The organism is Haloferula helveola (genome assembly GCF_037076345.1).
GTDB lineage: Bacteria > Verrucomicrobiota > Verrucomicrobiia > Verrucomicrobiales > Akkermansiaceae > Haloferula > Haloferula helveola.
The window spans coordinates 3,799,489-4,260,861 of sequence record NZ_AP024702.1 but is presented as its reverse complement, the minus strand read 5'-3'; the positions used below and the strand labels follow the sequence as shown (position 1 = coordinate 4,260,861).

Genomic DNA, 461,373 nt, shown 5'->3' with positions numbered 1-461,373 from the left:
AAGGCGTGGTTCAAGTTCGTCGCCGCCAGCCCCGACGATCTGCGGGAAATCGACGAACTCGCCGAGCGCTTCCGGATCCGGCCCGAGCGGATCTTGCTGATGCCCGAGGGCCGGACCGGCGCCGAGCTCGACCGCCACGCCGCCGAACTCGCCGAGGCCTGCGTCGCCCGCGGGTGGAGGTTCTCGGACCGTCTCCACGTCCGGCTGTGGGGCGACCGCCGGGGCGTGTGATTTCCGGAAATCGCGCAACTTTTCCTTCGCAAGCCGGTTCAAACCGACAGAATCCTGTCAGCCATGAAGCGCGATCTCTCCAACGAGCCCCTTGAGAAGGACCCCATTTGGGACCTTCTGCGCCAATCGCCACGCCACGAAGCCGGTCCCCGGTTCGCGGATGATGTCGTGCGCGCCGCCCGTCTTTCGGGCACCGAGGATTCGTGGTGGAAGCGCCTCTGGGTGCCGCTCACCGTCGGCGGACTGGCAACCGCTGCTACCGCCGCCATCGCTATCTTTGTCGTTTCGCAGCAATCCGGCACCACGCCGACCCAGCCGGATATCGTCGAGCTTCCGGCAGAAGCGGCCGACAGCTTCGCGGCTCTGGACGAAATGGTCCGCACCGAGGCCCTCCTTGTCGCCGCCGAGCATCCCTCGGAATTCAGCGACGCCGAGTTGGTCAGCCTGATCACCTACTGATCTGCTCTCCGGGGTCGACCCGATCCGAGCCGGCGGCCAAGGTCCGCCCGTGCAGCCCTCCCTGATTTTCGACCTCGACGGCACCCTCGTCGACTCGCTTCCCGGCATCGCCGAATCACTGAACCGCGCCCTCGCCGAAGCCGACCTGCCGTCGCACCCCCACCCGGCGGTCCGCGACTTCATTGGCAACGGATCCTATCAGCTCGCCCGACGGGCAGTGCCCGAAGACGCACCCGACAGCCTCGCGCTGACCGTCGAGATGGACTTCAAGCGGCACTACGCGACCGGCTGGAAGAACGGCACGCTCCTCTACCCCGGTATTCCCGAACTGATTGAAGAGCTCGCGGCTCGGGATTTCCGCATGGCGGTGCTGTCCAACAAGCCCGACGCATTCACTCGCGAGATCGTCCGTCACTTCTTTCCTTCCGACCCCTTCGACCTCGTCGTCGGGCAGCGCGACGGATCCGCCCGCAAGCCGGACCCTGCCGCGGTGGTGCCGCTGTTTGAAACATGGCGGATCGGACCGGAAGGCGTGAGATTCATTGGTGATTCAACCGTTGACCGCGCCACCGCCGAGGCCGCGGGAATCCCGTTCATCGGCGTTGCCTGGGGCTACCATGACCCCTCGGATCTGGGCGATCGCGTGGCCCGGAATGCTCCGGAATTGGGACGCTGGCTCATGACAAACGCCACGGACCATGAGTGAGCAAACGATGCCGCATTTTTTCCAAGATCGGCATGGCACACCCGGCTTCTTTGCTCCACTGTGCTAGGTGGTCAATCCGGTTAGACCCGGATGGCCGAAACACCCAACCTAATAGGAGAAACAAGATGCAAACAGAAAACGTGAACCTGCCCATTACGGTGACGGTCCGTCACGAGTCCGTGACCGACTCCTTGCGCGAATACGCCCAGAAAAAGATCGAAGGTCTGCACCTCGATTACCCGCGCATCATCGAAGCCAAGGCCATTCTCGATGTTCAGAAGAACCGGCACATCGCCGAAATCCTACTCTTCTGTGCCAACCACATCGTCATCGAGGCCCACACCGAAGGACAGGACATGTATGCCGCCATCGACGAGACGATCGACAAGATCGCCCGCCGCATGCGCAAGCAGAAGACCCGGCTGCTCAAGAAGCGCCGCCCGCATCGCAACGAGTCGATCCGCTACATCGACGAAAGTTACTACGACGAGAGCGCTCTCGATCACCCGGAAGAGTCGGAACACGATCCGGAGCCGTTCATCGTGCACCGCGAGAACTACCGCCTTCGGACGATGTACAAGGAAGACGCGGTCATGGAGCTCGAGCTCACCGACCGGCCGTTCATCCTCTACAAGAGCGCCCGCCGCGACTGCCTTGTGATCCTCTGGCGCCGCAAGGATGGCGAGTACGCCGCCATGGACGTCAATCACTGAAGTCCGTGACTTTTCCCAAGGCCGGTTCCCGATCCGGGAGCCGGCCTTTTTTGTGCTCTAGCCTCCCTTATCGAACCCGCCCGGTGATTTGAAGATTCACCGCCAAGACGCCAAGAGCGCAAAGAAAAGCCATTCACAGACGCTGTGTTGTCTTGGCGTCCTTGGCGACTTGGCGGTTCCATCCGGTGCTAGCAAAGAGTCCCCGGCGTTATCCAGCAGCCCCATCAAACCCCGACCCACTTCCGCAGTTTCGTGCTGAGCAGGAGGCATTCGATTTCGGCATCCGGATAGATCATCGCCAGTGCCTTGCGATAGGCTTCCATCTGGCCCTGATACCGCTCCCGCAATTCCTCGGGAGACTCCACGGCATCCGTCTTGAAGTCGATCACCTCGAGCTTCCTGCGACCATCGAGGACATGGAGGCGGTCGATGATCCCGCTCATCCATTTGCCATCGAGCAGACACTCGACCGGCTGCTCGACGAACCGCTCGATCGTCCGGCCGGCCCTTTCGAATTTCGCCCGGATCTCCGGGACCTCCAGTAGTTCTCCCACCAACCTGCCGGCATCGCTGTCGGGAAGACTCGCAGTCGATTCATCCAGCCAGCCCACTTCTTCAAAGACCCGGTGAACCTCGCTCCCGAACCTCCGGCCACCGGATGAACCCGACGCTCCAGATGTCTCCGCCTTCTCGCCGCTGGGAGTCGAGCGTTCCCGCATCGGAATACCTCCCACCAAAGCAGGCATCTCCGGCTTCTCCCCATCGGAGTCTCTCGATTTGACCGTCCTCCACCAATCGCCATCTCCGGACTGCCACACGACGCCCGCCGCATCCCCTCCCACCGCACGCATCATCCAGTTCGCCGGCGAAGCGAAGTCATCAGCTTCCTTCCGGCTCTTCGGCGGTGCGGGCAGGAGGACATAAAGCCCGCGCTTGGCCCGGGTCAGCGCGACATAGAGGACACACATCGCTTCATAGCACTGCTCTTCTCCCCAACGCCTTTCGGCATCCCGCAACGCCGGAAACTGCTCCCGCACCCACCCGGCCGGATTCTGCAACAACCATCCGTCACCGGAGGCCACGTCGAACTTTCCGGCATCCGGCACCTGCTTGTCCTCGATCTCGGGCAGGATCACGACGTCAAAGCCGAGCCCCTTCGACTTGTGGACGGTCATCACCTGCACCGCTGCCGTTCCCGGGCTCTGAGGAATCTCGAGGTCCGTAATCCACCGCAACGCCTCCCGCGCTCCAACACCACCGCCGGCATCGAAGGCCGCCAGCGCGCCGATCACATCTCCCGCGCGCCTGCGACCGAACTCCGACAGGCTCTCCCAGACAGGCTCGATCACCGCCTCGAGCATTCCGGCAAAGCCCAACTCGCCCGCCTCCGCCGTCAGTCCTTCCCACAGCTTCCAGTCGCCCTCTCCAAAACGACCCGCGAGGACCGCTTCGAGCGGCGACATCCGGACGGTCCCTCTCGCGAAATCGTCCGCCGGATCCGCCAGCCATGCGACCAGTTGGGAAAGCGCCACACCCACCGGGTTGTCCACGGTCGGCTTGCGCGATCCTTCCTCGATCACATCGAATCCTTCCGAGCGGAGGAGTTCGGCAACCACTGCCAGCTGGCTGTTGGTCCGGACCAAGACACCGCAACTCAGTTCCTTCTCTCCAACACCGAGTTCCCGCATCAACTCGATCATCCGGACGTAGCGATCTTCCGTCTTCCCTTCGACGACCTCGACCCGGCTCTCGCCCGTCAGCTCCGGCTTCGCCGCCACATGCTCCTCCCAAGGCCAGCGATCGGCCGCAGGCTCACCGAACAGGTCCGAAATTGTCGCGCGGTCACCACACACGCGATTCACCAGATCGAGCACCGCTTTGCAGGAACGCCAAGAGTCGGGCATCGTCTCGACCTCGAGATTCCCCGAATAGTGGTTCTTCACTTCGTCGAAGAGCCGCACTTCTCCCCCGCGCCAGCCGTAGATCGCCTGTTTGACGTCGCCGACAACGAACAGTGTCCCATCCGGATCCGCCGCCGCTTCGTCGAGCAGCGGCGCCATGCCCCGCCACTCGGCCCGGCTGGTGTCCTGGAACTCGTCGAGCAGCCAGTGGTCGTAGCGGGCATCCAGTCGGAAATCCACCGCTTCGCGCCGCAACCGCGCATCCTCGCTGCGCGCCCATTCGCCCATCAGCACCTTGACGTCGTCGAAGCCGAGCATCCCGCGACGACGCAAGCGCCGCTCGCATTCCCGGTCGAAGCGCGCGACCAGTTCGAGCACCGCCCGGGTCCGCTCGACGGCTGCCGCCAACTCGCAGCCGGCCAGCAATTCGAGCATGCCGCGGAACGCATCCTCCGCGGCCGGCCCGGGAGTGAACTCCTTATAGTGCTTCAGCACCATCGGGCCGCCCGCCTGCAGCCACTCGCAGACGCCGTCGAACAGCTTGCCCGCACCAGTGAGCGAACCGCTGCCGATCGTGTGCAGCTCCAGCAGATCGATCAACTTGCCATAGGCGGCATCCTGCCCTTTCCGCGACCACTCGATCGTCGAAACGGTCTTCCTCAGCGACTTGGCGAAGCCGCGCTTCTCCTCCTCCCACCGACCGACGTCCGGAAGCTCTCCGAAAGCCGTCGCCAAGCCCGACCCGCTCCGGTCCGCTCCGGACTTCAGTCGTCCGTGCCATGCATTGAAAAACTTGCCGAGCGGCTCGCTCACGCCGCGCTCCTCACGGCCGACGGTCGCACGTTTGAACGCATGCAGGAATTCCTCCGCCTCGCCGCCTTCCAGCGCGTTGCTGAGGATATCGGAAAGGATGTCCGAGAGGGCGGCATCCAGCTTCGGCCCCTGGACCAGCTCGAACTTCCCGCCGGTGAGACCCAGCTCATACTGGAAACCTCGTACAACACGGGCGAAGAATCCGTCCATCGTGCCGAGCAGGAACCTCGGCAAGGCCCGGACAACCTTCTCCAGCGTTTCCGAAAACTCCACCGGCTCACCGATGTCATCCACGATCCCGGCCGCCTTCTTCGGGTCGAGCGCCGCACCGCCCAGCTTCGACAGCACCGAGTCGGCAAACTCCCCCGCCGCCTTGCGCGTGAATGTGAGGGCAACGATGCGTTCGGGGTCAACACCCCGCCCGCCGACCAGCCCGATCACGCGGTTGCCGAGCTGGTAGGTCTTTCCCGATCCGGCAGAGGCCAGAATGAGCAGGTTCTTGGCGAGGATGTCCTTCATCGCGCCACCTCCTCCACCATGTCGCCCAGCACGCGGCCCGATCCGAGAAGATCGAAGTCGTCATACTCGACCCGCTCCGCCGGAGGCCAGAAAACCCCTTGTTTCACCTTCCCGATCACCCATTCGGCGCAGGCGAGGGCCGAGTCGCGATCGGCATCGCTGAAATCCTCCCAAAGCGAGATGCCGACCTGACCCTCCGACGCGCCGATGACGATGTAGCCCATCGCATCGACGGGTCCGAACTCGACCGAATACAGCGGCACCTGGAGATTCGTCCAGCGGACCGGCTTGCCCTTGGCATTCGTTCCCAGCACGGCTTCGACGCCTTCCAAATGGGGCGGCAGCACCGTCGAGGCCGTCACGCCCACCCGGTGGTCCTTCTCGACGTCCTTGAGTTTGTTGTAGGTCTTGTAATCGACCACCCGCCGCCGGCCGTCCTTGTGGCGATCGATCCGGTCGACCTTGCCGACGAGGACCACGCCATCGACTTCCCGTTCGAACTTCTTCTCAACTGACTCGACCTGCCAGCCGTCGGCCCGCTCGCAGGCTTGGAGACGGGCGAACCACGACAGGCGCTGACGGGCACCTTCCGCCTGAATCCTCACCGCCAGCGGCGGCGAGTCGCCGTGCAACTCCCCGACAACGCGGACCAGTTCGGCATGCAGCCACTCCTCCAGCGCCTCGGACTTCGAGAACTCACGCGCTTCCTCATCCAGTCCCCAGCGTTCGAGAACGATGTGCACCACATTGCCGAAGTCGCGCGCGTTCCACTCCACCCGCTCCGGCTCCCGTCCATACATCGCCACCCCGTGCTTCAGATAGAACCGCAGCGGACAGGCGAGGTAATCGCGCAGCGCGGTCACGCTGAGCCGGGGCCTCATTTCCACCACGGGCACCTTCCATTCCCAATCGCGCTCCCATTTCATCCCGGCATCCGGCGGCTCGACTTCGTCGAAAAGCAACTTCACCCGTCGGGCAAGCTCCTCACCCTTGGCCGAGAGCAGCAGCCGCGAAGGAAGAAGCGCATCACCATCTGCGCTCGACTTCGCCAGCAGCAGGTCGACCCGCCCGGCATCCTGCCGCGACGCCATAAGCGCATACAAAACATAGCTGTCCCGTGCGGCACGGCGTGCATCGGTCGTCAGACCGAGCAACTCGCGCACTCCTTCCGATAGCCAGGCATCGGTCACGGGAGCCGCGGGCACCCGGCCTTCGTTCATCCCGCAAACCACCAGGTGCTCGCCCGGTTCGTGCAGCAGCTCCAGCCAACCCTGAACGTCGGCCACCCGACCATCCGGAGCATCCTTCACACCTTCGGACAAGCCCGCCACCAACAGATCGAGCCAGAAGGCCGCGTCACGGCGGACCTTTGCGATCACCGGTTCCATGTCCGCCAGCCAGTCGTGAACCTCGCGCCACTCCCCCTTGGGATCCACCCGCTCAAGCAACCGGCGCATCGCCTCGCCAAACGGCTGACGGATGAACGCGCCGCGCACCGCACCCAAGCGTTCCATCGTCTCCGAACCCAAGGGTGCCATCGGCTCTTCATCCTCCCGCTGGCGTGCCCGATCCCTCTCTTCGACCCTCGCGACATCCGCCGACGACACCACCAGCCATCGGTCGCGCATTTCGGAAAGCGCTCGGACGCGCTGCATCAGCATCCCTCCGGTCAGAGCACGGGACTCGGGCATGCCAAGCAAGTCGATCGCGGTTGCCACGTCCGGACGACCGAGCCACGCCCGCCACAGGGAAAGCCAGCCACGGACCCGGGACACCGCTCCGCCCGCCGGATTGTGAATCGTCCAACCGCTGCGGCCGAACGCGCGCACCAGCTCCTCGGCGGTTTCGTCGTCTGCCGACCCGAGCGCAAGCTGGTCCGATGGGGTTGCCGCGGATGCGACGAGTGCCACCGCCCGCTCGGCCTGCTGACGCGGATCCGCCGTGAGCCCGACCGAGCCATTCTCCGGCAAATCCATCAGCCGTTCCTTCCACGCTTCCGTTACCGGGCGTCCATAGTCATCGAAACTCTCGCCGTCCGGAGCACCGATCAGGCAGACGAAGTCCGCGCCGTCCAGTCGCCGCACCGCTGCATCCGGCAAGTCCGGCACTCCCGCCATTACCACCCTTCCCTCCACCGTCTCGGTCACCCGGCGCTCCAACGCCTTCGATCGCCCGACCATGCCCCACTCCGAAAGGATCGCATCCTTGAGTCGACAAAGGTCCGCCAGTTCCGACCAGCGATCGCTTTCCAACGACTTCGACAACCGCCTCGCCGCCGAGTCCAAAGTCAGCCCCGCTTCCTGCAACGAACGCTCGAGCGTCATCAACGAGTTCGCCAGCGGCAGCGCCCAGCCGCGCTCCTCATCCTGCCCCGGCGGCATGGGAAAGACGGCCGAATACCTCGACCAATCCGACACGCCCTCCAGCGCCTCCACCGACGCCAGAACCTCGGCCGAGGGCGGGGCCGCCTCCTCGGTCAGAAGCAGGGCACCCGGAGTCACCACACGGGGCGCCAGACACGGCCCCTTCTCCGCCAGCGCCTCACGCAACCGCCGGCCGGCCTGAGCGGTCGGCACCACTACGGTCATCCCGGGCATTTCGCCACGCCGCTCCCAAAGCCAATCCACCACCCGCCCTAACAATGGCTGATCCCAGCCCAGAAACACCCGACGATCCATACCCCCTCTTCATGCCCGCCACTCCCGCGTCGCGAAAGCAAAAGCCATCAAAAGTTCACTCCCCCCGCGGATGTCCCGCCCCCGCGGACAAAATTCACTCCGCTGGACTCGACCTATGCCGCAGCATCGCGTCGGCCATGCGATTGCCGAGGGTGAGTTGGCCTTCGCTGTTGAAGTGCGTGTTGTCCTTGAGGGTCGGCAGGTCGTCGGTCTGCACCAGCTCGATGTTCGGATCCGCCTTGGCGACCGATTCCTGCGCCGCCTGGACGATCGCCGCCTGATCGAAGTTCCACGGTGTCTTCTTTAGCAGGCTCGATGAGATCCGTCCGACCACGATCGGCAAGGCCGGCTTGCCCGTCCGCTCGCGGACATCATCGACCAGCTTCTTCAGATTCGCCTCGTAGGCATTCGCCATCTCGACCGTCTCCGAATCCGACTCGCCCTGCATCCACAACATCCCGCCCACCTCAAAAGCGATACCCGCTTCCTCCAGATCCGCAGCCGCCGCCTCGTAGTTGCGGACGAATGCCCCGTGCATCCCCTTCCCGGGAAGCCACTGGGTGTGGAGCTTGGTTCCACCGGCCGAGGTCTTCATCAGCGCGATGGTCTCGTCGGGAAACTCCTTCGACAGACGGTGCGCGAATGCCATCTCCGGCCCGAACTGGAACTTGCGGGCGATCGCCGTGGTGTCCTCCGTCAGCCTGACCCAGAGCTTCCGCCGGTTGTCCCAGATCATGACGTTGCCAAGCTGCTTCCGGTATTCCTCCGGCAACTCGGTCGCCTTCCCGCAGCCGTCCATGTTCGACTGACCGCCGAGCAGAAACAGACGACACGGCTTACCAGCGATCGGCTTCAGATCCACCGCGGCCGGTGGAGATGACTCGACCGGTTCGGCACTGGCGAATCCGACAACGACGAGGGCGAGCGCGATGGAGGTGATCCGTTTCATGAACTGCGCTGCCTCTACGCCCGTAATGCCCCGGCGCAAAGCCCAAGCTCTACTCACCCCCGCCGTTGCTCCCGTTCTGCGACACGATCACCACGCGGAAGAACTCCCGATCCTGATCCACGGTGAAGCTCCCGGCATACGGATTGCCATCGCCCTCGATGATCACCTCTTCGGTCCAGACCACCAGATCGTTCGAGCTCTGGATGGCATAAACCACCCCCGAGACGGTCTGGAAGGAGAGGTCGAACTGGTCACCCAACCCGTTCAGGCCGAACGTATCGAGAGCCGGAGCACCTCCCGGCAGGACCGCGATCGAATTGAAGTAGCCGTTGTCGGTGTAGTCGGACTCGAACTCGGCGGTCGAGACCGACGACCACACCTCCACCACCTCCGGAGTCCCGGGTGCGGTCAAACGCAGTTCCACCGTCGTCGAATCCGGTGCGGCGAGCGCCGGCAGGGTGATGGTCAGAAGACTGCCTGCCAGGGTGCCCGCAGGAGTGGAGCTGACGAATGTCGCGTTCGCCGGCAGCGAGATCTCAAGCGCTCCGTCGCCGACTGCCGTGCCTCCGGTATTCTCGATCGTGTAGTCGATGACGATCTCCTCGCCCGGTGCAATCGACAGCGGGCTGTCCGCGATGAGGTTCAAGTCAGCGCTGAAGGTGTCGACAACCACCGTGAATCCGAAGTCGTTCCCCACCGCACCGCCGTCACCGTTGGCTTGGTAGGTCAGCTCGATCGCCAGTCCGCTTCCGAGGGCGATGGCGGAACCCTCCGGGAACCCGGTGAAGGTGCCGTTGATCGGGTCGACCCCGTCATTCAGGAGCATCACTACCGAATCGCCCAGCGACAGGTTCGAGACGCTGATGTCGAGATCACCGGAGAGATTCACCGCCCCGGCGACCTCCATCCGGTTGAAGTTGGTTTCGGGCACCAGTCCGTTGGCGAAGAGATCGATGACGGCCGTCGCGTCGAGAGTGAAGTCTCCGCCGACCGACAGCGTTCCGCCCGTATTCGGGAAGAATTCGCTACCGGCAAGAAGATGAAGGTCGCCGCTGATGGATCCGTGGCCTTCGAAGTAAGAGGGCGTCGAAATGCTACCCAGCCACGTACCGTCCATCTGGAAGTAGGCGCTCGGATCAAGTCCGACCGGCCCCGTCAGAGCCGAAGCATCGAAGGTCCCCGGCGTCTCGATGAAAATGTCGTCCGGGTCACCGAAACTGGCATCGCCACCGATGAAGATCGTACCATGATTCACGTAGTAGTCGCCGCCGGCCATCGTGTTCGACCCGGTCAGCCTCAAGGTCACCGGGTCTTCCACGAAGATCTCGATCTCTCCGCTCATCGGCCCGGAGATTTCCATGACACCATCCCCGTAGAGCCCCAGCGAAGTATAAGTCGTATTCGGGTCCGCGCTTTGCGAAAGCCCGCCGGAAAGCAGCGCGTCGATCGCTCCGCCACCGTCCCGGATCTCCATTTTCCGGCTTACGAAGGTGAGACCGTTGTCGAGTTCGATCGGGTTCTGGAATTCCAGTTGGTGGGTCGCGTTCGGGCTACCGAAGATCAGTTTGCCGTAATCATTGCCGCTGACGTTCTTGTAGAGGAACGGCGTTTGTCCCATCACCACCGTGGCGGAGAGCCCGCCGAGATTCACCACACGATCGGCGCCATACGCCGCAAAGCCGCCGCCGACCGCCGTTTCCATCTGCACCTCGCCCGGACTGGTGCCGAGCGGACGGGTCAGATCGCCGCTACCCAGTTCCAGCACGGCGTCGTTGACGATATTCAGATTGCCCGCCGGCAGCGTCGCCGTGCCGCGAAGGGAAAGAATGTGCCCGTTGGCGGTGGCGTCATTGAAGAACCCGGGTGCGAAAGCGGTCGGCCCGCCGAGGAGAAGATCACCCCCCGCACCGCTGGACGTCCCGGAAAGCACCGTGGTTCCCGCACCGAAAAGCCCGACCTGGCCAGCATCCCAAGCCACGTTGCCGGGGACATCGACCGTGGCCGAGGCATCCACCCGGAGGCTGCCGCCGCTTGCTCCGAACACCAGATCCCCCGGTGCCGCGACCGAGCCGAGGGTATGTAGGCAGCCGCCATCGATCGTGATCGCCGCAGTGCCGTCGCCAAGGGCGGTTCCGTCCGGAACTCTCAGGGTTCCGCCGAACACGCTGGTACCTCCGGAGTAGGTATTGCCGGCGGAAAGATCCAGCAGACCGTCGCCATACTTCGCCACGCCGGCCGTGAACGCCCCGTCGTCGATGGTTCCCGTGACGTCGAGGACCGCACAAATCGCCGCATCGATGTTGCCGTTCACCACGTCGAAGCCAACGTCTCGCTCGAGGGTGAATCCACCGCTCAACTCCAGCGTCGAAGGAGCCGGACCCGCGTAGGTGATGATCGTGCTGCCCGATCCGCCGCCGGTGATCGAAAACGACTCGGCGTAGGTGCCGGTGAAGGCGGTCAGGTCGATCCCCGAGTCCAGCGCGCTGGCGCTATCGAAGCTCACCGGCCCCGTGCCGAGCGAACCGGCCGTCGCGGGTCTCACCGAACCTTCGGCAATCACAAGACCGCCGGCGAAGGTGTTGTTCGGGTGGTCGAGAAACAGGGTGCGCGATCCGGTCTTGATGATGCCGCCGTTGATGATCTGCGTTTCGATCGTAGCGTTGGCATTCGGCTCATAGGTTCCGACCGTGGTGGTCGAGACCTCGATCGTGCGCACGGCACCACCGAGATCCAGCGTGCCGTCCGTCGTCGGGGTCGACTTGTCGCCGCTGCCGGTGATCACCACCTCACGGCCATCCGAGAAGGTCGAACTCGTGTTGTTGTTGAGCGAGACATCCCCATTGAGGACCAGCGTTCCCGCGGCGCCGGTACGGATCGCGGTGTAGTTGAAAGTGCCGGTCTGGGTCAGCGAGAGCGATCCCGTCGTCTCGCTGAAACCCGCAAGATCCAGAACCGTGTCGCCGCCGCCATCCATCGTCACCGAAGCGCTGTCGTTGATCTGCGACCCGGCAGTCAGCAACACTTCCGCTCCTTCGATCACGAGTCCGCCGGAGGGCACGGCATCACCCGCGGATTTTCCAAGCTCCACCACACCGGATGTGATCGAGGTCGGCCCCGGATAACTGTTCCCCGCCCCGGTCATCCGGAACGTCCCGCTCCCCGCCTTCACGATCTCCGCTCCCGCGGTCCCGACGATCGGGCCGTCGATGGTCACATCCTGATCCGCTCCGGTGCTATTGTTGACCTGAAAGGTATGCAGGGCGCTGCCGAGATCGACCGTGCCTGTGATGACCGCACCCTCGGGCGGCGGACTGGAGGAGCTGTAGGTCAACCCGGACCCCAACTGCAGGGTGCCGCCAGCGGTATCGATTTGGGCCCCGGCCACCGAAGCCCCGCCACCCAGCACGAGACTCTCGGCGAGGAAGGTGAGACCGTTCAGGTCGAGGGTGCCGTCGCGCACCGTGACGATGTCTCCGAAGCCGCCGACACTCGTCCCGAACCGGAACGTCCCTTCGCCCGTTTTGGTGAGACGGAAGACCCCCGTCCCCGGCCCCTGTGATATCGCTCCGAGCACTTCGGTGTCACCGCTCCCGCTGACCGTAAAGGTTCGGGTGAAGTTCCCTGGATCTCCCAATATCGAATCCACCTGAAGTGCGGCCGGCGCTTCGTTCGTCAGCGAGCTGTTGGAAGTTGCGGTGAACGCTCCCAGCGAAAGCCCGTAGCCGTTGTCGCCGGTGACCGTCAGGTCGCCGACGGTCGTCGTCGCGTCGCCCAGCCGGTGGCGCCCGTTGCTGCCGGAGCCGCCGATCGCGCGGTCGACATGGATCACCGGACCGTTGCCGTTCATCGTCAGCGGGTGCCCGAAGTCGGTGCTCGCGTCGACCAACAGCTCCAACGTTCCCGAGTTCGAGTTCATCAGTAGCGGACCCGAATCACTCAGTGCCTTTGGTCCCTGGATCCGGAGGATGCCGCCCGCCACCTCGGTATCGGCCGCACCCCGACCGCTGCTATCGACCCCCGCGGCGATGGTCATCGTGCCGTCATCGACCTTTTCGAGGGTCCCGGCTCCGGCCAGCGGAACATTGACCGTGAACTCGTTTCCGGCCGTCACGCCGACCCCGGTCGAGGTACCCGTGGCCGTGATCGTCCGGGAGGTTCCGAAGGTGCCGTCCACCCTCAGCACGCCGTCGATGCCGTCCAGCGTCACGCCGTTTGCCGGATTGCCGAGGGCGCCATCCGAGGCAACCGTGAGCACCCCGTCGCTGATCATCACGCTGTCCGCGGCGCCGCTGCCGAAGGTGTTCGCGGCGGAACCGAGGATCACTTCCCCGGCACTGACCTTGACCAGATTTCCGGCTCCGCTGATCACGCCGGACAATGTCGAGGACTGCGAACCGCTGCCATTGTCCAGGTTCAGCGTCTGCTGCAGGTCGACATTGCCGGTCCAAGTCACGTTTCCGCTGGTCGCATCCAGTGTCAGCGTTCCGGTGCTGCCGCTGCGGGCGACGATGTCGTTCGGAATGTTGAGCCCGGCCGCGAATCTGGCGATCGCATTCGAAGTGCCCGAGACATCCCCGATCGTCAGGTCGCCGGAGCCGAGGGCCGAGCCATCATTCACCAGCAGCACGCCCGCCAGCACCTCCGTTCCGCCGCTGTGCGTGCCAGCACCATTCAGCTCAAGCGTTCCATTACCGGTCTTGAGCAAGGTCCGGGGAGAAAGATCTTCGGTGATGCCTCCGATCCGCGCCGTGATGTTGTGGTCGAGGGTCAGATTGCCCGCGAGATCGAGCGCCTGGATCTCGGGAGTGAATCCGTTGGAATTCAGAAGCGACAGCGTGGTGTCACCGGACACCGACAGCAGCGGGAAGATCATCGTTTGCCCGAAGCCGCTGCCGTTGTTGCCGACCAGAAGCGAACTGGTTCCGCTCACGCTCAAACTTGTCGTCGGCACGGTGTCGCCGGTGTTGTTCCGAATTTCCACCGTGCCGCCACCGATCACCAACGCGTTGCTCGCGAGCAGATCGTAGCCGCTCACTTCGAGCGTCCCGCCGTTCACCGTCACCGTGCCGTTCAGAGCCCCGGCCACATTGACGAATACGTCACCACCTTCCATCAGCAGAGGCCCGGTGCCCAGCGCATCGACCGCATTAAGGATCACGTTGCTCCCGGTCACCGTCGTGCCTCCGCCGTAAGTCCCCGAAGCGTTGATCGTGAGATTCAGCGGACTCGTTCCGCCTTCGATGGTCAGCGCGTCTCCGACACTTCCCGTAATTCCGCCGTCCAAGGTCAGAAGGCCGTCGCGACTCGTAATGTCGACCCCTTTCAAGGTGGCATCCCCGGACAAAGCGAGCGGCCCGGAGAGTGCGACGCCGTGCAATTGGTCGCCCACCATTGTCAGCTCGGTGCCGGCGAGAAGCGTTGCCCCGGGCAGTTCGAAGGTCTTGTTGGTGTTGCTGCCCGAAAGCCGGTTGGCATCGAGCGTGAACGTCCCGCCGAGAACGAAGGAGTTACCCAACTGATAGGTTTGGACCGCGTTCGTGCCGGAGCCGTTGGCAAGCAGGGTGAGCCCGCCGTCGGTGATCGAAACGCTCGCGGCACCGAGCGGGTTCTGGGCATCGGTGATTGCGACCGTGCCGGCCGCGCCCAGGGACCCGAAGTCCAGCTCGATCACCCCTCCGCCGGTCGCAACAAAACTCGATCCTGCAGGCAGATCGGTCGTCCCTCCGTTCAGGGTCAGATCCCCGTCACCGGTCTTGACCACCGCCCGGGCCACTCCGCCGCCGATCAACGTGCCGATCTCCAACCGGGCACCTGCCACCAGACTGTCATTCACCGCAAACGTCGGATCTCCCGACAAGGTCACGTCTCCCAGCACGATCGAGGCGGTGCCGCTGATCACGTTTTCGCCCGGATCCACCGTCAGCGTGTTCGTGCCCATCGACAGCGTGCCGAAGGTGTGGGTCGAGCCACTCCCGTTTCCCGAGCGATCGCTGCGCAGGCCGCTGTCAGCGGTCATGATCAGCTGGGCCGCCGGCGAACCGGCACCGAAGTCCGTGGAGGTGTTTAGCCGCGCCGAAAGCGTGCCTCCCGAAAGCGTGACCGACTCCGACGTTTGGTTCCCAAGGGCGGTCGAAGACGCGAGTTCCAACACGCCGCCGGGCAGCACCCACGAACCCGGGAAGTCGCTACCGCCTCCCAAGCGGACCGTCCCGGGACCGGCAATGTCGATCACCGTCGCCGACGACCCGCCCGTCAGATCATTGGTGCCGTTCCCCATGGTGAACACATCCGTCGCCAGCCCGGTCTGCAGCGTCACCGCGGTCGCACCGGCATCGATCGTCGCCTTACCGTTGTTGGTGGCTGCCCCGACGCCGAAAATCGTCGCACCATCCATCAAGGTCAGGTTCCGGCTGCTCGCGATCCCGTCGGCGATTTCCAGCACCGTTCCCGAATTTACGGTCGTCACCGAACCCGAGCCCCCAAGGGCATTGTTCGAGGCCACCACCAGCGTTCCGGCACTGATCGTGTTGCCGACGGCATTGGTGTTGTTCACCTCGAGCACGAGCCGGCCGTCACCCAGCTTGGTCAGGCCGTCGGTGATGTTCAGAGAGCAGGAAATGGTCGCCGTCTTGCCGGCGGCCACCGTGATGCTGTTTCCCGACGCCAAAGCCACCGTCCCGCCATCGAGCAGATAGTCGTCATCGAAGCTCAGGCTGAGGGCGTTCTCCGTGGAGTTCGTCGTGATCGTGCCGCCGAGTCCCAGCGGAAACACCACGTCATCGGCTGAGCTTGGCTCGACATCGCCATCCCAGTTCGTCGGCTCCGACCAGCTGCCGTCGAGCGACGAGTTGTCCCAAGTGACCGCTCCGGAAAATGAGGTCGTGAGCAGGAGAAAGACACCGGTGCCGAGGGGGGGAAAAGCTTTCATGGAAGCCTTCCATTTAGGCGCTGGGGCGAAAACCGTGAAGCCCATTCGGGTCATTTTTCCGCCATCGAGACCGGATTGAGACTTTCTCTCCGATTCCTTAGTCAGTGGGCGGTGCCATCGTCCGGCCTGAATCCAACGAAAGACGCCAACCAATCAGCATTCCCCCGATTTTCCCATTGATCGGCGCCAAGGCCCATCCACGTTCCTGCCCGTTCCTCACCCAACCGCCGGAATGAGGCGGTTTCCCTATCAGCTGATGCTCCGTCCCTTATCATCCATCGTCTTCGCGTGTTGCCTCGCTTTCCTGAACGGCCAGTCCGTGGCTTCGGATTTCGTTGAGCTGGATAACCGGGTGTTCGTCCGTCACAGCACCGGAATCGCGGAATTCGTCGGGACCGGATCGGGCTTCGATCGAACGATTCGCTCCCCGGCCGCGGAGCGGTTTGCTACCGACGGCATCCAGATTTTCAGGCTGAACGGTGACACCGTAACGAGTTCCACCGTTGGTGGCTCGGCAACTCCGCTGTGGATCGATCCCGCGGGTGCGAGTGATATCTTCCTCTTTGGACGTGAGCTGTTCGTCATCCGGAACGGAAGTCCGATCCTGCGGCTCGACCGGTTCAGCGGGGCCAACCTTGGAACGATCGATGGCATCGCCGACGGTTCCGCCTATATCTGGAAAAGGTCCGAGCGCTCGAATCGTTTGATCGGAATCCGCAGTACCGGGAGCGGGATTGAACTCATCTCGCTTCAGGCAGGCGATTCTCCGCAGATCCTCTCGCTCGCCACCACGAGCTTCCAACGTGGCGTCAGCGGTTCTCTGTGGTTGCAACCCGACCCCGGAGGAACGCGGGCGTGGCTGCCAGATGGCAGCCTACGACTCCTTGATGATGGATCCGTGGTCGCGGATCTGGGTTCAACCATTGCGGCTGCGGCCCATCTCACCGCCGGAAGCAGCATCGTGGCCCAAGGGCTCAGACTGCGCCATTATGATCATGATGGCACCCTGCTCGCGACCTACAACACAACCCGCTCGAGCTCGCACGTCAGCTTTCAGAGGAATGCGGTTCTCGCGATCGGGGGAAATGCCCAAGGTCAGAGGCGGGCGATCAACGAGGCTCCCTTCGCAACCCGGCCCGTCATTCTGCCTCCCCATGTCGGGAGGCCCGAATCCCTGCTCGGCTACCAGATGCTCAAGGACGGCCGCGTGCTCATCGGCAATGCGAGCAGGGAATGGGCGCACCTGTTCGATCTCGACTCGGGACTCTTCGGTGACCCCTTTCCGATCCCTCGCGCCGGGAATGTCGATGCCCAACCCGGTCTCGCCCGGGTCGCCTGGTCCTCCCACGTGACCGCTTCCAATCCTGTCTTTGCCGACTTCACCGCCTTCCCCGCATGGGAAGGTTCCCCCTTGGGCGGCGGGCCATCGAGTTCCACCGATCAACGACTCGTCACCGACCGGGACCTGATCCTCCGAAGAAGGGAGTCGGGCTCGACAACCAACGTCGCATTCAACTTCGCCACGGGCTCCCAGGGCGGAACTGTCCCGAGCGAATTGATGGGGGCTTCTCCCGCCGTTTGGGATGAGACATCTTCCTCCGTGGTCTACAACGACTCCGAATCTCGAGTGCGGCGCTACCAATACCTCGGGAACAATCTTGTCGCCGTCGCCACCGACGAACCCGAGAACGGAGCCGCGGTTACCTCGTCATTTTCGGCAGCGTCCGACGGCGGTCACTTTCTTGCCATGGACGACTGCATCCAGATCACGGAGGTGTTTCGGGAGCGATTCGATCTGGAAACCGAGGTTCTCGATGCGACTTGGATCGGCTCGCTCCTTTTCACGATCCGCCCCGGGCTTCCTGGCACCGCTTTCATCGAGCGGCGGGAACTCGGCCACCTGATGCCCTCCACCCGAATCGAGCTGCCTCTGGAACCGATCGCCATCCGGAATCATCAAGGAGAAGTCGTCGCCATTGGCAGGGACACGACGGGGAACCTTCACTTCACCCGGTTGCTGGAGGATCTGACTCCGGTGGAGGAATCCCCCCGCCCCGCTGCGACACCGACCGGCATCGCCGTCGATGCGCTAACGGATAAAGTGGTCCGACTCAGGTGGACCCCACCTTCGACCGCGTTCTCCGAAGCCCTACTGACCGAGTGGCGTGCCCTCGGGAGTTCCGCATGGCAAACGGGGGGTATCGCACCGCCTGAAGCGACCACATCCACGGTCCTCGGTTTGTCTGCCGGAACTTCTTACGAAGTCAGGGTTCGTTCCATCTGTGAGTATCATGAATCCGTCAGCGATCCGGTTACCTTCACGACACTCGGCAGCAGTTCAGACTACACCAGCGAGGCGTTGTATCCGAGGATCCGCCTCGACGAGTCGGGAGCGGTGGTCATTCGGTGGGACGATCTGTTCAACGCCGAGTCCGGCTATCGCCTCGATATCGAGCGAACCGATGGCGGCTCAAGCGAGCAGGTCTTGCTTCCTGAGAATTCCGAGGAGTTCGTCCATACCGCCGCCGACCCGGCGTTCAGCTACGACTACACGCTCCGTGTTCTCCGGATCGGGGCGCCCGTGGCCGCCTCACCTCCGGTGCGGTTCTCACCCGGCGGTCTGGCGGACACCGGTCGACAGATCCGCACCAAGGTCGGCGCTGGATCACTGGGCCTGCACCAGCTCTCGATCATCAATCCACCCGAACCGGACTGGGACTATCTTTTCATCGAGCGATCCGACGACGACGGTGTGACTTGGCAGCGCCTGCGTGAACTTGATGCGGGCGCACGGGCCTTTGTCGACTACTCGGCGCCAGCCGGAATAAGAGTCCTGTACCGAGTCAATCTGGGCACGCCTGCAGGCGAGATCATAGGCCAGACGAACTACGCGCACGGAACACGCTTCGACAGTAAAGAGGCATCGGACTGGTACGCCCGCCATGACGACGTCATCTATCTTCTGCGACACGATACCGGAGAAGTCGACCGCTACGACCTCATCCTTGAGTCCTGGTTGCCTCCGATACAAACCGGCCTCTACCACCTGACCCGCCGTATCGATGTTTCGGATGCCGGAATCTTCGTAGCGACAAACAAGAACGTCTTCCGACTGACTCCCGGCGGGCCCAAGCCTTTCGAGGGCATTGCCTCGAACACACGGGACTACATCACCGCCACACCCTTCTTCTGGGCGCAAGGTGACTGGATCCATGTCGTCGTCCCACCGGAGTTGGTGAGCCGAAAAATCCCAACGGGCGAAACGTCTCTCCAGTGGTTGACTATGGCGTGCGCCACACCGGATGTCGAAACCGGCTTGCTCTACGCCTTCTCCGGCGACGATATCTCATCCTACAGGGAGGAACCGGAAGGAACGTTCACTACGGTTCAGGTTGAGCGAACTCCGATTCAGAATCTTGGCGCTGAGATTCGGCACTGGAGAAATGCCGGCATGCTGTTGAGCGGAGAGGGGCCGGTGTTCGGCCAGACCAACTTCGAGCTGCCTATTGGCGGTCTCGCGCCTTGGTTCGATGGAGGCCTTGTAGTGGATGAGCGGTTCCTGGTCAGGGACGAGTCACAAATCCGGATCATTGACACCCAACTGGACGTGGTGGCGTCCACACCCGTCAGTCCCCGGGAACACGTCGTCTCGGCCTCGAAAGGCAAAGTTCACGTTGTTGGTCGCAGCCTCGAACGGGATCCATTTTGGACGGTCCGTGAAGTCAGCGCCTCCGCCATCGATTGCTTCCCCTTCAGGCCTTCGGGCTTCCCGGTTGCCGTCGGAACGCCTCGACTCGGCCATTTCGAACCCGACGGAACCTTCTGGGCGGTCCATGCCGAGCAGGGACTGATAGCCCGCCACTCCAGTCCCGATTCCGTCCCTGAAGTCATTGATCTCGGCGGAGTCGTGCTGGACGCCCTCGTGACTCCGGACGGAGCCTATCTGTGCACACTCTTGGCGGGCCCGGGAATCGAGCGCCGCATCCGAATCGATCCGATCGGCGATGGCCTCGAACCAGCGTTCGAGTTCCCTGTAGCTCCGGGCGGTGAAGGCTTGGCGGTCGAACCCGGGCGCCTCATCGTGATCACCCCATCAGGAACGCAGGCCTATGGTTTCGACGGTGTGTCCCTCGGACCAACTGTCCAGCCCGGACTGAGAACAGGCACCTTCGACCCGGAAACCGGGATTCCGATCCAACTCGGCTTCGGAGGCAATGATTCGTCCGGATGGACCCTTTCGATCGGTTCGAACTTCGTGGAAGAACTGGGCCGACACTCGCCTCTGACGCGACCGCTGGTCATTCCGGACCCGGAATCACCTTGGATCTTCTCGTGGCCGGGTGGTGCCCGTTCCGTTGATGCCCCATCCTCGGCAGCCCACATCTCCTGCATCAACCCGGTCGCGGGATGCTGGCTGGACGAGACCCTTGTGCTGATCGACAGGATCAGCAGCCGCGAGTCGTGGCTCCTTTGCTTTGACCCCTCCACCGGTGCCGAACTCCGCCGTCGTAGGATACCCGAGAAATCTCACGCGGTGAGTTCTTTGCCGGACGGAACACTGCAGTTGGCCCAAAGGGAGATCCCCGGCTACCACTCCCCGCTTGGATTCGATGCCGCGCTGGGACTTATCGATCTCGGCTTGCAACGCCCCCCTGGCCCGCGCTGGCGTGAGGAGCACCTTGTGGCTGTCGAGGGAGGTTCACTTGAAATCTACCCTCTGGTCGTGGGTGATGGCCCGGAATCGTTCGCGTGGAAGCACGACGGCCTCGTGTTGCCGGACCAAACCGGTCCTGTTCTCCGATTGAGCGATCTCTCCGTATTCGACAACGGCAAGTATAGCCTCACGGTTACGAGTGGCGGAACATCCCGCTCCGGCGGGGATTACCGGGTCGAAGTCCGACCAACGTCTGACATCTCATCGCGTGTCGGGAATCTCCTCACCGTGTCCGAAGACCAATTGGTCGAGTTTGATTCATCCGGGGTACTGGCTCAGCACTCGACACTTCCGGTTACGTTGGAGAGCGAGGCATCGGTGACCATGGACGCCCTCGGCCGAATCCACCTCAGTCACACGGATCCGATCCTCCTTCGCCCGATTGTCGACTCATTCGATCCGCAGACCGACTCTTGGACGAGGCGAATTCTTCCCCAATCAACCCGAGATCACTCACTCACGGGATCCCACGCCGCAGGCGAACAGCTTCGCTGTCAGGACCTGCGGTGGAACCTCGCGAACGGATTACTCACTCGCACGGACTCCTCCGTGATCCGTTCTTTCGGGCCGGACGTGGCGACGGACCGCCGGCTGGAAACCTTTGATGGCATCCCGATTACGGTATATCCGGTCGAACCCAATCTTTTGTCCAATGGCTGGTGGGCGAAGAGCCTCTACCTCTCGAGCACCGGTCGGAGCGGAGGCGTCTTCACCGACATCCGTACCGGCAGGGTATCTTTCAAGGAAAGCCCTCACGAGTCGCGCAATCCCGGATTGCCTACCGGCCCGAATCAGATCCTCTTCCCGTCGGTCGAGGGAGTCCTTGAATTCGACACCACCACCAACATCTGGACCGAGCTCCCGTTCCCTACGGCTCATCGGCTGCACCGGATCGGTGGGGACTACACGTCGACGCTCCCCGACCACAGCTACAGCCAAGCTACCGCCTACTACCTTGGCCGCTCGGTATTCAATCTTCAGGACAAATACGATCGGTCATGGTTCCAGCTACAGAATCTCAGCTACCCGGTATTCGTACTCCCCGATGAAGCCCATCCGGACGGGGGCACTTTTTGGGATCACGGCACGAGCCCCTACTCCCTGCCCGGAGATAACCCGCCACTGACACCCTATCGAGAGGGCAACATTTTACGATTCCAGTTCATCGCCCCGGCGGACTCCAACGGGAACCCGGCGAGCGATTTCCAGTTCTCATCGGATCTCTCATCTTGGGCCACCCGATTACCGCCAAATGTAAGCGTCTCCTACGAATGGCCTTACTGGCAGATCCGAATGCGAACCGACAGCCCCGGGATTCCACAGACCTTTTTCCGCATCTCACACCCGGAATCACCCTTTGACTAGCGATGCCTGAAGCCACCCCTCCCGCACGCTCTGGGCAATCAGGCGTCTTGCGCCTTGTTCCCGAGGAATCGGTTTGGCAGCCTTAACCACGTCATGCGTGCTCGCACCCTTCTCCTTCCGGCACTCGTCTCGATCGCCTGCCTCAGCTTCATCCCCGCCGAGGCAGACCCGCTCGACCTTCTCGCCCAGAAGCGCCGCTTCGAAAGCGCCGACGGCAAGAAGAGCTTCGTCGGGATCCTGACCGGCTACAATCCGGAGACGAAGATCGTCAGCGTCAAGATCGACCGCCGGACCCAAAAGTTCAAAATCGATGTCCTCAGCGAGGCGGACCAGAAGTTCGTGATCGAGAACGGCGAGCGGCTGGCGATGGCCGACAGCATCGACGTCGAACTCGACGACTACACCGACAAGTATACCAAGAAGACCGAGAAGCGGATCAAGGACCGGATCTACCCGAGCGGTTACGAGATCAAGATCAGCAACCGGGCGAAGCGGGACTACGACAACGTGACTCTCGAATACACGGTCTACTACGGTGTCCAAGGCTACCTTGAGCCCGAGCGCGAGACGAAGGAGGCGAGCGGCACGATCGACGTCAAGACGCTGACCCAACTCGGCCGTGTCACCTTCCGCACCGATCCGGTCAGCATCGTGTCCGGAGAACTGGAGCCGGTCATCGAAAACGAGTCGGTCCGCAACCCGGACGGCACCAGCTTCATCCAGCCGGTCGTCAAGGAACCCGGCGGACGTCGCAAGGACCAGCTGATCGGCTGCTCGGTGAGAATCCTGATCGACGGCAAGCTGGTGAAGACCGTGACCGAGGGGAACATCAGCCTCGAGCAGCGGAAGCTCGATCCGTGACACCTCCGGGCGAACCGCGGACATTCGCGGAATTGCGCCAAATCCCGGACCGGCACCCGTTCTGACGGCAGTCGGCCCTGTCGAGCCTTTCTGCGACTCCACCGAGCCTTTTCGCGAATTTCGCGATTTCCCGCCGGCTGCACCTCCACCCCCCGGAGATTCTCGCGAAAAGATCACGTAAGGAATTTCAACGGCGCGGGGTAATGGTTTGAATCGAAGTCGATTTTCGCCGAAGTTCCCAAGCCGTGTCCAAGTCCTCCGCCCTTCTGATTCCCTGCCTGTTGGCGACCGCGACCGCAGGGTTCGGGGACGCGCCGAATTTCCGCCGGGACATCCAGCCGATCCTCGAGTCGAACTGCGTCCGCTGCCACAAGGAGGGCAAGGCCAAGGGCAACCTCCGGATGGAGACCCACGCTGCCATGATGGAGGGCGGCGACGAGGGGTTCACGATCGTCCCCGGCAAGCCGGACGAGAGCGAACTGATCCTCCGCACCCACCTTCGCCCGATCGACGAGGGCTTCATGCCCGACGAGGGCCAGGCGCTCACCTCCGAGCAATTGGCTCTGCTCACCGAGTGGGTCCGCACCGGGGCGAACTGGCCGGAAGGCGTCGTCCTTGAGGAACGAAAGCCGACCGAGGTCAAGCGGGTCGCAATCCCCGATCGCGCGCCGAAGGATCTCGCGGAGGCCGCGGTGATGCTCGACGATATCCTCAAGCGTGAGAACGCCGACGAGGAGGTGGTGACCACTCCGACAATCGGCTCCGAGGCATTCCTCCGTCGCGCGACCGTCGACCTGATCGGACGCATCCCGACGATGGAGGAGATCAAGCGCTTCGAGAGCTGGGGACCGGACCGGCGCGAAAAACTCGTCGACGAGCTCCTCAAGGACCCGCGTTTCGCCGATCGCTGGACGATCTTCATGGCGGACATGATGCGGATCCGCTCGAATGTGACCGGCGGCAACCAGCTCCTTGCCTACGTCAACAAGAGCCTCGCCAAGGGCAAACCCTACGACGAGATGGTCCGCGAACTCATCGCCGCCTCCGGCAAACCGAATGCCAATCCGGCGGTCGGATACATCCTCGGGGACGACACCAACCCGATGGAACTCGCCGCCGCGACCTCTCAGGTATTCCTCGGCGTCAGGATCGGTTGCGCGATGTGCCATGATCACCCGTTCGACGACTGGGAGCAGAAAGACTTCTACGAGCTGGCCGCCTTCTTCGGAAAGACCAAGCAGGTCCAGAGTCGCCAGCGAGGCATGGTCTATACGACCGAGGGTCACGAAATGACGGTCCTGTGGCCGCCGGAAGACAAGGCCGAGGCCGACCAGCGCCGCCCGGTCACGCCCGCTTTCCCATTCTCCGAAGCCGAGTTCGAGACACCGCCGCATTGGGTGAAGCGGTTCGAAGAAAAGCGCGCCCAGGCGGAAGTCGCTGCCAAGGAGGGGGAGAAGGACGCGTCGCTCGACGCCCTGCTCGACTCGATCGAGCCGACCGTCGGCCGCGAGTCCGATCCGGTTCTGGAGGAAGCGAAGAAGGAAAGCCGCGACCTTGAAGTCCTGAAGGATATCTACCGCGCCAGCGAGCTGCGCAACCAGCTCGCAGCGATGATCACCGACCCGCGCAATCCCTACTTCGCCCGCGCCTTCGTCAACCGCGTCTGGGCCGAGCTGATCGGGCGCGGATTCGTCGAGCCGCTCGACAACTTCTCCGATTACAACGAAATGCGGCACGCCTCGACCCTCGACTTCCTGTCACACGAGTTCGTCGCCAGCGGCTACGACCTCAAGAGCCTGATCAAGATCATCATGCTCAGCGACGCCTACCAGCGGTCGCACCTGTCGGCCGATGTTGGCGTGGTCCAGCGCGAGGCGTCCGAGAAGCACTTCGCCGCCGCGCCTGTGCGCCGGATGCTCAGCGAGGTTCTCTACGACAGCGTGGTCGTCGCCGGCCACCTCGATGATTTCAAGTGGCCCGCCGGCGCGAACATGAAGGAGATCGTCCGCCAGGTCCGCGTGCCGACCGGCGAGATGGTCGCGGTGACTCCCGACTCCAGCGACGAGCCGGCCGAAATGGCGCCGAAGATGCCGATGCCGAAGCGCGGCGACGGCTACGACCTCGAGTCGTCGCTCTCGCTCGATTTCAACTCGATCCTGAGCCCGAAGGAAAAGGCCGAGCTCGATACGATGAAGATGAAGTCGGACGAGCAGATCGAGGCCGAGAAGATGGCCGCGATGCAGAAGGAGAAGCAGTCGATGGTGATGAAGTACCGCATCGAGGAGCAGATCGACAAAGTCGACGACAACCCGCGCTTCGACAGCGCCATGCGGATGGCCACCCCGGCACCGCCCGCCCACTTCCTCCGCGTCTTCGGCCAGCCGGCTCGCGACGGACTCGGCCAGTTCCGCGAGGAGTTCGCCTCGCTGCGTCAGGAGCTCATGATGATGAACGGCCGCCTCACGCACGAGGCGTCGCGCGTCGGACCGATGGAGCCGCTCAACAAGCTGATGGAGTTCGAGCAACACGACCGCGCCATCGAGTGGGCCTACCGCGAGATCCTGACCCGCACTCCCACCAGCGAGGAAACCGCCGACGCCCTCGAGATCCTCAAATCCGCCCCGACCCCGAGAGACGGCATGGCCGACCTCCGCTGGGCGCTCCTCAACAGCCACGAATTCCGTTTCCTGCCTTAGCCTCACTTACCAAAGCCGCCCGCCCACCCAAGCGAAGCCACCCGCCCGCCCCAGCGAAGCCACACACCCATCGATCCCATGTCCGGTTGCCAAGACTACCACTACACGAGACGCCACATGCTGAAGATGTTCAGCGCGTCGATCCTCGGAATGCCGATCAGCCAGTTGCTCGCGCAGACCCCGAAAGGCGGCGGCAAAGCCGAGCACGTGATTCTTTTCTGGAACAGCGGCGGCATGAGCCACCTCGACACGTGGGACCCGAAGCCGGGCCGCAAGGTGCAGGGCGAGTTCGCGCCGATCAAAACCAGCGTGCCGGACATGGAGATCTCCGAGATCTTCCCGCAGCTCGCCAAGCAGATGCACCACGCCGCCCTGATCCGCTCGATCAAGGGCACCAATGGCGACCACGGACGCGCGCAGTACGAGCTGCAGACCGGTTTCAATCAGGCGCCGAATGTCACCCACCCCGGACTCGGCTCGCTGATCGTCCACGAGCGCGAACCACTCGGCGACCTTCCGGCCTTCATCAGCATCAGCGGCCAGCCGGCCCGCGCCGGCTACCTCGGCCAGCAATGCGAGGCCTACTACGTCGGCCGACCGGGCGACAAGGACCCCTACCTGACTTTCCCCGAGGGCATTCACCACGAGCGCGGCATGAAGCGCCTCGAGATTCTCGCCAAGATGAACGCCCGCACCACGGGCCAGACCGGCGCCGAGCAGTACAAGGCCGCTGAAACCGCGCTCAAGGACGCGGTCGCCCTGATGGAAAGCCCGGCGCTGAAGGCCTTCGACCTGAAGGACGAGGACCCGAAAACGGTCGAGCGCTACGGTGAGACCGAGTTCGGCCGCGGCGCGCTGCTGGCCCGTCGGCTGGTCGAGAAGGGCGTGCGCTTCGTCCAGGTCAACCGCGGCGGCTTCGACAACCACGGCAACATCTTCGACGCCATGCGCAACCACGGCGCGACGATGGACCCCGCGATCGCCTCGCTGATCAGCGACCTCAACGCGAACGGCCTGCTCAGCAAGACGCTGGTCATCGTGCTCAGCGAGTTCGGCCGCACCCCTAGGATCAACGACGGCGGCGGTCGCGATCACTGGGCCCGCGTGTTCAGTGCCTTCATGGCCGGCGGCGGCGTCAAGGGCGGCTCGATCATCGGCGCCTCCGACGAGGACGGCATGGATCCGGCCGAACGGGTCGTGAACACCTACGACATCCACGCCACGGTGCTCGCGGCTCTTGGAATCGACCTGAACAAGGAGCTCTACACGCACGACGGGCGGCCGATGCGAGTGGTGCGGAAAGAGGGACAGCCCATCCACGAAATGCTCGTATAAGGGTCGTGTCCCGAACTGCCCGACTGCTACTGGCCATTTTCGCCCTCTCCGCCCCGGCGTTTTCCCAAGATCCGCCCGCGGCCGAGCGAGGCTCGATCGTCGAGGACCGCGCCGCCCGAAAGTTGCTCCAGGCCGGCGACGCCCGGCTTGAGCTCGGGGAAAACGAGAAGGCCCTCGAGGTCTGGGAATCGGTCATCGAGCGCTACCCGCGCAGCCCGGTCCGCTTCGACGCCCACCTGCGTCTGGCCGATCACCTGCTCAAGGAGCTGCGCGAGTTCGACAAGGCGCGCGTCCACTACGAGGCCGCGGCCGGCGAGGACAACCCGGACGACGAACTCCGTGCGTACGCCTTCCTCCAGACCGGCACCTGCCACTACGAAGCCGGCCGCTATGGCGCCTGCTTCAAGGTGATGCGCGAGGTGATCGAGAAGTTCCCGGCGTCGTCCCAAGTCAACGAGGCCTACTACTACATCGGCCTCGGCCATTTCAAACAGGGCCACTACAGCCGGGCGATCGAGGCGCTGGAGAAGGTCGGCACCGCCCTCTCGGATCAGGATTCCAAGATCGAGAAGGTCGAGGCCGGCAAGCGGCTCTACATCAAGATCGACGACAAGGACTTCGCCATCCTTGAGCCGGGCCAGCAGGTCGAGGTGAGCTGCGAAACGAAGAACGGCGACAAGGAAACGGTGATGTGCGATCCGGTCGGCCGACAGGCGAAGCTGACGCTCGGCAGCATCGTGACGAACCTCGGCACCGCCACCCCCGGCAACGGCAATCTCGAGGTCCGCGGTGGTGACGCGATCACGGTGACCTACGTCGATGCCCACACCGCAGACAAGTCCTTCGACACCCCCCGCAGCAAGCAGGTGTTCGTCGTCGGGAACGGCAACGCCCGCGTCACCGACGGCTCCTACCAGCACGACCTTCAGGCGGCGGTGCTCGGCAAGCCGCTTCACCTGCAGGTGACCGACGCCGACCACGACACCACCGCCGAGCCCGACACGCTGGAGGCGACCGTGCAGGTTTATCGCCGCAAGACCGAGGACGAGATCGACGAGGAGATCGCCGAGCGCGTGGCCAATGGCGAACTTGAAGAAGCCCCCGAAGGCGAGACCCTGAAGGACCGGATTGATCCGCTGAAACTCGTGCGCTCGATGCCGGTCACGCTCCGCGAGAGCGAGGACAGCGGGGTGTTCCGGATCTCGGTTCCCCTCCAGCCCGGCAGCGGCGTCCCGAATGCCGTTCATGCCGAACCCGGCGAGGTCGTGAGGCTCGTCTATCTCGACAAGGTGAACCTTGGCGAAGGCCCGCTCACCCGCACCGCCGAAGCCAAGGTGATCGAGGGCAACCTCGGCGAAATGCGCGTGACCAAGACCGAGATCTCCGATGAAGAACTTGAGCTTAAGACCCGCCTGCGCACCGCATCCGCCCTGACGCAGGTTGGCAATCACTACAAAGAGTTCGGCCTCGATGAGAAGGCGCAGCTCAAATACGACGAGGCGCTTCTCGTTTGCGAAGGCATTCTCGACGGCGCACGCGGCGTCGGAGGCAAGCTGCTTGAGGAAACCTACGTCCAGCTCTGGCGGATCTACTTCGCCATGGACGAGCTTGATCTCGCGCTGGCGATGAGCCGCCGCCTGCAGGCGGAATTCCCGACCAGCGCGTTTGTCGACGAGGCGATGCTTCAGCAGGCGCATGTCGAACGGAAGCGCGAGAGCTACACCCGGGCGATCAGTCTCTACTCGAGCCTCTCGAAACTGCAGAACAGCGAGCTTCGCGGCGAAGGCCAGTTCTACGTCGGCGAGTGCTACGAGCAGATGGCGCTCAAGGCCCCGGCCCAGCAATCCGAGCGGCTCTTCGAGCAGGCCTTCCTCGCCTATCAGGCGGTTTACGAGAGCTTTCCGGAGTCCGGCCGGGTCGGCGACGCGGTCGCAAAGATGGCCTCGTTCTACTACCAGAAGGAGGACTACGCGCGGGCGGTCGACGTCTTCGAGAACGTCCTCGCCGACTACCCCGACGCCAACTTCCTCGACGTCATCCTCTTCAACTACGGGCGCTGCCTCTACAAGCTCGGTCGCAAGGCCGAGGCCCGCCGCAAGTTCGACCAACTCATCAACGACTTCCCGGAAAGCGAGATCGCCCCGGAAGCCAAGAAGATCGTGGACGCCCTGAAAAAGGCCACCTCCGCCGCACCTTGAAAACCCTCCGCTGCCTCACCCTTGTCCTGCTGCTCGGCGTCGGCCACGTCGCCGCCCAGGACCGCGCCGCCGACCTCGAAGCCCGCCTGAAGGAGACCGCCGAAGCGTCCGACGCGGCCGCCTCGATGATGCTCGAACTGATCGACCTCTACGAGAAGGACGAGCAGGTCTTCGGGCTGATCCGGACCGCCGGGAAGTTCTCCCGCGCCCAGCCGGACCACCCGAAACGCCCCGAGGTGATCCTCAAGCTGATCGACGGCTACGCGATCGCCTCGCGCCACGACGACGTCCTCGCGACGGTCCGGCAGTTCCTCGAAAAATACCCCGACTCCCCCCTCTCGATCCCCGCTCGTGACCATTTCGCAACCTCGATGGAACGGACCGGGCGCATCATCCAAGCCGCGAGAACACTCGACGACAACTGGCGCGCCGGAGCGGATGTCGACACCGGTGTGCGGGCCTTGAAGCTCTACCAGCAAGCATCCAGCGCCGAGGGCAACCGGCTCGCGGCGGGCCTCGCCAAGGCGATGGTCGAGAAGATCCCGACCGATTCGGTCCTCACGGGCGTCGGCCTCGTTGGCATGGAAATGTCCGGCCGCGCCGAGCTTTGGGCCGACGGGCTTCAGATCGGCAAGACCTTGATCCGTCGCAATGCCCCGCTCAACGCCGCCGACACCGAGAAGCTTTGGTCGCACACCGGCAGCTTCGAGTCGCGACTTGGACAACACGAGAACGCCATCGGATCGTTCCGCAAGGCGCTCGCCCGCCGCAGCCCGGATCCCCACCGCGGCCTGATCAACGCGATGCTGAGTGCGAAGCGCCCCCCTGCCGAGATCGAGCCGGTGATCCGCGAATACATGGAGCGCTTCCCGAAAGCGGAGGATCGCTACGATTTTCTCGGTCGCCTTGCACGCGCTGCCCACGATGCGAAACAGGACGCCAAGGCGCTCGCTCTCGCATCGGAGATCATGGCCGTGGATGCCCACAGCCAGGACATGCCCCGGGCGGTGGTCGAGTGGTCGGGGGACAACCACGCCCAGGCCGAACGCGCGTTGCTCGATGCCATCGCGAAGAATCCCAATCACGCCGGCAAGCTCCGCGCCGTGCTCGCCCTCGAACTCTACCGCGACCGCATGAAAAACACCGCCAAAGCGCGGGCGGTCTCCCGGGACTTCATTACAAAATCCCCCACCGGCGACGGCTGGACCGAGCAAGTCGTGGCGTTCCTGCTGAGCTCCGCACCGGACGATGCCTCTTTCAAAGCGGATCTCCACCTCGTCGTCGAAAGCGCCAAGCGCTTCCCGCATCGCCCCGAATTCCAGGAACGGGTCTGGAAATGGGATGCCAAGGACCGCGACCGCAACCGTGCGTGGCAGGAGGCACGACGGACCGTCGGCAACGGCGAAACCGCCAAGCTCTGGCGCGCGGTTTGGGAAAAGGGCGGAAAGTCGGGCCAAGCGTGCAAACAGCTCCTCCAAGGGAACCCCACAGATGAGCAGAAGCGGATCCTGATGACCCGACTCGCCGAGAACTACCGACACCACTTCGGCGGCAGCGCGCTCAAGAAAGCGGCCGAGTATTTTCAGAGTCTCTGCAAGAGCTACCCGAAGGACCTGCAAGCCGCCGAAGGCTGGCTCGAGGCATCACTCCACTCGGACGACAAGGAGCAGAAGCCCGCGGCGATCCGCCACCTGCTGAGCCTGCCGTCGCAGGGGGCGCACCACGACACCTGGCTGCGCCTCATTGAAACCCGGAATCCGGAAGTCATCCGCAAGGCGATCCCGTGGATCCGGGAGTCGATCAAGACGAGCCCGAACCCGCTCTACCACGCGACCCGCCTCGGCGACATCATGTGGGAGATCGAGATGAAGGACGAGGCGCTCGCCTGGTGGCGGGATCGGATGGATGCCGATCCGAACCACTGGGAGTCGGTCAACTGCGCGCTGCGGGTCGCCAGCCGAATGGAACCGCCCGCCGCCCGCTCGTTCCTCGAACCGCGCTTCGCCGCGACCACGCCGTATCAGGGAAGTTACGCCGCCGCCCTCGCCGAACTCGCCCTGAAGGCAGATGACCTCGACAGGATGGAGCGCGTCCTCAAGGAGTCGAAGCAACGCGCCGAACAGCGGCCGTTCGAGTCGTGGGAGCTGAGCGAGTGGCCGCCACGGAGCTGGATGGAGTCGGCCCGGAACTCCAAGGAATGGTCCGACGAGAAGAAGGCGCGGGTTTACCGGATGGTTCGCGACCTCGGCATCCGCCGCGTCAGCACCGAGGCCGGCCTCGAACTTCTGCCAAACGCCCAAAAAGGCATTTCCCGCCTGCTCGAAGCGCACCGCGCCCTGCTCCTTTCCGACTCCCACCACGAGTCTTGGAACCGCATCTACCCCCACGCCCAGGCAGCGATCGCCCGCGAGGACTTCCAGCTTGCCGCGGTGATCCTGAACGGCCTGCTCAATACCATCCGCGGCGTCGGCAAGAACGAGATGGACTCCGCCCGCACGCTGCTCCGGAAGGCCTACGGACGGATGGGCAGCCTGAGCGCGGACATCCCGGAAGACAGCCCGATCGCGCCGCTGCTGCAGATCATTCTCCACCTCCGGCTCGGCGAGGAACTGCTGGCCGAGCAGGCCTACTACAAGAACCGTAGCCTGTTTGATTCACATCGCGACGAGGTCCCGGTCGAGCTGGTCCTGTTCGCCGCCAATACCCACATCCAGCAGGGCACCGAGGAAGACCAACGGCGGGCCGAAGACATCCTGCGCGGCTGGATGATCAAGCACGGCGAGTCGGAAAACGTCGAGATCGGCGACAAGGCGCGAGTCCAGTTGCTGCTCGCCCGGAACTACCAGCACTCCCAGCAGTACGACATCGCCCGTGCGGAGTTCACGACCGTGCTCAACAGCTACAAGGACCAACCGGAAGCCATCGAGGCCCGCTTCGGCATCGGCGAGACCTTCATGGCTCAGAAAGTGTACGACCAGGCCGAGGAGATCTTCGTCGAGCTGTCTGAAAGCCCGAACCCGCAGGTCACGATCCGCGCCGACTTCCTGCGCGGCGTCCTCGAAATCCGCCAGGAGAACAACGACGCCGCCCGGCGCATTTTCCTCGAGGTCCTCGAACGCGCCCCCGACGCCGAACTGGCGAATGAGACGCTCTTCAACCTGGCCGAAGTCTACGGCATCGAGCAGCGCTACCTGACGCAGCTCGAAACGCTGCGCACGGTCGGCCGCCTCGGACACGACTCATTGCTCTGGCAAACTCCGGGCGAAGCATTGTCGGTCGTGGTGCAGGACACCGACCTCGGCATCAGCCGCGGCGAGACCCGCATTCCGGTGGTGGTGCGCACCGATCCGGGCGGCGACGAGGAAAGCTCCTTTCTCACCAGCGGTGGTGCGGGCAAAGGAATCTTCCTGAGCGACATGCCGACCGAACTGGGCGTCGCCAGCGTCGGCGACGGCACCCTCCAGATCACCGGCGGCGACACGATCACCGTCGACTACCCGGCCGACTTCAAGAAGGAGTTCCAGTTCGAGTTCCTCAGCGCGACACGGTTGCGGGTCGCGTCCGACGGCCACCTCAAGGTCGCCAGCAGCCAGATCCTCGACGAGGAAGGCGAAACCTTCACCGAGGCGCTGAAAAAGGAGGCCGAGGAGGAGCTGGGCAAGGCCGACAAGCGGCCGGGCAATCAGGTGAAGCCCGGCAATCTCGTTTACATCCAGGTCAAGGACGGCGACCGCGACCGGACGGCCGAGCCGGACCCGGTGCCGGTCAAGATTGCGGCGTCGAGCGGCGACGAGGTTCAGATCGACCTCACCGAGGAGAGCCAGCACGGCGGAGTCTTCACCGGCACGGTGCGGACCGGCGAGCTACCGGCCGGCGCACAGGCGACCGACTCCGCCCTCGACCACAACCCGCTGATGGCGATCGACCACAGCCTCGAGACCGTATGGCGCAGCGAACCCGATGGCGCCGCTCCGAAGTCGCTCTCGGTGGACCTGAAGGAACTGCGCGAAGTCGACGCGGTGGTCTTCACCTCACCCGACGCCGAAGCGGAAGCTCCGGTGCGCATGCATCTCCGCGGCAGCCACGACGGACGCTTCCGCTACACGCTCGCCCGTTTCCCCACCCCTGAAGCGGATCCGCCGATCGACTTCGATGACAAGTCGATGACCCTGCGGATCTACAAGACGCAGAAGGACAAGCTTCGCCCATCGTACAGCTGGCAGGACATCGTCGGGCTCGCCGGAAAGGAAGAACCGACCGAGACCAAGACAGTCGATACGCTTTCGTGGGAGCCCCCTGCCGAGGGCGAGGATGCCTACTTCCTGATCTGGACCGGACCGTTCCTGCAGGAGCGCGACGGCGGCATGCGCTTCACCGTAACAGGTCAGCAGGTCGCGTTGATGGTCGATGGTCGACTTGAAATGCCGATGGGCGAGCCCGAACGCGAGGCCGACATTTTCGCCAAGCGCGGCATCCACGAGATCGCCGCTGTGGCGGTGGTAACGGCAGGCGGACCGGGCGCCGCGGTGCTCCGCGCGAGGGAGAACCCGCAATCCGCCAACGTCACGCTGCGGCCGTTCGGGGAAGCCGACCTCAGTCTCGAGAAGGCCGCCGACTATCCGAAGATCGAAGGCCCGCTCGCAGGGACGGTCGCGCAGGAGAAAAACACCTGGAAGCTCACCCTGCCGAAGCACGAGCTGCGTTTCATCGACTGCGAGATTCTCGAATACCGCGGCGAGGCGGTCGCGATCAGCAACGTCGAGGTTTCCGGCGGCGGCACCAAGCACGTTCCGCCTGCGGAAGACGTGCTGGAGCTCGCGAAGAACGACATCCTCGAACTCGCGCCCGGCGACACGATCCAGATCTCCTACCTCGACGAGATCACGGCCGGCGGCGAGCAGCGGAACAAACTCCTGACCGCCTCGCTCACCGCCACTTACCACAATGGCGGCATCATCCCGATCACCTACGACTTCAACCGTAGCGGTGACGGCACGGTGAAGGGCTCGCGGAAAGAGCTACTGCGCATCGAGCCGGGCGAACGGATCGTCGCTGAGGTCACCGACTACGACCTCGACACCAGCATCGAGCGCGACGAGGTCGAAGTGGAGATTCTGCTCAATGGCGAGCCGGCGAAGACGGTCACCGCAACCGAGACCGGTGATTCGACCGGAGTGTTCGTGGCGGACATCGATACCAGTCCCGAGCCCGAGGAGGGCAAGCTTGTCGTCAAGCAGGGCGACAAGGTCTACATCCGATACAAGGACGAGCAGAACACCTTCCCCGGACACGCCGCGTATCGCGAGTCGGTCATCTTCCTCAACGAACCGACCGAAGGCCGGATCCAGATCGTCGAGAGCGGCAAGCAGGTCGACGGCCCCGTCGGATTCGTCCCGGTCGCCACCACTCCCCCGCCCGACCACGTTGCCAAGGTCGACTACCAGCTGCCGCTCACCATCGAGGTCATCGACCCCGACCAGGCGAAAGACGCGCGCAGCACCGTGACCGTCGCAGTGACCACCACCCAAGGCACCAAGGTGCAGGTCGAGTGCGTCCTGTCCCGAAGCTTCGCCCCCGAAACCGCCGCGATGGACGACGTCCGCAACCCCGCACTGCTCGAGGGCCGCTTCGCCGGACAGATACCGCTGCTGCTCGGAGGAATCGAAAGCGCTACCATGGTCCCCGCCGACGGCACTGTGAAGAAACCCGGGGTTGGCCGCGTGCTTGCGCCGCCGAAAACGGAAGAGGAGCTGCTCGACGACGGCGAGGAGAAGCAGGTCGGACTGCTTGTCCTGAACGTCCTCGGCAATGACCGCTTCACCGCGAGCTACAGCGACGAGCGCCGTCCGACGGCCGAGGCCGTCCAGCGCACCGCCAGCGCGGAGCTGGCCAGCGCCGCCACCCTGCGGATCACCGACGAGGAGTATCAGGAGGACGCCGAGATCGCGCACGTCGGCAAGAAGGCCTTCCTCTGGTTGCAGGATCCCGATCTCGATCTCTCCGATGACCGCGACAAGGCGATGGTCCGAATCAAGACCGAGTCCGGTGAGGACGAGACGCTCGAGCTTGAGGAGACGCTTTCGCACAGCGGTGTGTTCAGCGGGTCCTTTCCGCTCAAGGCGGCGCCGAAGCCGATCAGCGGCAACTCGCAGGGTGAGATCGAGTGCTTCTTCGGCGACACCCTGACCGTCGGCTACCTCGACAACGTTCCGCAGACGCCGGAGGGACTGCCGATCATCGAATTGCAGTTACCGGTCGCGGTCGGAACCGACGGCGAGATGGACGCCTTCAGCAAGGTTTACAAAAACGACGAGCTGGCGATCCAGACGCAGTTCCACATCGCCGAGAGCCACTTCGAGTTGTTCAAGAGCCATCTCAAACTCGAACGCGAGAACGAGGCCCAGGCCGAGCTCGCGGCGGGCCGCCGGGTGCTCCACGAGCTTCAGGTCGACTACCCGGATCCGAAGTACGCGCCCCGCGTCGCCTACCTGCTCGGCCAGTTCGCGCAGGAGATGGAAGCATGGGACGAGGCCATCATTTCCTACAAGGCGATCGTCCGCGGCCACCCGGAACACGAACTCGCCCCGGATGCCCAGTACAAGCTCGGCCAGTGCTACGAGGAAGCCGGGCAACTCGACGAGGCGCTCGAGTCTTACGTCACACTCGCCGCGACCTACCCGAAGAGCCCGCTCATCGCGAACGTGATGCTCCGGATCAACGAGCACTTCTACAACAAGGAGGAATACGGTGTCGCGGCCAGCGTCGGAGCCAAGTTCCTCGAGAAGTTCCCGAACCACGAGTGGACACCGAAGATCGCGTTCCGGATCGGCCAGTGCCACTACAAGGCCGAGTCCTACGGCAAGGCGGGGAACTCGTTCGACGAGTTCGTAAAGCGCTTCCCCGAAGAGGAGCTCACCGCGCAGGCGCTGTTCTGGGCCGGCGAGAGCTACCGCATGGCGAACAACGTGCCCGAGGCCTTCCGCCGCTACAACCGGTGCCGCTGGGACTTCCCGGAATCGGAGGCCGCCAAGTACTCCCGCGGGCGCCTTGCCCTGCCCGAGATGCTCGCCCAGTTTGAGCGGGAAGCGAATTTGACCGATCAGTGACGACCTCCATGCCGCAGCTTCCGAACCTCCTCGCCGCCGCCACCGAAGAACACGGGGCCATCTACGAATTCTTCCACACCGGCGCCTCGGGCCTGCTTCTGGAAGGTGGCATCTTCATGTGGCCGATCCTGATCCTGCTGATCCTGGTGGTCGCGGTGATCATCGAGCGCTACCGCAGCCTCAAGCTCCTCGACACGGACCCCGGCGAGCTGAAGGAGAAGATCATCGCGCTGCTCTCCGAGGACAAGGTCGAGGAGTCGCTCGAGCTCTGCGACAGGTCTCAGGGTCCTGTGCCCGCCATCCTTTCCAACGGACTGCGGAAGTATCTGGTGCTCCGCCGTCTCGACTACGACGAGGCCCAGCTCGAGCAGCAGGTGGTCAAGAGCATGGAAAACTACGCGGTTCACATCGTCGCCGCGCTGGAGAAGCACCTGCCGCTCCTCGCGACGATCGCGAGTGTCGCTCCGATGCTCGGATTCCTCGGTACCGTGCAGGGCATGATCGTCGCCTTCGGCGACATCGAGGCGAACGTCGGCCAGCAGAACATCGTGCAGGCCGCGGCGGCGGGCATCCGGGTCGCGCTCCTTACCACCGCCTTCGGCCTGACGGTCGGCATCCCGGCCTACCTCGCCTTCAACTACTTCACCGCGCTGATCAACAACTTCGTCCTCCAGGTCGAAGCCTCGGCCGCCGAGCTGATCGAGGTCGTCGGCCTGCGCCTCACCCTCGACAAGAATTCCTGACGGTGAAACTGAAGCGCGGACAGCTCCTCGTCGACCCGCCTGCGTCGTCCAGCTCGGACATCGCCTTCATCCTGATCATCTTCTTTCTCGTCTGCGCCTCGGTCCAACCGGAGACCGGGCTTTCCCAATCACTGCCGCAAACCGAAGCGAAGGAGGAGAAGCGCGACCAGAGCCAGAACCTCGAAGTCTCGATCACGCCGAGTAGCATCGTGCTCAACGGCAGCCCGCTCCAGCTCGAGCAGTTCCGCGAGCGGATTGCCACCGAACTCGCGAAGAAGACCCGCGAGGTCGACAAGGTGGTCGTGGTGAAGAGCACTCCGGACACGACCTACGACCGCTGGATCCATGTCTCGCAGGCCATCGATGATGCCGGCGGCGTGCTGACGCTTGAACTCGCCAGCGAACGAACCATCACCCTCGAATGAAGGTCGCACGCCGACAGTTCAGCGCCTCGGTCCCCTCGTTCGCCATGGGCGACATCGGGTTCCTGCTGCTGATCTTTTTCGTGATCCTCGCGCGGGTGCAGGACGACAGCCACGTGCAGTGGGACCCGGCCCAGCTTCCCGACATCGAACAGGCCGGCGCGCCGGTGGTGAACGTCGCGATCGACAGCGCCTACAAGACCTACCTCAACGGCGAGGAGATCCCGAACGACCAGCTCGCCGGCAAACTCGAAACCCTGCTCGGCGACACGCCCGCCGGAGCACGGAACGTCTTTCTCAAGGTCCACAAGGAAGCCAACGCCAAACACTTCGAGCCGGTCATCGAAGCGATCGGCCAGGCCGGCGGCGACCTCGTCCACATTCTCGAACCGGAAACCGAACGCTGATGAAGATCCAACCTGACAAGCCCGAACCCCGCGAGACGGCCATGGCGAGCACCAAGGGCGACCTGCGGCGGCTGAAGCAGAACTCCAGCGCCACCGTCGCCGAACTCAAGGCCTTCCTCGCCGAACTGAAGGGCAAGAGCCCGCAGGAGATGCTCGGCATCGTCGCCTCGAGCCAACTGTTCCGCGCGATCACCACTTCGACCGTCGTGGTCTTCATCGGTATCATCGCCTTCACCGCCATCCCCTACGCCATGGGCGAAAAGGAGGAGCCGGTTGTTGAGGAGGAAACCACCACGGTAGAACCGAAGAAGGAACCCGCGCCCGCGGAGCCTGCTCCGGCCGAGCCGGCTCCTCCGCCTGCCGAAGCCGACCTGTCCAAGCTCGGCGTCGATGAGACGAAGGAAGCGCCGGCCGACAAGAACCCGCTGGAAACCGACAACGACAACTTCCTCGACGGACTCGATTGATGGACTGGCGGAAGACCGGCGACTGGATCCGCAAGCACGGCCGACGCCCGGTCGCGCTGACGATCTACTACGCCGTTCTCTGGCTGCTCACTTGGGCCGACGCCCATCTGCTGTTCCGTTTCCCTTCCCTCGCCCACGCGGTCGTCTTCGCCGGCGCCCTCCCCGTCTGCTACTACTGGGCTCGTTACTGGAAGCCGCGCTCGCTCCGTCTTTATCGGGCGGTTCTCAGCGTTTCCTTCCTGCCGCTGTGGCAGCTGTGCATCACACTGCCGCTGATCTTTTCATGGTGGGACCTGTCGGAATCGATCACCAAGCTCGGCACCGCGATCAGCTTCCTGATCGGCCTCGGCTGGACCGTTTGGGCGGTCGACCTGCAGACGAAACGATCGAAACCTCCGACGGACGGACGTAGCTGGAATCCCTTCCACCTTGTCGCGTGGTACTTCGGCAAGAAGAACCGCAAGCTGCGTCAGTCGCTGCTGACCTTCTTCGTCTACAGCTGCGCGTTCATGCTGGTCTTCACCGTCCTGACCCAGATGACCGGCTGCTCGATTTACGAGGCGCCGATCGGTGGCGGCGAGGAGAAGCAACTCAAGCAGGTAGTCAAGATCCAGAAGGTCATCCGCAAGAAATACGTCATCAACCCCTACAGCAGCATCCTCTTCAATCCGCCGCCGATTGATGACGTGAAGCTGCAGCTGCTGGAGGAAACGAAGCACCTCTACAAGATCGGCCAAGGCCAGGGAACGGGCGCCGGGTTCTCCGCCGGAACCAATCGCGGCAAGGTCCGGTTCATCCGGCTGAAGTATGGGGGCGGCGATTGGGAGCAGGACATGGACCGCGGGTCCGATCTCAACCTGCTGACCGAGTATGGCGTGCGGCTCGGCCAAAAGGTCAGCGACCGGCCCGAGCCGATGGAGATCCGTCGCCTCAAGAGCTTCCCCGCGCGCAAGAGTCCGCCGATGGTTTACATGACGGGTCAGGAGAGCATCCAGGTCAGCGATGCGGAAATCAAGATCCTGCGCGCCTACCTGCTCGACAAGCACGGCATGCTGTTCGCCGACAACGGCGGCAGCAGTGGCTGGGAGGGTCAGTTTGTCGGCATGATGCGCCGGGCTCTGCCCCGGGTGGAGCCAATCAGTGTTTACCTCGATCATCCGATCCACCGCATTCCCTACACGCTTCCCAAGCTTCCCTACGTCGCCAAACACGGCCGTTCCGACGCGCTCGGCTGGGTGGTCGACGGGCGGCTGGTCGCCTACTACCATCCCGGCGACATTGGCGATGCCTGGGCCGACGGCCATGCGGGCATCGAACACGAGATCCGGGAGTCCTGCTACCAACTCGGAGTGAACATCATCTTCTACGCCCACGCGGAATACAACAAATGGCTCGAAGCAACCAAAGACGACTGAAGCGCTCCGCAATCGCCGCGTTCGCCGCGTTTCTCCTGACCGCCCCTTGCGCATCAGCCCTCGGGGAATTCGAGCAGATCCCGGTGGCGACCTTCGAGGCGATGCGCGAGGTCGAGCGCTATCAACTCAAGATCGCGGAGAAGCACTACACCAACAAGAACTACAAGGTCGCGCTGGCCGAGTATGAGAAGTTCCTGACGCTCTACGAGACCAGCCCCGGCGCCCCCTATGCCCAACTGATGTGGAGCCACACGATGGTCCATCTGAAGAAGCCGCAGACCGCCCTGCGCGAAGGATTCCAATCGGTGATCGACTACTGGCCGGAGTCGCACGAGGCGACCGTGGCCGCCTATTGCATCGGCGACGCCTACCGGAAGATGGGCGAGGTGAAGAAGGCGCAGGACTCGTTCGAGTTCATCATCAAGGAATACCCGAGCACCCTGCTCGCGCTGCGCTCGAAGCAGGACCTCCTCCACTACGCGAAGCTGCATGAGGATCAGGACAAGATCATCGAGATCCTGAAAGACCTCACCTTCAAGACCGAGCGCACGGAGCAGACCAACGGCGCCTGCGTTCAGGCCAGCGAAGAACTCGCGCGGAAGTATTTCTTCCGCCAGGAGTTCGAGGAGGGCCGCAAGGCGCTCGCAACGAGCTACAAGGACGGCAAGCTGATCGAGGTCGTGCACCAGATGACGGTCCAGACGATGCAGCACCTGCTGAAGGACGAGAAAACCAAGGCCGCCGCGCTCAAGCTCGGCGACCAGCTCATCGCCAGCGTCCGACGCGATGCCGCCGAGGATCCCGAGCATGCCAAGGGACACCTCTACCGGGTGGCGGCCCTGCACGCGATGCTCGGCCGGCCGAGCGACGTCTGGAAACTCTATAAGGAGGTCGAAGAGAAGTTCGGTCGCGACGACGACCTGCGCGGGCGGATGGCCGAGTGGAATCTGGCACGCGACAAGCGCGACGAGGCGCGTCGCCTTTTCGCCGAGTTCGACAACGTGGTCGTCGGCCAGGAGCGGATCGCCGGGATGTTCAAGGAGGAGGGCAAGTTCAAGGAGGCGATCGCGGTCTATGTGAAGCTCCTCGACCTCAATGGCGACGGCGCCGCCGGCTACCAGTGGGCGATCGGCGGCTGCTATGAGAGCATGTCCGACTGGCGCAACGCGATCGGCATGTACCGCCAGATCGACGACTTTCCGAAGACCCACTTCGCAATGGCCTCGTGCCACCGAAAGCTCGGCGAGCAGCAGGAAGCGATCCTTCTCTACAACCAGTGCAAGGTGGTCGACAACGCCGCCCCGCGTGCCTCGATCGAGATCGGCTTCACCTACGAGGAGGCCGAGGAGCCGAAGAATGCGATCCGCACCTTCCAGCTGACCTGCAAGCGCTACCCCAAGAGCGGCGAGGCCGCCCGCGCCCACGCCCACCTGCAGAACAAATACAACATCAACGTCACGCTCGGCGGCGCGGAGGACGAATAGCGGTCAGCCCAGGTTCTCCGCCGCCCATGAAACACCCGCGGTGCCCGTCCCGTAGCGTCCGGGTATGATCCGAATTGCCCGCGGAATCCCTCTCGCAGCCCTTGGAGCGGCGTTGGCCGCCCAAGCGGGCGCCGACACCTTCCCGGCCGCCCGGGTCGCGCTGGAGACCCACTGCCTTTCCTGTCACCACCCGGAGAAGACCAAGGGCGACCTGCTGATGACCACCCGGGCCGCGATGCTCGACGGCGGCGACTCGGGCACCGCGCTGGTTCCCGGGAACCCGGAGCAATCGTTGCTGATCGAGCGGATTTGCCTCGATGAGGATCACGACGACCTGATGCCGCCGAAGGGCGGTCCGCTCGATGCGGCCCAGATCGACGCCATCCGGGCGTGGGTCGCCGACGGCGCACCGTGGCCGGAGGGCATCACGCTCTCACCGCGACCGAAGACCGCACTGCCCAACTGGGATGCGCCGGCCGACCCCGAGATCGCCTCGATCGAAGCCTTCCCCAAGTCGGTCTCGCTCGAAACCGCCAAGGACTTCCACCGGGTGATCGTGATCGCCCGGTTCAATGACGCCGCGACCCACGACATCACCCGGCAAGCGAAGCTCACCCTCGCCGATCCGTCGCTGGCCTCCGTCACCGACACGACCCTGCGTCCGCTCAAGGACGGCTCGACCACGCTCCGCATCGAGTATCGCGGGCTGTCGACCGAGATCCCCGTGACGGTCAAGGAGGCCACCAAGCCCCGCCCCGTTTCCTTCCAACTCGACGTGATGCCGGTGCTGACCTCGGCCACCTGCAATACCGGTTCGTGCCACGGTTCGGCCCGCGGCCAGGACGGGTTCCATCTGACGCTCTACGGCTTCGACCCGAAGGGTGACCATTTCCGACTGACCCGGGAAATGCCCGGTCGCCGCATCAACCTCGGCCTGCCCGAGGAGTCGCTCCTGCTGACCAAGGCCATTGGCGCCGTCCCCCACACCGGCGGCAAGCTGTTCGAGAAAGACAGCGCGAACTACCGCACGCTGCTCGAGTGGATCCGCGATGGCGCGCAGTTCGACCAAGGCGAGATCCCCCAGCCCACCGGCATCACCATTGAGCCGCCACAACTCCTGATGAAGGGTTCGGACCTCGAGATCCCGCTGACCGTCAGGGCCACTTACTCCGACGGCACGGACCGCGACGTCAGCACGCTTTCGACCTTTTCTACCTCCAACGATAACTCCGTCGAGATCGACCCCTACAAGGGTCTGGCGAAGTCGAAGAAACGCGGAGAGGCCTTCCTGCTCTCACGCTTCCACACGTTCACCGAGGGATCACAGGCCATCGTCGTCCCCGACGACCTCCCCTACACGCGGCCCGACATTCCGGCATTCAACGAGGTCGACACGCTGGTCCACGAGAAGCTCCACAAGCTGCGCGTCATCCCGTCCGACGTCTGCAGCGACGAGGTCTTCGTCCGGCGCGTCTATCTCGACGTCATCGGTCGCCTACCGGAAGCCGAGGAACGGACCACCTTCCTCACCGACGCCAACCCGGAGAAACGCAAGGCGCTCGTCGACGAGCTCCTGACCCGCAAGGAATTCACCGAGATGTGGGTGATGAAATGGGCCGAGCTGCTCCAGATCCGCACGTTCCGTAACGGCCCAAACCAAGTCTCCTACAAGGCGGCTCTGGGCTACTACGGCTGGCTGCGGGAACGGATCGCTGCCAACACTCCGTTCAACGAAATCGTACGGGAATTGCTCTCTTCAGAGGGAGGCACTTTCGAGACTCCGGCCACCAACTTTTACCAGATCGAGTCCGATGTCCTGAAGCTGACGGAGAACGTCGCGCAGGTCTTCATGGGCACCCGGATCCAGTGCGCGCAGTGCCACAACCACCCGTTCGACCGCTGGACGATGGACGACTACTACGGCTTCGCCTCATTCTTCGCCCAGGTGAAACGCAAGCCGGCCGAAGACCCGCGCGAGCGAATCATCTTTGATGGCGGTGGCGACGTGAAACACCCGGTCACGCAGCAGAATGCGAAGCCCCGTTTCCTTGGCACCCCGACGCCCGACGACTTCGGATCGAAGTCGCGTCGCGAGGCCCTCGCCGACTGGCTCGCCTCGCCCGACAACCCGTGGTTCGCCCGCAATGTCGTCAACATCACGTGGGCCCACTTCTTCGGTGTCGGCATCACCGACCCGGTCGATGACGTGCGGGTCTCGAATCCGCCGTCGAACCCCGAACTTCTCGACACCCTGTCGAAGCGGTTCATCGACTCCGGCTACGACATCCGCAGCATCGTCCGCGACATTTGCAACTCACGCACCTACCAGCTTTCAAGTCGGACCAACGAGACCAACGCGACCGACGAAACGAACTTCTCGCACTCGTTGATCCGACGGATGCGTGCCGAGGTGCTTCTTGATGCCATTTCGCAAGTCACCGAGACCCCGAACAAGTTCAAGGGACTGCCGCTCGGCGCCTCGGCGGTGCAGATCGCCGACGGCAACACCTCGAACTATTTCCTCACCACCTTCGGCCGGGCCACCCGCGCTACCGTTTGCTCCTGTGAAGTCAAAATGGAGCCCAACCTCTCGCAAGCGCTCCACTTGCTGAATGGCAGCTCCACCCACCAGAGGATCAAGCAGAGCAAGGTGATCCCGTCCCTTCTGGAACAGAAGCGGCCGCCGATCGAAATTGTGGATCATCTCTACCTGCGAACGCTGGGCCGCGAACCGACCACCAGCGAAAGGGAGCATCTCAAGGGTTATCTTGAGGGAGCAAAAGACCCGAAGGATGTCCGCCTCATCCTCGACGACATCTTCTGGGCCCTGTTGAATTCCAAGGAGTTCCTATTCAACCACTGAGCCTGCCGAGGGATCCGGACCCCGAGAATTGGAGGATTGGCTGACATCCAACCTCCCAGAATGTTCAATCTTTTAAAAATTTCAGATTGCTCCATTACGCGATCGCGGGTATTCACAGTCGCATGCTGTCCGACGCCGCTCATGCCACCCCCGAGCCTCCGATCACGGAATTCCTCGACAAGGGACCGATCGAGCCGGTCGCGCCGTCCTTCATCCAGCAAGCTCTGTCCCACCTGAGGCTGGTCGCCCACTTTCTGAAGGCCTGCTATGTCGATGGCCTCTCGGCGATTTTTCAGGGCCGTTTCGACCGCCGTCAGGGTGCGATCGTCATTGTCGCCATGCTCCCGATCCTGTTGGGCGCCATGTTCGTCACGGTTCCGATGCTCCTTTTCCCGACCGAGGGCCACAAGGCGTTCTACCACTTTGCCAGCATCCTCAGCAACGACCCCAGCGCCATGCTTCCCTTCTTCATCGGGACGGTGAGCGCGACGCTCGGCCTAAAGGTGCCGCTCGGCTGATTTCTTCTCGTTTGGTGTTTCGCTGAGATGGGGCCCGCACCGGAAACGGTGCGGGCCTTCTTGTTTCCGACAAGAATCCGGAGGAACCACCGTATCCGCGGAGTAAGCCCGTTGTCCGCCCGTTGACCCGCTTCCTTTTCACATCTTTCCTTGCCACCGCTGTTTCCCAAGCGGCGGACAAGGTGACCTTCGACGATCACGTTCTACCGATCTTCGAGCAGGCCTGTCTGAACTGCCACAATCCCGACAAGACCAAGGGCGGGCTCGACCTGTCCAACTACGCAGGCGCGCTCAAGGGCAGTTCCGGCGGCAAAGTCGTCGAGTCGGGAAACACCGCCTCCACCCTCATCGCGGTGGTCCGCCAGACCGCCGAACCGAAGATGCCGCCGGAGGGCGATCCGATTTCCGGCGAGGCGATCAAGGTTCTCGAAAACTGGATTGCGGGAGGTTTGCTCCAGAATTCGAGTTCGAAGGCCAAGAAGCCCGAAAAGCCGAAGTTCGATACCGCGCTGCAGGCCGATCCGACCGCCCGTCCCGATGGCCCGCCACCGATGCCCAAGGACGTGATTCTGGAGCCTGCCGTAGTCGCGTCCCGGTCCTCCGCGGTTCACGCCATGGTGGCGTCACCTTGGGCCCCGTTGCTGGCGATCACCGGACAGAAACAGATTCTTCTCTACGACACCGACGCGCTCGAGTTGGCCGGCGTTCTTCCATTTCCGGAGGGCGATCCGGTCTCGCTGGCATTCACCCCGAACGGCCGCTATCTGATTGCCGGCGGCGGCATCCCCGGCAAGTCCGGCGTCACGGTGAGCTTCGACGTCATCACCGGCGAACGCGCCCTCACAGCCGCCAAGGAGTTCGATACGGTGCTTTGCACCGACCTGAGACCGGATCTGGGTTCGGTCGCAACGGGTTCCCCGTCGAAGCTCATCAAGCTGTGGAAAACCGAGGACGGCTCGAGAACCGCATCGATCAAGAAGCACACCGACTGGGTCACCTCTCTCGACTTCTCTCCGGACGGCATCCTGCTTGCGACCGGAGACCGGAATGGCGGCGTGTGGGTTTGGGAGGCGGAGACGGGCAACGAGTTCCACACCCTGCGCGCCCATCAGGCGGGAATCAGCGCGGCACGCTTCCGCTCTGATTCCAACGTCCTCGCTACCGCATCTGCTGACGGCACGGTCCGCTTCTGGGAAATGAACAACGGCAACGAGGTCCGAAAGCTGGACGCGCATCCCGGTGGCGTCCTCGATTTCGCCTGGGCCCCGGACGGAAGCTTTGTGACCGCCGGCCGCGACCGGACCGCCAAGGTCTGGAAGCCGGATTTCGGTCAGAAGAAGGTGATCGACAAGCTTCCCGATATTCCGACCTCGGTCGCGATCAACCAAGACGGCAAGCGGATCTTCGTCGCCGACTACACCGGACGGATCCACGTCTATGATATCGAGAGCGGGAACCGGGTCGGCGAACTCGACCACAACCCTCCGACGATTGCTGCCCGACTGCAGCAACTCTCCGAAGCCGAGAAGGCACAGCCTGCCGCGATCGCAGAAGCCGAGAAGAACCGGGCCGCCGCCGCTGAAGCCCTGAACCAGGCGAAGCAGAAGGTCGCCGCCAAAGAAGCGGCCATCCGGGAAGCACGAAAGACGATCGAGACCTCGAAACGGGATGAACAGGAGGCGGCAAACAAACAGAAGCAGACCGCTCAGCAACTCGAACAGCAACGAAGCAAACTGGCCGATCAGGAGAAGGCGTTGGCGGGTCTTCGCGAGCAGATTCAGGGACGGCGCAAGCGCTGCGCCGAACTCGACCCCAAGATCGCCAGCGCCGATGGTGAACGGAAGGCGGCGGAGAACCGACTTACTGAAGCCAAAAACGCCCCCGAAGGACCGGAGAAAGCGGCTGCGGTGACGGCGGCCGAGACCGCCAGTCGCCAGAAGACCGAAACTCTCAACCAACTGAAGCAGCAACGTCAGTCCGAGGCACAGCCTATCGCGGGACTCGAGAAGCAGATCCAGGACAAGTCGACGGTTATCGCCGGAATCCGACAGGAGATTGAGAAACTCAACGCTTCGCAGAAGTCTCATCAGACGGCGCAGGAGCAGGCCCGCCAGCGCCACCAATCGGCAGCCCAGCAGCTTCCCCAACTTGAAAAACAGCTCCCCGAAGTGAAGAAGGCGCTGGAAGCCCCGACCAAGTCTCTCCAAGAAGCCGATCAACGGGTTACCGAAGCCCGTCAGCACGCGGAGTGGGTTCAGCGGAAGAAGCATCACTGGCAGCGGGCGGCGCTCAATGCCGAGTCGATCGCGGTCGGGAAAGAGGCCGCTCGCCTCCACGCCGAGAGCGAGACCCTGTCGGCGGAATTCGCGGAGACCACACGGTCGGTCGAAGAACTCAGGGCAGAGTTCGCAACCAAGCGCGGGGAGCTCGAAGCTCTCCGGAAGGATGCCGAGTCCCCCGGCGACTCCGAAACCGCCGCGGAACGGGCATCTGTGGTGACCACGCTTCAGGCGACGGTTGAAGCGCTCAAGGAAACCCTCGCCAACACCGCCGCACAGATGAACGAGCAACGCTCTAAGCTCGACGCCCTGCTCCCCCAGATCGACGCGCTCAGGCGCAAGTCGGAGGAACTCAAGCGGCAGTATGTCGCCGCTGCGCCCAAGGCGCCTTGAAACCGCGGACTTGCCAAGTCTCCCGCCCCCGGCCGAGTTTCCCACGTGCTCCGTTTCCCCGTCATCCTTGCCTTGGTCCGGAGGCAGGTGCTGCTCTTCACGCGCAACCCGGTGCGGGCGCTTGAGCTTCTTTTCTGGCCGGTCGTCCAGCTTCTCGTCTGGGGCTTCGTGACGGTTTTCCTCCAGCAGCAGTTGCAGGAGGAAACAGGGACCGAAGGACGCAACCTCATCCACTTCATCACCTTCCTTATCGGAGCGATCATCCTCTGGGATGCCCTTTTCCGTTCGCAACAGGGCGTGGCCATCTCGTTCCTCGAGGACGTCTGGACCCGCAACCTCCTGAACATCTTCGCCGCCCCGATCCGAATGACCGAGTATCTCGCCGCAAGCTTCACGGTGGGCGGCCTGAGGGTGCTGGTTACCGCCTTGGTCATGGCCTTGATCGCGGTGGTGTCCTACGGCTTCAACCTGTTCCAGTTCGAGTGGCTGCTGATTCCGTTCTACGGCAACCTGCTGATGTTCGGCTGGGCACTCGGGATCGTCTCGACCTCGTTGATCCTCCGCTTCGGACACGCGGCCGAATCCTTGGCATGGGCGGTTCCCTTCATGGTTCAGCCCTTCGCCTGCGTCTTCTACGACGTCGGCGTGCTTCCGCGCTGGATGCAGGTGGTATCGCTCTCGATGCCGCCCGCCCACATCTTCGAGGGGATGCGGGAGGTGCTCGACACCGGCGAAATGGATCCCCGGAAGCTTCTCATGGCCACCGCCCTCAATGGCCTTTACCTCCTTGGGGCCGGCATGTTGTTCTCCCGCATGCTGTCGATCGCCCGCCATCGCGGCCTGCTGGTCAAGGCGGCATCTTCCTGAACCCCGACCCTCCCATGCTACAGAACGGAATTCTCAATCCCCAGGTCCTCGAACTTGTGGCACGCATCCGCCACACGAACACCCTCGTGATCGCCGACTGGGCTTTCCCCTACTGGCCGCAGATCGAGACCGTCGACATCAGCCTGACCAAAGGGATGCCCATGGTGCTCGATGTGCTCGAGCTTCTGAAGCCCAACTTCAAGATCGGCCGCATCTGGCAGGCCGAAGAGTTCCTCGACACCAATCCCGCGGAAACCATCAAGAGCTTCGACGATTCCTTCGGAGGTATCCCGGACGTCACGATCGAGCGCCTGCCCCACGTGACCTTCAAAACTTTCGTTCCGGACGCCATCGGCCTCATCCGCACCGGTGATCCGACCGCCTACGGCAACATCATCGTCGAATCCGTTTGATGAAGACCGCGATCACACTCTGCCGCGTTCACGAGGCCGCGGCTGGTCCCTTTGTCTTTCACGACGACCTGGCTACCGGGTTCCGCAAAGCGGCGGAGCACGGGTTCGACGCGGTCGAGCTTTTCCTCCCGGCACCCGATGCGGTTCCCATGGGCGACATCAAGGCTCTTCAGGACGAACATGGCCTCGCCGTTGCCGCCGTCGGCAGCGGCGCGGGAATGGTCCGGCACGGACTCTCTCTGACCGATCCCTCGCCGGACAAACGTGCCGCCGCACTTGAGTTCATCGCATCCATGATCGACTTCGGCGGACAACTCGGTGCTCCGGTCATCCTCGGTTCCATGCAGGGCAAGCACGGCGGTGAGGTGAGCCGCGACCAAGCGCTTGCGTGGCTGACCGAAGCCCTTCGAGAAGCAGGTGCCCGGGCAGCGGAGCACGACGTCCCGTTCATTTACGAGCCTCTCAACCGGTACGAGACCAATCTGTTCAACCACGCCGCTGCCGCGACCGATTACCTGATCGCCGAGGACCTTGGAAACATCGTCCTTCTCGCGGATCTCTTCCACATGGCGATTGAGGAGCGCGACATCGCCGCCAGCCTCAAAGCGATGGGTTCCAAGCTGGGGCACGTCCACTGGGCCGACTCCAACCGGCAGGCCATGGGACTTGGCCACACAGCCTACGAGCCGATTTTCGCAGCATTGAGCGAGCTGGCCTACGACGGCTACCTTTCCGCGGAGGTTTTCCCTCAACCCGATGCGGATACCGCGGCGGCCCAGACGATTCAGTCAATCCGGGCGCTACGCCCCTGACGGAAGCCCCGATAGCAGGTCTCAACCGGTCTCCTTGCCGGTTTCACCCCAGGGCCCGCCGCGAGTCGGTGACACCCCGGAATTTTGGGGATTGGCGGACATTTTGTGCCGGGGACTCCTGAACTCCAAAAAGGTTCAATAAAAACTTGGCCGGAAATTTTAAAAATGCTAACTAATCCTCGCTGTTTCCCCTACAACAATGAGCGATTTGTCCGAGATCCGGTCTTGGGCCTTTGCTTCAGCGTTGGCCGCTTGCGTCATTGCGCCCGCGGACGCCGCCGACGAAGCCCAATCCAACAATCCGATCGGCCGTGTGGCCCGATTGTTGAATCCCAAGTTGGTCGAGGTTGAAGACCGCCTGACCTGGCTGGAAGAGCGGCTTCGCGGACTCGCGACGTTTTCCCCGAAGCCCCTCAGCAAGGAACATGGATGGCGCTGCGCCTCCCATGGCAAGGACGAGCAACCGTCGCTCACGCTCGATCTGGGTGACACCTACCCGCTCAGCGACATTTTCCTGATTCCGGCTCAACCGCAGGTAGGCGACGCCCGCACCCTGTTTCCCCTCCGCATCCGCATTGAAACGTCGCTCGACCCGGACTTCAGGGAGGCACTGGTCATTTACGACACAAAGGACAAGATCCACGAGGATCAGGATCCCTACCCGCTGAGGGTCGTCGCCCGCGATATCGACGCACGGTATGTGCGCCTGACGGTGGCGCTGGGCCACTTCCGGGGCAGCCAAGCCACCGCCGCGCTCTCGGAGATGGTCGTCATCTCGGGAGGCGAGCCGGTCTCGTTCGGGGCCAAGGTAACGTCCACCCACGGGCTGGACAGTCCCGGTCAGTGGGACGCGCAATATGCGGTCGATGGACGATCTCCTCTGGGGGTCTGGGAAGGAGGCCAATGGATCAACTCCCGGGGCCAGATTTTCGAAGTCGAACCCGGACGCGAGCAGGCCGAGTGGATCATTGACTTGGGTGAGCCCGAGCCGATCGACCGGATCGTCGCCTTCCCGTTCCAGATGCCGGAATTGGGAGGGACCTCCGCACTCCCGGGTGACATCGAGGTATTTGTAAGCGACGACCCCGAGGAATCCGCGGCACCGTATGCCACCATGCCGGGTGGGGAGACTTTCGCCCCGGCATGCCTTCCGATGAACCGTGTGACCGGCCGATATGTGATGCTCCGGGCAAACTCCGCCATGGCGATCGGCAAACTCAGGCACCACATGCTCTCGGAGATCGAGGTGTGGTCCCAAGGTCGGAATCTGGCGCTGGAGCAACCGGTCCGGATCCGTCACTCGGGTCGAACTCTGGCCGCCTCCCCGGAGATCACGGACGGCTACGCCAGCGGACTCAAGATCACCCCAGTCGGTTCGTGGCTCAGGCAACTCGTCGAACGCAAGGAGATTGAAGCCGAACTGGCCGACCTCCGGCCGGTCCGCAGCAACATGGCGACCGAAACGGAATTGAATGCCACGTGGGGTGCCTCGATCGCCATCGGCCTTACCTTCCTGATCCCGGTGGCGTTCGTCGAAAGGAGACGCCTCGTATCGCGCAAGCAAATCGATGCGCTCCGAAAGCGAATCGCTTCCGATCTGCACGACGATATCGGCAGCAACCTCGGAAGCATCTCCCTGATCGCCCGCTCGGCGAAGCGCGACCTCAAACGCCTGCAAGGCCCGAACGAACTTGCCGACGATCTCGACGAAGTGGAGGTGATCGCGCGCGAAAGCTCGCTCGCCATGCGCGACATCGTGTGGCTCCTCGAACGTCGTCAGGACACCATCGGGGACTTCGTCCAAAGAATGCGCGACTGCGCTTCACGGCTTCTCCGGGACATTGACTACACCCTTGTCTGCCGCTCGAACCGCACTGCGGCGAAGATGACGCTCGACGCCAAGCGGCACCTGTTCCTCTTCTACAAGGAGGCCCTCCACAATGTCCTGAAGCACTCGCAGGCCTCACAGGTCGCGATCAAGATCTACGATTCAAAGGAGTGGCTGGTCATGGAAATCGAAGACAACGGAATCGGTTTGCCAACGGATGCCAAGGCACGCCCTGCTGCCGTACGTAAACTTACGGATCGGACCGCGGTTCTCGAAGGGCGCCTCCAAGTGACATCGAAACCGGGTCAAGGCACGCACTTGCGTCTCGATGTGAAACGCGCCAACCTCATCACCGCAACGGCAGCAGCATGAGCAACGAACCGACTCCTCCGACCCGGATCTGGATCCTGGAAGACCACTCGCAGTTCGCGAAGCAACTCAGTCGACTCATCGACAGCGAGGACGATCTTGAGTGCGAGAAGGCCTTCAGCCATCCGAACGAGCTCCTCGCCGAGATCGAATTCGGCTCGAAGTTGCCCGATCTCATGCTTTTCGATCTCGGCCTGCCGGGCAAAGACGGTCTGCAAGTGCTCCTCGAGGTTCGCGCCAAGGCTCCGGAACAGAAGATCGTCATCCTCACCTCTTTTGATGACCGCGAACGGGTTTACCGGGCGATCTGCAACGGCGCGTCGGGCTACCTCCTGAAGACCGCGGATCCGGACGACATCGTCAGCGGAATCCGCGATGTGATGGGCGGCGCCGCCCCTCTCAGCGGCGCGATCGCCAGCATGATTCTCGATGGCTTCGCCAAGCTCGGCCCGGTGGAAGAAACCGAACCGCTGACCAAACGCGAGGAGGAAGTCCTCCGACACATGGTCAAGGGCCACATTAAAAAGGAGATCGCCGACCTGCTCGACATCTCGCTTCACACGGTCGACATGCATCTTCGCAGCGTTTATCGGAAGCTGCACGTCCAGACCCAGACCGAGGCTGTATCAAAGGCCATCCGGAAGGGACTGATCTGACCTTTCGGCTTGGCGGAATCCCCGCCAGTCACCGCCCTCCTCACGCCCGATCCTGTCGGGTCTTTTGCCTCCGATTGATTGAGGGGCTGGGATTGTCCACGGACGCCGAAGGGGGAAACATCCGGCGTCCGTGGGCCCTTTTGGGGGGCAGTGCTATCCCTTACGGAGATCATACTGGAGCAATCCGTCGCTCCTTCCCATTACGTGATCACGGTCAGGGCAACCCCTCGGCAAAAAAAGCGCGGGCGCCGGAGGGGGAGACTTCCGGCGCCCGCGAAACCGCCCCTAAGGGGCTCACAGCGCCTGAAGCATGCCTCGAACGGCCCATTCGGCCCATTACGCATTCACGTACTCCTGACAAACAAGATCCGCTTACAATCGGCCTGCCGCCTTGATGTCGAGATAGCGGTTGGCCAAGGCAACCGGGAGTTCCTGAGCGGGAACATCCAGAGTCAGGACTCCGTAGCCACGCAGATTTGCCAGCACCTCCGCACGCTCGGCGTCATACTGCTCGGCCGCGGAAAACTTGAGGGCCTCATTGAAGATCTCCACCGGCTTCCGTCGTGCATCCTCGATCGTCCGCTCGCGAAGACTCGCAAGCATCACCAGATGCCGGCTCGCGAGGATACGCAGCGCCGGGAGAATTTCCGAAGCGTCCTCACCTCGGAGATTGGTCATGACCACCACCAGAGCCCGACGGCGTTGCCGCGCCTGCAGCCGCTCCGCGGCCATGGAGAAGTCACTCGGCTCCGGCGTGGTTTGGTAATCGAACAGATGGTTGAGCAAGGTGGCCATCGAGTGCTGCCCCTTTACCGGCGGCAGCCAACGGTCCGTTCCTCCGAATGACTGGACACCCACCTGGTCCCCCTGCCTGAGCGCGACATAGGACAGAAGCAGCATCGAGTTCAGGCAGTGGTCGAACTGAGGCAACTCGCCGTCGATCGCCCGCATCCTGCGGCCCGTATCCGTCAGGAAGATGATCGTCTGGTTGCGTTGTTCCTGGAACTCCCGGCTGATCAGGGAAAGCCGGCGCGAGGTCGCTTTCCAATCGATCTGTGCGAGCGGATCCCCTTCCCGGTACTCGCGTAACTGATGGAAGTCCCGGCTGCTGCCGGCGACGGAACGCCTGACGATGCCCATCTGCTCTTGGCGTGCCTGCATCGCGAGAAGCGCGAACTTCACCACCGGTTCATAGTCGGGGAATACCTTTACCGATTCATCGCCGAAGATCGCCTTCTTCCTCCACCAGAGTCCCAGGATCGAACGCACCCTTAGATGCCCCTCACGGAAGCTTGTCACTCCACGCTCCAGCAGCCGGACCGGATGATAGATCTTCGCCTCCTCGCGCCCGCGGATTCTGCCGCGCCAAGGCATTGCCTCAGCTTCGGCGCCCTCAGGAATTCCGTCGAACACCTCGACATCGATCGACGACGATCCCGGATTCGAAAGTTGGATCCTCACCTCTCCCGCCTCGCCCAAAGCGAACCGGTCAGGCACCTCCCTGCGGGCGACCGGCATGCGGGAAAGACCGAGCATCAGGGCATCCAAGCCCAGAATCAGCAACAACACACCCGCGACGACCCACCAGGCGATCTGCCAGTCGGGCCAAATCGACACCCCCACCCCGACAAGTGTCCAGGTGAAGACGAGATACAGGACTCGGCGCGTCGGTGTCACTGACGGGGAGCGGGGACCGACTCGACCAAGGTCCGCAGGATATCGTCGATGTTCTGGCCGCCGATCGCGACCTCGGGGGCCAGCTGGACACGGTGCCGCAGCACCGGAAGCGACGCCGCCTTGATGTCGTCGGGGGTCACGAAATTCCGGCCGTGCAACACGGCGATCGCCTTGCCGATCCGAACCAGCGCGATCGCGCCACGCGTTCCCGCGCCGAGTGCCACCGCCTTCGACTCACGCGTCACTTGAACAATCGCCACCGCGTAATCGACCACTTCTTTCACCACCGTGACCGCCGCTGTCTCGGCCTGTGCCCGGACGATGTCTTCCGGGGACGCCACGGTTTCGACCAAAGCCACCGATGACTGCCCGGGCACTTCGGCAGCGGAACGCGTCACGATTTCCGACTCCGAGCCGGACTCGGGATAGTCCAGCAGCACTTTCATCAGGAACCGGTCAAGCTGCGCCTCGGGCAGCGGATAGGTGCCTTCGTGTTCGATCGGGTTTTGTGTCGCCAGAGTCATGAAAGGCGGGCTGAGGGACATCGACTCACCGTCAATCGTCACCTGACGTTCCTGCATCACCTCAAGCAGCGCGGACTGGGTCTTTGCCGGAGCGCGGTTGATCTCGTCCGCAAGCAGGAGATTGGTGAAGACCGGCCCTTGCCTGAGCTGGAACGTCTGGCTCTTCATATCGAACAGTCGAAAACCGGTGACGTCGGAAGGCATGAGATCCGGAGTGAACTGGATCCGTCCGAACGCCCCTCCGAAGCTGCGCGCCATCGCCAGCACAAGCTGGGTCTTGCCCAGTCCGGGTTTACCCTCAAGGAGTACATGGCCTCCCGCGAGAAAGCCGGCGAGCACCTGGCTGATCACTTCGGTCTGACCAAGCACCGAGCGGCCGATCTGCTCGCGCATCGCATTGGCAATCCTCGCCGCTTCGGAAAGCGCGGGCTGCACGGGAGGAGCGGCAGGGAGTTCCTGCGGCGTCACGGGTTCCGCCGGCGGGGTGACGGGTTCGGGTTGGATCGGATCTTCTTCGTTCATGGAATCGATAGATGGAGTGCCTGGAGGTCGGCGACCAGGCGGGTGAAGCTGCCTGTGTCGCGGGCTCGTTCGAAGGTCATGGCGCGTTCGGCGCGTTCGCGGGAAATACCGGCCCGGTCGGCCATGAGCTGGAAGACATCCGCCTCGCGCTGTCCGGATGCCAAGGCGAGCCGGTGACCCCGCTCCAGCAACGACTCGCGCAGCGGACGCAACAATCCCTGCCCGCGATCCAGTCGCCAGTGGAAGTCACCCAGCGCTTCAAGGTGATGATCGTAGGCCCGCAGCGTGCCGCCGGACTCCAGCGAATCCAGCGGACCGAAACGGGGAAGATTTTTCCATAGCCAGAAGCCGACCAGCAGGAGCAGCGCGCTCACCGCCGGCCAACCACGGTCCCAGAGCAGTTTCCAGAATGACAACGACGCGTTCCTGACAAAACAGAAGCCGTAGCCGTAGGGTGCGAGTTCAGCCAGATCATAGAGCAACTCGGCATGATCGTAATCGCCGATGTAGCGGTTCCGGAACGGACGCGCGTCGGTCATCACAGTCAGGCGCCCATCTCCGAACTCCTCCGAGTAAATCGGGCCGACCGGCTTGCCTCCCTGGGACAGCCCCGACTTACCTTCGATCCAGACCTCGTAGCCGTAACCATCCACCTGCACGGCCTCTGCGGTCTTCGCCGCGCCGGACGGATCGGTCTCCGACTCAATGCTCAGGCCGACCCGCTCGAACCAGTCATCGAGGGCTTCGGACTGCTCGGCCTCGACCCAGAGATCCCGCCACGAAACGTCTCCCCAGTCATTCAGATAAGCCTCCCCGTGCTCGAGAAGAATCACGGCGTGTCCGCCCCACTCCACCCACTCTTCAAGGGCGCGAACATATCCCTCGGCGCTGAGCACCGATGCCGGCACAACTACGAGTCCCAACTCCGCATCCTCAAGATCCGGCCAGCCGGGCTTGTCGAGGTTCTCGTAACCCAGTTCCTCCAACATCCGCTCCGCCGCGAGATACGGATTCACCCGGGCCTTGCCCTTGTGACCGACCTCGCGGGTTGTCTCCACATAGTCGCAGGCGACCAGCAGAAGCGCGAGAATACCCGCTAGGAGCCTGATCACAACTGCCCCCCTTCCCTGAAGGGCCAATGCCCGCAAAGCTCCTCGACCCGCGCGTCGGATGGCAACTCTCGGGCATAGGCGAGCCGGACCCAATCGCCGGTCAGCATCCGAAAATAGCCAAGATGCCCCGACCCCGCGCGGTCCACCCGGCCGAGGCAATCGTTCTCGGTGTCGGACTCGGCGATCTCCACACGTCCGTGCCGGATCATCCATGAAATGGAGCCACGGTAGAGCAGGCTCATCGCCTCCTGGTGCCTGCCCTCCCGCCATGCCGCCATCGCCGCCGCTGGAACATCCCTCGGCAAGCTCTCGGCGGTCACCTCCATCCCCATGACCACCCTCGCCTTGGCGGGTTCAGCCGGAACCCGGGCACCCCGGCCACCACTGAATACGTGTCGGAAGCGGTAGATCAGCCAGCCGAGAAGAAACAGCAACCCGCCGAAGAAGAGGATCTGCAGAACCGTCCAGAGCCCGCCGAGAGCTCCGAGGCCGGATCCCAAACTCCATGCGTTGTCCCAACCCTGCCACTCCTTGGTGGTCTGCTGGTGCACCGTGAAGTCCTCGTGTTGAAGCACCCTTTCGATCGTCTCCTTGGGGTTCGCCGGCTCCTCGGCACGGAGCCCGCCTGACAAGCCGAAGAACAGCAACGACGCGACGATTACTCCGGAGATCCCCCGCAAGCGGTTCCCCAAGCGGCGGAAGGCCAACTCGACATCCCATCCCTCGATCCAAGTACGATAGTTGACGTAAATTCCGAATCCGCACCCGGTTGAGAAGAGGTCGACCAACCAGAACGAGACACACAGCGAGCCCGCGACCGCCACGGCCAATCCGGTCGGAGGATCCGCGAGATTCCCCTCCCACCACAGGGAGATCGTCTCTTTCCACATGGCACCGGGTCCTTCCGGCACGAAAAGCATGCCGGTGCAGAAGATCGTCAGGGCCAGCCAGAACCCGAGCGCCAATCTCCACAAGGCGAGCATGATCACACTCGAGTCCCCGCGCCGCATGAGGATCCTGCAACGGGCCGCGTAGTCCTTTCCACGAAGCCCCTCGAGGTCTTCCACCGCCATCGTGAGTGGCCGCCATGGCGAGAACCTCGCCCAAATCATGCGGTAGAAGAAGCGCCGGCGGATCGCCCGCGGAAACTCCCGAAGCAACGGTTTGAAGCCCGGATTGTCGCCGAAAAGAATGCGACTGAGTTTGAAGAGCGACAGCCTTGAGGCCACCGGGATCCACCACCAGAAGACGAAGGTGAACCAGAACAGGTGTTCGCGCAGCAGCGGCAGTCCGATGAGCAGGACCGGAGTCATGCCCAGCCACCACGCCCGGGACAGCTTCCAGAAGTCGCGCCGGACGAGCGCGATCCCTAGATCAACTGCCTCCCAATCGCTGCGGGGACGGAGCTCGGCCGTCACCGACTCAAGCTTCACGCGACCTCCTTCCCAAGAGCAGGAAATAAGCGGCGTGCAGAACCCAGAAAATGATGCCGACCGTGTATTTCACGTGCGCCGGGAGCGGTTGCGCCGACCAGAAGCCCTCGACGCATGCCGCCAGCACGGTCATGCCACCCGCACCGAGGATGAGTGGCAACGCCTTTTTGGCCGACACCCCGATGGCCTTCGCTCGGGTCATGCGACCGGGTCTGAGAACCGCCAGTCCCAATTTCATCCCGGCCATTCCGGCCACCACCATCCCGAGCAACTCGAACGACGAATGCCCGGCCACGAAGGTCCAGAACGACTTCGGATTGCAGGCGTAGGTCACGTAGCCGGCCGCCGCGCCGATCGCGAGGCCGTTGTAAACCAGGAAAAAGATGGTGCCGAGACAGGCGACGATCCCTCCGGCGAAGATCCGGAAGTCGATGCTCACGTTGTTCTGGATGTAGTGGCCGAACATCATGAAGTTCGAGCCGAACTCGGAGCGCAGGTAGCTCAGCTGTTCCTCCTCCCCGCCATACATCGCCTCCATCTGCGCCATGCCGTGGGGACCGAGGATCGACTGCACCCAGTCGATGTTGATCCAGGGCATCGCCATCATGCCGAAGAACGGCAGCCAGAACATCGCGTTGCAAAGCCAGAACAGCCGCCAGTCACGGCGGACCGCCGCGGGAAAATCGGAGACGATGAAACGTACGAAGGACTCCGTACCACGGCGCCGGGTCCGGTAGAGCAGCTTGTAGCCACGAATCACCAGCTCGTTCAGGCGCCCGACCAGCTGGCCGCGGTACATCCGGTGGTTGGCCAGCGCGAGGTCCGAGCACATCTCGCGGAAACGCCGCGGAAGCTCCTCGACGCCCTGGGCCGGCTTCGACTTCTCGACGCTGGTGACCAGCCGTTCGAAGTCGTCCCACGCCTCGCGACGCCTCGTCTCGAAGTTGCCCTCCTTCATCCTATCTCCGCTCCTGCAGCCAGTGTGCCATCGCCATGATGCGCGACACCCCGGCCGGTCCGTCGCTGCCGCTCAGTTCGCTCGCATGGTCCGCGATTTCCTCCCGCCGCCCTTCCGACCAGAGCCCGGCACGATCGCGGAACGCCGAGAGCGCGAGCACCTCCTCGGGCCGCAGCGCGACCGCCGGAGTCGCCGCCTCGATCGGCGGCGGCGAGGGCACCACCGGCTCCGGCGGCGTCTTGTCGTAAATCACCACCGTTCCCGCAGCGAGATCGCCCAGACGCTGGAAGCGGCGCGTCGCGACACACGTCGCGAGCGCGAAGCCGAAGGTCGGCACTCCCATGATTCCCATGCCGAGAAACGGCATGCCGTCGGCATAGCGGAGAAAGTTCCGCAGGATCGACTGGCCCATCGTGATCGGCCCGCCGGAAGTCTGCACGACCCGCAAACCGAGGATCTTCTTTCCGGGGGTCGCTCCCCATTTCCCTGCTTCGAAGAACACCGGATACCACCACCACACGAAGAACCAGAGCAGGCTGATCAGACCGCCCGACGTCTCCCACCCGACGATCATGCCGGAAATCATCAGGATGAAGGCGACCACCAGCAGGAAGGCCCACTGGATCACCAGATCCAGAGCAAGCGCACCGCCCCTCAGCAGCGGACCGGCAATCCGGAGACGGACCTCCACCCCTTCCGCCAACTCAATGGCCTGCAGGGTGTCGATTCGGGTTCTCGTTTCCTCCATAAATCCGGATCCGCCCCAACCTAACCTCCCCTTTCCCGGCGTAAATCCAGAAGTCCGCGCAATCCAAGGCCCATCCGGGAAAAAGAAAACCGCCGGGGCGGCACGCGGTCAGGCGGCCACTCCGGCGGTCAATGATTCGCAAGGACTTCCGATCAGCCCTTCAACTCGAACCGGTCGAGGTTCATGACCTTGTCCCACGCGGCGACGAAGTCCTCGACGAACTTCGACTCGCTGTCGGAGCAGGCGTAGACCTCGGCCTGCGCGCGAAGGATCGAGTTCGAACCGAAGATCAGGTCGACACGGGTCGCGCTCCACTTCGGCTGGCCGGACTTCCGGTCGACACCGGCAAACGCATTGCCACACGGCGACACCGACTTCCACTCGGTCGCCATGTCGAGCAGGTTGACGAAGAAGTCGTTGGTCAGCGATCCCGGGCGCTCGGTGAGGACACCGTATTTCTCGCCGCCGAAGTTCGTCCCGAGCACACGCATGCCGCCGATCAGGACGGTCAGCTCAGTCGGGGTCAGCGTCAGCAGCTGCGCCTTGTCGATCAGCAACGCCTCAGCCGGCACCGTGTAGGCGGCCTTGAGGTAATTGCGGAAGCCGTCGGCATACGGTTCGAGCACTTCGAAGGACTCGACGTCGGTCTGCTCCTGCGATGCGTCGGTGCGGCCGGGCGTGAACGGAACCGTCACGTCGTGGCCGGCATCCTTGGCGGCCTTCTCGACACCCGCACAGCCGGCGAGCACGATCAGATCTGCGATCGAGACCTTTTTCCCATCCGACTGCGCGCCATTGAACTCGCTTTGGATGGCCTCGAGCACTTCGAGCACATGGGCGAGTTGCGACGGCTGGTTGACTTCCCAGTCCTTCTGCGGAGCCAGACGGATCCGGGCACCGTTGGCACCTCCGCGCTTGTCCGAACCCCGGAAGGTCGAGGCGGAAGCCCAGGCGGTGGAAACGAGCTGCGAGACCGACAGGCCGGAATCGAGGATCTTGCCCTTGAGCGCGGCGACGTCCGAATCGTCGACGAGCGGATGTTCGACGGCCGGAATCGGATCCTGCCAGATGAGGTCCTCGCTCGGAACCTCCGGTCCGATGTAGCGGCTCTTCGGCCCCATGTCGCGGTGGGTCAGCTTGAACCACGCGCGGGCGAAGGCGTCGGCGAACTCGTCCGGATTCTCAAGGAAGCGGCGCGAGATCTTCTCATACTCGGGATCGGTGCGCAGCGCGATGTCGCTGGTGAGCATCGTCGGACGGTGCTTCTTCGCCGAATCGTGGGCGTCGGGAACGGTCTCCTCGGCGTCCTTGGCGACCCACTGGTGCGCACCAGCCGGGCTCTTGGTCAGTTCCCACTCGTACTTGAAGAGGTTCTCGAAGTAGAGGTTGCTCCACTTCGTCGGCGTCTGCGTCCACGTCACCTCGAGGCCGCTGGTGATCGTGTCACCGCCCTTGCCGGAACCGTAGCTGCTCTTCCAGCCGAAGCCCTGCTCCTCGATCGGAGCAGCCTCCGCGTCAGGACCGACGTTGTCCGCCGGGCCGGCGCCGTGCGTCTTGCCGAAGGTGTGTCCACCCGCGATCAACGCGACCGTTTCCTCGTCGTTCATCGCCATCCGGCCGAAAGTATCGCGGATGTCGAAGGCCGACTTCATCGGATCCGGATTGCCGTCGGGACCCTCGGGGTTGACGTAGATCAGACCCATCTGAACCGCGGCGAGCGGGTTCTCGAGGTTGCGGCTGTGAACGTCGCCATCGGCATCGTCGTCCGAGACCACGACACCCTCGCCTGTGGCACCCTCGGAGCCCGTGGCGTAGCGCTCGTCCCCACCGAGCCAGGTCGTTTCACGACCCCAGTAAACGTCCTGATCCGGCTCCCAGGTATCGGCCCGGCCACCGGCGAAACCGAAGGTCTTGAAGCCCATCGTTTCGAGCGCGACGTTGCCGGCGAGGATCATCAGGTCGGCCCACGAAATTTTGCGGCCATACTTCTGCTTGATCGGCCACAGAAGGCGGCGCGCCTTGTCGAGACTGACATTGTCCGGCCAGCTGTTGAGCGGAGCGAATCGCTGCTGACCGCGTCCGCCACCGCCACGGCCGTCACCGGTCCGATAAGTGCCGGCGCTGTGCCACGCCATGCGGATGAAAAGCGGGCCGTAGTGACCGAAGTCGGCCGGCCACCAGTCCTGCGAGTCGGTCATGAGATCGGCGAGGTCCTTCTTCAGGCCATCGTAGTCGAGCGACTTGAACTCCTCGGCGTAATCAAAGGCCCCACCCATCGGGTCGGACTTCGTCGAGTGCTGGGTCAGGAGTTCGACTTTCAGGCGGTTGGGCCACCAGTCCTCGTTGGTGGTTCCTCCGCCGGAAGTGGCGGCCGAGTGGCCGAAGGGGCATTTGGATTCTGACATGGTTCTGTGTTCTAGGGATTGTGGTTGGCGTTGAAGAAAAGGATCAGGAGTCGCGGCAATCGGGGCAGATGCCCCAGTAAAGGACCTCGGCCTCGTCGATGACGAAGCCATGATCGTGGGCAGCCGTGAGACAGGGGGTATCGCCGACCGCGCAGTCGATATCGACCGTCTTGGCACAACGACGGCAAACGAGGTGGTGGTGATTGTCCCCCACCCGGTCCTCGTAGAGCGCGGGTTGCCCGGCGGGCTGGATGCGCCGGATCAGCCCCTTCTCCGAGAGCGCGCCGAGGACGTTGTAGACCGCCTGCCGGGAAATGGTGCCGATCTCGGCCCGGACGCGCTCCGCGATCGTGTCCGCCGTGATGTGGGGACTTCCCCCCAGCGCCTTCAGCACCGCCAGACGCTGCGCCGTGACGGCGAGGCCATGTTCCTTGAGCAGTGCGGAGGGATCGGTCACCACCGCCGAAGCTCGACAGAAAATGGACTCTGTCAAGAACATGCTGCAGTCTATTTCAACCGTGTGCGATAATCGACGGATCTCTCCTTCACCGTACAAGAGAAGGGCTCCCCGGCGTCCCCCGCCGAGGAGCCCCTTTTCCCATTCCGCTACCAGGTTACCTTCGCAGCGAAAATTCCATTCAGGCCCGGCTCGTTTTGCCCGGACCCGTGATTGCGATAGTCCTCGTCGCTGATGTTCTCGACGCCGCCGGTCAGCTCCAGCCAGTCGGTCGCCTGCCATCCGGCGTGGAGCATGTAGGCGATGTAGCCGGGCGTGCCACCCACCGGGATCCGCTGGGTGTCGCCGCGGTCCCCACGTGAGAGATTGTCCTGCTCGGCAGCCGCAATCATCCGACCCTCGACCCACAGGCGTTCGTTGGGGTGGGTCCAGCGAAGCGCCAGACCTCCGCTGATCGGAGCCGTGCGGGAAGCGAGATCGTGAATCGTTGGGCCGCCGAGATACGACTGCGTATCGGTCCGGCCGTCCTGCCACGTGAAGTAACCGGACAGCAGCCAGTCGGCCGCGAATCGCCAGTCGGCCTCGAGTTCGACCCCGTAGACGTAGGCATCGGCGGCATTCGTCGGAACCGTCGTGTTCGACCCCGCCGCCACCGGCACCGAAGTGATCAGGTCCGACGCATCGGTGTAGAACACCGCGGCACCGAAGCCGAAGGTGCCGTTGTGGAAGCGGGTGCCGAGCTCGTAGGTGATGAATTCCTCGGAGTCGACGTCGATCGATCCGGTCGCGTTTGTATTGAAGCGGGAGGTGGTCACCCCAGACAGGTCGTTGAGATTCGGCGCCCGGAACGCTTGGGAGATCCCGCCATACACGTTCCAGCAATCATTGATCGTCCACAGCGCGCGCAGCGACCCCGAGAAGTTGTCCCAACTACGGGACTGACCGTAGAGATCGCGACCCAACGTCGGGTTCCACGACCGGCCCAGTTCCGCACGGGCGTAGGTGTAGCGCCCGCCGGCGGTGATCTCGAGACACTCGACCGGACGGAAGGAATACTGAGCGAAGGCCCCGAACAGGTCATACTCCGAGTCGTCGGCAACCGGCCGGAAAGACGGATCGTAGAGCAAGCCCACACCCCGGTCGCGATACCCCGCGGAATCCACCGTATCGTGGTAGTAATCGAGACCGTAGATCAGCTCGCCGGGGCCGAGCGGCGACTCGAGCGTCAGATCGAATCCGAGCGTGTCGATATCGGCCACCTGGTAGCGTTTGTCGGTCATCGACCGGTACTGCGCCTCCATGTCACGCCCTTGGTGATAGGAAACCGTGGCGCTCCAGCGGTTCAGCCAGCCGACATCGGACGGCTCACCCTCGAAGCGGAGATAGGTCAGCGTGCGCTCCTGATCGTAGACACGCGCCAAAAAGCTGCCCGGCGCCGCCACGTGACCCGAGTGCTGCCAACCCGGGTTGTAGATCGTCGAGTGCCAGCGGTAGATATCGTCCTGGTTCACCCGCTGGTGGAGGAACGTCATGGTGGTGTCCGGACCGATCGCCGCCTCGATCTTCAGGTCGATGTCCTGCTCCGGGTATCCGGTGTTGCGCATCCGACCCACCGCCGAGTCCTCGATATCGCCGAACTCCTTGCCGGTGACTCCGAGCATGATCCCGAAACGCCCGCCGACACCGGTCGACGACTCGATCCGCCCGATGTGCGAACCCTCGCCATTGCTACGATACTCGTAGTAAGCCGATCCGTGGCTGAAGAACTCGCCGTCCGGCGTATCGCGAAAACCGGTCGAGCGGGTGATCGCGTTCACCGTGCCGCCGACCGCATCGCTGCCGTAGAGGACCGACCCCTGGCTCTTGATCACCTCGATCCGGTCGAGCGAGTAAGGATCCACCGTGTTCCAGTACTGAACCGGACCACCCCGGGTCAGCGAGTTGTTGAAACGCACCCCATCGACCAGCAGCAGGTTCTGGCGGCCGGTGAAGCCCCGGATGAAGGGCGAGCCGTGACCGTAGGCGGTCTTTTGGACGAGAATGCCCGGAGTGAACTGCAGCGCCTCGGGCAGGCTCCGGCGCTTGGTTTCGTAGAGGAAGCCCGAGTCGATGAGATCGAATGTGTAGGGCACTTCCATCACGCTGTCCTCGACCCGGCTCGCGGTGACGATGGTGGGCTCCAGATCCCCCAGCACATCCTGGGCTCCTACCCAGGTCGTGCCGAGGGACGCAGCAAACGAAACAGCATGGAAAAGTGTGGGGCGCGTGTTCGGCATCGGCACCGAGACTCCTGATTCCCGCTTGCCCGCTCAAGATCGGTGTCAATTTCTGACCAAGAACTTTACCGATGGATAAATTTTGTTCATTCAGGGGCTGATTTTGAGCTCCGAAGCACCAGAGACCGGAAGCCCGGCCCGCAGCAAGGGCGGCCTCTTCCGGCGGTTCATCCTGCCGCAAATCCTGATCGCGATCGCGGCCGGCACCCTCGGTTTCCTGTGGGAAGCGGCCCAGCAGCGCAAGCTGGACCAGGAGCGGATGGCCGACGTCGCCGATGCCAATGCGGTCTTCCTGCAGCGGGTCAAAGTGCCCCGAACCCGACACATGGCGAACCACCTGTCGGTCATCACCGACTCCAAGGTCGGCTTCTTCCTCGACGAGGAAGGACTGGTCGAAGGCTGGGACTGGACGCCCGACGAGCGCGCGATCGCGCTTCTCGCCAAGGAGCGCGAACCCGAGATCGTCGCGGAGAACAGGCTGCAGGCGCTCTGTCGCCCGATCGCCGACGGCCGCGGAACGATCGTCGTCATCCAACCGTCCCGTCCCCTGCTCGCATTGACCGGGAACTTTTCACTCATCCCACTGCTCGGAATGACCCTGCTGGCCGTCACCGCGGCGTTCTTCATCGCGCGCTCGGTCGTCCGGCCGCTGCACCTGCTCGCCACTTCGGTTTTCGGATCGCGCTCGGAGGAGGAAATGGATCTGCCGCTTCACCTGACCCGGCGCAATGACGAGATCGGCGTGCTTGCACGGACCTTGGTGAGCGAGCGCGCCTCGCTGCTCGATGAACAGGAACGACGTCGCAACGCCGAGAAGATGGCACTGCTCGGGCAGCTGGCGACTTCCCTCGCCCACGAGATCAAGAACCCGGCCGCTGCGATCATCATGCACGCGCGGGCGGTCGAGAGTCGCGACAACGGCCCCGAAGGCAAACTGATCCGCGAAGACAGCGAACAGATCACCTCACTGGTCAACCAGTGGCTGTTCGTCGCGAAACCCGACGCCCCTCGGACCTCCGAAACGGATCTGGTGAAAATTCTCCACGGCCTGCGGGAAAAACTCCTGCCAATTCTCGAGTTCAACCGCTGCGAACTGGAACTCGACACACCGGATTCCCTGACGGTCCGCTGTGATGCCCAGCGTGTTGAACTCGCCTTCCGCAACCTCATCGACAACGCCATCAAGGCAATGCCGACCGGCGGCAGGATCACCGTGGCACTTGCCCGGTCGGACTCCGGCTCGGTCGCGTTCAGCATCACCGACGAAGGGACCGGCTTTTCCGAGAACGCTCTGAGACGATTCGGCGAAACCTTCTACTCGGAGCGCGAGGGAGGAATGGGACTCGGTCTCGCGCTGGCCAAGGGCGTCTTCGAAGCCCAAGGCGGCGAACTCCGGGTCAGCAACCGCCCGCAGGGAGGCGCGTGCGTCTCCGGAAACCTGAGAAACCCGGAAGCCTGACCCCTGCGAAGCCATGGCCGCCTCCAAACTGCTCATCGTCGAAGACCACCACGCGCTTGCGGTCGCGATCGCGGCCGCGGCCGAGCGGAGCGGCTTGGAGACCCGGCTCGCGCCGTCGCTCGCCCGGGCTCGCGAACTGCTGCAGGCCGAGCGGTTCAATGGACTTGTCCTCGACATCGGCCTGCCCGACGGCCACGGCCTCGATCTCGTCGAGAACTGGCAGTGGCCGGACAAGCCGGAGATCGCGGTCATCACCGCCCATGGCGAGATCGAGAACGCCATCAAGGCGCGCAAGATCGGCATCGCCCGCTTCCTCGACAAACCGGTGGACTTCGACGAACTGCAGTCGTTCTTCGAACTCGTCGCTGCAGCCGCCGAACCTGACCAACCCGCCGAATCCGCACCCTCTCCCCCGTCCCCGTTCGTCGGTGCCGCACCCTCGATGCGCCCCGTATTCCGACAGATCTCCCACGCCTGCGCCTCGGACCAACCGGTGGTCGTGTGCGGCGCCACGGGAACCGGCAGGACCCAGGTCGCCACGCTGATTCGCCAGAGCGCGAATCGCGGCGGCCCGTTCCGCGTCCTCCATGCCTCGGCACAGGTAACCGAAAACGAACTCCGCGATGCCGTGACCGGCAGCCGCGGAGGACACCTCATCATCGAGTCGGTCGCGGCACTACCCCACGAACTTCAGGCGCAGCTCATCCACACTCTCGACACGGAGACAGAGAGCGCGCCCCGTCTGATCGTCACCACCGGTGAAGAAGGATTGCTGGAGCACGTGAACGAAGGAAGCTTCGAGCAGGAGCTCTACTATCGGCTGCAGATTCTCGAAGTCAGTCTCCCACCTCTGAAGGAACGCATCGACGACATCCCCGCGATCGCCGCGTGTTTCCTCGGCGAGCTCGATTCCACCACCCACAGCCGGATTGATCCGGAGGTGTTCGACATCTTCACCCGCTACGACTGGCCGGGAAACCTCCGCGAGCTGCGCAACGTGATCAATTTCGCACTCGTCACCAGCGCGGGCTCATCCCGGATCGGCATCGAGCACATCCCCGACCACCTCTCCGGCATCCCCGCCCACCACGCCAAGGATGACGCGCTCTCACACGCGCTGGATTGCTGGGTGGACCGCAATCTCGGCCCCGAGACGGAGTACAAGGAGCTCAGCGCCGAACTCGAGGGTCTCCTGCTCCGACTCCTCCTCCGCCGCTTCGACGGCAAGCCCTCCCACCTCGCCGCGGCCCTCTCGATCAACCGGTCTACGCTTCGCAAGAAGCTGAAGCAGGCGGTGACAGACGACTGACCGTGGAGGCTGTGTTCCGATCTTGCCCGATCCACCGCGAATCCCAACTTTGACTCGCTTCCATCCTTTGATCCTGCTTGGTAATTCCAAAACCATGAAAGGCCCCCGCTTCCTCACGATCCTCGCCGCCCTCGGCATTGTCCTACCGTCCGGCTGCGCCAACTTTCGCCGGCTTGGCGAAGACCTGAAGTTCATCGATGAGACGAGCATCGTGACGGCGCACGTGAAGAACACGTCGAAGCAGCACCAGACCTTCGGACTCGTCGTCGAGTGGGACCGGGAGGACAACAAGGTCGAGTCCGCCGACTTCGCCGAGGTGGGTCCGGTCGGGGTGTTCGGCTTCGTCGTCAAGGAGAAGGACAACCAGTACCTGATGGCCTTCAGCGACCGAAATGACAACGGGCGCTACGACAGCAGCGACCCTGCCTGGATCCACTCGGACAGCTCCGGCAATCCGGTTCCGGTAAGGATCGATCCCGAGACCGACAAGGCACGGGTGGAAGGCAGCCTTTCTTCATCGACCCGCTTGCCCAACGATCTGGTCGAGGCGGCTCGCGAATTCCGCGGGGCGAGGACCACCGAGGAAGCGGCGACCGGCTGGAGCATCCCGGTCGACCTCGGCACTATCGCCGATCTCGATGCCCCGAAGTTCAGCTCTGAGCGCGGATCCCAAGGATACTGGGAACCCGCCGCCTACCCGATGGAGACCGGCATCGGCATCTACTTCCTCCAGAAGTACGAGCCGAACCGTACCCCGGTCCTGTTCGTCTACGGCGCTGCAGGTTCTCCCCAGGACTGGCGGACCTTCTTCAACAAGATCGACCGGAAGAAATACCAGCCGTGGTTCTTCCACTACCCGACCGGACGCCGACTCGACGAACTCGGATCCTCCCTGAACCGGGCCGTCGAACTGCTGCAGGCCTACTACGGCTTCAACAAGATGCACGTGGTGGCGCACAGCATGGGCGGCCTCGTCTCACGCGACTTCATCGTCAAGAACCGCAGGGACGGCAACCGCTACATCAGCCGCTACGTCACCATCTCTACCCCGTGGGGCGGCCAGGACTTCGCCAAGTCCGGCGTGAAGCACGCACCGTCAGTGGTGCCGTCATGGTACGACATGGTTCCGGGCAGCGACTTCCAGCGCGACATCTTCGACGACAAGCTGAAGGGCAAGGTTCCCCACCTCCTCTTCTACGGCCATCGCGCGAAGCGCTCGTTCACCCTGCCCGAGGAGAACGACGGCACCGTCAGCGTGGCCAGCCAGACCGACGAGAAGGCCACCAGCGACGCGGTCGGCGTCCACGGCTACGACGAGGACCACGTCTCGATCCTCTCCAACGACGACGTCCTCCGACGCACGTTCCGCCACCTCGACGGCGGCTGAGCCTCGATTCCCAAAGCCTCTGGGCCGATCCGGTGCTGCTGACGCATCGGCAGGACACCGGGCGTCCTTGACGGAACATGGCGATCCCGGCTCAATCCACGGATGATTCCCGGAGCTCGTCATTTCGCCCTGATTTCCTCCTTTTGCCTGAGTTTGAACGGGGCTGGATTGGCCGACGTTGTCACCACCCTTCCGGCCAGCCCGACACAGACCTTCACCACGCAGGGACTGCTCTCGAACATCGGCGACGCCAGCAGCAACTCGTTCAATGACTTCGCGTGGGCCGCCGAAGGAATCGTCGCCGGCGACACGCTCGATGCGACCTTCGCGATGACGGTCACACTGGCGGATCACACCACCGCCGACCGGCAGACCCTCTGGGAAACCGGCGGCGGAACCATCGGCCTCTCACTCAACTACGAGGCGGGCAACGTGTTGGTGATGCGGATGTCCGGCAACGACGGCGGCGGCAACGGAAGCGGATACATCGAGGTCGTGTCGCCTCCGGTCACCGCCGGCACCTACGACCTGATCTGGACCGTCGACATCGACGGCGCCAACCCGCCGATCATCGCGCTCTACATCGACGGCGTCCTCGCGGGGTCGGGCACCCACCTCGGAAGCTGGACCACCCAGGACTGGAGCGGCAGCGGTGGCGCCGGAATCGGCGAACAGGACGGCAGCATGTCAGGCGATGGTTCCAACACCAATATCTCCTCGGAGCCGTTCACCAATGGCAGCTTCGACCTCGTGCGTGGTCTCGAGTTCTACGCCGACACCCTGTTCGTTATCCCGGAGACCGGCGTCACGCTGGTCGGCAACACGCTGACGCTGTCCGACATCAACGGAGCCGCGAGCACCGACCAACTGGAGATCTCCTACGCAGGCGGTGTTTACACCATCACCGACACGGGCGGCCTGATCCTCAACGCCTCGACCATCGCCGGCTCCGCCGGCTCCGGTTCGTCCTCGGTCACAATCCCCGAGGGCACGATCGACAGCATCCAGATCAACACCGCCGGAGGAGACGACACGGTCACGATCTTGAGTGTCCAGGCAACACTTGGCGGCGGATTCACGATCGACTGCGGTAATGACACCGACGCGATCTCGATTGACGGAGCCGTCAGCACCGGTGCAGCCGGAGCGCTCGTCCTCTCGGCGGAATCCATCATTCAATCCGCCTCGCTGACGGTCGGGGGAACGACGACACTGGATGCCACGGGGGGCCTGATCGCCCTCAACGACGTCACCAACGATTTCGTCGGACCGGTTTCCGCCACCGGAACCACCCTGACCCTGAACGACGCGAACACGATCACCCTCGATCAGGTCTCGTCGGCCGGCACGCTCTCGGTCTGGGCCGGCACTCTCATCACGGACATCACCGGAACTCCGGGATCACTCATTTCCGTCGCCCTCACCACGGTGATGGAGACACCGGGCAACATCGCGGTCAACAAGCCGAGCACCCACGACTACGTCGGCGGTGTGACGTTACGGGCCGCCCGGGTCCAGAACTTCGAAGTCGGGTTCGGGGGACTCATCGTCGATGAGATCACGACCACCCAGACGAACATCAACAACACGTTGGAGATCAAGGCGGGCGGCGTCGATTTCGCCGGCGACGTCATGCTCCCCACCGGCGGGAACCTGACCGTCCGGGTCGGCAATTCGACCACCCAATCCGGTGGCTCCATCGTGGCGAACGTTCTGAACATCCGACGCATCAATGGCGCTGGCAACGTGACGCTCAACAACACCGGGAACGACGTGAACGAGTTCCGCGTCACGGAGCAGACCAACTCGGCATTCACCGACGTGTCCTTCATCGACATCGACGATGTCCAGTTGGGCGAGATCTGGGCGTATGGCGACCTTTACATCGAGGCCGGCGGTGACGTGACCAACTCCAACACGCTGACGATCGAAGGCACCACCACCATCGAATCGCCGGGCTCGGTCAGCCTGACCCATGCCGGCAACGAACTCGACGGAGCCATCCACGTGAACGGAACGGACGTCTCGGTGAACAACCTCTCCAAAACCATCCTTGGTGACATCGTCGCCAGCTCTTCGCTGACGGTCACCTGCGTGGACACGATCAACCAGGAGCCGGGCACCCTGATCAATACCCCGGATGCCAGCTTCACGGCACTGGACGGCGCAAACCAGTACGATGTCACGCTCACCCAGGCCGGCAACCTGTTCGGTCCGGCCGGGCTGGACGCCGCCGGCGGCAATATCGAGATCGTGGCGGCGGGTGATCTGGTGCTCGGCGACATCGATGCCACCGGTTCACTCACGGTCACCGCGACCGGATCGATCAGCGACAACGGCAATGGCGCGGGAGCCGGCGACGACATCAACGTGGCGGGCGCCGCCCACTACATGGCCTCCGGGTCGATTGTCCTCAATGATTCACAGAACGGCTTCGGCGGTCCGGTCTCCGCCTCGGGCTCTCCGGTGACGATCAACAACGCGGGTCCGCTCACACTCGGCGATGTCGATGCCGGTTCTTCGCTGACGGTGACCGCCGGCGGGCCGATCACCCAATCCGCCGGGAGTTCGATCATCGCCGGCACGGGAACCCTCCACGCCGAGGCGACCGGAACCTTCTACGACATCGTGCTCGACCAGACCGGCAACACCTTCGGTTCCGATACCGTCCATGCGACAGGTGCGAACATCGTGATCACCGAGGCCGATGATGTCATTCTCGGTGACATCGACGCCACACTCGGTCTCACCGTGACATCCGTCGCCGGATCGATCAGCGACAACGGCGACGGCGTCGTCAGCGGTGAGGACATCAACGTTCTCGGCCCGTCGAGTTTCACCGCGGCAACGGCCGTCACGCTCGACGATATCTTCAACGACTTCACCGGACCCGTCTCGGCCGCAGGCACCTCGGTCACACTGAGGGATGCGAACTCGATCGATCTCGAACAGATCACCCCGAGCGGCAATCTCTCGGTGCAAGCCTCGGGCGGCGACATCACGGATTCCGTCACCTCCTTGATCGACGTCGGAGGCACCGCAAGCTTCACCGCCTCCGACACCATCTTTCTCGACCGGCCGGACCATCACACCGTTGACGGCGAGATCTCGCTGAGCGCCTTCCGGATCCAGCGCTTCCACGGACGCGAGGGCCTCACATTCTCGTCGATCACGGCGACCGACACCTCCAATTTCGGCCATCAGATCCGTTCGTTCAGCGGCGTACTGACCCTGAACGGGAATGTTTCCGTAGCAGGCGACGGCGATCTGATCCTGCGGATCCAGGGTGACGCGGTGCAAACCGCGGGAACGATCACGGCGGACCGGCTGAGATTCGTCACGGTGGGCACGAACAAGACCGTCACCTTCCTCGGAAACAACGACATCAACGCGCTCGAACACACCGAAGGTGGCGGCAACATCCCGCTGGCCTCGCTGAACTTCAACGATGTCGACGACCTCGCGGTCGGTCTGTTCGATCGCACGAGGCATGCGGACATCACCGCGGCCGGAGACATCATCGTCGTCGGTTCGATGAACATCGAGGCGAACTTGGGAGACTTCACCTTCAACAGTGGCGCCACCATCACGGTCGCCGCCATGGTCAACACCCATGGCGGCACGCTCGTCCTCGAAGCCGATGACGACATCGTGGTCAATGCCGACATTACGGGCGGAGGAGGCAATCTCACGCTCAATTCGGATGCCGACTCGGACAACAGCGGCGGCGTCCTGATCCCGACCGGCATCTTGGTCGACTCCGGTGGCGGCAATATCGTGATCGGCGGTGGAAATGATCCCAGCAACACGTCGGCCTACGGCACCGCAGCGACCAGTAATCGCGGGATCCTGATCCAAGGGGCAACCGTATCGTCCGGCGCAGGAAGCATCCTGCTGCGAGGCAATGGCATCAACGACGCGATCGGCATCGACGGAGGCACGGTCACCTCGACCAGCGGCGACATCACCATCTTCGCCAACGGCGCCGGGTCGGTCGCCGGTGTCAGCGGAGCTTTGAGCATCGGCGGCAATGGCTCGGTGAGCACCACTTCCGGAGCGATCACCATCACTGCGAATGGAGCCGGAAACGCGGATGGTGTGATCCTGTCGTCCGCCACCGGTGGCAGCATCCTCTCCGGAGGCGCCGGCACCATCCAGATCCAGGGTGTTTCAGCCAGCCAGAACGGACTGCGATCCGGCAATCCGCTGAACGTGATCGGTGGCCCTCTCGCCAGCGGCGATATCACGATTGCAACAGACAGCTACGAATTCACCGCCGGCAGCGTCCAGTCGACAGGAAACCTGGCCATCCGGCCGTTCACCAATGGAACATCGGTCGGCGTCGGCGGAGCGACCGGCATCCTCGAACTGAGCGATTCCGAACTGGCCTTGCTCGCCGACGGATTCGCCTCGGTCACGATCGGCGGAGCCACCGCGGGAACGGTTAACCTCGACACCGTCACCTTCACCGATCCGGTCATCATCTCCGGTGAATTCATTCGCGACAATGCCGGCACCGACATCGACGCGGGAACCGACACCGTATCCCTCGATGGCACGGTCGCACCCGGTCAGTCACCCGGAATCCTGATGGTCAGCGGCGATCTCGAACTGGCATCCGGTTCGACCTACGAAGCCGAGCTCGGCAGCGGCGCACCCGGTTCCGAATATGACCAGATCGCCGTGGTCGGCTCCGTCTCGATAGGCACGGGAGTCACGCTCACCGCCGTCCCGTTCGGCCTTTTCGAACCGGCACCCGGCTCCATCTTCACGATCATCGACAATGACGGCGCCGACCCGGTCAGTGGAACCTTCGACGGCCTGCCGGAAAGCGCGCTCGTTACGGTGGGAACTTTCACCCTTCAGATCAGCTACACCGGTGGCGACGGCAACGACGTCACGCTCTCGATCCCGATTTCCTCCGAAGTCACCACCACCGCGGACAGCGGAACCGGCTCGCTTCGCGATGCCCTCGCGGTGACCGGCTCCGGAGGCACCATCACGTTCGCCGCCGGTCTCACCGGAGACACGATTTCCCTGACCTCCGGACCGCTGGTGATCGACAAATCGATCACGATCGACGCCTCGGCGCTGCTGCTCCCCGTGACACTCGACGCCGGAGGAGCTTCACGGGTTCTGACCATCGACGACGGCAGCTCCGGCACCATTCAGACCGTGATCCTCAACCACCTGAAGATCACCGGGGGAAGCGCGACCGGCATCGCCGACGCCGGCAACGGCGGCGGCATCTTCAACGACGAGGGCCTCTCGCTGATTTCCACCACGGTCGAAGGCAACAGCTCAACCTCCTCGGGCGGAGGACTCTACAGCACCTCTTCGCAGCTGTTCATCGTCAACAGCGCGTTCCGGGGCAACAGCTCCGGTGGCGGTGGCGGGATCTACAATGAGTCGGCCCCCGCCCTGCTGGTGAACTGCTGCCTTTCCGGCAACCAAGCCGTTCAGGGCGGCGGGATGTTCAACGCCTTCGCATCTCCCTTGATCGTCAACGCCACGATCACCGGCAACAACGCGACCTCCGAAGGCGGCGGCATCTTCGACTTCGACTCATCACCCAACCTGAGCAACACCTTGATCTGGAACAACGCCGAGGGAACGTCGAACTCATCCGCGGGCGCTTCGGTCAGCCAGAACGGCACCTCGACCGCCGGCTACTCGTACTGCCTCGTCGAGAACATCGATCTCTCTTCGACGGGGACCGGGAATTTCGACGGAGGCGACGCGTCGAATGACCCGCTCTTCGTTCTGGAACTCGATCCGTTCACGGCACCCGGCACCGGCGGCGACTTCCGGCTGCAGACCGGATCCCCCGCTCTCGAAGCGGGTCTGAACACCGCCAACGAGGAACCTCTCGACATCCTCGGTAACCCACGCATCCAGGACACCACGATCGACCTCGGCGCCTACGAGGGGAATGTCGACGCCACCTTCGCCCTGCTATTTCCGACACTCGACCCGAACGACGACGACAACGGCAACGGCGTCAGCAACTACGGCGACTACGCCGCCGGCGGCAACCCGACTGGCCCGGATGATCCTTCGCTTCGGCCAAAACTGGTCGGCGACCAATTGACCTTCTCCTTCCGGAATAATGCCGTGGATGTCGCCGTCGAGTTCCAGAAGTCCACCACCCTGCTTGCCGGATCATGGATGCCGATGGTCGAGGGAGTCGACTACGCCATCGACCCGACCGAAACGATCGAGGGTGTCCGGACCCTGCTCACCCTCGAAATCGCAACACCTGGCGACCGGCTATTCTTCCGTGAGGAGTTCACGGATCCGGGCGAGTAACCGAGGCGTCAACGATTCCAGCGCCGGAAGCTGGTCGGCGGTGGCAGACGGCGGAGGCGCTCCGGGTAGTCGGGCGGCAGGTCCCACTGCATCGGCAAACCACCGGGCACCAGTCCTCGCTCCCTGGGCGACAGGTCGGTGCCAATCGACAGCAGGACGTCGGTGCTCGCCCACGGGTGGTCGAACCAGTAGCGGTGTCCCACGATGTCGAAACCGCGTTTCTCCGTCCCCTCGGACATGTCCACGACTTCGAGATGCTTGAGCGATCTCAGCACCGCGATCTCGTCTTCGTTCAAATCGTTCCCCTGCTGACCGATCCGCATCCCTCCGCGCATGATGCGGCTGCTCGACTCCAGGGCGCTGTCGTGATCGGTCTGCGTGACGATGATCCGCTCCACCAGGCTGTCGATGGCCGGAGCAGCCGCGACGAACTCGTGGCTCGGCACATCCCCCGCCGCGAAGTAGGCGGTGCCGATGCGGAATCGCCGACGCAGGCTGGCGGCCGACTCGTTCGGATGGCGCTCGCGCAGCAAGGCGATCCCGCGGGTGGCCACGCGCGCCCCGGCACTCCACGAAAGGATATGGATCCTTCTAGCGTCGGTCCGGCTGCCCAGCAACTCGAGAAGGTCGGCGAGTGCCTCGGCCGACTCATAGGCACGATGAACATCGGCACCCGAGACGTAGGACAGAATGTTCTGATGCGTCGGCCATGCGAAGGCCAGCGATGTCATGTCGCGACCGAGGAAGTGATCGAGCTGGGCCGCGAAGGCGCAGGAGTTGTAGAAGTTCACTTTGGCACCGTGGACATAGATCAGCAGATCCTTGTCCCGTGAGCTGTCGATCGACTCATTGAGTTCCTTCAGCCAGAACGCCGCCGCCTCGGGGCCGGCTGCCTGGCTCACGGTCGAGTTCGCGGGGATCCGTCCGAACTCGGCGATCCCGGCGATCGAGAGCTCGACCACGTCGTCCCGCTCGGACTCGGCTGAGACCCGGTTGAGATGCGCCCACGTCATGTCCGGTCCACCGAATCCGATCAGTGAGGTGCCGACCGAAAGATCGGGGCTGATCCCGTTGCCGTAGGAAATCCGTTGCGCGCCCCCTTGGCGGGATCGGTTGGTGACGTAGTACACCCGCCGTTCTTTCCATCGCTCCCCCGGGGGCAGGTGGTCCAAGGGCTTGTGGCCCGACTCGGTGTAGAGCACCGGCGTCGGCATCAGCGGCTGCACCCCCACCCCGCAGGAAGAAACGAATGCCGCGCAAAGAACCGGCAGGAACGCCAGCACCATACCTTTGAAGACTCGAATCATTTGCACCTTGAAGCGAGAAACCAACAACTGCGATCCGCTGCGTCAAGAGTGTCCCGGCGTTTGCTGAAGGCTCGCGGGCGGGCAGCCCACCAAGATCACCTCGGAGCGCAACTCAGACACCTTGGGACCACACCGGGTCTGAAGCCTCAATCGACCAGTTCGATTCTTTGCAGGATCCCGCGACCATGTTCCGACGTCAGGTTCACCGGCTCCCTGGTCTCCCGATCGATGAGGGCAACGTCGAAAGTCACGATATTCGCCCACTCCAGCGTCTCCCCATCTTCACCTCGGAAGTCTTTCCGTTCGACCACGACATTGCGGGAAGCTTTTCCGTCAACAGGTTTGGTGAACGTGAAGCTGCCGAACTTTCCTTCCTTACCGAGAAAGTCGCTACCGGTTCTGAGGCGAAGCAGCAGTTTCCTGCCCTTCGGGTCGACGGTCAGGACCAACTTCTTGTCATTCGAGGTATCCAGCTCGGGACTTTGGAACTTGTACGTCTGGATGCTGCACTGGTCCCGGCTCGCCCAATCCTGCAGACCATGCTCGAAATCCTCGAAGACGGTCCGCGTCTTCGGAACGTCAGCCAGCGCGGAAAGATCGACCGCATCCGGCAAATGAACGTGCTCGAGTGAGTTCAGCGTGAAGGTGGTCGTTTCGCCGCGCTCAAGAGTGACCTTGCCCGGCAATCGGTAACGGCAGAGCGCGAACACGTACAGTGGCAGGTTCTCGTGCACCGGCAGATCGACCCGATACTTCCCTGCCGCCTCGATAGCATCCGCCCGATTCCAGAATCGGGTCCGCGAATTGGGGTCGTAGCTGTAGTAGACCTCGACGCCGACGAGGCGGTCGCGCTGCGCGGGCGTCACCACGAAGCGCGCCGTTTTACCCTCCACCTCGAAGCTCGACGGAGGCGTGACCGGGATATCGGGATCGACGCCTTTGAGGTAACGGTCGAACCACAGGTTCAGCATGACCCACTGCTCGGGGTCGGGACCATGATTGCGGTGGATGTTGGCACTGACCCGCCAGTCGTCGTGCTGGAGCAGCGCCATCGAACGGTAGATGCGCTCGAAGGTCGCGTGGAAGTCGTTGGACGAACTGATGAACATCACCGGGCACCGGACCGAAGGCCAGTAGGCGGACGCATCAATGGTCTTCCGATAGAGATCCAGGTCTTGGAAATGGGTGCGGATGCTGCTCCCTCGGATCCCGCCCGGAAAGTCGACGTATTTGAAACCCGTCCCGCCGACGAACGGCGCCACCGCCTTGAGCCGACTATCGGTGGCGGTCAGCGCGGTGACCATTCCGCCCATCGAGAATCCGGAGAACCCGAGCCTGTCGGGATCTACCTCGGGCTGTTGTTCCAGAAACGTGATTGCCCGCCGCGCCGCCACGGCGAGCAGGAACCAGTTCGCGTTCCGCGGGCTCGGCACCGGATCGATCGTGTGCTCGTCCGGTTGGAGATCTCGCTTCCAACCATCTCTCAGTGCCTTCTTGTAAAACCGGGGTCCTTGGGTCGGATCCACCTTACCCCAATCGGTGTTGATCTTGATGTCGTCCTCCATCGGTCGGCCGAGCCAGTTGATGTCGACCGTGGCGAAGCCCTGCTTCGCGAAATAGACGCCACGGCCCCGCTCTGCCCGCTGACCGCCCCCATGGCTCCAGACGAATGCCGGATTCCGCCCGCCATTGTCGGGGAAGGAGTAGTAAGCAGCGATCCGGGCATCACTTCCCTTGAAGGTCCCGACCTTGAAGGTGATGTATCGGGTCACCACTCCGTTCTCCTTCCATTCCTTCACGATCTTGACCTCCAACGCTTCCTCGCGGGGGTCGTAGGCTTCCCATAACTCTTCGGCCCGTTGCGGAACGTCTTCCGTGGATTCGTACGGAGCGAACGTCTCGTCCGCACCAAGAGCAGCGGAAGCCATCACCATCAGGAGCAGGGAACCAATCCTCGTGAACATCGTTGTAGAGTGGCGGAACGCGCTGCCTGGGGTCGCAGGCAGTCCAATGGCACCCATACGGAGGATGGCTGCCGCAAAGCACAAGCCATGACACGGATTCCGGCCGCCACCGGTTGCCACTTCCTTCCTGGACCTCATTTCTGATAAGGGAGAGCCATGCCCACCTTGCGAGTCCTTACCGCCGCCGAACAGGTCGCGGATCATTTGCGCAAAGAGATCCGCTCCGGAACATGGACCGGCACCATGCCTGGCGGAGCGGCCTTGGCGCGGGAATTGGGAGTCGGACGGATGACGGTCGACGCCGCGCTCGACCTGCTCGAGAAGCAGGGCGAACTTGTCAGCCAGGGTGCCAGGCTCCCACGTAGGGTCTCCACGACTCGCAGCTATTCCTCGTCCCTGAAGGTCGCCTTCCTGCCCTACCTGATCGAAGACTATCGCTTCGACTACATCATGGATCTCCAGCGACTTCTTCAGGAAGACGGACACACCGTTCTATTTCCGAAGACTTCCATCACGCTCATGAAGGGAAACATGGCGAGGATCACCAAGCTGATCGAGACGACCCAGGCGGACGCATGGATTGTCGTCGCGGGTCCGCGCGAAGTGCTCACATGGTTTTCCGAATGCCCTGTGCCGGCTTTCGCGATGTTCGGGCGCCGGTCGGGCCTTCCGATTGCGGGAATCGGCCCCGACAAGTCGCCGGCCCTCAGGGAATTGGCACGGCACTTCATCGAGTTGGGTCACGAGCGCATCACCATGCTGACGAGACCCGTGCGGCGCCTGCCCAGACCGGGAGCACCCGAGCGGGCGTTCCTCGATGAATTGCGGCGCGGCGGCATTCGGACCGGAAGCTACAACCTGCCGGACTGGGACGGGAAAAGCGAGACGTTGGGGAACGTGGTCGATTCCATTTTCAAGCTCACGCCACCCACCGCCATCGTTCTGGATGAGCCGCCCATCTTCCTCAGCGTGCAGCAGCATCTGGCCCGGCGTGGCATCCTCGCACCCCAGCATGTGTCCCTCGCGTGTACGGACTGGGATCCCTACTTCGAGTTGCAACAGCCATCCGTCGCCCACGTACTCTGGGACAGCCGTCCTTGGGTCCGACGGATCGTCAGGTGGGTCCGGAATGTGAGCCAGGGCAAGAGCGACCTCGTTCAGTCGCTTACGAAGACGAAGCTGGTCCGCGGCGAAAGCATCGGCCGGGCCCTCTCGAGACGCCGCCGCGGCTGACCCGCCCATTCCGCGAGGACCGCAACTTTCCGGGCAGTCCGCGACGCGACGCGGCCATTGAAACTCCGCTACCGGCACCCACTAACAGACTATCAGAAATTAGTGCCAGCATCGGTTCGCTTTTGGGATCGCCCCGACCTCACGGCTTTTTTCTAGGGTTAGGGGTTCGAATTCCACCCGCTCGCTAGAGCGTCGAATTCCCCCAACTAGCGATAATAGTACAGACCATGAAGCACATGCATTTGACGAACCGGTCACTGTCACAGACAGCAACTGGCCACGGCTCTCTCCCGGCCATCACCCCCATCGCGATCGCGATGCTTGGATTCAGCGCAACGGTCAACGCGGCCAACATCACTTGGGATGGCGGCGGCGCAAATCAATTCTGGGCCACTCCCGAAAACTGGGGCGGCGACGTTGTCCCGGTGGATGGTGACGCCGCCAACGTCAATGGCGGCGCCAAGGGCGTCTCTCCCATTCCGGCAACCGCGATCGCCGATCTCAACGGCGTTTCCGTCAGCCTCCCGAACAGCCAAGTCAGCATGTACAAGGGCAGCGAGGGCGGATCCCGGATCGAGGACAACGTCGGCGGCGCGACCCTCACCTGCGACATTTTCCACGTCCAGCAAGGCGGACGCCCCGCCTACGAAGTGGACGTCCCGATCATCGCCAACACGGAAGTCCGCACCCGTTACCGGCTTGGAGGCGTGAAGTTCTTCCAATCCATCACCACGCCGGAAGTCGATCTCGGCCGTGGCGACGTCTACCTGTATGGCGACGTGAACGCGACGACCGAGTTCAAGGTCGTCAGGGATGACGCCAACACCAACGCCTACCTCGAACCGCATCCCACGACAGCAGCGGTTCCGACTTTGACAACGCCGAGTGTCTTGCTGGACGACGGTTCCAGCAAGTTCTTCGCCGACGGCATCGTGTCGGCAACCACGATCACGATCCAGAATGCCGCCCAGTACTTCGTCGAGCGAGACGGGGCTTTGGGCGACGGAACCACGACTGTGAACATCGACAGCGGCGGCTACCTCGACATCCAGGTTCCCCAGACCACTCTTCCGGGCCTGATCAACGTGGGAGCGTTCGCTGCGTTGGCCGGTGACCTGACCGGTGCCACCTACGGCGGCGGCGGGAACGTCGCCTTCGCCGCAGACGCCGTTTTCGCGCCCTCCGCCGGGCCTTCGCCCGCCCGTGCGGACATTGGAGGCGCCACCATCTATCAGGGTGTCCTTTCGGGCAGCAAGGTGCTGACAGTGGGCGACGATGGAGCGACCGCCATTTACAAAGGCGCCGCCATTGGCCCTTGGTACGGCACGGTCGCCGGCATGGAATTGACCGCTGAGACGGGTTCAGGCGATTTGCAACTCGTCTTCGGAAGCGCCGGAACCTTCAATGTCGATCAGAACAACAAGTTCTTCGGCGACGGCACCAGCACCACGGCGGACATTGTGGTTCTGAATGGAGCCCTGTTCCGCAATCGCTACACCTTGAACGGCGATTACGCCTACGACGGCAGCGAGCCGACCCGCATCGACACTTTCAACATCCAGGGCGAGGTCGGAAATGAAGCCGCCTGGATCATGGACCACTGGAGCTCACCACGGACCCACATTTTGGAAGGTCAGACCTGGAACATCTCCAACGGCTCATGGAGGCCCGTCGATGATTTTGCGGGGCGCGGCCAACACGGAACGGTCAACCTTTCAAACGGCCGGATGATCCGGTGCGAGACGGCCTTCGCCGCAGGCACCGACACCGTGTCGCTGAACTTCTCGGGGCTGCACAACATTCAGATCAGCAACTCCAACCTCGAGTTCCTCGAAGCCCTCGACGGCGCGCCCGGCAACGGGTCCTTCAGCTACAGCGGAATGCCGGTCGTCTCGCTGGATGACGATCTGGTCTACGCCTTCGACTACAGCGGCGCGACGACTTATCCGATCCTCGCCGACCTGCTGCAGAACGCCGACATCGCGGTCGACGGACCGGTTGAGGTCAATATCGACTCCGATCTTCGGATCGGCCACGAGAAGTACTTCATCTGGAGTTGGTCCAGCAGCTATTCCGCCAATGCCAATTCCATCGATAGCGGCAACGGCTCGAAGCTCGTCCCCGCCGGGAACGCTCCTCCGGGCGAGACCGATGTGCTCGGTATCGCCCCGAACCCGCCTTCGGGTTACCGGCCCAACAAGGTCAATGTGGAGGTCTCAGCTCCGGGAGCGATCGTGCGGGTCGGCAGCGACGATCCCGACCGCATTCCATCGCTCCACACGGGGGCTCTCGAGACCTCGCTGCAAACCGGCGAAGTTGAGTTCTACCAAGCCATCACCGCCGACCTGCTGGAGCTCCGCTCCGGCACCACCCGGATGATGGTCGACCAGACTCTCCCTGCCATCGACGTCGGAGCCGACACCCGTTTGCTCCCTAACGGCAATACGATCACCGTCACTGGCACGCTTAGCGGCTCCGGCGACATCGATAACGGCGGCACGGTTGTCGTTGGCGGCGTCGCTCCCGGCGCCAGCGCCGGCACCCTCGGTGACGGCAGCGGCTCGATCACCCTCGAAGACGGAGCCACCTTCGAACTCGAAGTGGCAGATCCCGCCGCCGGATTCGGAACCGGCTACGACACCATTTACGTCAACACCTTCGAGTCCCTCGGCGCACTGACGATCGATCTGGCCGCCATCGACGGACTGACCCCGGCCGAGAGCAATCTCACCGACATCTACGTGATCGCCAACGCCGCCACCTACACCGGCGACTTCACGCTCGTCGGCACCGGCGGCACCGTGACCGTCACGGGAACGGGCTGGGACACCAGCGCCGCCACCCTGACATTCAATGGTGCGGACCTCGAGCTCTCCGGCGTCGAATACACCGGAGGCACGGTAGCCGACCCGTTCGACACCTGGGCAACCAGCGGCACGGTGGGCGGCGTCACCTTTGAAGGCGACGCCAATGGCGACGGAGTCGATGACGGTATCGCCTTCCTGCTCGGTGCGGCCACTCCCGATGAAGATGCCAACGGCCTGCTTCCGACACCGACCGAAGATGGTTCCGGCGGTCTGGTGATGACCTTCACCATGCTGAAGCCGAGCGAAGGGGCTCCGGCGGTGCTCAGCTTGGGGCACAGCAGCGATCTTGGCGTCGGCGATGCATGGACAAGCGTCGATGTTCCCGCAGCCACCGGCACGGTCGGCGGCGTGGACTTCACAGTCACCGAGAATGCCGGCGACTCGACCAAGAACGACGTCGTGGCCACCATTCCCGCCGCCGGCAACGCCATCAACGGCGCCCTGTTCGGCCGCCTGACCGGAGCGGAGTAATCGTTCGACTCCGCCATCCTCCTACTCACCTGATTCAAGATCGGTCTGACACGGGGCGACAATGGATCGCCCCGGTCAGACCGGCAGGTGAAGCAGCGGATCTCGCCAGTCAGCCAACACCCGCGTGCGGACCTCATCGGAGGCTCTCGGGGACCGGTTGACTGGCCTTTTATATTTCAAAAGCCCATGATCGGGCAGCGAACCGATCCAACGGAAGCCCCGACTTCCCTGCCGCCTCCCGACTTCGACGTTTCCCGACGGAGTGCGGATCGCTTCTTGAGCCACAGAATAACGATAAGTTTCGTGACCAGACTATTCGATCAACGTGACCTCGGCCCTCACGAAGATGCGGTCCACCGAACCGGTGACTGTCGCCGTCACCGTGGTGATACCCACTGAGGTTGAGGTCGCGAAATCCACGGTGACGCCACCGTGGGTCTCACCGTCCCCGTGGAACCCCAGCAGATCGGTCGACCATGTGTAGACGGCATCGAGATCGCTCGCCAACGTCCCCTGTGGATGGCTGAAAGTGAAGGTATTCCCGCTTACGGTTCCAGCGATGATCCCCCCGGAGAATTCACCGGGGTCGGTGCCGAAGAAGTTCTCCACTCCGTTGCCGTTGCCGTCTCCGTCGGGGTCGTCATCGACTCCGGTCTGACCGCCAACACCGGGATATTCATCGATCCAATTGGCGTAGGTTTCCCCCGCCGACGCCGCGATGAAACCCAGGTCATCGAGGATCGGCCGCCTCTGGCCGTTGGTCAGGCCTTGGCCGTTGTCATCGAGATAAACGACCGACAATGAACTGATCGACTCGCCGCCCGGCGCCGCGAAGTGAAGGAACGTGTCCCCGCTGCCGGCAGTTCCTCCAACGGTGAAATCAACCACTTCCGATCCGCCTCCGCTGAAGCTCGCGGTGGCCCGGAAGTCGACGCCCGACGCCATGTAGGTGCTCCGTGACGGGATGGCAGCTCCGAGTTCGGTCACCACGGCACCGGAGAACGTCATCGTATAGTCGACGTCATTGACGTCGTCCGGGATGATCGCGTTCTGAAAGCTTCCCTGCTGCGACAGGACGCTCACCTGTCCGGCGACGTTGTTCGTATAGAGCTCCATGGGCTCGTCGAAGGTGATGGTCAGCCTCTCGCCCGCGCCTGTTCCGTATCCGATTTCGAGCACGGTATCCAAGGTGTTGTTGGCGGTGCCTCCGCTGCTCGGGGTCGCGGTTACGCCGGTCTCCCAGTCGATGACTCCGCCGAGATCGTTGTCGAAAGCCGTCTGAACCGCGGTCTTGAACGATGCGAGTGTCGACGCCGGGATCTCGATATCGATCGCGTTGGTGGCTTCGACATTTTCATCGAAGACACCGGTTGTCAGAACGTCCGCCGGAGGCGGAGGCGGCGGAGCGTCGCGAATGATGAACCCGAAGTCGTCGAGAATCGGGCGGCGCTGGCCATCGGTCAGCCCCTGCCCGTTGTCATCGAGATAGGCGATGCTGAGCGAGGTGATGTATTGGTCGCCCGGCGCGGCAAAGTGGAAGAACGTGTCGTCGGCCCCCTTGGCGTTCCCGATGGTGTCCTCCAACACGGACGATCCTCCTCCGCTGAAGTTGGCCGCGATCCGGAAGTCGACACCCGCGGCGCCAAAGGTGCTCCGCGACGGCATCGCCGCTCCCACTTCGGTGACCTCCGCACCCGTCAAAGTCATCTCGAACAGAACCGAAGACGAACTCGTGCCTGCCGGGAGCACGGCATTGTGGGACGCTCCCTGCCGCGAGAGCACGGTGACCTGGCCATTGATGTCATTGGTGTAAAGCTCCATGGTTCGATCGAACGTGATCCCCAGCAACCGGGAGGAACCCGACCCGAACACCGCGCTGATGGCGGTGAGCGTATTGTTGGACGCCGAACCTCCACTCGGGTTGGCCGTGACACCGGTCTCCCAGTCCACCACCCCGCCGAGATCGTTGTCGTAGGCCGTTTGGACCGCCGTCTTGAAGGCTGCCAGAGTGGCCGGAGGATTCTCGACATCGATCGCATTGGTGGCGTCGGTATTCTCGTCAAAGACTCCGCTCGTCCCCACCGCGTTGGCCGGGAGAATGGTGGTGAAGTTCCAAGTCGTCGTGTCGGCACTGGAAATCCCCGACCAGGGGTTTCCTCCGAGGTCCTCGATGGCCCCGTCCGCAACCTGCACGTGATAGCCGGTGCCCAGCGCGAAGGTGCCGGTCGGATTGACCGTCACGGTCGACCCGCTCACGGCGACGCGCGCATCGGTCACGGGAATGGTCTCGAAGACCGCTCCCCCGTTCTCCTTGATCACGATGTCCCCTCCCGAGCCTTTTTGCACGGCCTCGTTGAAGGTGAGCACGAGGTTGGCTCCGGCAGCGACACCGGTCGCATCGTCCGCCGGACTGAGTTCGGAGATCACCGGTTCGGTTGTTCCCGTGATGAAATTCCATGTGGTGTCGTCCGCGATTCCACCGAACAGGTTCGGAGTGGCCGCAAGGTCAGCGACCGCGTCCGCGCTGATCCGGATCGCATAGGGATTTTCGAACGCCAGGTCCGTCGAAGGGTCGATGATCAGGTCGCTTCCAGAGGCGATGACGCGTGAGTCTGGAAGCGTGATGACGACATCGGCACCCGGACCCAGATCACGGATGGTCACCGTGCCGCCGTTCACCAATGCGATCGGTTCGTTGAAGGTCGCCACGAGATCGCCATTGGCCGCCACTCCGGTGGCATCATCAGCCGGGCTTGTCGCCGATATTACCGGGGGCGAGACATCCGGGCCCTCAAAGGTGAGCATCAGCGTGGCGAAGCTCTGTCCGAGGGTCACTTGGGCGGTGTGATCGAGGTGAATCGAGTCACCAAGACGGGTGCTGTAGCCGTCGGTGATCACGATTCCCGCCGCCGCATCGGCCGCCGCCACTGTCTCCTGCGCCTGCCGCACCTTGTAGGGTCCCGAGCCGACGGTCGTGATGTTGGAGTATTGGCTGTCGGAGAGGCTGCCGATGAGGAACGGAAGCGGACCACCTGCGAACAGATCGGTCCGCACCCGGGCGATCAGGTTGGTGAGATTGGTCTCGTAGTTGTCCGCATTGCTCCCACCCGTGTCGGCCTCGCCCTGCTGCCAGAGCATGCCCTTGAGATCGTAGGTGTGCCCCGCCGTGGTCAGAGCGGCAAGTCCCGCCTGAACGGTTGAAACAAAGGTCGTGTACTGGGTGCCGCTGGCGGACCAATTGGAATAGAGGTTGGTTCCACCATGGGTGTATTTGATGATGGCGATGTTGTCCGAAGGCTTCGCATCCGCCATCGCCCGGCCGAACGAAACTTCACAGCCGAACTCCTTGGGATACACCGGCGAACCGGTCCCGTGACCCGACCCCGGGGCGAGATCGGTCCACTGGTCTTCCAGGATCCAACCCACGTTGCTTACCGACTGGGTGCGATGCCAATAGAAGCGCACATCGGTCTGTGCAGCGTCCAAGGGCGTAGTCAGTTGGGCCGCATCGGCACGCCCGTTGCCGTTCGATTGCCCTCCGAGAAGATAGACGTGGTAGTGAGCACCGAAAGCGGACGTCGTGAGCGCGACCAAGGCAAAGCCCGCAACCGCTGCGAGTCGACATGCGGGAGTGAGAGACTCCCTCAGGTGTTTGTTCATTTTCAAAAAGAAGACAGGAGTCACGTGATCAACCCGAACATCGCCCGGTTGGCCGGACGGTCCACCAATACCCTCCAAGGCCGATCATTCGATCAAAGTCACCTCGGTCCTTACGAAGATCCGGGTGACCGATCCGGTGATCGTCGCGATCACGGTGGTGACGCCACCGGCCGAGGAGCTCGAAAAGTCCACGGTGACTCCGCCTTGCGTCACGCCGTCCCCGTAGAAGTCCTGAAGATCCGTCGACCACTTGTAAACCGCTTCGAGATCGCTCGCCAGCGTGCCCTCGGGATGGGTGAACGTGAAGGTGTTTCCACTCACGGCTCCCGCAACCATCCCGCCGGAAAACTCGCCGGGGTCGGTGCCGAAGAAGTTCTCCACCCCGTTGCCCTGTCCGTCTCCGTCCGGGTCGTCATCGATGCCGGTCTGGCCGCCCACACCAGGGTAGTCGGCGATCCAGTCGGCGAAGGTATCGCCCGCCGACGCCACGATGAAACCGAGGTCGTCGAGAATCGGGCGCCTCTGACCGTTGGTGAGCCCCTGGCCGTTGTCATCAAGATACACGACCGACAACGACGTGATCGACTCGCCTCCCGGAGCCACGAAGTGAAGGAAGGTGTCTCCGGTGCCGGCGGTTCCTCCGACGGTGAAATCGACCACTTCCGATCCACCACCGCTGAAGCTCGCCGTGGCCCGGAAGTCGACACCCGATACGTTGTAGGTGCTGCGCGACGGGACGCCCGCTCCGAGTTCGATGACCTCAGCGCCGGTGAATGTCATCGTGTAGTCGACGTCGTTGACATCGGCAGGAATGATAGCGTTCTGGAAAACCCCCTTCCGGGACAAGACCTCCACCTGGCCGGCAACATTGTTATTGTAAACCACCATGGACGCATCGAAGGCGATGGCGAGGTTCTGGTTGGCACTGGTCCCGTAACCGACATCGATGGTCGTGGGCAGGGTGGTGGTGGTACCGGCGATAGCGACACCGGTTTCCCAGTCGATGACGCCGCCGAGATCGTTGTCGAAGGCCGTCTGAACCGACGACTTGAAAGCAGCCAAGGTCGCCGAGGGGATCTCGACGTCGATCTCATTGGTGGCTTCGACATTCTCATCGAAGACACCCGTCGTGAGAGCGTCGGGCGGAGGCAAGGCATCCTCGGCGATGAACCCGAAGTCATCGAGGACAGGCCGGCGCTGGCCATTGGCGAGACCCTGTCCGTTGTCGCTTGCATAGGCAATGGTCAGCGAGCTGATGAACTCGTCGACCGGAGCGGCAAAATGGAAGAACGTGTCGTCGTCACCAGGAACGTTGCCGATCGTATCGCTCAGCGTGGAAGATCCGCCGCCGCTGAAGTTGGCGGTCACGTCAAACGTCACCCCGGAGGCCCCGAAGGTGGTGCGCGATGGCATCGCCGCGCCGAGTTCGCTCACCTCGGCACCGGTGAAGCTCATCGTGAAGATTACTGCGGTGGGGGCGGTGCCTTGGGGCAGGATGGAGTTGTGGGAGGTTCCCGCCTGCGACAACACGTTGACCTGCGAATTGACGTCGTTGGTGTAGAGCTCCATCACCCGGTCGAAGGTGATCCTCATCGTCTTCGTTCCGCTGGTGCCGTAGGCGACATCGACGGTGGAGAGCGTGTTGTTTGATGCGGTCGTCGCGCTTGCCGTCGCCGTTACCCCGGTTTCCCAGTCGACCACGCCACCAAGATCGTTGTCGAAAGCGGTTTGGACCGCCGTTTTGAAGGCCGCCAGGGTCGCAGCGGGATTCTCGACATCGACGGCATTGGTTGCATCGGCGTTCTCATCAAACTCACCGGTGCTCCCTGCCTCGGTAATGACGACGGCCGAAGCAGGAATCGGACCCACCATTAGGGCGATTGCCATGACTTGGGTGAACCGACGCTTGAATGGGTTATTCAGCATGGATCGAGGGTTTTTGGCTTTTTCACAACCGCCCTTTTGGACAGCTTGCACTTCTTAGACTGAAGAGAACCCTACCACAAGCGCGCCTTGCCCCCCTCTCAACCGGTCGACAATTTAACAGCCCGCCCTCGCTCACTTGGGCAATGGCAGACAGCCTTCGCCAAGCCTCCGGCTGGTCAGCCGAGGCGTTGGCAATGGCTGGTGGCGGCGAGGGGAGTCGGAGCCCTGTTTCAGGGATCGGGAGAGTTGACCGGCAGTGGATTACAAACACCTAACGGAAGACCACACGCCTGAAACACGCCGATTTCCCTAGATTAGAACCCGACAGAGATCCTCCGACGACCCTCGCCAGCCGGGCTACAATCGACGAGCAGGCCTTGGAGGGTGAACTGACGTTGAGGCGACCTTTATCTAGACTAGAACCATGGCGGGACATGATCTCTTCCCCCTTGCCCCGCGAACTGTTTTGGCGCGCGTTGCCCGACATCAACTCCCGTGACCTTGCTGGCAGAAGCAGCGCCCGAGCAGTCGTCACTTTATGGGGAAACAATCCTCGGTTCCTCGTCATTACCATTGATGAAACCGACGACGAATCGACTCGACCGGCGAAGATTCTTGACTGGAGCAGGAGCCGCTGTGGCTCTTCCGTTCCTTGAATCCCTGGCGCTCCCAAGGCGTTTGATGGCGGCGGAGGTTACGGCTGAAACCCCGATGCGGATGGTCTGCATCGGCCTGGAATACGGGCTCTATCCGAACGACTTCTTCCCTCAGCAAACGGGGCGCCACTACGAGCTACCTCGTCTCCTGGCTCCGTTAGCATCACTGAAGAACGACTTCACCGTCTTTTCCGGCTTGGATCATCCTGGAATCACGGGAGGGCATCAGGCGGCTCACACCTTCTTGTCCGGCATTCGATCGGATCAAGCAAAACAGTATCCCGATGGAAACGTCACGGTTGATCAGCGGGCGGCAGAGTTTGTGGGCGTACGAACCCGTTTCCCATCGATGCAGCTGGGACTGGGCGGTGGCGGCGTGTCGTGGACGCGAAACGGCATCGAGATCCCGACGATCACGCGACTGCAAACCCTGTTCGACGCGCTGTTTTTGGAAACACCCGCCTCGAAGCGGAAGCGGCAAGTCGACACGTATGCAGCCAATCGTAGCATCCTGGACGTGGTCGCTGAGGATGCGGCGGCATTGAACAAGCGCGTCAGCCGCGGAGACTCAGAGAAGCTCGATGAGTACTTTACATCGATACGCGAGGTGGAAAAGCGCCTAGAGCAATCAGAGGCATGGCTCAATAAGCCAAAGCCGAAGTCGGACTACAGATTGCCGGCGCCATTGCCGACCAGCTTCACTGAAGAAGTGGCTTTGTTCTACGACCTGATGAGATTGGCCTTGGAAACCGACTCAACCCGCCTGATTTCAATGGCAATCCACGGATGGACCGGAGACTCGGGGCTGGCGGGCGTCACCAAGGGTTATCACGACCTCACGCACCACGGCCGCGATGAATCGAAGCTGCAGCAGCTTGGCCTGATCGAGCAATTTCATACCTCGCAGCTCGCACGGTTCCTTGACGGACTGAAACATTCGCAAGTAGCCGACGACGCCTCACTGCTCGACCGGACCATGGTCTTGATGGGAAGCGGTCTTGGGAACGCGAGCTCTCACTCCAATCGAAATCTCCCCTTGCTGCTGGCGGGTGGCGGTTTCGAGCACGGTGCTCACAAAGCTTACGCAGCCGACGGAGTCCGGAAGACGCCAGCATGCAATCTGTATCTCTCGATGTTGCAGCGCTTTGGCGTGGAAGCCGATCGCTTTGGAACCAGCACGGGAACCTTGGAGGGGCTGAGCTGATGAGGTGTTTCGCTCTAATCCGGAATCTGACTTTCGCGGTCACACTTCTTATCGCGTGGCTCGTGCCGTGTCATTTGCCAACGGCCCAGGGAGCGGAGTCAATTGCCCTCGAGTATCTCCAGGCTCACTGCGTCCGTTGCCATGGTGTGGACAAACAGAAAGCGGACAGGCGATTCGACGCCCTCAGTGCGGCGATTTCAGACCATCAAACCGCCGAGCAGTGGCAGGAGATTCTGGACGTCGTCAATCTCGGCGACATGCCTCCCGAGGACGAGCCTCAACCGACGGCTGACGAGACGAAGCGATTTGTAGCAAGGCTCACGCAGCAGATCGAGATAGCCCGCGAGCACCTGGCATCCGGTGGTCAAGGACGGTTCCGGAGGCTCAACCGATCCGAGTATCGCAACACGATTCGGGATCTTCTGGGCTTGAATATGGAGTCCTTCGATCCGACGGCTTCGTTTCCGGCGGATGATCGGATAGATGGGTTTGAGAACATCGGTGAAAGGCTGGTCCTCTCTGACTACCTAATGCAATGCTACCTCGAAGCAGCGTCCCGAAGCATCGAGAAGGCCGTTCAGTCACGGGAGGTCATCGACCCCATCGACGTCTCACTGCCAGCTGAAAAATTCAGCAAACGCAAGTTTCTCTTCCGCCCCGAGCAGAGTTTTATCGTCAATCCAACCGGCGAATATGTGGATGTCGCGCACAGCGCTCCCAGACTGCCGCGACTGCATGCGAGAGGATTCCAAGGTGTGCCGGCCGATGGATACTACACCATTCGTGTGCGAGCCGAAGGGATCCATCGCGAGCACCCCTATCCGCCTCGCGCATTGCAGGTCGATCCCGATGAGCCGATCCAGATGCAGATCATCGTGACCGACCCGAACGTTGCAGATGCGGGAAAGGGTCACAACTCATCGGACCGAATTGTAGCAACTGTGTCGCTGGCGGATCACGAATCAACAGTCTACGAATTCCGCACGTGGATGGACAAGGGGTTCGTGCCGGTGATCCGCTATGCCAACGGGCCGATCAACTTCCGGGCATCATTGGTGAAGTTGGTCCGCAAGTTCCATCCTGAAACCATGACGAGCAACTGGCTCGATGTCTTCTCGACAGAGCCGTCAGACATTCCGGATGCCTGGATTTCCGACGTCTACCAGGGACCCCGTATGCGAATCCACCACCTGCAAATTGCAGGTCCGGAACCCAGAGACGCGTCACGGATGGATCTATTGGCCGACAAGCATCCGCGATCACTCCGCCCATTCCTTTTTCATGCGTTCCGTCGCCCACCATTGGAATCCGAAGTCGCTCGATATCGCCAGTTCTATGAGTCACGACGCGCCTCGGGCGAGTCTCAGGCGTCTGCGTTCCTGACCACTTGTAAAGCGATCCTCTGTTCGCCGAGTTTCATCTATTTGGAGACTCCTCCCGATGAAGACAACAGCGTGAACGGAGCGTTCCGGCTTGCCTCCCGATTGTCATATTTTTTGTGGAGCTCGATGCCGGACGATCACTTGCTTGAAGTGGCTGCCAGCGGAAAACTGAATGAACCCCAAACGCTGCTGGCCCAAACTCACCGCATGTTGCGGGACCCACGGGCCGAGGCATTGATCGTCAATTTCACCAACAGTTGGTTGCGTCTGAATGAACTGGGGGCAATGCCGCCCGACCCTCAGAAATTTGCATCCTACTATGACCGTCAGCTTGAGCCGTTGATGCGGCGGGAAACCCAATTGTTCTTTGCGGAAATTCTACACAAGAACATGAGCATCGAGAAGTTCATTGATTCGGACTTCACCTTCGCCAATCGCAGTCTCGCGAAGCACTATGGCCTGCCGACGGTCGCGGGAGAGGAGTTTCGGCGAATCGCATTGCCTGGTTCATCGTTTCGGGGCGGACTACTTGCCCAGGCAAGCGTCCTGACGGCGACCTCGAATGGCGTCGAGACCTCACCGGTCACCCGCGGTATCTGGGTGTTGGAAAACATCCTTGGTTCACCGCCTCCCCCGCCGCCGCCCGACGTCGAGCCCCTGGAACCGGATATTCGAGGCGCGACAACCATTCGGGAGCAGCTTGCCAAACATCGAAGCGTTGAAACGTGTGCCGAGTGCCATCGAAAGATTGATCCGATTGGTTTTGCTCTGGAAAGTTTCGATCCCATCGGCTCCTTACGTTTCAACTACCGTGACAGTTCAGGGAAGGTCGCCAGACCGGTGGATACTACGGGAACCCTGCCGACAGGAGAGGCCTTTGCGGATATTGCTGAACTCAAGCAATTGCTTCTGGGCCAGAAAACTCAATTCGCGCATTGCCTCACTGAAAAGATGCTCACCTATGGGTTGGGTCGGGAGGTTGGGTTTCAAGACCGGCCAATCGTCGAAGCAATTGTTGATGAGCTTGCTGCACGAGGCAACGGCCTGCGCGACTTGGTTGAGCTTGTTGTCTTATGTGAGGCGTTCCGCGATGACTAGAGGGGCCTCTTGGCAATCCCTATCCAACCAAAACGTCCCGACCAGAAAATCCTATGAAACCATTCCACAGGTTATCCTTCGTCCGTCTCTCGACGCCAACTCTGCTCATCTGCAGTTCTATGATGTCCGGCTTGGCGGAGGCCGATCCAATCCCCGATGAAAGCAAGACCGTCATTCCCAAAGCCACCTTGGATCGACTGGATCAACAACTTGACGTGACCTTCGCGAATTACGGCGAGCGGACCTTGCAGATGGATATTTTCCGACCAAAGGAAGAGTCGCAGGCATTGCCAGCGATCGTCTGCATTCACGGTGGAGGCTGGCAAAAAGGCAGCAAGATCAATCATCGCAAGGTCGCGCAAGCATTGGCGGCCGAAGGGTATGTCACTGCCTCGATTGATTATCGACTGAGTGGTGAGGCAAGGTTTCCGGCCCATATTCACGATTGCAAGGCGGCGGTCCGGTTTCTTCGTGCCAATGCAGAGAAATACGGCATCAACGCAGACAGAATCGGCGCTATCGGGCACTCGGCGGGAGGCCACCTTGCAGCTCTTTTGGCCACATCTAGCGGTGTCGCGGAACTGGAGGGCGATGGCGGCAACGCCGGAGTCAGCAGTGCCCTTCAAGCCGTGGTTCCGATGGGTGGGCAAACGGATTTCATGTCAGCGAGAAATCGGGAGAAATCGGCGACGGCGGAGATCTGGCAGAAGTTTCTTGGCGGGTCGCAAGAGGAACTTCCCGCAACCTATCGACTCGCCTCACCCTTGGAGCACCTGGACGAAAGTGATCCACCAGTCTGGATCATCACCGGCGAGAAGGACGATTCCAGCACTCATGCCGAAGCCTTGCGGAAAAAAATGGACGAGTTTGAAATCGAAAATGGACTGACCATCATCAATGGGGCTCCCCATCCGTTCACCGTCAGGCAAGTGTGGTTCGATCAGATGATGGAAATTGCCGTGCCATTCTTTGATCGGACACTGAAGAAAGACTGAGGAACGAAGAATGATCCATCGACAAAACCTCCCTACTGGTGTCCGCGAGACGACCGATTCGGTCGTTCATGCCATCGCTCGCGGGAAAGGAGGCCGTTGGACTTGGAAGGGGCCGTAGGACGCTAGACCCCGTGCATGATCATCGTCCCGGTTCGGAATGCAAAGCGGCGTGGCGTAAGCATCGTTGAAACGAACGCCCTCCGCTGTCATCCGGTCTTCATCATTGCTTCGTATCCTACTGCCTTCGACCCCTGACCAGTTGCTTGGCCATGTCTCCGACAGCTGGAAGCTCGCTGTTGAGCATCTCCAGCGCCTCCGCGTATTCGGGATTGCCGACCTCATTCTTCCACTCATGGGGATCTTTCCGATGATCATAGAGCTCCTGTTGCCCGTCCTTGTAGCGGATGTAGCGGAACTGCTCGGTGCGGATGCTGGCATACTGGTCGTAGAGGTAGCTGATGGCGGTGCTTCGCCAGTCGACGTCAGGATTCTTGAGGACAGGCACCAGGGACTTCCCGTCGACATGAGCCGGTCGGGGGATGCCACAGAGATCCAGAAGCGTTGGGTAGAGATCCTGCAAAGAGACACAGCGCTCCGTGACGCGACCGGGCTTGGTCATGCCCGGGACGCGGCACATCAGCATGGAATTGGTGGCCTCCTCCCAGAGGGTTCCCTTCTGCCAGTGGTCTTTCTCGGCGAGGTGAAATCCGTGGTCCGAGATGAAGATGACGATGGTATTGTCTCTGTAGGGGCTCTTCGCCAAGGCATCGAGGACGCGACCGTGCTGAACATCCACGTAGGCGGTAGTCGCCAGGTAGGCCTGTACCGCTGATTTGTGCAGACCCGCATCGAGAACTGCCTGGGTGAACCCCCGCTTTCCCCCGACCACCTCATCGCCGAGGGGCGGAATGTCATCAAAGTCGTCGGGGTTCAGCTTGGGCGTCCTCACTTCATCCATGGGAAACATTTCGAAATACTTCTGCGGCACGAACCAGGCCATGTGAGGATTGAACGTCCCATAGGCCAGGAAGAAGGGTCCTTCGTGCTCCTGCTTGAGGATGGCGATCGCCCTGTTCGCACCGCCCGTGTCGTTCATTTCATCTTCGGCCAGGTGGATGGGACCCCAGTCCTGCTCGCCCTTGCCGACCGACTGCACGGGTGCGCCGGGCGGGCGCGGATCACGCTTGTGCCCCTGCTTGTCATCCCAGACATCCTTGCCGCGCCATCCGTGGGTGATCTTCCCATACCCGTACATTGAGTAGCCCGCCCCGGAGAAGGTCTCGAACAGGGACTGTGCGGTTTTCAACGGCGCGCTGGCAGCGACGTTGCTCTGGTTGTGGTAGACGCCGGACTTGTGAGGGCTCACGCCCGAGAACATCGAGGTTCGGGAGGGCACACAGAACGGTGAAGCGGTATAGGCGTGGGTGAAGACCAGGCCGCTTTCGCTCAGCTTCTTGAGATTGGGAGCAATGACCTTGCCGGAATAGCGTTCCGGCTTCTCGAGAATCCACGTGTTCAGGTCGTCGGCGATGAGAAGCAGCACATTCATGCGCTCCTCGGCACCCGCCGACCTTGCGCCGATGAGAAAGAAGCCGGCGAGGCAGATCGGCAGGAGCTTGGCGGAGATCTTCATAGAGTATGGGTGGAAAGCGGCTTACTCCTTGCCCTTCCCGGGCAGCTCCCAGGACGATTTGAGTTTTTGGAAGGTGGGATAGAGCTTCTGGTATTCCGGCATCGCCATCCACGGAGTTCCTCGCTGGGGTTGGATGACCGTTCCTTCCGGATAATCCCTCCCTTCCGCACTGGCCGCCACCGATGCCGTCAACTTCTCCGCCTGCGCTTTCAGGGCTGCATATTTCTCAGGATGATCCGCAGAGACATCAGTCTTCTCACCGGGATCTGCTTTCAGATCGAAGAGGCTCCACTCGGTGCCCTTACCTCTTCCAGCCTTGAGGAGCTTGAAGTTTCCGTCGATGAGCGCCGTGCCTTTCATGGTGATGGCAATGGGGTTGGACCGCACCGGGGTCTTGCGATCGAACAAGGCCGCAAGGCTCTCTCCATCGACCACTGACATCATGGAATCTCGAGGCAGATTGAGCAGGTTCGCGATGGTGGGCATGATGTCCATGGTCGAGGCCGGGAAATCGGTGATGGCCGGCTTGATTCTTCCCGGCCATTCGATGATGGCCGGCACCCGGACTCCACCCTCGTAGAGGCTTCCCTTGAATCCGCGCAAATGTCCGGTCGAGTCGGGGTCGGTGGAGAGTCCACCGTTGTCGCTCGTGTACCAAATGAGCGTGTCCTTCTCGATGCCCATCTCCCGCAAACCTTCGCGCAATATGCCAACGCTCCGATCCATGGCCACGATCTCGCCGAGGTGATCACCGTGCTTTCCTTCGGGAAATCCTTTCCGGTCAGTCGGTGCGCACCGGAAGGGGAAGTGAGGTGAACCGTACCAGATCACGCTGAAGGTTGGCTTGTCCTTGTGTTCTTTAATGAACTTCAAGGCCTCCCGAACCAAGATCTCGGAGGACTCTCCTTCGATGTACTCGAACTTGCCCATCCGGCTCAGAATCGGATCCATCTCGAAGAAGTTGGTCATGGAGAGCCAGAAATCGAAGCCGTAGTGGCCGGGGTGGTTGGGATCATCAGGAAGGATGGGCATGCCCGGACCTTTGACGCCATTGAGGTGCCACTTGCCAAAGTGCGCCGTGGCGTAGCCGGCGTTCTTGAGTGCTTGCGAGATGGTCTTTTCCTGCAGGCAAAGGCGCTTGTGAAGACCGGGCACACCGGTGCGCCCAGGAATCCTCCCGGTCATGACCGATGCCCGGGTCGGCGAGCATACCGGCGCCGCTGCGTAGAATCGGTTGAAGCGGATTCCCGCCTCCGCCATGGCGTCGAGGTGGGGCGTGCGATCCTTCAAGTGGGGGTGATCCATGTATCCCATCTGAGCCCAACCCTGATCATCAGCCATCACCAGGATGATGTGTGGACTATCCGCAGCCGCCGCAAATGGCATCAACAGGGAAGCGAAAAGAAAAAGGATCGATTTCAAAGGGTTCATGATCGCTGGTTGCTTCCCAGTTTACTGCGGTGTGGGCTTCGGTCTCACTCTCTCGCCAACGGGAGGTTTCGTATAGGGCAGGTACTTTGGAGGCGGCGTGTAGTTTCCGGCTCCCAATTCCCAACGGTAGCTTTCTCCCTCGATCACGAGATCCTTGCGCGCGTTGAATCGCGGCTCCGGGTCGGCGAAGGCCTTCGGTGCAGATCCGCGCATCTGTTTCATCCGCTGCGCATGCTCCAGATGCATTGCGAGGTTGTCCCACTCGTGAGGATCGGCCTGCACATCGTAAAGTTCTTCGCCGTCGTTGCCGTAGCGAATGTAGCGCCAATTGCGATTGATCACGGCAAATTCGCCGGGCTTCATATAGGGCAAAAGGACGTTCCGATCTTTCGCCTTTGATGGGTCTTTCAGAGTTTTCGCGATTGATGTGCCCTCCAGCTTTTGGTGGGGCTTCGGCAGGTCGCACATTTCGACGAAGGTCGGATACATGTCGATCAAACTCACTGTCACATCGGTCCTCGCACCTTGGGCAACGCCCGGTCCGGCCCAGATAAACGGCACATTCGACGTCCGTTCCCAGAGCGTGTGTTTGCCCCAGTGCTTCTCTCCGAGATGGTAACCATGATCACTCCAGAGGACGACGATGGTGTTGTCGGCGTAGGGGCTCGCCTCCAGGGCATCGAGCACGCGCCCCATCATGGCGTCGGCGTAGCTGATGCAGGCGAGGTAGCCGTGGATGGCATCGTCCAGCGCGTCGAGATCTTCCAGTTTCTGGCGAATCTTCAGGCGGTTCGTCTTCGATCTCTCGATCTTCGGGGGCAGATCGGTCAAGTCGTCAGCCTTGTACTTTGGTAGCTCGATCTTGTCCGGATCGTAGAGATCAAAGTACTTTTGCGGACAGTAATGCGGGTAGTGCGGCGCGTAGATTCCGCAAGCGAGGAAGAACGGTTCGTCGTGTTGCTTCGACAGTTGCTCGACGGCCCAGTTGACCCGCATTGTGTCGGCCATTTCTTCTTCCCGATCGTTGGGGAGTCCCGCCCATTCGAGAAATAAACCGCCGGTGATCTGCTGGCCTTCGTTGTAGACGCTGGCCGGGAATGGTTTTGGAAACGGCGTTCCTTCACTCCAGGAGTCGAGCGCCCACCCGTTTTCACGTTGCGCCCGGGTGCGCAGGAAAAACTCCGTCCAGCCACGTTGGTCGATCGCACCGACCGGGTGATGGTAAAGCTTTCCCGTCCCCAGGGTCGTGTAACCGGCTTTGGCGAAGCTCGTCTGGAGGCTTTCGATCTCCGGCCGGTTGACGAAGTAGTTGGCGGTTTCGTAGCAACCGGTCGTCGAGGCGAACTGCCCGGAGAAGATTGCCGCCCGGCTGGGTGCACAGAAGACTCCCGCGGTGTGTGCGTTGGTGAAACACACCCCGCGTGCCGCGAGTTTGTCGAGGTTCGGCGTGATCGCCCGCGGCCCGTCGCCCGGACTGGTGCCCGCGAGACATCCGATCCAGTCGTTCATGTCATCGACCGCGAGGAAGAGGACGTTGGGTTTCGGCTCAGCGGCGCCTGCAGCGTGAGTTGCCGCGGAGATCCAAAGCACACAAAAGAATCCCAAGAGTATTTTCATAGTGGCGGCAAATCGGTGAAGACCATGGCATTGCTCATCTTTTCTCCTTGGGAGCCTTACCTTTTTTCTCTTTTGGATCATCTGGAGTCGTGTTGTGAGCCATCTCGTCCTGGCTCAACTCCCGCTTACCGGTGAAGGGGCCATTCGGTTTGATTTTCTGATACTGCTCTGTGGCGTGCCAGGCCTCTTCCGCCTCTTCGTCGAAGTCGGGGTTCGGCTTTGGAATGCGGGCACCAACTTCTTTGAAATAGCGGAACATCTCATCGAACAGCTCGCGATGGCGCTCGGGATTTTTGATCGCAATGTTTGTGGTTTCTGCTTCGTCGTTGGCCAGATCGAACAACATCGGCAGGTCAGGTTTCTCGTAAAAGTGGATGACCTTGTCCGTGCCCGAAACGATCGCCGAGTGCGGCATGGAGGTGCGATGGTGAGGATAATGAAAATAGAGAAACCGGTTTAGAAAATCGGGATCCGGATTCTTTGTTCCGTCCAAGAATCCTTCTAGCGAAACGCCATCGATTTCCCGCAAGGTCTCCGGATCTCCGCCGGCCCAATCGACAAAGGTCGGAAGCAGATCGTAGTTCACCACATTGGCCTCGAACGACGAACCGGCCTTGATCCCCGGTCCGCGCACGATCATGGGAACGCGAATTCCTCCCTGCCAAACCCACCATTTGTGAGCGTGCAGCGGTTGGGCAAGCTGGCCTGCGAGCCCAAACTCCTTGTGACGGTAGCCGTTGTCCGACATCAGCACGACATAGGTGTTGTCCGCGATTCCCAACTCGGTGAGCTTGTCGAGCACCGCGCCGATGCGGCCATCAAGGTCTTCCGCCATGCCTAGCCACACCGCGGGATCCTCTCCGACCTTAATCGTTTCAGGGTCTTTGTCGTTTTCCCGATACCAAGCCTGCACCAACGGATGTTTGGCGTATTTCTCTCTGGTCTCCGGAAGACATTCCGATCCGGCGTGCATCGCGTAGTGGGAAATCTGAATATAGAATGGCTTCTTGGCCGTGGCCCGTTTCTCCATGAAGTCGATAGCCCGTTCGGTCACGCTGAACATCAGCTTGGGATCGCTGAAGTCATCGGGCAGCCGTTTCGGCTTCGCCTTCCCCTCCTCCGCCCAGGCATGCAGCGTGTTTCCCTGCTTGTTGTCGGTGTTGCCATCGTGAGCGACGTAGCCTTCGTCCGAGGGGTCGCCGCGCATGTGCCATTTCCCAAAGTGGGCGCTTTCGTAACCAAGCGGCGCAAGCGCCTCCGGGATCGTCACTGCATCAGGGTCAATGGTCTCGTCAGCAATGCAGGAAATCACTGGGAGGCCTCTGGACCGTTTCTCGTTGTAGTAGTCCTGCCCCAGGGAATTCAGGTAAACGGTGAATCCGTTGCGAGGCGAGGACTGCCCGGTCTGCAGACAGACTCGCGAGGGCGAGCATTGCGGAGACGCATAGGCATTGCGGAACTTCGTCCCCTCCCGTGCCAACCTTTCCAGATTCGGCATTTCGACCACCGGCATCTTGGAATTGGGCATCGAATCGTCCATTGCGATAGGCGTGCCGTTCCAGGCCCAGTCGTCGATGAAGAACAGGACGATGTTTGGCTTCGGCTCCGCTGCGGTGAGCGAGGAAGCGGCGAAGAGACCGATGAGAAGAGATCGAAGGTTCATGGGAACTAATGGTTTTGAGGGGAGAAGCGCCAGGATCAGCCCTGTGGCACCCGACTGGAAATGAGCCGGACTCTGACTGCATCCAGATAGTGCGCGCCAGAGGGCGCCGAACCCTCTTGCTCGGCCACGCCCAACGAGATCACCAGAGACCGAGTTCCCGGGGGGATATCGATTCTGGAAGCCAGTTTTTTCCAACCTTCCTGATCCGGGCTGGCCATGTAATTTCGGGCCGTGTGCTGCAGGACGGTGTCGAAGAGAAGCGACTCGTGCCTCCAGATTGCACGAACCTCCTCGGGAGGCTGAGCGAACGCGGCGAGGCGAATTTGATACCGCGCGGGAAGGGACCGTTGATTTGAAGCAAAGGACGCTTTTACCTCCAATTGAGGCACCGCTCCAAGCTCGGTCAGTTGCAGATCTTCCGCATCGATGATGTACCGGGCATAGGAGTATTTGCGGTTGGATGCCGGAACGAATCTTGCCACTGATTCTCCCCGTTCAGGATCCAATCCATCCTTCGTCGGCACCGCTACCGTCAGGTCCCCAAACCACCTTCCGGCACGATCCGGAAAGAGGGGTGAAAGAGTCGCCGATTCATCGCCCTCGAAGCTCTCGAACAAAATCTCCTCTTTAACCTCGGTGCTCGATTGGAAGCCTCTGTAGGCCCAGACCATGGAGGCGCTGAAGATGCCAACGACCACACCGGCAGCAGCAGCAGTCAGCCCTGGCCACTTGGGGAAAATGCTGCGCTTCACACTAGCCGCAGCCGGTTTCTCGCCCGCCGCAGCCTTTACCGATGCCGTCTGCAATCCCTGCTCCAGCAGCCCGTGAACGAGCGCGAGCTCCCAATAACGGCGCCTTGCTTGCTCGGAGGCCTCGATCAAGACGTTCAGTCTGCTTGCTTCCTCCTCACTCAGTTGTCCTTCGAAATAGGCGTCAACCAGCGCATCGAGTTCGGCGTTCCTGTTACCTTCCCTCATTTGGCATGTTGGAGTTGGGTTGTGATACAATCGCGGAGCGCCTTTCGCGCCTTGGTCAAGGCAACCCTGACCGCGGTCGATGTCATCCCGGCGGCCTCTGCCATCTCCGTCGAACTCTGTCTCCGAGAATAGCGCCGCCATAACAGATCGCGCGCTTTCGGAGCCAGCCTCTCCAGGCACCGTTCGAGGGCGCCTTCCGTCTCGGAGATCAACTGGGTCGAGGGTGCGTCTTCGGTGAGGGCAATGATGGCCGCCTCACTGAGGACGGTAGCTCGCTTCCTCTGGCGGAAATTCTCCAGCACCTTGAGACGCGCTACCCCACAGGCCCACGCCACGAAATTGGTTCCCAGCTCGAAGGTGGCAGCCTTGCGTGAAACCGTCAAAAAGGTCTCCTGCATCACATCGTCCGCGTCAGCGAGGGAAGGCTGCAGAGCTCTCACAAACGCCCGAATCGTGTTCTCATGGCGCACAAAAAGCAGCTGAACCTCCTCGGTGGGATCAGGAGCTTCGGTTGCCTTCTCGGGATCGGTCATTGTCAGTAATGAAACAGGGATCACGATTGTGTCCAAAATCGGAAGGGTTTTTCCAACGACGTATGCCGAGGCACCTCCGTGGCGACGCTTTCCGAGGCCGCCCTTTGGACGCCGCCGAAGCGCCTTCAGGCCGATCCGGCGTCCCGTTCGTATGAACGATCCGCGACGACCCTCCACGGGCGTTGTCGATCAGAACGCGGCCAAGCGACTACGGGGAGGCCTCGACCGGATCACGCTGCGCTGTTTCGAGAAGGATCCCCAACGCCGCTCCACCAGTGTCAATGCCCTCAAGCGGAACGCCGAGCGGTCCCTTGCCGGCGACCGGTCGTCCATCATCGCGGCTCCGCCGATAAGGCCGTTGGCTTGCCAACCGAAGCCTTGGCTTGGGATGGTGGAGGCGAGGGGAGTCGAACCCCTGTCCGAAATGCCTTCGGTACTGGCATCTACACGTTTAGTCGGCGTTCGGTGGTTTCGGAGAGGATCGGCCCGCCGACCGCGTTCCCTCCCCTAGCGTCCTGTTGAATCTCGCCCCCTCGCCCGGTCGCCCGGCTCGGGGGCCAGCCTATTAAGTTGTCGCCCTTCCCCTCAATAGGCGTCGGGGGCCGGACGTTGCTGTCAATTAAGCAGCAAGTGCGAGCTCGTTAGAGTCTGCAATTGTTTGTTTGGACGGCTTTTTAGGAGGCCAACCGACCAACCTCCACGTGCAGCCAGCGCGTCGAACATCCCGTCGAAACCAGAACGCCCCCGTTCGCTGTGCGTCCCGTAGGATGCAGCGGGGTTACGGTTTATTCAACCGGTAAAATGAGCGGAATGAACCCCCGGCAGGCCGACCGAAATACCCTTTGAAAGCATGAGTCGGCGGAGGCAGGTCAAACGGCGGACGACCGAGGGCGCTCGTCCCTACCTTGGCCCCTGGATTGCCTTGCTGACCGGGGCGAGCCGGCCGGTTTCGAGGCCGTAGATCCAGCTGTGGATGTCGAGCTGCTGGCCCCGGTCCCACGCGTCCTGAACGATCGTGGTCCGGGCAACGTTCTCGGCATTCGCCTGGACGTTGAGTTCGCACAGGCGGTTGAGCGCCTGGGCGGGATCGAGGCCTTCGAGTTCCTCCTCGCGGCGGCGGGCGATGTTCTGGATATGGCGCAGCCAGTTGTCGATCAGACCGTGCCGCTGGTTCTCGAGCGCCGCCTTCACTCCTCCGCAGCCGTAGTGGCCGCAGACGATGATGTGCTTCACCTTCAGCACCTCGACCGCGAACTGCATCACCGAGAGCACGTTCATGTCTGTCTGAACGACCACATTGGCGATGTTGCGATGAACGAACACCTCGCCGGGCGCGAGGCCGGTGATCTGATTGGCGGGGACCCGACTGTCGGAGCAACCGATCCAGAGATACTCGGGTGCCTGCTGCTTCGCCAGGCGGGAGAAGAATTCGGGATCCTCGGCAACGCGTTGCGCGGCCCACTTCTCGTTGTTGTCCAATAGCACCTTCAGGCTCTCCATGTCCGAAATCACAAATCCGAAATGGCCAGCGGACAATCCCCAATCTTGAATTCGTCCGTGGCCGACCTGTTCGCCAGCGAACCCGAACCCCGGAAATCCCGCGAGCCGTCGCCCGACGAACCGCTCGCGGCACGGATGCGCCCGCGCACTCTGGACGAAATCGCCGGCCAGCAGCACATCCTCGCCGAAGGCAAACTCCTCCGCAGGGCGATCGAGTCCGACCGCTTCACCTCGCTGATTTTCTATGGCCCGCCCGGGACGGGCAAAACCACGCTGGCCAGCGTGATCGCGCGAACCACCGGCTCGCGCTTCGAGGCGCTGAACGGGGTGGAGTCGAACGTCGCCGAGATCCGCGCCAAGATCGATCAGGCCCGGACGATGCGCGACCTGCGGGGCCAGACGACGCTGCTTTTCATCGATGAAATCCACCGCTTCAACAAGGCCCAGCAGGACGTCCTGCTGCCGCACATCGAACGCGGCACGGTGCGCTTCATCGGCGCGACCACCCAAAATCCCTACTTCTACGTCAACTCGCCGCTGGTTTCCCGGTCGCAGATCTTCCAGCTCGAATCTGTCGCCACCGATGCGCTGATCCCCGTGCTTGAGCGGGCGATCACCGACTCCGAGCGCGGACTCGGCGATCTGAAAGTCCAAGCCGATCCGGACGCACTGCGCCACCTCGCCGAGATGTCGGACGGCGACGTGCGGAAAGCCCTGACCGCCCTCGAGCTGGCAATTCTCACCACCACGCCGGCCGAGGACGGCTCGGTCGTGCTCGATTTGGCGGTGGCCGAAGAGTCGATCCAGCGCAAGGCAATCGCCTACGACGCCGACGGCGACGCGCACTACGACACCGCCTCCGCCTTCATCAAATCGATCCGGGGAAGCGACCCGGACGCGGCACTCTACTGGCTGGCGAAAATGCTCCACGCCGGCGAGGACCCGCGATTCATCGCACGGCGGCTGGTGATTTCCGCCAGCGAAGACATCGGGCTGGCCGACTCCAACGCGCTGCGGGTCGCGATCGACGCCCAGCAGGCCTTCGAGTTCATCGGCATGCCTGAAGGACGGATCCCGCTCGCCCACGCGACCGTCTATCTGGCGACCGCGCCAAAATCGAACAGCGCCTACGCCGCGCTCGGCGAGGCGATGCGGGACATTGAAAGCGGTCGGACACTGGCCGTGCCCGAGCACCTCCGGACGAAGACCCGCAAGAAACTCGCCGCTGGCAGCGGCGCCGATGACGAGAAGCTGCGCTATCTGTATTCCCACGACTACGAGGGCGGCTATGTGCCTCAGGCCTACTTGCCGGAGGGCCGGAAATACTACTCTCCGACCGAAAACGGGCTGGAGAAGCGGATCAAGGAGCGCCTCGACTACTGGCGATCTCGGTTTCAGGCGGACGCCAAATAGCGGACCGCGTGGCGGCGCCACGCCCCGGAGCCGCGGCAATTCTTTGCGCAGCAGCGCCGCACGGCCCTCGGCGCGCATGACTTGTAGCTTGTATTTTGTCCAAAATGGCCCATTTTTTTCGAAATGGACAAAATACCACCCTTCCAACTCCGGAATCCCAACTACCTGATTCGCCAGATCGGGCAGCGGATCCGCACCCACCGCAAAGCCCGCGGCTGGACGCAAGCGGAGCTGGCGGAGCGCTCGGGAATCTCGCTCTCGACCCTGAAACTCCTTGAGCGTGAGGGAAAAGGATCGCTGCAACGGTTGGCGAAGGTCGCCGTGATCCTGAATCTGGACGGCGAGCTGCGCGAGCTGTTCTCCGCCACTCCGGCCTACGCGAGTCTCGATGAGGTCGAGGCCACCCATCGGATCGCCGACCGATCCAGATGAAGCTCGATGTCCACTTTCTCGGCCTTGCCGATCAGCCTCGCATCGGCGGTCTCGCTGACGATGCCCGGGGACGGATCTATTTTGAATACGATTCCGGCTGGCTAGGCCGCGGCATCGAGCTCTCTCCGCTTCACCTGCCGCTGTCCACGGGTGGGCCAGTGACGACTTCCACACCCGGTTTCAGCCCTTTGTTCGGGCTCTTCGATGACTCCATGCCCGACTGGTGGGGGCAACGGATCATGCGGCACCACTTCGCGACCATGAACGTGCCGTGGAACGAGGTTCGTCCCTTGGAGAAACTGGCCTGTCAGGGTGCCTTCAGCTTGGGAGCGCTCAGCTATGAGCCGGACCTGTCACCGAAGTCATTCCGCGAGACGATCTCGACCGAGGTGGCGGACCTCGTGTCGGCGGCGCGCCAGCTTCTTGATGGTGAACCGGGAGAGGTGCTGCCCGCGCTCATCCGCGGCGGCCTCTCACCCGGCGGTGCCCAGCCCAAGGCACTCATCGCGTGCGACCCCGACTTCTCCCGGGTGGTCGCCGGCGGGGGCCCGGCACCGGAAGACTTCAGTTCCTGGCTGGTGAAATTCCAACTCGACCCGGACGATCCTGTCGGCCGCGAAGAACATGCCATCACGCGGATGGCGTCCGCGGCAGGCATCCGGACGCCGGAAACCCGGCTGCTGAAGACTTCCGACGGGCTTGCCCATTTCCTCACCAAACGCTTCGACCGCCAACCCGGTCAACTGCCCCTGCATCTCCACACCTTCGCCGGGCTCACCCACACGCCGGTCCGCGACACGATTGACTACGGCGATTTCATGAGCCTCACGCGGGATCTGACCCTTCACGAGGCCGAGGTCGAAGAGGCGTTTGCCCGCGCCGCCTTCAACATCGCGATCGCCAATGACGACGATCATTCACGGAATCACGCCTATCTTCTCGACCCTGACCAAGGCTGGAAACTCTCGCCGGCCTACGACCTGACCCGGACGTCCTACCCGCTCGGATCCGGCTTCAGAGCCGCAGGGATCCGCGGGAGGTTCTCCGGGCTCGGGATCGCCGATCTTCTGCAACTGGCAAAGGATCAGGGAATCCGGACTCCCGACGACCGGATTGGCCGGATCGTCGAGACCGTGCGCCGCTGGCCGGAGTTCGCCACTGCAGCCGGTCTCACAGACGCGCACTCGGGCATGATCGCCGCCGAAATGCCCGCCAGCCGCTGGTGAAGGAGAGCCGATAGTGAAATCGGGGCGATGGCACCGTAGAAAAGGGCCGATCTCATAATCGGCGCTCCGCCAGACCCCTATTTGACACATCCCCCCTCCCCTCTAACCTCGCCTCAGCACATGGCCGACGACTTCCTCGATTTCCGCTCCCACGCCCCGGGGTACTGGCCTGCCAGTGCTATGGATCAGTGGGACGACCACAAGTGGCAGCTGAAGAACCGGATCTCCGGCCTGACCGACCTCGAGCCGCACCTCCCGCTCACCGACGAGGAGCGGGCCGGCGTGCTGCTCGCCGGCAACAAGCTGGCGATGTCGATCACTCCCCACTTCTTCAATCTGATTGACCGCGAGGACCCGGACTGCCCGATCCGGCGGCAAGTGATCCCGCGCCTCGAGGAGGCATGGACCGCTCCGGAGGAGTTGGCCGACCCCTGCGGCGAGGACTCGCACATGCCCGTGCCCGGACTGGTTCACCGCTACCCGGACCGCGTGCTGTTCCTCGTCACGGACCGCTGCGCCTCCTACTGCCGTTATTGCACCCGCTCGCGGGTCGTGTCGGGTGTCGGCGACCAGCAGCTCGAGACCCAATGGGAAGCTGCTTTCGAGTATCTCGAAAAAACTCCCCAGGTCCGCGACGTCCTCCTTTCCGGCGGAGATCCCCTGCTCTTCTCCGACGCGAAGCTGGAGAAGATCCTCTCCCGCCTCAGCGCGATCCCGCACATCCAGTTCATCCGGATCGGCTCGCGCATCCCGATCTTTCTGCCGCAACGGATCACACCCGACCTGTGCGCGATGCTGCGGAAGTATCATCCGTTGTTCATTTCGATCCACACCAACCACCCGAAGGAACTGACCAGCGAGGTGCGTGACGCGCTCGGGCGACTCGCCGACACCGGCATCCCGCTCGGCAACCAGAGCGTCCTGCTGCGCGGCGTGAACGACTCGGCAGAAGTCCAGCGCGCACTCGTGCACAAACTGCTGATGTGCCGCGTGCGGCCCTACTACCTCTACCAGTGCGACCTGATCAAAGGCTCGTCGCACCTCCGCACTTCGGTCTCCGAAGGCCTCGAGATCATCGAGAACCTGCGCGGCCATACCACCGGCTACGCCATTCCCCAGTTCGTCATCGATGGTCCCGGCGGCGGCGGAAAAATCCCGCTGAACCCCGACTACGTGCTGTCTCGTACGGATGGAAAAACCGTCCTGCGGAATTACGAAGGCGAGACCTTCGAATATCCCGAACCCACCCGTGCTCCGGCGGATGCCCTCACCGCATTGAAAGACCGGTCCGCTTGCTGCTCCTGACTCGTCGCGGTGCGGCGGTCGCGCACAGGGCTTGTCCGTTCGGCACCGGGATCCGAGCATCTGTCATTCACCCAACCACCATGACCTGGAACGACCACTTCCTGCACCTGTTCGACCGCTGCGTGAAACGCTACCGCAACGGTGACAAGACCTACACAAGCTACTACGACGACGAGGACATCGAGTTGCTCCGTGCGATCGGCTACCGCAGCCGCGAGTTCTTCGATTTTGTCGAGGACTGGTGCGATGAAGGGGCGCCTTCGCCCACCGACGCCCTGCTGGTGGCAGCGGTCCGACGCGACTATTTCAATGTGGTGCTCAAGGGTGAGATCGCCCAGCCGACCATCACCCGGGACAACATCCCGACTTTCGGCGACACCCTCGACGGGATTCCCTACCTCCCCCGGATCCTCGCCAAGGCACGCGGCAAGTTGCTCGGCGAGCTCGATCCCGACCTGATGTACGGCTGCGGGGGCGACCGGAAATTCCTCCGGGAAAACGGCGACATCCACCCCGCGGATTTCCTCCGTCACGTGTGGGCGGCGGGCGACGACGATGCTGCGGTCGCCAAGTGGATCAAGTCGCGCTGACCGGCTTTCCCAGACAGCCCCGCCGCGCGGGTCCGCTACCATCTTGCGGGCGGGAAACCGCTTTCCTGCTCGCCCCAATCCCTCACCCTGACAAGCTGTGCCCGAAACAAGCATGACAACCGAAGAACTCCAGGACCGCATCGCCGCATCGAGTGCGTGGATCCACGCAGTCAAACAAGAGATGGGCCAAGTGCTGGTCGGTCAACAGGACCTCGTGGACCGTCTGATCGTCGGCCTCCTCTGCAACGGCCACATCCTCCTCGAAGGTGTCCCCGGCCTTGCCAAGACCCTCGCCGTCAAGGCCCTCTCGGGCTCGCTCGACGCATCCTTCGCCCGTTTCCAGTTCACGCCCGACCTGCTCCCGGCCGACCTCGTCGGCACCATGGTTTACAACCCGCAGGAAGCGACTTTCGCGCCGAAGCTCGGACCGATTTTCAACAACCTGATCCTCGCTGACGAAATCAACCGTGCGCCGGCCAAGGTCCAGTCCGCGCTGCTTGAGGCGATGCAGGAACGGCAGGTCACCCTCGGCGACCGCACCCACAAGCTGCCCGAGCCGTTCCTCGTGCTCGCCACGCAGAACCCGATCGATCAGGAGGGCACTTACCAACTGCCAGAGGCGCAGCTCGACCGCTTCCTGCTCAAGGTCAGCGTCGGCTACCCGACCAAGGACGAGGAGCTTACCGTCCTCGACCGCATGGCGACCTCGGCCCCCGTCTACGAGACGACCACCGTCGCCAGCCCGCAGCAGGTCAAGGAGGCCCGCGACCTGGTCAACCAGATCTACATCGATCCCGCCGTGCGCGAGTACGTAGTCGACCTGATCCGGGCCACCCGCCAGCCGGCCAAGGTTGACGGCGGCCTGAAGCATCTCATCCGCGCCGGGGCTTCGCCGCGGGGCACGATCAACCTCGCGCTTACCGCCCGCGCCCACGCGTTCATCAACGGCCGGGCGTTCGTCACGCCACAGGACGTCAAGGACATGGCCCACGACGTCCTGCGTCACCGGATCCTCCTCAGCTACGAGGCCGAGGCCGAGGACATCACCACCGACCAAATCCTCGACCGTATCCTGAGCAAGGTGCCGGTGCCCTGAGAAAACACCGGGATCCAAAAAAGAGATTCGCGTCCATTCGCGTCCATTCGCGGTTTCTGAATGAACCAGCCGTCCGAAGAAGAGATCGAGGAAATCCTCAACCGGGTCCGCAAGCTCGAGTTGAAGGCGCGCCGACTCGTTCGCGAGTCGTTCGCCGGCGAGTACCAGTCCTCGTTCCGCGGACAGGGTCTCGATTTCGACGACTTCCGCGAGTACCAGCACGGCGACGAAATCCGTTTCATCGACTGGAACGTGACCGCCCGGATGAACACGCCGTTCATCCGCAAGTTCCGCGAGGAGCGGGAACTTTCGGTCATCCTCGCGGTCGATGTGTCGGGCTCGGCCGATTTCGGCAGCGTGCACTTCAGCAAACGCGAGGCAGCGGCGGAAGCGGCGGCGATCCTCGGCTTCAGCGCGATCGGCAATGGCGACAAGGTCGGCCTGCTGGTCTTCGCCAACGAGCCGATCGTGTTCGTGCCGCCTGCCAAGGGCTCCCGTCACCTGCTGCGGATGGTTCGCGAAATCCTGATCGCGCGCCCCACCGCTCCCGGCACCTCGATCAAGGGAGCCTGCGATTTCCTCGTGCAAACGCTGTCACGCCGCGCGGTGGTGTTCATGATTTCCGACTTCTTCGACGATCCGCTCGAGAAGCCGCTCGGGAAGCTTGCCCGCAAGCACGAGACACTCGCGCTGGAGGTGACCGACCCGCTCGAGGAAAAGCTCCCCCAGGCCGGACGCGTGGTCCTCACCGATCCGGAGACCGGCTGGGAGGTCTCGGTGAACACCAACAACGCCAACCTCCGCATGGGCTACGAGAAGCTGATGCGGAGGCAGCATGAGGGCCTCGCCCGCATCTGCCGCAAGCACGGCATCGACCTCGCCCGACTTTCGACCGACCGCGACCGCCTCCGCGATCTTCACCGCATGCTCAAGCAACGAGCCCGCAAACGCGTCCGCTGATGGAAGACGATCCGCTCCAACTTCGGGACGTGGTTCCCGCCGACACGCTGGTGTCCCATCCGGGACTGCCATGGTGGGGCTGGCTGCTGATCGCGGTCGGCGCGGTGCTGGTGACGGTTGCGGTCGTGTTCCTGATCCGCAGGAAACCGGCGACCGCCGGCATGCAGATCCCGGTCGACCGCGAGGCCGCCTACCGTCTGGCACAAGAGCAGATCCAGTCGTCGGCCGAGCTGCCCCTGCACGAGGCAGCAACGCGGATTTCCGGAGCCCTCCGCCTCTACCTCGCCAAGATTTTCCGCGACCCGTCGCTGTATGAAACCCATGAGGAGTTCCTCGCCCGCCACGAGGCGCTCGACGATCTCCCCGAGATCACCCGCGAGCAGGTTTCCACACTTCTCTGCCGTCTCGCACAGATGAAATACGATCAACCTCGTACTTCACCCGGCGAGGTGGCAACCGATCAACCGCTGTCGGTTCTCCGGCAGATCCACCAGCAGGCGCCGGCATGAGGGAGTTCATCGAACATTTCCGTTTCGCCCAGCCGCAGTGGCTGTTGCTCTTCGTGCCGCTGGTGCTGCTTCTCCTTCTGCGCCGGGGACGCGGCGCCGAGGCCGCGGTCAGCTTTTCCTCGCTGTCGATCCTCGTCAGCCTCGGCGCGACCGTTCGCCGCACCGCTTTCTCGATCGGCCTGCCGCTGCTTATCATTTCGCTGATCCCTGCAATCCTCGGAATGGCCCGGCCGGTCTGGCGCAACGAATACCAGGCGAAGACCGCGAGCGGGATCGACATCGTGGTCGCGCTCGACGTCTCGCTGTCGATGAGCATCGACGATTTCCGGACGCCCGACCAACGCCCGCTGCGGCGTATCGATGCCGCCAAGTCGGTGGTCCGCGACTTCATCGAAGGGCGCCCGGACGACCGCATCGGTCTGGTGATCTACTCCGGCCAGCCGTACATCTCCGGACCGATCACTCTCGACCACGAGTGGCTGCTGAACAAGCTGTCGGACGTCCGGCTCGAGATTCTCAAGGAGCAGGGAACCGCCATCGGCTCGGCCATCGCGGCATCGGCCGACAAGCTCAACGCCCGCGACTCGAAGAGCCGGATCATCGTGCTCATCACCGACGGCGCCTCGAATTCCGGCAAGCTGTCGCCGATCGAAGCCGCCGAGCTCTCGAAGCGGCTCGGCATCAAGATCTACACCGTCGCCATCGGGACGATGGAAGGCCGGGTGTCGCGAGGCATCCAGCGCTTCCCGCGCCAGGAGTTCGACCTTCCCACGCTACGCAAGATCGCGGGGCTGACCGGTGCCGAGCACTACTGGGCGCAGAACGTTGCCGAACTCGATGACACCTTCAAAACCATCGACCGTCTCGAGAAGTCGGAGAGCGAAGGCCACACCGTGATCGATGACACCGAGCTCTACCTCTGGTTCTGCGGTGCCGCCGTGCTGCTGGCGCTCGCCGGAGCTTCGATTCTCGCCTTCAACCCGCCACCCGCGCCATGAGTTTCGCCGAACCCCGCTGGCTTGCCCTGCTGCTTCTGCTGCCCGTGCTGACCACGGTGGCGGTCGTCGTCGCGCGCTCCCGCTCGAAACGCTGGGCTGCCTTCATGGCCGGACGCCTGCGCCAGCGACTCCTCCGTCGCTCGAGCCCGGTGCCGCGCTGGATCGCTTTCGGCTGCCTGATCGTTGCCAGCGCGCTGATGATCATCGCGCTCGCCCGACCGCAGAGCAATCGCGGCACCGAGACGGAGACCCTGCTCGGCCGCAATATTCTGATCGCGCTCGACCTTTCGCGCAGCATGAAGGTGGCCGACGTCAAACCCGACCGCCTCGCACAGGCCAAGGCGACCTGCTACGAGCTGCTTGAAGCGCTTCCGAACGATCGGATCGGAGTGGTGGGCTTCGCGGGATCCGCGTATCTTTTCGCACCCCTGACGGTCGATCACGCCGCAGTCCGGGAAACCATCAGCGAGTTGGAAATCGACTGGATCCCGACGGGTGGCTCGAACCTTGTCGAAGGCCTGGAACTCTCCGTCGAGACCCTGAAGGCGACCGGCACCCGCCAGAACGCGCTGATTCTCATGACCGACGGCGAAGAGCACGAAGGTCACATCGCCGAGGTCGCGGAAGACGCGAAGGCGGCGGGCATCGAAGTGATCACGATCGGCTTCGGAACCACCCAGGGCGATTTCGTTCCAAATCCCGAGATGCCTGACGGGCGCTACCGCGACCGCAATGGCCGGGAGGTCATCAGCCGTCTGGAGCCTTTGCCACTGGAACGGGTCGCGGCAGTGACCGGAGGACGATTTGCCATCGCGGCCTCCGGGGCCGATATTCCGGCCATGGTGGAAACCGCCGTCGCCGATCTGGATCGCGTCCAACTCGAAGGACGCGAACGGACGGTGGTGGTCGATTACTACCAGTGGTTCCTGCTTCCCGGGATCCTGTTTCTCATCGCTTCCGTCGTCGCCGCCACCCGCTGGAGGGCCGCCGGATCTCCGGCACCCGTAGCCGCCACCGCGGCGATCGCACTGCTGGTCTTTCTCCCCGACTCGGCCCATGCCCAGTCCTACTCCGACGCCAAGCGTGCCCTGAAGGAAGAGCGTTTCGAGGATGCGGCCGAAGCCTTCGGAGCCCTCGCCGAGAAGCACAAGGACACCGAAGACGGCTTCCGGTTCCGTCTCGCCCAAGGCACCGCCGCTTACAAGAAGGGCGACTGGGCGACGGCCCGCCAGGCCTTCAGCGATGCCCTCCGCTCGAAGGACCGGGAAGTCGTCCGTGCCGCCCACCACGGCATGGGGAATACCCTGTTCGAAGTCGGCTGGGCTCGCCTTTCGGGTGGTCCGGCATACCCGGAAACGCGGAAGCCGGAGGAGTCGGAGGACGAGGAAGATGAGAACGCCGCCTTTGACCGCCTGTCGGACGCCTTGCTCGACATGCCCGCCGATGAGGACATCGACGAAATCGAGCTTGGGGAGTTCGAGAAGATGGCAAAGGAGCGCCTCGCGGAGTGGATGCAGGAGGAAACCGAGGAAGGCGCCGTCAGCCGTGGCTCGGAACTATTCAACGAACTGCTCAGCGACTGGTTCGATGCGGTGAAGCACTACGACGCCGCCAGCGGGCTGGAGGACTCCACCCACAACCGTGAGCTGACCATGACCTACCTCAGGAAGCTGCGGGAGATCCTGGATCAGACCGAGGAAAACGCGCAGCAGATCCAGGCAATCCCGACGCCCGGCGAAGGTGACCCCAGTGAGGGGCAACCTCAGGAGGGCGAAGGAGAAGAACCACAGGACAATGGCCAGGGCGAGGGCGAGCAAGGAGAGGATGAGGGGGAGAAAGAGCCCGGTGGTGATGGCGGGGAGGAACAGGAAAACGAAGGCGAGGGCGGCGACGAACAGGACGATCAAGGAGATGGCAACGACGAGGAGGACGCCGAGACCGGAGCCAAGCCGGGCGAGAGTCCCGAAGAAGCTGCCCGCCGCGTTCTCCGTGAGAATGCCGACCTCCAGAAAGGCGCGCTCTCGCCGGGGCGCATCGAGTACCGCAGACCCGAAAAAGACTGGTGATGATGAGCATGTTCCCGAGATCCCCGATCACCCGCGCCCGACGTTGGCTGGCCACTGCACTGCTGCTAGCCGCCAGTTCGCTCGCCCATGCCCAGCTTGAGGTGCGAATGTCTTCCCAGTTCCTGGTCAAGGGTGAGCAGGCGATCCTCGAGTATGTGGTGGAAGGCGCGCTGAATCCGCGGGCCCGCCTCACCATTCCCGAGGTTCCGAATCTCAGCATCCGTCCCGTCGGCTACGGCGCGGAACCGCGGATGAGCTTCGGCCGCCGCCGCGAGTTCGTTTTCAGCTATGCCGTGACCAGCTACGAACCGGGGACCTACACGATCCCTCCGGCCGTTCTCGACAGCGATGGTGCCACGACCTCCAGCGCGCCGGTCAAGGTGAGGATCTATCACGAGACGGACCTCGAGTGGTCGACTGTCGATGTCGGTGGAACCAACATGCGCTACGCTGCGGCTTTCCGCACGATCGACGACCAGCCTTTCGTCAAAGAGGTCCTGCCGACCGAACTCAAGATCTACCTTCCCGCGAACCAACGCGTCGAGGACTGGGGCATTCCGGAGTTCGAGCGTGACGGCATTGCGGCCTGGCGCTTCGAGCCGCGTCCGTCGCTCGGCCGTGCCAATCTACTCGGCACCAGCTACTACGCCGTGAGCTACCCCAGCACGTTGTCCCCTACCCGCTCCGGCGAAGTGCGGCTCGGGCCTGCGAAGCTCCGCCTCATGACGGTGCAGACTTCGGTCCGCGACTTCGGCAGCGCGTTCTACGCCCCCGCCAATCTGGTGATTTCCCCGCTTACCCTGAACGCCCGCGATCTCCCCGGCGGTGCCCCTGAAGGCTTCAAGGACGCCGTCGGCAAATTCGAGTTGTCCGTCACCGCCTCCGAAACCGAGGTGCGCGAAGGCGACCCGGTAAACGTCAACATCATCGTCAGCGGAGCCGGCAATCTCGACACGATGGATCCGCCCCAGCCCATCGACTCCGAGGGCTGGAAACTTTACCCGCCAAGCAGCGTGCAGCTCGGAGAGCGGCGGGCGATCCAGGGCGCGGCATCTTTCCGGCAGTTCATGCGGCCGCTGCGCCCGCAAAATGCCATCCCGCCATTCCGCCTCGTCTATTTCGACCCTGAAACCGAGGAATACGTCCGCCTCCTGAGCAACTCGATCCCGCTCAAGATGCTGCCGTCGACCAATCCGGCACCCGGCCACCGGGCCGTTCCGATGGCGCTGCCGATGCCGGTGGAAGAGATGACCGACATCCTTGGCCTGGTGAACACCGGCGCGAAGCTGCTACCGGCCGGCACGGACGGTCTCATCGCCAAGTGGTGGCAACTGATCCCTGCGGCGATCGCGGTGATCCTTTTCTTCCGGATGCTGCAGCTCCACTGGTTCCCCCGATTCCACAAGGACCCCGATGAAGTCGCACGGATGCGCGAACTCCGCAAACTCGACCGGGCACCGTCCGATGCCCGGGGTTTCTACCGCGCCACCGGCCACTTTGTGGAACGATGGCTGGGTGACCGGGAGGACCCCGTCACCCGGGATATCCTCGCCAAGCGCGACCAAACCTGTTTCACCGAAGAGGTGGAAGGTGAGTCTGTCAGCCGGTCCGAACGCCAGCGCGTCCTGCGCGGGCTGCGCAAGCTGGCGCTGCCGGTTCTGGTGCTGTTGGCCTGCCTGAGCCCGACGCTCCGCGCCGAGGACATGCCCGCCACGGAACCGGCCGACGGCGAACCCGACGCCCTCGCCGCCTACGAACAAGGGAGCTACGGAGAAGCCGCCCGCATCTGGCTCGAAAGCGGACCCTACGACCGGTTGCCCGCCGACACGCTCTACAACATCGGCAACGCGACCTACCGCCTCGGAGTGCCCGGTGAAGCGGCCCTCTACTGGCGCCGCGCGCTGAGCCGCGATGAAACGCACGCGGAAGCGCGCCAGAACCTCCGCTTCTTCGAGCGCAAGTTCGGCTCCATCGCCATCAAGCGACCTGACTACCAATACACGCTGGCGAAGCTGCCTCTGGTCGCCTGGAAGAACTTCGTCTGGGCGGGCGCGTGGATGCTCGGACTCGGCTTGCTCGTGTTTCCGGCCACCCGCTACGGCTCGCGACTCCGGATCGTCGCGATCGCCGCCATGGTCACCTCTCCTTTGCTGACGGGTGCAGGGATTTGCGGGTGGTACTACTACCCCGACGACGCCCGCTTCGCTCCCCTCGCCGAGCAGGCCGTGATCACGGCCGACCGAGCGTCGGTCCGCACCGACGCCGCCCGCAACGCTCCGCTCGTGATCGAGGCACCGGCCGGATCGCTGTGCCGCGTCGTCAGCGAACGCGGCGAATGGAGCTACATCGCTTTCACCAACGACACCCGCGGCTGGCTCCAAACGAGCCGGATCGGAAAACTGATTCCCGAAGGCGATCCGGTCCCGCCGGCAATCCCGGCACCGACCGAGGACGACAAGAGCGCCTGACGGGCTTCCCTCTCTTACCAACCATGAAACACTACCTATTCATTCCAGCCCTGCTGACCGGAGTTGTTCTTTCCTGCTCACCCAAGGAGCAGACCGGCACCGAACCCGCCGCGGCCGAACCCACAGCCGCCACTGCCGATGCCGGGGCAGAGGCTCCCGCCGAGGCTGAAGCCGAGCCGAAAGAACTGAAGGACGTCCGGATCAAGATCGTCACCTCGAAGGGCGACATCGAAGCGACACTGTTCGCCACCAAGACACCGCTCACCTGCGCCAACTTCCTCAACCTCGCGAAGCGCGACTACTACGACGGCCTTACCTTCCACCGGGTCATCGCGAACTTCATGATCCAGGGTGGAGATCCCGCCGGCAACGGCACCGGTGGCCCGGGCTACAAGTTCAAGGACGAGTTCGAGCCGTCCCTCCGCCACAGCAAGCCCGGCATCCTGTCGATGGCCAACGCCGGGCCCGGTACGAACGGGTCGCAGTTCTTCATCACGCACGTTCCGACGCCGCACCTCGACAACCGCCACTCGGTCTTCGGCGAAGTCACCAAGGGACAGGACGTCGTCAACTCGATCGCCATCGGTGACAAGATCAAGGACATCGAGGTTCTCGATCCCACGGATGCCCTTTTCGAGAAGGAGAAGGCACAACTCGCCGACTGGAACCAGATCCTCGACGCCAAGCCGTAAGCTTCCCGAATCGGGACTCTTATCAGCGCCCGAATTCCGGTTCGTCCGGGATTCGGGCTTTTTCGTCGGCCGACGGCAGAAGTTCGGCCGCCCCTACTTTTCGATCACCGCGTAGGCCTGGTGATTGTGGATCGACTCGAAGTTCTCCGCTTCGACCCGGTACCAGAGGATCTCCTCGTGGCCGTTGGATCGCGACGCAACGTTACGGACGAGGTCTTCGACAAAGACCGGATTGTCATAGGCCCGTTCCGTGACCGCCTTCTCGTCCGGCCGCTTGAGCAGACTGTAGAGTTCGCAGCTCGCGGAGCGCTCCACCAAGGCGATCAGGTCTTCGATCCAGATCGGCTCACGGAAACGGACGGAGTAGGTCACCACCCCCCGCTGGTTGTGGGCGCCTCGCTCGCTGATCTGCTTCGAGCACGGGCACAGGGTCGCGACCGGCACCATCACGGTCACGACGAAGTCGACGTGGCCGTCTTTCTCCGCCTCGACCTCGAAACGGACCTCGTAATCCATCAGCCCGTGTTTGCCGGTCACCGGCGCGGGCTTGGATCGGAAAAACGGGAACTGGAACTCGACGTGGGCCTTGCGGGCATCGAGACGCTCCAGCAGCTCGCGGGGCAGCCCGGCCATCGAGCGGACATCGAGGCAGCCGCCGTGGGCATTGAGCGCTTCGACGAAGCGGCTCATGTGGGTGCCCTTGTAGTGCTCGGGCAGATCCACCGCCAGCGCGACCGTGGCCACGGTGCGTTGGACGGAGCCGTCCTTGTCGCGCACTTCCACCGGAAACCGCAGTCCCTTCACCCCGACCCGGTCGATCGCGAGGTTGCGGTCGTCGCGCTCGTTCTGCGTATCCTTGAGTTCCTTCATATGAAAAAGGCCCGCCGCGTGATTCACGGGCAGGCCTTGTTCGAGAGGGTCTGAAGTCTCCCGCCGGATCAGCGCATGAGATTCACAGCGCGGGAGCGCTTGATCTCGCGGGTGATCTTGCGGTGAAGCTTGGCCGAAACCCCGGTCACGCGACGCGGAAGGATCTTGCCGGTGTCCGACGTGAACTTCGCAAGAAGGTCGGGATTGGTGTAGACCACCTGCTCGACGGGGATGTCGAGACGGCGGCGGGGCATGGTGCGGTTCGCCTTGCGGAAGGCGATCCGGCGCTCAACGGTCTTCGGTTCGGACATGGGAAAAAGATTCGGGGATTAGCGAAGCTCGCGGTGGAGCGTGCGGCGCTGGAGCGCCGGGTTGAACTTGACCTTCTCAAGACGTCCCGGCGTGCGAAGACTCTTCTTGTTGCGCGTCGTCACGTAGCGCGACGGCGACTTGCCCTCAGGACGGGCTTCGGTGCATTCGAGGATGATGATTTCGCGTGGCATGGGACCGGCTGGAAAGTTGGGAGGCGGAGACTAGTTCAATCCTTATCGTCGTCAAGCGAAACCGATTCGGAATCGTCGTCGTCGGAAAGGTGGCCGTTGCTGAAGCCAACCTCGCTTTTCGGGCGGAACCGGGTGTTTCCGTATTCCTTCTCCCAATCGGCCTGGCATTGGACCGTCAGGCGGGCGAACGGGATGGCTTCGAGACGGGCCTGAGGGATCTTTTCACCCGACATTTCGCAGGTTCCGTAGGTCCCGCGCTCGATCCGGCGCAGGGCCTGCTCGATCTCGTAAAGGGCGTCCTGCTCCTTGGCGAGGACACTGAGGGCGAAGTCGCGGTCGTAGGCGTCGCTACCGGCGTCACCTTGGTGCATTCCGCTACCGGAGGCCTCGCTGCCTTCCGGGCCGTTGCGGATCTCACCGGTCACGCCGGACATCGCGTCAACGAGCTCGTCGCGCAACTCGAGAAGGCGCTGGCGCTGCTTGGAGGCGAAAGCCGTCAGCTTCTGGGGCTTGGCAGGCTTCGCGGCCTTTTTGACAACCTTTTTGGCGGCGGTCGTGGCGACCTTCGCAGCGGCTTTCTTGGCTGCTTTTTTCGCCGGAGCGGCCTTTTTCACCGCCTTCTTCGCGGCTTTCTTCGGCGCCGCCTTTTTCGCGGCCTTCTTTGCGGCCTTTTTCGCCGTCTTCTTCTTCGCTGCCATGGATTGAGTTTGTCAGAAACTTGCCCCCGTCCGGACCGCCTGAGGCGGGTCGGAACCAACGGGGCGCGGTCGATTAGCGCCTGTTCGGCTCCGCTGCAAGTTGAAATTTCTTTGATCCTTGCGCGAACTCCGCCGGGCACCCTGTCAATCCGCAGCAGCACGCTTGAACTGCCTCCCCTCTTGCCTAAGCTGCGCGCCCTGCGATGCAACTCAGCTCCATCATCGAAGCCCTCCTGACCGCGTCCGACGACGCCCTCTCCTCCGAAGAACTCGCGCGTCTGGTGCGCTCGCGCGTCGCCGAGGCCGAGGATGTCCGGGCCCGTCAGGTCGAGGAAGGCGAGGACCCGGAACCGCTGCCGGAATGGTTGCGGGAGCTGGAAGCCGTGAGCGAGGAACAGGTGGTCGCCGCCATCGCCGAACTCAACCGGGCCTACGAAGCCGCAGGACGCGCCTTCAGCCTGAGCGAGCGGGCCAAAGGCTGGCGGATCTTCACCCGGGCCGAGTACGGCGAATTCGTGCGCCAACTATTCCCGGGGCGTCGGCCGGAGCGCCTCAGCGCCCCGGCGATGGAAACCCTCGCGATCATCGCCTACCGCCAGCCGATCACCAAGGCGGCGATCGAGGCGGTCCGCGGCGTCTCGTGCGACGGCATGCTTCAGAAGCTCCTCGACCGGGAGCTGGTCCGGATTGGCGGCCGCGCGGAGCTCCCCGGCCGACCGCTGCTCTACGAAACGACCGATATCTTTTACGAACACTTCGGCATCCGCTCGATCGACGATCTGCCGAATTCCGCCGAACTGCGGAAGGTCCAGCTTCCGGAACCCGCTCCCGAAGATGCCGAGCCGAGCCCGGAAGAACAACTGGCGCTGAAAGCGGCCGAGGGCGGTGAAGCTGCCCCAGAGGAAGGCGATGCCGAGCCGACCGAGGAAACCGTCACCAACCCCGCCGGCGAATCGTGAATCTCGACGACATCCGCAAGGACATCGACCGCATCGACCGGCAGCTGCTCGACTTGCTCAGCCAGCGGGCCGATCTGGTCCACGAGGTCGGCGTCGTGAAGAAGCGCGACGGGCTTCAGATCTACGCTCCCGAGCGCGAAGAAGCGCTGCTGCGGAAGCTGGTCGAGATGAACAAGGGCCGGCTGCCCGAGCGATCCATCCGCGCGATCTACCGCGAAATCATGTCCGCTGCCCTGGCCCTTGAGGACGACCTCAAGATCGCCTACCTCGGACCGGAAGGGACATGGACCCATCAAGCGGCGATCAAGAAGTTCGGCCATTCGGTGGCCTACAGCGCGCAGCCGAATTTCGCCGAAGTCTTCGATCAGGTAAGCCGACGCCAGGCCGACTACGGCGTGGTGCCGATCGAGAACTCCACCGAGGGTGCCGTCTCCCACACGCTCGACCTGTTCGTCGACTCCCCGCTCCACATCTGCGCGCAGATCCTTCTGAGGATCGAGAACGGCCTGATGGCGGCCATTCCACGCGAGGACATCCGTACCCTCTACTCGCATCCGCAGGTGTTCGGCCAGTGCCGCTCATGGTTGCTGCGGAATTTCCCCGATGCCGATCTGGTCGAGGTCTCGTCCACCACGCGGGCGGCGCAGATCGCCAAAGAAAAGGCATCCGAAGGCGCGGCCGCCTTGGGCGGCCCGCTCGCCGCCGAACTCAACGGCCTGACCCTGCTTGAGGAGTGCATCCAGGACCGCGCGACCAACACCACCCGCTTCCTGGTGATCGGCGAGAAGACCTGCCCGTCCACCGGCAATGACCGCACTTCGCTGCTCTTCGCCATCCACGACCGACCCGGTTCGCTGGTGCGCGCGCTGCAGGCGTTCGAACACTTCGACATCAACATGTCGAAGATCGAGTCACGCCCGTCGAAGCGGAAGGACTGGGAGTATGTCTTCTACGTGGACCTCGCCGGACACTGCGATGACGACAAGCTCCGCGATGCCATTGGCGAGCTCGAGAAGCACTGCTCGATCGTGAAGATCCTCGGGTCCTACCCCGACACCACGGGCGACTGAGCCGCCTGTCCTGCTCCCCGACGTCCTTCCGGGGTTTTCGCCATCCAGCGGTATCCCCCGCATACGGCCGAAGGGTTGCGTTGACGGGCCAGCGAGAATTCGCCAATCCTTTCACGATTCAATCCGTGGAAGAACTTCCGCAACTCCGCTCCCGTGCCTCGATAGTCTGCGAGTGGCTCGGCGTCAGCCTCACCGTTGTCCTCGCGGCGGGTCTTTACTGGGTCATGCCCGGTTTCGGACCAGACCAACAAATGGCCGCACTGACATGGCTTGGATCAAGCTGGAACGTGGAGTTAGGCTACGAACACGCGCATTGCATTCCATTCATTATGCTCGCGCTTTTCATCTGGCGCTGGAGATCCCTGCGAAGCTCGATCGGCCCCTCGTCTTCAAAAGCAATTCCGATTCTTCTGATCGCAGCCTGCCTGTTTTTCATTGCCCATCGCATCCCTCAACCGCGCATCGCAGTCCTGTCCTTACCAATGCTCCTTTGGGGTAGCGCCTGGTACTTTTGGGGATGGAAAGTCGCCAAACTTTCGTTTTCTCCACTCTTCCTTCTCGTCTTGGCAATTCCATTTCCCTCCTTGTGGCGTTTCAGCCAATTCCTAGAGGTTTTCTCGACCAAGCTCTGCCAAATCACCACGAGCTGGTTTGGGATCGAAGTCAACGTCAGTGGATCGGTGGTTTTCTCAAGCCCGGGGAGTTTACCTCCGCTGGAGATCTCCCAAATCTGCGGCGGAAACTTCTCGTTGAAGATCCTGATGCTGGTTGCCTCCGTCTGGGCTTGTCTGGCCACAATGGCACCGTGGAAGAAGCTGCTGTTGATCTTGGCGGTCGTGCCCATCGAGATTATCGGCAATGGTCTACGACTCACCTCGATCTTCGTCATCTATGAGCATGGAGATCCAGAGTTCGCCCAAGGACAGTGGTGGGACTGGTCAGGTCTGCTACTCCTCTACCCGGTCGCGTTGACTCTGATATACGCGACCCACGCGCTTCTGAAACGAGAATTCCCGAAGCTTAGCCACCTGTATTCCCAGATCGGCCAAGTCCCAAAAAACTGACGTAGGCGCTGGACGGACCGTCTATCCGACCTCGGGTGGCCACGCTGGACACGAGGCAACCTCAGACCTTCATCACTTCGGCCTCCTTGTGGGCCACGTGGTCGTCGATCTCCTTGACGAAGCGGTCGGTCAGCTTCTGCACCTCGGCTTCCTGATCCTTCTGGCCGTCCTCGGTCAAATCGTTGTCGGCCTTCATCTTCTTGGCTTCGTCCATACCGTCCTTGCGGGCGGCACGGATGCCCACCTTGGCTTCCTCTCCGAGCTGCTTGACCAGCTTGGTCATCTCACGACGCCGCTCCTCTGACAGTTCGGGGATCGGCACACGGATCGACCGGTCGCCGGCGACCGGATTGAGGCCGAGCTTCGACTCCCGGATCGCCTTCTCGATCTCCTGGGTGGTGGAGGGATCGAACGGCGACACCGTCAGCATCCGCGGCTCGGGCACGCTGATCACGGCGAGCTGCTTGAGTTTCATCTGGCTGCCGTAGGCGTGGACGAAGACATCGATGTTCTCAATCAGCGCCGGCGATGCCTTGCCCGTCCGCACCGAAGCGAATTCGTGAACCAGGTGCTCCAGCACCTTCTGCATTTTCTCTTCGGTCTCGAGTAGGGATACTTCTGGGTCCATGACGCGGATGGGTTGGTGGAATCGGCTTGTGGGATGAGTCAGTCACCGCCGTCGACAATCGTCCCGATCTCCGCGCCCATGAGCGCGGCGGCGACGTTGCCCGGCTTCTGGAGATCGAAGATCACAATGGGAATGTGATTGTCCATGCAAAGGCTGAACGCGGTCGAGTCCATGACCTGGAACTGCCGAGTGATGCACTCGCGGAAAGTGACGCGGTCGAACCGCTTGGCATCCGGATTCTTCTTCGGGTCGGAGTCGTAAACCCCGTCGACCATCGTCGCCTTCAGGACCACATTGGCCGACATCTCGCTGGCCCGAAGCGCTGCGGTCGTGTCGGTCGAAAAGAAGGGGCTTCCGGTGCCTGCGGCGAAGATCACCACCCTGCCTTCGGAAAGATGCCGCACGGCCTTGCGGCGGATGAAGGTCTCGGCGACGTTCTTCATTTCGATCGCCGACTGCACGACACACGGCACGCCCTTGTGCTCGAGCGCGCCCTGCAAGGCGAGGGCGTTCATCACGGTGGCCAGCATCCCGACGTAGTCGGCTGTCGCGCGGTCCATGCCACGGGCGCTTGCGGCGGCTCCCCGCCAGAAATTCCCGCCACCGACCACGATGCCCAGCTCGACCTTCCCGGAGCCCATCGCTTCCTTCACCTCGTTCGCCATCCGGTCGACGATCTCCGGCGAAATGTTGTCGGTACTACCGATCTCCCGAAGGGCCTCCCCACTCAATTTCAGGATGACCCGGCGTTTGGAGGAGGGCGACTGGCTACTCATTGCTGCTTGGGCCGATCCAAGCGCCCGCCGTGGTCATTGCAAAGGCAAAACCCATCAGGATCCCTTGACCTCGAACTCACAATCGAGCTCTCGCAGGGAATCGGTCCCCTCATCGGTTCCGAGGATCCTCACGCGGACCTTCAGCTTGTCCGTCTGCGGGGCCTGATAGGCCTCCACCGTCTTGCGGACAGCGACAATTCCCAATTTGAGAACCTGCCTCACGGTGAGGTCGATCCCTTGGGGAATCGCGAGGTCAGCGACGTTGAATTGGACGAGTATCCCGTCCTCGTCCATCTCGGCCGAGATCCCGATCCGACAAAGGACCAGCAGGTTGGCCTCGTCGACCACGTAGTTCGGATCGTTGGATGGCAGCCGATGGGGCGTGCGGACGGCTTCGATCAGGGTCTCGGGAAACGCTCCGCTCAATGCCATCGGCCGCGACATCACCGTCGCCTGCAAGGCCTCACCGGTTTCGCTGACCGCCTCATCGACGTCGGTTCCGTGGAGACTGAGAGGCTCGAAGACCGGCACCACGGAAATGGTCGTGGCGCACAACGAACCGGCGCAGAGAGCAAGGGCAATGAGGAGCTTCATGGAAGGTAGCGGAGAGTCTGGCATTTCGCCCCGACGGAATCAACCGAGACGTCCCGGCCCGGACAGGCGCAACCCGCGCCACCAGTCGAGTGCGGTCATCCGGCGGGCGCCATCGGGCTGCACATCACCGAGCACGAGGCCGCCTTCGCCACAGGCGACCTGCACAGCCCCGTCGACTTCACGGAACTCGCCAGGCTCCGCATCGAGATCGACCACCCCGGAGACGGGATAAAGCTTCAGGCGTTTCGGGGCATCGGAGTCCCCATACACGCACCAGCAGCCGGGCCACGGATCGTAGGCGCGCAATCTTCGCTCAAGACGGTTCGCCGGCCACGACCAGTCGATCTTCCCGGCGTCCCGCTCCAGCTTCGGCACGTGGCTGACTTCACCCAGTCCGCTCTGGGGGAACCGGGGCGCGGATCCTTCGAGCAACAACGGCAAACCCTCGCGCATCGCTTCGACCGCCACTTCGGACAAACGATCGTGCACCGATCCTCCGGTGTCGTCCGCCAGGATCGGCGTGCGTTTGGCCAGAATCACATCCCCCGCATCGAGCTTCTTCACGACGTGCATCAGCGTCACCCCGGTTTCGGCGTCGCCGGCATCGATCGCCGCCTGGATGCAGGCCGCTCCCCGATACTTCGGCAGCAGCGAGGCGTGGAGGTTCACACAGCCCAACTTCGGCAGATCGATGAGCCGCTGTGGCAGGATCTGCCCGTAAGCCATCGCGATGATCAGGTCGGGCGCCAACGCCTCGAGTTGTCCGAGCGCTTCCGGATCCCTGACCTTCTCCGGTTGCAGGATCTCCAGCCCCGCGTCGAGAGCCAGAGTCTTGATCGCCGGCGCCTTCAGCTGCCGCCGACGCCCCGCGGGACGATCAGGCTGCGTGACCAGCGCGATCGGCGGATGGTCGGATCCGAGCAACCAGCGGAAGGTCGGCAGGGCGATATCGCCCGTACCGAGAAAGACGATCCGTGGGGATGGCATCAGCCGATTTCCTTACCGATCGAACGGTAGGCAGGCAACTCGATGATTCGGGCGATGATGTCTCCCAGCACCTCAACCGGTGGCTTGGTCGCATCGATATTGGTCACCAGCGCTTCCGAGTAGTGCTCGAGGATCGGCTTCGTTTCGGCCTCGTAGGTCGCGATCCGGTTCGAAATCACCCGGTCGGAGGCATCATCCATCCGGTTCTCCTTGAGGGCCCGCTTGCGCATGCGCCGGGCGAGCTCGTTGCGGTCGGGACACGAGAGATGGAAGACCTGATGAACCTCGAGGAACTTGTCGATCATCCTGGCCTGGTCGACATTCCGCGGAATCCCGTCGAGGATGAGGAAATCGATATCCGGCTTGTAGACGTGCGACTCCGCCCAGTTCTCGACCTGGGCCTTCCACAGTTCGATCGTCAATTCGTCGGGCACCAGCTCGCCGCGGCTTGAGTACTCGACGAAGCGCTTGCCGATCGGCGTCCGCGTATCGAGCGAGCGGAAGACGTCACCGCAGGCGCAGTGGAAAAACCGTGGAATCGAACCGAGAACCTTTCCCTGGGTTCCCTTCCCCGCCCCGGGAGCCCCGAGGATCAGGAATGCCGGTCTGCGAACGTCGAATGCCTTGCTCATGAAGGCGGGCACCCTAGGGATCCGCCCAAACGGCCGCAAGCCCGATCAGCCTTGCGAGAAGATGAGGAAAAGCGGAAGCGGGACGACAAGCGCGACGTCCGCCATCACCCGCAGCGCATCCAGAGAGAAACGCCGGCGGGTCCGGTTCAGGACCTGCAGCAGCGCCGCGGAGATCAGCACCGCATAGAAGAACGGGCGCGCAGGGGCGTTGGCTCCGTCCACTCCGCGACCGAACATTCCGGGGTTGTCGAAATACGCGAACACCAGCGCGCTGCCGCCGAGGAGCGTGAGAGGCAGCGTCAGGCTCATCTCGTCCGCCGCCTTGACCTCCGGATCGGAAGACATCCTCGAGTGCTCCCAAAGATGGATCGCCGTGATGTTCAGCACGCAGAGAACGGCGAAGGCGATCATTTCGCGCGAGAGGACCATCGACATCATCCCCTGCGACGGGACCGACGTGTGGGCCATCATCGCGGTCCCGTAGCCGAAGGCGAGACCGGCGATCAGGTTGCGCAGATAAGGAACCTCACCCTCCCGCGGCACCGCGATCACGAGAATGAAGAACGCGACGACCAGCCCAACGGCCGGCGCGGAGTACGACAGCAGGAGTTCGACCGGCAATTCGGTCAGCACGAACCAAGGAATCAGGCAGAGGCTCAGCACGACCCCGCCGATGAACCACAGCCGGTGCCGCGCATGGAAAGTATGCCTTTCGCCGAGAGACGGGTCGTTCGGATCGCGGAGACGCTGGTCGATCAGCCGGTCGCAGACGTAGATCACCCACACCCCGAGACCCAGCGCCGCATAGGCTTCCCACTTGAGGTAGTTCACCTGCCATGCCTTCGCGAACATGAAGAGCCATGCCATCGCGACCAAGGGTGCGTCGAGGCTCAGGAGATTTGGCCATAGCCACCAAGGCTTTCGTCCCTCCGACATCCGACGCCGGACCATTCGCGACACCCGGCGGCTTGGCAAGCACCGGTTCGAATGCCTTTTGAAGGAATCTGCTTCCCTCCGCCCCGTGGCGGACCCATCGGTGGTGCGGATGAATCCGGAGTCACCCATCCGAACCCTCGGCTACTCGGCGATCGATTTCGAGTCCGCCGGAGCCGCGCGCGGGCTGACGGACATCCCGGTGCAGGTGGGGATCGCGTCGTGGACTCCGGAGCACGGCATGACCGAACCCTTCGTCTCCTACCTGCGCAGCGACCGCCCCGTCACCTGGTCGGCCCGCAAGGTTCACGGGATCCGCGACGAGGATCTCGTCGGTGCGCCGCGCCTTCAGGAGCTCTGGCCGACCCTCCGCAAACGGCTGGGCGGAGCTGTCGTGGTCGCTCATGGGAAAGGCACGGAAAAACGCTTCCTCCGCGCGTTCCCGGGGCATGGATTCGGTCCTTGGATCGACACCCTGCTGCTGGCCCGCGCGGCGTGGCCCGACCTCGGATCCCACTCGCTCTCCGCGCTCTGCGAGCACCGGGGGCTTGTCGACGATCTGCGGGAATTCATTGAGGCGAGGAAGTGGCACGATGCCCTCTTCGACGCCGCAGCCTCGCTTTTCCTGCTTCGGAACATCGTCGATGCCTTCGAACTCGCCGACCGTCCACTGGAGTGCCTGCTCCGCCCGGACCTCAGCGAGTGGCACCGACTGCGGCGGCCGTAGCAGCCGCGGTTTTCGCTCGCCTCCGGTTGGCCCGCTCTGGTCTGTTCCCGGCATGCCTTCCGTCCACGTAGATCTCGCCGACCGCGCCTACGACGTCGTGGTCGAGAACGGACTCCTTCGCGAGGCGGGAGAGCGGATCGCCCGGCTCGGCATCGGCTCGCGGATTGCCATCGTCAGTGATTCGAACGTCGCGAAGCATCACGGAGGAACGCTCATCGGATCACTTGAGGCGGCGGGCTTCGAGACGACCCTGCATGTCATTCCCGCGGGCGAGGCTTCGAAGGGTTTCGGTCAACTCGCATCGCTGTGCAGCGAAATGGCGGCCTCACGGCATGACCGCTCGTCATCGGTCGTCGCACTCGGAGGCGGCGTGGTGGGCGATCTCGCGGGATATGCAGCGGCATCTTTCTTCCGGGGTGTGCCGCTGGTGCAGATCCCGACCACCATTGTTTCCCAAGTCGACTCGTCAGTGGGAGGAAAGACCGGAATCAATCTGCCGGAAGGCAAGAACCTGGTTGGCGCCTTCCACCAACCGCGGCTCGTTCTCGTCGATCCGGAGACCTTGGCTACCCTACCCTCCCGCGAACTTCGCGAAGGCTTCGCGGAGGTCATCAAGCATGCCGCCATCCGGGATGCGGCCATGCTCGACGAACTCATGGGTCTTGATCCCAACTCGACCGCCGTACCGGCCGACCTGATCGCCCGCAACATCGCGATCAAGGCGCGGATCGTCGAGGAAGACGAACACGAGACGTCGGGCACCCGGGCATTGCTCAATTTCGGCCACACGATCGGCCATGGCATCGAGGCCGCTGTTCCCTACGGCGAACTGCTGCACGGCGAAGCCATTTCACTAGGCCTGCGGGCGGCACTGTACCTCAGTCAGAAACACGCCGGCCTGAGCCACGACACGGCGGCAAAGGTTCTCGGCCTTCTCAAGCGCTTCGGACTTCCGGTCCGGCTCGACGAGAGAATCACGACCGAGGCGGTGCTGGACCGGCTGTCGCGCGACAAGAAATTCGTCGCGGGCCAGATCCGCTTCGTGCTCCTGCGCGCGGCGGGTGATGCCTACGTCGACAAGTCCCTCGACCTCGACGACCTTCGCGAGGCGATCGAAAGCCTCAGGTCCGAGCCCTGATCACATTCCCGGCAGCTCGACCATCCGGGAGTAGTGATACACGTTGCGCGCGTAGTCGTCTTCCGAGAGACCTTGGCCGCTGGCATTCATGCGGATGATTCCGGCGTCGGAAACCACCGACATGCTGATCTCAACCGCTTTCAGGCGGCCCGCCTTCAGCTCGTCGGTCGTCACACCGCTCACGCTGATGTTGCTGTCGATGCCGCTGCCGGTGAGGCTGAACTCGCCCTGTGACTGATCGCTGCTGAGCGTGACACGGACGGTCTCAGGAACGCTGGCGCCGGAGGACCCGCTGCTCTTGGAGATCTCAACGTGGAAGGTGATCGTGAATTGGTGGACGTTCTCGCAGATGAAGTTCTCCTCGTCGTCGACATTCGTCTCGTAGCTGCTGAAGGCGTCCTCAAGGTCGTCTTTTCCAAGAAGATCCTTAAAGGTGTCGTCCGGATTCACGAGCAGGCGGTAGAGCACGAAAGTCGAGGTGCGCTTGTTGTTGCCGCCGTCGATGGGATCCTTGAAGCGCAGGCGGTAGGAGACACAGGAAACGTCCCCACCCTTGTCGACATTCGGATCGCCGACCTGTCCGAGGTAGCGGTCAGTCGCCGCGGTCAGGAAAGTCACACCCACCGCGTCGGCTGCGGATCCTTGGTTCTTCGCAACCTTCGGAAGATTGCCACCTTGAACGATCGCGGCATGCAGCCATTCGAAATTGTTTCCGCGGCGTGAAACCAGCGACTCGAAGTCCTTCGCCATCGTGTCGAGCATCGTCTTGGCCTGACGCGAAGCGCGGATCTCGGACCGGCTGCGGGTCCACGTGTCGGTCGCCACGCCGGTGATCGTCACCAGCACGGTGATGATGATGGCGGTGATCCCCATCGCGACCATCAACTCGATCAGAGTGAAGCCCGAGGAGCGGCGGTTGGAAAAGTGGGTTTTCATAGGGATCGGAATCAGCGGCGGACCGCGAGGTTACGGGTGAAGATCGGGTTCTCGAGCTGGTCGAGGTCGAGCCGGTCCCGGATGTAGGTGTACGATGAGTTCGGCACCGAGAAGAATTCCGCAGCGAAGGCGATGTAGGCCTCCGGATAACCGTCGGCTCCCGCTCCGGAGGCGGTGTCACCATCGCCCGGCGTCGGATCGCTGATCGTGCCCGCCGTACCCTTGCGGAGCTCACCGCCATCAAAGACGAGTTGGGTCAACCTTGCCGTGAAAACACGCCCTTCGAGGGCCTTGAGGTCTTCCTGAAGCTCTGCCGAGTCACGGCGGCGCACGACGGGTTGGACGATGAAGTCCTGACCGGCAACGCCGTCACCCTTGTAAGGCTCCATGGTGCCGTCGGACCGGATGGATCCAGGATTTCCACGGTATTGGTAAATCAACAGCGCTTTGCTGGAGTCGGCGGATTCCTCGATCCACTGGTAGGCCTTCTCGAAGCCGGTATCGAAGTCGTCGGTGTCGTCCGAGCGCAGGGTCACGAGTTCCCGTTCCAGCGCGTAGGCGAGCCGGTCGGCTTCCTGGACACTGATCGCCTTGCGAATGCCTTGGGCAGCGGGCGCGAACACCGCGAGGAAGGCCGTCAGGAGCAATGCGAGCACACCGATCGCGATGACCGTTTCCATCAGGGTGAAACCACCCCGGTTCTTCAGCTGAGGGATACGCATAATAAGTTAGAAGGTTTGGGGGTCGGAGTTGCCGATGATCTGGGTCGGGTCACGGAACACCGAGGTTGAACCGTTGCGCCAAATGACGAAGCCCGCAAAATCCCGCCTGCCTTCGCTGGTGGTCTTCGGATCCTGCCCCATCGCCCGGGCGCCGCTTCCGATCACGAAGCTCGGCCCGGTGTAGTTGCTGCCCGAGAGGCCCGTGGTGCAGATGCCCTCGGAGTTGAACTCGTAGTAAAGATACTTGCCGTCGTAGAAGCCGCCGGCGCCCGTCAGGTTCATTTCCTCGAGCGAGCCACCGGCACCATCGTGGTCGGGGCGGCTGAAGGTGCGGCTGAAGAACACCTTGTCCGGAAGTGTGTAGGCCCGGCTGGAGAGCTTCCAATCGCCGGTCGGCTTGCCGTCGTCATCAAGTTCCTCATAAGCGATCGCAATTCGACGCAGATAGGACTCGGAAGTCGCATCATCAATATCGATGAGGATCCGGGTATTGGTCCCTTTTCCGACCGCTACCGAACGGGCTTCATCAAACAGCGCCTCGGTCGCGGCGATCGCGGTCGAAACCCCCTTGCCACCGCTGCCGCGCAGCGCGACCGAACCGATGGTCAGGAGAATGCTGATGATCAGAATCACGACCAAAAGCTCCACCAATGTGAAGCCTTTGCGCGAAAGGTGAGGTTTGATGTCCATGAACGTTGGGTTTAGGGAAATTGAGCTCATTTATTGGGCGCAAGCAAGCGGGAATGTGATTACATCGCGATTACGTGCATCCCCTTATTTTCGATAGTGTCCTTGATTCGGGCCGCTCATCCAAGCCCAAGCTGAGCGAACCATATCCCGCACGTCTTTGTGCGCTGCCTCCCAGCCGAGGACGTCTTTGGCCAATTGGGGATCCGCAAGCAATTGCGGCGGATCACCCTCCCGTCGAGGGCCGTATTTCACCGGCACTTCTTTTCCGGTGACCTCTTCGACCGCCTCGATGATTTCCTTCACGGAAACCCCGACGCCGGTTCCCAGATTGCAGCGGACCGAGTCACCGCCATCGGCAAGATAGGAAAGGGCTTTGGCATGGGCATCGGCCAGATCGGCGACGTGGATGTAGTCCCGGATGCAGGTCCCGTCGGGCGTCGGGTAGTCGGTCCCGAAGACGTCGACATGGGAGATTTCACCGGTCACGGCCATCAGCACGCGGGGAATCAGGTGGGTTTCCGGGTCGTGATCCTCCCCGATGCTGCCGTCATCCGCGGCACCGCTCGCATTGAAATACCGGAGGCAGGCGCTCTTAAGGCCCCATGCCTGCTCGCAGTCGCGCAGCACCCACTCGAGCATCAGCTTGCTTCTGCCGTAGGGATTGATCGGGTCCTGCGGATTGCTCTCGGTGATCGGAATCGCCGCCGGGACCCCATAAGTTGCGCAGGTCGAAGAGAAGACGAAATTCTTGCAGCCCCGGTCCTGCATCACCTCCAGCAAGGTGAGAGGCTCCGCCGTATTGTTGCGGTAGTATTTGAGTGGATTGGTAACCGACTCACCGACGTAGGCGTAAGCGGCGAAGTGGACGACAGCTTGGAAACCGTGCTCGTCGAACAGCCGCTCAAGCAGCGCCCGGTCTCCGATTTCACCGACCACCAACTCCACGGATTCGTCGACAATCGCGTCGTGATGCCCGAAGACGAGGTTGTCGAGCACCACGATCCGGAATCCCTGCGACGCGAGCAGGCGAACGGTGTGGGAGCCGATGTAGCCGGCACCGCCGGTAACAAGTATGGACGCTGACATCAGATTCGGGGATTTTGCTGCGGCGAGCAAACGGACCGCCTTCCAGCCTGTCAACCCCGCCCAGCGGGGATGACCCGCGAATTTCGTTGAATATCCGCCACATCCGAACCGTCCCATTGACCGAAATGAAACGACTTTTCCAAATCGCCCTCGTGGCGGCAGGCGCCGGGCTCTTCAGCTCCTGCTACTACGACCCCTACTCCAGCGGCTACGGCTACGCCGACTCCTACGGCTACAGCGGCGGCGGCACGGCTTTCATCCACACCAGCAGCGACAACTGGTTCTATGACTCGAAGGTGCGCTGCTACTACGACCGCAGCCGCAGCGCCTACTACGACCCTTGGCTGGGAGGCTACTATCCGAGCGGCTATTGCCCCCAGCCCGTCTACCATGTCCCCCACCCCTACGGATGGAGCGGTCACGGCACCTGCCCTCCTCCGAGGAATGTCCGCTACAACCAGATCGATCGCTACAAGGACCGGATCGCTTTGCTGAAGGCGCGCAACTACCAATGGGCGGAAAAGGTCCGGCTGAACCAAGCCGTAGCATCCGCCAACTGGCAGAATGCCCGCGCCCGTGCCGCGTCGAACTTCCAAGTCGCGAAGGCCAACCAGCAGATCCGCAACCAGCAGCTGCGGAACGCCTACAGCCGGGCCAACCGGGGCAACAACTACCAAGGACAAACGGTGGCGCCGGGCCGGTTCTCGCCCCAGGTCACGCAACCGAAGCCTCCGCAGAACTACAACCAGCGTACGCGCCAGAACTACAATCCGCCGCAGAACAACAACGTCCAGCGGTCAGGCTACAACAAGCCGGTGAACAGCGCCGTGCAGGCCCAGAAGCAGCGGAATGAGCAACTTCGCAACGCGATGTCGAACGCCCGCCAGCAGCAGGCCCAAGCTTATCAGAAGCAGAAAGAGGCTCTGCAGAACTGGAACCAGAAGCGGAAGAACCGCTGATCAGGCTCCCTCCCGGCGTCTTCGATCACGCTGGAGTTTTTCAAGGGTGACCCGCGGCCTCAAGGTCCAGCGGGCACCCAGAAAGCCTGCCATTCCTCCTCCGAAATGGCAGGCATGCGAGGCACCGAACAGGGATCCCCGCGCCCATGTGTCGGCGTGTTCGCCCCAAGTGCCGAGCAACGGAACACCAAGGGCGGGATTCATGATCGCCAGCAGTCCTGCCGAGAGCAGCAGCCCGTAGCCCAGGCTTTGACCGGACAACGGCACCGGCCACATCTTCGAGCCCGGCGAGACTCCGGTCAGCCACAGCATCGCCGCGACCGCGGCACCTGAAGCGCCGACGAGACAGGGCGCCGATTCGCCGGCCCCTCCGAGCACCAGATGCATGGCACCGCCGGCCAACAACCCGGCCAGCAGCACCCGCCACCACAATCCGAAGCCTCCGATCCGCTCAATCCGGGTCCCCACCGCCAGCAGCACCGCGACATTCAAACCGAGGTGCAACCAGCCCCCGTGGAGGAAGCCATGGGTGGCGAGCTGCCAGATCTGACCTCTGAGGATGCCGGCACGGCTCAGCCCGAAATCCTGGTAGATAGCGGGCACGCCATCGACGCCACCGAGCATCGCGATCCCGAGCTGGATCCCGGTTAGCACGAGCACCAGCAGCAGCGTCGCCTTCGCGGCCAACACATCGTCCCCGAGTTCCCGCCATCTGGACACACGTCCGCTCATGAAGTCGGGACGGTGCATGGCTCGGAGGCTTTCGAAAACCGGGAAATCAGTCGATCTCGCGCGAGCGTGGCTCGCGGCTGACCGGATCCCCGCTTCCCGGGGACGTCACAAACGGCCCGCCTTCCAGTGGCGCGACTCCGGTGAAGGCGACGTCCGGCATCTCGCTCGGGCGACCGGCCAATGGGAAATCCTTGCGCAAGGGATGGAACGGGTAGCCCTCCCACATGAGGATGCGACGCAGATCCGGATGATCCGCGAAACGGATGCCCATCATGTCGTAGACCTCACGCTCGTGCCACTCGGCTCCGTCCCAGAGTTTCACCGCGGTCGGAACTTCCTGGTCCTCGCCCACCTTGGCGCGGATGCGCAGATGCTTGGAATCATCGGTCGTCGCCAGCTCGTAAACCATCTCGAAGCGCGGGTCCTCTCCGAAGTGGTCGAGGCTCGAGATATCGAGCAGGAAGTCGTAGCCGAGATCGTTCTTCGCGGTCGCCAGCACTTCGGCCAGGGCCGACAGTTCGACCACCACGGTGTGCTCGCCCCGGAACTCGACGGTCTCGACGACCTTGTCGCCGAACTTCTCCTTCAGGGATTCGGAATCTTTGACGGCCGACATCGGATTCAGGAGGAAAGATCTTCGAAGAATTCCTTTTTCTGCTCCTCGATGGCCTTCACGCCCTCGACCTTGGCCTGAACCTTCATCAGTCCCTCGATCAGAGCCTCGGGACGCGGAGGGCAGCCGGAAATGTAAACGTCGACCGGGATAAGGCGGTCGATCCCCTGCAGCACCGCATAGCTGCGATACATGCCGCCACTCGACGCGCACGCGCCCATCGCGATGCACCACTTCGGCTCCGGCATCTGGTCCCAGATCCGCTTCACCGCGAGCGCCATCTTGTAGGTCACCGTGCCCGCCACAATCATCACGTCGGCCTGACGCGGCGAGAATCGCATCACCTCCATCCCGAAACGCGACAGGTCGAAGCGCGAGCAGGCCGAGGCCATCATTTCGATCGCGCAACAGGCCAAGCCCATCGGCATCGGCCACATCGAGTTCTTCCGCATCCAGTTGATGGCGGCATCGACGCGCGTGAAAATCACGTTGCCCTCGATCTTGGAGTCGTAGGCCGCGTGGGCGAGCTGACTGTTGTCGGAAACCATGGCTGCGGGGCGACATTGCCCCGCCCCCAGCGGACCCTCAAGCGGTTTGTGAAAGTTTTCACAAGCTCCCCAAGATTGCCAAATGCCGCTTCCGGCCCTATCACCCCCGCCCGCCCATGAACCGCATCGATGCCACTTTCGCCCGCCTGCGCTCCGAGGGGAAAAAGGCCTTTGTCGCCTACGTCGCCGCCGGCGACCCGTCCTTCGACGCCTCGCTGGAGGTCGTCCGCGCACTCGCCGACGCCGGCGCCGACGTGATCGAGCTCGGCGTGCCGTTTTCCGACCCGCTGGCCGATGGCATCGTCAACCAACTCGCCGCCGACCGCGCCCTGAAGTCCGGCATGAGCACGCCACGCGTCCTCGACCTGATCCGCGAGTTCCGGAAGACCCACGACACGCCCATCGTGCTCTTCACTTACCTCAACCCGGTCTTCACCTACGGCTACGAGAAGTTCCACACCGATGCCGCCGCGGCCGGGGCCGACGGCATCCTGCTGCTCGACCTGCCGCCCGACGAGGCCGCGCAGAACACCGAACTCGCCCGCGGTGAGGGTCTCCGGCACATCCGCCTGATCGCTCCGACCACCCCGGACGAACGGGTCACGCTTCTCGCCGACGGCTCGGAGGGATTCATCTACGCGCTCTCCCGCACCGGCGTCACCGGCGCCCATGGAGCACCGTCCGATCAGATCGCCGACCAGGTCGCCCGGATCACCGCCCACACCGAAACGCCGGTCTGCGTCGGCTTCGGAATCACGACTCCCGAGCAGGCCGCCATGGTTGCGAAAGCCGGCGACGGGGTGATCGTCGGCTCGGCCATCGTCAAACAGATTGAACTTCACCCCGACCGCGCCGCCGAGGCGGTCCGTGAATTCGTCGCACCCTTGATCGATGCCACTCACGGTGCGTAATCCTTCGCCCTGCAACTCCCAGCTCCCATGCTACTGCACTTCTACAAGATGAACGGTGCCGGCAACGACTTCGTCGTGGTCGACAACCGCGACCTTTCGCTGAACCTCACCGGCGATCAGATCGAGCTTCTATGCGACCGCCACCGCGGCGTCGGAGCCGACGGACTGCTGGCGGTCGAGCCCGCCGAAAACGGTGCCGACTTCAAGTTCCGTTACTACAATGCCGACGGCGGCGAAGCCGAGATGTGCGGCAATGGTGCCCGCTGCTTCGGCCGCTTCACCGCCGCCCTAATGGAAGAAGCACCCGATCAGGTTACGTTCGAAACGATCGCCGGCACGCTGGCCGCGGAGATCGTCGATGAAAACATCCGCATCGCGATGTCGGACCCGGTCGACCTGCAAATGGACAGCGGCGCTTCGGTCGACGGCCTCGACGCCACCCTTCACAGCGTCAACACCGGCGTGCCCCACGTCGTGGCCTACGTCGACGACCTCGAGAACACCGACGTGGTCCGCCACGGCCGCGCCATCCGGAATCACGAACGATTCGCCCCGAAAGGCACCAACGCCAACTTCGCCACCGTCCTCAGCCCCGGGCACATCGCGATCCGCACCTACGAGCGCGGGGTCGAAGACGAAACACTGGCCTGCGGAACCGGCATGGTCGCCTGTGCCCTGATGCATCACCTGCTCACCGGAGCCCCGGCCCCGGTCAAGGTCGACGTGAAGGGTGGCGAAACGCTTGAGATCGGATTCGAGAAGACCGGGGAGCAGCAGTTCACCAAGGTCACCCTCACCGGCACCGCCGACTTCGTCTTCGAAGGCGATATCGAGATCTGAAACCCGGCCCGCACCTCCCGAACCCCTCTTTTTCAACTGACTTCGACGTTCGATGTTGGACGTTCGAGGTTCAACGTCCACCCTCCGCCCATGAGCTTCCGAGGCACCTACACCGCCCTCATCACTCCCTTCTGCGACGGCCAGATTGACCGCCCCGCGTTCCAGGCCCTGATCGACCGCCAGGTCGCTGCCGGGATCGACGGCATCGTGCCCGTCGGCACCACCGGTGAGTCACCTACCCTGAACACACCCGAGCACATTGAGGTCATCCAACTGGCGGTCGATTACGCCAATGGCCGGTGCGAAGTTGTAGCCGGTACCGGCGCCAACGCCACCGCCGAGGCCGTCGAACTCACGATTGCCGCGGAAAAGGCCGGGGCAACGGGCACGCTGCAGGTCTGCCCCTACTACAACAAGCCGTCGGCCGAGGGGCTCTACCAGCACTACAAGGCGGTCGCCGACGCCACCGCACTGCCGGTGATGCTCTACAGCGTGCCCGGCCGCTCCGCGATCCCGATCCCGGTGGAAGTCGCCGCACGGCTCGCGGTCGACTGCCCGACCATCGTCGCCATCAAGGAAGCCGGCGGTTGCGTGGACCGGGTGAACCAACTCGTCCAGGCCCTGCCCGACGGCTTCGCCATTCTGTCGGGAGATGATCCGCTCACGCTCCCGTTCATGTCGTGCGGCGCGGTCGGACTCGTATCCGTCGCCTCCAACCTGATTCCCGACGTCATGGTCCGACTGGTCCGTGCCTGCCTCAACGGGTCCTACGACGAGGCGCTCGCGATGCAGAAGCAATGGTATCCGCTATTCCGCGGACTGATGTCGCTCGACACCAATCCGGTACCGATCAAGGAAGCCGTCGCGATGCAGGGCCACTGCTCCAACGAATTCCGCCTGCCGCTCGTCGGACTCGAATCCACGAAGTCGTCCGCGCTCCGCGAACTGCTCGAGAGCTTCGACCTTCTCTAACGCCATGAACCAGATCCTCGTCACCGGAAAGTCCGGCCGCATGGGCCAGGCCGTGATCGCCGCCGTCAACGCGAACCCGGATACCGAGCTCGCCTCGACCCACGACGCCGGCGAGGACCTCACCGCCGCCATCGCCAAGGCCGACACCGCGATCGACTTCACCATCCATTCCTTCACCGGCGAGTTGCTTGAAGCCGCCAAGAAGGCAGGCACACGGCTGGTGATCGGCACCACCGGCCACAGCGAGGAAGAGAAGCACGCGATCCTCGAGGCGTCGAAGTCGCTGCCGATCGTCTTCGCGCCGAACTTCTCGGTCGGAGTCAACACGCTCTTCTGGCTCACCCGACACGCGGCCCGCATCCTCACCCAGGACCGCTTCGACATCGAGGTGACGGAAATGCACCACCGCCACAAGATCGACGCACCTTCGGGAACCGCCCGACGTCTGCTGGAGATCCTCAACGAAGAGACCGGCACGTCCTATGAGGACGACGTCAAACACGGCCGGGTCGGCCTCACCGGTGCCCGCACCCAGCGCGAGATCGGCATGCACACGCTGCGTGGCGGCGATGTGGTCGGCGACCACACCGTGATGTTCGCGGCCGACGGAGAGCGCGTCGAACTCACCCACAAGGCCTCATCCCGCATGACCTTTGCCGCCGGCGCCGCGCGCGCCGCGGTCTGGTTGGCCGGCAAACCGGCCGGGCTCTACGACATGCAGGACGTACTGGGACTCCAGTAGTCTCTCCCAACGTGAACAACTCCCCCCGTGCCGGAATCGCCTTGGGCTCGAACCTGGGCAACCGCCTGAAGCACCTCCAGACGGCTCGCGATCTGCTCAGGAAGCTATCCCCGGACGAACCGCTCCTGCAGTCGGCCGTTTACCAAACCGCACCCGTCCATTGTCCGGACGGCTCCCCCGATTTCTACAACTGTGTGGTGGAAATCGCGTATCCGGGGGATCCCGACTCCCTTCTCGCCGTCACCCAGGAAATCGAGCGGAAGCTCGGGCGCGACCCCAACGCCGGACGCAACGCTCCGCGGATCATCGATGTCGACATCCTCTACCTCGGTGATTCCCGTGTGGACTCCGAGCAGCTCGAACTCCCCCATCCACGGCTGACCTCCCGACGCTTCGTCCTCCAGCCGCTGTGCGACATTCGACCCGACCTCGTTCTGCCGGGCGACAGCGCCGAGATCCGCGAGCACCTGAAGCATCTCGAATCCGACGAACCTCCCCTGCACCTGGTTCAGGCGGCATGGTAGCGTGCCGCTTGAAACTTTCTTCCCGAGCACCGAAGCTGCGCGCGTGTCCGGCATTGAGAAAGCGACAGCGCTGCGCCAGCGGAAAGGCGACCGGCGGATCACCGCGCTGACCGCCTACGACTACCCGACGGCGCGTCTGTTGGACGAGGCGGGTGTCGACCTGTTGCTGGTTGGCGATTCACTCGGCATGGTGGTGCTCGGATATCCGGACACGACCCATGTGACCCTCGAACACATGCTTCATCATACGGCCGCGGTCGCCCGCGCCGAACCCAAGGCTCTGGTGCTAGGCGACCTTCCCATCGATTCCTACCCCGACCCTGAAACGGCACTGGCCAGCGCCCGCCAGCTGGTCGAGGCAGGTGCGGATGCGGTCAAACTCGAGGGCGGCATCCGTCAGGCCGAAAAAGTCCGGGCCATCACCGAGGCCGGCATCCCGGTCTGCGGGCATCTGGGAATGCTACCGCAGCGGGTCCTTGAGGAAGGCGGCTACCGGAAGAAGGGCAAGACCCCGGAGCAGGCCGCGGCGATCCTCGAAGGTGCCGAGGCCCTGATCGAAGCGGGAGTCTTTGCGATCGTGCTCGAGAGTGTGGTCGCCGACACCGCGGCCGAAATCACCCGCAGCATCTCCGTTCCCACGATCGGCATCGGATGCGGGGAAACCACCTGCGACGGCGAGGTGGCCGTGGTCACTGATCTCGTCGGTTCGTTTCCATGGTTCGTTCCTCCCTTTGCCAAACCCGAGGCAGATGTCGCGACTTCGGTCCGGAAAGCCGCACTCGCCTACGTCAACCGGGTTCAGGAATCATGATCTCTCCGGACAAGCAGGCGGCCCTCGCGGCACGGATGGAGCAACTCGGAGTGAGCGAAGATGATCTCGTCGAGAAGTTCATCCTCGGATCGGGTTCCGGCGGCCAGAAGATCAACAAGACCCACAGCTGCGTTTACCTGAAGCACGAGCCGAGCGGGATCGAGATCAAGTGTCAGTCATCGAGGTCGCGCGAACTGAACCGCTTTCACGCCCGGAAGGAACTGTGCGACGAACTCGATGACCGCCGCCTCGGCCGGGAATCGAAGCGGCGTCAGGCGATCGAGAAGATCCGACGCCAGAAACGCCGTCGCTCGCGCCGGTCGAAGCAGAAGTCGATTCAGGACAAGCGGCTGCTCTCGCGAAAAAAGCAGCTACGCAAAGGTCCGTCGCCGAACGACTGACCTTCCGAAGCAGCTCCGTCCCCCCTCAGAGACCCGCGCTGCCGATCTGCTCGTCGTCCTCGGCGTGCCGCACGCCGTGGCGCAGCCTGAGATCGTCGAGGCAGGCATCGACGAGCCCCTCATCGAGATGGTGGATGTCCTGACCGCGGCCGAGTTCGCGCAGCAACAGCACGGTCAGTTCGCCGCCCAGATGCTCGCGGAATTCCTCGAGACCTTCGTGAACCCGACGGCGACCGTTGGCATCGCGCAGATCGAGCGCATCGTGCCACAAGGGCAGGCGCAGCGTTTCAAGAACGTCGAGCACGCGTTCGGCATCGCATTCGCGGAGAAGTCCGCAGCGTGCCGAATAGAGCGTATCGAGGGCCACCCCGGTCGCCACCGCATGCGCATGGCTGACCGTGAAATTGCTGAGCTGCTCAAGCTTGTGGGCCGACCAGTGGCCGAAATCGAGCGGGCGGCTGCTGCCGGTTTCGAACGGATCGCCGCCCTCGGCGATGTGCCGGGCGTGGGCGAGTGCCGAGCGCTCGACGCATTCCTCGAACGGAGCGGTCTCCAGCGCGGCCAAAGCCTCTGAATTCCGGAAGATCCAATGGAAGAACTCACCGTTCTTCACCAACGCGACTTTCACCGCCTCGATCAGGCCCGAGCGCTGCGTCTCCTCATCCTGACTCTGGAGAAACAGAAAGTCATTCACAACGGCGTAGGGCACCGCGAAAGCACCGATCCAGTTCTTCTTTCCGAAGCCGTTGATCGCGCATTTCACACCCACCCCGCTGTCGTCCTGCGAAAGGGTCGTCGTCGGAAACCGCACCAGCCGGACACCGCGGTGAGCGGTCGCCACGGCGAAACCCACGGCATCTAGAAACGCACCGCCTCCGATGACGATGACGTAGGAGTGACGATCGATGTGCTCGTCGTCGATCTTGGTCCAAACCCTCTGGACGAGAGCATCATCCACCTTGACCTCCTCTCCGCCCGGAAGCACCGAAACCCCTCGCCAGTCATGGCCGAGATCGGCGAAATAGCCGGCGATCTGCCGCTTCAGTTCCGGCCAAGCCGCTGCGACCGCCTCCTCGACGAACACCAGCACGCGACGTCCGCCACCTTCCTCAAGCAGTTCGGCAAGGAGCCGGTTGTCCGGTGCGAACGCTCCGCGGGTGAAGCAAATCCGGTGCTGGAAGTTGACCGGAATCTGGAAATCATGTCGGGACATGGGCTGTTGGAAAGATGCCCTTTCTACGGCCGGATTCCAATGATTCTTAGCGCCATGTGGCGCTGGCCGTGTCAACCGCGACCGGCGCGATTTCGCGCTGGCGGATTGTCGCCCGATCGCCGCAGGCTGCCGCCGTGACGGAGACCCTGTTTGAAACGAAGTGGCTTGGCCTGTACCGCATCGGCCACTGGGATTTCGTGCAGCGCCCGAACTCCGAGAGCTGCGTCGGTATCCTGGCCGTCACCGGGGACCATGAGGTGCTGCTGGTCGAGCAATTCCGCATCCCCTTGCAGCGCCGGGTGATCGAGATCCCTGCGGGACTGGTCGGGGACGAGGTCGAGCACGAGGGAGAGTCCATTGCCGAGACAGCCCGCCGCGAGCTACTCGAGGAAACCGGCTACCAGGCCGGCAAGATCGAGCCGCTGATCGTCTCGCCGACATCCGCCGGCATGGCACGAGAACTCACCCACCTGTTCCTTGCCACCGAGCTCGAGCAGGTCGGCCCCGGCGGAGGCGTCGGCAACGAGGATATCCAACTCCACCGGGTTCCGGTCGCGGACCTCCGGACATGGCTCCGGGCCAAAGAGTCGGAAGGCCTGCTGGTCGACTTCAAGATCCACGCGGCACTCTGGGCAGCGGATCTGCGCTGAGCAGACGGTCCTTACTCCCCACCCGCTTCTTCCCACTCGCCGAAGCGACGGAACTTCTCGTAGCGGCCGTCGAGCAGCTTCTTCACCGGAAGTTTTTCAAGCTCCTCGATCTCGCTCAGCACGATCTCGCCCAGTGCAGCGGCGGCGGCCTTGTGATCATGGTGCGCGCCTCCCTCGGGCTCGGGGATGATCCCGTCGATCAGTCCGAGCGAAAGCAGATCGGGAGCGGAGAGTTTCATGGCCTCGGCGGCTTCCGGCGCGTGCTTGCGATGCTTCCAGAGAATTGCAGCACAGCCTTCGGGGCTGATCACCGAATAGTAAGCGTTCTCCATCATCAGCACCCGGTCGGCGACCCCGATGCCGAGCGCGCCACCGGAACCTCCCTCACCCAGGACCACCGCCACGACCGGCACCTTGAGGGTCATCATCTCGCGCAGGTTGTAGGCGATCGCCTCGGCGATATTCCGTTCTTCGGCACCGATGCCGGGGTAAGCGCCGGGCGTGTCGATCAGGGCGACCACCGGGATGCCGAACTTCTCGGCGAGCTTCATCAGGCGCATTGACTTGCGGTAGCCTTCCGGATTCGCGCTGCCGAAGTTGCGCTTGAGATTCTCTTTGGTGTCGCGGCCCTTCTGATGGCCGAGGACGACCACCTTCTTGCCATTCAGGCGGGCGAAACCGCCGGGCATCGCCAGGTCATCGCCGATCCGCCGGTCGCCGTGGAGCTCGCAGAATTCCGAGAACGCATGAGCGAGGTAATCGAGCATGAAGGGCCTCTGGGTATGACGTGCGATCTGCACCCGCTGCCATGGGGTCAGGTTGAGGTAGATCTGCCGACGGGTTTCGGCGAGCTTGCCCTCCATCGTGGCGATTTCTCCGGACATGTCGATGTCCTGCGAATCGGCTTTGGCACGGAGTTTCTCCAACTCGCGTTCGAGTTCGACGATCGGCTTCTCAAATTCCAGCAACTGCATCGGGATCGGGGTGCGGGCGGCTCGGTGCCAGGAGGCTAACGGGCGGACGAGCGGATTTCCACCTCATTCCCCGTCCGAGTCAAGAGGGCCAATTCCTCCATATCGGCGGGATCGAGGTAAAATCCGCGGGCCAGCTCCTCGGGATCGGCATTTTCGGGAATGGCCGCAATGACAAGCGGCATGCGCTCGATCGTGATCACCTTGGACGCTCCCCGGTATCCGGGCGTTGCGGGTCCGTAGCGACGTCCCTCGCGAACAGCACTCTTGCCGGCGATCGTGGTCTTCTGATCCCCTCCGGGAGCGCCGACCACCGCCTTGAGCGGAAATTCCTTCACAAACACCCCACCGTCCCAGACGGAGAGCGCCTCGCGCTTCGGCTCGATGAGCAGGCGAAATTCCAGCGGCATCACCATCAGCTCATCGCCGGGTTGGAGCGAGTTCAGGTCCATCAGGGCGTTCAGATACATCAGCATGTCGAGGCTGGTCCGGTGCTTGGCCGTAATGCCCAGGTAGGAATCGCCCCGCACCACCGTGTAGACCGACTTGTTCTCCAGATTCGCGGTCGAGAGCACCTCATCCAGGTTCATCTCGCCAACAATCCGACGGGCCTCGGGTGCCGCCTTCGAGCGGGGGTAGATGCTCACGACCGTTCGGAGCCGGTCGCGCGCGCCCGCGAGATCGCCGATCGCGATCATTTCGCGCGCCTTCTCGAAGACCTTCATCCCCGGATCGATGTCCGGCATGTCCGAGCCGGCCTGCGGGAGGGCGACCATCGGCTGCGAATCAACCGTCACCGGGACCAGTTCGGCGAAGAACCCTTCCATCGGCTCCTCGCGGACGTGCCGGACAAGGAGGATGGTGAAGACCACCGCAGCCATCACCATGAGGCCCGCGATAATCCTGATCAGCGTCCAGAGACTCATCCGCCGCCGATCATTCAGAGAAGACCCCGGCGCTGGAAGTCGAAACGGTTGATCGGGATCGAGTGCATGATCATGTCGAGAGCGAACTTCACCACGGAGACCTCCCACGCGTCGTCCACGCCCTCGATCACCGCTTGGGCCGGATTGCCGCGCTGCCGGGCATCCTCGAGCACACGCTCGCGCACCTGCTCGATCGGGTCGTGCACGATCTCTTCGCTCACCGCGCTCCGGGCGAACCGGAATCCGTAGTTGAGAAAGGCCATGTCCTTACCCTCCGATTTCATCTTCTCGACCATCCGCTCGATCCTTTCCTTGGCGGTCGGATCGAACCCCTCCAGCTCGAGTTCGCTATAGGCGTCCGGCTTCACCAGCCGCGGCCGCACGGCCTCGACGTCACCGCTGCGGATCCGGATCTCGCCGGTCCGGTCCATCAGCTCGCTGAGGAGGAGGAACTCGAACCGGGTGTCGCCGAACGTATCGATGCGACGGTCCGGCTCCAGCAGCACGCGCGTGGTTTCCATCGCGTACTGGACGTCGTCGGGTGAATGCATGCCCAAATCTCGCTCGTTCCGTGCCGATCGCAAAGAAAACGGGCGGTCCCGGGTGATCCGGGGCCGCCCGCTTGAAAGTCGCTTTGAGGGAAATCAGCCCTGCGCGCCCTTCACGTAGGTGATCACATCACCCACGGACTGGAGCTTTTCGGCCTCCTCGTCGGGAACCTCGATTTCGAACTCTTCCTCGAAAGCCATCACGAGCTCCACCGTGTCGAGCGAATCCGCGCCGAGGTCCTCGATGAACTTTGCTTCCGGGGTCACTTGGTCGGCATTCACGCCGAGCTGGTCGACGATGATGTCCTTCACGCGGTCTTCGATACTCTTGTCAGACATGGATGTGCTTGTGGTGATTGCGTTGGGGAGGGATTACGCGATCTGGCCCGATCTTGGCAACCCCGAAAACCTTTGAAAAGCAGGCGATTCAGACATCCGAGGGCTTCTCCGGCGGGGGTTCGCTCGATTCCCCCTCGTAGTCGATCAATTCTCCGGAGAATCCGGCCCGAACCGCTTGGATCAGCTTTTCGGCGGGCTCGCCGTCGTCGTGCTTGAAGCCCCCGTAGGTCAGGCCGTCGATCCGGATCTTGCGCTCGCCACCGGAGCCGTTGTCGCTCCACGCAAACGCCAGCCCCTTGCTCTTCCACCTCCGCAGGTCAAGGCGGACCAAATCGCCAAGTTCGACCGGCTTCCCACCGGCCGGCTGGAGCGTTGTGCCGTCGAGCACGATTTTGCGCGCCATGGTGCGGAGCAGAAGGAACAAGGCCCCAAGGAATAGGACCAGACAGATCCAGAAAACCACCCATTGCTCGAAAATTTCCCGCTCCGTGTGGGCATGCTCGGGGGCTTCCTTGACCAGATTCAGCTGGTCTCGGATGGGGTCGAACAGATCCCGCTCCGGATTCCCCAGTCCCGCGGACATGGCATCGTAGTCGGAGAGAAGCTCCGGCCACTTCACGGACTCCACCGTTCCCTCCGGAAGCAGGTTCCGATTCTCGGGAAACTCGACCTCCTGGATCTCGGCAAAGCGGCGCCACTCGCTTGGCGACATCTCGTCCTTGCGCTCGCCGAACTCGGCCACCGCCCGCTCGACCGCCTTCCAGACGTAATAGGAAAGGTTCTCCTCACGGTATCCCGAACGCCCGTCCTTGAAGAACATGGCCGCGAAAATCCCGAACATCAGGATCATCGCCGCCGCGCGCAGCAGGAACCAGGGTGTGGGTTTGCAGACGATCCGCTGACTCATGGGTTTCCTGCGCAGAAAAACCACGGGAGCCGGAATTGGCAAGCCCTCGCCGCCGATCCGCTTTTGACCTCGCCGCCGCCCGCCTCCATGCTCACCGCAGCCGATGGCCTTCTCCGAACAATTCGAGTCCCTTCTCGCCCGCCCGACCCCGCTGATGCGGCGCTTCCGGGGACTTCTCGATCCGTGCACCGACGCGCGCCTGGAATCCATGGCCCGCGAGTCGGCCGCCACCACCCGCAGGCACTTCGGCCGGACGATGCGCCTCTTCGCCCCCCTCTATCTGTCGAACGAGTGCGTCAACAACTGCAGCTACTGCGGATTCTCGCGCGACAATCCGATCCTGCGCACCACTCTTACGGTGGATCAGGTCGTGCGGGAAGCCCGGCACCTCTACGATCTCGGCTTCCGGAACGTCCTGCTGGTCGCGGGCGAACACCCGAAATTCGTCTCGGAAGGATACCTTCAGGAATGCCTCGACGCCCTCAAGACCTTCATCCCGACCCTGGCGATCGAGGTTGGTCCGATGGAGGGCGACCAATACGGCGAAATCGTTTCGCACGGAGCGGAAGGACTGGTCGTTTACCAGGAAACCTACCACCGCGAGACTTACGAGAAACTCCACACCGCCGGACCGAAGAAGAAGTTCGGCTGGCGGCTCGATTGCCCCGAACGGGCCTACCGCGGCGGCTTCCGCAGGATCGGTGTTGGCGCGCTTTTCGGACTGGCCGACTGGCGCCACGAGGCGACCTCGCTCGCCGCCCACGTCGAGTATCTGCTGAGGCATTGCTGGAAGGCGCAGTTCACGGTCGCCTTCCCGCGCATGCGCCCCTACGCCGGCAACTACGAGTATGAGCCGGACCCGGATCTTTTCCTCTCCGACCGCGCGTTGGTTCAGCTTGTCGCCGCCTTCCGCCTGTGCTTCCCGCAGGTCGGTATCGTGATGTCGACCCGTGAGCCCGCCACGCTGCGTGACGCGATCGCCCCGCTCGGCGTGACCATGATGTCCGCCGGCGCACGCACCGAACCGGGCGGCTACACAGGCGCGGGTCACGACGACCTCCACCTCACGCTGCGCGGCCGGCGCGTCGAAATGGAGAACCGCACCGGCTGCGAGAAAGCCACCGAGCAGTTCACCATCGATGACAGCCGCAGCCCTGCCGAAGTTGCGGCCATGCTCTCTCGCCAAGGACTCGATCCCGTCTGGAAAGACTGGGACGAAGCCATTCTCGCCACCTCGTGATGACCGTGACCCTCAATGGCGGAAGCCGTGCCTTCGAGCCGGATTCGATTTCGCTCGAAGCCCTGCTCGGCGAACTCGACCTCGGCGGCAAGCCTGTCGTCGTCGAGCTCAACCGCGAACCGGTCCTGCCAAGCGACTACGCAACGACGACCATCCGCGACGGCGACTCGCTCGAGATCGTCCGGATCGCGGCAGGCGGCTGATTCCATTCCCGCATCGCTGACCTGACGGGTTCTGAGATTGTTTTCAGACGTGCGGACGAGCGGCCTGATCACAGAGGCAACTGGACCGGCGGACCCAGCTCCTGCGGGCGGGTCTCAAGCACGTGGACATCGAGCCACATCTTCACCCGCGCGCCGACCTCACGGATCTTCGTCTTGAAGCCTCCCTGTCCTTCGACGTCGCGTGCGTTGTAGCCGGCGAAGTCGAGTCCGATCGACTTGGCCAGATAGGCGGCCCGCTCGTTCTGGAAACGCTGCGAGATGAAGGTCACCTGTTCGACTCCGTAGATCTCCTTTGCCCGGACCACCGAAGCGAGCGTCCGCAACCCCGCGCTGTCGCCGAAGATCCGGTCCTCCGGAACTCCCGCCGCCACCAGCGCCTCCTTCATCTTCTTCGGCTCGTTGTAGTTGTCCTTGCGGTTGTCGCCGGAAACGATCACGCACCGGAGCTTGCCCGCCTTCCAAAGCTCGGCGGCGGCATCGATCCGGTAGCGGAAGTAGAGGTTCTCCCGACCGTCAATCCGATCATCACAACCGAACACGAGCCCGACCCGCCCGTCGGGTACGTCGGCGATTTCGTCGTGAAGCTTTCCCGCCCCGGCGATCACCGCCGCGACGTTCGCCCACACGACCCAGCCGACGAAACACAGCACGCCCCCGATCGCGAAGTGCCGGAGGGTGCGGAGCGGACGGAACTTCTTCGCTTTTCGGCTCACGGTTGCGGACCTCCGACGGTCTTCTTCGTCCACGCCATCATCGCCTTCATCGCCTCCTCGAAACGGGTCCCGATCGGCTCGCGCGGCGCCAGCACCCGCAGCCGCTCCGGTTGCTCGTCGCCGAAGGTCACCTCGCGGGTGCGGCCAACCAGCTCGCCATCGACTTCAAGCGGGACTTCTCGGTCAGCCGTCACATGCAGTGACCCGGATTGGAAATACGAGACGGTCGAACTGTCGAAGTCGACCCCACCCAACGCGATCCCTCGGAGCGAATCGAGCACCAGCTTGTAGCCGGCCTCCTTGAAGACGAGCACGTCGAGCTTGCTGTCCTGGTTGTCGGCACGATGGAAGAGCTTGAACTGGCCGCCATAGAGCGAGCCGTTTCCGGCGAGCACCGCGACCCCCTCCTCTTCGCGACCATCGTCGCCCTCGACCTTCATCCTCGGCGGCTTCTCACCGAGAACCTTCACCGCCGACAAAAGGTAAGCCAGAGGTCCGAGCACCTTCTTGCTCTCCCAAGTGGTTTCCTCGATCACCGCCGCATCGAATCCGACGCCGGCCATCTGGACGAATGGCGTGCCGTTCGCTTCGAACAGATCCACCTCTTTCACGTTGGCCTCGAGGATCACCTCGAAGGCGCGGTCGAGATTGTCGTAAGGAATGCCGAGCTCGCGTGCGAAGACGTTCATCGTGCCGGTCGGCAGCACTCCCAGCGCGGTCTTCGAACCGGAGAGGCCCTTGACCACCGCGTTAAGCGTGCCGTCTCCTCCGGCGGCGATCACCACAGGTTCACCCTGCTCGGCGAAGCGGTGCGAGAGGGCCTCCGCCTCCTCGGCCGAACGCGTGGCGTAGAGCGCCAACCCGGCGGCATTGTCCATCAGGAACTCCAGCGCTCTCCGCCCCCGCTGGCTCCGTGCCTTCGGGTTGAAAAGTACCGGATATCTCGGAGGGAGGACCACGGCCGCTATTCAAGGCTCCGCCCGTCGACGCCGCAAGCCCCGAGGACCTCAAGCAGGCGCGCGACCGGCAATCCCATGACGTTGTCGAAGCTGCCGTCGATCGATTCGACCAGCATCTCGCCGTGCTCCTGGATCCCGTAGGCCCCCGCCTTGTCGAGGGGGTCCACTTTCGCGAAATAGGCATCGATCACCTCCTCACCGAAAGGCCGGAACCGGACTTCGGTCAGTTCGTGAAACGGATGGGCCGTGCCGTCGGGCGCGACCACGCAAACTCCGGTGCAGACCGTGTGGACCCGGCCCGACAGCCGCCGCAGGGTCGCCCGGGCCTCGTCCAAATCGGCGGGCTTTCCCAGAGGCTCATCCTCCAGAAAGACCAGCGTGTCGGCTCCGATCACCGCCGCTCCCGCGACCTCCACCCCCCTCGCCTTCAGCTCGGCATTGGTTTCGCAAAGTTCGGCGGGAGCCATCCCGGCGTCATGAATCTCCTCCGCCGGCGACGGTCGGACCTCGAACTCCACGCCCGCAGCCGCCAGCAATTCCCTTCGCCGGGGCGATCCGGACGCGAGCACGATCTTCATCAGCGCCTCCCTAACCTTGGGCGGAGGCTCCCGCAAGCCCCGCTAACGCAATCCACTTGCATTTGCAGGTTTTCTGCCCATGGTTCCCGCCGTGGCCCGTATTCTCGCCTGCCTGATCCTCTTCGCCCTCGGCTGCCATGCTGAGGAGCTGAAGGTCGCAACCCTGCACCCGCTGCTTGCCGATCTTGCCCGCCAGGTCGGCGGCGATCGGGTGGAAGTCGTCGAACTGGTGACGCGCAACGACGATCCCCACCACTTCGAGCCGACGCCGGCAACCTTGCGCAAGGCCACCGGCATGGACCTGTGCCTTGCCTCCGGCATGGGTTTGGAAAGTTACCTCCCCTCGCTGAAGTCGATCCTGCCTGAAGGCGCAAGATTGGTGGAGATCGGCTCCGGACTGCCGACCCTCGCGGGGAGTTGCGACCATCCGGACCATCATCACGACGAGGGAGATACCGATCCGCACTGGTGGCATTCGGTGGACGCCTTCCGGCGCGCCGCCACTTCCACCGCCGCCACATTCGCCGAGGCCGACCCTGACGGAGCCGACTACTATCGCTCCCGTAGCATGACTTACCGCCGGAAGCTCGATCAGTTGGAACGCTGGACGCGCCGCGAACTCGCCCGAGTCCCGGCAGAAAAACGCACGCTCGCCACCGCCCACGCCGCCTTCGGCTACTTCTGCCACGAATACGGGTTCACCGCCCTACCCGTGCAAGGGGTGAACCGTGAGCAGATGCCCGATGCCGCCAGCCTCGCCTCACTGATCGGCAAGCTCCGCGATTCCGGCGTGACCGCGATCTTCCCCGAAACGTCGTCCAACCCGAAGATCCTCGAGGCTCTCACCGCCGACACCGGCATCCGCATCGCCGACCCGCTCATCTCCGATGGCACCACCACGGACAGCTACGAGGCGATGGTCCGGCACAACGTCGAGACGATCGTCGGAGCTCTTGGGACGAAGTGAGCCCGCCACTGGCGCTCGTCACCTCGCATTCAGGAGACCTTCGGAAACCCGTACCGATTCGGGATCACTCGCAGCGGATCGAGACCGACCGACCGTGGGCGTCGAGGCCCTCGATACGCGCGAATTCCTCGACCACCGGCAGCGACTTCGCGACCGACTTGCGGTCCAGCTTGACGATACTCGTCCGGCGCTGGAACTGGTCGGCCCGGAGCCCGGAGAACGACCGGCCCGCCCCGCCCGTCGGCAGGGTGTGGCTCGGACCCGCGAGGAAATCGCCGACCGCCACGGCCGACAGGTTTCCGACGTAGATCGCACCCGCCGTCCGAATCTGCTTCAGCCACTTCGACTCCTTTTCGACCATCAGGGAAAGGTGCTCAGGGGCGAAGGCATTCGCAATCTCGACGCCTTTCGAGAGATTCTTCACGTGGAGCGCGAAGGCGCCCTGATCGAGAACCTCACGGATGTAGTCGGCCCGCGAAAGCGTCTCGAGTTGGCGCTCGATCGCCTTGAGGACCTTGACGATCAGCGCCTTTGAGTCGCTGATGAAACCGATCACGCTGTCCCCGCCGTGTTCGGCTTGGGCAAGAAGATCCGCGGCGATGAAATCCGGATTGCCCGTCTTGTCGGCGAGCACCAGCACCTCGCTCGGGCCCGGCAAAAGATCGATCGACACCGCTCCGACGAGTTGGCGTTTGGCCTCGACCACAAACTTGTTTCCGGGACCGAAGATCCGGTCGACCGGCCGCACCGACTCGGTGCCGAGCGCCATCGCCGCGATCGCCTGGGCACCACCGACCTTGATGACCTCGCTGACACCTGCGGCGTGAAGGGCGTAGAGCAACTCGGGATTCACCTTTCCGTCCGGACCGCAGGGAGTCGCGCCGAGGACCTCCGGAACCTTCGCCGCTTTGGCAAAGCCGGCGGTCATCAGCGCCGTCGAGACGAGTGGAGCCTTGCCGCCCGGCACGTAGACCCCCACCCGGTCAAACGGGGTGAAACGCTCTCCCACCTTCGCCCCCTCGGCATTCCGGTAGGACCAGTCCTTGCGCATGCTGCGCTTCGCGAATTCGGTGATGTTCCGCAGGCTGGCGGCCACCGCCTTCTTGGTCGACGGCGCCACGGCCTTCCTCGCCTCGGCGATCTCCTCCTTGGTGACGAACAGCGCAGCCGGCGCGAGCGCGACCTTGTCGAACCGCGCCGCGTAGTCCGCCAGCGCGCGATCCCCGCGGGCACCGACTTCACGGACAATCTCGGCAACCGCCTCCCTGACGTCGTCCCCGGGAATCGCCCGGCGGTCGAGGGTCGCGACGAATTCTCCGTATCCTTCGTCCTTGTGACTGATGGTTCTCATGGCGGTTACGGGATCAGTAGTAGGGCTTGAGCATCAGGTAGCAAACCGGCCCGGTGACCGCGACATAGAGCCACAGCGGAAACACCCAGCGGGCAAGTTTGCGATGTGCGGCAAAGCGGTTCGTCCACGCCGCAATGAAGGTGAAGAGAATGAACGGAAAGCTCACCGCGGCCGACACGATGTGCGTGATGAGCAGGAAGAAGTAGAAGCCCCGGATCGCCCCCTCGCCGCCGAAGCGGGTCGGATCGTTGGTCATGTGGTAAGCGACGTAGGAAAGCAGGAAAAGCACCGAGAGCACCATCGCGAACAACATCGCGGCCCGGTGCAGCGCCACCTTGCCCTGCTTGATGAAAACCAGCGCCGCGATCAGCACGACGGCTCCAGCCGCGTTCACCGCAGCATGGAACGGCGGCAGCATCTCGGTGCTCCAACCTTCTGGCAGGGGCAGGCGGATGCGCTGCATCAGCGCCACCAGCACCAGCACGAGGGCGGAAACCACCCACGCCACCACCCGCAGCTTCCGCGCGAGCTCCTCGTTCGCCGGCTTCGCCAGCCATTCCGATCTCTCACTCATGGGTTCTCCGAAAGCTCTTTGCGGATGCGGTCATACATCGACTTCTTCTCCCGATCATACTGTCCGGGGTCCCGCTCGCGGGCCTCGTCGGTGTCGGCGTCGGCGAGCGGCCACTTGCCGACGACGTTGAGGTCGTGGTCGATGAGGAGGAATCCGAGGTCGTGCGCGTAACGCCCGTTCGAAGCGATATCGATCGGGTCCCGGCGCTCGCGGATTTTGAAGAACTTCAGCTCCTCCTCCAGATAGCGGTGGGTCTCGTCGCGATCCCCGGCGCTGGCGAACCACCAGTTCTCCGGATCGGCCCCGAGCGTTTCCGCGTAGTCCGACAGCTTCTCCTGATCATCCTCGTCGGGGTCGACCGTGATGCACACGATTCGGAAGTCCGGATCGTCGCCGAAGGTCTTGTAGATCTCCGCCAGCTCGCTGCCGTTGCGGACCGCGCACTTCGGGCAGACCGCGAAGAACTGCGCCAGCACCGTGACCTTGCCCTTGAGGTCGGACAACTTCACCTCCGTGCCGTCCTGCTTCACGAGATCCAGGTCCTCCTCAATCGGAAAGAATTCATCGACGTGACCCACGCCCGCATCCGACACCGGCGGGAGCTCCGTTTCGGGCACACCCTTTCCGAGCTGCCTGAAGAAAAGAATCATCGCGATCGACGCGACGACAACGAATCCGTAAATGGCAATGACTTTCGGGTTCATGGTTCCTGCTTTGCCGGGGTTGCGAGCAGTTCTTCGGCTGTCTTGAACAGCAGCTCTTTGAGGGTCTCGACGTTGCTCTTTTCAAGCCCCTCGGACTTACCCTGCTCGTCCCACTCCGCGGCCTGCTCGAAATTGAAGGGCACCTTGTTCCTGAAGTTCAGCTCACGACCGTTCGGCTTCCGCGCCCGGACCGTCGGTTGCCGTAGGTGCCCGTCGCGATCCACCAACATGAAAGTCGGGTCAAACTCCCACGTTCCGTCCTCCTCCTTCGGCATGAAGCCGGACTGGAGGACGTTCTTGAAATACTTGTGCACGCTTTCCTCGCGTGCTCCCGCCAACCACCAGAACGGCAGCTCGGCGCCGAGATCGGAAGCATACTCTCCAAGCTTCTCCGGCGACTCGTTCTCGGGATCGAGAGTGACGCAAACGATGTGGAAGTCTTCGCGGGTCCCGTAGCGTTGCTTCAGGTCGAGCAGAACCTGCCGGGTGGTCGACCACGACTCCGGCTGTTCGAAGACCACCGGCACGATCACGAACACGTCGCCCAAGAGGTCCAGCAAGCTCGCCTCCGACTCGTCCTGACGCCACAGCTTGAAGTCATGCTTGTCCGTGCGCAGCCGGGTCACGAAGGCCGGGCGGTCGTCCTCGGCGCGGCGGGCCGCGTCGCGGTTGTAGGCCACGAGAATCAGCACCCCGCTGACCGCCATCACGGCCACGAGGATGAAAGCCGTCAGCCGCAGTTTCCGCGGATCGCGCACGGCAGGTTCCAGATTCTCGGCGGGCCGTCTCATGGGGCGGCGGACCCTAGACTAGCCCCATGCAAAGGCAAGTAATCCGAGTTCGAGCGGCAGATAGAGCAGCGTGAACAGAAACAGCCGCCGAAAAGAGGACCGTTCGCCGTCGCGCATGAACCGGCCGGAAAATGCCGCCATCACCAGCCCGAGCAGCACCCCGGCCCCCAAAGCGATGTGCCCGGGAAGCCCCGGGGTCCAGCCGGCGAGCCACGGCCAGACCGGCAGACCCGCGAGAAACAGTGAGAAAACGGCACTCAACAGACCGCAGCGCCGCCCGCTGACGTCGCCATTGCTCCACATCCGGTAGCCCGCCTCCTCGTACTCCTCACGGCACAGCCAGCTGATCGCGACGAAGTGCGGGAGCTGCCAGAGAAACAACAACGCGAAAAGGAATGCGGCGCCTCCGTCGAGGCCGTGGTCAGGAACCGCCGTCCAGCCGATCATCGGCGGGATCGCTCCGGGAATCGCGCCGACCAGCGTATTGGCGCTGCTCCAGCGCTTCATCGGCGTGTAGACGAATACGTAGATCCCCACCGTCACCGCCGCGAGGACGGACGGCATCGTTCCGACTTTCACCGCGAGGTGGATGATCCCCGCCGCCGAGAGCATCCAGCCGAGGCCGAAAGCGAACACCGGATCCATCCGGCGCGAAGGCAAGGGTCGGTCGGCAGTCCGTTTCATCCGGGCATCCAGATCGACTTCCATCAGCTGGTTGAAGGCCGACGACCCAAATGCCGCGAGCGCCGTGCCGACGAGGGTATGGGCGAGCAGGACGAGATCGAGCCCCGCTCCCTTCGATGCCAGCAGGAAACCGAAGAAGGTGGTCAGCAGGACGAAGACGTTCAGGCGGACCTTCATCAGCACGACGAGGTCCTTCCGAAGCCCGGGCGGCTTCTTCTCGACAGTCTCCTCAACGCTGGACGCTTGCTCGCTCATTCGGCAGCCCGAAGAAACCCTCCCGCCGCATCCCGCGCACGGAAAAAACCAACGGACCGCGGGACGCCGCCCGGTCCGATTCCCGGCTCAGATGCTCACCCCCCGAAGTCCCGGCGGTAGAAGATTTTGAGATACTTCATCCCCCGCTCCTCATCGAAGCCCTTCTCGACCACCGGCTCGGCCTGATCGAACGACTTCGGCTTGAGCCGGACCTCGACGCCGGTGTCCAGCTTCATGATCGAGCTCATCAGCTTCTTCGCCTTCGTGACGTCCTTCTTCGAAATGCTGAAGCCGTCCTCGATCTTCACGCCCTCATCCTCCTCCATGCGCCGGCGCTCCTCGGCGAAGCGCGCCTTCGCCTCGGGAGTGCGCAGCGCTTGTTCCTCGAACTCTGCCAAGCTGAAGGTCTTCTTGCCGTCGAAGTAGGACAGCGCGTCCTTGGCCGCCTGCTTGCTCTCCCATGGCGGTGTATCGTCGTCCGACCCGCCCCCGCTCGAAACGGCGGCGACCGCCATCTCGGCGACCTTCTTGCTGACCAGCGCCGCATCGGCGATCGGCACCACGCCGAGGAAATCCCGCACCCAGAAGCGCGACTCCGCTCCGGCCCGATCGAAGGTCAGGACGTAGAAGCCCTTGCCGCCGAAGTGGTCGATGATCAGGCATCCCTTGTCGATCTTCTCGGGGTTGATCCCTTGCTCGGTGTGAAGTTCGAGATCGCCGTCGCGGGTCGAGATGCTCAGGAACGGCGTCACGCTCTCCGACTTCAGGATGCAGATCGCGCGCTTCGTCTCGCCGTCGCACGAGATGCCGTCGAGGAGCGAAATGCAGAGATCACCCGACTTGATGTTCGGGTGGTTCGACTTCGAGTAGAGTCGCTTGGCGATTTCGCAGCCCTTCTCGAGCAAGGTCGACGGATCCGAAAAGATCGCCGCCGTCGCCTGGTTGAGCTCGTTCTTCTCCAGCGAGCTGTGGTGGCTGAACCGCTGGCCCTGCATCCCCAGACTGCGGAACGAGCGCAGGAAGATCGGCGTAAGCAGCGTCTGGTCGTCCTCGCTGACTTCGAACAACTGCTTCGAGGTCTGGAGCGGTTCGTCGCGTGCGGGATTGCCCACTTTCGCCAACACCAGGCCCGCGATCCGGGCACCCTCGAAGTCCAAATGCAAATTCACGGGCGTCTGGTTAGCGGCTTCCCCCGGCGAGGCAATCCAGAATCGGCAAGAAGTCGCCTGCTGGGCCCGCCACAGTGGTTTGTAGTTCCCCGTTTACGGGGTCCACGCGCACTGCCGGATTCGAAAGCCCCCTGAAGGGGGAACTACAAACACCCGAAGCCAGCTTTCAGAACCGGTCCAGCGAAGCAGTCCTCCCTATTACCCCAGCGCCTTCTCCATCAGCTGGTTCATCCGCTTCACGGTGTCCCGGGCGTCTTCGAGCAGACCCGCCGCCATCAGGGCGTTGTCGAGCAGCTGCCCGGCCACCAGCTTGGCCAGATCCGGATTGTCGTCCTTGGCCGAGGCGAGACGCTTCACCAGTTCGTGGCGCGGATTGATCTCCAGATCGACCTTCACCTCGTCCTGGAAGTTCTCGTCCATCGCCTTCATCATCGCCCGCATCTGCGGCGTCATGCCGTCTTCGGGAACAAGGGCCACCACCGGGCTGTCGACCAGACGCTTACCGGCCTCGACCTTGGTCACCTTGTCGCCGAACTCGGTCTTGAGGAACTCGCACAGCGACGCCGTCTCTTCCTCGGAAAGCGGCTCGCCCTCAAGCTCGGTGTCCTCGAGTTCGACCCCACTCTGGGTGATCGACTGCAACTTCTTGCCATCGAACTCAGCAAGCGAGTCGGCCACGTATTCGTCGACCGCGTCGGTGAAGTAGATCACCTCGAGCCCGCGGCTCTTGAACGCTTCGAGATAAGGACTAGCCTCGATCTGTTCGCGCGAGCTGCCGACGATGTAGTAGATCTTTTCCTGCCCGTCCTTGGCCCGTGTCAGATACTCGGGAAAGCTGGTCACTTCCCCCGCTTCGGTCATCGAGCTTTCGAAACGAAGCAGCTTCGCCAGCGCCTCCTTGTTGGCGAAATCGGTGGCCACGCCCTCCTTGAAGTAGCGGTCGAACTTCTTGTAGAACGCCCGCCATTTATCGGGATCTCCCGCGGCCTCCTTCTCGAACATCTTCAGCACCCGCTTGCTGATCACGGTGCCGATCTTCCGCACCAGCGCGCTGTCCTGCATCGTCTCGCGTGAGATGTTCAGCGGCAGGTCGGCGCTGTCGATCACCCCTTTGAGGAAGCGCATCCAGTCCGGCAGCAGTCCCTTCGGCTCGGGATCGATCAGCACCTTCTTGCAATAGAGCGCGACACCGGGATCGGCCTTTCCGAAGCCCATTCGTTCCGGATTCTCCGACGGCACAAAGACCAGCGCGTTGATCTCGAGCGGTGCGTCCGCGGAGAAATGCAGGCGATACTGCGGCTCGTCGAAAGCCTTCGCCTGGAATTGGTAGAACGCCTTGTATTCCTCGTCGCTGATCTCGCTCTTGTTCTTCAGCCACAGCGCCTCGACCTCGTTGACGCGCTTGCCGTCGATCATCACCGGGAAGCCGACGAAGTTGCTGTAGGTCTCCACGAGGTGCTTCACGCGGTGTTCCTCGGCGTATTCCTTCTGATCCTCTTTGAGCTTCAGCACGATTTTGACGCCGCGTGCGACGCCATCGGCCGGCTCGATCTCGTAGCCCGACTTGCCGTCACTGGTCCAAACCAAGCCTTCGGCATCCTTGCGCCAGCTGCGCGAGTAGACCTTGACCTCGTCGGCCACCATGAAGGCGGCGTAGAAGCCGACCCCGAACTGGCCGATCATGTTCTCCGGCGATCCGCCGCTCTCCTTCATCGCGGTGAGGAACGCCTTCGTTCCGGAATGGGCGATCGTGCCGAGATTCTCGACCAACTCCTCGCGGGTCATCCCGATCCCGTGGTCCTGGATGGTCAGCGTGCCCGCTTCCTTGTCAGCCACGACCTCGACCTGCAGCGGCAGCCCCGCGTCGTGGATGTCCTTTTCGGTCCCCTCAAGGTGCCGGAGCTTCTCCATCGAGTCGCTGGCATTCGAAATCAGCTCCCGCAGGAAAATCTCCCGGTCGGTGTAGAGGGAGTGCACCACCAGATCCAGCAGCTGCTGGATTTCGGCCTGAAACACATGCTTTTCGGAGGTCGCTTCGCTCATGGCGCGGCCCGATAATCCATCCCCGCCGCCGTGTCAACGGGGCGAATCCGTCCGACCTTCGCCCCGACCGTACTGGCTGCCGGTTCCACTTTCTGTCTAGTCTCCGGTGATGACCCCGCCATCCCGCTCCATCCTTGGGTTTCTGCTCGCCGCCAGTGCCGCCGGTGCTGTGCCGATCCTCATCGAATCAGGCGACCTTCAGGCAGAGATCAACGCCCACCCGATCCCCTCGGCGGCCTCGTCGGACAAATACCGGCTCCCCACGAATCAGGAGATGACCGCCTTTCGCGCGGCGCTCCAACACATCCTCGATGGCGATCTGCAGGCCGCTGCCGACGCGGCGGTCGATGCGAATTACGATGTGGTTTCCTACACCGACAACGTCAGCAGCGATGTCTTCGCACTGCTGCGGGAGAAGAACAGCAACCAGCATTGGGGCGGCTTCTACGCGATCGATCTGACGCCCGAGCGGGAACTGGTCGTTCAGTGTCCTCATCCTCTCTACGACGGCGTCCGCGTCCCGGCCACGGACCTGTTCTTCGACACCAACGCCGTCGGCTTCCTGCTCGCCGGCACCCACCGCAACAACTCTCCCACCGAGTCAAACTGCGATGGCGACCTCGGCGGCGACCCCTACCGCATTTCGGACATGGCACACGCGCCGGAAAGCCTGTTCCAAGCGGCGCATGAGGTGATCGAAGCGCATTTCGACACCACCGTAAGCCTCAGCTTCCATGGCATGGCCGAGGGGACGGACCCGGCCGATGTCAGCATCAGCAACGGCACGCCGACCGAGTTCATCGGCAACTCCCTGTCACGATCCCTTGCCACCCGGATGAACGAAATCCTTGGCGCTGCCATGGATTCACGCGTGGCCGTGAGCCACCAGGAACCGGGCCAGGACCCCGCCCTCAGTGGCAGCACCAACACCCAGGGACGCGTTACCAACGGCTCGACAGAGCCGTGCCAGACGCCTGCCCTTTTCGCGATCTTTCCCGAACGCTTCATCCACATGGAGTGCGACCCGGACGTGCGCGACGGCGACCCCGCCAACTGGGCGTTCATCATCCAAACGTTGAACGAACAGGTTCCGCTGTTTTCCGATCCCGACGCCGACCTGCCCACCGGCGATCTCGTGATCACCGAAATTCTGCCAAACCCCGATCAGGTCGGCGACGGCACGGGCGAGTTCATCGAACTCTTCAACCACACCGGCGCACCCATCGACATGACCAACTGGACGATCGGCGACCGGGGAGGGAACACAGCGACCTTCTCCGGCATCGTCCAACCGGGCGACCTCTTCGTCGTCGGCGTGAGCGGCGACCTCAATGGCGGCGAACCCGGGGGGACGCCCGACGCGGTTTGGACCGACGACATCGGCGATCTGACCATCACCAACACCAGCGACGCGATCTTCATCCTCGATGCCGATGGCGATCTCGTGTGCCGGGTCGCTTACGAAGACGGCGACCCTTACGGAGTCGGTGTCGCGCTGGAGATCGCCACCGGTAACGCCCACCCGAACGGGCAGACTGTCGACACCGACTACGTCGAGTCCCTCACCCCCTTCGGCACCGACTTCGCCAGCCCGGGCACCCGTGGCGAAAGCCAGTTCCCCCTCCCCGATTGCCGGCTCGACCCAACTCTCAACGGGAACGACATCGAGCTCCTCTTCCCCACAGGACGCGCCATCACCTACGTCCTTTGGGAAAGCCCCGACCTCTCCGGCTGGAATCTCGCTCCCGGCGAATCACCCGTGATCGGCGATGGCATGGCGGCCTCCTTCCTTGTTCCCGCAGACGAACCGGCGAACTTCTTCAGGCTCGATTTCGACTACGTCGCACCCTGACCGATCCTGCCGCCCCCAAGCGAGACCGGTCCCGAAATCACCCCGTGGACATCGATCCCCGATCTGCAATCCGCACCGATGGCGGTGCAAATCGCAGGTTTTCCACTGGATTTCCGAACGACACAGAGGCCCACAATCCCTTAACGGACGGGGACTCACAGCCCCTTCCCCGGCCGTGGCACGCCTGTTGCGATATTGGGAGGTGCTATGAAAATCGATTCCCTAGAGAGACTCCTCGTCCACGAACTGAAGGACCTTTACAGCGCTGAAAACCAGATCCTCGGCGCCCTCCCGAAGATGGCCGAGGCCGCAACGCATCCCGAACTCAAAGCCGCGTTCAAGGAACACCTTGAGGAGACGCGCGGACAGGTGAAGCGCTTGGAAAAGGCCTTCGAGCACACCGAATTCGGTCCCCACGGCGAGCACTGTCCCGCATGTGCCGGACTCATCCAGGAAGGTGAGGAAATCATCGCCGAAATCGAAGCCGGAGAAGTCCGCGACGCCGCCCTCATCGCCGCCGCCCAACGGGTCGAGCACTATGAGATGGCAGGTTACGGCACGGCCGTCGCCTTCGCCAGGAAAGTTGGCAACCATGAAGTCGCCGACATCCTGACCGCCACGCTTGAAGAGGAAGGCGAGACCGACCGCAAGCTGACCCGCCTCGCGGAAAAGGTCATCAACTTCCGGGCACTGGCTGCTTCCTGATCGCTGAGGTCAGTCCCATTCACGAAGAGACAACCTCGGGACCGTTTGGTCCCGGGGTTGTTGCGTTCAACGGGAGGCGTCGCTTGTGCAGCCAGTCGCGGCTTCCGGTTTGCGTGGATGAGGGATCGTGCGTTCCGCCACGGTCATCGTTCATGTTGAGTCATCGTTGACGGCGCCGAAGCCTTCGGTTGCCCATAGTACCGGGGTTACAGCGTTGGCATGTGTCTTGCGATTTGAACCTCGATGAAAACACAACCTGAACGCCAACTTGACGACCTCTCTCCCAAGCATGTCCCCGAGAATGAAAAGGGGGCGCTGACACTCGCCCCCAGCTCTGAGCGTCTTCCAACCGATCCCTGCACCCATGGGCCGTCCCACAACGGCATCGCGGACAAGGCGGAAGCCGCCGCCACGGTCATTCAAAATGCCGCAAGCAGGGCAAAGCACGTCGTTACCCGCAAGGCATCCGAGGCAGCATTCTATGGCCGCTGCCTGAAGGACTACGCGCACGACCACAGCATGTCGGAGATGAAGGCGGACGCACGCAGGCTGGCGACCCGGAGACCCGCCCGTGTCATGGGCGCCATGGCGTTGCTCGGATTCCTGATCGGTCTCGTCGCCACCCCGTCACGCAACTCCTGAACGCATTCGGCCATGAACCCGCTCAACTCCTTATCCACCTGCAACCGCGGTTTCGCGAAGCGCAACCCGATCTCGACCGGGGCTGCGGGAACCGTTGCCCTTGCGGCGACCGGCCTCGGTGTGATGGCACTGCGCCGGCCGGACCCTGAAGAACAACCACAGCACAACTACGACAACCAGTATCACAAGGTCGTGGAGACGACCGACGGGCGTCGACCCTACGAACGAAACCCGCTGCGCCGCTACCCGCTCTCATGCGGAGTCGTCGCGATGGCTGCAGGCTTCGTCGCGGCCATGCTGGTGAAAGCGGACTGAAGCCAGGACCTTCACGCACCGCACCGAGCGAGCCGAAATCCTGCTTGGAATGGCCCGGTGCCGTCGGCACGTTCAGCCACCTGAGCAAGGCGGTGCACATAGCGGTCGTAGGAGGGGGCCCTGCCGGTCTTCGGGCCGCCGAACTGTGCGCGGAAGGTGGCGCCACCGTGGACCTTTTCGAGGCCAAGCGGTCGGTCGGACGCAAGTTGCTGGTCGCCGGCTACGGAGGCCTGAACCTCACTCACGGCGAACCGGTCGAAACCTTCGCCACCCGCTACTCGGGTCCGGATCTCGACCCCCGCAGCTTTCGCTCGTGGCTCGACACCTTCTCTCCAAGAAAGTTGCGGAATTGGGCCGCCGAACTCGGAATCGAGACATTTGAGCAGCGGACCGGGAGGGTCTACCCGAAGGAAATGAAGGCGGCTCCCCTACTCCGACGCTTGGTGGAGCGACTTAGGCAACAGGGCGTCCGCTTTCACGTGAATCAACGACTCACTGCCATCGAGAATGGCGATGGCGTCCAGCTCCGATTCAACGACGGCGAACCTCGTAGTTTCGACGCGGCCATCCTCGCAATGGGCGGTGCCTCCTGGCCGAAGACCGGCTCCGACGGAAGCTGGATTCCGGCCCTCAAGGCGCATCGAGTCTCCGTGAACACATTCGAACCGGCGAACTGCGGTTGGGAGGCGAACTGGCCCGATTCGCTGGTTCCGACCATCGAAGGACAGCCGCTCAAGAACATCGCGGCCAAGGCCGGAGACACAACCGTCCGGGGAGAACTGATGCTCACCCGCTACGGTTTCGAGGGTGGCGCGATCTACCAACTCGGCCCGCAACTCCGGGCCGCGGGCCATCCCGAACTCGTGATCGACCTCAAGCCCGAGGTTCCGGCCGAAGTGATCCGGCGGAAGATGGAAAGCGTGCGACGCGACTTCCTCGACGCGGCCGCGGGCCGTTTGAAGCTCACCGAAGCCACCCGCGCGCTGATTGCTCACATTGCGGGTCCGATCATCAGCATCGAGGCGCTGGTCGACGCCGTGAAGACCCTTCGAGTTCCGCTGAACGGCCCCAGACCCATCGAGGAAGCCATCTCATCCGCGGGAGGCGTCGCCTGGTCCGAGATCGACGACCAACTCATGCTGCGCAAGCTCCCCGGCGTTTTCGTGGCCGGGGAAATGATCGACTGGGAGGCGCCGACCGGCGGCTACCTGATCCAAGGCTGCTTCGCCACCGCCACCCGGGCGGCCCAAGCGGCGCTTGCCTTTTCCGCCGATCATTGATCATTGCCCCTCCGGCAATTCCCATGTCCCTGCTCTCCGCCAACGAAATCCGATTATCCTACGGCTACCAGACCCTGCTCGACGGGGTCACGCTGGCTGTCGATGCGGGCGAAAAGGTCGGACTCGTCGGCCGCAACGGATGCGGCAAGACCTCCCTGCTGAAGATCCTTGCCGGAGAGTCCGCCGCGGATTCCGGCGACATCTCCCGCCGCCGGCAGCTTCGCGTGGGCTACCTGCCTCAGGAGTTCGAGCTCGATCCGGATCTCTCGATCGAGGAGAACATCGCCGCCGGGGCCGCGGATGTCGTCGATGCGATCCGAAGGTATGAGGACGGCGACGGCACCGAGGACGAGTTGGCCGACCTGCTCCACCTGATCGAGCACGCCGACGGATGGAATCTCGACGCCCGGATCCGCTCGCTCTCCAACAAGCTAGGCACGCCGCCGCTCGAGTCGGAAACGGGGCCGTTGTCGGGCGGAGAAAAGCGGCGCGTGGCGCTTTGCCGTGCCCTCGCCTCGCAACCAGACCTGCTGCTGCTCGACGAACCGACGAACCACCTCGACGCCGACTCGATCGGCTGGCTGGAAGAGTTCCTGACCAGCTACTCGGGCGCGGTGATCTTCGTCACGCACGATCGCTACTTCCTCGACGTCATCGCAACCCGGATCATCGAGATCGATCACGGCAAGGCCTACTCGCACCCCGGCAACTACACCGCGTTCCTTGAGTCGAAGGCGGTGCGCCAGCAGATCGCCGAGCAGACCGAGCGACGTCGCCAGCGATTCCTTCGGGAGGAACTCGAGTGGGTGCGCGCCGGAGTGAAGGCACGCACCACGAAGTCGCGCACGCGACTCGACAAGTTCTACGAGATCGAAGGCATGGAAGCCCCGCCCGAAGAGCGGGAAATGGACCTGCTCATCCCACCGCCGCCGCAATTGGGCGACACGGTCGTGGAACTGGAAGGCGCAGGCGTGAACGTCGGGACGGAATCATCTCCCCGCTGGCTTTTCCGCCGTCTCGACCTGTCGCTCGAGCCCGGCCAATGCACCGGCATTGTCGGCCGCAACGGTGTCGGCAAAACGACTCTCCTGAAACTCTGCCTCGGCGAAATCCAACCGACCGAGGGCACGGCAACACTCGGTCGACGGGTAAAGGTGAACTACATCGACCAGACCCGGATGGTCCTCGATGGATCCGGCTCGCTGCTCGACGAAGTCGCCGACGGCAACGAGAAACTCCACTTCGGCGACCAGTTGCTGGGTGCCCGCGCCTACCTCCGGCGCTTCCTTTTCGACGACCATCGCATCAACGAGCGCGTCGACCTGCTGTCCGGCGGTGAGCGGGCGCGGCTGATGCTCGCCAAGGTTCTCAAGACCGGCGGCAACCTGCTGGTCCTCGACGAACCGACCAACGACCTCGACCTGCCCTCCCTTCGCATGCTTGAGGAAGCGATCGCGGCATTCCCCGGCAGTGCGCTGGTGGTGTCGCACGATCGCTACTTCCTCGACCGTATCTGCGACCAGGTCGTTGCCTTCGAGGATGGCGGCGTCCAGGTCAGTGCGGGCAATTACTCCTACTACCTGGAGAAACGCCAGAAGCGCGAGAACGCCGAGCGAATCCAGGCGCAGGCCGCCGCACGCGAAGCCGCGGCCCGACGGAAGGCATCCGAGACGGCTCCCGCCAAACCCCGCAAGCTCACGCTGGCGGAGAAGATGGAACTCGAAGGGATGGAAGAACGGATCCTCGAGGCGGAAGAAAAGGTCGGCGAGCTCGAAACGAAGCTCAACGACCCGGAATTCCAAACGACCCGCTTCAACGAGGTAGCCGGTGTTGCCGCCGAGCTCGAAGAAGCGAAGGCGTCCGTGGCGAAGCTTTACGAGAGGTGGGAGGAACTCGAGTCGCTGGCCTGAGCCGGCTACTCGGCAGGGAGGCGGGCTTCGAGGATGCTCGTGCCATTGCCCTCCAGGGACAACTGCCCGGAGACGTTCACCCAGTCCCCACGGCGCAGCTCCAGCAGGGCATCGCGACTCCCTTCGTCGAAGGTCGCGGTGATGTTGAGCGTGCTACCATAACCGCTGCCGTCGGAGCGCGTGATCATGTAGGGCAGCTCGAACTCACCGACGATCCCGTCGGCAGCCTCGCGGACGTTGCGGAGCTTGAGTGCCCACTGGATCGGGGCGCCTTCGGCGTTGGTGCGGAAGTTCTCCTTCGCCAATTCGGTGGCGGTCTGGTCGATCATCGAAAAGAGATAGCGCTCGATACTGACCGGCTCCCCGGCCTTCAGCGGCTTCAGGTCCTTCCACTCGTCCTCCTCGATCTCCAGATGCCCGTGCCCGTGAAGCGCTGCCATTTCGCTCATCGTCGCGACGGCCTCGGCCTCCTGATAGGCGGCATCCCGCTTCACGTTCCAGAACAGACCGACCACTCCGAATACCACCACGAGCACGAGAACGATCACGCCGATCACCAGCGCGACCGCTCCGCCAACACAACCCGAAGACTTCTTTTCCATGGCTCCAAGCATGCACGCCTCCGGCAGTCTTTCGATTCCAAACCCGCGCCGAATTTCGACCGCACCGATCCCGCTTGAGCCGGATGCGCCGTTCCCGCCATGCTCCGCCCCGTGCCCACCGTCTCGATCAAGACCGTCTCGTTCCACCCGTCGATCTGGCCCAAAATGATCGGCGAGGCGTCCTCGGACGCCCGCCCCGGCGACCTGGTCGAGGTGCTCGGCAAGGACGGCGAGACCTTCGGTTGGGGCCTTTGGAACCCGAAGTCCAACATGCCGCTGCGGATCGTCCGTCACGGCAGCGAGCCGATCGACGAGGGCTTCTTTCTCGATGCCATCCGACAGGCCGCCGACCTGCGCCGCGGACTTTTCCATCTCGACGACGCGACCGACGCCTACCGCTGCATCCATGGCGATGCCGACCGGCTTCCGGGGATCGTGGCCGACCGTTTCGGGGACATCCTCTCCCTGGAAATCACAAGTCTTGGAGCGTGGCAGCGACTCGACTCATGGATCCCGGCGATGCACGAGGCGTTCGGCACCGAACGGACCCACATCCGCGTCGATCCTGCCCTCGCGCGGATCGAGCGGATCCCGATGGTCGACCACCCGCTCGCCACACCGGGCATCCGGAAGATCAAGATCGTCGAGCACGGCGTGACCTTCGAGGTTGACTTCGCGGAAGGCCACAAGACCGGCTTCTTCTGCGACCAACGCGACAACCGTCGCAAGCTCGCCGAGCTGGCCAAGGGGCGCACGATGCTCGATCTCTGCTGTTACACCGGCGGCTTCAGCGTGCATGCCGCGCTCGCCGGCGCCGAAGAGGTCACGGCGGTCGACCTCGATGAAACCGCCGTGGCGATGGCCAAGCGGAACGCCAACATCAACGGAGCGAAGATCAAGTTCACCCACGCCGACGCCTTCACCTGGGCGCGGACGATGATCGACAACGGCCGCCAGTGGGACGTGGTCCTCGCCGACCCGCCGAAGTTCGTGACGGGCCGCGACGACGAACGGGGCCGTGGCAAATACAACGACCTCAACCGCCTTGCGGTCCAGTTGGTGAAGCCCGGCGGCCTGCTCGTCACCTGCTCATGCTCCGGGCTGGTGAACGAGTTCGAGTTCGAAAAGCTCGTTACCACCGCCGTGCACAAACAGCAGCAGCGCCTGCAGATCTTCGACCGCACCGGTGCCGGCCCCGATCACCCGACCCTCTCGAACTACCCCGAGTCCCGCTACCTCAAGGTGATCTGGGCGCGGGTGCTGTAAGGGTGAATCGTAGGCGGTAGGGTCGGACGCCCCCGGCCGACCGCGGAGAATCGAAACGGCCACGCCCTCCCTTCCGACAGCGGACGAGCGGGGCGCTCGTCCCTACCTGCACTTTCCCGCCACCCGGGTACGCAAAAAGGCCCTTCGGAAGTTTCCCTCCGAAGGGCCTTATGCCGGATCATCGATCCATCCTTTCCTACCTCCCCCACTCGGGAGCGGCAAAAGAAAGGAGGGGAGTGGGAACTCGCCACGTTCTCTTTCCCCGGTTGACTGACATTTGGCGCGCAACTCCACCCGTCGAGCTTCGTTGGCTGCCAGTTCCCCGACGCCGCACCGGTCTGCGAGGACGAATCGCATTCCTTTCCGGCTCCGCGGCGGAGCCGACCGGGATGTCACCATCGCCGGTTTCTTGGGCGGGACTTCTTGGCCCGGAGCTTTGACGCCTGCCGGCGCTGGTTCTCCGAACTTCGGCTGAAGCATCCGCTGAGAACGGATCCTCCCTCCTTTTTCCTCCCGAGGTCGGCATCCCGCTTGCGCGAGATCGTTTGCCCCGGGTGACGGGTCTTGTCCCTTAACCCTCACATTGCATTTCACTTTCCCAGGCGGACGGCCCCGTTTCCCGGTGCCTCCCGCTGATTCGGACCTTATTGTCCCCCTCAGGTCATCACCGATTACCCGGCGCCTTCCTTGCGGAGCACTCATTCCGCGATGGCTGGGTCCCTTTTTCTCCGACCGGTTGCGACGCCGTCCGGATTCCGCGACCATTTCGATTGTTTCGTCCGCGGTCGCGGGACTCCATTTCCACCACACTGACTCACAGTAGCAACGTCCGGTCTTACGACCGACTGTGTCCGCCCTTGCCTCGATCAACCTTGAGGCTCCGGCGTAACTCGGCTTCGCGACTGGTTGTGCCCGCCGGTCCTGGCCGGACCGCGCTGGCGTCGCTCACCGCCTGACTTCCCAGTCGTTTGATTGCGGAAAGGAACGACCCTTCCCGGGGAAGCCGGTGACATTGGCCTCGGACCCACCATGATTCGAAAATCGGCAGTTTCCAAGGGGCCGGGAACGTCAGTTCATCCCGACCATTCTCCGAACTTTCGTCCGGACTCATCCTGAGCGCGTTCCTTGCCCGAAGGCCTCTCCCGCACTCCCGTTCTGTCAAAGATCAGTGTCCCTTGCGGAACGATGAATAGCTAAACACAGCCCTTCAGGGGCGTCAACATAGAATCTGCATAAATTATTGATAGTGAGTTACTTGTGAATAACCTGTGAACAACTTTGGGAGCAGTGCTGAAAATGAGTGAGTTGTGAATGAAGTTCCCCCGGGCTCATCGGTAGGCTGCCACCAAAAGCCGCTCAAAACCGGCGCTTTGTGCGTGGTTCACCATCGAAACAAAGTGCCGTGCGGGCGCATCGGCTGGGATTCGGAGCCGGAGGATCGGTGCGTATCCAGTTAGGTTCACATGCTCCACCTCTTTGCCCAAGAAGTAGGCGACTTGGTTCTCGGCCAAAACCCCGCTCTCACTGGAGACCCAACCCTGCCGAACCGTCCACGTCAGCTCGGTCACGTTGTGCGCTTGGCTCGACCGGGCATGGGATGCGGCCGGCAAATCCACCCACGGACGATCGGGATTCAATGGGATCAACCAGTCGGGCCGGTGAGCCAGTCCCATCACCTGGATTGCGACAAAGACCCCGGCAGCTGCAATCGCGATACTACGAAACATATCGTAGCAAACGAACGGACCCTAACTCCCCTTGGCTAATTCCGCAGATGAATCCTGTTGCATTTCCAGCTCCCGCATTCTCTCCCACTCATCGAGCAAACTCGAATCCACTCCCCTCACCGTCTTGCCGAGCAACTCTTCAGCTTGATCAAGGAGGTCATTCTTGAGATCGGGAGGCACCGTCTGGACCAGCACCTTGTAGACCTCCGACAGGTAGCGGAGCAGCACGCCCTCGCTCCGTTCGAGTCCATAGCGCTTCACGTAGTCCTCGAAGCTCTCCCAGCGCTCGACGATCTCTCGTGCCACCGACTTCGGGCGGACTCCCGCCTCCTTGGCCCACGGGTGTTTTACGACGAACTCGTTGTAGGTCGCGTAAATGAACTCCTTGCCCGGCTTCGGGTGCTCGACTTCCTCCAATCGCTCCATCCGTTCCTCGTACTCCACTCCATCGGCCTTGAGCTGCGCCAACAGCTCGCCCTTGGCCTTGTCCGTCTGCTTCCGCAGCACCGCTCGGGGGTCTTCGAGGATCGCCTCCACCAAGGACAGAACGTTCAGGGCATAATCACCGTCCTCCGGATCGAGCTGCGGCAGCACATCGAGCAGGTAGAGGCCGAGCGTCTGGTGCATGGAGAACTCGTCGGGCAGACGGTCCTGCAGCACCACCTTGGCGGGACCGGACCGTTCGCTTTGGGGGAGAATCCGCAGCACCCCGCCTTCGACAAGGCCCCGGAAAAGGTCGAAGCCGCGACTCCGCAGCGACTGCTTTGACGCCGGCGTTTCGTGACACTGCGAAACCAAAGCCAGCAAGGCACGGCAGCCGTCCTCGTCTTCCCTGCCCAGAACATTCAGCAGCATTCCGTGGCTGATCCGGAACTGCGACTGCAAGCGCTCGGGCGGCGAGTCCTGCAGCCGCTGGAAGGTCTTCTCGTCCCAATTCACGAACCCCTTCTCCGGCGGACGCTTCTTGACCGCCTTGCTCTTCTTGCCCTTGGCGGCCGCCTTCTCCTCGGCCTTCCTGTTCTCAATCACATACGCCGGGGCCTGAGCCACCACGTAGCCGATGTCATCGAAGCCCCGTCGGCCGGCCCGGCCGCAGATCTGCTTGAAGTCGCGCACGGTCAGGATGCCAGTACTGTCGCCGCCGTACTTGAAGAGCTGGGTGAGAAGCACGGTCCGGATCGGCACATTGACCCCGACCCCGAGCGTGTCGGTGCCGCAGATTACCTTCAGCAGGCCCTCCTGGGCGAGGCGTTCCACCAGCACGCGATACTTCGGCAGCAGTCCCGCGTGATGGATACCCAGCCCGTGGCGCAGCAGCTTCTTGATCTCCTTTCCATAAGGACTCCTGAAGTCGGCCTCCTCCAACACCTCCGCGATCCGCTGCTTTTCCTCCTTCGAGCAGAAATTCCGGCTCATCAGGTCTTGGGCGGTCTTCGCGCAACTGAGCTGGGTGAAGTGGACGAGGTAGATCGGCGCCCTGCCGGCGGTCACCAGCTCCTCGACCCGGTCCTCAAGCGTGGTGAGGCTGTATTCGAACTCCAAAGGCACCGGCCGCTCGTCGGAACGCACCAATGCGGTCGGCGCCCCGGTGAGTCCGTTCAGCTCCCGCTCGAAGAACTCCGTGTCACCCAACGTCGCCGACATCAGGAGGAACCGTGCCTGGGGCAAGGTCAGCAAGGGAACCTGCCACGCCACGCCACGCTCCTTGTCGGAGTAGTAGTGGAACTCGTCCATGATAACGTCGTCCACCTGTGCCTTCCCGCCCTCCCTCAGGGCGAGATTCGAAAGGATCTCCGCCGTGCAGCAGATGACCGGCGCCGACGGGTTGACGGTTGCGTCGCCCGTGATCATCCCGACCTTCTCCGGCCCGAAGACCTTGCACAGCGAGAGGAACTTCTCATTCGCCAGCGCCTTGATGGGAACCGTGTAGTACGACCGCCGCCCTTGGCAAACCGCCCGGAACTGCAATGCCAGCGCCACCAGCGATTTTCCCGAGCCGGTGGGTGTGTTCAGGATCACGTTCTTCCCCGCGAAAAGCTCGAGGATCGCTTCCTCCTGATGCCCGTATGGCTCGATTCCCGACTCGATCACGTAGTCGAGAAACGCCCCGAGGATCTCGTCGTTCGAGGCGGGGTTCGCGACATTCCGGGGGTCAAGGGTGGCCATCGGCGGGCGACCATGGGGGTCGATTCCGGAAAAGAAAAGCGGCGGGGCGACACGGCCGTCGATTGACCGCCGACCGCGCCGCGGAGTAGCCAAGCTGTATGGAATTCCAGAACGTCACCGCGACCGCCAAGGCCAACGTCTACTTCGACGGCAAGGTCATCTCCCACACCATCATCACCGCCGACGGCGCCCGCAAGACGCTCGGGGTGATCCTTCCGGGCAGCTATCACTTCGGCACCGAAGCCGCCGAGCTGATGGAGATTGTCGGCGGCGCATGCGAGCATGTCATCGACGGCACCGACGCCTCCATCTCAATCGCCGAGGGAGGATCCTTCAACGTCCCCGCCAACTCCGGCTTCACCATCACCGTCGAGGGCGAGCCCTGCCACTACGTCTGCAGTTTCCTCTGACCGATCCGAATGGTGTTGCCTGAGCGGTTGTCGACGTCGGAAAGCCGAAGGTCTCAAAGTCGAAAGTCTGAACAATCCACCCGTTGCGATGGTGCGACAGCCCATGTGCAAAGGGCACTTTGACCTCGGAACTTTCGACCTCCTGAAGGAGGAACAACGAACCCCGGTGGCCCGCGATTGGGGTTTGTAGTTCCCCGTTTACGGCCTCCATCCGGAAAAAACGGAGGGCGGCAGCTCGACCCACCCGGGTCTTCGCCACCGCCCCCCTTCCCTCTCCTGTCGGAAATTGTCTAACGTTCGTCCTTCGATGTTGGGCGTTCGATGTTCGACGTTCCTCAGGCATCCAGCCTGAGGGCCGCCTTCTGCGCCGCGCTCTTGGCTTCGGTCTTGTCGTCTCCGCCGGCAGCCGTAAGCCGCATACCGACCGGCTTCGACACCCCGAACTCCTCCATCGTCACGCCATACATCACGTCGGCACGGCTCATGGTGCGCTTCGAGTGGGTCACGATGATGAACTGCGAGCGGTCGACGAAGCGGTCGAGCACCTTGACGAAGCGGCCGATGTTCGACTCGTCGAGCGGCGCGTCGAGCTCGTCGAGCACGCAGAACGGACTCGGCTTGATCATGTAGATCGAGAACAGCAGCGCGACGGCCGTCATCGAGCGCTCACCACCGGAGAGCAGCGCGATCGACTGAAGCTTCTTACCGGGCGGCTTGGCGATGACCTCGATCCCCGACTCCAGCGGGTCGCTCTCGTCGAGCAATTCGAGGTCCGCCTTGCCCTTTTCTCCGAAGAGTTCCTTGAACATGTCTCGGAAGTTCTTCCGGACCTGGGCAAAGGTTTCGGCGAAGCGGCGCTGGGTCTCCTCGTTGATCCGCTCGATGACCTGAAGAAGCTCCTCCTTCGAGGAAACGAGGTCTTCGTAGTTGTTGCGGACGTCGTTGTGGCGCTCCTCGAGTTCCTCGAACTCCTCGATCGCATCGAGGTTCACCGGGCCCATCGAATCAAGGCGGCGCTTGAGGTCACCGACGCAGCCTTCGACGAACTCCCAGTCGGGCTCGCCTTCCAGCGCGGGTGGCAACTCGATGTCGTCATCGGTAGCGTCGACCACCATCACCGGTGCGTTTTCGTCCTCGTCCTCCTCGCTGTCCTCGGAGGACTCCACGATACGCGCCCGTCCCTTGCCGCCGCCCTTCTTCTGCGAATCGATGCAGGCAAGCAGCGCGTGGGCGTCGGGCTCGAAGTTCGCCAACTCGACATTGTGGCGCTCGAGAATCGAGTTCACGAGGTTCTCCAAGCGGAGCTCGACCTTGGTCACGGCCACCTCCTCGCGTCCACGTTGCTCGGATGCTTTCGAGAGTTCCTTGCGCGCGCTCGACAGCGCCGACTCGGCTTCCTCGATCGCTTCGAGCAGTTCGTTGCGACGACCCGAGCGCGACTCGAGTTCGGCCTCAAGGTCCTGGATCTCCAACTGGTGGGTCTCGACCTCCTCGGCAAGCTGGTTGTTCTCGGAGCTGGCGCCTTCGATGCGCTGCAGGAAAGCCTCGATCTCCGTCTCACGGCGCACCGCGATCTCGCGGAGCTCGGCAAGGCGGGCCTCCATCGGCTGCTGCTGGGCTTCCTGCGCTTCCTTGGCCCGACGCTCGACGGCCAGAGCCGTGCGCATCTCGTTCAGCGACTCGGAAAGCTCGGCCTCGCAGCGGCGTGAACCTTCAAGCTCGCTGTTCAGGCGGCTTTGATCGGCCTCGCAGGCTTCCAGTCGTTCGCGGGCGGCCTGCAACTCGCTCTCCATCGAACTGCGGCCCTCGACCGCCGCCTGCTCGCGACCTTCGAGTTCGCCACGCTCCCAGCGGACATTCTCCAGCTTGCTCTCCACGCTTTCCAACTCGCGACGTGCCAGCGTCTGCTGACCTTCCAGCGTAGAAAGCTCGACCTTGTGGCGCTGCATCCGGTCACGGCTGGTTTCCAACTCCTCCTGGAGCCGGACCAGTTCGCCTTCGAGATGCGTCACGCGGGCCTTCGCCGCTTCTTCGGCTTCCGCGAGCTGGGCGACTTCGGCTTCGAGTTCGCGGACCTCATTCTGGCGCTCGAGCACCGAGACGTTTCCTTCGCCAGCAGCACCGCCGCTGACCACGCCCTCGGCGCCGACCAACTCGCCCGAGAGCGTCACGAGGGCCACTCCCGGCTGATCGCCCCGAAGCTTCATCGCGGTCGCCAGATCGTTGACGATCAGCACGCGCTCAAGCAGGCGCTCGACCACGCTGCGGACCTTCTCGTCGACCTTCACCTTGTCGAGAGCCCACGCCACGGCACCGTCCGGAAGCGACTCCATCTGAGTGCCGTTCGAACTGCCGACGAAGCTCTGCGGAAGCACCGCCGCATGGCCGAGCTTCTTCTCGGTCAGACGCGCGATCAGCGACTCGGCCAAGGCTTCGTCGGAGACCAGCACCGCCTGCAAATGACTGCCGAGTGCGGCCTCGATGGCACGGGCACAGTCCGGGTCGGCCTCAATGAAGCCCGCCAGCACCCCGTGGATGCCCGGCTTGAAACGATCCGGCTCGTCGAGCCCGTCGAGCACCTTGCGCGTGCCGGCCTCGAAACCTTCGCCACTGGCAACCAGCTGCCGCAGCACATCAAGACGTGAGGAACGTTGAGCCAGAGTCCGGTGGGCCTCGGCAGCGGCCGATCGGGCCGCATCGAGATCGCCGCGATTGTGCTGGAACTGGCGCTCCGACTTCTGGAAGGCCTCCTCCAGCTCGGCCGAGCGGGAAGCGTGCTCCTCAAGCCGCGTGGAAATCTCCTCCGCCTGCGCGCCGGCCTCGTCGAGCTCGAGATTCAACCGCTCCTCTTCCTCGGCGAGTTGACGCGCGCGCTCGCGGCTGGTTTCGAGCTGCGCCATCGAGCTTTCGATCTTCGCCTGCATCGAAGCGATGATCGTCTGTGTACGGTTCGCCTCGTTGCGGGCGTCGCGGAGCTTGTTCTCGATCTGCTCGCGCTCGGCACGGGCCACCGAAGTCCGCTCTTCCTGGTCCTGAAGCTGGATCTCCATTTCAGCGATCCGGCGGGCCAGTTGTTCCAGCGCCTCGTTGGCGGCGGTGAAATCGAACTCCTGCTTCTGAAGCTTCTCGCGGGTGGCCTCGATCTCGTCGCGGTTCTGGCCGATCCGGCCTTCCAGCTCCGAGCGGCGCTCGTTGTTGAAGGCCATCCGACCCTCGGCGCTCGCCAGCGAGTTGCGGTGCTCATTGAGCTCCTGGCGAAGCTCGGCCAGTTCGCCTTCGAAATTCCGAGCCGCGAGACGGGCATCGGCCACCGCCTCCTCCTTCGGCTCCATCTTGTGCTCGAGATCCGCCTCGGTCGCCTCAAGCGAACGGATCGAGGTCCGGAGTTCCTCGCACTCTGCTCCGAGTTCGACAAAGCGCTTGTGGGCGAGGTGCGTGTCGAGGATCCGCACGTCGGCCGCGAGCGTTTGGTAACGTCGCGCCTTCGAGACCTGCCGCTTGAGCGAATTCATCCGGCGCTCCTGCTCGGCGAGCACGTCGCTGACCCGCAGCAGGTTCGCCTCGGTGTACTCGAGCTTCCGCAGCGCGTCCTTCTTCTCGCGCTTGTATTTGGTGATCCCCGCCGCTTCCTCGAACACCGCCCGGCGTTCCTCGGGCTTCGACGAAAGGATCTGGTCGATCTGACCCTGCGCCATGATCGAGTAGGCCGTGCGACCGATCCCGGTATCCATGAACAGGTTGTGGATGTCCTTCAGGCGGCATAGCGTGCCGTTAATCCGGTACTCCGACTTGCCGTCGCGGAACACCCGTCGGGTGATGCCGACCTCGTTGTAGTCGACCCCGAGCGAGTCCTCGCAGTCGGCCATCGTCAGCGTCACCTCGGCCATGCCGAGCGGCTTGCGGCGTTCGGTGCCGTTGAAAATGACGTCGGCCATCTCACCGCCACGCAGCGCCTTGGCGGAAGTCTCGCCGAGCACCCAGCGGATGGCGTCGACCACGTTCGATTTGCCGCAGCCGTTGGGACCGACAATGCCGGTCACACCTTCGTGAAATTCAAAGCGCGTCTTGTCCGCGAAGGACTTGAAGCCGTGGATATCCAGGGATTTGAGATACATCGACAGGTTGAGGTTTCGGGATTCAGGTGCCCGGGAGGGATTCCGAGCAGGGTGAGCGTAGGAGAATTCGCCGCTTGGAAAAGCTCACTCCGAGAAAAACTCTATATATGGTGCCACTTGTTTAATTTGACTACATCATGTAGTGCTTGGTGATTCTTAAGGATTCTAAACCATTATGCAGGAGCCACGGGATTGCCACCGAAAATGGTGCGCGGACTTCAGTCCGCCCCCATGGAGTGGAGCGGCCAAAAAGCTGACTAAAGTCGAAGCATCAGCGTGCACCCACTTCCCTCTTGATTTGTCATACAACTTCGCTTGGATCTCCCTCAGCAAGCCATGTCCGATTTCCTGACCGTTTCCCGCGAAGCCCACGACCGCCTCGTTTCCGCCGCCTATCAAGCCCGCGGGTTCTCCGCCGAGGAAGCCGCCGAAGGTGCCAAACTTGCCGCCGAAGCGGCCCGCCACGGCATCCGCACCCACCACGCGCTCAAGGCACTGCACCTCGACCACCTGTTCGGCTCGGCCACCGGCGGCTGCGTGCCGGGCGCCGAGATCGAGGTCGTCCCGTCGAAGTTCGAGGGCTCGGAGGTCTGGAACGCCAACCGCAAGCTCGGCCAGTCGGTCGCCTACCGCGCCATCGACCGCTGCATCGAACTGGCCGACCGCTACGGCATCGGCCAAGTCTCGGTCGACAACGCCTTCCACTACCTTTGGGGCGGTGGCTACGTGATGGAAGCAGCCGAGCGCGGCTACATCGCCTACACCAACTGCACCTCGGCTCTGGCCGAGGTCGTCCCCTTCGGCGGCAAGTTTCCGACGCTCGGCACCAACCCGCACTCGTGGGGCTTTCCTACGACGGATGCCGTAGGTTTCCCGCTGGTCAGCGACTGGGCCACCTCGGTGGTCGCGATGGGCCGGGTGCAGGCACTCAAGCGCGAGGGCAAGGAGCTTCCACCGAATGCCGCGGTCGACAAGGACGGGAACCCGACGACCAACCCCAACGAGGTCGCCGCGTTGCTGCCCTTCGGCGCCCACAAGGGCTACGCGATGTGCCTGCTCAACGAAGTTTACGGAGCGTTGATCGGTGGCTCGCTGCCGACGCTCCGTGGTCGCGCCTCGCAGGCACCTGAAGGAGAGAAAACCACCACCGCGTTCTACTTCCAGGTCATCCATCCCGACGCCGTCTCGGGCAATGCCTTCGCCAACGGCCGCGACCAGATGGCAAACCTCAAGGAAGTCCTCGCCGACATCTTCGGCCACGGCAACGAAGGATGCATCCTCCCCGGCCAGTTCGAGGCCGAAGCCCGCAAGCGCTCGGACGAAGCCGGCGGGCTTCACTTTACCGCCGCCGAAGTCGCCGAGTTCAACGAACTCGCCGACGAGATCGGCCACGCCGGACTCGAGCCGGTGTGAGACTGGGAGGCGGGACGCCCCCGTCCCGCAATCTCACGAGCTTTCCCGTACCCTGACCGTTGCGACGCGGGGGGGCGACTCGCTCCCCACAGGCCGCTCTTCACATGTCGATGCCCGGCGATCCGGGCTCGATCGTGATTTCCTCTTCGCTCATCCACGGGGTCGGCACGCGGAAATACTTCTTCTCCGAAGTCGGGTATTCCGGATCAGCGACCAGCGTCCCTGCCGGGATGCCCCGCACGTCGACGAGCCTGTTGCCGTAAGGAGAAAACACGAAGCCCGGCTTTCCTGGCGCCGGCCTCGCCACCACTTGCTCTCCTTCGGCAATCCGGATCAGTCTTCGATCGGGCGTGGTCGGATCCAGTATATCGGTCCCGGGAAGCACTCCCCGAATGTCGACCGCCTCACCCGTGTAAGGACTGTGCACGAACCCCGGGCTGCCCTCCACCGGCTTGCCCGAACGAGGCTTCGCGTCGGCCGGCGGACGCACACGGATCTTCGGGGAGGCATCGGTCACCGCCTCACCACCATCCGCATCCGCGGAAACGGGGCGCCCTTCGTGAGGCGGCGGCGCATTGCCGGACCCATCCGCTTCCCGTTCCTCCGGTTCACGATCGCAGCCAACCAAAAGCAAGGTCGTCACTATCGCCAGAAGCCCGGTTCTCATGTTCCCAGATTCCACCTTCCGGACCGGTCCCGTCAAGACGCCGGAAACGGGATCAGGCGCAAGAATCTCGAACCGCTCCACGTCTCCTATCCTCCCGATGAAGCTCCGTCTCCTGCTCGCCCTGCTCGTCCTCCCCTGCCTCCGCGCCGCGGATGCTCCGCCCAATCTGATCTTCATCCTTGCCGACGACATGGGCTGGGGTGACCCGGCCTGCTACGGCGGCAAAATCGCCACTCCCCACATTGACCGGATCGCCACCGAGGGGATGCGTTTCACCGATGCCCACACGACTTCCGCCGTCTGCACGCCGACCCGCTACTCGATCGTCACCGGCCGCTACAACTGGCGCTCGCGGATGAAGAAGGGCGTCCTTAACGGCACCTCCCCCGCCCTCATCGACGCCGACACGCCGACCATCGCGGGCATCCTCGGCGAGGCCGGCTACACCAGCAGCGTGATCGGCAAGTGGCACCTCGGGCTCGGATGGCACAAACTCGACAAGCCCCGCAAGGCGGACTCTGGACCGACCAAAGGCGGCGGCTGGGATCTCGACTACTCGAAGAAGGTCGACAACGGCCCGCTGGCCCGCGGCTTCACCCACAACTTCCTGTTCCCGGCATCGCTCGACATGCCGCCCTACCTCTACCTGCGCGACGACGTCCCCGTCGGCACGCCGACCCTGACCAAAGCCTTCCTCGTCCCCAACCGCCCGGGCGCCGCGCTGGCCGATTTCGAAGCCTCGGCCTGCCTCGCCGACTTCGCCCGCGAGTCCCGCGCCTTCATCGGCAAGTGCGCGGAAGCGAAGAAGCCGTTCTTCCTCTACCTGCCGCTCACCAGCCCGCACACGCCCATCGTTCCGTCCGAAAAGTGGAAGGGGAAATCGGGACTCAGCGACTACGCCGACTTCATGATGGAGACCGACTGGGTCGTCGGCGAGGTGCTCGCGGAACTCGACGCCCGAGGGGTCGCCGACAACACGCTCATCGTCTTCACTTCCGACAACGGCTGCTCGCCGATGGCCGACATTCCGGGACTCGTGAAGAAGGGCCACGACCCCTGCGGCCCGTGGCGTGGTCACAAGGCGGACATCTACGAAGGCGGTCACCGGGTTCCCTACGTCGTCCGCTGGCCCGGACAGGTGAAGGCCGGCACAACCTGCGATCAGACCGTTTCCACCGTCGACTGGTTCGCCACCGCCGCCGATGCCGCCGGACTCGGCGGGAAGATCCCCGACAACGCCGGAGTCGATTCGTTCTCCCTCGTCCCGCTCCTGCGCGATGCGTCCTTGTCCGAACCGGTTCGCCCGAGCGCGATCCATCACTCGATCAACGGCTCGTTCGCCATCCGCCGCGGCGACTGGAAACTCTGCCTGTGCCCGGGTTCCGGCGGTTGGTCCGCCCCCAAACCCGGCGCGGCGCTCAAGGACAAATCACTGTATCCCGTCCAGCTCTTCAACCTGAAGGATGACCCGGCCGAGGAAACGAACCTCGCGGAGAAGAAGCCGGAACTGGTGAAAGAGCTCGCCGCCGAACTCGCCACCGCGATCCGCAAGGGACGCACCACTCCGGGACCGGATCAAGCCAACGACGGCTGGCCCGGAACCACCCCGAAGTCGGTGGTCGAGTTGCTTCCCGTGCTCAAAGAGTAGGATCCGGCGACAGGTCGTTCATTCGTCGAGCGTGAAGCCGATCTTCACGGTCACCTGCCAGTGCGCGACCTTGTTGTCCTCCAGGTGGCCGCGGATCTCGGCGACTTCGAACCACCGCATGTTGCGCACGCTCTGCGACGCCTTCGCGACGGCGTTGTTCACCGCATCCTCCACTCCCTGCGTCGACGATCCGACCAACTCGATCTTCTTGTAGATGTGATCACTCATAGCGATCCAACCTATCGCAACCCTCGCCCGCAACAAGTGATCATGGACCGCGCACTTCAGTCCGCCCCGGAACCGCCGGCCTTCCGCGCGACGTAGACGGTGCTCGCCGACTCACAGTCCTGATGCGGATTGTGGAAGGTCACCACGTGGGCAGCGCAGTCTTCGAACACCTGCTCCAGAGCGGCCATGAACCCGTCATCCGGCGGATCATCCGACCACAGGGCGAAGACGCCTCCCGGGTGAAGCTTATCCAGCAGCTTCGCCAACCCGTCGGAGGCATAGAATGCCGCGTTTCCCTCGTGGAGCAGCTTCGAAGGCGAATGGTCGATGTCGAGCAGCACCGCATGGAACTTCCGACCGGATTCATCCGGATCGAACCCGTCACCCAGCGCCTTTCCGAAGAAGTCGCCATGCACGAAACGGCAACGCGGGTCCTCCGTCAGACCGGCCCCCAAGGGAACCATGCCTTTCTCGTGCCACTCGATCACCGGCTCGAGAAAATCGACCACGATCAGTGACTTCGTGCCGGACTGGTCCAGCGCTTCACGTGCCGTGTAGCCCAAGCCCAGGCCACCGACCACCACATCCAAAACCCCTTCCCCCGGGAACGCTTCCGACGCCGCTGCCAGCCCCAGTCTCGAAAGCGCCTTCTCCACCTCGTTGAAGAGACTGGTCATCAGATAGGCATCGCCAAGGATCACCTCGTAAACCTCGAGATTGTCCAGCGGCAGCAGGGTGCGCCGTCTCAGGATCAATTCACCCAGCGGAGTCTGCCGGTAGTCGAGTTCCTCGAAACGTGGTGTCGGTTGCATGGAGTCAGTTATCCGCTTGGTCGCCACAGCGTAGCCAACGAATTCTGCGCGCGCCGGAAGCGGTCGGACTTACTCCTTGTTCTCGAGGTCGCGCAGCACGAAGAGCAACAGGTCCGACTCCTTGTTGTAGACCCTGACCGTCGCGAGGGACACGCCGCTCTTGTTCCTCGCGAAAACCCCGACCGGCAGGTAGGCGGTCTTCTTGGTCTTGGCAGGAAAAACGAACTCCTTCGACGGCTTGCCGGTGGGCTCCACTGAAACGCGGATGCCGTGGTTGCCGGTATTCACCGCGAACCACGCCGCGTCCATCCGCGCCTTGGTGCTGTAGCCGAACTTGATGAACTTGAACCGCTCCTCCGGCTTCACCCATTCCTTGATGTAGGCCGCCTCCTTGGGCAGCAGGCGCTTGTCGACATTCACCCACGACGCGCGACGCGAGTCCTTGACCAGCAACTGCGCTTCCAGACCTTCATCCCCTTCCCGCTTGTCGATCAGCTTCGCGACAATCGTGTTGCCGGTGACAGCATCCCGCCACTCGCGGAAATCGTCGCCGTGCAAGGGCGAAACCAGACACGCGAGCCCGAGAATCCAATGCAGGAGCGGACGGATCGGAGCATTCATGCACCCGATGATGCAAATCTCCGGAATCGGCACAAATCCCGATTCTCCGACTCCTTGACCAAGTCCCTGCACCGACCGACGCTTGCCGCGACCCATGACCGCCCTCGAGTTCAGCCCCATCGATGAAATCATCGCCGAAATCGCCGCCGGGCGGGTGGTGATCGTGGCCGACGACCCGGACCGCGAGAACGAGGCCGACCTCGTCGCCGCCGCCTCGCTCTGCACGCCGGAGACCATCTCGCTGATGGCGGTTCACGGACGCGGCCTGATCTGCGCGCCGGTCACCGGCGAGCGGGCCGAGGAGCTTGACCTCCCGCCCATGACCCGCCGCAACCGGGAGGGCCAGAAAACCGCCTTCACCATCTCGGTCGACGCGGCCACCGGCATCACAACCGGGATTTCCGCCGCCGACCGCGCCCGCTGCATCCGCCAACTCGCCGAGCCCCAATGCGGCCCCGATGACTTCGTCCAACCCGGCCACGTCTTTCCGCTCCAGGCGATGCCCGGCGGTTGCCTGCGTCGCGCGGGACACACCGAGGCGGCGGTCGATCTCGCCCGCCTTGCCGGTCTTCCGCCAGCCGGGGTGATCTGCGAGATCATGAACGATGACGGCACCATGTCGCGCGTCGGCGAACTCGGCGAGTTCCAGAACAAGCACGGCCTCAAGGCCTGCACCATCGCCCAGCTCATCGAGTGGCGGCGCCGCACCGAGAAGCTCGTGGTCCGCGAGGAGACGATCAAGCTGCCAACCGACCACGGCGACTTCGACTGCCACCTCTACCGGATCGAGACCGACGGCACCCACCACCTCGCGCTCAGCCGCGGCGAGATCCAGCGTGACCGCCCGACACTTGTGCGGGTCCACTCCGAGTGCCTGACCGGCGACGTTTTCCTTTCCAAGCGCTGCGACTGCGGCGGACAGCTCGATGCCGCCCTCGAGCACATCTCCAAGGAAGGAGGCGTCCTCCTCTACCTTCGTCAGGAAGGACGCGGAATCGGTCTCGCCGCCAAAATCCACGCCTACAAGCTCCAGGAGCAGGGCCTCGACACCATCGAGGCCAACGAGCGCCTCGGCTTTTCCGCCGACCTTCGCGACTACGGCATGGGAGCCCAGATCCTGCAGGACCTCGGTGTCGGCAAAATCCGCCTGCTCACCAACAATCCGAAGAAAGTCGTCGGCCTCGAAGGCTACGGACTCGAAATCGTCGAACAGGTCCCGATCAGCCTCCCCGCCAATCCCCACAACGAGCGCTACCTCTCCACCAAACGCGACCGGATGGGACACCGGATCTGAGGCTCCCCGCCCTGTTGACATTTTCGTAACCCCGACCCATACCGACGCCCATGTCCACGGCGCTCCCGCCCAAACCCCGGATCATCGGCCCCCGCGTGCGCGTCTGCATTGTGGCCGCTAAGTACAACGAGCAATTCGCGGATGCCCTGGTCGACAACGCCGTGGAGGAAATCGGTGAGCTGATGCCTTCCACCCGCATCGACCTGATCCGCGTCCCGGGCGCCTTCGAGATCCCGGTCGCCGCAGCTACGGTACTCGACCGCGAGAAGCCGGGCTGCGTGATCGCTCTCGGCGTGATCCTCAAAGGCGCCACCGCCCATGCCGATCTGATCGCGAATTCCGTGACCAGCGCCCTCCAGACCCTCGCCATCCAGCACAAGGTGCCGGTGATCAACGAGGTGCTGCTGGTCGAGGACGAGAAGCAGGCCTACGCCCGCTGCATCGGCGCCAAGCTCAACCGCGGCAAGGAAGCCGCCCGCGCTGCCGCCGCCATGGTCGATGTCTTCCACGAACTCGACCGCACCATGCCGGTCGACTCGGAAACTCCCGCCCGCGCCAAGTAGGATGCCAAGCCGTCGGCAGATCCGCGAGGCGGTGATCCAGTTCCTCTACTGCGCCGACATCGAAGGAGGCGCCGAGGCGAGCTCACTCCGGGACGCCTTCTGGCAGTTCGTTACCGAGTCCGACCGCCGGGCGCTGGTGCTCGCCACCTGGAAGCTGATCCAGCACCTCAGCCTCGGCCGCGAAGAGCGCTACGCCGAAATGGTCGAACGACTTCCAAACGCCCGAGCCGTGCTGCGGGCCCGCCCCGAACTCGAGTCCTCGGCCGCCGCGCTCGACCGCATCTTCGAGCTCGAGGAAGCCTGGTCGGCCCAATTTTCCGCCCTAGCCAAAATCCGGCGCGACGACGAGGACGATACGGTCTCGGAGAAGTTCGGTGCCGGCTTTGACAAGCTCTTCAGCATCGACCGCGACCTCCGCTTCGCGCGCTCGGAGTTCCTGCGCGTGCTCGACGACCACCCGGGCCTGCGCCCGCAGCTCGAACCCGTCGCCGGACCGATCAACCGCCTCGACCGGATCTCCGAACGGCTGCAGATGATCCAGCACCCCGAGGACTTTCCCGATCAGGCGGAGTTCTCGAAGATCCGCGAGTCCCGGGCATCGCTCACCGAGCTCCGCGAAAAGAGCGACCGGATCGCCGATGCGGTGCTCGCCGAAAAGCCGCAGATCGATGAGCGGCTCAACGCCGTGGTCGAGAACTTCGCACCGGAGCGGATCGATCCGATCGACCGCGCCATCCTGCGGCTCGGCACTTGGGAAATTCTCTCGAATCCCGATGTTCCGACACCGGTCGCCATCAACGAGGCCATCGAGCTCGCGAAGAAGTTCGGCACCACTGACTCCGGCCGCTTCGTCAACGGCATCCTCGACAAGATCGCCAAGTCCTGAGCCGTCCGCGGTCCAAGATCCGGAGGATTTTCCAATGCCCCGGCGGTCCGGGAGCTGCTAGACCAATCCCCGCCCCACTCCGCGGCCCGCGTGCTTGAGCTTCGGAATGCGGAGCTCCAGACTGGATCCTTCCATGCAGCGCCACCCGACCCCTTTCCAAATCCGCACCCTCTGGCGGGCTCTCACCGGCGTCGCGATCGGAATCCTCGGCCTGCTGCTGGTGGCCTTCATTTGGCTGCTCGGCAAAGTGCTCGGCTTCCTGCAGCCGGTGATCGTGCCACTCGCCGTGGCCGGCATCATCGCCTACCTGCTCGACCCGGTCGTCCGCTGGTTCCAGAAGCGGGGCATGTCGCGCCTGCGGGCGGTGATCGTCACCTTCGCCTCCTTCCTGCTGGCGATCGGGGTTCTTGTCGCGATCACCATTCCGATGGTCGGCAATCAGCTCAACGAGTTCCGCCTGCAGAAGTCGCTGAAGGCGGCCGCAGGCACTCCGGCAGCGAAGTTCGACGACAAGATCGTCGATGTGCTGGTCGACACCCGGCAGAAACAGCCTTGGACGCAGCCGGTCATCGACAGCTTGCTCGCCCCTCCCGTCGACGATTCCGTGCCCGTCGCTTCCCGCTCGTCCAAACGTGAGGAGATCTCGGCCCAACTCGACAAGTTGGCCAACTCGGAAGACCTCAAACCGAAGCACGGGATCAAGTTCGCCAACACCACGCTGTGGAATTACCTGAAGACCCTGAGCGATGACATCGTCGACTGGATCAAGGGCAGCACTTCGAAAGTCCTCGGCTTCCTGGGCCTCGTGCTCGGCCTGCTGATGGTGCCGATCTATCTCTACTACTTCCTCAAGGACGCCTCCTCAATCCGGGAACACTGGCACGAGTACGTGCCGCTCAAAGCCTCGCGATTCAAGACCGAGGTCATTGAGACGCTGACCGAGATCAACGGCTACATGATCTCGTTCTTCCGCGGACAGGTCCTCGTCGCGTTCATCGACGGCATCCTGATCGGGATCGCGCTCACGATCTTCGGACTGCCGCTCGGACTGCTGATCGGGATCATGATGGCCATCGTCGGGATCATTCCCTTCGTCGGAAACATCATCACCCTGATTCCGGCATGCACGATCGCATGGTTCCACTACTCGGACCCGTCGAACCAAGGTTGGCTCGGAACCAACCCTTGGTCCTACGTCGCCGCGGTGGCGGCCATCTTCTTCATCGCCCAGCAGATCAACTCGATCGTCACCGCGCCGAAGATCGTCGGCGACTCGGTCGGCCTGCATCCGATGACCGTGATCTTCTCGATGATCTTCTGGTCCCTGATCCTCGGCGGTTTCATCGGGGCCTTGCTCGCTGTGCCCTTGACCGCATCGATCAAGGTGCTGTTCCGCCGCTACATCTGGGAAAAGAAGATCAAGGATCCGCCCCCGCCCGACTCATCGACTGTGGGCGACCCCGACGACATCGAAGCCGAGCCGGCCTGAGCCGCAACGGAGTGGCGTTCTTCAAGCGCCATATCATGGCCCGGCGGTCTCCGACCGCCCTTGATCCCCACGCTCCAACCCGCTCTCATCCGCGGCGTGCGACTCGCCTTCATCCTCGCTCCGCTCCTCCTTCCCGATGCGGAAGCAGCCCTGCTCGCCCACGTCACCACCACCGAGGGCGTGATCACCACCGAGTTGGAGTACGCCACCGCCCCCTTGGCGGTCGCCAACTTCATCACTCTCTCGCAAGGCATTCGCAACCGCATCGACCCGCTGACCGGAGCCGTCACGAACACCCCGCTCTACGTCGGCGAAACGTTCTTCCGCACCGGCGACAACAGTTTCTCGAAGTTCGCCCAAACCGGCTCCGGATCGGGTAGCAACAGCGGCAGCACGGGCTTCACGTTCCGGGACGAGTTCGATCCCGCCATCCGCCACACCGGCTACACGTTGTCTTCCGCCAATTCGGGCCCCAACACCAACGGTGGACAGGTCTTCTTCACAGGCAACATATCCATACCGGCCTACGACGACCTCCACACCATCCTCGGCCGCGTCACGGATCCCGCAAGCCGGGCTGTGGTCGACGCCGTCATCGCCGCCGGCGACAACGGCAGTTCGATCACCGCTGTAACGATCGAGCGCACCGACCCGGGCGCGGTTGCCTTTGACGAGCATGCCCAAGGCCTGCCGACCGTCAGCGAGGTCGATGGCGCGTTCCGGGTCGAACCCGGCCCGGTCGCCCATTTCGATCCCGCCGCCGCCCTTCCGTCCGGCACGCTTCTCGCGGTCCGCCGCAGCGTGAACCTCAACCAGTGGGGAGCCTTGGCCGGTGTCTTCAGCGGCTACGACAATGCCCCTGTCCTTTCGGCGAAGGTCGACGAGGGAGCCGGTCCGAGGGCATTCTACCGGTTCGCCACCGTTGACTATGCCGGAGCCCTCGCCCCGGGCACACTCGGCAATCGCGTGCTGTTCATCGACGCTCCCGACCAGGGCTGGACCTTCACCTTTACGTTCGACGCCTCAGGCACGGGAGGGACCTGCTCCTACTTCGACGGCGCCGCAACCTCCGTCAGCAACATCGTCTATGTCTACTACGCCACCCACGGCTTCAGTTCGACGCTGCTCGTCGACACCGACGGACTTCCACTGTTGAGGTTCGGCCTCGGCCACGACGGATCAAACGCCACCCATGTCGACGGGCGGCACACGTGGGCAGTCTACAGTGGAGGTTGGATCCCCTATGGCGGAGGCACCTTCACCCTCACCCGGTGACCCCGAACCACTCCGGCTTCACCAGCCAGACGCAGTAGGTCAGGTAGCCAACGAGGAGGATTCCTCCCTCGATCCGGTTGAGCCGGTGGCCGCGCATCAGGAACGGCACCAGCAGCAAGGTGAATCCGCACATCACGACCACATCGATCGTGTTGAGACTCTCGACCACCAGCGCCTTGACCGCCGATGTCAGCCCCATCACGGCGAGGATGTTGAACAGGTTCGAGCCGATCAGATTGCCCGCGATGATGTCGGTCTGACCCTTGCGACTGGCCGCGATGGTGGTCGCCAGCTCGGGCAAAGAGGTCCCGATCGCCACCATCGTCAGGCCGATCACCAGTTCGGGAACGTTGAGCACCCGCGCGATCGTGACACCGCTCGTCACCAACCGGTCGGCGCCGTAGATCAGTCCGGCCAGCCCCAGCACCACCCAGCCGAGACTCTTCAGGGTCGGCGCGAGACCCGACTCTCCGGCATGGGCGAGCGCCTCCTCGGGCACATCCGCGAGCGCGGGATCCTCGGGAGTCGACCGGGCGAGACGGATACTATGAATCACGTAAAAAACGATTCCACAGAACATCACCACACCCTCCCAGCGGTCGAGTTTGCCATCGATGATCATCGCCACGAACCCGCCGGTCACCACCAGCAGGATCGGCAGCTCTCGACGCACGACCTGACTGCTGACCGTGAGCGGGCGGATGAGGGCGGCGATGCCCAGCAGCAGCGCGATATTGCAGATGTTGGATCCGACCACGTTGCCGACCGCGATGTCGGCCTGGGTGTTCGGATCGAGGTTCGCCTTCAGGCTCACCAGCAACTCCGGCGCGCTGGTTCCGAAAGCCACCACGGTGAGCCCCACGACCAGGGGCTTGACCCGCGCCCGCAGGGCCAGTTCGGAGGCGCCACGCACCATCCAGTCGGCGCCGAACGACAACAGGGCGAGCCCGAGCACCAACCATCCCACGTGCGGCAGCAGTTCCATCGCGGCCACCCTGCCGGGAATCCCCCACAATCCAACTGGAAATCCCCCGCGCTTTTCCAACCGCGGTGACCCGATTTCGAAAATTGGAATTTGGAATTTGGAAATTCGGAGCCGTAGGCTCCGCCGCATGTCCCGCACGCATTGCATCGCCATCCTCGCCGGAGACGGAATCGGCCCCGAAGTCATGACCCAGACCCTGAGGGTCCTCGATGCAGTCGAGGCCTCCCACGGATTCACGACCGAACGCAGCGAGCGACTGGTCGGCGGCGCCGCGATCGATGACGGCGGCCACCCGCTGCCACCCGCCACCGTTGAGGCCTGCGAGAAGAGCGACGCGATCTTGTTCGGCTCCGTCGGCGGACCGAAGTGGGAGTCGCTCCCGCCGGACATCCAGCCCGAGCGCGGGGCACTTCTGCCGTTGAGAAAGCGCTTCGGCCTGTTCGCCAATCTGCGCCCCGGCGTCTGCCTTCCTTCGCTCACCCATGCCTCGCCGGTCAAAGGCGAGCTCATCCCGAACGGCTTCGACGTGCTCTGCGTCCGCGAACTGACCGGCGGTGTCTATTTCGGCACGCCGAAGGGCCGCGAAGAGCGCGATGGCGAGACGGTCGCCTTCGACACCATGGTCTACAAGAAGAGCGAGATCGAACGCATCCTGCGGGTCGCCTTCACCGCCGCCATGGGCCGTGGCAAGAAGCTCGTCTCGGTGGACAAGGCAAACGTCCTCGCGTCGTCCGTGCTGTGGCGCGAGACCGCCTTGGAGATCGCCAATGAGTTCCCCGAAGTCGAGCTCTCCCACCTGTATGTCGACAACGCCGCGATGCAACTCGTGCGGCGCCCCGACTCCTTCGACGTGCTCGTCACCGAGAATCTCTTCGGTGACATCCTCTCCGACGAGATGGCCATGATTTCCGGCTCGCTCGGAATGCTGCCGTCGGCCTCGCTCGGAGCGAAGAAGGAAGGTACCGACCTTTACTTCGGAATGTACGAGCCGAGCGGCGGATCGGCCCCCGACATCGCCGGCCAAGGCGTCGCCAACCCGATCGCCCAGATCCTTTCCGCCTCGATGATGCTCCGCTACTCGCTGGGCGAATCCGAAGCCGCGGATGCCATCGACGCGGCCGTGGCGAAGACGATCGACGACGGCTTCCGCACCGGCGACATTGCCACCGGGGATCCCAGTGAGACCCGTGTCGGCACCGAAGCCATGGCCGGGGCGGTCATCGCGAGGCTCTGAACCCCGAACGGGATTGCCGGATCGGGGGGACAAGCCTTGCCCTTACCGGTCCCAGCGGCCAGATTTGCCGCCCATGAGCGACGACAACTCCGTCCGACCGGTCTGCATCGCAGGCACCGGCAGCTACGTTCCCGAAAAAGTCCTCACCAACGCCGATCTCGAGAAACTCGTCGATACCACGGACGAGTGGATCGTCACCCGCACCGGGATCCGCGAGCGCCGGATGGCCGCCGAGGGCCAGCACACTTCCCACCTCGCCACCAAGGCCGCCGAACGGGCACTTGAGCAGGCCGGATTGTCCGCCGACGACGTCCAGCTGATCATCGTCGCTACCATCACCCCCGACACCCTCACTCCCGCGACCGCCTGCTACGTGCAGCAGAATCTCGGGGCCTTGGGCGCGGTCGCATTCGACATCTCCGCCGCCTGCTCCGGCTTCCTCTACGCGATGAAGATCGCCAAGCGCCTGATCTCCGACGGCGCCTTCGAGAACGCGCTCATCATCGGCGCCGAGAAGCTCTCCTCTTTCATCAACTGGGAAGACCGCACGACCTGCGTCCTGTTCGGCGATGGAGCGGGGGCCGCCGTGCTTAAGAAAGCGACGGAGCCGGAGGACGGCGAGATCCTCGCCACCGAAATGGGTACGGATGGGCGCCAGACCCACCTGCTCAACATCCCGGGAGGAGGCTCTGCCTGCCCGATTACGATCGAGAACGCCGACCAGCGTCTCGCGACACTCGCGATGCTCGGCAAGGAGGTCTTCAAGCACGCGGTCACCCGGATGAAGCAATCGGCGGAAAAGGTCATCGAGCGGTCCGGCCTGAAACCCGAGGACATCGCCTTGGTTGTCCCCCATCAGGCCAACCTGCGGATCATCGACGCCATCGCGGAGCGACTCGACGTCCCTTACGAGCGGGTCTTCACCAATCTCCAGAAGTACGGAAACACCTCGGCCGCCGCGGTTGCCATCGCACTGGACGAGGCCAACCGCTCCGGCCGGATCAAAAAGGGCGAACACGCCGTGCTGGTCGTCTTCGGCGCCGGACTCACGTGGGCCGCGGCGGCGGTGAAGTGGTAAGCGACCAGGGACTCCGTAGTCGGCATCACCGATAACACGATCCAGCATTCATGGCCTACCGCACCTCTCCCGCCGACCTCGAAGGCATGCCGCCCGGCGTGCCGCACATCATCGGGAACGAAGCCGCCGAACGGTTCTCGTTCTATGGAATGAAAGCGGTGCTCGCCGTTTTCATGGCGAACTACCTCCACTACATGGACGACCGGGTCGGTACCGCGATGAGCAGCGCCGAAGCCACCGAGAATGTCCATATCTTCAACGCCTTCGTTTACCTGACTCCCTTCCTCGGCGCCTTCCTGAGCGACATCCTGCTCGGCAAGTACCGGACGATCATCCTGCTTTCGATCGTCTACTGCGCCGGTCACGCCGCCCTCGCCCTGATGGGGACATCCGGCAGCTCGGCATGGTGGATGTTCGCCGGACTCGGACTGATCGCGCTCGGCTCGGGCGGCATCAAACCCTGCGTCTCCGCTCACGTCGGGGATCAGTTCGGATCGAAGAACGCGCACCTGCTGCCGCGCATCTTCAACTGGTTCTATTTCTCGATCAATATCGGCGCGGCCGTCTCGATGGTCCTGACCCCGTGGCTGCTCGAGTGGTATGGGCCGCACTGGGCGTTCGGAGTCCCGGGGGTTCTGATGGCCATCGCCACGGTGGTGTTCTGGATGGGCCGCCACCGCTTCATTCACGTTCCGCCCGCCGGCCTCCGCTTCTTCAAGGAGATGTTTGCCGAAGGAGGTATCCTGGTCCTCCTCAAACTTGTCCCGCTGTATCTGTTCGTCGCGGTCTTCTGGGCCCTGTTCGACCAGACCGGATCCACCTGGATTTTCCAGGCTCAGGACATGGACCGGGAATTCCTCGGTCACAACTGGCTGCCATCGCAGATCCAGTCGATCAACTCGGTCTTCGTCCTAACCTTCATCCCGATTTTCACCTACGTGATCTACCCGCTGGTCGGACGGGTGTGGAAACTCACGCCGCTCCGGAAGATCGGGCTCGGACTTTTCGTGATGGCCGGCTCGTTCGCTCTGGTCGCGCTGGTCCAACAATGGATCGACGGCGGCCAACGCCCGAACATCGGCTGGCAGGTCATGGCCTACGCGCTGCTCACCGCCGCCGAAATCATGGTGTCGATCGTGGCACTCGAGTTCGCCTACACGCAGGCGCCGAAGACGATGAAATCGCTGGTGATGTGCTTCTATCTCGGCGCGGTCTCGGTCGGCAATTTCCTCGTCGCGGGCATCAACCACTACATTCAGATTCCGAGTGCGGCGCAGGAACAACTCGATCAGGCGATCGAGGGACTTCCCGCCGACTGGCGCGACTCGCCGCGCAGCGTCGCCCTTGCCGGACACGACGGGCTGACCGGCACCGACGACGACTTCATGGCACAGCTCGAGGAAGGCACTCTGGTCGAGCTTGAACTTCCGAAGTCAGCCGCCTTCGACACCCTGCTTCGCCGACTCCGCGATCTCACCGCCGACGGCGAACCGCTCCCCACCCCGGAGGACTTCGCCGAGGAAATTGGCGAATCCGCCGGTGAGGACCCCTGGGGCAATCCCATCCGCTACGAGCTGCTCAACTCACGCACCGCACGCCTCATCTCGGACGGTCCTGATGGCGAATCCAACACACGCTGGGACATCGGCTACCGGGTGAGCATTCCGGAGCCCGCCCCCCCCGAAGAGGAATCTTGGGCCGACGCGCTCCATCCGGACGAACCGTGGCTCGAGCGACGGAAGCGCGAGCTCGGCGTCGGAGAAGAGAGTGCCGAAGCAGCGGAAGATGACAGCCCGCTGGAAGAAGAGACCTTTGTCGGCGGCCAGTCGAAGATGCACGGAGCTCCCTACTTCAGGTTCTTCACCTGGCTGATGCTGGGCACCGCCATCGCCTTCATCCCCTTCGCTCTCGTCTATCGTCCCCGCACCTATCTGCAGGACTAGGGTTGCCGCATGCTGACCGACTCCCACTGCCACCTCGCTTCCCACAAGTTCCCGGCATCGGAGGTGCCGGAACTGGTCGGAAGGGCACGCGATGCCGGCGTGACCCGGATGGTCACGCTTGCCACCTGTCTCGACGACATCGACGCCAATCTGGCCATCGCTTCGAACCACCCGGAGGTGCGGTGCTGCATCGGCATCCATCCCTGCGATGTTCATCACGCCCCTACGGACGTCATCGACCTCATTCGTCCCCTCCTCGGCGACCCCAGGGTCTGCGCCGTCGGCGAAACGGGACTCGATTACTATCATCCGGCCCCCGACGGCTGGGACGAGGAGACCTTCCGGAACCGGCAACGCGAACTTCTCGATGCCCATTTCCTGATGGCCGCCGAGGCCGGACTGAACGTGGTGATCCACACCCGGGACCGCAGCGGCGACGCGTCCCTGCAGGACGCACTGACGATCTACCGCCGCCACGCCGAACGGGTGCGCGCCGTATTCCACTGCTTCATCAGTAGCCCCGACAATGCCCGCTCGGTTCTCGATCTGGGAGGACTGGTCTCCTTCGGCGGGGTCGCGACATTCAAGAACGCGACCGACGTCCTCGAACTCGCGTCGACCCTGCCCGCGGACCGCTTCATGCTGGAGACCGACTCGCCCTACCTTTCGCCCCACCCCCACCGCGGCGAGCGGAACGAACCGGCAAGAACCCGAATCATCGCCGAGAAGATTGCGGAGTCCCGAGGAATGGAACTCGAGGATCTGGCCCGGATCACCCGTGACACCGCCTGCGCCTTCTTCCGAGGCATTGAATAAATCGAGTGGGTCGCGCCGTTAGCTTTCACGAAGGATCTCTCGCTTCTTTCCATTTCCGGGAGCGCCTGCTAACCCACACACGTCACCGAACATGAAACCGACACGCCTCCTCTTCCTTGCTTCCGCCTGCGCCTCGCTCGCCTCCTGCGGCCTGGGCGGCGACGATGAAAACTACGATACCGCCGGCTACGACACCTCAGACCCCTACGGAGTGCCTAGCCAGGACGGATACGAATCCGCCCCCTACCAACAGGTCAACCCGCCGGCCTCCGACCCGACCTACGGCAACGCCGCCTACGAAGAGACGACCCCGAGCGTGCCCACAGTTCCGACCACTCCCGCCGCCACCGCGTCGACCCACACCGTGGTGTCGGGCGACACCCTCTGGGGACTGAGCCGCAAATACGGCGTCAGCGTGGATGCCATCCGCTCGGCCAACGCGATGGCCGCCACCGACAACAACATCCGGCTCGGCCAGACTCTCAACATTCCCGTACAGTGAGATTCACCGGTGTGACCGTCGCGCTCGCGGCTGCCGCCATCTTCGGCGGCGTGCTTCGGGCGGACGAGACACCCGCTGCAACTCCCCAGAATCTGGGAATCGCGGTCGAGGAGATGCTCTCGACCCGCGAGTCGGCCGAAGCCCTCGAGGCCGCCATCACAAAGGCGCGCGAGCTCGGCGCCACCGAACAGGCAATTCTCGAGGCCCGCTTTCTCTTCCACGTCGACCGCCGGGAAGACGCGGAACTCGCGGCAATGGCTCCGGGCATGCTCGCCCAACGGGACAAGTTCCGGCTCTCCGAGTCGCAGATCTTCGCCGTCAAGGAAGACTGGCTGGCCGTCGTCGAGTACGTCCAGGCCATCGCGGCCCTCCAGAAAGACGACCGCGAAGGCTTCAAGAAGCACATCACCGAGGCTTTCTGGCTGAGCCCCCGTCAGGGCGCCGCATTCGCTCCGCACATCGAACGCCTCCGCCTCAAGGACGCGATGGCCAAGGCCCGGGTCGACTTCAACCTTCCGCTGCCCGACCTCGCAGGCAGACCGACCAGCATCGGCCAGCTGGCAGGAGACAACAAGGCGGTCCTTCTCCACTTCTTCTCCCCATGGAGCCGGGAATGTGAGGAAAGCATGGCCGACCTCCGCGCCGTTGCCAAAGAACTCGCGAAACACGGCATCGCTCTGGTCAGCATAGTCGGTGAACCCGGCCCCGAAGCGTTGACGGATACCAACGCGATTCTCGGTGCCTTGTCCGAGCCCGCTCCCGGAGCATGGGTCGCGGACCATGCCGACAAGCCTCTCAGCCGGTTGCTGCGTATCGAATCGGCACCGTCGATGGTGCTGGTGGAAGCCGATGGCAAGATCCGCTTCAACGGCCACCCCGCCGACGACGAGCTCTGGAAAGAGCTTCGCAAGATCGCTCCGGAATGCCGCCAACCGCGGCTTGAAGATTCCGGTCACTGAGCCGGTCGAACTACGAGGCTTATCGTACGAGATTCCCGTACGTGCCTCCGGAGGCTCGGTAAGGGTATTTTGGAAAAGTTAACTTTTTGGCCAATTTAAACTTGACGTTCGCCGCCGGTACGAACTTTATAGTGACTGTTTCAATCGCGTTCTTCCCATGGCAACTCCTTCACATCCCTCGAACCTCGAACTCCAGGCGCTTTCCGTCCTGTGGCATGAGGGCCCTTCTACGGTGGGTGACGTACTTGAGGCCCTCCCCGACGGGAAGGACCGAGCCTACACGACCGTGCTCTCGGTCATGCAGAGCCTCGAGCGCAAGAAGCTCGTCAAACGGGTCCGCAGCGGACGCGCCCATGTCTACGAGCCCGCCCACCCGAAGGAGATCATCCTTCGTGAAGCCACTTCCGACTTCCTGACCAACGCTTTTGGAGGGCGCCTCGGCGAGGCGATCCTCGCACTGCTCTCCGCCGGCAATCTCACGCCGGAAGAGAAAACCAACATCGAACGCGAACTCAAACGACACAAAGCCATGGCTGCAAAGAAAACCACGAAACGGGCCGCCAAGAAAAAGGTGGCGAAGAAGGCGACCAAGAAAAAGGTAGCCAAGAAGGTCACCAAGAAAGCTGCCAAGAAGAAGGTGGCTAAGAAGGCCGCCAAGAAAAAGGTAGCCAAGAAGGCCACCAAGAAAAAGGCAGCCAAAAAGAAGGCCGCTAAGAAAAAGGTAGCGAAGAAGAAGGCCGCCAAGAAAAAGGTGGCAAAGAAGAAGGTCGCCAAAAAGAAGGCTGCTAAGAAAAAGGTAGCCAAGAAGAAGGCCGCCAAGAAGAAGGCCGCCAAGAAAAAGGTAGCAAAGAAGGCGACCAAGAAAAAGGCCGCCAAGAAAAAGACGGCCCGTAAAAAGAAATAACTTCCCCAACCCGAAACAGCCGCGTCACGCTCGAAAGTGATCTGGACTGTTCGCGTTGAGTAGATGTTCAAGAGGCGGAGGGCAGGTCCCTCCGCCTCTTCATTTTCCGGCGAAAAAGCATTTGCATCGCCCGGGGCCGCTCCCTAGTCTGCCGCGCCTGCCCGGAAGGGGTCCCCAGGGACCCGGCCCAATGCGCGGTTAGCTCAGTGGTAGAGCACCACCTTGACACGGTGGGGGTCACTGGTTCGAACCCAGTATCGCGCACCATTTCCTTCCCCGGCCAAGGCGCTCTCCATGCCCGGCCTGTCACCCACACCCGATCACCTCGCGGTCCTGTTACGCCTTCTGGACGACGAGACTCCGGAAGTCCGCGAGTCGCTTGAGGAGGCGTTCGCTCCTTTCGGCGGCGACGTCAGCGAGCTGCTTGGCGACTCCCCTGTCCGACTTTCCGACCAGGAACTCGAAACCCTTTCCGAGTTGCTCCTTCCCGCCCGTCGACGGCGGCTCCGCCGGGAGTGGATCGTTCCGGTCGCGGGACTGCCCGCCCTTGAGGAAGACTGGGATCGCTTCGAGTCGATGCTGCGCATGCTCTCGGACTACCTCCACGATGGAGTCGCACTGAGGCAGCCCCTCGGCGATGCCATCGACTTGCTCGCCGAAGATACCGAAGAAGCCTTCTACCGCGGCGGCGCCCCGGCCGTAGTTTCCCGGCTGCTGGGCGAACGGATCATCCGCACCGATCCCCGGGGAGAATTCGATGCCCGTCATCTGGAGCTCGCCGCTGTAGCCGCGGGCGCACCTTCCAACGCGGTCGGCTGCGGCCTCGTAACGCTGCTGGTTGCCCGACGCCTCGGAGCGTCGATCTCCGCCATCAACCTACCCGGCGCATTCTTCCTTTCCGTGGAGGGAAACGATGGCCCGACGGTTCTCGACCCCGGTTCGAGAGGTGTGCCCATCGAGGAGGAGGAGTTCCGTCACCGGATTCGCAGGTATCCCAAGGAAATCCAGCTGCTCGCCCACCGGCCCGCGACCCCCGGGGAATTGCTGCTGCGTGTGACCGAGGAACTCGCGACATGCTTCGCGGTCAACGAGCAGGATGATGACGCCCGGCTGATGGAGGAACTGGTCGTCAGCCTGATCGGCCAAGCCTGATCCAGCCTCAGACTTCGCCGTCGGGGTAGAGCTCGTGGAACTTGATCGCCTCGACGGCGACCGCGGCGGCCGTGCCGAAAATCGTCTCTTCGGAGGCAGTCCTCGGCACCTGCGCGGCGGGGCGCCCGAGTCCGACGAGAATCTGACCGTAGTTCATCGCCCGCCCGCAGTGCTGAAGCAGCTTCATTGAGATGTGGGCGGCGTCGAGATTCGGGAAAATCAGCACGTCCGCGCTGCCGAAGCCGTCGCCGGGGATCTTCGTCTCCGCGGCAGTCGGATCGAGCGCCACATCCGCCTGAACCTCCCCTTCGATTCGCATCTCGAGGAAATCTGCCGAGACCTTCTCGCGCGCGACCACCGTAGCAGCCGCCACCTTTTGCGCTCCGGGAGTCGCCGCCGAGCCCTTCGTCGAGTGACTCAATAGAGCCACCTTCGGCTCCCGCCCGAGGAAGTGCCGGGCCAGCTTTCCGGTCTCGACCGCCATGGTCGCGAGTTGTTCGATGTCCGGCTCAGGCACCAGCCCGCAGTCCGCGAGGAGAATCATCCCCTCGTCTCCGAAATGCGCGAGGTGCGGTGCCGATAGCACCGTGACGCCGAACAGCTTGGGGATGTTCGGCATCGGCTTGATCGAATGCAGAAAGGCCCGGAACAAGGTTGCGGGCAGTGCCACATTTCCGCCGACCACCGCATCCGCCTGGCCATACTGGGCCATCAGAGCCCCGAAATAATGAGGCTTCGCCACGAATTCCGAGCATGCTGAGGAAGGTCGGGAGCGGTAGCGCTCGATCTTCTGAAAACGTCGGCAAAAGAGTTCGAAGTCGGAGGATTTCGAGGGTTCGATGACTTTGACGAAATCCAGACTCACACCGATCGACGACGCCATCGCCCGGATGCGCTCCCGGTCCCCCAAAAGGATCGGGACGACCGCCTCGGCCTTCACGAGACGCTCCGCGACCCGCAGGACCCGCGCATCCTCGCCTTCGGTGAAGACAACCCGCTTCGGATGGCGCTTGAGTTTCTCGATGAGTGGCTCGGTAAAGCGAGCGGAAGCTTGGGCTTGGCTTGGGTCGTCGTTCATCAAAAACTGCCGCGTCTCCCGACGCGCCGGCAGATTAGCCTCCCCCTCCAAACCGTCGCAACCCGAAAGCCACCTTGCCCGCCGACTATCACACCCACACGCCGCTTTGCCATCATGCGCGAGGTGAGCCGGAGGCATTCATTGACGCCGCCCTCGCCGCGGGCGTGACGGAGTACGGCATCTCGGACCACTCGCCGGTCCTTCCCGAGCCTTTTGACGACTGGCGAATGTCGGAGGCGGATCTGCCGGCCTACTTCGAATGGATCGATCGGGCCCGCAGCTATGCCGGTGACCGCGTTCCGGTGCGGGCCGGATTAGAGTGCGACTGGCTCGCGGGATGCGAGAATTGGATCCGCGACCTCGCAGGGAAGTACCCATGGGATTACCTGATCGGCTCGGTGCACTATCTGGGAGCCTGGGACTTCGACAATCCCAAGTGGCTTGGCCGCTGGGCGGAGTGTGATGTGGAGTCCGTCTGGATCCACTATTGGCAGACTTACGCGGACATGGCGAAGAGCGGGCTGTTCGACATCCTCGGTCACCCGGATCTCGTGAAGAAATTCTCCCATCGCCCCGAGGGAGACCTCGACCGGTTCTACGTGCCGACGATCGAGGCCATCGCCTCATCCGGAGCCACGATCGAACTCAACACCGCCGGAAGGCACAAGCCGTGCGCGGAGGCCTATCCGGCACCCCGTTTCCTCGAACTCGCCCACGAGGCCGGTATTCCGCTGGTCATCTCCTCCGACGCCCACGCGCCGGAAGAGGTCGCCCGCGACTTTCCCACGGCGATCGAGATCGCTAAGGCTGCCGGCTACCGGGAAACCCAGCTCTTCGAACGGCGGGAACGACGCGCCGAAACTCTCTGACCGGCAATTCAACCGGCGACCGCACGGATGATCTCCCGGTAGACGTCTTCCGCAGTCTCCACGGTGCTTGCCGCCCCCAGAATCACCGGTCGCTCATCGGGGTCGACCACATCCCTGCCGTGGGAACCACGCACGAGCCCGGCATCCAGCGGGATCAGCTCGAGCAAACCACGCATCCCCAGCTTCTTCTTGAGGAGAAACCTCGCTACCACCCACTTCGGAAGGGCGACTTCAGGATCGATGAACAACTCGGCCGGGTCGTAGCCGGGTTTTCGATGGATATCCACCGTGCGAGCGAAATCCGGCGCGCGGGCATCATCGGTCCAATAGTAATAAGTGAACCACGCATCGGCATCGGAGATGGCAATCAAATCGCCGGCACGGTCCGTCGCCACGCTGTCTCCCCACATCTCGGCCGCGGTTCGGACCTCGTCGACGCCATCGACGCCATCCAACATCGCCCTCACCTCGCCGATGCGTGACCGGTCGCGGACATACACGTGGGCCACCTGATGATCGGCAACGGCGAACACCTCGGAGCCGCCCGCGTCCAGGGTCTCACGCCCGAGTTCGTCCTTCACCTGGATCCAGCCACGATCACGGAACAAGCGGTTCAGATGAACCGGTCGGGATACGGCGGAGATGCCATACTCGGACACCACCAGGACACGAACGTTACGACTTTCGTAGTAATCGATCAGGTCATCGGTGACATCGTCGATCGCCCGCAACTCGGCATCCATCTCCTGAACGCCGGGACCCCACTTCTGAAGTCCGTAGTCAAGGTGCGGCAGATACACCAGACTCAGGGTCGGACTGGCCTTGTCCTCCGTCCACCTCGCCGCCTTCGCGATCCAAGACGACGACGCGATTCCCGCGGCCGGCCCCCAGAAGGCCGGAAACGGGAAGTCGCCCAGCACCCCCTTCACCTCCTCCCGCCACTCCATCGGGTGCGTGTGGATATCGAAAACCTTCCTTCCGTCGGCCGGGTAGAGCGGCCTCGGAGTCATCGAGTAGTCGGCGGTGGAATACATGTTGTACCACCAGAAGAGCTTGGCGCAGGTGAATCCGGGGTTTTTCCTCCTCAGTTCCTCCCAGACTTTCTCACCCCGCACCAGATGGTTGCTCTGCTTCCAGAAGCGGACTTCCGCACTCTCCCGGTCATACCATCCGTTGGCCACGATACCGTGTCCCCGCGGGCACTCGCCGGTGAGCATCGATGCCTGTGCCGTGCACGTGACCGCGGGAAAAGCAGGACGGAAGCCCTGACTGCCGTTCTCCTCCGCAAACCGGGTGAGCCGGGGCATCGACGGTCCGAGCAGGGACTTGGACAAGCCTACCACATTGATCACCGCCACGCGCTGCATGGCGGCTAGACTTCCACTCCTTTCCCCCGATGACAATGCCCCAACAACCGTCTTGAAGGCGACACGGAGTTCCTGCGCTTTTTTGTCATACAACCCTTCCAAAGCAGTGCCGATGACGCGAATTCCTGACAGTTCGACACCTGATTGCCATTGAGTCAGCAGACCGCCGGCGGCACCATTTCCGGCATGAAGCTTTTCGGCACCGACGGCATTCGCGGCCAAGCCAACCAGTTCCCGATCACGCCCGAAGTGGCGCTCCGGGCCGGCAAGGCGGTCGCAAGCGTCCTCCGCTCATCCGGCGCGAACCGTAACCGGGTGGTGATCGGAAAAGACACCCGCCTTTCCGGCTATATGCTTGAGACCGCACTGACGTCCGGCCTCGTATCGATGGGCATGGATGTCTACCTGCCGGGCCCCTTGCCAACTCCGGCGATCGCCCACCTCACGAAGTCAATGGGCTGCTCCGCCGGGATCATGCTGACCGCCTCCCACAACCCGTATCAGGACAACGGCCTGAAGATCTTCGGCCCCGATGGCTACAAGCTCTCGGATGAGCTCGAGGAGGTGATCGAGCGCCACATTCTCGGGGACGAGGCGGAGCCACCGGCGATGGCACCCGACCGGATCGGGAAGGCCAAGCGGATCGATGACGCCCGCGGTCGCTACATCGAGTATGCCAAGCACACCGCCAACAACATCGCGCTGCACGGACTGAAAGTCGTGGTGGACTGCGGCAACGGCGCGGCGTGGTCGATCGCCCCCCTCATTTTCCGCGAGCTCGGTGCCGAGGTAATCGAAACCGGCACCTCACCGAACGGTCTCAACATCAACGACGCCTGCGGTGCTCTCTATCCCGAGACCGCAGGAGCACTCGTCCGTGAGCATCAGGCGGATATCGGGATCTCTTTCGATGGCGATGCCGACCGGGTGATCTTCACCGATGCCACCGGCATGCCCGTATCGGGCGATCGGATTCTCGCGCTCTGCGCGATCGCACTCAAGGAACAGGGGCTGCTCAAGGGCGACGCGATCGCCGTCACCGTGATGAGCAACCTCGGTTTGCACGAGGCGATGCGGCGGGAGGGAATTTCGGTCGCGACCACCGCAGTGGGCGACCGCAACGTGATCGAGCACCTGCGCAAACACGGCCACTCCTTCGGCGGTGAGAATTCGGGACACCTGATTTTCGCCGACCAGGCGACTACCGGAGACGGAATCCTCTCCGCGCTCCAAGTGCTCGCGATGATGAAGCGAAAGGGCGCCACACTCGCCGAACTCGCCGCCTGCATGAAGGAATTCCCGCAGCAACTCGTGAATCTTCCCGTCCTCTCGAAGCCTCCGCTAGATGAGCTCGAAGGCCTCAGGAGCCTGATGGCGGAAGCCGATGCCGAGTTCGGAGACGCGGGACGACATCTCATCCGCTACTCCGGCACCGAGAACAAGATCCGGATCCTCGTCGAGCACCGCGACGCCGATGCCGTCCAGCGGTGGACCGAGCGATTCACCGACGCGGTCAAACAGGACATCGGAGTGCCCGCCTGAACCCCTATCCACCCATGCCAATTTTCTCCGAACGCGCGATCGAGGACTTCCCAATCGGAAATCTGCCGTTTTCCGAACACCACAAGCTCTGCGGCCGGGATGACGTCCAGTTCCACTCGCAAGCTTGGGTTTCGCCAGAAGATCTCGCGCACCTTTCATCCGATGGGCCGACTTCGCTTCTCGGAGCACAAGGCGCGCCTCTCGCATGGCTCGGCAACTACCCGGATCTCGAGGCCACCCATACCGCCGACAATTCCTTTCTGGTGGTTCATCCGTGGGACCTGATCCGCGCGAACGAACTCTACGTCGGATCGATCGAGGAAGACGTCATCGAGGGCGACGTGCACTCGATGGCCGTCATCGGAGGCAAGGTCCGCATCGGGAAAGGAACCCGCATTCTTCCCGGAGTCGTAATTGAGGGCAATGTCGTGATCGGCGCCAACTGCAAGATCGGACCGAACTGCTACATCCGCGGCAACACCTCCATTGGCGATCACTGCCACATCGGCAACGCGGTAGAGATCAAGAACTCGATACTGCTCTCGCATACGAATGTCGGCCATCTCTCCTACGTCGGCGACTCGATCCTCGGCGAACGGGTGAATTTCGGCGCCGGCACCGTCACATCGAACCTTCGTCACGATGGAAAGACGCACCGGACGATGGTCGGAGACGTCCTCGTGAATACCGGCCGCCGGAAGTTCGGCTGCATCGTCGGTGACGGCGTGCACACCGGCATCAACACGTCCATCTATCCCGGGCGGAAATTGTTCCCGGGCACATCCACCCGGCCGGGCGAGATCGTGCAGCGTGACCTCCACCCGTCACCCTGACCGGCCTTCGGCCCGAACCCCTCTCCCATTCCACCCTTCCATGTGCGGCATCGTCGGCTACATCGGCAAATCCTCGGCACCCTCGGTTCTCATCAACGGTCTCCGCCGACTCGAATATCGCGGCTACGACTCGGCAGGCCTCGCCATCCTCGAGGATGGCTCGGTCGTCGTCAGCAAATCTCCGGGCAAGGTAGCCTCGCTCCACGACAAGGCGCGTGAGGAATGGCCGGAGGAACGCTTCGGCTCCGCACACGTTGGCATCGCTCATACCCGATGGGCCACCCACGGGCCGCCGACCGAGGCCAATGCCCACCCCCACCTCGACCAGTCTGGCGATGTCGCCCTCGTCCACAACGGAATCATCGAGAACTACCGCCCGCTGCGTTCGCGGCTGGAGGCCAAAGGCCACCATTTCTATTCGGATACCGACACCGAGGTTCTCTCCCACCTCATCGGAGACGTCTACTCGGGAGATCTTTTCCAAGCCGTGTGCGACGCGCTCTCCCAAGTCGAGGGCACCTTTGGCATCGCCGCCATTTCCTCGAAGGAGCCTGGGCGGATCATCACCGCACGACGCGGCAGCCCCATCGTGATCGGAGTCGGTGATGGGGAAACCATCGTCGCCTCCGACGCCTCGGCGATCATCTCGCACACCCGGCAGGTGATCTACCTCGAGGACAACGACATCGCCGTCGTCACCGCCGAGGGTGTGGAGATCAAGGACCTCAACCAGGTGCCGGTCACCCGCGAACTCGCCGAGCTCGGGTTCGACGCCGAGGCTGCGGAAAAGGGCGGCTTCGAGCATTTCATGCTCAAGGAGATCCACGAGCAACCGGACTCTCTGAGGAACGCGATCCGCGGCCGCCTCGACTTCAATCTCGGCTCCTCGGTCCTCTCGGGAATGGGCACCTCGGCGCGCGACCTCGCCGAGATCCAGCGGGTCGTCCTGCTCGGCTGCGGCACATCCCTGCATGCGGGGCTCGTTGGCGAGTACGCCTTCGAGGATCTGGCCGACATCCACGCCGAAGTCCAACAGGCGGCCGAATTCCGCTATCGCAACCCGCTGATCAGCCGGAGCGATCTGGTCGTGGCGATCTCGCAGTCCGGAGAAACAGCAGACACCCTCGCCGCGGTCCGTGAAGCCAACCAAAAGGGTGCCTTCGTCATGGGGCTCTGCAATGTCGTTGGTTCGACAATCGCGCGCGAAACCGGACGAGGCGTCTATCTCCATGCGGGCCCCGAGATTTCCGTCGCCTCAACCAAGGCATTCACATGCCAGGTGGCGGTTTTGCTGATGATGGCGCTCAAGCTTGGACGCGGCCGCCGGTTCTCCCGCGACGAAGGAATGCGTCTTGCCCAGGAGATTGATGCCATCCCCCAACTCGTTGAACGGACGATCGAACAGAACGACCGGATCGCCGCTCTCGCGGAACGCTACGCCGCCAGCGAGCACGCCTTCTTCATCGGACGCGGCTACCTCTTCCCCGTCGCGCTCGAAGGAGCGCTCAAGCTGAAGGAAATCTCCTACATCCACGCCGAGGGCTACCACGCCGCGGAACTGAAACACGGCCCGATCGCCCTGCTTGAGGAAGGCACACCGATCATCGCTCTGGCGAATGACATCCCGGGCAAGGACAAGACGCTCGGCAACGTCGAGGAGTGCCGCGCCCGCGGTGCACGGATTCTCGGTGTCGTGACCGAAGGAGACAAAGAAGCCGCTGAGTTCATGGACGATGTCATCGAGGTCCCGGCCTGCCACCCCTTGGTGAGTACGATACCCTCGGCGGTCGCCCTCCAGTTGTTCGCCTACCACGTCGCCCGGATCCGAGCCTGCGAAATCGACCAACCGCGGAACCTCGCGAAGTCGGTCACCGTCGAGTGACTTCCTCGGAAAAGGAAATCCCCGGAAGCAAATGGGGGACACCTGCTTCCGGGGACTCTTGGGGATCGGGGGGATTGTTTCGACTCGAGGCGTTTTGGGGGGATGGGGGGAGGTGCCTCGCGCCGACAAACACAGAATGCCATAAATCCCGGAACCGACCACCCCGTGATCACGTGCATCCGATCGCGTGCATTCGATCACGGAGGGTTTCTCCACCGAATTCTTGCCGGCCGCGCGCGCTCGTTCACAATTCCCCCATGCAAACCTATCTCGACCTGCTACGCGACGTCCTTGAGAACGGCGAGCAGCGGGCGGACCGGACCGGAACCGGCACCCGGGCGGTTTTCGGTCGGCAGGTCCGCTACGACCTGCGTCAGGGATTCCCCTGCCTCACCACCAAGAAGCTCCACCTTCGCTCGATCATCCACGAGCTGCTGTGGTTCCTCAAAGGCGACACCAACATCGCCTACCTGAAGAAAAACGGCGTGAGGATCTGGGACGAATGGGCCGACGAGCACGGCGACCTCGGTCCCGTTTACGGCCATCAGTGGCGTTCTTTTCCCGGACCCGACGGGCGTCATGTCGACCAGATTGCCGAACTCGTCCACGGCCTCCGTGGCGATCCCCACTCGCGCCGACATCTAGTCGTCGCGTGGAACCCGGGCGACATCTCGCGGATGGCCCTGCCGCCGTGCCACTGCCTGTTCCAGTTCTTCGTTCACGATCCGGATTCCGAACGCCCGGGACTTTCCTGCCAGCTCTACCAGCGCTCGGCCGACCTGTTCCTCGGGGTCCCGTTCAATATCGCCTCATACGCCCTGCTCACTCTGATGCTCGCACAGGCATGCGGATACGAGCCTCGCGAGTTCATCCACACATTCGGAGACCTCCACCTCTACTCCAACCACATCGATCAGGCACGGGAACAGTTGTCCCGCGATCCCAGACCCCTGCCGACGATGTGGATCGACCCGTCGGTGACCGAACTCGATGACTTCCGATTCGAGCACTTCGAACTTCGGGACTACGACCCCCACCCGCACATCAAGGCCGAGGTGTCGGTTTGAAATGTCGATGAAGCTGATCGGAATCGTGGCCATGACCGCCGACCGGATCATCGGCCGGGATGGAGCCCTCCCATGGCACCTACCGGAGGATCTCGCGTTTTTCAAACGGACCACGAGCGGACATCCGATTGTGATGGGGCGAGCGACCTACGACTCGATCGGGCGCCCCCTGCCGAAAAGGCGCAATATCGTGATTACCCGCAATCGGGAGTGGTCGGCGGACGGCGTGGAGGCGATCGGTTCGCCCGAATCCCTATCGGGTCTGGACCTCACCGGTGAGGTCTTCATCATCGGCGGAGCGAAAGTCTACGAGGCCTTCCTTCCCCATCTCGACGAGCTGCTGGTTTCCCGGGTGCGCGAGGATTACACGGGTGACACCCGGTTCCCCGAATTCACCCATCGATTCGGCGCTCCCGAGCTGCTGGAAAGCCACGAGGCCTTCGACGTTTACCGATACCGCAGAAACTAGCTCACGACTCCCATGGCCAACTCATTCGAACTCGAAGGCACCGTCCGCCACCTCTTCGACCTGCAGACTTTCAACAGCGGCTTCACCAAGCGCGAGTTCGTGGTGGAAATCGAGGACGGCAAATACCCGCAAATGGTCAAGTTCGAGTGCGTGAAGGACAAGACCTCGATCCTCGACGATGTCTCGGTGGGCGACAGGGTTCAGGTGACCTTCGACATCCGCGGCAACGAGTACAAGGACCGCTTCTACGTGAATCTCGTCGCCTGGAAGCTCGGCAAGTCGGCAGGAGGCGATGATGCCCCGGCCCCCGGATCATCGATGGACGCGTCGTTCGACAACGAGCCGGACCAGTCCGACGACATCCCCTTCTGACCGTCACCCGCGGTCAACCGCAGCGCGCCGGATGCACTCGAGCGCGGCTTGGCTCACGGCACGCTTGAAGCCCATCCGGTCGCGCGGATGGAACTGACGGAGAACCATCGTTTCCCGACCCTTCGCAGCGAGGGCGATGAATACGGTTCCAACTGGCTTGTCATCGGTGCCACCATCCGGCCCCGCGATCCCGGTAACCGCGACAGCAATATCCGCATTGGAGGCCGAAAGCGCCCCGTCCGCCATCTGCCGGGCCACGGGCTCACTCACTGCTCCATATTCGCCCAGAGCTTCTTCGGATACACCGAGCAACTCCACCTTCGCCTCATTGGCATAGGTCACGAATCCGTGGGTAAACACCGCGCTGGATCCGGGGACATCCGTGATGCGGGCGGAAATGAGTCCGCCGGTGCAACTCTCCGCGGTCGCGACCTTCAAGGCGCGCTGCTTGAGTTCACGCACGACCGCCTCTTCAAGCTCTTCACCCAGCTCCGAAAAACACTGCTTGGCGAACCGGCTCAGCACGAGCGCCCGCCCGGACTCGAGCGCATCCGGCGGGCCGATCAACCGCACGTCAACCTCGGCAAGCCTCGCACAGTATCCCACCTCAAGCCCATCGATCGCCCCGAGTTTCGCGTCGACCGCTTGATGGATTTCACTTTCGCCCAATCCGGTGAACTTCAATTCAATGATCCCGACCGCGGACTCGATTCCCCCAAGGGCCGTCAGCTTCGGGACAACCTCAGCGTGATACATCGGCTGCAGTTCGCGCGGCGGCCCGGGCAACAGGAAGACCGCACAGTTTGCCGCACCATTGAGCCGCGGCGGAATGAAAATCCCGGGGGCGGTGCCGTTGGGATTCGGCAATACATCGGCACCGACCGGAACCTGCGCCTGCTTGCGGTTGTCCGGCGCCATCGTTCTGCCCCGGATCTCGAAAAACGCCTCAAGTGACCGCAGCGCCGCCTCGTCTTCGATCAACTCCAGCCCGGCCACTTCGGCGGCGGCTTCCCGGGTGATGTCGTCACTGGTCGGGCCGAGCCCCCCGGTCACGATCAGCACATCGGCTCGTTCCACGGCCTCGGCAATGCCGTCGCGGATCGCGTCACCATCAGGCACGGTGGTAAGGCGTTCGACCCTCAGGCCGAGTTTGAACAATTCGCGACCGAGCCAGTGCCCGTGGGTATTCAGCGTCCGTCCCAGAAGGAGTTCGCTCCCGGTGTTGAGGATCTCGACCTTCACGGCGTTCAGACGCTGGCGGAAGGAATCTCGATTTCCTTCGCGTCCCCCCAAAGCGTCTCAAGCCCGTAGAATTCGCGGAGTTCCTCGTGCATCACGTGAACCATCACATCGATGTAATCGAGAACAACCCATCGGGTATCGGCCTTTCCTTCGGTATTCACCGGCTTCGCCCCGGTCCACTCCTCGACGTGCCCACGGATGTCCCGGAGAATTGCACGGAGGTGGGGCATGGACGTGCCTGAACAGACAATCATGAAATCCGTCAGGGACGAAAGCCCCCGCAGGTCAAACAAGCGGATATTCTCCGCCTGAATCTCCGCGGCCGCTTTCGCGCATGCCAGAGCCAGTTCCTTACCTTGGGTCGCCATGAGTTCGTCCCGCTTCGTCGCGGGGCGGCATCCTACCCCGACCCGGCGCCTTGGCCACTCCAAATGGGGAAACAGCGCGACGGGCCCGCTTCCATGCCTTGACCCCGGCCCAAATCACACCACCCTTGCCCTGCCGAATGCCCGTCCACCTCAAGAACCTCGCCGCCCACGCCAAAAAGGCCCTGAAGCCCGCCAGCCAGGGACATCTCTCACCGGCGGAGCGGATCGCGCTCTACAAGCGCTTCATGAAAATCGAGGAGCACCGGATCCGCCTCCGGCACCGCGCAGGAGCAGGTGGACTGGAGATCGCCCGCGCCCGCTCGGAGCTCCTGGATGTGGTTCTCGATTCGGTCTTCAAGACCGCTCTTCTCAAACGCACGAGCAAGTCGCCGATCAGCCTCGTTGCCACGGGCGGTTACGGTCGGGGCACCCTCAATCCAGCCTCCGATATCGATCTGCTTTTCCTCCTGCCGCGGGCCTCCAACAAGTTGCCCAAGGATCTCGAGGAACTCGTGCATGAGGTGCTCTACCTCCTCTGGGATGTCGGCTTCAAGGTCGGCCATGCATGCCGTTCGATCGCCGAATGCATCCAGCAAGCCAAGGCCGATCAGGAGAACAAGACCTCGCTCATGGACGCCCGCAGGATCGCGGGCGACCGCACCCTGTTCTCGGAATTCCGCAAGCGCTTCGAAAAAGAGGCTCTGGCGAAGGGCCAGAAGGCTTTCTTCGAGTTGAGGAGGAAGGATCTCCGCGGACGGCACCGGAAGTATTCGAGGACTGTCTTTCTTCAGGAACCGAATGTGAAGGAAGGCTGCGGTGGCATGCGGGATTACCACAACATCCTTTGGGTCACACGGGTGAAGCGAAAGACCGCCAACCTGAAGAAACTTGTGGAGGTGAAGCTTCTCACCCGCACCGCGCATCGGGAAATCGAGGAAGCCTATGACTTCCTGAACCGGGTCCGGAACGAACTGCACTACCAAGCCGGAAAGTCCTCCGACCAACTGACCCTTCGGCTACAGGGCATCGTCGCCACCGAGTTCCGTTACCCTCAGCGCTCGATCCTGCGACGGACCGAAGCTTTCATGCGCGACTACTACCGTCACACGCGCAACCTCTATCAGCACACGACTTCGCTGATGGAGATCTTCGAGATCGAGCAGGACGATCAGAAGGATACCGGCCTCACCTCATTTCTGAACCTCGGTCGCCGGAAGCGCGAGGAGTTCGACGGCTTTATCGCCCTCGACGGCAGGATCTATCCCGCCAACCAGAACATTTTCAGGCACGACACCCACCGCCTGATGCGGCTGTTCCAGCACGCGCAGCTGCGCAACCTCCGGCTCAGCCCGCCGATGCGCAAACTGGTGAAGAAGCACTGGGAGGACATCGACCGGCCGTTCCGCTACTCGAAGCAGAATCGCGACACTTTCGAGGCTATGCTCAGCAGGCGCGGCGAAGTCGCCCGGTCCCTGCGCAGGATGCACCGCGTCGGTTTTCTCGGCCGCTACCTCCCGGAGTTCGGAGCCCTCGACTGTCTGGTCCAGCACGAGTTTTTCCACCGCTACACCGCCGACGAGCACACGCTGCGCTTCGTTGAGAACATCGATGCCCTAGTCGACTCCGACGAACCCGGAACGGCGCTGTTCCGCGACCTGTTCCGCCACATCGAAGACCCGTATACCTTCTACCTAGCCATCCTGCTGCACGACTCCGGACGCTCGGAGAACGTGCGCGAGCACATCGATGGTTCCGCGATGCTCGCGCAGCGTCTGTGCAACCGGCTGCAGGTCCACGGCGCGCGCCGCAGGATGATCATGTTCCTGGTGGATCACCACCTGACATTCTGGCGCTACGCCACAACCCGGAACATCGAGGACCCTGAAGTCGTTCGCGAGTTCGCGCTTCTGATGAAAACTCCGGCGCGTCTCGACGCCCTGATGCTCTTCACTTACGCCGACTCCCGTGCGACCTCGGAGGAATCGTGGAACGATTGGAAAGAAACCCTGCTTCGACAACTCCACCGCTCCGCGAAGGAGTTCCTGACCCACGGCGAGGAACGTTTCAACGCCTCCCTCCGCTCGGACAAGCAGGCCCTCAAGGAGAAGGTGATGACTTCCATGGGCGAAGGATACGCCAGCGAGATCGAGGAGCATTTCGAGCGGATGCCCGCGAGCTACTTCCGCTTTCGTGATCCGGCAAGCGTTCCGGTTCATATCCGCACCGTTCGGGATTTCCTCAAGCGTGAATCCGAGTCGGACGGCGGATTCGTGTGCTCCGGCCAGTCTTTCGACTACCCCGACCGAGGTTACACCGAGTTCGTCATCGTTTCTCGAAACCGGCCCTACTTTCTCCAGAAGGTTTGCTGCGCGATCGCAGCCCAGGAAATCAACATTGTCTCCGCCGATTTCCACACGAGAACCGACGGCATTGTCGTCGACCTGTTCCGGGTTTGCACCACGGACTTCGGGCCTGTCACCGACGAGCGGCAGCGCCAGGGCTTCATCGACACCCTCTACCATCTGGGCCGCATCGAACACTACGACCCGGCGGAATTCCTCAAACCGAAGAAGAACATCCTGAAGTCGAAAGAGAAGACCGGCATCTCTTTCCCGGTCCGGGCACACATTTCGAACCAAGCCCACCCTTCGTGCACCACCGTCGAGATCCAGGCCGTCGACAGGATCGGCCTCCTCCACGACCTCTTCCATGCGATCAATGCCGCCGGATTGGACACGGTGCATGCCCGTATCGGCACTGAAAAAGGAGCCGCGGTCGACACACTCTATGTGACTCCTCCCGGAGGCGGACAAGCGACCGATCCCGGCCAGCTCAGACAACTGCACTACCTCCTCGAAGAGGCCATCCGCCCCTCCTGAAGCATGAGAACCCTCCTCTTTGTCGCCGGCGTCGTGACGACACTCCTCGGCTTCCTTGCCCACGCCAGACTCGGTGGAACCGCTGAAGCGGCATCCTTATTCCAAGGGGCTCTGACTCTCGGAGGAGGTTGGGTCATTTGCGCGCTGTTTTCCCGGGTCTGGACCTGGCACGGCATCATCGGCGGCGGGATCCTCGCGCTTCTGGGAGCGGCACGCTGCGCTCCCGCCCTCCTCGCACTGACGAGAACCCCCACAGCCGGCACCCCGTTCGAAGCTGCAGCTTTCGGAATTTCTACTATTGTCTTAGTAGCAACAACAAGATCACTGCTCCGCGAGCGTACGAGGATCGCGCTGGAGAAACTTCGGGAGAACGACTGATCAGAGCGGAAGATCGTAACTCCTGCCTCCCACTCCGTCGAACCAGCGGACATAGGCGGCGTTCACCGTGGCGAAGCCGCCGGGAGTCGGATAATCACCGGTGAAATACCAATCACCCGACGGCCCGTCGATCGAGGCGTGGAGATTTTCGATCGTCTGGAAGACCACAACCACATCACCGTCCCATTCGATCTCTTCGGGCTTCACCATCCGGCTGATCTCGGCCGAGATCTCCTCCGGAGTGAAGGCCTCGTAGACCCCCTTCACCCGGTTGGTCATTTCGGAATACGGCTTGGCGAGCTCTCTACGACACTCATCGTAGACACGGTCCAGAACCGCCTGACCGCCCGACTTACGGTGGAGGTTGACGGCCGCTTGGAACGCGATGAACTTGCCCAGTTCAGACATATCGATCCCGTAGCAATCCGGGTAGCGAATTTGCGGAGCCGTGGAACACACCACAATCTTGCGCGGCGAGGTTCTCGCAAGGATCTTGAGAATGGACTTCTTGAGCGTCGTGCCGCGGACAATCGAATCATCCAATGCAACAAGAGCGTCATTCTCGCCGACCATCCCATAGGTAATGTCGTAGACATGCGACACCAGCTGGTCCCGCCCCTTTTCCTGGGCAATGAACGTACGCATTTTGATGTCCTTGTGAGCGATCTTCTCACCCCTCGGCCAGTTGCGCATGATCAGGTCATCCAGCGCCTCCTCGTTCAAACCTCCGCGGCTCTGGGCGTCGAGAATGGCATCCTTCACCTGCTGCCGCCGGAGCATCCGCAAACCGTCCATCAGACCGTACCACGCCGTCTCGGCGGTGTTCGGAATGAATGAGAACACGGCATGCTCCATCTTGCCGTCGATCGCGTCCACCACCTGGGGCACCAATGCCGCACCCAGCGCCTTCCGCTCTCGGTAGATATCGGGGTCGTTGCCGCGGGAGAAATAGATGCGCTCGAAGGAACAAGGCCGGAAAGGATCCGGCTCGGCGAACCTGCCGCGATGGAGACCACCGTCGGACTTGATCGTCAGCACCGCCCCGGGATCAAGGGCTTCCACCTCGTCCTGCTCCGCTTCGAACACGGTCATCAGGGGAACCCGCTCGGACGCGATGGCAATGACCTCGTCATTGATCAGGACATGGCACGGCCGGATGCCCGAAGGATCCCTCATGACGAACATGTCGCCGTTTCCAATGACGCCGCAGATCGAGTACCCTCCATCCCAGAAGGCCGCCGACTCGCGGATGAGCCTTTCGAGATCGAGCTGCTCGGAAATCTGATCCGGGATCCGGGTGCCGGCTACGCCGGCATCCCGGAGCTCGTGGTAGATTGAGGTGTGAGCCTCATCGAGATGGAAGCCAATCTCCTCAAGCACCGTCTGCGTGTCGGTTCCGAACACGGGGTGCTGACCCCGCTCAATGAGGACTCGGTTCAACTCACCCGCATTGGTCATGTTGAAGTTCCCCATCACCATCAGCGTCCGGGTCGGCCAGTTGCTCCGCCGGAGGTATGGATGACAGGATCCCTCGTCGAAGTCACCCGATGTCCCGTAGCGGAGGTGGCCGATCAGGATCTCCCCACCGAAATCGAACCGCTTCTTGATGTCCGCAGGACTCTTCGGATCAAGGATCCCCTTTCTGGCCATCTTGTGGAACGCCTTGACCTCCTTCCGGAAGATCGAGGACAGCGCATCCCTTTCACCACTGCGGCGCCTGAAGACATACGGCTCGCCAAGTGGCATTCCCAGCTTCGTGCACCCGATGCCGATTCCGTCCTGCCCACGGTTGTGCTGCTTCTCCATCAGGAGGAACAGCTTGTTGAAGCCCCAAAGGGCCGTCCCGTAGCGGTCGTAATAGTACTCGAGCGGCTTTCGCAGACGGACGGCGGCAATTCCGCACTCGTGCTTCAGAAAATCACTCATCGGATGATCACTCGCCGCTGACCTTCACCCGGACCCCCTCGGCCTCGACCATTTCGCCGATCACCACACCACCGGGACCGGCTGACAGAGCTGGCTCGACTTCTTCAGGAGCCACGATGGCCACCCAGCCGATTCCCATATTGAACGTATGGAACCGGTCCTCGGCGTCCACGTGGCGGAGCAACTTGTCGATACCAGGCAGCTTCCACGCCGGAATTTCGAGCTCAGCCCCGCATCCGCGGAACAGCCTCTCAAGATTCTCAGGTAACCCTCCACCGGTAATGTGAGCCATGGCTTTCGGGCGAACCCCGGAAGCCTTCAGGCCACCCACCACATCATGATACAGGCGGGTCGGTTTCAAAAGTGCTTCCAACTCCTCATCGGCAAGCTCACCGGGATGCTCGGCCAGAACCCGCCGAACCAGACTGAATCCGTTCGCGTGAATACTGTCGGAAGCATACCCGACCAGCACATCGCCGACCCGGATTTGTGTCGGATCGATCAAATCCGCCTTCTCCGCGCAACCGATGCAGAATCCTGAGAGCTCAATGACGTCCGGAGGAACGATTCCGGGCATTTCCGCGGTCTCCCCCCCCGCAAGGATGCAGTTGCAGGCCTCCAAATAGTCCGCCATGCCGCCGATCAGACGCGTGATCCGGACTTCATCCAGCGCCGCAATTCCCACATAATCAAGGAATAGCAACGGATCACCACCGGTCGTGAGGATGTCGTTGACGCTCATCGCCACCAAATCCTTGCCGGCGGTCTCGAGCAGATCCCGCTGCAGCAAGAGCTCCAACTTCGTTCCCACGCCGTCGCAGCCCGTCACAATTACAGGCTCCGCGTAGTCACTTAGGTCATAAGCGGCTGCAAATAACCCGAATGCACCCATGAGGTGCCGCTGCTTCTGCGTCCTCGCGACGTGGCTCCGAATGTCTCCCACCAAGGCGGCCGCTCTGCGCGTGTCCACCCCGGCCTGCTGGTAGGTCAATTTTCCACCCATGCGCTCGCTGCTGGTGGCGGGGTTGTAACAGCCCCCCCTTGCCCGTCACGCAGAAAAGCCCCGCACGGGAGAATCTCGTCGGGCGCAGCGAGAATCGCGACCTCCGCCGCCCAAGCGTTGACCCTCAGCCCACAAAACCGTTTTGAACAATTTTGCCTAAATTATCTAAAATATCAGTAATAATTAAGGATCTGCTCCTTCATCACGACTCCCCCATTGGCAAAACGTTCAAAAAAATATTGTCAACTATGGGAAATATTTCTAAAAGCCAAACCAACAGGAGCTTCGATCATTCAATTAATCTTGAATATCAAAGCATCTTCACTAAAAACCTAGCCATTCTCCTACCTCGTTCCAGATGTCGAGCGACACTCCCCAGCTCCAACTGAGCCCCGGCCTCACGATCGGTTACCGGGCCCCGCTTGCCCGAACGGCTGAATCCATCCAGCTGGGCAAGGGCACCCATTTCCTCCTCGCCAGGAATGGCCGGGGAAAGACCACCCTCTTGCGCACCATCGCCCGCTCAATCCGGCAACTGGGTGGAGAAATCCGGCATCACGGCCGCATGCAGTACATGGCGGAGGGCCTCTACTTCGACGCCGAGCTTTCCGCATCGGCGATCTTCCGGGCGATGATCCCCCGCAAGCATCTGGCGGAAGCCCTGCAGCTGGCGGAGCGCATCGAGCTCGACCTTAAGAAGCCCTACGGAAAGCTCTCCACCGGCAACCGCCGCAAGACGAGCCTGATCGTCGCCGAGTACTCGGTCGACCCGGCCGAGGCCAACATCCTCCTCCTCGACGAGCCCTTCAGCGGTCTCGACGCCTACGCACGCCAGCAGTTCGAGGAGATCTGGCGCACTCGCTCGAACAACACCCTGCGTCTGGTGAGCTGCCACCCGGACTACGATTCGATGGAGATGCCCAGCGCCCTCATCATTCAGGATGAGACCATTCTTCAAACTACCGGAGAGAGCCAGACCTGGAACGAGCTCAAGAGCCTCCTGAACTGAGCCCATCCGCCTTTGACCCGATGAAACTTTTCAAGCTTACGCTGATCACTCTCTTCCGCAGGAAATCCTGGGCGGTCTGCGCGTTTCTCGTGCTCCTGATGCCGTTCGTCCTGCCGCAACTCTCGAGCGGCACGGAGAACCCGGGACTGCTGAAGCCGGCGTTGGCACAGGCAGCCTGGGGCATGGCCTGGCTGAGTGCGGCTTTTTGGGGATTCTTTGCGGCGGCCAAAACCGGCGAGAACCTATCGCGCTCCGGCCTCGGTGAGTACTTCCAGACCATGGGCGTTTCGGCCACCCGGCAACTGCTCGAGATCTGGGCCGCACTGATGGTCTACATCGCCCCGCTCGGAATCGGCGCAGCTCTGGTTTGCATCTTCGCGGCAAGTCCGTCCCTGCCGGACGAGCGGGCCATGTGGATCGCCACCAATTTCCAATACGCGCTCCTCTTCACCATTGTGGTCGCACCACTGATCGCACTCGCGGTTGCGACAGCATCGCGGTTCGGAAGCCTCACCGGCTTCATCGTTTCGACGGGCATCACATTCTACGGCCTCTACGGGGTCGGCTACATGAAGCTGCTCCTCACCCTCGAGGGCAACCCTCTCCTGTCGTGGCTCTGGAGCGCGTCTCCACACTACCATTTCGCCGATCCGACTGAGCGCCTGCGCTACAAGCTGGGCGCTATCGAGTGGAGCCAGTTCCCCCTGCTCATCGCCTACTTTCTCGGGATCTTCCTGCTCTACACGGCCTTCTCCCGCCTGATCTTCCGCGTGAAAGCGACTGCTTGAAACGCATTCCAATCCACTGTCCCAATGATTCTCCGTAGCCACATCACAACTGCCGCCCTCGCGATCGCGGGAGCCGGCCTGTGGCACTATGCCGGCAGTGCTCTGCGCGACGGCGGCAAGCTGGAATTCGACCCCAATCCCTTGGGCATCAAGCGGAGCCCCTATGGCCAGGTCGTGGCGATGGCTATCCAGACTCCGATCGATGCGGACTGGCACGGCGCGATCGAGATCCACGATCACCCTGCAGGTGAGTCCTGCGAATCCTGTGAAGCCCATTCATCGGAACCATCCGACGCGGAGCATCACGATTGCGATCACGAGGACTGCGACCACGATCACATCGCGGAGCATGATGAACACGGGGATTGCGAACATGACCACGGCTCTTGCGGCCATGACCACGATCATGCCGACCACGGGCACGGGGCCGTCGACCACCCCGCGGAGAAGCGACCTCTTCTGGCCCGGCTCGAGAACGCGGTCAACGCTCGCACCAACCCCAACCCACCTACCCCGGGGCACAAACTCTACATCCGCCGGGAAATCGAAAAGAAGCTCCGGTTCGCGTATGCCTTGGATCCTTCGCACTACGCGAACTACAACGCCTACAACCTCTTCATTACCCAGCAGTCGCTCGGCACGGGCAACCTCAGCCAAGAACAGGCCGACGAATTGGTTTTCTCCCTGGCAGACCACACGATCCGGTACTGCCTGCGGGAACAACACGATCCGCGTCCGGCCCTCACCGCAGCCTCGGCAGCCTACAACTGCCTCGAGCGAATGCTTCTCGATTCATCCGGCAAATACCCGGTCAAGCAACTGCGGGACCAACTCGGCGTCATCGACTTCTGCATCCACCGGCACTTCGAATTGCTCGAGACGTTCATCCACTCGGGCAGCTGGGACCTCCTATCCGCACAACGGCAGGACGAGATCATGAGCCGCTCGAGGTTCGCCTCGAAACTCCGGGAATCGGCCGAAGTCGCGATCACGCGCAAGGAATCCGAAAGCCACTCAACCGCCAGCCACACCAAGCCATGAGTGTCTTTACCGCAGTTCACGACGATACCCCGCCGCCGCTTCCCGCACAAAACGGGACGCCGGACGCGCCGATCTATTTCGTCCCCGGAATGACCGGGAACCAACTGCTGGGCATCATCTTCCGCGTTTGCCGCGAACTGCGCGTCTCGGACATCCAGATGCGCTCGGGGCGCCCGGTTTACATCCACACCAACAAGGGCGTGGAGAAACTCGAGCGTCTCGGGATCCTGGGCTCGGCACACATGGACGAGATCCTCAAGGAACTCATCCGCAACCGCGAGAGCGGTAGCCACGGGTTCGGCGAGGAGAGCAATCTCGACGCCCGCGTCGAAGACAAGATCAACGATGCCATCCGTGACTTCGCCGAGCGAAAGGTCGCGGACTTCTCCTGCGACGGCATCCCGATGGGAGAAAACGGCGAGCGCTCCGGTCGTCTGCGGATTCAAGCCCACCTCAGCTCCTCCGGACTCGGAGTCACGTGCCGGATCCTCAACGACTATATTCCCGAACTCGAAAGCCTGGGAATCGATCCGGACACCACTACCATCCTCCGGCAAGCCGTGCAGAAGCGTGCCGGCCTTTGCCTCGTCACAGGCCCCACAGGTTCCGGTAAGTCCACGACTCTGGCAGCATTGATCGATTGGTTGCGGCGCAACCACTTCAAGCACATCGTCACCGTAGAGGACCCCATCGAGTATCAATATCCGGATGACATGGAGGACCCTGAGTTCGACGGTCGCCGCACCGCGTCCCCGTCCATCGTCACCCAGCAGGAAGTCGGACGGGACGTTCACTCTTATCGCCAAGGCCTCAAGGACGTCCTGCGGAAGGCTCCGCATGTGATTCTCCTCGGGGAAATTCGCGACCGGGAAGCCATGGAAACCTGCATGGAGGCGGCCCAAACCGGTCACCTGGTCCTGTCCACCCTGCACACCACCGGGGCCGTCAAAACCATCGGCCGGATTCTCGAGCTCTATCCCCGCGAGAGCCACAACGCGGTGTTGAACCGCTTGGCCGAGACCTTGGTATTCATCCACTCGCAGGGCCTCCTCAACGGCATCCAACGACGCGTTCTCACCTACGAGTTCCTCCAGAACAACGACGACGCCGTATCGAGCGCGATCGCCAACTACGACGGCGGGGCAAGATCACTCGAAGACGTAATACGCAGAGCCGGCAACATCGAGTGGGATAGCAACCTGAAGCGTCTTCTCAACCAAGGACTGATCGACGAACTCACGTTCGAAAACGCCAGGATGAATCGCGACGACGAGGTCGAAGTCCTCTGAAAACAAACAATCTCGAGGCCCTGATGGTCGGCATGGTCCGGTCGTGGGGTCTCCTGCCAAACGAAAAAGACAAACACACCCAAACACACACCAACACATGAAACTGACCAAAAACACGAAGCGCGCGAAGGGCATGACCCTCCTTGAACTGACGGTGGTTATCCTCGTCCTTCTCTCGCTCATCACCATTCTCTTCATCGGCGCTCGCGCGTGGAAGAAGGGTTCGGACCGCGCCGGCTGCATCATGAACATCCGGAACGTGCAGCAAGCCGCTCGCTCGTACCAGAACATGTACAACCTCGCCATCGGTGACGACGTTCCGGCCGGCAAGCTCCAAGGCGCCGACCAGTTCCTCGAAACCGCTCCGGTCTGCCCGGGCGGCGGAACCTACAGCCCTGCTGACCTCACGGCAGCCGTCGCTATCCCTGCGATCGGCACCCCGGTCCTGAGCTGCACGCTCTCCGCCACCCAGGATCACGTCCCTTCGGACACCACCGGTTGGTAAGCCGATTCCCAGATCACTTCTTTGAGAGGTGATCTTTCGATATCCGCCCCTCGCCCGACCGGGCGAGGGGCACCTCTCCTCCCAAACCTCCCCTCTCTCCCCATGCACCCTTACACCCCGTCCCACCTTGGTCGCCTACCAACATCCATCGGAGCTCAACCCGCTCCAAAACTATCGCCAGGCCTCTTCGATCCTGCGCGGCACCAGTCGTGCAACGAATGACGGATGGTATACGAGTCCGATTGATCTCGATTACCAGGTCCACCTGAGGATCGACGGCAATCAGATCGACTCATGGATTTTCCGCTCTTCCGACAAGTCCTGGACTGAGGGACCGGAATTGAGCGAGGAGGCGCTGCTCGACGCCTCGAAGGTTCCCGCCTTCGCGGAACAACTGGTTTCACTTGCCAAAAAGGCGGGAAGCAATGCCGTGGGAGTCGTTCTCCACATTGCTGACGAATTCGCTACCACCGAGATCAAGCCCGAACTGGACAACCCGGGCGCTCTTGGAGAACTCCGTGAAAAGATCGCCAACGAACCGACAGCGGTTCTCGACGATGCATCCCTCTCAACGGAAGAACATTCGTGGCGCCTTGTTCCATACCCTGCAACCGGTAGCGAGTCGATTGCGACGGCAGTTACCATTTCCCGCCACGCCGCCGAATTTGTCGATGCTCTCCGCACTTACGGCACTTCGAAGAACTTCCCCATCGTCACACTATCAGTAAGCGCCCCATTGATCGCGCTGCTGGCGCTGCCGGAAATCAAGCGCGACCAGGTGGACAGACCTTTCCTTGCGGTCCTGCCCTATCCCCGTTTCACGACCCTGGCGTTCTTCAACGAGCACGGTGACCTGCTTCTGCTCCGCACGCTCCAACACCGGGGACAACGCCGACCCTCAAACCTGCGGCATGCCGTTTCGACAACTGCCGCAGCCCTCGAAATGGCAAATCCGGAGATCTTCGTTCTGCCCCTGGCAGGCGAAAGGGACCCGCACTTGTCCCAGGAACTCAAAGTCGTCTTCGAAGACTGCCTGATCAACGAGGTCGATTGGTCTGTCACCGCCTTTGCGGATCATTCCCACCCGGGAATTCCGCCGGAAATGCTGGTTTCGGCAAAGTTCCGCGACGAGGTGGATACTCCGGTTGCAGGATCACACACTTTTACGACCCTCCGCACGGAGGGATGGGCGACTCAGGACTTCCTTCCGGTTCCAACTCCACTCGCAGAGACTTACCCTTCTCGCGGCGAGATGAAGTTGCTGCGTGCCTCCCGCTATCTCAGGTTCGCACTCGTGGCAATTGCCGGCCTCTCCTTCATGTGGATTGGCTTTGCCATGCTCGACATGGTCAGGAGACCTGAATGGACCTTCAACGAAAGCGAGGCCGGAGTCGTTGCGCGTCGAATCGAAACCCTACAGGTGGAGAAGAAGCGCATCCAGCACTGGGACAACCTGCTCGATGACCGCTCCAAGGCATGGGTTTCGATGGAAATGCTTGCACGGTTCTTCCCGGAACACAGCGGATTTCTGGTGCGGACCTTCAACCACACCGCGTCCCCGGAGGTGCTTCCCGGTCAGGCGAAGCTCGGATTCGTGAAACAGTGGCGCATCAACGGCCTCGCCCGCGAAGAGTCGCTTGAGAAGCTCGCCAATCTGAATACCCGCGAAGGCATCTCTGCGGCATTCGCTGAAATCGCTAGGGTGACAGGCAATGAGGCGTTCCGGACAGACCTTCCCACGCGAAGCATCGTGGTGAACGTCAAGACGCTGGAGAACTCCGGATATCAGCCGATGCCTCCGGAAGATTCGACCATGAGCATGGAGAGCAGCTACCCGTTCATTTTCGACCTGACGATCACACAGCGCTTCGAGTCGGACGATCCGCTCGCCGTCACCGCTTCCAAAGCCCCCTGACTTGTCATGAACCTCTACCGCCAGTCCATCGCCCTCTTCGGATTTGTTCTGCCGATCGTGCTAGCCGTTGCCGTCATTGGCGCCGCATTTGCGGTGAAGGGCAAGGTCGCCGCCTCATTCGACAAGAAGGTCTCCCACTTCAAGGGCTTCAAACAGAACAAGGTCAACGCCTTGGCCATGGAAGCGGAGATCAGCAAAAAGCGTGAAGATGTCGGGCGGTGGGAATCGATGATCGACAAGGAAACCGCGAGCTCAATCAGCATCAACCTCAGGGAGATTGAGGAAAAGCTTCCGTCTAAGGAATTCCAGAAAACCGCACAGCAATACCCAACCGCACGGGGAGGGTTCGCGACGGTGTCCGCACAGAATTCCGCTCAGGTCCGTTTGGCTTTCCGTGCCACCTACAGGTCGATGCAAAGGGCTCTACTCGAATTGGAGACCCGCATGCCACAACTTCAACTTCAGGAGCTCCGGATCGATCCGAGCAGCAACTCCAACAGCCTCAATTTCGAGGTCAACTACACCGCATGGGAAAAATGAAACAGTCCCCGATTTCATCCGCCCTCCTTGCCTGCGCGCTTCTTGCCCCGGTGGCAACTGCCCAGTCGATCGAGAATTTCAACAATCCGGCATCCTCCGACATCGCGAACGAAGTCGCATTGGAGAAAGTTGCCGAGAATAGGGGCGAGTTGATCACCCAGCCTTCGAGGTATGTCGGTCTCGACCTCGACGCGTACCTGAGAAGCCTTTCATCTTCGTTTGAGATGCGCACCCGCGCGCGTGATCCGTTCGGACGTCACCAAGACCCGAACTTCAAGCCACCAGCACCGAAGATCACCCGCAAACCGAAGCCCGGACAGATCGTGAAAGAGAGGGCAACTCCGTTCCCCGACATTGTAGCCGCCATCCCTATCACCACGATCATCCCCGGAAAACAGAAGTTCCTCATCGGAGGCCAGAGCTACGGCATCGGACAGCGGCTCAAGCTGAACACCGGAAAATCCGAGCCGTTGATCGTCCACGTCGTGTCGGTCGAGACAGATCGGGTCACCTTCCGCAATGGGCTTACGAACGAGCTCGCGGCTCACACGTTCGAGCCGTTGCCGGGCGGAATGACGCCCGGAACACCTTCGAAGCCCGCTGGCCTTGAAGTGAACGACGGCGAAGTCCCGATCGATATCTCAGCCGGTGTCGGCAACTCTCTCTCGTCAAGACGCTAGAAACCCGCCCTTACAGGCCATGAAAACAACCGCTACCCTACTCACAGCCATCACCCTTTCGTCCTCCTTGCTCGTCAAGGCTCAGGACGAAATCGACTCGCCGCTTGACACCCCCGCCTCGCTGCCAGTTGCCAACGAGTCCGAGCTCCCGGACCTGCCGCCACCGCCACCCGCCGCTCCCGATGACTTGCCGGGACTCGGGACTGTCGAGCCAGGCCCCGACGACCTTAATGTCCCACCGGATGCGCCGATCCGCCCGACCACTCCTGCAGCCGGCGAGCCAGCGGTCGAACCCGTGACGCCACCGGTGGAAACACCCGCCGAACCGACCGCTGAGAATCCGATTCTGGAGTCTGATGAAGGTTACCTCATCAAGGATGCGGCGTTGAACGACATCTTCCAATTCTTGGCGAAGCAAGCGGGCCGCCAGTACTTCCACAATTTCAAGATCGCCACTCCCGACTACCGCGTCACAGGTCACCTCAACGACGGTGACCCCCTTCAGCAAATGGAGGAACTGGCGTTCATGTACGGACTGATGCTCTACACGAAGGGCAACACCGTATACGCGCTCACGCAAGCCCAGCTCAGCCAGCTACCGAGCACCGAGTTCAGCTATCAGCTCCGGTATCTCCGTCCGACTGACATGGAGCAGATCAAGGACCTGATCAAACCCGTGCTGAGCCCCGGAACCGGCATCGTGAACTTCGAACCGAAAACCAACACGATCATCATCATCGATACCGCTCATCGCATTGAACAAGCCAGGGAGCTCCTTCACAAGGTCGACCAACCGAAAGGCCAGATCATCGTAGAAACCAAGATCCTCCGCGTTAACAGCCAGGCAGCCGAACGCGTGGGAGTGAATTGGTCAGCGTCTCTGGGAGAATCAGGAACGACGCTCGAGATTGCTCGCAGCTTGAACGCCATGTTCGGTATTGGCGACAGCCTCACCACGGTTCCCAATGGAGCGAGCGCGATCGAATACGATTTCGCACCCGACGCGAATCTCGTGCTGAGCCCCGTGCAGCTCCAGGGAGTTCTTCGTGCCTTGGCCGAAGGAGGAATGGCGACCCAGGTCTCCAACCCCACCCTCATCACCGAGGACAACGAACAAGGGACCATCTCCATCATCGACCGCGTGCCTATCATCACCACCACGACCAACCAAGGCACCAGCACCTCCAGCGTAAGCGAAGAGGTCCGCTACAAGATCGATACCGGAGATCCGAGCATCACCGAGAACCCCGAAGCTCACCGCGAAATCGGCATCTCGATGGTGGTCACACCCACCCTCCTTCCTGACGGAACGGTCCGGATGCGACTCCGGCCACGCTCTGCACAGATCACCGATCAGATCCGTAGCGCGACGACGGACAACGTCTACCCGCGCGTCACCGAATCCATGATCGAGTCCCTCACTCGGGTCCCGGACGGGTTCTCACTCGTCGTCGGTGGCTTCTACGGGGAAGTCGAGAACAAGAATCGCACCAAGGTGCCTATCCTCGGAGACATTCCGCTGCTCAACTTCTTTTTCAAGAGCAGGGAAACCGTGAAGGAACAGGCCAGCCTCGTGTTCATCGTAACTCCGACCTCTTACGATCCGACCAGCCGTTCGCAAACGGGCTACCAGTCGAACCGCGTCCATTCGACTTTCCAACTGACCAGGGACCACGACTGGGTTGACACACGCAACCCGGGTCCAGCCCATGAACCGAACCTCCGGCGCGGCATCCGTGGACTTCGGCCGGAAGAGGCCCCATACTACCCTACGGCCGAACAGATGGAATCGCGCGAGATCCGCCGAGTGGAGACCAAGAGCCTGAATCAGGTGGATTCGGGTTCGGACGCCCGTCCGGCCCGTTTCAGCCGCGCTCGCCGACACTGAATGCCTACCAAGCTCTCCCCGCGATGAGTGAACACGCTCCAGTCAGCGCAGTCGATTCCACCCACGGACAGGGTGGTGAGATCGCGGAATGCCTGAAGGAATGCCTCGAGCACACGGTCGAGGCATTCTCCCGGGCCAAGCTGGCCACGGGTGAGGAAATTCAGAGACTCCGCACGCGCTTCACGAGTCGGCAAGCGGACGACCCACCAATCGATTTGGTGGAGTTGCTCGCCCGGCTTCAAGGCACGGAAGAAGAACGATTGGGGATCGAGGTCGCCAGAATCTCCGCGGGGGTAGCCTCGGTGATTCCGCAAGCCCCTCCCCTCATTCCGTTCGCGGGAAAACTCATGGCTCCCTCGGCTTTTTACGAAGCCTACACCCAGCTTCATGAACTCTCGAAGGCGCTGCTTTCCCCGGTAATCTATGCTGAGGATACCGACGCGATCGGGACCGGTGCACTCAACCCGATTGCATCGATGATCATGGGGCACCGGATCCTTGCCTCAGTCAACCGGCGCTTCGCGATCCGCCCCTTCGTTACTGCGGTCCGCCTCGACTACGAAAGCTGGGCATTTCTGAGCAGAAAACACTTCGGGCTATGATCGATTTCGACGGCATGTCGTTCAACGACTTGATCAGCGAGCGCATCATGAAGGCACTCGCCGATCATGACCCGCAGTACGGGGAACTCCCCCACGACCAGGTGAGCAACCGGGTCACGCGAAATTGCTTCATGGCCGCTTTGGCCAAGATCAACGGCTTCCCTTTCTTCCCGAAAGTCGCGGAATTCTGCGACGCTTCACTTCACACATACTGTGACCCCACTGTCCTGACCCGCGGACTGTTCAGCCCGGTATGCGCGACCGGTGACAAACTCGTGGTCGCAATCGCCAACCCGTGGAGCCCGCTCCCGGAAGAATACCTGGCACCCCGGTTTCCCGATCTCGAAATCGTCAAGGTCGTCACCTTGGCCTCGGAGATCAGCCGTGCGATTGAGTCGGTGGCTTCCAGTTCCGGTCCGAGCCGTTCGGAACTCGAGGCTATCGATGTCGAAGACACCGATGACGACATCCGCGACTTCGACGTCACCACCGACTATTCCGAGCCCATGGCGCAACTGGTCGCCACCATCATGGCAGATGCCGTGAAAACCCGGGCGTCGGACATCCATTTCAAGGTCGAGAAGGAGGTTTTCTACTACACCTTCCGGGTCGACGGAGACCTCCAGCAGAAGGTCGAGATTCCGATGAAGCTGAAGGACCGCCTCGACGCCTTCCTTCTCAACCTGATGAAGCTGCCTACCGAGATCCGGAATACCACTCCGGGCATCTCCGGACGTTTCACGATCTCCTACTTCCACCGGCCGATCGACATTCGTTACGAGCGCCACCGCACCTATCGCGGCTATCACGTGACGATGCGGCTCCTCGACAAGGGGCATATCAACGTCACGCTTGGCAAAGGCACCCTTGCGTTTGACGAGGAAACCCTGTTTGAGCTCTACAAGGTCATGAAGGTGCCGGCTGGCATTATCGTGATGAGCGGCCCCACAGGCTCGGGCAAGTCGACAACGCTCAACGCAATTCTTCGTGAATTGAACCGACCTGAGGTGAACATTCTCACCTTGGAAAACCCCGTCGAGGACGAGGTTGCCGGCATCACTCACTGTGACCTCAAAAGCCCGAAGGAGTTCAAACCGATGATCTCCTCTTTCATGCGAAGCGACCCGGACATCATTCTGATGGGTGAGGTCCGTGATACTGAATCGGCGGAACTCGCCATCGAGGCCGCAGTCACCGGGCACAAAGTACTTACCACGATTCACACGCCCCGGGCGTCCCAGATCATCGAGCGTTTCGAGCAGTTGGGCATCGAGCGCTGGAAAATCGCCCAGACCCTGAAGGCCGCGTGCGCCCAGCGCCTGATCAAGGTCCTCTGCCCTTACTGCAAGGAACAGCATGAAGGCATCAGCGAGAAGGACCGGCGGGTCTTCAGTCTCGACGAGAGCTGGGCCAAAGTTGGCAACTACTCCGCCAAACAGGGTGGCTGCGCCGAGTGTCGGGGAACCGGATATAGCGGTCGGACCGCGATTCTTGAGATCATTCCGATCACCCCAAAGGTATCCGACCAGCTCTCCAAGGGTGAGATTTCCCCCTACGAACTCGAAGTGAAGATTCAGGAGGAAGGCATCTTGCCGAACCTCCGCCGCAGCGGACTGAGGCTTCTCCGGGAAGGGAAGACCGACCTCGCCGCCGTTTCGAAAGTAATCGACATGACCTATTCCGATGACTAGCGCGACAGCCACCGCCAAGACCCCGGCAAACGCCAATACGGCAAAGCCGAGCGGAGCCAAGAAGCAGATCACCTTCGGCAAAGGTGGCACTCCGAAGCAGTTCACCAAGAAGGAGCTTATCGGAGTCTTCCGGGGCCTGAGCTCCATGCTGCGTGCTCAGATCAATACCGCAGACGCGCTCAAATACTATGGCCAAGGTCTCCCGAACAAGGTGATGGCCGACGCCCTCACCCAGATCCGGGAAGACATCGCGGCGGGCGTGAGCGTCCACGAAGCCTTCCGCCGCACCGGCCGGTTCAACGACATGATTATCGGCCTGATCCAGGCTGGATCCGACGCTGGCCAACTTCACGAGGCTTTCAGCGCCCTTGCCGCACGGTTCACAAGCGAACTCTACTTCTCGAAAGCACTTCGCAAGGCGACCTTGATGCCAAGCATCGTGATCACGATCCTTACCGGAGCATTCATCGTCTCCCAGGTGAAGATTGTCCCGCAGGTCGAGGAAATGCTCAACTCGGTCCGCCAGAAGCCTGATGGCCTGACGGCGATCTCTTTCGGTGTAGCCCACACAACCCAGCGAATCTGGCCGTTTTTCGTTCTTACCGTTCTCGCGATCATTTTCGTGATCTGGAGATCAGAGAAGGTCCGCAACACCATCCTGGGCCTCTCCATGTCCAAGTGGCGCCTTTTGCGAACCCTCATCATGAGCCTGAGACAGATGACCTTCCTGTCGACCATCAGGCTTCTCCATGCCAACGGCATCAACCTCGCGAAGGCGATCCGGGTGTCAGCCAACAGCGTCAAGGGCACGCCATTCTACTACGAACTGCGGGAGGCTGCCGACAAATACGAGAACTCGGGTGTTCCACTCTCGACCGCCTTCTCGAAGTACACTTCGGTCGACAGCCAAGTTGTCCACATGCTCTCGATCGGCGAAAAGTCGGCATCGCTCGACAACCAGTTGGAGATGCTCTCCTCAATGTACGAGGAGGATGCCGAGAACGCGATGGGAACCTTCACCGCCACCGTGAACTTCATTGTTCTCATCATCGCCGTTTGCCTCATCGCGGCGGTCTTCATCGGCACCTTCCTTCCGATCTTCCTCATGGGTCCGAAGATGATGCAGAGCGGCCTCGGAGGCTGAGCCGCACACAAACCCCAACCATCGCAACAACCATGCAACTCACCCGATTTGATCGTTGGCTGCGCGAGAAGTTCGTACACGAAATCCACATCTACTCGCTCCGCCCACCGGAGTTTCTTCCCGCCGGGATCCGCGCCCACGACCTTCCCGAAACTCCCGGCCGGAGGTTTCGTCACCGCTACGTTGCCAGAAGCTCGAGGGCGGCGGATGCCTTGATCGAGGAATTCAAAAGCCACAATCAGATGTTCACGACCCGGGTGGTCGACCGCAAAGCGTGGTACATCCCGTTCGTTGCACCGAAAAACAAGTCCGTCAGCTGGTGGTGCGCGTGGATGGTGATCAGCGCGATCGGAGTTTTCGTGGCCTCAAACGCGATTCGGGCCCTTTGGAGCGACCCCGAGTTCAAGAAAAACTTCCTTGAGGCCCTGGAAATCATGCAAGGATAGTGGATATTCAAGATTTCCTACTTTTCCACTTCTCCTAAACCGCCTACGATTTCTTCGAACGATGAAAGGTCAACGCCGTCACCCGGATCTCCCGATGGGCTTCACGCTCATCGAGATGTCGATCGTTATCTTTCTGCTGATCGCGCTGATGTCGACAGGCTTCTTCTTTTCGAACGCGATCAGCACTTGGAAGGCCGGTCGCGAAGGTTCGGAAATCCTCCGCTCGGTTTACGTGGCACAGCGCACCTACCTCGCCGACAACCCGACGACACCGGTAGGTTCACTGACCCAGGCCAAGCTGCTCCCCTATCTTCCGGATAAGGCCAACACTTTCCCCCAAGTGAAGGGCTTGGATGGCACGATGCGGTCGATCAAGGTGACGGTTTCTCCCCCAGTCGTTCTGGAGGCCGGCGGCGGGGTCTACGACCCCTCCGGCAGCTCCAGTGATTCACTCTGGGACGTAGGAGAATGAGACTGGCGATCACCATCTGCACACTTGCCGTTCTGGGCACTCTTCAGGGAACCGCCACCGAGTTCCGCCACATCGGGGACTTCATTGTCCGTTCAAGGGTTAAGGTTGCCGAAGGCCAGGCTCTCAAGACGACGATCACGCCGCTTCGCCTGAGTGCGTTCACCGACGGCATCAGCGTGAGGATTTCCGCAACCGGCTCCAAAGACGACGCGAGCGAGTATCGCATCTACCGCTCCGACGGGATCGGGCGCCAACAGAGCAAGGGAGGCCCCCTCGAGGTTGTTCCGGGAGTTCAGGCCAGTTCGGAAAAAGGTGGAGTCCTGCGACAGCTGCGACTCACCGAGTCGACTCTGACCCTGACTACGTTCCCGGGTGTCTCCAATCAGATTATCATTACCCACGCGGTGGCGGCAGCGCCTCCCAAGGCCGTCCCCGCACCCGAAACCGCGACCGAACGCTGATTGCCACCATGCGTCCACTTCCCACAAGTCCAGAAGGTATCACCCCAACACCGTCCCAGCGTTCCCACTCGCCGGTCGCCACAACGCTGGAGTTGGGTCCGACATCAAGCTCGACAAACCAACGTCGCAGCAGTTGCCCTACCCATCGCGCCTATCCTTGGCTCCTTGTGGGCAGCACCCTGATGGCGGCGGTTTTCTGCTATCTCTACATCTCGAAGCCCGTCATCCGCACCGAATCCTCCACAGTCGAAGCTGTGCCACCCGCTCTTTCTGCCAACGAAGGCACGCCTGCGCTCGCCGCATCCGTTCCCTCTGGAACGAACCTGCCCGGTGACCTGTCCGACCGGCCGGCAGCTGTTGCCCCGGAGGCAATCAGCGAAGCCTCTGGCGAACGTTTTGAAGAGACCAATCTCCGAATCCAGCATGTTCTCGGAGCAACCGGCCCCGCCGGCGAACCCCTCGGGAAGATTACCTTGGATGTGCCGGTCATTTACGAAAGCGGAACCGTCCGTTGGACTCAGGACGATGTCGAACAGGCGCGCTCCCTACTGAGCCGAATCCAAGACTATCAAAACCGCGCACGCTCTCTCCGGGAAGAGGCCGTCGTGTTGATCTCGGAGTGGGACGATCTGGTCATCCGCTCCATTCCGGACGAATCGCTCCGCGCTGACAGCCCCACCGTTCCTGAGAATCAGGGTGTCGGCTCCGCTGATGCCGCTCCCTTGAAATCCACTGAAGCTATCGAGATCGAAAATCCATGAGAACTTTGATCCTACTTGCCGTCGCTTTTCTCGCGAAACCACTGGCCGCCCAGGATATCGCACCCAAGGACTCGGAAAGAGACCCCGTGCTCACCGCGCTTCTAGAAGGGAGTGAAATCGCACCTGAAAACGCCGTCACCCTCGACCTCAACGAGGCTCCGGTGCTTGTGACCGGCAACCCACCGATCGATGTTGACCTCATGGAAGATCCCGAGCTCGCATCCCCGGATCCGGGCGGGGTCAGGGTCGAGATCGAAGGAGGCGATACCAATAGCCACTTCGCCGCCAAAGACATCAAACTCGTCGCCCCGTTTCCCGCAAAGCCGCTATCCTCCCCCCCGAAGGGTTGGCGTCTGATCCATCCGGAGAGCGCACCGGCAATCTCTGAGCAGGTCAGCTTGGCAAACGGCAGCAAAATCCGGCTGTCGATCCGGCCGCACGTTCTCGTGCCCGATGCGGATGGAAGTCAGGTATTTGCCCTTTCCGAGCCTGGATTCGACCCAACCCTTGGCTACGCGCAGACCGAAACGGTTGGCGCGGTACTCGCGGATACCATCCACGACCTCGATCGCAACGGAGACCGGCTCGACGCGGCAGCCCGCCGCTTAGCCGAGCTGCTCGACTCGCTCCCCTCTCCCGCTGTCGAGGTCGATGCTGAAGATTCTGCTGAACCCAATCCCGAAGCACCATGAAACCCGCCACTTTGCCCATTCTCTGCGGTACCGCTCTGGCCATCATGGCCGGGGCTGCAGGATCCCACTACGCTTCCGTAAATCAGCTGCTGGCATTCGCCGGTATGACCGGACCGAACGGCTTGCCATCACTGAAACAGGAGCGGAACCGCTTGGTCGGCGTGGACGGCAGCGATACCAACTCACTGCTGTCGGAGCTCAAGCGGCAAAACCGGGAAATGCAGTCGACCCTCGCCGAACGCCGGGCTGCCCTTCTCTCCTCAACCGCCACCGGAATGGTGGACGAAGGGGGCGACGCTGGCGGGGCCGACATGCAACTGGTGCTCGCCGAGCTCAGGGCCCTCAATGATCTGCGAACCCAAATTGCCGAGACCAACCGCGACCTCATGGAGCTTCGCTTCCAAGTCGACACGCACTCAGATCAATTCCGGCCTTTGAACACGGTCGAGGAGCCGATCCAGGAATTGGATGCCTACGACACGTCGATCGGCGTACTTCCTCCGCTTGATCTACCCTGACCCTCCTCGCCGGAATGGGACTACCACGGCCGCGAATCACGGGTTAGCCGCGTCCAATGACGAAGAGCGGATCGACCGCTCGATCCGGCAACATCGGGATAAGTCGGGGCTACTGCCGCCCTGAATCGCTAACTCTGCCACCGGCTTACAGTCCGGCGTCCGTCACTGCGCCCTCACTCGCACTGGTGACCAACTTGGCATACTTGGCGAGAACCCCTCGGGTGTAGCGGGGCTCCGGTTGGGTCCAGTTGTCACGTCGTGCCTGTAGGGCTTCGTCGTCGAGATTCACCGAGATCGTATTGTTGGCAGCATCAATGGTGATCTCGTCACCCTCGACGAGCAGCCCGATCGGCCCACCTTCATGCGCTTCCGGAGTAACATGCCCAACCACGAAACCATGACTTCCGCCTGAGAAGCGGCCGTCAGTGACCAGAGCCACCTTCTGCCCGAGACCCCGGCCCATGATCGCGCTGGTAGGCCCCAGCATTTCCCTCATCCCTGGGCCACCCTTCGGACCTTCCCGGCGAATGACGATCACGTCCCCTTCAACAATCGCTCCATCGAGAATCGCCTTCATCGCATCATCCTCCGAATCGAAGATCCGGGCGGTGCCCGTGAACGACTCCCCCTCTTTCCCGGTGATCTTTGCCACGGCACCGCCGGGGGCGAGGTTGCCGTAAAGAATCCGGAGGTGGCTGTCCTTCTTGATCGGATTGTCGAGCGGTCGGATGATCTGCTGGTCCTCAGGGTACTCCAACGGCGAGTTCGCGAGATTTTCCGCCAAGGTCTTGCCCGTGACCGTCAGACAATCGCCGTGCAGCAAACCTGCCTCGAGCAGGCGCCGCATCAGCGGCACGGTACCCCCGATGCGCACCAACTCAGCCATCACGTACTTACCGGACGGCTTCAGATCCGCCAGCACCGGCACCCGCTTCCCGATCTCGGTGAAATCATCGATGCTCAGTTCAACTTCGGCGGCACTGGCCATACCCAGCAGGTGAAGCACCGCATTGGTCGATCCGCCGAGAGCGATCACCACGGTAATCGCGTTTTCGAAAGCTTTCCTGGTCATGATGTCCCGCGGCCGGATCCCCTTGTCGATCAGGTTCAGCACCGCCGCCCCGGCATCGAAGCAGTCGCGCATCTTGTCATCCGAAACAGCCGCCTGGGCCGAGCTGTTCGGAAGCGACATGCCCAAGGCTTCGATCGCGGAAGCCATGGTGTTGGCCGTGTACATTCCGCCACATGAACCTTCTCCGGGGATGGCACAGGACTCCACCGTCTCCAACTCATCATCGTTGTACTCGCCTGCGGCATGTTTCCCGACCGCCTCGAAAATTGACACAATATCCAGATCACGTTCCTCCCCCTTAATCGTCGCACAGCCCGGAAGAATGGTCCCACCGTAGACAAAAACAGAGGGGCGGTTCATTCGTGCCATGGCCATCACGCAGGCCGGCATGTTCTTGTCGCAGCCCCCGATCGCGACAAATCCGTCCATTCCTTCGCAGCCAACCACGGTCTCGATGGAATCCGCAATCACCTCGCGGGAAACCAACGAGTACTTCATCCCCTCGGTCCCCATCGAAATTCCGTCGGAAATCGTGATCGTGTTGAAAATCACCGACTTCCCACCTGCCGCGTCGGCACCCTTCGCAGACTCGCGGGCAAGGCGGTCGATGTGGATGTTGCACGGGGTTACCTGAGACCAGGTCGAGGCGATCCCGATCTGCGGCTTCGAAAAGTCCTCCTTCTTGAAGCCCACCGCATACAGCATGCCCCGAGAAGGGGCACGGTCGGGGCCATCAAGCATCGGCGAGGAAAAAGGGCGGCGTGGGTCAGACATGGCCGGAGACTCTGATTTTCCCACCGATCGCCGTCAAGACGCGCGCACAGCACTCGTCGGGATCCCACTTTCTACGACATTGGCGAAGAATCCGCTTGCGTAATGGCATTCGCCATCAGATGTAAATACCGCGTTTCTTGCATATCCTTGCCCCCGCTTCGGCACCTCAACCTCATTTTCGCCAAGTCACCGCTTTCCGGCTTGTGACTCGCAAAAACCCACCTGGCGAAAATCGGAAGAGCCCGAGACGGGGGCAAGCTGCGTACGGCAGGCGGTGGAATCCCGCCTCCGGACAGCGTTCTGTTGACGCAATCGCTTGTCGGCCACGCTTGCCACACCCGCCGCGCCGTCCTATTTCCGCCGCGACATGGCAAGCTACCGCGTTCTCGTTTCCGATCCGATTTCCGACAAAGGGGTGGAGGCACTCGCTTCGCACCCTGAAATCGAAGTCGATGTGAATACAGGCCTCGCGCCGGAGGATTTCCTGAAAATCATTCCGGACTACGACGCGCTGGTCGTCCGGTCCCAGACGAAGGTCACTGCCGAGGTCTTCGCCGCAGCCAAGAAACTCCGTGCCGTAGGGCGCGCTGGAGTCGGAGTCGACAACATCGACCGCCAAGCCGCCACCGACCATGGCGTGATCGTCATGAACACGCCGACCGGCAACACCATTTCGACCGCTGAGCATGCGTTCACCCTTATGCTCTCCGCGGCTCGCAATATCGGTCCGGCTCATACCGCGGTCCTCGCGGGTGACTTCAAGGCCGCAAGGAAGGCCTTCCAAGGGATCGAACTCAATGGCAAGCGGCTCGCGGTCATCGGGATGGGGCGCATCGGCAGCGAGTTCGCCAAGCGGGCCCAAGCCTTCAACATGCAGGTCGTTGCCTACGACCCCTTCCTGACCCAAGCCCGTGCAGACGAACTGAAGGTCGAACTTGCCGAGTCACCGGACATCGCCCTCAGCGGCGCGGATGTGGTCACCCTTCATGTTCCGATGACCGAGGAAACCAAGCACCTCCTCAATTCCGAGCGCCTCGCTCTGATGAATCCAGGGGCGCTGGTGGTCAATTGCGCCCGCGGCGGCCTCATCGATGAAGCGGACCTGAAGGCGGCCATCGACTCCGGGCACATCGCTGGCTGCGCCCTCGACGTGTTTGAAGAGGAGCCCCCTCCGTCGGACCACCCCCTCTTTGCGCTCGCGAAGCACATTGCGTTCACTCCGCACCTTGGCGCTTCGACCAATGAGGCCCAAGAAAACGTGGGCATCCAGGTGGCAGAGCAGATCCGGGACTTTCTTGCAACCGGAGAAATCCGCAACGCGATCAACATGCCGTCGCTGGATGCCTCCGCCCTCGCCGAAGTCGCACCCTACCTCGAACTGGGTGCAGCTCTGGGCCGTCTGCTTGCCAAGCTCGGCCCCGAGAATCCCGATTCACTCCGGATCTCCTATCACGGTCCCCTAGCGAAGAAGGACACGGCCCTGGTCGCCCGCACCGCCCTGACGGCCCTACTTGAGACCGCCCGCCCCGACGGCCAGGTGAACATCGTCAATGTCCCGACCGTCGCCAAGGACATGGGAATCGATCTGGTCGAATCGACGATTAATGCCAAGACCGAGTACAACGAGCTCCTCGTGGCCGAGCTTCGGCGTGGAGACATCCGCTTCCGCGCTGCCGGCACGATCATTGGCCGAAGCCCGCGGATCGTCGAGATCGACCGCCTCTACGTCGACACCAACATCAATGGCCATTTCCTCATCGTGCGGAACGACGATCGACCCGGCATCGTTGGCGCCCTGGGCACGCTCCTCGGCAATGCCAACCAGAATATTGCCAACCTCTCGCTGGCACGGAACAAGTCGCAAGGCAACGCACTGACCATCATCGAGGTCGATGCCCCCCTCTCGGGCGACATCATGGAGTCCGTCCGCGGCATTCCCGGAGTCCTGTCCGCCACCGGAGTGACTCTGTAAATACCTGTCCGCAAATGCCGTGCTCGGCCGAACTTTCCCGTTGCCAAGCGCGTCCCGAATGAGAAAACTTTCCCCAGCATCATGAAAAAACTCGCCGTTATCGCCACCGCTTTCCTCGCGCTCGGCAGCATCGCCTCCGCGGACATCCAAGCCCCTCCAGGGTCGACCTACACCGCCAGCCGCAAGCTCGGCCGGGCCCTCAGCAACATTCTGTACGGGTTCATCGAGATTCCTGAGCAGATCGTCCGCAAGAGCGACGACTACGGCCGCAAGGCCGGCTGGTCCTACGGAGCTGTCGACGGCACCGGCCGCGCGCTGCGCCGTTTGGGCTACGGCTTCTACGAGCTCTTCACCTTCACTTGCCCGACCTACCGCGGCACCTTCAAGCCTCCCTACGAGAAGTGTGGCACCGACAACCGGATCGAAATGAATCCGCATGACGGCCTCTCCGAATTCCCGCCGGAACTCGGATTCGAAACCTACTTCCAGCACACGCGCACCCAGCGCTGGTAAGAGGTAACCTTCCAGTGACGGAGATTTTCAAAATCCCGACAGGCGCCACCGGCCCTGTCGGGATTTTTGTTTCCGGTCGCCCCCCCATGACAGAACTTGGCGGAAGATCCGGCTAACTTCCCGACGCCACCGGCGTTTCATTCTCGATGCTACCTTTCCACGTCCTGCTCCTCTTGGGGCTGCTTGCCCTGCCATCAGCCGCCCAGAACCGCACGTGGCGAAATGCCGACTCAAGCTCGTCGTTCGTCGGCGAGTATCTCTCCCACGACGGTAAGAGGGTCACGATCCGCCGTCAGGATGGCCGCGTCTTTACCTTCGAGATCGACAAACTCCACGAAGCGGACCGTTCCTGGCTGAAGACCCAGAAGCCCCCCGAGGGAGCGGCGGCCGACGTTGAGATCAACCCCAACGCCGTCTTCGACACGCTGTGCTTCGGCGACAACCGCAAGGAGGTGGAACAGAAGCTCAAGGACAGCACCATGGTCGAGACCGCTCTCGATGAAACTTTCTTCGGACGCTTCGGATTGAACGGAACATTCCGCACCAAGCAGCAGATCGGTGGCCTGCATTGCGAGCTCTACTTCGATTGGACCGAAAATGGCGGCTTGAGCGAGATCTCCCTGCAAACCGAGTCCCTTGGGGCCGATTCCTACGGCGGCAAGCTTCACGAAAATTGGCAGGAACTTTCGAAGGTCTTGACCCTTCTCCACGGCAAGCCCTTGCAAACGGCCGACTTTCCGGACCGAAGCGAATTGCAGAACGATCTTTTCCTCGCCTCCCACATCTGGCGCCTCGACGGCGGCGGCTCGGCACTCCTCGGCACCTCAATGCAGGGGGGAAAGTACCAAGTGGTTGTTCGATTCACGACGGAGAACATCCAGCCGGTCCGGGTCCCCTAGGAACGGCACTCAGTCCAGCATGGCAACCTGCTCGACACCCGACGCTGAGAGCACGTTGAGCACATCGGTGAAACGTTGCTGAGTCACTTCGTCCGCAACCTTGAGAAGGACCGGCGTCCGGACTCCGCTCGCCATCGAGCCGCGAAGCATTTCTCGCAACTCCGGCAACTCCCGGCCGTCATCTGGATTGGCAACCTCCATCCGAGAGACACCTTCGCCCCACCACACCGAGTTGTCGGCGACGATTTCGATCCAGATCGGCAACGAAGGCACAGCCTCCACCCTCTGACCGTCTTCAGGCGGCAGAGCCATTGCCAGATCCCTTTCCTCCGGCAAGATCGTCGCCGTCACCAGAAAGAAGATCAAGAGCAGGAAAGCGATGTCCACCATCGATGTCACCTCGTTCTTGGGAGACTCGTGGTCGGAAGGAAGCGGATAAGTCTTCATCAACCTGAAAACGCCTCGTGAGCCGAATTCTTAGATTCCCTCTCCTCTGCAATGGATCGCGTCGGGTCAATGGTGCCACCGGAGGGACTCGAACCCTCACGAGAGTTGCCTCTCAGCGGATTTTAAGTCCGCGGCGTCTACCAATTCCGCCACGGTGGCTCGTGTTGCCGTTGCGCATTCTGATCAACGGAAGGCTGTTACTCTTGGCGGCTTTCAATAGCATTGATCGCTTGCTCAATCGTCACCGCGAGTTCCGACACGGCGCCCTCCTTCTCCTCGCTCAGCTTCGGCAGGCTACTAGAGGTCCCCACCCGACCCAAGAGCCGCACGGCCGACAACTTCAGCGTGGGCGTCAGTTCGGGCAGACTCGACAGCAAGGATGTCTCGATCCGGGGTCCCATATCACCATACAGAGCCTCCCACTCCTTTGAGTCTTCCCGCCAGAGCCCGTGAATCAGTGGAATCGAATCCAAGTCCCGGTTGCCAACAAGGAACTCCACCACGCTACGGGGAACGTCTTCCCCTTCCTCCATCAACTCGGACGCGGCCTTCCGCACGGCGGCGACTGACCCATCGCCGGATTGTGCCCAAACGGAAAGCGCACGTGCGACATCCCGTTTCAGTTCGATTCCACCTTCCTCAAGAAGTTCCTGCATGCGACGAACAATATCGTCGCGGTAGAGCCGCGGTTCAACCGGCACCAGTCGCCTCACAGCAGCACCGGCACGATGCAGGTCGATGCTCTCGAGTTCCCGCCGATTCAGCTCGTAAAATGAGGGATCGGATGAATCCTGAAGTTTGTCCAGAGGCCCTTGGACGAACCGGTCATTGTCAACGACCACCTCAATGACCTGCAGGTCATTGAGGACACGCCCGACCTTGCCAAATCGTTCGCAGCTTTTCCTCACAGGTCCGAGTTCTGGCCGAACGTCGTACAAAACCATCAGATAGTCGGAAGGAGGACGACTGTAGATCCACGAGCGCTCGCCGGCATCGGTAGCCCGCATCAGGTACTCAACGATTTGCTGCTTGTTATAAAGCCGGACGTCCCTCAACCAGATTCCGATCGCTGTTCTGCCTTGGCTCAGACCATCCGATCCATAGCTCTCAATCGCCTCAGCGAGCTTCCCGTAGCCCATCTCCTGCTTCAGTTCATCGTAGGGAGTTTCGGGGTCTACCGTAGGTTCAGTGGGAGGTCCGGGATCAATGGGGCCACCGAGCCCACCGTCTCCGGCGGATTCAATGGGCAGACCTTTGGTGAAGAGGAACGGAAGAGACAGGAGGGCTGCGGAGATCAACAAGCCACCCACGACCGCCTTGATGCGCTGGGTCGGATTGGCAAAAAACAGAAGCACCCAAGCCACCAACGCGGTGAAACCGGCAAAGACGAGCCGCTTATCCATCGCGGTCCCGTCAAGCAGACCTCCGGGGCCTCCTCCGAAGATCAGGATCAGGGCCACCACCGCCGCACCTGTAACCCCGGCAAATCCAAGAATCACTCGAAGGGGGGAAACCGGCTCAACAAACGAACGGGGATCGGGCTCCGGAGAGGTATTTGCAGTTTCAAAAGCCGGCTCAGGCCCGCTGCGGAGCGGAACCCGGCTAAACCTCTGGAGGGACGGATCCCGCCGCTCCCCGGGATAGAACTTCCGGTCGCGGATCATGATGTCCTCCTCCACACGGAATCTCCGGTCGCAGGTTCCGCACTCGACCATCTTGCCCTTGAGCTCGGGGCCAACCTTGAAGCGCTGCCCGCACCCGGGGCAGCGAATCGAGACCATCCGGGACTCCTGATCGGCATCTTCCATGACCGTCGACAGCATGGAGCGGAGCCCTCCTCAATGCAATACCCGTCCGGGGCTTGCCGCCCCCCGGTGGACAGGATACGAACGCCTCATGCTCGCATCGATCGAAGGACTCCTGATAGTGCAGGACAGGGACCGGAAGGTTCAGGACCTCACCCAACAGCTGGAAAAGCTCCCTGCCGACGAAGCGAGAGCCCGGGCGCGACTCGACGGGGACCAGAAGGCGGTCGGAGAAGCCAAGGCCGCTCTCCAGCAGAACGCTGTCGAGGCGAAGACCCTCGACCTCGATGTCCAGACCCGCAACACGACCATCACCCGCCTCAAACAGCAGCAGTTCGAGACCAGGAAGAACGATGAATTCAGCGCCCTCGGTCACGAGATCGAACGATACGGCAACGAAGTCGATAGCCTCGAAACGAAGCAGTTGGAGTTGATGGAGTCGGCAGACGAACTGCGCAGCCGGCTTGAAGGCGCCCAAGCAGCCCTGAGGAAGAGCGAAGAAGTGGTTGAGGATGACCTGAAGTCGATTGCTGCCCGAAGGTCGAACATCGAAGCTGAAATTGAGGAGACCAAGCGACTGCGCGGTGAAGCCGCAGCGAAGGTCGACGAGGAACTGCTTTCGCTTTACGAGCGCCTATTGAAGAAAAAGGGCGGCGTGGCGGTCGCGCCCGTCCACAGCGGCCAGTGTGGCGGCTGTCACGTGAAACTCATTCCAGCGACGCTGATCAAAGTGGGCGGGGCTGCGGAAGTCGTGCAGTGTGAGAACTGCGGGCGAATTCTATACCTCGAAGACTGAACTGCATCAATTCGCCGCCGCCTTACCGGTGTACATTTCGCTTCTCCGCTCCTCGAGCACGACGAGCCAGTTCATCATCGAGATCGGAGGCAAGGCAGCCGGATGCTTGATCGGCGAGAGATTGACCTCGATCTTATCGTGGGCAACATCACCTTCCATCGCCGTTTTCAGGTCGAAGAGGTGGACTGATTCGGTCCCGGTGTCAGCACCGCCCGCCAAGCTACCCATTTGACCACCCAGCTTCAGCCGGAAAGGGATGTCTTCCGCCCCGTAGCGCTTTTCGGGAGCAAACAACGAACAGGGAGGATAATAGGGGGTCGGGATTCCCGACCCGGCAGGAGGAGTCGTCTCGGCCACGTTGAAGTCATCCGCGATGTAGAGCCGAAGATTGGTGACGAGCGAAAAACCCTTCGGATACGGAGTCAAATCACCGCATTCTTTTAGAATCACTCCGTAATCCAGTTCGGTGCACGGAATAGATGGCTTCTGCAAATAGGCGCTTCCAGGGTAGTCTACGTTGATCGACAGAGAGTGGTTTACCTCTACTGAGTCGGCGCCCAGCTGGGCGAGGAAATCAGGAAATCGCTCAGGGTAGACCTCGATGCAGGGCTTCGCATCATGGAGCATCTTCACCTCGAACGGATAACTCGGGCGGTAGTAGCCGGCCTTGAAGGTGCCGACCAAGGGATCACCGAATCGCGCATTCTCGAACGTGACTGATCCAACCACCTCTTCTTCGAAGTAGTAGCTGCCGTTCTTCCCATATGCGACATCCACAGGCTGCTCGAAGAACACGGTCTCGTTTTCGTCCGCGATGTAGATGTAGCCGGGCGGAAGACCTATGTCGTTGCCTTCTTCCAGTCCGATTTCGACCGTTTGCCTCAAACCGTTCTTCAGGAAGCTGAACTCAAGCTCCGAAGGGTATGGGTCGTCCGCGTCCTTCACATCCGTGATGTCGAGATGCATTGCACACTGAAGGGCGCCGACCGAATAGTTGTTCCACGTCGTTGGAGAGACCGTCTGCGTCTCCTGATTGTGCGCAAATCGATCGAAGAATTCGACTCCACGGTTGATGGGGATGAAAGCAGCGCGACCACTCTCAGAGGCGAGAGAGACCGGCAGGAAATCGCCGTTCTCAAGCTCATACGACTCGCGAACTCCCGGAGCAAAGGGATTGGCGGTGAGGCCACCGTCACTACCACTCTCGATCGTACCCGGCGCGGCCTCGTCGCCAAACGTGGCATTGGCGTCAATCTCCAGCCCGTGCCGGCCCGAGATCCGATCGAGATTCAATCCCGATCCGATCCTTGCACGACTTGCGAACACCCCGCCCTGGATAGTGAAGTTCTGCCACTCGGTGCCATCTTCGTATTGCCCCAGGACCGTGAAGGCTTCTGCCGAAATGCCGAGCTGTGAGGGGACCTCATAGATCGAAAACACAAACTCCCTCGTCCGCTTCCGGAGCTTGGTAATGTTGTCGTGGTGTTCCGAGAGATTCATCTTGAACGCCCACCAATTGCGCTTTGCCACAAACATCTCTCCAGGCTCGGCATAGCCGAAGCGGATCTCGGGGTAGGGAATCAGATTGAACTGCGGATAGTCCTCAACCGAGGCGCCAACCTTCTCCGCAGCCAATGATCCATAATGCTTTTTATCGCTGATGATTGGCCACGTATGGTCCAAGTCATTGACCTGACTGCTCACACTCTCCAGTGGCACTGGAAATCCCAGACCGAAATCCTGATTGATACCGGGCGTCGTGTAACGGTTGTCGCGGTCGTAGGCGCGGAAGGTCTCCGACGCATAAAGCTGCTTGTCGCCGGGATTCGCATCAACCGCATCCTGCAATCCGAACTCCCGCAACACCGCGGACTCGACCGCGTAGGCGGAATTCGACTCGTCGATCGCCGCGCGGAAGATTCGCTGCCATCGAAGCTCATAGTCATTGTTGCCCGCTGCGGACTGGTGCTGCATGCATCGCATGGCTCGGTTTGCGGCGATCGGAACAATAGCACGAAGGGTAGCCTCCTCTTTCGAGTCATAGTCGATGCGAAGCGTGACCTCCTTCTGCGCAGCGTGCGCCCGGATCGACGTCCGGTAGCTGTTGAGCAGCATCACCAAAACGATGATCCCAAGCGTCAGCACCGTCACATACGACGCGTAGCCCCGCGGCGCGCGCTTGCGCTTCGATTCCATCTTCAAGTTCTTCATGACCGTTACAGTTGTTGGGTTCCCGAATACACAAGCTCCTCGCCGTTGGGTCCCGACAGGCGCATCCGCAGCACTCCCTGCTCCACCGCGAACTTCACCGCCTCGGGCTGCTTGCTCACCGCCCAGTCGGGCGCGCCCAGCACCCCGCTATCGGGAATCACCGTGTAGTAGAGCCCGCTGCCCGTCCCCGGATCCTCGAACGACAGGATCGACGCCCGCTTCGTTCCGTCCGCCTCCTTGAACCGCAGGACCAGCACCGTCGCGTCCTCGAGCACCGCTCCGTCGCCGTTGCGCATCGAGTCCATGTCCTTGTACAGCGCGTAGCTCTCCGCCGTGCCGATCACACGGATCACGTAGTTGTTGATCAGCGGGGCTTCGCGCGTCAGGAAATCCTGCGCCCGGAAGATCCGGATGAATGCCATCTGCTGGTTGAAGAGCATCAGCGACATCCCCGCCACAAGGATCCCCACCGCCATCGCCAGCGACAGTTCCATCAGCGTGTAGCCACCGCACCGGCGGCGCGTCTTCGGGGTCGTCCTCATCATTGCGATCGGATCACGGTCCGGCTCTTCACGTAGTCACGCCCGCCGATCTCGTAGACCAGCAGGCTCTGGAACTTCCACACCTTCATCCCCGCAGGATTGGTCACCGTCGTGCCCGATCCGCCATCCACCGGAAAATTGATCGAATCCGGAATCCGTGTCCGGATCACCTTGCCCTCCACCGCAGCCCCGCCGGGCAGCTTGCCCAGTTCCACCGTCTCCTCGGACTTCGCGGGATAGGCGGGCCATGGCGAGTCCACCGCAAGCAGGTCCGCATACGGAAGACGCTGGGCCCAGGCCTTCTCATAGGTCAGATACGCGTCGCTGACCGTCTGCTGCAGCGTCCACTGCCGCGGTGCCGTGATGTTCATCGCGAGCTTCAGCAGAATCAGCGAAAGCCCCGTCAGGAACGTCAGCGCATACGTCGCCTCAAGCAGAACCCAGCCGCCACAACCACGCTTGTTTCGACGGCGTCGACGACGCCTCAAGCTGCTCGGTCGGGTGCGACGGGCAGATTCTGAGAGGGACGGAAGGCTGAACATTTAAGGGAGCTTAACCAAAAGCCCACCAAATGACAACCCACGTGATCGCGGGGATTTGCTGATTCTAAGGGCTTTGCGCCACGTAGAACTCAGCTCGCCGCTCCTCGACCATGATCAGCCAGTTCATCATCGTGATCGGTGGCAAGGCCTCCGGGTGACGGATCTGGGTCAGATTGACTTCAATGCGATCATGGGCCATGTCCGCCTCCGTTGCGTCTCTGAGATCCAGCAAATGGACTTTTTGACCGGACTCGCCGGTATCCCCTGCCAAACTACCCACTTGACCTCCGATTTTCAGCCTCAGGGGATTGGTCTCGGCACCATAACGTTTCTCGGGAGCAAAAAGCGAAGATGGTGGATAGAAGGGATCCGGTATCCCCGATCCAGCGGGTGGGGGTATCGTAGCCGTATTGAAGTCATCTGCGATATACAGTCGCAGGTTCGTGACCAGCGAGAATCCCTCGGTGAAACTCGTCAGATCTGCGCATTCCTTTAGGATGACGCCATAGTCGTGTTCGGCGCAGGGAATCGACGGCTTTGCTATGTCTGCGTTGCTACGGTGATCGACATTCACCGCCACGGAGTGGTTCACCGCCAGCGAATCACCCCCAAGCAGCTCAAGGAACTTCTTGAATCGTTCCGGGTAGATCTCGATGCACCATTTTTCCTCGTGAAGAAGGCTCACGTTCCACGGAAAACTTGGCTTGAAATAACCAGCCTTGAACGTTCCGACAAGAGGGTCGCCGAAGCGGGCGTTGTTGAAGGTGATGTCGCCGACAACGGCCTCCTCGTAATAGTAGCTGCCATTCTTGCCGTAGGCTACATCCACCGGATAAGGAAAGTTCACCATCTCATCCTCGTCGCAGCAGTAGATGTATCCGGGCGGCAGTCCTGTCGCCGGATCCGGAATCAACGAGATATCAACCGATTGCCGGGTTCCTCCCTTGAAATACTGGAACCGCAACTCGGTAGGAGTCTTGTCGAATTCACCCGCGACCTCGGTGACGTCCAACCTCATGGCACACTGCATCGCACCCACGGAGTAATCGTTCCACGTGGTCGGAGAAACCGTGTTGGTTTCCGGGCTATGGGAGTACCGGTCGAAGAAGTCGGGACCGCGGTTAATCGGAAGAAATGCCGCACGTCCGGCTTCCGAAGCCAGAGACACCGGCAGGAACTCGCCGTAATCGATTTCGAACTTTTCCCTCACCCCCGGAGCGAATGGATCACTGGCGACCGCCTTGCTGTCGATTTTCACTCCATCTCCGAACTCAAGGCCTCGCCGCCCCGAAATCCGGGACAAATCCATCCCCTCCTCGACTTTTGCCCGGGTCGCGAAAACCGCCCCTTCGACCGAGGCGTTTTCCCACATGCTCCCGTCCTCGTGTTGACCCAGGATGGCGAAAGCTTCGGCGGAAATCGCAAGCTGCGACGGGATCTCATAGATCGAGATGATGAAGTCTCGCTCCATTCGATCCAAACCGGTCAGATGATCGTCGGCATCCGCCAAATCGAGGCTGAAGGCCCACCAATTCCTCTTCGCAACGAAGGGCTGGCCCGGCTCGGTGTAGCTGAAGCGGATCTCGGGAAATGAGATCAGATTGAACTCGGGATACTCATCCACCGGAAGCCCCACCTCGCCTGCGGCAAGTGGACCATAGATCTTTTGGCGGCTGATGATGGGAAAGACCCGATCATCGTTGATGATATCCACATTGGCAGTCTCAAGAGGGGCAGGAAATCCGGCGCCGAGACTCCGGCCAATACCCGGCGCGACGTATCCCGACTCAGGCTCGATCGCGTCGAACACGGCATTCACGTTGGGAAACGCGGTATCGCCGGTATTCGCCACCCGAGCGTCCTGCAGCCCGAAATTGTTGAGCATTGCGGTCGCCACCGACTCTCTGGCATTCACTTGGTCCAAGGCGTCCGAAAAGATGTTGCCCCAACGCAGGGGGTTGCGACTCGCCGATGTGGCGTCCGACTCATGCGTCATTGCCCGGATTGCCCGGTTCGGAGTCAGATTCACAACCGCGCGGAGAATCTCATCCTCCTTGTCGGCATAGTCGATGCGAAGCGTGACCTCCTTCTGCGCCGCGTGCGCCCGGATCGACGTCCGGTAGCTGTTGAGCAGCATCACCAAAACGATGATCCCAAGCGTCAGCACCGTCACATACGACGCGTAGCCCCGCGGCGCGCGCTTGCGCTTCGATTCCATCTTCAAGTTCTTCATGACCGTTACAGTTGTTGGGTTCCCGAATACACAAGCTCCTCGCCGTTGGGTCCCGACAGGCGCATCCGCAGCACTCCCTGCTCCACCGCGAACTTCACCGCCTCGGGCTGCTTGCTCACCGCCCAGTCGGGCGCGCCCAGCACCCCGCTATCGGGAATCACCGTGTAGTAGAGCCCGCTGCCCGTCCCCGGATCCTCGAACGACAGGATCGACGCCCGCTTCGTTCCGTCCGCCTCCTTGAACCGCAGGACCAGCACCGTCGCGTGCTCGAGCACCGCTCCGTCGCCGTTGCGCATCGAGTCCATGTCCTTGTACAGCGCGTAGCTCTCCGCCGTGCCGATCACACGGATCACGTAGTTGTTGATCAGCGGCGCCTCGCGCGTCAGGAAGTCCTGAGCCCGGAAGATCCGGATGAACGCCATCTGCTGGTTGAAGAGCATCAGCGACATCCCCGCCACAAGGATCCCCACCGCCATCGCCAGCGACAGTTCCATCAGCGTGTAGCCACCGCACCGGCGGCGCGTCTTCGGGGTCGTCCTCATCATTGCGATCGGATCACGGTCCGGCTCTTCACGTAGTCACGCCCGCCGATCTCGTAGACCAGCAGGCTCTGGAACTTCCACACCTTCATCCCCGCAGGATTGGTCACCGTCGTGCCCGATCCGCCATCCACCGGAAAATTGATCGAATCCGGAATCCGTGTCCGGATCACCTTGCCCTCCACCGCAGCCCCGCCGGGCAGCTTGCCCAGTTCCACCGTCTCCTCGGACTTCGCCGGATACGCCGGCCACGGCGAGTCAACAGCAAGGAGGTCCGCATATGGAAGACGCTGGGCCCAGGCCTTCTCATAGGTCAGATACGCGTCGCTGACCGTCTGCTGCAGCGTCCACTGCCGCGGTGCCGTGATGTTCATCGCGAGCTTCAGCAAAATCAGCGAAAGCCCCGTCAGGAACGTCAGCGCATACGTCGCCTCAAGCAGAACCCAGCCGCCACGACCGCGCTTGTTTCGGCGACGCGCCGCGGGCATGCTCCGCGCATGCCGAAAGCGCTTCTCCTGTTCTGGCTTTTCCTGATGCCTATCGCCCACGGCCAAGCCATCCTCGAGCCGCCTTTCGGGCTCAAGTGGGGTGACTCTCCGACCAAACTCCTCGACTGGGCCGGGCGCCACGAACTCGACGTCCAAATCACCATGCCCGGGAAGTCGCCCGAGTTGAGAGTCTTCCGGATCGAGCGGCCTGCCGCCCCCTTGCCCGATTCCGAGGCACGGGCGGTGGAGGCCAGGTTCATCGACGGGAAGCTGATCGAAGTAACCGTTCACTACGGTGACCCCGGAAAGGGAGCTGAAGCGATTGAGGCGGAGTTCAACACCATGAAACGCAAACTTGGCGTGGAATTCGGCCCCCTCACCGCCAATCAACAGCAACGGAAAACCGAGGACCGTTTCACCACCCGTACCCTCTCGTTCCACCGTGAGCCGGTACGCGGCCTCTTCCTCCTGCTTGCCTTCACCGAAGTGGAGGACCTTCTGCGGAAGTCCCGTCAGGCAACGTTCTCCCTGATCTACCGGAACGACAATCTCCGGCAACGTATCGAGTCCAAACCGGCCGGAGGGGGGAGTGCCGATGGAAAGTAGGTCATTCATGACACCCCCCTGAGCTCAGCTGCTTTCTACTAGTCGGAAATCTCGATGGTCGTCACCGTGCCGTTGACCGAAATGTCACGGTTGATGTTGAACGTGACGTAGTCGAGGCGGTCGATTCCGAATGGCGTCTCCGTCAGCAACTCGATCGTCCACTGCCCACTATCGGTGATGATCTGGTCCCAGTCCTTGATGGTAAGGACACGATCCTGTGGCACGGCATCGTTGATATTCACGGCGGTCCCCGGAATGATGGTGCCTGCCGTCCCCAAAGCCGGAGTCCCCATGTAGGCATGGGCGTAGGTCCTCGAGTTGGGGTACAGATCATTCAATGTGACCGTCAGGGTCGGCGTGTTGAAGCGAAGGTTGTCGCCATCCACGACCCCCGACAGCGAACCGTCGGCAACCGGCCAGATCTGGACGGTCTTCGAGGAAATCACCTGCTCGGGAACCATGTAGTCCGGAAGGGAGAAGACCGTGAATCGCTCTTCGCCCCGAACCTTGGATCGATCATCACCGGGCACTGAAGTGAGGTTGTAGGTGAGGGTCACTTTCCCGTTTTCATCAATATAGCTCTCCGCGATCATCGACGCATCATCCCGATCGATGTCGTCACCAACACCATCTTCTCCGTAACTCTGGACGTGCTGATGAAGCTTCACCATGCGGGCCGCCATCGGCGCCGAGGGATCGGAGAGCATTCCATCCAGATCGATCTCAACGGTAAAGGGCCGGTCCGCACGAGTCCGGGGAATCGTTTGATACGGGTCTTCGCTGATAATCGTGATGGAAGCCTGCGGGACGTAGGAACCGACGTAGCGCTGGTCGAGCAGGAAATCGATCACTTGATCGTTGTCGACCGTCCAGAGTTCGAAACGGGCTCCACCCGGATCGATCGGAAGCGGTGAGAGCTGCTGCCCCTCCTGATCGACGGGCACCTGCCACTCCGCCCCGGAGTTCACCTGGATTTGGCGAATGAAGTTGGTGTAAGTCTGGGCATCTGCCAATGAAACAGAGGCGGCAATGGCGACACAAGGAATCAGGCTTTTCATCGTTCAACGGCAGTTGTGGTTTCGTCGGTCGTGGCGGTTGCGGCTTCCGGCTCTTTGACCGGCATCACCGAAATCGGGCCAGTCTGGTAGGTCGCCACGATCATCTCGCGGCTCTCTTTGAATTTCTCCACGGTCTCCTCAGGCATGGCCTCCATGCCCTCGGCCTGGGCCCGGGTAACTTCGACGGTGCGGATCCAGCTCCGGTTCGCGGCATAGAACTGCGACCACTGCACGAACTTGACGCCTTGTCCCTCCGCCGGACGAGCCAGTGCCCCGCGAAGACCGGAAGGAAGGTGAAGCACAGCGCGCTTGGGAATGAGAGTGGCGATGTTTCCGCGATAAAGCACCTCCGACCTTGCAAGAATACTCTCCGGCTTCGGAGCCTCGGACACCTTTACTTCCTCGGGCATCACGACGCGGCGCATGGAAGAGATCGGATTCGGGCGCGGCCTCGCGTTACCGACGATTGTATCATGAGTCGCCGCATCGCGGAACACCCTTGGGGTGTTGCTGCCTGGCTGGCAGCAGCGTTCCTGGGCAATGGCCGAGGAGCCTAGAGCGATGCCAATGGCACTGAGGTAGAGCGCTTTCATAGTGATCAATAAACAGACGGGGTTACTTCTTCTCGTCGTCGATTTCGCCTGAGGGATCCTCTTCGCTGTTCGGACCGCCACGACCATTCCCCGGATTCGAGACATCAACACCGTCCCAGTTGTTACCGTGGCCGTTGTTGTTCTTGCAGTAGTCTGCTGTCGCGAGGATCACGAGGTCCTGCATGTCGTATTTCGGTGAGGTCCGGTCGGTCGTTTCCAGTTCAAACAGGATCAGCTGTTCCTTCGGGCCAATCTTCACGTAGCCACCCGCATCGACGTAGGGCTGAAGAAAGCTCGCGATTTCACCTCGCTGGATCGCCGGAACGTACTGCGGGAGCGGATCGCCGGCCGTTAGCGCCACCGCCTCGGGCGAACCCGTACCCGTCGTTTGATAGGGCAACCACCCGTTATTGTAGACCCGGCCGCGGAAGTGCGGACGAACGCCGGCGATGGTCTTCGCGGTGGCGTAGGTCCAATTGGGCTGAACCCACTCATGGGTATCGTAGAAGAACCGAACCCAGTTTCCGTCACCGATATTCACCTCGGCCTGGACGTAGGCATAGTTCGGCTTTCCGTTCGACTGATAGCCAAGGATGCTCGGCGCGCCGAGAACCCGCAGCTCCATGCAAACGCCATCGCGGCGCAGGATTTCCTCGAAGGTCTCCGGATACTGAATCGCCCAAGTCAGAGTCGGGTGAGTCCCGGTCTGAACCAAGGTCGGATACGCGTCGAGGCTGCCAACCGGATAGAGCGGATCGGCTTTCTTACTTCCGCCAGCGTTGCTGCTTTGGGCAAGCGCGGGACCGGACGAGATGATCGCACAGGTGATCATGGCGATAGCTGCCGGCACGGCAGCCCATTGGCTGGTTTTCATGGCTGATTTGGGTGTGGGTGTGGGACTTGAAAGAGCGCGGTCGCTTCGCGGATCGGGCGATCGGGACGGATCGCCCGGGAAGACGGCCCGGAGGGGTAAAAGGCATGGTGGTTCCTGGCTGTGGAGGTCGCCATGCCGGTTCGGGACAGAACCCCTCTCCGGGCCGCCGGAACACCACTTGGGACGGTGGCACTCCGGACAACTTCGCTGGGTGTGGGACTAGGAAATCAGTGTCGTTTTCGTAGTAAGGGACGGGTGTTGAACAGCAGGGTGAGGTGGGTGCAATCGAATCAACGGGACGGGGCGGCGGTCCAAGTTTTCCAAGGACCGGGTGGAACGTCGCGGGCTTCGACGAAGCGCCATTGCACGCGCTCGCCGCTCCGGACTCCGAGGTAGTCGCGCACCGCAGGGCTGATATCGATGCCAGCTCCCCCATTACGGTTGTCGCGCGGCTCCTCGCCGTTGAAAACATACTGCCAGTGGTCGGTTTGGAACGGACCGACGTCCTCCCATTGGGCGTAGCAAACCTTGCCGTCGAGATGGACCGCGATCCAGCGGCCCTTGCAAACCGAAATGCCTTCGCCGCGATAGTCGCGCCAGAACCAAGGAATCACTTCCGAGGCCTCGGGACGATGGCGCCAGTCGGAGCCGATGTCGTTGTAGGGCAGGGCGATGTAGAAAGGGTTCAGCCTCGGAACAAAACCGGCCGGCAAGAGGCCGTTGCGCCGCTGGGGATCGTCGTAACCACCGAAGTTCGCCTCCCAATTCGGATCCCAGGCGCTCGCGTGGTTCGGCGTGGGATTGTTGACCGTCGGCTCTTCCCCGATCCAGAAGACGGTGGCGACCACGTTGCCGCGCCAAGCGCCGACCTGGCGAAACCGCTCGTTGGAGTGTTCAAGAACCACCCGGGCGGGAGCCGGAACACCGAAGGGATCACTCAAAGAAGGCAGTGCTTCCCTCCGATCTTCAAGCAGGGCGGTGTGCGCAGCTTGAACCCGATCAGCCAGCCGCGACGCCGCATCAAGCTCCGCAATGAGCAGAGCGAGAGCGAGGCTAGCAATCTTGGAGGAGGCATTCACAGCAGAAGCGGAAAGACGAAGTTTTGAAACTTACGTGATCGAGTATGTTTCATTCAGAAATCTAAACAAGAAATTTCTGATTAATTTTTGAACGCCTTGAACAGTTACCTGTCTAAGGGGTCGCCCCGGAGCCAAACAGACCGAGCTGCCGGGTTCTCCCCCAAGTTCTCACGACAGATCAGACGGGCCCCGGGACGATTGGCGCAAGGATTTGAACCCTGTCCTGAACACCCTGACGAGTCGCACAGAGGAAGTCGGGGGCGAAATCCGAAGAGCACGGCTGACCGGGGTGAACGGAGGACATAGAACCAATCCAATCCTCATATCTCAAGGGAATTTTTATAAAGTTTGAACAAAAAGACTCCCAAATGGTCAATTTAGCCAAAACATCGACGGGTGGCGGTTACCCACCGGAGGTGCTGTCCGGATTTACGCTCCGAAGCGTCTCTCGAGCTCGCTCAGAGAGATCTCGGTGAGTGTCGGGCGCCCATCCGCTGCGCAGTACGGCAGTTCGCAGGCAAATAGCTGCCGAAGCAGGGCACGGGATTCCGTAGGACCGGGATTCTCGCGGATCGCGGCCTGGCGCGCCAGAACCTTGGCGAGGCTTTCCAAGGCAAATCGAGATGATGCGGTGCCGCCGTCGGCCAAATCCTCGACCACTTTAAGCAAGAGCTGCTCAACATGATCCGCCCCCAAGAATGCCGGAACTGAGCCAATCCGTATACTTCCTCCGCCGAAATCCTCGAGTTCGAAGCCCGCTTCTTCAAAGACTTCCTTGTGGCGCAGCAGCAACTCCGCCTCCCGCGGACCCGGCTCCATGACCCGCGGCACCAGAAGCGTCTGGGTTTCCAATGACTGGGAAGCATCCACCGGCCCCAGCCACCGTTCGTACAGAATCCTCTCACGGGCCGCCCGGGGATCGAAAATCACGAGGCCGTCCTCCGACTCCAAAAGGGCGTAGCGGCCCAGCAACTCACCGATCATCCGGAAAGAGGGTGCAGGATTCTCCGGTTCGGGTGCCTCCGACACCTCAAGCGGCAGGACTCGCTCGATCGCGACCGGAGGCAGACTCCGGGCGGCCGGGACAGGTGACGGGATCGAGGACACCGCGACCGCGGAGGGCCGAGGGGTGACACCTTGTCGAACGGGGGGGGCCAGACTCTCTCTCACCGCCTCTGCTACCGCTTCCCGCAGATCGTGGGGGCGATGCAGGCGAATCTCACGCTTGGCCGGGTGGACATTCACATCAACCAGCTGCGGATCCATTTCGATCCAAAGCCAAGCGGCAGGGTGCAGGCCGTCGGGCAGTCCACCACGGAATCCCTCGACCAGTCCTCGGGAAATGACCGCATCCTCCACCGGTCGCCCGTTGAGAAACACGCATTGATGTCGCCTGCCTTTCCGTGCGTGAAGCGACGGAAGAACGAAACCGGACACTTTCAACCCCCTTCCCTCGACTTCGGGCAGCGGTACGAGCTGCTTGCCCAACTCGGTGCCAAGCATCCACCGGACGCGATCCTGTCGCGACATCCCGGCAGCCATCTCGAACACATCCCGTTCGTCCTTGCGGAACCGGAAGCGAACTCCGTCCGCGGCGAGAGCATGCAGGCGCAACTGGTGCTCGATGTGGGCCGACTCGGTGGTTTCCGTCCGGAGGAACTTTCGCCGCGCGGGCACGTTGAAAAACAGATCGCGCACTTCGAACGACGAACCGGGCGCGCAGCCAGCGTCGCGTACGTCCCGCACCGCTCCTCCCTCGACGCGAATTTCGGTTCCGGCGATTTCGGACGCGGGCCGCGTGACCAGACGAAACCTCGACACGCTGGCGATGCTGGGCACCGCCTCGCCCCGGAATCCCAAGGTCCGGACCTGATGGAGGCCTGCCTCATCCGTCAGCTTGCTGGTGGCATGCCGCTCGAGACACAGAAGCGCGTCCTCCTTCGCCATCCCGCAGCCGTCATCGGTGACCCGCATCAGCGCGACGCCTCCCTTCCGGATCTCGACCAAGACCTCCCCGGCGCCGGCATCGAGGCTGTTCTCGACCAGCTCCTTGATCACGCTGGCCGGCCGCTCCACCACCTCGCCCGCAGCCACCTGGCTCGCCAGAATGTCGGGAAGAATGCGGATGCTGGGCACGGACCCGATTAAAGCCTCGCCCGCCCCGACCCCAAGCGCCAAAGCGGCGAATTTTTCCTCGCACCCGCCCCCTCCCCCCGTATCAGTGTCGCGACATGATCCGCATCAGCGATCCAGCCGCCAAAGCACTCCGTCAGCTCCTTGAAAGCAAGGGTGCGGGGCCCGACGAGGGATTGCGCCTCGCGGTCCGCAAGGGCGGATGCGCCGGCTGGCAGTATGAGATGGGAATCGGTGAAGCCGAGGACGGTGACCGGATATCCGAGTTCGAAGGCGGACGAGTGATCGTGGCGGCCGACAGTGTGGACCGACTTGATGGTTGCGAGGTTGACTACGTCGACTCCCTCTCCGACGCCGGGTTCCGAATCAACAACCCGCGGGCAGCCCGTTCCTGCGGCTGCGGAACCTCCTTCGAAGATGCAGGAGAGCCCCCGCTCGATCCCTCGGAGATCGAGGAGTGCGGGAACTGAACCAGATGGCCTCGAAGTCCGAACCCCGCCGCTGGCGAAAGCCCCACTTCTATTGGTGGACGCTGGCCAATGTGATCGCAGCCTGCCTGGCCGTGCTGAGCTGGGTCCTTTGCCTCCATGTCTTCGGACACCCGGAAATCCCGAAGAACTACGAGATTCTCAAGAAGCTCGGCCGGCAGAGTCCCGGCGTGGGTTTCGACCTCCAGGAAGCGCCTCCGGGAGAGGCCGCCGATCCCCGGGCCCTCTATCGTCGGTATGCCGACCTCGACGAAGCCTCGACCGCCCGCCTGAACCGGGCCCTGATGCGAAATTATCTCACCAGCTTGGGAGAGCTGGGCCTGATCCAGTATGTGGAGGGCGATTTCAAGGTCACCCACGTCCGGCGATTGGATGAAGGAGATCTCTTCTCAGACGGATTCGCGGTTCGCGCCCGGGCCATGGTCCGGCCGGACGAGTTCACCGAGGCCGCCCCTTGGCCGGTGACGCTTGACTACCTGTTCCCTACCCGGAACTCGGTCGCGGCCGATTGGTTCCAGCCCGGCGACACCCTCCATGTCGCCAAGGTGCCCAACTGCGCGATGCTCCTACACGTCGACCGTGACACCAGTGGCGATTCGCCGCTAGTTCAGCTCACGGTGGTTCCAATCGCGACTGGCGAATACCAAGTCGGCACCAACCATCGGTTCACGATCATCGCGCCCGAGGAACTGAATCCCGGCTGCCGCTTCCCGGTCTTCCCGACGGAAGCGGCGCCAGAGGAACCTTAGAAGTACTTCCCTTTCCCGGGCACGGGGCACGGGTAGAGGCCGTCCGGCCCCGGCTTCGGACCCGGATCCGCATCCCAAGCGAGCGTGGTCGGCATCGTGTCGACATCGGAATTCAGCGCCTGCTCCCACGTGACTTCCTGGCCGGAGTAGGTTGCCATGCGGCCGAGGATGGTCGTGAGCGTAGCTTCGGCGGTGTAGAGGGCGTTGTTGATCGGATTACCGGACCGGATCCGGTCATACAGCACATTGTGCTCTTCCTGATACGGCTGGTTGTCCGGTCCCTTGAAGCGCCAGATGATCTTGCCCTTCCGGTCCTTGATCATACCCGGGTAGGCGGTGCCCTCGCTGCCGGCAACGATCTCGCTCACCCGCGACCAGGCATTGCGCCAGTGGCGGCACTGCGAGTTCATCACAGTGCCGTCCTTGTAAACGAACTCGACGTAGTGGTGGTCGAAGATCTCACCAAACTCGGGACCCACGCGCTGCGAGCGACCTCCCATCCCGACCGCCTTGACCGGGTGCTCGCCCTTGAACCAGTTGCTGACGTCGATGTTGTGAATGTGTTGCTCGGCGATGTGGTCACCGCAGATCCAGTTGAAGTAGTACCAGTTGCGCATCTGATACTCCATCTCGGTCATGTTCGGCTTACGATCCCGCACCCATACGCCGCCGCTGACCCAGTAGACTTGGGAGGACACGAAGTCCCCAATCTTGCCTTCCTTGATCTGCTCAAGCGTCGCGAGATAGCTCTTCTGATAGCGGCGCTGCAGTCCGCACACGACGCTGAGCTTCTTGCGGTCCGCCTCCTTCGCAGCTTCGATCACCTTACGAATGCCGGGACCGTCGACCGCCACCGGCTTTTCCATAAAGACGTGCTTCCCCTGTGCGACCGCGTATTCGAAGTGGGTCGGGCGGAACCCGGGGGGCGTGCAAAGCAGCACCACATCCGCGGCATCGATGGCCTGCTTGTAGGCATCGAATCCGGAGAACCTCCGACTCGTCGGGACATCGACGCGGTCCTTGAACTGCCCCTTGAGGCGGTCATGGGCGCTATCCGCATTGTCAGGAAAGGCGTCCGCCAGAGCCACCAGTCGGGTTCCGGGAACATTCAGCGACTGGGCCGCAGCACCGGTTCCGCGCCCACCGCAGCCAACCAGCGCGATCTTGATCTCGTCACCACCCCCGGCCTGGGCGTGGAGAAGGGAAGGCACCGACGAGGCTGCTGCCACCAGCGAGCCGGTCTTGAGGAAGGTACGACGGTCGGGAGATGTGGACTCTTGATTCATGGATGAGCCCACTACGCCTTGGAGCGGGGCATCCTTCCATCCTGAAATGCTCAGAATTCGCAGTGACCGGGGGTCCGGGCGAAGGGGATCACGTCCCGGATGTTCTGCATGCCCGTCACGAACATCAGCAGGCGCTCGAAACCCATCCCGAATCCGGCGTGGGGCACGGTGCCGAAACGCCGGGTATCGACATACCAACCGTAATCCTCGAGCGACAGCTCGTGACGCTCCATATTGGCCTGCAAGACGTCCAACCGCTCCTCCCGCTGGCTACCGCCGACGATCTCGCCGATTCCGGGCACCAGCAGGTCCATCGCGGTTACCGTCCGGTCATCGTCGTTCAGCCTCATGTAGAAGGGCTTGATCTCCTTCGGGTAGTTGAAAACCGTCACCGGCCGCTTGAAGTGCTCCTCGGTCAGCCAGCGCTCGTGCTCGCTCTGCAGGTTGTGCCCGTATTCCACCGGATACTCGAACTCCCTGCCCGATTTCTGGAGAATCTCCACCGCATCGGTGTAGGAAATCCGCTCAAACGGATTCGCGGCGACGAACTCGAGCCTCTGCCGGAGGCCCTTATCGATGAACTTCTCGAAGATCGATAGGTCCCCATCCTGATTCTCCAACGCCTCGGCGACCAGATACTTCACCATTTCCTCCGCCAGATCCATGTCGCCCTCGAGATCGCAGAACGCCATCTCGGGCTCGATCATCCAGAACTCGGCGGCGTGCCTCGAGGTGTTGGAATTCTCGGCGCGGAACGTGGGGCCGAAGGTGTAGATCTGGCCCAGCGCGCAGGCAAAGGTCTCGCCCTCGAGTTGCCCCGAAACCGTCAGGTGGGTGGCTTTCTCGAAAAAGTCTCCGCTGTAGTCCTGCTTCTTTCCGGAGGTCGGATCGAGCGTGGTCACCCGGAACATCTCCCCTGCCCCCTCGCAGTCGCTGGCGGTGATGATGGGCGTGTGAATGTAGTGGAAAGCGCGTTCCTGGAAAAAGCGGTGCACCGCGAAACTCATCCGGCTGCGGATCCGGAACATCGCACCGTAGAGGTTCGTCCGCGGCCGCAAATGGGCGATTGAACGCAGGAACTCGGGCGAGTGCCCCTTTTTCTGGAGTGGAAAGTCCTCAGGCGCCTTGCCGAGCAGCCGAACCGACGTCGCCTGCACCTCCCACGCTTGGTTCCCGCCTTGGGACGCCACCAGTCGACCCTCCACCTGCACCGAGGCGCCCGTGGTCATGTCGTGGAGGTCGTCGGATCCGGGAATCCCATGGTCGACGATCACCTGCAAGTTCCCGAGGCACGAGCCGTCATTGATTTCGAGGAAGGAAAAGGCCTTGGAGTCACGGCGGGTCCGCACCCAGCCGCCGGCAACGATCGAGTCGGACGCCTCGGTGGCACCCAGCAGATCACGGATCAATGTTCGCATGCCCGCGATTAAGACAGCGCTCCCGACTCCCGCAAGCCCCGGCAGTCGCCCTCCGGTTGACAAACTCGCCAAGGCTCCGGCGTTGATCTTTCACGTCAGCGGGGCAAGGAACACCCCCCCGGCCCCGTAGCATTTCTTTCCAACATGAACCGACGCCACCTGATTCTCTGCCTCGCGACCGCGACCCCTCTCGCCGGCGCCGACTGGCAAGCCCCGAAACCCGCCGAAAAGGTTGCCCCGCAAGCGTTCCAGGTTCCCGACGGCCTTGAGGTGACCGTTTGGGCGTCGACCCCCGATCTTTTCAATCCGACCAACCTCGACATCGACGCCGCAGGGCGGATCTGGGTCGCCGAGGGCGTCAACTACCGGCGCCACAACGGCCGTCGCCCGGGAGGCGACCGGATTGCCGTGTTGCAGGACACCGACGGCGACGGCAAGGCCGACAGCTCGCACACCTTCGTTCAGGAAAAGGGCCTCGTCGCACCGCTGGGCGTGGCGGTCTTCGACAACGTTGTGGTCGTCTCCCAACCGCCAGACCTGATCGTCTACACCGACGTCAACCGCGACCTGAAATTCGACCCGGCGACCGACAAACGCGAGGTCCTGCTCACCGGATTCAATGCCCGCAACCATGACCACTCGCTCCACTCGGTGACCGGCGGGCCCGACGGCAAGTGGTACTTCAACAACGGCAATTGCGGCGCGATCTTCACCGACAAGTCGGGCAAGACCTTCACCTGCTATGGCGACTACCGGGGCGGAGGAGGCGACTGGTTCGTGCCGAGCCACAGCGAGTTGGGCAAGGTCAGCGACGACGGCTTCAAGTGGACTTCGGGCTTCTCGGCACGGATGAATCCCGACGGCACCGCGGTCGAGATCATCGGGCATGGCTACCGCAACTCCTACGAGCACGCCGTAAACTCTTTCGGCGAGCTGTTCCAGAACGACAACGACGACCCGCCGGCCTGCCGGAACTCGTATGTCCTTGAGTTCGGGTCTGCTGGGTATTTCACCCGCGGCGGAAAGTCATACCGCACGGTCAAGCGCCCGGGTCAGGACCATGGACGGGCCCACTGGCGCCAGGACGATCCCGGCACCTTCGATGTCGGCGACATCTACGGCGGCGGCTCCCCGACGGGTGTCGTGTTCTACGAGAACGGAGCGCTGGGCAAGGATGCCGCCGGCACCTTCCTCAGCTGCGAGGCCGGTCGTAACGTCATCTTCAGCTACCAACCCGAGGTTCAGGGCGCTGCCTACAAGATGGAGCGCAAGAACTGGATGAACTCCAACCTCGACGGCAAGTTCGTCGGCTCGGACTTCGTCGGCGGCGGTCGTGCCAAAGGCAACGAGGAGGGTACGACCGATCCCAAGCTCTTCCGCCCGTCCGATGTGGCGGTCGGAGCGGATGGTGCGATCTACGTGACCGACTGGTTCGACCCCCGCGTCGGTGGGCACGCCGACCTCGACGACTCCTGCTCGGGCACGATCTACCGCATCGCTCCGAAGGGTTTCAAACCGGTGAACCCGAAGATCGACCTCGCTACTGTCGAGGGCGCCATCGCCGCGCTTCGGAGCCCGGCCCCCAACGTCCGCTGGACCGGCTTCGACGCCCTCCGCAAGAAAGGCGCGGAAGCCCTGCCGGCGGTCACCGCGCTGCTCGGCGACCCGGATCCGTGGATCGCCGCCCGCGGCATCTGGCTGTTGCCCTACCTCGGTGCCGGAGGAACCGCGAAATGTGAGGAACTGCTGAAGTCCGACAAAGCGTCCACCCGCCTCGTTGCCTTTCGGGCACTGAAGCGTGCGGGCAAGGACGTCTACTCGATCGCCCAGACGCTCGCCAAGGATCCCTCCCCCGCCCTCCGCCGCGACGCGGCACTGGCGATGCGCGGCCTTCCCGCCGACAAGGCGGCTCCGGTCCTGATCGAGGTCGCGAAAGGCTGGGACGGAAAGGACAAGAACTACCTCGAGGCGATCGGCCTCGGCGCCGAGAATCAGGAGCCGGCCGTGTGGAACGCCATGCGCGACGCCCTGTCACCGGGCGACCCGCTGACGTGGAACGACCAGTTCGCCAAGCTGACTTGGCGTCTCTGGCCGACCACCGCGATCGACGCGCTGAAGAAGCGTGCCTCGGCCAATTCGCTGACCAAGGAGCAGCGCGATTTCGCGGTCGAATCGATTTCCTTCATCGACGACCCCGCCGCTCCGGACGCCCTCTTCGCGCTGATTTCGGAAGACTCCCCGTCCAAGCCCGAGGCGATGCGCTGGCTGTTCACGCGCGGCACCGGCGACTGGGCGAAGTTCGACCTGAACAAGAAACTCAAGGAGACCGGCATCTACGACCCCTCCAAAGTCGAGCTGACCGAAGTCATCATGCCGGGCAAGCCGGCCAGCACCAAGTTCGGGGAACAGGACGTGATGAAACTCAAAGGCGACGCCGCACGGGGCAAGACCCTCGCCGCACGGTGCACGATGTGCCACCACGTCAATGACCTCGGGCCCCATTATGGACCGGACCTTCGGGGTTGGGTCTCACGTCAAGGTGAGCAGATGGCGATCCGTGCGATCATCGATCCGTCGGCCGACATCGCCCATGGCTTCGAGGGAACCGCGATCGAACTCAAGGACGGAAAGTGGATCGACGGTCTGGTGATTTCTGACGGCAACCCCTTGGTCATCACCGCAACCGGCGGCCTGACCCAGATGGTGCCTAAGAACCGGATCAAGTCGCGCCAGCACATGAACCGCTCGCTGATGCTCAACGCCGATCAACTCGGACTGAGCGCCCAAGACGTGGCGGACCTTGTCGAGTGGCTCAAGGGATACTGACGGAAGTCAGGGCTGAGCGGAAAGGTAGGGCTGAGCGCCCCCGGGTCCTCCGATGCAGTCAGGGCTCAGCCGCCATCCAACTTCCACGGCCGTTCGCAGCGGAAGACTCACTATTCCACCGTCCCCAGATACTCCTGCGGGACGCTAGGGTTTCCGATCAGGCGCGGCTTCGCCTCCCAGCCTTCGATATCTCCGCAGATGCGTGCCCACATGCGGCGCAGCATTTCGGCCTTCTCGTCGCGCTCGGCCGCCGTCGACTTCATCGGATCTCCGCGGCTCTCGGGACGATACTCCCACGCGGCAAATCCCGGTCGAAGCTCCAGCCCCCGCTTGTCCCACTCGCGGTACTCGCCGAACCGGAGATCCATCAACCAAACTCCTCCCTTGGTTCCCCGAGCGATCATCCAACCCTTCGAGAAACGCTCGACCGCTCCGACGGTGGGCGACTCCATGATTTCACCCGCGTCCTTCCTCGCGGTGAAAATCGTCCACCTCACCGGCGCGTCTCCGTCGAAGATCGACCGGTAGCCGATCCAGAACTCGTCGCCACGATCGACGACCCCCCGCCAGAGCAGGATCGAAAACGGCGCGGGCGTCTCCATCCGCCGCTCGTAGCCGATCCCCCGCCGGGCCAAATCGCGCTCGAAGGCCGACGACACGGCATGCTTCGCCCAGAAGCTCAGGCCGACATAGAGGCCTGAGATCAGAAGGCAAACGGAGGTCATCCTGATTCCGACGCCCTTTTTCCACTTCTTGGCGTCGATGAATAGCCCCCACACAACCGCCACCAGCATCGGCAACGTGAAGAGCGGATCGATGATGAACAGGTTGTCGAAGGACACCGGATGCATCGAGAACGGCCACAGAACCTGGGTGCCATAGACGGTGAAGCAGTCGATGAGGATATGCGTCGACCATGCGAGAAACACGAACGTTCCCGCCCTTTGCGGCGTGACCTTCTGCTTCTTCCATCGCTTCGCCAATGGCTTCGCGAGGCCGAAGGACACCAACAGCAGACACAGCAACGAATGCGTGAAACCGCGGTGCAGCCGAAGGTCCCAAGCCGTATCGAGAAACGGTGTCACCAGCGCGTCGAGGTCCGGCAAGGTGCCGAAAAGCGCACCCCACCCGATCGCCGGGCGGCCCAGTTTCCTACCGAGGACCAAAGCGCCAACCGTAGCGCCCAGCGCCGCCTGAGTGATCGAATCCACTGCCGCCAATCTTCCCGACCCGCCCTTCCCGCCAAGTCAAAAAGCCCGACAGGCATGGTTCTTGAATGTTGAAACCCGAAGCCGGAGACTCCGCCCATGCGCACCGCGGTTTACGCCGGCTCGTTCGACCCCCCGACCAACGGTCACCTGTGGATGATCGAGCGCGGGCTCGAACTGTTCGACCGTCTGATCGTCGCGATCGGCAACAACCCGTCGAAGAGCTACACGTTCTCGGTCGAGGAACGCCTGCGGCTGCTCAAGGCGTCGGTCCCCGCCTGCGAACGGCTGGGGATCGCCCACTTCGACAACCGCTATCTGGTCGACTACGCCAAGGAGCAGGACGCGACCTTCATCCTCCGAGGCATCCGTGGACCCGATGACTACGAGTACGAGCGGGTCATGCGCCACATCAACGCCGACCTCGCCCCGACGATCACCACGACCTTCCTCATGCCCCCGCGCGACATCGCCGAAGTCTCGTCGAGCATGGTGAAGTCCCTGATCGGCCCGACCGGCTGGCAGGACACGGTCCGCCGCTATGTCCCGGCTCCGGTTTTCGAGGCCTTGGGAGGACAACTGGCGGACTGACCCCCGGAGTGGCGGATTTTGCTCGCCCACCGGAGCCGATTGTGACGGTTTCGTCACAAATCCATGCCGCTTCTCGCCTCGATCACCACTTCCTCCGTCGTTTTCGGTCTCCTCCAGGTGCTTGGAGCCCTCGGAGTCTTCCTTTTCGGGATGAAAATCATGTCGGAGGCCGTCCAGCGGGTCGCCGGCAAACGCCTCCGCCAGGCCCCCTCCGGACTCACCGGCAACCGCTTCAGCGGCGTCGCGACCGGCTTCTTCACGACCTCGCTGGTCCAATCGTCCTCGGCCACGACCGTGCTGGTCGTGTCCTTCGTCAATGCAGGCCTGTTGACCCTGCTCCAGTCGATCGGGGTCATCATGGGGGGCCAATCTCGGCACCACCATCACCGCCTGGATCGTCGCTTTCGTCGGAAAATTCAGCGTTTCGGCCATCGCCCTGCCGATGATCGGCATCGGCCTGCCTTTCGTCTTTATCGGCAAGGACAAGGCGAAGAGCTGGGGAGAACCCCTGCTCGGCTTCGGTCTCGTGTTCTTCGGACTCGGGCTGCTTAAGGACTCGGTTCCCGATCTCAAGGACCTGATCAAGACAGACCCCGGAACCGCGGAGGCGATCCGCGACATCGTGACGTGGATGGGAGGCCGCGGCTTCGCTTCCACCCTGTTGTATCTGGTCGGCGGCATCATCCTGACCCTGCTGGTCCAGTCGTCGTCGGCGGCGATGGCGATCACCATCACCTGCGCCCTCAACGGCTGGCTTGGCGACGTCTCCGATCCGCTCCTCGTGTTCCGCAACTCGGCGGCCATCGTTCTTGGTGAAAACATCGGCACCACGGTCACCGCATGGCTGGCATCCCTCGGCGCCAACGTCCACGCCAAACGGGCGGCGCGGGCACACTTCACCTTCAACGTGATCGGCGTGATCTGGATGCTGATCGTGTTCGTCCCGTTCACCGCCATCGCCTGGAATGTCGCCGAGGCGCTTCCTGAAGGCATGCGCTCCGCCAAGTCCGACTTCCAGAAGTCGGAGATCGCCTTCGCGACCGCGATTTTCCATTCCGCCTTCAATCTGGCGAACATCTGCCTGCTTGTGGCCTTTGTCCCCCAGATCGCCCGGCTCGTGGAATGGTGGGTGCGCGAGAAAACCCCGACCGCCGGCGAGAACCGGCTCCAGTACATCTCGCAAGGACTGGTCGACCTCGGCGAACTGAACGTGGCCGAGGCGGAGACCGCCACGCGGCGGATGAACGACCTGACCTCCCGGATGTTCGACGGCTTCGTCCACGTGCTCAACCAACCGGGCGTGGACCTGTCCACGGAGGTGGCGGCCCTCAAGGAGATGGAGGACGAGTGCGACGAGATGCTGCACGACATCACCTCCTACCTGATCCAGTGTTCGTCTCACGAGATCGGCCCGGGCAATGCCGGGCGCATCACATCGATGCTCCGCGTCGTCTCGGAGCACGAGGAAGCCACCGACCGGATCTACAGGCTGGTGAAGATCGTCCAGCGGAAGTACGAGAAAGGGCGCGACTTCACCGAAGACCAGCACCGGGAACTGAACGCGATCTGCACCCAGGTCCGCGCGATTCCCGACATGTGCTCCAACTCCCTGTCGGGAATCACCGGCGAGATGTTCGACAACGCCAACCAGCTTGAGGACCGGATCGACCGGCTTCGCAAGCAGCACAACAAGGGCGCGGTCCGGCGGATGCAGTCCGGGGCGGATGTGCCGACCGAGATGCTCTACACCGAGATCAACAACCATCTCGAGGCGGTCGGCAACCACGCGCTCAACATCATCCAGGCCGCCGAGCGTTCCGAGGAGACCGGCATGGGCGCCCGCGCCGACGCCTGACCGGTGTCACATCCGGGCGTGACAGCCGCGCCCGGTCGCGACACTTGTAGGGAAACCCATGCTTACGCTCCTTATCGCGCTCGGCTCGCTGGTTCTCTACCTCGTCGCCTACCACACCTACGGCCGCTGGCTGGCCCGGAAGATTTTCCGTCTCGATCCCGACCGCGTCCCGCCGTCGATCGAACTGGAAGACGGCAATGACTACGTGCCGACCTCCAAGGGCGTCGTATTCGGCCACCACTTCACGTCCATCGCCGGCACCGGCCCGATCGTCGGCCCCGCCCTCGCGGTGATCTGGGGATGGGTGCCGGCGCTGCTCTGGGTGCTGTTCGGCTCGATCTTTATCGGAGCGGTTCATGACTTCGGCTCGCTGGTGGTCTCCATGCGCAACCGCGGCCAGACGGTGGGCGACATCTCGGGCCGCGTGCTCGCGCCCCGCGCCCGCATCCTCTTCCTCTCCATCCTCTTCCTCGCCCTGACCATCGTGCTGGCGATCTTCGGGCTGGTGATCGCCGCGGTGTTCCGGATGTTCCCGGCCTCGATCTTCCCCTGTCTGATCCAGATCCCGATCGCGGTCGTGATCGGCCTGTGGCTCCACCGCAAAGGCATCTCCCTGATGCTGCCGTCGATCCTCGCCCTCGGACTGATGTACGTCACCGTATGGTTCGGCGACTGGGGATTCCTCCATGCCTTCAACACCGCTCTCGCCGGGCTGCCGATCATCGGCTGGGTCGCGATCCTGTTGATCTACTCCTACATCGCCTCGGTGCTGCCGGTGTGGGTGCTCCTGCAACCGCGCGATTACATCAACTCGCTCCAACTCCTGTCCGCCCTCGGCATGGTGGTGCTCGGTTTGGTCGTCGCGGGCCTCTTCGGATTCGGACCTGACAAACAGGCGCTGGAGATCGTCGCGGAGCCGATCAGGGCCGGCGACAACGCCCCCGCCGGGGCGCCCTATCTGTTTCCCTTCCTGTTCATCACCATCGCCTGCGGCGCGATCTCCGGATTCCACTGCCTCGTCTCCTCCGGCACCTCATCCAAACAACTGAAGTCCGAGAGCGACGCCCAGATGGTCGGCTACGGCTCGATGCTTACCGAAGGCTTCCTCGCGGTGCTGGTCATCCTCGCCTGCGTTGCCGGCCTCGGCCTCGGCATTCCGGAAATGGTCGACGGCAAGGCCACCGGCAACACTCTTGTCGGCGAAGCCGCCTACCAGGCACGCTATGCCAGCTGGCAATCGGCGGGCGGACTGGCCGCCAAAGTCGGGGCGTTCGTCGACGGCAGCGCCAACTTCCTCAAGGCGCTTCATCTCAAGCCGGAATTCGCCGTCGCGCTGATGGGCGTGTTCGTCGCGTCCTTCGCCGCCACCACCCTCGACTCGGCCTGCCGCCTGCAACGCTACGTCACCCAGGAACTCGCGGCCGCCGTTCGCATCAAGCCGCTGACCAACAAGCACGCCGCCACGATTTTCGCGGTGATCATCGCCGGCGCCATCGCCGCCCTGCCCGCCCCGGGGAAACCGTGGGAGTTGGGCGAACTCGGCAAAGGCGGGATGATCCTGTGGCCGCTTTTCGGCGCCACCAACCAGCTGCTCGGAGGGCTCGCCTTCCTCGTGATCCTGTTCTGGATGTGGCGACGCAATATCCCGATCTGGTTCGTCGCCATTCCTGCGGTCTTCATGCTGGTGCTTCCGGCCGCCGCGATGATCACCCAACTGTTCTTCGCCGGACCCGGTTCATGGATCACCGGCGAGAAGCCCAACTACCTGCTCGGCTTCTTCGGTATCGCCACGCTGGTCCTCGAGGGCTGGATCGTCGCCGAGGCCGCCGCGGCATGGCCGAAGGCGAAAGGCATGCTGGAATCGTCCGCCCTCGCCCACGACTGAGCCAGTCGGCGCGCTCCATCATTGCCCCGACCCGGCACGCTTGGTAGTCCGTGGCATGCTCAAATCCATCCTCACCCTGCTGCCCGTTCTGGTCTTCGCCTCCTGTGCATCCATCGACATGCCGAAGGGCACGAGCCAGGGCTACACCTCGGCACGTCTCGTGGCCAAAGACCCGAAAGCATCCAACGGGTCCGCCACCGAGCAGGCGGTTCACGGGATGATCCAGAATTCGATCGCCGGCACCTTCCGCTCGAAGGGCATGAGGTTCAGCGACGGCAGCTCCGACCTGATCGTCGCCTACCTGGTGATTTATCAGGAACCGGGAATGACCGCCCAGTATGACGACTACTTCGGCTACGGCCGCGGTGCCGAATCGATCACCGACCGCGCCCACGTCCTCGGCACGGTCGAGGGCAAGCGCCCGGACTACTTCGAGCGCGCGGGAATCGTGGTCGACGTGATCGACGCCCGAACCAGCGAGCACATCTACCGCGGCATCGCGACCGGCGACGTGGTTCGCGGCGCCTCGAACAGCACCCGTTCGGCCCGAATCCAGGCGGCGGTCAACGAGGCTCTGGCCGACTTCTTCGGCTGACCATCTTATCAGAAAGGTTCGTCGACCTCGTCGTCCCTCTCATCCCAGTCCGGCTCTTCCCATGAGGAGCCGACCCGCCATTCCTCGACCATCTCCTTCGGAAAGTCGTCGAGGAAGCGAGACGGGCGCTGGATGACATCGCCGGTGTAGCTCTTCGGATTGATCAGCGGATAGCTGAGATAGAGCTCGTCCTTGGCCCGGGTGACGGCGACGTAGAACAGCCGTCGCTCCTCCTCCATCATGTCCTCGTCATCGGCCTCGATGACCCGACCGTTGGGGAACTGGCCCTCGGCGAGCCAGATCACGAACACCGCCTTCCACTCAAGCCCCTTGGCCTGGTGGATCGAGGAAAGCGTGACTTTCTCCGCGTCGAGTTCCGACTTGTCGCCGGTCGGTTCTCCGTCGGCCGACCCGAGCAGCGAAAGCTGGGACAGGAACTCGAGCACGTCATCGAATCCCATGCCGTAGCTCATCAGCTGTTCGATGTCACTACGGCGGTTCTCGTAGTTGTCGTAGCTCGCCCGCAAGTGGTCGTCGTACATCCCCTCGAGGACGCTGTAGACCATGTCGGACGGCTTGGCGAACTCCCCGCCGGGCGTCATCTCGTCGAAAATGTAGCCGAGCTGCTCCCAGTGCTTCGCCGCCTTCTTCGGCACGCCCTTCAGACCGCCAAGGACCTCCGACCACCCGGGCGGCTCGTCCTTGGCCGCCCATCCGGTGGCCAGCCACGCCGACCACAGCTTGTCCGCTCCCTTCGCCCCGATTCCCGGCAGCAGCAGCGCGATCCGCTTGAAGCTCGTCTCGTCCCGCCGGTTGGTGGCGAAGCGCAGGAAGGCCGCGACGTCCTTGATGTGGGCCTGTTCGAAGAACCGGAGACCGCTGGTGATTGCGAAGGGAATCCCGGCCGAGGTAAGCTCCATCTGCAGTTCCAGCGACTGGAAATGCGCCCGGTAGATCACCGCCATTTCCTCCAGCGGCACACCCTCATCCCGAAGCTCGAGCAGGCGTTGGGCAACGAAACGCGCTTGCACGCTGGGATCCTCCAGCGGCACCAGCGCCGGCTTCACTCCGAGCTGGTCCCTGGCCGACCGGAGGTCTTTCTCAAAACGCGACCGGTTCGCCCGGATCGCGGCATTCGAGAGATCGAGGATTTCGGGCACGCTGCGGTAGTTCGTCTCGATCTTGAATACCCGGCAACCCGGGTAGCGCTCGGGAAAACTCAGGATGTTCTCCATGTCGGCGCCACGCCACGAGTAGATCGACTGGGCGTCGTCGCCGACCGCCATCACCGAGCCGCCGTCAGCCGAAAGCAGGTCGATCAGCTCGCACTGCACCGAGTTCGTATCCTGATACTCGTCGACCAGAATGTGCCTGAACCGCTTCCGGTAGAGCGCCAGCAGATCAGGTTGCTCCTTGAGCAGGCGCAGTGTCAGAACCAGCAGGTCGTCGAAGTCGACCGAGTTGGTCTCGAGCTTGCGCTTCGTGTAGCGCTTGTGAACCTCACCGATTTCCTTCTGCCAGTCCTCGAAATACGGATAGCGCGCCTCGATCAGGTCCTTGAGTTCGACCCCGGTGTTCTCGACCAGACTGAACATGGTCGCCAGCACCTCCGACTTCGGGAAACGCCGGACCTTGGTGTCAATGTCCATCGAGCCGACCACCGAACTCAGCAGAGATTTCTGGTCGTCGCGGTCGAGAATCGAAAATGCCGGGGTGAGGCCCAAGTCCTCGGCATGGCGGCGAAGGATCCGGTTTCCGATCGAGTGGAAGGTTCCGCCCCACAGGGCGGAAACGTCGTGCGGCACGAGCTGGCGCACCCGCTCGCTCATTTCCCGAGCCGCCTTGTTGGTGAAGGTAAGCAGCAGGATATGGCGGGCATCGACACCCTGATCGAGCAACCACGCCACGCGGTAGGTCAGCGTGCGCGTCTTCCCCGACCCGGCGCCGGCGATCACCAAGGCCGGCCCCGGAGGTGAGGTCACCGCCGAGAATTGCTCCTCGTTCAGCTCGGCCCGGTAGTCGATCCCCGACTGCGGTGCCCTCGCCTTCCGATGCAGCGTGTAGTCGCGGGCCATGCGGACAACAATAGACGGTCGCGGGCCGCGATCAATGGCGGCTCCGCTCCGCTGCCTCGACCTGATCGGCCGCTTCGTGGACGGTTTCGCCGTCGTCGACCTTGCGGGTGAAGTCGATGAACTTGTTGAGCTCCCGCGCCACGACCGGCATCAGGAAATAGACACCGATCAGGTTCGGGATACTCATGGCGAACAGCGAGGCATCCGAGAAGTCGACCGCGCTCCCCATCGAGGCGGAGGAACCCGCGATGATGATCAGGCAGAAGATCAGCTTGTAGCTCAGATCCACGCCCGGCAGCTTGCCGAACTTGCCGAACAGGAAGCGCCACGCCTGCAGGCCGTAGTAGCTCCACGTGATCAGGGTTGAGAACGCGAAGAGCAGGACGCAGGCGAAGAGAACATACTTGAAGCCCGAATGGACCGTTTCGAAGGCGTTCGAGGTGATCCCGATGCCGAACGCGGTGCTGTTGTTGCTGGCCGCACCCAGTTCGTAGGTATTGCCATTGACGGCGAAGGTTCCGGCATCGCCGTCGAAATACATCGTCGTCACGAGCACCAGCGAGGTCATCGAGCAGACGATCACCGTGTCGATGAACGGCTCGAGCAGGGCGACCACGCCTTCGGAAGCCGGCATCCGCGTCTTCGCCGCCGAGTGCGCGATCGGTGCCGAACCGATGCCGGCCTCGTTCGAGAAAGTCGCCCGCCGCATGCCCCAGATGAAGGCCGCCAGAACGCCACCGGTGACCGCCGCCCGCGGCTTGAAGGCCTCGCGGACGATCTCGTTGATCGCCTCGGGGATGTGGCCGGCATTCACGATCAGGACGATCAGCGCGCTGACCACGTAGACCGCGCACATCATGGGCACGAGCTTCGAGGTCACCCGGGCGATGCTGCGGATGCCGCCGATGATCACCAGCGCCGTGGCGATCGCCACGATGAGTCCGAAGAGCCACTGCTTGTCCGAGAAGTAACTTTGCTCCCCGCCGGTCACGTTGATCAACTGGGCGGTCGCCTGGTTGATCTGGAAAACGTTGCCGCCACCGAAGGATGCGAACACGCAGAAGATCGCGAACAAGATCGCGAGAATCACGCCTACCGGGGCCAGCCCCTTTTCCGCGAATCCTTTCCGGAGGTACTGCATACCGCCGCCGTGGATCTGCCCCTTCTCATCAATCTCCCGGTATTTCACCCCGAGCGTGCACTCGGCGAACTTGGTGGCCATCCCGAGGAAACCGCTCAGAAAGAGCCAGAACGCCACTCCCGGACCGGCGATGCTGATCCCGATCGCCACACCGGCGATGTTCCCAAGACCGACGGTTCCGGAAACGGCCGCCGTCAGGGCCTGGAAGTGGGTGACGTCGCCCGGATCGTCTTTGCGGCTGTACTTGCCCCGGACCGTCCGCACCGCCAGCGGAAACGCCCGGATGTTGATGAACTTGAAGGCGACGGTGAATACCAGACCGGCCGCCGCGAGCCAGAGGATGACCCAGAGGACGTCGTAGCCGGCGATCTCGATACTCGAGAAGATGCTGTTCACGAACCAACCGGTCGCCCACTTGAAGGCCTCGTCGATCTTCTGGTCGAGGGTCTTTCCCGCCGTTTCCTGAGCGAGGAGCGGCAGCTGGAGAGTGATGAAGGCGAGCAGCGAAACGAGCCAGCGGCCAGGGCGGAAAAGCGAAGGTCGGGTCATGTGAGGTTGAAGCTGGCAACTTGCGTGCCAGCCGGCAAGGCAAGAGGGCTCCAGCACCCCGGGGCGGACTATTTCAGCGGCTTCGACTCGAACCGGAGGGTAATCGGAACCCGGGCGATGCTGTCGGCGTCGCCGACCTGCGCCTCGCTGACGAGGGTGCCGTTGAGCCGAAGGACGAGCTCTCCCGGACGCTCCAGATTGACCGTCAGATTGCCGGAAATCAGCCCCTCTGCGCCCACGACGTTGTTCGGTCCCTTGGCCGCTTCGCCGCCACCGCGGATCACCAGTTTCACAAGCGCCTCGCGGCTGCCGTCCGGCAACTTCTTCACGTCGACCAACTCCGCCAGACCGACCGCCACCGAGTTCGGCACGTCCCGGCGCAGCGCCGCCCGCACGAACTGCGGGGTGAACTCCCAGGTCTCGCCGATCTTCACGTGGCGGTTGGGCAGCCAGTTGCGGTTCTCGATCGACGCCATCGCGACCAGTTCGTCGACCTGATCCCCCACCGCGGTCCTCTCGCTGAGCGAAAAGGTCCGGTTTCCTGCGCCCGTCTTGCGACCCAAGGCGATCTTGCCCGCCAGCGGCCCGTCGGTCTTCGACTCCTCACCATTCACCTTGGTCGCGATCTCGTCCCGTTTCATCCGGTAGCGGACGATCCCGCCCAGCGCGTCGTCGGTGAACGTCCGGTCCCACTCCCGCCAGCGGACGACGTCGGCCGTGTGCCGCATCACCTTGCCGTCGACCGTCCGGGTCGTGGTCACGCCCTTGGCGACCGAAATCGTTTCCACCGCCAGCGGCGTTTCCACCGGCGGCTCCTGAAGCGGATAGGTATCCTCCGCCAGACCGAGCCCCATGACCATGACCGGCCCTGCGGCGAGCCTCACCAGCAATCGTGACTTTCCAAGCATGAAGCCGACCTCAGCCGATCCGAGGGTCACAATCAAGCAATCCCGGACTTGATCCGGCGCCCCGGCCACGCTTCCCTTCCGGCGTTCCCCGGAAACGCACGGGTAGCTCAGCGGTAGAGCAACCGGTTTACACCCGGTCGGTCGGCGGTTCGATCCCGTCCCCGTGTACCATCCGGCATCCTTCGGGAGGCTACCCTCCCCGGCCGTCTCCCGAAGCCTGCCTCTCCCGGATCGCTTGGGGTAACGCATCGATCCGGCATTGATCAGGTATTTCTCCCGCAGGGGTTTCGTCGGATCGGGTGTAGGCGAACACCCTCACCAAACGGTTGCGATCGGAGATCATGGGCTCGAAGTGGTGCCCAGCCTTCCCGAGGAAACCTGCTCCGGAAGGCTCCTTCCCGAGCATGGCGCGGTAAACACGGTGCATCCCATCCTCGTCCAGATTCACGACCACGAAAATCGGAATCCCCTTGGAGACGGCATGATCATACTCCTTGCCCGTCCACCGCGAATCGAGGGCATTGGGCGAGAGGAAGAGTAGGAAGGCCTGACTCGAATCCAGGGCTCCGATGATCTCGTCGTGAATGTGCTCGCCCCTCCCGATGTGAGTCTCCGCAAGCCACGGCGAGATTCCGCCATCAATGAGCATCCGCGCGATGCGCATCACATCGTCGTAGTCACGGTGACTGTGCGAGAAGAACACGTCGGCCTCGCCGGGAGCAACACAGTTCTCCAGTGATTCGTCCGCAACGTCGTCCTTGGTGATATTATCCAGCTCCCGATCCCCGACCAACCTGATCGCTCCCCAGAGCACTTCGAGAGTTCTGCGACTTGGAAGACTCGAATAACGAACCTTGGGATTCCGTCCGGCATCCGCAGCCTCGCGGACGTGCTCTAGCAGCATCCGCTCGACCTCCTTCCCTTTCCCCGGACATCCGAGTTTCGCGGCAATCCGGCGACTCGTCATCCACGGCTTCGCAGACGATGCTCCGCAGAGCAGTTTCACGATGGCGTCGACCGTCAGCCCACTCATGTCCCAACCGGATTCGAAGGCCTAGTCGTCCTCGCCCTTCGCCTTGGCACGTTCTTTGAAGAGCTTCGTGTAGTCAGGACTCTTCCCGAGTATCGGCACCTTCAGCTCCCCGAGCAGCTTGCGGATCGCTTTCCAATCCCATTCACGGTCCGGCAAGCCCTTTGGGGAGCTGTCGACATTGCCGCATTGGAAACACAACTCAATGTGGCCCATCGGCTTGCCCGCCTTGTCGAAGAACACGAAACCGTGATGAGGCATGTAACAGAGCGCTCCGGGTTGTCGCTCCCTTGACGACCGCAGCGCAGCCTTCAGGCGCTCCACCTGATCGTCCGACAACTTCGCACCGCCGACGTTGATGATGCCGGGATGCAGTTTCCCGTTCTTCAGCAAGGCGATGTTCCCCTCCTCCTGGGTGTAGTCATAGACGTAAGCCCGGACCTCCCCGATCTCCCGAGGTAACCAACCGGCCGACAAAGGACCGAGGAGTCCCATCAAGGTCAGAATGCGAAGCAGCGTTTTCATCGATGTTCGGATGGAGCAGACTATGCGATGCACGCTCTCCGATTCAAGGCGGAGACCTTCTTGGCGCTTGGGACGGCACGGATTTGTGGGTTTGGGGCACGGGACCTACCGTGCCGCCGCTCACCAGCTTCGCCTTGCTCGAGTTCTTTCGGCGATCGTCCTTGCCCCGGCTGATGTTGTCGGCCCATTTCGCAACGCGATTGATGAAGGGTCGGGAATCCCAGGCGATGTGGGTGATGCTGGGAGAGCACCACTCGAAGAAGTCGGTTGGATCGGTACAGGCCAGCGAGATCCCGTCGGGCGCGGAAATCCCGAGGCGCGAGAGATGCTGCATCACGGCGACACAAAGCGATGGCTGATCGACGATCAACGCCGTGGGCGGCGTGTATTCGAAAAGCGAATCGAGCACTTCACGGAACTCTCCAGGGCGGTCGCCCCAATCGGGCAAGTTGTAGGATCCGGTCGGGACACCGCGTTCCTCAAGTCGGCCGAGGAAATGTTGCTCGAGCAATCCGGGGTTCGGCTTCCGGCGTTCCTCCCGGGTCAGCATCACGATGCGCCTGTGTCCGAGATCGACCAACCGGTCGACCAGCTCGACCATCGCAACACCCTTGTTCGGCGAAATGCTCGCAAGCGGGACCCGGGAGTTGCGGCCGAACAGTGCGAACGCCGGCGTTGGCTGCTCGGCGAACCACTCGAGAACCCGCCGCGAACCTGCCATCACGACCCAGGCATCGGCCTCAATGCCTCGGACGAATCGCTCAATCGATTCAGGCTCCATGCCCAACTGGCGCATCGACTTCTCCGCAAAGACGGCCTCGTGACCCACCGCGATCAGCCGGTGCAGCAGATCCACCATGTAACTCGCCTTCCGATCCGACTCCTCGTAGAGAAGGATCGCCACCCGCAGGGCGCGGGGCCGGATGACCTCCTCCGAGAGCACGATCCGGTGCCTGCGACCCGCGCCCTCGGCAACGAGCAGCCCCTCTTTCAGAAGCCGCCGCGTGGCCTCTTCCACCGTCCACTGACTGCACCCCAACTCTTCAGCGAGCCGCTTCCTGCCGGGCAGTTTCCCCCGCCAGTGCCCCTCCAGCAAACTCTCGCGCAGCCGATCGCTGACCTGATCGGTGACCGAGGAAAAACCCTTGCCACTCATTGACCAAACCTGCCCGTAGAGCAGGCAGGTTGACAAGAAGATTGCCGTTTGAAGGAGGGGGCCAGCCCGGTGTTCCCTCCCGCCTTGAATCGGAACGCGACGACGACCGGATCCGAGCCGGTTCGGCGACGCGGGACCGGCCTCGGAAGAGCCGGCCAGCGCCCGGTTCATCTCCACCGAAAACACCCTTTCACTGCGGCCCTTTGGCGGGGCCGCAGTTTCCATATCCAACGATGAGATCCAGATACCCGCTTTCCCTCGCCCTGCTCGGCCTTGCCGCCGCGCTCCCGGCCCAGGCCGAGATCTACACGCTGCCCGACATCGTCCGCCCGTCCGGCGAAGGAGTCGTGGACATCCACTACAACTTCAATCCGAACAGCGGCTGGTCCGGAACGCCGCCGAACGCGATATCCGACGAGGAGTCGGTCTACCTGAGGTTCACCGTATCGTGGACCGCGGCCGCCAACATCGGATCCTTCCAAGTCGGATACAATGCCGGTGACAACGGCAGCGCCGGGCGATGGGACGTGCGAACCGAGGGATCCGGATTCTCTTTCTACACGGCCAACGCAAGCAGCGACCTCGACGGCCCCAACGGTCCGGGCACAGCCAAGCCAGGCATTGATGCCGTAGACACGAACACGATCACCTCCGCTACATTCGTCCTCAAGGCCGATCAGGTGCAGGCCGGCATTTCGCCCGCCGACTACCCCGACCAGAACAACTCGCTGAAGGATCGGTGGTATGCCGACTTCACAACTCCGGGAGCCCAGGACGAAGCCTGCGGATTTCTCTACATCAATCCGAATCTGGGCGCGCCGGAGTCAGGCCAGACCACCAAGTGGGCGGCGTGGCGTAGCGGAAACGCGTCCTATCAGAGCGTCTCTTTCCGAACCGACACAGCCGACACCGATCTGACCTTCTCGAACATCGCGATCTACACCGGCGATGACACCCCGTTCGCGACCTCGACCGGCATCGTCGACGCCGGGACTTCGACCGTTTCGGCATCGCCGTCAGCGGTGCCGGCCGACGACACCACGACCTCGACAGTCACGGTCACCCTGAAGGACGCCGGCGGCACTCCGGTCTCGGGCAAAGAGGTGTCCCTCTCAGGTGATGCCAGCGCGACGATCGCCACCAGCGACAACATCAGTGATGCCAGCGGTGTGGTAAGCTTCACGGTCAAGTCGGGCGCCGTCGGGACGGAAACATTCACCGCTACGGATGTGACCGACAGCAATCTGGTGATCACCGAAACCGCCAGCGTGGACTTCGAAGAAGTCGTGATGGTCGGGCCGGTGGATGCAGGGAATTCCTCCGTGGTGGCGTCGCCAACCGATGTTCCGGCCAACGGAGTCACTCCATCGACGGTGACGGTCACCCTGCGTGATGCCAGCGGATTGCTGGTCGTCGGCGAAGACGTCACCCTCAGCGGAACTCCGTCGGGCGCGACCATCAGCCCTTCCCCCACCCTGGCCACGGACGTTAACGGCGAAGCGGCGTTCACCGTAAGCTCCGGCACCATCGGCAGTGTGGACTTCAGCGCGACCTCATCAACGGACAACATCACCGTCACCCAGACCGCAGCCGTGAACTTCACCGACCCGCAGGACGCGGAGTCGTTCAACGTGAACTTCCTCGACGAAGGCCAGGCCGACTCGACCGGACTCGTCGGCGTGGTCGGGGATCCGGGTGAAACGTGGAACCAAGGCACGACCTCGGTCAGCAGCCTGGTCGACACCACCGGCACCGTGACTTCCTCGGTCAGCGTGTCGGGACTCGGCGGCGACGGCCGCACGCTCAACGCCGACCTGAACCTGTTCGACGGCGTACGAAATCTCTTCGGAAAAGGCGACGACGTCACCATTTCCATCACCGGCCTGACGCCCGACGCCGCGTACGACATCTACATCTACTCGCTCAGCCACAACGCCTCGCCATGGGGCGACATCACCAACAGCGAGCGGGGCGCGGGAGACTTCGTGACGACCAACACGGTTCTCGGAAACGGCCAATCGCAGTTCCTCGACAACGCCACGCCCGGGACCAGCGATGACGTCTTCGTGCCCAACGGCAATTACGTTTCGTTCGAGTCGATCGTCGCGGACGGATCGGGCGACATCTCGATCCTGGTCGACGCCTACGACGGCGACGGAGATCGCGGATCCGCCAGCACCCGGCTTCACGTCAACGCGCTGCAGATTCGTCCCGCCAGCGGCATGAGCGCCGACTACACGGCGTGGCGCGACGCCTACTACCCCGGCCTCGGACTACCGGATGAGGACGACGACGGGGACAAGCTGAGCAACGACTACGAGCGCACCTTCGGACTCGACCCGACGGACGGGACGTCTTCGAACCCCTACTCCGCACCTTTCGATCCCGCCACCGGGTCCTTCGGATACAGCCGGCGCACCCCATCCCTCGCCAACATGAACTACAAGGTCTGGTACACCACTGACCTCGAAACTTGGTTAGAGGACAATGCGGCCTATCAGGCGGTCTCGTCGGCGAGCGACGACGTCGAACTCACGGACGTCACGATCGACCCGAACCTGCTCGCCGAACCCCGGTTGTTCATCCAGGTCCGATCCACAGCCGTGACCGGAGTCGATCCCGAACCGTCGCTCGTCAATCTTTGGGGCTCAGGAAACACGATCACGCTTCTGTTCTCCGAGCCGATGAACGCGTCTTCCGCCTCCAACCCGTCCAATTACTCGGTAACACAGGATGGCGTCGGTGACCTCAGCGTGACGGGGGCGACAATCAGCAGCGACGGCGGCAGCGTTACGCTGACCCTCGGCTCGACGCTCGGCATCGACACCGGCTACACGGTCGATATCGACGGAGTCACCAGCGGCACCGGCCAGTCGCTCGGTCTGGTCAACCGCCAGTTCACCACTTGGGACGACGACCCGACCGGCATCAAGGTCTTCATCCTCGCCGGCCAATCCAACATGGTCGGCTTCGGCAATGTGGAAGACGGGAACACCGGTCCGGGCGCGCTGGGCAGCCTGCGCTACCTCGCGGTGAACAACGGCAGCTACCCCGAGTATGACTACACCTCGCTTCTCGACGACCCCGGCCAACCGGCCACCAGCACGTTCCGCAATCGCAGCGACGTCAAAGTCTGGTGGCGGGAGGGAGGCAACGGCAACCTTGGCGGGCCGATCAGCAAAGGCGACCTCGGCCCTCCCTACAAGGGACGCGACAGTGGCAAGATCGGTCCTGAATTCGGCTTTGGTCAGATCCTCGGCGACTTCTATCCATCGAACGACGTGCTGGTGATCAAGTGCGCGTGGGGCGGTCGCGACCTCGCCGAGAAATTCCGTCCGCCGAGCGCCGTGGCCGACCGCGGCGGCCAGGTCGGTGATTTCTACAGCGCGATCATCGACTACACCCGCGAGGTGCTCACGAACCTCGGAACCGAATTCCCGGAGTGGTCCGGACAGGGCTATGAGATCGTCGGTTTCGGCTGGCACCAGGGCTACAACGACCGGATCAGCGGACCGTTCTCCGCGGAGTACAAGGACAATCTTCCGGACTTGGTCGAGGACCTCCGGACGGTCTTCAACAAGCCGAACATGCCGTTTGTCGTCGCCAGCACCGGGATGGCTACCGGCCCTGCGGAAGCGCCCCCCTACACCGGCTACTCCGAGGTTGAGAGGGCCCAGCTCTGGGTGGCAGGCGTGACCCAGCCCGCCGCCGTTCTCAGCACCGATACCCGCCCGTTCTGGCGGGACCCGGCGGACTCTCCCGCGACTTCGGGCCAAGGCTTCCACTGGAACCACAACGCCGAGACGTTGTTCCTCATCGGCAAGGCGATGGGCGACAACATGGTCACCCTCCTGACACCCTGACCAACCCCCTGCGGATCGGGCGAAAAGCACTTCCCGGTCGATGGACCGGAAGCGCTTGCGCGTATCTGACCCCATCCAATTCTGCGACAGACATTGCCTGATGATGCCACCCAAGAAACGCCTGATGACTCCCGCGCTGGCCCTGTTCGCTCTCGCATTCGCTCCGCTCCGCGCAGCCGAGCCGATGCCATGGGAGAACCCCGCCTACGAGACCACCATCCGCGCGACCCAGGCCGAGTCTCGCCCTGGTCCTGACGAGGCCCCGAAGAGCTGGAACCTGTGGATGAAGCATCACGAGGACCGCAAGCGCTGGTGCACCGAGAAACCGGTCGACCTGCTGATGGTCGGCGATTCGATCGTCTTCCAGTGGTCCCGCCGCGGAAAGAAGGTGTGGGACGAGTTCTACGGCGACCGCAATGCTGTGAACATCGGGTCGAGTGGCGACCGGACTTACCACATGCTCTGGCATTTCCAGCATGGCGGCCTCGACGGCATGAAGGAGCGTAATCCGAAGCTTGTGGTGGTAATGATCGGCACCAACAACCGCGGGATACCCGAACTGCACGGCTACGACACCGCCTACGGCATCCTCGCCCTGCTCAAGGAGATCCACGCCAAGCTTCCGGAGTCGAAGATCCTCCTGATGCCGATATTCCCCCGAGGCGACACACCCGGGGACCAGGGCCGGATGCGCAACGAGGAAATCAACAAGATCATCCATGGCTACGTCGACAACCAGACGGTCCACTGGCTCGACATCGGACACGTCTTTCTCGACGAGAATGGCACGCTGAACCGCGACCTGATGCCCGACCGGTTGCACCCGAACGAGGAAGGCTACCGTGCCTGGGCGAAGGCGATGGAACCCACTATCCGCAAGCTTCTCGGAGAAACGGAGACCGAGTGAAGCAGAAGCCCGAGCGATCACATTCACCCTCGAACGAACTCATGAAAACCACCTTACCCATCGCGCTCTTCGGCCTGCTGTCTTGCGGCCCGCTGATCGCCGCTCCGCCGGTCCTTCCGAATCCCGACTTCACCAAGGGAGAACCGATCCCGGAGGGCGCGACCAAGGACTGGACCCTCGGTGCCGCGGGCGCCCGCGGCTGGATGCACACGCATCGTCTGGCGACGATCCAGGCCCGTCAGGTTTACATCACGAAGGTGGCACCGGGGTCGCCCGCCGATGGTGTGCTGCAGACTGGCGACGTGCTTCTCGGAGTTGCAGGAAAACCCTTCTCCTACGACCCGCGCGAGGAGATCGGCGAGGCATTGACTGCCGCCGAGGCCGGCGATGGCAAGCTGGCCGTGGCCCGCTGGCGGGCGGGCGAGACCGAAACGGTTAGTGTCGAGTTGCCGGTACTTGGCAGCTACAGTCCGACCGCTCCTTACGACTGCGAGAAGTCGAAACGGATCCTCGAGCAAAGCTCCGAGGAGCTCGCGAAACGGATGGCAGAGCCGGACTACGGGCAGAACGCGATCACCCGCTCGCTCAATGCGCTCGGCCTGCTTGCCACCGGCGATCCGAAATACTTCCCGGTAATCAAGAAGGAGGCCGAATGGGCGGCGGAGTTCTCAACCGGCCATATGGCGTCGTGGTGGTATGGTTACACCCTCGTCTTCCTCTCGGAATATGTCATGGCCACCGGTGACGAGTCGATCCTCCCCGGCTTGCGCCGGATCGCGATGGAGACGGCGAATGGCCAGAGCAGCGTCGGCTCTTGGGGTCACAAGTTCGCCCGTCCGGACGGACGACTCTACGGCTACGGAATGATGAATTCACCGGGCGTGGTCCTGACCATCGGTCTGGTGCTTGCCCGCGAGGCAGGTGTCAAAGACCCGGAAGTAACCGAGGCGATCGACCGCAGCGTCCGGTTGCTGCGATTCTACATCGGCAAGGGCTCGGTTCCTTACGGCGACCACGCACCCTACATGGCGGGCCACGAGGACAACGGAAAGTGTGGCATGAGCGCGGTGCTGTTCGATTTCCTCGGAGACGAGGAAGGCGCGGGCTTCTTCGGCAAAATGAGCACCGCCGCCCACGGCAGCGAGCGCGACGAGGGACACACCGGCAACTACTTCAACATCACCTGGGCGATGCCCGGGGTTTCGCGCTGCGGACCCAACGCGACCGGCGCATGGATGGAGGAATTCGGTGCCTGGTATTTCGATCTCGCCCGCGATGCGAATGGAGCCTTCCCGCACCAGGGCGCACCGAAGTCCAGTGGTGACTCCTATAAGAACTGGGACGCGACCGGCATGTATCTGATCGCTTACGCGATGCCTCGAAAGGCGCTCCGGCTCACCGGCAGGAAGCCGTCGCCGGTCCCGGCACTCGATTCCAAGGAGGCTCACCGGGTCGTTCTCGACGGGCGTGGATTCAGCACCACCAACCCGACCGGAGCCTACAATGAACTTCCTCCGGACATGCTGCTCGAACGCCTGCGGAGCTGGTCGCCCATCGTCCGGGAACGGGCCAGCCATGCGATCGGCCGGAGGAAGGACATGCCGGTTGAACCTGTCATCCAATTGCTCGACGCACCCTCCGTGGAAGCGCGGCTCGGTGCCTGTCAGGCACTTGCCAAACTCGGCGGTCGGGGAGAACCAGCCGTGCCGAAGCTCCGCGAGCTGTTGAAGTCGGATGACATGTGGCTGCGGGTGCAGGCGGCCGAGGCACTGTCGGCAATCGGCCAGCCGGCAATGGCCGCCGTGCCGGATCTGCTCAAGATGATCGCCAAGGGCCCTACCCCCGAAGATCCGCGGGCGATGGAACAACGCTTCCTTGCCCAATCCCTGTTCAACACCCGCAGCGGGCTGCTGGGCCGATCGCTGGAGGGCGTCGACCGCGAACAACTCCTCGAAGCGGTCCGCTCCGGCCTGCATAACGAGGACGGCCGCACTCGCGGCGCCTTCTCAAGCGTCTACTCCAATCTGTCCTTCGAGGAACTCGAACCGCTTCTACCGGCGATCCATCGGGCGATCGTCGAGAAATCACCGAGCGGCATCATGTTCGACGGGCAGATCCAGGCCGCCGGCCTCGATCTCTTCAGCAAGCATCACGTCAGCGAGGGCATCGAACTGACCGCCGACTACGTGCGTCTGATGAAGCCCCACGGCAGCCAGAAGCAGATCGAAAAGGTCCTGGCGATGCTCAAGCGCTACGGTGCCCACGCCCAACGCGCCATCCCCCTTCTCGAAAAGGCGATCTACTACTTCGAGAACGAGGAGCAGGACTTCCCGAAGAAGCTGAGTCTCGAGAAGGCCGAGAAAGTCCGCGTCGCCATCGGCGAAATCCGGGCCATGACCGAGAAGCCGGAACTTCGCGAGCTAAACCTCTGAGACCAATAAGGGGAGCGGCTTTACAAGCCGCCGCGCAACTCCCAACCAGCGTCAGGGCTCTCGCCGCTCTCCCTCCGGTTGCGACTCCGAAGCGGCAGCGGGTTCTTCAGCGGAGACTTGTTCGGCAATCTGCGACGGGGTGGGCACTGGAAAGAATTCAGTCGCGGCCAATCCACGCCGATTCCTCGCGATACCGAATAGCAACACTGCCAATCCGAGCAGCATCATCGCATAGCTCACCCCCACCCCACTCTTCAGTATGAGAAGCTCAGTCTCAAATGAGGGCTGGGGACCACCACCCTCGACGATTGAGTCCCGAATGGTTCGATCGAGTTTCACTTCGTAAACGAGCATACCGATACGAAGGGCGACGGCGGCAAGGCAGACTAAGATCCCGATCACGAAGAGCGGGCGAGCGGTCCTGCGGTGATCGGCTCTTCTCATCGACCGCTTCGCTTTGGCCTCACTCCGAGGCCCGGTGCATCTTCTCGCGGATGGTGTCGCGGAGGGCTTCGGAATCGTCGAGTTCGTCGGTTCGGAGGCTCATACCGCCGTCGGTGCCGAGCTGGCGTTGGACAACTTCCTCGGCGTCGGCGAGGGCCTTGTCGAATTCCTCGAGCGCCATGTAGACGCGCGCGCGGGCGCGAAGATGGTAGAGGCTGTATTTCGGTGCTTTGAGCGGGCGTCCGCGATCATCGACGGCGGTCGGATCGAAGGGCGGCGCCAAGGCGAGGATTCGACTCTTGGCGGCATCGAGATTGCCGTTCTCGAGCAGATCGCCGACCGCAGCCTCGTCCGCAGCCTCGACCACGTTGATCAAGGTGGCAGGCCCCTTTCCGCTCTGCTTGGCGAGGCCGGAGAGCATCACGATGACGCGGCCGTCCTTGTTGAGCAGCACGCTATTGATCTGGTCGTCCTCGGACAGGATTCCGAGCCGTTGGACCAACGGGTTGTCGGGGCCGTCGGGGACGATCAACACCGGACTCGGAGCGCCCTTGTCGCCAAAGCCGGCTTTGACCGACTCCGCATCGCCACCGAAGGCCGCATGGTAGACCTTCAGGTCCTCATTGGGTCGAGCGGCGGCGAACTCGGCAAGCTGCCTCAACAAGCGGTCCGGAGACGGCGGCAGTCCGTCATCACGCTTGCTGTTCCAAGGTCCGGGTTGCGAGAAGATGATCGCGGTCCAATCGCTATCGAGATCCTCCGGGATTCGGAGCGTTCCTCCGTCCTCAGTCCGCAACTCGGTTTTCACCATGCGTCGGGCTTCCTCCGGGTCGCCGATGGTCTGGAAATAGTTCTCCCGCCGCCCGTATGACCAGCCGGCCGTGAACGGGACCTGGAACAGCCAATAGTCGTGGTAGCGGTCGAGCAGGAAAGCCGCGTAGGTCCACATCATCGGATTCTCGGTGTGATCCTTGAGAATGATCGTGCGGTAGTCCTCGAAGCGCTTGCGGTCCGCCACGTCGAGCGCCAGCAGCGACGCCGCAGCCAGCACCGGGCCGGTTGCGGCTTCACCTCCGCCGTCCGCCACGAACTTGTCGAGGATTGCTCCCGTATCCGCGTCCGGATCGCGCAGCGCCTCGCGAGCGGCGCACAGGCGGGCAACCGTGTCGCAACCCGACGGATAGCCGGCTTCCAGCGCGACCTTGGCTTCGGCGATGGCCTCCTCCAGTTTCCCAAGGTCTGCATCGGACTTCCACAAACCGAGCAAGGCAACCATCAGGCGGTTGCGCACGATCCAGAGATCCGGCGCGTTCGGGTGAACAGCGATCGCCTTACGACAGAGCTGGACAGCTTTCGCATAAGCTGAGCGAGCATCCGCGTGGCTGAGCCGGTAGCGAACTGGCGGAGCGACAAGGCTGCCCTGGATCGCGCGCAGCGTTTCCTCCGGCACGCAGGCGCCGGTCCGGCTCAGGGGACCGGCACCGGCCCCCTTCAATTCCGGCGGCCGGGTCGGATCGATGCCGCCCTCAGGATCGAGCACGAGAAAATCACCTGCCATCAGCGATGAGAGGTGCGCGACGTAGCGCGGCTGCGTCCAACTGCGCGCCAGCGACGAACCGAACATGCGCCCGTAGTCGGGATCGCCATCCGAAGTCCTCTTCTGCCGGGTCGTGCCGGACATGATCAACGCCGTCTGCCCGGTCGGGCTGATGGTCAAGATCCTCGGGTCGACCCGCACGTAGGCATCATAGATCGGGTTCTCGCGGCCGTCGGGCAAGTGCAGCACCTGCCAGTCGGCGCCCAAGCCACGCACGATCGATTCACCGGCGTCGGGGAGCCCATCAAGATTCACGCTGATCAGCTCAAGCCGCCCGGTCAGTGAATCCTTGTTTTCCTTGGCGGCGGCTGCGAGCCCCTTGATGAGATCCTCGCCTCCATCTTCCTTCGACCAGAAGACGAGCATCGTCGAACGCCCGAGCGCGTCCATCGGGAAGCGGAGCGACTTGCCGTCCGGCCGCTTGAAAGTGCCGGTGAACGGCGCGCCGAAAACCTGCCCGCCGAGCTTGTCGCGCTGGAAGGAGATCATCTCGAGATCACCGGCGAAGCGTTCCTCGATCATCGTCTGGAGATCGGCCACCAGCTTGCTGTCGCCCAACTCGAGCGCCATCACCATTGCGAGCCGCAGCACCTTCGCCGCAACCGGCGTTTCGAGGTAGCGGTCGACAAAAGGCCGCAGCGCTTCGGCGCGCGTCTCGTTGTCGGCGCCCTGCTTCGCCAGTTCCGCCTGCGACATCAGCAGGTCGGCCTCGAGGCGCAGCTCAGCGAATTCCTCCGGCGCCTTGACCAGCTCGGCGCAGGTCGCGAGCAGCGCCTTGCGGTGCTCCGCATCGTCATCGAGCGCGATGAGCCGCTGCTGCGCGCGGAAGATCAGTTCGAGCACCGGGAAACGCCCCGGCGACTCCCCTTGCTCCCCAAGCAACTTCTCCGCATCGCGAATCACCCGCCGGACCGCCAGCCGCTGACGCGCTTCCGAGGACCCTTCCTTCGCCGCCTCCAGCGCCTTGTCCAACTCGGCGACGGCTTCCTTCGGAACCGCCGCGTCCTGCGCCGCCGCACTCGGGACCATCAGCCCCAATGCCGCCACACCCATTACGCCCAGTGACAGCGAGCGGAAGGTCTTGAAAATCGTTCTCATCATCGTCTCAGCACAGGTCCGAATCCATCTCGCATCCATTTGAGGTTACCCTCCAATCACTTCACCGGCTTGAGTTGCCAGTGCTTGATGCTCACGCCGCGGTTCGGCGTGCGGGCGGTGACGCTGATCATGTTCCGCCCCTCGCTGAGTTTCACCCTGATCGGCTCGGAACTTTCCCACATGCCCTTCGTGTACGGCATCGCGAATGGCCCTGGCTCGTCGCGGTTGATCCGCACCAGCACTTCGAGGTCCGGAGAAACGGTGGCAGCCAACGCGGTGAGTTCGTATTCACCCTCGACCGGAACCTCGATGCGGTACTTGAACAACTCCGGCCGCTGCCCGAGCCGACTGTAGTGAAGCTGGTAGCCCTCGTCCCAGCTCTTGAGGAAAAGGATCCGGTCCGAACTCTTGCGCGGAGAGTAGGCCGCCACCGCCGGCAGGGTAATCGTGCCGTCATCCGACACCGTGACTTCCTTGAACTCATCCGGAATCTCGATGTCCTCGCCTTCCTCGTCGCCGATCAGATCGTCCGACTCGCCGAGCTTCATGCCCCCGACCAGCTCGAGTGCCTTGACCTTGGCCTCCTTGACCATCAGCTGCTTCTTGACGAAGGCGAGACTGTTCCAGAAGCCGCCGTTCTTGCCGTAGTTCGAGTTCGAGAGGGCGGTATCGGGCTCGGCAAACGCGTCGGCGATCCACTGCGCCCGGCGGACCAACTGATAGTCGTCGAACTCGCGGGCTTGGGAATCGAGCAGGAAGTCGAGGCCGCCCCATGGACCGCAGTAGGCCACGGACCACCACGCCCCGAGGCAGATCACCCAGCCGTCGGGCGTCCAGTGATTCATCGCGCCATGGGCGGTCTGGGTGGACTGACGCGAGGGAATCCCGAAGGCCCGGGTTGAGAAGCGTCCGTAGTAGGCGCGGCGACCGCAGATGCCGCCGAGAGCGATGTGTTGCTGTGCGGGGGTTCCCAGCGAGGGATCCGTGGTCGGACTGCAATAGGGCACGTCGCTCTTCACGATGCGGATGTAGCGCCACTTGTAGTCGTCGGTGGTGATGTGGTCCGGTCGGTAAATGCGCAGCATCTGGCGGAACCACGCGAGGTCCTCGTTACTATAACCGTCGTTGGCGACGTAACGACACTCCCACGTGTTGAGATCCGGGAAGGCGGGATCCAGTTCGCCGTCGAGAAAGGCTTTCTCGTAATGAAGGTAGCGGGGCACCTGTTCGATGCCGGAGTTGGCATTGAAGAGGATGCCGTGAATGCCGGCCTTGCCATCCGCACCGCCCGAGCCTTCCGCATTGAGCCACGGCATCTGGATGGCCATGCCAAGCGCAAGCCTGTGGAAGATGGTGCCGCGCTCGCGGGCCCGTTCGCTCGCTTCGAGGATGGCGGTGTAAACCTCCATCATCTCACCGTACTCGCCGCCGTTGGCGCCGCCCGCTTCGAGCACCTGACGCATCAATTCCTCGTCGCCGAAGAATGTCTCCAAAAGCTTCTCCTGCTCCACACCCTTCTGGGCGAACTCGGCGAGCCCGCGTGGAGTGCCGTGGGTGAGCACCGCGATCCGCATCAGCTTCGCATCAAGGGCATCCGAGGAAAGGACCGGCGCGAGTTCGGCCAGCAAGTCCGCTCCGATCTCCATCGATTCGCTATCGATTTGCTCCTTCAGCTCGTCGTGGGCCTTCTTCTCGGCAGGTGGAGTGTCATCGCCCACGCTCTTCAGCCCGTCCCACTTGCTTCGGACTTCGAGAAAGCGGGCCTTCTTCGCTTCGTCGAGCTCTGGCAGGGCCGAGATCACCTCGTCGCGAAGCCCTTCCAGTTCCTCCGTGTATTTCTCCTCGAGCTCCTTGCCACGGGAGCTGAGCGGGAGCTCTGCCTGCTTTGCGGCGTGTGCCAGCGGGCTCAGGGATCCGGCGATTACCAGCGCGGTCACCGGGGAAAGGAGAGTTCGGGTCTTCATGGTGCGATCGTCAAAGCACACAAACGCCTCAGGCCCGATTCCTCTTTCGGAGCGGGCCGGAGCACCTGCCGGATCCCGCAATTGCACTGCTTTTGGCCGGAAAAGCGCGCCTATGGCCAGCCATTCGGCGAGCTACGGGCTCTATCTCGCCTGAGACAGCAGTTCCGGCGTCAGCGTCCGCCCCACCGGATCCATAACGAGCCGGACCTCCGATGCATCGCTTGCCAGCGTAGCCTTGCCGGTGATCCGGGTTCCGGATCCGAGCGTGACGACGAGGTCATACTCCCCATGGAAGCCGCGGAAAGCGAAGCGACCGGACGCGTCGGTCGCACCCGACTCACGAGTGGTCAGCTTGTCCTGCAGCAGGCTCTGGATCGCGCGATACTTCACGTTCGGCTCCCCTTCCTCGGTGAAGAGCGGGTTGCCGGTGAACTTCTCGTAGTTCGACCAGAAGTTGAACGTCCGGACGGACTTGTGGCTGAAGGATGTCGCAAGCGCCTGCACGAAATACTCGGCCAGCAGTTCGTCGGTCCACTCGCCTGACCGGTACTCGCCAGTGATCTCACCGAGGATGATCCCGAACTCGGTAAGGTGAATCTTGATGCCGGAGTTGAGGTAAGGGTCGTAGGTCCCATACATCTCCTTCGGGCTCGCCCAAAGTTGCCGCGGGTTATGGGCATGCATCGAGATGAAGTTGATGCCCGGATAGCGCGCCTTCAGCTCCTCGACGCCCGGCAGCTGACGTTCGGTGTTGAACGACCAGCAGTCGCAGACTCCGAGTTCCACATCGGGGAACTCCTTCCTCAGTTCGGCGAACCATGCCGTCTGGTCGATGTAGACCTTGGCACGGTCGATGTGCGTCCGCCAGTCCTCGTTGATCACTTGGAAGAACCGCACCCGATCGCCATAGCGTTGGAGAACCGCCTTCGAATTCTCCACCTGGTGCCGAGCCTTCTCGCTGACCGAATCGACCTCCTCGAGCCAACCCGGATGATAGCCGCTGAGGAAGTGCCACTCGAAGTCGACTCCTCGACTGTCGCAGAAGCCGAGCACCTCATCGATCTTCGAGAAATCCTGCCGGTCGGGCGTTTTGGCATGCGCCCGCCACTTCGTCACGTTTCCCGGGCAGGTGTAATGGAAGAGTTCGTTGAGGAGTTTCCGCTGCTTCGGGTCCTGCTCGGTGGCGAGGTCGCAGTGGCCGAAGAGAAACTCATGCCTCGCCAGGCTCGCCGAGACCGTGGCGCCGTCGATCGGCTTGCCTTCGGAATCCACGACGCTCAGCACGGCGTCGCACTTCCGGTTCGCCTCGATGTTCGGGATGACGACCTTCTGGACGAAAGGATCCTCGCTTTCAAAGAATGCCGTGACCGCTGGGTGAAGCCCGGGAGCCTCCGACGCGGGAACGGCGGTGGTCGTCATTGCCCACGCGACACAGGCAATGGTTTGGATCAGCAGTCGGTTCATCAGTATGCGGGGAGCACCCCAAAGCTCGCAATCCCTCTCACCGGACATTGCCGCTCGCGTTGGCCGCCCCCCCTTCGCGAAGAGGCGCGTGCCACATGGTTCAAGAATTCAGTTCCTGCGGCGGCGGACGAACGAAGCGAGGGCGAGGCAAGCCGCGAAAAGCCCTGCGACGGACGGCTCCGGAACGGCGGCCACGTCCAGATACGTGTTGTAGAAGAAATCCAGATTGGAATCGAGTGTGCCGTCGCCTGTGGCCGAATACGCCAGGTGGCTGCCCGTGCCCGATCCGACCGTGTTGCCATTCTGCCAGTTACCGCCACCGTCGACGCCATACGCGCCCCCGTCTCCTCCCCAGAAGTCGTTCACGGTGTCATCCGGATCGTGAAAGGTTGCAGCGGGATTAACGGCGTCGGCCTGGTTCAAATAGAGCCGCATGTAGTCACCCGAATTGGTCGGACTGTTGAAAAGGCTGCCGACCACATTGTACTGGGTTCCGGTGTTCAACCCGACGGTCTGAACATACATCAGAGCACCACCGCTCACCCCTGACCTGAAGATCAGGGTGCCCACCCCCGCGTCGACCTCGAAGACCAGCGATGAACCGTTGTTGCCACCCAACTCGACGAGAGCGTAGGGACCACTCAGGGAACTGAAGTCCGTCGGCGTGGTGAAAGTGAACTCAAACGTGAAGTCCTGCTGATCCACCCCGCCGCCCGGATCCGTAAAGGTGCCGACCGAGAAACTGTCGTCGGGCGTCAGCGCATCCAGTGCGCTGAATGTGGTGATCGTGGCTGCCTGAGCACCCGCAGCGGTGAAGGCAAGCAGGGCCACGAATAGCTTTCTCCGAATGCTCATCTTGAAAGTGCGAATGGTGTTCTTGGTGGAGTCCCTTTGTCTCCGGGGAATGTCTTGGTATCTGCCTCGGACGAAGTTGCGAACACTTACTCGCTGGCACTGAGGCGTCCGAAGAGACTTCCACCGCTCCCTTCGGAGCCCGGGATGGTCGCCACGACGTCGTTGAGGTTGCTGTTGCCGGCATTCACGGAAACGGAGAAGGTCACGACCCCAACCGTCCCCGAGGTTTCGGGAACGGTTTCCTCGTTGCCTGCCGCATCCCAGGCATCGCTGGCGCCCAGGTCGCCGCTGTGCTGGGTCGAGAGGCTCGCGCCGCCACGACTGGCCGCGTTGAGCATGCTGAAAGTCAGCACCAGATCACCGCCGCTCTCGCTGACGGTAGGCAGCAGATCGGCGACATCGTCCGTCGCGCTGGCAGCGCCGAGCAGGAACGCAAGGCCGTTCGAAATGCCGTCGCCGTTCTCGTCATCGCCAAAGAGTTCGCCTCCGGTTGCCCAAGTCTCATAGGGCGAACCGCCGCCGCTTGTGGTGGTGAGCTCGACAAGAACCGGCTCTTCCTGAAGCTTGGGGGAAGCGTCGTCGTCCTGGGCGACGAACCAGACATCGTAGTCCGTGTTGGCAGCGAGGCCGGAAAACGCATCGCTTCCTTCGACCGTCGCGGCCAAGGCGATGCTGCCGCTGGCCAAGGCCGGTGAATCGGTGGAATCCGTGCCGGCCACGACCTGTGCCGACGTCGGCGCGTCGGCGTCGTTTGCCAGCACCACGTAGAAGGCGGTGCCGCCGTCATTGATCGCGGCCCGTGCGGTCGCTCCGCTGCCAGTCTCATTGGTAATCTGCGGGTAGGTATCTTCCCAGGCCGGGACCACGATGACGGAGAAGTCGCCTGGAATGGCGACACTGGTGTCCACCTCGTTTCCTTGGGTATCGGCGATCACAGCACCCTGTGAGATCCCTGGGGTGAGGATGCCTGATGAGGTAGCGGTATAGATTACCCTCACCCTGACCGGCTGGTTGAACACATTATCCACATCATCGATAGTGATGCCAGCCGGGGAAAGAGCTGCGCCATTCTCAAAATCGGCAATATCGATGGTCGAGAAGTCGATGGCCTCGTCGAAGTAGAAGTCGAAAGTCAGGGAATCACCAACCTCAATGGAGGTCGGATCACTGCCTTGGCCAACGCGATCGACATCAACCAACAACGGTGGTGTGAGGTCGACGATGATGGAATCGAAGTCCGTGATGTTGGAGTCCGGATCCACGCCGTTCCCCGAAGCATCCTGAATGTCGTTCGTCGATTTGACCTGAAGCTGCACGGTGCCCTCGGAGCTCGTGCTGACCGCGACCTTGAAGATCGAAGGGTCGGAGGTGGCCGTCACGCTATCAACCGAAATGGTCGCCGTGCCCGCATTCTCAAAGTCCCCGGTGTCGATGGTGGATGCATTCACGGGCTCATCAAAGAAAACCCTGTAGTTGATGGAGTTGTTGACGCTGGAAGTGAACGGAACGCCTTCCGCGTCGTCGCCGATGAACAATACTTTGAAGTCCGAGGAAACCGTTGCACCGCCACCGGTAGTGAGCGACAGCGTATCTGACGGGGAATCAAACACGAAGAAGGACCCGTCGCCCAAATCGGTCTGGGCCTGCGCCCAGGTAAGACCGGCCAGGTCGGTTTGAGTTTGCCCGTTGTACTTGAGGCGGTCGGATTCCCAGAGCGCCTGTGCCCACTCTTGGCCAGTCGTCTCACCGGAATTCCACCAACCCAGTTTGTTATTGTTGTCCGGGCCTCCCTGTTCAACCGGGATCGTCAGGGCCAAGGACATTCCGGTGCCGGGCAGGTAATCAATGTCGATATGGTTCGGATTGTGTCGACCTCCGCCAAAATTCTCAACGGTTACGGTTCCGGCTGTGGTTCCCCCGAAGATCACGTCCAAACTTGAACTGCCGAATGTCAGATATTGTGCCGTGACCGTGCCCCCGTTGATGTACAGGTCACCGCCAGGATCGAAATTTCTTGTTCCAAGGTCTTTCGGGATGGAGAGGGAGCCGCCGTAGATGAACAGATCACCTTCCCCGACAAGGAAGTGTTTGCCGATGTTCATCGCCCCGCCATACATCACAATGGCCCCGCCCTCGGGGTCAGGAATGGCCGTATCCGCACTATTCTCGGTCAAATCAGCCAGGCCATCCTTGAGAATAAAGATCGAGTTGAATGGCCGAATCCCGCGTCCGAAGGTCTTGGCATCAGTACCATCCAGAACATAGCTTGAGCTGTTCCTCAAATCGAACGCCCCGATGCCCGAAGCTCTCTTCAGTTCCCCATCAGTTTGAACAATGTGGTAATTTGATTTCGTCACATTGCTGCTGTACTTCGCATCAATGGTGATCGTTCCACTGGTGTCTCCGGCAGGCAGGCCGTTATCCCAGTTGTCGACGTTGCTGATGAACGAATCGGTTGTCGGGTTCGGATCGGGATCCGTGAAGAGGTGCCCACCATCGGTGAAATCCGTGGTCTGCGCTTCAACGATGACGGGCAGCAAAGAACCTGCCGCAAGCGACTTGAGGAGTTGTCTGTTCATGGGTTTTCGATTGCTGGAATCGGATGGGTTGCGCCGGTGGTGATGCCGGGGGCGCCGATCTCAGAAATGGTTGCATTCTGGGGGTATAGCGAGCATTGCCAATCGCCCGAAAACGGTCAACTACCCGATCGAGTAGTCACGGTGATCCACCTTGATGGAAACCAGGGCCGGGCGACTTTACCGCTTGGTTGAAACGCCAAAACCGGCAAGCTCACGCGAGCAACCATGACAGTCCCCAATCTCCCAAGATCGAAACGCTTTGTCGCCACTTCCACTCTCGTGATCGGACTTGCCAGCAGCGCTTTGGGCAAGGAGTGGATGAAGAGCTCGGCCTTCGAGCCGGACCTCGTCGAAGTCTACAAGAAGGTGGGAGACACGAACCTCGACCTCCACATTTTCTACCCGGATTCGAAGAAGCCCGAACAACCTACGCCGGGCATCGTGATGTTCCATGGGGGCGGCTTCAGGAAGGGCGATCCGGGAGCGTTCTTCTACTTCTGCGATTACCTCGCAAGCCGCGGGATGGTCGCCATCTCCGCACGCTATCGTCTGGGTGATCAACTGGACTGCCTGAAGGACGCGAAGTCGGCGATGCGGTATGTTTACACCAACTCGGAGAAGTTCGGGATCGACCCCAAGATGCTCGCCGGCGGCGGAGGATCGGCCGGCGGACACCTCGCCGCCGGTACCGCTACCTCGAAACTGATCAACGAGGAAACCGACGACCTCTCCATCTCCCCCGCCCCGGCGGCACTGGTCCTCTTCAATCCGATCCTCGGACACAACGACTCGGTCAATCGCTGGAAACCGGAGATCCGGAAGGACTTCAGGCCTTGGGCCGGAGTGCATGCCAAGATGCCGCCGACCCTCTGCATGTGGGGCGAGCAGGACAAGTTCCTCAGTGTCGAGGTGATGAAGGAGTTCCAGAAAAAGCTGACCGATGTCGGTGTTCGTTGCGAAATCGAGATCTATCCCGGCCAGGCGCACTCGTTCTTCGATAACGATGAGGAATGGGTCATCACCACGGTCGGACGTGCCGATTCGTTCCTTGCTTCTCTCGGTTTTTTACAGGGTGAACCCACCATCAAGGAGTGGGTCTCTAAACGGTGACGATTCCGATTTTCAGGGCGCAGCCAACCTCAGGAAGACCTCTGATCCGTAGTCGAAGGTCAGGGTCATCTCGAACTCCGTCATCCCCCCTGCTGTGGTCGTCTGAAGCGAGTAGTTCGCCTCCGGCAGCGGATCCCACACGCTGAGATTGGTGGAAACCTCGATCCCGTAGTCGGATCCAAGCTCGAAGCCCTCGAGGGTCTCCCACTGGAACACGTATCCCGACCCGCCTGAAGCCGGAACAATCCGGAGTCCGAAGCCGCCGCTGGTCGGATCGTTGGGATCGGAACCGAAGAGATACTCGAAGAAGTCGAGCACGCCGTCGCCGTCGGAATCCAGGGATCCGTCGATGGCTTCTTTCGATCCGAAGTTGAGCACTTCCCACGCATCCGCGAGACCGTCGCCGTCGCTGTCCGGGTCACTCAGCACAAGGGTCTCGGTTGTGCTGTCGTAGTCGAAGCTGACGCCGGGCCCGAGCCCGTCGGGCGCGGTGACGACGGCCCACGCCCCCAACTCGGCCACGCCCTGGCCATTGTAGGTCAGATCTCCGTCAGCCCACTTGGCGGACGCCCATTCATCCTCGCCGGAGACCGTCAGGGACATCATCGAGCCCGGCATATAGTTGATGGTCGAACCCGACCCGAAAGGTCCGACAAAGGACGCTGCGGTCAGAGAGCCTGGGGAAGTTCCTCCGAGATTGAGGGTGGAACCCGAACCGGAAAGCTCGATCCGCGGAACGGTCGTGGTGCCGCCGTTGAATCGGAGCGTCCCGCCACTGGATATGGCGCGCACGCCCATGTCGCCCGTACTCGGGTTGCCATGGATCGTGCCTCCGTTGACGACGAGGGTGCCACTGGACGACAGCAAAAGATGCCTCCCGAGGTTGACGGTTCCACCGTGGACCGTGATGACCGATCCCGGGTCGCGGATGCTCCAGTCACGACCGTTCGAAGTGTTGATGATTCCTTGGCGAACGGTAAGCGAGGAACCGCCCGCTACGGCGAAGCCTCGGAAGCCGCTCGATGTCGTCGCCCCGGCACCCTCCATGACCCAGGTCGTGCCGTTGTCGAGCCGAAGTGGATTGAGTCCCGACTGGATCAGGCTCCCGCCGGTGTGCAGCACCGACCAACCATCAAGGACCACCGAGGTGTTGGCTGTCGCGTCGACATCGACCCGGCCCCACTTGCCGACCGGCAACCCCGCATCCCAGTTGGGAGCATCGCTGAGCACCCCGCTGACGAAATTGGTGACGATCGCCAGGCCCGCAAGCGGAGTCGCCGATACTTCCCCGGTCTGCGGCGACTCGCCGGAAGCATTGAGAGCCGTCACGACGTAGTGGAAAGTCGTCCCGTTGCTCAAACCGGAGTCCGTGTAATCACTCGCGGTCAAACCGGAGGCGATCTCGGTGTAGGGACCACCTGCCGTTTCCGAGCGGTAAACCTTGAAGGTGAAGTCGGCCGAACCCTCGGAGCTGTGACTCCAATCCAACTGGACGCTGCCGTCTCCGGGAACAATGCCCAAACCCAATGGAGCATCGGGCTCTCCCGGGTCCACGGTGAGCTCGATCAGCGCTTCGTCGCGTCCGCTACCGAGGGAGTTGATCTGCACGGTGAATTGGAACGTGCCCGTGTCCCCGAGACGCGGCGTCCCGCTGAGAGTGCCGTCGTGGCCGATCGACAACCACTCAGGCCCGTCGACCTTCGAGAAGTAGACGGGATCGCCCTCGGGGTCGGTGGCCCAGGCGGAGAGGCTCCCGGAATAGCTCGAATACTGGGTCGCATCAGGCAGGACCAGCGGGCCGGCGTCGAAGGCGGGTGGCAGATTGGCATCAGCATAGCCCTTGGCGGTCCCGACGATCTCCAAGCTGCTCTCCGACTCATAACCATGGTCATCCACAGCCGTGACCCGGTAGTAATAGGCCACGTCATCGCGCAGCATCCCGACGTCCCAGCCGCTGTCATGCTGTGACTGGATGTCGACGAAGTCACTCGTCACCAGCCCGGTGGCGATGGGTTCCTCGTACTGGCTGAAGTCCCCGGGAGCCGAGCTGCGATAGACATTGTAGCTGGCGACATCGGACTCGGGATTGTCCGCCCAGTCCAACTGAACATTGCCGATCAGGCTGAAGGACTTCACCCCGGCAGGTGCCGATGGGGCGCCCGGCACGGAGGAGGCAAGCTGCTCGATGACCAACTCGGGAGCGAGTCCCGCCTCGCTGCTCCGGATCCCGCTCAGGAATCCATTTCCGGAAATCCTCTCGATAACGAGAGATACCACCTTGTCCCCCGCCCACTCGGCCTGGACGAACGGGGTCACATCGAACTCCAGAACCTCGGCGAACGAATTCTCGGTGACATCGACCGTGTCCAACTGGGCGACCGACGGAGGACGACCCGTAAAGGTGAGCGTGTCGTCCGACCATGAGTCATCGACGATGGACGAAACGGCGAGCTCGACCGGCGTGTTGACGAACTTCGTCGACGCCACGCGCAGCCGCACCTTCGCGATCGAACTCAGGCTGACATCATTCAGGTCGAACTTGAAATACATGTTGTCCCCCACCGAAAACGCACTGGCCGACGGGTTCTGGACCGTGCCGGGATCCGACTCGTCGGTGAAGCTGTCTTCGACCGGATTGATGCGGATCACTTCACCGGCGAATGGCGACGGCGGCGCGGGAGGCGGCCCTGCAGGCAGGGGTTTGCCGATGCTCGGATGCGCCAACTGTGCGAGATAGATGTTCTGGGGTTCGAGCAGGCCGGGATCGATCACTTCATACCAATTGGACGCGTCGACGATCTCCGTTTGGGTGCTGTCGTATCCGACGAACACATGCCCGTTGGCCAGGTTCGCGGGATCGGTCGGTGCCTCGAGGACCGCGTCGCCGAAAATGCGCCAGTGCGTCTCGCTATTCTGGGTCGTGCCGAGACTGCTGATGCCCGGACCCGTCCCGACCGCGGCATTGGTGTAGAGGTTGAAGCTGGCTCCCTGCCCGTGATGATGGAGCGAGACATCGGTCCCGGTGACGTTCGAAACGACGCAGTTCTTGGGGACGTTGACATTGTCGAACTCGTGAAAGTAGTTGCCGCGAATGTCGATGTTGTGAAACAGGCAATACTGGGCGTTGGACATGCTCATTCCGATGTGACCGACCCAGCCCCGGGTCCCACCACTGCCGACGATGTCCGGCCTCCCGATGTAGTGATCGAGAATGATGTTCAGGAACGAGATCCGGTAGGAGCGCCCCATCATCACCGAATGGTCGCTGTTCTTGATGTAGATGTTCCGCACCCAACTGTCCGTCACGTCGCCACCGTAATAGATCGCGTCGGCTCCCTTGTGCTCCCAGTGCCCCATCTTCCGCTGCTCGCGGAATTCGAAGCTCAGGTTCTCGATGCTCCGCTCCGTTCCGCCCGAAACGCGGAAGAACCCTTTCGGGATTCCGGTGTACCTCGCACCGTTGGCCCCATCGTCATACGCCGGATTCTCGTACCCGATCTCCTGGACGTAGATTTCATTCAGGTATTTCGGGCAATGGAGCACGGTCCCATACATGTCCTCGCCACGAAGGACGAAATGGTCCCGACCGGGGACGATCTGCTGGAGAATCGTGTATCGTCCGTTCGGAACGAAGACCGCATGGTTGTCCGGGCAGGCCGCGATCGCGTCGATGAAAGCCTGCGAGTCGTCCACACCGTCGTCAGGGACGGCCCCGTAGTCCGCGACACTCACCCCGACCGGCCAGTCAGGGATCGCCACATCCCCGCTCATGTAACCGGCATTCGTGAAATTCCCGAGCCGGCCCGTCACCGGATCCCACAGCTCACCATTGACGCCCCACAGGTCGGAATTCACCTGCGCCGCCAATGGAGCGGCGAGCACGAAGTGCACGGCAGCATACTGACGCCACAGAGAGAGCGCACGGTGACTTCCGTTCATTGTGTAGGTTTTCGCAGCATCGGAGAGGACGAACGCCTCAGAGCATCAGTTGGCGCTGATCGCGACGTCGTCCACATAAAACCCGTAGTAGGCCGTTCCATCCGCAGCCGTGGTGAACTCGAAGACGATCTTGACGTTCTGGCCGTTCGCCGAGGCAGGCAATGCGAACGCCTCGTCGCTCCAGCCCGCCTGCACGCCATCGATTCCGGTGACCGGGAAATCTCCATCAACGATCTCGATATCCGATCCATCAAGCAGGCGGATCGCCCCGACGTCCCCATTGAAGGCGTCGCTGTCGATGTATTGGCGGAAGTTCAGCGTGGCGCCTCCGGCAGGAATGGCGATCGACGGTGATGTGAGCGTAACCGTCGCCACCTCGTTGGCATACAAGCCTGTCACCACGTTCGTCCCGACGCAATTCGTCCCGTCTCCGCCGGCCAACCCGGGAAGGAGCGACGGATCCCCCACGTCCCAAACGGTGGTCGCATTGACGGCGACCCATCCGGCCGGAAGCCCCGGACCGGCTGCATCAAACGATTCCGCGAAGATCGGCGGCGGATCCTTTTCCACCACCGCGAAGAAGCGCCGGGCACCACCTCCTCCGGGAACGTCGGAGAGCGTGTTGAGAGGAGGAGTGGCGGACAGTTCCAATTGACCGTCCCAGACGGGCCACGTGTCCGGAGACCCCACCAGATCCGTGCTGCTGACGAGATCGTAAACCTTGCCCTCCTTGCTGTCCCACTCGAAGTCGAAGTTGCCCGGAGTGCCGGCGTTCGGAGCAATCGAAAGGCCCAAGCCGGTGAACGAGAAACTCACATAGTCCATCACCCAAGGAAGACTGCGGTCCTCCGGGCTCGGAGGGTTGACGAGAATGTTCCGGGCACGCGCGCGTGTCACGAAGCCGAAGAAGTTGCCGGGGTAGTCCGCGGCCACCACCGACGTGCTTACCGTGGTAACCTCGCCATCCGCGGTGGTCAGCCTCCCTTCGACATCAATGTTGCCATCGCTGGTGAAGGTGAAGTCCACGCTCAGCGTAATGGTGGTGCCGAACAGATCCTGGGCATAGGGCGTGATCGTCTGCGTACGGATTTGCGACGCCAGGACACCGTTGTCGATGCCGTTCGCGAGATAGATCCGGTCATCGGCATTGTTTCCCGGAGGGCCTGCCGAGGACGAGTCGTCCGTATTGAAAATCAGCGAGAATGCTCCGGCTTCCGCTTCGTTGGGAACTTCCTGAGAGTCTCCGAAAAGATAGATGCCCACCCGGTTGTTGTCGTCGGTGTAGCCGTCGGTGAGGGTCAGGGTGCCCTCGATCCGGTAGGATCGCCCTGCCGCGCGATCGACGGAGAACGCCCGGAGGAAACTGGAGTTTCTCGTTCCCGGGGACTGGTTCCGGTACTGCACACTGTCGGTCTGTTCCGTCCAGATTTCGTCCGCGTCGGCGGGAGTGCTCTGCGTGAAGCCGGCAAGGCCGTCATTATTGGAGCCGAAGGTGAATGATTCGGCTCCGCTCGAGGATGTTACGACCAGCATGAATGCCAGCGCGCTGAGGGTTGGGATGTTGGGATGGGTTTTGGGGTTCATGGTAGTTTTCAGTCAGCTCATGGGTTGTCATTCAGACTTTTCTCTTCCGGGGGTGGTGCTGCCCGGACATCGCGAGCACAACGGCAGCCCCTGTGCCTCGGCCTCATCCAAGGTCATGGTCTCCATCTTCGCCCGTTCTTCCGCACCGCCCGGCAAGCGCGGGCAGCCGTCCGCGTGAACACGATTCTTGTCCGCGATGCGGAAGACCTTCGTGTCGCCCGATGGTTTGACCGCTTCTTCCTTGGGGGCCTCTGCCTTGCCCGCATGCTTCTGCACCACCGGAGCATCAGTCCAGCATCGCGAACACGGGGTCAGCTCCTTGGCCGCCGCTTCTTCCAGAGTCATCTTGGTGAGCTTGGCACGCTCGTCGGGGTCGTTGGTCAGCCTTCGGCAGCCGTCGAGATGCACCCTGCCTTTCCCTTCCGTATAGAACACGGGCGTGTCGCCCGGAAGCTCCACCCCGGCTGGCGGGCCATCCTCCGCAACGGTCTTCGGTCCAGATTCATATTCCTCCGGAGTTTTGGGCTCCGGCAGAAGATCGACGAACTCCGCTCCGCCGGTCTTCCGGAGATAAGCGACCAACTCGCCCCGCATCTCCGAAACCTTCGCTTGGTATTCCGGCTTCAGCGACAGGTTGTTCAACTCGTCCGGGTCGGCCTCAAGATCGTACAGTTCCTCAATCCGGCCCGGGAAAATGTAGCGGATGTATTTGTATTCTCCGTCCAGCGTCAGGAAGTAACACGGCTGGGCCTTGTCGTTCACGACATTGCCCCCCTTCGCCCTTCCACCCAGATAGAAGCTGCCCCACGACTCCGCCTTGAGCTTTTCGGCCATCGCCTCGGCCGTGTAGGTGTTGCGGGTGTAAGTCATCATGGTCGGCGTCTTGTTCCACTCCGCCGCGACCTCGGCCGATCCGGGCGCCTTGAGAACCGGAGACATGTCGCGCCCATGCAGGACCTGGTCCGGTTCGGCACCCGCCACGGCATGGAAGGTGCGGATGAGATCCATACCGTTGACGGGGATCTTGCAGGTCACTCCCGACGGGTAAGCTTTCGGGTAGGAAACCAGCAGCGGCGAGCGGATCGCCGCCGAGTAGGGCCAAATCTTCCCCTTCAATCCGTGGTGACCCCACACGTAGCCTTGGTCCGAAGTGAAGACGATGATCGTGTTTTCCAGCTGACCGGTCTCCTCGAGAGCCTTGAGGATCTTTCCGACGCCTTCGTCGATAGCCGCGACGGCCTCCGTCTGCTGCTTGGCCCAGAAGTCGAGGGTCTTCCCCTTGTAGATCGGGTCACCGTCCTCATCAGCTTTCCAACTTCCGCCCTGCATGTGCACGGGCTTGTCGGTCCGGGGGCCGTAGATGTCCTCAGGAACCTCGGTCTTCGGCTTGTCCTCCAAGGTCCCCTTGTGGCGTTCGGCCGGAGTGTAGGGTCCGTGCACCGCTCCGTAGGCGAGCCAGTGATACCACGGCTGTTCCGGCTTCTTCGCGCGATCCTTGATGAACTGCACGGTATATTCGGTGTATCGATCGGTGCTGTAGCCTTCGAGGTCCTGCGGTTCGCCACCGTCGATCATTACCTTCTGGTCGTAGTAGTATCCCCCGGCAGCGGCGTACTGTCCGTGGTCCCAGACGACCGACCAATCCCAAGCGGTCCCGTGCTGGTGGGCTTCCGCGCCCTTCCCCCAGTGCCACTTGCCGATCATGCCGGTGTAGTAGCCCTCCTTCCGCAGCGCGGTGGTCCACCACTTGTACTCCGGCCCCTCGGCACATGCATACTGGAAACGGCCGGTCAGCATCCCGGCGCGCGAGGGAACACACTTCGCTCCGACGTAGGCCTGATCGAAACGGATCCCCGTCTCGGCGATCCGGTCGATGTTCGGGGTGTTGGCGTAGTTGTACGCACCCGGATAACAGCTGACGGTCCTGAAACTCTGGTCGTCGGTGAAGATGAAAAGGATGTTCGGTCGCGACTCCTTTGCGAATGTGAAGCCGACAGAACCGGCCAACGCCACGGCTAACAAACCGAGATTGATCGAGTGCATAATGATGGGTTCGAAAAACGATCGGTTAGACCGGACGGGTAGTTTCTGGTCACCCGTTCCAGTGGATGGATCGCAACCTTTACACCGTGATCAACCGCACGATTACGGTCAACTACCCGATCAGGTAGTCGATCTTCAGCGGCCGAAACCAACGAGGGGTTGACGTCCGGGGGAGATCGGGAGCGTAGTGTCAAAAGATGAAACTTATGGTGTCAGTTTCCGGCCCGGGCGGCTTCCGCCGCCGGCTCGCACCATCGTCTATCCTGATCTCCCTTCTTGCCCTTTCACCACACCTCGCGTCGGTTACCGCGGCGTTCGGCAAACCGGACCGATCGATCGCCGAGTTGCGGGAAATGGGCGCCGAGGAGCTCGCCGAGCGGCCTCCAATCGATGTCGAGGGCATCGCCTTGACCACCTTGTCGACCGATGGCCGGCGCATCATGCTCTGGCAGGACGGCGTGGCGCTGTTCGCCGATGCAACACGCAATCCGGACGGAGCGGAGAGTGTGTTGCCGGACCGTGAAATCGTTCCCGGCGATCGGCTTCGGGTGACCGGCCACGGGAAGGAAAGCTTTGTCGCTCCGCTCATCGTTCCTTCAAAAATCGAGTGGCTCGGCAGCGGCGACCTGCCCGAAGCCCCCACGGTGGACCTGATCGAGATGTCCAGCGGACGGCTGTCGAGCCAGTGGGTCCGTGTTGAGGGCGTGGTCCAAGCCGTTAAACCCTTTCCCGATCAAAAACGGTTCTGGCTGCTTCAGATCGCCACGCCTCACGGCCGATTCACCGCACGCCTCGAGAAGGAATCGGACGACGCTCCCACGCAGTGGGTCGATGCCGTGGTCGCGGTCCGCGGGGTGTGCCTGCACATCTTCAACCACCGGGGCGAATCCATCGGTCCGCGCCTCCACGTGAACGGCGCCTCGGAAATCACCGTGCTCGAACATCCGCCAAGGGATCCGTTCGCCCTCCCGGACACACCGCTCGACAACCTGCAGCCGTTCACGCCGCACGAGGTGATGCCGCACCGCAAGAAGGTCCGGGGCACGGTAACCTTCTGCCGACCGGGCTCCCACCTTTACATCCAGAACGAGGGGCGCGGCGTGAGGATCGTCACGTCCGACACCACGGTGTTCCACCCCGGCGACCAGGTCGAGGCCGCCGGCTTCGTCGTGCCCGGCGCGCACTTCTCGGAGATCCATCAGGCCATCCTCCGCAAAGTCGACAGCGCCCCGGCGCCGGTTCCTTTGCAGCTCGAAACGCCACTACCCGAACTGATGCGGCTGCCCTTCGAGCAAACCCCCTTCAAGGACCTGCACGGCCGGTTGGTCGAACTCGGAGGTGTGCTCGAGTTGTCGGGCGAGGATGCGGACGGACGCTGGATGTCGCTCGTCAGCGACGGCGTGGCCGCCCAGGTGAGACTGCCTCCGGAAATCCAGGAGATTCCCCGACGAGGCAGCGTGGTCCGGGTCGCGGGCATCTGCGAGTTGGAGTACCCCTCCACCGAGTTGGTCGAAACCTTCACCCTGCCGTCCGGCCTGCGACTCCTACCACGGGGACCGGCCGACCTCACGGTCGTGAAGTCCGCCTCGTGGTGGACGCCGCAGCGGCAGTGGATGGTGGTGGCAATTGTCGGTATCCTGCTGCTCCTTGCCCTGGCATGGGTTCACACCCTCAGACGCCGGGTTTTGGAAAAAGGAGCTGAGCTGGCCGCGGAAATGGGCGGACGGCGCATGGCCGAAGCGCGCGCCGAAGAGCGCACGCGGCTGGCGGAGGAACTGCACGACACGCTTGCCCAGGGATTGACCGGCGTTTCGCTGCAACTCGAAGCCGCCGGCCGCGCGCTCAACCTGCGGCCGACGGAGTCGTCGCGCCACCTCGGGTTGGCCGGACAGATCCTCGCATCCCACCGCGACGAAGTCCGGCGCACTCTCTGGAACCTCCGTTCGGGGCTGCTCGACACCGGCGACCTCCTCGGCTCATTGCGCGCCATCGCCGAAAACCTCTGCCCCGGGACCAAGCCGGTGATTTCCTGCCGCCGCACCGGCGAAGTACTAGATCTCCCGGACAGCGTCGCCCATGCCGTGCTGCGTATCGCCCAGGAAGCGATGAGCAACGCGGTGAAACACGCGTCCGCGGAAAACGTCGAAGCGGCGGTCGAGTTCGGAGCGACTGAAGTGATCCTCACGGTCACGGACGATGGCTGCGGTTTCAAACCGGGCGCCGCCGCGGGTGCGGACCCGGCGCACTTCGGCTTGCAAGGCATGCGCGGCCGCGCCCGCCGGCTCGACGGTCAATTCGAGGTCAACAGCACACCCGGCGAGGGAACCACCGTCCGGGCAACCATCCCCCACCACCGCTCGAACGGAACCGAGCTCTGAGAAAGACCCTACCCATGACAGCCGAAAAACCCATCCGCATCCTCCTCGCCGACGACCATCATGTCGTGCGTCTCGGCCTCGCGTCCCTCTTCGACTTCGAGGCATCGATGGAGATCTGCGGCTTTGCCGAAGACGGCCTGCAGGTGGTCGAGGCCTATCGCGAGCACCACCCGGACGTCGTCCTGATGGATCTGCGGCTACCCGGCATCGACGGCGTGGAGGCGACCCAGCGGATCCGCGACGAGTCTCCGGAGGCACGGATCCTCCTGCTGAGCGCCTTCGACACCGATCAGGACATCAACCGCGCGATCCGCGCCGGCGCGGCGGGCTATCTGGTCAAAAACACCCCGGCCGACGAACTGATCGCCGCGATCCAGGCGGTGCACCGTGGCGAGGAATACTTCACCGAAGAAATCACGGCGCGCATGAACGAGATCCGCAAAGCCGATGATCTTTCCGCCCGGCAGTCAGAAGTGCTCGGGTGGCTTGCCAAGGGACTTACCAACCGCGAGATCGGTGACCAAATGGGCATCAGCGAGGACGGCGTGAAGGCGCACCTGAAAGTCATCTTCACCAAGCTCCACGCCGCCGACCGCACCGAAGCCGTCGCCGTGGCGATCCATCGTGGCTACTTGCGCGAGGAATGAACCATCGGACCATCAACCGCCTTTCCACCCCGGCGAAAACCGCCACCTCTCCCCTATCCTCACACGACAACCCAGCATGAACACCGCACGCAAAGTCATCATCTCGATCTTCGCTCCGATTCTCGTCGGAATCCCGATCCTGAGCTTCGAGTGGAAAGCGAACTACAGCGAATCGGAATTCGGGAGCTCCTGGAACCCGATGCCGTTGTACGAATTCCCCATGGCATGGTGGGGCGTCGCTTTCCTCTCGGCGGTGTTCCTGATGGTTCTCTGGCGAGACAGCAAGGCGTGAGGACCTTCGACCGATTACTCCGCTACGGCGCCGGTGTGACAGTGCTCCGGATCCGCAGGAATTGTCGGTCCGAGGACTCCATGGGTGTCAGCGAGCGGTAGACGACCTTTTCGTAGAAAGCCCCGACCGTGCTCGGGCCCGTGGAGGACTCGGTGCCCGCTCCGGAGACGAAGGAACCCGCGGTCAGGCCACCGGAGGCACTTGTCTCACCTTCGCGCACCGCCATCGGGTCGACCGTGATCCGGTCGAAGATGACCCCGGGATAGTGCAGGCCTCCGTCTTCTATGGTGACGAGTTTCCGGATCGGAAAACTCGACGGGTCATCAGGGAGCGATCCGGCACAGTACTCCTCCTCGTTGGTGGCACCGTCGTTGTCCGGATCGGAATCCATCGCCGCATCGGGACCGACCAGTCCGGCAAAGCCTTCCATGTAAGAGTCGAAACCTCCGTCCGTCACTTTCGAGTAAAAGGTCCCGACGACGCGGGTCCCTCCGACACCCGGAAAACTGCCACCCGGAATCCCGTCGGTATCCATCATGTTGCAGACCATGATGAAGCGTTTGAGTTCGGGGACATAAAGAATGTCCGCATCCTGGATCCGGTGGTTGTCCCAGTCGTCGGTCTCACCCGATCTGGGCGCGAGGGCAACACCGAGATACTCGAACGGCTGGTTGATGTCCGTCGTTGTCCACGCTGTCACCCGGTAAGGGACACCGACGGACTCGCGATCGCAGAAGAGGTAGTAGATACCGTCCACCTTGACGATGGTGGCGTCCCCGACCCCGTAAGTCGTGCCTCCGTCCGGATTCGGGTCGACCGCATGGGTATCGACCAGCGTCCAGCCTCCAAGTCCCGTGGTGGAAGTGTAGTGGGACAATCTCAGGCCGTCGAATCCGTCAGGATAGTTTCCGTTCTCTCCGAAGATGTGGAAAACGCCGTCCTCGTAGAACACTCCGATGTCGTCGCACTGACCGCTGGGAAAGGTGCCGGACTGCGTCCAGTTGCCGCTCGAGGCGGCCAGGTCTCCGGAGTAGGTGTAAACCTTCCCACTCTCATAGAGGTAGTAGGTGCCATCCACCTTGACGGCGTCGTCATACTCGTAATGACCGGCAATGACGTAGGGATCCGCAACCAACTCCCAGTCCGCGCTGTCCCAAGAGAAACTGGTGGCCCGCCAGAGATAGGCACCTGAGGTCTCGTGGCTGACGATGAGGTGGTAGGGATACTCGAGTTCGGGTTCGAAAAAGATCACGGCATCGTGGTTGTTGCCGTGCGTGGTCGAAAAGACCGGCTGGTCGACAGGCCGGTACCACTCGGCCCAGAGCGAACCGGCGCCCGTCGGGAACGGATCGGGTGGCGGCTGGACGGAGATCTCCACACTGCTGGTGGCGAGATTGCCAGCCTTGTCGGCGGTCAGGACGAAGGTCGTCGTTTCGTTCACCGTCACGATCGTGTTCCCCGCACCACCCGTGCTCAGGGCGGCAGCATCGATACCGCCCGGATCGATCGTGAGAGAGTCGTAATTGGAAGCACTCCACGACAAGGTGACCGACGAACCGGCGGGAACATTGGTGACGTCCGCCCCGAACGAAGCGATCTGCGGAATCGATCCCGGATCCTGCCCTGCCAGCACCGCCACCTGCGCTGCGTCGAGCGCCTCGTCATACACCCGCACCTCATCGAGCGACCCGGGATAGAGCCCTTGGCTTCCGTCTTCGTTCGCACCGAAGGCGAAGGCTGTCAGCGCCGTGTTCAGCGCTTGGGTGCCGTTGTTCAGGTTGCCAGCCGCCGAATCCACTTCCACCCCGTCGACGTAAACGACCAGCCCCGTCCCGTCGGATGCGGTGCCGATGGACTCGAGATCAAGCGCACTGCCGTCGTAGACAACCGCCACGTGATACCAAGTGCCGGTCGCGAAGGCGGAGCCGCTGTTATCCGCATCGAAATACACGTTGCCGTTGCCATAACGGATACCGACACGATTGGCGCCTGTTCCGGATTCCGCCACGATATTGAACGCGGTACCGGCGCCGGTGCTGCCGGTTCCAATGAGCCGGAACTGATCGGTCGAGCCGCCAAAACCCGGGGTATTGAACCAGAATGCGATCGTCCGCGCGCTGTTACCACCGATCCCGAAGGTGCTGACACCGGCAGCGACACTGCCGAAGTTTGAGGCTCCAACCCCCGGCTGATATCCCGAGCCGACGAAGCCCGACACGTTGAGATCGCCGCTTCCGACCACGGTGCCGTCATGCCCGTTGCCGGAGGAATCCGCCAGAACCGTCCCGGTGGTTTCCTCGAATTCGTAATGAGCAACGAGGCCGGCCAGCGATTGCGAGGCCAGAACAGCGAAGCACAAGCCAGACACGCGGGTGAGAGAGATCATCGTCATCGTGACGCTCATGAGATTTCGTTGACGGGTTGGGTCGGACGGGGCCTGTCCGTTTCAGGAACGTCTGCGACGCAAGAGCAGCAGGAGACCCAACGCCCCCGCCAGCGTCGCGAATGTCGGTTCGGGAACCGCTGCCAGCGTGGCAATCGCACCCGCACCGAGCGCCTCGTCATAGACGCGGACCTCGTCGAGTAACCCCGGGTAAAACCCCTGGGTGCCGTCTTCGTTCGCACCAAAAGCGAAATCGGTAAGGGCGGTACTCAGGGCTTGGGTGCCGTTGTTCAGATTACCCGCAGCCGTATCCACCTCGACGCCATTGACGTAGAAAACCAGTCCTGTCCCATCCGAGGCGGTGCCGACGGACTCGAGATCGAGCGTGCTCCCGTCGTAGACGACCGCCACATGATACCAGGTGCCGGTCGCGAAAGCGGTCCCGCTGTTGTCCGCATCGAAGTAGACATTGCCGTTACCGTATCGAAGCCCGATGCGGTTGGCTCCGGTCGAGGATTCCGCCACGATATTGAAGGCTGTGCCGGCGCCGGTGCTACCGGTGCCGATCAACCGGTACTGATCCGTCGCCCCACCGAACCCCGAGGTATTGAACCAGAAGGCGATCGTACGGGCGTCATTGCCGCCAATTCCGAAATCGCTTACGCCACCACTGACACTGCCGTAGTCGGAACCGCCCGATCCGGGCTGATACCCCGATCCGACATAGCCGGACACATTGAGATCGCCGCTGCCAATGACCGATCCATCAAATCCGTTTCCTGAGGAATCTCCGATGGAGGTGCCGCTGGTTTCGTCGAATTCGTAGTAAGCGACGAGCGCCGCCTCTGCGGAAACGGCGAGGGAGAGGGCGATGGAGAGAGTCTGGAGGAACTTCATCGGGGTTCTTGACGTCTTGATCCTGCTTGAGGAACAGGACCCAAGAGCGCTGGCACCCGAAGTGTGACTGAAAATCCGAAATCTTTGCCGGACGGTCAGAAAACCGGCGTGAGGATCACTCCGGAGACACCACCCCTCCGTTCCAAATCCCCCTGCTCGTGGCCCGAAACCGAAAGGGTCAGACGGTCGGCGGTAAACGGACTCGGGAATTCCTGAATCATCCGGCTTCCTTCGCCGTCATTCGAGTCCGGAAAGTCTGCCGGCCTAACGTCCTCGCTCCGGCTCTCCAGAATCGAGTCGGGCCGGCCGCCTGATGGATTCCCGGTGTAAGCGGAGACCGGGAGGAACCGGATTCCGGGGTCCTTGGTGTTTCGGAGCAGCCTGACCCGGTAACCGCTGGCACCGAGTTCGTCGAGCCACTCGGACAGGTTCCTGAACTGAATGACGATCCCTCCTCCCTGATCGGGGAGTCCGAGTGAGCGGGCTTCCTGACCGAGATCTCCCCCGCCTTCCGTCCAGGCGGCACCGCAGAGGTGGGTGTGCATGACCGCGGCTTCGTCAGACTTCGCCGGGCCGGCGCTGTAAATGCTGGATCCCACCCAAGCCACCCGGATCGGTGACGAGTGCAACCGGGTGCTGCCGTAGGCCGAACTCGTCGCAGTCCATGCAACTTCGAATGCCAGCGCCGACTCAATGCGTTCGGACTCCGCGAGGTCGGACACAAAGGCGAATCCGAGCGGCTGCCGGATTCCGGGCGTGTAGCGCGAGGCGTCGGCTTTCCCTTTCTCCGGTGTCCACTCGGTCCCTGATGAAATCAGACATTCGCCTTCCGCAGCGTCCACAGCACGGGTGGCATCGTCCGCTTTCATGAACCTTACCTCACCATCGAAGACATCGATCCGCGTGACGGAGGGAGCCGATTGATCGATGCCGAAGGTGGTGCCGAGATCCGTAACCTTTCCACGGGGTACTTGGATCAAGACCGGTTCGCCCTCAAGCTCTGCCCAAAGGCGTCCGGAGATCAAATCGAGTCGCTGAGCGGTGTCTATCCTCAGCTCACCGGGACCTTGGAAGGTGAGCGTGTTGCCATCCGGCGAGCGGATCTCCAAGGCACCGTCCCGGAGACGGAGCGTATCTCCACAATCAATCCACGCGCCGATTTCAGGTGCCGCCCCGAGCCCAGCTCCGTGACGGGCCACCACCTCGAATGCCGGCGGGTGGAGGATGCGCTCGATGACAACATAGCCGACCGAAATCGCGATCATCGCGGCAGCCGCGACACCCAGCTTGCGCCACGGCATCCTGCGGGCCGGTCGGGGTGCTGCCTCCACCACCGCGGGGGTGGCGGAAGTCCCCGGAAACTCCACAAGCCGGCCTTCGATGGAGGCAAGATCCCGTGCCACCGAGCCAAACTGATCCTCCAGCGCACCATGGAGCATCCGCATCTCGGCAAAGTAGCGGAGCGCCACCGGATCCCGCGGCAGCCGGGCATTGAGATGCGCGATATCATCCAGGCTCGCCTCGTGATTCAAGACGCGCTGGACGAGATCGACAAAATCTCGGTCGGGCTGGGGTTCCATCGGCAGCTTCATGGACAAAGAGCGGGATTCGGCAATGTGTGACGGTTTCCTTCAGTCCTCCGGGCGGGATTCGATGCAGGCCTTGAGCGCCTGCCGGATGCGGGAAACGGTCTTTCTTACGGCCGCATGGCTACTCCTCCTTGCATGGGCGAGATCCTTGAGCGAGATGCCCTTGCCATACACTGCCGCCAGCAGCTGGCGCTGTTCCTCCGTCAATTGGGCAAGACATTGTCCGAGCTTCTGAAGACGGGAGTGGGTTTCATCGAAACGCAACACCACCTCCCCGGCGATCAGGTCGAGAGCCTGCTCGGAAAGGTTGACCATCGGACGACGTTTCCGGCTGCGGAAGTAGTTCAGGCTGCGGAACCGGACGACCTGAGCGGCCCACGCCCGGAAGTTCGTCCCGGGGATGTACTTTCCCTGATGGCTGACCAGATACAGGTTGGCGTCCTGCAAGACGTCGGCCACATCGGATGCAGGCACACCGATGGTGCGGATGAGCGCACGGAGGAAGTCCTGCTCGCCCGTCAGCAGATCGCTGAAACCGGCGACCGGGCCGGATTCGGAACCCTGCGAGTATTCCTCTGCACCCATAATCGGACTTCCGGGGATGCTTGCCTCACCAAGGCATGTCAAGCGATCTCGCTCCATCCCGGGCGCCTCGGACTCTTCAGGGAAGCCCTCGCTACGCGGGTTCGTTCACTGCTGATACACCGGGATGTAGCGGTGCGGGGTGCCGAGGATGATGATGGCCATCGGCGTCTTGTGGGGATAGGCCTCCGGCTTCTCTTCGGTGCCCTCGTTCCATGAACCGTCGGGTTTCTGAAGCGAAATCAACGAGTCGCGGATCTGCGGGTACCACTTGGTGTAGTGCTCGTCGCCGGCCTGCACCATCGCCTGCATGGCGTAGTAGTGGGCGTAGTAGTAGTGGCCGATCTCCTTGCGATTGAAGATCTTCGGGCTGTTTTCGAGATAGCGGATGGCGGCCTGCACCCACTCGGTGTCGCGCATGCCGCAGAGCTGCGCGGCGTAAGCGCCGCCACCGGTGCAGGCAAGCGTGCCGCCGCCGTTGCCCTGATAGCCGAATCCTCCGCTCTTCTCATTCCAAACCTGGTCGCGCAGGTAGCTGACGACTCGATCAATCGTCTCGGTCGGCACGAGGATGCCGGCCTGACGCGCGGAGGCGAGCGAGACGAAGACCATCGCGGTGACCGACGTGTCCTGACCACAATCGGGACGTGCGTGATAGCGCCATCCACCGAGCGGACTCTGGGCGCGCAGGATCACCTGCACGGCACGCTCGAGCGCGGTCTGGATCTTCTTGTTGTCCTCGATGTTATTGGTCATGCCCCACAGTTCGGACATCGCGAGCGTGAAGAGCCCGTGCTCATACATGCCGCCCATGTATCCGGTGGGGGACTCCTCGGCCTTCTTGAGCAGGAAGTCCTTGGCTCGATCGAGTGCCGCGCCGTTACGACCGAAGCCGGGGAACTCGCCCTTCACCATGAAGGCCATGAGGCCGAGCGAAGTGCCGGCGATCTCGAAGTTGCCGTCGCCCGAAGTCCACGAACCGTTGGGGTTCTGGGTGGCGAGGAGATACTGCAGGCCCTTCTCGATTGCGAGGTCGGCGACTTCGGTGAGTTCGGGAGCGTCCTCGGATGAGGCGGGTGCCGGCTCGGGGGCGGGCTCGTCCTGCGCGAGCAATGCGGATGGGGCGAGGCAAACGCAGACGGTTGCCGCGATTCCCAGAAGTTGAAGGAGGGGTTTACGGGGCCATGACATTCCTGTCATGGGATTTGAAAAGGTCCAACGACAGGAATGTCGTTGCCCCCTAGGTATGAGCGGGTGGATGGCGGTGGATTTCATTTCGCGACCCTTTCGTAGTAGTTCTTCAGCGTGGCCCGGTACTCGAGCGGCAGCTCGCGGGCGAAGTTCTGGTTGAGCGCGGCGCGGTTTCTGGTGCCGAGGATTTCCCACTCGGACTTCTTGTCCTTAGGCGCCTCGCCACTGACGAAGTCCGAGACGAAACCCACGGTGTCCGATTCGTAAAGATCGTCGGTTTCCGACTCGGTGAGGACGTCCTCGTCGCTCGCAGAGGTTGGCGGCTTCGCGGTGTTGAGGATCAGAGCCTGCTCGATGATGAAGTGACGCAGGGTCTGGTCCGCTGCCGCCTGCGCACGCGCCGCATCCGCCTTGCGCGAGCCGCGAAGCGCATCAGCGATCGGCATCAATTGCTCATGGGCGGCAACCACCATCGGGTGGGTCAACTCGCCTTCCTCCAGTTTGGCTGCGGCGTCGGCAAGCTTCGTCTGCCCCGCGGCGAGTCCGGGCAGATCCTTGTCGGCCGCTCCCTGGGTATCGCGCAGGAGCTGGCGATGTTTGCTGGCCAGATCGAGCGCCGCGATCAGGCGATGGAGTTCCGGCGGGTCGGCATTCGTCACCGAGATGGCCGGCAGGCCGTTGAGCATGGTGATGACGACCAGCAACTGCCCCGAGTTCGCCGCCAGCGACTTCTCGGCGGCAAGCATCGCATCCTCGGCGGGCTGGCCGGACTGAATGAGTTTCACCGCCTCGTTCATGAAAGCGGCGGGAGCTTCGAAGTCGACGGTGAGATCCAGGTCCCCCAGCCTTTCCCGGACCTTTTCGTCCAACTTCTGGAAATCGATCGTGCCCGCGACCTCGGTGAGGATGCGACCGTAGTTCGCAGTGTCCGAAGCAAGCGCCTGCTGCTTGGCAAGTACATCGTCCGCACCGGCATCCTCACGAAGCTGACGCTGGCGGAAGACGAGCAGAGCGGCATCCGACTCGGCTTCGTGGAGGAACTCGACGATCTCGGCCACGTATCCGGTCTGGACCGAGATCTCGGCCACCAGCCCCTGCACCTTGGCCAACGACTCGACCGCAATATCCTGGATCTCGGCGGCGTCTTCGGCATCGCCGTCCTCCATCGCGAGAAGCGCGTCCTCGACATCCGAGGCGGCGAAAACAAGCGGCGTGCCGACATCGAGACGGGCGGCGACGAGATCGAGGCTCGGGGCGATGTCCGTCAGGCATTGCAGGAGGTTCCGCTGCGGAGCGAGCAGCGCTTCGAGCGCATCCTCGTCGGCTTCTTCGGTCGCTTCGATCAGATCGTTCTGCCCGCCAACGATATCGGCCATGCCATCGCTCGCCTTTCCGACCGACTGCTCGAAGCTGATCAGCTGCTGGAGCAGGTTGAGCTGCACCAGTTGTCCTTCGGCGATCTCGCGGGCCTCAGTCAGGGCGGCAGCTGCTTCCTCCTGCGGTTCGAGGGCCTCCTCGGCGAACTTTCCTTTGAGCGCGGCCGACGCCAGCTCCATCGCCTCGGCAACCGCCTCGAGTCGACCGAGCAACGGCAGAGCTTCCTGCGCCGGACCGGCCTCACCTCCGGAGAGATCTTCGCGGAATTGTTCGATGTCCTGCGCGAGCGCTTGCTGGTCCTCCAAAAGAACGGGTGGATTCTTCTCATCGAGGGCCGCTTCCTCGGTCTGTTCAAGGAGTCCGATCTGGCGGGTCTCGAGCTTGTCGAGATATCCGGCTCGGTTGGTTGCATCGGAGACGAGTGCGGAAACCCCGAGCGACTGCTGGGCGAGTTCCGCCGACCAGCGGGTGAGGATGGTATCAAGTTCCTTCAGCGACTCGACCGCTTCGCCCTGCAGGGCCACTGCCTTGTCCTTCGCTCCCGCCTCAAGTTGGCCGATCGCGTCGGTCATGAGCTTCTCGGAGCGGAGCCGCAAGTCGTCGGTAGGCGGAGCGGGTGGCATCGTCAGATCGAACAGCCGGGTCCGCGGTGCAGGAATGGCCGGGAGCGATGCCAGCACCAGCATGTCGCGCAACTCGGCCTGACGGTCTTTCAGTTCCGCTTTCCGCTCTCCGAGTTCCTCCAACTCCGAACAAGTTACCAACAACTCTTCCTGCCCGCTGATCAGGGAATCCAGCTGTTCGCGCAGCTCCCGGATGAGCGCGTATTCGGAGCCGCTGCGCATCGTGAACTCGGCCTCAAGAACCGGGCGGATGAGCGGGTAGTTGGCGGCGGCCGCCTCCGCGGCCTTTCCTTCCCGCGCAAGCTTGGCGGCTTCACGAATTGAATCGGAAAGTCCTCCGGTGCGCAGGTCGTGAATCCGACGGCTGAGCCCAAGCACCGCCAGTGGACGCTTGTCGTAGCGCATCCCCTTCGTCAGCTGGTCGAGGAGCGTGTCGGTCCACTCGGCGACCTCTTCATGTCCATTCGCCAATGCCTCCGCCTGATCCGGGCCGGAAGTGATCAAGCGGAGACGGAGGTCAGCAAGTTGGCGGGAGAACATCCGGGTCTCACGGGCGAAGACTTCGCGGGCAGCGTCGATGTCGCGCTGCAAGACGAGCGCGGCAAGCTCGCGGGCAGCCTTGTTGACCGCCGCCACGGCAGGCTCGGGATCGCGGGTGTCGGAACCCACCTGCTGGCGCAGCAGGTCGGCGGCACGGGCGACGTGATCACCGGCAATCCCGCGCAGGCCGTCGCGCAGGGTGGCGAGCGATTCGCTTTCGACCGCATCGCTGACCTGGTTGGCCGCGAGATCATCGAGAAGCGCCTGAACCTCGTTCGCCGTGGTCACGAGCTGCTCGCGCACCATTTCCTGACGGATGGCCTCGAGCTGGCAGGTCGGAAGATAGCTGTCGGCCCCGGGGTCGAGTGCCAACGTCAGCTCGTGCGCAGCGCGCTCCTGACGATACAGCGTCCGGACCCGGGTGAGCAGACGCTCCATCTGCTTGGTGATCGCAGCGAGATACTCGTCACGCGAAAGGAAGGTGATGCGGCGCGAATCGGTGCGCGCCCGGTAGGGTCCGCCCTCGCCCGGGTATTTGTCGGTCACTTCGACCAAGAACGAAACCGAGTCGCCGACCTGAAGATCCGGTAGCTCCTCGCGGTAGTCCCAGCCGAGCGCTTGCGATCCCTCGCCGCTGCGGACCGGCTCCGCCAGTGTGATCGTCTTCTCCGGCCGCCGGTTCACCCGGTAGGTGATCGTGGTGGTTCCGATGCCGTGATCGTCCTGTGCCCGAACCGCGAGTTCGAGTGGCCGGCCGAGCATCGCGTTGAGGTTCGACTCCGGTGCGGTGAGTTCGACCCGAGGCGCTTGGTCGGAAGCGACCTGGAGGAAATAGCGCGGGCTGGTGAAGTCGAAGCCATGCCCGGCTTCGGTCCACGAAAAGCTGTAGCCGCGAGATGCCGATGCGGCTTCGGAAAGGGTCAGCGTGCGGCCGTCATCACCAATTTCGAGCGGCAGGTCCTCGGCGCCGTCGCGATGAAGCGTCGCTTCCTGGATCGGCGTATCGAGCGTGAGCTTCCAGCGGACCGTCGTTTCCTCGGGCACGGTCAGCGTCAGGGCCTCAACCGTTTCGGTCGGGCGCCCGATGTAGGCGGGATACTCGAGATCCACCTTCACCTCGGCGAGGCGCGGAGCGGGGATCACGCGGACCTGACGCCAGTCGCTGCGGGCATCGCCGGCTTTCACGCGATACGTGAAATCGCGGGAGGCGGAGGCGATTTCGTAAACGCAAACGCCATCGGCAACGTCGAGCTTCAGTTCACGCGGCCGGCCTTCTCCCGTTTGCAATTCCAGTTTGGCCGTGGTTGGCACCGAACCGGACAAACGGATCTCGACCTTGGCGGGTGCACCTTCTTTCACCACTAACTCCTCCGCGCCGGGATCGATCTGGGTTTTCGTCGGATACGCAATCGCCAGCCATGGCGTGAACAGACGACCGAGACCGGCGGCGAGGAAAGGCCCATTGAGGATCGCGAGGATCAGCAGTACCACCGCGAGCCCCGCGGCGATGCGGATCGGCTGCTTGAGATCGCGCAGGTTCACGACCTTTTCCGGTGGCACCTCCTCGGCGGCGGCTTCCGCCTTCCGCTGCGTCAGCTCCCACATCGCGGCCGACGTTCCGGGTGACGCACCGCTCTTCTGGAACTGCACCGCCGTGACCAGCAGGCTGTCCATGCCGCCCTGCGCGTCCTCGATCTCCTTCGCCGTGCGGGTGGCATCGAAGCCGCGCAGTCGTGACCAGCCGTGACGCCATGCCTGACGGCCGGCGACCGCAAGCAGCGCCAGCGCGATCACGGCTCGCGCCCAGCCCGGCAGGAAGGTGAAACGGTCGATGAGAATCAGGACGAGAAACAGCGGCACGAACCAACGGGCGAACGCCAGCAGCCCGCCGACCAGATGCTTCCGTTGCCTGCGCTGCCAGACCGCGCGCAGGCACCGATTCAGGGCGCTGTGGGTGTTCTCGCTCATCAGGTCAAATCGTGTCGTCTCCGCAAAATCCACTCCATGCCCAGCAGGCCGACCAACAACGCGGCGACCCATCCGTTGTCCCACAGCGGACGCTCCGAGCGCACCGTAGTAGTGATCGGTTCCGCATTGACCAAGCTCTTCAGCTTCGGCAGGTCGCGCACACTCAGACACTCGCCGCCCGTGAGTTGGGCGATCCGCTGCAGCCTTTCGAGGCGCATGTTGGTGTCGGCCAGTTCCTCATTCACCACGGACACTTGGAACTCGGTGGTGTTGGAAACCTCCTGATCGTCCTCGTTCGCCTCGAGCCGGTAGCGGCCGGGCACCGGAGCGGTGAAGTAGCCTTCGTACAGACCGGGCGAAGTTCGGTCCGGCTGGAGGCTCACGCGCTCCTTCACGGCATTGCCATCGACACCGTTCACGGTGATTTCGAAGGACGTCTGAACGACCGGCTCGAAGTCCTCATCGAGCACATGGGCGTAAAGGCGGGCCTGTTCGCCGTCGCGATAGATCGAGCGGTCGGTCTCGAGCCGGATCCGCTTGTGCTCGCCCATCAGGCGCGAAAGCGTGAGGAACTGGATGCACTGCGACCAGACACGCCAGTGGTATTTGTCGCCGGTCTTGAAGCGCAGTCGCCACAGACGGTCGGTCGCCAGCGACAGGCACTTGCCGGTGCCGTAGCGGTGCCACGCGACCATCGGGTAGCGCTCCGAACCTCCACTCGCATCCGAAAGGGTCGCCAGCACCGTGGCGCCGGGCTTGGGTCCGAGCAGGGGCGGAAGGTGATCGAGCGGCGCGACCCGGCTCCAGATCCGGTCGTTTTCCTCGGTCTCGTTCTCAAGCACCATCACCATGCTACTACGTCCCTCGGAGGTGAGCACCGGGTAGACCGACTCGGAGGTGAGCTCCCACTCGCCATCCGGATCGAAGCGCACCGGCAGCATCGTCTCGACCGGCGTGTCGACGAACGAGGCAGGCGTGTGCATCGGACCACACAGCACCAGCAGCGATCCGCCGCGGTCGCGGATCAGCTCTTCCAGCAATCCGAGTTCCTCCGGGGTGAAGAAGCCGGCATCGACGTCACCGAGAATGACCAGGTCATACTTGAAGGCGTCCTCACGACGGCTCGGGAAGCGCTCGATGTGCTCGGGGGAGTTTCTCGCGAATTCGGGACCGGCGGACGACGCGATGAAGGTTGTATTGAGCCGCGGGTCGCGTTTGAGGATCGCCGTGAGATAGCGGAACTCCCAGCGGTTGTTGCCCTCGATGTAGAGCACGTTGACCTTCTCGTTGACCACCCGGATGCTGCGCTCGACGACGTTGTTGGCCTCCGAAACCTCGTCGTCGAAGGGCTCGATGGCGACCACGATCCGTGCCGCGCCCTTTTCGTAGAGGTCGACATTGAAATCGATGTCCTCGAACTGCAGGCCACCTTCGAGACGCACCCGCCGCTGCGAGACCTGGCGGTCATTCAAGCGCACGGTGAGCTTCGCAGTCCGCTTCTCGTAGCCCTTCGACAGCAACTGCACCTGGATCGGCACCCGGTCGCCGGAGAAAGCGACCTCCTGCATCACGATATTGCGGATCGAAACGTCGTCGGGTTCGTCGAGACCGATCGGCACCGGAAAGACGGGAATGCCGCGGGCTCCGAGATCCTGCAGCACGGACTCGGTTTGCTGCGACGAGGAGTTGTCGATGCCGTCAGTGAGCAGGACGATCCCGGCCGGCGGCGTGACTCCGGATTTGGCCACGGCTTCGAGCGAGGCCGCGATGGAAGTGACCGGTTCGGCGGCGGCAAGACTGACGAGGTCATCGGCACTGACCGTGCTGGCATCGGCCACCACGTGCGGCGACCCGCCGAAGCTGTGGTAGCTGATGTCGAGCGACTCGCCGAGGTCCTCCATCACCGGTCGGGCACCACCCGTGACGATCCCGCGGGCAAGATCAAGGCGGGAGGCCGAAAGGATCTGCTGACGCTGATCGGCACTGAGCAGCATTGCGACGCGGTCGGGTTCGAGATCCTCATCATCGGTCATACCGAGCGCCGCGGCGGCATCAGCGACGTCCTCCGCGTTCTTGCGCGGGTCCTTCATCGACATGCTCTCCGAGACATCGATGAGGACCGGCAAAGTGCGGGCCTGCGTGTGGGACTCGTTGACCACACCGGTCGGCTCGAACAGCGAGGCGACCACCAGCGTAAGCGCGACGAGGCGCGCCAAGCCGAGCACGACCCGCAACCACAGCGGCAGTCCCCATGGCCGGCGGTAGAGGAAGATGCTGAGCAGCACCACCGCGGCGAAGATCGCAATCATGAGCGGCGTCGACAGCGGACGCGCCCAAAAGAAATCGTCGAATCCGAGGATCATGGGAGAGGAGTGCGCGGGGTTGCGGGTTCCGATTCGTCCCGGCGAAAGCGATCACATGGCGAGGGCAAGCGATCACACTCCCAGCGTGGCGACGGGTCAGAAAACCCCGAAGGGGTTGCAAACCGAAGCCCAGGGTTGACCCGACGTGTCGGGGCTACCCTGGGTGTCCGAACATACAGCCAATTCGAACCCCATCGGGGTTCCGTCCGTCGCCGCGGGTCGGAAAGACACAACCCCGTCGGGGTTGCGAACTTCACGCCCGAAGAACCCGGGGTAGCGGCTTCGCCACAACCCCGGGCTGCACGATGCAACCCCGTCGGGGTTGTTACGATTGCGGCGGCAGGATCCAAAGGCATGACCATCACTTCAGGCATTCTGCGGCTCGGGGGTGGCGGGGGCTTCCTGCTTCGCGGAACCACGGGTGAGGAGGCGGTCGGCGAACAGGCTTTCGAAAAGGAGGAAGGCGAGGGCCGCGATCATGAAGAAACGCCATGCGGAGCGACCGGTGCGCGTGGCCTCGATCGCCGAGGCGAGCTCGTCGTCGCTCGCTGCGACATTCAGACCGAGCCCCTCGATGTTGGCGCGGAGTTCGGCTTCCGGAAGACAGGCGACATCCGACTCGCGCGGGTCGACATTGACCGCGATCGGCACACCCGCCGCCTGGACGCTGACACGGGCTTCATAGTAGCCCGCCTCGGGCGCGGTCTCGAGCAGCGCCACATACTGACCGCGATGCTCCTTCACCGGCACGGTGATCGTTTCTCCCGAAGGCGTGTCGAACACCGCATCGCTGGCATCCGGCTGCTCGACGTAGGTCAGGGCCAGCGAGTCGCCGACCGTGCGCGGACGCTCGAACTCGCGACCGGCGAGGTAGGTCACCATCTGCTGCATCACCATCGGGAAGACCGGGGTCAGCGCCATGTTGTTCCATGCCGTCTCGGCGGTGGTCGTGAACATGAACACGTGCCCGCGGCCGAGCGATTGCTCGACGAGCACCGGAGCGCCGCTGCCGGCGAGTTGAAGGACGGTGAAGCTGGCAGGACTTGGTTCGACTTCGACCTGACGGAGAAAACGAGTCTCGTTGAACAGATCTTCGGGCAGGGAAAGCAGCGGCAGGCAGACGTTATGGTCCGGCATCTCCGGATCCAGCGGCTTGCCCGCGCCGAGCGCGTCGCTGGTATCGACCACCGTGCCGATTTTCGCGGGTAGCAGCGCCCCTTCGCCGGTGGCGGCACGCTCGTTCCAGGCACCGGCCTTCACACTATCGCCGGCGAACCAGATCAGTCCGTTGCCGTTCCGCACGAAGCGCGCGAGCTGGGCCGACTGCTCCTCGGTGATCTCCGGGACGTCGGCGAATACCACCACGTCGACTTCATCGAGATTCTCGGCGGGGAACGAAAGCCACGGCACCGAGCGGACCAAGTAGTCCTCGCTTTGCGCACCGTCGGCGCGCGCCATCAAGGCAGCGACCACCAGACGTCCGGCATCGCCCGAAGAACCATCGACACAGATCACCGATACCTTGTCGCGCACCACCGCAACGGTGCGCCGCACGTTGTCCTCGGGGAGCGTGTCGCCATCGATCTGCGCCGTAATCTGGGTCGCCCCGGCATTGTGGAAGGGAACGAAGAGCGACACGGTTTCGGAGCTGCCCGGTTCGATGAGCGGGATCACCTTGCTGTCGATCTGCACGTCGTCGACGCGGCACTGCACCGCGATGTTCGATGCCGGCGAGGTGCCACAGTTGCGCACGGTCGCGCGGTAGCGGGCCGTCGTTCCTTTCCGCAGAACGCCGGAAACCAATTCGAGATCGGTCACCGCCAGATTCGCCGAGTCGCCGGGCACCGGCACGACGAAGACCTCCGCCAGCGTGCCGAGTTCGGCGAGTCCCTCGCGCAACTGGGCGGAAGGCTGTTTCCAATCGCGAGCCTGACCATCGGTGATCAGATAGATCTCCTTCTGTGGCGCTTCCATGTCGGCCACCAGATCGGCGAGCTCCTTCGGCACCGTGCCGAGATTGAGCGAACCGGGGCTCACCGACTCAGCCTCGAGGGCATCGGCGAAACGGTCACGGTCGTATGCCATGTTCCGCAGGACCACTCGGGAATCATCGCCGAGAAGAACCAAGGTCACCGGATCGCCGGGCGCCATTTTGCCGCGGATCACCTCGACCCGCTTGAGGGCTTCATCGAAGCGGGTCGATCCCTCGCTCCCTTTCCCCATGCTGAACGATGAATCGATGGCGATCACTACGCCGGCACGGCGTTCGCCCGGCAGCCAGGAGGAACCGGTCCATGCCGGGCGCGCGAGCGCGAGCACCAGCAAGATGACCGCCACGCAACGGAGGATGAGCAGCAGCAGGTCGCGGAGTTTGATCTGCCGCGAACGGACGCGCACACTGCGATTGAGGAAGCGCATCGCGGCCCAGTCGGTGTGCTGGACCTGGAAACGGTTCAGCAGGTGCGCGAGGATCGGCAGGGCGATCCCGACGGCGGCGAGCAGCAGCAGCGGATTGAGGAAACTCATTGGCGGGGTTCGGCCGAGCCACCGCCGAGGGTGGTCTCCCGTTCATGGAAAAACTCACTGAGGAAGCCGTCGAGCGGACGCGAGGTGTCGACCAAGGCGTAGTCGATGTGCGCCGCGACACAGCCGGCACGCAGCGCCTCTCGATGCCGCTGCAACGAGGCGAGGTAGTCCTCGCGGATGCGGTCGGGCTGGGTCGTCACCGGCTCCTCCAGTTCGAGGCCTTCGAACCGCCATGTCCCGTTGAAGGGAAAGGTCAGCTCGTAGGGGTCGAGCGTTTGCAGAACGACCACGTTGTGGCCGTCGAAGCGCAGGTGATCGAGCCCGCTGAGGACATCCTCGACGTCGGCGAAGAAGTCGGAAATCACGACCACGAACGAGCGTCGCTTCATCATCAGAGCAATGTCGTGCAGCTGCTTGGCGAGCGTGGTTCGCGGCACCGATTTCGTCTCGCGCAGCATCCGGTCGATCTGCAGCAGGATCCCCATCGTCGAGCGCGGCGGAAGGTAGCCGCGCACCTCGCTGTCGAAGACCGAGAGCCCGACCGAGTCGCGTTGCTTGAGGACGATGTAGGCCAGCGCCGCGCTGAGGAACTTGGCATACTCGAGCTTGCTGACCTTGCCGGAGGCGTAGTTCATCGACGCGCTGGCATCGATCAGCAGGTGGCAATCGAAGTTGGTCTCCGCCTCGTAGAGCTTGGTGTAGTAGCGTTCGGTCCGGCCGAAGACGCGCCAGTCGATGTTCCGGATCGCGTCGCCGGGCACATACTGCCGGTGGTGCGCGAACTCGGTGCTGAAGCCGCGCAGCGGGCTGCGGTGGCTGCCGACACGCAAGCCCTCGACCGCTTCGCGGGCGATCAGCTCAAGGTCCCCGATCCGCTGGAGGATCTCGGGATCGAGGTAGTTCGTCTCGGGCAGGTGGTCCATTTCAGGAGACGGGAGTCAGGAGACAGGAGCAGGCATCGGGAAGCTGAGCCCTGATTTCCGCCTTCTGACCTTTGGAATTCAGCCTGCTTTCCGCTGACCTTCGGTCGACAACTCATCGAGCAGGCGCTCGACCAGCGTATCCGAGGTCATGCCTTCCGAACGGGCGGCGAAACTCGGGATCACGCGGTGGCGCAGGATCGGCAGGGCCACGGCCCGGATGTCGTCTTCCGACACATGGCAGCGGCCCCGCAGCGCGGCGCGCGCCTTGCCGGCGAGAATCAGGTTGAGCGAGGCCCGCGGACCCGCGCCCCACGACATGAGCTTCTTGACGAACTCCGGGGCATCCGGTTCGTCCGGACGGGTGGAGCGCACGATGCGGGCGGCGTATTCGAAGATCGGATCGGCCACCGGGATCCGGCGCACGACTTTCTGGAACTCGACGATGGCCGGGCCGTCGACGACCTTCTTCACCTCATCGGAGATCTCACCGGTCACGCTCTTCATGATGTCGAGCTCCTCCTGGTGGGTCGGATATTTCACCCGGATGTTGAAAAGGAATCGGTCGAGCTGGGCTTCCGGCAGCGGGTAGGTGCCTTCCTGCTCGATCGGGTTCTGGGTCGCGAGAACGAAGAACGGCTCGTCCAGCTTGTAGTCCTCGCCACCCGACGACACCCGCTTTTCCTGCATCGCTTCCAGCAGTGCGGCCTGCGTCTTCGGCGGCGTCCGGTTGATCTCGTCGGCCAGCAGCAGGTTGGTGAAAACCGGGCCTTTCTGGAACATGAAGCGGCGCTGGTGCGTCTCGGGGTCCTCCTGCAGGAGCTCGGTGCCGGTGATGTCCGAGGGCATCAGATCGGGGGTGAACTGGATCCGCTTGAAGCCGAGCGACATCGTCTCGGCCAGCGAGCTGACCAGCAGCGTCTTGGCAAGGCCGGGGACTCCGACCAGCAGGCAGTGGCCCTTCGCGAAGATCGCGATCATCATCTGGTCGATGACCTCGTCCATGCCGACGATGGTCTTTCGGAGTTCGGTCACGATCGCGTCGCGCGCCTGGCCGAGCTTCTCCACGGCCTGTGTGTCGTCGGTTTGGTCAGTCATGGAATGGTCCGGAATGGGGATTCCCCTCTCGGCGCATGCCGTCAGGGATTCGCTTCTCTACGACACCCGCCCTTACGCCTGTTTCAAGCGGATGGGAAATATTTGGGTCCGACGCGACCGCAACCCAGATGTCGGACAGCTTTGTGACCCGGAATCCAAGCAATGGCGGGAAAGCTCAGCTATTGGGGTGATCCGACGGACCGAATCCGTCCGTCGGAATCATACACAATGTATTCTCAATCCTACAAGTATTCGGCGGTCACTCGGTCTATGGTTTGTCCATACGCTCCGGCAGATCGCCAAACGGCGAAACCCAGATCTGTCACGGAGCGTCGCTTGTGGAAGGCGACTTTGAACCCGCGCCTTCCACTGAACCCATAAGCCTCCTTGCCACCGTGCAAACCCATCAACCCAAAGCCCTGTCCCGTCGTCTCTTCGCATCAAGGACCCACCAACGTGGCTTCGCGCTCATCGCGGTGCTCACCATGTCGGTCCTGATGGTGCTTCTGGCGGTTGGACTCCTCAGCCTTTCATCGATCAGCGTCCGCAGCAGCCGCAGCGGACAAGCGATGGCCGAAGCCCGTGCCAACGCCCGCCTCGCGATGAACCTGGCGATCGGTCAGCTCCAAACCCAGCTCGGACCCGACCAGCGGATTTCCGCCGCAGCCGACGCCATGGACGAAGGCGCGGCCCAGTCGCACCTCGCCGGAGCATGGCAGAGCTGGGCATGGGAACTGGGATCCGGTGACGGCCCGGACTACTCGGAGAAAAGCGACCGTTTCCTCGGCTGGCTTTGCTCGCACGGCGATCCGTCGGCGCTCAAGGACCTGAACTTCGCCAAGTCCGGCCTCCGCCGGAACGCGGTGACCGTGCTCCAGCAGTTCGGAGCCGACGACATCCAGGCCCCGCTCGTCCTGACGGACGAAGGACGCGGCGGCATGGCTTGGGCGACCTTCGACGAGTCCCTCAAGGCGCCGATCCACCTCGAGCGCGAGAACGTCAAGAACACCGACGACCGCCTCGCCGAGCGCATGGCCGCTCCGGTCGCACGTCCGGACCGCCTTGCTCCGGAGCTTGAAGGCCTCGGCGGCGACTCGCGCCTTCTCAGCCTCGAAACCGCCGCTCTCCAGATCGGACAAGCCCGTGGCCAGGAAGTCACCGGCCGCGTTCACGATCTTACCACCAACGGCCTTGGCGTCCTCGCCGATGCCGCCCACGGCGGTCTTCGTGTCGACCTCTCGACCAGCCTCGAGTCCAGCAGCTCACCGAAGACCCTCTTCGGTGCCACCGCGCCTTACGGCTCCGGCCAGAGCTCGGGCCCGACCTGGGACTTCCTCAAGGATCACTACAAGAGCTACGAGTCCGTCTCGAACGCCGCGACCGGCGAGCCCAAGGCCAAGCCGGACCGCAACGACCTGCGCCCGAGCAGCAGCGGCAATGACGCGACTCCGACAAGCGAGCGCCTGATGCCGATCATTGCCAAGATGCAGATCATGTTCTCGGTCGTCACCCACCACTCGCACGTGCCGGATCGCATCGATTTCTACAACCGCTACGGTGGCCCGGGCGGCAACCAGAGCTACGCCTGCCCGCACCTCGTCTACGACCCGATCGTGACGCTCTACAACCCGTACGACGTCGCGCTCAACCTCGACCAGCTCCGCATCCGCGTCTGGGACCCGCCGGTCGGCTTCCGCTTCAAGAAAAACGACGCCTACCTTCGCCCCGAGTTCGAACGAGGCGAGTTCCACAGCCTCGCCCGTTTCCAGATCTCGAACGAGAAAAGCGCCACCGCCGAGAAGAGCTTCACTTTGATGCTCACCGAGATGGGCCGTCGCAACCGTCCGGGTGAGGAAATCACCCTCCAGCCGGGCGAGGTCCGCGTGTTCTCGCCATGGGTTGAGGACAACTGGACCTGGGGTCTTGAGATCGGTGGCGGCGCCTACAAGCCGCGCAGCTTCTTCGACTGGAACCTCGGCGAGAACTTCGCCAACACCGACAACCGCACCGGCAACCGCCGCGGCATCGAAGCCGTCCCCGGCTGGGACACCCGCGCCGGCCTGCAGACCGACCACCTCAGCTACCAAGGCAACGACCGCCCGACCAAGACGCTCTACGACTTCGAGCTCCAGCGGAACTACAAGCCCGGCTGGCTGGCGATCCGCCTGAACGACACGTTCACCGTCGAGGCGGCCCCGCAAATCACCAAAACCGACCGCCGCCGCAAGGCCGAGTTCCGCGTCGACCTGCTCGCAGGCGCCCGCGAGGACGTCGAGCGCGACCAGCTCCGCAGCTTCGAGTTCCAGTTCGGCGATGTGGATTCGGAAATCTCCGAGTCGGGCGCGGGCAACGTGATCTCGCGGACCTTCACCGCCGGCAGCCTGCTGCAAACCCAGACCGATCCGGATCCGGGCGGAAAGACTCCGTTCGCCGTGCTGACCATGGGAGCCAAGACGACCGCCCAGGACGGCGACAACTCGAAGGCATGGCTCTTCAACAACCCGAACATCGAAGGCTCATGGCAGTCGTCGCAGGAGTATGGCTGGGCCCACCAACCGTACGGCATGAGCTTCAGCGAAGTCCGCGACTTCACCAGCTTCCCGGGCGTCGAGATCGATCCGTCTTCCAACCGCGGCTACTTCGGCGCCAGCAACACCGCCGACCTCGGCGTGTCGAACGTCCCGATGCACCGCATCCCGGTCCAGCCGGCGACCTCGCTGGGCGACTGGATCAACGCCAACCTTGTGGCCGGCAGCCAGATGCCGCACTTCACCCAGCCCTTCGGCAACTCCTTCGCCCACCCGCTGATCCCGGCGAACTCGGTGACCACCGGCCGCAACCCGCAGCTGATGGACCACTCGTTCCTGCTGAACCAGTCGCTGTGGGACAGCTTCTACTTCTCCTCGGTGGTTCCCGATGGCGACCAGCGGAACCGCTCGCGCGAAAAGCAACTTGAGGCTCTCTTCACCCGAAACGAGCGCCTGCCGAACCAGCGTCTGACGATGGCTCCCTCCACCGAGGCCGATGCCGAACAGCTCGCCGGCAAGCTGGCCAAGCTCTCCGACTCGGAGCTCAACCAGAAGCTCGCCGCCAACCTGATGATCGACGCTCCGTTCAACGTCAACTCGGCCTCGGTCGACGCCTGGCGCGCGGTGCTCATGTCGATGCGCGACCGCGCGGTGCTCGCATGGTCGATGCGTGAGTTCGAGTCCGACGACCGCACCGCTTTCCCGCGTGGCACGATGCCGATCGCATCCGATGGCGACTCGCTCGACGCCGATGCATCCTTCGACCTCCGCGGCGCCGTCCGCTGGGCGGGCTACCGTTCGCTCGACGACCAGGAGATCGAGAAGCTCGCCACCGCGATCGTCGAACAGATCCGCGTCCGCACCGAAGCCGACAGCGCACCGCTTCTCTCGCTCGGCGAGTTCGTCAACCGCCGAGCCAGCACCGCCGGTCCGCAACGCCTTGCCGGCATCATCCAGACCGCGATCGACGTCGCCGGCCTGAACGAATCGTCACACCGCGAGGACTCGCTGCAGATCGTCTCGTCGGCCCTGCCCGACTCGGAAACCCGCGGCACCGTGAACCAGGATGCCTTCGAAGGCCGCACCGGCGAAGGTGCTCCGTCGATGCTGACCCAAGGCGACCTGCTCCGTCCGTTGGCTCCGTTCATCACCGTGCGCGGTGACACCTTCAAGATCCGCGCTTACGGCGACAGCCGCGACAAGTCGGGCAAGGTGATCGCCACCGCTTGGTGCGAGGTCATCGCCCAGCGCCTGCCGGAATTCGTCGACTCGACCGACGCTCCAGAAACGGAGCTCGCGAAGCTCGATTCGGAAGCCAACCAACGCTTCGGCCGCCGCTTCGTGGTGACCGGATTCCGCTGGCTCAATCCTCAGGAGATCCAGTAAGCTGTCCGATACCATGATCCGCTTCACGTCCCTCCTGCTCTCGGTCGCGGCCGCGCTTCAGGTCTCCGCGCAAACCGCGGAAGACAAACCCGCCCGGACCGTCGAGCTCCGCATGCTGGCCTTCTCCTACCAGAACAAGGTCCAGTCACTCCAAATCTTCGACCCCGCCACGGGAACCGCCCTGCTCACCGAGGCGGCCGACCTTCCGAAGTATCTTTCGGAGGAGAAGCACAAGGTCGCGCTGCGTGGGGACAAACTGGTGTTCTCGACCCAGTCCGACCCGGAAAAGGCGCTCGCCGAAGGTGGTGCCTCGGCCGAGGTCACGCTGCCGTCGGGAATGACCGAGGCGATCCTCGTCTTCTTCCCGGCGGGCCCGGACAAGGGCGTCGATTACCGCGTCGCTCCGCTCGACGGCTCCGCACGCGCGTTCCCCGCCGGCTCGATCCAGACGATGAATGTCAGCTCGGTCCCGGTGCGGATGATGCTTGAGAAACAGCTCGTCCAACTCGCGCCTGGCGCCCGCAAGCTGGTTGAGGACCCTCCGGTCCGCGCCAACAACCACACCGGCGTGGTCGTCCAGGCCCACCTCGATGGCGAGTGGCGCAAGGTGGCATCGAGCCTGTGGCCCCACCCGGGCCGCAAGCGGGTCTTCCAGATCATCTACCAGGACCCGAAGTCCGGCAGAATGAAGCTCGAAGGCTACCGCGACATCGCCTTCGACAGCACCACCGCCGAGTAAGCCCTCCTCGTGGCGGAAGGGAGCCGATCCGAAAGCAGGGGCTGGCAAAGCCCCGGATGCGTGTTAGGAGTTCCTGACCCATGACCGCACCCGATTGCCCGGACTCGCCCCAGCCCACCGAAGAACACCAGATCGATGAATCCGCGATCCGGGAGCAGCTCGAATTCGAACTGCATCACAGCGACAGGACACTCCTCTCCGGACCGAGCTCGCGGGTCGGCGAGTTGTGCACGATCGGCCGCGTCGCCTGGGATTTCCTGAAGGCTTTCCGCGCGCTGCATTTCGCCGGCCCGGCAGTGACGATTTTCGGCTCCGCGCGCACCAAGCCCGGCACGACCTACTACGAGCTCGCCCGCACCATGGGATCCGAGTGCGCCAAGCTCGGCTTTACGGTCATCACGGGTGGCGGCCCCGGCATCATGGAAGCCGGCAACCGCGGTGCCCACGAAGCCGGCGGCCGCTCGATCGGCGTCAACATCGAGCTGCCCTTCGAGCAGCACGTGAACCCCTACGTCGACCGCTCGGTGGACATGCACTACTTCTTCACCCGCAAGACGATCCTGGTGAAGTACTCCTACGCCTTCATCGTCATGCCCGGCGGTGCCGGCACCATGGACGAGATGTTCGAGACGATGACGCTCATCCAGACGAAGAAGATCCGGAACTTCCCGATCATCCTGATGGGCAAGGACTACTGGAAGCCGTTGATGGACTTCGTCTATCACATGGCCGAGGCGGGCACGATCAGCCCGGAAGACCCGGAACTGATCTTCTTCACCGATGATCCCGAGGAAGCCGTGGCCCACCTGAAACGCCACGCCGTTCGGCAGTTCGGCCTGCGCGAGCGCCGCCTTCCGAAGGCCAAGTCCATCCTCGGCGAATCCGAAATGCCCAAGCAGCAGACCGTCTAGCTCGTTCCCGGCATGTCTTGACTCAGGCTGCGCCGCTCCATATCGCGGCGCCGGTGCGCATCGTCCGCGTCATTCTCGTTCTCGGCGCTATCCTCCATCTGAGCGGAGGCCACTACGGCGTTCTCCAGTGTATCGCCTGGGCGAACATGCTCGTCAGCTACTCGGCCGAAGGCGGTCTGATGGAGGGCGCACGCATGACTTTCGACGGCGAGCACCCGTGCGGCATGTGCAAGGCGATCAGCGCGGCCAAGGAGCACGATCGACAGGATGGCGAGAAAGCTCCGCCAACCGGAGTCGACAAGCTGTCCCTCAAGGATCTCAAGCTCACCGAACGCATCTCGTTGGACGCTTTGCGTCCCGATGATTTCAAGCACCCCGGCTTCTCCAGGCCGACGGGGCTTTCCACCCAGACATCGAACGCCCCTCCCTCGCCTCCGCCCCGCCGCGTTTGAGGCTCATTTCCGCCGGACACGATCCGGCTCCGTTCGATTTCACGACTGCCATTCCGGCAGCGTTTGACCCGACCCGTGACGGCACACAGCCGCTCCGGTCACGCGTGGCATCACCACGCCCACCAACCACCAACATTCTGATCCTTTGAAAATCACTTCCATCCTGACCCTCGCCGCCCTTTGCGGCATCGCACGCGCCGGCAGCACCGCCGACGCCCACGCCCCGATCTCGATCATGGGCGACCATACCCACAACGCCGGAGAGTGGATGCTCTCCTACCGCTACATGTTCATGGACATGGACGGCATATACTTCGGCTCCGACGCCGTCTCCGCCGGCCAGGTCTTCGGCGCGGGCTACACCGTCGCGCCCCGCCGCATGACCATGGACATGCAAATGATCGGCGTGATGTACGCGCCGACCGACGATCTCACGCTCATGGCCATGATCCCCTACACGAGTATGGAGATGACCCACGAGATCTTCCCGATGGCCGCACCGCTGATCGCGCTCAATGGCGGCAGCCGCTACTTCACCACCGAGTCCGACGGCATCGGCGACATTAAGCTCGGCGGCCTGTTCGACCTGTTCGGCTCCGGCGACCACCACATGCACGCCGGAATTTCGGTCAGCCTGCCGACCGGCTCGATCGGGGAAAAGGACCTGATCCCGGGACCCGGCGGACGGATCCCACGACAACTCCCGGCCGCGATGCAGCTAGGCTCGGGCACGGTCGACCTGCTCCCTTCGCTGACCTACCTCTACCACGGCAATTGCTGGTCGGTCGGCCTCCAAGCCAACGGGATCTACCGCACCCAGACGAATGCCCATGACTACCGTCTCGGCCACCGCTTCAACCTCGACGGCTGGCTGTCGTGGTGCCCGCGCGACTGGGTCTCGTTCAGCGGCGGTCTGTCGTACGTGTGGGAAGAGGAACTCGCCGGACTGCAATCCGACGTTTCCCTGCGTCCGCCCTTCGCACCCGCCCGCCTGACCGTGCCGACCGCCTTCGGCACGAACTACGGCGGCCAACGTATCGAGGCGATCGTCGGCGTGAACTTCCTCGTCCCCGGCGGACCGCTGGAAAACCACCGCATCGCTTTCGACGTCCGCCTTCCACTCTGGCAGGACGTCAACGGCTACCGGCTCGGCACCGACCTGACCGTCACCGGCGGCTGGCAGTACGCATTCTGAGCAGCCGTCACAGCATCTCCCCGGAAAACTCCGCGAGTCGCTCGGCAAGGGCGATTCCCGGACCGGCCGGGGGGATGGTATCGAGGTCCTCGAGATCCCAGCGGAAGATAACCTTGTAGCCATCCCACTCGGCCTCGGCTCCGGTGTCACGCATCCAGCGCACCGCACCAACATTCTCGGGCATGGTGTAGCCGACGAACTTGCGGACGCCGTGGCTCATCGCATCGAGCCAGCACACCGCCAACAGCAGACTTCCCACACCCCTCCGCTGGTCCTCATCGAGCACCGTGCACGAGAACTCCGCCTCGTCCGGGTCCTTCTCCGACCGCCACCAGCTCGCCGCGCCGACTCCCGGAAAGTCCCGTGCGGGATCGAGCACGGCCCAGATCGCATGATCACCGGGATCGACCTCCAGCAACCGGTCAAGCATCCGTTCCCCGATCAGCTCGCCGGTCCGCACCCAGAACCGCTGGTAACGGGAATCCGGAGAAAGCCGCCGGTATCCCTCGGCAAGCCCGTCGCGGGTATCCGGACCCAGCGGTCTCACCTGCACGGGCAATCCGTCGGCGAGCTCGGTTTCGAGGCGCTTCTCTTCCATGACACAAAGTGGCACGACCCCGGTCATCCTTCAACGACACGCTTGGCGACCTCCCCTGCGTTCCGCAGGCTCCCGCCAATGAAAGTTGAAATCTGCCTCGACTCCCTGCCATCCGTCGCCGCCTCCGCCGAGGCGGGCGCGCATCGCATCGAACTGTGCTCCGGATTGGTCGAGGGCGGCCTGACGCCTTCGATCGGAGTCTTGAAACAGGCCCGACGTATCTTTCCGGGAGGCATCGTGATGATGATCCGCCCTCGTGGCGGCGATTTCCTCTACTCGCCCGACGAACTCGCGGCGATGGCCGACGACATTCGTGCCGCTGCCGAACACGGCGCCGATGCGGTCGTTTTCGGCTGCCTGCAGGCCGATGGATCGATCGACGAGGCCGCCTGCGAACCCCTGATCGCCGCCGCGGGGGGACTGCCGGTCGTCTTCCACCGGGCATTCGACGTCAGCGCCGATCTTTCCGCTTCGCTGGAAACCCTGACCGGTCTCGGTTTCACCCGCGTCCTGACCAGCGGTGGCGCCCCCACCGCGGTCGAAGGAGCGGAGGTGATTGGCGAGCTGGTACGTCAGGCGGCCGGACGGATCGAGATTCTTCCGGGAGGCGGAATCCGTGCCGAGAATGCCGCGACCGTCGCAGCCACCGGCGCCGGCCAGATCCACCTCACCGGTCGCCGCACCACGGACAGCACGATGACTTTCCGTCGTCCGGAGATCCCGATGGGCGCGGGTTCCGTGCCAGGTGAATACGAGCACCGAACGACCGATCCGAACCTCATCCGCCAGCTGCTCGCCTCGTTTTGAATTCGCCCGCGCTTCATCGTCCCTTCACCATCCGGCTGCCAAGCTCCCGGCGAATTCACCCGCCACACACATCAACCCATGCGCATCCTTCTTGTTGAAGACGAGCCCGCCATCGCCGACGCCGTCGTTTACGCGTTCCAAACCGAACGCTTCGAGATCCAGCATGCCCTGACCGGCGCCGACGCCCTCGCGCGCCACGCCGAGACCGCCTTCGACTTCGTCATCCTCGACATCGGTCTGCCGGACATGACCGGCCTCGAAGTCTGCAAGGTGCTGCGCGAGAAGTCCTCGGTCCCGATCCTTTTCCTCACCGCCCGCGACGGAGAACTCGACCGCATCCTCGGCCTCGAACTCGGCGGCGACGACTACGTCACCAAGCCCTTCAGCCCGCGCGAAATCGTCGCCCGAGTCCGCGCCATCATGCGCCGCTCCCAAGGAGAGGCTCCTTCCAAGGTGCCTCCCCCACCCGCATCCGACTCCCCCCTCACCCATGACTCCAACTCGATGCGGATCCTCTGCTCCGGCAAGGCCCTCGACCTGACCGCCCACGAGTACAAGCTTCTCCTCGTCTTCCTCAGCCGACCCGGCCGCGTCTACACCCGCGATCAACTGCTCGATCACGCGTGGGAGGATCCGGGCGCCGTCACCGACCGCACCATCGACGCCCACATCAAGACCATCCGCTCCAAGCTGCGCGAGATGTCCCCGGGCGCCGAGGACCTGATCCAAACCCGCCGTGGCCTCGGCTACGCCTACGTGCCGTGACGCGGCTTCGCCGCAATTTCCAATTCAAAGCACCAATGATCAATGAGGTGCGCCGATACCGCTGGCTTCAGGTGCTGCGGATCCTCAGCGCCCTGCTGGTCTGGCCTGGGGCTGAACTCGTGCCCGATCTTTGGGCACTGCCATTGGTGATTTGGGCCACCCTCAACTTCGCAGGGCTGCTTGTTCTGCTCCCGATCCTTTTCATCATCGGACTCGGAGCCGGAGCGGCCCAAGCGGATTGGATGAGCGACAGCTTCGAGTTCATCGTCTTCATCGCCATTCCCACCGCAGCCAGCATCATCTTCGCTTCCGTCTCCCGCCGTCGCAGCTGTCAAACTTCCTCACTCTCCGTTTGAAGTTTGGAACTTGGAACTTAAACCCACCCCATGCGCCTCACCCGGATCACGCTCCTGATCATCGCCCTGATCATCGGATCCGGCTTTTACCTGCTGGTGCGGCGCCAGCTCGACGAGGTCGAGCCGCAGACCTTTCAGGCCACCGAGGAGTCGATGGTCGATACCGCCCACCTTCTGGCTTCCTTCGTCGAGGCCGATCTGGATGGCGGCGAATTCGATCCCGAACGTTTCGCCAAGGCCTTCGACATCTCCGAATCCAGGGAGTTCCGGGCGCGGATCTACAGCCACCTCAAGACAACCGTCGGGGTCGGCGCCTATGTCACCGACCGCCAGGGCATCGTCCTGTTTGATTCCAAGTATCCCGAGCGGGTCGGCCAGGACTTCTCGGCCATGCGCGATGTCCACCTGACACTCCAAGGCCACTACGGTGCACGCAGTAGCCGCTCGGAGGAAGGCGACCCGGCCAGCTCCGTGCTCCACATCGCTGCTCCCGTCGGCGACCCGGAGAACCCTTGGGGCGTACTGACCGTCTACAAGCCGCAGTCCGACGTCCTTCCCATCGTCAGGCGCAGGCGATCGGAGATCTGGTGGGGCACCGGACTCATTGGCGGCGGCATCCTGTTTCTCGTCGGCGCGGTGTTCATCTGGCAATACCGGCCGATCAGCAGGCTCACCGACTACGCGCGGGCCATCGAGCAAGGCAAGCGACCCCCATCACCGCCACTCGGGGCCGGGCGGGAGGTCAACACCCTCGCACGCGCTCTCGAGTCGATGCGTGAGGCACTCGAGGGACGGAAATACGCCGAGCGCTACGTCCAGACCCTCACGCATGAGATGAAAAGCCCGCTGGCGGCGATCCGCGGAGCCGCCGAGCTGCTCGACGAGAACATGCCCGCTGCCGACCGCTCGCGCTTTCTCAACAACATCCGTGCGGAGTCCGCCCGCGCCGACCGTTTACTCAACCGCCTGCTCGAACTGTCGGCGCTCGAGGGCCGGTCGCAGCTCGACAGCACCGACACCGTGGACTTCTCGGACGTTGTGCGGAGAGCCATCGACCAAGGCCGTCCCCTCGCCGAACTGGCAGGCGTCACGCTCTCGATCGACCTGCCGGAAGAACCGGTCGAGGTGCTGGGCGACGCCTTCATCTTGCGGGCGGCCGTGACCAACCTGCTGGAGAACGCCATCGATTTCTCCCCGTCCGGCGAAACCGTGTCGATCCGTCTTTCGGGATCGGATGAAACGGTGCTCACGATCGAAGACCACGGGCCGGGCATTCCCGACTACGCACGCGAAAAGATCTTCGAGCGCTTCTTCTCGCTCCGTCACCTCAAGGCCGGCCGAAAGGGAACCGGCCTCGGCCTCACCCTGGTCAAGGAAGCCGCCGAACTCCATGGAGGCCGTATCGCTCTCGACCCCGTCGATCCGAATGGCACCCGTGCGGTGCTCACCTTGCCGTCCGCGGGAAAACCCTGATGCGGTCGCCCGTCACGATGCCCTGAGCGCCGAGATCTCTCCCGAGCTGTCGGCGAAGCGTTCCATCCCGAGTCCCATCATGCGTGCCTGCGTGAGCCACAGGTTCGCGAGAGGCGTGCCTTCCGGCATGTTGATGTGCTGACCGGCCTTCACGCCCCGGCCGCCACCGGCGACGATGATCGGCAGGTCGTTGTACTGGTGCGTGGATCCGTCACCGAGTCCCGATCCGTAGGTGAACAGCGTGTTGTCGAGCATCGTCGTACCGTCCGCCTCGACGACCGAGTCCATCTTTTCCGCCAGATACGCGAACTGCTCCATGTGGAAGCGGTCCACCTTCAGCAGGTCGCCGATCATCTTGGTCTGGTTGTGCGACATCTGGTGGTGGCTCCGCGGCTTGTCGAACAACTCCTCGAACAGGTAAGGCGTGTCCCAACGTTCCGGGCCGACCATGAAGGTCGCGACATTCGTCAACCCGGTCTGGAGGGCCACGACCATCAGGTCACCCATGAGGCGGATGTATTCTCCCCGGGGAAGATAGGTCTCCGGAGGCTCGTCGAAGGTCACCTTCGAGAGCTCCGCCTTCATCTTCTCCAACCGCTCCATCTGGAGCTCGATGGTCCGTACCGAATCGAAATACTCGTCGAACTTCTGCCCGTCCGCATAGCCAAGTTCCCGCTTCAGCGAGGCGGCGTCCTCCAGCACCAGATCGGTGACATCGCGGAACCTCCGGATCTCCCGGGTGGAGAAAAGCCGACGGTACATCTTCCTCGGATCCCGGATCGAAGGCGCGAGGTGTCCCGTCCCATACCAAGAGATGTTGTCGAAGTAGATCGACTCCTTGTTGTCCTTGTGGCTGTTGCAGCTGAACTCAAGCGTCGGAAACGGTGTGGTCGTGCCGACCTGATCCGCCACCAAGTGATCCAGCGTGCGGTCCAGCGGCCACGCGGTGCCCTTGATCGTGTACGGCTCCGCACTGCTGAGGTAGCAGGACGCGCACTGCGCGTGCACGTCGGTGCCCTGCTGGAAGGTCCGGTCCATGCCGGTGATCAGGTTGATCTTGTCCTTCAGGCCGGCCAGCGGCTCCATCGTCGGAGTCAACCGATCCAGCGGACGGACACTGTAGAGCGGGTCCTGCTTGCCGAGCGACCGCCGGATGTTGCCGAGGTTCCCCTTCGGAATGACATGGTCCGCTTCACCGGGAAAGAATCCCCGGCGCACCACTCCGATCGGAACGTAGAAGTGAGCCATGCGCTTGGCCACGGCGGCCGGGGCCCGCGTCGCGCCAGCGCTCTCGAGCCATGGCAAGGCGAGCGCGGCACCGCCGATCCCGCGGAGAAAGCGTCTTCTGGAAATGGGTCTCATACAAAGTCCGGAGATTGATCTGACTCATTGGGACGGCAATCGATGCAACCGCCAAGTCGCCAAGGACGCAAAGAAAAGCGATGCCATCGATCTTGGCGTTCTTGGCGACTTGGCGGTGAAACAACGGGGGGCAGAAAGCCTTGGGAAAATCGCATCATGCTTCTCGGGTCGGTTTCAGTGTTCGGTGTTTTCGGCTTTCACGAGGGTCTTGCTGCGGAACGGTTCACTCAGGATCACTTCACGGATCAGCGTCTTCATTCGGTAATCGTCGGCGGCCGTGGCAGCCGCGATCCGGTCGAGCGCGGGTTGATCCGCAGCGCCCAGTTCACGCGCCAAGGCAAAGGACAGCATATGCCCCGCGAGGCCTCGGGTGAAGCGATCCTTTTCGGCAAGGATCGCATCCTTGAACTCAATCACGCTGGCGAACCGGTGCTTGCGGAACAAGGTGTCCGAAACGTCCACCTCGCGGCCGTTCTCGTAATCGTCCCGCCAGCGTCCGATCGCGTTGTAGTTCTCGAGCGCGAACCCGAGCGGATCGATCTTCTCGTGACAACCGCGGCAGTCGGCCCGTTCGCGGTGCATGGCCAAACGCTCGCGAAGCGTCAACGGCTTCTCTTCCTCCGCATGATTCTCCTCCAGCGGCGGGACGTCGGCGGGCGGAGGATTCGGAGGGTTGTTGAAGATCACGGTCGCGACCCATGCGCCGCGCGTGATCGGCTGCGACCTCTCCGGTCCGGATGTCATGGTCATCACCGCGGCATTGGTGATCACGCCACCATTGCGACGGTCCCGCACCGGAAGGCGGGTGAAGCTCAGCGCCTGCACGCCGCCTTGCTTGAGATTCCAACCGCCCTTGCTGATCGAAAGCTTTCCGTAAGCCTTCTCGAGTTGTCCGGAACGGTAGCTGAACCCCGGGTCGATCAACTCGGTGATCGGGCGGTTCTCGATCAGCACCGTCTCGAAGAGCAACAGCGGCTCGATCATCATGTGCATGCTGTTGCGGTAGGCGGAGAAGTAGAAATCCGGATACTTCTCGCGGCTCGGCGTCGATGAGACGATGCGTTCCAGCTGCAACCACTGGGTTGGGAAGCTGTCGCAAAATCGCTTCAGCCTGCGGTCGGCGAGCATCCGGTCGATCTGCTTCGACAGCACGTCCGGGTTGCCCAACTCACCCTTCCCGGCGAGATCAAGCAGTTCGTTGTCCGGAATGCTGCCCCAAAGGAAAAACGACATGCGCGACGCCAGCTCGAAGTGATCGACGGTCACCGTCCCTTTCCCAGCTGTTCCGCGATCGTAGAGATAGAGGAACCGGGGCGAGGCAATCACCGCCGCCGCAAGCTCCGCAACCGCGTCGTCGTAGCGGACGCCCGCCTCGAGCCTCTCGGAGAGGAAGCCCGCATAGCGATCGAGAACATCTTCCTCCACCGGCCTCCGGAACGCCATGGTCAGGAAGACGCGAAGGCGGCGGCGCGTCTCCTGTTCGGCATTCCCGCTTCCGGCAGGAGGAGCGAACAACGACTTCCAGTGACCCACCGTCTTCGGGTTGAAGTCGTCACTCTCCGTGATCGACTGCCCGAGCCTGAGGAAGGCCTCCATCAGAAGCGGCGACATCGACAGGTGGTCGGCCTGATTGTCGAATCCGTGCTCCGCCCGAAGGTCCTGGGGAAAGGGCGCCACCCCGGCGAGACGGGGCTCGATCAACTGCGACTTCCCGAGCGGGCGGCTCCCGACCTTGACGACGTCGGGAACCCGGCCGGTCGCCGGCTGGAAGTATCCGTCGTGCTCCCTCATCATCTTCTCGGGCAGGGAGAAGACCTCACGGTTCAGCCGGAACAGGTCGACCACCGCGTTGTTGTACTGGAAGCGGTTCATCCGCCGGATCGGCGTCCGCGGGTAAACCTTCGTCTCGGCAAGCGACTCGCGGAGCAGGCCCTTCAGATCGGCGAGAAACGCCGCCCGGACATCGGGTTCAAGCTGCGGCTCGTCCTCGGGAGGCATCTCCTCGAAATCGATGGCATCGATGATCGACTTGAGGAGCTCGGGGTCCTGGCTCAGGTCCGAGCCGGAACGGATCGCCATCAGATCGACATCCCCCTTCACCTTCTCGCCCTTGCCGTGGCACTCGACGCAGTTCTTCTCGAATACCTGCAGCACTGCCGACGGATCCTCCGCGGCAGCCGGAAGAATCACGGCGAGGGTGGCGACCACGGACAAAGGAATACGCATGGATAGGAACCCCGGAAAAACGGGCGATCCATTCCGCTACGTCGTTCGCCCACCCTTACTTTCCCCCAAGCGCCTGCCTTTCCGATGCAAAAATGGCGGCCCCGCGTCGTGCGGAGCCGCCATTGAGCAGAAGTTTCATGTCAGGAATGCCGACCTCATTCGCAGGAACGAGCCGGCATCCGAGTGGAGAGAGATCACCCTTCTCGATTGCCTCCGCGGCGTTCGAAGAAGCCGGAAATCAGGACATTGCCGTCCATGTCGACGATCAGCCCTTCGTGGAATCCGCCGAGGTCAAACTGGCTGGCCGAGCCGGAGGCGTTGCCTTTGCCGTCCGACTCCAGCATGCAGACCGGCTGATACTCACCGATGCCGCCCGGTGTGTTGGCGCGCACGACGAAGAAATAGACGCCTTCCGGCAAATCCTTCACGAGCACCGATGCATTCCAAGTGTCCTTTCCTTTCACATAGTTGACGATCGCCTTGCCGGTCGCGATCGTGCCTTCGCCGTCCATGGCGGCCTTGTTGTTGGCTTCGTGGGCACCTTGTGCGGCCAGGCTGAGGAGCGCGACGGCGGAAGCGACGAGGGCGGGGAGTTTGTTGTTGATCAGTTTTTTCATCGAGGGGTCAGTTTGGTTGTTTCGGTCCGGATGCGGCCCGACTCCCGGGCCTCTTCATCCATGTCCGAATCAAGGAACGCGTCCCGGCAGAGTTCGGATGCACCCCTGTTGAAAAATTCGGTCCCGCCCGGATCGGTGGTTGCATTCGTAGGAATGTCGCGGACGGTGAAATCGGGCGTCCATCTTGGTGGCGCCCCACTCAATCCCGCCATCTCACGCATGAAATTCCACACCACCGCCATCGCCATCGCCGCGGCACTCGCCCTGACCTCCGGCCCCGCCGAAGCCAAGCCCGGAAAAGGAAAGGGCAACAGCGGCGGCCCGCCCGGACAGTCCGGCAAGGCCAAGCCCGGAAAAGCCCCGAAGAAGAAGGACATCCCCGGACCGCCGAACGTGAAGGGCAATGGAAAGGTGAAGAAGAACGACATTCCTTCCATCGACCCGAAGAAGGCGGAGAAGGATTGGCGCAAGGCCGTGAAAAAGTTCGAAGACAAGGACCGTGACGCGGTGCTCGGTTACTTTTCCAAGCACAAGGGACACCCTCACGGACTGCCTCCCGGTCTTGCCAAGAAAGTCGCGAGCGGCAAACCGCTGCCGCCGGGGTGGCAGAAGAAACTCTCTCCGGGATGGGTCATCACCGACGACTGGTGGCCGAGCCTCACCCCGCTTCCGTATTCGGACTTCGCCGGCCTCAATGCCGCACCCGACACCGGACTCTACTGGTACGGCGACCGTGTGGTCCGGGTCTACGAACCACGTCGCGAAATCCTCGACGTGATCGTTGTCCCGACGATCCAACTGCCCTGAACGGGTCAGGCGGAATCCGGCTCATAATGCAACGCCAGCCACACGGCGTCGTCCGACACTTCGCCGACGCGATGCCGCATGCCGGGCGGTATGGTCAGAGAATCGCCGGTCGATAGCTCGAGCACGCCTTCCTCGAAAACCAGAGTAGCCGATCCTTTGAGTAACATGACCCATTCCGGGCGGCCCTGATCGTACCAAAACCCGTCCGGAGAAGCCGCACCCTGCGAAACGAGGCACTCAAGCGTCAGTCCGGCCGTCTCAACGAGAGGAAAGGCGACTTCGCCATCGGGGCAAGACGGCTTGGGAGGCAGGCGTTTGACAGTCGGAAGCATATCCGCGACTGCGCCAGAAGCCGGCAGGGCGCACAAGCTCGCAGCGCTCAGTTCAGCGCGAGCCTCGGACGAGGGGCGGCAATTCCCGCAATCAGGAGTCCCATGGTGAAGCCACCGATGTGCGCACCATAGGCGATTCCCTCCTGCTGTCCGCTGAACAGCGAAAAGTAATCAATCCCCACCCCGATCAAGGCCAGCAGCGCGAGCCGGGCCGGTGGAATCGGGCGGGCCATCGGCCAGACGTGTGGATCAGGCAGGCGAAAACGGGTCGCCAAGCCCAGATACGCCCCTTCGAATCCCATCACTGCCCCGGATGCCCCCAGCATCGGGATGAAGTCCTCGCGATTCAGAATCACGTGCGTCAGCGAGCCCGCGATTCCGGTGGTGAGGAACACCAAGAGCATCCAGCGCCAGCCGAGCAGTTCGACGAAAAGCGCCGCGAAAATCCACATGAACAGCATGTTCATGCCGACGTGCTGGATGTCGGCGTGGAGAAATACACAGCTCAGCAGCGTTCCAAGCTCCCACCAGTCATCGGGCCGGCCGACCCCCGACCGGATGTCGTCCCAACTTTGGACGACTTCGCCCGGAATCGCCATGAAGCGGTCGACCCAGAAAACCGACCCCGGCAGCGACTGCACGAAGAAGATCAGGAACATCAGGACGATCAGGACCAGCAGCGGGCCCTGAAGTTTCCACAATTCCCTGAAGTTCCTGACTTGGAAATCCACGGGCCTAGAAAGCCGAGATCCATCGGCATGGCAACGCCGAACGCCGCTACTTGGCCGGCAGCGACGACGCGAAGTCGACCGCAGGCTCCAGCCACGCGGCGAGTTCCTCCACATCCATCCCGTCCGGATCGATGAACAGGAACCCCTTCATCGGCCGGCCGGTGAAGTCCATTTCGCGGGCCTCGTGTTTCGCGAGAAGCTCGCGGTAGCGCTCCGGCCCGACCCGCAGCATCACCTCGTCCTTGTTGGTGACTCCGCAGGCCATGTTGCCGTTCACGAGGAAACACAGCCCGCCGAACATGCGCTTCTCCGAAAGCCCGGGCAAACCCGTCAGCAGCACCCGAACCCGGTCGGCAAGCAATTCGTCCATGGGCCGAGCTGTAGACAGACCAGACGCCCGAGTCGATCTCCCGCCGGGATCAGGCCATCAATTCAGCGAGCGGCCCGTTCTGATCGATCGTCTCGCTCAGACCCGGATCACGGTCTCCGTAGCGGTCCTCGGGGAAGCCCGCGGCGTGCAGTAGCGAGCAGTGCAGATTCGCGAGCACGCGGTGACCGGCCGTGTTGTAAGCGGGATAGTGAAGATAGCGGCCGGTCCGGAAGGCTCCGTTCATGTTCCCGAGCACGAGCAGCGGCATATTCTGATAGCCGGTGTGGTGGGCGCTTCCGGCATCGCTCATGTAAACGATGAGCGTGTTGTCGAGCATCGTCCCGTTGCCTTCCGGCACCGCCTTCAGTTTCGCCGCAAGACCGGCGATCAACTCCATCTGGAACGTGCGCAGCAAACCGCGCATCTCCCGGCCCGACTTCCAATCCGAGTCGAAGCGGTCATTCATGCCCTCGATGTCGGCGGTGTGGCCGATGTCGTGCAGCGAGATCTGCTTCATCCGCTCGTGCTGGAAACCCTGGAAACGGCTCTCGAGTTCGTCTGCCCGGATCGTCACGACATTCGTGAGCCCGGTGATCAACGAGGCGGCAGCCATGTCGAAGTGCGACTCAAGCCGGTGGGTTTCGATCTCCGACGTGTACTTGTCGGTGACCTTCGGTGCTCCGTCCTCAAGGACATCCCCCATCTTGGTGAGTTTCACATCACGCTCGCGAAGCGCCTCGAAGCCGTGAAGGTAGTGATCGAGCTTCTCCCGCTCGTCACTTCCCCCAAGCACCTTCTTCGCGCGCTTCACGTCATCGACGAGGAAGTCGAGCAGGTTGGCGTTCGCGGCGGCCTCGACCTCCGCATCGGCGCCTTTCATCACCGTGCCGAAGATGTCCTTGTAGGCGAGCATCGGCGAGGCGTAGGCCGGCGTCCGGGTGTTCTTACCCATCGCGGAGATGCTCAGGTAGCGGAACAACTCGGTCGGCTCGGTGCCGATGTGGAAGGCGAGGTGCTTGAAGATCCCCGGAAACTTTTGCGCCAGTTCGTAGTCGAGTGTGGCTCTGCGAGGCGGAGCATGATCGCCCGACGTGTAGGCCCCCAGCACTCCGAAGTGACCGCCGTGCGGTCCCTTGCAGACCTTGCTCGACAGCCCCTGAATGATCGTGAGCTGGTCCTTGAACGGCTCGAGCGAGGCCATGCTCGGGTTCAGCGTGAGGTCCTTGAGCGGGCGATCGACCATCTTGTCGCGCATGTCCCTGTCGGTGCCGAGGTGCTCGAGGCCGAGCGGAACCACACCATACGGCCGGAGGCCGTTTGCCCGCATCACGAAGACGAAGCGCTTGGGCATCGCCGCCGGGTTGCCGGCCGTCTGTGCCTGGAGATTCCGGAAGAACGGAACCAGCGCCAGCGCGGTGCCGGACATGCCCTTGAGGAACTGTCGGCGCGGGAGTTCGAAAGGAGTGCTTCTCATCGGGGTCGCAGGTTCTATTTCCGGTAGAGGAAGGAGTCGGAGGTGAGGAGTGAAACAAGCAGTTCGCGGAAGCTGCCGTCGTTTTCGACATAGGCGCGATCGGCGTCCATGAGCGTCGGAGAGTCATCGAGGTTCTCGTTACGGCCCATCCAGTAGCGGAAAGCATGTCGCACGAAGGACTGCCGAGCGAGCTCCGATCGGGCGAGGCGCTGCGTAAGCTCGACCGGATCATCGAAGGGCCCGTCGAGTGACGCGTCGCCGGTTCCGCGAAGTTCGCCGGAGGCATCGACCGGACGCTCCTCGGCGACCGGCGGAGTCAGGCTGCCGAGGCGCTTGCGCTGCTTCTCGATCTCGGCCTGCCGCTTCTCTTCGGTCATCGACTTCCAGTACTCCCGCTCCTTGGTCCAGCGGGCCATGTCCTTCTCGTAACGTACCTCGGCGGCCTTGACGTATTCCTCGTCGCCTGTCGGCTTCTTCAACGCCGCGATCCGCTCCTCCGCCTCGCGCACCTTCCCGGCGCGACCTTCGGCATCCAGCGAAAGCCACTTCTCCAGATCCTGCGTCGTCCGCTCGACCTGGTTGTTGTAGTTCCGCAGGTCCTTGAAATAGGCGTCGGCATCACCGATGACGATCCGGTCACGGTAGCGCCCGAAGTCGTCGTAGTACTCGAAGGCGTTGCCCAGCGGGTTCATCTTGCGGTGACAGCGCCAGCACTCCTCCCGCTCAACCACGGTCATGCGCTCGCGGAGCGTCCGGTGGTGATCCTCGGGAACCTTCGCATCCACCCCGATGGGCACCTCGGGAACCATATCGGCCAGCAGGTGCTCGCGGATCCACTTTCCACGACGGACGATGTCATTGTCGAAGTTACCGCTGTGGGCCACGAGCCATGCCGGATGGGTGAGCATGCCGGACCGCTGGTCAGCCGGCAGTTCGACCAGCTCGTCGGGACCCCGACGGATCGTATCGGCCTTTTTGCGGTCGAGATTGTAGGCCGTGACGTGACTGGAATCGAGACCGGGCCACTTCCCTGCTTCGGCAATTTTCGCGAACTCGTCGCCGTACTTGTTCCGCATGTGCTCCTTCATCTTCTCGTTGCTGCCCTTGAGAAGCTTCTCCATCCGATCCTCCCGGAAGTGATCGATGGCGTAGCGGTTGCTGGTCAGCAGTGTCGCGAGCACATCGCGATCCTCCTCGAGCACCGAGAGGACGAAGAGGTCGGCATCCTTGCGGAGACGGAGAGCATGGTGCTCGGGGTTGCGCTCCTTGTCCTTGAAGACGTCCGGCGCCGCATCGTAACCGAAGAACTCCTGGAAGAACCGCAGCACCCGTGGCTGGTGGTCATAGTAGTCCCCTCCCCACCGGTGATACATCGGGTAGTGCCAGTAGTTCCCCTTCCCGTCCTCGCGGGCAAGCACGGCACGCACCTCGCGCTGGACATCCTCCCGCGTCGTCAGCCGGCCCTCGTTGGCCGCCTTGAGAAGATCGGTATCGGGTTCGTCGTAGATCGCGTAGGAAAGCGCGTAGGCGAGTTCGAGCGGGCTCAGCATGCAACGCCCGTCGGGCAACTCTTCGCCGAGTCCGATCTCCATCCGGAACACGAACTCCTGGGACATGAGCATGCCGGTAATGAGCGTCTTGAACGCGATCGCCGGGCCACCGAGTTCAAGATTCTTGCGGAAGAGCCCGTCGATGTAGCGCGCCCGGTCCGACTCGGTCGGTTCGCGCTGGAAGATGATGCGGAACAGTTCGCCGATGGCCCGCTCGTAGGTCTCGTCCCGCTTCTCATCGTCGGCTTTCAGCACGTAGCCCATCCGGGCGCGATCGCCCTCCAGCAGGCTGGCCGCAACCAGACCGCTGTTGCGCATCATCGTCTTGATAACCGCCTCGTCGGCCAGCAGGCTGGCGTAGTCTTGGAATCCCTTGCCGCCCAGCCCGAGCAGCGGCTGTGAGACCTCGGTGCGGACCTCTTTCGAAAACTGGCGGTAGATCTGCGGACTCACCCGCCACAGCCGCGCCGGCGAATAGGCGGGCCCCTTGTGCTCACCGCTGAAGAGCTCCGTGTGGTCGACGCGGTTCGCTTGGCTCGGGAGCGCCAGCTTGTCCTCGTTCACCCCGCGGCCGATGCCTTCCAATCCCGACCCGATCCATGACATTACCTGGCTCCTCACCATCTTGTCCGGCTGGGGTTCCTCCTCCGGAGGCATGTCACCGAGACTGACCATCTCGAGAATCTTCTCCCATCGCTCGACGTCCTTGCCTTCCGCAGGGGGACCTTCGAGGTCATGAACGGTGAACTTCGCCTTCTGCTTGTCCGGCCCGTGGCACTCGACGCAGTGGGTCTCGAAGAACGGCTTCACCAAGTCCCCGAATGCCGCATCCGGAGCGAATCCGCGCGCGCTACCGGCGCCGATGAGGCAGCCGACAATCGCAACTGCCGCCGCTTCCCGATGAACAAAGCCCAAGGTCACAGTCGCGGCCTACGCCTGTGCCTTTCCGAATGTATCAATCCCTTCGGCATTCCGGAAAAAAGGCGGATTCCTCCGCCGAACATCCTCGATTATGCGTCAATCATCCTGACTCTTTGACACCTCGACCACCTGATTCCCAGTTCTAGCCCGAGTAGTCCTTCTCTGGGCGCCAGCGCAGCAAAAACGTGGGCGGGCGACATCGCGCATGGAGCGCTGGCTTCAGCCGGCCCCGTCGGTCCGGCAGCTTGGGTTCCGGGGCGAGCTGAAGCTCGCGGTCCATCCCTTGCGGAAACACCGACTTCGCGGCGCAAGGAAGCGCCAATCGGCGCTACGGAAGATCGGCGGCTACACGAACCAACAGCCGGGTGAGGTTGCCCGGAACACCGTCCAGCGCATCGATGGCCGCCTTGTCGAGATCGGCCTGCATCGGTCCATCCACGCCGGCTTGGGTTCCGGCGTCCGTCCAGGTCTCACCATCGATCGACCACGATGCGGTGTAGTCGCGACCCGCATGCCCTTGCCACATGACCGAGAACAGGCCCTCGGTATTGTTCAGATCGAGCACACGGAAGGCCGATGCCGCGTCGCACGGATCCGTTCCGGAAACAAACTCGTCGAGGTTGCTCTGGCCGTCGCCGTCCTTATCCTCCGAAGCATCGGACGGGTCATCGAGGTTGAGCCCGTTGGCCGTTTCGAACTCGTTCGGCATGCCGTCGGCATCGTTGTCCGGCCTGCGTTCGTAGAGCGTCGCGGTGCCTGAGACACGCAGCGCGTCGATCACCCCCAGCAGGTCGGTGCCGGTCTGGCTGGTCAGCTCGCTGCGGATCGTGGAATCGGATGTTACCCCGCTGATCAGGTTGTTGTCCTCCCCGAGGTCCACATCGAGCCGGAAGAGTTGTTTCGGAGTGCCTTGGTTGGTACCCGCGGCGCTGGGAATCGTCTGGTCCGAAGAGTCCCACGAGTTGTTGTCGCCGCCACCGGAGCCGTCGATGAATTTCCAGCCGCCCGGAGTCACGATTCCCAGATCGCCACGGCCCGCCGCCATGATCACGCCGGGACGGGAGGGCCCGGGTTTGGCCTGACCGTGGAGAAGGTTGAGGAAACTTTCGCCATCGGTGGCGACTCCATCGGCAAGTTCATCTCCGAAATGGGCCGCCACGCTGGCGAAGATGTCCACCTGTGAGACGGGGTCCTCGACAATCAAACCCGCCGCCGAACGGCCCGGCCAACGAACCATGAACGGCACCCGTGTTCCCCCTTCCCACACGTCGCGTTTGTTGCCGCGGAGCGGACCGTTCGGATCGCGACCATAGGCGATCGAGTGGCTCATCGCGGAGTTCTCCGGACCGTTGTCGGCCGTCAGAATGATCACGGTATTGTCTCCGTAGCCGTTGGCATCCAGTGCATCGAGAACCCGGCCGACCATCGAGTCCACCTGCTTCATGAAGGGACCGTAGATGTATCCGTTCGCATAATCCGCGTCCTGGAACTCAGGGATCACGACCCACGGTTTGTGGGGATAGTAGAGAGGGACGTAGCAGAAGAACGGGTCGGGATCGGAAGCACCGGCCCGGTCGGCAATGTATTCCTCAAACGCCTCGATCATCCGCGGCCCGGTATCGAAGGCCGAATAATGATCGTCACCTAGCGAAGCTCTCGAGTCGATCCCCGGTGACTGGACGCCGGTGTTCAGGTCGCCGGTGCTGAACCACCTTACTTCTCCATTGGCGGCACTTCCATCCGTCACCTGCGCTTGGGTGGCCGCCTGATTCGCGGCAATCGCGGAAGCAAACTCGGCGGTGTCCGGAACGATCGGAACATACCCGCCGGCGCCACTGTTCGCACCGGGGTGCCAGATCGTGTTCCGGTTGTCCTCTACATACAGGTACGGGCCGAAGTTGTTCGTCACGCACATCCCGTGGAAGCGGTCGAAGCCGTGGTCCGTGGCGTGGTTCACGATCAGGCGGGACCAATCGATGGTCGTCGGGTCGGTAGGGTTAGTGGTAATGCGGCTCCCGCCCGGAGCGTACCACTCGCCGCCAAGGTGCCACTTCCCGAACGCGGCGGTATCGTAACCCCGCCCCTTCATGTATTCCGCAAGGGTGACATCCGAGAGCAATGGAACCTCTTCTTTGCCCGCCCCTCCGTAGCAGTAGTAGCCGGTGATACCGTTGAAGAGCCGCCAGTTGTACTGGCCGGTCAGCAACGCGTAGCGGCTCGGCGTGCAGATGCCGTTGCTCGAGTGCCCTTCGAGAAAGGTGACGCCTTGCTCGCCGATCGAGTCCATGCGCGGGGTCGGCGCCGGCGGGGTGGTGCCGTAGAGGTTCGCGTAGCGTGAGACGTCGCCGAAACCCATGTCGTCGGCGTAGATGATCACCACGTTCGGCTGGGCCGGACTGCTGGCGTGATCCGGCCGGCTTCCGGCGTCGTTCGGATCCGAGCCGAAGGCCGTCTCGGCATCGTCTCGGTAGCCATCACCATCGGTGTCGACGAACGGAAACAGTTGAAACGCATTCGGATCGGTACCGCCCGCGATTTCGTCGGCGTCGTTGGTCCCGTCCCCGTCACTATCGGCCTCCAAAGGATTGGTCGGATCGCCCGGAGGAGTCCCGAGCACTCCCCCGCTCCACGGATTGAGGGTGCCATTCACCTCATCGCCATCCGAGAGCGTGTCGTCGTCGCTGTCCGAGTCCTGCGGATCGGTGCCGACTTGGTACTCTTCCAGGTTGGTAAGCCCGTCCGGACCACCCACCGCATCGTTGTCGAGGTCGGCATCGAGCCCACTTGTCTTGTCGAGACCGTTGTCGTCCTCCCATTGGTCGGGCATCCCGTCTCCGTCGGTGTCGACGAGGACCGTGATCTCCAAGGTCGGCGGTCCGAAAGCCAGTCCCGCGAATCCCACGTTGATCATCGTGACCAGCAGCCCCTCGTTGTCAGCAGGGTCGCTTGCCCAGCTTTTCACCGTATCGAGCAAAGCCGATCCCGTGACGACGAAGGTGCCTTCCACGTCCGGGTTGGACGTATCCGTTGTGGTCCCGAACTGCTGGTAGGAGTTGGTTCCGAAGTTCTCCAACTCCGTTCCCCCCGCCCCGGTCGGAGCCTCGCGCCCGAGATTCCATGTCGGGTAATTTCCTCCGTCGTCATCCCAGTCGCTATTCACATCGAACACCTTGAGCGAGTTGCCGGTGGTGACCGTGTTGAGCCGGCCGATCTGCAGAATGTTGAAGGTGGCGCCGGTGATCAGACCCGGATCCACTCCACTCAAGGCCGAGATGTCGAAGCGGAGATACCATTGCGTTCTCCACTGCTCGTTGCTGCCGCTTTCCCGCTGGCGGACCGTGCCGCTGTAGGGGCCCGTGAACCATCCGTCGCCCGGAACTGCGGGAGCGGTCAAAGGATCGGTGTCGTTCTGGCCGACCAACTGGCTGTCGGTGAGCGTCGAGAGCGTGACGTCCGCATGGACCTGGCCGACCCCGGCAAGCGCGAGAAGGGCTGCCGGAAAGCTGAGACGGATTGAACTCATGGATTTTGGGAAAGGAAGGCACCCACCTGCCCGATGGGTGCCCGAGGAAGCTTTGGGAACGGTGAACCAACCACCTTACGGTACTTCCTCAATCCGGTAAAACGCGCGATCGGAAACCGGAAGACTCGAATCCGTGAAGTCATCGGTGGCAGCGGCCGGAAGCCGGGGACCATCCACCACATCGGGAAATCCATCCTGCAGGTTCAGCGAACGCACCATTCGGTACTGCTTGGCCGGATCGAGACCTTCGACGGTCGCGGTGAAGGATGAGCCATTCTGGTCGGTAGCGACGACACGAAGATCCGCCGCGACCTCGATCTCCCGCACCTGGATGAAGGGAATGTGGGTGCCCGTCAGGTCACCGTTGGCGAGGAATTGCTCCCAGAAGAACTCCTGCACGGTGGAGGCGGCGGTGAAGGTTCCGGTGAAGAGCACCGCCGGCCGGTCGGGACCACCGTAGATCGAGTTCGTGGGACCGATGGGATCGGTTGCGACATTTCCGCCGACGCCATCCGCGGTCATGAAGCGGTCGATGATGCCGCCGCTGCGATCGTCCACGCGCCCGAATTGGATCAGATAAGTCTTCCCGGGAGTGAGTCCGGTGACCGCGAGACGGGGAACGAAATCCGCATCGGCTACCGTGACGGATTGGAACCAGAAGCTGGTAACCAGCGGCGTGAGCGCCGGATCCTCAAGATCATAGAACCCGTTGACGTTACCCGCGCTCAAGGACCGCGATTGGCTGCTCATGAAGGTCTGGAGATTCGGGGATGCCTTCTCGGTCAGGGTATCGACGGCTCCGACGAACGGGATTCCGTTCACCGTTACATCCTCGCCGTCGATGTTCTCCGCGAAGAGGAGCGTGCCTTCGGTGGAAAGCAGAGCCGCGGAGCTCATCTCCTCGACCGTCCACGCGATGGCCGGGAAAGTCGGGGTGGAGAGCCCGTCAACAGGACTGCTCCCGGCCTCGATCTCAACGTAGTCTTTGTGCCCGTCGTCATCGCTGTCGCCATCGGTGGGCAGCGTGACGAATCCGTCGGCGCCCGCCACAAGTTCCTCGTCGTCCCGGATGAGATCCCGGTCGGTATCCTGACGGGTCGGGTCCGTTCCATGGACGAACACCTCGTCGGCATCGCTCAGCGTGTCGGAGTCGGTATCGACTTCCTGCGGATCCGAGCCGGCGGTCTGCTCTCCCGCATTGTCGAGGGTATCGGAGTCCGGGTCGCCGGTGGCACCGTTGTCGCCGGTCGGGTCGTTCGGATCGAGATTGCCTTCCACCTCGAAACCATCGAGCAAGGTGTCTTGGTCGGTGTCCGGATCGTTGGGATCGGTGATGGACCCGTTGGAGCCCGAAACCTCGTCACCATCGAGAAGGCCGTCGTCGTCGCTGTCGGGGTCCAGTGGATCGGTCGGCTCGCCGTCAGGTGGATTGCCGGCGGGAGGGTCGCCCGGAATGTGACCGACGAGATAGGGGTTGAGCGCACCCGACAGCTCATCTTGGTCCTTCAGGTTGTCCGCATCGGTGTCATCGCTGATCGGACTGGTTCCATAGGTCACGATCTCGTCGAGATTGCTGAGAGTATCGAGATCCGGGTCACCTGTGGGGCCGTTGTCTCCGGAGCCGTCGAGCGGATCGAGTCCGTTCAACACCTCCTCGTCATCGAAGAGCGTGTCGCCGTCGCTATCGTCGGAATTGGGATCGGTCACCGACCCGTTACCCGCGTCGAGTTCCTCAAGGTCGGTGAGATTGTCCCCGTCGGTGTCGGCAGAGTTGGGGTCGGTCGCCTCTCCGGGCGCCGTCGTGCTGACGCCACCGCTCCACGGGTTGAACTGCCCTGTCAATTCTTCGCCATCCAGCAACCCGTCGTCGTCCGAGTCGTCGTCGAGCGGATCGGTGGCCTCCGAGCCGAAGGGATTGGACGCACCGGTGGTTTCGGGCCCGTCATCGATGCCGTCGCTGTCGCTGTCGGCCACGTTGGGATCGGTGCCTGCGAGGTATTCTTCGAGGTTGGTCAGTCCGTCATCGTCGAACAAGCCGTCGTTGGCGCCCTGGGCTCCGTCCGCCGAGTTGGTTTTGTCGAGTCCCGGCGTGGCGTCCTCGTAGTCGTCAGGCATCCCGTCGCTGTCACCGTCGGGCAGCACCTCAAGCGTGAGTGTTGGGGTGCCGAAAGCGAGACCGCCCAAGGCCGCCTGCACAAAGGTGGCGAATAAGCCCTCATTATCTCCCGGATCCGCCGCCCAGCTTTTCACCGTATCCAGCAGCGCGGCGCTATCGACGGTGAAGACCCCCTCGACATTGGTGTCGGACTGATCAGCCGTCGTTCCATAGATCTGGTACGAATTCATCCCGAAGTCCGCCAGCAAGGTTCCCCCCGGACTCCCAGTGGGAGCCTCCCGGCCGAGATTCCACGTCGGGTAGTTCCCCCCGTCGTCATCCCAATCCGCGTTCGGATCGAAGATCCGAAGCACATTGTTGGTCGTCAGCGTGTTCAGCCGTCCGATCTGGGGAATATCGAGCGTTGCCGACTGGATCAGGTGAGGCTGGATCCCGCTGAGGGCGGCGATATCGAAGCGGAAATACCACTGCGTTCTCAACTGCTCCTGGTTTCCGCTCGCTCTCTGGCGCACGGTCCCGGCGTAGGCGCCGGTGAACCACCCGTCACCGGGTGCCGCCGGGAGGAGGAGTGGATCAGAGTCGTTCTGCCCGACCATCTGGGAGTCGGTCAGCGAGTTCAGGACGATCTGGCCGGAGGCCGGCAGACCAAGGGCCGCGATGGACAGGAGTGCCAGCAAACAAGGGCTGGCGGAGCGACCGCGGGGTCGCGAAGGGGACGGGTTCGGGAGCATGTTGGCTTTTTTCGGGTTTCGGAGCCGCGAAGCCCCTCTCTTCCCCTCCATGAACCGCCCGCACCGACATTGGGACAGCTCGATGGAAAAAACTACTCCTCGACCACGATCTCGAAGCGGCGTCTGCAGTCGATGCGGCTGCGCAGAAGCGCGGGATTGATCTGCCCGGGCAGGATTCGGACCTCCTCAAGGTCACGCAGCTCGATCCGGTTCGGGAAAACCAGATTCTCGCATTTCCGCAGATCAAGCCGGCGGACCGGAAGCGCGTTCAGCGACGACAGATTGAAGCGGTAACGGAGATCCAAGGTGAGTTCGAGCACCGGTGCATACTTCAGCACGCAGTCCCCGGACCCGGCACCTTCCTGCAATGCGAGAACCAGCGGCCGGTCCGACCACAGGAACAATGCGCGGTGATCAGGGTCGTAGCGACCGATGACGCGCTCGCCGCCGCCGTTCATGTACTCGACCAGCCCCATGACCGGCTCGATGCCTGCGCTCGATTTGCGAACGGCATGGTCGTAGCTGAGGATCCGCTCCATCAGGGGATCGCGACCCGGATGCACCGTTCGCGCCTTACGAAAAAAGCCCGCGAGCTGCTCGGGACTGGGACGGCGGCTCCCGCTGAAGTCGAAATGCCGGAACTTCCGGGCAAGCTTGAGATCGCCTGCGAACTCATGCTTCTTGGGAACCCCGGCCTCCAGGGCCGATCTAAAGTCCAATTGGATGCAGGACAGCACGAAGGTCTCAAAGCTGGCTTCCTGATTCGTTGGATCCAGCGAGAGCGCCACCTTGGCGAGGCCGCGGGCTTCGGGAATGGACTTCGCCGGAGCTGAAAAGACGCCGAGGTTCTTCAGGCTGTTCGCCGACTTCGCCAACTTGGCGGCGAGCTCCTCACGCGACTGCGCGGTCTCGGCCAGATGACTCTCGATTCGCGCGGCGGACTCGTCGACCCGCGCCGCGAGCCGACCGGCCTCGTCTTCAAGTTCCCTCGCCCTGCCCCGCTCGCTCTCGGTGACCAGACGTTCGACGCTGATCCGCTGGAGAAACAACCCGGACACCACAATCACCACAGCGATCGCTCCGAAGAAGATGGATGCCGGCAGCTTGTGCCTTCGCAGGAACAGGGCGGATGCGCGGAAGAAGCCCGGCTCCTCGGCCACGGTGGCATGGCCGCCCAAATACTTCGACACCTCCGAGGCGAGTTCCGCGACAGAATCATAGCGCTGCTCCGGGTCCGCGGTGCAGGCCTTGAGCACCACCGCGCTGAGACTTTCCGGCACCATCCGCTGCGGATGGCGCAAATGCGGTGGAGGGAAGGTGCCCCGGGCGGTCTTCGCCAAAAGCTCCTCCTGGGAAGTGCCCGTGAATGGCGGCACGCCCGTCAGGATCTCGTGGAGCACGCAGCCAAGCGCGAAGACATCCGTGCGGACGTCCTTCCTCCCCGCCGGCACGATCTGCTCGGGAGCCATGTAGCCGAGCGTCCCCTTGATCTCACCGTGCAACGTGATGTTTCCCACCGATTCCTTCTGGCCGGGAAAGGGAAGACCGTCATCAGCCGACTCGGGCTCGGCAATCTTCTTGGCAAGGCCCCAATCGCAGACCAGCACCTCGCCGAAACGGTCGGCCTGGATGTTGCCGGGCTTCAGGTCGAGATGGAGAAACCCGTGATCGTGGGCATACGAGACCGCATCGCAGATCCTCAGGAAGATCCCGAGCAGCTCCCGCCGCCCACTCATCCCGCGCTCGCGGATCACGTCCCCGAGGGTGGTCTCACCCTTCAGGTCCATTGTGAAATAGGGACGCCCCACACCATCCACGCCGACGTCGTAGATGTTGATAATGTTCGGGTGGTTCAGCGATGAACTGACCCACGCCTCGTTGACGAACAAATCGTAGAACTCCGCTCCCCTGTCCTCGCGGAGCCGCGCCATCGCCACCCACCGGCGTGCCCGGCAGTCCCAGCACTTCGAGACCTCCTTCAGCGAGCCCATTCCGATCGACGTCTCGTCGCGATACCGGACGTCCGACTCCGCGAGTTCGATGTACGACGGACACAGTGCTTCAAGCCCCGAGTCGTCGAGAAGGTTCGCCTCCTCGTAAGCGCGTTCGAGTCGCCTGTCCGGCGTGTAGCGGGACTCCGGCGTGCTCATGGCTCGAGTTCGGCGGTCAATGCTCGGATCTCCAGATAGAGCCGCTTCTTCACCCGCTTCCGGAGGGTGTAAACAGACGAGATACTCAGACCGGTCGCCTCGGAGATCTCATCGGCCGACCTTCCGTCCAGCCCCATCTCGAAAACCTCCATCGCCTGCCCTTGGAAGACCGAGCGCACGCGCTCCATGGCGAGACTGGAAACGTAGGTCTTCCATTCGCTCTCGATGAACTCCTCCAGTTCGGACGAAGCGCCGTCGGGCCCTTCCGCCAGCAACTGCTCGCCGTAGCGGCTCAGGTGGGCGCTGCGGCGTTTCAGGGTCCGGAGGTGGGTGAAGGCGGCATTGCGGATTACCGCTCCGAGCCACGAGCGGAACCGGGCCCGGGAACGGTCGTAGGTCGGCAGGTCGCGGGTGAGGCGGACAAGGATCTGCTGCGCTAGGTCATCGACCTCGTCCCGGCCGACTCCGATCTCGTGGAGGATGTAGCAGATGAACCGCCGGTAGTTCTCGACGAACTCGACCCATGCCCGCTGGTCGCCCGGATCGCAGGCCCGACGGATCAGACTGTGACGTGTTTCGTACGGCTCCACCGTTGGCCGTTCTAGTCGGACGGCCACGGGCTGCCGAGGAAATTCAGGGCTGACCGTATGCTGAATGGTCGTGCCCATGCCGATGGGTCATTCTGCAAGACGTGGTGCGGTCGCCTTGCTCTCCCGGAGACTGGCGAGCTTCTTCCTAAGCTCTTCCACCTTCTCCGGCATCGCTTCGGCCAGGTCCTTCCGCTGTCCGATGTCGTCCTTCAGATTGTAAAGGTGCACCGGCCCCTTCTCGGCCGGCGTGTCGTGCTTCTCCAGCCACGACTTCGGAACTCCGGAGAGGTGCCCGGTTTTCGAATCGATGAGGAGGTAATCGCCGTGCCTCAGCGCGTACTGCCCGGCCTTGGTGTTGTGGACGATCGACTCCCGTCCGCTGGTCGGCGCACCTTTCAGAACCGGCATCAACGAGAACGAATCCTCGGCACCGGACTTCTCCGGAAGCTCGCATCCGGCGGACTCGGCCAGCGTCGCGAAGACGTCCGTCTGCGACGCCAGCGCGTCGGTGGTCGTTCCCGCCTTGGTCACCCCGGGATAGCGGATGATGAAAGGCACGTGATGGCCGCCTTCATGAATGTCCCTTTTGCAGCCGCGCAAGGGATGGGACGACCAGTGGTCGAACTTCTCGTCGCGGGCGTAGCAGTAGCGCTCCGGACCATTGTCGGCACTGAAGAAGACGATCGTGTTGTCCGCCTCGCCGGACTCCTCGAGTGCGGCGAGCAACTGGCCGACCGAGTCATCGGTCTCGAAAACGAAGTCGCCGTAGGGACCCGCCTTCGATTTGCCGTCGAACTTGTCGTTCGGGATGATCGGCGCGTGAGGCGACGGGAAGGCGAAGTAGAGGAAGAACGGCTCCTCCTCGGCGGCCAGACTCTTGATCGTCTCGACCCCTTTGGCGGTGGTCGTCGGAATGTTCTCGTAGGGATTCCAACCCGTGACCATCGGCCCGGGCCGGCACTCCCAGTTGCCCTCCTTGATCGTCGGCCACACCTTGGTGTCCATCTGGGTGTCGGGTGCCTTCACCAGCTTGTCGTCCTCGATCCACGCGTAGGGCGGGAAGTTGATCACCGTGTCGCCGAAGTAAGAATCGAAGCCGATCGACATCGGTCCCTCCGGCACGGACTTCGACCAATCGAAGTCCGAGTGTTTGACCGACTTCTTCGGCGTTCCCGGTTTGCGGATGGCGTCCCAGTCCCAACCGAGGTGCCATTTCCCGATCGCCGCCGTCCGGTAGCCGTTGGCCTTGAGCATACCGGGCAGCGTGAGTTGTCCCTCTTTGAAAACCGTGCCACCCAGCGCGCCGACGATCCCATGGAAGTCGCGCCAGTGGTGGCGGCCCGTCAGCAACGCGTAGCGCGAGGGCGTGCAGATCCCCGAGGACGAGTGGCCGTCGCGGAAGGAAAGGCCTTCCGACGCGAGCCGGTCGAGATTCGGCGTCGGGATCTTCGAATCCGGGTTGTAGCAAGTGAGATCGCCGAAGCCGAGGTCATCGGCGTAGAGCACGAGGATGTTCGGCTTCTGTCCGGCGAAAGCCGGAAGGGCCGAGCTGATCAGGGCGGCGCAAAGCGGGAGGGTGAAGGCCTTCATGGGAATGGACTAGGACGCGGAACGACCGCGAATCCTTCCAAGATGAGCCGGTCCCGCCGGAATTGGGACACCCGAATTGCCGGCAATTGGGGAGCGGCTCGCCAAACCGCCCCCTCTCCTGCCGCATCCGTCCGGTCCTACTCGGCCGACACGCGGGCGAACAGCGCCGGGTTCGCCAGCAAAGCGGGCGTGACCGTGACGGTGACCGTCTGGATGTGATACGGGGCCCCGGTGTCACTGTCGACGTTCTCAACCGCCCCGAGATCATCCGGCCAGCCCGCGAGATCGGTGCTCGTCTCCGTTGTGTAAGTCAGTCCGGTCTCGTTCGGATCGCGACGCGTGTAGGTGAACGTTCCACCTGCCTTGGTGAGCGGTGCCTTGATCGGATTCACATCCGACGGATCAGTCGGATCGAGTCCGAACGCGTACTCCTCCTCGTTCGTGAGGCCATCCATGTCCGGATCCTCACCCGGAGCACCGTCGGTGTTGGGATCCAGTCCGTAGAGGCCCGCCCAGGTGTCGTAGTCGTTCGCCACGCCGGCCGTGTAGACGAGCTCGAGGTCGTTGCCGTTCTGCTGGACCGCCCACGTGCCGAGGGCACCGGTGGAGACCGCGAATGCAGCGCCGTCGACAACGAATGCGTTGGCACTGAAGCCGGTGATGCCGGAGGCGGTCGTCACCAGGGTGAAGGTGGTCGTCGTCTCGCTGAAATTCGCGAGCGCAAGATCCGCCACGTTGATCGTGACCGGGTTGGCCATCGTCGCGGTGATATTGAGCGAGTCCGCACCGATCGTGTCGTAATCGGTGCCCGCGATGAATGCCAGCCAGTCGGAAACCTCCCAGTCATACGACGAGTCCGGACCGAAGGTCAGTTCGCCGGCCACGGTGAGCGCACCCACCGAAGTTCCGGGTGAAATGGTGCCGGTGATCGTCGCGTCACCCGATGCGGTTCCGTCGCCCGCCAGGATCGCTCCCGATTGCACGTCGACCGTGCCCGTGCCCGACGTCCCTGGCGAAAGCAGCGTGAGCGTGCCGGCTTCCACGACGGTCGATCCGCCGTAGCTGTTGGCACCGCCCAAGGTGAGATTCCCGGCACCCTGCTTGGTCAGACCTCCCGTTCCGCCACCGCCGGCAAGCATCCCCTGGTTAAGTCGGGCGTCGTTGCCGTTGGTGTCGATGAAGACTCCGCCATCGAGGACATTGACCGCATCGAGTCCTTCCATGAACCCGTTCAGCGCGCTGTTCGCACCATCCACGATCACAGTGAACGTTCCACCATCGAGATTCACGGTCGTCGCTGCGGCTGCATCCAAATCCTGCACCGCGGCGCAGAAGATGTTGCCGCCACTCAGGAGATTCAGGGTCGTCGATGCCGAGTTGGTTCCGAGTTGGACTTTGCCGCCGCCACCCCCGGCGGTGAGGATCAGGTCGCCGGCAATGGTCGCATCGTTCGTGCTGGTCGGATCACTGACGCCGTAACCAAGTCGCAGGTTCGCGTTCGCATTGGTGATCTCCGCCGAGCCGCCGTTGATCACCGAGAACTCGGAGGTTCCCCCATTCAGAATGCACATCACACGGATCGCATCCCCACTGACCAACGAGGCACCATCGATGACGATCGATCCTTCGCGGACTTCGAGAATCCCATCCCAGTTCGCATCACCTTGAACCGTCAGGGTGGCGAGACCGTTCTTCACCTGGATCCCTCCCTGACCCGGAGCCGTGCCGGAGGTGCCGGTCCACGTGGTCGGATTGTAGATCCGGACCGTGCGGGTGGCCGCGGCGAAATCGATGTCTCCGGTGAAGGTCATCGCCGCTGGATAGGTGCCGCTCACATCACCGAAGGCCGGATTGTCACCGATCAGCACCGGGTTCGCGAAGGTGCGCGGCGTTGCATCGGCGGGCGCGACGCTGCCGCCATTGATGAAGATCTGGCCTGTGCCAAGGAGGCCGTCGCTGCCGACCAGAATCAGTCCGTCGTCCAATTGCGTGCCCCCTGCAAGATTGTGTGCCACTCCCAACTCGGCAACTCCGCCGCCGGTCTTGATCAGCGTTCCGTCACCGGTCAAAACCGCCGTCAAGGGAGCGTTCAGCGTGCCCTCCAAACCGAAGAATGCCCCGGATGCGGCGCTGTTGATACCGCTGCCGAGCTGGCCGTCGCCGGTCAATGCGACCGTCCCCTCGACCACGGTCGTATCGACGAAGCTGTGCGAGCCAGCACTGAGAGTCAGCGTCCCGGTGCCTTCGTGAGAAATGCTTCCCGTCCCGAGGTCGATCGATCCCGAAACCCCGGCGAGGCCGTCCCCTTGGAAGATCACGTTCGCACCACTTCCGCCTCCCGAATAATCGAGCGCGGTTGCCGCCGCGAAGTCGATCGAAGTGCCGGCATCAAACGCGAGGATGGAGTCGCCTTCGACGCTGAGCGTGGCATCCCAGATGATTCCGGTGCGGCTGTTGAGAACATGGAAATCCGGAAGTGCCGTCGTCGGGCCACCCACCAGCGTCACCGGCTCGCTGACGGTGCTGCCGTTGGGCAGCGGGTTGCCAATGGCCAAGCGGGCGGCGTCCTCGACGATGGTTCCCGCAGAAACGTCACCGAGCGCGGTGGGATCACCGATCGCAAGCGAGCCGTTCTCAATGGTCGTGAGTCCGGTGTAGGTGTTGGCCCCGGCGAAGGTCGTGTAGGTCCCGGAAGTCGGGTGGCTCTTCAGCACGGCGCCGTCGCCGGAAATGATGTTCGGCAATGAGGCATTCACCGCGACCTGGAAAACCCCGGGCGCGTTGATCTCGATCGGGCCGGTTCCGAGCGCGGCGTCCTCGACAATGATCGGCCCGCCGCCGAGATCGACACTCCGGCTCAGGAAGAGCGTGCCGTCATTGATCATCGTTCCGCCACCGAAGGAGTTCTTGGTCGCGATCGTCGCCGTGCCCGTGCCGTTCTTCACGAGAGTCGTGAGCGGGCCGGAGATATCACCGGTGCCGGCGGCGGAGGTGATCGTGTAGTCGTTGGTCGAGTGGTTAAGCGTCACCGAACCGGGCTCGACGAGCAAATCGAGGTTCACATCGGTGGTGCCGCTTGCGGTGTCGTCGAAGAACGCCACGTCGCCCGTCACGAACAGGCCATCGGTCGACTGCCAGTTCAGGGTCGCGAGATCCCAGTTCGCGTCCACCGCACCATCCCACACCGACGGCGGAACCGCGGTGATGCGCAGCACGATCGCCGAGCCGGTATCGACCAACGAGCCGGTCGCGTGGCCGAGATCGGTCTGGAGGTCGAGGTAGACCGTCGGATCCGGATCGGGCGGCGTGGTGGCCCCGGAGTACTGGATCAGCGGATAGTCACCGACTTCCCACTCGGCGAATTCGTCGACGTAGACGAAGGTTAGCCCGCTGGCCAGGAACGCGCCGTCGGCTGCAATCGTCAGCGTGTCGGTCGAGGCAAGACCGTTGAGATCGAAATAGAGGTCGGCATTGTTCAGATCGAGGGAGGCGGTATCGATCGCCCCGATCACGCCGGGCCCCGCCGGGTCGATGACCGCTCCGCTCGCAGAATTCGCCAGCCCTCCCGTGGCACCCGCAGTTCCATCGAGGTAGAGATCTCCCGCAACACTGACGAGGCCATCGATGGAGCCGCTGCCGCCAAGCACCGCACCCACGGCGACCGACGCCGGCCCGGCCAACGAACCATCCACCTGCAGCGTGCCTGCGGAGACATCGGTCAGTCCGGTAAAGGTGTTGGCATTCGAGAGGAGCAGCGTGTTGGGCGATGTTTTGAGGATCCCGAACGACCCGCCGCTCTCGCTGATCGCGTTCGAAAACTCGAGCACCGAGCCCGCGCCACCATCGATCTCAATCTCGGCATCGCCGGTCAGGGTAACGGGCGCGCCGATCGTCTCGTCCACCGCTTCCGCCGAATTGACGCCGGTCCACTGGAACAGCGCGCCTCCTTCGAAGATGATGTCCCGCTCAATCGTGCTGAGCACGGCGTTAAGTCCACGATAGACGCGGAGCTCGCCTCCATTCCGAACGGTGATCGTCCCCATGCCGCCACCGGCCAGCGTGACACCGCCTTCCAATCCGATGACCCCCGAAACGATGTCGAGGTTCCCCGCCGAAACGGTGCCGCCCTTGATCTGCGTCTGCGAGCTTCCGGTTCGGGTCAGGGTGAATCCGGCCAAATCGAGAATCACGGTCGAGGGCGGATCCACTCCGTTGAGGCCGATGTCGAAGCGGCCGGTGCCACCCACGGACGCGTCGGCGGTCAGAGTGACATCCGAGAAAAGCTGCTGGGCGTTGGGACCGGTGTGCTGGAAGGCACCACCGCCGTCACCGTCACCCGCGAGGAAAACCGCTTCGCCCCGGACGTTGATGTTCGCGGTGTTGATCAGCGTGCCACCCGCCTCGACCGTCACGCTGCTGCCGTTGCCGGTCAGCCCGTAAGCCTCCGGCGCTTCCATCTGCACGGTCGCTCCGCTCTGCACGGTGAGATTCCCCTGCCAGAGAATGCCATCCGAGCCATCGCCGTTGATCCGGACCAAGCCATCTCCGGTCACGATCACGTTTCCGGGACCGTCGAATCGCCGGTTGTTCGGGCTGTTGTCACTGCGGAGTCCCATCTCCAGCGTGCGACCGCTGGGAATGTTCCAAACCTGGTCGTCGCTGACGTGGAAGCTGGCCACCAGCAAGTCCCGCGGCGCGGCCGACATGTCGATCCCCCCCGCCCCGACGCCGACCCAGTTGGTGCCGCCATTGTTGAGGTTGATGCGCGACGTGACGGTCGTCCCTTCCACCCGCAGGCCGCCCCACTCAAGCTGGCCTCCGGTAAACTGGCTTCCGGTCGCGGTGAAAGTGTCGTCGAAGACCGCGGTATCGGACGCGGTGGGAGCGACACCGCCGACCCAGGATCCTCCGTTGACCATACTGGTCGTATTCCCGGCCTTGACGATGTCGGCAGCGTGCGAAAACGGCACGAGCCCTCCGGCCACAGCAATGCAGCAGATTGGGTTTTTCATGGGTTTTATAGGTTTCCAATCACCTACGACCTCAGAAATGAAAACGTAAACACGTTTCTGCATAAATCTGGGGAATTCGTGGGCTGCCTCCCCCCGAAATCCCGTCCTTGCGGGAGAATCCGGGGAACGCGAGGGTATCTGGCGAGATGTTTTCCCACATGCGACGACTCGCGCTTTTCCTCATTCCCTTCTTTCTTCCCGCCGCTTCCCTGACTGCGGCGGAGAAACCCAATGTCCTGCTGGTCTTCATCGATGACATGGGATGGGGCGACTTCTCCTGTTTCGGCAACACGGCCGTGGAGACCCAACACATTGACCGGCTCGCGAAGGAGGGACTCCGGTTCGAGCAGTTCTACGTCAACTCGCCCATCTGCTCGCCATCGCGCACCGCCATCTCCACCGGCCAGTACCCGCAACGCTGGCGGATCGGATCGTTCCTCGCCCATCGTCAGGCGAATGCCGGGCGGGGCATCGCCGACTGGCTCGATCCGAAAGCTCCGATGCTCGCCCGCTCGCTGAAGCAAGGCGGCTACCGGACCGGCCACTTCGGCAAGTGGCACATGGGAGGACAGCGCGACGTCGCCGACGCACCGCTGATCACCGCCTACGGATTCGACAAGTCGCTGACCAACTTCGAGGGCCTCGGCCCGCGCGTGCTACCGCTGTGCGACGCCTACGACGGCAAGCCGCCGAAAAGGCACGATCTCGGATCGGCCAGCCTTGGACACGGACCGATCGTTTGGGAAGACCGCTCGCTGGTGACCAAGTCCTTCGCCAATGCCGCGCTGGCGTTCATCCGTCAGGCGGAAAGCGCGGACGAGCCGTTTTACGTCAACCTCTGGCCCGACGACGTCCACTCGCCATTCTATCCGCCGAAGGCGCGCCGGGGCGACGGAAAGCGGGCGCTCTATCATGGCGTGCTCGACACCATGGACGAGCAACTCTCACCGGTCTTCGATCACATCCGCAACAGCGAGAAGCTTCGCGACAACACGCTGGTCATCGTCTGCTCCGACAACGGCCCCGAGCCCGGAGCCGGTTCGTCGGGTCCGTTCACCGGAGCAAAGACCGAGCTCTACGAGGGAGGCATCCGATCGTCGCTGGTTGTCTGGGGACCGGGCTTCGTTCCCGACGACAAGCGTGGCACCACCAACACCCGTTCCGTTTTCTCCGCCATCGATCTGGTTCCGTCACTGCTCGAACTCACGGGAAGCGAATCCCCCGACGGGGTCGAGTTCGACGGTGAAGCACTTCCCGACACGCTCGTCGGAAAGTCGGAAGCCTCGCGGTCCGCGCCGATATTCTTCCGTCGCCCGCCGGACCGCCCGGTCCGCATGCCCGGAGGAAAACGCGACCTCCCCGACCTCGCGATCCGCGACGGCGACTGGAAGCTCCTGTGCGAGTACGACGGCAGCAAACCGGAACTCTATCACCTCGGCAGAGACCGGGCGGAGAAGAAGAACGTCGCCGACAAACATCCGAAGGAAGTCGAGCGGCTGAAGAAGCTGTTGCTCGAATGGCACCGGTCGATGCCCGCCGACAACGGCGAGAAGTTTGAGAAAAAGGGCTCCAAACGCTGATTTTTCAATCGCCGGTGGCAGATTGGCAGGGGCTGCGCTTAGGTCAGGCCGTTCATGCGGAAACGAGAGCCCACCCTGTTTCACCCACTCGCCAACTGCCACTGGAGGGTTTTCCTCCGACTCTACCGTCGGCACTGGCCCTACTCGTTCCGCTCCATCCCTACCCAGATGCTGACCTGGGCGGGCGTGCTCGCGCAAATTCCGGGCAACGCGCTCGAGCGGAGAATCTACGCGGACCCGATCCGCGAACATGAATTCCCGGAACCGCCGACCTTCATCGTCGGTCACTGGCGCAGCGGCACGACCTTCCTCCACAACGTCCTTTCCCGCTCGGGACGTTTCGCCTTCATCAACCTCGCCCAGACGGTCCGTCCGCTCGGCGCGATGCGCTTCGCCGGTGCCTTCGAAAAGCTGCTCGGACGCATCGCACCCGAGGAACGGATGGCGGACAGCGTCCAGCTCGCGCCCAAGGAACCACAGGAAGAGGAACTCGCTCTCGCCCTGATGGGATCCGTCAGCGCCTTCCACAGTCCGTTCTTCCCCCGCGATGCCGAGCGGAACTCGAACCGGGCCCTGTTCTTCGACGATTTGGAACCGGGTGAACTGGAAACTTTCCGGGCGAACTACGATCTGCTCGCCCGCAAGGTCAGTCTGATCGACGGCGGCAAGCGGCCGCTGCTTTTCAAGAACCCCTCCAACACGGCGAGGCTCGACTTTCTCCGCGAGACGTTCCCCGGAGCACGCTTCATCCACATCGTGCGCCACCCGGCGGATGTGGCCCGCTCGAGCGTGCGCATGGCGGAGGCTCTCACCCGGCATCTCTCGCTGCAGCCCCTGCGCGAGACGCCGGTCATGGAGCGCATCCTCATGAACTATGCGCGCATCATACCTCTCCACCTCGAACAACGGGAGCGCATCGAACCCGGCCACTACACCGAAGTGCGCTACGAGGACTTCCGCGAGGATCCGATGAAGGGAGTGGAGGACATCTACCGCAATTTCGGCTGGGAACTGGATGATGATTCGAGGGACTCGATCCGGACCTACCTCGATTCCATTGCCGGTTTCCGACCGAACCAGCGGCCGAAAGATCCCGATCTGGCCGCGATGATCGCGGACCGGCTGGCCTTCGCCTACGACCAGTGGGGATACGATCCATGACCCGCCATCGACAGCCCCCGCCCCGCCCGCTAGCCTCGCGGCCGTGAACCCCACTGACCTCACCCTGCTCGGACACTCCGAGAACCGGCTGCCCGCGTCGCCCGACGAGGCCCAGCTCGAGACCTTCGACAACTGCCGGCCCGGCCGGCGCTTCTGGATCACGCTCGACTGCCCGGAGTTCTCCTCGCTGTGTCCGGTCACAGGCCAGCCCGACACCGCGCACATCGTGATCCGCTACATCCCGGCCGAGCGCTGCGTCGAAACGAAGTCGCTCAAATTCTACCTCGCCTCCTTCCGCAACACGCCGGCATTCAACGAGGTCGTGGTGAACCGGATCCTCGATGACCTCGTAGAGGCGCTCGACCCGACCGAACTGACTGTCAGCGGCAAGTTCGGCGCCCGCGGCGGCATCCAACTCACCTGCGAAGCGAAACATCCGGAGGGGTGAAAGGTCCAAACTCGAAACTTCAACTTTCAAACTTCGAGTTTCAGTTTTCCACGAAGGATGAAGACAGTGGTATTGCTCAGCGGCGGGATGGACTCGGTGACCGCCTTCCACGAAGTACGACGTGACCATGAGGTCGTCGCGGCTCTCTCGTTCGACTACGGCTCGAAGCACAACGCCAGGGAAATCCCGTTTGCCAAACTCCACGCCGAACGGGCCGGGGTCGCGCATCATGTGATCCCTCTCGGATTCATCGACGAGCACTTCAGCTCGGATCTTTTGCAGAGCGGAGGTGACATTCCGGACGGCCACTACGCCGAGGAGAACATGAAGCGGACCGTGGTCCCCTTCCGCAACGGCATCATGCTGGCGATCGCCTGCGGTTTCGCGGAGAGCGTCGGCGCCGCGGGCCTTGCGATCGCCGCTCACTCCGGTGACCACGCGATCTATCCGGACTGCCGCGAACCGTTCATGGAGTCCATGGCGGCCGCGATGACGCACGGGACCTACGAACAGGTGGAACTGCTGCGGCCGTTCATCGCGATGGACAAGACCGCGATCGCCCGTCGCGGCGCGGAGCTCGGCATCGACTTCCGCGAAACCTGGTCGTGCTACAAAGGCGGCGACGTCCACTGCGGCACCTGCGGGACCTGCGTCGAACGCCGCGAGGCGTTTCAACTCGCCGGCCTCGAAGACCCGACCGACTACCTCGCCACCCCGCCGATCCCCGAGCTCCCCTAGCGCCGCAGGCGGACCGCGCGGCTCCGACCGCGCCCCGGAACCCGAGTCTTGCGAATCACCCCAACGGGCCGCCCCAGCCTTGGTGATCAGTAGTCGGTAGCCAGTGGTCAGTTCCTCAACCAAGGAATGCCGCCGCCTACCTGGTGCTGCAGGCGGACCGCGCGGCTCCGACCGCGCCCCGGAACCCCGGTCCAAAGAAGCGCGGTCGGAGCCGCGCGGTCCATCTTACCGACTTCCCGCCTCCCAGGCCGAACCCCACCTCCAATCCTCGGGGCGATCGCAGAGCCCTGCCTTCACCGGATTCATTCGGACGTAGTGGACCGCCCTCGCCAGATGCGCCTCGTCACGGATCAGGCGGTCATGGTAATCGGGCGCCCATAGCTGGCCTGCGCGGTTCAGAAGTTCATGGATCCGATTTGCCGTAAACCGCTTCCACGACCCGATCGTTCCACCCAATGAATGCCCTTCCCCCATGACCAGGAGGACATGGACGTGGTTGGGCATCACGCACCATTCGATCAAGTGGTATCGTTCTCCGTCAAAGAATCGGAGCGCATCCGCGACAACGGCCGCACACCGCCCGTCCCGCAGCACGCATTCCCCGTGGCACGCATCCTCCCAGCCGGCGACTCTCCTCTCGAGCTCACGGGCATGTTCTTCGTCCGGAAGGCCTGCCAGTTCGCTTCGCCAACCTTCGACAACGTGGACCGGCAACGAATCCGCCAAGCGGAACGTCACGCCCTGCGCACGGCCCGGCACATCAAGATGCGGAAGATAACCGCGGCGGTTCCAGCCTTGCCGCTTCTCCGGGTCGGTCATCGGATCTCATGCCGTTCGAACGCGGGGGCTCCGGGGCGCGGTCGGAGCCGCGCGGTCCGCTGACGCCATCGGCGGACTTACGCCGAGTAGTAGCGCTTCGGCCCCTCGCTCGGGGGCGGGATGTGGAGCAGTTGCTCGAAGTCGCCCTCTTCGCAGCAGCGGACGAAGCCCTCGGCGTAGCTCTTGAGCTTGTCCCAGCACTCGCGAATCTCCTTGGCCTCCTGCGCGTTGATCGAATGGTCGAGCGCGGCTGTTGAGATCCGCTGCAGCAGGCCCGAGAACTGACCGACGATCTCGTTGGTTGCCGGCAGCACCTCGTAGCCCTGCTCACAGGAACTCTCGGGATTCCTCACGAAGTAGCCACCGCTCTGCTGGCACAGCCACTCGACGATCTTGCAGTCGCCGCTGAGCTCGACGATCTTCATCAACCGGTCGAGCGGATTGCGGCTTCCCGAGCCATCCTCGGACTGCTTTTCCGCCCACTTGTAAACCAGTGACAACGAGACACCGAGATCGGCCGCAACGGCCTTCGGGCTGGTTTTCGAAAATGCCTGACGCAGCACCTCGTGACTTTCCATGCCGCGGACGCTAGCAGCCCGTTTCACCCTCCGGAAGAGCGAAAAATCACCCGCCTTCGCAGCCTACGCCCGGGCCTCGATCGGCTCCCCGGCCGCCGTCGCGAGTGACGACTCGGCGATACCCTCGACCTCGGCCACGCTCTCGACCTTGCAAAGCCGTTGGCGCAGTTCCTTGGCGCCCGGAAAGCCTTTGCAATAGGCCATCAGTCGGGCCCGCATCGCCATGATCGCATGGCGTTCGGTGCCGTAGCGGCGGCTCTCCGCCGCCATCCGGCAATGGCGGATCACCAGCTTCCAGCGTTCCTCAAGCGGCACCGGAGCCATCTGCTCGCCGGTCGCGAGGTAATGCTTCGCCTGACGGAACACCCATGGATTCTGCATCGCGGCCCGACCGATCATCACCCCGCTCACGGCCGTCTCGGTGCGGCGCTTCTCGACGTCCTCACCGGTCGCGATGTCGCCATTTCCGACCACCGGCACGCTGACCGCCCGCGCGCAAGCATCGATCACCTCCCAGTTTGCCTCACCACCGTATCCTTGGGATCGCGTACGACCGTGGATCGAAATCGCCTGCATGCCCGCGCCTTCGAGAATCTTGCAGACCTCGACCGCGTTGACCGACTGCTCGTCCCAGCCGATCCGGATCTTCGCCGTCACCGGCACGATCCCTTCGCATGCCTTCGCCACACCGGAAGCGACCGATTCCAGCACCGGGCAATCCTTGAGAAGCGAGGATCCGCCGTTCTTCGACACCACCTTGTTCACCGGACATCCGAAATTGATATCAATGAAGTCGGGGCGCTTCCAATCGACCACCTTACGTGCCGCCTCGCCCATGCGTTCTCCGTCCGCACCGAAAAGCTGAACCCCGACGGGACGCTGCTCGTCGGTGAACTCCGTGTACTTCCGCGTGCGGTCGTCGGCCTGCATGATGCCTTCGGCCGAAACGAACTCGGTGACCATCACGTCGGCGCCGAGTTCCTTGCAGATCTGACGGAACACGACGTCCGTCACCCCCGCCATCGGGGCGAGGTAGAGCGGAAACGCATCGTTCTGGAACCAGTGCAGCACGGGCCGAATCTAGCCCGATGCACCCGATCGTCAAAAGCGTCAATATCGGGCGCCACAAAGGTAGGGCCGAGCGCCCCCGCTCGTCCGTCTGGAGGAGTGTCACATCATGTCCTTCCGCGGCGGACGAGCGGGGCGCTCGTCCCTACCTTCTCACGCTCCGGTAAAACCGCCTCGGCGCCGAAACATCCGCCGCCTCACCCTGCTCCGGTTGCGGAATCACATCCTGCCAATCGAGCAGATCATCACTCACCTGGAGAATCCCGTTGAATTCCAGCGTTCCGTCCGCCGCCAGATCGATCGCCGGCTCCTCGTTCGGCACCATTCTCCGGATCACGCCGTCCTGCTTGTTCGAAAGGAAGATCCGCCCCGGAGTGTTGACGCTGAACCGAATGTCGGTGCGGCTCGCATCCGACAGCCCACGCGAATCCCTCACCGAGTTGATCAGGTCGAGAAACGTCGACCGGCTCCCCGAGGGGCCGTCCTTGAATCGGATCTCATCCAGACCGTCGATTCCGCCGTCCAGCGGGTCGGTGTCGACATTCAGTCGGAACACCCGGCCATTCGGAAAATCCGCCACCATCAGCACACCCTCCAGACCCGTAATGCACGCCCCGCGTGAAACCTCGCCACAGGTGACCGCCTTGCTGCCGGTGGTGATCGCAGGACTCGCGAATCCGGTGCCGTGGAAATAGCCCGCGACCGGATCGACAAACGCCACGTTGCCGCTGTCGCCGTCCCCCGGATTCCACCCCTTCCACCCGAAGTTGCTTCCATCCGCCATCTGGTTGATTTCCTCAAACAGATTCTGCCCGATGTCCGCGATGAAGGCCTCACCGGTCACCAGATCCCACCCGAATCGCTGGGGATTGCGCAGCCCGACACAATAGTTCTCCGCGAGCGTCCCCGCACTCATGTCGGTGGCAAACGCATTGGCGGGAATGCCGTAAGCGCCATTGGCACTGTCATTGCCGAGCGGGTCGATGCGCAGGATCGCACCGAAGGGATTGCTCAAAGTCTGACCGTTATTCTGGGGATCGTTTCCCGACCCACCGTCACCGATCGAAATACGGAGCATCCCGTAATCGGAATCGCCCGGGGTAACCGTCGGGTTGAAGGCGATCAGTCCGGCGTTGTGGTTCCCGTAGGGCTGGTCGAGCCGCATCACCTCGCGAAACGGCGTCGAAGGATTCGCCGGCGTGAAGGTCGTCGCGCCGGGACCCGCCGCCTTCCACTCGAGGAGCAAGGTGTGAAACCCAGCCGAGCCGGAAGTGTCGAAGTCGGGCGTGGGCGTCGTGTTACTGCAACTGTGGATCGTGTAGAAGCAGCCGTAGCCGTCAGCTTCGGATTCATAGAAGTCGGGATGGAAGGCGAAAGCTTGGAATCCTGCCTCGAAGGTGGAGGTCACCGGAATCGTCGGGTAGTCGCGCAGATCGAGAAACTCGGTCACCACCCCGCTGCTCTCGTCGATGTGATAGAGCGGCCCACGCTGATCGTTCGCAAACAGCTCCCCCATCGGATCCTGCGTCACGACACTGATGCGCGGCGGAGCGGAATTCCCCGAAGCCGAATCGGGAACGGTCGCCACCTCGACCAACTCGAAGGTCAGCCCGCTGTCCGGAATGCTCTGGGCCGAAACAACGGCCGCCATCCCGATTCCCAGCAAGCAAAGTTTACCACGCATCCTCCCAACCAAGCGAGCCCCGCCCGAATCTCAAGCAACGTTTTCGCCGAATGGACCGCGGACTTCAGTCCGCCCCGGAGCCCGAGACTCTGCCAACGATTCGCCGATTGCGCCACGCCGTTCGTGTCCTGCCGGTAGACCCCGTAAACGGGGAACTACAAACCCCGGTGGCGCGCCTGTGGGGTTCGTAGTCCCTCCTTCAGGAGGTCCATCAGTCCGTTCACCACCAAACATCACGGGCCCTCTCGGAAACGATCGAAACCATGACCTCCGGGAGGCAGCCGAGCCCGCGCCCCCCCAGCTCACCCCATGCGCGGCAGCGCCGCGCGGACCTTCACGCATCCTCAAAACTACGGATCATCCGCCGCCTGATCCAGCGCCTGCGGATCTCCATCAGCCCCGCCCAGAACAACAGGTGCCCCATCGTAAGCATCCAGTATGGAATCACGACGTGGGTGTCCGTTCCGATTCCTCGCCCTTCGTCACCTACACTTTCAAAGGACGGAGACGGGAACCATGTTGGGCTCGGCCTGTAGGGACTGTTGCCGTCCGGATAAATTCCCACCACTGGGGGTTTGATCGAAGAAACCGCAGCTGGCCCGTCTTCCACCACGCTGAGCGAAACGGCCCCTTCGCCGTGCAAGAGGTGGATCAGCGGCTTCCGGTAGTAGATGACGGATCGAAAGTGGCGATTCGAATCGCACCAGGCCCAGGCGAGAAAAACCAAGCCCGGCACCCCGGACCAAAACACGATCGATTTCCACCACGGCCGGGGATTCACACGCAGAGAATCCCAAACCCGCTGACGATTGCCAGCCCCACCCATTGGAACTTGGAACTTTCCCCATGGAACTTCAGGCTCCGCCGCATGAAGCGCCTTGCCCTCCACTGGCAGATCCTCGCGGCCCTCGTGCTCGCCACGCTTACCGGCGTGATGTTCCGCTACCTCGTGGGCCCGGAACTCGGCGAGGAAGGCTTCGCCGCACGCGCGATCGAGACCTCGAAGTTCATCGGCGACCTCTTCATGCAGGGCCTCAAGATGATCATCGTGCCGCTCATCGTGACCTCGGTGATCAGCGGCATCGCCAGCCTGCAGGGCGTGAAGGGCTTCGGTCGGCTCGGCGGAAAGACCTTCGCTTTCTACGCCTGCAGTTCTCTGGTGGCGGTGGTCACCGGCCTGCTGCTCGTCAACCTGATCCAGCCCGGCATGGTCGACGGCCAACCGAACGAGGTGATCCGCGCCGCCTTCGATGAGAAAGCCGCCGAAGCCAGCGACGCCGACCGTGAGAAGGTTGCCGCGGCCAACGAGAAAGAACCGAAGGACTTCCTCGACACGATCAAGATGATGGTCCCGCCGAATGTCTTCAAGGCCGCCACCGACAACGGCCAGATGCTCGGCGTGATCGTCTTCTCGCTGCTCTTCGCGATCGCGATCACGCGGCTTCCGGCCGACGAAATGAAGACCCTCCGCGAGTTCTTCCAGGCCGGCAACGACGTGATGATCACGGTCACGCGATGGATCATGGCGGTTTCGCCGATCGGGGTCTACGCGCTGATGTTTCCCGTCATCTACGAGAACGGTCCGCAGATCTTCGTCGAGATGGGCAGCTACTTCGGCACCGTGATCGCCGCACTGGCTTTCCACTTCTGCATCACGCTGCCGCTGGTGCTGAAGTTCGTCGCCAAGGTCAATCCGCTCGACCACCTGCGGGCGATGCGCGACGCCCTGCTGCTCGCATTCTCCACCGCCTCGTCGTCCGGCACCCTGCCGGTCACCATGCGCTGCATCCAGGACAACGCAGGCGTCTCGAAGCGCACCGCCTCGTTCACGCTGCCGCTCGGCGCGACGGTCAATATGGACGGCACCGCGCTCTACGAATGCGTCGCGGTGGTCTTCGTCGCGCAGGTCATGGGCGTGCACATGGGCTTCGGCGAACAGTTCGTCGTCGTCACCGCCGCGCTGCTGACCAGCATCGGCGTCGCCGGCGTGCCGTCGGCCAGCCTGGTCGCGATCCTGCTCATCCTGAAAAACAGCAACGTCCCGAACGCCGAAATCGCGGTCGTCGCCCTGCTTTCGGTCGACCGCATCCTCGACATGCTCCGCACGGCGGTGAATGTGTTCGGCGACTCCTGCGCCGCCGTGACGATCGCCAAGTCCGAGGGCGAGGAACTCTTCGGAGAGAGCGCCGCGTAGCGGTTGTCACTGCGGACGACCCGGGATTCCCAGCTCGTCGGTGACCTTGCGGATGTGCGGCGGGATCTCGGCGCTCACCCAGCTGCGACCGGCGGGTCCGTCGGGTTGCTGGCGCTCGGTGATGCGGTAGACCCAGCGACCGTCGGATTGCGATTCGACCCGGATCGAGTAAGCGGCCGACCGGCGGCTCCCCCACCCTCCGAAGGCGTCGTCGGCTCTCGTCAGCTTGAGGAACGCGTTTCCTCGTGACTCACCGAGCACTTCGACAACCCGCGCGGCGAACGACTCCCCCTGCGATGACCCGTCAAAGGGCTCCGAACCGATCCAGAGTTCCTCCTCACCCTCGACGAACGACAAAGATTCCTTCTGCTTGGCCAGCATCCGGTCGCGCACCGAAGCCCATTCCTTTTCCAGCTCGCTACGCTCATCAGGAGAAACCGCCAAGGCCGCCGCGACCGTGTCGCCATCCGAGAAGAGCAACTCGCGGTGATCGAGTGCGGGCTGGGTGGCTGAAGCCAACCGAACCAGGACTTCGGGATCGACTTCGACGGCCACCCCAAGCTTTTCGACGACGGACTCGGCCTCCCCGTCCCGAACCTTGTGCTTCGGTGCGGATGTTCCCGCACCCACCTCGTGATTTGAGACCGTCGCCTCAACTGGCAAGGTGGCCCCATCCATGGCCTCGGAGCCGGTCGGCCCGCGATCGCGCCAAGCGCCGATCGCAAAGCCGACCAATCCTCCGACCACCAGAGATATGAGGACCTTCACCATCCGGCAACTCAGGGAAGCACTTCGATTCCGAGCGCATCGACAAACAACGAGTCGAGCGTCCGGTTGCCCTGCGTCTGATCGGTGTCGCGCACCCGGATCGTGACTTGCCCGCTCAGACCTGGCGGAAGGCTGACCAGTTGCGGCGTGTTGTCATCCGCCGTCTTGGTCACCGTCAGAACGTCGGTGAAGTTCACCCCGTCCGTCGAGTAGGCGAAGACAAAGTCGTCGCCCTCCGAATTGGCGCTGTGGTGGGCCTCGACCGACAGATCCACCTGCGAACCGCCGGAACCGAGGTCGAAGGTCCACCGATGCTCGAGATACGAGTAACGTTTGCTCGGCTTGCCATTTGTCTCCGTTTCCTGGAGCTGCTCGTAGCTGTTGTCCGAACTCAGGGTGCTCGAGTACGAACCCGAGACGATGCTTCCCGAGATCATCGTTTCCCCGTTCGCCCCGTAGGTGGTCGGCGTGGGCAGCGCATCGACCGTGACCTGCAAGGTCGCCGTGTCGGTCAGGCTGCCGTCGCTCACCTGCACCGTCCATTGGTTCGTTCCGACATCACCACTTCCCGGCGTGCCGCTCAGCGAGCCGTTGGCAGCCACCGAAAGCCATGCCGGACCACTGAGCTTCGAGAAGGTCAGGGTGTCGCCGACATCCGGATCGCTCGCGTCGCCGGCGATGCTCCCCGCATACGCGGTGCCCTCGGTGGCGTTGGCCTTGACCAGCAGCGATGACGCGAATTGCGGCGCCTGGTTCGGCGGCGGATCAACCGTGACCTGCAAGGTCGCGGTGTCGGTTAGAACCCCGTCGCTGACCTCGACCATCCACTCGTTGAGTCCGACGTCGCCCGCGCCGGGAGTTCCGGAAAGCGATCCGTCCGAGCCGACGGACAGCCAAGCGGGGCCGCTGAGACTTTGGAAGACCAGCGTATCTCCAACATCCGGATCGCTCGCGTCGCCCGCGATGCTGCCGGTGTAAACTACCCCACTCGTCCCATCCGCCTTTACCAACGTCGAGGAGGAGAACTGAGGCGCTTGATTGCTGAACGACTGGATTTCACCCAAGGCAAGCGTCCGCGAGTAAACGCGCACGTCGTCGATCGAGCCGGCGAAGCGCTTGTTCGAGTCGCGGTGGTCATACCCGATGCTCACTGCAAGCGGCTGCAACGACTGAATGGTGCCACTTCCCTGGGCTGCCTCGACGCCATCGATGTAGATGAATCCATCAGCACCGCTGCGCACCGCGGTCAAGTGGTGCCATTGGTCGTCATTCACGGTCGCGGTGGTCGTCAGGTTGAACTGATAGCCGCTGTTGTAGACGAAGAACGTCACGGTGCCGGCGTCATTCACATTCAGCATGTATTCGCCGAGGTATCCGGCGCCGCCCGGCTCCCGCTGCTGGATGACCGTTCCGATCCCCGCCGCCGCATCGATCTTGACCCACGCGCAGAGCGTGAAGTCGGTCGTGCCGGTAAGCGCGGCCGACGAACCGGCAAGCACTCCGTCGTCGACGCCGTCGAAGGTCAGCGCGTTGCCGTCGATGCCGGTTCCAAACACCGCACCGGTCACCGCACCGTCATTGCCTGCCACTTCATCCGCGGCCACCAAGCCGCCGGTCTGATCGAGACGCCACCACGAGTGCAGCCCGGCAAATAGGCCTTGCGGGGTATCGCCGCCGTCGGCCGGATCCGATCCGGCATAAACCTCGAAGCCGTCCTGATAGCCGTCGGAGTCGCTGTCGACATCGTTCGGGTCGGTGCCGTTGGCCAGCTCGCCCGAGTTGTCGAGACCGTCGCCATCGGGATCGCCGGCACCGTCCTGTGCGGCGATGCTGCCAAAGTTGGCGACCTCCCACGCGTCGTTCAGGCCGTCGCTATCGGAGTCGGGGTTCGAATCATTAACCGTCACGGTGAACGACGACGTCACCAAGCTTCCCAGACGGTCGATCGCCCGCAAGGTAACGAGAGCCGAACCGGTTTCGAGCGACGGATAACTCAGGGTCAGCGTCGACCCGACGAGCGAGGCATCGACGAGTGCGGGATCGCTGTTGGCATGGACCGCCAGGGTCAGGAAGTCCCCCGGATCGGAATCGCCGAACACTCCGGACACATCGATCACGGTCGGCGCCGAACCTTCATCCACGGCAACGTCCGATGGCGCGGCCAACACCGTCGGAGCCGTGTCGCCCAAGGTGTGGATCGAGGGCGTCGCGAGAACGGTCCGGGAGAAGCCCGGGCCTTGCCACGCCACCGCGACATGGTCGCCACCGCCGCCCTCCTTGTGGAGGACTTCGATGTAGTAGGCGCGGTCGGCCTCGAGCGCGAGCGTCGGGGACTGCTGGGACGAGTTGGAATCCCATGCCTGATAGCCGGTCCAGCCGCTGACCGACGCCACCAGAGTGGCGGCCCCGGATGAGTGATCGGTGCTGATCCGCAGTTCGCTGGCGTCGTCGCTGGCGATCCAAAAGGTGTAGTCGCCGGTCGTCGGCGGCACCACCACGCCGTAAATACGGTGACCGTAGGAGTCCCCGACACCGCTACCGGAATCGAGGGACGACCAGACCGTCGTCGTGCTCGGATTGTCCGGATAGTCCGGACTCGAGGTCAGGTTGGAAATCGATCCGCCGGAAATCCCGTTGAAGCGGTCTGCGGTGATCCCCGACTGGCTGACCGCCGATGCGATCACGTTCACGGTCACCGGAGCCTCGGTGCCATCAATCGTGTAGGTGAATCCGTCCAGGCCGGTGAATCCGGGATCGGGCGTGTAGATCAGGCTGCCGTCGGCATGGACTGCCACCGATCCGCTGGACGGCTGACTCACCTGGATCGTCGGCGATCCGTCCACGACATCGTTGCCGAGCACGTCGATCAGCGTCTGGCCGTCCTGAAGCGCGGTCGCCACGTCCGGGCTCAGCACGGCACCGTCGCCGGTATACGAGGCCAGCAAATAGCTGAACGACTGGCTACCCGTTCCCTGCTCGGCATCACCCAGCGTGTCCTCGGTCAGAAAGCAGCCGCAGTTGTCGTGACCCGCCGTGATCAACTGGTGGGCCAGCGATCCGTCGTCTCCCGGACCGGTCGCGACCTGGGCGGAAGTGATGAACGGGAAACCCGGAAAGGTTCCGACCGCCGGCGTCGAACTCGTGTTCTTGAAGCCCGGGAAGGCATCGAAGTTGGAGAGCCCGATCTGAAGCTGGTAATCGCCAACCTGATACGATCCCGACTCGATCACGACATAGCCGATCGTCTCGTCGGCACGGGTCGTGGTCGGATCCTCTCCGACATGTTTGCCGACCGTCACCGAGTTGGCGGAGTTCTGATACCAGAAAGCGGACCAGTTGTTGTCGTTCGCCGACATCACCTGGCCGAACACCGTCGGGATAAAGTAGTGATCGTAGCCGGTGTAGGCGAACGGACGGGTTTCCCCGGTGAAGTTGCCCGCCGTGTCGGTGACCGTGCTGGTAAACCTCACCGCCTCCATCTTGATGCCGTCGGTGGCGGCATCGTAGACACCTTCCTCGACGACCATGAAGCGAACCGCGGTCGGACCTGCGGGAGTCGCGGATCCGTCGACCCGATCCAGCCGAACCTCGAACGAAGTCGCGCCCGCATTTCGAACCCGTGCCACCAACGGCGGCGAACCTGCGGCAACCAAGGGCTGCGCCACCACGACCGGCGAGACGTAGGTCGCAGGCAAGGTCACGGTGGACCATCCGGAGCCGTTGGCCACGCCGTCGAAGGCCGCGAGTTTCGGCCCCGCTCCGGGAGCGAGCACCACGACTTCCACGGTGGTCACGAAGGTATTCCCGGTCGCGTTGCTTACGGTGTAAGTGAAGTCGTCATCACCGGTGAATCCGGGAGCCGGCGTGTAGGTGTAGGTGCCGTCGCCGTTGTCGGTGACGCTACCCGACGAAGGCTGGCCGACCGAATCGAGGTTGAGCGTCCCGTCATAGCTGAAGTCATTGACGCTCGGGTCATTGAAAACGACCGGCGTGTCCTGCGTCACGACCAGCGAGTCCGGCACGCGCTCAACCGGCATCCATGCCGTGAAGGCAGCGAGCTCCGTTTCGGCCGCCGCTGATACCGGGATCTGCCACGCGGCGAAGAAGTCGCTCATATCGAATCCGGTACGATTGCTCAACTCGCGCGCCCACTCGTCGATCTTGTCCTGGCTGGTCGACAGCCCTGAAGCGGCGGTAATGGCCGCCACGCTGTCCTTGATGACCGCAGGACCGAATTCGGCCGACAGCAGGTCGAAGGGCGTGCCTTTCACATCGACCGCATAGTGGTTGAAGTGATTCCACAGGTCGTCGGTTTGAAGAGTCAGGTAGTTGTTGATTCGTCCGACCGTCAGCTCCTGCTTCCAGGCATACTTGCGCGCCGTCTCCTGCATCCACTTGCCGCCCATGTTCGGGCTCGTTTCGCCGAACTCGTAGAAGATGATGTTCCCCGAATCACAGATGTGGCCGTACTCGTGAAGCGTCAGCGCATAGGCCGATGACTGGAGATTGAGCGAGTCCACCAGGTTCGATGTGCGACCGTAGGACTGCGGATAGGTCGAGACCCCGCCCGCCGGGTAGTAGTCGTGGTGCACCGGAAGCTGCCGGCCCGCATCGTAGGCATAGAACTCGCGGACCTTGCCGCAGAAGAAGTCCCACTCGGAAATCACCGCCTCGGGATCATCGAGGGTCCTCAGCCAGAGATCGGCATCGATGATCAGGCTCGCCTCGGGCGAGTCGAGCACCCCGAACGGCGTGCCACGGTCGCGGATGCCAGCGGTCCATTCGGCGTCGGTCGTCGTGCCGAGCATGAAATAGGGAGCCTCGACCGCGCCCGTCACCGTGATGTTCTCGGTGCCGGTCCATGTGACGCTGCCCGGGACGATGATCTGGATCAGCCCGCCGTGCGGGTTCGCGACCTGCACCTGGGCGGCGGCGACGTCGAAGTTGATCATCTGGTCGGGCATGACCGGCATGCTCGATTGCCCATCGCCGTTACGCAGGTGACTGACCCGGACATCGAGATTGATCGATGACAGGGCCGCCGGGAAATCGATGGTCACCAGCTCGCCCGGTGCGGCATAGAACGGCGTGTAGATCGTCTTTTGAGAATGACCGGCAGGCGGTGACGTCACACCGAAGACCGCACCGTTGACCCGCGGAGCACCCGCATCGACCGGCAATGCCGCGCGATGGGCCGTCATCTCGGAGGGATCGAGCTTGGCCAGCAGGCCGCACTCGATTTCAAGCAGCGCCCGCTCGAAGGAGTCCGTGACCGGGTTTGCTTCCGTGGGCGTGATTCCCGCGACGGCTCCGTCGAAAGCAACGGTCAACCGGGCCAAAGTACTATCATCCTCGTGGAGCGCGTCGACCAGACGAAGCATCGTGCCGACCGCGAGGTCCTTTTCGTTCTGGGTATGCGCGCCGGGGTTCTCCAGCACCTCGACGATCGTGTCGATCGGCATCACATCGTCCGCGCGATTGATCGTGAACGGCCCGGAGCCGACGTAGTCATTTCCGACAAAGGTGATGCCGGCATCGCGCAGCGCGATGGTGCCGGGGATGTCCCACTTGTCCTTGCCCCACCACCAGCTGTAACCAGGCGAATAGTCGCAAAGCAGGCCCGCTCCCCCGCCGCGGAGGAAGTCAGCCACCGCCGTCGTCACAGAAGCGCCGGCGCCATTGCCCAGCCATCCCGTGAACAGGTCGGCCGATGCCAGAGCGGTCGGCAGGTTGGCCGTCGAACTGGTCGTGACGTTCGTGTAGCCCTGCCCTGCCAGCCAGGTCGCGGCACTCGAGTTGACCGTAACGATCGCGATGTTCTTGTCGGTCGTTCCCGCCGCCCACGTGATCGCATTCTCGTAGAAGGTGCCCGTGTCGACGGTCGCGCCGTAGTTGTCCATGTTCAGCCACTGGTGATCCGGCAGCACCACCACCCGGCCGGCGCCGAGCGTCGCGGCTGCGACCATCGGCCGCGTCTCATCCTGCCCGGCGTAGTTCGAAATGCTTGCCGCGGTCGGACCCCAGGCACTCATGTGGCCCGGCTGGGTCGGGTTCGCGAGTTCGCCGACCCCCGCGAGCAGCGCGTCGCGCGCCGCCTCGGCATCGAGGCTCGCATTGACCGAAACCCGCACCGAACCGGTGTCGGTCAGCACACCGTCGCTCACGACGTAGGTAAAGCTGTCCAATCCCGTGAAACCGGGGTCGGGCATGTAGGAGTAGGCCCCACCACCCAGCGGCGTCAGGGTGCCGTTGGAGGGAGGAGTCGTGGTCACGACCGACAGCAGATCGCCGTCCGCGTCGGAGTCATTGGCGGTCAGGTAGTCGACCGTCACGGTCGTTCCCTCCTCCACCAGCACCAGGTCATCAAGCGCGACCGGAGCCGCGGCGAAGGCCGGAATCGTCAGCATTCCAGCCATCAGGAACAGCGTGCGGGCACACGCCGGGGGATTTTCAGGCTTTGTCATCGTATTGGGGTTTTTAAGTCAATTTTTGACCTAATAAGCGTTCATACCCGCACACTCCGATCCTTTGTGGCAAGCCCTCAGTCTATTTTCAGCAGAATTTTGCAGAAAACATGCGAATCATTACTGATTGCACCCATTTGTGTCAGGATCGTTCAATCGGATCCTTCGCTGGTCCGGCGTCTGCCTCCGAATCCCCCGGATTTCCAAATTCTTTGACCGCCTCGGGCCCTTCCCCTAAAGCGGCCCCGCACAATTCCGCGCCCCTACCGACCATGTCCAAGGCTCCCACGATCATTTATACCAAAACCGACGAAGCTCCGGCCCTCGCAACCTACTCGCTGTTGCCCATCATCCGGAAATTCACCGCTTCTTCGGGCATTTCGATCGAACTCAGCGACATCTCGCTCGCGGGCCGCATCCTCTCCCAGTTTCCTGAATTCCTCGGAGAGGATCAGAAGGTCGCCGACGCCCTCGCCGAGCTCGGTGAAATGACGCAGGAGCCGGAAACCAACATCATCAAGCTGCCGAACATCAGCGCCTCGATCCCGCAGCTCACCGCAGCGATCAAGGAGCTGCAGGCGCAGGGCTTCCCGCTCCCGGAATACCCGGCAGATCCGAAGACCGACGCCGAGAAGGACATCAAGGCGCGCTATGACAAGGTCAAGGGCAGCGCCGTGAACCCGGTGCTGCGCGAGGGCAACTCGGACCGTCGCGCACCGAAGGCGGTCAAGGAATACGCCCGCGCCAACCCGCACTCGATGGGTGCGTGGTCGTCGGACTCGAAGACCCGCGTCGCGACCATGGACACCAACGATTTCGCCTCGAGCGAGAAGTCGGTAACCCTCGAGGCGCCGACCACCGCCCGCATCGAGCTGCAGACCGCTTCCGGCGAAACGATCGTGCTCAAGGACGGCCTCAAGCTCCTCGAAGGTGAGGTGCTCGATGCGACCTGCATGAACCGCAACGCCCTGGTCGACTTCCTCGGCAAGCAGATCGAGGCGGCCAAGGAAGAAGGGATCCTCTTCTCGCTGCACATGAAGGCCACCATGATGAAGGTCTCCGACCCGATCATCTTCGGCCACTGCGTGCGCGTGTTCTTCAAGGACCTCGTCGCCAAGCACGCCGACGCGCTGGTCGCTGCAGGCGTCGACTTCAACAACGGCCTTGGCGACCTGATCGCCAAGCTCGACCAGATGCCCGAGGAAACGCGCGAGGCAATCAAGGCCGACCTCGCCGCCGCGCTCGAGGCCGGACCGGACCTCGCGATGGTCAACTCCGACAAGGGCATCACCGGCCTACACGTGCCGAGCGACATCATCATCGACGCCTCGATGCCCGCGATGATCCGCGACTCGGGCAAGATGTGGGACAAGAACGGCGAGCGCCAGGACGCGCTGGCCGTCATCCCCGACAGCTCCTACGCCGGCGTCTATCAGGCGACCATTGACTTCTGCAAGAAGCATGGCGCCTTCGACCCGACCACCATGGGCAGCGTGCCGAACGTCGGCCTGATGGCGAAGAAGGCTGAAGAATACGGCTCCCACGACAAGACCTTCGAGATCCCCGCCGCCGGCGTGGTGAAGGTGATCGATGCCGACGGCAACGTGCTGCTTGAGCACGGCGTCGAGGAAAAGGACATCTGGCGCGCCTGCCAGACCAAGGACGAGTCGATCCGTGACTGGGTGAAGCTCGCCGTCAACCGCGCCCGCGCCACCGGCACGCCCGCCGTTTTCTGGCTCGATGAGAACCGCGCGCACGACGCACAGCTCATCGCCAAGGTCGGCCAGTATCTCGGCGAGCACGACACCGACGGCCTTGAGATCCACATCATGTCGCCGGTCGAGGCGACCGAGTTCTCGCTCGAGCGGATCAAGGACGGACAGGACACCATTTCGGTCACCGGCAACGTGCTGCGCGACTACCTCACCGACCTCTTCCCGATCCTCGAACTCGGCACTTCCGCCAAGATGCTCTCGATCGTTCCCCTGATGAAGGGCGGCGGCCTGTTCGAAACCGGCGCCGGCGGATCGGCTCCGAAGCACGTCCAGCAGTTCACCGCCGAAAACTACCTGCGCTGGGATTCGCTCGGCGAGTTCCTCGCGCTTGCCGTCTCGCTTGAGCACCTCTCCGAGACCTTCGGCAATGCCAAGGCCAAGGTGCTGGCGGAGACGCTCGACTCGGCCACGGGTGAGTTCCTCAAGAACGACAAGTCGCCGACGCGCCGCTTGGGCGGCATCGACAACCGCGGTTCCCACTTCTACCTCGCGCTCTACTGGGCGCAGGCGCTGGCCGCCCAGGCCGCTGATCCGGATCTCAAGACCGAGTTCGCCCCGATCGCGGACGCGCTCGCCGAGAACGAGGCGAAGATCGTCGAGGAACTGATCGCCGTGCAGGGCAGCCCCGCCGACATCGGCGGCTACTACCAGCCCGACGACGCCAAGGCCGAAGCCGCCATGCGCCCGAGCGCCACGCTCAACGGCATCATTGGGTAGGAGTGGCGCTCTGCGAGCGCCGTATCCATGGGCTGGCGGTCGCTGACCACCAGGCGGACCGCGCGAGCCCACTCGCGCCCCGTCGCTCCGGCAGATGCGCGAGTGGGCTCGCGCGGTCCTCTGGTGCCTGAAGCGGAGGCCCACCCCGGCGAAAGATCGGCCCGGCTGCTCACGAACTATCCCGCGTGAAAGCTCTCGCGATCCTCTTCGCCGTCTCCCTCCCCTGCTTCGCCGCGGAGTCCCCGAACATCCTGCTGCTCTTCGCCGACGACCTTGGCCGCTACGCCTCGGCCTACGCGGATCCCGAGAAGCCTTCGCCGAACGACATCGTCAGCACCCCGGCCTTCGACACGATCGCCAAGGAAGGCGCACTCTTCGACAACGCCTTCGTTTCGGTCCCGTCCTGCACCCCCTGTCGCGGTTCGCTCTACACGGGTCGGCATTTCTTCCGCAACGCGTCGGCCTCGCAACTCCACAACCGTTGGCAGAAGGGCGCACCCAACCCGTTCGACAAGATCGTCGGAATGCCGGCCACCCTCGGCAAGAACGGCTACCACATCGGCTGGAGCCACAAGTGGCACATCCCCGAGCGCCTGATCGGCGGCAAGCAGAACCAGTACAGCAAGGCCGGCAACCGCATCAGCACCTACTCGCAGAACGTCACCAAGAACCCCGGCTCCAAGGAGGCGATCCTCGAAGCGGTGCGTTCGAACTTCCAGGACTTCCTCAAGGACCGCGAGGAAGGCCAGCCGTTCTTCTACTCGTTCAATCCGACCAACACCCACCGAACCTGGGTGCAGGGATCCGGCAAAAAGCTCTGGGGTCTCGATCCCGACAAACTGAAGGGCAAATTGCCGCCATTCCTCCCCGACACCGAGATCGTGCGTGAGGATTTCGCCGACTACCTCGGCGAAGCGATGGCCTTCGACGCCGCCTGCGGAGTCATCATCGAAGAACTGAAGAAGACCGGCGAATACGCGAACACGATCATCTGCATCTCCGGCGACCACGGCGCGCCGGGCTTCCCGCGCGGCAAGTGCAACGTTCATGACTTCGGCTCCCGCGTGCTGCTCGCGATGAGTTGGCCCGGACGCATCGTCGCCGGTCGCGAGGTCAAGGTGCCGGTCTCGCTGATCGACCTCGCACCGACCTTCCTCGCCGCGGCCGATACCGAGTCGCCGGACGATCCGAACGGCCAGAACATGCTCCCCGCGCTGTTCAAGGGTGGCACCGACAAGGATCTCCGCGGTTGGGCATTGATCGGTCGCGAGGTCCATGTCGGTGGCGCCAGGGACGGCTTCCTCCCCTACCCGGTCCGCTCCATCCGCACGCCCGACTTCCTCTACGTGAGGAACTTCAAGCCCGACCGCTGGCCGATGGGTGACCCGAAGGCCGCCGCCGATGGCGCCAAACCGGACTACGACGAACTGGTCCGCGACACCCGGGCCGCCTATGCCGACATCGACGCCTCACCGACCAAGGCATGGATGGTTCACCATCAGGATGACGAGGAGGTGGCTCCGCTGCTCTCCTACGCTTGGGAAAAGCGGCCGGCGGAGGAGCTCTACGACCTGAAGAAGGATCCGTTCCAGATGAAGAATCTGGCGAAGGACCCGACCTACGCCGCGGCCCTGTCGGAGCTCAAGAACCAGCTCATGAACGAGTTGGTCGAGAACAAGGACCCGCGTCTCGACGACGCCTTCGACCGTCCACCCTACCTCGACAAGACCCGGAAGTAAGCGCTCGTCCGCGAACTCCTTCATTGCCGCCCAGCCCCGCGCTTTTCATGATGGGCGGCAATGAAACCAACGGCCCTCCGCCGCCTCCTCGATGAGATCGGAACCGTCGATGCCGTGGGCGTCGAGGAACGGGTCGCGAAATACGCGACGCGATCGATCAAGAAGCAGTCGAAGGTCTTCGGCCTCAAGCTCGCGGCGTCGATGGTCGACCTCACGACCCTCGAGGGAAACGATACGCCCGGAAAGGTCGCGTCGCTTTGTCAAAAGGCGCTGCACCCCCACTCCGAGGGCGACGTCCCGCAGGTCGCCGCGGTCTGCGTTTACCCGTCGATGGTCAGGCATGCCGGCCGCCACGTGAAGGGAACTCCGGTCCGCATCGCCAGCGTTGCGACCGCCTTTCCCTCCGGCCAGGCACCGCTCAAGACCCGGCTCGCCGAAGTCCTTCAGGCGGTCGCCGACGGCGCCGACGAGATCGACATGGTGATCAACCGGGGCGCGTTCCTGTCGGGCGAGTTCGGCCGGATGCAAGATGAAATCGCGGCGGTCGTCGAGGCCTGTGGCGATGCGACCCTCAAGGTCATCCTCGAGACCTCCGAACTCGAAACCTACGACAACATCCGAGCCGCATCCTTCCTCTCGATGCGCGTGATCCGGCCGGGGGACTTCATCAAGACCAGCACCGGCAAGACCTCGGCGAATGCCACGCTCGGCAACAATCAGGTGATGCTCGACGCCATCCGCGATCACTACCTCGAAACCGGAACCGAGATCGCGATGAAGCCCGCCGGCGGCATCCGCACCGCGAAGCAGGCATTGCAGTTCCTCATCGCGGTGAAGGAGACCCTTGGCGACGCCTGGCTCAACAACCGCCGCTACCGCTTCGGTGCCTCGTCCCTCCTCAACGACCTCATCCGCCAACTCGAAACCCAACGGACCGGAGCCTATCAGGCCCCGTGGACCTTCACCGAAAACGCCGGGGGGTATTAAGTTCCAAGTCACAATTTCCAAAGTCCAACCAACCTTGGCGCCCTTGGCGTCTTGGCGGTTCATCCCTTAGACATGCCAGCAAGAAAGTCAGCCCGCTCGAAGACCCAGGCCCGCGAACTCCTGTTCGGTGACCTCTGGGAATTCGACCCCGCCCCCGAGTCGGCGCCTGCCCACATCGACGACCGCTACCGGCTCTTCATCAACGGCAAGCACGTTGCGCCGAAGTCGCGGACGTATTTCGACTCAATCTCACCCCGTGACGGCAAGAAGCTCACCGAGATCCCGATGGCGAACGCCGCCGATGTCGATGCCGCCTACACCGCCGCGACGAAGGCATTCCGCTCCTGGTCAAAGCTCCCGGGTGCGGAGCGTGGCAAGTATCTGTTCCGCATCGCCCGGCTGTTGCAGGACCGCTCGCGAGAGTTCGCCGTGGCCGAGACGCTCGATGGCGGCAAGCCGATCAAGGAATCGCGCGACTTCGACCTGCCGATGGCCGCCGCGCATTTCTTCTACCACGCCGGCTGGGCCGACAAGCTGCAGTATGCCGCACCCGGCCGCACGCTCGCGCCGCTCGGGGTGATCGGTCAGGTCATCCCGTGGAATTTCCCGCTGCTGATGCTCGCGTGGAAAATCGCCCCGGCGCTGGCTACGGGAAACACCGTGGTGATCAAGCCGGCCGAGACGACCTCGGTCACCGCGCTCAAGTTCGCCACCATCCTCGAGCAAGCCGGCTTGCCTCCGGGAGTCGTCAACATCGTCACCGGCGCCGGTGAAACCGGGGCGGCGGTGGTCAACCACCCGACGGCTGCCAAGATCGCGTTCACTGGTTCCACGGAAGTCGGCAAGATCATCCAACGCTCGCTCGCCGGGACCGGCAAGAAGCTCACCCTCGAACTCGGCGGCAAGGCGGCGAACATCGTTTTCGACGACGCCCCGCTCGACCAAGCGGTCGAGGGCATCATCAACGGCATCTTCTTCAACCAGGGCCACGTCTGCTGCGCCGGGTCCCGACTGCTCGTCCAAGAGGGCGTCGAAAAGGAACTGGTCACCCGCCTCAAGCGCCGGCTTGCCACCCTTCGTGTCGGTGACCCGATGGACAAAAACACTGATATCGGTGCGATCAACTCCGCCGAGCAGCTGGCGCGGATCAAGGAGCTCGTCCGGAGCGGTGTCGACGAGGGCGCGACCATCCACCAGCCGTCCTGCAAGCTTCCGCACAACGGCTTCTACTTCGCCCCGACCCTGTTCACCGGAGTCGCGCAAAGCCATCGCATCGCCCGCGAAGAGATCTTCGGGCCGGTGCTTTCCATCCTCACCTTCCGCACGCCCGATGAGGCCATCGAGAAGGCCAACAACACCTGCTACGGCCTGAGCGCCGGTGTCTGGACCGACAAGGGCAGCAAGATCCTGAAGATGGCGTCCACCCTGAAGGCCGGCGTCGTTTGGGCCAACACCTACAACAAGTTCGACCCGTCGAGCCCGTTCGGCGGCTACAAGGAGTCCGGCTTCGGCCGCGAAGGCGGCAAACACGGACTCCTCGACTACACCAAACTCACATGATCTCTCACGGTGCGCGGACTTCAGTCCGCCCTCTCCAAGAATGCGGACTGAAGTCCGCGCACCATTCAAAATCTCGATGCTGAAAATCACCAAGACCCCGAAATGCTACGTCGGTGGCGCGTTCATCCGCTCCGAGTCCGGCCGCGTCTACGAGATGCGCAGTAGCTCCGGCGAGTTCATCGCCAATATCCCGCTCTGCTCGCGCAAGGATCTGCGCAATGCCGTCGAAGCCGCGGCCAAGGCCGGCCCGGGATGGGCGAAGCGCTCACCCTACAATCGCGCACAGATCCTCTACCGGATGGCCGAGATGCTGGAGTCGCGGGCGGACGAGATGGCCGCGGCCACGAGCGAAGAGGAAACCCGCGCCACGATCGACCGGATCGTCCACTACGCCGGATGGGCCGACAAATACGAGCAGGTGCTCGGCAGCGTGAACCCGGTGGCGAGCTCCCACTTCAACTTCACCGTCACCGAACCGGTCGGCATCGTCGGCCTCCTCGCTCCCGAGGAAGCACCGCTCCTCGCGCTGATGTCGCTGGTGCTTCCGGCCATCGTCTCGGGCAACGCCGTCGTGGCGCTGGCCTCGAAGTCCGCGCCTTATCCGAGCATCCTTCTCGGGGAGATGCTCGCCGTCTCCGACCTGCCGGGCGGCGTGGTGAACCTCCTCACCGGCGACCGCGCCGAGCTGATCCCGACTTTCGCCACCCACGAGCACCTCCGGGCCGTGGCAGCCACTGCCACCGGGAAAGACGCTACGGAGTTGCAGCAGGGCGCGGCGGAATCCGTCAAGCGGGTCATTCTCCACCGCCCGGACACCGACTGGTTCTCCGGCGACCTCGATTCGCCCTACGCCATCCGCGATTTCACCGAAGCCAAGACAGTTTGGCACCCGATCGGCGCTTAGCCCCGCGTATCATGGACGACTACTCACGCCGCGATTTCATCCGCACCAGCCTGCCGGGTTTCTTGGGGCTGACGATGGCGCTGCCCGCGATCACCGCCTTCGCGACACGGGCGAACGCGTTCCAAGGGCGCGTAGCCGAGGACGCACCCATCCACTGGGACGCCTTCCTCGAGGCGATCGCCAAGGAGGCGGCCCGCCAGCACCTCGATGACTGGAACGAGCAATCCTACGTCGAGCGGGCCGCCGCGATCGCGCTGCGCCTCGACCTGAAGTCGCCCGAACTCGCGCAGGCTTTCGAGGACGCGAAGCAGGGCATCGGCAACAAGCGCGTCGACTTCGACAAGCTCGAAAAGCAGCAGGATTTCGAGATCTCCTTCGTGCAGTTCGAGAAGGGCGAACAGATCCGTCACCACGACCATCCGGGCATGACCGGAGTGCTGCTTTGCGCCACCGGCACCATCGATGTCTGGAACTACGATGAGCTCGACGAGAAAGCGGGCGAGGGAAGCCTGTTGCTCAAGCAAACCGCCAAGGCGGAATTGACCAAGGCCAACGTGTCCACCCTGACTTCCAAGGAGCGGAACATTCATCGCCTCCAGGCCCGTAGCCTGACCCAACTGGTCGACATTTTCGCGCCGCCCTACAACAAGGAGCGGGTCCAGAAGAGCCGTTGGTTCGATGTCGACACCGAGCCCTACAAGGGCCGGGACGGATGCTTCGAGGCGAAGGCCAGCTGAAAGGCCACCTCCCGAGGTAACCTCGGCACCGGCTGATGCGTACCCCCGTCGATGCGGCGAATGCCCGCAATTACCTCAAGACAGTTTCCAAATCCCGGTGTTTCTTTCGACCATGCGCGCTCTGCTTTTCCTCATCCTCGCCCCCGCCTGCTTCGGCCAGGCCCACATTTTCGACCAGATCGACACCAATCGCGACGGCAAGGTCACCCCTGCCGAGCTTCCTGAACAGGCGCGCCCTTTCATGGCTCTGGTCGATGCGAACGGCGACGGGAATCTGTCGAAGCAGGAGTTCGAACGGATCGCCGCGGTCGTGCGCCAGCTCCAAGGCCCCGCGGCAGGAGTGGAGACGGACGAGCGAAACATCGATTACGTTGGCGACGGGCACGAGCGGCAGAGGCTGGATCTCTACTTTCCGGAAAAGCGTCCGGCCGAACCTCTCCCGGTCGTGGTCTACATCCACGGCGGCGCGTGGACCATGGGTAACAAGAGGGAAGGCCAGCGATACGCCGAGGCGATCACCGGCACCGGTGAGTTCGCGGTGGCCTCGATCAATTACCGGCTCGTGCAGGATGCCTTGTGGCCGGCTCAGATCCACGACTGCAAGGCTGCGATCCGTTTCCTCCGGGCGAACGCTGAGAAGTATGGAATCGACCCCGACCGCATCGCCGTGATGGGCAGTTCGGCCGGCGGCCACCTCGCCGCCCTGCTCGGCACCAGCAACGGCGAGAAGGATCTCGAGGGCGAACTGGGGGAATTCGTCGAAACCAGCAGCAAGGTGCAGGCGGTGGTGAACTTCTTCGGCCCGACCGACTTCGAAACCTTCTACGGGGAAGGCGCCGACATCGTCGAAATGAGTCGGAAAAACGGTGCCATCAAATTGCTCGGCATGGAAGAGGACGAGATCCGCAAGAACGCCCGGCTCGCCTCACCGGTCCACTGGGTGGGCCGAGAAGACGCCCCGTTTCTCACCGCCCACGGCACCAGCGACCGCCTGGTGCCCTTCAGTCAGGCGGAACAACTCGACGCCGCGCTCGACAAGGCCGAAGTCGAGAGTCACCTGATCGCGATGAAGGGAGCAGGCCACGGATTCCAGAGCGCCGAACTCAACCGGCGCATCAAGACCTTCCTCGACCTCCACCTGCGCGACGTCCCCGGGGAAATCTCCAACGAACCGATCCGGGTGCGCTAGGATCTGTTCACGAATTGCGTGCGATGATGAATGCCGCTACCAGATAGACCGCAGAGAAAAAGGTCTGAGAAAGCTTGTCGTAGCGCGTGGCAATGCGTCGGAAGTGTTTGATCTTGTTGAAGAACCGTTCGACCCGGTTTCGGCGGCGGTAGCGATTCCGGTCATACCGGATGACGCCTGCCCTTGAGTTGATCGGCGGGATCACCGCTTCAATGCCCTCGAAGTTCAGGCGCTCGCGGATGCGATTGGCGTCGTAACCCTTGTCGAGCATGGCTGCTTCCAGAACGTTCTCCGGCTGGAGGCTTTCGAAGAGTGTCTCGAACTGCCTGCCATCATGGGCCTGGCCAGGGGTAAGATGCAGCGCCACGCTACAGTTCTCATCAATGGTTGCTGCGTGAATCTTGGTGCTCAATCCCCCTCGAGAGCGTCCGAGAGCCTGATCGGAAGAGTTTTTTTTGGCGCTCCGGCCGCATGCTGATGAGCTCGGACTGTGGTGGAGTCCATCATCAGTTCACGAGCTCCGGCAAAGTGCCCGCCTTGCATTTCCTGCCAAAGGCGCTTCCACACACCACGCTCCTGCCACCGCCGGAAACGCATGTAGACGGCATGCCAATAGCCCAGTTCAGGAGGTAGATCGCGCCACGGGCAACCTGTCCGGTTCAGATAAAGAACCGCCTCCATGAATTCGCGATCACTCATGGCCGGTGGAGCTCCCGCACGCGAATGCTTCGCCTTGGTCAGAGCACTTTCAATCTGCTCCCAAATCTCGTCGGTGATCATGCTTCGAGGATGTCCAGCTGGCATCCGAAGCTTGAAACAAACGCTTCAGGAAAAGTACAGATTTAATTCGTGAACAGATCCTAGGGCTTGAGCGGCATCAGTTCGATCTTCCGGAACCACACCGGCTGGCCTTCCGCCTGCAGCGCGATGTGGCCGAAAGAAAGCTGCAACGGTGCGCCTGCTTTCAGAAGCGGCTCGGCGGACTCGACGCCGTTCTTGGGATCCAGCTGAGGGCGCTGGTAGCGGAGCACTTCCATGCCGTTGACCCGGTGGATGACCTCGTCATTGCCGCGGACCTCGATCTCGACCGCCACCCACTCGTCGGCGGCAAAGGTCGGAGCGGTTGACTCGACGATATGCTGGGTCACCAGCTTGCCATCGATCTCAAGATTGGTTCCGGGAGTGCAGACGTTTCCGGTCGACCGCTTTCCTTTTCCCTCGTCGGCGAGGAACTGGAACTCGAGGCTCACGGGAAACGCCTGATCGAGGCGCATGCTGAGCGGTGACTGCGAGTGGATCATGAACCCGCTGTTGAGATTCACGTAGTGCGGCGCGTCGGCCATCATCTTGCCCTCGAAGCGATACTCCATCCGCAGCTTGTAGTGCGAGTAGGCGAGGTTGCTGTAGAGGTGCCCGTAATGGCCGTCGAACTTCGGGTAGTCGGTGTAGCTGACCTTGAGGATGCCGTCCTCGACCCGGAAGGTGTTGAAGGGGTTTTCACCACAGGGATGTTTGGTGAACTTGGGCGTCCAGCCGCTGAGGTCCTTGCCGTTGAAGAGCGGGATCCATGATTCCTCCGCGGAAGAACGGGCACAAACAACCAAGGCGGCGAACGCAACGATTCGGGCAGCAGCTTTCACGGGGTCCTTCTAGTCCGCAGTCGGACCCCGTCCAAGCCCCCGTTGTGACTCGATCGGTGGCGGAGTTTGGAGTTTGGAGTTTGGAGCTTGGGGCTTGGGGCTTGGGGCTTTGGAACTTCGACTGCCGCCATCCCAAGCCCGGCCCCGGCAACCTCCCCAGTCCCGAAGGGACGTCGGCAGTTAGCCACGGGGTTCACCCCGTGGAACTCGGCCGTCAGAGAATTCGAGCCCCGGAGGGGCGTAGGCGGTGCCGGACTCACCTGCGCGTCATGCTTCGCCTGCGCCCCTCCGGGGCTCCGATCGTTCGCTTCATGCCTACCACGGGGTAAACCCCGTGGCTAACCGCCGACGCCCCTTCGGCGCTAATCATGTAGACGGCTTCTCTGGGTCCGTCCCGTGTCTGTAGGGCTGCGGGACTGACTTTTCCGGGATCCTGTGGCTCCCGATGCCTACTCGCCGCCCGCGGTGATCAGGTAGTACGGACAGGCCGGCCGGAACCCGAACTTCCTCGCTCCCTTGTTGCTTGCAACAACCCGCCCATCCCGATCGAGGGCGTGAACCGTCAGCGACTCGGCATCCGCGCGCCTCAACCCAGCCTCGCCCGACAGCTCGCGGACCAACCACGGATCCTTGCCGATCGAAACGATCCGCTTGCGACCATCGGACGTCGGCTCGGTGCGGAACCCCGTCGCCTTCTCCTCACTCATCACCTGCAGCAAAACCTTTCCCGACTCCGCCAGCGGCTTCCCGTCCATCGAGACCGCGACGATCGCACCCAATTCCATGGTCGACCGAACCGCGAGCGCCGGCAGGGAAAAGGTCCCCTCGATCGCGCCGACAACCCCTTGGGCACCTTCAGCCCGCACCGTCAGGAGCCCCCTCGCGTAATCCAGTTCCAGCTCACCACCCCGGACCACATCGGACGGACCGATCCGGCCCATCCCGGCATCCTTGGTGCTCGGACCGTCCCCGATCTCCAATCGGACGCGCCCCATGAAGTGGGCCAGCGGATCGATCCCCCTCCGGGGCATCCCATCATCCTCCGGCACATCGGACTTCCTCAGCTCGTCCAGGTTCGCCGCGTGCGCGATCGGACTCCCCTTCAGCGCGACCGCATCGTCGACCGAAAGCCGGTAGTCGGCGATCACCGGGCCTTCCCGGACCAAGCTCTCCCGGAAGAGCACGGCCGCCGCCGGAAACTGCCCCACCTGGGTCGGCGTCATCAGCGTCCACGGCTGCATGAAGAATCCGGGCTTCACCGCCCAGTCGGACGAATCGAGCGCGAAGTGCACAACCGCATCGCTGCCCTGCAACGCGCCATAGCAGGCGAACAACCACGGCGCCTCGACCCGGTAGCGGTTCGGCCGGTTGTAGGTGGTTTCGGAGATCATCGACGGCATCCCATTGTATTCCGGGTCGATCACCGGGTTGGAGAACAACTTGGGACCCGACGGCTTCTCGGGATCGAAGCGCAAACCACTGCGATCGCCGTAGATGTGTCCGTCGCGGATCGACCACGCGGCATTGTCGCCCGAGTGCATGCAGCCGAAGTAGCCGTGCCGATCGATGAAATCGCCGACCGTGTAGCTGTACTTTTCCAGCGGCCCGAGAAACACCGGATCGGCCGTGTGCCAGTTCGAGGCGGTCACCAGCCCCTTGAAGCCGGTCCCGCGCAGCCACTCCACGGTTTCCCCGTAGTATCCGCGCTGGCTCGACATCAGGAACTCGACGGTGTCGCGATCCCGCGGCTTGCGCTCGTTGACGATGTTCCACAACGGCCGGAACCCGAGGCGTCCGTCTCCGTCGCGCGGGTGCTTCATTCCGCCCCATGCCTCGATCGCCTTCGCGACCGAACCATGCTTCGCAACCGCCCAGTCCCCGAACTGCTTCTCAAACTTCCGGAGTTGCGGATCCGGGATGTTCCTGTCGGCAAAGGTCCAGAAGAACAGCGAATCCTCGTTGACCAACTCGATCCCGAACACCGCCGGTTCATCCAGCAGGCCGTCCAGGGCAGCCTTCAGCCACTGGCGATGCAACTCCTGAAAGTCCGGCTCGAAGTAGAGCAGTGCGAACGGGTGCTTGTTGCCGTCGTAGCCCTCCCGCCAACCCGGTCCCGGCTTCGGTTTCATCCACAACGGGAAGTAGATCGACAGGTGCGAGTAGATGCCCTCCTTCTTCATTGCCGCGACCACCTCGCGGATGTGCTCGGTCTTCGCCCGATCCAGTTCACCGGTCGATTCGTTGAAAACCTTGCCGTGCAGGCGCACCATGTTCACGCCCTTCGAGGCGAGCATCCGCGCACACTTCGCCAGATCCTCCCCGTGCAGATCGTGGGGCGGACCATTGACCGCCCAGAAGCGGACCTTCTCCCCCGTCTTGCGAAAAACGAAGTCCGGTCCCTTGGCCACGACCCCGCCCTTCTCGCCTGCGTACTTCTCGTTCAGGAACCGCAGGTCGATCATCGACCCGCCTTTCGCCGAAGGATCTCCCAGCCACGGCACCCAGCCCTCGTTTTCCTTCGCCAGCTTCTCCCGTTGACGCGCGATCTGGTCCGGCTTGAGAATCCCCATCGGTTTGAAATCCGGCGGTGCGAGCACGAAGCAGTCAATCGCGCCATGGTGCGAGTTCTTGCTGGTGAACCGGAACTCGAGCCGGTGCTTGCCACCCTCCAATTTGAAACTCCCGACCTCCGACCAAGCGAGGAAGCGCAAGTCCGGTTTGCCGTCGGCCGCGATGTTCGTGTTGCCGGTCTGACCCCGCTTGAAATCGACCTCGATCTCCTTGCCGCCATCGACACTGAGACTCATCCGGCTCTGCACGGGATTCGCACGGATCCAGAGCAAGTAGTCACCCGCCTCGGGCACCGCGACTTCGTAGCGCACGCGTCCTTCTTTCTCGTTCGAGAAATGCGACACGAACTCGCCACCCGACAACTCGCCCTTCTTGACCTGCCCGTGATACCACGGGTGTTTGAGGACGTCGGCCTGCGCTGCCGACTCGCCTTCGACCCAGATCGGCTCCGGCTGGGCAACGAGCGGAATCAACGAAACGAGAGCAAGCGACAGCACGCTCGCGGTCCACTCTCTCCGCTCCCTACTCATTCCCGTATTCATAAGCTCCCGCATCGATCGATTTGCCAACCACCCTCGTCTTTCCTTCCGCGTCCAGCCCGGGAGGATCGTCACCCGGACCAGCGTCGATGGCCGGGCTTCCCTTGCGCAGGCGGAAGTTGAATTCCGCCGCATTGACGAAGAAGCGATCCAACTCGCCGAGCTTCAGGTTGTGCTCGGAGCGGTTGCCCTCGGAGATCCGAAAGTCCGCACCGAGATTGTCGCGAACCACGCAACCACTCGATGCCGTGCCCTTCTTGTGCTTCCCGATCTGGATCCACGGCGGACCGGGTCGACCGCTCTTTGAATCGACCACTGTGTTGTTTCGGATCACGCAGTTCTTCGCGCCAAGCAGGGTGATGCCGTGCCAGTGATCGACCACCACCACATTGTTCTCGATCACCCAGTCCTCGAAGAATCCGTCGAAACATCCGATTCCCTGCAGTGTCCCGCGGAACGGCTGATCCGGATCGGTGAAGTTGATGAAGACATTCCCGTTGAGGACGATCCCCTTCACCACACCCGTCCCGACGCCCTTCGGTCCGACACTCCATGACTGGAACCCGTCGTCATGGTTGTCGTTCACGTCGTAGCAATTGCGCACGGTGTTGTATTGAAACACGCCGCCGTCGCCGAGGCCGCGAAGCCCGTCCCCCGCGAAGTTCTCGACCAAATTCCGGTCCACCAACGCGTCCTTCCCGGTGACGCTGATCCCGAAGTTGATGTTCCGCACCCGATTGTTGCGGATTACACACTCGTTGGCCGAGACCTGGATGCCGTTGCACGGCTTCTCGTTCCAGTCTGCCTTCGACCATCCGCTGACGTCCTCGACCGAAAAGATCCCGCAGTCCTCCACGGTGACTTCACGGCTTCCTCCGAAGCGCTTGTCGTTGGCGATATCGACGAGCACCTCACGCCGATACTCCGGAGCCGCGCTCGGCGTCACCGTGAGGCCCTTGAATACCCATTTCGAAACACCGGCCAACCGGATCTTCCCAAGCGTCGGGACCGCTCCTTCGGCCGCCATGATCGTGATCGGTTCCTCATTGTGTCCTCCGGCCATCTCGAACCGGCCATGGTAGCCGGTGTGGAGCACGATCGTGTCACCCGGCCCGACCAGGCCCTCCGGATTGCGTTCGGTCCAACCGCTGCCGCTGCTACCCGGCACCCGGGTGCGGACCTGCCCGGCCTTCAACACTTCCTCCAAAGTTCGCCATGGTTTCGCTTCCGACCCGTCATTTCCAATACTCCCGCGGGCCGGGTCGACATGGAAGACCTTGGCATTCACCATCGAAAGCATCCCAAGCCCGGCAGTGCAAATCGCGACCGCGGCCGCTAACGAAATCCTTGCGCGCATCCTTTCCCCTACGGCCGCGACCATGACCGACATTTCGGGAATCCGACCTGAAGCGGATTCTCCAACCTCCGGTCATTGACCCCAACCGTCCAAAGCGCAACTCTAGCCATACCATGCATCTCCGTCGTCTGATCCTTCTCACTTCCGCCGCGCTCGCCTTTCCGCTGCACGCCGCCGAAAGCTGGCCGCAGTTCCGCGGACCGACCGGTCAGGGAGTCGCCGAAGGAGACGCACCAACGAAGTGGAGTCCCGACTCCGGCGTCGAGTGGAAGACCGAGATCCCGGGTGACGGCTGGTCGTCGCCGGTCATCGACAGCGGCAAGCTCGTCATCACGACCTCCGAGACCGAGAACGGCCGGATGGTGCTCAAAGCCCGCGCCTATGAGACCGAGACGGGCAAGCCGGCATGGGAACGGAAGCTTTTCGAGCCGACCGACGACGAAATCGCCGCGCGTCACGCCAAGAACAGCTTCGCAAGTTCGACGCCGGCCATCGCCGACGGGGTCGTCTACATCCACTTCGGCCACATGGGGACTGCCGCGCTCGACCTCGATGACGGCAAGGTGCTCTGGCAGCGGAAGATTTCGTACAAGCCGATGCACGGCAACGGCAGCTCGGTCGTCCTTCACGGCGACCTGATGATCGTCAACGCCGACGCCGAGGAAAACCCGGCCATTTACGCGCTCAACCGCAAGGACGGCTCGACCGCTTGGAAAACGCCGAGGGTCGCCGACGTCAAGCGGACCTTCTCTTTCTCCACCCCGACGGTCATCGAGAACGGAGGGCGCACCGAGATCATCAGCCCCGGCAGCGGCATGGTCGGTGCCTATGCGCCGAAGGACGGCAAACTATTGTGGAAGGCGACCTACGACGAAGGCTTCTCTCTGATCCCGAGACCGATCGTCGCCGGCGGGAGCGTGTATGTCGCCACCGGCTTCATGAAGCCCGAACTTCTCGCGATCCGGCTGGCCGGCGCGGACGGGGATGTCACCAAGTCGCATGTCGAGTGGCACGTGAAAAAACGCATCCCGAAGACTCCGTCGCTGATCCACTACAAGTCCCGTATCATCGCGCTCGATGACACCGGCTTCGTGACCGGATTCGACTGGAAGACCGGCAAGGAAGCTTGGATGAAGAAGCTCATCGGCAATTTCTCGTCATCGCCCCTGCTCTGCGGCGACACGCTCTACTGCCTCACCGAAGACGGCGTCGCGTACGTGCTCGAGGTCTCGGAGGAAGGAGCCGAAATCATTTCCGAGATCGACATGGGCGACCGCCTGTTCGCCTCGCCTGCCCTGCTCGATGGCGCCCTCTACCTGCGTTCCGAGAAAGCCCTGTGGAAAATCACCGGGACCTGAGCGGCATCAGTCGTCCTCGATGTGATACACCTCGAGGTGTGCGGCAATCAGGTAGTTCAGGACGTCCGCCTGTTCCGCCGACGTGAGCTGCGCATTGCGCGCCATGTGGGGAATGATGCCGCGCCAGTACTCCGGATCGATGCTGCCCGGCAGCACCCGCTCGTGGCACCGGTTGCAATTCTCGATGTAAAGCTCGCGGCCGTGCGCCAGCTTCGCCGGGTCGACGTCCGTTCTCTTGGCCATCGACGGCGTCACTTCGGGAATCGGGTCTCCGGCACAACCGGCGAGGGCGAGGGCAGCAAGGGGGAGCAGAAGGCGCTTCATCGTTTCATCCTGTGCAACTTTCCCCCGCTTCGCCAATCGCGAATCGTGACGGCAGCGCCCCGGGCATTGCCCCCAAGAGCCATCGTGTGAAAAGGTGGGTCGGATGAAGCTCGCCCGACTCCTGCCGAAACTCACGGGGCTCCTGCTGCTCCCGTGTTCGGCGCAGCTTCCTGACATCAGTTCGGTCGCTACCGACCTGCAGGTGCCCGAAACGGTGACCGGCTCGCCCTCCCCTGGCAAACGCGTCATCCAATCGCACCCGGACTACCGGGAAACCAGCGTGCGTCACACGCTATACCTACCGGAGAACTGGACGGAAGAGCGCTCCCACCCGGTCATCGTCGAGTTCACCGGTAACGGCCCCTTCAGCAACGCCATCGGCGACCGTTGCACGGGCAAGGTGGAGGATGCGTCGTTCGGATACGGCCTGAGTGCCGGGCGCGACTATCTGTGGGTCGTGCTGCCCTTCGTGGATGGATCCGGGAAGGCGAACACGAGCCGCTGGTGGGGCACCGCTCCCGAGTATTCTCCGGAGCCGACCGTGACCTATGCCAAGAAATGCATCCCGTGGATTTGCAAAACCTATCAGGGCGATGCGGATCGGGTGATCTTGGTCGGCTTCTCACGGGGCGCGATCGCCTGCAACTTTATCGGGCTCCACGACGACGAAATCGCCAGGCTCTGGCGCGCGTTCATTCCCTACTCGCACTACGACGGTGTTCGTCAGTGGCCTTACCCCGGATCAGACAAGGACTCGGCCATCACGCGCCTGAAGCGGCTCGGCGAGCGACCCCAATTCATCATTTCGGAAGCGGGGTCCGACGAAACACGGCGCTACATCGAATCGACCGGAGTCGAAGGCTCCTTCACCTTCGGATCAACCGGGTTCCGGAATCACAATGACGCGTGGATCCTCCGCCCTTCCCCGGCAAGGAAACGCCTGCGCACCTGGCTCGCCGAGGTTTGCAGCCCATGAGGCGGTATGGGACTTCCTCAATCCGGAAGCTCATCACATCCGTCGATCTCGAAAGTCTTGATCCGGGACGTGTCGCCTTTCAGCAGCCGGACCCGCGACTTGGATACGCCGAGGTGTTTGGCCAGGAACGCGCGCAACTCGGCATTTGCCTTCCCTTCCAGCGGTGGAGCCCCGACGCGGATCCTCACGACCCGACCGGCCCGGGGATCGTCCTCCCAGCCCAGCCACTCGGACTTGCGCGCATTGGGAACCGCCAAAACCTTGAGTTGCATGGGGAATTGATAGACGCGCCGGCGCGTTTGAAACACCCCGGATTCCGATCCACGGGCTTGCCGATTCTGAAGGTCGTCGCGTAGCGTGCCCGTAGATGCCGTCGTCCCCCACTCCCGAACCGGAACCCACGCGGCGCGAATGGGTCGGATTCTGGAGCATGATCGTCCAGCAGACGCAGAACGCGTTCAACGACAAGGCCGCCCAGTTCCTGCTCGTCCCGCTCGGGGGCGCGATCGGTTACACCCTGCTGGGTGCGGCAGTGGAAAGCTGGGCCACGATCTTCATCGCCCTGCCTTTCGTGCTGTTCGCGCCGCTGGCCGGATGGCTGAGCGACCGCTTCTCGAAGCGCGACGTGATGTTCGGCGCTGCAATCGCGCAACTGCTGATCCTCAGCTGGCTCTGTGGCGCGATCTGGCTGAACAACATGCCGCTCGCCCTCTGCGGGTTCTTCGCGCTCGCGATCCAGTCGGCGTTCTTCAGCCCGGCGAAAATCGGGATCAACAAGGAACTCGTCGGTTCCCGGCACCTCGGCTTCGCCGCCGGGATCCAGCAGATGACGGCGATGCTCGCGATCCTCGCCGGCCAGATCATCGCAGGGGTCGTATACGACAAGCGATACGCCGCGGCCGGAGGCACGCCTGACGTCGCATGGGAAACGGGCCTTCTGCCGATGCTCGTTCTCGCGGCATTGGCCATTCCCGCGATCATCATGGCGTGGATCGTCCCCCGCACTCCCGCCCAAGGAGCCGCTCCGCTGGCTCCGAAGATCGCGGTCGAGCACTTCACCCATCTCCGTGAACTCTGGGCCGACCTCCCGCTGCGACGGGCATCCTTCGCGGTCGCGTTCTTCTGGGGCTTCGCGACCTTCATCAACCTGTGGTCGGTCAAACTGGCGAAGACCCTGACCTTGGGGCAGGAGGGTTTCGGCACCCTGTCTTCGGTCTTCATGGCCGGGGCATCCATCGGCATGGCGGCCGGCTTCGGCATCGCCTCGTTCCTCCTCCGGCGTCGTATCGAGCTCGGATGGGTTCCGCTCGGTGGCGTGGCGATGACCATCACCGCCGCGCTGCTCGCGGCATTCATCGACCCCACCACCAGCCTCGCCCTGCTGGATGCGGAAGCTCTGGGTATCGGACCGCTGATCGCCGCGGTATTCCGCCCTTCCTCCGGAGCCTTCCTTTGGGGACTCACTCTGCTCGCCTTCTTCGCCGCGCTTTTCCTCGCTCCGCTCAATGCCTGGATGCAGGACCGGTATCCGCCGAAGAAACGGGGCGAAATGCAGTCGGCGGTGAACCTCCAGGATTGCCTCGCAGGCATCTTCGCCGCCGCATTCGTCGAGGGTCTCGCCGCCGGGATCCGGGCGATCGGCTTGCCCGACCTTCCCGGCTACCACATCCAGCTCCTGGCCGCTGCGTTGCTCTGCGGATTCATCACGTGGTACATCGTCCGGTTGATGCCAGGCGACCTCGTGCGGGTGATCGGGCTGACCCTCCTCGGTCTCTTCTACCGGATCCGTCCGGTCGGTGCCGACAACATGCCGAAAACCGGCGGCGTGCTGCTGCTGCCGAACCACGTCACTTGGGCCGATGCCTTCTTCATCACCGCCGCCAGCCCACGTCCGGTCCGCTTCGTGATGGATGCGGTTTACATGGAGAACCCGGCGATCCGCTGGTTCTGCAAACTCTTCCACACCGTGCCGATCGCTCTCGGAAAGCCGCGCGAGGCACTCCGGACCGCCAGCGAGGCGCTCGCCGCGGGCGATGTCATCTGCCTATTCCCGGAGGGCCAGTTGACCCGCACCGGCACGCTTCGCGAAGTGAAGCGCGGGCTCGAACTGATCGCCCGCCAAGGCGGGGCACCGGTGATTCCGGCATGGCTCGACGGGGCGTGGGGATCGATCTTCTCATACGAACGCAACCGCTTCTTCACCAAGCTTCCCTACCGCGTGCCTTACGGAATGCGGATGGCCTTCGGTACTCCGATCGAACCGAAAGAGGCGCGGATCGGGCGGATTCGCGACGGCATCCTCGAAGCCTCCGCGGACGCCATCGAATCGCGCCTTCCCCACTGGAAGTCCGATCCGCACCAGACCGCGAACGGCTACCAGATCGCCCAGGTCAACGCGTTGGTGCGCAAGCACGCGTTCGCCCGTTTGCCGGACGATCCGGAAGTCGACGCCCTGACCGGGCTTACCCGATTCTCCGAAATGTTCCGGGCCAAACCCGCGAAGTTTGACGACCCGGCGGACGAGAAACACCGCATCTGGGTCGGGGGAAGCCGGCTGCGCGAGAAGCTGACCGCAGCCCCGGCAAGAGACGAAGCTCATTCATTCTACGACTTCAGCCCGGACGCCCATCTGCCGCTGGAACTGGCCGGCTGGGATCACCTGCCGTGCCTCGCGATCGACGGAGTCGTCATTTCGATGTCGATGCCGCATTCCGCGAAGCCGCATGCCTCAAGCAGCCCGCAACCCGGCGTCAAACCCGGCAGCCTCGGCATCCTGCTGCCGGGCTTCGCCATCGACCGCTCCGATGAAGGCCGGATCACCCTCCGCGGCCCGTCCACACCCTCAGCAGGCATCCCCCTCCCCGACGGCTACACCATCGATGAAGAGGGCTTCGTCTTCCCGCCCCAAGCGTAGGATACAAGCGTTCGTAATTCCCCCTTCAGGGGGCTTCCGGACCGGTGGGACCCCGTAAACGGGGAACTACAAACCCCAGTCGCCGACCGCTGGAACGAGATTAGCTCTTCAGAAACTCGTCCATCTCGCCGAAGAAGTCGCCGAGTTCGTCGTCGCTGACTTCCGCACCCATGATGTCGTCCCAGCTGGTGTGGATCAGGTGCTCCTCGTCGAGTTCGGGAATGAAGCTGCTCGGGGTGCAGCCGATTTGCTGACCCCACTTCGTACGGGCCATGCAGTAGGTCATCGCGAGACGCTTCTGGGCCCGAGTGATCCCGACGTAGAGAAGACGTCGCTCCTCGTCCTTGGTCCCTTCCTCGATACTCCGCCGGTGCGGAAGGAAGCCCTCCTCAAGCCCGACCAGATACACTACCGGAAACTCGAGTCCCTTTGAGGCATGCAGAGTGATCAGAGTCGCACCCTGCTTCTTCTCGAGATCGTCGTCCTCCCGATCGGAGGCCAGCGCGCTGTCATCGAGGAACTTCCGCAAGCTCTTGCCCTTCTTCACGTACTTCGCGAGCTCCGACATCACCTCGTGCACGCTCTCGCCCCGCTGCGTCCGCTCGGTGTCGTTCTTGCAGTTGCGGCCCATCCAGTCGAGGTAGCCGCAGCTGTCGAGGTAGTCGTGAACCACCTGGTTGGCCGGCGCGACCTTGCCGTCGATCTTCATTTTCGCCGCGACGATTTCCGCGACGAACGAAGCGATCGCATTCCGCGGCCGGCTCGACAACAGGTCGGTGAACTCCGGATCGCACAATGCCTGCCACACGCTGCTACCACGTTCCCGGCTGAAATCGGTAGCCATCACCGTGGTCGCCTGCCCGATCCCCCGCGGCGGCGAGTTGAGGATCCGGAGCAACGGCACATCGGCATTCGGATCGTCGAGCACCTCGACGTAGGCCAGCACGTCGCGGACCTCCCGCCGGTCGTAGAAACTCTGCGCCCCGACCATCCGGTAGGGGATTTTCAGGTGTCGCATCGCCTCCTCCAGCTTGCGGCTCTGCCCGTTGGTCCGGAACAGAACCGCGAAGTCCTCCCACGGACGCTTCTCCGAGGCCTTGAGCGAAAGGATCTCCTCCGCGATGAACTCCGCCTCCTCCTCGTCCCCGGGCATGCCCACGATCCGCACCGGCTCGCCGCCGGCAATCGTCGCCCGCAGCTCCTTCTCCCGCCGCCCGGCGTTGCGACGGATCAGGCTGTTGGCGGTGTGGAGGATCGCATGGGTCGAGCGGTAGTTCTCCTCCAGACGGATCACCGTCGGGTCCGGGAAGAACTTCTCGAACTGCAGGATGTTCGCCACCTCGGCGCCGCGCCACCCGTAGATCGACTGGTCGTCATCGCCGACCACGCAGACGTGATACGGTTCGCCGACGAGTTGCTGCAGCAGGCACATCTGCAGGCTGTTGGTGTCCTGGAACTCGTCGACCGTCACGTGGGTGTAGGTCTTTCGGAAGTGCTCCCGCACATCGGCATGCTCGCGCAGCAACTCCTCGGCGAGGAGCAGGAGATCATCGAAGTCGACCGCATTGCGGGCACGCAACTCGTTCTGATACGCCACCGCGAGTTGAGCGAAGAAGTCGTCCTCGAGCTTCGCCACGTCGCGTCCCGCGTTCTTGGCGTTCGAGATCGCCGAGAGCACCACCTCCGCCTTCAGCTTCTCATCGCTCCCGCCCATCCGGACGATCAGCTGCTTCAGAATGCCGATCTGGTCGGTGCCGCTGCAGATCGAGAAGTTCTTCTTGTAGCCGAGCTTCTCGATCCCGCCCCGCAGAAGGCGCACACACAGCGAGTGGAAGGTGCAGACCGTCATGGCTTCGGCCTTCTTCTTCGAAACCATGCCGCCGATCCGCTCGCGCATCTCGCTGGCCGCCTTGTTGGTGAAGGTCACCGCCAGGATGTTCTCCGGAGGAATCCCCTGCTCGAGCATGTTGGCGATCCGGCAGGTCACCGTGCGTGTCTTGCCCGTCCCGGCGCCGGCAAGGATCAGCACCGGCCCGTCCAGCGTGGCCACCGCCTGCCGCTGGGCCCGGTTGAGCGAGTCGAATGAGAAAGCCCCTGCCATGCGCGGCGCGGATGGAAACCGCCATCGCCGACGATTTCAACCACCCGTTCCGAAAATTCCGGAGAGCCTGATTTTTCTTCGCGAAGCGGTGGTTTTTGCCTAGTCGAACGGTCGATGTTCGGCTTCATCGCCTCACCCTGCGCCCGCTGCACCGAGTCCTCGTTCCCCGCATGGCGGGGTTCATTCTGCGGTCTGGCACGCTGCCTCGGCCGGGAGTTCGGGAATCCATCGCGGTTGCTGGTGAATCGCGACGCGACCTTTCTCGCGCTGGTTGGTGTTTCGCTCGACCCTTCACCGCCACGATGGCGCCGTGAGACCTGCTGCAACCCGCTGGCCATGCCGTTTCCGGTCACCGACGACCACCCGGCGGTGATGCACGCCGCCGCCGTGTCGGTCTGCGGACTGGCGACGAAGCTCGCCGACGACTCCCGGGACGAAGGCCCGGTCCGACGAACCGCTTCACGAATTGGAGCCACGCTCGTCGAACCCGCTACCGACCGGGCGGTCCAATGGCTGAACAGTTCGTCATTCCCGACCCAGCGGGTCATCGAACTCCTCAACCGGCAGGAGGACCTCGAAGCTCGCGATCCGATCCACGCCGACCGGCCCACGTCCGAGGCATTCGGTACGATCACCGGCCATCTCGCAGAAGTCCTGCCGCTACCGGGCCAAGGGCCGGTGCTCCACCAACTCGGTTCCGCCCTTGGATCACTCGTTTACTGGCGCGATGCTTGGGACGACCGCGAAACTGACCGCCGGAAAGGCCGCTTCAATCCGTTCCACCGTGTCGCAGAGCCGGCCATCGGTGAGCGGATCCAAGCCGCCTGGTCCGGTTTTACCGATGCCCTTTCGAAGCTTCCGTTCGTCCGCCATCGCGAGTTGTTTGACAGCCTCTGCCTGACCACCGCCGAGCGCCATGGCTCATTCCTCGAATTGAAGTCCGAGGAGAAACTGGAGCGTCGGCGGAAGCGGCGCCGAGATCGCGAGCAAAGCCGCTGCTGCGACTCATGCGACTGCTGTCCTTGCGAGTGTTGCAATTGCTGCCCGTCCTGCGGCTCCGGAACCGCGAGGAGCGCCGCCGGATCAAAGGGCTGTCTTGATGCCTGCTTCGACTGCGGCCCGGGCGACAGTGGCTGCTGCGATTGCTGTCCGTGCGACGGCTGCGACTGCTGTCCTTGCAATTGAAGGGGTGGATGAATCCAGGCGCCACTAGTGGGCGCGGCGGAATTCCTGCCGCATGGCGGAGGGCTCAAATCCCCACCCCGCGGTCCGCCCGCCAATCCCAGCGCCGAAGGTGCGTCGGCATTTAGCCACGGGGTTCACCCCGTGGTGGTCGGTTCGCGATAGGATTCGAGCCCCGGAGGGGCGTAGGCGGAGCGGAGTTCTCGGGTAAAGACGGCACCGCCAACGCCCCTGCCGGGGCTCTGGATTTCCTGCGCGCATAAAACCACGGGGTGAACCCCGTGGCTAAATGCCGACGTCCCTTCGGGACTTCAAACCCCGTGGCTAGATGCCGACATCACCACGGGACTTCAAATCTCGTGGCTAACCACCGACGTCCCTTTGGGACCTTACCCGCCCGTGGCTAACCGCCGACCGAACTTCTTGAACCGGGAGCGGCGGGAATCCTTCAATCCCGCCGTCCGAGCAGCATCACCGCCCAGTAGGCGAGCTGTGCGATCGCGGCAACGGCGGCGGCAACGTAGGTCATGGCGGCCCAGAACAGCGCGTCCTTGGCCTTCTCATGCTCCATGTTCGCGACCGCACCGCTGCGATCCAGCCACGCGAGCGCGCGCTTGCTGGCATCGAATTCCACCGGCAGCGTCACCAGCGAGAAAAGCGTCGTCACGCCCATCGCGCCGAGAAAGACCCAGATGAAAATCGTCGCCTGCGAGCTGAATGCCACCGCCCCGAGAATCGCCATCCACATCAGGATGTTCGTCAGGCCACTGGCCAGCTGCACCGCCGGCACCATCTTCGAGCGCATCGTCAGCCACGCGTAAGCCTGCTGATGTTGCAGCGCGTGACCACACTCATGGGCCGCCACGGCTGCGGCAGCGACGGTGTTCTGGTGATAAACCGGCTCACTGAGGTTCACGGTCTTCTTCCGCGGATCGTAGTGGTCGGTCAACTGACCGGGCACGCTGACGACCTGGACGTCGTTGATTCCGTTCTGGCGCAGCATCATTTCGGCCACCTGCGCGCCGGTCATCCGGATCGGAATCTGCGAGTATTTCTGGAAACGCGACTTCAGAGTCCCGCTGATCAGCATGCTGACGAGCATCGTCGCGCCGATCAGGATCCAGTAGCCGATGCCGAAGAGCGGCGTGCCCTGCTGGGGCGCCTGCTGCAGCTGGGCGAGGAGCAATTCGAAGTTCATGGCGATATCCTAGCCACACTTGGGCGGCGCGCAACCTGCTCCCGTTTGGAAAATCCCTCCCGTTTTCCATCCGGATGCCCCATTCTGAACGCATGAAACACGTCCTTATCACCGGCGCCACCCGCGGCCTCGGCCGGGCGCTCGCCCTCGGATTCGCCGATTCCGGCTGGGCCGTCAGCGGCTGCGGGACGTCCGCCCACGCGCTCGATGCCCTCACGACCGACCTCGGCGACCCCCATCTGGTCCGCGTTTGCGACGTCACCTCCTCGGCCGCGGTCGAGCGATTCGTCGACGAGGCCGTGGCCCTTCACGGACCGCCCGACCTGTTGATCAACAATGCGGCCCTGATCAATGCCAACGCCCCGCTCTGGAAGGTCCCGCCGGAAGAATTCTCGAAGGTGATCGACGTCAACCTGAAGGGCATCCACCACATGATCCGTGCCGCCCTGCCCCCGATGCTCGAGCGCGGCTCGGGGATCATCGTCAATCTCTCGTCCGGCTGGGGTCGCTCGACCTCGCCCGAGGTGGCCCCATACTGCTGCACGAAATGGGGGGTCGAGGGCCTGACGCTCGCCCTCGCCCAGGAACTGCCCAAGGGACTCGCCGCGATTCCGCTCAATCCCGGCATCATCGATACCGACATGCTGCGTTCGTGCTTCGGCGAAGGCGCGAGCGATTTCCCGGATGCCAAGGCCTGGGCCGAGACCGCAGTCCCGTTCCTCCAGAAATTGACGCCCTCCGCCAACGGCCAGTCATTGACCGTCGGCTGAGCCCGGGTATGGGGGCCGCGCGCATGATTCCCGTCACTTTCCACCGCGGTCTGTTCCTGCCCGAGGCGGACCTGTGGCTGGACCCGTGGGATTCGCAACCCACCGCCTTCGTCTCGCACGCTCACGCCGACCACTTCGCGCGCCACCAGCAGGTGATCTGCACGACCACCACGGCCGGCCTGGTCCGCGCCCGCTACAAGGTGGCGGAGTCGAGACTCCTGCCGCTCGACGCGCACGTCCCTCACGAACTCAACGGCCACCGCATCCGGTTGCTCCCGGCCGGCCACATCTGCGGCTCGGCCATGATCCATGTCACGCGCCTGTCCGATGGCGCCACCCTGCTCTACACCGGCGACTTCAAGACCCGGAAAAGTCGCACCTGCGACCCGGCGACCTTTCAACAGGCCGACCTGCTCATCCTCGAAACCACCTTCGGCCTGCCCCACTACGTCTTCCCGCCTGCGATGGAGGTCGAAAGCGCGGTGCTCGGGTTTGTTCACAACACCTTCCACGACGGCGATGTGCCGGTGCTGCTCGGCTACTCGCTGGGCAAGGCGCAGGAGGCACTCGCGCTGCTGCACGAGCACGGGATCGCGACGGTCGTGCACCCGAAGGTCGCGGAGATGACTGATGCCTGCCGCGAGGTCGGAGTTAAGACCCTGCCCGAGCCGCAGATCCTCGACTCGGAGATTGCCGGCAATCTCCCGAAGGACACCGCGATCATCGCGCCGCCGAATGCCGTGCGCTCGAAACTGCTTCGAGACATCCGCAACCGCCGCACCGCGATGCTCAGCGGCTGGGCGATGACGCCCGGCGCGTCCTACCGCTATCGGGTCGACGAGGCATTTCCGATGTCGGACCACGCCGACCATCCGGGCCTTCTCGAATGCGTGCAGCGCGTGCGCCCGAAGCGCGTGCTCACGGTGCACGGCTACGCCCGTGAGTTCGCCGCCGAGCTTCGCCAGCGCGACATCGATGCCTGGTCCGCCACCGGCAACGACCAGCTCGAGCTGGCGGTCGTCGGCACGCGCGGGCCCGCCGGGGAAAAGACGCGCAAGAGCTCCGTCTCACTCCGGCACTCGCGCCCGATCTGCCCGCTCGCCGACTTCACCGACCTCTGCCGCCTCGTTGGTGAAACGAACAGCCGCAGTCGCAAGACGGAGCTTCTCGCACGGTATCTCGCCGAACTCGACGACTACCTGGCAACGGCAACCACCTGGCTCACCGGTCGCGCCCTTCCCCGCGCCGAGGGCTCCCTTCAAACCGGGACAGCCGCCCTGCGTCGCGCGCTGCTGAAACTCCCCGGCGCCCGCGAGGAGCGCTACCGGGAGATCTCGCTGACCCAGAACGACGCCGCCCGCACCGCACGGCTTTTGCTCGAGGAACTTCACCTCGAACCGCAGCCGCTCGACATCGCCGGGCTCAAAGGGTTCTTCACAACGCTCGCCGGAACCGACGGTTCACTCGCCCGGATCGAGCTGCTCGCCCAACGGCTCCGAACCCTGCATCCGGCCGAAGGAGAGACGGTCGTCAAACTGCTCACCGGCGATCTCCGGATCGGACTCAAGGAGGGGCTCGTCGAGGACGCTCTGATCGAAGCCTTCGAAGCCGATCCCGTGTCCTTGCGTCGCGCCCACATGCTCACCGGGGATCTTGGAGAAACCGCCCAGCTCGCCAAAGCCAAGTCGCTTGAGGAGGCATCGCTCCATCCCTTCGTTCCGGTGAAGGTCATGCTGGCTTCTCCCTCGGAAACGGCACGGACCATCCACGAACGGCACGGCGACTCGCTGTGGCTCGAGCCGAAGTTCGACGGCATCCGCGCCCAGCTCCATAAGCAAGGCGATCGGGTGTCCGTCTTCTCACGCGACCTCCGCATCCTCGACCGCCAGTTTCCGGAGCTGCTTGAAGCCGCCCGGAGTGTCACCGGTGACTTCATTCTCGACGGTGAAATCATCGCCCATGCCGAGGGTCGGCGTCTGACCTTCTTCGATCTCCAGAAGCGCCTCGGGCGACTCAACACGACGCAGACCGACCTCTTCGCCGAGTCGGCCCAGGCCGATCTGCCACCGGTCCGCTTCATCGCCTTCGATGTGCTGTTGCACGACACAGACACGCTGCTCGACCTGTCACTCATGGATCGACGTCAGAGGCTGGAACAGGTGATTTCCCCAAAGGTCGAAAGCGCCGGAGTGATCACACGCATCCCGGTCACGAAGACCTCCGGGATCGAAGCCATCGAAGAGGCGTTCAAGCTCGCCCGTGGTGAGGGACACGAAGGGCTGATCTCGAAAGATTCGGAAAGCCCCTACTCTCCGGGTCGCCGCGGCAGGGCGTGGTTGAAGCTCAAAGGCGTGATGCCGACCCTCGACTGCGTGGTTATCGCCGCGGAGCAGGGACATGGCAAACGAGCCGAGGTCCTGAGCGACTACACCTTCGCCGTGCGCGACGAAACCGGAACCCTGCGGACCATCGGCAAGGCCTACAGCGGGTTGACCGACCTCGAGATCGAGGAACTCACCGAGCACTTCCAGAAACACACGATCGAGAAGAAGCGGCGCAAGCACCTCGTCGAACCGAACCTCGTCCTCGAGATCGCCTTCGACTCGATCCAGCCGTCCAAACGCCACGACTCCGGCCTCTCGCTGCGTTTCCCGCGAATCAAGGCCATCCGCCGCGACAAGACCGCCGACGAAATCGACACCCTCGCCTACGCGAGGTCGTTGTTAGGATAGGCATGTCACCCTTGAAATGGACCGCGAGCTTCAGCTCGCCCCCGGAACCCCGGCAAACGGACCGACGGGGCGAGCTGAAGCTCGCGGTCCATCAACTCCGAATTCACCTCATCGAACTGGCGATGAACCTCCTAAAGGAGGAACTACGAACCCCACTGTCGCGCCATTGTGGTTTGTAGTTCCCCGTTTACGGGGTACCAGGCGCTCCGCCACGGAAACCCGGCCCTATTTCACCACCAGCACGTCGCACTTCAGCATCACGATCACCTTCCTGCCCGGGTCGAGCTGACCGTCGTCGCCAGACGGGGTGAGAACGGTGACGAGGACATACTGGCCGTCCATGCAGGTCAGCGCCGTGTTGACCGATTGTTTGGCAAACAGCGGGAGCCTGTCCTGATGCACCTCGCCGCTGACCGCCGTGAATTCGGAGTGCACACTGAAACCCGTGAGAAAGACGATTTCCGGCGCGAAGTTTAGATCGATGGTCTTGTCGTTCCAACCGAGATTCGGCGCCACCTGAAAAGTGGTTCCGCGGTTCCGGGTTTCGAAAGAGGGCGGTGTGTACGGAATCCGAAGCAACGAGCGAATCTGAATCCTCCTGAGCTCCTCGGGCGTAGGCGTCCACGAACCGACACTCCCGGGCAATTCCGGCGGCTCGTATTCCGCTGGGTAAATGAACTCGTGGATCGACTCCACCGTCGCCTTCTCCCCACTTCGGCAAACCGTCATCATCGTCTCCACGACTTCCGCCCGATCCGTCTCCACCATTTCGGCGAGCTTCTTCCGAAGCTCGGTCGCATCCGCGTCATTCCTCCGCCCGGCCAGGAGCTTTGTGAAGTCGGCGTGCGCCACTTCGATGAACTCAACCTGGATTCGCATCATCTTCGGCAGATCCCGGTCGGGATTCGAAGGATCGAAGGGCAACGGTTCGCCGGGCGCGAACGGATCCTCGACGATCGGAGGAGCCGCCGTGCAGATCATCGCCGCACCCAACAGCATCAGCGGCACTTTCATCGCTCGCCCTCCTTCACCACCACCACATCGCACTTCACGAACACCATCACCTTTCGCGACAGGTCACCGACCCCGTTCTGGTTCTTCGGCGTGAGCACAGCGACCAAGTTGTACTGCCCGTCGATGCAGGTAAGCGATGTACCAACCGAGAGTTTGTAGAACTCCGGCATCTGCACTTTGGACACGTTGCCGAACGCGTCTTTGTCCTCCGCCCAGACCGTGTTGCCGGTGTGCCAGACGATCTCGGGCGCGACGCTGAGATCAATGTACTTTCCTCCCGCTCCGAAACTGGGTGCAACTTCCAAAGTGCTCCCGAGATTCCTCGTCTCGAACGCCGTCGGGGCGAATTGCGTCCTCAACAAGCTCATCGCCTTGAGTTCCTCGGCCGAAAACCCGACGCCCTTCGGCTTCTCCGGGAAGTTGACCTTCTCCGGGACGACCGGCGGCTCGTACTCGGTCGGGTAAATGAATTCCCGAATCCCTTCACTTGTCGCTTTCTCACCACTCCTCGCCACCACCATCATCGTCTCCAACACTTCCGCCTCACCCGCCTCGACCATTTTCCCGACTGTCTCCCGGAGCGGGGTCGCATCGGCGACCTTGGGCTTCGACAGAAACAGCAGCTTCGTCAGCCGCTTGTGGTCCATCTCGACAAACTCAACCTGGACCTGAACCTGCATCGGATCAACTGCCTCCTGATCTTCCGGCGAGAACGGATCGGGATCGGCTTGAAGACTGAGCGGCCACATGGCCAGCCCGACGAAAAGGGGGAGAGCGGGAAACGATTTCATCACGAAGCCTGATAGACGTCGTGCCGGCCAAAGTCATTCAGGGAAATTTTCACACCTGACTCCGGTCCATGCCTTCCGGCGTCAACTGATCGAACTGGCGATGGACCTCCTGAAGGAGGAACTACGAACCCCACTGGCGGGCCTCAGGGGTTTGTAGTTCCCCGTTTACGGGGCCGCGGCGGTCCGTGTCCCCCTCACCGCGTCCATCCGCCGCCAAGCGCCTGGATCAGGCGGGTGGTGGCGAGGGCGCGGTTGAGTTGTACACTCACAGTCTCACGCTGGCCGTTGAGCGAGTTCCGCTCGGACTCGACGACTTCGAAGTAGTCGGTCGCGCCGCCTTCGTAGCGCTTGCGCACCAGTTCGGCGGCCTTCTTCGAACTCTTCGAACCTCGCGCCCGCGCCTGCGATGCGGTGGCCAGCCGACGGGTGTCATTGAGCGAGTCTTCGGTTTCCTGGACCGCCTTCACGAGGACGTCGCGATAGTTTTCCAACGCCTCGCGGTACGCCGCCTCCGCCTTGGCCTTGTCGCCGAATGCCCTGCCACCTTGGAAGATCGGCACGTCCACTTCCGGTCCGAGCGACCAGAGCTTCGAGTTCGAATTGAAAAGATCACCGGTGCTCAGCGAGCCGAAACCGCCCGAACCGTTCAGGCTCACCCGTGGCAGGTAGCTGGCAATCGCCACGCCGATGCGCTCGCTCGCCGCCGCAAGCCGACGTTCCGCAGCCGCGATGTCTGGACGCCTGCGCAGCAGATCGGACGGCACCGCACCGGGGACACCCGGCGAACTCGGCCGTCCGCTGCGGGCCGGAATCCGGAACCCGGAAGCACTGCGTCCGACCAAGGCCGCGACCGCGTTCTCATACTTGGCGCGCTGGGCACGAAGCTGTTCCAGCTCCGCCTTCACCGCCTCGTGCTCCACCACCGATCGCTCGTGGTCGACCCGGCTGCTCGCCCCTCCGTCGAAACGCGCCTTCATCAGTCGACGCGCCTCGCTCCTCAGTCCTTCGGTCTCTTCCAGAAGCTCGATTTCCGCATCCGCGAAGCGCAGCGAAAGGTAGGCCCGCGCCACCTCCGCACGCAGTGAAAGCAAGACCGCCTGATACTCAAATCCAGCCGCCGAGGTGTCCGCCGCGGCCGCTCCGATCTGGCGCCGGACCCGCCCCCACAGGTCGATCTCCCAGCTCAGGTTCAGCGCCGCGCGGTAGTCGTTGTAGATACCGGCGGAAAAGTTCGTGTTGCCGCTGTCCTGTCGCCGCGTGGCATACATCTCACCGGTGATCGCCGGTGAGGCGTCGGCCTTCGCCAGTCCGAGGTCCGACCTCGCCTGGTCATAGCGCGCAAGGGCGGCTCGGGCGCTCGGCCCACCCTGCTCCGCCATCCGGATGTAGCGGTCCAGTTCCGAGTCGCCGAAAAGTTTCCACCACGATCCCTCCGGTGCCGGGGCCGAGAAGCCCGCGCTCTTGAACGAGGCCTCGAGCTTGGCCGGAGGCACCTGATAGTCCGGTCCCACGGCGCAGCCTGCCAACAGCAGGACGCCGAGACCGAGGCAGCAGCCTGAAAACGGAGTGATCGGAAGGAGCTTCATGAAGGGAAAGGGAGGCCGTTCAACCCGGGACCTGCGCGGGAACCGCTTCAACCCCGGGCTCGGGTTGCTTCAGGGCGAAGATCGCGCTCAGAACGGTCGGGACGAGAACTACGGTGAAAATCGTACTGACGGTCAGGCCGCCGACGACCACCGCACCGAGACCGCGGTAGAGCTCGGATCCGGCACCGGGCATCAACACCAGGGGCAGCATGCCGCCGACCGAGGTCAGGGTGGACATCAGGATCGGGCGCACCCGGCTGCGCACGCTCTCGACCACCGCGCTCTGGGGTTCGAGACCCTCGTCGCGCATGAAGTTCAGCGCCTGGTGAACAATCAGGATCGCGTTGTTCACCACCACCCCGGCGAGAATCACGAAGCCTAGGATGGTGAGCATGTCGAGGTTCTGCACCGGCATGTAGCGGTCGAGTTTGCTCCAGCTGTGGACCATCGCGAGTCCGAGGAACCCACCGAAGGTCGCCAGCGGCACGCTGAGCATGATCACCAGCGGATAGCTCCAGCTCTGGAACAGGATGACCATCAACAGGTAGATGACGAGAAAGGCCATGAAGAGGCTGCTACCGACCGTCCCGGCAGGTGTTCCGTCGCCGAGCAGCGAGTTCTTGATCTCCGCCAGCTTGCCCGCTGACCCGGCGAGTCCGACGCTGACATCCGGCGGGATCGTCCCGTTGGCCCGCAGGCCGTCGATGATGCCGTTGACCTGCTCGATGACGGTCTCGAGCGGCTGGCCGGCCGGCGGCTCGAACTCAAGCGTCACCGCGCGCTGGCGATCGACGTGGCGGATCTGGTCCGGCCCCCGCACGCGCTCGAGCTTCGAGACCGAGCGGATATCGACAATCCCACCTTCGGGAGTCGCGATCGGCAGATCGATGAGCTTGTCGACCGGCTGCTCGCCCTCGTCGCGGGCCGTCAGGATCTTGATGTCTTTGAGCTCGCCGTTCTGCTCGTAGTCGCGGAAAAGCACGATGCCGTCGCCTCCGGCTTGGATCGCAAGTCCGAGGTCGGTGCGGGTCATGCCGAGTTCGCGCAGGCGCTCGTCGTCCGGCACGATCCGCAACTCATCCAGCGGCAAAGCGAAGTTCGGCGGTGCCGGCGTGATGTTGGTCCCCGGAGGCACGGATGCGAACAGCGCCCCCATCGTCGCGCCGGCGGCCTGCGAAACTCGGTCGAGGTCGGCCCCACGGAAGTCGATCTGGATCGCTCCGCCGGTCGAGCCGCCGATCCGGAACAGCGGCATCTGCTTGGCGATCGCAAAGGTGTCGGGCATCCCCATTGTCGCCTTGCGGAACGCGGGAATGACGTCAGCCACCCGCGTCTTGTCCGCGGAAATCCCGCCGTGGAACATGCGGCCCTCGAACGACACCAGAAAGTAGTTGTCGAGTGGCGGCGGCACCACCGTTTCGCCGGATCCATCACCGAGCGCCACCGGCTCGCGATGATCTTCGGCTTCGGCGTTGCCGTTGTTGAGCCGGGTCTCGACGCCGTATTTGTCCGGTGTCGCTTCCCACAACGGCTTGATCTGTTCCTCGATCTGGCCGCCCATCTCAGAGAGTTTTTCGAGGTTATACGTCGGTGGCGGGAAGAGCAGGCCGAACACGAGGTTGCGGTTGCCCTGCGGCAGGTAGTCGAGCGGCGGCAGGAGGATCCGCGTGCCGACAATCGTGACCAGTGTGAAGCTTCCGATGATCAGAAGGCGCCGTGGCCAGGTTGAAGTCGCCATCGTTACGCCCTTGGCGGCAATGTCCGGCATGCGCTCGAAAAGGATCGCCAATGGCCGGAACGGTGCGCCGAGAATCTTGAAGAAGCGCGACCCGAAGACACGATCGAACAACGACGGTCCGTCGCCGGTTTCGTGAGCCTTAAGCCATTTCCCGGAAGCCACCGGGATCAGCGTGACACTGACGATGAACGACAGGCTCACTGCCGCCATCAGCGCCAGCGCGATGTCGCGGAAGAGCTGACCGGCCTGCTCCTCGATGAGCAGGATCGGCGCGAAGACGACCACGGTGGTCATCGTCGAAGCCAGCACCGCCCCGCCGACTTCAATCGCACCATCGCGGGCCGCGGCGACAGGTCCTTTGCCCATCTCAAGATGCCGGTGGATGTTCTCAATCACCACAATGGCGTTGTCGACCACCATGCCGACCGCGAAGGCCAATCCGGCGAGCGAGATGATGTTGATCGAGCGACCGAGCATCACCAGCACGGTGAAAGAAGCGATGATCGAGACCGGGATCGCGATCGCGATGATCCCCACCGCCCGCAGGCTTCGCAGGAAGAAGAGCAGGACGATCGTGGCAAGCACGCCGCCGAGAACGAGGTTCGACCGGACCAGCACGAAGGCGTCCTCGACGTAGGTCGAGGCGTTGTAGGTCGGCACCAATTCGAGAGTCCCGTCGAGCCCGAGCTGGCGCGCCTTCTGGTCGAGCAGGTTACCCGGCTGGTTCATCGTCTCCACCTCATCGAGTAGCATCTGCATCGTCTCGAGCAGGTTGGCGCCGCGCTGGAGTTGGAAGTTGAAAAACGCCGCACGCTGGCCGCGCGACCGCACCCAGGAGGTCGGTTCCTTGAAACCATTGCTGATTTCGGCGACGTCACCGAGGTAAACCGGTCCCGCCTCGTCGCGATAGATGATCATTTCCGCGGCGGCCTCGGGGGTGTCGAAGCGACCGGTCGCACGGACCCGGAAGTCGCGTTTGCCCATCTCAATCTTGCCCCCGGAAAAGTTGGCGTTCGCGGCGCTGATGCCGTCGCGGAGTTGCGCGTAGGTGATGCCGCGCTGCGCGAGCGCCTCGGGATCGACCACCACCTGCAGCTCCGAGGCCGTCGCCCCGCGCACACCGACCTGGCTGATGCCCGGGATGCGTTCGAAGCGGGGCTTCATGCTCCGGTCCATGAAGTCGTAAAGCTGGCCCGGATCGTAGGCCGGATCGGTCGAAAACAAACCGATCCACGCAATGTAGTCGGCCGACTCCGGATCCACATCCTCGACCACCGGCCGCAGCACGCCGCTGGGATAGCCGGGAACCTCGTCGAGTTTCTGCAGAACCTCATCCTGCGCCTCGCCAATGTCGGTGCCGGTTTCGAACTCGAGACGGATCGTCCCCTGCCCCGCCGCCGCGGTACTGATCATCGAGGTGAGCCCCGTCACCTCGCCGAGAGCCCTTTCCTGTTCCTCGACGATGTCGGACTCGATTTCCTCGACCGAGGCGTTCTCCCAGTTGGTGGTCACCGCGATGACCACCGAAGAGACCTCCGGAGTCATCCGCACCGGCACACGGCTGATCGCAAGGATGCCGCTGAAGATCGCAAGCATCGTACCGACCGCGATGGTGATCGGCTGCTTCAGGAGAAACTCGATGAACGATCTCATCCGGTCAGCGGGCTTGGGCGGTTTCCTTTTCCGCCGTTGGCGGCGCTTCCTTCGAAACCCATGGCTTCGGTGCGATCGGGGCACCGGGCATCAGGCGCTCGTTACCTTCAACGATGACCTCGGCGCCCTCTTCCAGTGCTCCATCGGCAAGCACGGCCTCACCCGCGCGCTCGAAGAGCAGTTGAACATCCACCCGCTTGGCCGTCGGCGGACCCTCGCCCGAGCGGTCAGGAACGAACACGTAGTTGCCGGCGTAGCTGGTCAGGATCGCGTCGGTCGGCACGATCACCCGCGGCACCGCCTCACCAAGCGGGACGGTGGCGGTGACCGAGGATCCGGGAGTCAGGCGGTTCTCCGGATCGGGAATGTGGGCCACCAGCGTGAAGCGCCGCGAGCCGCCGTCGATCTCGGGAATCACCGTGAGCTTGTCGGCGGAAATCGACTCGCCCACGCCGGAGAACTTGAGCTCGACCTGGGCAGGAGAGGTTTCGCGAAGAAGGCTCGCGTGGCGTTCGGGAAGTTGGAGCCATGCCTCGGCCTCTCCGGTCGAGACGAGCGTCACCACAGGCGCGCCCTCGCTGACCCATTCGCCCAGCTCGGTGTGGCGCACGACCACCCGACCGGCGAACGGCGCACGAACTTCGAGATCCTTCTGGCGAACCTCGAGCAATTCGAGCCGCTTCGCAGCGGCCTCGATCATTTCCTTGGCCGCGCGGGTGCGGGCTTCGGCAACCTTCATCTCCCGCAGGCTGTCCAGATACTCGCGCTCGGCGACCGCCCTCTGATCCCACAGGCCACGCATCATCTCTTCGTCCTGGACCGCTCGTTCCTGCTCGGCCTCGCGCTGCGCCAGCTCCGCCTTGGCCGATGTCAGGCCCGCCGAGGCTTCCTGCAGTTGCGCCTCAAGTCTGCGGGCATCGATCTTCGCCAACACCGCTCCGGCTTCGACAGCGTCACCTTCATCGACCGACAGGCTTTCGATCGCCCCGGACTCGATCGCCGCGACCTCCGCCCGGCGCGTTGCCCGAAGCGTACCGGTGGCGGTCAGCGTCTCGACAATCTCGCGCTTCTCGGCCGGACGGAAAATCACCGCACTCGGCGGACGGCCTCCCCCACCCTTGCCGCCGGCGTCAGGCTTGGCGTCGTTCAGCGCCTTCCAGCCAAACCAGGCGGTGACGGTCAGGATGAACAGGACCACCACCCATCCGATGGCAGTACGTGTTGAGTTCGAGTTCGACATGTTCGTCAGAGCGTTCGGATGCCTCAGCGGTTGACCACCTCGGCATCGAGATCGGGGTTCAATTCCGCGCCGATGACCCGCGAGAAGGCGTCGGCAAAATGACGGACCCGCTCGGGATCGTCATGGATGCGGGCCTGCGTCGAGCAGCCCTCCATCATCGAAAAAAGCGCGGCGGCGGTTTCCGCAGGCGAGTTGATATCCACCACTCCCATCGCTTGTGCATCGCGCAGCGATGCTTCGAGGTAGCCTTGGAAGCGATCGAGAATCTCGCGCACCTTCGCGGCCAACTCCGGTTCGGCCGCGGCCGTCTCCGCGCCGATATTGAAGTACGGGCACCCCAGTACCCGACCCTTTTGCTCGCGGCAGTCGAGGGCACGCCGGTACCAGTGCTCGATCATCCGCTCGAAGCGCGACAGCGGCGGAATGCGCGGGTCGAAGATCTTCTCGAGGTTCTCGCGCGACTCCGTTTCCCAAAGATGCTCCAGCGCCGCGATCGCAAGCGCGGTCTTCGATTTGAAGAAGTGGTAGAAGCTCCCCTTGCGCACGTCGGCCCGCTCGCAGATGCGATCGACCGAGGTCGATCCGTAGCTGCTCTCCCAAATCGCCCCCACCATCGCCTCGAGCAAGCGGGTGCGTGCGGAAACCGTCTCGGACATGCCGGCACCTGTAGTTGACCGGTCGGTCAAGTCAAACGGGATTCGTGTGACGATTTACAACCTGTTGTTTATCAGCGATCTACAATTCCCACATTTGTTGGGAAAGACTCAGAACGTCCGGACATTCGATAGCCCACCATCGGGTCGGAGCACCTGTCCGGTCATGAATTTCGAGGCATCCGAGAGCAGAAACGCGACGAGGCCGGCGACATCTTCCGGCCGACCGATCGATTGCAGGGGGTGCCGCTTCTCCGCCGCCTCGCGTTTGGCATCGCTGCCCAACAGGCCGGAGGCGAGCGGAGTATCGGTGAGCGATGGCGCGATCACATTCACCCGCACGTGCGGAGCCAGTTCCGCAGCGAGCGACTTGCCCAGTCCCTCGACCGCAGCCTTGGCCGCGGCGACCGACGCGTGAAACGGCATTCCCTGGGCCACCGCAACCGTCGAGAAGAGGACGACCGACGACGGCGCGCCCGCCTTGAGCGCCGGCAATGCCTTGCGGATCACGCGGACCGCACCGAGGCAGTTCGTCTGGAAGTCGGAAAGGAAGTCGTCGTCGCTGAGCCGGTGGAACGGCTTCAGGTTGATCGTTCCGGGGAAGTAGACCAGCCCGCCCAGCTTCTCCGGCAGCTCGAAGTCCGGCTCCTTGGATGCGTCGAAGGGAAGCGTCTGGACGCCGAGCTCGACCAGGCGGCTCGTGTCACGGGCCGCGGCGAGCATCGAAAGGTTGTCACGGCCGAGGCGTTCGACCGTCGCCAGACCGATGCCCGAGTTGCCGCCGATGATGAGGATGGGGTGTTCCATGCGGCACCCTCTTGGGGAGCTCGACGGCGTCAAGTGATGATGGAAGAAGTGCGCGACCCGCCGTCTCCTGTCCTACCCGGACAGATTCACTACTTCGACTCAAGTATCACCTCGCCGCGCCATTCAGCGCCCGTCCCGGCCGCATCGATCGCACGTAGGAAAAGAACCGAAGCGGGATCGTCGGGCAGCAGGTCATGCAGCGACCGCGTCTTCTCGAACGTCCCCCGGGCCCGCTCGAAGTCGCCGGCTTCGAAGGCCTCGACCGCCTGCCGGTACAACACGAGATAGGTTTCGTCGCGCTTCCGGATTCGGTTGGCCGGGTCGTCGCGATAGCCCAGCACCTCGTGCACCACGATCCCCTGCCGCTTTCCCTTGAGGACGAAACTTCCCATCCTCCGTGTGGCGAAGCGATCGCGATCCGCGCACTTCGCCAGCACCGCCTCGGAGACGAGGACCGATGTGCCGAGCATCTTGTTCAGACCTTCAAGCCGGGCGGCAGTGTTGGTAGTGTCGCCGATCACCGAATAGTCAAAGCGCCGTTTGCTGCCGAGATTCCCGGCCAGGCCGGGGCCCGCATTGATACCGACCCGGGTTGCTAGTACCTTCTCGATCGTTCCTTCCCCCGTCTCCAGAGTGATGGGCTTGGAACTCGCGACCTGCATCTGGATCGCCGCATCGATCGCCCGATCGGCCTCGCGGTCCACCTTCAGCGGAGCTCCCCATGTCGCCATCACGGCGTCTCCAACGTACTTGATGATGGTTCCCTCGTTATCGAGGATTCCCTCGGTCGCGCGCTCGAAGTAGCTGATCAGCGCTTTCGACACCGCTTGCGGCGGCAGGCCTTCCGACATCGCGGTGAAACCCTGCAAATCGCTGAACAGGACAGTCGCCTCGACCTCCTTGCCTCCGAGTTCGAGGCTGACCTCGTCATCGTCGATCTGGCGCGCCTGCTCCTCGGACATGTAGGACCGGAACGCGCGCCGCAATTTCCAGCGGGCGGAATACTCGATGAAGTAGTGCGCGCCGAGCGCGAGGCCGATGACCAGAGGCGCCTGGCCGAAGGCGGGAATGGTCCACAGGAAGTTCCACCCCTGCATCTGCTGGCCTAGCACACCCAACGCCGCAACAACCGCCGCCAGACAGAGGCAGGTCACGCCCCCCCGAATCGGCGCCAGCAGGCACGCCGCGCCGGAGAACAAGAACGGCAGAAGGATGATCAGCCATCGCTCGATTCCGGAATCGAGACGGGTGATCCGGCGTCCTTCGAGAAGGTTCGCGATCGCGGTGGCCTGGATCTCCATGCCGGGCGTCAGCACTTTCTCCAACTCGCCCGTGTCCCGGTTCTCGACCGGGATTACCGTGTAAGGAGTGGTGAAAAGGTCTTTGCCCGCACCGAATCCATCGGCGTTCTGCCGGGCACCAATAATGATGATCTTGTCCTGGAACGCGCCTTCGTCGATCCCGCTCCCTCGCGCGACGCCGCTGAAACTGTAACTCGGGAAAGTCCCCGCACGGCCGTAGTAGTCGAGGAACCACTCGCTCTCCGCAGCCGCTTCACGGCTCCCCGAATCGAGCTGCCGGACAATTTCGCTCAGGCTCGGCTTGGGGCCGAACGGAGTCTCGATCATCGGCCGGATCCTGCGGATGACATCATCGGTGTCGCGCGGCACGAGCGAGAGCCCCCAGCCGGCGGCGGCTTGCCTCAGAACCGGGGTGGAGAGCAGCAGGCGCTCGCGCTCGGCGGACTCGTTCCGAATCTTCACCAACTCGCCGATCAGCACGACATTCCCATGCTTTTCCATCGCGTCGGCAAAGGCCTCATCCTGTTCCGGCTTCGAGTCCGGAAAGCTGATGTCGAAGATGATCATCCGCGCTCCGGCCTCGGTCAGGAGTTTCACCATCTCGGCATGGAAACGGCGGTCGAGAGGTTCGGTGAGCGGGAGTTGGAAATCCGCAAACGTCGCCTCATCGAGCTGGATCAGCACGATGTCATCCGGCGGCACCCTTTCGGTGAACCGGAACGGAAGGTCGTAGCTCGCACGCCTCAGACCGACCCCGAAGTCGAACTCGAGAAGCATCAACCCCCACGCGAGGGCGATCAGCGAGATCACCGCTGCCGCTCCCGCCCGTTTCAGGCGCCGGTTCCATCGCGGCTTCGCCATATCAGCTCCGACTGCCGGGGGATTGCCCTGCGAAGGCGCTCATGAATGGATCTGTGCCAGTTCCTCGTTCGCCTCCCGCAACCGGTCCGCCAGCATCGCCGACAGGTTGCTCAGGATCGCCACCTGCAGCCGTGGACCGAGTTCCTCCAGACGGTCGAAAGCCTCGACCGGCAGCATCATGGTCTCGATCCGGCTGTCGGCGCGCACTTCCGCCGAACGCGGACTGTGATTGATCAGGCCCATTTCCCCGAAGTTCATTCCCGGAGAGAAGGTCGCAACCCGCCGCTCCCTTCCGGCCTCCGTCCTGATCCACGCGCTCGCCTTGCCCCTCATCAGGAAATACATTCCATCCGGGTCGTCGCCGACCTTCATCACGCTCTCGCCTTCTTCGAAAGCGATCGGCTTGAGCAAAGATCCGAGCGTCTCGAGATCTTCGAGATTGAGCCCGGAGAGCAACTGGCAGTCCTCGATCCCCACCGCCTCCGAACTGTGTTGGCGGAGCTCCAGTTCTTCCAGCAACTGATTCTCCGCTTCTTCGATCGCATCGGGCATGTCGTCGAAAAATCCGACCTTCCGCCACTGATCCGGAATCACCCGCGAGAGAGTCTCTTCAAGCAGCGGAAACCGCTCGCAGCGGCACACCGAGACTCGAAGCCCCGTCTCGAGCCAGCTTCCGAACGCCATCGCCAGCACTCCGGCGGCACTCGAGTTCATGCCGGTGACGTGGGAGAAATCGAGGACCATCTCGCGAATGCGGTCATCGGCCCGCATGAACTCGCGGGAGGCGAACTCGGCTGTTCCGAAATTCAGATCGCCCTGGAGTTCGAGAATCCGGATCGCGTCCCCCGCCTGTCTCAACGCCTCCATTTCCACAGCCGAACGCAGGCGGCTCGAACGGGTCCGTGCGAGACTTCCTGTCCGGCGGATCACCTCGGTGGCCAGACGCGGCACCTGGAATATGTGCAGGCCGAACTTCCGGGTGATCTCGCGGCAGGTTTCGATTCCTCTCACGCTATTCCCGCAGGGATCCAGCCGCGGCGAGAACACTCCGATCCCCAACTGGCCCGGCAGCACCGCAAGAATGCCGCCGGAGACCCCGCTCTTCGCCGGCATCCCGACGTTGTAAACCCACTCGCCCGCCGCATCGTACATCCCGCAGGATCCCATCACGCTGAGGATGTTCTCCACGTAGTCACGGGACACCGCCCGCTCTCCGGTGCACGGATTCACCCCGCCGTTCGCGAGGGTCGCCGCCATCATTCCGAGGTCGCGGCAGGTCACGGAGATCGAGCACTGCATGAAGTAGGCTTCAAGACAGGCCTTCGGATCCTCCTCAAGGATCTCGAAATTCCGCAGCATGTAACCGATCGCCCGGTTGCGGTGGCCGGTCTCGCTTTCCGACCGGTAAACCGACTCGTCGACCGAGAGCGGCCGCCCTGCGTGAATCCCGAGCACCCGGACAATCCGTCGGATCATGGAATCGGTATCCCCGCCGTTGACCAGCGAGGTGGCGGTGATCGCACCCGCGTTGATCATCGGGTTCTCCGGCTTGCCGGTGCCGGGACGCAGGCTGATTGCGTTGAAGGCCTCGCCGGACGGCTCCATCCAGATCTTTTCGAGAACGGCCTCCTTGCCCCGGTCCTCAAGCGCGATACCGTAAACGAAGGGCTTCGAGATCGACTGGATGGTGAACGACTGGTCACACTCGCCGACCTGATAGACCTGGCCGTCGGCCGTCACCAGACAGATGCCGAACCATTCCGGATCTGCCTTACCCAGCTCGGGTATGTAGGTCGCGACCTCGCCATCGCGGTTTTCCAACAACTCGGAGTGAAGGGACTCGAGAATCTTCTGAATCGGGGGAACCGGAGCACTCATTCGGCTTCAATCATCGGGTTTGGACAGGCTGGCCCTCTCAGGGACCGGTGGAAAGGCTTCGGTCATGGGTGATGACGACACGTCCGAAGCGGGTCGTCGACGAGCTGATCGGTTGGGTGTCGGTCACCGTGATGTAGTCGGAAGATCCGTCCGCCTTGGTGAAGGTCTGCAGCGTCGTGACGTTGGTTCCGGTCGCCAGGTCTTCAAGCGAGTCGGCCACCTCGACCTCGTAGCGGATCGCGTCGGCCACGGCGCTGACGTAGACCTCGAACTCGGCGAAGGTGCTCTGGGCCGGACTTTCCTTCATGCGGATCGGAGGGCGGTAGTCGGCAACATCGGGATCGAGATCGAGCGCATACTCCATCAACGCGACCAAGGTGTCGCCATCACCGTCGAAGCTGTCGTCGGAGATCAGGTTGAGCTGTTTCCAGATATCATAGCCGGACAGCGGCTCGTAAACGACGTTGAAGGTATTGGTTGCCCCCGCCGTGACCTGGCTGGCGAGGAAGGTCACCGGGTCCGGTGTCGCGTAACCGGACACCGCATTAAAGGTGAAGGTGAAGCTGTCCCAGTCCGGATTGAACGGCACCTGCTGGCCCGACTTGACGTTGGCGTAGCCGCTGCCCGCATTCGGCGTCACGGTCCACCGTGCGGCGCTGAGGGTGGCACCCGGCGAGACCGTGACCGACAAGGTCGTGAAAGCTCCGAGATTGTCGAAGGTCACCAGCGAGGAATTGCTGTCGAGCACGTCGTCGTTCCCCGTCGATGCGTCTTCGGCATCCTTGATCATCCGTGTGATTTCGCTGTCGATCACCCGGTAAACCGCCCTGCCCTGTCCCGCCAGGAGGATGGCCGCGGGGTACTGCTGGCCCGTGCCGGGCGGCTCGACAAACAACGCGCTGCCGCTGGCACCGCCGTCACCGAAGACTTCGGTGCTCTGGTAGAGCTTCGGCAATGGGTTCGAGTCGATCGCCGAAAGGGCTGTGCTGAAGGTTTTCTCGAAGATCCGTCCCCTCACCGGGTAAGTCTGGCTGCGTTGCGGATAGCCTACCGCGTGCTTCGGCTCGCTGCCGGTCATCCAGTTGCGGTCGGCATTGCTTTCGAGGAAGTTCGCCGAGCCGCCGTCCCAGGTCGCTACGTCGCTGAAGTAGAGGGCCGCGAAGTCGACCTCCTGCGCGTCCTCCGGCAGGTTCGCCACTTCACCTTCCACCGAGTCCGGCGCGATCAATTTGGCGTAGCTGGTGCGGTAGAGGATGCCTCTCGGTGACATCGGCGGCGCCTGCCTCGTGTCCTGCTGCTGGCGGGGAAACCACTGGGTGTCGGCCCAGTTCAGGCCGTTGAAGTCGAAGAACAAGTGACCCGCGGTCAGCACCACACGATCCGCCACTACGGTGCCGGTGCCCCGGCCGAGCGGCGTGCGGATCATCCCGACGTATTGATACGGGTCGCCTTCGAGGTTCGGCGACGCGACGAGGTCGAAGGTCTTCGATGCATCAAAGTTGCTGATCCGGAGGTAATCACCCCAGTTGAGCCCGAGGGTGAAAGTGGACGAGATGGTGATCTCGCGCGATCCCGGCGTGGTGTAACCCGCCACCGGCTTGAACTCGATCCGGTAGTTGCCTACGGGAACCGTCGTAGCAATCAGGTCCTCGAAGGTATCACCGTTGTCCGCGACATTCCGCCAGACCGACTCGCCGGTAAAGCGCCAGCTGAACCCTTGGGCGGTTTCGGGAAAGGTCAGCGTGCCGGTCTCTGTCGCCGGAATCTCGAGCGCCACCACCGGATTGAGCACCGTGGCGCCGGCACCCGGAGTGATCGGCGAGGTCACGACCTGCGTCGACCCCGGAAAGCCGATCATCTCGAGCTGGTATTCCTCTCCGTCCACAATGTCGTCGATCGTCGCGCCGCTCGGATGCCAGAGGAACTCGGACGAAAGCCGCCACAGTGACTCGGGCCGGGGCAGATTGACGGTGAGTGTGTTGCCCGCCGTCGACGGCAGCGGATCGGGCGCGGTCTGCGGCAGCGCCACGATCACATCAACGGTATCCGTGTTCACGATTCCCGCGGCGTCAGTCACAGTCAGCGTCACCGTCGTGCTCCCGACCGGGAAACGGGCGCTTACGGTCTCCCCGCTGGCGCTGCCTCCTGACCACTCCCATTCCCACGAGACGATCGAGTTCTCCTGGTCGGACGACCCACTGCCATCCAAGGTTACCTCCTCGGAACCGAGCGGCTCGGTGATCTCGTAATCGGGGGCGGGACCGCGGACGACCGAGTCGGTCACTGAAATGTCGGATCCGGCGTCAGCAAGCGGCTCAAAGTTCGCGTTCGGGTTAAGCGCGGCATAGTCCCGGAAGACGAAGGCCTTGCCGGTCCGGAGGCCTGCATCGTTCCGTCCGTTGCTGGAACCGACGATAAGGTCCGATCCGTCGTGCGCGACCGAGATCCCGAAGTTGGGGGACTGGCTGTTGGTGTAGGTCGGGTCGATCTCGTTCGTCACGGAAATCCGGTCCGCCAGCGACCATCCACCGGCCTGCTCCCGGAAGACATGGACCTCGCCCTTGCCGCGGATCGCACCGTCTTGGATGATGAAGGAAGGATCGCCTACCAGCAGATGCCCACTGCGGAAGAAGAGGCTGGTCCCGAAGCTCCCGCTGCCAAACGCCGTGTCGATGACCGGGACAATCTTGCCGGCGGATGCCCAGGTGCCGCCCGGCTTCGTGTAGCGGTAGACCACTCCACGGGACAGTTCGATCACTCCGTCGTTCGGTTCGCCGGGCGCACCGACAAGGATTTCGGTGTCGGTCACGGCAAGGGCCGCGGCATAGCTGTCCTGGACCGTGTCGATGGTGCCGTTCGGCTCGAAGCCGTCGCTGGTGAAGGTATGAACATGACCCCACGAGCCTGCCGCCAACTCATAGACGAAGGCCGCGCTGTCGTTGTCGAAGCCCTGCGTCTTGGTGCTGCCGACGACCAAAGTGCCTCCCCGGAGAGCAACTGCCGAGCCGAAGCTTGTGAACGCCACGTTGAACGGGGCAGGCGGTGTGACTTTCTGGCTGAAGCTCCACGTACCGCCAACCCGCTGGAAGAGGAAAACGGAGCCCGCCCGGCTCGCGACGGTGTTATCTCCCGGCGTACCCACCGCCAGCCAGTCTCCGCTCGTCGCCACCGACGCCCCGAACTCGTATTCGCTGTAAAAGGGCGTGACCGTCTCGGGGATCTCCAGCAACTGCACCTCGGTCCAGATCCCGGACTGGCTCTCGAATACCCTCACCGCGCCGACCCGGTCGGCCGTGCCGTCGTTGTAGCGTTTCGCGCCGAGAAAGGCGGAGTCTCCGTCGATCACGACCGCGGATGCGGTGAATTCGCCGTTGGCCAGACGGATCTGCTGCCAAACATCGTTGATGTTCTCGGAAAGGTATGTTGCCCCGGTGTAGACGGGACCGGTCGGTTTGTCCTCGGCGTTGATGATGACCGTACCATCCGAGATGGCGACGCTGGAGCCGAAGCGGTCGAGGGACACTCCGTCGATCGGGACGATGAAGTCAGGGAAGGGATTGTCCTGCATCAGACTGAAGGCGAACTGCGAGCGGCTCACGAGGCCCTTCGAGTCGATCACTTCCAGGGTGATGAAGTTCCCGTTGGCCGGATCCTCCAGCGTGATGAGGCCAGACTGGCCCGAAAACGTACCTCCCGGCCATATCCAGTTCCACGCCACGATCGGGTTGTCCTGCGAATCCACCGCACCGTTGACTTGGAGCCGGATCGAGCCGTCCCCGTCGGTATCCACCACCGCAACATCCTGCATACTGCTGATGACAGGCGGGCTCTCGATGTCCACGCTGATACTGTCGCGCGAGACTCCGCCGGCCCCGTCAGTGACTGTGAGCTCCACCGAAGTCACGCTGGGATCGAGGGTGGCGAAGGCCTGCAGTCCGCTCACGCTTCCTCCGTCCCACGTCCATACCGCACTCAGGACATCGCCGTTCAGGTCACTGGAAAGACCACCGTTAAGAAAGACGCGCACCCCCTCCCCGTCGAAGCTGGTCGTTGAGATGTCCGCGCCCGCATCCGCGACCGGCTCGACATTGATGTCATGCCGGTAGGTCGTTGTGTCGTAGACCCTCACCCTGCCCAGGGTCTGGTCCGAGACTACTGCCAGATCGTTGTCGAATCCGGTCACAGAGAGGAACCGCCGCGGAGTCAGATCGGAGGCGAGGAGGCGCTTTTCAGAAACGGTCGCGGTCGACCAGTCGGAGGAGACGGCGTCCTTCTCGAAAAGGATGATGTTCGCGAACTCGTCGTCGGCGATGAACGACTCCCCATCGTCGTTCATCTGGTAACCGAAGAAGCCGGGGATACCGAAGGTGATGGAAGCGATGTCGGTTTGCACCCATGAGGCACCAACCTTCTCGACAACGGTGACCCCGTCGGCAGCCGTGGTGCCTACCAGGATCCGCCCGTTCCCGATACTCAGCTCGAACGCCGAAAAGCCCTCTCCTGAAGGGTCATCGGAGACCACCGTGGCTTCATGAGTCCACGACCCCGTGACCTTCCGGTAGATCTGGAGGTCCGCACCGAAACCTGAGCTGTTCTCGCTCGTGACGACGATAAGGTCATCCTCCAGGGCAATCTTATCGCCCCAGTTGTCCCCGGCGGAAACCCCGCCCGGCGGCAGAAGCTCCGCGTTGAAGGCGAGGGTGTCACCCGACCAGTCATAGACGAAGACGCGTCCGCCGAATGCCCCATACTGATTGTTGTAGCGGTCCGACACGAGGAAGGTCTGCGCATCGACGGCATACTGCAATTGCTGGATGTCATTCACGGGGTCGACCATCGGTATGATCGAGGCGGGTGCAGTGACCGGACTTTCGATCCAGTCGGTGCCGTCGAAACGGTACAGTGTGTAGGGATCATCCTGACCGCCGAGTTCAACCGCACCGGTCAGGAAAGTGACGGGATCGATGGCCCGGCTGGGGTCCAGAAAATCGGGGATCGGATCGTAGACCCACGCTCCGCCCACCCGGCGATGGACGCCGTCGTGGGAGAACCCGTTGCTGATGACCAATGTCTCTCCCGCAACGGTACCTGTGACGAGATTCCCAAGACGTCCTTCGAAGTCCGTGAAGAGGGCCGTCTCCTTCCGGAAGACCGTAACCTCGACCGTGTCGACGTCCGTGTTGCTGGAGGAATCAGTGACGGTAAGAGTCACAGTGACCGGAACATCGGTGGCGGGGAAAGTACCCTCCGCCAGCTGGCCGCTGGAACTGCCGCCAGCCCAACTCCAAGTGTAACTGACAACATCCCCGTCCGTGTCGGTTGTGCCGCTCGCATCGAGCGCGACGGTCACCGATTCATCGCCGGTCAAATCTACGATCTCGATGTCCGCGCCCGCATCAGCGACAGGACTTGCGGCATGGATCAATTGGAGCAGGGAGATGGAGACCAGAGCAGTCGCGACGGGGGCTTTCATGATCGTGGATTCGGGGCTGGGCAGGGACTAGAAGTCCGCGCGGACCTCGAGGTAGAAGGTCCGCTCGCGGGGTTGTTCAGGGAGGGTGATGAGGGGATTGAAGCGGTAGTCGCGGTCGGTGAGGTTCAGCACGCCGGCCTCGACCGAGGCCCGGTTGTGGAAGAAGCGCTTGCCGATCGCGCAGTCGATCTGCGTCCACGAGTCGCCCGGCCGCGCCGGGGTGTAACCGCCATTGTCCTGCGAGAGAAAACGTCCGCTGAGCCGCCCGTACCATCCGCTCGGATGGTTGTAGATGATGTAGGCCTCGGCATCGTGGAGCTCGGACGACTGGTCCGAGCTGAAGCCGCCGATCCCCGCCGCGGTGAAGGCGGGAAACGAGCGCTGGAGCTCGGCCCGAGTGACGGTGTAGCGGCTGCCGATCGACCATTCGTCGTCGATCAGCTTGGTGGCGTGCAACGAACCGCCATACTCCTCGTACTCGAGATCCTCCTCGACCTGCAGCACGCGGTCGTAGGCGAAAGTCCCGACATCGATACCGAGAACGCCGACACCCCGGACCGCTTCGGCCCTGCGGAAGAAGCCCTCTGCTCCGAGGTAGGTCCGGCAGGGAAGCTTCCACAGCACGCTCGCTCCGGCCGTGTCGAAGAGCGGGGCCGACAGCCCGCCGACTTCCGACTCGTTGATCAGCGTCCGGAACGACTGCGTGAAGCCCGCGACCTGGGTCGGCTCGAGCCTCACGCTCTCGTCGAAGGTCGCGCCACCCAGTGACCGCGCGTAGCCGAGCCGGAACGTCAGCTCGTTGCACGGCGTCCACACCAAGCCCGCCTTCGGCAGCAGTTCCGAACGGCTGCCCTCGGCCATGGAAACCGGTGGCACGCTGGTGTTCAGCGGATAGTCCTGCGTGTCGTAGGCCAATCCGAGTGTTGCCCACAGTCCGTTGACCAGCTCCCGGGTGTAGTAGGCGTAGGCGACCCAACGGCGGTAGTCGGGCGAGGCGTTAAGGTAGAATGGATCGCCGGGAAGGATGCCGAAAATCGGCTGCATCGAGAGGATGTTCTCGGTTTCGAAACGACCCCAGTCGAAGCGGGTTCCGACGAGGAAGGTCTGCCGCTCGTCGCTCCAGACATGCTGCAACTCGCCGAAGTAAACCTCGGTTTCGCGGAGCTGGTCGATGTCGCTGGGAAATGCCAGCGGTGGCGACACCGCGGGTGCCATCGGATCGATGAACATCGCGAACGACGTCGCCGATTTGTCCGAGATCCGCAGCCGGTCGGAGAGCATGCCGCCGAGCGCCAGGGTGCGGCTGCCCGGCGACCACTCGTGCTGGTAGCCGACGATCGCCACCGGCGATTGCTCCTGCTCGACGCGGTAGTCGGGATCGAAAGTGGTCGGGTCGTAGAGCTGCCGCAGGTCACCGCCGCGGAACCGCTGGAACTTGAAATTGAAGTAGAGGCTGTCGCGCTCGCTCAGCGCCTGCTTGAACTGCAGATACCCGGTGTAGCGCTCGATGTCGCGGTTCGGGCGGTCACCCGATGCGGTGAACAGGTCGTAGTCGAGCGCGACGCTCGAGCGGCCGAACCTCCCCTGCGCGGTACCGGTCGAGAGAAACTCGCCGTCGCCCCGGTAGCGGGTCCGGGTCGAGAACCCGAAAGGATTCTCCGGAAACAGGGCGGTGTATTCCTGCTGCGAGATGTTCTGGGCAAGCAGATCGGTTCCCGCCGGTGAGAACAGATTGGCAAGCAGCAGCTCGTTGAACCAAGGAGTCTCGTAGCGCAGCGAGACCCGCCGCGGGTCGCGCAGGGCGTCGACGCTGTTCGAGAGGAACAGGTGGGCCGACGGATTCAGGTAGTCGCTGACCACCGACCGACGCGCCTCCTCGAGACTGGTCTCGGTCATCCCGACGTTTTCGTAGAGCGAGGCGAGATTCGCCTCTCGCACCGCGCGGTCCTTGTCGAGGAGGAAGCCGGAGCGGTAGACGGCGCGGTTGTCGTTGAGTTCGACCGATTTCTCGAGGTTGGCGATGCCTCGGTTGTACTGCGAAAGACGTTGTTCAAGGAGCGCCTGATAGAGAGGCGCGGTTGGGTCGCCGGGATCGAAGCGCCGGGCGAGCCCCAGTTCGTGGAGCGCGCGATCGTCTTTGTCCGACTCGGCGAAGGCCTTGCCGAGGTAGCTACGCAGGAAAGCGCGGTTCGGTTCCACCGCGGCAGCGATGGTGATCGAACGCAGCGCTTCGTCGGGCATCGACGACTGGTAGAACGCGAGTCCCTGCCCAAGCCAAGCGTTCCCAAGCGCCGGATCAATTTCGAGTGCCGCGGCGAACCATTCGCGTGCTTCGGGAATCCTGCTTCTGGACAGCGCGAGGAAGCCCTTCAAGGCGATCGCCTGTGCGTTGCGTGGACTGAGTGCCAGCGCGCGATCGACAGCAGTCTCGGCCAGGTCGTTTCGCCCGAACCCGAACTCCAGCTCCGCCACCCTCGCCCACGCCAAACCGAACTCCGGCGACTGCCCGACCGCCTCTTTGGCCGCCGCCAGAGCCCCTTCAAGATCGCCCGCGGACTGGTGGACGTAGGAAATCGCCAACCGGCCCTCGGGCGTCGCCGGCGCGACCGCATCGATCATCTCGGCCGCCGGCTTCTTCACCACATCGATCAGCAACCGCAGCGAATCGGTCATCGGACCGGCCCCGGCGCGCCGCAGATCCTCATCGACCTCGTCGATCCTCCCGCTCGCGAGCTTCACCGCCGCGGCAAACTGAAACTCGGCCACGTTCACCGGCTGCGGCAGCAGCTCGAGCGCCTTCAGCAGGTCGCCATCGGCATAGGCCTTCCGCGACGGCCCGAATGCCGCTCCGAGACCGTCGAAGCCGGCCGGATCGACGATCCCCGGGTAGTAGAGGAAGAACTGGATGTCTTCCGTGGCATCGAGCACCGCCGTCTTGCGCGGGGCCCGCCCGGGCTCGGCGATCCCCTGCTCGCCGCTCGACAGATCGATGGCGCCAAGGGCATTCGACAGGCCGACCGCGCCATCGATCATCGTCACCGTCGTGGTCCCGTTCGCGCCGACTTCCAGAACGAACTCGGTCCCGCGAATGTTGAGGCTGGCCGTCGGGGTCTCGATGTCCGCCTCCTTTTCGGTCCGGCTGAAAAAGTAGGCCGCGCCCTTCGTGAAGTTGATCCGGCTGCGCGGATCGTCGTCCTGTTTTTTCGGTGGCTGGAGCCGCAAGCTGGTCAGTTCGCTGAGTCGCAGCACCCCACCGGTGGAAAGCTCGATCCCCGCGCGGCTCAGCTCGCCCGTCCGGACCTGCTCTTGCCAGCCGACCGCGTCACCTAGCGCCGCCTTGGTCCACGCCGTCGTCGCCGGAGACCGGTCCACCTGGTTCTCCACTACCACCAACTCTCCACCCTCTTTCGGCGGCTCCGCCATGGCACCTCCAAGCACCATCAGGAAAAGAACCGCGATCCGGGGGAACGGACCAAACACCATTCCTCCCATGCTCAACCCGGCGTTCGGGCGAACAAGGCAATTCGGGTTCGCGTGAGGAATATGGTGCATGACAGATGCCTACCTCCATGAATTTCATTCACCCTGCTGCAGCTCCCGGGCCAATCTCGGAAGAAGAGAGGCATCCATCGTGCTCGACACTCCCGACCCAACCCCATGAACGAATCCCCCCAGAGTCCCGAAAACGCCCCGGAACCGATCGAACTCAGCCCCCGCGTCGAAGGTTTCGCGGACACGATGTTCCGAAATGTGGTCTCGACCCATGTCGAGTTCACCTTCATCGCCGACAACAAGGCCTATGTGATGATTTGCGCGAACTCGATCATCATTGGCGCACTGACGACCCTGCTCGTTCCACATCTCAAGGAGCAATCCCATCTCCTCTGGCCGACGATCCTGATGTTCTGCGTGTGCCTCGTTTCCCTCAGCTTCAGCATTCTTTCCATCCGCCCAGCTGTCGGAACCGGCACCTTCACCCGCGACGCCGTTCGCCAGCGGAAAACCAACCTGCTCTTCTTCGGGAACTTCCACGCTTCGAAGCGCGAGGACTTCGATTGGGCGATGCGGGAATTGCTGAAGGACGAGAACTACATCTTCTCAAGCATGATCCAGGACGTCTACTACCTCGGCCGCGCGCTCGGTCTGAAATACAAGCAGGTGCGGATCAGCTACGACATCTTCCTGATCGGCATGATCGCCTCCGTGCTCTTCTTCGTGGTCATGCTGGCGCTGGCCCCGGGCGCCTAGTCGACCACCCTGGTTTCCAACCTTTCGCGGATCCTCTCAAGCGAACTTCGAACGGGCTCGAACCGTTCCTCCGCCATCCAACCGTCGATCACTCCCAGTGCCGCGCGCTCTCTGGCCTCCAATTCGGCGCCAGCCGGAATGACGGTCTCACTGACCAAGTTGTCGGAAACCATGAAGTTCGCATTCGGAAAAATCGCCGCGAATGCTTCGATCTCCGCCGGGCTGCGCTCGGGGTCGAGCAGGTAGGCTTCGACACACGAGCGCTGTGCGGCATCGCGCAGGTCGGCGCGTGCGACAACCTGGGCGAGCATCGTCGGCCGACTCTCGGCCACGGACAGGTCCTCCATCAGCCGCTTCATGCTTTTCTCCGGCGCAAGCTGCACGAGACGGTCAAGGGTCAGGAAAGCCGCATGCGCCACGGCCTCGCCCTCCTTCCCACGATCGGAGACCATTTCGGCCAGCACGGGGACCGCCGCAGTGGACTTGGTGTGAACCAGAACGTCGAAGGATTCCAGATAGCTGATCGTCGGCTTGGTCCGCCAGTCCGAACGACGGATCATTTCGAGCGCTTTCTTCTCCACGAAGTCGAGCGACTCCTGGCTCGGGTCGCCCAAGGCCTTGTTGCGCAAGCAAATGGCCCACTCGTTCGGATCGCCTGACGTCGAAAGAATCGACACCGCCAACTCGGCCGCCTTCTCGGGATCGATCTTTCCCAGCCAATCGAGCAACGCGACCCGGAGCGTGGGAGCGGAGTCGAGTTGATGATCAAGCCCCAAGCCGAACCGGAGACCGGTCGCGACATTTCTCGAATCGTCCTTGAGGAACGAGACGATCGCTTCGGAAGCTTCGTCGCTCGGCATCAACAGCAACTCCATCTTGAGATCGGAGAGAAGCTCGCGAGAACTCAACTCCCCATCCGCCGATCTCAGGCTCTCAAAAACCTCTTCGATCCGGTTCATTGCCTCCTCCTCAGTCTCGGACAACACCTCGGCAGATTCCGGTGTTTCGCCTTCCCGTTCACCCTTCTGACTCCCCCTCCACGCGAACAACGCGACCAGCCCGATACCGATCCCAAGTCCCACCATCAGGCGCCGAGTCATCGCATCGACTCTTCGACCTCCGGAGTCCGGCCGACAAGCGCGAATTCGCGAACACCCGATTACTGGTCGCTTCGCACGCGGTCTCCACCCTCAAGCCGTTCCTTGGCCTCACCGATGAGGAACAGCGAACCGGCCACGAGGACCGGGGCGTCCGACTCGAGAGCCTTCGCGAACGCCGCTGCGAAGTCGGGATACTCGGTGGACCCGGTGAAAAACTTCGCCAACTCCTCTGTCGGCACGACCCTGGGCGAGTCGACCGGACACAGGTGGATCTCCGATGCAAGCGGCGCGAGCTGGGCCGCGATACCGGCGATATCCTTCGCCGCCACCGCACTGAAAACCAAGGCCGCCTTCGTCTCTCCGAAGCGCGACTTCCACGCCACGGCGAGCGCTTTGGCTCCGTCCGGATTGTGCGCGCCGTCGAGGACCACGGTTTTGCCGTCCCGTTCGATCACCTCGAACCGCCCCGGCCAACGCACGGTCGAAAGCCCGTGATGCACGGTCTCATAGCTGAGCGGAATTTCCGCCGCATGCAGGCACTCGAGCGCCACCGCGGCATTCCATGCCTGATGCGGTCCCGCCAGTCCGATCGGATATCCCTGCAGCGGCGCGTAGACGAACTCCAGCGGGCTCCTTCGCTCGTTGGCCTCCATCTCAAGAACCCGGCGCACTTCGGGTTCCTGCGGGGATGATATCACCGGCTTGCCCTCGACCATGATTCCCGCCTTCTCGATGGCCACCTTTTCCAAGGTGTCGCCCAGCCACTGCGTATGGTCGAGACCCACCGGAGTGATCGCGCAGACATCCGCCGGCACCGCGGTGGTCGCGTCGAGGCGTCCTCCCATCCCGGTTTCCAGCACGATCAGCTCGCACTCCCGCTCGCGGAACCATCGCATCGCCGCGGCCAAGGTGATCTCGAAAAAGGTCGGGTGCGGATCGAGCCGTCCGCACAGCTCCCTGAGCTGCGTCAGCAACTCCGCGCACTCCTCTTCCGGGATCTCGACCCCCGAAACTCGGATCCTTTCCCGGAAATCGATCAGGTGCGGCGAGGTGAACAGCCCGCTCCGAATCCCGGCTGCCCGGGCGACCGAGTCGATCATGGCGCAAGTACTACCTTTGCCGTTGGTGCCCGCCACATGGATCACCTTCACCCCGTGGGCCGGAAACGCGAGGAACTGCTTGAGAAGACGCGTCGGCCCCTCAAGCCCGAGTTTGATCCCGAACATCTGGGTCGAGAACAACCAGTCGATGGCGTCGCGGTAGTTCATGCGGCGGCTTCCGCTGCTGGGACCTGCCCGACGTCAGGCCATCATGTAGCCGAGCAGGGTCGCCAGCTTGTCGCGCAGCTTGACCCGGGGGACGATGGCGTCGACCAGTCCGTGATCGAGCATGAACTCGGCCGTCTGGAAGCCGGGCGGAAGGTTCTGGTGGGTCGTCTCCTTGACCACGCGCGGACCGGCGAAACCGATCATGCACTTCGGCTCGGCAAGGTTGACGTCGCCAATGGTCGCGAACGATGCGGTGACCCCGCCGGTGGTCGGATGGGTAAGTACGGAAATGTAAGGCAGCCCGGCCTCGGACAGACGGGCGAGGGCGCCGCAGGTCTTGGCCATCTGCATCAGCGAAAGCATCCCCTCCTGCATCCGCGCACCGGACGAGGCGGAGACAATCACCACGCCACGCTTCTCCTTGATCGCGATCTCGATCGCCCGGGTGATTTTCTCACCGACCACCGAGCCCATCGATCCGGCGAAGAACTTGAAGTCCATGACGGCGATCACCGCCGGCTTACCGCCGATCTTCAGTCGGCCGGTCACGACCGCGTCGTTGAGCCGCGTCTTTTCCCGCAGGCCCGCGGTTTTCTCGGAGTAGTTGGCGAATCCGAGCGGGTTCGCCGAGATCAGCTCATTATCCGTCTCCTCGAAGCTCTCCGGATCGGCGATCAGCGCGATCCGGTCATGGGAATCCATCAGGAAATGGTGACCGCAGTGGTGGCAAGTCTGGAAGTGCTGCCGCAGCTCGAGCTGGTGGAGCATCGCCGAACAGTCCGGGCACTTCGTCCACAGTCCCTCCGGCACAACATCCTTACCCTTGTTCCTCCGGAGCGGCGGCTTGTCGAAGATCCCCATGTCGGTTTTCGGAATAAAAAGAACGCGCGGAATGCGTTGGCCCCGAGGCTAGCCGCGCACCACCGTCACGACAACCACCTTTTGAACTCCGGCACGGCGGAGCACCCGGGCGCACTCGTGGGCGGTCGACCCGGTGGTGAAAACGTCGTCGACCAGCACCACGCCGGGCTTCTCGCCCGTTCCCGGCCTCACTTCGAAGGCACCCCGGAGGTTCTTCTGCCGCTGGCTCCGGCTCAGCCGGGTCTGGGTGACCGTGGCGCGCTTGCGTCGGAGCATCTTTACCACCGGGAGACCGAGCGCTTTGCCCATGGGACGGGCGATTTCCAACGCTTGGTTGAACTGCCGCCAGCGGAACCGGCGCCGGTGCAGCGGGACCGGCACGAGCGGCCACCGCGAATCAAGCGCCTCCGACAGCCGCGGATCTTCGAAGGCCCTGGTTGCCAGCGAGGCAAGCTCCCGCGCGAGTTCGAGACGACGCCCGTATTTCAGATCCTGAACCAGCTCCATCGCCCCGTCCGACCGGACCAGCGCCGGTCGGGCGAACTCAAAGGCAAACTCCTGGTCACGGCAGTTCGGACAGGAAAAAACCGCGTCGATCGCGCCGTCGAAGCTCTCCCCGCAGTCCGAGCAGAACGGCGCCTCCAGGCCGGGAAGCGCTTCGGAACAGTCGGAGCAGAGATTCCGCCCACCCGCCACGCCGTCTCCGCAAAGGTGGCAGACGCCGGGATAGACGACATCGAGCACCCGCCCGAAAAGCGCCCGCAGCCCGCGCCCCTCAGGCATCGAGTCCGTCGTCATCCGGCCGCGACCTCGTCAACATCGCCACCACCAGTCCGGTGATGACCACCACCGCCAGCGGCAGCACGCCCTCGAGCAGGCTCATTCCGACCAACCACTGCGCGACTTCCGGCAGCCCGGGGACCGGCCACGTCGACGCCTTGAAAAGCGCGAAGCAGAAAATCCAACCGGCGTGCAGGCCGATCGGCAGCCACAGCGACGCCGTCCGCCAGCGGGCCACGCCCAGCACGACCCCGACCGCGAACAGCACCGAGAAGCGGCTCACCATCGACAACGGATCGGCGAAGCGCGCGAGAATCTGCCCCAGCAGCAGGAAGCCGGCATTCGACGCCTCGGGATCGGCAATCACAACTCCTTCCGGCGGTTCGAGGAAATGGACGAACGCGAACAGGAACGACAGCAGGCCGATAGCGGCGGCGGGTCGCATCGCCCGCAGGAAAATCCCGAGCAGGATCCCGCGAAAGAGGATCTCTTCGATCACCGACACCACCAACGCAGTCGGCACCGCCTTCTTCATCGCCCGAAACCACTCGATCTGGCTGACCAGAGGATTGGCGACGCCATGCGTCGACTCGGCGGCGTCCTTCCACATGAAAAATCCCGCACGCACGAGCACCCAGCCGGAGATCAGCAGCAGTCCGCCCGCCACCACGAAGCCGAAGAATCCCTGCGCCCAGGCCTGCGGGTTCTTCTTCAGCGGTTGACCCCGGTCGCTGATGACGTGATCCGGGAGTCGCAGCGACCACGGCGTGTCACGATACCGCTCGTGCCCGCGGCGCATCCTCAGCCACGAGAGCAACGGGCCAATCAGCAGCAGGGCCGCAAGGAGAACCGAGCGGTCGTAAAAGCGGGGAAAGTTGTCCTTCGACCGCTCCGCCGCACGGCCCAGCCACTCGACCACGCCGTTGGTGTCCTTGTCGGCGGTGACCTCGGCCAGCCCCATTCCGAAATTGTAGAGCCATGGGGCCAGAGCCGCCCCGAGCACCAGCATCGCGGCCACATAGAGGAAGACCTTGAGAACGTCGCTTTGGGGGAATCGCGCCACACCCGAACGCTACGGGCCGCCCCCGCCGTGCCAAGAGCGAAGTGCGACCGGCTCAGTTGCGCGGGCCGTAGCCGAAGAGCTCGCGAGACCGGATCTTGGTCTCCACCAGCTCGGGATCGACGCCATACAGGCCGCCCGCCTCTTCGACCGGCAACTGCGGCCGGTGCCGCCCTCCTTCATGAAACCACGCGTTCTCGCGAAACGTGAAGGTTCCCGGCAGCGTGTCCGGCCCGACATTCACCGCGGTGCGATTGCTCTCGGGAAAGACGATCACATTCCGGAACACCTCGCCTTTTTCGCAGCGTCCGAACTCCGCCACCGGCTGTTCCTGCAGGATGCGAAACGCCCACTTCTCCGGACGCAGGATCAGGTTGTGATGCACCCGACCGCCACTCGAGGTGACGAACGCGACCGCCGTCTCGCCGCCGAGGAAAAGGCAGTTGCTGACCTCGATGCCCTCCGCCTCGAAGCGGGTCACCTCCGGCCGGAAGTACGGCTTTCCCGTACTTCCCCCGAGATTGATCGCGCGCTGGCCGGCCCGGTCGAACCTGCAGGACCGGACGTGTATCCCGCGCGTCCCACCCTTCATCTGGATCCCCGACGCGGAACTGAATCCCTCGAGCCCGCGCAGGCGGCATGCGGCCACCACACCGTCGCGACACCCGACCATGTCGATCGCCGATCCGCCCCAGCCCTCGATGATGCAGTTGGCCACCCGGAACTTGGTGATGCCCGACATCTTGATTCCGTCATGATTCCCCTTCGGCCCTGTCTCGTACACCCGCAGTTCCTCGAGCACCAAACCGACCACCGGTTGGTCAAGCCGCCCCGCGTCGTCGAAGTTGAAGCCGTTACCCGTGAACCCTTCGGCCTGCAGCCCGCGAATCGTCCAGTGCGAGCAGGCGGAAAACTGGATCGCGGTCGAGCCGCCGCCCCGCAGCATCACCCGTCCCTGCGCCCGCAACGTGATCGGACGGTCCTCGGTCCCGGAGCGGTCGCGCACCTGGATGCCCCCGCGGTATTCCCCCTCCTTGACCACGATCTCATCGCCCGGTTTCGCCCCGGACAGCGCGGCACGGAACGAGGCATCGTCGGACACAACGATCGCGGCCGAGGCGATCGATACGCTTGTGAAAAGGACGGAAAGCACGCGGATCATGGCTCAGTTTGGCAGACTCGCCCCGAGGAACTCCAGCGAGGATCCACGCCAATCCCGAATCGCCTTGATCCGGCGACCCGCAGCCTGATGGACTGGCCATCCGTCATGAAAAGCTCCCTCCTCGCCGCCTGTCTTCTCGTTCCTTCCCTGCACGCCGTCACGGTCGTCAACGGATCCTTTGAAAACCTGACGTCCGCCTACGTCGACATTCCGGGAGCGGACCGCGACGGCAACGCGGCAGCGGATGGCTGGACGATCTCGGCCGAGAGCCCCGACTGGTTCTGGGGCGAAGGTCCCGAAGGTCTTTGGGAAACGAACTGGGGCGACTATTTCATGAATGGCGCCTCCACCGGCCCGACTTACCGGGAAGGCTTCAGCCAGACGATCTCGGGATTTACGATCGGCGCCACCTACACTCTGAACTTCAGCCACGCCAACGGGCTCTTCTTCAACCCGGGAACGCCCGGCTTTTATGAAGGCGTCAATGTGCCCGGAGGTTGGGAGGTCCTGCTCAACGGTTCGAGCCTCTACCTCGCCGACAGCGTCAACAGCAACGCCGTCGCCGCCCCGGATCACACGACCGACTGGTTCACTCGGAACATCGACTTCGTCGCCACCGCCGAGACGATCGAGATCGAGTTTCTCGCTTACAAGAACCCGCAGGTCGGCGGTCAGGATCCGACCTTCCAGTTCCTCGACAACGTCAGCATCACGACCGTCCCGGAACCCGGATGCGCCGTCCTATGCGTGGCGGGATTACTCCTTTCGGTCCGCAGGCGACGGACGGGTGTCATTTCGCCCCACTGATCCGCCCTCGCGCCCCGCTCCCGCGTCATCGGAAAGCCCTCGCTTTGAGCCCCGGAGGGGCGCCGGCAGTTAGCCACGGGGTTCACCCCGTGGTTGCTGAATCTGCGGAACGATTGAGCCCCGGCAGGGGCGTAGGCGGACTCGCGACCGATCAGACGGGTCCTACCCTGCCTACGCCCCTCGCGGGGCTCAATCCTCTTGCCCGTTTGCAACCACGGGGTGAACCCCGTGGCTAATTGCCGACGTCCCTTCGGGACTGCTGAAGAACGCCTGAAACCTGCCTGCTACCGGCCAAACACCGCCCCACCCAGACCTTCGTTGCCGCCGACGGCGGTCACCACGGCACGCTCGAAACCCTCGCGCTCAAGCACCCCGAGCGCCGCAACCGTCTGCAAGCCCGCCGCCGCTCCGAGTGCCTCGCCGAGCAAGCGCCGGACGGAAAGCCGCGGACCGTTCCATTCGACCGACGACTCGGCGCGATCGAAGCGAGCGACGCCGGTCCGCCCATCGGACCACAGTGTGTGACCATTGTCGGAAACGTCGAGATCCTGCCAGACGCGCGCGAAGCCGGCCAAGCGATCCGCCTCCTCGGCGTAGTTGACCGGATCGGGAACCGCCAACAGGCACGGCCCGCTTCCGCCCTTCTCCAGCAAAAGCGCGGCGGCCCCTTCCGAGGGCAACATACGATGACTGTAGTAGCCCATCGCCTCCGCACTCAGCCAATCGGTCTCCTCCGGAGCAACCACCAGACAAGCGTCGCAATCGCCCCGCTCCAGCCACTCGGCGGCCAGTTCGAGACCGGTGAAGAACTCGGCACCGTCGCCGACCAGCGTGTCGTTGGGAGCACTTGAGCGCGTGACCGCCGACAGGTGGCTCGACGGTGCGTTGTAGACGGTTTCGGGAAACAGAATCGGGCTGGCGGTCCCGGGATCGCGAAGCACCTCGCCGTAGAACCGGTTCGAGTAGTTCACGCAGCCATTCATCATGGTGCACACCACCCCGAGCCGCAGGTCGCCGGTTCTCGATGCTTCGAATCGCTCCGATCCGAGAGCCTCGAAGGCGGCGGCCGCCCCGAACTTCCCGACCGCGCTGGCCCGGCGCAAACGCTGATCCCGCGGCAGGCGCGAGCGGTCATCGAGGGCCGGCACGCGGGCGACACTCGTGCGGACCACGACACCCTCGCCCGTGGTGCGCTCCAGTTCCGAAATCTCCGGCGGACGGTTGTTCGCTATTGCGTCGAGCAGCGCGGGCACTCCCCACCCCGCCGACGACACCGCGCCCAGTCCGCTGACCGTGATCCGGCTCATTCGCCCGCCTCCTTTCCGAAAACGAGCGTCGCATTCGCACCGCCGAACCCGAATGAGTTCGTGAGCACGTGTTTGACCTCGGCCTCGCGAGGTTCACGCACCAGATCGAACTCCACCGCCGGATCGACTTCCCGGATGTTGAGGCTGCCCGGCAACCACTGGCCGTCGAGTGTCATCAGGCAAATGACCGATTCCACCGCGCCGGCGCCACCCAGCAGGTGACCGATCGCCGACTTTGTCGAACTGACCCGGATCGAGGGCGTGTCATTCCCGGCCCAGCGCCGGATCGCGGCCGCCTCGGCAACGTCATTCAGCGGCGTGCCGGTGCCGTGGGAGTTGATGTAGTCAATCTGCCCCGGTTCAAGCCCCGCCATTTCCGTCGCCTGGGTCATCGTGATCAGCGCGGCGTCGCCCTCCGGATTCGGCTGTGTGAGATGGTGAATGTCGGTCGCGGCCCCATAGCCAAGCACGCTGGCGCGGATGGGTGCGTTGCGGGCGAGGGCCGACTCAACGCTCTCGACCACGACAAATCCGGCACCCTCACCGATCGCGAGGCCGTCCCGGTTCGCATCGAAAGGTCTCGGCACACCGCCCGGACTCAGAGCCTGCAGCGAGTCGAAACCCGCGAAAACCAATTGGGCGAGTCCGTCATAACCGCCGGCCAAGACCCTCTCCGCCTTGCCTTCGCGGACCATCTGGAACGCGTGTCCGATCGCATTGGCACCCGAGGCGCAGGCATTCGAAATGATGCGCAGCGGCCCGCCCACGCCGAGCGCGCGAAGCATCGTCGTCAACTGCCGCTGTGGCTGGTAGCGCTCGACCCGCTCGAATTGCCCCCGGCGACCGCCGTTCAGGGCGTGGCGGTAAAACTCCTCGCCGACCGGCATCGCACCGGCGGAGGTTCCGACCATCACCGGCATACCGCCGGAGGTGCCGGACTCCCCAAGAGCCTCCTGCGCAGCAGTCAGCGCAAGGCGCGTGCCCCGATCCATCCGCTCCCACTCTTTGGCCGAGAGGGCGTCCAATGCGGGCTTGTCCGGCAGATCCGCCTGCCCGGCGGTCTTCGTCCGCTGGCCGGAGACGTCGAAAAGGTCGACCTCGCGAAACGCGGTCCGCCCTGCGCGGAAGCCATCGGCATTCGCCGCCATCCCGCAGCCCATCGACGTCACGATGCCCGCGCCGGTGATGACAACCGGGCGGGGCGAGGAAGGCAGCTTGGAATCGGCTCGATACGCCACAATCAGGAATTCGGGCTGGCCGTCCGGCCGCCCCGGCAGCTAGGCAACGGTCAGAGCCCTTGTCAAATGCTGCTTCCCCGCTGGCAAGAAACCCACGCCCGATTCCGCGACCGCCCCGCCCTTTTCGACGGGGATGATGTGGTGAGTTTCGACGACCTCGCGCGGGCACTCGAAGGCATTCCCGTCGCGACCGCTCCGGTGATCGCCTCCGGCAGCGCGCTCGATATCGCACTCGCGACCCTGCGCGGGTGGCGAGACCACCAGCCGGTGCTGCCATTGGAGAAGCCAGGCGCGATCGAACTCGATAGCGCGAGCATTCCGGAGGGTATCGCCCACCTCAAACTCACCCCCGGCAGCGACGGCCAACCGCGCACCGTGCGCTTCACCGCCGATCAGATCGCGGCCGATGCCGACCGTCTCGTCGCTGCGATGGGGCTCAGGCCGGAGGTCCCCAACCTTGCCACGATCTCGCTGAGCCACTCCTACGGCTACTCCTCGATCATCCTGCCGATGCTCCTCCACGGCATCCCTCTGCAGAACGTCGAGGTTCCGTTTCCCGCGGTGGTGGTCGAGGCATGGAGGAAGCACGCCCGTGTCGTCGTACCCGCCGTGCCGTCGATGTGGCGGGCATGGCAACGCTCCGGCATCCTCGCGGACGCGCCGATCGAACTGGCAATTTCCGCCGGCGCACCACTACCCCTCGAACTTGAAGAAACCGTTTGGAACGAGCACGGCCTGAAACTGCACAACTTCTACGGCGCATCGGAATGCGGAGGGATCTCGTGGGATGCTTCGGAGAAGCCGCGGACCCATGCCGGAGATCTTGGCGAGCCCCTGCCAGGGGTCAGCGTGGAGACCGATGACGAATCGCGTTTCGTGATCCGCAGCAATGCGGTCGCGCTCGGCTACGACCGTCTTCGCAGCGGTGAGACGCTGGGCGACGGCGAGTTCCTCACTCCCGATTGCGGTCACTTCGAAAACGGACGCCTGACCCTCGACTCGCGGGCCGGCGGTCATATCAACGTCGCCGGGCGCAAAGTCGGAGCCGGCAGGATCGAGAGCATCCTGCGCGAAACCGGCGGACTGACACGCGTGCGGGTGTTCGGCGTTCCCAGCCACGACCCGGACCGGGTCGACGAGGTCGCCGCGCTCATTCCCGTCGGCACGCAAGTTTCCGCCACCCGAACCGCGGCGGCCACCCAACTCGCAGGCTGGGAGATGCCCCGCCACTGGATCCCGGCCGAAAACGAGGCATGGTGGTCGCTCAGCCGCCAGGACCTCCGCCAGCGCTTCACCGGCTGAAGCTCTCCAAAGGCGCGCCACAAGGGTTTGTAGTTCCCCCTTCAGGGGGTTGCGGAGCCGACGGGTCCCGGAGAATGATCTGACGTTGTCCGGTCGCGGTGAAACAACCAGGGTCAGAGTATCTTCAGAAAATCCCCTCGGGAAGAAGACCCTGCTTCTCCACAACCCGGGCTCCGCAACCCCCTGAAGGGGGAACTACAAACCCTGCTGACGTGCCTTCCATCTACGTTCGCGCATTCGCCGCAGGCGCCAGAACCAGACCGCCGCGACCGCAAGCACGGCCACCAGCATCACCCCGCGGGGAGCGTCCACGGGTACGAGAATCGCCGTAGTTGTCAGCTCGACCACCACCAGCACGAAGACAAACACGAGGATCGCCCCGCCTTTCACCCTCGATGCGACCCACGCTCCGAAGGGCGCGCCAACCGCGACCACCGGTGCCGCCACCGCCCAGTATTCCCAGACGACCCCGATAGGCTGCGGCATGAGCAGGCGAAAGGCGAACCCGAAGGCCGAGACTACCGCCATGGTCACCACCGACGTCGGCACCGCGACCCTTTCGTCGAGGCCGTAACCCAAGGTCATCAGCATGAAACAAAGCATGTCCGCGCCCGAGCCGAGCTGCGAGGCCACCACCCCGCCCAAAACTCCGAGCAGCGCGAAGCGGATTCCGTCGCGCCGCGTCCAGCCGACGATCTCCGGCTCCGGAATATGCCGCCTTTTCCAGTGCGACCGGTAGAGCGCCAGTGCGAAGGCGAACAGCAGCGACGAAAACGCGAGGCGCGGGACATTCGCGGGCAATTCGACGAAGGCCAGGCCGGCCATCACTCCGGGGACCGCGCCCAGCACCGTCCATCCGAGGACATTCCGATTGATCCGGATCCCGCGGGTCAGAATGAAGAGCGCCGCCATGTTCATGCCGACCGCCTGGATCATCAGTCCGAAAAGCGCCGCATCGCCGGTCGGCACCGACAGCATCTTGGTGAAGACCGGGTAGGCAACGGCTCCCCCGCCGGCCGGGGTCGAGCCGGCAACGAACGACCCGAACACCATCGTCAGCGCCATCGGCCAGCGGGTGGCGAACAGGTGCCACGCGTCACCGATGGACATCGCAGCCGCCCAGACACCCCAAACGACCACAAGCGCCGCCGGGTAGATCCACCGCTTCGCGGCCGGACTCGTTCGAGCAACCTTCACGCGGCGCCGCTGAGCATCACCTTGGCGCTGGCCAGCTTGCGTCCGGCCGATTCGACTTCGCCCGATATCTGGATCATGCCGCCGAGCCGCCCCTCAACTTCCGCGCGGATCTCCAGAGTCTCGCCCGGCTCGGCCGCACCGAGGATTTTCGCCCCCCGGATCCCGGTCAGGAGCAACCCCTCGACTGGTCCGATCTCCGGATCACTCTGGGCCGCCACCCCGCCCAATTGTGCGATCGCTTCCACGAGGATCACTCCGGGCATCAGCGGTCGGCCGGGAAAGTGTCCGGCGAGGAATGCCTCGTCACCCCGCACCGTGTAGGAACCGCGGGCGCTCTTGCCCGGGTCGAGTTCGACGAGTTCGTCGACAAAGCGGAACTCCGGACCGTGGGGGAGCGAATCGAGTGCGGACATGGCCGCATCTCTCGCATTCCTTCCGGACTTGGCAAGCCGAGTTGTGTTGCTGAATGCACGGATTGGAGATTTCGCAAGCAAGAGCCACAATTGCGTCTTGGCCGCCGGGGATGCCTCCCGGTATGTTTCAAACATGCCCCCGCCGGAGCCCACCGTGATCCGTGGTTCCGCGACCCTCCCGGTCGCGGCCCGGGCATGGTGGTGGTGGCCCATCGAGACCCTTGCTGCCGTTGGCGGCTTCGCCTACTGGGGCGTTTTCGGGCTGCTCTTCACGCTGATCGGGCTTCCGCTCTCGCTGATCCTTCCCCGGCGCACCGGCGAGCGGCTCGGACGTTCGATGCTCCACCGCGCGTTCAGGGTGTTTGTCTGGTATCTCCGCGCAACCGGTCTCGTCTACGCCGACATCGATTCGCTCAAGCCGCTCCGCGGGCGCTCCGAGCCGGTGATCATCGCACCCAACCACACCTCGCTGTGGGATGCGGTGTTCGTGATCGCCTGCCTGCCACAGCCGATCTGCATCATGAAGGAGAGCATTCTGTGCAATCCCTTCCTCGGCGGCGGCGCCCGACTCGCGGGCTACATCCCGAACGGTTGCTCGTCCCGCCTGATCCGCGATGCCGCGGACGCGCTCGGCCGGGGCGGCCAGCTCCTGCTCTTCCCCGAAGGCACGCGAACGCGCCGCAACCGGCGCTGGATCAATCCGCTCAAGGGCGGCTGCTCGCTGGTCGCGCGGCGCGCCGAAGTCCCGGTGCTGCCGGTCTACATCCGCAGCAACACCCGCTTCCTCGAAAAGGGCTGGCCGTTGTGGAAACGCCCGGAGTTCCCGATCCGCATGAGTTTCGAACTCGGCGAGCCGCTGATTCCCGGCGAGGAAGAAAGCGCGCGCGACTTCACCGGACGCCTTGAGGGGAACTACGAGCGGAATCTCTCCCGCGCCCACAAACTGCGCCGTCAGGTCGAGGCCGGGTAGGACTCCGGAATCCGCCGATTTGGGAGGCATTCCGCATTCGACAATCCGCCGCGGGCGTCCTTACCCTCCCGCGCCGCGCGCCGGACCCGAGTCCCCCGGAGCGCTGCCACTGTTCCCATGAAAGCCATTCTCGCTCTCGAAGACGGCCGACTTTTCGAAGGACGCGCATTCGGCGCCACCGGTACCAGCACCGGTGAGATCTGCTTCAACACCTCGATGACCGGATACCAGGAGGTCATCACCGACCCCTCCTACCGCGGGCAGATCGTCACCATGACCTACCCGCAGATCGGCAACTACGGAGTGAATCCGGACGACGCCGAATCCGCCTCGCCCCACGTCCGCGGTTTTGTCATTGGAGAGCTTTCGCCCGTCGCATCGAACTACCGGTCGCGCCAGACGCTGGCCGAGTATTTCAGCGAGCACGGGATCATCGGGATCGAGCACGTCGACACCCGCGCGCTGACCAAGCACCTCCGCTCGGCCGGCGCGATGCGCGCCTGCCTGACGACCGAACTCACCGCCGAGGAAGCCGTCGAGGCCGCGCTGAAGTCGCCATCGATGGAAGGCTGCGACCTCGTCCAAGAGGTCACCGTCGGCGACCCCTACGCGTGGGAACAGGACTCGCGCCGCTTCACGCTTCCGAATGTCGTGACCTCACAGGAAGGCAACTGGATGGAACTCCCGCCCATCCGCAGCCGCATCGTGGCTTACGACTTCGGCGTCAAATACAACATCCTGCGCCGACTCCGCCAGGCGGGCTTCGAGGTCGAGGTCGTGCCTTCGACCACCCCCGCAGAGGCGGTGCTCAACCGCAACCCCGACGGCATCTTCCTGTCGAACGGCCCTGGAGATCCGGCCGCACTCGGTTACATCCACGGCGAAGTGAAGAAGCTCATCGGCAAGAAGCCGATCTTCGGCATCTGCCTCGGCAACCAGATCCTCGGCCATGTCTTCGGAGGCAAGACCTTCAAACTGAAGTTCGGCCACCGCGGCGGCAACCAACCGGTCAAGGACCTGCGCACCGGCAAGATCTCGATCACCTCCCAGAACCACGGCTTCGCGGTGGATCCGGATTCCTTCGACACCAATGTCGAGGTCACCCACATCAACCTCAACGACGACACCGTCGAGGGCATCCGCCACAAGGACTACCCCGTCTTCAGCGTCCAGTATCACCCCGAGGCGGCCCCCGGCCCCCACGACGCCGCCTATTTCTTCGACGAGTTCGCGGACCTAGTGGACCAATCGAAATGACCCGCGAGTTTCTGCGGCAGCTCATCCCGGACCACTGATCACCGATCACTGGACACTGACCACTTTTCCATGAACATCATCGTCACAGGTCTCCAATGGGGAGACGAAGGCAAAGGCAAGATCGTCGACTATCTCACCGAATCGGCCGACGTCGTCGTCCGTGGCCAGGGAGGCAACAACGCCGGTCACACGGTGATCGCCCGCGGCACCAAATACATCCTCCACCTGCTGCCTTCGGGCATCCTGTGGGATGGCAAGACCAACGTGATCGGCAACGGCGTCGTGCTGGACCCTGCCGGACTGGTTTCGGAAATCGAGCGGGTCGAGGCCCAAGGGGTCTCGATCACCCCCGACAAGCTTCTCATCTCCGACCGCGCCCATGTCGTGCTGCCGCTGCACAAGGAACTGGACGCCGCCCGCGAGGCCGCCCTCGGCGACCGCAAGATCGGCACCACCAAGCGCGGAATCGGCCCGGCCTACGCCGACAAGGTGAACCGCTGCGGACTGCGGGTCGCCGACCTGTTCGACGAGACCTTCGCCCGCGAAACGATCGCGCTGCGGACCGCCGACGCCAACGAGATCCTCAAGCGCTACGACCTGCCGACCTTCGATCCCGAACAGCAGGCCGACGAGGTATTCGCCGCCTTCGAACGCCTCCGCCCGCACGTGACCAACACGATCCCCGTGCTCCACGAAGCATGGAAGGCCGGCAAGAACATCCTCTTCGAAGGGGCGCAAGGCACGTTGCTCGACATCGACTTCGGCACCTTCCCGTTCGTCACCTCCTCGAACACCACCGCCGGCGGTTGCTGCACCGGCTCCGGCCTGCCGCCGACATCGATCGACCAGGTCGTCGGAGTCTGCAAGGCCTACACCACGCGCGTTGGCGCCGGTCCGTTCCCGACGGTCGATGAAGGGTTGTCGCAGTACCTCCACGATCTCGGACGCGAGTTCGGTGCCACCACCGGCCGTCCCCGCGGCTGCGGGTGGCTCGACGCGGTCCTGCTCCGCCAAGGCTGCATGGTGAACGGCGCCACCGGCCTGGCAGTCACCAACCTCGACGGTCTCGACAACTACGAGACCCTCCGTATTTGCACCGCCTACGAGATCGACGGTGAGGAACACCCCTACGCCCCGGCCGAACGCGACGCGTGGGACCGGGCCAAGCCGGTCTACGAGGAACTGCCCGGTTGGATGACCGACACCACCGCCTGCACCTCCTTCGACCAACTCCCGGAGAACGCGCGAGCCTACCTCCGGCGCCTGTCGGAGCTGTGCGACACCCCGATCCAGTTCGTCGGCGTGGGGCCCGACCGGACCCAGACGCTGGTCGCGACGGAATCCGTCGCGCTGGCCAATTCCTGACTTCTTCACCCGGGCTTCATATCCCATCCTCTCCCGCCGGGCTCCATCGCCCGCCAATCACGGCCACCCACCGATGCCCGAGGAAAGGACCATCCCCCGACACATCGCCGTCATCATGGACGGCAACGGCCGCTGGGCCAAGGAACGCGGCCTGCCGCGACGCGAGGGCCATCGGGCCGGCGCGGAGTCGGTGCGCGAATGCGTCGAGGCCTGCAAGCAGCTCGGCGTCGAGTATCTCACGCTCTACGCCTTTTCGTCGGAGAATTGGAACCGCCCGCCCCATGAGATCTCGTCGCTGATGAGCCTGCTCGAGCGTTTCCTTGATCAAAAGGCCGAGGAGATGATGAAGCAGAATGTCCGGCTGAGTGCGATCGGCCACATCGAGCGTCTGCCGGAGAAGACCCGGGCAAAGCTTCGGGACGCACTCGAGCGAACTGCGGACAACACGTCGCTCAACCTCATCCTCGCGCTTTCCTACGGCTCCCGTGAAGAAATTACCGAGGCCACGAGATCGCTGGTGAAGGATGCCGCCGAAGGCCGTCTCGCACCCGGCGATGTCACGCCGGAACTGATCGCCTCGCGGCTCTACACGGCGGACGTCCCCGATCCCGACCTCCTGATCCGCACGTCGGGCGAGATGCGCGTCTCGAATTTCCTGCTGTGGCAGATCAGCTACGCCGAAATCGTGATCTTCAAGAAGTTCTGGCCCGACTTTTCCCAGGCCGACCTCTTTGACGCGGTCGACGAGTATTCCCGACGGAACCGCCGGTTTGGAGGGCTGTAGGACCGGAATGACCCGTTTTCATGCGAGGCGGTCCGCGACGCGATCGCCGCTCATCCGGAGCACCGAATTCGGGTATTTGCGCATACCGATGGCTTTCTCCCTCCTTGCTTAATCGGTTCGGCCTCCCCAACCTGCCGCCCCCGGAGGAATGCAGGAAACCCAAGGACAGACGATTCTGATCGTAGATCAGGATCATGACTTTCTCGAGTGGGCGACGAAGCACCTCGCCGCGGACGACTTGAATATTCTCCGATGCGACAACGCGGAGAAGGCCGCCAAGGTGGTGACAAAGACCCCGGTCGATCTTGTCGTCGCCGATATCCAGTTGCAGCCGTTCGACGGACTGGAGCTGCTGGCAAGGATCCGCGAGAACTCTCCGACTTCCCTGTTCATCCTGATCGCCGGCTTCCCGAGCACCGGGCAGGTCATCGAGGCGACCCAGCAGGGCGCACACGATGTGTTGCGCAAGGAAGCACTCCCTTTCGAACTGCGTCCGGTCGTGGAGAACGCGCTTCTGACGGCGGAAAGCCGCAAGGCCGCGGACCCGCAGGAAGTCACCGAGCTTCCGCGCGTCGACAGCCGGGTGAAGATCATCGGGGTTTCGCGTACGCTGCAGGACGTGTTCAAGGTGGTCGGTCGCGTGGCCCGCTCCGACGCGCCCGTCCTCGTCAGCGGCGAGTCGGGCACCGGCAAGGAACTGGTGGCCAAGGCGGTCCACGAGTACTCGCCCCGCCGTCAGAACGAGTTTCTCGCGATCAACTGCGGCGCGATTCCCGAGAACCTCCTCGAGAGCGAGCTGTTCGGTCATGAGAAAGGCGCGTTCACCGGGGCGATCGCCAAGCGGGCCGGACGCTTCGAGCAGGCCGATGGCGGCACGCTCTTCCTCGACGAAATCGGCGACATGCCACTGTCGGTCCAGGTGAAGCTGCTGCGCGTCCTCCAGGATGGCACCTTCTCCCGTGTCGGGTCGAACGAGACACAAACGGCCGACGCCCGGATCGTCGCCGCGACCAACAAGAATCTTGCCGAGGAAGTCTCGAAAGGAAACTTCCGCGAAGACCTCTACTACCGGCTCAACGTGGTCGAAGTACGGCTTCCACCGTTGCGCGAGCGGCCGGAAGACATCCCGCTGCTCGCGGAGTTCTTCCTCCAGCAGATCACCCGCAAGAACGGGATGGCGCGCACCCGGTTGTCGACCGAGGCCATCGCCCTACTCCAGCAGCACCGCTGGCCCGGTAACGTCCGGGAGCTCGAGAACACGATCGCCCGCGCCTGCGCTCTGGCGTCATCAAACGTCCTTCTGCCCAGTGATATCCGTCTCGCCGCGTCGCCCATCCGTTGCGACACCGAGGTTGACCGCCACCTCGACGCGCTCGTCGAGTTTCTGCCCAGCGAGGACGCGAAGAGCTGGTTGCTTTCGCAGTTCGCGAACCGACTGCTGGAACTCCACGACGGTGATGTGAAGAAGGCCTCGGCCCTGTTCGGCGCCAGCGTGCCCGAATTCCGCAAGCTGATCTCCTGAACCGAAGGGTTTTTGGGATTCCGGGTCGGCGATTCCCGCCTATGCTCCCAGCCATGGGTCCCACCATCCGCGCCATCCTGCTGACGGTCGCCGCCGCGCCGTTCCTGCATGGTGGTCCGGCGCTGGAGGAGATCCCGACCTACAAGCTCGGCATGGACGCGCTGTCCGGCCGGCTCTGGGGAGTCGCGGCAGCCCGCTTCGAGGCGGCCCTTGAGACCGAAGACCTCGACCCCGAGGTCCGACAGGAGCTTCTGGTCCGGTTGGCCGAGGCCCGGGTCCGTGCAAACAACGGTTCGGGGGCGATTGAAATCCTCGATCTCCCGGATCTCGCCGAGCACCCGGCGCGGGGGTTCTGGCGGGCCCAGGCACTCGCCGCGACCGGAAGGTTCCAGGATGCGATCGATGCCTTGGCGGCCTTGCCGGAAGACTCTCCCCACCGCCGCGAAGCGCAACTCACGCGCGCCCGGTTGCAACGGGCCATCGACGACCTCGACGGCGCATTTGCGACGCTCGAGCCGATCCTCAAATCGGGCTCGGCACCGGCATCGGCGAAGATGCTCAAGGCGCAGATCCTGCTCGACCAAAACAAGCCGGCGGAAGCGCTAGAAGCCTTGCCCGACCCTGCGGGCCTGGCACCCGCCGCCGCCAAGGCGAGCCGCCACCTTCGGGCGCGCTGTTTGCTGGCGAACGACGAACCGGAGGCGGCAGCCTCCATTCTCGAGGAGCTGATCTCCTCTCCCGAGAACCAGTCGCTGCGGGATTTCCATCAGGAGTTCATCGACCTCGCGCAGGCACGGATCGCGCTCGGAAAAACCGAAACCGCGGCCGACGGGCTGCTCGCCTTCATTCAGCAGACACCGGACTCGCCGGTTCTCGATCAGGCTTTCGACCTTCTTCTCGAGTGCCTCCCGGCACAACCGGCTCCCAACGACGCGATCCTCACGCGCCTCAAGGAGTGGGTGCCACCGGCACGCATTGAAGGACCTGCCGCTCCCGTTTCCCGCGAGGGTTCCGCCGGAGCGTGGCCACAAGCCGCGACCGCCGCCGATCCGCTGGCGCCTCAGGCGATGCTCCACCTTGCCTTGGGCCTGCGCCGCCTCTCGGCACCCGACGCCCCCGCCCAGGCCCGCCGTCTGCTGACCCGTCTGCGCTTGGAATACCCCAAGCACCCGCTGGTCTCGCGAGCCTTGCTCGTCGCCGGCCGATGGGAACTGGAAAACGGGAATCGGGAACAGGCGAATGCCTGTTTCGACGCGCTCCAAAGGCACGGCTCAGCCTCCTCGCCGGAGCTGCGAGCACAAGCCCTCACGCTGGAGGCGAGCGCGCTTTTCCTCGACAAGGAATATGACAAGGCAGCCGCTCTCTTCGATCAGGCGGCGGAGCTGCTCGAATTCGACCGGCGTCACGCCAGCCGTCTCAATGCCGCCACCTCGCTGCTCGCCGCAGGTGACATGCCTGCCTTCGACAAGCTCCGCGACGAAGCCGGCGATCCCGATCTCCAGGTGCAGCTGGCACTGGAACGCGCGCTCTACCTCGCATCGCGCCGCGATCCCGAATCACTGCCCGCGCTGGAGGCTTTCATCAGTCAGCACCCCGGTCATCCGCGCATCGATGAAGCGCGTCTTGCGGCCGCTCTCGCGGCGTTGGATGCGACCCCGCCACTCACCGACAAGGCACGGGAGTCCCTTGGGGCCATCAGCGAGAACGGCCGCGAAGCGCTGCCTCCTTCGTCGCTCGCGCTCGCGGAAATCCGGCTTCACAAGGCCGCCGGCGAGTGGGACCAGGCCGCCGCTTCCGCCGCCGCATTCCTCAAGAGCTATCCAGACGCGCCAGCTGCCCCCGCGATCCGCTTCGAGCGGGGCCGGGCCCTCTTCCAGAACAAGGACTTCAACGAGGCCCAGCTCGAACTGAAAACGCTGGTCGAGACCCACCCGAATTCGCCGCAGGCTCCCGCAGCGCTGCTGCTTTCCGCGGCCGCAGCCGCCGAAGGCGCGACACCCCAGTCGCAGGCCGAGAGCATCCAGCTCTTCGATCGCCTGATCGAATCGGACTCCCCTTTCCGGGACGTCGCACGCCTCGAGAAGGCCGACATGCTGATCCGGCTGTCGCGCCTCGATGAAGCCGTCGAACTGCTCCAGCCGTGGTTCGCCGAATTGAAGGATGACGAGCCACTGCTTCTCAATGTCGGCCTGCTGCTCGGCGACGCCCTGTTCGCGAAAGCCGAAGGACAACCGGAGCAACTGGAGAGCGCCCTCGCGGTCTACGAACGCCTGCTCGCGGTCCTGCCCGAGGGATCTCCCGCGCGCTACCGGGTGCTTTACCAGAAAGGCCTGGCACTCGAGCAATTCGAGGGCCGTGAGGACGAGGCGCTGCTTGCCTACATGGACGTCATCCAGGCGGCGGCCGAGAACTCCCGGCCGGACTGGCAACCGATCGAACTGTGTGGCTTCAGTGCCTTGAGGATTCTCGAGAAACGCGAGAACTGGCCGGCCGCGATGAAGCTGGCCGCGCGAATCGCCAACCTCAAAGGTCCCCGCTCGGACGAGTTCGCCGAACGGGCGAAGACGATCGGGATGGAGCACTTCATCTGGGACCAACTGCCCGATGACGAGGAAGCCGAAGAGGAAGACGAGTAATTCCCCTTCAGGTTCTTTCGAGAAACCCGCCCCAGAGCACGGCTGCCCCCAGACCGGAAAGCCCGCAGGCAGCGATCGCCGCGAGCACACCTCCGCCAACGAGAAAGCTGAAGCAGGTCATCAGGACTCCGAAAACCAGCAGCGACCATCCGATCCACCGCTTCGGGTCCTTCCACCAGACCTTCGCCTGCTGACTCTCGGTCCAAAGCCGGGCCGCGGTCTCCCCCGCCAACACCTCGGGAACTCCCTTGCCCACCAGAAAACGCATGACCTCGTCGCCACTCTGGGCCTTGGCGGCGAGCATCCGGGCCTGGGGCAGCCACAGCTTCACCCTCTCTTCGCCGGTCATCTCGTCCACCTTCAGGTCCATCGGCTCTACCCTGCACCCCGGTCTCAGGTCCGCCAAGGCTCCAAAGCCCGTTGACCCACCTTCCACTTGGCGAGCGCGAGATACCCCCTACCTTCTCCGCCGATGTCCTCGCCCAAACTCTTCGCTCCCGGCCCCGTCGATGTTTCCCCCGAAACGTTCGCCGCGATGTCTCACACGATGATCGGCCACCGCGGCTCCGACTTCGAAGAACTTTACGCTTCCCTCCAGCCCGGCCTGAAGTCGGTCTTCGGCACTTCCCGTCCGGTATTCCTCTCGACCTCCTCCGCATGGGGCGTCATGGAAGGCGCGCTTCGCAATCTCGTCCGCGGGAAGGTCCTCTGCCTCTGCTGCGGCGCATTCTCGGACAAGTGGTTCGATGTGGCCAAGAAGATGGGCTACGAGGCGGACAAGATCCAGGTCGAGTGGGGCGAGGCGATCGATCCCGAGGCCGTGAAGGCGAAGCTCGAGGAAGGCGGCTTCGACACCGTCACCTTCATCCACTCGGAAACCTCGACCGGCGTCCTCAACGACCTCGCCGGCGTCGCTGCCGTGGTGAAGTCCTTTCCGGACACGATGCTGATCATCGACACCGTCTCGTCGCTTTCCACCGTCCCGATCGAGATGGACGCGATCGGCGCGGACGTCGTGCTCGCCGGCGTGCAGAAGGCGCTCGCGCTGCCTCCGGGTCTCGCCGTATTCGCCGTTTCCGAAGCCGCGATGGAACGCGCCAAGGGAACGCCGAACCGAGGCTACTACTTCGACTTCGTCGAGTTCGCCAAGAACGACGAGAAGAACAACACGCCGTCCACTCCCTGCATCGCGACGCTCTTCGGACTGCAATACATTCTCGGTGAGATCGAAAAGGAAGGCCTCGAGAACCGCTTCGCCCGCCACGCCGAGACCAATGCGATGATCCACACCTGGGGCGCCAAGCACGGCTTCCAGCTGTTCGCACCCGAGGGCCGCCGCTCGAACGCGCTGACCTGCTTCACCACCCCCGCGGATTTCGACCTGCCGGCCTTCATCAAGACCCTCAAGTCGAAGCACAACTTCCTGATCAACGGCGGCTACGGCAAGATCAAGGGCCTGACCTTCCGGATCTCGAACATGGGCAACGAGACCGTGGCGACAATGCAGGAACTGATCGACGCCATGGACGACGTGCTCGGATGAGGGCCGGATGCTTGCGAGAGACCGGTTTATGACGCGAATCCGGTGCCTTTCCACTAAGCCGGGCAGCAGTGGAAAGCGTATGTCTCCCGGATATGAAAGCCCCGCTCCTACTCATCGCCGGATCCCTTCCGCTTCTCGCCGCCGAACCGAACACCCTTACTCCCGAGGAAAAAAAGGACGGTTTCGAGCTGATCTTCGATGGCAAGTCGCTCGACGGCTGGCGCACCTACAAGCAGGAGAAACCGAAGGACAAGTGGGTCGTCGAGGACGGCGCGATCACGCTCACCGCCAAGGGCGGCGGCGACCTGATCACCGACGCGAAGTACAAGGACTTCGAGCTGCGGTTCCAGTTCAAGATCGCCCCTGAAGGCAACTCGGGCATCATGTGGCATGTCGCGGAGATCGACGGCCCTCCCTACCTGACCGGCCCCGAGTACCAGATCCTCGATTCCAACGCCAAGACCGGCTACCAGCACGAGATCAAGAAGGGCAACATCGCGGGCGCCTTCTACGACCTCGTTCCCGGCAAGGCCGAGTGGTCGAAGCCGGCCGGCGAATGGAATGACGGCAGCATCCGCATCGAAGGCAGCAAGATCACCCTGACCGTGAACGGCACGACCACCGCCGAGGTCGACACCTCGACCGACGAGTGGAAGGAGATGCTCGCCAAGTCGAAGTTCGCGAACTGGGACAAGTTCAACAAGATGCCCGAAGGGCACATCTGCCTTCAGGACCACGGCGACAAGGTCGCCTTCCGGACGGTCCGGATCAAAGAGCTGTAATCCGAATGCCGGTCAGCGACCGGCGTTCATCAGTTCCTCGATCTCGTCGGCCTCGATCGGGATGTTGCCCATCAGGTCGAAGTTCAAGTCGGCACCGATCACCACGTCGTTCTCGAGCCGGACTCCCAGTCCTTCCTCACGGATGTAGATGCCGGGCTCGATGGTGAAAACCATGCCCTCGGCGAACGGCTCGTGCGGCGGCGCCACGTCGTGGACATCGAGCCCCATGTGGTGGGAAGTACCATGCATGAAGTACTTCTTCACCAGCGGCTTGTCCTTGCCCTGCTCCTTCGCCTCCTTGGCGCTGATCAGGCCGAGATTCACAAGTTCCGCCTCCATCAGTTCGACGACCTGCTTCTGATACTCGATCGGCGTGTTGCCAGGCCGCAGGATCTCGTTGGCGGCCCGCAGCACGCGCAGCACCGAGTCATAGACGGCACGCTGGCGCTCGGTGAACCGGCCGTTCACGGGCACCGTCCGGGTCATGTCGGACGCCCATCCGCCGTACTCGGCCGCCACGTCCATCAGGACCATCTGGCCGTCCTCGCAGACACTGTCGTTCTCGATGTAGTGCAGCACGCAGGCATTCTTGCCGCTGCCGATGATCGGGTTGTAGGCGAACCCGCGGGAACCCCGACGCAGGAACTCGTGCATCAGCTCGGCCTCGATCTCCCACTCGCCCACGCCCGGCTTGATGAAGCCGAGCAGGCGCCGGAAACCGGCCTCGGTGATGTCGCAGGCCTTTTGGATGAACTTGAGCTCTTCCTGATCCTTGATCATCCGCAGGCGGTGCATCAGCGGCGCGAGGCGCTCGTAGTGGTGGAGCGGATAGCGTGCCTTGCACTTCTTGATGAAGCGGTCGTTGGCGGTCTCGACCACCACCGCGGCCCGCAGGTGTTCGTTGGTCGCGAGGTAGATGTGATCGACCTGGGGAATCAGACGGTGCAGCCAACCTTCGAAGCCCTCGACCCACTCGACTCGTTCGATCCCGGTTCGCTCCTTCGCCTGCTCCTTGGTCAGCTTCTCGCCGTCCCACACCGCGATGTGCTCGCTGGTTTCGGTCACGAAAAGAATCTCGCGCTCCCGCTCGTCGCCCGCGTCGGGCATGAGCACCAGCACGGTGTTCTCCTGGTCCACGCCCGTCAGGTAGAACAGATCGGCATTCTGCTTGTGCGGCATGACCCCGTCGGCATTCGTCGGAAAAATGTCGTTCGAGTGAACGATGACGATGCTGTTCGGCTTTAGAAGTTTCCGAAGTCGGGCGCGGTTGCGGACGAACAGCTGGGGGTCGATCGGGTCGTAGCGCATGGCGGAGTTCAACGAATGCCCGATGGCCGGGCAAACCCATTCACGAACAAAGGGTGAAAAGGCAGGAACCCCTTGGCAATCAGGCAATCAGCCGCCCCGCCAGTTCAGCTTCTGCCGGAGGGCTGCGTAGAACGAGCGCCCCTCAAGCCTCAGCAGGTGCAGGTCCTGGTCGGCTTTCCGAACCAATACCCGGTCCCCCGACTCGACCTCGACGCAGTCCCTGCCATCGACCGTGAACAGCATCGGGCCGTCGGACGGTTCCTCCGGCGCCAACTCGATCGTGACGTCATCATCGACCACCAGCGATCGCTGGCTGAGCGTGTGAGGGCAAATCGGCGTGATCACGAAGACTCCGGCCGAGGGGCTGATGAGTGGACCTCCGGCCGAAAGCGAGTAGGCGGTGGAGCCGGTCGGAGTGGCGACAATCAGGCCGTCCGCCCGGTAGTGGTTGAGCAGTTCGCCATCGACGATCGCACGCAGCGCGACCAACCGGCCGGTCTGACCCCGTGCCAGAACTGCCTCGTTCAGCGCCAGCAAGTCATGCGACCGGCCTCCGTCCCGCTCGACACGGGCCGCGAGCAGCGTCCGCCGGCTCGTGGCGAAGTTCCCCGAGCACAGCGCCTCGGCGAAATCATCGACCTCGCCGTCGGTGCAACTCGTCAGAAACCCGAGATTCCCGAGATTGATGCCGGCGATCGGCTTGTCGCAGCCGCCCAGGGTGGCCATCGCGTGGAGCATGGTGCCATCGCCCCCGAGGACAGCGACCACATCCGCCTCCTTCGAAAGCTCCCGGCCCGGAATGCCGCCATCGACTCCGGCCAGCCCCGCCGTGGCTTTCTCATAAATCGGTGTCAGTCCCTTCGCCCTCAGTGCCACAGCAAGACCCTCGAGGGTTTTCCTGGCCCCGGACTTGTGGGGGTTGGCAATGAGACCGACTTTCATGATCCCGTTCTAACCGCCCGGGCGGGCCGCCGCAAGGCATGGCTGAAAAGGTGGGGACGAGCGCCCCGCTCGTCCGCTGTTGCTGCCGATCTGGCGTTCAAGTGCGGATATCCTTGGGGATTCGCGTAGCGGACGACCGGGGGCGGTCGTCCCTAAATTTCGAACAGCCTACGCCAACCACGCCAGAAACTCGCGATTCCCGTCGGTCCCGGTGATCGGTGAGTCGATGACGCCCTTCCACTCGCGTCCGAGTTCTCCAACAAACGCGCGGATCTTCTCCACCGCCCGCTCGTGAAGTTCCGGATCGCGCACGATCCCGCCCTTGCCGATGTCCTCCCGCTCCAACTCGAACTGAGGCTTGATCAGGCAGACAATCGAGCCTCCTTCCAAGAGCACACCGAAGGCCGCCGGCAGGATCTTCGTCAGCGAGATGAACGAGACATCGATCACGATCAGCTCGACCCGTTCGCCGAGATCTTCCTCGACCAAATTCCTCGCATTGAACTTCTCCTTCGAGATCACCCGAGGATCGCTGCGGATCTTCCACACCAGCTGGTTGGTTCCCACGTCGATCGCGTGCACCCGTTCCGCGCCCCGCTGGAGCAGGCAGTCGGTGAAGCCGCCGGTCGAGGCGCCGATATCCAGACAGACCCGGCCCTCCGGCGAGATGCCGAAAGCATCGAGCGCCCCTTCCATCTTCAATCCGCCGCGCCCGACATACTTCGGCTTCTCCTTCAGCTCGAGCGGTGCGTCGTCGGGCAGCTTGCTGCTCGGCTTGTCGATGCGGCGGTCCCCGCTTCTCACCTCACCGGCCAGCACCAGACGCTTCGCCTGCTCGCGGGTGTCGCACAACCCCCGCTCGACCAGCAACACGTCGACCCGTTCCTTCTTCGCCATGATCAGTCGGTCTGGGCCCGGTTCACCGCGTCGATCAACTCGCGCAGACGGCCGAAGTTGCCGCGACGATGTCGGAAAACCAATCGTGGCAAATCTTTCATCCGCGGTTCGTTCGATTCCTCATCGAGAGCTCCCCGCTGCTCCATCCCGCCTGCCTTGATCACATCGGAAAAGCGTGTCTCGAGATCGGACCTCGAGGCATCGGTCAACGGGCGCATCAGACGCATCACCAGCTTGTCGCCGACATAGCGATAGGAATGGAAGACCCGGTAGAATCCGGCGACCTCTTCGACCGCCTCGTCGATGTCGTCGGTGACCTTGAACAACGACAGGTCCGCCTCGGAGATCAGGCCCGGCCGCAAAAGGTGGTCGCGGACGAACTGCTCCCAAAACTTCCAATACGTCCCGCCTTTCTCATCCACGAGTACCAGCGGATAGACCTGCGCCTTGCCCGTCTGTATCAGCGTAAGTGCCTCGAAGACCTCGTCCATCGTTCCGAAGCCGCCGGGGAAGCCCGCGGCGGCATCGCTCTCCTTCACGAACGACAGCTTGCGGGTGAAGAAGTAGTTGAACTCGACCAGCTTGTCGTCGCCCGCGATGAACTCGTTCGCGGTCGCCTCGAAAGGCAGCACGATGTTCAGCCCGAAGCTGTCCTCCGCACCTGCCCCCTCGTTGCCCGCCGCCATGATGCCCGGACCCGCGCCGGTGATCGTCATGAACTCGTGCTCGCGCATCTTCCGCGAGAACTCGACGGCCGCCTGATACGACGGTTCGTCGGGCTTGGTCCGGGCCGACCCGAAAACCGCAACCTTGCGGAAATCCCGCCACGGCTCGAAGACCGTCTCGGCCTCGCGCATCTCCTTCAGCGCCCGGTTCATCAGCTTGAAGTCCCCCGGCAGCACCGCGCTCTTCGAGAGCCGCACGGCGGTGATCATCATTTCGGCGAGCAGTTCGTAACCGGTCTCCCCGGCCTCCTCCCTCGCCATCCCGACGATCCGCTCGTCGAGGGCCGCGTCGCCCGTCGATCCGATGAACGAACGCCGCCCCGAAGGCGCCAGACCGGCCGTGAAATCGCGCTCGACCGGAACCGGGGACTTGCGGGCGTGGTGACTCATGGTCGCAGCGTAGCAGGCGCCCCGAGGCGACTGGCAAGGCAGGAATCGCGACTCCCTTGCTACTTGCCACGTGCCAGCCGCTGCCTTTTCCTCGGCCCGTGACCCAGCAGCGCACCGACGACCTCCGCATTTCCGGCCTGAATCCCCTGATTTCCCCGGCGGTGCTGAACTATTTCCAGCCGGTCACGGAAAAGATCTCCGAGCTCGTCGCCGGGGCCCGCAAGGAAGCCGACGCCATTCTCAAGGGCGAGGACGACCGGCTGCTGGTCATCGTCGGTCCCTGCTCGATCCACGACCCCGCCGCGGCGGTCGAGTACGGCAAGAAGCTCGCTCCGCTGATCGAGCAGCACCGCGACGACCTGCAGATCATCATGCGGGTCTACTTCGAAAAGCCACGCACGACGGTCGGCTGGAAGGGGCTCATCAACGATCCGCACCTCGACGGTTCCTTCGACATCAACCACGGCCTCAAGGTCGCACGCGGCCTGCTGATCGAACTGGCCGAACTCGGCGTGCCGGCCGGGACCGAGTTCCTCGATACGATCTCGCCGCAGTACATCGCCGACCTCATCGCTTGGGGCGCGATCGGCGCGCGCACCACCGAAAGCCAGATCCACCGCGAGCTGGCCAGCGGCCTCTCGATGCCGGTCGGTTTCAAGAACGGCACCGGCGGTTCGATCCAGATCGCGCTCGACGCCATCCAGTCGTCGTCGCGTCCCCACCATTTCCTCTCGGTGACCAAGCAAGGGGTTTCGGCGATCGTGTCGACCACTGGCAACGACTCCTGCCACATCATCCTTCGCGGCGGCAAGTCGGGCCCAAATTACGAGAAGAACGATGTCGCCGAAGTCATCACGATGCTCAACGAACAGGAGCTGCCGCCTCACGTGATGGTCGACTGCTCGCACGGCAACTCGCTGAAGGACTTCCGCAACCAGCCCCTCGTCGCCGACAACCTCTGCAACCAGATTGCGGGTGGTTCGAAGGACGTCGCGGCGGTGATGGTCGAGTCGAACCTCGTCGAAGGAAACCAGAAGCTGCAGCCCGACCTGAGCAAGCTGACCCATGGCCAGAGCGTCACCGACGCCTGCATCGGCTGGGACGACACCGTGGAGGTCCTCGAGAAGTTCGCCGTCGCCGTCCGCAAGCGCCGCGGATGAGGCCCACCAGAAGGTAGGGCGGACCGCCCCGGTCCGCCGCTTCGCGCCACCTTTGGCGTCGGTTTTCGGGGCAGCGGGTGTTAGGATAGAGTCGTCGGTTTTCCGCCTCCCAAAGCGGTGTCGCCACTCCGCTCTGCCACCTCACTCCAAATGCCCCAACGACCCAAACTCTGGATCCACCGGACCCGAAGGTTCTGGGTGGGGTTGGGCCTGTTGTTTCTCCTCGTCGGGCTTTTCCTTTATTCGGCAACGCATCAATCGACCATCACCGGCGGACATCGCAAGTTCTCACCTCTTTCATCAGGAGAATACCAAGGACACGAACTCGTTGCCCGACTTCAGCTTTCCAACGGCGGGGCATCCATCCGTTGGCATTTCTGGGAAGGCACAGTCGACAACAGATTCGGATCAAGTCTGCGAACCGGATGGCAGTGGGAACACCTCGTCCAGCGCTCAGAAGAGCAAATGCAGGTGTGGGGATTGGCACTGCCTCCGAACATCCGTGAATGGTTGGATTGGGAAGGCGTCTTCCTCCCCCTCTGGCCCCTACCCGTCCTCTGGGCCATCCTCTGGCTCATCCGCATGATCCGCGCTGAACGCCGTGAGGCGAATGCTTACTCCGACTGATCCCATGCGCCGCTCCATTGCCTACCCGCTCGCGCTGCTCACCATCGGCGGATTCTTCGCGCTCACACTGTTCCGCACCGTGTCCCTCACGGTCGTCTGGGAAAAAGACAGCTTGGTTCCTTTGGAAGGAGCATCATTCGCCATCGTCGGCCGCAATGGCGCGCTGGAGTTCGAGACCGGCGATATCTTCTTCCTGGGCAAGCCCAAGACCAAACTGTCATGGGACATTGAGGAGGCCGAGAACCACCAGCCCTTCTGGCTCCCGCGCACCTACGAGCGGGCTATGTATTTCACCCGTGCTTGGGAACTCCGCTACCCCGAGGGCATTCGCATCCCGCTCTGGCCCTTCATCTTGCTGATCCTGCTCTTCTGGCTCCGCCCGGGAAAGAAGCGGAAGTCCTGAGATGGACCGGGAGCTTCAGCTCGCCCCAGAACCCAAGCTGCCGGACCGACGGGGCGAGCTGAAGCTCGCGGTCCATTCCCCCGCCACCCCTTTTCTCTCGCCTAGCGGCGCCGCTCTTCCGAGTCTCGCGCCATGCGCAACGCGCCCCTCGGCTTCTTTGATTCCGGCGTCGGCGGACTCACCGTGGTCCGTGCGGCCCAGCGCCTGTTGCCGCATGAGGACATCGTCTATCTCGGCGACACCGCCCGCGTGCCCTACGGCTCGAAGAGCCCTGAGACGATCCGCGACTTCGCCGCCGAAGACGTCCGCTTCCTCCTCTCCCACCATGTGAAGGCGATCGTCATCGCCTGCAATACCGCCACCGCTCACGCGCTTCCGGCACTCCGGGAAACTTTCCGCGTTCCCATCCTCGGCGTGATCGAACCCGGCGTCGAAGCCACGCTCGCCGACCCCGACACCGACCGCGTCGGAATCATCGCCACCCGCGGCACGATCCGCAGCCACGCCTATCAGCACGCCCTCGCGCAGCGGAAGACCGGGCTCATCATTCACGCCCAATCCGCTCCGCTGCTCGTCCCGCTGATCGAGGAAGACTGGCTCGACCACGCCGCAACCACCGCCGCCCTCCACACCTACCTCGACCCGATGGTCGACAAGGGCATCGACGCCCTGCTGCTGGCCTGCACCCACTATCCTCTGCTGGTGCCGACATTGGAGAAATTCCTGCCGTCCGATGTCCGCCTGATCGATTCGGCCACCACCTGCGCCGAACATCTGAAGGCGGAGCTCGACCGTCTCGACCTGCTCAACGACTCCGAGGATCGCGGCAAACTCCAGATCCACCTGACCGACCTTTCCGAGCAATTCGAAATGCTCGCCCGCCGCTTCCTCGCCCACCCTCCCGGAAAGATCCGACGGGCGATTCTGTAGCGACCCTGCAAGCGCGCGACGGTGGTTCGTAGTCCCGCCTTCAGGCGGTCTCTGGTTGGTAACTCGCCTCGGGCTCCAGATGCGCAAGTGGGCTTGCGCGGTCCGCGGATCTACGAACCACCGTGGCGAACCGCTTCGACGGCTTCGGCCACACGCATCCCATCCAGCGCGGCACTGACGATCCCACCGGCATACCCCGCTCCTTCCCCGCAGGGAAACAGGCCGCTCAACTCCGGATGCTCGAGCGATTCCTTTTCACGGGGAACCCGCAACGGCGAACTTGTCCGCGTTTCGAAACCGAGAAGCAACGCCTCCTTCCCCGCATAGCCCCGGATCCGACGGTCAAACAGCCGCAAACCCTCGCGCATCCGCCGGACAATCCCCTTCGGCATGATCTCGTGCAGCGGCACCGAATTGCCTCCGGGGAAATAGCTCATCTCCGGCAGGTCGTCCGAGACACGCCCGTTCAGGAAATCCGCGACCCGTTGACCAGGCGCCACCTGTCCACCGCCGCCCGCCGCCTTGGCCTTCCGTTCGAGATCCTTCTGGTAGGCGATCCCGGCGAGGATCCCGTGCTCCTTTCCAAACGGCGCCACGTCTTCCGGCTCGACTGTCACCACCAGCCCCGAGTTGGCGAAGGGCGAATCGCGACGGGAAAGGCTCATCCCGTTGACCACCACCTCATCGTTCTCGGTCGCCGCCGGCACGATCCAACCACCGGGGCACATGCAAAACGAGTGCACGCCACGGTCGTCGATCTTCGTCGCCAGCGCATACCTCGCCGCCGGCAGCAGTCGTGGACGCGACTCCTCCTTCCGGAGGTGATACTGGCAACGGTCGATGAACGGCTGCGGATGCTCGATGCGCACGCCAACCGCGAACGGCTTGGCTTCCATCAGCACCGACTCCTCCGCCAGCAACCGGTAGATGTCCCGCGCGCTGTGACCGGTCGCAAGGATCACCGCGTCGCCGACAAACTCGCGACCGTCGGCAACCTCGACGCCACGCAGCCGACCGCCGCTGCGGAGCAAGCCGGTCACCTTCGCGCCGAAATGCACCTCGCCACCTGCGGCGCGGATCGACTCGCGCATCGCCATCACCACCTTGGGCAACAGGTTCGAGCCGATGTGGGGATGGGAATCGATCAGGATCCGCTCCGGCGCGCCGTGCGCGACCAGAACCTCGTAAACCTTGCGCACCGGCCCGCGCTTGGTTGCCCGGGTGTAGAGTTTGCCGTCGGAGAACGTCCCGGCGCCGCCTTCGCCGAAGCAGTAGTTCGAGTCCTCGACCACCCGGCCTTCCCGCAGGATCGGAGCGAGATCAAAGCGCCGCGAGCTGGCATCCTTGCCGCGCTCGAGCACCACCGGCTTCATCCCCAGCTCAAGGCAACGCAGGGCCGCGAACATCCCTGCCGGACCGCAGCCGACGATCACCACCGTCCGCGCGCCGGACGGCAAAGGAGGTGCGGACCACGTCGGTAGAGGCGTCTCCGGCAAGGCGCCATCGAGCGCCACCTCAAGCCGCAGCTGCACCTTCACCGGCCGCTTGCGGGCATCGATCGAGTGCTTCAGCAGCCGGACCTCACCAACCCGCGACGGCTCGATACCGAGACGCTTCGCAGCCGCACGCTTCCAGGCCTCGGCATCCTCGGATGCTTCCAGCGACAGGATGACGTCGACGGTTTCCACGCCGGAAGCTCAGCGGGCGCGCTGCCCCGGCGCAATCCTCATTCCGCCGCCGGCGTCGGAATCGCGGCCTTGAGCTCGTCGAACTGATTCCGGAACTGCTGCAACTGCCCCGACTCGATGAGATCGTTGATCATCACCGCACCGATCACGAAGTAGGCCGCGATACCACCGACCAGAATCAGCCAGTAAAGCACGGCGAGGATCCAGCCGATCGGATCCATCTTCTTCGTGTATCCGTAGCCGGTCGGGCAGCAGATCAGGCGATACTGCAGCCACCAGTTCATCAGCGGAACCAACAGCCCGAACGTCCACCAGCCGGACATGGCGAGGTTCTGGAAACGCTTCACGGTGATCACCAGAACCAGCAAAGGAATGATCAGGACGAGGAGCGGCGTGTATTGGGCGAACTTCTCCCCGACCATGTCCGCGATCTCCGGAATGAACCGGGCGAATCCGATCGCGAGGATCGTCGGCAACACGGTGACTCCGAGGAAATAGCCGAGCCGCGTCGCGCCGGGCAGGTGCAGCTTCGTCTTCGGCTGGGAGTCGGAGTCGTAGCTGCCGCTGTCCGCCAGAGAGTTGTCGGGCGCCCGGTGGCCACGGCGTGCCGGCTCTTCCTTCCTGCGCTCCTTGCGTTCGAAAACTCCATCCACATCGCCGGCCGGCGTCCATTCGGCCAAGGCTCCGCCGAAGATGAGATCCGTCCGCGGCTCGAGACGACCCTGCTTGGCGGCCTCCATCAGCTGCGTGAACGTGACGGGACCAAATCGCTGTCCCCCACGGGAAACAAACCAGTCGTCCTGCTTCTTCGACATGGCCCTTTGTTTATCTTGAATATCGACTCAGGTCAAATTCCGGGTGACGCCGTTGTTTGCAGGAGAATCGCCCGAAACTCCGTAGCTTCGGGGTGAAATACCTGCTGCAAGTCCTTCTTCTCATGACCATCCCGCTCTGCGCCGCGCCCACCGAGTCCAAAGGAACCCACAAGGTCTCCTCCGGCCATGAGCTGTCCTACCTGCTGTTTGAGCCCGACCCCGCCCTTCTTCCCGCTGGCAAGCCACGTCCATTGGTCGTCTTCCTTCATGGGGCGGGAGAACGGGGGGACGACCTTGAGAAGGTCAAGAAGCATGGCCCTCCGACCCAAGCGATGGAAGGAGCCGGACTGCCATTCGTCCTTCTGGCTCCGCAATGCCCGCCCGGCCAGTGGTGGGACACCGACGACGTGATCGACCTGATCCGCCACGTGGCGAAGGAGCAATCGATCGACCCCAAGAGAATTCATCTCACCGGGCTGAGCATGGGCGGCTTCGGGACTTGGAATATCCTCGCCAAGGCGCCCGAGCTTTTTGCCTCCGCAGTGCCGATTTGTGGAGCCGGCGAGCCGAAAACCGCCGGGGCATTCAAGGACATGCCGATCTGGGCGTTTCATGGCACGGCCGACGAAGCCGTGCCGGTCGATGGCACCCGGAAGATGGAAGCGGCGCTCGAGAAAGCGGACGCCACCGACTTCCGCGCGACCTACTACGACGGGGTCGGACACGACAGCTGGACCCGGACCTATTCGAACCCGGCGGTCTACGCGTGGATGATGCTTCAGTCGAGGTAGTCGCTCCAGGCGGCGGACGCTTCGAGCGAGTCGACGACCCGGTCGGCATCGGCCAGCCCGTCCTCGTCAAACGCCCCTGTCGCCACCGCGAGACACCGCGCTCCCATGGCCCGGGCGCAGGCGATGTCCTTCGGCGTATCGCCGATGACCAAGGTCTCCGCCGCTGAGAAACTCCGCCCGGTGTGGGCCTCGGCCCGCGCCAGCGCCACCGGACCCAGACGGTTGCGGTCGTGGTGGTCGCAGCCGTAGGCGCCGAAGCCGAAATGGTGATCGAGCCCGAAGTGCCGCATCTTCGCGCGGGCGCCCGCCTCGATGTTTCCGGTCAGCAGGCCGACCGTCACATCCGCCCGCCCCGCGAGCAGATCCAGCAAGGCCACCGCCCCGGGAAGAACTCGGCCGGGGAAGTCTCCGCCCGCCAGATTCGATTCAAGTCGCTCGAGGTAGCGGGCATAGAATCCCTCGACGCCCGAGGGCTCGGGATCGCGACCGAAGTGGTCGAACATGCCGCGGACGATGCCCGAATCGGTGCTGCCGGCCAGATCCAGCTTGGGTCCGACATCACCGAAACAGTGAAGCGCCGCATCCTGCAGCGCTTTCATGCCGGCACCTCCGGTGTCGACCAGGGTGCCGTCGATATCGAACAGCCAGAGTTTGACGGGACGGCTCACGCCTCGGCGCGATCGGCCGTGTTCTCGTCCGAGGATTCCTCGTCCGAAGCCACGACTTCCTCGTCGTCATCTTCCTCGTCGTCCTCGAAGTCGTCTTCTTCCACCAGCTCTCCGTGGAACAGCTGGAAGTGGCGCTTCTGCTGGGCCTTCGGCAGCGGAGAGAGCGTCATACCCAGAGCCCGGCCCGAGAGACGGGGCGGCTGGTCGACATGGGCCATCGTCTTGAGGTCGCCGATGATCCGTTCGAGTTTCTCGAAGCCGAGCTCGCGGTGGGCGTTCTCACGACCGCGGAACTGGAGCACCACCCGCACCTTGTGTCCCTCTTCGAGGAAGTTCTCGATGCGGTTCAGCTTGATGTTGTAGTCGTGCTGCTCGGTCCGGACGCGGAACTTGATCTCCTTCATCCGGGTCGCGTTCTTCGCGCTCTTCTCCTGCTTCTTGAGCTTCGCCTGCTCGTACTTGTACTTGCCGTAGTCGATGATCCGACAAACAGGCGGATCCGCCTTGGCGGCAATTTCGACCAGATCCAAACCGACCAGCTTCGCTTTGCTCAGCGCTTCCTGCGAGCTCATGATGCCGAGCTGCCTGCCGTCGGGGAGAACAACCCGGACACGGGGCGCACGAATGCGATCATTGACACGCGTGGTGTCGCGAGGCGTCCGGTTGAATTTCTTTTTCTTCTTTGCTATGGTTCTGGTCGGTTGCGGTTCAGTGCGACACGGAGCTACCTGCCCGAAGGCATGGCAAATCCGCGAAGGGATGAGTGGAACTCGGATGCAACAATCCCGTCATATGGGAGCATCAGCGTCGGAGCCGGTCTTCAAAGTGACCGGTTCTCAATTTCCTCGCGTATCGTTCCAATGAAATCATCAAGCGGCTTGGTGCCGAGGTCGTCTTTGTCGCGGTGGCGGACGGAAACCGTCCCCTCCTCGACCTCGCGAGCGCCTAGCACGAGCATATACGGGACCCGATCCAGCCGGGCAAGGCGAATCTTGGCGCCCACTTTGTCGGAGCTGCGGTCGAGCGAGACCCGGATTCCGGCATCGGCGAGCTTCGCAGTGACGGCTTCGGCGTCCTCGAGGAACTTGTCGGAAATCGGCAGCACGCGGACCTGTTCCGGCGCCAGCCACGTCGGGAACTTGCCTTCGAAGTGCTCGATCAGCAGGCCGGTGAAACGCTCCAGCGATCCGAACGGCGCACGGTGGATCATGACCGGACGGTGCACCGCGTTGTCGGCACCGACATACTCGAGGCCGAAGCGTTCCGGCAGGTTGTAGTCGACCTGCACCGTGCCGAGCTGCCAATCGCGGCCGATCACGTCCTTCACCACGAAGTCGATTTTGGGGCCGTAGAAGGCCGCCTCGCCGAGCTCTTCGGTGTATTCCACACCGAGTTCGGTCACCGCATCGCGCAGCGCCGCCTCGGCCTTGTCCCAGTTCTCGGGCGAGCCGACGTACTTGTCGCTGTCGGGATCGCGCAGCGAGAGGCGGACCTTGTAGTCGGCCATCCCGAGCGAGCTCAGCACCTTCTTCACCAGTCCGAGGCAGCCGCGGATCTCGTCGGCGACCTGATCCGGCGTGCAGAAGAGGTGGGCATCATCCTGCGTGAATCCGCGAACGCGCGTCATGCCGCCGAGTTCGCCGCTCTGCTCCCACCGGTAGACCGTTCCGAACTCCGCCAGACGAACCGGAAGATCGCGGTACGAGTGGTGCTCGCTCGCATAGATCTTGATGTGGTGCGGGCAGTTCATCGGCTTGAGCAGGTAGCCTTCGTACTCGCCGCTCTCGAGGCCGTTGATCAGCTGGTCACAGGTCGCGTTCTCATCCGCCAGCTTCTCCAGCGTGTCGCGCTCGGGAATCGGCGCGTACTGGCTCTCCTGGTAGTATGGGAAGTGCCCGCTCGTGCGGTAGAGGTCGAGCTTGCCGATGTGCGGCGTGAAGACCTGCGAGTAGCCCTGCTTGTCGAGCTCGCCGGTTATGAAATCCTGCAGCTGCCGGCGGACGAGCGCGCCCTTCGGCTTCCACAGGATG

At 63.0% G+C, this 461,373-nt stretch carries 346 protein-coding genes, 3 tRNA genes, 1 other RNA gene and 4 pseudogenes (2 of these 354 cut by a window edge); 179 read left to right on the top strand and 175 right to left on the bottom strand.

All coding sequences use genetic code 11. The features are described from left to right. The 4 genes from HAHE_RS16030 to hpf all read left to right on the top strand — a co-directional run. On the top strand, positions 1-231 hold the 3' portion of the coding sequence (locus tag HAHE_RS16030; RefSeq protein ID WP_338685813.1) for a 7-carboxy-7-deazaguanine synthase QueE. The gene continues 522 nt to the left of window position 1, outside the view; the window shows 231 of its 753 coding nt (coding positions 523-753); its start codon lies off the left edge, out of view; the stop codon is at positions 229-231. A gap of 63 nt (positions 232-294) precedes the next feature. Next, entirely contained in the window at positions 295-690 is a 396-nt protein-coding gene (locus HAHE_RS16025) for a hypothetical protein (RefSeq protein WP_338685811.1), read from the top strand. A gap of 49 nt (positions 691-739) precedes the next feature. Then, on the top strand, positions 740-1,396 hold the full coding sequence (locus HAHE_RS16020) for an HAD-IA family hydrolase (RefSeq protein ID WP_338685810.1): 657 nt from the start codon (positions 740-742) through the stop codon (positions 1,394-1,396). A 125-nt stretch (positions 1,397-1,521) separates the two neighbouring features. Continuing rightward, complete coding sequence (gene hpf, locus HAHE_RS16015) at positions 1,522-2,109, top strand: ribosome hibernation-promoting factor, HPF/YfiA family (RefSeq protein WP_338685808.1); 588 nt, start codon at positions 1,522-1,524, stop codon at positions 2,107-2,109. 224 nt (positions 2,110-2,333) lie between these two features. Here hpf and HAHE_RS16010 read toward each other — a convergent pair whose 3' ends face one another. From HAHE_RS16010 to HAHE_RS15995, 4 genes are all read right to left on the bottom strand, one after another. Beyond that, positions 2,334-5,342 (bottom strand): UvrD-helicase domain-containing protein, encoded by a 3,009-nt coding sequence (locus tag HAHE_RS16010; RefSeq protein ID WP_338685807.1) that lies wholly within the window; start codon positions 5,340-5,342, stop codon positions 2,334-2,336. Next, entirely contained in the window at positions 5,339-8,020 is a 2,682-nt protein-coding gene (locus HAHE_RS16005) for a PD-(D/E)XK nuclease family protein (protein ID WP_338685806.1), read from the bottom strand. Before HAHE_RS16005 ends, HAHE_RS16010 begins: the two co-directional genes overlap by 4 nt. 94 nt (positions 8,021-8,114) lie before the next feature. Beyond that, positions 8,115-8,969: a sialate O-acetylesterase gene (locus HAHE_RS16000; protein ID WP_338685805.1), complete on the bottom strand. Its 855-nt coding sequence runs from the start codon at positions 8,967-8,969 to the stop codon at positions 8,115-8,117. 49 nt (positions 8,970-9,018) lie between these two features. Beyond that, positions 9,019-15,897, bottom strand: a complete 6,879-nt coding sequence (locus HAHE_RS15995; RefSeq protein WP_338685803.1) for a beta strand repeat-containing protein — start codon at positions 15,895-15,897, stop codon at positions 9,019-9,021. A gap of 256 nt (positions 15,898-16,153) precedes the next feature. Here HAHE_RS15995 and HAHE_RS15990 point away from each other — a divergent pair, with 256 nt between their 5' ends. The 20 genes from HAHE_RS15990 to HAHE_RS15895 all read left to right on the top strand — a co-directional run bounded on the left by HAHE_RS15990 (position 16,154) and on the right by HAHE_RS15895 (position 52,108). Further along, complete coding sequence (locus HAHE_RS15990; RefSeq protein WP_338685801.1) at positions 16,154-21,976, top strand: fibronectin type III domain-containing protein; 5,823 nt, start codon at positions 16,154-16,156, stop codon at positions 21,974-21,976. A gap of 93 nt (positions 21,977-22,069) precedes the next feature. Continuing rightward, positions 22,070-22,837, top strand: coding sequence for a hypothetical protein (locus HAHE_RS15985; RefSeq protein WP_338685799.1), 768 nt, complete (start codon positions 22,070-22,072; stop codon positions 22,835-22,837). A 245-nt stretch (positions 22,838-23,082) separates the two neighbouring features. Beyond that, entirely contained in the window at positions 23,083-25,533 is a 2,451-nt protein-coding gene (locus HAHE_RS15980) for a DUF1553 domain-containing protein (RefSeq protein WP_338685798.1), read from the top strand. 78 nt (positions 25,534-25,611) lie between these two features. After that, entirely contained in the window at positions 25,612-26,868 is a 1,257-nt protein-coding gene (locus HAHE_RS15975; protein ID WP_338685796.1) for a DUF1501 domain-containing protein, read from the top strand. A gap of 5 nt (positions 26,869-26,873) precedes the next feature. Next, positions 26,874-29,066 (top strand): tetratricopeptide repeat protein, encoded by a 2,193-nt coding sequence (locus HAHE_RS15970; protein WP_338685794.1) that lies wholly within the window; start codon positions 26,874-26,876, stop codon positions 29,064-29,066. Further along, the gene (locus HAHE_RS15965) at positions 29,063-36,172 is read left to right on the top strand and encodes a tetratricopeptide repeat protein (protein ID WP_338685792.1); all 7,110 of its coding nucleotides are present in this window, start codon (positions 29,063-29,065) and stop codon (positions 36,170-36,172) included. The genes HAHE_RS15970 and HAHE_RS15965 overlap by 4 nt, the downstream gene beginning before the upstream one ends. Before the next feature lie 8 nt (positions 36,173-36,180). Next, positions 36,181-36,915 carry a MotA/TolQ/ExbB proton channel family protein gene (locus HAHE_RS15960; protein ID WP_338685790.1) on the top strand — a complete coding sequence of 245 codons (735 nt, stop codon included), beginning with the start codon at positions 36,181-36,183 and terminating at the stop codon, positions 36,913-36,915. Positions 36,916-36,917: 2 nt separating this feature from the next. Continuing rightward, positions 36,918-37,340 (top strand): biopolymer transporter ExbD, encoded by a 423-nt coding sequence (locus HAHE_RS15955; RefSeq protein WP_338685788.1) that lies wholly within the window; start codon positions 36,918-36,920, stop codon positions 37,338-37,340. After that, the gene (locus HAHE_RS15950) at positions 37,337-37,744 is read left to right on the top strand and encodes a biopolymer transporter ExbD (RefSeq protein WP_338685787.1); all 408 of its coding nucleotides are present in this window, start codon (positions 37,337-37,339) and stop codon (positions 37,742-37,744) included. Before HAHE_RS15955 ends, HAHE_RS15950 begins: the two co-directional genes overlap by 4 nt. After that, positions 37,744-38,211: a hypothetical protein gene (locus HAHE_RS15945; RefSeq protein ID WP_338685786.1), complete on the top strand. Its 468-nt coding sequence runs from the start codon at positions 37,744-37,746 to the stop codon at positions 38,209-38,211. Before HAHE_RS15950 ends, HAHE_RS15945 begins: the two co-directional genes overlap by 1 nt. Then, a complete protein-coding gene (locus HAHE_RS15940) occupies positions 38,211-39,626 on the top strand; it encodes a DUF4159 domain-containing protein (RefSeq protein WP_338685784.1) in 1,416 nt (471 codons plus the stop codon). Before HAHE_RS15945 ends, HAHE_RS15940 begins: the two co-directional genes overlap by 1 nt. Next, positions 39,599-41,110: a tetratricopeptide repeat protein gene (locus HAHE_RS15935; RefSeq protein WP_338685783.1), complete on the top strand. Its 1,512-nt coding sequence runs from the start codon at positions 39,599-39,601 to the stop codon at positions 41,108-41,110. Before HAHE_RS15940 ends, HAHE_RS15935 begins: the two co-directional genes overlap by 28 nt. Positions 41,111-41,174: 64 nt before the next feature. Then, a complete protein-coding gene (locus tag HAHE_RS15930) occupies positions 41,175-43,973 on the top strand; it encodes a PSD1 and planctomycete cytochrome C domain-containing protein (RefSeq protein WP_338685782.1) in 2,799 nt (932 codons plus the stop codon). 122 nt (positions 43,974-44,095) lie between these two features. Further along, positions 44,096-44,491 carry a hypothetical protein gene (locus HAHE_RS15925; RefSeq protein WP_338685781.1) on the top strand — a complete coding sequence of 132 codons (396 nt, stop codon included), beginning with the start codon at positions 44,096-44,098 and terminating at the stop codon, positions 44,489-44,491. Between the two features lie 122 nt (positions 44,492-44,613). Further along, the gene (locus HAHE_RS15920) at positions 44,614-47,163 is read left to right on the top strand and encodes a c-type cytochrome domain-containing protein (RefSeq protein WP_338685780.1); all 2,550 of its coding nucleotides are present in this window, start codon (positions 44,614-44,616) and stop codon (positions 47,161-47,163) included. A gap of 45 nt (positions 47,164-47,208) precedes the next feature. After that, positions 47,209-48,030, top strand: coding sequence for an ABC transporter permease (locus tag HAHE_RS15915; protein WP_338685779.1), 822 nt, complete (start codon positions 47,209-47,211; stop codon positions 48,028-48,030). 14 nt (positions 48,031-48,044) lie between these two features. After that, the gene (locus tag HAHE_RS15910) at positions 48,045-48,443 is read left to right on the top strand and encodes an RbsD/FucU domain-containing protein (RefSeq protein ID WP_338685778.1); all 399 of its coding nucleotides are present in this window, start codon (positions 48,045-48,047) and stop codon (positions 48,441-48,443) included. Further along, entirely contained in the window at positions 48,443-49,255 is an 813-nt protein-coding gene (locus tag HAHE_RS15905) for a sugar phosphate isomerase/epimerase family protein (protein WP_338685777.1), read from the top strand. The genes HAHE_RS15910 and HAHE_RS15905 overlap by 1 nt, the downstream gene beginning before the upstream one ends. 199 nt (positions 49,256-49,454) lie before the next feature. Beyond that, positions 49,455-51,455, top strand: coding sequence for a histidine kinase (locus HAHE_RS15900; protein ID WP_338685775.1), 2,001 nt, complete (start codon positions 49,455-49,457; stop codon positions 51,453-51,455). After that, positions 51,452-52,108: a response regulator transcription factor gene (locus HAHE_RS15895; RefSeq protein WP_338685774.1), complete on the top strand. Its 657-nt coding sequence runs from the start codon at positions 51,452-51,454 to the stop codon at positions 52,106-52,108. Before HAHE_RS15900 ends, HAHE_RS15895 begins: the two co-directional genes overlap by 4 nt. A gap of 372 nt (positions 52,109-52,480) precedes the next feature. On the opposite strand, the gene HAHE_RS15890 is transcribed toward HAHE_RS15895, so the two are convergent. From HAHE_RS15890 to HAHE_RS15850, 9 genes are all read right to left on the bottom strand, one after another. Beyond that, the gene (locus HAHE_RS15890) at positions 52,481-53,785 is read right to left on the bottom strand and encodes a DUF58 domain-containing protein (RefSeq protein WP_338685773.1); all 1,305 of its coding nucleotides are present in this window, start codon (positions 53,783-53,785) and stop codon (positions 52,481-52,483) included. Then, on the bottom strand, positions 53,782-54,831 hold the full coding sequence (locus HAHE_RS15885) for a MoxR family ATPase (protein WP_338685772.1): 1,050 nt from the start codon (positions 54,829-54,831) through the stop codon (positions 53,782-53,784). The genes HAHE_RS15890 and HAHE_RS15885 overlap by 4 nt, the downstream gene beginning before the upstream one ends. Further along, on the bottom strand, positions 54,828-55,943 hold the full coding sequence (locus HAHE_RS15880; RefSeq protein ID WP_338685771.1) for a DUF4350 domain-containing protein: 1,116 nt from the start codon (positions 55,941-55,943) through the stop codon (positions 54,828-54,830). The genes HAHE_RS15885 and HAHE_RS15880 overlap by 4 nt, the downstream gene beginning before the upstream one ends. After that, entirely contained in the window at positions 55,940-57,376 is a 1,437-nt protein-coding gene (locus HAHE_RS15875; protein ID WP_338685770.1) for a hypothetical protein, read from the bottom strand. The genes HAHE_RS15880 and HAHE_RS15875 overlap by 4 nt, the downstream gene beginning before the upstream one ends. Then, on the bottom strand, positions 57,366-58,334 hold the full coding sequence (locus tag HAHE_RS15870; protein WP_338685769.1) for a stage II sporulation protein M: 969 nt from the start codon (positions 58,332-58,334) through the stop codon (positions 57,366-57,368). Before HAHE_RS15870 ends, HAHE_RS15875 begins: the two co-directional genes overlap by 11 nt. A gap of 1 nt (position 58,335) precedes the next feature. Further along, entirely contained in the window at positions 58,336-59,082 is a 747-nt protein-coding gene (locus tag HAHE_RS15865; protein ID WP_338685768.1) for an RDD family protein, read from the bottom strand. Between the two features lie 152 nt (positions 59,083-59,234). Further along, positions 59,235-61,487, bottom strand: a complete 2,253-nt coding sequence (gene katG / locus HAHE_RS15860) for a catalase/peroxidase HPI (RefSeq protein ID WP_338685766.1) — start codon at positions 61,485-61,487, stop codon at positions 59,235-59,237. A gap of 43 nt (positions 61,488-61,530) precedes the next feature. Then, entirely contained in the window at positions 61,531-61,947 is a 417-nt protein-coding gene (locus HAHE_RS15855; protein ID WP_343218217.1) for a Fur family transcriptional regulator, read from the bottom strand. Positions 61,948-62,093: 146 nt separating this feature from the next. Next, positions 62,094-64,220 carry a TonB-dependent receptor gene (locus tag HAHE_RS15850; RefSeq protein ID WP_338685764.1) on the bottom strand — a complete coding sequence of 709 codons (2,127 nt, stop codon included), beginning with the start codon at positions 64,218-64,220 and terminating at the stop codon, positions 62,094-62,096. A 103-nt stretch (positions 64,221-64,323) separates the two neighbouring features. On the opposite strand from HAHE_RS15850, the gene HAHE_RS15845 reads away from it, so the two are divergent. The 4 genes from HAHE_RS15845 (at position 64,324) to HAHE_RS15830 (ending at position 74,684) form a co-directional block, all read left to right on the top strand. Continuing rightward, complete coding sequence (locus tag HAHE_RS15845; protein WP_338685763.1) at positions 64,324-65,679, top strand: HAMP domain-containing sensor histidine kinase; 1,356 nt, start codon at positions 64,324-64,326, stop codon at positions 65,677-65,679. Between the two features lie 13 nt (positions 65,680-65,692). Beyond that, positions 65,693-66,988 (top strand): sigma-54-dependent transcriptional regulator, encoded by a 1,296-nt coding sequence (locus HAHE_RS15840; RefSeq protein ID WP_338685762.1) that lies wholly within the window; start codon positions 65,693-65,695, stop codon positions 66,986-66,988. A 94-nt stretch (positions 66,989-67,082) separates the two neighbouring features. Then, complete coding sequence (locus tag HAHE_RS15835; RefSeq protein ID WP_338685761.1) at positions 67,083-68,375, top strand: lipase/acyltransferase domain-containing protein; 1,293 nt, start codon at positions 67,083-67,085, stop codon at positions 68,373-68,375. 102 nt (positions 68,376-68,477) lie between these two features. Next, entirely contained in the window at positions 68,478-74,684 is a 6,207-nt protein-coding gene (locus HAHE_RS15830; RefSeq protein WP_338685760.1) for a choice-of-anchor Q domain-containing protein, read from the top strand. 8 nt (positions 74,685-74,692) lie between these two features. Here HAHE_RS15830 and HAHE_RS15825 read toward each other — a convergent pair whose 3' ends face one another. Further along, the gene (locus HAHE_RS15825) at positions 74,693-75,991 is read right to left on the bottom strand and encodes an alpha/beta hydrolase (protein WP_338685759.1); all 1,299 of its coding nucleotides are present in this window, start codon (positions 75,989-75,991) and stop codon (positions 74,693-74,695) included. Between the two features lie 146 nt (positions 75,992-76,137). Beyond that, positions 76,138-77,955 carry an alpha/beta hydrolase family protein gene (locus HAHE_RS15820; protein WP_338685758.1) on the bottom strand — a complete coding sequence of 606 codons (1,818 nt, stop codon included), beginning with the start codon at positions 77,953-77,955 and terminating at the stop codon, positions 76,138-76,140. Between the two features lie 156 nt (positions 77,956-78,111). On the opposite strand from HAHE_RS15820, the gene HAHE_RS15815 reads away from it, so the two are divergent. Further along, complete coding sequence (locus HAHE_RS15815) at positions 78,112-79,188, top strand: substrate-binding domain-containing protein (RefSeq protein WP_338685757.1); 1,077 nt, start codon at positions 78,112-78,114, stop codon at positions 79,186-79,188. 227 nt (positions 79,189-79,415) lie between these two features. After that, positions 79,416-82,526 (top strand): hypothetical protein, encoded by a 3,111-nt coding sequence (locus HAHE_RS15810; RefSeq protein ID WP_338685756.1) that lies wholly within the window; start codon positions 79,416-79,418, stop codon positions 82,524-82,526. Positions 82,527-82,838: 312 nt separating this feature from the next. Here the strand turns inward: HAHE_RS15810 and HAHE_RS15805 are convergent, their stop codons facing one another. Next, on the bottom strand, positions 82,839-86,186 hold the full coding sequence (locus tag HAHE_RS15805) for an Ig-like domain-containing protein (protein ID WP_338685755.1): 3,348 nt from the start codon (positions 86,184-86,186) through the stop codon (positions 82,839-82,841). A gap of 84 nt (positions 86,187-86,270) precedes the next feature. Beyond that, entirely contained in the window at positions 86,271-88,073 is a 1,803-nt protein-coding gene (locus HAHE_RS15800) for a hypothetical protein (RefSeq protein ID WP_338685754.1), read from the bottom strand. A 534-nt stretch (positions 88,074-88,607) separates the two neighbouring features. On the opposite strand from HAHE_RS15800, the gene HAHE_RS15795 reads away from it, so the two are divergent. Genes HAHE_RS15795 through HAHE_RS15785 form a run of 3 tightly spaced genes read left to right on the top strand, consistent with a single transcriptional unit; the run spans position 88,608 to position 93,447 of the window. Further along, positions 88,608-89,972, top strand: a complete 1,365-nt coding sequence (locus HAHE_RS15795; protein ID WP_338685753.1) for a DUF1552 domain-containing protein — start codon at positions 88,608-88,610, stop codon at positions 89,970-89,972. Then, positions 89,972-92,452, top strand: coding sequence for a DUF1592 domain-containing protein (locus HAHE_RS15790; protein WP_425510992.1), 2,481 nt, complete (start codon positions 89,972-89,974; stop codon positions 92,450-92,452). Before HAHE_RS15795 ends, HAHE_RS15790 begins: the two co-directional genes overlap by 1 nt. Positions 92,453-92,505: 53 nt before the next feature. Then, entirely contained in the window at positions 92,506-93,447 is a 942-nt protein-coding gene (locus HAHE_RS15785; protein ID WP_338685751.1) for an alpha/beta hydrolase, read from the top strand. 235 nt (positions 93,448-93,682) lie between these two features. Here HAHE_RS15785 and HAHE_RS15780 read toward each other — a convergent pair whose 3' ends face one another. From HAHE_RS15780 to can, 8 genes are all read right to left on the bottom strand, one after another. Then, complete coding sequence (locus tag HAHE_RS15780; protein WP_338685750.1) at positions 93,683-95,080, bottom strand: sulfatase; 1,398 nt, start codon at positions 95,078-95,080, stop codon at positions 93,683-93,685. 21 nt (positions 95,081-95,101) lie between these two features. After that, positions 95,102-96,466 (bottom strand): sulfatase-like hydrolase/transferase, encoded by a 1,365-nt coding sequence (locus HAHE_RS15775; protein WP_338690828.1) that lies wholly within the window; start codon positions 96,464-96,466, stop codon positions 95,102-95,104. Positions 96,467-96,532: 66 nt separating this feature from the next. After that, positions 96,533-98,209 carry a sulfatase gene (locus HAHE_RS15770; protein WP_338685749.1) on the bottom strand — a complete coding sequence of 559 codons (1,677 nt, stop codon included), beginning with the start codon at positions 98,207-98,209 and terminating at the stop codon, positions 96,533-96,535. Further along, positions 98,163-99,791, bottom strand: a complete 1,629-nt coding sequence (locus tag HAHE_RS15765; RefSeq protein WP_338690826.1) for a sulfatase-like hydrolase/transferase — start codon at positions 99,789-99,791, stop codon at positions 98,163-98,165. The genes HAHE_RS15770 and HAHE_RS15765 overlap by 47 nt, the downstream gene beginning before the upstream one ends. A 35-nt stretch (positions 99,792-99,826) precedes the next feature. Continuing rightward, positions 99,827-100,768, bottom strand: a complete 942-nt coding sequence (locus tag HAHE_RS15760; RefSeq protein WP_338685748.1) for a hypothetical protein — start codon at positions 100,766-100,768, stop codon at positions 99,827-99,829. Further along, positions 100,765-101,301 carry a sigma-70 family RNA polymerase sigma factor gene (locus tag HAHE_RS15755; protein WP_338685746.1) on the bottom strand — a complete coding sequence of 179 codons (537 nt, stop codon included), beginning with the start codon at positions 101,299-101,301 and terminating at the stop codon, positions 100,765-100,767. The genes HAHE_RS15760 and HAHE_RS15755 overlap by 4 nt, the downstream gene beginning before the upstream one ends. 389 nt (positions 101,302-101,690) lie before the next feature. Continuing rightward, positions 101,691-102,047: a transfer-messenger RNA gene (gene ssrA, locus HAHE_RS15750) on the bottom strand. 154 nt (positions 102,048-102,201) lie between these two features. Beyond that, a complete protein-coding gene (can, locus tag HAHE_RS15745) occupies positions 102,202-102,801 on the bottom strand; it encodes a carbonate dehydratase (RefSeq protein ID WP_338685745.1) in 600 nt (199 codons plus the stop codon). Positions 102,802-102,858: 57 nt separating this feature from the next. Between can and HAHE_RS15740 the strand changes: the two genes are divergently transcribed. The 12 genes from HAHE_RS15740 to HAHE_RS15685 all read left to right on the top strand — a co-directional run bounded on the left by HAHE_RS15740 (position 102,859) and on the right by HAHE_RS15685 (position 116,556). Then, positions 102,859-104,214, top strand: coding sequence for a replication-associated recombination protein A (locus HAHE_RS15740; protein WP_338685743.1), 1,356 nt, complete (start codon positions 102,859-102,861; stop codon positions 104,212-104,214). Between the two features lie 123 nt (positions 104,215-104,337). After that, on the top strand, positions 104,338-104,646 hold the full coding sequence (locus HAHE_RS15735; RefSeq protein WP_338685741.1) for a helix-turn-helix transcriptional regulator: 309 nt from the start codon (positions 104,338-104,340) through the stop codon (positions 104,644-104,646). After that, positions 104,643-105,872 carry a type II toxin-antitoxin system HipA family toxin gene (locus HAHE_RS15730; RefSeq protein WP_338685740.1) on the top strand — a complete coding sequence of 410 codons (1,230 nt, stop codon included), beginning with the start codon at positions 104,643-104,645 and terminating at the stop codon, positions 105,870-105,872. Before HAHE_RS15735 ends, HAHE_RS15730 begins: the two co-directional genes overlap by 4 nt. A 120-nt stretch (positions 105,873-105,992) precedes the next feature. Then, positions 105,993-107,177: a KamA family radical SAM protein gene (locus HAHE_RS15725; protein WP_338685739.1), complete on the top strand. Its 1,185-nt coding sequence runs from the start codon at positions 105,993-105,995 to the stop codon at positions 107,175-107,177. Between the two features lie 80 nt (positions 107,178-107,257). Then, complete coding sequence (locus HAHE_RS15720) at positions 107,258-107,767, top strand: DUF5069 domain-containing protein (protein WP_338685737.1); 510 nt, start codon at positions 107,258-107,260, stop codon at positions 107,765-107,767. Positions 107,768-107,879: 112 nt separating this feature from the next. After that, positions 107,880-108,863, top strand: coding sequence for a MoxR family ATPase (locus HAHE_RS15715; RefSeq protein ID WP_338685735.1), 984 nt, complete (start codon positions 107,880-107,882; stop codon positions 108,861-108,863). A gap of 60 nt (positions 108,864-108,923) precedes the next feature. Further along, positions 108,924-109,823: a DUF58 domain-containing protein gene (locus HAHE_RS15710; RefSeq protein ID WP_338685733.1), complete on the top strand. Its 900-nt coding sequence runs from the start codon at positions 108,924-108,926 to the stop codon at positions 109,821-109,823. Beyond that, positions 109,823-110,332, top strand: a complete 510-nt coding sequence (locus HAHE_RS15705; RefSeq protein WP_338685731.1) for a hypothetical protein — start codon at positions 109,823-109,825, stop codon at positions 110,330-110,332. The genes HAHE_RS15710 and HAHE_RS15705 overlap by 1 nt, the downstream gene beginning before the upstream one ends. Next, a complete protein-coding gene (locus HAHE_RS15700; protein WP_338685729.1) occupies positions 110,329-111,330 on the top strand; it encodes a VWA domain-containing protein in 1,002 nt (333 codons plus the stop codon). The genes HAHE_RS15705 and HAHE_RS15700 overlap by 4 nt, the downstream gene beginning before the upstream one ends. Continuing rightward, a complete protein-coding gene (locus HAHE_RS15695; protein ID WP_338685727.1) occupies positions 111,327-113,396 on the top strand; it encodes a VWA domain-containing protein in 2,070 nt (689 codons plus the stop codon). Before HAHE_RS15700 ends, HAHE_RS15695 begins: the two co-directional genes overlap by 4 nt. A gap of 8 nt (positions 113,397-113,404) precedes the next feature. Continuing rightward, entirely contained in the window at positions 113,405-115,864 is a 2,460-nt protein-coding gene (locus tag HAHE_RS15690; RefSeq protein WP_338685726.1) for a BatD family protein, read from the top strand. A gap of 185 nt (positions 115,865-116,049) precedes the next feature. Further along, positions 116,050-116,556 carry a peptidylprolyl isomerase gene (locus HAHE_RS15685; protein WP_343218214.1) on the top strand — a complete coding sequence of 169 codons (507 nt, stop codon included), beginning with the start codon at positions 116,050-116,052 and terminating at the stop codon, positions 116,554-116,556. 93 nt (positions 116,557-116,649) lie between these two features. Here the strand turns inward: HAHE_RS15685 and folE2 are convergent, their stop codons facing one another. The 4 genes from folE2 to HAHE_RS15665 form a co-directional block, all read right to left on the bottom strand. Further along, on the bottom strand, positions 116,650-117,426 hold the full coding sequence (folE2, locus tag HAHE_RS15680) for a GTP cyclohydrolase FolE2 (protein ID WP_338685724.1): 777 nt from the start codon (positions 117,424-117,426) through the stop codon (positions 116,650-116,652). Positions 117,427-117,494: 68 nt separating this feature from the next. Further along, positions 117,495-117,737 (bottom strand): 30S ribosomal protein S18, encoded by a 243-nt coding sequence (gene rpsR / locus HAHE_RS15675; RefSeq protein WP_338685723.1) that lies wholly within the window; start codon positions 117,735-117,737, stop codon positions 117,495-117,497. Positions 117,738-117,755: 18 nt separating this feature from the next. After that, the gene (gene rpmG / locus HAHE_RS15670) at positions 117,756-117,929 is read right to left on the bottom strand and encodes a 50S ribosomal protein L33 (RefSeq protein WP_338685722.1); all 174 of its coding nucleotides are present in this window, start codon (positions 117,927-117,929) and stop codon (positions 117,756-117,758) included. A 35-nt stretch (positions 117,930-117,964) separates the two neighbouring features. Then, positions 117,965-118,627, bottom strand: a complete 663-nt coding sequence (locus HAHE_RS15665; protein ID WP_338685721.1) for a TraR/DksA family transcriptional regulator — start codon at positions 118,625-118,627, stop codon at positions 117,965-117,967. Positions 118,628-118,830: 203 nt separating this feature from the next. On the opposite strand from HAHE_RS15665, the gene scpB reads away from it, so the two are divergent. From scpB to HAHE_RS15650, 3 genes are all read left to right on the top strand, one after another. Next, positions 118,831-119,586: an SMC-Scp complex subunit ScpB gene (gene scpB / locus HAHE_RS15660; RefSeq protein ID WP_338685720.1), complete on the top strand. Its 756-nt coding sequence runs from the start codon at positions 118,831-118,833 to the stop codon at positions 119,584-119,586. Next, positions 119,583-120,656 carry a prephenate dehydratase gene (pheA, locus tag HAHE_RS15655; RefSeq protein ID WP_338685719.1) on the top strand — a complete coding sequence of 358 codons (1,074 nt, stop codon included), beginning with the start codon at positions 119,583-119,585 and terminating at the stop codon, positions 120,654-120,656. The genes scpB and pheA overlap by 4 nt, the downstream gene beginning before the upstream one ends. 125 nt (positions 120,657-120,781) lie before the next feature. Further along, a complete protein-coding gene (locus tag HAHE_RS15650) occupies positions 120,782-121,720 on the top strand; it encodes an exosortase/archaeosortase family protein (RefSeq protein WP_338685717.1) in 939 nt (312 codons plus the stop codon). Between the two features lie 61 nt (positions 121,721-121,781). Here HAHE_RS15650 and frr read toward each other — a convergent pair whose 3' ends face one another. Genes frr through HAHE_RS15620 form a run of 6 tightly spaced genes read right to left on the bottom strand, consistent with a single transcriptional unit; the run spans position 121,782 to position 126,273 of the window. Then, positions 121,782-122,348 (bottom strand): ribosome recycling factor, encoded by a 567-nt coding sequence (gene frr, locus HAHE_RS15645; protein WP_338685716.1) that lies wholly within the window; start codon positions 122,346-122,348, stop codon positions 121,782-121,784. 38 nt (positions 122,349-122,386) lie between these two features. Continuing rightward, positions 122,387-123,124, bottom strand: coding sequence for a UMP kinase (gene pyrH / locus HAHE_RS15640; protein ID WP_338685715.1), 738 nt, complete (start codon positions 123,122-123,124; stop codon positions 122,387-122,389). 54 nt (positions 123,125-123,178) lie between these two features. Continuing rightward, positions 123,179-123,718 (bottom strand): hypothetical protein, encoded by a 540-nt coding sequence (locus tag HAHE_RS15635; RefSeq protein ID WP_338685713.1) that lies wholly within the window; start codon positions 123,716-123,718, stop codon positions 123,179-123,181. Positions 123,719-123,757: 39 nt separating this feature from the next. Further along, positions 123,758-124,705 carry a methionyl-tRNA formyltransferase gene (gene fmt, locus HAHE_RS15630; protein WP_338685711.1) on the bottom strand — a complete coding sequence of 316 codons (948 nt, stop codon included), beginning with the start codon at positions 124,703-124,705 and terminating at the stop codon, positions 123,758-123,760. After that, entirely contained in the window at positions 124,705-125,337 is a 633-nt protein-coding gene (locus HAHE_RS15625; protein WP_338685710.1) for a nucleoside monophosphate kinase, read from the bottom strand. Before HAHE_RS15625 ends, fmt begins: the two co-directional genes overlap by 1 nt. Before the next feature lie 45 nt (positions 125,338-125,382). Further along, complete coding sequence (locus HAHE_RS15620) at positions 125,383-126,273, bottom strand: hypothetical protein (RefSeq protein ID WP_338685708.1); 891 nt, start codon at positions 126,271-126,273, stop codon at positions 125,383-125,385. Between the two features lie 85 nt (positions 126,274-126,358). Between HAHE_RS15620 and HAHE_RS15615 the strand changes: the two genes are divergently transcribed. Further along, positions 126,359-126,997: a 3'-5' exonuclease gene (locus HAHE_RS15615; RefSeq protein ID WP_338685706.1), complete on the top strand. Its 639-nt coding sequence runs from the start codon at positions 126,359-126,361 to the stop codon at positions 126,995-126,997. Between the two features lie 52 nt (positions 126,998-127,049). Beyond that, positions 127,050-128,135 carry a 3-dehydroquinate synthase gene (aroB, locus tag HAHE_RS15610; protein ID WP_338685704.1) on the top strand — a complete coding sequence of 362 codons (1,086 nt, stop codon included), beginning with the start codon at positions 127,050-127,052 and terminating at the stop codon, positions 128,133-128,135. Here the strand turns inward: aroB and HAHE_RS15605 are convergent, their stop codons facing one another. The 4 genes from HAHE_RS15605 to galE all read right to left on the bottom strand — a co-directional run bounded on the left by HAHE_RS15605 (position 128,136) and on the right by galE (position 131,569). Then, on the bottom strand, positions 128,136-129,071 hold the full coding sequence (locus HAHE_RS15605; RefSeq protein ID WP_338685703.1) for a type II secretion system protein: 936 nt from the start codon (positions 129,069-129,071) through the stop codon (positions 128,136-128,138). Between the two features lie 11 nt (positions 129,072-129,082). Beyond that, entirely contained in the window at positions 129,083-129,793 is a 711-nt protein-coding gene (locus HAHE_RS15600) for a prepilin-type N-terminal cleavage/methylation domain-containing protein (RefSeq protein ID WP_338685701.1), read from the bottom strand. 6 nt (positions 129,794-129,799) lie between these two features. Further along, positions 129,800-130,483, bottom strand: a complete 684-nt coding sequence (locus tag HAHE_RS15595; protein ID WP_338685699.1) for a prepilin-type N-terminal cleavage/methylation domain-containing protein — start codon at positions 130,481-130,483, stop codon at positions 129,800-129,802. 84 nt (positions 130,484-130,567) lie between these two features. Continuing rightward, on the bottom strand, positions 130,568-131,569 hold the full coding sequence (gene galE, locus HAHE_RS15590; RefSeq protein ID WP_338685697.1) for a UDP-glucose 4-epimerase GalE: 1,002 nt from the start codon (positions 131,567-131,569) through the stop codon (positions 130,568-130,570). A gap of 125 nt (positions 131,570-131,694) precedes the next feature. Between galE and HAHE_RS15585 the strand changes: the two genes are divergently transcribed. Beyond that, positions 131,695-132,528 (top strand): hypothetical protein, encoded by an 834-nt coding sequence (locus tag HAHE_RS15585; protein WP_338685695.1) that lies wholly within the window; start codon positions 131,695-131,697, stop codon positions 132,526-132,528. On the opposite strand, the gene HAHE_RS15580 is transcribed toward HAHE_RS15585, so the two are convergent. From HAHE_RS15580 to nuoB, 3 genes are read right to left on the bottom strand one after another with little or no spacing between them, the layout of a single operon-like run. Continuing rightward, on the bottom strand, positions 132,529-133,278 hold the full coding sequence (locus tag HAHE_RS15580) for a rhomboid family intramembrane serine protease (RefSeq protein ID WP_338685694.1): 750 nt from the start codon (positions 133,276-133,278) through the stop codon (positions 132,529-132,531). It abuts the gene before it with no gap. 28 nt (positions 133,279-133,306) lie between these two features. Continuing rightward, positions 133,307-133,876 carry an NADH-quinone oxidoreductase subunit C gene (locus HAHE_RS15575; protein WP_338685693.1) on the bottom strand — a complete coding sequence of 190 codons (570 nt, stop codon included), beginning with the start codon at positions 133,874-133,876 and terminating at the stop codon, positions 133,307-133,309. Positions 133,877-133,881: 5 nt separating this feature from the next. Next, complete coding sequence (gene nuoB, locus HAHE_RS15570; RefSeq protein WP_338685692.1) at positions 133,882-134,421, bottom strand: NADH-quinone oxidoreductase subunit NuoB; 540 nt, start codon at positions 134,419-134,421, stop codon at positions 133,882-133,884. A gap of 116 nt (positions 134,422-134,537) precedes the next feature. On the opposite strand from nuoB, the gene trpA reads away from it, so the two are divergent. The 7 genes from trpA to HAHE_RS15535 all read left to right on the top strand — a co-directional run bounded on the left by trpA (position 134,538) and on the right by HAHE_RS15535 (position 139,622). After that, positions 134,538-135,332: a tryptophan synthase subunit alpha gene (trpA, locus tag HAHE_RS15565; RefSeq protein WP_338685691.1), complete on the top strand. Its 795-nt coding sequence runs from the start codon at positions 134,538-134,540 to the stop codon at positions 135,330-135,332. A gap of 27 nt (positions 135,333-135,359) precedes the next feature. Next, positions 135,360-136,172: a diaminopimelate epimerase gene (dapF, locus tag HAHE_RS15560; protein ID WP_338685689.1), complete on the top strand. Its 813-nt coding sequence runs from the start codon at positions 135,360-135,362 to the stop codon at positions 136,170-136,172. A gap of 90 nt (positions 136,173-136,262) precedes the next feature. Next, complete coding sequence (gene dapA, locus HAHE_RS15555) at positions 136,263-137,144, top strand: 4-hydroxy-tetrahydrodipicolinate synthase (protein ID WP_338685687.1); 882 nt, start codon at positions 136,263-136,265, stop codon at positions 137,142-137,144. A gap of 4 nt (positions 137,145-137,148) precedes the next feature. Continuing rightward, entirely contained in the window at positions 137,149-137,886 is a 738-nt protein-coding gene (dapB, locus tag HAHE_RS15550; protein WP_338685685.1) for a 4-hydroxy-tetrahydrodipicolinate reductase, read from the top strand. 11 nt (positions 137,887-137,897) lie between these two features. Further along, positions 137,898-138,410 (top strand): 2-amino-4-hydroxy-6-hydroxymethyldihydropteridine diphosphokinase, encoded by a 513-nt coding sequence (folK, locus tag HAHE_RS15545; protein ID WP_338685684.1) that lies wholly within the window; start codon positions 137,898-137,900, stop codon positions 138,408-138,410. A 43-nt stretch (positions 138,411-138,453) separates the two neighbouring features. Then, positions 138,454-139,221 carry a 3-methyl-2-oxobutanoate hydroxymethyltransferase gene (gene panB, locus HAHE_RS15540; protein WP_338685682.1) on the top strand — a complete coding sequence of 256 codons (768 nt, stop codon included), beginning with the start codon at positions 138,454-138,456 and terminating at the stop codon, positions 139,219-139,221. After that, positions 139,218-139,622: a peptide chain release factor-like protein gene (locus tag HAHE_RS15535; protein WP_338685681.1), complete on the top strand. Its 405-nt coding sequence runs from the start codon at positions 139,218-139,220 to the stop codon at positions 139,620-139,622. Before panB ends, HAHE_RS15535 begins: the two co-directional genes overlap by 4 nt. Positions 139,623-139,647: 25 nt before the next feature. Here HAHE_RS15535 and HAHE_RS15530 read toward each other — a convergent pair whose 3' ends face one another. After that, positions 139,648-140,835, bottom strand: a complete 1,188-nt coding sequence (locus HAHE_RS15530) for a 3-dehydroquinate synthase (RefSeq protein WP_338685680.1) — start codon at positions 140,833-140,835, stop codon at positions 139,648-139,650. Between the two features lie 68 nt (positions 140,836-140,903). On the opposite strand from HAHE_RS15530, the gene HAHE_RS15525 reads away from it, so the two are divergent. Further along, complete coding sequence (locus HAHE_RS15525; RefSeq protein WP_338685679.1) at positions 140,904-141,485, top strand: NUDIX hydrolase; 582 nt, start codon at positions 140,904-140,906, stop codon at positions 141,483-141,485. Between the two features lie 11 nt (positions 141,486-141,496). Here HAHE_RS15525 and HAHE_RS15520 read toward each other — a convergent pair whose 3' ends face one another. From HAHE_RS15520 to HAHE_RS15500, 5 genes are all read right to left on the bottom strand, one after another. After that, a complete protein-coding gene (locus HAHE_RS15520; RefSeq protein WP_338685678.1) occupies positions 141,497-142,459 on the bottom strand; it encodes an acetyl-CoA carboxylase carboxyltransferase subunit alpha in 963 nt (320 codons plus the stop codon). Between the two features lie 35 nt (positions 142,460-142,494). Then, positions 142,495-143,382, bottom strand: a complete 888-nt coding sequence (locus tag HAHE_RS15515) for a LysM domain-containing protein (protein ID WP_338685677.1) — start codon at positions 143,380-143,382, stop codon at positions 142,495-142,497. 14 nt (positions 143,383-143,396) lie between these two features. Further along, positions 143,397-143,933 (bottom strand): hypothetical protein, encoded by a 537-nt coding sequence (locus HAHE_RS15510; RefSeq protein ID WP_338685675.1) that lies wholly within the window; start codon positions 143,931-143,933, stop codon positions 143,397-143,399. A gap of 93 nt (positions 143,934-144,026) precedes the next feature. Then, positions 144,027-144,269 carry an acyl carrier protein gene (locus HAHE_RS15505; RefSeq protein WP_338685674.1) on the bottom strand — a complete coding sequence of 81 codons (243 nt, stop codon included), beginning with the start codon at positions 144,267-144,269 and terminating at the stop codon, positions 144,027-144,029. Between the two features lie 88 nt (positions 144,270-144,357). Continuing rightward, complete coding sequence (locus tag HAHE_RS15500) at positions 144,358-145,176, bottom strand: hypothetical protein (protein WP_338685671.1); 819 nt, start codon at positions 145,174-145,176, stop codon at positions 144,358-144,360. Between the two features lie 103 nt (positions 145,177-145,279). On the opposite strand from HAHE_RS15500, the gene thiH reads away from it, so the two are divergent. Next, positions 145,280-146,416, top strand: a complete 1,137-nt coding sequence (gene thiH, locus HAHE_RS15495; protein WP_338685669.1) for a 2-iminoacetate synthase ThiH — start codon at positions 145,280-145,282, stop codon at positions 146,414-146,416. Then, on the top strand, positions 146,416-146,619 hold the full coding sequence (gene thiS / locus HAHE_RS15490; protein ID WP_338685668.1) for a sulfur carrier protein ThiS: 204 nt from the start codon (positions 146,416-146,418) through the stop codon (positions 146,617-146,619). The genes thiH and thiS overlap by 1 nt, the downstream gene beginning before the upstream one ends. A gap of 68 nt (positions 146,620-146,687) precedes the next feature. On the opposite strand, the gene HAHE_RS15485 is transcribed toward thiS, so the two are convergent. Genes HAHE_RS15485 through HAHE_RS15475 form a run of 3 tightly spaced genes read right to left on the bottom strand, consistent with a single transcriptional unit; the run spans position 146,688 to position 148,890 of the window. Next, on the bottom strand, positions 146,688-147,353 hold the full coding sequence (locus HAHE_RS15485; RefSeq protein ID WP_338685667.1) for a SanA/YdcF family protein: 666 nt from the start codon (positions 147,351-147,353) through the stop codon (positions 146,688-146,690). Then, entirely contained in the window at positions 147,350-148,312 is a 963-nt protein-coding gene (locus tag HAHE_RS15480) for a diacylglycerol kinase family protein (RefSeq protein WP_338685666.1), read from the bottom strand. Before HAHE_RS15480 ends, HAHE_RS15485 begins: the two co-directional genes overlap by 4 nt. Positions 148,313-148,317: 5 nt before the next feature. After that, entirely contained in the window at positions 148,318-148,890 is a 573-nt protein-coding gene (locus HAHE_RS15475) for a Maf family protein (RefSeq protein WP_338685664.1), read from the bottom strand. A gap of 91 nt (positions 148,891-148,981) precedes the next feature. Between HAHE_RS15475 and HAHE_RS15470 the strand changes: the two genes are divergently transcribed. After that, positions 148,982-149,857, top strand: a complete 876-nt coding sequence (locus HAHE_RS15470; RefSeq protein ID WP_338685662.1) for a metal ABC transporter substrate-binding protein — start codon at positions 148,982-148,984, stop codon at positions 149,855-149,857. Positions 149,858-149,921: 64 nt separating this feature from the next. Here HAHE_RS15470 and hisD read toward each other — a convergent pair whose 3' ends face one another. The 7 genes from hisD to htpG all read right to left on the bottom strand — a co-directional run bounded on the left by hisD (position 149,922) and on the right by htpG (position 157,428). Further along, the gene (gene hisD, locus HAHE_RS15465; protein WP_338685660.1) at positions 149,922-151,208 is read right to left on the bottom strand and encodes a histidinol dehydrogenase; all 1,287 of its coding nucleotides are present in this window, start codon (positions 151,206-151,208) and stop codon (positions 149,922-149,924) included. A gap of 13 nt (positions 151,209-151,221) precedes the next feature. Then, entirely contained in the window at positions 151,222-151,782 is a 561-nt protein-coding gene (locus HAHE_RS15460) for a DUF420 domain-containing protein (protein ID WP_338685658.1), read from the bottom strand. Then, complete coding sequence (locus HAHE_RS15455) at positions 151,779-152,486, bottom strand: SCO family protein (protein WP_338685657.1); 708 nt, start codon at positions 152,484-152,486, stop codon at positions 151,779-151,781. The genes HAHE_RS15460 and HAHE_RS15455 overlap by 4 nt, the downstream gene beginning before the upstream one ends. Beyond that, positions 152,483-153,277, bottom strand: a complete 795-nt coding sequence (locus HAHE_RS15450; protein WP_338685656.1) for an SCO family protein — start codon at positions 153,275-153,277, stop codon at positions 152,483-152,485. The genes HAHE_RS15455 and HAHE_RS15450 overlap by 4 nt, the downstream gene beginning before the upstream one ends. A gap of 18 nt (positions 153,278-153,295) precedes the next feature. Further along, positions 153,296-154,216 (bottom strand): heme o synthase, encoded by a 921-nt coding sequence (gene cyoE / locus HAHE_RS15445; protein ID WP_338685655.1) that lies wholly within the window; start codon positions 154,214-154,216, stop codon positions 153,296-153,298. Positions 154,217-154,311: 95 nt separating this feature from the next. After that, positions 154,312-155,385 carry a nucleoid-associated protein gene (locus HAHE_RS15440; protein WP_338685653.1) on the bottom strand — a complete coding sequence of 358 codons (1,074 nt, stop codon included), beginning with the start codon at positions 155,383-155,385 and terminating at the stop codon, positions 154,312-154,314. Positions 155,386-155,583: 198 nt separating this feature from the next. Further along, the gene (gene htpG, locus HAHE_RS15435) at positions 155,584-157,428 is read right to left on the bottom strand and encodes a molecular chaperone HtpG (protein WP_338685652.1); all 1,845 of its coding nucleotides are present in this window, start codon (positions 157,426-157,428) and stop codon (positions 155,584-155,586) included. A 109-nt stretch (positions 157,429-157,537) separates the two neighbouring features. On the opposite strand from htpG, the gene HAHE_RS15430 reads away from it, so the two are divergent. From HAHE_RS15430 to HAHE_RS15405, 6 genes are all read left to right on the top strand, one after another. Further along, positions 157,538-159,280 (top strand): lamin tail domain-containing protein, encoded by a 1,743-nt coding sequence (locus HAHE_RS15430; protein WP_338685651.1) that lies wholly within the window; start codon positions 157,538-157,540, stop codon positions 159,278-159,280. A 207-nt stretch (positions 159,281-159,487) separates the two neighbouring features. Next, a complete protein-coding gene (locus HAHE_RS15425) occupies positions 159,488-159,985 on the top strand; it encodes a ferritin-like domain-containing protein (protein WP_338685650.1) in 498 nt (165 codons plus the stop codon). Positions 159,986-160,228: 243 nt separating this feature from the next. Next, positions 160,229-160,627, top strand: a complete 399-nt coding sequence (locus HAHE_RS15420) for a hypothetical protein (protein ID WP_338685649.1) — start codon at positions 160,229-160,231, stop codon at positions 160,625-160,627. A 12-nt stretch (positions 160,628-160,639) separates the two neighbouring features. Continuing rightward, positions 160,640-160,942 carry a hypothetical protein gene (locus tag HAHE_RS15415; protein WP_338685647.1) on the top strand — a complete coding sequence of 101 codons (303 nt, stop codon included), beginning with the start codon at positions 160,640-160,642 and terminating at the stop codon, positions 160,940-160,942. A 92-nt stretch (positions 160,943-161,034) separates the two neighbouring features. Continuing rightward, positions 161,035-162,222 (top strand): TIGR03862 family flavoprotein, encoded by a 1,188-nt coding sequence (locus HAHE_RS15410; protein WP_338690824.1) that lies wholly within the window; start codon positions 161,035-161,037, stop codon positions 162,220-162,222. Positions 162,223-162,245: 23 nt separating this feature from the next. After that, positions 162,246-164,132, top strand: coding sequence for an ABC-F family ATP-binding cassette domain-containing protein (locus HAHE_RS15405; RefSeq protein ID WP_338685646.1), 1,887 nt, complete (start codon positions 162,246-162,248; stop codon positions 164,130-164,132). A 5-nt stretch (positions 164,133-164,137) separates the two neighbouring features. Here the strand turns inward: HAHE_RS15405 and HAHE_RS15400 are convergent, their stop codons facing one another. Then, positions 164,138-164,734 carry a hypothetical protein gene (locus tag HAHE_RS15400; protein ID WP_338685645.1) on the bottom strand — a complete coding sequence of 199 codons (597 nt, stop codon included), beginning with the start codon at positions 164,732-164,734 and terminating at the stop codon, positions 164,138-164,140. Between the two features lie 99 nt (positions 164,735-164,833). On the opposite strand from HAHE_RS15400, the gene HAHE_RS15395 reads away from it, so the two are divergent. Then, positions 164,834-166,000: a class I SAM-dependent rRNA methyltransferase gene (locus HAHE_RS15395; RefSeq protein WP_338685643.1), complete on the top strand. Its 1,167-nt coding sequence runs from the start codon at positions 164,834-164,836 to the stop codon at positions 165,998-166,000. 1,748 nt (positions 166,001-167,748) lie between these two features. Here the strand turns inward: HAHE_RS15395 and HAHE_RS15390 are convergent. After that, complete coding sequence (locus tag HAHE_RS15390; protein ID WP_338685641.1) at positions 167,749-169,893, bottom strand: DEAD/DEAH box helicase; 2,145 nt, start codon at positions 169,891-169,893, stop codon at positions 167,749-167,751. A gap of 98 nt (positions 169,894-169,991) precedes the next feature. Here HAHE_RS15390 and HAHE_RS15385 point away from each other — a divergent pair, with 98 nt between their 5' ends. After that, complete coding sequence (locus HAHE_RS15385; RefSeq protein WP_338685640.1) at positions 169,992-170,303, top strand: pyrimidine/purine nucleoside phosphorylase; 312 nt, start codon at positions 169,992-169,994, stop codon at positions 170,301-170,303. 335 nt (positions 170,304-170,638) lie between these two features. Here HAHE_RS15385 and smc read toward each other — a convergent pair whose 3' ends face one another. Then, a complete protein-coding gene (smc, locus tag HAHE_RS15380; protein WP_338685638.1) occupies positions 170,639-174,418 on the bottom strand; it encodes a chromosome segregation protein SMC in 3,780 nt (1,259 codons plus the stop codon). A gap of 336 nt (positions 174,419-174,754) precedes the next feature. Between smc and HAHE_RS15375 the strand changes: the two genes are divergently transcribed. Next, the gene (locus HAHE_RS15375) at positions 174,755-175,831 is read left to right on the top strand and encodes an Ldh family oxidoreductase (RefSeq protein ID WP_338685637.1); all 1,077 of its coding nucleotides are present in this window, start codon (positions 174,755-174,757) and stop codon (positions 175,829-175,831) included. Positions 175,832-175,931: 100 nt separating this feature from the next. On the opposite strand, the gene HAHE_RS15370 is transcribed toward HAHE_RS15375, so the two are convergent. Then, positions 175,932-176,498 (bottom strand): hypothetical protein, encoded by a 567-nt coding sequence (locus tag HAHE_RS15370; RefSeq protein ID WP_338685636.1) that lies wholly within the window; start codon positions 176,496-176,498, stop codon positions 175,932-175,934. Between the two features lie 97 nt (positions 176,499-176,595). Between HAHE_RS15370 and HAHE_RS15365 the strand changes: the two genes are divergently transcribed. Further along, positions 176,596-178,146: an arylsulfatase gene (locus tag HAHE_RS15365; RefSeq protein WP_338685634.1), complete on the top strand. Its 1,551-nt coding sequence runs from the start codon at positions 176,596-176,598 to the stop codon at positions 178,144-178,146. A gap of 18 nt (positions 178,147-178,164) precedes the next feature. On the opposite strand, the gene HAHE_RS15360 is transcribed toward HAHE_RS15365, so the two are convergent. From HAHE_RS15360 to HAHE_RS15350, 3 genes are all read right to left on the bottom strand, one after another. Beyond that, on the bottom strand, positions 178,165-178,374 hold the full coding sequence (locus HAHE_RS15360) for a dodecin (RefSeq protein ID WP_338685633.1): 210 nt from the start codon (positions 178,372-178,374) through the stop codon (positions 178,165-178,167). A gap of 56 nt (positions 178,375-178,430) precedes the next feature. After that, positions 178,431-179,186 carry a hypothetical protein gene (locus HAHE_RS15355; RefSeq protein WP_338685632.1) on the bottom strand — a complete coding sequence of 252 codons (756 nt, stop codon included), beginning with the start codon at positions 179,184-179,186 and terminating at the stop codon, positions 178,431-178,433. A gap of 69 nt (positions 179,187-179,255) precedes the next feature. Further along, complete coding sequence (locus tag HAHE_RS15350; protein ID WP_338685631.1) at positions 179,256-179,807, bottom strand: hypothetical protein; 552 nt, start codon at positions 179,805-179,807, stop codon at positions 179,256-179,258. A gap of 94 nt (positions 179,808-179,901) precedes the next feature. Between HAHE_RS15350 and HAHE_RS15345 the strand changes: the two genes are divergently transcribed. The 5 genes from HAHE_RS15345 to HAHE_RS15325 all read left to right on the top strand — a co-directional run bounded on the left by HAHE_RS15345 (position 179,902) and on the right by HAHE_RS15325 (position 185,314). Next, positions 179,902-181,101 carry a bifunctional 3,4-dihydroxy-2-butanone-4-phosphate synthase/GTP cyclohydrolase II gene (locus HAHE_RS15345; RefSeq protein ID WP_338685629.1) on the top strand — a complete coding sequence of 400 codons (1,200 nt, stop codon included), beginning with the start codon at positions 179,902-179,904 and terminating at the stop codon, positions 181,099-181,101. 50 nt (positions 181,102-181,151) lie between these two features. Further along, a complete protein-coding gene (gene ribH / locus HAHE_RS15340) occupies positions 181,152-181,664 on the top strand; it encodes a 6,7-dimethyl-8-ribityllumazine synthase (RefSeq protein WP_338685627.1) in 513 nt (170 codons plus the stop codon). A gap of 1 nt (position 181,665) precedes the next feature. Continuing rightward, positions 181,666-182,550: a transcription antitermination factor NusB gene (gene nusB / locus HAHE_RS15335; RefSeq protein WP_338685625.1), complete on the top strand. Its 885-nt coding sequence runs from the start codon at positions 181,666-181,668 to the stop codon at positions 182,548-182,550. Positions 182,551-182,683: 133 nt separating this feature from the next. Then, on the top strand, positions 182,684-184,039 hold the full coding sequence (locus HAHE_RS15330; protein ID WP_338685624.1) for an AI-2E family transporter: 1,356 nt from the start codon (positions 182,684-182,686) through the stop codon (positions 184,037-184,039). 60 nt (positions 184,040-184,099) lie between these two features. Further along, on the top strand, positions 184,100-185,314 hold the full coding sequence (locus HAHE_RS15325) for a peptidylprolyl isomerase (RefSeq protein WP_338685623.1): 1,215 nt from the start codon (positions 184,100-184,102) through the stop codon (positions 185,312-185,314). Here HAHE_RS15325 and HAHE_RS15320 read toward each other — a convergent pair. Continuing rightward, a complete protein-coding gene (locus HAHE_RS15320; RefSeq protein ID WP_338685622.1) occupies positions 185,304-186,299 on the bottom strand; it encodes a calcium/sodium antiporter in 996 nt (331 codons plus the stop codon). The two genes, HAHE_RS15325 and HAHE_RS15320, sit on opposite strands and share 11 nt — an antisense overlap. A 127-nt stretch (positions 186,300-186,426) precedes the next feature. Here HAHE_RS15320 and leuB point away from each other — a divergent pair, with 127 nt between their 5' ends. The 9 genes and pseudogenes from leuB (at position 186,427) to HAHE_RS15275 (ending at position 194,887) form a co-directional block, all read left to right on the top strand. Then, positions 186,427-187,533, top strand: a complete 1,107-nt coding sequence (gene leuB / locus HAHE_RS15315; RefSeq protein WP_338685621.1) for a 3-isopropylmalate dehydrogenase — start codon at positions 186,427-186,429, stop codon at positions 187,531-187,533. 73 nt (positions 187,534-187,606) lie between these two features. After that, positions 187,607-188,611 carry a beta-ketoacyl-ACP synthase III gene (locus tag HAHE_RS15310; protein ID WP_338685620.1) on the top strand — a complete coding sequence of 335 codons (1,005 nt, stop codon included), beginning with the start codon at positions 187,607-187,609 and terminating at the stop codon, positions 188,609-188,611. 50 nt (positions 188,612-188,661) lie between these two features. Continuing rightward, positions 188,662-190,554: a POT family MFS transporter gene (locus tag HAHE_RS15305; RefSeq protein WP_338685619.1), complete on the top strand. Its 1,893-nt coding sequence runs from the start codon at positions 188,662-188,664 to the stop codon at positions 190,552-190,554. 9 nt (positions 190,555-190,563) lie between these two features. Next, positions 190,564-191,370 carry a TatD family hydrolase gene (locus tag HAHE_RS15300; protein WP_338685618.1) on the top strand — a complete coding sequence of 269 codons (807 nt, stop codon included), beginning with the start codon at positions 190,564-190,566 and terminating at the stop codon, positions 191,368-191,370. Between the two features lie 91 nt (positions 191,371-191,461). Further along, positions 191,462-191,872 carry a LysM peptidoglycan-binding domain-containing protein gene (locus HAHE_RS15295; protein ID WP_338685617.1) on the top strand — a complete coding sequence of 137 codons (411 nt, stop codon included), beginning with the start codon at positions 191,462-191,464 and terminating at the stop codon, positions 191,870-191,872. Next, positions 191,869-192,831, top strand: coding sequence for a TlpA disulfide reductase family protein (locus HAHE_RS15290; protein ID WP_338685616.1), 963 nt, complete (start codon positions 191,869-191,871; stop codon positions 192,829-192,831). The genes HAHE_RS15295 and HAHE_RS15290 overlap by 4 nt, the downstream gene beginning before the upstream one ends. A 157-nt stretch (positions 192,832-192,988) precedes the next feature. Further along, a pseudogene (locus HAHE_RS15285) lies at positions 192,989-193,288 on the top strand (BlaI/MecI/CopY family transcriptional regulator); the annotation flags it as partial. 639 nt (positions 193,289-193,927) lie between these two features. Next, positions 193,928-194,002 (top strand) — tRNA-Val (locus HAHE_RS15280). Positions 194,003-194,029: 27 nt separating this feature from the next. After that, positions 194,030-194,887, top strand: coding sequence for a transglutaminase family protein (locus HAHE_RS15275; RefSeq protein WP_338685615.1), 858 nt, complete (start codon positions 194,030-194,032; stop codon positions 194,885-194,887). 7 nt (positions 194,888-194,894) lie between these two features. Here the strand turns inward: HAHE_RS15275 and HAHE_RS15270 are convergent, their stop codons facing one another. After that, complete coding sequence (locus HAHE_RS15270) at positions 194,895-195,965, bottom strand: phosphate acyltransferase (protein WP_338685614.1); 1,071 nt, start codon at positions 195,963-195,965, stop codon at positions 194,895-194,897. A 74-nt stretch (positions 195,966-196,039) separates the two neighbouring features. Here HAHE_RS15270 and HAHE_RS15265 point away from each other — a divergent pair, with 74 nt between their 5' ends. Continuing rightward, entirely contained in the window at positions 196,040-196,834 is a 795-nt protein-coding gene (locus HAHE_RS15265; protein ID WP_338685613.1) for a histidinol-phosphatase HisJ family protein, read from the top strand. A gap of 8 nt (positions 196,835-196,842) precedes the next feature. On the opposite strand, the gene HAHE_RS15260 is transcribed toward HAHE_RS15265, so the two are convergent. Beyond that, positions 196,843-198,201 carry a nucleotide pyrophosphatase/phosphodiesterase family protein gene (locus HAHE_RS15260; protein WP_338685612.1) on the bottom strand — a complete coding sequence of 453 codons (1,359 nt, stop codon included), beginning with the start codon at positions 198,199-198,201 and terminating at the stop codon, positions 196,843-196,845. A gap of 150 nt (positions 198,202-198,351) precedes the next feature. On the opposite strand from HAHE_RS15260, the gene glmM reads away from it, so the two are divergent. From glmM to HAHE_RS15230, 6 genes are all read left to right on the top strand, one after another. After that, on the top strand, positions 198,352-199,743 hold the full coding sequence (gene glmM, locus HAHE_RS15255) for a phosphoglucosamine mutase (RefSeq protein WP_338685611.1): 1,392 nt from the start codon (positions 198,352-198,354) through the stop codon (positions 199,741-199,743). Positions 199,744-199,757: 14 nt separating this feature from the next. Continuing rightward, positions 199,758-200,576, top strand: coding sequence for a hypothetical protein (locus tag HAHE_RS15250; RefSeq protein WP_338685609.1), 819 nt, complete (start codon positions 199,758-199,760; stop codon positions 200,574-200,576). Between the two features lie 40 nt (positions 200,577-200,616). Next, a complete protein-coding gene (gene glmS, locus HAHE_RS15245; protein ID WP_338685608.1) occupies positions 200,617-202,458 on the top strand; it encodes a glutamine--fructose-6-phosphate transaminase (isomerizing) in 1,842 nt (613 codons plus the stop codon). A 257-nt stretch (positions 202,459-202,715) separates the two neighbouring features. Further along, positions 202,716-203,525: a thymidylate synthase gene (locus HAHE_RS15240; RefSeq protein WP_338685607.1), complete on the top strand. Its 810-nt coding sequence runs from the start codon at positions 202,716-202,718 to the stop codon at positions 203,523-203,525. A 7-nt stretch (positions 203,526-203,532) separates the two neighbouring features. Next, on the top strand, positions 203,533-203,994 hold the full coding sequence (locus tag HAHE_RS15235; RefSeq protein WP_338685605.1) for a dihydrofolate reductase: 462 nt from the start codon (positions 203,533-203,535) through the stop codon (positions 203,992-203,994). A gap of 12 nt (positions 203,995-204,006) precedes the next feature. After that, positions 204,007-204,366 carry a DUF3127 domain-containing protein gene (locus HAHE_RS15230; RefSeq protein ID WP_338685604.1) on the top strand — a complete coding sequence of 120 codons (360 nt, stop codon included), beginning with the start codon at positions 204,007-204,009 and terminating at the stop codon, positions 204,364-204,366. Positions 204,367-204,369: 3 nt separating this feature from the next. On the opposite strand, the gene HAHE_RS15225 is transcribed toward HAHE_RS15230, so the two are convergent. After that, positions 204,370-205,608 (bottom strand): competence/damage-inducible protein A, encoded by a 1,239-nt coding sequence (locus HAHE_RS15225; RefSeq protein ID WP_338685603.1) that lies wholly within the window; start codon positions 205,606-205,608, stop codon positions 204,370-204,372. Positions 205,609-205,613: 5 nt separating this feature from the next. Further along, complete coding sequence (gene rsfS, locus HAHE_RS15220; protein WP_338685602.1) at positions 205,614-205,976, bottom strand: ribosome silencing factor; 363 nt, start codon at positions 205,974-205,976, stop codon at positions 205,614-205,616. A 137-nt stretch (positions 205,977-206,113) separates the two neighbouring features. Here rsfS and glnD point away from each other — a divergent pair, with 137 nt between their 5' ends. Next, positions 206,114-208,855 carry a [protein-PII] uridylyltransferase gene (gene glnD, locus HAHE_RS15215; RefSeq protein WP_338685600.1) on the top strand — a complete coding sequence of 914 codons (2,742 nt, stop codon included), beginning with the start codon at positions 206,114-206,116 and terminating at the stop codon, positions 208,853-208,855. Positions 208,856-208,858: 3 nt separating this feature from the next. Beyond that, complete coding sequence (locus HAHE_RS15210; RefSeq protein ID WP_338685598.1) at positions 208,859-209,233, top strand: hypothetical protein; 375 nt, start codon at positions 208,859-208,861, stop codon at positions 209,231-209,233. On the opposite strand, the gene HAHE_RS15205 is transcribed toward HAHE_RS15210, so the two are convergent. After that, positions 209,234-211,159 carry an amidophosphoribosyltransferase gene (locus HAHE_RS15205; protein WP_338685596.1) on the bottom strand — a complete coding sequence of 642 codons (1,926 nt, stop codon included), beginning with the start codon at positions 211,157-211,159 and terminating at the stop codon, positions 209,234-209,236. A 7-nt stretch (positions 211,160-211,166) separates the two neighbouring features. Further along, positions 211,167-212,162: a phosphoribosylformylglycinamidine cyclo-ligase gene (purM, locus tag HAHE_RS15200; protein WP_338685594.1), complete on the bottom strand. Its 996-nt coding sequence runs from the start codon at positions 212,160-212,162 to the stop codon at positions 211,167-211,169. A gap of 358 nt (positions 212,163-212,520) precedes the next feature. On the opposite strand from purM, the gene HAHE_RS15195 reads away from it, so the two are divergent. The 18 genes from HAHE_RS15195 to HAHE_RS15110 all read left to right on the top strand — a co-directional run bounded on the left by HAHE_RS15195 (position 212,521) and on the right by HAHE_RS15110 (position 228,604). Then, positions 212,521-213,171 (top strand): ATP-binding cassette domain-containing protein, encoded by a 651-nt coding sequence (locus HAHE_RS15195; protein WP_338685593.1) that lies wholly within the window; start codon positions 212,521-212,523, stop codon positions 213,169-213,171. Between the two features lie 20 nt (positions 213,172-213,191). Continuing rightward, positions 213,192-213,959 (top strand): hypothetical protein, encoded by a 768-nt coding sequence (locus HAHE_RS15190; RefSeq protein ID WP_338685592.1) that lies wholly within the window; start codon positions 213,192-213,194, stop codon positions 213,957-213,959. 24 nt (positions 213,960-213,983) lie between these two features. Then, entirely contained in the window at positions 213,984-215,000 is a 1,017-nt protein-coding gene (locus HAHE_RS15185; protein WP_338685590.1) for a hypothetical protein, read from the top strand. Continuing rightward, a complete protein-coding gene (locus HAHE_RS15180; protein WP_338685588.1) occupies positions 214,997-216,289 on the top strand; it encodes a type IV pilus twitching motility protein PilT in 1,293 nt (430 codons plus the stop codon). Before HAHE_RS15185 ends, HAHE_RS15180 begins: the two co-directional genes overlap by 4 nt. A gap of 97 nt (positions 216,290-216,386) precedes the next feature. Next, a complete protein-coding gene (locus HAHE_RS15175; protein WP_338685586.1) occupies positions 216,387-216,794 on the top strand; it encodes a type II secretion system protein in 408 nt (135 codons plus the stop codon). Positions 216,795-216,921: 127 nt separating this feature from the next. Beyond that, on the top strand, positions 216,922-218,709 hold the full coding sequence (locus HAHE_RS15170) for a hypothetical protein (protein ID WP_338685584.1): 1,788 nt from the start codon (positions 216,922-216,924) through the stop codon (positions 218,707-218,709). Between the two features lie 6 nt (positions 218,710-218,715). Further along, a complete protein-coding gene (locus HAHE_RS15165; protein WP_338685582.1) occupies positions 218,716-219,249 on the top strand; it encodes a hypothetical protein in 534 nt (177 codons plus the stop codon). After that, positions 219,246-219,929 carry a hypothetical protein gene (locus HAHE_RS15160; protein ID WP_338685579.1) on the top strand — a complete coding sequence of 228 codons (684 nt, stop codon included), beginning with the start codon at positions 219,246-219,248 and terminating at the stop codon, positions 219,927-219,929. Before HAHE_RS15165 ends, HAHE_RS15160 begins: the two co-directional genes overlap by 4 nt. 19 nt (positions 219,930-219,948) lie before the next feature. Next, positions 219,949-221,817, top strand: a complete 1,869-nt coding sequence (locus tag HAHE_RS15155; RefSeq protein WP_338685577.1) for a type II secretion system protein GspD — start codon at positions 219,949-219,951, stop codon at positions 221,815-221,817. 23 nt (positions 221,818-221,840) lie between these two features. Beyond that, positions 221,841-222,419: a hypothetical protein gene (locus HAHE_RS15150; protein WP_338685575.1), complete on the top strand. Its 579-nt coding sequence runs from the start codon at positions 221,841-221,843 to the stop codon at positions 222,417-222,419. After that, positions 222,416-224,110: a GspE/PulE family protein gene (locus tag HAHE_RS15145; protein WP_338685574.1), complete on the top strand. Its 1,695-nt coding sequence runs from the start codon at positions 222,416-222,418 to the stop codon at positions 224,108-224,110. Before HAHE_RS15150 ends, HAHE_RS15145 begins: the two co-directional genes overlap by 4 nt. Further along, positions 224,103-225,254 (top strand): type II secretion system F family protein, encoded by a 1,152-nt coding sequence (locus tag HAHE_RS15140; protein ID WP_338685573.1) that lies wholly within the window; start codon positions 224,103-224,105, stop codon positions 225,252-225,254. The genes HAHE_RS15145 and HAHE_RS15140 overlap by 8 nt, the downstream gene beginning before the upstream one ends. A 32-nt stretch (positions 225,255-225,286) precedes the next feature. After that, positions 225,287-225,700, top strand: a complete 414-nt coding sequence (locus tag HAHE_RS15135; protein ID WP_338685572.1) for a hypothetical protein — start codon at positions 225,287-225,289, stop codon at positions 225,698-225,700. A gap of 61 nt (positions 225,701-225,761) precedes the next feature. Next, entirely contained in the window at positions 225,762-226,172 is a 411-nt protein-coding gene (locus HAHE_RS15130) for a type II secretion system protein (RefSeq protein WP_338685571.1), read from the top strand. Continuing rightward, the gene (locus tag HAHE_RS15125; protein ID WP_338685570.1) at positions 226,169-226,633 is read left to right on the top strand and encodes a hypothetical protein; all 465 of its coding nucleotides are present in this window, start codon (positions 226,169-226,171) and stop codon (positions 226,631-226,633) included. The genes HAHE_RS15130 and HAHE_RS15125 overlap by 4 nt, the downstream gene beginning before the upstream one ends. A gap of 167 nt (positions 226,634-226,800) precedes the next feature. Further along, complete coding sequence (locus HAHE_RS15120; RefSeq protein WP_338685569.1) at positions 226,801-227,394, top strand: hypothetical protein; 594 nt, start codon at positions 226,801-226,803, stop codon at positions 227,392-227,394. After that, positions 227,391-228,086 (top strand): hypothetical protein, encoded by a 696-nt coding sequence (locus HAHE_RS15115; RefSeq protein WP_338685568.1) that lies wholly within the window; start codon positions 227,391-227,393, stop codon positions 228,084-228,086. The genes HAHE_RS15120 and HAHE_RS15115 overlap by 4 nt, the downstream gene beginning before the upstream one ends. Next, on the top strand, positions 228,083-228,604 hold the full coding sequence (locus HAHE_RS15110; RefSeq protein ID WP_338685567.1) for a hypothetical protein: 522 nt from the start codon (positions 228,083-228,085) through the stop codon (positions 228,602-228,604). The genes HAHE_RS15115 and HAHE_RS15110 overlap by 4 nt, the downstream gene beginning before the upstream one ends. Positions 228,605-228,749: 145 nt before the next feature. Here the strand turns inward: HAHE_RS15110 and ilvD are convergent, their stop codons facing one another. Beyond that, positions 228,750-230,450: a dihydroxy-acid dehydratase gene (gene ilvD / locus HAHE_RS15105; RefSeq protein WP_343218188.1), complete on the bottom strand. Its 1,701-nt coding sequence runs from the start codon at positions 230,448-230,450 to the stop codon at positions 228,750-228,752. 367 nt (positions 230,451-230,817) lie between these two features. On the opposite strand from ilvD, the gene serA reads away from it, so the two are divergent. The 3 genes from serA to HAHE_RS15090 all read left to right on the top strand — a co-directional run bounded on the left by serA (position 230,818) and on the right by HAHE_RS15090 (position 233,834). Next, positions 230,818-232,422 carry a phosphoglycerate dehydrogenase gene (gene serA, locus HAHE_RS15100; RefSeq protein ID WP_338685566.1) on the top strand — a complete coding sequence of 535 codons (1,605 nt, stop codon included), beginning with the start codon at positions 230,818-230,820 and terminating at the stop codon, positions 232,420-232,422. A gap of 81 nt (positions 232,423-232,503) precedes the next feature. Next, entirely contained in the window at positions 232,504-232,935 is a 432-nt protein-coding gene (locus tag HAHE_RS15095; protein WP_338685565.1) for an exosortase system-associated protein, TIGR04073 family, read from the top strand. Positions 232,936-233,081: 146 nt separating this feature from the next. After that, positions 233,082-233,834 carry a hypothetical protein gene (locus HAHE_RS15090; protein WP_338685564.1) on the top strand — a complete coding sequence of 251 codons (753 nt, stop codon included), beginning with the start codon at positions 233,082-233,084 and terminating at the stop codon, positions 233,832-233,834. Positions 233,835-233,843: 9 nt separating this feature from the next. Here the strand turns inward: HAHE_RS15090 and HAHE_RS15085 are convergent, their stop codons facing one another. From HAHE_RS15085 to HAHE_RS15075, 3 genes are all read right to left on the bottom strand, one after another. Next, complete coding sequence (locus tag HAHE_RS15085; protein ID WP_338685563.1) at positions 233,844-234,281, bottom strand: ExbD/TolR family protein; 438 nt, start codon at positions 234,279-234,281, stop codon at positions 233,844-233,846. A 70-nt stretch (positions 234,282-234,351) separates the two neighbouring features. Beyond that, positions 234,352-234,440: transfer RNA gene (locus HAHE_RS15080), tRNA-Leu, on the bottom strand. A 38-nt stretch (positions 234,441-234,478) separates the two neighbouring features. Beyond that, a complete protein-coding gene (locus HAHE_RS15075; protein WP_338685562.1) occupies positions 234,479-236,104 on the bottom strand; it encodes a hypothetical protein in 1,626 nt (541 codons plus the stop codon). Positions 236,105-236,177: 73 nt separating this feature from the next. Here HAHE_RS15075 and HAHE_RS15070 point away from each other — a divergent pair, with 73 nt between their 5' ends. Next, entirely contained in the window at positions 236,178-236,882 is a 705-nt protein-coding gene (locus HAHE_RS15070) for a zinc ribbon domain-containing protein (RefSeq protein ID WP_338685561.1), read from the top strand. Between the two features lie 6 nt (positions 236,883-236,888). Here HAHE_RS15070 and HAHE_RS15065 read toward each other — a convergent pair whose 3' ends face one another. The 6 genes from HAHE_RS15065 to HAHE_RS15040 form a co-directional block, all read right to left on the bottom strand. Next, the gene (locus HAHE_RS15065; RefSeq protein WP_338685560.1) at positions 236,889-239,093 is read right to left on the bottom strand and encodes a hypothetical protein; all 2,205 of its coding nucleotides are present in this window, start codon (positions 239,091-239,093) and stop codon (positions 236,889-236,891) included. A gap of 5 nt (positions 239,094-239,098) precedes the next feature. Continuing rightward, positions 239,099-239,638 carry a hypothetical protein gene (locus tag HAHE_RS15060; RefSeq protein WP_338685559.1) on the bottom strand — a complete coding sequence of 180 codons (540 nt, stop codon included), beginning with the start codon at positions 239,636-239,638 and terminating at the stop codon, positions 239,099-239,101. Further along, entirely contained in the window at positions 239,635-240,123 is a 489-nt protein-coding gene (locus HAHE_RS15055) for a hypothetical protein (RefSeq protein ID WP_338685558.1), read from the bottom strand. The genes HAHE_RS15060 and HAHE_RS15055 overlap by 4 nt, the downstream gene beginning before the upstream one ends. Positions 240,124-240,241: 118 nt before the next feature. Next, on the bottom strand, positions 240,242-242,410 hold the full coding sequence (locus tag HAHE_RS15050) for a hypothetical protein (RefSeq protein WP_338685557.1): 2,169 nt from the start codon (positions 242,408-242,410) through the stop codon (positions 240,242-240,244). 5 nt (positions 242,411-242,415) lie between these two features. Beyond that, positions 242,416-242,955: a hypothetical protein gene (locus HAHE_RS15045; protein ID WP_338685556.1), complete on the bottom strand. Its 540-nt coding sequence runs from the start codon at positions 242,953-242,955 to the stop codon at positions 242,416-242,418. After that, positions 242,952-243,437 carry a hypothetical protein gene (locus HAHE_RS15040; protein ID WP_338685555.1) on the bottom strand — a complete coding sequence of 162 codons (486 nt, stop codon included), beginning with the start codon at positions 243,435-243,437 and terminating at the stop codon, positions 242,952-242,954. The genes HAHE_RS15045 and HAHE_RS15040 overlap by 4 nt, the downstream gene beginning before the upstream one ends. A gap of 9 nt (positions 243,438-243,446) precedes the next feature. Here HAHE_RS15040 and HAHE_RS15035 point away from each other — a divergent pair, with 9 nt between their 5' ends. Beyond that, the gene (locus tag HAHE_RS15035) at positions 243,447-244,043 is read left to right on the top strand and encodes a hypothetical protein (RefSeq protein ID WP_338685554.1); all 597 of its coding nucleotides are present in this window, start codon (positions 243,447-243,449) and stop codon (positions 244,041-244,043) included. 38 nt (positions 244,044-244,081) lie between these two features. Here the strand turns inward: HAHE_RS15035 and HAHE_RS15030 are convergent, their stop codons facing one another. The 5 genes from HAHE_RS15030 to mutL all read right to left on the bottom strand — a co-directional run bounded on the left by HAHE_RS15030 (position 244,082) and on the right by mutL (position 249,783). Next, positions 244,082-245,101: a hypothetical protein gene (locus HAHE_RS15030; RefSeq protein ID WP_338685553.1), complete on the bottom strand. Its 1,020-nt coding sequence runs from the start codon at positions 245,099-245,101 to the stop codon at positions 244,082-244,084. Continuing rightward, entirely contained in the window at positions 245,098-245,694 is a 597-nt protein-coding gene (locus HAHE_RS15025; RefSeq protein WP_338685552.1) for a hypothetical protein, read from the bottom strand. Before HAHE_RS15025 ends, HAHE_RS15030 begins: the two co-directional genes overlap by 4 nt. 22 nt (positions 245,695-245,716) lie before the next feature. After that, on the bottom strand, positions 245,717-246,568 hold the full coding sequence (locus HAHE_RS15020; RefSeq protein ID WP_338685551.1) for a hypothetical protein: 852 nt from the start codon (positions 246,566-246,568) through the stop codon (positions 245,717-245,719). Between the two features lie 290 nt (positions 246,569-246,858). Further along, positions 246,859-247,647 (bottom strand): hypothetical protein, encoded by a 789-nt coding sequence (locus HAHE_RS15015; RefSeq protein ID WP_338685550.1) that lies wholly within the window; start codon positions 247,645-247,647, stop codon positions 246,859-246,861. A gap of 429 nt (positions 247,648-248,076) precedes the next feature. Beyond that, entirely contained in the window at positions 248,077-249,783 is a 1,707-nt protein-coding gene (gene mutL, locus HAHE_RS15010) for a DNA mismatch repair endonuclease MutL (RefSeq protein ID WP_338685548.1), read from the bottom strand. A gap of 95 nt (positions 249,784-249,878) precedes the next feature. On the opposite strand from mutL, the gene HAHE_RS15005 reads away from it, so the two are divergent. Next, positions 249,879-250,250 carry an iron-sulfur cluster assembly accessory protein gene (locus HAHE_RS15005; protein WP_338685547.1) on the top strand — a complete coding sequence of 124 codons (372 nt, stop codon included), beginning with the start codon at positions 249,879-249,881 and terminating at the stop codon, positions 250,248-250,250. A 5-nt stretch (positions 250,251-250,255) separates the two neighbouring features. Beyond that, a complete protein-coding gene (locus HAHE_RS15000; protein ID WP_338685546.1) occupies positions 250,256-251,017 on the top strand; it encodes a hypothetical protein in 762 nt (253 codons plus the stop codon). Here the strand turns inward: HAHE_RS15000 and HAHE_RS14995 are convergent. Beyond that, entirely contained in the window at positions 251,014-252,303 is a 1,290-nt protein-coding gene (locus tag HAHE_RS14995; RefSeq protein WP_338685545.1) for a Gfo/Idh/MocA family oxidoreductase, read from the bottom strand. The genes HAHE_RS15000 and HAHE_RS14995 overlap by 4 nt on opposite strands. A gap of 50 nt (positions 252,304-252,353) precedes the next feature. Further along, positions 252,354-253,721, bottom strand: coding sequence for an asparagine--tRNA ligase (asnS, locus tag HAHE_RS14990; RefSeq protein ID WP_338685544.1), 1,368 nt, complete (start codon positions 253,719-253,721; stop codon positions 252,354-252,356). A 144-nt stretch (positions 253,722-253,865) separates the two neighbouring features. Between asnS and HAHE_RS14985 the strand changes: the two genes are divergently transcribed. Beyond that, positions 253,866-256,547 (top strand): PVC-type heme-binding CxxCH protein, encoded by a 2,682-nt coding sequence (locus HAHE_RS14985; RefSeq protein WP_338685543.1) that lies wholly within the window; start codon positions 253,866-253,868, stop codon positions 256,545-256,547. A gap of 110 nt (positions 256,548-256,657) precedes the next feature. On the opposite strand, the gene HAHE_RS14980 is transcribed toward HAHE_RS14985, so the two are convergent. After that, entirely contained in the window at positions 256,658-257,758 is a 1,101-nt protein-coding gene (locus HAHE_RS14980) for a metal-dependent hydrolase (protein ID WP_338685541.1), read from the bottom strand. A gap of 96 nt (positions 257,759-257,854) precedes the next feature. Here HAHE_RS14980 and coaD point away from each other — a divergent pair, with 96 nt between their 5' ends. The 6 genes and pseudogenes from coaD to HAHE_RS14955 all read left to right on the top strand — a co-directional run bounded on the left by coaD (position 257,855) and on the right by HAHE_RS14955 (position 262,681). Beyond that, the gene (gene coaD / locus HAHE_RS14975; RefSeq protein ID WP_338685540.1) at positions 257,855-258,346 is read left to right on the top strand and encodes a pantetheine-phosphate adenylyltransferase; all 492 of its coding nucleotides are present in this window, start codon (positions 257,855-257,857) and stop codon (positions 258,344-258,346) included. Between the two features lie 63 nt (positions 258,347-258,409). Then, a pseudogene (locus HAHE_RS21775) lies at positions 258,410-258,652 on the top strand (hypothetical protein); the annotation flags it as partial. A gap of 73 nt (positions 258,653-258,725) precedes the next feature. Next, a pseudogene (locus HAHE_RS21770) lies at positions 258,726-259,442 on the top strand (Na/Pi symporter); the annotation flags it as partial. Between the two features lie 144 nt (positions 259,443-259,586). Further along, the gene (locus tag HAHE_RS21765; protein ID WP_425511003.1) at positions 259,587-260,201 is read left to right on the top strand and encodes a hypothetical protein; all 615 of its coding nucleotides are present in this window, start codon (positions 259,587-259,589) and stop codon (positions 260,199-260,201) included. A gap of 58 nt (positions 260,202-260,259) precedes the next feature. Beyond that, complete coding sequence (locus HAHE_RS14960) at positions 260,260-262,086, top strand: carbon starvation protein A (RefSeq protein ID WP_338685538.1); 1,827 nt, start codon at positions 260,260-260,262, stop codon at positions 262,084-262,086. 55 nt (positions 262,087-262,141) lie between these two features. Further along, a complete protein-coding gene (locus HAHE_RS14955; protein WP_338685537.1) occupies positions 262,142-262,681 on the top strand; it encodes a DUF4136 domain-containing protein in 540 nt (179 codons plus the stop codon). Positions 262,682-262,689: 8 nt separating this feature from the next. Here the strand turns inward: HAHE_RS14955 and HAHE_RS14950 are convergent, their stop codons facing one another. From HAHE_RS14950 to HAHE_RS14940, 3 genes are all read right to left on the bottom strand, one after another. Further along, a complete protein-coding gene (locus HAHE_RS14950; RefSeq protein ID WP_338685536.1) occupies positions 262,690-264,756 on the bottom strand; it encodes an ATP-dependent helicase in 2,067 nt (688 codons plus the stop codon). 31 nt (positions 264,757-264,787) lie between these two features. Further along, entirely contained in the window at positions 264,788-266,446 is a 1,659-nt protein-coding gene (locus HAHE_RS14945) for an alanine/glycine:cation symporter family protein (protein WP_338685534.1), read from the bottom strand. A gap of 68 nt (positions 266,447-266,514) precedes the next feature. After that, positions 266,515-267,390: a hypothetical protein gene (locus HAHE_RS14940; RefSeq protein WP_338685532.1), complete on the bottom strand. Its 876-nt coding sequence runs from the start codon at positions 267,388-267,390 to the stop codon at positions 266,515-266,517. A 60-nt stretch (positions 267,391-267,450) separates the two neighbouring features. On the opposite strand from HAHE_RS14940, the gene HAHE_RS14935 reads away from it, so the two are divergent. After that, positions 267,451-267,525, top strand: a tRNA-Val gene (locus tag HAHE_RS14935). Positions 267,526-267,544: 19 nt separating this feature from the next. On the opposite strand, the gene HAHE_RS14930 is transcribed toward HAHE_RS14935, so the two are convergent. From HAHE_RS14930 to HAHE_RS14920, 3 genes are read right to left on the bottom strand one after another with little or no spacing between them, the layout of a single operon-like run. Further along, complete coding sequence (locus HAHE_RS14930) at positions 267,545-268,387, bottom strand: toll/interleukin-1 receptor domain-containing protein (RefSeq protein ID WP_338685530.1); 843 nt, start codon at positions 268,385-268,387, stop codon at positions 267,545-267,547. A gap of 21 nt (positions 268,388-268,408) precedes the next feature. Further along, complete coding sequence (locus tag HAHE_RS14925; protein WP_338685528.1) at positions 268,409-268,909, bottom strand: hypothetical protein; 501 nt, start codon at positions 268,907-268,909, stop codon at positions 268,409-268,411. Between the two features lie 43 nt (positions 268,910-268,952). Beyond that, positions 268,953-270,101, bottom strand: coding sequence for a substrate-binding domain-containing protein (locus HAHE_RS14920; RefSeq protein ID WP_338685527.1), 1,149 nt, complete (start codon positions 270,099-270,101; stop codon positions 268,953-268,955). A 197-nt stretch (positions 270,102-270,298) separates the two neighbouring features. Here HAHE_RS14920 and HAHE_RS14915 point away from each other — a divergent pair, with 197 nt between their 5' ends. From HAHE_RS14915 to HAHE_RS14905, 3 genes are all read left to right on the top strand, one after another. After that, positions 270,299-273,928, top strand: coding sequence for an Ig-like domain-containing protein (locus tag HAHE_RS14915; RefSeq protein ID WP_338685526.1), 3,630 nt, complete (start codon positions 270,299-270,301; stop codon positions 273,926-273,928). Between the two features lie 100 nt (positions 273,929-274,028). Then, positions 274,029-274,835, top strand: a complete 807-nt coding sequence (locus HAHE_RS14910) for a GDSL-type esterase/lipase family protein (RefSeq protein ID WP_338685525.1) — start codon at positions 274,029-274,031, stop codon at positions 274,833-274,835. Between the two features lie 41 nt (positions 274,836-274,876). Next, positions 274,877-277,267: a DUF6288 domain-containing protein gene (locus tag HAHE_RS14905; protein WP_338685523.1), complete on the top strand. Its 2,391-nt coding sequence runs from the start codon at positions 274,877-274,879 to the stop codon at positions 277,265-277,267. 463 nt (positions 277,268-277,730) lie between these two features. Here HAHE_RS14905 and HAHE_RS14900 read toward each other — a convergent pair whose 3' ends face one another. From HAHE_RS14900 to HAHE_RS14880, 5 genes are all read right to left on the bottom strand, one after another. Beyond that, positions 277,731-280,409: a hypothetical protein gene (locus HAHE_RS14900; protein ID WP_338685521.1), complete on the bottom strand. Its 2,679-nt coding sequence runs from the start codon at positions 280,407-280,409 to the stop codon at positions 277,731-277,733. A gap of 53 nt (positions 280,410-280,462) precedes the next feature. Next, a complete protein-coding gene (locus tag HAHE_RS14895) occupies positions 280,463-282,370 on the bottom strand; it encodes a hypothetical protein (protein WP_338685520.1) in 1,908 nt (635 codons plus the stop codon). A gap of 141 nt (positions 282,371-282,511) precedes the next feature. Then, on the bottom strand, positions 282,512-283,834 hold the full coding sequence (locus HAHE_RS14890) for an endo-1,4-beta-xylanase (protein ID WP_338685518.1): 1,323 nt from the start codon (positions 283,832-283,834) through the stop codon (positions 282,512-282,514). 108 nt (positions 283,835-283,942) lie between these two features. Continuing rightward, positions 283,943-284,689 carry a PEP-CTERM sorting domain-containing protein gene (locus HAHE_RS14885; RefSeq protein ID WP_338685517.1) on the bottom strand — a complete coding sequence of 249 codons (747 nt, stop codon included), beginning with the start codon at positions 284,687-284,689 and terminating at the stop codon, positions 283,943-283,945. An 86-nt stretch (positions 284,690-284,775) separates the two neighbouring features. After that, the gene (locus tag HAHE_RS14880; protein WP_338685515.1) at positions 284,776-287,268 is read right to left on the bottom strand and encodes a hypothetical protein; all 2,493 of its coding nucleotides are present in this window, start codon (positions 287,266-287,268) and stop codon (positions 284,776-284,778) included. A 225-nt stretch (positions 287,269-287,493) separates the two neighbouring features. On the opposite strand from HAHE_RS14880, the gene HAHE_RS14875 reads away from it, so the two are divergent. Continuing rightward, positions 287,494-288,378, top strand: coding sequence for an alpha/beta hydrolase (locus HAHE_RS14875; protein WP_338685513.1), 885 nt, complete (start codon positions 287,494-287,496; stop codon positions 288,376-288,378). Between the two features lie 12 nt (positions 288,379-288,390). On the opposite strand, the gene HAHE_RS14870 is transcribed toward HAHE_RS14875, so the two are convergent. The 3 genes from HAHE_RS14870 to HAHE_RS14860 are packed head-to-tail and all read right to left on the bottom strand — an operon-like array spanning position 288,391 to position 295,944. Then, entirely contained in the window at positions 288,391-292,317 is a 3,927-nt protein-coding gene (locus HAHE_RS14870) for a DUF7594 domain-containing protein (RefSeq protein ID WP_338685511.1), read from the bottom strand. 45 nt (positions 292,318-292,362) lie between these two features. Beyond that, positions 292,363-293,901, bottom strand: a complete 1,539-nt coding sequence (locus HAHE_RS14865) for a hypothetical protein (protein WP_338685509.1) — start codon at positions 293,899-293,901, stop codon at positions 292,363-292,365. Between the two features lie 27 nt (positions 293,902-293,928). After that, entirely contained in the window at positions 293,929-295,944 is a 2,016-nt protein-coding gene (locus HAHE_RS14860) for a sulfatase-like hydrolase/transferase (RefSeq protein ID WP_338685507.1), read from the bottom strand. 197 nt (positions 295,945-296,141) lie between these two features. Between HAHE_RS14860 and HAHE_RS14855 the strand changes: the two genes are divergently transcribed. The 3 genes from HAHE_RS14855 (at position 296,142) to HAHE_RS14845 (ending at position 299,261) form a co-directional block, all read left to right on the top strand. Further along, entirely contained in the window at positions 296,142-298,322 is a 2,181-nt protein-coding gene (locus HAHE_RS14855; RefSeq protein ID WP_338685506.1) for a sensor histidine kinase, read from the top strand. A 14-nt stretch (positions 298,323-298,336) separates the two neighbouring features. Continuing rightward, a complete protein-coding gene (locus HAHE_RS14850) occupies positions 298,337-298,969 on the top strand; it encodes a response regulator transcription factor (RefSeq protein ID WP_338685504.1) in 633 nt (210 codons plus the stop codon). Positions 298,970-299,045: 76 nt separating this feature from the next. Further along, positions 299,046-299,261 carry a hypothetical protein gene (locus HAHE_RS14845; RefSeq protein WP_338685503.1) on the top strand — a complete coding sequence of 72 codons (216 nt, stop codon included), beginning with the start codon at positions 299,046-299,048 and terminating at the stop codon, positions 299,259-299,261. 22 nt (positions 299,262-299,283) lie between these two features. Here the strand turns inward: HAHE_RS14845 and HAHE_RS14840 are convergent, their stop codons facing one another. From HAHE_RS14840 to HAHE_RS14795, 10 genes are all read right to left on the bottom strand, one after another. Next, the gene (locus tag HAHE_RS14840; RefSeq protein WP_338685502.1) at positions 299,284-301,665 is read right to left on the bottom strand and encodes a LamG-like jellyroll fold domain-containing protein; all 2,382 of its coding nucleotides are present in this window, start codon (positions 301,663-301,665) and stop codon (positions 299,284-299,286) included. 42 nt (positions 301,666-301,707) lie between these two features. Further along, complete coding sequence (locus HAHE_RS14835) at positions 301,708-302,541, bottom strand: LamG domain-containing protein (protein ID WP_338685500.1); 834 nt, start codon at positions 302,539-302,541, stop codon at positions 301,708-301,710. A gap of 95 nt (positions 302,542-302,636) precedes the next feature. Beyond that, positions 302,637-304,133, bottom strand: coding sequence for a hypothetical protein (locus tag HAHE_RS14830; protein WP_338685499.1), 1,497 nt, complete (start codon positions 304,131-304,133; stop codon positions 302,637-302,639). A 39-nt stretch (positions 304,134-304,172) separates the two neighbouring features. Beyond that, a complete protein-coding gene (locus HAHE_RS14825) occupies positions 304,173-304,715 on the bottom strand; it encodes a sigma-70 family RNA polymerase sigma factor (RefSeq protein ID WP_338685498.1) in 543 nt (180 codons plus the stop codon). A 105-nt stretch (positions 304,716-304,820) separates the two neighbouring features. Next, positions 304,821-305,903, bottom strand: coding sequence for a prenyltransferase/squalene oxidase repeat-containing protein (locus tag HAHE_RS14820; RefSeq protein WP_338685497.1), 1,083 nt, complete (start codon positions 305,901-305,903; stop codon positions 304,821-304,823). An 80-nt stretch (positions 305,904-305,983) separates the two neighbouring features. Continuing rightward, the gene (locus HAHE_RS14815) at positions 305,984-310,411 is read right to left on the bottom strand and encodes a hypothetical protein (protein WP_338685496.1); all 4,428 of its coding nucleotides are present in this window, start codon (positions 310,409-310,411) and stop codon (positions 305,984-305,986) included. After that, positions 310,411-312,774: an MG2 domain-containing protein gene (locus tag HAHE_RS14810; RefSeq protein ID WP_338685495.1), complete on the bottom strand. Its 2,364-nt coding sequence runs from the start codon at positions 312,772-312,774 to the stop codon at positions 310,411-310,413. Before HAHE_RS14810 ends, HAHE_RS14815 begins: the two co-directional genes overlap by 1 nt. 366 nt (positions 312,775-313,140) lie before the next feature. Next, positions 313,141-315,300 (bottom strand): BatA domain-containing protein, encoded by a 2,160-nt coding sequence (locus HAHE_RS14805; protein WP_338685493.1) that lies wholly within the window; start codon positions 315,298-315,300, stop codon positions 313,141-313,143. Further along, entirely contained in the window at positions 315,297-316,223 is a 927-nt protein-coding gene (locus HAHE_RS14800) for a DUF58 domain-containing protein (RefSeq protein ID WP_338685491.1), read from the bottom strand. Before HAHE_RS14800 ends, HAHE_RS14805 begins: the two co-directional genes overlap by 4 nt. Positions 316,224-316,301: 78 nt before the next feature. After that, the gene (locus tag HAHE_RS14795; protein WP_338685490.1) at positions 316,302-317,318 is read right to left on the bottom strand and encodes a MoxR family ATPase; all 1,017 of its coding nucleotides are present in this window, start codon (positions 317,316-317,318) and stop codon (positions 316,302-316,304) included. A 395-nt stretch (positions 317,319-317,713) separates the two neighbouring features. Between HAHE_RS14795 and HAHE_RS14790 the strand changes: the two genes are divergently transcribed. The 5 genes from HAHE_RS14790 to HAHE_RS14770 all read left to right on the top strand — a co-directional run bounded on the left by HAHE_RS14790 (position 317,714) and on the right by HAHE_RS14770 (position 324,529). Next, a complete protein-coding gene (locus HAHE_RS14790) occupies positions 317,714-321,232 on the top strand; it encodes a hypothetical protein (protein WP_338685488.1) in 3,519 nt (1,172 codons plus the stop codon). Positions 321,233-321,245: 13 nt separating this feature from the next. Beyond that, on the top strand, positions 321,246-321,971 hold the full coding sequence (locus HAHE_RS14785) for a hypothetical protein (protein ID WP_338685486.1): 726 nt from the start codon (positions 321,246-321,248) through the stop codon (positions 321,969-321,971). 80 nt (positions 321,972-322,051) lie between these two features. Next, positions 322,052-322,882, top strand: coding sequence for a TIGR00730 family Rossman fold protein (locus tag HAHE_RS14780; RefSeq protein ID WP_338685485.1), 831 nt, complete (start codon positions 322,052-322,054; stop codon positions 322,880-322,882). Between the two features lie 53 nt (positions 322,883-322,935). Next, positions 322,936-323,334 (top strand): hypothetical protein, encoded by a 399-nt coding sequence (locus HAHE_RS14775; RefSeq protein WP_338685483.1) that lies wholly within the window; start codon positions 322,936-322,938, stop codon positions 323,332-323,334. Positions 323,335-323,479: 145 nt separating this feature from the next. Further along, on the top strand, positions 323,480-324,529 hold the full coding sequence (locus HAHE_RS14770; protein WP_338685481.1) for a hypothetical protein: 1,050 nt from the start codon (positions 323,480-323,482) through the stop codon (positions 324,527-324,529). Between the two features lie 7 nt (positions 324,530-324,536). On the opposite strand, the gene HAHE_RS14765 is transcribed toward HAHE_RS14770, so the two are convergent. Continuing rightward, positions 324,537-325,127 (bottom strand): hypothetical protein, encoded by a 591-nt coding sequence (locus HAHE_RS14765; RefSeq protein ID WP_338685479.1) that lies wholly within the window; start codon positions 325,125-325,127, stop codon positions 324,537-324,539. Between the two features lie 78 nt (positions 325,128-325,205). Between HAHE_RS14765 and HAHE_RS14760 the strand changes: the two genes are divergently transcribed. The 4 genes from HAHE_RS14760 to creC all read left to right on the top strand — a co-directional run bounded on the left by HAHE_RS14760 (position 325,206) and on the right by creC (position 328,528). Then, positions 325,206-325,934 carry a copper homeostasis protein CutC gene (locus HAHE_RS14760; RefSeq protein ID WP_338685477.1) on the top strand — a complete coding sequence of 243 codons (729 nt, stop codon included), beginning with the start codon at positions 325,206-325,208 and terminating at the stop codon, positions 325,932-325,934. 78 nt (positions 325,935-326,012) lie between these two features. After that, positions 326,013-326,699, top strand: coding sequence for a two-component system response regulator CreB (creB, locus tag HAHE_RS14755; protein WP_338685476.1), 687 nt, complete (start codon positions 326,013-326,015; stop codon positions 326,697-326,699). 35 nt (positions 326,700-326,734) lie between these two features. Beyond that, positions 326,735-327,055: a hypothetical protein gene (locus HAHE_RS14750; protein ID WP_338685475.1), complete on the top strand. Its 321-nt coding sequence runs from the start codon at positions 326,735-326,737 to the stop codon at positions 327,053-327,055. Positions 327,056-327,085: 30 nt separating this feature from the next. Further along, positions 327,086-328,528, top strand: coding sequence for a two-component system sensor histidine kinase CreC (gene creC / locus HAHE_RS14745; protein ID WP_338685474.1), 1,443 nt, complete (start codon positions 327,086-327,088; stop codon positions 328,526-328,528). A 12-nt stretch (positions 328,529-328,540) separates the two neighbouring features. Here creC and HAHE_RS14740 read toward each other — a convergent pair whose 3' ends face one another. From HAHE_RS14740 to HAHE_RS14730, 3 genes are all read right to left on the bottom strand, one after another. Then, positions 328,541-329,890: a DUF1552 domain-containing protein gene (locus HAHE_RS14740; protein ID WP_338685473.1), complete on the bottom strand. Its 1,350-nt coding sequence runs from the start codon at positions 329,888-329,890 to the stop codon at positions 328,541-328,543. Between the two features lie 174 nt (positions 329,891-330,064). After that, a complete protein-coding gene (locus HAHE_RS14735) occupies positions 330,065-332,116 on the bottom strand; it encodes a DUF1592 domain-containing protein (RefSeq protein ID WP_338685472.1) in 2,052 nt (683 codons plus the stop codon). A 194-nt stretch (positions 332,117-332,310) separates the two neighbouring features. Then, positions 332,311-332,733, bottom strand: a complete 423-nt coding sequence (locus tag HAHE_RS14730; RefSeq protein WP_338685471.1) for a hypothetical protein — start codon at positions 332,731-332,733, stop codon at positions 332,311-332,313. Between the two features lie 219 nt (positions 332,734-332,952). Between HAHE_RS14730 and HAHE_RS14725 the strand changes: the two genes are divergently transcribed. Next, a complete protein-coding gene (locus HAHE_RS14725; protein WP_338685469.1) occupies positions 332,953-333,540 on the top strand; it encodes a hypothetical protein in 588 nt (195 codons plus the stop codon). Between the two features lie 5 nt (positions 333,541-333,545). On the opposite strand, the gene HAHE_RS14720 is transcribed toward HAHE_RS14725, so the two are convergent. The 11 genes from HAHE_RS14720 to HAHE_RS14670 all read right to left on the bottom strand — a co-directional run bounded on the left by HAHE_RS14720 (position 333,546) and on the right by HAHE_RS14670 (position 354,630). After that, complete coding sequence (locus tag HAHE_RS14720; RefSeq protein ID WP_338685466.1) at positions 333,546-333,872, bottom strand: cupin domain-containing protein; 327 nt, start codon at positions 333,870-333,872, stop codon at positions 333,546-333,548. Between the two features lie 47 nt (positions 333,873-333,919). Then, entirely contained in the window at positions 333,920-334,603 is a 684-nt protein-coding gene (locus tag HAHE_RS14715) for a rhomboid family intramembrane serine protease (protein ID WP_338685464.1), read from the bottom strand. Between the two features lie 46 nt (positions 334,604-334,649). Continuing rightward, positions 334,650-334,973 (bottom strand): TfoX/Sxy family protein, encoded by a 324-nt coding sequence (locus HAHE_RS14710; protein WP_338685462.1) that lies wholly within the window; start codon positions 334,971-334,973, stop codon positions 334,650-334,652. A 49-nt stretch (positions 334,974-335,022) separates the two neighbouring features. Beyond that, positions 335,023-336,447: a DUF1552 domain-containing protein gene (locus HAHE_RS14705; RefSeq protein ID WP_338685461.1), complete on the bottom strand. Its 1,425-nt coding sequence runs from the start codon at positions 336,445-336,447 to the stop codon at positions 335,023-335,025. Between the two features lie 14 nt (positions 336,448-336,461). Next, entirely contained in the window at positions 336,462-338,912 is a 2,451-nt protein-coding gene (locus tag HAHE_RS14700) for a DUF1588 domain-containing protein (protein WP_338685460.1), read from the bottom strand. Positions 338,913-339,246: 334 nt separating this feature from the next. After that, the gene (locus HAHE_RS14695) at positions 339,247-342,441 is read right to left on the bottom strand and encodes a sulfatase-like hydrolase/transferase (RefSeq protein WP_338685459.1); all 3,195 of its coding nucleotides are present in this window, start codon (positions 342,439-342,441) and stop codon (positions 339,247-339,249) included. 75 nt (positions 342,442-342,516) lie between these two features. Further along, complete coding sequence (locus tag HAHE_RS14690) at positions 342,517-345,234, bottom strand: hypothetical protein (RefSeq protein WP_338685458.1); 2,718 nt, start codon at positions 345,232-345,234, stop codon at positions 342,517-342,519. A gap of 146 nt (positions 345,235-345,380) precedes the next feature. Continuing rightward, complete coding sequence (locus HAHE_RS14685; protein WP_338685457.1) at positions 345,381-347,438, bottom strand: serine/threonine-protein kinase; 2,058 nt, start codon at positions 347,436-347,438, stop codon at positions 345,381-345,383. Then, entirely contained in the window at positions 347,435-348,028 is a 594-nt protein-coding gene (locus HAHE_RS14680; RefSeq protein ID WP_338685456.1) for a sigma-70 family RNA polymerase sigma factor, read from the bottom strand. The genes HAHE_RS14685 and HAHE_RS14680 overlap by 4 nt, the downstream gene beginning before the upstream one ends. An 87-nt stretch (positions 348,029-348,115) precedes the next feature. Then, positions 348,116-349,618, bottom strand: coding sequence for an arylsulfatase (locus HAHE_RS14675; RefSeq protein WP_338685455.1), 1,503 nt, complete (start codon positions 349,616-349,618; stop codon positions 348,116-348,118). 137 nt (positions 349,619-349,755) lie between these two features. Then, positions 349,756-354,630, bottom strand: a complete 4,875-nt coding sequence (locus tag HAHE_RS14670) for a beta strand repeat-containing protein (RefSeq protein WP_338685454.1) — start codon at positions 354,628-354,630, stop codon at positions 349,756-349,758. Between the two features lie 158 nt (positions 354,631-354,788). Here HAHE_RS14670 and HAHE_RS14665 point away from each other — a divergent pair, with 158 nt between their 5' ends. The 4 genes from HAHE_RS14665 to queC all read left to right on the top strand — a co-directional run bounded on the left by HAHE_RS14665 (position 354,789) and on the right by queC (position 358,557). Beyond that, positions 354,789-356,210: a sulfatase family protein gene (locus tag HAHE_RS14665; protein ID WP_338685453.1), complete on the top strand. Its 1,422-nt coding sequence runs from the start codon at positions 354,789-354,791 to the stop codon at positions 356,208-356,210. Between the two features lie 54 nt (positions 356,211-356,264). Then, on the top strand, positions 356,265-357,371 hold the full coding sequence (locus HAHE_RS14660) for a sulfotransferase (protein WP_338685452.1): 1,107 nt from the start codon (positions 356,265-356,267) through the stop codon (positions 357,369-357,371). 88 nt (positions 357,372-357,459) lie between these two features. After that, positions 357,460-357,819, top strand: coding sequence for a preQ(1) synthase (queF, locus tag HAHE_RS14655; RefSeq protein WP_343218213.1), 360 nt, complete (start codon positions 357,460-357,462; stop codon positions 357,817-357,819). A gap of 57 nt (positions 357,820-357,876) precedes the next feature. Further along, the gene (gene queC, locus HAHE_RS14650; RefSeq protein ID WP_338685448.1) at positions 357,877-358,557 is read left to right on the top strand and encodes a 7-cyano-7-deazaguanine synthase QueC; all 681 of its coding nucleotides are present in this window, start codon (positions 357,877-357,879) and stop codon (positions 358,555-358,557) included. 225 nt (positions 358,558-358,782) lie between these two features. Here queC and HAHE_RS14645 read toward each other — a convergent pair whose 3' ends face one another. The 5 genes from HAHE_RS14645 to HAHE_RS14625 all read right to left on the bottom strand — a co-directional run bounded on the left by HAHE_RS14645 (position 358,783) and on the right by HAHE_RS14625 (position 363,595). Continuing rightward, the gene (locus tag HAHE_RS14645; protein ID WP_338685447.1) at positions 358,783-359,376 is read right to left on the bottom strand and encodes an REP-associated tyrosine transposase; all 594 of its coding nucleotides are present in this window, start codon (positions 359,374-359,376) and stop codon (positions 358,783-358,785) included. Positions 359,377-359,453: 77 nt separating this feature from the next. Then, on the bottom strand, positions 359,454-359,954 hold the full coding sequence (locus tag HAHE_RS14640; RefSeq protein ID WP_338685446.1) for a phage regulatory CII family protein: 501 nt from the start codon (positions 359,952-359,954) through the stop codon (positions 359,454-359,456). Between the two features lie 63 nt (positions 359,955-360,017). Continuing rightward, positions 360,018-361,025 carry a tRNA dihydrouridine synthase DusB gene (gene dusB, locus HAHE_RS14635; RefSeq protein ID WP_338685445.1) on the bottom strand — a complete coding sequence of 336 codons (1,008 nt, stop codon included), beginning with the start codon at positions 361,023-361,025 and terminating at the stop codon, positions 360,018-360,020. A 142-nt stretch (positions 361,026-361,167) separates the two neighbouring features. After that, positions 361,168-362,673 (bottom strand): PQQ-dependent sugar dehydrogenase, encoded by a 1,506-nt coding sequence (locus HAHE_RS14630; protein WP_338685444.1) that lies wholly within the window; start codon positions 362,671-362,673, stop codon positions 361,168-361,170. Positions 362,674-363,040: 367 nt separating this feature from the next. Beyond that, on the bottom strand, positions 363,041-363,595 hold the full coding sequence (locus HAHE_RS14625) for a hypothetical protein (RefSeq protein WP_338685443.1): 555 nt from the start codon (positions 363,593-363,595) through the stop codon (positions 363,041-363,043). On the opposite strand from HAHE_RS14625, the gene HAHE_RS14620 reads away from it, so the two are divergent. Next, a complete protein-coding gene (locus HAHE_RS14620) occupies positions 363,575-364,900 on the top strand; it encodes a dicarboxylate/amino acid:cation symporter (protein ID WP_338685442.1) in 1,326 nt (441 codons plus the stop codon). The genes HAHE_RS14625 and HAHE_RS14620 overlap by 21 nt on opposite strands. A gap of 6 nt (positions 364,901-364,906) precedes the next feature. On the opposite strand, the gene HAHE_RS14615 is transcribed toward HAHE_RS14620, so the two are convergent. Beyond that, entirely contained in the window at positions 364,907-365,671 is a 765-nt protein-coding gene (locus HAHE_RS14615) for a hypothetical protein (protein ID WP_338685441.1), read from the bottom strand. A gap of 8 nt (positions 365,672-365,679) precedes the next feature. Next, entirely contained in the window at positions 365,680-372,132 is a 6,453-nt protein-coding gene (locus HAHE_RS14610) for an Ig-like domain-containing protein (protein WP_338685439.1), read from the bottom strand. Between the two features lie 272 nt (positions 372,133-372,404). On the opposite strand from HAHE_RS14610, the gene HAHE_RS14605 reads away from it, so the two are divergent. The 7 genes from HAHE_RS14605 (at position 372,405) to HAHE_RS14575 (ending at position 381,740) form a co-directional block, all read left to right on the top strand. Further along, on the top strand, positions 372,405-374,624 hold the full coding sequence (locus tag HAHE_RS14605) for an NADP-dependent isocitrate dehydrogenase (protein WP_338685437.1): 2,220 nt from the start codon (positions 372,405-372,407) through the stop codon (positions 374,622-374,624). A 185-nt stretch (positions 374,625-374,809) separates the two neighbouring features. Further along, complete coding sequence (locus tag HAHE_RS14600; RefSeq protein ID WP_338685436.1) at positions 374,810-376,363, top strand: sulfatase; 1,554 nt, start codon at positions 374,810-374,812, stop codon at positions 376,361-376,363. Between the two features lie 60 nt (positions 376,364-376,423). Beyond that, on the top strand, positions 376,424-377,350 hold the full coding sequence (deoC, locus tag HAHE_RS14595) for a deoxyribose-phosphate aldolase (RefSeq protein WP_338685434.1): 927 nt from the start codon (positions 376,424-376,426) through the stop codon (positions 377,348-377,350). A 72-nt stretch (positions 377,351-377,422) separates the two neighbouring features. Continuing rightward, positions 377,423-378,910 carry an aldehyde dehydrogenase family protein gene (locus HAHE_RS14590; protein ID WP_338685432.1) on the top strand — a complete coding sequence of 496 codons (1,488 nt, stop codon included), beginning with the start codon at positions 377,423-377,425 and terminating at the stop codon, positions 378,908-378,910. Between the two features lie 76 nt (positions 378,911-378,986). Further along, positions 378,987-379,814, top strand: coding sequence for an aldehyde dehydrogenase family protein (locus HAHE_RS14585; RefSeq protein ID WP_338685431.1), 828 nt, complete (start codon positions 378,987-378,989; stop codon positions 379,812-379,814). Positions 379,815-379,825: 11 nt separating this feature from the next. Beyond that, complete coding sequence (locus tag HAHE_RS14580) at positions 379,826-380,551, top strand: hypothetical protein (protein WP_338685430.1); 726 nt, start codon at positions 379,826-379,828, stop codon at positions 380,549-380,551. A gap of 112 nt (positions 380,552-380,663) precedes the next feature. Continuing rightward, positions 380,664-381,740 (top strand): alpha/beta hydrolase fold domain-containing protein, encoded by a 1,077-nt coding sequence (locus HAHE_RS14575; protein ID WP_338685428.1) that lies wholly within the window; start codon positions 380,664-380,666, stop codon positions 381,738-381,740. A gap of 10 nt (positions 381,741-381,750) precedes the next feature. Here the strand turns inward: HAHE_RS14575 and HAHE_RS14570 are convergent. The 4 genes and pseudogenes from HAHE_RS14570 to HAHE_RS14555 form a co-directional block, all read right to left on the bottom strand. Further along, positions 381,751-382,560 (bottom strand): annotated as a pseudogene (locus HAHE_RS14570) (IS5 family transposase); the annotation flags it as partial. A gap of 40 nt (positions 382,561-382,600) precedes the next feature. Continuing rightward, a complete protein-coding gene (locus HAHE_RS14565; protein ID WP_338685426.1) occupies positions 382,601-383,380 on the bottom strand; it encodes a DUF1080 domain-containing protein in 780 nt (259 codons plus the stop codon). A 449-nt stretch (positions 383,381-383,829) separates the two neighbouring features. Then, the gene (locus HAHE_RS14560; protein WP_338685425.1) at positions 383,830-386,481 is read right to left on the bottom strand and encodes a hypothetical protein; all 2,652 of its coding nucleotides are present in this window, start codon (positions 386,479-386,481) and stop codon (positions 383,830-383,832) included. Continuing rightward, positions 386,474-387,790 (bottom strand): choice-of-anchor Q domain-containing protein, encoded by a 1,317-nt coding sequence (locus HAHE_RS14555; RefSeq protein ID WP_338685424.1) that lies wholly within the window; start codon positions 387,788-387,790, stop codon positions 386,474-386,476. Before HAHE_RS14555 ends, HAHE_RS14560 begins: the two co-directional genes overlap by 8 nt. Before the next feature lie 170 nt (positions 387,791-387,960). Here HAHE_RS14555 and HAHE_RS14550 point away from each other — a divergent pair, with 170 nt between their 5' ends. Further along, a complete protein-coding gene (locus HAHE_RS14550; protein ID WP_338685423.1) occupies positions 387,961-389,205 on the top strand; it encodes a PQQ-binding-like beta-propeller repeat protein in 1,245 nt (414 codons plus the stop codon). Between the two features lie 6 nt (positions 389,206-389,211). Here the strand turns inward: HAHE_RS14550 and HAHE_RS14545 are convergent, their stop codons facing one another. Further along, on the bottom strand, positions 389,212-389,529 hold the full coding sequence (locus tag HAHE_RS14545; RefSeq protein ID WP_338685422.1) for a hypothetical protein: 318 nt from the start codon (positions 389,527-389,529) through the stop codon (positions 389,212-389,214). A 103-nt stretch (positions 389,530-389,632) separates the two neighbouring features. On the opposite strand from HAHE_RS14545, the gene HAHE_RS14540 reads away from it, so the two are divergent. Beyond that, on the top strand, positions 389,633-390,505 hold the full coding sequence (locus HAHE_RS14540; RefSeq protein WP_338685421.1) for a hypothetical protein: 873 nt from the start codon (positions 389,633-389,635) through the stop codon (positions 390,503-390,505). A 17-nt stretch (positions 390,506-390,522) separates the two neighbouring features. On the opposite strand, the gene HAHE_RS14535 is transcribed toward HAHE_RS14540, so the two are convergent. Further along, entirely contained in the window at positions 390,523-390,777 is a 255-nt protein-coding gene (locus HAHE_RS14535) for a DUF167 domain-containing protein (protein ID WP_338685420.1), read from the bottom strand. 95 nt (positions 390,778-390,872) lie between these two features. On the opposite strand from HAHE_RS14535, the gene HAHE_RS14530 reads away from it, so the two are divergent. Continuing rightward, on the top strand, positions 390,873-393,419 hold the full coding sequence (locus HAHE_RS14530) for an MFS transporter (RefSeq protein WP_338685418.1): 2,547 nt from the start codon (positions 390,873-390,875) through the stop codon (positions 393,417-393,419). Positions 393,420-393,519: 100 nt separating this feature from the next. On the opposite strand, the gene HAHE_RS14525 is transcribed toward HAHE_RS14530, so the two are convergent. Further along, the gene (locus tag HAHE_RS14525) at positions 393,520-395,520 is read right to left on the bottom strand and encodes an ATP-dependent helicase (RefSeq protein ID WP_338685416.1); all 2,001 of its coding nucleotides are present in this window, start codon (positions 395,518-395,520) and stop codon (positions 393,520-393,522) included. A 114-nt stretch (positions 395,521-395,634) separates the two neighbouring features. Between HAHE_RS14525 and HAHE_RS14520 the strand changes: the two genes are divergently transcribed. After that, positions 395,635-396,705, top strand: a complete 1,071-nt coding sequence (locus tag HAHE_RS14520) for a DUF5685 family protein (RefSeq protein ID WP_338685414.1) — start codon at positions 395,635-395,637, stop codon at positions 396,703-396,705. A gap of 445 nt (positions 396,706-397,150) precedes the next feature. Here HAHE_RS14520 and HAHE_RS14515 read toward each other — a convergent pair whose 3' ends face one another. After that, positions 397,151-397,900 carry a zinc metallopeptidase gene (locus HAHE_RS14515; protein ID WP_338685413.1) on the bottom strand — a complete coding sequence of 250 codons (750 nt, stop codon included), beginning with the start codon at positions 397,898-397,900 and terminating at the stop codon, positions 397,151-397,153. Positions 397,901-397,992: 92 nt separating this feature from the next. On the opposite strand from HAHE_RS14515, the gene HAHE_RS14510 reads away from it, so the two are divergent. Together HAHE_RS14510 and HAHE_RS14505 are read left to right on the top strand one after the other, a co-directional pair. After that, positions 397,993-398,670: an SDR family oxidoreductase gene (locus tag HAHE_RS14510; protein ID WP_338685412.1), complete on the top strand. Its 678-nt coding sequence runs from the start codon at positions 397,993-397,995 to the stop codon at positions 398,668-398,670. A gap of 23 nt (positions 398,671-398,693) precedes the next feature. Beyond that, on the top strand, positions 398,694-401,402 hold the full coding sequence (locus HAHE_RS14505; RefSeq protein ID WP_338685411.1) for an ATP-dependent DNA ligase: 2,709 nt from the start codon (positions 398,694-398,696) through the stop codon (positions 401,400-401,402). Positions 401,403-401,627: 225 nt separating this feature from the next. Here the strand turns inward: HAHE_RS14505 and HAHE_RS14500 are convergent, their stop codons facing one another. The 11 genes from HAHE_RS14500 to HAHE_RS14450 form a co-directional block, all read right to left on the bottom strand. After that, positions 401,628-402,416 carry a hypothetical protein gene (locus HAHE_RS14500; protein ID WP_338685410.1) on the bottom strand — a complete coding sequence of 263 codons (789 nt, stop codon included), beginning with the start codon at positions 402,414-402,416 and terminating at the stop codon, positions 401,628-401,630. Next, positions 402,413-403,207 (bottom strand): hypothetical protein, encoded by a 795-nt coding sequence (locus HAHE_RS14495; RefSeq protein ID WP_338685409.1) that lies wholly within the window; start codon positions 403,205-403,207, stop codon positions 402,413-402,415. The genes HAHE_RS14500 and HAHE_RS14495 overlap by 4 nt, the downstream gene beginning before the upstream one ends. A 194-nt stretch (positions 403,208-403,401) precedes the next feature. Further along, entirely contained in the window at positions 403,402-404,793 is a 1,392-nt protein-coding gene (locus HAHE_RS14490; protein WP_338685408.1) for an efflux transporter outer membrane subunit, read from the bottom strand. A 19-nt stretch (positions 404,794-404,812) separates the two neighbouring features. Then, positions 404,813-408,184 carry an efflux RND transporter permease subunit gene (locus HAHE_RS14485; protein ID WP_338685407.1) on the bottom strand — a complete coding sequence of 1,124 codons (3,372 nt, stop codon included), beginning with the start codon at positions 408,182-408,184 and terminating at the stop codon, positions 404,813-404,815. Positions 408,185-408,188: 4 nt separating this feature from the next. Further along, positions 408,189-409,424 (bottom strand): efflux RND transporter periplasmic adaptor subunit, encoded by a 1,236-nt coding sequence (locus HAHE_RS14480; protein WP_338685406.1) that lies wholly within the window; start codon positions 409,422-409,424, stop codon positions 408,189-408,191. Positions 409,425-409,447: 23 nt separating this feature from the next. Further along, the gene (locus tag HAHE_RS14475) at positions 409,448-410,080 is read right to left on the bottom strand and encodes a TetR/AcrR family transcriptional regulator (RefSeq protein ID WP_338685405.1); all 633 of its coding nucleotides are present in this window, start codon (positions 410,078-410,080) and stop codon (positions 409,448-409,450) included. Positions 410,081-410,188: 108 nt separating this feature from the next. Next, complete coding sequence (locus HAHE_RS14470) at positions 410,189-410,884, bottom strand: SDR family NAD(P)-dependent oxidoreductase (RefSeq protein WP_338685404.1); 696 nt, start codon at positions 410,882-410,884, stop codon at positions 410,189-410,191. An 89-nt stretch (positions 410,885-410,973) separates the two neighbouring features. Beyond that, complete coding sequence (locus HAHE_RS14465; RefSeq protein ID WP_338685403.1) at positions 410,974-413,046, bottom strand: adenylate/guanylate cyclase domain-containing protein; 2,073 nt, start codon at positions 413,044-413,046, stop codon at positions 410,974-410,976. 39 nt (positions 413,047-413,085) lie between these two features. Then, positions 413,086-414,924 (bottom strand): glutaminase A, encoded by a 1,839-nt coding sequence (gene glsA, locus HAHE_RS14460; RefSeq protein WP_338685402.1) that lies wholly within the window; start codon positions 414,922-414,924, stop codon positions 413,086-413,088. Between the two features lie 37 nt (positions 414,925-414,961). Then, on the bottom strand, positions 414,962-420,397 hold the full coding sequence (locus HAHE_RS14455) for a PKD domain-containing protein (RefSeq protein ID WP_338685401.1): 5,436 nt from the start codon (positions 420,395-420,397) through the stop codon (positions 414,962-414,964). A gap of 27 nt (positions 420,398-420,424) precedes the next feature. Continuing rightward, on the bottom strand, positions 420,425-423,949 hold the full coding sequence (locus tag HAHE_RS14450) for a FecR domain-containing protein (protein WP_338685400.1): 3,525 nt from the start codon (positions 423,947-423,949) through the stop codon (positions 420,425-420,427). Positions 423,950-424,054: 105 nt separating this feature from the next. Here HAHE_RS14450 and HAHE_RS14445 point away from each other — a divergent pair, with 105 nt between their 5' ends. Further along, positions 424,055-424,645 carry a Pycsar system effector family protein gene (locus HAHE_RS14445; RefSeq protein ID WP_338685399.1) on the top strand — a complete coding sequence of 197 codons (591 nt, stop codon included), beginning with the start codon at positions 424,055-424,057 and terminating at the stop codon, positions 424,643-424,645. Here the strand turns inward: HAHE_RS14445 and HAHE_RS14440 are convergent. From HAHE_RS14440 to HAHE_RS14415, 6 genes are read right to left on the bottom strand one after another with little or no spacing between them, the layout of a single operon-like run. Beyond that, positions 424,642-425,745: a hypothetical protein gene (locus HAHE_RS14440; RefSeq protein ID WP_338685398.1), complete on the bottom strand. Its 1,104-nt coding sequence runs from the start codon at positions 425,743-425,745 to the stop codon at positions 424,642-424,644. The genes HAHE_RS14445 and HAHE_RS14440 overlap by 4 nt on opposite strands. A gap of 59 nt (positions 425,746-425,804) precedes the next feature. Continuing rightward, complete coding sequence (locus HAHE_RS14435; RefSeq protein WP_338685397.1) at positions 425,805-427,013, bottom strand: folylpolyglutamate synthase/dihydrofolate synthase family protein; 1,209 nt, start codon at positions 427,011-427,013, stop codon at positions 425,805-425,807. Between the two features lie 33 nt (positions 427,014-427,046). Beyond that, a complete protein-coding gene (gene accD, locus HAHE_RS14430; RefSeq protein WP_338685396.1) occupies positions 427,047-427,874 on the bottom strand; it encodes an acetyl-CoA carboxylase, carboxyltransferase subunit beta in 828 nt (275 codons plus the stop codon). A 48-nt stretch (positions 427,875-427,922) separates the two neighbouring features. Further along, on the bottom strand, positions 427,923-428,657 hold the full coding sequence (locus HAHE_RS14425; protein ID WP_338685395.1) for a ComF family protein: 735 nt from the start codon (positions 428,655-428,657) through the stop codon (positions 427,923-427,925). Further along, positions 428,650-429,717 carry a CPBP family intramembrane glutamic endopeptidase gene (locus tag HAHE_RS14420; RefSeq protein WP_338685394.1) on the bottom strand — a complete coding sequence of 356 codons (1,068 nt, stop codon included), beginning with the start codon at positions 429,715-429,717 and terminating at the stop codon, positions 428,650-428,652. The genes HAHE_RS14425 and HAHE_RS14420 overlap by 8 nt, the downstream gene beginning before the upstream one ends. A gap of 52 nt (positions 429,718-429,769) precedes the next feature. After that, positions 429,770-430,876, bottom strand: a complete 1,107-nt coding sequence (locus tag HAHE_RS14415; RefSeq protein ID WP_338685393.1) for a right-handed parallel beta-helix repeat-containing protein — start codon at positions 430,874-430,876, stop codon at positions 429,770-429,772. 105 nt (positions 430,877-430,981) lie between these two features. Here HAHE_RS14415 and HAHE_RS14410 point away from each other — a divergent pair, with 105 nt between their 5' ends. Further along, entirely contained in the window at positions 430,982-431,683 is a 702-nt protein-coding gene (locus HAHE_RS14410) for a hypothetical protein (RefSeq protein WP_338685392.1), read from the top strand. Between the two features lie 284 nt (positions 431,684-431,967). On the opposite strand, the gene HAHE_RS14405 is transcribed toward HAHE_RS14410, so the two are convergent. Further along, positions 431,968-432,990, bottom strand: a complete 1,023-nt coding sequence (locus HAHE_RS14405) for a hypothetical protein (protein ID WP_338685391.1) — start codon at positions 432,988-432,990, stop codon at positions 431,968-431,970. Continuing rightward, on the bottom strand, positions 432,987-434,228 hold the full coding sequence (locus tag HAHE_RS14400) for a beta-ketoacyl-[acyl-carrier-protein] synthase family protein (RefSeq protein WP_338685390.1): 1,242 nt from the start codon (positions 434,226-434,228) through the stop codon (positions 432,987-432,989). The genes HAHE_RS14405 and HAHE_RS14400 overlap by 4 nt, the downstream gene beginning before the upstream one ends. Before the next feature lie 66 nt (positions 434,229-434,294). Here HAHE_RS14400 and HAHE_RS14395 point away from each other — a divergent pair, with 66 nt between their 5' ends. Continuing rightward, on the top strand, positions 434,295-435,530 hold the full coding sequence (locus HAHE_RS14395) for an AMP-binding protein (protein ID WP_338685389.1): 1,236 nt from the start codon (positions 434,295-434,297) through the stop codon (positions 435,528-435,530). A 195-nt stretch (positions 435,531-435,725) separates the two neighbouring features. On the opposite strand, the gene HAHE_RS14390 is transcribed toward HAHE_RS14395, so the two are convergent. After that, the gene (locus tag HAHE_RS14390) at positions 435,726-436,727 is read right to left on the bottom strand and encodes a sulfite exporter TauE/SafE family protein (protein ID WP_338685388.1); all 1,002 of its coding nucleotides are present in this window, start codon (positions 436,725-436,727) and stop codon (positions 435,726-435,728) included. Continuing rightward, on the bottom strand, positions 436,724-437,140 hold the full coding sequence (locus HAHE_RS14385) for a 3-hydroxyacyl-ACP dehydratase FabZ family protein (protein WP_338685387.1): 417 nt from the start codon (positions 437,138-437,140) through the stop codon (positions 436,724-436,726). The genes HAHE_RS14390 and HAHE_RS14385 overlap by 4 nt, the downstream gene beginning before the upstream one ends. Before the next feature lie 133 nt (positions 437,141-437,273). Between HAHE_RS14385 and HAHE_RS14380 the strand changes: the two genes are divergently transcribed. The 6 genes from HAHE_RS14380 to HAHE_RS14355 all read left to right on the top strand — a co-directional run bounded on the left by HAHE_RS14380 (position 437,274) and on the right by HAHE_RS14355 (position 445,674). Next, positions 437,274-438,110, top strand: a complete 837-nt coding sequence (locus tag HAHE_RS14380; RefSeq protein ID WP_338685386.1) for a lysophospholipid acyltransferase family protein — start codon at positions 437,274-437,276, stop codon at positions 438,108-438,110. Between the two features lie 117 nt (positions 438,111-438,227). Continuing rightward, complete coding sequence (gene carA, locus HAHE_RS14375) at positions 438,228-439,367, top strand: glutamine-hydrolyzing carbamoyl-phosphate synthase small subunit (RefSeq protein WP_338685385.1); 1,140 nt, start codon at positions 438,228-438,230, stop codon at positions 439,365-439,367. Positions 439,368-439,436: 69 nt separating this feature from the next. Then, positions 439,437-440,732: an adenylosuccinate synthase gene (locus HAHE_RS14370; protein ID WP_338685384.1), complete on the top strand. Its 1,296-nt coding sequence runs from the start codon at positions 439,437-439,439 to the stop codon at positions 440,730-440,732. Positions 440,733-440,805: 73 nt separating this feature from the next. Then, positions 440,806-441,516, top strand: a complete 711-nt coding sequence (locus HAHE_RS14365) for an isoprenyl transferase (protein WP_338685383.1) — start codon at positions 440,806-440,808, stop codon at positions 441,514-441,516. Positions 441,517-441,664: 148 nt separating this feature from the next. Beyond that, entirely contained in the window at positions 441,665-443,038 is a 1,374-nt protein-coding gene (locus HAHE_RS14360) for a sigma-54 dependent transcriptional regulator (protein ID WP_338685382.1), read from the top strand. Positions 443,039-443,091: 53 nt separating this feature from the next. After that, positions 443,092-445,674, top strand: coding sequence for a tetratricopeptide repeat protein (locus HAHE_RS14355; RefSeq protein ID WP_338685381.1), 2,583 nt, complete (start codon positions 443,092-443,094; stop codon positions 445,672-445,674). 7 nt (positions 445,675-445,681) lie between these two features. Here the strand turns inward: HAHE_RS14355 and HAHE_RS14350 are convergent, their stop codons facing one another. Then, on the bottom strand, positions 445,682-446,044 hold the full coding sequence (locus HAHE_RS14350) for a hypothetical protein (RefSeq protein ID WP_338685380.1): 363 nt from the start codon (positions 446,042-446,044) through the stop codon (positions 445,682-445,684). Between the two features lie 102 nt (positions 446,045-446,146). On the opposite strand from HAHE_RS14350, the gene HAHE_RS14345 reads away from it, so the two are divergent. Next, the gene (locus HAHE_RS14345; RefSeq protein WP_338685379.1) at positions 446,147-447,217 is read left to right on the top strand and encodes an alanine--glyoxylate aminotransferase family protein; all 1,071 of its coding nucleotides are present in this window, start codon (positions 446,147-446,149) and stop codon (positions 447,215-447,217) included. Positions 447,218-447,309: 92 nt separating this feature from the next. Continuing rightward, positions 447,310-447,999 carry a DUF1080 domain-containing protein gene (locus HAHE_RS14340; RefSeq protein WP_338685378.1) on the top strand — a complete coding sequence of 230 codons (690 nt, stop codon included), beginning with the start codon at positions 447,310-447,312 and terminating at the stop codon, positions 447,997-447,999. Positions 448,000-448,011: 12 nt separating this feature from the next. Here HAHE_RS14340 and HAHE_RS14335 read toward each other — a convergent pair whose 3' ends face one another. The 4 genes from HAHE_RS14335 to HAHE_RS14320 form a co-directional block, all read right to left on the bottom strand. Beyond that, entirely contained in the window at positions 448,012-449,307 is a 1,296-nt protein-coding gene (locus tag HAHE_RS14335) for an aminopeptidase P N-terminal domain-containing protein (RefSeq protein ID WP_338685377.1), read from the bottom strand. A gap of 87 nt (positions 449,308-449,394) precedes the next feature. Beyond that, positions 449,395-450,249: an NAD(+)/NADH kinase gene (locus tag HAHE_RS14330; protein ID WP_338685376.1), complete on the bottom strand. Its 855-nt coding sequence runs from the start codon at positions 450,247-450,249 to the stop codon at positions 449,395-449,397. A 168-nt stretch (positions 450,250-450,417) separates the two neighbouring features. Further along, complete coding sequence (locus HAHE_RS14325) at positions 450,418-451,149, bottom strand: TlyA family RNA methyltransferase (RefSeq protein WP_343218212.1); 732 nt, start codon at positions 451,147-451,149, stop codon at positions 450,418-450,420. Beyond that, positions 451,149-452,261: a TIGR00730 family Rossman fold protein gene (locus tag HAHE_RS14320; protein WP_338685374.1), complete on the bottom strand. Its 1,113-nt coding sequence runs from the start codon at positions 452,259-452,261 to the stop codon at positions 451,149-451,151. Before HAHE_RS14320 ends, HAHE_RS14325 begins: the two co-directional genes overlap by 1 nt. Positions 452,262-452,359: 98 nt before the next feature. On the opposite strand from HAHE_RS14320, the gene HAHE_RS14315 reads away from it, so the two are divergent. The 4 genes from HAHE_RS14315 (at position 452,360) to murI (ending at position 455,381) form a co-directional block, all read left to right on the top strand. Beyond that, positions 452,360-453,421, top strand: a complete 1,062-nt coding sequence (locus HAHE_RS14315) for a 3-deoxy-7-phosphoheptulonate synthase (RefSeq protein WP_338685372.1) — start codon at positions 452,360-452,362, stop codon at positions 453,419-453,421. A gap of 150 nt (positions 453,422-453,571) precedes the next feature. Further along, the gene (locus tag HAHE_RS14310) at positions 453,572-454,048 is read left to right on the top strand and encodes a hypothetical protein (protein WP_338685369.1); all 477 of its coding nucleotides are present in this window, start codon (positions 453,572-453,574) and stop codon (positions 454,046-454,048) included. Between the two features lie 4 nt (positions 454,049-454,052). Beyond that, positions 454,053-454,451 (top strand): hypothetical protein, encoded by a 399-nt coding sequence (locus HAHE_RS14305; protein WP_338685367.1) that lies wholly within the window; start codon positions 454,053-454,055, stop codon positions 454,449-454,451. 132 nt (positions 454,452-454,583) lie between these two features. Continuing rightward, entirely contained in the window at positions 454,584-455,381 is a 798-nt protein-coding gene (gene murI / locus HAHE_RS14300; RefSeq protein ID WP_338685366.1) for a glutamate racemase, read from the top strand. 110 nt (positions 455,382-455,491) lie between these two features. On the opposite strand, the gene HAHE_RS14295 is transcribed toward murI, so the two are convergent. Then, entirely contained in the window at positions 455,492-457,069 is a 1,578-nt protein-coding gene (locus HAHE_RS14295) for an NAD(P)/FAD-dependent oxidoreductase (RefSeq protein WP_338685365.1), read from the bottom strand. A 38-nt stretch (positions 457,070-457,107) separates the two neighbouring features. After that, entirely contained in the window at positions 457,108-457,884 is a 777-nt protein-coding gene (locus HAHE_RS14290) for a DUF4339 domain-containing protein (RefSeq protein ID WP_338685364.1), read from the bottom strand. Between the two features lie 92 nt (positions 457,885-457,976). On the opposite strand from HAHE_RS14290, the gene HAHE_RS14285 reads away from it, so the two are divergent. Continuing rightward, positions 457,977-458,675, top strand: a complete 699-nt coding sequence (locus HAHE_RS14285) for a prolyl oligopeptidase family serine peptidase (RefSeq protein ID WP_338685363.1) — start codon at positions 457,977-457,979, stop codon at positions 458,673-458,675. Here the strand turns inward: HAHE_RS14285 and HAHE_RS14280 are convergent. The 3 genes from HAHE_RS14280 to thrS all read right to left on the bottom strand — a co-directional run. After that, positions 458,663-459,343 carry an HAD hydrolase-like protein gene (locus HAHE_RS14280; RefSeq protein ID WP_338685362.1) on the bottom strand — a complete coding sequence of 227 codons (681 nt, stop codon included), beginning with the start codon at positions 459,341-459,343 and terminating at the stop codon, positions 458,663-458,665. The genes HAHE_RS14285 and HAHE_RS14280 overlap by 13 nt on opposite strands. Further along, complete coding sequence (gene infC / locus HAHE_RS14275) at positions 459,340-460,032, bottom strand: translation initiation factor IF-3 (RefSeq protein ID WP_338690821.1); 693 nt, start codon at positions 460,030-460,032, stop codon at positions 459,340-459,342. The genes HAHE_RS14280 and infC overlap by 4 nt, the downstream gene beginning before the upstream one ends. Positions 460,033-460,163: 131 nt before the next feature. Beyond that, positions 460,164-461,373 carry the 3' portion of a threonine--tRNA ligase gene (thrS, locus tag HAHE_RS14270; RefSeq protein ID WP_338685361.1) on the bottom strand. 665 nt of this gene lie beyond the right edge of the window, so 1,210 of the gene's 1,875 nt are visible here — the last part of the coding sequence; the start codon falls outside the window, past its right edge; the stop codon is at positions 460,164-460,166.

What these genes read in the sequence shown, in the direction of transcription:
- HAHE_RS16025 (WP_338685811.1), top strand. Translation starts at nt 295, where the DNA reads ATGAAGCGCGATCTCTCCAACGAGCCCCTTGAGAAGGACCCCATTTGG.
- hpf (WP_338685808.1), top strand. Translation starts at nt 1,522, where the DNA reads ATGCAAACAGAAAACGTGAACCTGCCCATTACGGTGACGGTCCGTCAC.
- HAHE_RS16010 (WP_338685807.1), bottom strand. Translation starts at nt 5,342, where the DNA reads ATGAAGGACATCCTCGCCAAGAACCTGCTCATTCTGGCCTCTGCCGGA.
- HAHE_RS16005 (WP_338685806.1), bottom strand. Translation starts at nt 8,020, where the DNA reads ATGGATCGTCGGGTGTTTCTGGGCTGGGATCAGCCATTGTTAGGGCGG.
- HAHE_RS16000 (WP_338685805.1), bottom strand. Translation starts at nt 8,969, where the DNA reads ATGAAACGGATCACCTCCATCGCGCTCGCCCTCGTCGTTGTCGGATTC.
- HAHE_RS15995 (WP_338685803.1), bottom strand. Translation starts at nt 15,897, where the DNA reads ATGAAAGCTTTTCCCCCCCTCGGCACCGGTGTCTTTCTCCTGCTCACG.
- HAHE_RS15990 (WP_338685801.1), top strand. Translation starts at nt 16,154, where the DNA reads ATGCTCCGTCCCTTATCATCCATCGTCTTCGCGTGTTGCCTCGCTTTC.
- HAHE_RS15985 (WP_338685799.1), top strand. Translation starts at nt 22,070, where the DNA reads ATGCGTGCTCGCACCCTTCTCCTTCCGGCACTCGTCTCGATCGCCTGC.
- HAHE_RS15975 (WP_338685796.1), top strand. Translation starts at nt 25,612, where the DNA reads ATGTCCGGTTGCCAAGACTACCACTACACGAGACGCCACATGCTGAAG.
- HAHE_RS15960 (WP_338685790.1), top strand. Translation starts at nt 36,181, where the DNA reads ATGCCGCAGCTTCCGAACCTCCTCGCCGCCGCCACCGAAGAACACGGG.
- HAHE_RS15950 (WP_338685787.1), top strand. Translation starts at nt 37,337, where the DNA reads ATGAAGGTCGCACGCCGACAGTTCAGCGCCTCGGTCCCCTCGTTCGCC.
- HAHE_RS15945 (WP_338685786.1), top strand. Translation starts at nt 37,744, where the DNA reads ATGAAGATCCAACCTGACAAGCCCGAACCCCGCGAGACGGCCATGGCG.
- HAHE_RS15940 (WP_338685784.1), top strand. Translation starts at nt 38,211, where the DNA reads ATGGACTGGCGGAAGACCGGCGACTGGATCCGCAAGCACGGCCGACGC.
- HAHE_RS15935 (WP_338685783.1), top strand. Translation starts at nt 39,599, where the DNA reads ATGGCTCGAAGCAACCAAAGACGACTGAAGCGCTCCGCAATCGCCGCG.
- HAHE_RS15930 (WP_338685782.1), top strand. Translation starts at nt 41,175, where the DNA reads ATGATCCGAATTGCCCGCGGAATCCCTCTCGCAGCCCTTGGAGCGGCG.
- HAHE_RS15925 (WP_338685781.1), top strand. Translation starts at nt 44,096, where the DNA reads ATGCTGTCCGACGCCGCTCATGCCACCCCCGAGCCTCCGATCACGGAA.
- HAHE_RS15910 (WP_338685778.1), top strand. Translation starts at nt 48,045, where the DNA reads ATGCTACAGAACGGAATTCTCAATCCCCAGGTCCTCGAACTTGTGGCA.
- HAHE_RS15905 (WP_338685777.1), top strand. Translation starts at nt 48,443, where the DNA reads ATGAAGACCGCGATCACACTCTGCCGCGTTCACGAGGCCGCGGCTGGT.
- HAHE_RS15900 (WP_338685775.1), top strand. Translation starts at nt 49,455, where the DNA reads ATGAGCGATTTGTCCGAGATCCGGTCTTGGGCCTTTGCTTCAGCGTTG.
- HAHE_RS15895 (WP_338685774.1), top strand. Translation starts at nt 51,452, where the DNA reads ATGAGCAACGAACCGACTCCTCCGACCCGGATCTGGATCCTGGAAGAC.
- HAHE_RS15885 (WP_338685772.1), bottom strand. Translation starts at nt 54,831, where the DNA reads ATGAACGAAGAAGATCCGATCCAACCCGAACCCGTCACCCCGCCGGCG.
- HAHE_RS15870 (WP_338685769.1), bottom strand. Translation starts at nt 58,334, where the DNA reads ATGAAGGAGGGCAACTTCGAGACGAGGCGTCGCGAGGCGTGGGACGAC.
- HAHE_RS15865 (WP_338685768.1), bottom strand. Translation starts at nt 59,082, where the DNA reads ATGGAGGAAACGAGAACCCGAATCGACACCCTGCAGGCCATTGAGTTG.
- katG (WP_338685766.1), bottom strand. Translation starts at nt 61,487, where the DNA reads ATGTCAGAATCCAAATGCCCCTTCGGCCACTCGGCCGCCACTTCCGGC.
- HAHE_RS15850 (WP_338685764.1), bottom strand. Translation starts at nt 64,220, where the DNA reads ATGCCGAACACGCGCCCCACACTTTTCCATGCTGTTTCGTTTGCTGCG.
- HAHE_RS15840 (WP_338685762.1), top strand. Translation starts at nt 65,693, where the DNA reads ATGGCCGCCTCCAAACTGCTCATCGTCGAAGACCACCACGCGCTTGCG.
- HAHE_RS15835 (WP_338685761.1), top strand. Translation starts at nt 67,083, where the DNA reads ATGAAAGGCCCCCGCTTCCTCACGATCCTCGCCGCCCTCGGCATTGTC.
- HAHE_RS15830 (WP_338685760.1), top strand. Translation starts at nt 68,478, where the DNA reads ATGATTCCCGGAGCTCGTCATTTCGCCCTGATTTCCTCCTTTTGCCTG.
- HAHE_RS15825 (WP_338685759.1), bottom strand. Translation starts at nt 75,991, where the DNA reads ATGATTCGAGTCTTCAAAGGTATGGTGCTGGCGTTCCTGCCGGTTCTT.
- HAHE_RS15820 (WP_338685758.1), bottom strand. Translation starts at nt 77,955, where the DNA reads ATGTTCACGAGGATTGGTTCCCTGCTCCTGATGGTGATGGCTTCCGCT.
- HAHE_RS15815 (WP_338685757.1), top strand. Translation starts at nt 78,112, where the DNA reads ATGCCCACCTTGCGAGTCCTTACCGCCGCCGAACAGGTCGCGGATCAT.
- HAHE_RS15810 (WP_338685756.1), top strand. Translation starts at nt 79,416, where the DNA reads ATGAAGCACATGCATTTGACGAACCGGTCACTGTCACAGACAGCAACT.
- HAHE_RS15805 (WP_338685755.1), bottom strand. Translation starts at nt 86,186, where the DNA reads ATGAACAAACACCTGAGGGAGTCTCTCACTCCCGCATGTCGACTCGCA.
- HAHE_RS15800 (WP_338685754.1), bottom strand. Translation starts at nt 88,073, where the DNA reads ATGGCAATCGCCCTAATGGTGGGTCCGATTCCTGCTTCGGCCGTCGTC.
- HAHE_RS15790 (WP_425510992.1), top strand. Translation starts at nt 89,972, where the DNA reads ATGAGGTGTTTCGCTCTAATCCGGAATCTGACTTTCGCGGTCACACTT.
- HAHE_RS15785 (WP_338685751.1), top strand. Translation starts at nt 92,506, where the DNA reads ATGAAACCATTCCACAGGTTATCCTTCGTCCGTCTCTCGACGCCAACT.
- HAHE_RS15780 (WP_338685750.1), bottom strand. Translation starts at nt 95,080, where the DNA reads ATGAAGATCTCCGCCAAGCTCCTGCCGATCTGCCTCGCCGGCTTCTTT.
- HAHE_RS15775 (WP_338690828.1), bottom strand. Translation starts at nt 96,466, where the DNA reads ATGCCATTTGCGGCGGCTGCGGATAGTCCACACATCATCCTGGTGATG.
- HAHE_RS15770 (WP_338685749.1), bottom strand. Translation starts at nt 98,209, where the DNA reads ATGATCCAAAAGAGAAAAAAGGTAAGGCTCCCAAGGAGAAAAGATGAG.
- HAHE_RS15765 (WP_338690826.1), bottom strand. Translation starts at nt 99,791, where the DNA reads ATGAACCTTCGATCTCTTCTCATCGGTCTCTTCGCCGCTTCCTCGCTC.
- HAHE_RS15760 (WP_338685748.1), bottom strand. Translation starts at nt 100,768, where the DNA reads ATGAGGGAAGGTAACAGGAACGCCGAACTCGATGCGCTGGTTGACGCC.
- HAHE_RS15755 (WP_338685746.1), bottom strand. Translation starts at nt 101,301, where the DNA reads ATGACCGATCCCGAGAAGGCAACCGAAGCTCCTGATCCCACCGAGGAG.
- can (WP_338685745.1), bottom strand. Translation starts at nt 102,801, where the DNA reads ATGGAGAGCCTGAAGGTGCTATTGGACAACAACGAGAAGTGGGCCGCG.
- HAHE_RS15735 (WP_338685741.1), top strand. Translation starts at nt 104,338, where the DNA reads ATGGACAAAATACCACCCTTCCAACTCCGGAATCCCAACTACCTGATT.
- HAHE_RS15730 (WP_338685740.1), top strand. Translation starts at nt 104,643, where the DNA reads ATGAAGCTCGATGTCCACTTTCTCGGCCTTGCCGATCAGCCTCGCATC.
- HAHE_RS15725 (WP_338685739.1), top strand. Translation starts at nt 105,993, where the DNA reads ATGGCCGACGACTTCCTCGATTTCCGCTCCCACGCCCCGGGGTACTGG.
- HAHE_RS15720 (WP_338685737.1), top strand. Translation starts at nt 107,258, where the DNA reads ATGACCTGGAACGACCACTTCCTGCACCTGTTCGACCGCTGCGTGAAA.
- HAHE_RS15715 (WP_338685735.1), top strand. Translation starts at nt 107,880, where the DNA reads ATGACAACCGAAGAACTCCAGGACCGCATCGCCGCATCGAGTGCGTGG.
- HAHE_RS15710 (WP_338685733.1), top strand. Translation starts at nt 108,924, where the DNA reads ATGAACCAGCCGTCCGAAGAAGAGATCGAGGAAATCCTCAACCGGGTC.
- HAHE_RS15705 (WP_338685731.1), top strand. Translation starts at nt 109,823, where the DNA reads ATGGAAGACGATCCGCTCCAACTTCGGGACGTGGTTCCCGCCGACACG.
- HAHE_RS15700 (WP_338685729.1), top strand. Translation starts at nt 110,329, where the DNA reads ATGAGGGAGTTCATCGAACATTTCCGTTTCGCCCAGCCGCAGTGGCTG.
- HAHE_RS15695 (WP_338685727.1), top strand. Translation starts at nt 111,327, where the DNA reads ATGAGTTTCGCCGAACCCCGCTGGCTTGCCCTGCTGCTTCTGCTGCCC.
- HAHE_RS15690 (WP_338685726.1), top strand. Translation starts at nt 113,405, where the DNA reads ATGTTCCCGAGATCCCCGATCACCCGCGCCCGACGTTGGCTGGCCACT.
- folE2 (WP_338685724.1), bottom strand. Translation starts at nt 117,426, where the DNA reads ATGAAGGAACTCAAGGATACGCAGAACGAGCGCGACGACCGCAACCTC.
- rpsR (WP_338685723.1), bottom strand. Translation starts at nt 117,737, where the DNA reads ATGTCCGAACCGAAGACCGTTGAGCGCCGGATCGCCTTCCGCAAGGCG.
- rpmG (WP_338685722.1), bottom strand. Translation starts at nt 117,929, where the DNA reads ATGCCACGCGAAATCATCATCCTCGAATGCACCGAAGCCCGTCCTGAG.
- HAHE_RS15665 (WP_338685721.1), bottom strand. Translation starts at nt 118,627, where the DNA reads ATGGCAGCGAAGAAGAAGACGGCGAAAAAGGCCGCAAAGAAGGCCGCG.
- scpB (WP_338685720.1), top strand. Translation starts at nt 118,831, where the DNA reads ATGCAACTCAGCTCCATCATCGAAGCCCTCCTGACCGCGTCCGACGAC.
- frr (WP_338685716.1), bottom strand. Translation starts at nt 122,348, where the DNA reads ATGGACCCAGAAGTATCCCTACTCGAGACCGAAGAGAAAATGCAGAAG.
- pyrH (WP_338685715.1), bottom strand. Translation starts at nt 123,124, where the DNA reads ATGAGTAGCCAGTCGCCCTCCTCCAAACGCCGGGTCATCCTGAAATTG.
- HAHE_RS15635 (WP_338685713.1), bottom strand. Translation starts at nt 123,718, where the DNA reads ATGAAGCTCCTCATTGCCCTTGCTCTCTGCGCCGGTTCGTTGTGCGCC.
- fmt (WP_338685711.1), bottom strand. Translation starts at nt 124,705, where the DNA reads ATGCCATCCCCACGGATCGTCTTTCTCGGTACGGGCGATATCGCCCTG.
- HAHE_RS15625 (WP_338685710.1), bottom strand. Translation starts at nt 125,337, where the DNA reads ATGAGCAAGGCATTCGACGTTCGCAGACCGGCATTCCTGATCCTCGGG.
- HAHE_RS15620 (WP_338685708.1), bottom strand. Translation starts at nt 126,273, where the DNA reads ATGTCGGAGGGACGAAAGCCTTGGTGGCTATGGCCAAATCTCCTGAGC.
- aroB (WP_338685704.1), top strand. Translation starts at nt 127,050, where the DNA reads ATGCCTTCCGTCCACGTAGATCTCGCCGACCGCGCCTACGACGTCGTG.
- HAHE_RS15605 (WP_338685703.1), bottom strand. Translation starts at nt 129,071, where the DNA reads ATGAAAACCCACTTTTCCAACCGCCGCTCCTCGGGCTTCACTCTGATC.
- HAHE_RS15600 (WP_338685701.1), bottom strand. Translation starts at nt 129,793, where the DNA reads ATGCGTATCCCTCAGCTGAAGAACCGGGGTGGTTTCACCCTGATGGAA.
- HAHE_RS15595 (WP_338685699.1), bottom strand. Translation starts at nt 130,483, where the DNA reads ATGGACATCAAACCTCACCTTTCGCGCAAAGGCTTCACATTGGTGGAG.
- galE (WP_338685697.1), bottom strand. Translation starts at nt 131,569, where the DNA reads ATGTCAGCGTCCATACTTGTTACCGGCGGTGCCGGCTACATCGGCTCC.
- HAHE_RS15585 (WP_338685695.1), top strand. Translation starts at nt 131,695, where the DNA reads ATGAAACGACTTTTCCAAATCGCCCTCGTGGCGGCAGGCGCCGGGCTC.
- HAHE_RS15580 (WP_338685694.1), bottom strand. Translation starts at nt 133,278, where the DNA reads ATGCACCGTCCCGACTTCATGAGCGGACGTGTGTCCAGATGGCGGGAA.
- HAHE_RS15575 (WP_338685693.1), bottom strand. Translation starts at nt 133,876, where the DNA reads ATGTCGGCCGTCAAAGATTCCGAATCCCTGAAGGAGAAGTTCGGCGAC.
- nuoB (WP_338685692.1), bottom strand. Translation starts at nt 134,421, where the DNA reads ATGGTTTCCGACAACAGTCAGCTCGCCCACGCGGCCTACGACTCCAAG.
- trpA (WP_338685691.1), top strand. Translation starts at nt 134,538, where the DNA reads ATGAACCGCATCGATGCCACTTTCGCCCGCCTGCGCTCCGAGGGGAAA.
- dapF (WP_338685689.1), top strand. Translation starts at nt 135,360, where the DNA reads ATGCTACTGCACTTCTACAAGATGAACGGTGCCGGCAACGACTTCGTC.
- dapA (WP_338685687.1), top strand. Translation starts at nt 136,263, where the DNA reads ATGAGCTTCCGAGGCACCTACACCGCCCTCATCACTCCCTTCTGCGAC.
- dapB (WP_338685685.1), top strand. Translation starts at nt 137,149, where the DNA reads ATGAACCAGATCCTCGTCACCGGAAAGTCCGGCCGCATGGGCCAGGCC.
- HAHE_RS15535 (WP_338685681.1), top strand. Translation starts at nt 139,218, where the DNA reads ATGATCTCTCCGGACAAGCAGGCGGCCCTCGCGGCACGGATGGAGCAA.
- HAHE_RS15530 (WP_338685680.1), bottom strand. Translation starts at nt 140,835, where the DNA reads ATGTCCCGACATGATTTCCAGATTCCGGTCAACTTCCAGCACCGGATT.
- HAHE_RS15520 (WP_338685678.1), bottom strand. Translation starts at nt 142,459, where the DNA reads ATGCAGTTGCTGGAATTTGAGAAGCCGATCGTCGAACTCGAACGCGAG.
- HAHE_RS15515 (WP_338685677.1), bottom strand. Translation starts at nt 143,382, where the DNA reads ATGAGTCTCTGGACGCTGATCAGGATTATCGCGGGCCTCATGGTGATG.
- HAHE_RS15510 (WP_338685675.1), bottom strand. Translation starts at nt 143,933, where the DNA reads ATGCATTCACCCGACGACGTCCAGTACGCGATGGAAACCACGCGCGTG.
- HAHE_RS15505 (WP_338685674.1), bottom strand. Translation starts at nt 144,269, where the DNA reads ATGTCTGACAAGAGTATCGAAGACCGCGTGAAGGACATCATCGTCGAC.
- HAHE_RS15500 (WP_338685671.1), bottom strand. Translation starts at nt 145,176, where the DNA reads ATGAGTCAGCGGATCGTCTGCAAACCCACACCCTGGTTCCTGCTGCGC.
- thiH (WP_338685669.1), top strand. Translation starts at nt 145,280, where the DNA reads ATGGCCTTCTCCGAACAATTCGAGTCCCTTCTCGCCCGCCCGACCCCG.
- thiS (WP_338685668.1), top strand. Translation starts at nt 146,416, where the DNA reads ATGACCGTGACCCTCAATGGCGGAAGCCGTGCCTTCGAGCCGGATTCG.
- HAHE_RS15475 (WP_338685664.1), bottom strand. Translation starts at nt 148,890, where the DNA reads ATGAAGATCGTGCTCGCGTCCGGATCGCCCCGGCGAAGGGAATTGCTG.
- hisD (WP_338685660.1), bottom strand. Translation starts at nt 151,208, where the DNA reads ATGAGAACCATCAGTCACAAGGACGAAGGATACGGAGAATTCGTCGCG.
- HAHE_RS15460 (WP_338685658.1), bottom strand. Translation starts at nt 151,782, where the DNA reads ATGAGTGAGAGATCGGAATGGCTGGCGAAGCCGGCGAACGAGGAGCTC.
- HAHE_RS15455 (WP_338685657.1), bottom strand. Translation starts at nt 152,486, where the DNA reads ATGAACCCGAAAGTCATTGCCATTTACGGATTCGTTGTCGTCGCGTCG.
- HAHE_RS15450 (WP_338685656.1), bottom strand. Translation starts at nt 153,277, where the DNA reads ATGAGACGGCCCGCCGAGAATCTGGAACCTGCCGTGCGCGATCCGCGG.
- cyoE (WP_338685655.1), bottom strand. Translation starts at nt 154,216, where the DNA reads ATGAGCGAGCAAGCGTCCAGCGTTGAGGAGACTGTCGAGAAGAAGCCG.
- htpG (WP_338685652.1), bottom strand. Translation starts at nt 157,428, where the DNA reads ATGAGCGAAGCGACCTCCGAAAAGCATGTGTTTCAGGCCGAAATCCAG.
- HAHE_RS15430 (WP_338685651.1), top strand. Translation starts at nt 157,538, where the DNA reads ATGACCCCGCCATCCCGCTCCATCCTTGGGTTTCTGCTCGCCGCCAGT.
- HAHE_RS15425 (WP_338685650.1), top strand. Translation starts at nt 159,488, where the DNA reads ATGAAAATCGATTCCCTAGAGAGACTCCTCGTCCACGAACTGAAGGAC.
- HAHE_RS15420 (WP_338685649.1), top strand. Translation starts at nt 160,229, where the DNA reads ATGAAAACACAACCTGAACGCCAACTTGACGACCTCTCTCCCAAGCAT.
- HAHE_RS15415 (WP_338685647.1), top strand. Translation starts at nt 160,640, where the DNA reads ATGAACCCGCTCAACTCCTTATCCACCTGCAACCGCGGTTTCGCGAAG.
- HAHE_RS15405 (WP_338685646.1), top strand. Translation starts at nt 162,246, where the DNA reads ATGTCCCTGCTCTCCGCCAACGAAATCCGATTATCCTACGGCTACCAG.
- HAHE_RS15400 (WP_338685645.1), bottom strand. Translation starts at nt 164,734, where the DNA reads ATGGAAAAGAAGTCTTCGGGTTGTGTTGGCGGAGCGGTCGCGCTGGTG.
- HAHE_RS15395 (WP_338685643.1), top strand. Translation starts at nt 164,834, where the DNA reads ATGCTCCGCCCCGTGCCCACCGTCTCGATCAAGACCGTCTCGTTCCAC.
- HAHE_RS15390 (WP_338685641.1), bottom strand. Translation starts at nt 169,893, where the DNA reads ATGGCCACCCTTGACCCCCGGAATGTCGCGAACCCCGCCTCGAACGAC.
- HAHE_RS15385 (WP_338685640.1), top strand. Translation starts at nt 169,992, where the DNA reads ATGGAATTCCAGAACGTCACCGCGACCGCCAAGGCCAACGTCTACTTC.
- smc (WP_338685638.1), bottom strand. Translation starts at nt 174,418, where the DNA reads ATGTATCTCAAATCCCTGGATATCCACGGCTTCAAGTCCTTCGCGGAC.
- HAHE_RS15375 (WP_338685637.1), top strand. Translation starts at nt 174,755, where the DNA reads ATGTCCGATTTCCTGACCGTTTCCCGCGAAGCCCACGACCGCCTCGTT.
- HAHE_RS15370 (WP_338685636.1), bottom strand. Translation starts at nt 176,498, where the DNA reads ATGAGAACCGGGCTTCTGGCGATAGTGACGACCTTGCTTTTGGTTGGC.
- HAHE_RS15365 (WP_338685634.1), top strand. Translation starts at nt 176,596, where the DNA reads ATGAAGCTCCGTCTCCTGCTCGCCCTGCTCGTCCTCCCCTGCCTCCGC.
- HAHE_RS15360 (WP_338685633.1), bottom strand. Translation starts at nt 178,374, where the DNA reads ATGAGTGATCACATCTACAAGAAGATCGAGTTGGTCGGATCGTCGACG.
- HAHE_RS15355 (WP_338685632.1), bottom strand. Translation starts at nt 179,186, where the DNA reads ATGCAACCGACACCACGTTTCGAGGAACTCGACTACCGGCAGACTCCG.
- HAHE_RS15350 (WP_338685631.1), bottom strand. Translation starts at nt 179,807, where the DNA reads ATGAATGCTCCGATCCGTCCGCTCCTGCATTGGATTCTCGGGCTCGCG.
- HAHE_RS15345 (WP_338685629.1), top strand. Translation starts at nt 179,902, where the DNA reads ATGACCGCCCTCGAGTTCAGCCCCATCGATGAAATCATCGCCGAAATC.
- ribH (WP_338685627.1), top strand. Translation starts at nt 181,152, where the DNA reads ATGTCCACGGCGCTCCCGCCCAAACCCCGGATCATCGGCCCCCGCGTG.
- nusB (WP_338685625.1), top strand. Translation starts at nt 181,666, where the DNA reads ATGCCAAGCCGTCGGCAGATCCGCGAGGCGGTGATCCAGTTCCTCTAC.
- HAHE_RS15330 (WP_338685624.1), top strand. Translation starts at nt 182,684, where the DNA reads ATGCAGCGCCACCCGACCCCTTTCCAAATCCGCACCCTCTGGCGGGCT.
- HAHE_RS15320 (WP_338685622.1), bottom strand. Translation starts at nt 186,299, where the DNA reads ATGGAACTGCTGCCGCACGTGGGATGGTTGGTGCTCGGGCTCGCCCTG.
- leuB (WP_338685621.1), top strand. Translation starts at nt 186,427, where the DNA reads ATGTCCCGCACGCATTGCATCGCCATCCTCGCCGGAGACGGAATCGGC.
- HAHE_RS15310 (WP_338685620.1), top strand. Translation starts at nt 187,607, where the DNA reads ATGAGCGACGACAACTCCGTCCGACCGGTCTGCATCGCAGGCACCGGC.
- HAHE_RS15305 (WP_338685619.1), top strand. Translation starts at nt 188,662, where the DNA reads ATGGCCTACCGCACCTCTCCCGCCGACCTCGAAGGCATGCCGCCCGGC.
- HAHE_RS15300 (WP_338685618.1), top strand. Translation starts at nt 190,564, where the DNA reads ATGCTGACCGACTCCCACTGCCACCTCGCTTCCCACAAGTTCCCGGCA.
- HAHE_RS15295 (WP_338685617.1), top strand. Translation starts at nt 191,462, where the DNA reads ATGAAACCGACACGCCTCCTCTTCCTTGCTTCCGCCTGCGCCTCGCTC.
- HAHE_RS15275 (WP_338685615.1), top strand. Translation starts at nt 194,030, where the DNA reads ATGCCCGGCCTGTCACCCACACCCGATCACCTCGCGGTCCTGTTACGC.
- HAHE_RS15270 (WP_338685614.1), bottom strand. Translation starts at nt 195,965, where the DNA reads ATGAACGACGACCCAAGCCAAGCCCAAGCTTCCGCTCGCTTTACCGAG.
- HAHE_RS15260 (WP_338685612.1), bottom strand. Translation starts at nt 198,201, where the DNA reads ATGCAGCGCGTGGCGGTGATCAATGTGGTAGGCTTGTCCAAGTCCCTG.
- HAHE_RS15250 (WP_338685609.1), top strand. Translation starts at nt 199,758, where the DNA reads ATGCCAATTTTCTCCGAACGCGCGATCGAGGACTTCCCAATCGGAAAT.
- glmS (WP_338685608.1), top strand. Translation starts at nt 200,617, where the DNA reads ATGTGCGGCATCGTCGGCTACATCGGCAAATCCTCGGCACCCTCGGTT.
- HAHE_RS15240 (WP_338685607.1), top strand. Translation starts at nt 202,716, where the DNA reads ATGCAAACCTATCTCGACCTGCTACGCGACGTCCTTGAGAACGGCGAG.
- HAHE_RS15235 (WP_338685605.1), top strand. Translation starts at nt 203,533, where the DNA reads ATGAAGCTGATCGGAATCGTGGCCATGACCGCCGACCGGATCATCGGC.
- HAHE_RS15230 (WP_338685604.1), top strand. Translation starts at nt 204,007, where the DNA reads ATGGCCAACTCATTCGAACTCGAAGGCACCGTCCGCCACCTCTTCGAC.
- rsfS (WP_338685602.1), bottom strand. Translation starts at nt 205,976, where the DNA reads ATGGCGACCCAAGGTAAGGAACTGGCTCTGGCATGCGCGAAAGCGGCC.
- glnD (WP_338685600.1), top strand. Translation starts at nt 206,114, where the DNA reads ATGCCCGTCCACCTCAAGAACCTCGCCGCCCACGCCAAAAAGGCCCTG.
- HAHE_RS15210 (WP_338685598.1), top strand. Translation starts at nt 208,859, where the DNA reads ATGAGAACCCTCCTCTTTGTCGCCGGCGTCGTGACGACACTCCTCGGC.
- HAHE_RS15205 (WP_338685596.1), bottom strand. Translation starts at nt 211,159, where the DNA reads ATGAGTGATTTTCTGAAGCACGAGTGCGGAATTGCCGCCGTCCGTCTG.
- purM (WP_338685594.1), bottom strand. Translation starts at nt 212,162, where the DNA reads ATGGGTGGAAAATTGACCTACCAGCAGGCCGGGGTGGACACGCGCAGA.
- HAHE_RS15195 (WP_338685593.1), top strand. Translation starts at nt 212,521, where the DNA reads ATGTCGAGCGACACTCCCCAGCTCCAACTGAGCCCCGGCCTCACGATC.
- HAHE_RS15190 (WP_338685592.1), top strand. Translation starts at nt 213,192, where the DNA reads ATGAAACTTTTCAAGCTTACGCTGATCACTCTCTTCCGCAGGAAATCC.
- HAHE_RS15185 (WP_338685590.1), top strand. Translation starts at nt 213,984, where the DNA reads ATGATTCTCCGTAGCCACATCACAACTGCCGCCCTCGCGATCGCGGGA.
- HAHE_RS15180 (WP_338685588.1), top strand. Translation starts at nt 214,997, where the DNA reads ATGAGTGTCTTTACCGCAGTTCACGACGATACCCCGCCGCCGCTTCCC.
- HAHE_RS15175 (WP_338685586.1), top strand. Translation starts at nt 216,387, where the DNA reads ATGAAACTGACCAAAAACACGAAGCGCGCGAAGGGCATGACCCTCCTT.
- HAHE_RS15165 (WP_338685582.1), top strand. Translation starts at nt 218,716, where the DNA reads ATGAACCTCTACCGCCAGTCCATCGCCCTCTTCGGATTTGTTCTGCCG.
- HAHE_RS15160 (WP_338685579.1), top strand. Translation starts at nt 219,246, where the DNA reads ATGAAACAGTCCCCGATTTCATCCGCCCTCCTTGCCTGCGCGCTTCTT.
- HAHE_RS15155 (WP_338685577.1), top strand. Translation starts at nt 219,949, where the DNA reads ATGAAAACAACCGCTACCCTACTCACAGCCATCACCCTTTCGTCCTCC.
- HAHE_RS15150 (WP_338685575.1), top strand. Translation starts at nt 221,841, where the DNA reads ATGAGTGAACACGCTCCAGTCAGCGCAGTCGATTCCACCCACGGACAG.
- HAHE_RS15145 (WP_338685574.1), top strand. Translation starts at nt 222,416, where the DNA reads ATGATCGATTTCGACGGCATGTCGTTCAACGACTTGATCAGCGAGCGC.
- HAHE_RS15140 (WP_338685573.1), top strand. Translation starts at nt 224,103, where the DNA reads ATGACTAGCGCGACAGCCACCGCCAAGACCCCGGCAAACGCCAATACG.
- HAHE_RS15135 (WP_338685572.1), top strand. Translation starts at nt 225,287, where the DNA reads ATGCAACTCACCCGATTTGATCGTTGGCTGCGCGAGAAGTTCGTACAC.
- HAHE_RS15130 (WP_338685571.1), top strand. Translation starts at nt 225,762, where the DNA reads ATGAAAGGTCAACGCCGTCACCCGGATCTCCCGATGGGCTTCACGCTC.
- HAHE_RS15125 (WP_338685570.1), top strand. Translation starts at nt 226,169, where the DNA reads ATGAGACTGGCGATCACCATCTGCACACTTGCCGTTCTGGGCACTCTT.
- HAHE_RS15115 (WP_338685568.1), top strand. Translation starts at nt 227,391, where the DNA reads ATGAGAACTTTGATCCTACTTGCCGTCGCTTTTCTCGCGAAACCACTG.
- HAHE_RS15110 (WP_338685567.1), top strand. Translation starts at nt 228,083, where the DNA reads ATGAAACCCGCCACTTTGCCCATTCTCTGCGGTACCGCTCTGGCCATC.
- ilvD (WP_343218188.1), bottom strand. Translation starts at nt 230,450, where the DNA reads ATGTCTGACCCACGCCGCCCTTTTTCCTCGCCGATGCTTGATGGCCCC.
- serA (WP_338685566.1), top strand. Translation starts at nt 230,818, where the DNA reads ATGGCAAGCTACCGCGTTCTCGTTTCCGATCCGATTTCCGACAAAGGG.
- HAHE_RS15095 (WP_338685565.1), top strand. Translation starts at nt 232,504, where the DNA reads ATGAAAAAACTCGCCGTTATCGCCACCGCTTTCCTCGCGCTCGGCAGC.
- HAHE_RS15090 (WP_338685564.1), top strand. Translation starts at nt 233,082, where the DNA reads ATGCTACCTTTCCACGTCCTGCTCCTCTTGGGGCTGCTTGCCCTGCCA.
- HAHE_RS15085 (WP_338685563.1), bottom strand. Translation starts at nt 234,281, where the DNA reads ATGAAGACTTATCCGCTTCCTTCCGACCACGAGTCTCCCAAGAACGAG.
- HAHE_RS15075 (WP_338685562.1), bottom strand. Translation starts at nt 236,104, where the DNA reads ATGCTGTCGACGGTCATGGAAGATGCCGATCAGGAGTCCCGGATGGTC.
- HAHE_RS15070 (WP_338685561.1), top strand. Translation starts at nt 236,178, where the DNA reads ATGCTCGCATCGATCGAAGGACTCCTGATAGTGCAGGACAGGGACCGG.
- HAHE_RS15065 (WP_338685560.1), bottom strand. Translation starts at nt 239,093, where the DNA reads ATGAAGAACTTGAAGATGGAATCGAAGCGCAAGCGCGCGCCGCGGGGC.
- HAHE_RS15060 (WP_338685559.1), bottom strand. Translation starts at nt 239,638, where the DNA reads ATGATGAGGACGACCCCGAAGACGCGCCGCCGGTGCGGTGGCTACACG.
- HAHE_RS15050 (WP_338685557.1), bottom strand. Translation starts at nt 242,410, where the DNA reads ATGAAGAACTTGAAGATGGAATCGAAGCGCAAGCGCGCGCCGCGGGGC.
- HAHE_RS15045 (WP_338685556.1), bottom strand. Translation starts at nt 242,955, where the DNA reads ATGATGAGGACGACCCCGAAGACGCGCCGCCGGTGCGGTGGCTACACG.
- HAHE_RS15040 (WP_338685555.1), bottom strand. Translation starts at nt 243,437, where the DNA reads ATGCCCGCGGCGCGTCGCCGAAACAAGCGCGGTCGTGGCGGCTGGGTT.
- HAHE_RS15035 (WP_338685554.1), top strand. Translation starts at nt 243,447, where the DNA reads ATGCCGAAAGCGCTTCTCCTGTTCTGGCTTTTCCTGATGCCTATCGCC.
- HAHE_RS15030 (WP_338685553.1), bottom strand. Translation starts at nt 245,101, where the DNA reads ATGAAAAGCCTGATTCCTTGTGTCGCCATTGCCGCCTCTGTTTCATTG.
- HAHE_RS15025 (WP_338685552.1), bottom strand. Translation starts at nt 245,694, where the DNA reads ATGAAAGCGCTCTACCTCAGTGCCATTGGCATCGCTCTAGGCTCCTCG.
- HAHE_RS15020 (WP_338685551.1), bottom strand. Translation starts at nt 246,568, where the DNA reads ATGAAAACCAGCCAATGGGCTGCCGTGCCGGCAGCTATCGCCATGATC.
- HAHE_RS15005 (WP_338685547.1), top strand. Translation starts at nt 249,879, where the DNA reads ATGATCCGCATCAGCGATCCAGCCGCCAAAGCACTCCGTCAGCTCCTT.
- HAHE_RS15000 (WP_338685546.1), top strand. Translation starts at nt 250,256, where the DNA reads ATGGCCTCGAAGTCCGAACCCCGCCGCTGGCGAAAGCCCCACTTCTAT.
- HAHE_RS14995 (WP_338685545.1), bottom strand. Translation starts at nt 252,303, where the DNA reads ATGAATCAAGAGTCCACATCTCCCGACCGTCGTACCTTCCTCAAGACC.
- asnS (WP_338685544.1), bottom strand. Translation starts at nt 253,721, where the DNA reads ATGCGAACATTGATCCGTGATCTGCTGGGTGCCACCGAGGCGTCCGAC.
- HAHE_RS14985 (WP_338685543.1), top strand. Translation starts at nt 253,866, where the DNA reads ATGAACCGACGCCACCTGATTCTCTGCCTCGCGACCGCGACCCCTCTC.
- coaD (WP_338685540.1), top strand. Translation starts at nt 257,855, where the DNA reads ATGCGCACCGCGGTTTACGCCGGCTCGTTCGACCCCCCGACCAACGGT.
- HAHE_RS21765 (WP_425511003.1), top strand. Translation starts at nt 259,587, where the DNA reads ATGAACGACCTGACCTCCCGGATGTTCGACGGCTTCGTCCACGTGCTC.
- HAHE_RS14960 (WP_338685538.1), top strand. Translation starts at nt 260,260, where the DNA reads ATGCTTACGCTCCTTATCGCGCTCGGCTCGCTGGTTCTCTACCTCGTC.
- HAHE_RS14955 (WP_338685537.1), top strand. Translation starts at nt 262,142, where the DNA reads ATGCTCAAATCCATCCTCACCCTGCTGCCCGTTCTGGTCTTCGCCTCC.
- HAHE_RS14950 (WP_338685536.1), bottom strand. Translation starts at nt 264,756, where the DNA reads ATGGCCCGCGACTACACGCTGCATCGGAAGGCGAGGGCACCGCAGTCG.
- HAHE_RS14945 (WP_338685534.1), bottom strand. Translation starts at nt 266,446, where the DNA reads ATGACCCGACCTTCGCTTTTCCGCCCTGGCCGCTGGCTCGTTTCGCTG.
- HAHE_RS14930 (WP_338685530.1), bottom strand. Translation starts at nt 268,387, where the DNA reads ATGAGTGGGCTGACGGTCGACGCCATCGTGAAACTGCTCTGCGGAGCA.
- HAHE_RS14925 (WP_338685528.1), bottom strand. Translation starts at nt 268,909, where the DNA reads ATGAAAACGCTGCTTCGCATTCTGACCTTGATGGGACTCCTCGGTCCT.
- HAHE_RS14915 (WP_338685526.1), top strand. Translation starts at nt 270,299, where the DNA reads ATGAGATCCAGATACCCGCTTTCCCTCGCCCTGCTCGGCCTTGCCGCC.
- HAHE_RS14910 (WP_338685525.1), top strand. Translation starts at nt 274,029, where the DNA reads ATGATGCCACCCAAGAAACGCCTGATGACTCCCGCGCTGGCCCTGTTC.
- HAHE_RS14905 (WP_338685523.1), top strand. Translation starts at nt 274,877, where the DNA reads ATGAAAACCACCTTACCCATCGCGCTCTTCGGCCTGCTGTCTTGCGGC.
- HAHE_RS14900 (WP_338685521.1), bottom strand. Translation starts at nt 280,409, where the DNA reads ATGATGAGAACGATTTTCAAGACCTTCCGCTCGCTGTCACTGGGCGTA.
- HAHE_RS14895 (WP_338685520.1), bottom strand. Translation starts at nt 282,370, where the DNA reads ATGAAGACCCGAACTCTCCTTTCCCCGGTGACCGCGCTGGTAATCGCC.
- HAHE_RS14890 (WP_338685518.1), bottom strand. Translation starts at nt 283,834, where the DNA reads ATGAACCGACTGCTGATCCAAACCATTGCCTGTGTCGCGTGGGCAATG.
- HAHE_RS14885 (WP_338685517.1), bottom strand. Translation starts at nt 284,689, where the DNA reads ATGAGCATTCGGAGAAAGCTATTCGTGGCCCTGCTTGCCTTCACCGCT.
- HAHE_RS14880 (WP_338685515.1), bottom strand. Translation starts at nt 287,268, where the DNA reads ATGAACAGACAACTCCTCAAGTCGCTTGCGGCAGGTTCTTTGCTGCCC.
- HAHE_RS14875 (WP_338685513.1), top strand. Translation starts at nt 287,494, where the DNA reads ATGACAGTCCCCAATCTCCCAAGATCGAAACGCTTTGTCGCCACTTCC.
- HAHE_RS14870 (WP_338685511.1), bottom strand. Translation starts at nt 292,317, where the DNA reads ATGAACGGAAGTCACCGTGCGCTCTCTCTGTGGCGTCAGTATGCTGCC.
- HAHE_RS14865 (WP_338685509.1), bottom strand. Translation starts at nt 293,901, where the DNA reads ATGAACCCCAAAACCCATCCCAACATCCCAACCCTCAGCGCGCTGGCA.
- HAHE_RS14860 (WP_338685507.1), bottom strand. Translation starts at nt 295,944, where the DNA reads ATGCACTCGATCAATCTCGGTTTGTTAGCCGTGGCGTTGGCCGGTTCT.
- HAHE_RS14855 (WP_338685506.1), top strand. Translation starts at nt 296,142, where the DNA reads ATGAAACTTATGGTGTCAGTTTCCGGCCCGGGCGGCTTCCGCCGCCGG.
- HAHE_RS14850 (WP_338685504.1), top strand. Translation starts at nt 298,337, where the DNA reads ATGACAGCCGAAAAACCCATCCGCATCCTCCTCGCCGACGACCATCAT.
- HAHE_RS14845 (WP_338685503.1), top strand. Translation starts at nt 299,046, where the DNA reads ATGAACACCGCACGCAAAGTCATCATCTCGATCTTCGCTCCGATTCTC.
- HAHE_RS14840 (WP_338685502.1), bottom strand. Translation starts at nt 301,665, where the DNA reads ATGAGCGTCACGATGACGATGATCTCTCTCACCCGCGTGTCTGGCTTG.
- HAHE_RS14835 (WP_338685500.1), bottom strand. Translation starts at nt 302,541, where the DNA reads ATGAAGTTCCTCCAGACTCTCTCCATCGCCCTCTCCCTCGCCGTTTCC.
- HAHE_RS14830 (WP_338685499.1), bottom strand. Translation starts at nt 304,133, where the DNA reads ATGAAGCTGCCGATGGAACCCCAGCCCGACCGAGATTTTGTCGATCTC.
- HAHE_RS14825 (WP_338685498.1), bottom strand. Translation starts at nt 304,715, where the DNA reads ATGGGTGCAGAGGAATACTCGCAGGGTTCCGAATCCGGCCCGGTCGCC.
- HAHE_RS14820 (WP_338685497.1), bottom strand. Translation starts at nt 305,903, where the DNA reads ATGTCATGGCCCCGTAAACCCCTCCTTCAACTTCTGGGAATCGCGGCA.
- HAHE_RS14815 (WP_338685496.1), bottom strand. Translation starts at nt 310,411, where the DNA reads ATGAGCGAGAACACCCACAGCGCCCTGAATCGGTGCCTGCGCGCGGTC.
- HAHE_RS14810 (WP_338685495.1), bottom strand. Translation starts at nt 312,774, where the DNA reads ATGATCCTCGGATTCGACGATTTCTTTTGGGCGCGTCCGCTGTCGACG.
- HAHE_RS14805 (WP_338685493.1), bottom strand. Translation starts at nt 315,300, where the DNA reads ATGAGTTTCCTCAATCCGCTGCTGCTGCTCGCCGCCGTCGGGATCGCC.
- HAHE_RS14800 (WP_338685491.1), bottom strand. Translation starts at nt 316,223, where the DNA reads ATGGACCACCTGCCCGAGACGAACTACCTCGATCCCGAGATCCTCCAG.
- HAHE_RS14795 (WP_338685490.1), bottom strand. Translation starts at nt 317,318, where the DNA reads ATGACTGACCAAACCGACGACACACAGGCCGTGGAGAAGCTCGGCCAG.
- HAHE_RS14785 (WP_338685486.1), top strand. Translation starts at nt 321,246, where the DNA reads ATGATCCGCTTCACGTCCCTCCTGCTCTCGGTCGCGGCCGCGCTTCAG.
- HAHE_RS14780 (WP_338685485.1), top strand. Translation starts at nt 322,052, where the DNA reads ATGACCGCACCCGATTGCCCGGACTCGCCCCAGCCCACCGAAGAACAC.
- HAHE_RS14765 (WP_338685479.1), bottom strand. Translation starts at nt 325,127, where the DNA reads ATGGAAGAGAAGCGCCTCGAAACCGAGCTCGCCGACGGATTGCCCGTG.
- HAHE_RS14760 (WP_338685477.1), top strand. Translation starts at nt 325,206, where the DNA reads ATGAAAGTTGAAATCTGCCTCGACTCCCTGCCATCCGTCGCCGCCTCC.
- creB (WP_338685476.1), top strand. Translation starts at nt 326,013, where the DNA reads ATGCGCATCCTTCTTGTTGAAGACGAGCCCGCCATCGCCGACGCCGTC.
- HAHE_RS14750 (WP_338685475.1), top strand. Translation starts at nt 326,735, where the DNA reads ATGATCAATGAGGTGCGCCGATACCGCTGGCTTCAGGTGCTGCGGATC.
- creC (WP_338685474.1), top strand. Translation starts at nt 327,086, where the DNA reads ATGCGCCTCACCCGGATCACGCTCCTGATCATCGCCCTGATCATCGGA.
- HAHE_RS14740 (WP_338685473.1), bottom strand. Translation starts at nt 329,890, where the DNA reads ATGAGACCCATTTCCAGAAGACGCTTTCTCCGCGGGATCGGCGGTGCC.
- HAHE_RS14735 (WP_338685472.1), bottom strand. Translation starts at nt 332,116, where the DNA reads ATGCGTATTCCTTTGTCCGTGGTCGCCACCCTCGCCGTGATTCTTCCG.
- HAHE_RS14730 (WP_338685471.1), bottom strand. Translation starts at nt 332,733, where the DNA reads ATGAAAAAACTGATCAACAACAAACTCCCCGCCCTCGTCGCTTCCGCC.
- HAHE_RS14725 (WP_338685469.1), top strand. Translation starts at nt 332,953, where the DNA reads ATGAAATTCCACACCACCGCCATCGCCATCGCCGCGGCACTCGCCCTG.
- HAHE_RS14720 (WP_338685466.1), bottom strand. Translation starts at nt 333,872, where the DNA reads ATGCTTCCGACTGTCAAACGCCTGCCTCCCAAGCCGTCTTGCCCCGAT.
- HAHE_RS14710 (WP_338685462.1), bottom strand. Translation starts at nt 334,973, where the DNA reads ATGGACGAATTGCTTGCCGACCGGGTTCGGGTGCTGCTGACGGGTTTG.
- HAHE_RS14705 (WP_338685461.1), bottom strand. Translation starts at nt 336,447, where the DNA reads ATGAGAAGCACTCCTTTCGAACTCCCGCGCCGACAGTTCCTCAAGGGC.
- HAHE_RS14695 (WP_338685459.1), bottom strand. Translation starts at nt 342,441, where the DNA reads ATGAGTTCAATCCGTCTCAGCTTTCCGGCAGCCCTTCTCGCGCTTGCC.
- HAHE_RS14685 (WP_338685457.1), bottom strand. Translation starts at nt 347,438, where the DNA reads ATGAGCACGCCGGAGTCCCGCTACACGCCGGACAGGCGACTCGAACGC.
- HAHE_RS14675 (WP_338685455.1), bottom strand. Translation starts at nt 349,618, where the DNA reads ATGAAGGCCTTCACCCTCCCGCTTTGCGCCGCCCTGATCAGCTCGGCC.
- HAHE_RS14670 (WP_338685454.1), bottom strand. Translation starts at nt 354,630, where the DNA reads ATGAAAAACCCAATCTGCTGCATTGCTGTGGCCGGAGGGCTCGTGCCG.
- HAHE_RS14665 (WP_338685453.1), top strand. Translation starts at nt 354,789, where the DNA reads ATGCGACGACTCGCGCTTTTCCTCATTCCCTTCTTTCTTCCCGCCGCT.
- HAHE_RS14660 (WP_338685452.1), top strand. Translation starts at nt 356,265, where the DNA reads ATGCGGAAACGAGAGCCCACCCTGTTTCACCCACTCGCCAACTGCCAC.
- queC (WP_338685448.1), top strand. Translation starts at nt 357,877, where the DNA reads ATGAAGACAGTGGTATTGCTCAGCGGCGGGATGGACTCGGTGACCGCC.
- HAHE_RS14645 (WP_338685447.1), bottom strand. Translation starts at nt 359,376, where the DNA reads ATGACCGACCCGGAGAAGCGGCAAGGCTGGAACCGCCGCGGTTATCTT.
- HAHE_RS14640 (WP_338685446.1), bottom strand. Translation starts at nt 359,954, where the DNA reads ATGGAAAGTCACGAGGTGCTGCGTCAGGCATTTTCGAAAACCAGCCCG.
- HAHE_RS14630 (WP_338685444.1), bottom strand. Translation starts at nt 362,673, where the DNA reads ATGGCGGCCGTTGTTTCGGCCCAGAGCATTCCGGACAGCGGGCTGACC.
- HAHE_RS14620 (WP_338685442.1), top strand. Translation starts at nt 363,575, where the DNA reads ATGAAGCGCCTTGCCCTCCACTGGCAGATCCTCGCGGCCCTCGTGCTC.
- HAHE_RS14615 (WP_338685441.1), bottom strand. Translation starts at nt 365,671, where the DNA reads ATGGTGAAGGTCCTCATATCTCTGGTGGTCGGAGGATTGGTCGGCTTT.
- HAHE_RS14610 (WP_338685439.1), bottom strand. Translation starts at nt 372,132, where the DNA reads ATGACAAAGCCTGAAAATCCCCCGGCGTGTGCCCGCACGCTGTTCCTG.
- HAHE_RS14605 (WP_338685437.1), top strand. Translation starts at nt 372,405, where the DNA reads ATGTCCAAGGCTCCCACGATCATTTATACCAAAACCGACGAAGCTCCG.
- deoC (WP_338685434.1), top strand. Translation starts at nt 376,424, where the DNA reads ATGAAACCAACGGCCCTCCGCCGCCTCCTCGATGAGATCGGAACCGTC.
- HAHE_RS14590 (WP_338685432.1), top strand. Translation starts at nt 377,423, where the DNA reads ATGCCAGCAAGAAAGTCAGCCCGCTCGAAGACCCAGGCCCGCGAACTC.
- HAHE_RS14585 (WP_338685431.1), top strand. Translation starts at nt 378,987, where the DNA reads ATGCTGAAAATCACCAAGACCCCGAAATGCTACGTCGGTGGCGCGTTC.
- HAHE_RS14580 (WP_338685430.1), top strand. Translation starts at nt 379,826, where the DNA reads ATGGACGACTACTCACGCCGCGATTTCATCCGCACCAGCCTGCCGGGT.
- HAHE_RS14575 (WP_338685428.1), top strand. Translation starts at nt 380,664, where the DNA reads ATGCGCGCTCTGCTTTTCCTCATCCTCGCCCCCGCCTGCTTCGGCCAG.
- HAHE_RS14560 (WP_338685425.1), bottom strand. Translation starts at nt 386,481, where the DNA reads ATGAGTAGGGAGCGGAGAGAGTGGACCGCGAGCGTGCTGTCGCTTGCT.
- HAHE_RS14555 (WP_338685424.1), bottom strand. Translation starts at nt 387,790, where the DNA reads ATGCTTTCGATGGTGAATGCCAAGGTCTTCCATGTCGACCCGGCCCGC.
- HAHE_RS14550 (WP_338685423.1), top strand. Translation starts at nt 387,961, where the DNA reads ATGCATCTCCGTCGTCTGATCCTTCTCACTTCCGCCGCGCTCGCCTTT.
- HAHE_RS14545 (WP_338685422.1), bottom strand. Translation starts at nt 389,529, where the DNA reads ATGAAGCGCCTTCTGCTCCCCCTTGCTGCCCTCGCCCTCGCCGGTTGT.
- HAHE_RS14540 (WP_338685421.1), top strand. Translation starts at nt 389,633, where the DNA reads ATGAAGCTCGCCCGACTCCTGCCGAAACTCACGGGGCTCCTGCTGCTC.
- HAHE_RS14535 (WP_338685420.1), bottom strand. Translation starts at nt 390,777, where the DNA reads ATGCAACTCAAGGTTTTGGCGGTTCCCAATGCGCGCAAGTCCGAGTGG.
- HAHE_RS14530 (WP_338685418.1), top strand. Translation starts at nt 390,873, where the DNA reads ATGCCGTCGTCCCCCACTCCCGAACCGGAACCCACGCGGCGCGAATGG.
- HAHE_RS14525 (WP_338685416.1), bottom strand. Translation starts at nt 395,520, where the DNA reads ATGGCAGGGGCTTTCTCATTCGACTCGCTCAACCGGGCCCAGCGGCAG.
- HAHE_RS14520 (WP_338685414.1), top strand. Translation starts at nt 395,635, where the DNA reads ATGTTCGGCTTCATCGCCTCACCCTGCGCCCGCTGCACCGAGTCCTCG.
- HAHE_RS14515 (WP_338685413.1), bottom strand. Translation starts at nt 397,900, where the DNA reads ATGAACTTCGAATTGCTCCTCGCCCAGCTGCAGCAGGCGCCCCAGCAG.
- HAHE_RS14510 (WP_338685412.1), top strand. Translation starts at nt 397,993, where the DNA reads ATGAAACACGTCCTTATCACCGGCGCCACCCGCGGCCTCGGCCGGGCG.
- HAHE_RS14505 (WP_338685411.1), top strand. Translation starts at nt 398,694, where the DNA reads ATGATTCCCGTCACTTTCCACCGCGGTCTGTTCCTGCCCGAGGCGGAC.
- HAHE_RS14500 (WP_338685410.1), bottom strand. Translation starts at nt 402,416, where the DNA reads ATGAAAGTGCCGCTGATGCTGTTGGGTGCGGCGATGATCTGCACGGCG.
- HAHE_RS14495 (WP_338685409.1), bottom strand. Translation starts at nt 403,207, where the DNA reads ATGAAATCGTTTCCCGCTCTCCCCCTTTTCGTCGGGCTGGCCATGTGG.
- HAHE_RS14490 (WP_338685408.1), bottom strand. Translation starts at nt 404,793, where the DNA reads ATGAAGCTCCTTCCGATCACTCCGTTTTCAGGCTGCTGCCTCGGTCTC.
- HAHE_RS14485 (WP_338685407.1), bottom strand. Translation starts at nt 408,184, where the DNA reads ATGAGATCGTTCATCGAGTTTCTCCTGAAGCAGCCGATCACCATCGCG.
- HAHE_RS14480 (WP_338685406.1), bottom strand. Translation starts at nt 409,424, where the DNA reads ATGTCGAACTCGAACTCAACACGTACTGCCATCGGATGGGTGGTGGTC.
- HAHE_RS14475 (WP_338685405.1), bottom strand. Translation starts at nt 410,080, where the DNA reads ATGTCCGAGACGGTTTCCGCACGCACCCGCTTGCTCGAGGCGATGGTG.
- HAHE_RS14470 (WP_338685404.1), bottom strand. Translation starts at nt 410,884, where the DNA reads ATGGAACACCCCATCCTCATCATCGGCGGCAACTCGGGCATCGGTCTG.
- HAHE_RS14465 (WP_338685403.1), bottom strand. Translation starts at nt 413,046, where the DNA reads ATGGCGAAGCCGCGATGGAACCGGCGCCTGAAACGGGCGGGAGCGGCA.
- glsA (WP_338685402.1), bottom strand. Translation starts at nt 414,924, where the DNA reads ATGAGTGCTCCGGTTCCCCCGATTCAGAAGATTCTCGAGTCCCTTCAC.
- HAHE_RS14455 (WP_338685401.1), bottom strand. Translation starts at nt 420,397, where the DNA reads ATGAAAGCCCCCGTCGCGACTGCTCTGGTCTCCATCTCCCTGCTCCAA.
- HAHE_RS14450 (WP_338685400.1), bottom strand. Translation starts at nt 423,949, where the DNA reads ATGCACCATATTCCTCACGCGAACCCGAATTGCCTTGTTCGCCCGAAC.
- HAHE_RS14445 (WP_338685399.1), top strand. Translation starts at nt 424,055, where the DNA reads ATGAACGAATCCCCCCAGAGTCCCGAAAACGCCCCGGAACCGATCGAA.
- HAHE_RS14440 (WP_338685398.1), bottom strand. Translation starts at nt 425,745, where the DNA reads ATGACTCGGCGCCTGATGGTGGGACTTGGGATCGGTATCGGGCTGGTC.
- HAHE_RS14435 (WP_338685397.1), bottom strand. Translation starts at nt 427,013, where the DNA reads ATGAACTACCGCGACGCCATCGACTGGTTGTTCTCGACCCAGATGTTC.
- accD (WP_338685396.1), bottom strand. Translation starts at nt 427,874, where the DNA reads ATGGGGATCTTCGACAAGCCGCCGCTCCGGAGGAACAAGGGTAAGGAT.
- HAHE_RS14425 (WP_338685395.1), bottom strand. Translation starts at nt 428,657, where the DNA reads ATGCCTGAGGGGCGCGGGCTGCGGGCGCTTTTCGGGCGGGTGCTCGAT.
- HAHE_RS14415 (WP_338685393.1), bottom strand. Translation starts at nt 430,876, where the DNA reads ATGATCCGCGTGCTTTCCGTCCTTTTCACAAGCGTATCGATCGCCTCG.
- HAHE_RS14410 (WP_338685392.1), top strand. Translation starts at nt 430,982, where the DNA reads ATGAAAAGCTCCCTCCTCGCCGCCTGTCTTCTCGTTCCTTCCCTGCAC.
- HAHE_RS14405 (WP_338685391.1), bottom strand. Translation starts at nt 432,990, where the DNA reads ATGAGCCGGATCACGGTCAGCGGACTGGGCGCGGTGTCGTCGGCGGGG.
- HAHE_RS14395 (WP_338685389.1), top strand. Translation starts at nt 434,295, where the DNA reads ATGCTGCTTCCCCGCTGGCAAGAAACCCACGCCCGATTCCGCGACCGC.
- HAHE_RS14385 (WP_338685387.1), bottom strand. Translation starts at nt 437,140, where the DNA reads ATGTCCGCACTCGATTCGCTCCCCCACGGTCCGGAGTTCCGCTTTGTC.
- HAHE_RS14380 (WP_338685386.1), top strand. Translation starts at nt 437,274, where the DNA reads ATGCCCCCGCCGGAGCCCACCGTGATCCGTGGTTCCGCGACCCTCCCG.
- carA (WP_338685385.1), top strand. Translation starts at nt 438,228, where the DNA reads ATGAAAGCCATTCTCGCTCTCGAAGACGGCCGACTTTTCGAAGGACGC.
- HAHE_RS14370 (WP_338685384.1), top strand. Translation starts at nt 439,437, where the DNA reads ATGAACATCATCGTCACAGGTCTCCAATGGGGAGACGAAGGCAAAGGC.
- HAHE_RS14365 (WP_338685383.1), top strand. Translation starts at nt 440,806, where the DNA reads ATGCCCGAGGAAAGGACCATCCCCCGACACATCGCCGTCATCATGGAC.
- HAHE_RS14360 (WP_338685382.1), top strand. Translation starts at nt 441,665, where the DNA reads ATGCAGGAAACCCAAGGACAGACGATTCTGATCGTAGATCAGGATCAT.
- HAHE_RS14355 (WP_338685381.1), top strand. Translation starts at nt 443,092, where the DNA reads ATGGGTCCCACCATCCGCGCCATCCTGCTGACGGTCGCCGCCGCGCCG.
- HAHE_RS14350 (WP_338685380.1), bottom strand. Translation starts at nt 446,044, where the DNA reads ATGGACCTGAAGGTGGACGAGATGACCGGCGAAGAGAGGGTGAAGCTG.
- HAHE_RS14345 (WP_338685379.1), top strand. Translation starts at nt 446,147, where the DNA reads ATGTCCTCGCCCAAACTCTTCGCTCCCGGCCCCGTCGATGTTTCCCCC.
- HAHE_RS14340 (WP_338685378.1), top strand. Translation starts at nt 447,310, where the DNA reads ATGAAAGCCCCGCTCCTACTCATCGCCGGATCCCTTCCGCTTCTCGCC.
- HAHE_RS14335 (WP_338685377.1), bottom strand. Translation starts at nt 449,307, where the DNA reads ATGCGCTACGACCCGATCGACCCCCAGCTGTTCGTCCGCAACCGCGCC.
- HAHE_RS14330 (WP_338685376.1), bottom strand. Translation starts at nt 450,249, where the DNA reads ATGAAAGTCGGTCTCATTGCCAACCCCCACAAGTCCGGGGCCAGGAAA.
- HAHE_RS14320 (WP_338685374.1), bottom strand. Translation starts at nt 452,261, where the DNA reads ATGAGTCACCACGCCCGCAAGTCCCCGGTTCCGGTCGAGCGCGATTTC.
- HAHE_RS14310 (WP_338685369.1), top strand. Translation starts at nt 453,572, where the DNA reads ATGCCCCAACGACCCAAACTCTGGATCCACCGGACCCGAAGGTTCTGG.
- HAHE_RS14305 (WP_338685367.1), top strand. Translation starts at nt 454,053, where the DNA reads ATGCGCCGCTCCATTGCCTACCCGCTCGCGCTGCTCACCATCGGCGGA.
- murI (WP_338685366.1), top strand. Translation starts at nt 454,584, where the DNA reads ATGCGCAACGCGCCCCTCGGCTTCTTTGATTCCGGCGTCGGCGGACTC.
- HAHE_RS14290 (WP_338685364.1), bottom strand. Translation starts at nt 457,884, where the DNA reads ATGTCGAAGAAGCAGGACGACTGGTTTGTTTCCCGTGGGGGACAGCGA.